Annotated in this window: 425 protein-coding genes, 8 tRNA genes, 5 rRNA genes, 5 pseudogenes and 1 riboswitch (1 of these 444 cut by a window edge); of the genes and pseudogenes, 314 read left to right on the top strand and 129 right to left on the bottom strand. The window is 58.3% G+C overall.

Going from position 1 to position 458,332, the window contains the following annotated elements; translation table 11 throughout:
* Together RHM62_RS07740 and rrf (RHM62_RS07745) are read left to right on the top strand one after the other, a co-directional pair.
* Window positions 1-2,065 (top strand): 23S ribosomal RNA (locus tag RHM62_RS07740); it begins 821 nt to the left of the window's first position.
* A gap of 178 nt (window positions 2,066-2,243) precedes the next feature.
* A 5S ribosomal RNA gene (rrf, locus tag RHM62_RS07745) occupies window positions 2,244-2,356 on the top strand.
* Window positions 2,357-2,480: 124 nt separating this feature from the next.
* Here rrf (RHM62_RS07745) and RHM62_RS07750 read toward each other — a convergent pair.
* From RHM62_RS07750 to RHM62_RS07820, 15 genes and pseudogenes are all read right to left on the bottom strand, one after another.
* Window positions 2,481-3,758 (bottom strand): amidohydrolase family protein, encoded by a 1,278-nt coding sequence (locus tag RHM62_RS07750; RefSeq protein WP_322124937.1) that lies wholly within the window; start codon window positions 3,756-3,758, stop codon window positions 2,481-2,483.
* 123 nt (window positions 3,759-3,881) lie between these two features.
* Window positions 3,882-5,093, bottom strand: a pseudogene (locus tag RHM62_RS07755) (malic enzyme-like NAD(P)-binding protein); the annotation flags it as partial.
* 5 nt (window positions 5,094-5,098) lie between these two features.
* Window positions 5,099-5,548: a type II 3-dehydroquinate dehydratase gene (gene aroQ / locus RHM62_RS07760; protein WP_322124938.1), complete on the bottom strand. Its 450-nt coding sequence runs from the start codon at window positions 5,546-5,548 to the stop codon at window positions 5,099-5,101.
* Between the two features lie 223 nt (window positions 5,549-5,771).
* Entirely contained in the window at window positions 5,772-6,122 is a 351-nt protein-coding gene (gene erpA, locus RHM62_RS07765) for an iron-sulfur cluster insertion protein ErpA (RefSeq protein ID WP_322124939.1), read from the bottom strand.
* A gap of 73 nt (window positions 6,123-6,195) precedes the next feature.
* Window positions 6,196-7,182 (bottom strand): lipoyl synthase, encoded by a 987-nt coding sequence (lipA, locus tag RHM62_RS07770; protein WP_322124940.1) that lies wholly within the window; start codon window positions 7,180-7,182, stop codon window positions 6,196-6,198.
* Between the two features lie 23 nt (window positions 7,183-7,205).
* Window positions 7,206-7,766 (bottom strand): NifU family protein, encoded by a 561-nt coding sequence (locus RHM62_RS07775; RefSeq protein WP_322124941.1) that lies wholly within the window; start codon window positions 7,764-7,766, stop codon window positions 7,206-7,208.
* Between the two features lie 33 nt (window positions 7,767-7,799).
* Window positions 7,800-8,285 carry a Fe-S cluster assembly sulfur transfer protein SufU gene (gene sufU, locus RHM62_RS07780; RefSeq protein ID WP_322124942.1) on the bottom strand — a complete coding sequence of 162 codons (486 nt, stop codon included), beginning with the start codon at window positions 8,283-8,285 and terminating at the stop codon, window positions 7,800-7,802.
* Window positions 8,285-9,541, bottom strand: coding sequence for a cysteine desulfurase (locus RHM62_RS07785; RefSeq protein ID WP_322124943.1), 1,257 nt, complete (start codon window positions 9,539-9,541; stop codon window positions 8,285-8,287). Before RHM62_RS07785 ends, sufU begins: the two co-directional genes overlap by 1 nt.
* A complete protein-coding gene (gene sufD / locus RHM62_RS07790) occupies window positions 9,538-10,860 on the bottom strand; it encodes a Fe-S cluster assembly protein SufD (RefSeq protein WP_322124944.1) in 1,323 nt (440 codons plus the stop codon). The genes RHM62_RS07785 and sufD overlap by 4 nt, the downstream gene beginning before the upstream one ends.
* A complete protein-coding gene (gene sufC / locus RHM62_RS07795) occupies window positions 10,857-11,663 on the bottom strand; it encodes a Fe-S cluster assembly ATPase SufC (protein WP_322124945.1) in 807 nt (268 codons plus the stop codon). The genes sufD and sufC overlap by 4 nt, the downstream gene beginning before the upstream one ends.
* Entirely contained in the window at window positions 11,660-13,096 is a 1,437-nt protein-coding gene (gene sufB, locus RHM62_RS07800) for a Fe-S cluster assembly protein SufB (RefSeq protein ID WP_322124946.1), read from the bottom strand. The genes sufC and sufB overlap by 4 nt, the downstream gene beginning before the upstream one ends.
* A 111-nt stretch (window positions 13,097-13,207) precedes the next feature.
* Window positions 13,208-13,552, bottom strand: a complete 345-nt coding sequence (locus tag RHM62_RS07805) for a HesB/IscA family protein (protein ID WP_322124947.1) — start codon at window positions 13,550-13,552, stop codon at window positions 13,208-13,210.
* Between the two features lie 310 nt (window positions 13,553-13,862).
* On the bottom strand, window positions 13,863-15,185 hold the full coding sequence (locus RHM62_RS07810) for a hypothetical protein (protein ID WP_322124948.1): 1,323 nt from the start codon (window positions 15,183-15,185) through the stop codon (window positions 13,863-13,865).
* Window positions 15,178-15,732, bottom strand: coding sequence for a hypothetical protein (locus tag RHM62_RS07815; RefSeq protein ID WP_322124949.1), 555 nt, complete (start codon window positions 15,730-15,732; stop codon window positions 15,178-15,180). The genes RHM62_RS07810 and RHM62_RS07815 overlap by 8 nt, the downstream gene beginning before the upstream one ends.
* A gap of 13 nt (window positions 15,733-15,745) precedes the next feature.
* Complete coding sequence (locus RHM62_RS07820) at window positions 15,746-15,952, bottom strand: hypothetical protein (RefSeq protein ID WP_322124950.1); 207 nt, start codon at window positions 15,950-15,952, stop codon at window positions 15,746-15,748.
* Between the two features lie 240 nt (window positions 15,953-16,192).
* Here RHM62_RS07820 and RHM62_RS07825 point away from each other — a divergent pair, with 240 nt between their 5' ends.
* The 4 genes from RHM62_RS07825 to RHM62_RS07840 are packed head-to-tail and all read left to right on the top strand — an operon-like array spanning window position 16,193 to window position 25,179.
* On the top strand, window positions 16,193-17,491 hold the full coding sequence (locus RHM62_RS07825; protein WP_322124951.1) for an efflux RND transporter periplasmic adaptor subunit: 1,299 nt from the start codon (window positions 16,193-16,195) through the stop codon (window positions 17,489-17,491).
* Window positions 17,492-17,507: 16 nt separating this feature from the next.
* Window positions 17,508-20,591, top strand: coding sequence for an efflux RND transporter permease subunit (locus RHM62_RS07830; RefSeq protein ID WP_322124952.1), 3,084 nt, complete (start codon window positions 17,508-17,510; stop codon window positions 20,589-20,591).
* Window positions 20,588-23,782 carry an efflux RND transporter permease subunit gene (locus tag RHM62_RS07835; RefSeq protein ID WP_322124953.1) on the top strand — a complete coding sequence of 1,065 codons (3,195 nt, stop codon included), beginning with the start codon at window positions 20,588-20,590 and terminating at the stop codon, window positions 23,780-23,782. The genes RHM62_RS07830 and RHM62_RS07835 overlap by 4 nt, the downstream gene beginning before the upstream one ends.
* A gap of 8 nt (window positions 23,783-23,790) precedes the next feature.
* Complete coding sequence (locus tag RHM62_RS07840; RefSeq protein ID WP_322124954.1) at window positions 23,791-25,179, top strand: efflux transporter outer membrane subunit; 1,389 nt, start codon at window positions 23,791-23,793, stop codon at window positions 25,177-25,179.
* Window positions 25,180-25,196: 17 nt separating this feature from the next.
* On the opposite strand, the gene RHM62_RS07845 is transcribed toward RHM62_RS07840, so the two are convergent.
* Both RHM62_RS07845 and RHM62_RS07850 read right to left on the bottom strand, forming a co-directional pair.
* A complete protein-coding gene (locus RHM62_RS07845) occupies window positions 25,197-27,311 on the bottom strand; it encodes a hypothetical protein (protein WP_322124955.1) in 2,115 nt (704 codons plus the stop codon).
* 9 nt (window positions 27,312-27,320) lie between these two features.
* Window positions 27,321-27,824 (bottom strand): hypothetical protein, encoded by a 504-nt coding sequence (locus RHM62_RS07850; protein WP_322124956.1) that lies wholly within the window; start codon window positions 27,822-27,824, stop codon window positions 27,321-27,323.
* Window positions 27,825-27,893: 69 nt separating this feature from the next.
* Here RHM62_RS07850 and RHM62_RS07855 point away from each other — a divergent pair, with 69 nt between their 5' ends.
* From RHM62_RS07855 to RHM62_RS07900, 10 genes are all read left to right on the top strand, one after another.
* A complete protein-coding gene (locus tag RHM62_RS07855) occupies window positions 27,894-28,442 on the top strand; it encodes a hypothetical protein (protein ID WP_322124957.1) in 549 nt (182 codons plus the stop codon).
* The gene (locus RHM62_RS07860) at window positions 28,418-28,819 is read left to right on the top strand and encodes a hypothetical protein (protein ID WP_322124958.1); all 402 of its coding nucleotides are present in this window, start codon (window positions 28,418-28,420) and stop codon (window positions 28,817-28,819) included. Before RHM62_RS07855 ends, RHM62_RS07860 begins: the two co-directional genes overlap by 25 nt.
* Window positions 28,820-29,037: 218 nt before the next feature.
* Entirely contained in the window at window positions 29,038-30,177 is a 1,140-nt protein-coding gene (gene flhB, locus RHM62_RS07865) for a flagellar biosynthesis protein FlhB (RefSeq protein ID WP_322124959.1), read from the top strand.
* A gap of 304 nt (window positions 30,178-30,481) precedes the next feature.
* Window positions 30,482-32,566 carry a flagellar biosynthesis protein FlhA gene (gene flhA, locus RHM62_RS07870; protein ID WP_322124960.1) on the top strand — a complete coding sequence of 695 codons (2,085 nt, stop codon included), beginning with the start codon at window positions 30,482-30,484 and terminating at the stop codon, window positions 32,564-32,566.
* A complete protein-coding gene (gene flhF / locus RHM62_RS07875; RefSeq protein WP_322124961.1) occupies window positions 32,563-33,894 on the top strand; it encodes a flagellar biosynthesis protein FlhF in 1,332 nt (443 codons plus the stop codon). Before flhA ends, flhF begins: the two co-directional genes overlap by 4 nt.
* Complete coding sequence (locus tag RHM62_RS07880) at window positions 33,887-34,711, top strand: antiactivator of flagellar biosynthesis FleN protein (RefSeq protein WP_322124962.1); 825 nt, start codon at window positions 33,887-33,889, stop codon at window positions 34,709-34,711. Before flhF ends, RHM62_RS07880 begins: the two co-directional genes overlap by 8 nt.
* A gap of 30 nt (window positions 34,712-34,741) precedes the next feature.
* A complete protein-coding gene (locus tag RHM62_RS07885; protein WP_322124963.1) occupies window positions 34,742-35,476 on the top strand; it encodes an RNA polymerase sigma factor FliA in 735 nt (244 codons plus the stop codon).
* Entirely contained in the window at window positions 35,458-36,198 is a 741-nt protein-coding gene (locus RHM62_RS07890) for a flagellar motor protein (protein WP_322124964.1), read from the top strand. Before RHM62_RS07885 ends, RHM62_RS07890 begins: the two co-directional genes overlap by 19 nt.
* A 6-nt stretch (window positions 36,199-36,204) precedes the next feature.
* Window positions 36,205-37,017, top strand: a complete 813-nt coding sequence (gene motD / locus RHM62_RS07895) for a flagellar motor protein MotD (protein ID WP_322125354.1) — start codon at window positions 36,205-36,207, stop codon at window positions 37,015-37,017.
* 138 nt (window positions 37,018-37,155) lie between these two features.
* The gene (locus RHM62_RS07900) at window positions 37,156-37,374 is read left to right on the top strand and encodes a glycine zipper 2TM domain-containing protein (protein WP_322124965.1); all 219 of its coding nucleotides are present in this window, start codon (window positions 37,156-37,158) and stop codon (window positions 37,372-37,374) included.
* A gap of 25 nt (window positions 37,375-37,399) precedes the next feature.
* On the opposite strand, the gene RHM62_RS07905 is transcribed toward RHM62_RS07900, so the two are convergent.
* Window positions 37,400-37,795: a DUF2237 domain-containing protein gene (locus tag RHM62_RS07905; RefSeq protein WP_322124966.1), complete on the bottom strand. Its 396-nt coding sequence runs from the start codon at window positions 37,793-37,795 to the stop codon at window positions 37,400-37,402.
* 152 nt (window positions 37,796-37,947) lie between these two features.
* On the opposite strand from RHM62_RS07905, the gene pepF reads away from it, so the two are divergent.
* The 3 genes from pepF (at window position 37,948) to RHM62_RS07920 (ending at window position 42,062) form a co-directional block, all read left to right on the top strand.
* Window positions 37,948-39,813 carry an oligoendopeptidase F gene (gene pepF / locus RHM62_RS07910; protein WP_322124967.1) on the top strand — a complete coding sequence of 622 codons (1,866 nt, stop codon included), beginning with the start codon at window positions 37,948-37,950 and terminating at the stop codon, window positions 39,811-39,813.
* An 85-nt stretch (window positions 39,814-39,898) separates the two neighbouring features.
* Entirely contained in the window at window positions 39,899-41,140 is a 1,242-nt protein-coding gene (locus RHM62_RS07915; RefSeq protein WP_322124968.1) for a DNA cytosine methyltransferase, read from the top strand.
* Window positions 41,124-42,062: a DUF4928 family protein gene (locus RHM62_RS07920; protein WP_322124969.1), complete on the top strand. Its 939-nt coding sequence runs from the start codon at window positions 41,124-41,126 to the stop codon at window positions 42,060-42,062. The genes RHM62_RS07915 and RHM62_RS07920 overlap by 17 nt, the downstream gene beginning before the upstream one ends.
* Window positions 42,063-42,080: 18 nt before the next feature.
* On the opposite strand, the gene RHM62_RS07925 is transcribed toward RHM62_RS07920, so the two are convergent.
* Window positions 42,081-43,571 (bottom strand): heavy metal sensor histidine kinase, encoded by a 1,491-nt coding sequence (locus tag RHM62_RS07925; RefSeq protein ID WP_322124970.1) that lies wholly within the window; start codon window positions 43,569-43,571, stop codon window positions 42,081-42,083.
* Between the two features lie 10 nt (window positions 43,572-43,581).
* Window positions 43,582-44,253 carry a heavy metal response regulator transcription factor gene (locus tag RHM62_RS07930; RefSeq protein ID WP_322124971.1) on the bottom strand — a complete coding sequence of 224 codons (672 nt, stop codon included), beginning with the start codon at window positions 44,251-44,253 and terminating at the stop codon, window positions 43,582-43,584.
* A gap of 253 nt (window positions 44,254-44,506) precedes the next feature.
* On the opposite strand from RHM62_RS07930, the gene RHM62_RS07935 reads away from it, so the two are divergent.
* The 4 genes from RHM62_RS07935 to RHM62_RS07950 all read left to right on the top strand — a co-directional run bounded on the left by RHM62_RS07935 (window position 44,507) and on the right by RHM62_RS07950 (window position 46,689).
* Entirely contained in the window at window positions 44,507-44,836 is a 330-nt protein-coding gene (locus RHM62_RS07935) for a DUF4148 domain-containing protein (protein ID WP_322124972.1), read from the top strand.
* Between the two features lie 219 nt (window positions 44,837-45,055).
* Window positions 45,056-45,385, top strand: a complete 330-nt coding sequence (locus RHM62_RS07940) for a DUF4148 domain-containing protein (protein ID WP_322124973.1) — start codon at window positions 45,056-45,058, stop codon at window positions 45,383-45,385.
* Between the two features lie 147 nt (window positions 45,386-45,532).
* Entirely contained in the window at window positions 45,533-46,108 is a 576-nt protein-coding gene (locus tag RHM62_RS07945) for a chromate transporter (protein WP_322124974.1), read from the top strand.
* Window positions 46,105-46,689, top strand: coding sequence for a chromate transporter (locus RHM62_RS07950; protein WP_322124975.1), 585 nt, complete (start codon window positions 46,105-46,107; stop codon window positions 46,687-46,689). The genes RHM62_RS07945 and RHM62_RS07950 overlap by 4 nt, the downstream gene beginning before the upstream one ends.
* 17 nt (window positions 46,690-46,706) lie before the next feature.
* Here the strand turns inward: RHM62_RS07950 and RHM62_RS07955 are convergent, their stop codons facing one another.
* A complete protein-coding gene (locus RHM62_RS07955; RefSeq protein WP_322124976.1) occupies window positions 46,707-47,744 on the bottom strand; it encodes a PHB depolymerase family esterase in 1,038 nt (345 codons plus the stop codon).
* 282 nt (window positions 47,745-48,026) lie between these two features.
* Here RHM62_RS07955 and RHM62_RS07960 point away from each other — a divergent pair, with 282 nt between their 5' ends.
* Together RHM62_RS07960 and RHM62_RS07965 are read left to right on the top strand one after the other, a co-directional pair.
* Window positions 48,027-48,740, top strand: a complete 714-nt coding sequence (locus RHM62_RS07960) for a DUF1499 domain-containing protein (RefSeq protein ID WP_322124977.1) — start codon at window positions 48,027-48,029, stop codon at window positions 48,738-48,740.
* Window positions 48,741-48,945: 205 nt separating this feature from the next.
* On the top strand, window positions 48,946-51,429 hold the full coding sequence (locus RHM62_RS07965) for a hypothetical protein (protein ID WP_322124978.1): 2,484 nt from the start codon (window positions 48,946-48,948) through the stop codon (window positions 51,427-51,429).
* A gap of 93 nt (window positions 51,430-51,522) precedes the next feature.
* Here the strand turns inward: RHM62_RS07965 and hemP are convergent, their stop codons facing one another.
* The 4 genes from hemP to RHM62_RS07985 all read right to left on the bottom strand — a co-directional run bounded on the left by hemP (window position 51,523) and on the right by RHM62_RS07985 (window position 55,369).
* Window positions 51,523-51,708: a hemin uptake protein HemP gene (gene hemP / locus RHM62_RS07970; protein WP_322124979.1), complete on the bottom strand. Its 186-nt coding sequence runs from the start codon at window positions 51,706-51,708 to the stop codon at window positions 51,523-51,525.
* A gap of 135 nt (window positions 51,709-51,843) precedes the next feature.
* Window positions 51,844-53,439 (bottom strand): glucan biosynthesis protein D, encoded by a 1,596-nt coding sequence (locus tag RHM62_RS07975; RefSeq protein ID WP_322124980.1) that lies wholly within the window; start codon window positions 53,437-53,439, stop codon window positions 51,844-51,846.
* Between the two features lie 321 nt (window positions 53,440-53,760).
* A complete protein-coding gene (locus RHM62_RS07980; protein WP_322124981.1) occupies window positions 53,761-54,720 on the bottom strand; it encodes a hypothetical protein in 960 nt (319 codons plus the stop codon).
* 73 nt (window positions 54,721-54,793) lie between these two features.
* A complete protein-coding gene (locus RHM62_RS07985; protein ID WP_322124982.1) occupies window positions 54,794-55,369 on the bottom strand; it encodes an XRE family transcriptional regulator in 576 nt (191 codons plus the stop codon).
* Between the two features lie 134 nt (window positions 55,370-55,503).
* Between RHM62_RS07985 and kbl the strand changes: the two genes are divergently transcribed.
* The 7 genes from kbl (at window position 55,504) to clpB (ending at window position 63,964) form a co-directional block, all read left to right on the top strand.
* Entirely contained in the window at window positions 55,504-56,721 is a 1,218-nt protein-coding gene (gene kbl / locus RHM62_RS07990; protein ID WP_322124983.1) for a glycine C-acetyltransferase, read from the top strand.
* Window positions 56,721-57,692, top strand: a complete 972-nt coding sequence (locus RHM62_RS07995; protein WP_322125355.1) for an NAD-dependent epimerase/dehydratase family protein — start codon at window positions 56,721-56,723, stop codon at window positions 57,690-57,692. The genes kbl and RHM62_RS07995 overlap by 1 nt, the downstream gene beginning before the upstream one ends.
* Before the next feature lie 62 nt (window positions 57,693-57,754).
* Window positions 57,755-59,215, top strand: a complete 1,461-nt coding sequence (gene thrC, locus RHM62_RS08000; protein WP_322124984.1) for a threonine synthase — start codon at window positions 57,755-57,757, stop codon at window positions 59,213-59,215.
* A 2-nt stretch (window positions 59,216-59,217) separates the two neighbouring features.
* On the top strand, window positions 59,218-60,447 hold the full coding sequence (gene glp / locus RHM62_RS08005; protein ID WP_322124985.1) for a gephyrin-like molybdotransferase Glp: 1,230 nt from the start codon (window positions 59,218-59,220) through the stop codon (window positions 60,445-60,447).
* Entirely contained in the window at window positions 60,447-60,704 is a 258-nt protein-coding gene (gene moaD / locus RHM62_RS08010) for a molybdopterin converting factor subunit 1 (RefSeq protein WP_322124986.1), read from the top strand. The genes glp (RHM62_RS08005) and moaD overlap by 1 nt, the downstream gene beginning before the upstream one ends.
* A gap of 4 nt (window positions 60,705-60,708) precedes the next feature.
* Window positions 60,709-61,167, top strand: a complete 459-nt coding sequence (moaE, locus tag RHM62_RS08015; RefSeq protein WP_322124987.1) for a molybdopterin synthase catalytic subunit MoaE — start codon at window positions 60,709-60,711, stop codon at window positions 61,165-61,167.
* A gap of 193 nt (window positions 61,168-61,360) precedes the next feature.
* A complete protein-coding gene (gene clpB / locus RHM62_RS08020; protein ID WP_322124988.1) occupies window positions 61,361-63,964 on the top strand; it encodes an ATP-dependent chaperone ClpB in 2,604 nt (867 codons plus the stop codon).
* A gap of 115 nt (window positions 63,965-64,079) precedes the next feature.
* On the opposite strand, the gene leuA is transcribed toward clpB, so the two are convergent.
* Window positions 64,080-65,783 (bottom strand): 2-isopropylmalate synthase, encoded by a 1,704-nt coding sequence (gene leuA, locus RHM62_RS08025; RefSeq protein ID WP_322124989.1) that lies wholly within the window; start codon window positions 65,781-65,783, stop codon window positions 64,080-64,082.
* Between the two features lie 459 nt (window positions 65,784-66,242).
* Between leuA and RHM62_RS08030 the strand changes: the two genes are divergently transcribed.
* Genes RHM62_RS08030 through RHM62_RS08060 form a run of 7 tightly spaced genes read left to right on the top strand, consistent with a single transcriptional unit; the run spans window position 66,243 to window position 74,604 of the window.
* Window positions 66,243-66,767 (top strand): GspH/FimT family pseudopilin, encoded by a 525-nt coding sequence (locus RHM62_RS08030; protein WP_322124990.1) that lies wholly within the window; start codon window positions 66,243-66,245, stop codon window positions 66,765-66,767.
* A gap of 8 nt (window positions 66,768-66,775) precedes the next feature.
* Window positions 66,776-67,312 carry a type IV pilus modification protein PilV gene (gene pilV / locus RHM62_RS08035; protein WP_322124991.1) on the top strand — a complete coding sequence of 179 codons (537 nt, stop codon included), beginning with the start codon at window positions 66,776-66,778 and terminating at the stop codon, window positions 67,310-67,312.
* A complete protein-coding gene (locus tag RHM62_RS08040) occupies window positions 67,309-68,124 on the top strand; it encodes a PilW family protein (RefSeq protein WP_322124992.1) in 816 nt (271 codons plus the stop codon). Before pilV ends, RHM62_RS08040 begins: the two co-directional genes overlap by 4 nt.
* Window positions 68,124-68,711, top strand: a complete 588-nt coding sequence (locus RHM62_RS08045) for a pilus assembly PilX family protein (RefSeq protein ID WP_322124993.1) — start codon at window positions 68,124-68,126, stop codon at window positions 68,709-68,711. Before RHM62_RS08040 ends, RHM62_RS08045 begins: the two co-directional genes overlap by 1 nt.
* Window positions 68,712-68,746: 35 nt before the next feature.
* Window positions 68,747-73,552, top strand: a complete 4,806-nt coding sequence (locus RHM62_RS08050) for a pilus assembly protein (RefSeq protein ID WP_322124994.1) — start codon at window positions 68,747-68,749, stop codon at window positions 73,550-73,552.
* 33 nt (window positions 73,553-73,585) lie between these two features.
* Window positions 73,586-73,960, top strand: coding sequence for a type IV pilin protein (locus tag RHM62_RS08055; RefSeq protein WP_322124995.1), 375 nt, complete (start codon window positions 73,586-73,588; stop codon window positions 73,958-73,960).
* A 38-nt stretch (window positions 73,961-73,998) separates the two neighbouring features.
* Entirely contained in the window at window positions 73,999-74,604 is a 606-nt protein-coding gene (locus RHM62_RS08060) for a TonB family protein (protein ID WP_322124996.1), read from the top strand.
* A 14-nt stretch (window positions 74,605-74,618) separates the two neighbouring features.
* Here the strand turns inward: RHM62_RS08060 and RHM62_RS08065 are convergent, their stop codons facing one another.
* Complete coding sequence (locus RHM62_RS08065) at window positions 74,619-76,400, bottom strand: diguanylate cyclase (protein ID WP_322124997.1); 1,782 nt, start codon at window positions 76,398-76,400, stop codon at window positions 74,619-74,621.
* On the bottom strand, window positions 76,393-76,602 hold the full coding sequence (locus RHM62_RS08070; protein WP_322124998.1) for a hypothetical protein: 210 nt from the start codon (window positions 76,600-76,602) through the stop codon (window positions 76,393-76,395). Before RHM62_RS08070 ends, RHM62_RS08065 begins: the two co-directional genes overlap by 8 nt.
* A gap of 47 nt (window positions 76,603-76,649) precedes the next feature.
* Here RHM62_RS08070 and rraA point away from each other — a divergent pair, with 47 nt between their 5' ends.
* The 18 genes from rraA (at window position 76,650) to RHM62_RS08160 (ending at window position 96,651) form a co-directional block, all read left to right on the top strand.
* Window positions 76,650-77,144, top strand: coding sequence for a ribonuclease E activity regulator RraA (rraA, locus tag RHM62_RS08075; RefSeq protein WP_322125356.1), 495 nt, complete (start codon window positions 76,650-76,652; stop codon window positions 77,142-77,144).
* 88 nt (window positions 77,145-77,232) lie between these two features.
* Complete coding sequence (aroC, locus tag RHM62_RS08080; RefSeq protein ID WP_322124999.1) at window positions 77,233-78,339, top strand: chorismate synthase; 1,107 nt, start codon at window positions 77,233-77,235, stop codon at window positions 78,337-78,339.
* A 132-nt stretch (window positions 78,340-78,471) separates the two neighbouring features.
* Window positions 78,472-79,872: a 3-isopropylmalate dehydratase large subunit gene (gene leuC / locus RHM62_RS08085; protein WP_322125000.1), complete on the top strand. Its 1,401-nt coding sequence runs from the start codon at window positions 78,472-78,474 to the stop codon at window positions 79,870-79,872.
* Window positions 79,873-79,932: 60 nt separating this feature from the next.
* Window positions 79,933-80,037 carry an entericidin A/B family lipoprotein gene (locus RHM62_RS08090; protein WP_322125357.1) on the top strand — a complete coding sequence of 35 codons (105 nt, stop codon included), beginning with the start codon at window positions 79,933-79,935 and terminating at the stop codon, window positions 80,035-80,037.
* A 98-nt stretch (window positions 80,038-80,135) separates the two neighbouring features.
* Complete coding sequence (leuD, locus tag RHM62_RS08095) at window positions 80,136-80,783, top strand: 3-isopropylmalate dehydratase small subunit (RefSeq protein ID WP_322125001.1); 648 nt, start codon at window positions 80,136-80,138, stop codon at window positions 80,781-80,783.
* Window positions 80,784-80,838: 55 nt separating this feature from the next.
* The gene (leuB, locus tag RHM62_RS08100; RefSeq protein WP_322125002.1) at window positions 80,839-81,909 is read left to right on the top strand and encodes a 3-isopropylmalate dehydrogenase; all 1,071 of its coding nucleotides are present in this window, start codon (window positions 80,839-80,841) and stop codon (window positions 81,907-81,909) included.
* Between the two features lie 50 nt (window positions 81,910-81,959).
* Window positions 81,960-83,096, top strand: a complete 1,137-nt coding sequence (gene asd, locus RHM62_RS08105) for an aspartate-semialdehyde dehydrogenase (protein ID WP_322125003.1) — start codon at window positions 81,960-81,962, stop codon at window positions 83,094-83,096.
* Between the two features lie 191 nt (window positions 83,097-83,287).
* Entirely contained in the window at window positions 83,288-86,125 is a 2,838-nt protein-coding gene (locus RHM62_RS08110; RefSeq protein ID WP_322125004.1) for a FimV/HubP family polar landmark protein, read from the top strand.
* A 103-nt stretch (window positions 86,126-86,228) separates the two neighbouring features.
* Window positions 86,229-87,014, top strand: a complete 786-nt coding sequence (truA, locus tag RHM62_RS08115; RefSeq protein WP_322125005.1) for a tRNA pseudouridine(38-40) synthase TruA — start codon at window positions 86,229-86,231, stop codon at window positions 87,012-87,014.
* A gap of 14 nt (window positions 87,015-87,028) precedes the next feature.
* Window positions 87,029-87,769, top strand: a complete 741-nt coding sequence (locus tag RHM62_RS08120; protein ID WP_416172300.1) for a phosphoribosylanthranilate isomerase — start codon at window positions 87,029-87,031, stop codon at window positions 87,767-87,769.
* Window positions 87,770-87,807: 38 nt separating this feature from the next.
* Complete coding sequence (gene trpB, locus RHM62_RS08125) at window positions 87,808-89,127, top strand: tryptophan synthase subunit beta (RefSeq protein WP_322125006.1); 1,320 nt, start codon at window positions 87,808-87,810, stop codon at window positions 89,125-89,127.
* Between the two features lie 68 nt (window positions 89,128-89,195).
* The gene (trpA, locus tag RHM62_RS08130; protein WP_322125007.1) at window positions 89,196-89,999 is read left to right on the top strand and encodes a tryptophan synthase subunit alpha; all 804 of its coding nucleotides are present in this window, start codon (window positions 89,196-89,198) and stop codon (window positions 89,997-89,999) included.
* A 75-nt stretch (window positions 90,000-90,074) separates the two neighbouring features.
* A complete protein-coding gene (gene accD / locus RHM62_RS08135; protein ID WP_040723474.1) occupies window positions 90,075-90,947 on the top strand; it encodes an acetyl-CoA carboxylase, carboxyltransferase subunit beta in 873 nt (290 codons plus the stop codon).
* Between the two features lie 76 nt (window positions 90,948-91,023).
* Complete coding sequence (gene folC / locus RHM62_RS08140; protein ID WP_322125008.1) at window positions 91,024-92,325, top strand: bifunctional tetrahydrofolate synthase/dihydrofolate synthase; 1,302 nt, start codon at window positions 91,024-91,026, stop codon at window positions 92,323-92,325.
* Between the two features lie 31 nt (window positions 92,326-92,356).
* Window positions 92,357-93,262 carry an SPOR domain-containing protein gene (locus RHM62_RS08145; protein ID WP_322125358.1) on the top strand — a complete coding sequence of 302 codons (906 nt, stop codon included), beginning with the start codon at window positions 92,357-92,359 and terminating at the stop codon, window positions 93,260-93,262.
* 14 nt (window positions 93,263-93,276) lie between these two features.
* Complete coding sequence (locus tag RHM62_RS08150; protein ID WP_322125009.1) at window positions 93,277-93,765, top strand: CvpA family protein; 489 nt, start codon at window positions 93,277-93,279, stop codon at window positions 93,763-93,765.
* 23 nt (window positions 93,766-93,788) lie between these two features.
* A complete protein-coding gene (purF, locus tag RHM62_RS08155; RefSeq protein ID WP_322125010.1) occupies window positions 93,789-95,306 on the top strand; it encodes an amidophosphoribosyltransferase in 1,518 nt (505 codons plus the stop codon).
* Between the two features lie 88 nt (window positions 95,307-95,394).
* The gene (locus RHM62_RS08160; RefSeq protein WP_322125011.1) at window positions 95,395-96,651 is read left to right on the top strand and encodes a cystathionine gamma-synthase family protein; all 1,257 of its coding nucleotides are present in this window, start codon (window positions 95,395-95,397) and stop codon (window positions 96,649-96,651) included.
* On the opposite strand, the gene RHM62_RS08165 is transcribed toward RHM62_RS08160, so the two are convergent.
* The 3 genes from RHM62_RS08165 to RHM62_RS08175 form a co-directional block, all read right to left on the bottom strand.
* A complete protein-coding gene (locus tag RHM62_RS08165) occupies window positions 96,648-97,244 on the bottom strand; it encodes a TIGR00730 family Rossman fold protein (protein ID WP_416172320.1) in 597 nt (198 codons plus the stop codon). The two genes, RHM62_RS08160 and RHM62_RS08165, sit on opposite strands and share 4 nt — an antisense overlap.
* A gap of 8 nt (window positions 97,245-97,252) precedes the next feature.
* On the bottom strand, window positions 97,253-97,924 hold the full coding sequence (locus tag RHM62_RS08170; protein WP_322125013.1) for a TetR/AcrR family transcriptional regulator: 672 nt from the start codon (window positions 97,922-97,924) through the stop codon (window positions 97,253-97,255).
* Between the two features lie 86 nt (window positions 97,925-98,010).
* A complete protein-coding gene (locus tag RHM62_RS08175) occupies window positions 98,011-98,478 on the bottom strand; it encodes a fasciclin domain-containing protein (RefSeq protein ID WP_322125014.1) in 468 nt (155 codons plus the stop codon).
* Window positions 98,479-98,618: 140 nt separating this feature from the next.
* On the opposite strand from RHM62_RS08175, the gene RHM62_RS08180 reads away from it, so the two are divergent.
* The gene (locus tag RHM62_RS08180; RefSeq protein ID WP_322125015.1) at window positions 98,619-99,242 is read left to right on the top strand and encodes a TetR/AcrR family transcriptional regulator; all 624 of its coding nucleotides are present in this window, start codon (window positions 98,619-98,621) and stop codon (window positions 99,240-99,242) included.
* Here the strand turns inward: RHM62_RS08180 and RHM62_RS08185 are convergent.
* The 5 genes from RHM62_RS08185 to RHM62_RS08205 all read right to left on the bottom strand — a co-directional run bounded on the left by RHM62_RS08185 (window position 99,190) and on the right by RHM62_RS08205 (window position 102,519).
* Complete coding sequence (locus RHM62_RS08185; RefSeq protein ID WP_322125016.1) at window positions 99,190-100,149, bottom strand: esterase/lipase family protein; 960 nt, start codon at window positions 100,147-100,149, stop codon at window positions 99,190-99,192. The genes RHM62_RS08180 and RHM62_RS08185 overlap by 53 nt on opposite strands.
* Before the next feature lie 198 nt (window positions 100,150-100,347).
* Window positions 100,348-100,860 (bottom strand): RDD family protein, encoded by a 513-nt coding sequence (locus tag RHM62_RS08190; RefSeq protein WP_322125017.1) that lies wholly within the window; start codon window positions 100,858-100,860, stop codon window positions 100,348-100,350.
* A gap of 5 nt (window positions 100,861-100,865) precedes the next feature.
* Complete coding sequence (locus RHM62_RS08195; protein ID WP_322125018.1) at window positions 100,866-101,534, bottom strand: DUF3106 domain-containing protein; 669 nt, start codon at window positions 101,532-101,534, stop codon at window positions 100,866-100,868.
* Between the two features lie 14 nt (window positions 101,535-101,548).
* Window positions 101,549-101,953: a DUF3619 family protein gene (locus RHM62_RS08200; RefSeq protein WP_322125019.1), complete on the bottom strand. Its 405-nt coding sequence runs from the start codon at window positions 101,951-101,953 to the stop codon at window positions 101,549-101,551.
* The gene (locus RHM62_RS08205; protein WP_322125020.1) at window positions 101,950-102,519 is read right to left on the bottom strand and encodes an RNA polymerase sigma factor; all 570 of its coding nucleotides are present in this window, start codon (window positions 102,517-102,519) and stop codon (window positions 101,950-101,952) included. The genes RHM62_RS08200 and RHM62_RS08205 overlap by 4 nt, the downstream gene beginning before the upstream one ends.
* 516 nt (window positions 102,520-103,035) lie before the next feature.
* Between RHM62_RS08205 and RHM62_RS08210 the strand changes: the two genes are divergently transcribed.
* The 30 genes from RHM62_RS08210 (at window position 103,036) to RHM62_RS08355 (ending at window position 132,220) form a co-directional block, all read left to right on the top strand.
* Complete coding sequence (locus RHM62_RS08210; RefSeq protein WP_322125021.1) at window positions 103,036-104,796, top strand: acetolactate synthase 3 catalytic subunit; 1,761 nt, start codon at window positions 103,036-103,038, stop codon at window positions 104,794-104,796.
* Window positions 104,797-104,798: 2 nt separating this feature from the next.
* Window positions 104,799-105,290: an acetolactate synthase small subunit gene (ilvN, locus tag RHM62_RS08215; protein WP_009667596.1), complete on the top strand. Its 492-nt coding sequence runs from the start codon at window positions 104,799-104,801 to the stop codon at window positions 105,288-105,290.
* 51 nt (window positions 105,291-105,341) lie between these two features.
* Window positions 105,342-106,358, top strand: coding sequence for a ketol-acid reductoisomerase (ilvC, locus tag RHM62_RS08220; RefSeq protein WP_009667595.1), 1,017 nt, complete (start codon window positions 105,342-105,344; stop codon window positions 106,356-106,358).
* Between the two features lie 176 nt (window positions 106,359-106,534).
* Complete coding sequence (locus RHM62_RS08225) at window positions 106,535-107,029, top strand: Dps family protein (protein WP_322125022.1); 495 nt, start codon at window positions 106,535-106,537, stop codon at window positions 107,027-107,029.
* Between the two features lie 147 nt (window positions 107,030-107,176).
* Window positions 107,177-107,923, top strand: coding sequence for an SIMPL domain-containing protein (locus tag RHM62_RS08230; protein ID WP_322125023.1), 747 nt, complete (start codon window positions 107,177-107,179; stop codon window positions 107,921-107,923).
* Between the two features lie 102 nt (window positions 107,924-108,025).
* Window positions 108,026-108,898, top strand: a complete 873-nt coding sequence (gene pssA, locus RHM62_RS08235; protein WP_322125024.1) for a CDP-diacylglycerol--serine O-phosphatidyltransferase — start codon at window positions 108,026-108,028, stop codon at window positions 108,896-108,898.
* An 89-nt stretch (window positions 108,899-108,987) separates the two neighbouring features.
* Complete coding sequence (locus RHM62_RS08240) at window positions 108,988-109,467, top strand: LysM peptidoglycan-binding domain-containing protein (RefSeq protein WP_322125025.1); 480 nt, start codon at window positions 108,988-108,990, stop codon at window positions 109,465-109,467.
* Window positions 109,468-109,637: 170 nt separating this feature from the next.
* Window positions 109,638-111,182 carry a 2-isopropylmalate synthase gene (locus RHM62_RS08245; RefSeq protein ID WP_322125026.1) on the top strand — a complete coding sequence of 515 codons (1,545 nt, stop codon included), beginning with the start codon at window positions 109,638-109,640 and terminating at the stop codon, window positions 111,180-111,182.
* A gap of 136 nt (window positions 111,183-111,318) precedes the next feature.
* Window positions 111,319-111,588 carry a 30S ribosomal protein S15 gene (gene rpsO, locus RHM62_RS08250; protein WP_009664417.1) on the top strand — a complete coding sequence of 90 codons (270 nt, stop codon included), beginning with the start codon at window positions 111,319-111,321 and terminating at the stop codon, window positions 111,586-111,588.
* Window positions 111,589-111,768: 180 nt separating this feature from the next.
* The gene (gene pnp, locus RHM62_RS08255; protein ID WP_322125027.1) at window positions 111,769-113,910 is read left to right on the top strand and encodes a polyribonucleotide nucleotidyltransferase; all 2,142 of its coding nucleotides are present in this window, start codon (window positions 111,769-111,771) and stop codon (window positions 113,908-113,910) included.
* A gap of 120 nt (window positions 113,911-114,030) precedes the next feature.
* Entirely contained in the window at window positions 114,031-115,008 is a 978-nt protein-coding gene (locus tag RHM62_RS08260; protein WP_322125028.1) for an NAD(P)H-quinone oxidoreductase, read from the top strand.
* A gap of 54 nt (window positions 115,009-115,062) precedes the next feature.
* Window positions 115,063-115,821, top strand: a complete 759-nt coding sequence (tpiA, locus tag RHM62_RS08265; RefSeq protein WP_322125029.1) for a triose-phosphate isomerase — start codon at window positions 115,063-115,065, stop codon at window positions 115,819-115,821.
* Between the two features lie 88 nt (window positions 115,822-115,909).
* Entirely contained in the window at window positions 115,910-116,287 is a 378-nt protein-coding gene (secG, locus tag RHM62_RS08270; protein ID WP_322125030.1) for a preprotein translocase subunit SecG, read from the top strand.
* Between the two features lie 85 nt (window positions 116,288-116,372).
* A tRNA-Leu gene (locus RHM62_RS08275) sits at window positions 116,373-116,457 on the top strand.
* A 105-nt stretch (window positions 116,458-116,562) separates the two neighbouring features.
* On the top strand, window positions 116,563-116,922 hold the full coding sequence (locus RHM62_RS08280; protein ID WP_009664422.1) for an NADH-quinone oxidoreductase subunit A: 360 nt from the start codon (window positions 116,563-116,565) through the stop codon (window positions 116,920-116,922).
* A gap of 3 nt (window positions 116,923-116,925) precedes the next feature.
* Window positions 116,926-117,402: an NADH-quinone oxidoreductase subunit B family protein gene (locus RHM62_RS08285; RefSeq protein WP_322125031.1), complete on the top strand. Its 477-nt coding sequence runs from the start codon at window positions 116,926-116,928 to the stop codon at window positions 117,400-117,402.
* 4 nt (window positions 117,403-117,406) lie between these two features.
* Complete coding sequence (locus tag RHM62_RS08290; RefSeq protein WP_322125032.1) at window positions 117,407-118,003, top strand: NADH-quinone oxidoreductase subunit C; 597 nt, start codon at window positions 117,407-117,409, stop codon at window positions 118,001-118,003.
* On the top strand, window positions 118,003-119,256 hold the full coding sequence (locus RHM62_RS08295; protein ID WP_009667947.1) for an NADH-quinone oxidoreductase subunit D: 1,254 nt from the start codon (window positions 118,003-118,005) through the stop codon (window positions 119,254-119,256). The genes RHM62_RS08290 and RHM62_RS08295 overlap by 1 nt, the downstream gene beginning before the upstream one ends.
* A gap of 28 nt (window positions 119,257-119,284) precedes the next feature.
* Window positions 119,285-119,764 (top strand): NADH-quinone oxidoreductase subunit NuoE, encoded by a 480-nt coding sequence (gene nuoE, locus RHM62_RS08300; protein WP_322125033.1) that lies wholly within the window; start codon window positions 119,285-119,287, stop codon window positions 119,762-119,764.
* Window positions 119,761-121,056 carry an NADH-quinone oxidoreductase subunit NuoF gene (gene nuoF, locus RHM62_RS08305; RefSeq protein WP_322125034.1) on the top strand — a complete coding sequence of 432 codons (1,296 nt, stop codon included), beginning with the start codon at window positions 119,761-119,763 and terminating at the stop codon, window positions 121,054-121,056. Before nuoE ends, nuoF begins: the two co-directional genes overlap by 4 nt.
* Window positions 121,057-121,142: 86 nt before the next feature.
* Window positions 121,143-123,479, top strand: coding sequence for an NADH-quinone oxidoreductase subunit NuoG (gene nuoG, locus RHM62_RS08310; protein WP_322125035.1), 2,337 nt, complete (start codon window positions 121,143-121,145; stop codon window positions 123,477-123,479).
* Window positions 123,479-124,567 carry an NADH-quinone oxidoreductase subunit NuoH gene (gene nuoH / locus RHM62_RS08315; protein ID WP_322125036.1) on the top strand — a complete coding sequence of 363 codons (1,089 nt, stop codon included), beginning with the start codon at window positions 123,479-123,481 and terminating at the stop codon, window positions 124,565-124,567. The genes nuoG and nuoH overlap by 1 nt, the downstream gene beginning before the upstream one ends.
* A 19-nt stretch (window positions 124,568-124,586) precedes the next feature.
* Window positions 124,587-125,075 carry an NADH-quinone oxidoreductase subunit NuoI gene (gene nuoI / locus RHM62_RS08320; RefSeq protein ID WP_009666932.1) on the top strand — a complete coding sequence of 163 codons (489 nt, stop codon included), beginning with the start codon at window positions 124,587-124,589 and terminating at the stop codon, window positions 125,073-125,075.
* Window positions 125,076-125,135: 60 nt separating this feature from the next.
* Window positions 125,136-125,801, top strand: a complete 666-nt coding sequence (locus RHM62_RS08325) for an NADH-quinone oxidoreductase subunit J (protein ID WP_322125037.1) — start codon at window positions 125,136-125,138, stop codon at window positions 125,799-125,801.
* Between the two features lie 9 nt (window positions 125,802-125,810).
* Window positions 125,811-126,119, top strand: a complete 309-nt coding sequence (gene nuoK, locus RHM62_RS08330) for an NADH-quinone oxidoreductase subunit NuoK (RefSeq protein ID WP_322125038.1) — start codon at window positions 125,811-125,813, stop codon at window positions 126,117-126,119.
* Between the two features lie 70 nt (window positions 126,120-126,189).
* Complete coding sequence (gene nuoL, locus RHM62_RS08335) at window positions 126,190-128,250, top strand: NADH-quinone oxidoreductase subunit L (protein WP_322125039.1); 2,061 nt, start codon at window positions 126,190-126,192, stop codon at window positions 128,248-128,250.
* A 24-nt stretch (window positions 128,251-128,274) separates the two neighbouring features.
* Window positions 128,275-129,777, top strand: a complete 1,503-nt coding sequence (locus RHM62_RS08340; protein ID WP_322125040.1) for an NADH-quinone oxidoreductase subunit M — start codon at window positions 128,275-128,277, stop codon at window positions 129,775-129,777.
* A gap of 49 nt (window positions 129,778-129,826) precedes the next feature.
* Window positions 129,827-131,329 (top strand): NADH-quinone oxidoreductase subunit NuoN, encoded by a 1,503-nt coding sequence (nuoN, locus tag RHM62_RS08345; protein ID WP_322125041.1) that lies wholly within the window; start codon window positions 129,827-129,829, stop codon window positions 131,327-131,329.
* 1 nt (window position 131,330) lies between these two features.
* The gene (locus RHM62_RS08350; RefSeq protein WP_322125042.1) at window positions 131,331-131,654 is read left to right on the top strand and encodes a DUF2818 family protein; all 324 of its coding nucleotides are present in this window, start codon (window positions 131,331-131,333) and stop codon (window positions 131,652-131,654) included.
* Entirely contained in the window at window positions 131,654-132,220 is a 567-nt protein-coding gene (locus RHM62_RS08355) for an NUDIX hydrolase (RefSeq protein WP_322125043.1), read from the top strand. The genes RHM62_RS08350 and RHM62_RS08355 overlap by 1 nt, the downstream gene beginning before the upstream one ends.
* A gap of 87 nt (window positions 132,221-132,307) precedes the next feature.
* Here the strand turns inward: RHM62_RS08355 and RHM62_RS08360 are convergent, their stop codons facing one another.
* Window positions 132,308-133,990, bottom strand: a complete 1,683-nt coding sequence (locus RHM62_RS08360; protein WP_322125044.1) for an electron transfer flavoprotein-ubiquinone oxidoreductase — start codon at window positions 133,988-133,990, stop codon at window positions 132,308-132,310.
* 145 nt (window positions 133,991-134,135) lie between these two features.
* Here RHM62_RS08360 and RHM62_RS08365 point away from each other — a divergent pair, with 145 nt between their 5' ends.
* Window positions 134,136-134,912, top strand: coding sequence for an SDR family oxidoreductase (locus RHM62_RS08365; protein ID WP_322125045.1), 777 nt, complete (start codon window positions 134,136-134,138; stop codon window positions 134,910-134,912).
* A 198-nt stretch (window positions 134,913-135,110) separates the two neighbouring features.
* Here the strand turns inward: RHM62_RS08365 and RHM62_RS08370 are convergent, their stop codons facing one another.
* Both RHM62_RS08370 and RHM62_RS08375 read right to left on the bottom strand, forming a co-directional pair.
* Window positions 135,111-135,386, bottom strand: coding sequence for a DUF3563 family protein (locus RHM62_RS08370; protein WP_322125046.1), 276 nt, complete (start codon window positions 135,384-135,386; stop codon window positions 135,111-135,113).
* A gap of 133 nt (window positions 135,387-135,519) precedes the next feature.
* Window positions 135,520-136,080, bottom strand: a complete 561-nt coding sequence (locus RHM62_RS08375) for a LuxR C-terminal-related transcriptional regulator (RefSeq protein ID WP_322125047.1) — start codon at window positions 136,078-136,080, stop codon at window positions 135,520-135,522.
* Between the two features lie 124 nt (window positions 136,081-136,204).
* Between RHM62_RS08375 and RHM62_RS08380 the strand changes: the two genes are divergently transcribed.
* The 7 genes from RHM62_RS08380 to RHM62_RS08410 all read left to right on the top strand — a co-directional run bounded on the left by RHM62_RS08380 (window position 136,205) and on the right by RHM62_RS08410 (window position 143,494).
* Window positions 136,205-136,903: a CoA transferase subunit A gene (locus RHM62_RS08380; RefSeq protein WP_322125048.1), complete on the top strand. Its 699-nt coding sequence runs from the start codon at window positions 136,205-136,207 to the stop codon at window positions 136,901-136,903.
* Window positions 136,904-136,916: 13 nt separating this feature from the next.
* Window positions 136,917-137,570: a CoA transferase subunit B gene (locus RHM62_RS08385; protein WP_322125049.1), complete on the top strand. Its 654-nt coding sequence runs from the start codon at window positions 136,917-136,919 to the stop codon at window positions 137,568-137,570.
* Window positions 137,571-137,733: 163 nt separating this feature from the next.
* On the top strand, window positions 137,734-138,609 hold the full coding sequence (locus RHM62_RS08390; RefSeq protein WP_322125050.1) for an alpha/beta hydrolase: 876 nt from the start codon (window positions 137,734-137,736) through the stop codon (window positions 138,607-138,609).
* A 36-nt stretch (window positions 138,610-138,645) separates the two neighbouring features.
* Window positions 138,646-138,996, top strand: coding sequence for a RidA family protein (locus RHM62_RS08395; RefSeq protein WP_322125051.1), 351 nt, complete (start codon window positions 138,646-138,648; stop codon window positions 138,994-138,996).
* Between the two features lie 14 nt (window positions 138,997-139,010).
* A complete protein-coding gene (locus RHM62_RS08400) occupies window positions 139,011-141,284 on the top strand; it encodes a bifunctional (p)ppGpp synthetase/guanosine-3',5'-bis(diphosphate) 3'-pyrophosphohydrolase (protein ID WP_322125052.1) in 2,274 nt (757 codons plus the stop codon).
* A 113-nt stretch (window positions 141,285-141,397) separates the two neighbouring features.
* A tRNA-Val gene (locus RHM62_RS08405) sits at window positions 141,398-141,474 on the top strand.
* Between the two features lie 439 nt (window positions 141,475-141,913).
* Window positions 141,914-143,494: an alanine/glycine:cation symporter family protein gene (locus RHM62_RS08410; RefSeq protein ID WP_322125053.1), complete on the top strand. Its 1,581-nt coding sequence runs from the start codon at window positions 141,914-141,916 to the stop codon at window positions 143,492-143,494.
* A 45-nt stretch (window positions 143,495-143,539) separates the two neighbouring features.
* On the opposite strand, the gene RHM62_RS08415 is transcribed toward RHM62_RS08410, so the two are convergent.
* Both RHM62_RS08415 and RHM62_RS08420 read right to left on the bottom strand, forming a co-directional pair.
* Entirely contained in the window at window positions 143,540-143,830 is a 291-nt protein-coding gene (locus RHM62_RS08415; protein WP_322125054.1) for a hypothetical protein, read from the bottom strand.
* A gap of 533 nt (window positions 143,831-144,363) precedes the next feature.
* On the bottom strand, window positions 144,364-144,807 hold the full coding sequence (locus RHM62_RS08420; protein ID WP_322125055.1) for a response regulator: 444 nt from the start codon (window positions 144,805-144,807) through the stop codon (window positions 144,364-144,366).
* Between the two features lie 198 nt (window positions 144,808-145,005).
* Between RHM62_RS08420 and RHM62_RS08425 the strand changes: the two genes are divergently transcribed.
* From RHM62_RS08425 to RHM62_RS08445, 5 genes are all read left to right on the top strand, one after another.
* Window positions 145,006-146,142 (top strand): BMP family ABC transporter substrate-binding protein, encoded by a 1,137-nt coding sequence (locus tag RHM62_RS08425; protein WP_322125056.1) that lies wholly within the window; start codon window positions 145,006-145,008, stop codon window positions 146,140-146,142.
* Between the two features lie 98 nt (window positions 146,143-146,240).
* Window positions 146,241-147,263 (top strand): adenosine deaminase, encoded by a 1,023-nt coding sequence (locus RHM62_RS08430; RefSeq protein ID WP_322125057.1) that lies wholly within the window; start codon window positions 146,241-146,243, stop codon window positions 147,261-147,263.
* A complete protein-coding gene (locus RHM62_RS08435) occupies window positions 147,263-149,773 on the top strand; it encodes an ABC transporter permease (protein ID WP_322125058.1) in 2,511 nt (836 codons plus the stop codon). Before RHM62_RS08430 ends, RHM62_RS08435 begins: the two co-directional genes overlap by 1 nt.
* A gap of 2 nt (window positions 149,774-149,775) precedes the next feature.
* Window positions 149,776-150,168, top strand: a complete 393-nt coding sequence (locus RHM62_RS08440) for a group II truncated hemoglobin (RefSeq protein WP_322125059.1) — start codon at window positions 149,776-149,778, stop codon at window positions 150,166-150,168.
* A 48-nt stretch (window positions 150,169-150,216) separates the two neighbouring features.
* A complete protein-coding gene (locus RHM62_RS08445; protein WP_322125060.1) occupies window positions 150,217-151,533 on the top strand; it encodes a DNA recombination protein RmuC in 1,317 nt (438 codons plus the stop codon).
* A 128-nt stretch (window positions 151,534-151,661) separates the two neighbouring features.
* Here the strand turns inward: RHM62_RS08445 and RHM62_RS08450 are convergent, their stop codons facing one another.
* The 3 genes from RHM62_RS08450 to RHM62_RS08460 form a co-directional block, all read right to left on the bottom strand.
* Complete coding sequence (locus tag RHM62_RS08450) at window positions 151,662-151,856, bottom strand: heavy-metal-associated domain-containing protein (RefSeq protein WP_322125061.1); 195 nt, start codon at window positions 151,854-151,856, stop codon at window positions 151,662-151,664.
* A gap of 62 nt (window positions 151,857-151,918) precedes the next feature.
* Complete coding sequence (gene cueR / locus RHM62_RS08455) at window positions 151,919-152,407, bottom strand: Cu(I)-responsive transcriptional regulator (protein ID WP_322125359.1); 489 nt, start codon at window positions 152,405-152,407, stop codon at window positions 151,919-151,921.
* Between the two features lie 84 nt (window positions 152,408-152,491).
* Window positions 152,492-155,011: a heavy metal translocating P-type ATPase gene (locus tag RHM62_RS08460; RefSeq protein WP_322125062.1), complete on the bottom strand. Its 2,520-nt coding sequence runs from the start codon at window positions 155,009-155,011 to the stop codon at window positions 152,492-152,494.
* Between the two features lie 307 nt (window positions 155,012-155,318).
* On the opposite strand from RHM62_RS08460, the gene sugE reads away from it, so the two are divergent.
* The gene (gene sugE, locus RHM62_RS08465) at window positions 155,319-155,639 is read left to right on the top strand and encodes a quaternary ammonium compound efflux SMR transporter SugE (protein ID WP_322125360.1); all 321 of its coding nucleotides are present in this window, start codon (window positions 155,319-155,321) and stop codon (window positions 155,637-155,639) included.
* Here the strand turns inward: sugE and RHM62_RS08470 are convergent, their stop codons facing one another.
* The 3 genes from RHM62_RS08470 to RHM62_RS08480 are packed head-to-tail and all read right to left on the bottom strand — an operon-like array spanning window position 155,640 to window position 158,592.
* Window positions 155,640-156,545 carry an AEC family transporter gene (locus RHM62_RS08470; protein WP_322125063.1) on the bottom strand — a complete coding sequence of 302 codons (906 nt, stop codon included), beginning with the start codon at window positions 156,543-156,545 and terminating at the stop codon, window positions 155,640-155,642.
* 14 nt (window positions 156,546-156,559) lie between these two features.
* Complete coding sequence (locus RHM62_RS08475; protein WP_322125064.1) at window positions 156,560-157,204, bottom strand: response regulator transcription factor; 645 nt, start codon at window positions 157,202-157,204, stop codon at window positions 156,560-156,562.
* The gene (locus tag RHM62_RS08480; RefSeq protein ID WP_322125065.1) at window positions 157,201-158,592 is read right to left on the bottom strand and encodes a HAMP domain-containing protein; all 1,392 of its coding nucleotides are present in this window, start codon (window positions 158,590-158,592) and stop codon (window positions 157,201-157,203) included. Before RHM62_RS08480 ends, RHM62_RS08475 begins: the two co-directional genes overlap by 4 nt.
* Before the next feature lie 171 nt (window positions 158,593-158,763).
* On the opposite strand from RHM62_RS08480, the gene RHM62_RS08485 reads away from it, so the two are divergent.
* Window positions 158,764-159,846, top strand: a complete 1,083-nt coding sequence (locus tag RHM62_RS08485) for a YeiH family protein (protein ID WP_322125066.1) — start codon at window positions 158,764-158,766, stop codon at window positions 159,844-159,846.
* Window positions 159,847-160,002: 156 nt separating this feature from the next.
* Here the strand turns inward: RHM62_RS08485 and RHM62_RS08490 are convergent, their stop codons facing one another.
* A complete protein-coding gene (locus tag RHM62_RS08490) occupies window positions 160,003-160,893 on the bottom strand; it encodes a LysR family transcriptional regulator (RefSeq protein WP_322125067.1) in 891 nt (296 codons plus the stop codon).
* Window positions 160,894-161,133: 240 nt separating this feature from the next.
* On the opposite strand from RHM62_RS08490, the gene pqqA reads away from it, so the two are divergent.
* The 6 genes from pqqA (at window position 161,134) to RHM62_RS08515 (ending at window position 165,819) form a co-directional block, all read left to right on the top strand.
* Complete coding sequence (gene pqqA / locus RHM62_RS19040) at window positions 161,134-161,208, top strand: pyrroloquinoline quinone precursor peptide PqqA (RefSeq protein ID WP_139079446.1); 75 nt, start codon at window positions 161,134-161,136, stop codon at window positions 161,206-161,208.
* A 63-nt stretch (window positions 161,209-161,271) separates the two neighbouring features.
* Window positions 161,272-162,186 (top strand): pyrroloquinoline quinone biosynthesis protein PqqB, encoded by a 915-nt coding sequence (gene pqqB, locus RHM62_RS08495; RefSeq protein ID WP_322125068.1) that lies wholly within the window; start codon window positions 161,272-161,274, stop codon window positions 162,184-162,186.
* 8 nt (window positions 162,187-162,194) lie between these two features.
* Window positions 162,195-162,926 carry a pyrroloquinoline-quinone synthase PqqC gene (gene pqqC, locus RHM62_RS08500; protein WP_322125069.1) on the top strand — a complete coding sequence of 244 codons (732 nt, stop codon included), beginning with the start codon at window positions 162,195-162,197 and terminating at the stop codon, window positions 162,924-162,926.
* On the top strand, window positions 162,923-163,201 hold the full coding sequence (gene pqqD / locus RHM62_RS08505) for a pyrroloquinoline quinone biosynthesis peptide chaperone PqqD (protein ID WP_322125070.1): 279 nt from the start codon (window positions 162,923-162,925) through the stop codon (window positions 163,199-163,201). Before pqqC ends, pqqD begins: the two co-directional genes overlap by 4 nt.
* Window positions 163,202-163,203: 2 nt before the next feature.
* Entirely contained in the window at window positions 163,204-164,331 is a 1,128-nt protein-coding gene (gene pqqE / locus RHM62_RS08510) for a pyrroloquinoline quinone biosynthesis protein PqqE (RefSeq protein WP_322125071.1), read from the top strand.
* A gap of 18 nt (window positions 164,332-164,349) precedes the next feature.
* Window positions 164,350-165,819 (top strand): MFS transporter, encoded by a 1,470-nt coding sequence (locus tag RHM62_RS08515; RefSeq protein WP_322125072.1) that lies wholly within the window; start codon window positions 164,350-164,352, stop codon window positions 165,817-165,819.
* Here RHM62_RS08515 and RHM62_RS08520 read toward each other — a convergent pair whose 3' ends face one another.
* From RHM62_RS08520 to RHM62_RS08545, 6 genes are all read right to left on the bottom strand, one after another.
* A complete protein-coding gene (locus RHM62_RS08520) occupies window positions 165,820-166,467 on the bottom strand; it encodes a DsbA family oxidoreductase (protein WP_322125073.1) in 648 nt (215 codons plus the stop codon).
* 16 nt (window positions 166,468-166,483) lie between these two features.
* A complete protein-coding gene (gene glp / locus RHM62_RS08525) occupies window positions 166,484-167,773 on the bottom strand; it encodes a gephyrin-like molybdotransferase Glp (RefSeq protein ID WP_322125074.1) in 1,290 nt (429 codons plus the stop codon).
* A 5-nt stretch (window positions 167,774-167,778) separates the two neighbouring features.
* Window positions 167,779-168,363, bottom strand: a complete 585-nt coding sequence (gene mobA, locus RHM62_RS08530) for a molybdenum cofactor guanylyltransferase MobA (RefSeq protein ID WP_322125075.1) — start codon at window positions 168,361-168,363, stop codon at window positions 167,779-167,781.
* 4 nt (window positions 168,364-168,367) lie between these two features.
* Complete coding sequence (moaA, locus tag RHM62_RS08535) at window positions 168,368-169,483, bottom strand: GTP 3',8-cyclase MoaA (protein ID WP_009666382.1); 1,116 nt, start codon at window positions 169,481-169,483, stop codon at window positions 168,368-168,370.
* A gap of 28 nt (window positions 169,484-169,511) precedes the next feature.
* Window positions 169,512-170,861: a chromate efflux transporter gene (gene chrA / locus RHM62_RS08540; protein ID WP_322125076.1), complete on the bottom strand. Its 1,350-nt coding sequence runs from the start codon at window positions 170,859-170,861 to the stop codon at window positions 169,512-169,514.
* Window positions 170,862-170,992: 131 nt separating this feature from the next.
* Window positions 170,993-174,205, bottom strand: a complete 3,213-nt coding sequence (locus RHM62_RS08545) for an Rne/Rng family ribonuclease (protein WP_322125077.1) — start codon at window positions 174,203-174,205, stop codon at window positions 170,993-170,995.
* A gap of 561 nt (window positions 174,206-174,766) precedes the next feature.
* Here RHM62_RS08545 and RHM62_RS08550 point away from each other — a divergent pair.
* The 4 genes from RHM62_RS08550 to RHM62_RS08565 are packed head-to-tail and all read left to right on the top strand — an operon-like array spanning window position 174,767 to window position 177,888.
* Complete coding sequence (locus RHM62_RS08550) at window positions 174,767-175,795, top strand: RluA family pseudouridine synthase (RefSeq protein WP_322125078.1); 1,029 nt, start codon at window positions 174,767-174,769, stop codon at window positions 175,793-175,795.
* A gap of 45 nt (window positions 175,796-175,840) precedes the next feature.
* Window positions 175,841-176,500, top strand: a complete 660-nt coding sequence (locus RHM62_RS08555; protein ID WP_322125079.1) for an HAD-IA family hydrolase — start codon at window positions 175,841-175,843, stop codon at window positions 176,498-176,500.
* Window positions 176,493-176,867, top strand: coding sequence for a Rieske (2Fe-2S) protein (locus RHM62_RS08560; RefSeq protein ID WP_322125080.1), 375 nt, complete (start codon window positions 176,493-176,495; stop codon window positions 176,865-176,867). The genes RHM62_RS08555 and RHM62_RS08560 overlap by 8 nt, the downstream gene beginning before the upstream one ends.
* Before the next feature lie 25 nt (window positions 176,868-176,892).
* Complete coding sequence (locus RHM62_RS08565) at window positions 176,893-177,888, top strand: S49 family peptidase (protein ID WP_322125081.1); 996 nt, start codon at window positions 176,893-176,895, stop codon at window positions 177,886-177,888.
* 82 nt (window positions 177,889-177,970) lie between these two features.
* Here the strand turns inward: RHM62_RS08565 and RHM62_RS08570 are convergent, their stop codons facing one another.
* A complete protein-coding gene (locus RHM62_RS08570) occupies window positions 177,971-178,723 on the bottom strand; it encodes an SAM-dependent methyltransferase (protein ID WP_322125082.1) in 753 nt (250 codons plus the stop codon).
* 13 nt (window positions 178,724-178,736) lie between these two features.
* On the bottom strand, window positions 178,737-179,357 hold the full coding sequence (locus tag RHM62_RS08575; RefSeq protein WP_322125083.1) for a Maf-like protein: 621 nt from the start codon (window positions 179,355-179,357) through the stop codon (window positions 178,737-178,739).
* Between the two features lie 105 nt (window positions 179,358-179,462).
* Between RHM62_RS08575 and RHM62_RS08580 the strand changes: the two genes are divergently transcribed.
* The 29 genes and pseudogenes from RHM62_RS08580 (at window position 179,463) to RHM62_RS08725 (ending at window position 204,113) form a co-directional block, all read left to right on the top strand.
* Entirely contained in the window at window positions 179,463-179,957 is a 495-nt protein-coding gene (locus RHM62_RS08580) for a YceD family protein (RefSeq protein WP_322125084.1), read from the top strand.
* Window positions 179,958-180,079: 122 nt separating this feature from the next.
* Window positions 180,080-180,262, top strand: coding sequence for a 50S ribosomal protein L32 (gene rpmF, locus RHM62_RS08585; RefSeq protein WP_322125085.1), 183 nt, complete (start codon window positions 180,080-180,082; stop codon window positions 180,260-180,262).
* Window positions 180,263-180,411: 149 nt separating this feature from the next.
* A complete protein-coding gene (gene plsX / locus RHM62_RS08590) occupies window positions 180,412-181,503 on the top strand; it encodes a phosphate acyltransferase PlsX (RefSeq protein ID WP_322125086.1) in 1,092 nt (363 codons plus the stop codon).
* Window positions 181,500-182,486: a beta-ketoacyl-ACP synthase III gene (locus tag RHM62_RS08595; protein ID WP_322125087.1), complete on the top strand. Its 987-nt coding sequence runs from the start codon at window positions 181,500-181,502 to the stop codon at window positions 182,484-182,486. The genes plsX and RHM62_RS08595 overlap by 4 nt, the downstream gene beginning before the upstream one ends.
* 28 nt (window positions 182,487-182,514) lie before the next feature.
* On the top strand, window positions 182,515-183,462 hold the full coding sequence (gene fabD, locus RHM62_RS08600) for an ACP S-malonyltransferase (protein WP_322125088.1): 948 nt from the start codon (window positions 182,515-182,517) through the stop codon (window positions 183,460-183,462).
* A complete protein-coding gene (gene fabG / locus RHM62_RS08605; protein WP_322125089.1) occupies window positions 183,459-184,211 on the top strand; it encodes a 3-oxoacyl-ACP reductase FabG in 753 nt (250 codons plus the stop codon). Before fabD ends, fabG begins: the two co-directional genes overlap by 4 nt.
* Before the next feature lie 125 nt (window positions 184,212-184,336).
* Complete coding sequence (gene acpP / locus RHM62_RS08610; RefSeq protein ID WP_009664389.1) at window positions 184,337-184,576, top strand: acyl carrier protein; 240 nt, start codon at window positions 184,337-184,339, stop codon at window positions 184,574-184,576.
* Window positions 184,577-184,600: 24 nt separating this feature from the next.
* Window positions 184,601-185,854, top strand: coding sequence for a beta-ketoacyl-ACP synthase II (gene fabF, locus RHM62_RS08615; protein ID WP_322125090.1), 1,254 nt, complete (start codon window positions 184,601-184,603; stop codon window positions 185,852-185,854).
* A 650-nt stretch (window positions 185,855-186,504) separates the two neighbouring features.
* On the top strand, window positions 186,505-187,107 hold the full coding sequence (rpoE, locus tag RHM62_RS08620; protein ID WP_322125091.1) for an RNA polymerase sigma factor RpoE: 603 nt from the start codon (window positions 186,505-186,507) through the stop codon (window positions 187,105-187,107).
* 52 nt (window positions 187,108-187,159) lie between these two features.
* Complete coding sequence (locus tag RHM62_RS08625) at window positions 187,160-187,804, top strand: sigma-E factor negative regulatory protein (RefSeq protein ID WP_322125092.1); 645 nt, start codon at window positions 187,160-187,162, stop codon at window positions 187,802-187,804.
* Window positions 187,805-187,809: 5 nt separating this feature from the next.
* Window positions 187,810-188,844 carry a MucB/RseB C-terminal domain-containing protein gene (locus tag RHM62_RS08630; protein WP_322125093.1) on the top strand — a complete coding sequence of 345 codons (1,035 nt, stop codon included), beginning with the start codon at window positions 187,810-187,812 and terminating at the stop codon, window positions 188,842-188,844.
* A 7-nt stretch (window positions 188,845-188,851) separates the two neighbouring features.
* Window positions 188,852-190,342 (top strand): DegQ family serine endoprotease, encoded by a 1,491-nt coding sequence (locus RHM62_RS08635; RefSeq protein ID WP_322125094.1) that lies wholly within the window; start codon window positions 188,852-188,854, stop codon window positions 190,340-190,342.
* An 81-nt stretch (window positions 190,343-190,423) separates the two neighbouring features.
* Window positions 190,424-190,666: a glutaredoxin family protein gene (locus RHM62_RS08640; protein WP_322125361.1), complete on the top strand. Its 243-nt coding sequence runs from the start codon at window positions 190,424-190,426 to the stop codon at window positions 190,664-190,666.
* Between the two features lie 199 nt (window positions 190,667-190,865).
* The gene (gene lepA, locus RHM62_RS08645) at window positions 190,866-192,659 is read left to right on the top strand and encodes a translation elongation factor 4 (protein WP_322125095.1); all 1,794 of its coding nucleotides are present in this window, start codon (window positions 190,866-190,868) and stop codon (window positions 192,657-192,659) included.
* Window positions 192,656-193,567: a signal peptidase I gene (gene lepB / locus RHM62_RS08650; protein WP_322125096.1), complete on the top strand. Its 912-nt coding sequence runs from the start codon at window positions 192,656-192,658 to the stop codon at window positions 193,565-193,567. The genes lepA and lepB overlap by 4 nt, the downstream gene beginning before the upstream one ends.
* Window positions 193,568-193,629: 62 nt before the next feature.
* A complete protein-coding gene (locus RHM62_RS08655) occupies window positions 193,630-193,980 on the top strand; it encodes a DUF4845 domain-containing protein (protein ID WP_322125097.1) in 351 nt (116 codons plus the stop codon).
* A 21-nt stretch (window positions 193,981-194,001) separates the two neighbouring features.
* Window positions 194,002-194,937 carry a ribonuclease III gene (gene rnc, locus RHM62_RS08660; protein ID WP_322125362.1) on the top strand — a complete coding sequence of 312 codons (936 nt, stop codon included), beginning with the start codon at window positions 194,002-194,004 and terminating at the stop codon, window positions 194,935-194,937.
* Window positions 194,934-195,836 (top strand): GTPase Era, encoded by a 903-nt coding sequence (gene era / locus RHM62_RS08665; RefSeq protein WP_322125098.1) that lies wholly within the window; start codon window positions 194,934-194,936, stop codon window positions 195,834-195,836. Before rnc ends, era begins: the two co-directional genes overlap by 4 nt.
* A gap of 18 nt (window positions 195,837-195,854) precedes the next feature.
* Window positions 195,855-196,643: a DNA repair protein RecO gene (gene recO, locus RHM62_RS08670; protein ID WP_416172301.1), complete on the top strand. Its 789-nt coding sequence runs from the start codon at window positions 195,855-195,857 to the stop codon at window positions 196,641-196,643.
* 15 nt (window positions 196,644-196,658) lie between these two features.
* Window positions 196,659-197,351, top strand: a complete 693-nt coding sequence (locus tag RHM62_RS08675) for a pyridoxine 5'-phosphate synthase (protein ID WP_322125099.1) — start codon at window positions 196,659-196,661, stop codon at window positions 197,349-197,351.
* The gene (gene acpS, locus RHM62_RS08680; RefSeq protein ID WP_322125100.1) at window positions 197,348-197,740 is read left to right on the top strand and encodes a holo-ACP synthase; all 393 of its coding nucleotides are present in this window, start codon (window positions 197,348-197,350) and stop codon (window positions 197,738-197,740) included. Before RHM62_RS08675 ends, acpS begins: the two co-directional genes overlap by 4 nt.
* A complete protein-coding gene (nagZ, locus tag RHM62_RS08685) occupies window positions 197,737-198,789 on the top strand; it encodes a beta-N-acetylhexosaminidase (RefSeq protein WP_322125101.1) in 1,053 nt (350 codons plus the stop codon). The genes acpS and nagZ overlap by 4 nt, the downstream gene beginning before the upstream one ends.
* 24 nt (window positions 198,790-198,813) lie before the next feature.
* The gene (gene uvrC / locus RHM62_RS08690) at window positions 198,814-200,670 is read left to right on the top strand and encodes an excinuclease ABC subunit UvrC (RefSeq protein WP_322125364.1); all 1,857 of its coding nucleotides are present in this window, start codon (window positions 198,814-198,816) and stop codon (window positions 200,668-200,670) included.
* A gap of 93 nt (window positions 200,671-200,763) precedes the next feature.
* On the top strand, window positions 200,764-201,348 hold the full coding sequence (gene pgsA / locus RHM62_RS08695; protein WP_322125102.1) for a CDP-diacylglycerol--glycerol-3-phosphate 3-phosphatidyltransferase: 585 nt from the start codon (window positions 200,764-200,766) through the stop codon (window positions 201,346-201,348).
* Window positions 201,349-201,421: 73 nt separating this feature from the next.
* Window positions 201,422-201,497, top strand: a tRNA-Gly gene (locus tag RHM62_RS08700).
* A gap of 104 nt (window positions 201,498-201,601) precedes the next feature.
* Window positions 201,602-201,677, top strand: a tRNA-Gly gene (locus RHM62_RS08705).
* 120 nt (window positions 201,678-201,797) lie between these two features.
* A tRNA-Cys gene (locus RHM62_RS08710) sits at window positions 201,798-201,871 on the top strand.
* A 696-nt stretch (window positions 201,872-202,567) separates the two neighbouring features.
* Window positions 202,568-203,818: pseudogene (locus RHM62_RS08720) on the top strand (IS256 family transposase).
* A gap of 4 nt (window positions 203,819-203,822) precedes the next feature.
* Window positions 203,823-204,113, top strand: coding sequence for a DDE-type integrase/transposase/recombinase (locus RHM62_RS08725; protein ID WP_322125365.1), 291 nt, complete (start codon window positions 203,823-203,825; stop codon window positions 204,111-204,113).
* Window positions 204,114-204,215: 102 nt separating this feature from the next.
* On the opposite strand, the gene RHM62_RS08730 is transcribed toward RHM62_RS08725, so the two are convergent.
* The 5 genes from RHM62_RS08730 to RHM62_RS08750 all read right to left on the bottom strand — a co-directional run bounded on the left by RHM62_RS08730 (window position 204,216) and on the right by RHM62_RS08750 (window position 206,131).
* A complete protein-coding gene (locus RHM62_RS08730) occupies window positions 204,216-204,917 on the bottom strand; it encodes a glutathione S-transferase family protein (RefSeq protein ID WP_322125103.1) in 702 nt (233 codons plus the stop codon).
* 66 nt (window positions 204,918-204,983) lie between these two features.
* Window positions 204,984-205,160 carry a hypothetical protein gene (locus tag RHM62_RS08735; RefSeq protein WP_322125104.1) on the bottom strand — a complete coding sequence of 59 codons (177 nt, stop codon included), beginning with the start codon at window positions 205,158-205,160 and terminating at the stop codon, window positions 204,984-204,986.
* Window positions 205,161-205,270: 110 nt separating this feature from the next.
* Window positions 205,271-205,483 carry a GDCCVxC domain-containing (seleno)protein gene (locus tag RHM62_RS08740; protein WP_322125105.1) on the bottom strand — a complete coding sequence of 71 codons (213 nt, stop codon included), beginning with the start codon at window positions 205,481-205,483 and terminating at the stop codon, window positions 205,271-205,273.
* Between the two features lie 7 nt (window positions 205,484-205,490).
* The gene (merP, locus tag RHM62_RS08745) at window positions 205,491-205,766 is read right to left on the bottom strand and encodes a mercury resistance system periplasmic binding protein MerP (RefSeq protein ID WP_322125366.1); all 276 of its coding nucleotides are present in this window, start codon (window positions 205,764-205,766) and stop codon (window positions 205,491-205,493) included.
* An 11-nt stretch (window positions 205,767-205,777) separates the two neighbouring features.
* Window positions 205,778-206,131, bottom strand: a complete 354-nt coding sequence (locus RHM62_RS08750) for a mercuric transporter MerT family protein (protein WP_322125367.1) — start codon at window positions 206,129-206,131, stop codon at window positions 205,778-205,780.
* 70 nt (window positions 206,132-206,201) lie between these two features.
* Between RHM62_RS08750 and merR the strand changes: the two genes are divergently transcribed.
* The 28 genes from merR (at window position 206,202) to RHM62_RS08890 (ending at window position 235,812) form a co-directional block, all read left to right on the top strand.
* Window positions 206,202-206,600 carry an Hg(II)-responsive transcriptional regulator gene (gene merR, locus RHM62_RS08755; protein ID WP_322125106.1) on the top strand — a complete coding sequence of 133 codons (399 nt, stop codon included), beginning with the start codon at window positions 206,202-206,204 and terminating at the stop codon, window positions 206,598-206,600.
* Window positions 206,601-206,828: 228 nt separating this feature from the next.
* Window positions 206,829-207,872, top strand: a complete 1,044-nt coding sequence (gene cobT / locus RHM62_RS08760) for a nicotinate-nucleotide--dimethylbenzimidazole phosphoribosyltransferase (RefSeq protein WP_322125107.1) — start codon at window positions 206,829-206,831, stop codon at window positions 207,870-207,872.
* 33 nt (window positions 207,873-207,905) lie between these two features.
* Window positions 207,906-208,700, top strand: a complete 795-nt coding sequence (gene cobS, locus RHM62_RS08765) for an adenosylcobinamide-GDP ribazoletransferase (RefSeq protein ID WP_322125108.1) — start codon at window positions 207,906-207,908, stop codon at window positions 208,698-208,700.
* An 18-nt stretch (window positions 208,701-208,718) separates the two neighbouring features.
* Entirely contained in the window at window positions 208,719-209,294 is a 576-nt protein-coding gene (locus tag RHM62_RS08770; protein ID WP_322125109.1) for a histidine phosphatase family protein, read from the top strand.
* A 47-nt stretch (window positions 209,295-209,341) separates the two neighbouring features.
* Window positions 209,342-209,575: riboswitch (cobalamin riboswitch) on the top strand.
* A gap of 148 nt (window positions 209,576-209,723) precedes the next feature.
* Complete coding sequence (locus RHM62_RS08775) at window positions 209,724-209,921, top strand: CbtB domain-containing protein (RefSeq protein ID WP_322125110.1); 198 nt, start codon at window positions 209,724-209,726, stop codon at window positions 209,919-209,921.
* Window positions 209,912-210,847 carry a CbtA family protein gene (locus RHM62_RS08780; RefSeq protein WP_322125111.1) on the top strand — a complete coding sequence of 312 codons (936 nt, stop codon included), beginning with the start codon at window positions 209,912-209,914 and terminating at the stop codon, window positions 210,845-210,847. Before RHM62_RS08775 ends, RHM62_RS08780 begins: the two co-directional genes overlap by 10 nt.
* 3 nt (window positions 210,848-210,850) lie before the next feature.
* Window positions 210,851-211,192: a ferredoxin gene (locus RHM62_RS08785; protein ID WP_322125112.1), complete on the top strand. Its 342-nt coding sequence runs from the start codon at window positions 210,851-210,853 to the stop codon at window positions 211,190-211,192.
* A complete protein-coding gene (locus RHM62_RS08790) occupies window positions 211,189-215,280 on the top strand; it encodes a cobaltochelatase subunit CobN (protein WP_322125113.1) in 4,092 nt (1,363 codons plus the stop codon). The genes RHM62_RS08785 and RHM62_RS08790 overlap by 4 nt, the downstream gene beginning before the upstream one ends.
* Before the next feature lies 1 nt (window position 215,281).
* The gene (locus RHM62_RS08795) at window positions 215,282-217,237 is read left to right on the top strand and encodes a putative cobaltochelatase (protein WP_416172321.1); all 1,956 of its coding nucleotides are present in this window, start codon (window positions 215,282-215,284) and stop codon (window positions 217,235-217,237) included.
* 61 nt (window positions 217,238-217,298) lie between these two features.
* A complete protein-coding gene (locus tag RHM62_RS08800) occupies window positions 217,299-218,003 on the top strand; it encodes a cobalt-precorrin-7 (C(5))-methyltransferase (RefSeq protein WP_322125114.1) in 705 nt (234 codons plus the stop codon).
* On the top strand, window positions 218,000-219,598 hold the full coding sequence (locus RHM62_RS08805) for a precorrin-8X methylmutase (RefSeq protein ID WP_322125115.1): 1,599 nt from the start codon (window positions 218,000-218,002) through the stop codon (window positions 219,596-219,598). The genes RHM62_RS08800 and RHM62_RS08805 overlap by 4 nt, the downstream gene beginning before the upstream one ends.
* On the top strand, window positions 219,585-220,730 hold the full coding sequence (gene cbiD / locus RHM62_RS08810; RefSeq protein ID WP_322125116.1) for a cobalt-precorrin-5B (C(1))-methyltransferase CbiD: 1,146 nt from the start codon (window positions 219,585-219,587) through the stop codon (window positions 220,728-220,730). Before RHM62_RS08805 ends, cbiD begins: the two co-directional genes overlap by 14 nt.
* On the top strand, window positions 220,727-221,470 hold the full coding sequence (gene cobI, locus RHM62_RS08815; RefSeq protein ID WP_322125117.1) for a precorrin-2 C(20)-methyltransferase: 744 nt from the start codon (window positions 220,727-220,729) through the stop codon (window positions 221,468-221,470). The genes cbiD and cobI overlap by 4 nt, the downstream gene beginning before the upstream one ends.
* Complete coding sequence (cobM, locus tag RHM62_RS08820; protein WP_322125118.1) at window positions 221,467-222,285, top strand: precorrin-4 C(11)-methyltransferase; 819 nt, start codon at window positions 221,467-221,469, stop codon at window positions 222,283-222,285. Before cobI ends, cobM begins: the two co-directional genes overlap by 4 nt.
* Window positions 222,282-223,061, top strand: a complete 780-nt coding sequence (locus RHM62_RS08825) for a cobalamin biosynthesis protein (RefSeq protein ID WP_322125119.1) — start codon at window positions 222,282-222,284, stop codon at window positions 223,059-223,061. Before cobM ends, RHM62_RS08825 begins: the two co-directional genes overlap by 4 nt.
* The gene (gene cobJ / locus RHM62_RS08830; RefSeq protein ID WP_322125120.1) at window positions 223,058-224,647 is read left to right on the top strand and encodes a precorrin-3B C(17)-methyltransferase; all 1,590 of its coding nucleotides are present in this window, start codon (window positions 223,058-223,060) and stop codon (window positions 224,645-224,647) included. Before RHM62_RS08825 ends, cobJ begins: the two co-directional genes overlap by 4 nt.
* Window positions 224,644-225,759: a GTP-binding protein gene (locus RHM62_RS08835; RefSeq protein ID WP_322125121.1), complete on the top strand. Its 1,116-nt coding sequence runs from the start codon at window positions 224,644-224,646 to the stop codon at window positions 225,757-225,759. Before cobJ ends, RHM62_RS08835 begins: the two co-directional genes overlap by 4 nt.
* Window positions 225,760-225,762: 3 nt before the next feature.
* Entirely contained in the window at window positions 225,763-226,365 is a 603-nt protein-coding gene (gene cobO, locus RHM62_RS08840) for a cob(I)yrinic acid a,c-diamide adenosyltransferase (protein ID WP_322125369.1), read from the top strand.
* Window positions 226,366-227,655 carry a cobyrinate a,c-diamide synthase gene (locus RHM62_RS08845; protein ID WP_322125122.1) on the top strand — a complete coding sequence of 430 codons (1,290 nt, stop codon included), beginning with the start codon at window positions 226,366-226,368 and terminating at the stop codon, window positions 227,653-227,655.
* A complete protein-coding gene (gene bluB / locus RHM62_RS08850; protein WP_322125123.1) occupies window positions 227,652-228,314 on the top strand; it encodes a 5,6-dimethylbenzimidazole synthase in 663 nt (220 codons plus the stop codon). The genes RHM62_RS08845 and bluB overlap by 4 nt, the downstream gene beginning before the upstream one ends.
* 11 nt (window positions 228,315-228,325) lie before the next feature.
* Complete coding sequence (locus RHM62_RS08855) at window positions 228,326-229,357, top strand: iron ABC transporter permease (RefSeq protein ID WP_322125124.1); 1,032 nt, start codon at window positions 228,326-228,328, stop codon at window positions 229,355-229,357.
* A complete protein-coding gene (locus tag RHM62_RS08860; protein WP_322125125.1) occupies window positions 229,354-230,130 on the top strand; it encodes an ABC transporter ATP-binding protein in 777 nt (258 codons plus the stop codon). The genes RHM62_RS08855 and RHM62_RS08860 overlap by 4 nt, the downstream gene beginning before the upstream one ends.
* Window positions 230,131-230,169: 39 nt before the next feature.
* Complete coding sequence (gene cobU, locus RHM62_RS08865) at window positions 230,170-230,727, top strand: bifunctional adenosylcobinamide kinase/adenosylcobinamide-phosphate guanylyltransferase (protein ID WP_322125126.1); 558 nt, start codon at window positions 230,170-230,172, stop codon at window positions 230,725-230,727.
* The gene (gene cbiB, locus RHM62_RS08870; RefSeq protein ID WP_322125127.1) at window positions 230,721-231,671 is read left to right on the top strand and encodes an adenosylcobinamide-phosphate synthase CbiB; all 951 of its coding nucleotides are present in this window, start codon (window positions 230,721-230,723) and stop codon (window positions 231,669-231,671) included. The genes cobU and cbiB overlap by 7 nt, the downstream gene beginning before the upstream one ends.
* A gap of 2 nt (window positions 231,672-231,673) precedes the next feature.
* Window positions 231,674-232,684, top strand: a complete 1,011-nt coding sequence (gene cobD / locus RHM62_RS08875) for a threonine-phosphate decarboxylase CobD (protein WP_322125128.1) — start codon at window positions 231,674-231,676, stop codon at window positions 232,682-232,684.
* Window positions 232,657-233,568: a cobalamin-binding protein gene (locus RHM62_RS08880; protein WP_322125129.1), complete on the top strand. Its 912-nt coding sequence runs from the start codon at window positions 232,657-232,659 to the stop codon at window positions 233,566-233,568. Before cobD ends, RHM62_RS08880 begins: the two co-directional genes overlap by 28 nt.
* Window positions 233,565-235,016, top strand: a complete 1,452-nt coding sequence (locus RHM62_RS08885; protein WP_322125130.1) for a cobyric acid synthase — start codon at window positions 233,565-233,567, stop codon at window positions 235,014-235,016. The genes RHM62_RS08880 and RHM62_RS08885 overlap by 4 nt, the downstream gene beginning before the upstream one ends.
* A 331-nt stretch (window positions 235,017-235,347) precedes the next feature.
* Window positions 235,348-235,812 carry a BLUF domain-containing protein gene (locus RHM62_RS08890; protein WP_322125131.1) on the top strand — a complete coding sequence of 155 codons (465 nt, stop codon included), beginning with the start codon at window positions 235,348-235,350 and terminating at the stop codon, window positions 235,810-235,812.
* A 72-nt stretch (window positions 235,813-235,884) separates the two neighbouring features.
* Here the strand turns inward: RHM62_RS08890 and RHM62_RS08895 are convergent, their stop codons facing one another.
* Both RHM62_RS08895 and RHM62_RS08900 read right to left on the bottom strand, forming a co-directional pair.
* Entirely contained in the window at window positions 235,885-236,118 is a 234-nt protein-coding gene (locus RHM62_RS08895) for a hypothetical protein (RefSeq protein WP_322125132.1), read from the bottom strand.
* A gap of 286 nt (window positions 236,119-236,404) precedes the next feature.
* Window positions 236,405-237,349 (bottom strand): acyltransferase family protein, encoded by a 945-nt coding sequence (locus tag RHM62_RS08900; protein WP_322125133.1) that lies wholly within the window; start codon window positions 237,347-237,349, stop codon window positions 236,405-236,407.
* Between RHM62_RS08900 and RHM62_RS08905 the strand changes: the two genes are divergently transcribed.
* The 4 genes from RHM62_RS08905 to RHM62_RS08920 all read left to right on the top strand — a co-directional run bounded on the left by RHM62_RS08905 (window position 237,344) and on the right by RHM62_RS08920 (window position 240,593).
* Entirely contained in the window at window positions 237,344-237,682 is a 339-nt protein-coding gene (locus RHM62_RS08905) for a hypothetical protein (protein WP_322125134.1), read from the top strand. The genes RHM62_RS08900 and RHM62_RS08905 overlap by 6 nt on opposite strands.
* Before the next feature lie 154 nt (window positions 237,683-237,836).
* Window positions 237,837-238,280 (top strand): hypothetical protein, encoded by a 444-nt coding sequence (locus RHM62_RS08910; protein ID WP_322125135.1) that lies wholly within the window; start codon window positions 237,837-237,839, stop codon window positions 238,278-238,280.
* A gap of 415 nt (window positions 238,281-238,695) precedes the next feature.
* Window positions 238,696-239,664 carry a triphosphoribosyl-dephospho-CoA synthase MdcB gene (gene mdcB / locus RHM62_RS08915; protein ID WP_416172322.1) on the top strand — a complete coding sequence of 323 codons (969 nt, stop codon included), beginning with the start codon at window positions 238,696-238,698 and terminating at the stop codon, window positions 239,662-239,664.
* Window positions 239,661-240,593, top strand: coding sequence for an ACP S-malonyltransferase (locus RHM62_RS08920; RefSeq protein WP_322125137.1), 933 nt, complete (start codon window positions 239,661-239,663; stop codon window positions 240,591-240,593). The genes mdcB and RHM62_RS08920 overlap by 4 nt, the downstream gene beginning before the upstream one ends.
* A gap of 20 nt (window positions 240,594-240,613) precedes the next feature.
* Here the strand turns inward: RHM62_RS08920 and fdhD are convergent, their stop codons facing one another.
* The 11 genes from fdhD to RHM62_RS08975 all read right to left on the bottom strand — a co-directional run bounded on the left by fdhD (window position 240,614) and on the right by RHM62_RS08975 (window position 254,683).
* Window positions 240,614-241,471, bottom strand: coding sequence for a formate dehydrogenase accessory sulfurtransferase FdhD (gene fdhD, locus RHM62_RS08925; RefSeq protein ID WP_416172302.1), 858 nt, complete (start codon window positions 241,469-241,471; stop codon window positions 240,614-240,616).
* A 46-nt stretch (window positions 241,472-241,517) separates the two neighbouring features.
* Window positions 241,518-241,613, bottom strand: a tRNA-Sec gene (locus RHM62_RS08930).
* Window positions 241,614-241,695: 82 nt separating this feature from the next.
* Window positions 241,696-243,654, bottom strand: coding sequence for a selenocysteine-specific translation elongation factor (gene selB, locus RHM62_RS08935; protein ID WP_322125138.1), 1,959 nt, complete (start codon window positions 243,652-243,654; stop codon window positions 241,696-241,698).
* Window positions 243,651-245,117 carry an L-seryl-tRNA(Sec) selenium transferase gene (gene selA / locus RHM62_RS08940; protein ID WP_322125139.1) on the bottom strand — a complete coding sequence of 489 codons (1,467 nt, stop codon included), beginning with the start codon at window positions 245,115-245,117 and terminating at the stop codon, window positions 243,651-243,653. The genes selB and selA overlap by 4 nt, the downstream gene beginning before the upstream one ends.
* 11 nt (window positions 245,118-245,128) lie before the next feature.
* A complete protein-coding gene (fdhE, locus tag RHM62_RS08945; RefSeq protein ID WP_322125140.1) occupies window positions 245,129-246,127 on the bottom strand; it encodes a formate dehydrogenase accessory protein FdhE in 999 nt (332 codons plus the stop codon).
* A gap of 94 nt (window positions 246,128-246,221) precedes the next feature.
* On the bottom strand, window positions 246,222-246,863 hold the full coding sequence (locus RHM62_RS08950; protein ID WP_322125141.1) for a formate dehydrogenase subunit gamma: 642 nt from the start codon (window positions 246,861-246,863) through the stop codon (window positions 246,222-246,224).
* 2 nt (window positions 246,864-246,865) lie between these two features.
* Window positions 246,866-247,738, bottom strand: coding sequence for a formate dehydrogenase subunit beta (fdxH, locus tag RHM62_RS08955; RefSeq protein WP_416172323.1), 873 nt, complete (start codon window positions 247,736-247,738; stop codon window positions 246,866-246,868).
* An 11-nt stretch (window positions 247,739-247,749) separates the two neighbouring features.
* Complete coding sequence (gene fdnG, locus RHM62_RS08960; RefSeq protein ID WP_322125143.1) at window positions 247,750-250,818, bottom strand: formate dehydrogenase-N subunit alpha; 3,069 nt, start codon at window positions 250,816-250,818, stop codon at window positions 247,750-247,752.
* 146 nt (window positions 250,819-250,964) lie between these two features.
* Window positions 250,965-252,041, bottom strand: coding sequence for a substrate-binding domain-containing protein (locus RHM62_RS08965; RefSeq protein WP_322125144.1), 1,077 nt, complete (start codon window positions 252,039-252,041; stop codon window positions 250,965-250,967).
* A gap of 288 nt (window positions 252,042-252,329) precedes the next feature.
* On the bottom strand, window positions 252,330-253,187 hold the full coding sequence (locus RHM62_RS08970) for a universal stress protein (protein WP_322125145.1): 858 nt from the start codon (window positions 253,185-253,187) through the stop codon (window positions 252,330-252,332).
* A gap of 11 nt (window positions 253,188-253,198) precedes the next feature.
* The gene (locus RHM62_RS08975) at window positions 253,199-254,683 is read right to left on the bottom strand and encodes a SulP family inorganic anion transporter (protein WP_322125146.1); all 1,485 of its coding nucleotides are present in this window, start codon (window positions 254,681-254,683) and stop codon (window positions 253,199-253,201) included.
* A 174-nt stretch (window positions 254,684-254,857) separates the two neighbouring features.
* Here RHM62_RS08975 and RHM62_RS08980 point away from each other — a divergent pair, with 174 nt between their 5' ends.
* The 3 genes from RHM62_RS08980 (at window position 254,858) to RHM62_RS08990 (ending at window position 257,098) form a co-directional block, all read left to right on the top strand.
* Window positions 254,858-255,811, top strand: coding sequence for a DMT family transporter (locus RHM62_RS08980; protein ID WP_322125147.1), 954 nt, complete (start codon window positions 254,858-254,860; stop codon window positions 255,809-255,811).
* An 89-nt stretch (window positions 255,812-255,900) separates the two neighbouring features.
* Complete coding sequence (locus RHM62_RS08985; protein WP_322125148.1) at window positions 255,901-256,191, top strand: nucleotidyltransferase; 291 nt, start codon at window positions 255,901-255,903, stop codon at window positions 256,189-256,191.
* 391 nt (window positions 256,192-256,582) lie between these two features.
* Window positions 256,583-257,098 (top strand): redoxin domain-containing protein, encoded by a 516-nt coding sequence (locus RHM62_RS08990; RefSeq protein ID WP_322125149.1) that lies wholly within the window; start codon window positions 256,583-256,585, stop codon window positions 257,096-257,098.
* A gap of 25 nt (window positions 257,099-257,123) precedes the next feature.
* Here RHM62_RS08990 and RHM62_RS08995 read toward each other — a convergent pair whose 3' ends face one another.
* The gene (locus tag RHM62_RS08995) at window positions 257,124-257,684 is read right to left on the bottom strand and encodes a cysteine hydrolase family protein (protein WP_322125150.1); all 561 of its coding nucleotides are present in this window, start codon (window positions 257,682-257,684) and stop codon (window positions 257,124-257,126) included.
* 313 nt (window positions 257,685-257,997) lie between these two features.
* A complete protein-coding gene (locus RHM62_RS09000; RefSeq protein WP_322125151.1) occupies window positions 257,998-258,786 on the bottom strand; it encodes a hypothetical protein in 789 nt (262 codons plus the stop codon).
* A gap of 330 nt (window positions 258,787-259,116) precedes the next feature.
* Here RHM62_RS09000 and RHM62_RS09005 point away from each other — a divergent pair, with 330 nt between their 5' ends.
* Entirely contained in the window at window positions 259,117-259,806 is a 690-nt protein-coding gene (locus RHM62_RS09005; protein ID WP_322125152.1) for a glutathione S-transferase, read from the top strand.
* 112 nt (window positions 259,807-259,918) lie between these two features.
* The gene (locus RHM62_RS09010; RefSeq protein WP_322125153.1) at window positions 259,919-260,692 is read left to right on the top strand and encodes an EAL domain-containing protein; all 774 of its coding nucleotides are present in this window, start codon (window positions 259,919-259,921) and stop codon (window positions 260,690-260,692) included.
* Here RHM62_RS09010 and RHM62_RS09015 read toward each other — a convergent pair.
* Window positions 260,689-261,465 (bottom strand): sulfite exporter TauE/SafE family protein, encoded by a 777-nt coding sequence (locus RHM62_RS09015; protein WP_322125154.1) that lies wholly within the window; start codon window positions 261,463-261,465, stop codon window positions 260,689-260,691. The genes RHM62_RS09010 and RHM62_RS09015 overlap by 4 nt on opposite strands.
* Window positions 261,462-262,175 (bottom strand): GntR family transcriptional regulator, encoded by a 714-nt coding sequence (locus tag RHM62_RS09020; RefSeq protein WP_322125371.1) that lies wholly within the window; start codon window positions 262,173-262,175, stop codon window positions 261,462-261,464. Before RHM62_RS09020 ends, RHM62_RS09015 begins: the two co-directional genes overlap by 4 nt.
* A gap of 149 nt (window positions 262,176-262,324) precedes the next feature.
* Here RHM62_RS09020 and dctP point away from each other — a divergent pair, with 149 nt between their 5' ends.
* The 9 genes from dctP (at window position 262,325) to RHM62_RS09065 (ending at window position 271,505) form a co-directional block, all read left to right on the top strand.
* Complete coding sequence (dctP, locus tag RHM62_RS09025) at window positions 262,325-263,344, top strand: TRAP transporter substrate-binding protein DctP (RefSeq protein WP_322125155.1); 1,020 nt, start codon at window positions 262,325-262,327, stop codon at window positions 263,342-263,344.
* A complete protein-coding gene (locus tag RHM62_RS09030) occupies window positions 263,341-263,904 on the top strand; it encodes a TRAP transporter small permease (RefSeq protein WP_322125156.1) in 564 nt (187 codons plus the stop codon). The genes dctP and RHM62_RS09030 overlap by 4 nt, the downstream gene beginning before the upstream one ends.
* Window positions 263,901-265,250: a TRAP transporter large permease gene (locus tag RHM62_RS09035; RefSeq protein WP_322125157.1), complete on the top strand. Its 1,350-nt coding sequence runs from the start codon at window positions 263,901-263,903 to the stop codon at window positions 265,248-265,250. Before RHM62_RS09030 ends, RHM62_RS09035 begins: the two co-directional genes overlap by 4 nt.
* Window positions 265,251-266,927, top strand: coding sequence for a malonate decarboxylase subunit alpha (mdcA, locus tag RHM62_RS09040; RefSeq protein ID WP_322125158.1), 1,677 nt, complete (start codon window positions 265,251-265,253; stop codon window positions 266,925-266,927). It abuts the gene before it with no gap.
* A gap of 10 nt (window positions 266,928-266,937) precedes the next feature.
* Window positions 266,938-267,252: a malonate decarboxylase acyl carrier protein gene (gene mdcC, locus RHM62_RS09045; protein ID WP_322125159.1), complete on the top strand. Its 315-nt coding sequence runs from the start codon at window positions 266,938-266,940 to the stop codon at window positions 267,250-267,252.
* Window positions 267,249-268,145 carry a biotin-independent malonate decarboxylase subunit beta gene (locus RHM62_RS09050; RefSeq protein ID WP_322125160.1) on the top strand — a complete coding sequence of 299 codons (897 nt, stop codon included), beginning with the start codon at window positions 267,249-267,251 and terminating at the stop codon, window positions 268,143-268,145. Before mdcC ends, RHM62_RS09050 begins: the two co-directional genes overlap by 4 nt.
* Window positions 268,145-268,840 (top strand): biotin-independent malonate decarboxylase subunit gamma, encoded by a 696-nt coding sequence (mdcE, locus tag RHM62_RS09055; RefSeq protein ID WP_322125161.1) that lies wholly within the window; start codon window positions 268,145-268,147, stop codon window positions 268,838-268,840. Before RHM62_RS09050 ends, mdcE begins: the two co-directional genes overlap by 1 nt.
* Window positions 268,824-269,468 (top strand): malonate decarboxylase holo-[acyl-carrier-protein] synthase, encoded by a 645-nt coding sequence (mdcG, locus tag RHM62_RS09060; RefSeq protein WP_322125162.1) that lies wholly within the window; start codon window positions 268,824-268,826, stop codon window positions 269,466-269,468. Before mdcE ends, mdcG begins: the two co-directional genes overlap by 17 nt.
* 156 nt (window positions 269,469-269,624) lie before the next feature.
* The gene (locus RHM62_RS09065) at window positions 269,625-271,505 is read left to right on the top strand and encodes a potassium transporter Kup (protein WP_322125163.1); all 1,881 of its coding nucleotides are present in this window, start codon (window positions 269,625-269,627) and stop codon (window positions 271,503-271,505) included.
* A gap of 72 nt (window positions 271,506-271,577) precedes the next feature.
* Here the strand turns inward: RHM62_RS09065 and RHM62_RS09070 are convergent, their stop codons facing one another.
* On the bottom strand, window positions 271,578-275,210 hold the full coding sequence (locus RHM62_RS09070) for a hydantoinase B/oxoprolinase family protein (protein ID WP_322125164.1): 3,633 nt from the start codon (window positions 275,208-275,210) through the stop codon (window positions 271,578-271,580).
* Window positions 275,211-275,641: 431 nt separating this feature from the next.
* On the opposite strand from RHM62_RS09070, the gene RHM62_RS09075 reads away from it, so the two are divergent.
* From RHM62_RS09075 to RHM62_RS09095, 5 genes are all read left to right on the top strand, one after another.
* A complete protein-coding gene (locus RHM62_RS09075) occupies window positions 275,642-276,910 on the top strand; it encodes an ABC transporter substrate-binding protein (protein WP_322125165.1) in 1,269 nt (422 codons plus the stop codon).
* An 88-nt stretch (window positions 276,911-276,998) separates the two neighbouring features.
* Window positions 276,999-277,862, top strand: a complete 864-nt coding sequence (locus tag RHM62_RS09080; RefSeq protein ID WP_322125166.1) for a branched-chain amino acid ABC transporter permease — start codon at window positions 276,999-277,001, stop codon at window positions 277,860-277,862.
* Between the two features lie 27 nt (window positions 277,863-277,889).
* A complete protein-coding gene (locus tag RHM62_RS09085) occupies window positions 277,890-278,939 on the top strand; it encodes a branched-chain amino acid ABC transporter permease (protein WP_322125167.1) in 1,050 nt (349 codons plus the stop codon).
* Window positions 278,936-279,649, top strand: coding sequence for an ABC transporter ATP-binding protein (locus RHM62_RS09090; protein ID WP_322125168.1), 714 nt, complete (start codon window positions 278,936-278,938; stop codon window positions 279,647-279,649). The genes RHM62_RS09085 and RHM62_RS09090 overlap by 4 nt, the downstream gene beginning before the upstream one ends.
* Window positions 279,649-280,353, top strand: coding sequence for an ABC transporter ATP-binding protein (locus RHM62_RS09095; RefSeq protein ID WP_322125169.1), 705 nt, complete (start codon window positions 279,649-279,651; stop codon window positions 280,351-280,353). Before RHM62_RS09090 ends, RHM62_RS09095 begins: the two co-directional genes overlap by 1 nt.
* 306 nt (window positions 280,354-280,659) lie before the next feature.
* On the opposite strand, the gene dbpA is transcribed toward RHM62_RS09095, so the two are convergent.
* Genes dbpA through RHM62_RS09110 form a run of 3 tightly spaced genes read right to left on the bottom strand, consistent with a single transcriptional unit; the run spans window position 280,660 to window position 284,785 of the window.
* Entirely contained in the window at window positions 280,660-282,045 is a 1,386-nt protein-coding gene (dbpA, locus tag RHM62_RS09100; protein WP_322125170.1) for an ATP-dependent RNA helicase DbpA, read from the bottom strand.
* A complete protein-coding gene (locus RHM62_RS09105; protein WP_322125171.1) occupies window positions 282,045-282,524 on the bottom strand; it encodes a DUF1854 domain-containing protein in 480 nt (159 codons plus the stop codon). Before RHM62_RS09105 ends, dbpA begins: the two co-directional genes overlap by 1 nt.
* Window positions 282,521-284,785, bottom strand: a complete 2,265-nt coding sequence (locus tag RHM62_RS09110; protein WP_322125172.1) for an ABC transporter transmembrane domain-containing protein — start codon at window positions 284,783-284,785, stop codon at window positions 282,521-282,523. Before RHM62_RS09110 ends, RHM62_RS09105 begins: the two co-directional genes overlap by 4 nt.
* Before the next feature lie 377 nt (window positions 284,786-285,162).
* On the opposite strand from RHM62_RS09110, the gene cphA (RHM62_RS09115) reads away from it, so the two are divergent.
* On the top strand, window positions 285,163-287,337 hold the full coding sequence (gene cphA / locus RHM62_RS09115) for a cyanophycin synthetase (RefSeq protein ID WP_322125173.1): 2,175 nt from the start codon (window positions 285,163-285,165) through the stop codon (window positions 287,335-287,337).
* Window positions 287,338-287,385: 48 nt separating this feature from the next.
* Entirely contained in the window at window positions 287,386-289,956 is a 2,571-nt protein-coding gene (gene cphA / locus RHM62_RS09120; protein WP_322125174.1) for a cyanophycin synthetase, read from the top strand.
* 6 nt (window positions 289,957-289,962) lie between these two features.
* Here the strand turns inward: cphA (RHM62_RS09120) and RHM62_RS09125 are convergent, their stop codons facing one another.
* A complete protein-coding gene (locus RHM62_RS09125) occupies window positions 289,963-291,102 on the bottom strand; it encodes a class I SAM-dependent methyltransferase (protein WP_322125372.1) in 1,140 nt (379 codons plus the stop codon).
* 178 nt (window positions 291,103-291,280) lie between these two features.
* On the opposite strand from RHM62_RS09125, the gene RHM62_RS09130 reads away from it, so the two are divergent.
* Entirely contained in the window at window positions 291,281-292,441 is a 1,161-nt protein-coding gene (locus RHM62_RS09130; protein ID WP_322125175.1) for an SLC13 family permease, read from the top strand.
* A gap of 53 nt (window positions 292,442-292,494) precedes the next feature.
* Here the strand turns inward: RHM62_RS09130 and RHM62_RS09135 are convergent, their stop codons facing one another.
* A complete protein-coding gene (locus tag RHM62_RS09135) occupies window positions 292,495-294,483 on the bottom strand; it encodes a TonB-dependent receptor (protein WP_322125176.1) in 1,989 nt (662 codons plus the stop codon).
* Window positions 294,484-294,565: 82 nt separating this feature from the next.
* Window positions 294,566-294,955, bottom strand: coding sequence for a hypothetical protein (locus RHM62_RS09140; RefSeq protein WP_322125177.1), 390 nt, complete (start codon window positions 294,953-294,955; stop codon window positions 294,566-294,568).
* Between the two features lie 588 nt (window positions 294,956-295,543).
* Between RHM62_RS09140 and RHM62_RS09145 the strand changes: the two genes are divergently transcribed.
* The 9 genes from RHM62_RS09145 (at window position 295,544) to RHM62_RS09185 (ending at window position 305,489) form a co-directional block, all read left to right on the top strand.
* A 16S ribosomal RNA gene (locus RHM62_RS09145) occupies window positions 295,544-297,076 on the top strand.
* Window positions 297,077-297,221: 145 nt separating this feature from the next.
* Window positions 297,222-297,298, top strand: a tRNA-Ile gene (locus tag RHM62_RS09150).
* A 53-nt stretch (window positions 297,299-297,351) separates the two neighbouring features.
* Window positions 297,352-297,427: transfer RNA gene (locus tag RHM62_RS09155), tRNA-Ala, on the top strand.
* A 366-nt stretch (window positions 297,428-297,793) separates the two neighbouring features.
* A 23S ribosomal RNA gene (locus tag RHM62_RS09160) occupies window positions 297,794-300,679 on the top strand.
* A gap of 178 nt (window positions 300,680-300,857) precedes the next feature.
* A 5S ribosomal RNA gene (gene rrf, locus RHM62_RS09165) occupies window positions 300,858-300,970 on the top strand.
* Together the 16S, 23S and 5S rRNA genes with 2 tRNA genes alongside form the textbook arrangement of a ribosomal RNA operon.
* A gap of 227 nt (window positions 300,971-301,197) precedes the next feature.
* Window positions 301,198-301,974, top strand: coding sequence for a DUF3348 domain-containing protein (locus tag RHM62_RS09170; RefSeq protein ID WP_322125178.1), 777 nt, complete (start codon window positions 301,198-301,200; stop codon window positions 301,972-301,974).
* A gap of 90 nt (window positions 301,975-302,064) precedes the next feature.
* On the top strand, window positions 302,065-304,152 hold the full coding sequence (locus tag RHM62_RS09175) for a DUF802 domain-containing protein (RefSeq protein ID WP_322125179.1): 2,088 nt from the start codon (window positions 302,065-302,067) through the stop codon (window positions 304,150-304,152).
* Window positions 304,145-304,783 (top strand): OmpA family protein, encoded by a 639-nt coding sequence (locus RHM62_RS09180; RefSeq protein ID WP_322125180.1) that lies wholly within the window; start codon window positions 304,145-304,147, stop codon window positions 304,781-304,783. Before RHM62_RS09175 ends, RHM62_RS09180 begins: the two co-directional genes overlap by 8 nt.
* Window positions 304,776-305,489 (top strand): DUF2894 domain-containing protein, encoded by a 714-nt coding sequence (locus RHM62_RS09185; RefSeq protein ID WP_322125181.1) that lies wholly within the window; start codon window positions 304,776-304,778, stop codon window positions 305,487-305,489. The genes RHM62_RS09180 and RHM62_RS09185 overlap by 8 nt, the downstream gene beginning before the upstream one ends.
* Before the next feature lie 49 nt (window positions 305,490-305,538).
* Here the strand turns inward: RHM62_RS09185 and RHM62_RS09190 are convergent, their stop codons facing one another.
* On the bottom strand, window positions 305,539-305,841 hold the full coding sequence (locus RHM62_RS09190) for an ArsR/SmtB family transcription factor (RefSeq protein WP_322125182.1): 303 nt from the start codon (window positions 305,839-305,841) through the stop codon (window positions 305,539-305,541).
* Window positions 305,842-305,935: 94 nt separating this feature from the next.
* Here RHM62_RS09190 and RHM62_RS09195 point away from each other — a divergent pair, with 94 nt between their 5' ends.
* Window positions 305,936-307,024 (top strand): NADH:flavin oxidoreductase/NADH oxidase, encoded by a 1,089-nt coding sequence (locus tag RHM62_RS09195; protein ID WP_322125183.1) that lies wholly within the window; start codon window positions 305,936-305,938, stop codon window positions 307,022-307,024.
* Between the two features lie 88 nt (window positions 307,025-307,112).
* Here RHM62_RS09195 and yghU read toward each other — a convergent pair whose 3' ends face one another.
* Complete coding sequence (gene yghU / locus RHM62_RS09200) at window positions 307,113-307,988, bottom strand: glutathione-dependent disulfide-bond oxidoreductase (RefSeq protein ID WP_322125184.1); 876 nt, start codon at window positions 307,986-307,988, stop codon at window positions 307,113-307,115.
* Between the two features lie 76 nt (window positions 307,989-308,064).
* Window positions 308,065-308,955 (bottom strand): NAD(P)-dependent oxidoreductase, encoded by an 891-nt coding sequence (locus RHM62_RS09205; RefSeq protein WP_322125185.1) that lies wholly within the window; start codon window positions 308,953-308,955, stop codon window positions 308,065-308,067.
* Between the two features lie 267 nt (window positions 308,956-309,222).
* Here RHM62_RS09205 and RHM62_RS09210 point away from each other — a divergent pair, with 267 nt between their 5' ends.
* Window positions 309,223-310,644: a cytochrome P450 gene (locus RHM62_RS09210; RefSeq protein ID WP_322125186.1), complete on the top strand. Its 1,422-nt coding sequence runs from the start codon at window positions 309,223-309,225 to the stop codon at window positions 310,642-310,644.
* Here RHM62_RS09210 and RHM62_RS09215 read toward each other — a convergent pair.
* The 4 genes from RHM62_RS09215 to map are packed head-to-tail and all read right to left on the bottom strand — an operon-like array spanning window position 310,641 to window position 315,538.
* Window positions 310,641-311,339, bottom strand: coding sequence for an HAD-IA family hydrolase (locus RHM62_RS09215; RefSeq protein WP_322125187.1), 699 nt, complete (start codon window positions 311,337-311,339; stop codon window positions 310,641-310,643). The genes RHM62_RS09210 and RHM62_RS09215 overlap by 4 nt on opposite strands.
* A 39-nt stretch (window positions 311,340-311,378) precedes the next feature.
* On the bottom strand, window positions 311,379-312,125 hold the full coding sequence (locus RHM62_RS09220) for a pseudouridine synthase (RefSeq protein ID WP_322125188.1): 747 nt from the start codon (window positions 312,123-312,125) through the stop codon (window positions 311,379-311,381).
* 27 nt (window positions 312,126-312,152) lie between these two features.
* The gene (locus RHM62_RS09225) at window positions 312,153-314,705 is read right to left on the bottom strand and encodes a [protein-PII] uridylyltransferase (protein WP_322125189.1); all 2,553 of its coding nucleotides are present in this window, start codon (window positions 314,703-314,705) and stop codon (window positions 312,153-312,155) included.
* A 2-nt stretch (window positions 314,706-314,707) separates the two neighbouring features.
* Window positions 314,708-315,538 (bottom strand): type I methionyl aminopeptidase, encoded by an 831-nt coding sequence (gene map, locus RHM62_RS09230; RefSeq protein ID WP_322125190.1) that lies wholly within the window; start codon window positions 315,536-315,538, stop codon window positions 314,708-314,710.
* 300 nt (window positions 315,539-315,838) lie between these two features.
* Here map and rpsB point away from each other — a divergent pair, with 300 nt between their 5' ends.
* The 16 genes from rpsB (at window position 315,839) to RHM62_RS09310 (ending at window position 331,331) form a co-directional block, all read left to right on the top strand.
* Window positions 315,839-316,585, top strand: coding sequence for a 30S ribosomal protein S2 (rpsB, locus tag RHM62_RS09235; RefSeq protein ID WP_322125191.1), 747 nt, complete (start codon window positions 315,839-315,841; stop codon window positions 316,583-316,585).
* Window positions 316,586-316,711: 126 nt separating this feature from the next.
* Window positions 316,712-317,593, top strand: coding sequence for a translation elongation factor Ts (gene tsf, locus RHM62_RS09240; RefSeq protein WP_322125192.1), 882 nt, complete (start codon window positions 316,712-316,714; stop codon window positions 317,591-317,593).
* Between the two features lie 286 nt (window positions 317,594-317,879).
* Complete coding sequence (gene pyrH / locus RHM62_RS09245; protein WP_009667397.1) at window positions 317,880-318,596, top strand: UMP kinase; 717 nt, start codon at window positions 317,880-317,882, stop codon at window positions 318,594-318,596.
* A gap of 45 nt (window positions 318,597-318,641) precedes the next feature.
* Window positions 318,642-319,202 carry a ribosome recycling factor gene (gene frr, locus RHM62_RS09250; RefSeq protein ID WP_322125193.1) on the top strand — a complete coding sequence of 187 codons (561 nt, stop codon included), beginning with the start codon at window positions 318,642-318,644 and terminating at the stop codon, window positions 319,200-319,202.
* Window positions 319,203-319,244: 42 nt separating this feature from the next.
* On the top strand, window positions 319,245-320,006 hold the full coding sequence (gene uppS, locus RHM62_RS09255) for a polyprenyl diphosphate synthase (RefSeq protein ID WP_322125194.1): 762 nt from the start codon (window positions 319,245-319,247) through the stop codon (window positions 320,004-320,006).
* Window positions 320,006-320,824, top strand: a complete 819-nt coding sequence (locus RHM62_RS09260) for a phosphatidate cytidylyltransferase (RefSeq protein ID WP_322125195.1) — start codon at window positions 320,006-320,008, stop codon at window positions 320,822-320,824. The genes uppS and RHM62_RS09260 overlap by 1 nt, the downstream gene beginning before the upstream one ends.
* 38 nt (window positions 320,825-320,862) lie before the next feature.
* Window positions 320,863-322,035, top strand: coding sequence for a 1-deoxy-D-xylulose-5-phosphate reductoisomerase (gene ispC / locus RHM62_RS09265; protein ID WP_322125196.1), 1,173 nt, complete (start codon window positions 320,863-320,865; stop codon window positions 322,033-322,035).
* Window positions 322,032-323,399, top strand: coding sequence for an RIP metalloprotease RseP (rseP, locus tag RHM62_RS09270; RefSeq protein WP_322125197.1), 1,368 nt, complete (start codon window positions 322,032-322,034; stop codon window positions 323,397-323,399). The genes ispC and rseP overlap by 4 nt, the downstream gene beginning before the upstream one ends.
* 90 nt (window positions 323,400-323,489) lie before the next feature.
* Complete coding sequence (gene bamA / locus RHM62_RS09275) at window positions 323,490-325,829, top strand: outer membrane protein assembly factor BamA (RefSeq protein WP_322125198.1); 2,340 nt, start codon at window positions 323,490-323,492, stop codon at window positions 325,827-325,829.
* A gap of 104 nt (window positions 325,830-325,933) precedes the next feature.
* A complete protein-coding gene (locus tag RHM62_RS09280; RefSeq protein ID WP_322125373.1) occupies window positions 325,934-326,386 on the top strand; it encodes an OmpH family outer membrane protein in 453 nt (150 codons plus the stop codon).
* Window positions 326,387-326,438: 52 nt separating this feature from the next.
* A complete protein-coding gene (gene lpxD / locus RHM62_RS09285) occupies window positions 326,439-327,494 on the top strand; it encodes a UDP-3-O-(3-hydroxymyristoyl)glucosamine N-acyltransferase (RefSeq protein ID WP_322125199.1) in 1,056 nt (351 codons plus the stop codon).
* Window positions 327,487-327,957 (top strand): 3-hydroxyacyl-ACP dehydratase FabZ, encoded by a 471-nt coding sequence (gene fabZ, locus RHM62_RS09290; protein WP_322125200.1) that lies wholly within the window; start codon window positions 327,487-327,489, stop codon window positions 327,955-327,957. The genes lpxD and fabZ overlap by 8 nt, the downstream gene beginning before the upstream one ends.
* A 5-nt stretch (window positions 327,958-327,962) precedes the next feature.
* Complete coding sequence (gene lpxA / locus RHM62_RS09295) at window positions 327,963-328,751, top strand: acyl-ACP--UDP-N-acetylglucosamine O-acyltransferase (RefSeq protein ID WP_322125374.1); 789 nt, start codon at window positions 327,963-327,965, stop codon at window positions 328,749-328,751.
* Between the two features lie 22 nt (window positions 328,752-328,773).
* A complete protein-coding gene (gene lpxB / locus RHM62_RS09300) occupies window positions 328,774-329,916 on the top strand; it encodes a lipid-A-disaccharide synthase (RefSeq protein ID WP_322125375.1) in 1,143 nt (380 codons plus the stop codon).
* Between the two features lie 12 nt (window positions 329,917-329,928).
* On the top strand, window positions 329,929-330,546 hold the full coding sequence (rnhB, locus tag RHM62_RS09305; RefSeq protein WP_322125201.1) for a ribonuclease HII: 618 nt from the start codon (window positions 329,929-329,931) through the stop codon (window positions 330,544-330,546).
* The gene (locus RHM62_RS09310) at window positions 330,543-331,331 is read left to right on the top strand and encodes an RNA methyltransferase (RefSeq protein ID WP_322125202.1); all 789 of its coding nucleotides are present in this window, start codon (window positions 330,543-330,545) and stop codon (window positions 331,329-331,331) included. Before rnhB ends, RHM62_RS09310 begins: the two co-directional genes overlap by 4 nt.
* Before the next feature lie 19 nt (window positions 331,332-331,350).
* Here the strand turns inward: RHM62_RS09310 and RHM62_RS09315 are convergent, their stop codons facing one another.
* Window positions 331,351-333,288 carry a helix-turn-helix domain-containing protein gene (locus RHM62_RS09315; protein WP_322125203.1) on the bottom strand — a complete coding sequence of 646 codons (1,938 nt, stop codon included), beginning with the start codon at window positions 333,286-333,288 and terminating at the stop codon, window positions 331,351-331,353.
* A gap of 152 nt (window positions 333,289-333,440) precedes the next feature.
* On the opposite strand from RHM62_RS09315, the gene RHM62_RS09320 reads away from it, so the two are divergent.
* The gene (locus RHM62_RS09320) at window positions 333,441-334,721 is read left to right on the top strand and encodes a hydroxymethylglutaryl-CoA reductase, degradative (RefSeq protein ID WP_322125204.1); all 1,281 of its coding nucleotides are present in this window, start codon (window positions 333,441-333,443) and stop codon (window positions 334,719-334,721) included.
* 74 nt (window positions 334,722-334,795) lie between these two features.
* Window positions 334,796-336,001 carry an ABC transporter substrate-binding protein gene (locus RHM62_RS09325; RefSeq protein ID WP_322125205.1) on the top strand — a complete coding sequence of 402 codons (1,206 nt, stop codon included), beginning with the start codon at window positions 334,796-334,798 and terminating at the stop codon, window positions 335,999-336,001.
* A gap of 269 nt (window positions 336,002-336,270) precedes the next feature.
* Here the strand turns inward: RHM62_RS09325 and RHM62_RS09330 are convergent, their stop codons facing one another.
* From RHM62_RS09330 to RHM62_RS09340, 3 genes are read right to left on the bottom strand one after another with little or no spacing between them, the layout of a single operon-like run.
* A complete protein-coding gene (locus tag RHM62_RS09330; RefSeq protein WP_322125206.1) occupies window positions 336,271-336,426 on the bottom strand; it encodes a hypothetical protein in 156 nt (51 codons plus the stop codon).
* On the bottom strand, window positions 336,419-338,161 hold the full coding sequence (locus RHM62_RS09335) for a zinc ribbon domain-containing protein (RefSeq protein ID WP_322125207.1): 1,743 nt from the start codon (window positions 338,159-338,161) through the stop codon (window positions 336,419-336,421). Before RHM62_RS09335 ends, RHM62_RS09330 begins: the two co-directional genes overlap by 8 nt.
* Before the next feature lie 38 nt (window positions 338,162-338,199).
* On the bottom strand, window positions 338,200-339,054 hold the full coding sequence (locus tag RHM62_RS09340) for a pyruvate, water dikinase regulatory protein (protein WP_322125208.1): 855 nt from the start codon (window positions 339,052-339,054) through the stop codon (window positions 338,200-338,202).
* A gap of 160 nt (window positions 339,055-339,214) precedes the next feature.
* Here RHM62_RS09340 and ppsA point away from each other — a divergent pair, with 160 nt between their 5' ends.
* The 3 genes from ppsA to RHM62_RS09355 all read left to right on the top strand — a co-directional run bounded on the left by ppsA (window position 339,215) and on the right by RHM62_RS09355 (window position 343,170).
* On the top strand, window positions 339,215-341,650 hold the full coding sequence (gene ppsA, locus RHM62_RS09345; RefSeq protein ID WP_322125209.1) for a phosphoenolpyruvate synthase: 2,436 nt from the start codon (window positions 339,215-339,217) through the stop codon (window positions 341,648-341,650).
* A 116-nt stretch (window positions 341,651-341,766) separates the two neighbouring features.
* Window positions 341,767-342,240 carry an NfeD family protein gene (locus tag RHM62_RS09350; RefSeq protein WP_322125210.1) on the top strand — a complete coding sequence of 158 codons (474 nt, stop codon included), beginning with the start codon at window positions 341,767-341,769 and terminating at the stop codon, window positions 342,238-342,240.
* Window positions 342,241-342,243: 3 nt separating this feature from the next.
* Window positions 342,244-343,170 (top strand): stomatin-like protein, encoded by a 927-nt coding sequence (locus RHM62_RS09355; RefSeq protein WP_322125211.1) that lies wholly within the window; start codon window positions 342,244-342,246, stop codon window positions 343,168-343,170.
* A gap of 61 nt (window positions 343,171-343,231) precedes the next feature.
* On the opposite strand, the gene smpB is transcribed toward RHM62_RS09355, so the two are convergent.
* Window positions 343,232-343,681, bottom strand: coding sequence for an SsrA-binding protein SmpB (gene smpB / locus RHM62_RS09360; RefSeq protein ID WP_009666255.1), 450 nt, complete (start codon window positions 343,679-343,681; stop codon window positions 343,232-343,234).
* Window positions 343,682-343,745: 64 nt separating this feature from the next.
* Between smpB and RHM62_RS09365 the strand changes: the two genes are divergently transcribed.
* Both RHM62_RS09365 and RHM62_RS09370 read left to right on the top strand, forming a co-directional pair.
* Window positions 343,746-344,177 (top strand): type II toxin-antitoxin system RatA family toxin, encoded by a 432-nt coding sequence (locus RHM62_RS09365; RefSeq protein WP_009666256.1) that lies wholly within the window; start codon window positions 343,746-343,748, stop codon window positions 344,175-344,177.
* Complete coding sequence (locus tag RHM62_RS09370) at window positions 344,170-344,433, top strand: RnfH family protein (protein WP_322125212.1); 264 nt, start codon at window positions 344,170-344,172, stop codon at window positions 344,431-344,433. Before RHM62_RS09365 ends, RHM62_RS09370 begins: the two co-directional genes overlap by 8 nt.
* 30 nt (window positions 344,434-344,463) lie before the next feature.
* On the opposite strand, the gene RHM62_RS09375 is transcribed toward RHM62_RS09370, so the two are convergent.
* Window positions 344,464-344,946: a DUF4124 domain-containing protein gene (locus RHM62_RS09375; RefSeq protein WP_322125213.1), complete on the bottom strand. Its 483-nt coding sequence runs from the start codon at window positions 344,944-344,946 to the stop codon at window positions 344,464-344,466.
* A gap of 157 nt (window positions 344,947-345,103) precedes the next feature.
* Here RHM62_RS09375 and guaB point away from each other — a divergent pair, with 157 nt between their 5' ends.
* The 3 genes from guaB (at window position 345,104) to RHM62_RS09390 (ending at window position 349,772) form a co-directional block, all read left to right on the top strand.
* The gene (gene guaB / locus RHM62_RS09380; protein WP_322125214.1) at window positions 345,104-346,564 is read left to right on the top strand and encodes an IMP dehydrogenase; all 1,461 of its coding nucleotides are present in this window, start codon (window positions 345,104-345,106) and stop codon (window positions 346,562-346,564) included.
* 89 nt (window positions 346,565-346,653) lie between these two features.
* On the top strand, window positions 346,654-348,258 hold the full coding sequence (gene guaA / locus RHM62_RS09385; RefSeq protein WP_322125215.1) for a glutamine-hydrolyzing GMP synthase: 1,605 nt from the start codon (window positions 346,654-346,656) through the stop codon (window positions 348,256-348,258).
* A 305-nt stretch (window positions 348,259-348,563) separates the two neighbouring features.
* Window positions 348,564-349,772 (top strand): tyrosine-type recombinase/integrase, encoded by a 1,209-nt coding sequence (locus RHM62_RS09390; RefSeq protein ID WP_322125216.1) that lies wholly within the window; start codon window positions 348,564-348,566, stop codon window positions 349,770-349,772.
* Here the strand turns inward: RHM62_RS09390 and RHM62_RS09395 are convergent.
* On the bottom strand, window positions 349,747-349,986 hold the full coding sequence (locus tag RHM62_RS09395; protein WP_416172304.1) for a helix-turn-helix transcriptional regulator: 240 nt from the start codon (window positions 349,984-349,986) through the stop codon (window positions 349,747-349,749). The two genes, RHM62_RS09390 and RHM62_RS09395, sit on opposite strands and share 26 nt — an antisense overlap.
* A 104-nt stretch (window positions 349,987-350,090) precedes the next feature.
* Entirely contained in the window at window positions 350,091-351,230 is a 1,140-nt protein-coding gene (locus RHM62_RS09400) for a transposase (protein ID WP_322125218.1), read from the bottom strand.
* A gap of 90 nt (window positions 351,231-351,320) precedes the next feature.
* On the opposite strand from RHM62_RS09400, the gene RHM62_RS09405 reads away from it, so the two are divergent.
* The 7 genes from RHM62_RS09405 to RHM62_RS09435 all read left to right on the top strand — a co-directional run bounded on the left by RHM62_RS09405 (window position 351,321) and on the right by RHM62_RS09435 (window position 355,207).
* Window positions 351,321-351,554: a DNA-binding protein gene (locus RHM62_RS09405; RefSeq protein WP_322125219.1), complete on the top strand. Its 234-nt coding sequence runs from the start codon at window positions 351,321-351,323 to the stop codon at window positions 351,552-351,554.
* Window positions 351,555-351,557: 3 nt separating this feature from the next.
* A complete protein-coding gene (locus RHM62_RS09410; RefSeq protein WP_322125220.1) occupies window positions 351,558-352,439 on the top strand; it encodes a helicase RepA family protein in 882 nt (293 codons plus the stop codon).
* Window positions 352,420-353,358: a replication protein C, IncQ-type gene (gene repC / locus RHM62_RS09415; RefSeq protein ID WP_322125221.1), complete on the top strand. Its 939-nt coding sequence runs from the start codon at window positions 352,420-352,422 to the stop codon at window positions 353,356-353,358. Before RHM62_RS09410 ends, repC begins: the two co-directional genes overlap by 20 nt.
* 493 nt (window positions 353,359-353,851) lie before the next feature.
* Window positions 353,852-354,376 carry a hypothetical protein gene (locus tag RHM62_RS09420; RefSeq protein WP_322125222.1) on the top strand — a complete coding sequence of 175 codons (525 nt, stop codon included), beginning with the start codon at window positions 353,852-353,854 and terminating at the stop codon, window positions 354,374-354,376.
* 98 nt (window positions 354,377-354,474) lie between these two features.
* The gene (locus RHM62_RS09425) at window positions 354,475-354,696 is read left to right on the top strand and encodes an antitoxin MazE family protein (RefSeq protein ID WP_322125223.1); all 222 of its coding nucleotides are present in this window, start codon (window positions 354,475-354,477) and stop codon (window positions 354,694-354,696) included.
* On the top strand, window positions 354,693-355,016 hold the full coding sequence (locus RHM62_RS09430; RefSeq protein ID WP_322125224.1) for a type II toxin-antitoxin system PemK/MazF family toxin: 324 nt from the start codon (window positions 354,693-354,695) through the stop codon (window positions 355,014-355,016). Before RHM62_RS09425 ends, RHM62_RS09430 begins: the two co-directional genes overlap by 4 nt.
* A complete protein-coding gene (locus tag RHM62_RS09435; protein ID WP_322125225.1) occupies window positions 355,016-355,207 on the top strand; it encodes a hypothetical protein in 192 nt (63 codons plus the stop codon). Before RHM62_RS09430 ends, RHM62_RS09435 begins: the two co-directional genes overlap by 1 nt.
* 787 nt (window positions 355,208-355,994) lie before the next feature.
* Here the strand turns inward: RHM62_RS09435 and RHM62_RS09440 are convergent.
* Entirely contained in the window at window positions 355,995-356,795 is an 801-nt protein-coding gene (locus tag RHM62_RS09440; protein WP_322125226.1) for a hypothetical protein, read from the bottom strand.
* 156 nt (window positions 356,796-356,951) lie between these two features.
* Here RHM62_RS09440 and RHM62_RS09445 point away from each other — a divergent pair, with 156 nt between their 5' ends.
* From RHM62_RS09445 to RHM62_RS09480, 8 genes and pseudogenes are all read left to right on the top strand, one after another.
* Window positions 356,952-357,173: a hypothetical protein gene (locus RHM62_RS09445; protein ID WP_322125227.1), complete on the top strand. Its 222-nt coding sequence runs from the start codon at window positions 356,952-356,954 to the stop codon at window positions 357,171-357,173.
* Window positions 357,174-357,385: 212 nt separating this feature from the next.
* Entirely contained in the window at window positions 357,386-357,643 is a 258-nt protein-coding gene (locus RHM62_RS09450; RefSeq protein WP_322125228.1) for a TraK family protein, read from the top strand.
* Between the two features lie 301 nt (window positions 357,644-357,944).
* On the top strand, window positions 357,945-358,316 hold the full coding sequence (gene traJ, locus RHM62_RS09455) for a conjugal transfer transcriptional regulator TraJ (protein ID WP_322125229.1): 372 nt from the start codon (window positions 357,945-357,947) through the stop codon (window positions 358,314-358,316).
* 36 nt (window positions 358,317-358,352) lie between these two features.
* Complete coding sequence (gene trbJ / locus RHM62_RS09460) at window positions 358,353-359,132, top strand: P-type conjugative transfer protein TrbJ (RefSeq protein WP_322125230.1); 780 nt, start codon at window positions 358,353-358,355, stop codon at window positions 359,130-359,132.
* A gap of 226 nt (window positions 359,133-359,358) precedes the next feature.
* Window positions 359,359-360,921: a P-type conjugative transfer protein TrbL gene (gene trbL, locus RHM62_RS09465; protein ID WP_322125231.1), complete on the top strand. Its 1,563-nt coding sequence runs from the start codon at window positions 359,359-359,361 to the stop codon at window positions 360,919-360,921.
* 17 nt (window positions 360,922-360,938) lie between these two features.
* Window positions 360,939-361,190, top strand: coding sequence for a hypothetical protein (locus RHM62_RS09470; RefSeq protein ID WP_322125232.1), 252 nt, complete (start codon window positions 360,939-360,941; stop codon window positions 361,188-361,190).
* On the top strand, window positions 361,190-361,438 hold the full coding sequence (locus tag RHM62_RS19045; protein WP_416172305.1) for a hypothetical protein: 249 nt from the start codon (window positions 361,190-361,192) through the stop codon (window positions 361,436-361,438). Before RHM62_RS09470 ends, RHM62_RS19045 begins: the two co-directional genes overlap by 1 nt.
* A 200-nt stretch (window positions 361,439-361,638) precedes the next feature.
* Window positions 361,639-362,169 (top strand): annotated as a pseudogene (locus tag RHM62_RS09480) (Tn3 family transposase); the annotation flags it as partial.
* Between the two features lie 188 nt (window positions 362,170-362,357).
* On the opposite strand, the gene RHM62_RS09485 reads toward RHM62_RS09480, so the two are convergent.
* Window positions 362,358-362,525, bottom strand: coding sequence for a hypothetical protein (locus tag RHM62_RS09485; protein ID WP_322125233.1), 168 nt, complete (start codon window positions 362,523-362,525; stop codon window positions 362,358-362,360).
* 18 nt (window positions 362,526-362,543) lie between these two features.
* Between RHM62_RS09485 and RHM62_RS09490 the strand changes: the two genes are divergently transcribed.
* Complete coding sequence (locus tag RHM62_RS09490; protein ID WP_322125234.1) at window positions 362,544-362,807, top strand: hypothetical protein; 264 nt, start codon at window positions 362,544-362,546, stop codon at window positions 362,805-362,807.
* Window positions 362,808-362,921: 114 nt separating this feature from the next.
* On the opposite strand, the gene RHM62_RS09495 is transcribed toward RHM62_RS09490, so the two are convergent.
* Window positions 362,922-363,104 carry a hypothetical protein gene (locus RHM62_RS09495; RefSeq protein ID WP_322125235.1) on the bottom strand — a complete coding sequence of 61 codons (183 nt, stop codon included), beginning with the start codon at window positions 363,102-363,104 and terminating at the stop codon, window positions 362,922-362,924.
* 363 nt (window positions 363,105-363,467) lie between these two features.
* On the opposite strand from RHM62_RS09495, the gene RHM62_RS09500 reads away from it, so the two are divergent.
* The 11 genes from RHM62_RS09500 to RHM62_RS09550 all read left to right on the top strand — a co-directional run bounded on the left by RHM62_RS09500 (window position 363,468) and on the right by RHM62_RS09550 (window position 373,136).
* On the top strand, window positions 363,468-363,842 hold the full coding sequence (locus RHM62_RS09500) for a hypothetical protein (RefSeq protein WP_322125236.1): 375 nt from the start codon (window positions 363,468-363,470) through the stop codon (window positions 363,840-363,842).
* Between the two features lie 187 nt (window positions 363,843-364,029).
* A complete protein-coding gene (locus RHM62_RS09505; RefSeq protein ID WP_322125237.1) occupies window positions 364,030-364,512 on the top strand; it encodes a translesion error-prone DNA polymerase V autoproteolytic subunit in 483 nt (160 codons plus the stop codon).
* A complete protein-coding gene (locus tag RHM62_RS09510; protein ID WP_322125238.1) occupies window positions 364,509-365,822 on the top strand; it encodes a Y-family DNA polymerase in 1,314 nt (437 codons plus the stop codon). The genes RHM62_RS09505 and RHM62_RS09510 overlap by 4 nt, the downstream gene beginning before the upstream one ends.
* Window positions 365,823-366,266: 444 nt before the next feature.
* On the top strand, window positions 366,267-367,226 hold the full coding sequence (locus tag RHM62_RS09515) for a LysR family transcriptional regulator (protein ID WP_322125239.1): 960 nt from the start codon (window positions 366,267-366,269) through the stop codon (window positions 367,224-367,226).
* A 165-nt stretch (window positions 367,227-367,391) separates the two neighbouring features.
* Entirely contained in the window at window positions 367,392-368,102 is a 711-nt protein-coding gene (locus tag RHM62_RS09520) for an SOS response-associated peptidase (RefSeq protein ID WP_322125240.1), read from the top strand.
* Window positions 368,103-368,426: 324 nt separating this feature from the next.
* Entirely contained in the window at window positions 368,427-369,365 is a 939-nt protein-coding gene (locus tag RHM62_RS09525) for a S8 family serine peptidase (RefSeq protein ID WP_322125241.1), read from the top strand.
* Between the two features lie 6 nt (window positions 369,366-369,371).
* Window positions 369,372-370,322: a hypothetical protein gene (locus RHM62_RS09530; protein ID WP_322125242.1), complete on the top strand. Its 951-nt coding sequence runs from the start codon at window positions 369,372-369,374 to the stop codon at window positions 370,320-370,322.
* On the top strand, window positions 370,319-371,245 hold the full coding sequence (locus RHM62_RS09535) for a hypothetical protein (protein WP_322125243.1): 927 nt from the start codon (window positions 370,319-370,321) through the stop codon (window positions 371,243-371,245). The genes RHM62_RS09530 and RHM62_RS09535 overlap by 4 nt, the downstream gene beginning before the upstream one ends.
* A gap of 68 nt (window positions 371,246-371,313) precedes the next feature.
* Complete coding sequence (locus RHM62_RS09540) at window positions 371,314-371,571, top strand: hypothetical protein (RefSeq protein WP_322125244.1); 258 nt, start codon at window positions 371,314-371,316, stop codon at window positions 371,569-371,571.
* 18 nt (window positions 371,572-371,589) lie between these two features.
* On the top strand, window positions 371,590-372,621 hold the full coding sequence (locus RHM62_RS09545; protein ID WP_322125245.1) for a hypothetical protein: 1,032 nt from the start codon (window positions 371,590-371,592) through the stop codon (window positions 372,619-372,621).
* On the top strand, window positions 372,618-373,136 hold the full coding sequence (locus RHM62_RS09550; RefSeq protein ID WP_322125246.1) for a hypothetical protein: 519 nt from the start codon (window positions 372,618-372,620) through the stop codon (window positions 373,134-373,136). The genes RHM62_RS09545 and RHM62_RS09550 overlap by 4 nt, the downstream gene beginning before the upstream one ends.
* Before the next feature lie 441 nt (window positions 373,137-373,577).
* Here the strand turns inward: RHM62_RS09550 and RHM62_RS09555 are convergent, their stop codons facing one another.
* The 4 genes from RHM62_RS09555 to RHM62_RS09570 all read right to left on the bottom strand — a co-directional run bounded on the left by RHM62_RS09555 (window position 373,578) and on the right by RHM62_RS09570 (window position 377,903).
* Entirely contained in the window at window positions 373,578-373,907 is a 330-nt protein-coding gene (locus tag RHM62_RS09555; protein WP_322125247.1) for a type II toxin-antitoxin system YafQ family toxin, read from the bottom strand.
* On the bottom strand, window positions 373,879-374,157 hold the full coding sequence (locus RHM62_RS09560) for a type II toxin-antitoxin system RelB/DinJ family antitoxin (protein ID WP_322125248.1): 279 nt from the start codon (window positions 374,155-374,157) through the stop codon (window positions 373,879-373,881). The genes RHM62_RS09555 and RHM62_RS09560 overlap by 29 nt, the downstream gene beginning before the upstream one ends.
* 126 nt (window positions 374,158-374,283) lie before the next feature.
* A complete protein-coding gene (locus RHM62_RS09565) occupies window positions 374,284-377,313 on the bottom strand; it encodes a Tn3 family transposase (RefSeq protein ID WP_322125249.1) in 3,030 nt (1,009 codons plus the stop codon).
* Complete coding sequence (locus RHM62_RS09570; protein ID WP_322125250.1) at window positions 377,310-377,903, bottom strand: recombinase family protein; 594 nt, start codon at window positions 377,901-377,903, stop codon at window positions 377,310-377,312. The genes RHM62_RS09565 and RHM62_RS09570 overlap by 4 nt, the downstream gene beginning before the upstream one ends.
* Before the next feature lie 232 nt (window positions 377,904-378,135).
* On the opposite strand from RHM62_RS09570, the gene RHM62_RS09575 reads away from it, so the two are divergent.
* From RHM62_RS09575 to RHM62_RS09600, 6 genes are all read left to right on the top strand, one after another.
* A complete protein-coding gene (locus RHM62_RS09575) occupies window positions 378,136-378,888 on the top strand; it encodes a metallophosphoesterase family protein (protein WP_322125251.1) in 753 nt (250 codons plus the stop codon).
* A 261-nt stretch (window positions 378,889-379,149) separates the two neighbouring features.
* On the top strand, window positions 379,150-379,581 hold the full coding sequence (locus RHM62_RS09580; RefSeq protein WP_322125252.1) for a translesion error-prone DNA polymerase V autoproteolytic subunit: 432 nt from the start codon (window positions 379,150-379,152) through the stop codon (window positions 379,579-379,581).
* 2 nt (window positions 379,582-379,583) lie between these two features.
* Entirely contained in the window at window positions 379,584-380,891 is a 1,308-nt protein-coding gene (locus RHM62_RS09585) for a Y-family DNA polymerase (protein WP_322125253.1), read from the top strand.
* Between the two features lie 122 nt (window positions 380,892-381,013).
* The gene (locus RHM62_RS09590) at window positions 381,014-381,724 is read left to right on the top strand and encodes an SOS response-associated peptidase (protein ID WP_322125254.1); all 711 of its coding nucleotides are present in this window, start codon (window positions 381,014-381,016) and stop codon (window positions 381,722-381,724) included.
* 574 nt (window positions 381,725-382,298) lie between these two features.
* Complete coding sequence (locus RHM62_RS09595; RefSeq protein WP_322125255.1) at window positions 382,299-383,594, top strand: NEL-type E3 ubiquitin ligase domain-containing protein; 1,296 nt, start codon at window positions 382,299-382,301, stop codon at window positions 383,592-383,594.
* A 150-nt stretch (window positions 383,595-383,744) separates the two neighbouring features.
* Entirely contained in the window at window positions 383,745-387,014 is a 3,270-nt protein-coding gene (locus tag RHM62_RS09600; RefSeq protein WP_322125256.1) for a hypothetical protein, read from the top strand.
* 164 nt (window positions 387,015-387,178) lie between these two features.
* Here RHM62_RS09600 and RHM62_RS09605 read toward each other — a convergent pair whose 3' ends face one another.
* Window positions 387,179-387,454: a type II toxin-antitoxin system RelE/ParE family toxin gene (locus RHM62_RS09605; protein WP_322125257.1), complete on the bottom strand. Its 276-nt coding sequence runs from the start codon at window positions 387,452-387,454 to the stop codon at window positions 387,179-387,181.
* Window positions 387,454-387,723 carry a ribbon-helix-helix domain-containing protein gene (locus RHM62_RS09610; protein WP_322125258.1) on the bottom strand — a complete coding sequence of 90 codons (270 nt, stop codon included), beginning with the start codon at window positions 387,721-387,723 and terminating at the stop codon, window positions 387,454-387,456. Before RHM62_RS09610 ends, RHM62_RS09605 begins: the two co-directional genes overlap by 1 nt.
* A 620-nt stretch (window positions 387,724-388,343) precedes the next feature.
* On the opposite strand from RHM62_RS09610, the gene RHM62_RS09615 reads away from it, so the two are divergent.
* The 4 genes and pseudogenes from RHM62_RS09615 (at window position 388,344) to RHM62_RS19050 (ending at window position 390,255) form a co-directional block, all read left to right on the top strand.
* Complete coding sequence (locus RHM62_RS09615) at window positions 388,344-389,102, top strand: site-specific integrase (RefSeq protein WP_322125259.1); 759 nt, start codon at window positions 388,344-388,346, stop codon at window positions 389,100-389,102.
* Between the two features lie 235 nt (window positions 389,103-389,337).
* Window positions 389,338-389,634, top strand: coding sequence for a type II toxin-antitoxin system RelE/ParE family toxin (locus RHM62_RS09620; RefSeq protein WP_416172324.1), 297 nt, complete (start codon window positions 389,338-389,340; stop codon window positions 389,632-389,634).
* 3 nt (window positions 389,635-389,637) lie between these two features.
* Window positions 389,638-389,943 carry an addiction module antidote protein gene (locus tag RHM62_RS09625; protein ID WP_322125261.1) on the top strand — a complete coding sequence of 102 codons (306 nt, stop codon included), beginning with the start codon at window positions 389,638-389,640 and terminating at the stop codon, window positions 389,941-389,943.
* Between the two features lie 81 nt (window positions 389,944-390,024).
* Window positions 390,025-390,255: pseudogene (locus RHM62_RS19050) on the top strand (addiction module antidote protein).
* Window positions 390,256-390,280: 25 nt separating this feature from the next.
* On the opposite strand, the gene RHM62_RS09630 reads toward RHM62_RS19050, so the two are convergent.
* The 4 genes from RHM62_RS09630 to tnpA form a co-directional block, all read right to left on the bottom strand.
* Window positions 390,281-391,669: an IS4 family transposase gene (locus RHM62_RS09630; RefSeq protein WP_322125262.1), complete on the bottom strand. Its 1,389-nt coding sequence runs from the start codon at window positions 391,667-391,669 to the stop codon at window positions 390,281-390,283.
* A gap of 200 nt (window positions 391,670-391,869) precedes the next feature.
* Window positions 391,870-393,450 (bottom strand): IS66 family transposase, encoded by a 1,581-nt coding sequence (gene tnpC, locus RHM62_RS09635; RefSeq protein WP_322125263.1) that lies wholly within the window; start codon window positions 393,448-393,450, stop codon window positions 391,870-391,872.
* 29 nt (window positions 393,451-393,479) lie between these two features.
* On the bottom strand, window positions 393,480-393,827 hold the full coding sequence (gene tnpB, locus RHM62_RS09640) for an IS66 family insertion sequence element accessory protein TnpB (protein WP_322125264.1): 348 nt from the start codon (window positions 393,825-393,827) through the stop codon (window positions 393,480-393,482).
* Entirely contained in the window at window positions 393,824-394,249 is a 426-nt protein-coding gene (tnpA, locus tag RHM62_RS09645) for an IS66-like element accessory protein TnpA (RefSeq protein WP_322125265.1), read from the bottom strand. Before tnpA ends, tnpB begins: the two co-directional genes overlap by 4 nt.
* Window positions 394,250-394,413: 164 nt before the next feature.
* Between tnpA and RHM62_RS09650 the strand changes: the two genes are divergently transcribed.
* The gene (locus RHM62_RS09650; protein WP_322125266.1) at window positions 394,414-394,572 is read left to right on the top strand and encodes a hypothetical protein; all 159 of its coding nucleotides are present in this window, start codon (window positions 394,414-394,416) and stop codon (window positions 394,570-394,572) included.
* A 104-nt stretch (window positions 394,573-394,676) separates the two neighbouring features.
* On the opposite strand, the gene RHM62_RS09655 is transcribed toward RHM62_RS09650, so the two are convergent.
* The 3 genes from RHM62_RS09655 to RHM62_RS09665 form a co-directional block, all read right to left on the bottom strand.
* A complete protein-coding gene (locus RHM62_RS09655) occupies window positions 394,677-396,389 on the bottom strand; it encodes an acyl-CoA dehydrogenase family protein (RefSeq protein ID WP_322125267.1) in 1,713 nt (570 codons plus the stop codon).
* 17 nt (window positions 396,390-396,406) lie between these two features.
* A complete protein-coding gene (locus RHM62_RS09660) occupies window positions 396,407-397,057 on the bottom strand; it encodes a TetR/AcrR family transcriptional regulator (RefSeq protein WP_322125268.1) in 651 nt (216 codons plus the stop codon).
* A 208-nt stretch (window positions 397,058-397,265) separates the two neighbouring features.
* On the bottom strand, window positions 397,266-398,075 hold the full coding sequence (locus RHM62_RS09665; protein WP_322125376.1) for an IclR family transcriptional regulator: 810 nt from the start codon (window positions 398,073-398,075) through the stop codon (window positions 397,266-397,268).
* A 261-nt stretch (window positions 398,076-398,336) separates the two neighbouring features.
* Between RHM62_RS09665 and RHM62_RS09670 the strand changes: the two genes are divergently transcribed.
* The 12 genes from RHM62_RS09670 (at window position 398,337) to RHM62_RS09725 (ending at window position 410,349) form a co-directional block, all read left to right on the top strand.
* Window positions 398,337-400,037 carry a choline dehydrogenase gene (locus tag RHM62_RS09670; protein ID WP_322125269.1) on the top strand — a complete coding sequence of 567 codons (1,701 nt, stop codon included), beginning with the start codon at window positions 398,337-398,339 and terminating at the stop codon, window positions 400,035-400,037.
* A 92-nt stretch (window positions 400,038-400,129) separates the two neighbouring features.
* Window positions 400,130-401,503 carry an MFS transporter gene (locus tag RHM62_RS09675; protein WP_322125377.1) on the top strand — a complete coding sequence of 458 codons (1,374 nt, stop codon included), beginning with the start codon at window positions 400,130-400,132 and terminating at the stop codon, window positions 401,501-401,503.
* Window positions 401,504-401,532: 29 nt separating this feature from the next.
* The gene (locus RHM62_RS09680) at window positions 401,533-402,063 is read left to right on the top strand and encodes a thiamine pyrophosphate-binding protein (protein ID WP_322125270.1); all 531 of its coding nucleotides are present in this window, start codon (window positions 401,533-401,535) and stop codon (window positions 402,061-402,063) included.
* Between the two features lie 53 nt (window positions 402,064-402,116).
* Window positions 402,117-402,725, top strand: coding sequence for a thiamine pyrophosphate-dependent enzyme (locus tag RHM62_RS09685; protein WP_322125271.1), 609 nt, complete (start codon window positions 402,117-402,119; stop codon window positions 402,723-402,725).
* 531 nt (window positions 402,726-403,256) lie between these two features.
* Complete coding sequence (locus RHM62_RS09690) at window positions 403,257-404,492, top strand: aconitase X catalytic domain-containing protein (RefSeq protein WP_322125272.1); 1,236 nt, start codon at window positions 403,257-403,259, stop codon at window positions 404,490-404,492.
* Window positions 404,489-404,983 carry an aconitase X swivel domain-containing protein gene (locus RHM62_RS09695; protein ID WP_322125273.1) on the top strand — a complete coding sequence of 165 codons (495 nt, stop codon included), beginning with the start codon at window positions 404,489-404,491 and terminating at the stop codon, window positions 404,981-404,983. Before RHM62_RS09690 ends, RHM62_RS09695 begins: the two co-directional genes overlap by 4 nt.
* A 101-nt stretch (window positions 404,984-405,084) precedes the next feature.
* Window positions 405,085-405,933 (top strand): GntR family transcriptional regulator, encoded by an 849-nt coding sequence (locus tag RHM62_RS09700; protein ID WP_322125274.1) that lies wholly within the window; start codon window positions 405,085-405,087, stop codon window positions 405,931-405,933.
* 40 nt (window positions 405,934-405,973) lie between these two features.
* Window positions 405,974-407,623, top strand: a complete 1,650-nt coding sequence (locus RHM62_RS09705; RefSeq protein WP_322125378.1) for a SulP family inorganic anion transporter — start codon at window positions 405,974-405,976, stop codon at window positions 407,621-407,623.
* Window positions 407,624-408,289: 666 nt separating this feature from the next.
* Window positions 408,290-408,592 (top strand): type II toxin-antitoxin system HigB family toxin, encoded by a 303-nt coding sequence (locus RHM62_RS09710; RefSeq protein WP_322125275.1) that lies wholly within the window; start codon window positions 408,290-408,292, stop codon window positions 408,590-408,592.
* Between the two features lie 3 nt (window positions 408,593-408,595).
* Window positions 408,596-408,970 carry a transcriptional regulator gene (locus RHM62_RS09715; protein WP_322125276.1) on the top strand — a complete coding sequence of 125 codons (375 nt, stop codon included), beginning with the start codon at window positions 408,596-408,598 and terminating at the stop codon, window positions 408,968-408,970.
* Window positions 408,971-409,128: 158 nt separating this feature from the next.
* Window positions 409,129-409,695, top strand: a complete 567-nt coding sequence (locus tag RHM62_RS09720; RefSeq protein ID WP_322125277.1) for a recombinase family protein — start codon at window positions 409,129-409,131, stop codon at window positions 409,693-409,695.
* A gap of 294 nt (window positions 409,696-409,989) precedes the next feature.
* Window positions 409,990-410,349, top strand: a complete 360-nt coding sequence (locus tag RHM62_RS09725) for a hypothetical protein (RefSeq protein ID WP_322125278.1) — start codon at window positions 409,990-409,992, stop codon at window positions 410,347-410,349.
* Here the strand turns inward: RHM62_RS09725 and RHM62_RS09730 are convergent.
* On the bottom strand, window positions 410,346-411,473 hold the full coding sequence (locus RHM62_RS09730) for a hypothetical protein (RefSeq protein WP_322121918.1): 1,128 nt from the start codon (window positions 411,471-411,473) through the stop codon (window positions 410,346-410,348). The two genes, RHM62_RS09725 and RHM62_RS09730, sit on opposite strands and share 4 nt — an antisense overlap.
* A 1-nt stretch (window position 411,474) precedes the next feature.
* Complete coding sequence (locus RHM62_RS09735; protein WP_322121919.1) at window positions 411,475-413,634, bottom strand: N-6 DNA methylase; 2,160 nt, start codon at window positions 413,632-413,634, stop codon at window positions 411,475-411,477.
* Window positions 413,635-414,084: 450 nt separating this feature from the next.
* Here RHM62_RS09735 and RHM62_RS09740 point away from each other — a divergent pair, with 450 nt between their 5' ends.
* Together RHM62_RS09740 and RHM62_RS09745 are read left to right on the top strand one after the other, a co-directional pair.
* A complete protein-coding gene (locus RHM62_RS09740) occupies window positions 414,085-414,675 on the top strand; it encodes a recombinase family protein (RefSeq protein WP_322121920.1) in 591 nt (196 codons plus the stop codon).
* Window positions 414,676-415,227: 552 nt separating this feature from the next.
* Window positions 415,228-416,055 carry an IclR family transcriptional regulator gene (locus RHM62_RS09745; RefSeq protein WP_322121921.1) on the top strand — a complete coding sequence of 276 codons (828 nt, stop codon included), beginning with the start codon at window positions 415,228-415,230 and terminating at the stop codon, window positions 416,053-416,055.
* A gap of 248 nt (window positions 416,056-416,303) precedes the next feature.
* On the opposite strand, the gene RHM62_RS09750 is transcribed toward RHM62_RS09745, so the two are convergent.
* Both RHM62_RS09750 and RHM62_RS09755 read right to left on the bottom strand, forming a co-directional pair.
* Window positions 416,304-417,518, bottom strand: coding sequence for a CoA transferase (locus RHM62_RS09750; RefSeq protein WP_322121922.1), 1,215 nt, complete (start codon window positions 417,516-417,518; stop codon window positions 416,304-416,306).
* Window positions 417,508-418,374, bottom strand: coding sequence for a hypothetical protein (locus RHM62_RS09755; protein ID WP_322121923.1), 867 nt, complete (start codon window positions 418,372-418,374; stop codon window positions 417,508-417,510). The genes RHM62_RS09750 and RHM62_RS09755 overlap by 11 nt, the downstream gene beginning before the upstream one ends.
* Before the next feature lie 236 nt (window positions 418,375-418,610).
* Between RHM62_RS09755 and RHM62_RS09760 the strand changes: the two genes are divergently transcribed.
* The 8 genes from RHM62_RS09760 (at window position 418,611) to pcaF (ending at window position 427,710) form a co-directional block, all read left to right on the top strand.
* Entirely contained in the window at window positions 418,611-419,033 is a 423-nt protein-coding gene (locus RHM62_RS09760) for a VOC family protein (protein WP_322121924.1), read from the top strand.
* A gap of 32 nt (window positions 419,034-419,065) precedes the next feature.
* Window positions 419,066-420,124 carry a TRAP transporter substrate-binding protein gene (locus tag RHM62_RS09765; protein ID WP_322121925.1) on the top strand — a complete coding sequence of 353 codons (1,059 nt, stop codon included), beginning with the start codon at window positions 419,066-419,068 and terminating at the stop codon, window positions 420,122-420,124.
* Between the two features lie 196 nt (window positions 420,125-420,320).
* Window positions 420,321-422,210 (top strand): TRAP transporter large permease subunit, encoded by a 1,890-nt coding sequence (locus RHM62_RS09770; protein WP_322121926.1) that lies wholly within the window; start codon window positions 420,321-420,323, stop codon window positions 422,208-422,210.
* A gap of 45 nt (window positions 422,211-422,255) precedes the next feature.
* Window positions 422,256-423,158, top strand: coding sequence for an NAD-dependent epimerase/dehydratase family protein (locus RHM62_RS09775; protein ID WP_322121927.1), 903 nt, complete (start codon window positions 422,256-422,258; stop codon window positions 423,156-423,158).
* Between the two features lie 34 nt (window positions 423,159-423,192).
* Window positions 423,193-423,963: an SDR family NAD(P)-dependent oxidoreductase gene (locus RHM62_RS09780; protein ID WP_322121928.1), complete on the top strand. Its 771-nt coding sequence runs from the start codon at window positions 423,193-423,195 to the stop codon at window positions 423,961-423,963.
* A gap of 62 nt (window positions 423,964-424,025) precedes the next feature.
* Window positions 424,026-424,316 carry an antibiotic biosynthesis monooxygenase family protein gene (locus tag RHM62_RS09785; protein WP_322121929.1) on the top strand — a complete coding sequence of 97 codons (291 nt, stop codon included), beginning with the start codon at window positions 424,026-424,028 and terminating at the stop codon, window positions 424,314-424,316.
* 7 nt (window positions 424,317-424,323) lie between these two features.
* The gene (locus RHM62_RS09790; RefSeq protein ID WP_322121930.1) at window positions 424,324-426,417 is read left to right on the top strand and encodes a 3-hydroxyacyl-CoA dehydrogenase NAD-binding domain-containing protein; all 2,094 of its coding nucleotides are present in this window, start codon (window positions 424,324-424,326) and stop codon (window positions 426,415-426,417) included.
* Between the two features lie 78 nt (window positions 426,418-426,495).
* Window positions 426,496-427,710, top strand: coding sequence for a 3-oxoadipyl-CoA thiolase (gene pcaF / locus RHM62_RS09795; RefSeq protein ID WP_322121931.1), 1,215 nt, complete (start codon window positions 426,496-426,498; stop codon window positions 427,708-427,710).
* A gap of 98 nt (window positions 427,711-427,808) precedes the next feature.
* On the opposite strand, the gene RHM62_RS09800 is transcribed toward pcaF, so the two are convergent.
* From RHM62_RS09800 to RHM62_RS09815, 4 genes are all read right to left on the bottom strand, one after another.
* Window positions 427,809-428,048, bottom strand: coding sequence for a hypothetical protein (locus RHM62_RS09800; protein WP_322121932.1), 240 nt, complete (start codon window positions 428,046-428,048; stop codon window positions 427,809-427,811).
* A 288-nt stretch (window positions 428,049-428,336) separates the two neighbouring features.
* Window positions 428,337-428,621, bottom strand: coding sequence for a type II toxin-antitoxin system RelE/ParE family toxin (locus RHM62_RS09805; protein ID WP_322121933.1), 285 nt, complete (start codon window positions 428,619-428,621; stop codon window positions 428,337-428,339).
* Complete coding sequence (locus RHM62_RS09810) at window positions 428,621-428,815, bottom strand: stability determinant (RefSeq protein WP_322121934.1); 195 nt, start codon at window positions 428,813-428,815, stop codon at window positions 428,621-428,623. Before RHM62_RS09810 ends, RHM62_RS09805 begins: the two co-directional genes overlap by 1 nt.
* A 224-nt stretch (window positions 428,816-429,039) precedes the next feature.
* A complete protein-coding gene (locus RHM62_RS09815) occupies window positions 429,040-430,002 on the bottom strand; it encodes a tyrosine-type recombinase/integrase (RefSeq protein ID WP_322121935.1) in 963 nt (320 codons plus the stop codon).
* A gap of 376 nt (window positions 430,003-430,378) precedes the next feature.
* Between RHM62_RS09815 and RHM62_RS09820 the strand changes: the two genes are divergently transcribed.
* Together RHM62_RS09820 and RHM62_RS09825 are read left to right on the top strand one after the other, a co-directional pair.
* Window positions 430,379-431,791, top strand: coding sequence for a hypothetical protein (locus tag RHM62_RS09820; protein WP_322121936.1), 1,413 nt, complete (start codon window positions 430,379-430,381; stop codon window positions 431,789-431,791).
* A 1,117-nt stretch (window positions 431,792-432,908) separates the two neighbouring features.
* Complete coding sequence (locus RHM62_RS09825) at window positions 432,909-433,403, top strand: HNH endonuclease (RefSeq protein ID WP_322121937.1); 495 nt, start codon at window positions 432,909-432,911, stop codon at window positions 433,401-433,403.
* 306 nt (window positions 433,404-433,709) lie between these two features.
* Here RHM62_RS09825 and RHM62_RS09830 read toward each other — a convergent pair whose 3' ends face one another.
* Window positions 433,710-434,702 (bottom strand): restriction endonuclease, encoded by a 993-nt coding sequence (locus RHM62_RS09830; RefSeq protein ID WP_322121938.1) that lies wholly within the window; start codon window positions 434,700-434,702, stop codon window positions 433,710-433,712.
* A 909-nt stretch (window positions 434,703-435,611) separates the two neighbouring features.
* Here RHM62_RS09830 and RHM62_RS09835 point away from each other — a divergent pair.
* On the top strand, window positions 435,612-435,842 hold the full coding sequence (locus tag RHM62_RS09835) for a hypothetical protein (RefSeq protein WP_322121939.1): 231 nt from the start codon (window positions 435,612-435,614) through the stop codon (window positions 435,840-435,842).
* A gap of 385 nt (window positions 435,843-436,227) precedes the next feature.
* Here the strand turns inward: RHM62_RS09835 and RHM62_RS09840 are convergent, their stop codons facing one another.
* Together RHM62_RS09840 and RHM62_RS09845 are read right to left on the bottom strand one after the other, a co-directional pair.
* Window positions 436,228-436,458, bottom strand: a complete 231-nt coding sequence (locus RHM62_RS09840; RefSeq protein ID WP_322121940.1) for a hypothetical protein — start codon at window positions 436,456-436,458, stop codon at window positions 436,228-436,230.
* Window positions 436,459-436,681: 223 nt separating this feature from the next.
* A pseudogene (locus tag RHM62_RS09845) lies at window positions 436,682-438,109 on the bottom strand (IS1182 family transposase); the annotation flags it as partial.
* Window positions 438,110-438,738: 629 nt separating this feature from the next.
* Between RHM62_RS09845 and RHM62_RS09850 the strand changes: the two are divergent.
* On the top strand, window positions 438,739-438,981 hold the full coding sequence (locus tag RHM62_RS09850) for a hypothetical protein (protein WP_322121941.1): 243 nt from the start codon (window positions 438,739-438,741) through the stop codon (window positions 438,979-438,981).
* A 419-nt stretch (window positions 438,982-439,400) separates the two neighbouring features.
* Here the strand turns inward: RHM62_RS09850 and RHM62_RS09855 are convergent, their stop codons facing one another.
* Together RHM62_RS09855 and RHM62_RS09860 are read right to left on the bottom strand one after the other, a co-directional pair.
* Complete coding sequence (locus RHM62_RS09855; RefSeq protein ID WP_416172249.1) at window positions 439,401-439,571, bottom strand: BrnA antitoxin family protein; 171 nt, start codon at window positions 439,569-439,571, stop codon at window positions 439,401-439,403.
* A gap of 106 nt (window positions 439,572-439,677) precedes the next feature.
* Entirely contained in the window at window positions 439,678-439,896 is a 219-nt protein-coding gene (locus RHM62_RS09860; protein WP_322121942.1) for a hypothetical protein, read from the bottom strand.
* A 602-nt stretch (window positions 439,897-440,498) separates the two neighbouring features.
* Here RHM62_RS09860 and RHM62_RS09865 point away from each other — a divergent pair.
* The 17 genes from RHM62_RS09865 to RHM62_RS09945 all read left to right on the top strand — a co-directional run bounded on the left by RHM62_RS09865 (window position 440,499) and on the right by RHM62_RS09945 (window position 458,319).
* Window positions 440,499-444,236 carry a PAS domain-containing protein gene (locus tag RHM62_RS09865; protein WP_322121943.1) on the top strand — a complete coding sequence of 1,246 codons (3,738 nt, stop codon included), beginning with the start codon at window positions 440,499-440,501 and terminating at the stop codon, window positions 444,234-444,236.
* Window positions 444,237-444,852: 616 nt separating this feature from the next.
* Window positions 444,853-445,167, top strand: a complete 315-nt coding sequence (locus RHM62_RS09870) for a hypothetical protein (RefSeq protein WP_322121944.1) — start codon at window positions 444,853-444,855, stop codon at window positions 445,165-445,167.
* Window positions 445,168-445,239: 72 nt separating this feature from the next.
* Complete coding sequence (locus tag RHM62_RS09875) at window positions 445,240-445,482, top strand: hypothetical protein (RefSeq protein WP_322121945.1); 243 nt, start codon at window positions 445,240-445,242, stop codon at window positions 445,480-445,482.
* 46 nt (window positions 445,483-445,528) lie between these two features.
* Window positions 445,529-445,849, top strand: a complete 321-nt coding sequence (locus tag RHM62_RS09880) for a hypothetical protein (RefSeq protein ID WP_322121946.1) — start codon at window positions 445,529-445,531, stop codon at window positions 445,847-445,849.
* A 27-nt stretch (window positions 445,850-445,876) separates the two neighbouring features.
* Complete coding sequence (locus RHM62_RS09885) at window positions 445,877-446,125, top strand: hypothetical protein (protein ID WP_322121947.1); 249 nt, start codon at window positions 445,877-445,879, stop codon at window positions 446,123-446,125.
* 58 nt (window positions 446,126-446,183) lie between these two features.
* Window positions 446,184-446,576 (top strand): hypothetical protein, encoded by a 393-nt coding sequence (locus RHM62_RS09890; protein ID WP_322121948.1) that lies wholly within the window; start codon window positions 446,184-446,186, stop codon window positions 446,574-446,576.
* 224 nt (window positions 446,577-446,800) lie between these two features.
* Window positions 446,801-447,925 (top strand): efflux RND transporter periplasmic adaptor subunit, encoded by a 1,125-nt coding sequence (locus RHM62_RS09895; RefSeq protein ID WP_322121949.1) that lies wholly within the window; start codon window positions 446,801-446,803, stop codon window positions 447,923-447,925.
* A complete protein-coding gene (locus RHM62_RS09900) occupies window positions 447,925-451,008 on the top strand; it encodes a CusA/CzcA family heavy metal efflux RND transporter (RefSeq protein WP_322121950.1) in 3,084 nt (1,027 codons plus the stop codon). The genes RHM62_RS09895 and RHM62_RS09900 overlap by 1 nt, the downstream gene beginning before the upstream one ends.
* Window positions 451,001-451,303, top strand: a complete 303-nt coding sequence (locus RHM62_RS09905; RefSeq protein WP_322121951.1) for a DUF3240 family protein — start codon at window positions 451,001-451,003, stop codon at window positions 451,301-451,303. Before RHM62_RS09900 ends, RHM62_RS09905 begins: the two co-directional genes overlap by 8 nt.
* Window positions 451,300-452,577, top strand: coding sequence for a TolC family protein (locus RHM62_RS09910; RefSeq protein ID WP_322121952.1), 1,278 nt, complete (start codon window positions 451,300-451,302; stop codon window positions 452,575-452,577). The genes RHM62_RS09905 and RHM62_RS09910 overlap by 4 nt, the downstream gene beginning before the upstream one ends.
* 89 nt (window positions 452,578-452,666) lie before the next feature.
* Window positions 452,667-453,362: a HupE/UreJ family protein gene (locus RHM62_RS09915; RefSeq protein WP_416172325.1), complete on the top strand. Its 696-nt coding sequence runs from the start codon at window positions 452,667-452,669 to the stop codon at window positions 453,360-453,362.
* A 13-nt stretch (window positions 453,363-453,375) separates the two neighbouring features.
* Window positions 453,376-454,023: a transmembrane anchor protein gene (locus RHM62_RS09920; RefSeq protein ID WP_322121954.1), complete on the top strand. Its 648-nt coding sequence runs from the start codon at window positions 453,376-453,378 to the stop codon at window positions 454,021-454,023.
* A gap of 140 nt (window positions 454,024-454,163) precedes the next feature.
* Window positions 454,164-454,799 carry a 7-carboxy-7-deazaguanine synthase gene (gene queE / locus RHM62_RS09925; RefSeq protein ID WP_322125379.1) on the top strand — a complete coding sequence of 212 codons (636 nt, stop codon included), beginning with the start codon at window positions 454,164-454,166 and terminating at the stop codon, window positions 454,797-454,799.
* Between the two features lie 4 nt (window positions 454,800-454,803).
* Window positions 454,804-455,250 (top strand): 6-carboxytetrahydropterin synthase QueD, encoded by a 447-nt coding sequence (gene queD / locus RHM62_RS09930; RefSeq protein ID WP_009664984.1) that lies wholly within the window; start codon window positions 454,804-454,806, stop codon window positions 455,248-455,250.
* The gene (gene tadA, locus RHM62_RS09935) at window positions 455,243-455,728 is read left to right on the top strand and encodes a tRNA adenosine(34) deaminase TadA (RefSeq protein WP_322121955.1); all 486 of its coding nucleotides are present in this window, start codon (window positions 455,243-455,245) and stop codon (window positions 455,726-455,728) included. The genes queD and tadA overlap by 8 nt, the downstream gene beginning before the upstream one ends.
* A complete protein-coding gene (gene ldcA, locus RHM62_RS09940; RefSeq protein ID WP_322121956.1) occupies window positions 455,721-456,635 on the top strand; it encodes a muramoyltetrapeptide carboxypeptidase in 915 nt (304 codons plus the stop codon). Before tadA ends, ldcA begins: the two co-directional genes overlap by 8 nt.
* An 82-nt stretch (window positions 456,636-456,717) precedes the next feature.
* Complete coding sequence (locus tag RHM62_RS09945) at window positions 456,718-458,319, top strand: ABC-F family ATPase (protein WP_322121957.1); 1,602 nt, start codon at window positions 456,718-456,720, stop codon at window positions 458,317-458,319.
* Window positions 458,320-458,332: the final 13 nt, after the last annotated feature.

Below are 458,332 nucleotides of genomic sequence, written 5' to 3' on the forward strand. Positions count from 1 at the left end.
TTAGGTAGTGCCTCTTGTATCACCATCGGGGGTAGAGCACTGTTATGGCTAGGGGGTCATCGCGACTTACCAACCCATTGCAAACTCCGAATACCGATGAGTGCGAGCAAGGGAGACAGACGTCGGGTGCTAACGTCCGGCGTCAAGAGGGAAACAACCCAGACCGCCAGCTAAGGTCCCAAAGATTGGCTAAGTGGAAAACGAAGTGGGAAGGCTAAAACAGTCAGGATGTTGGCTTAGAAGCAGCCATCATTTAAAGAAAGCGTAATAGCTCACTGATCGAGTCGTCCTGCGCGGAAGATGTAACGGGGCTAAGCCAGTCACCGAAGCTGCGGATATTAACGTCATTTATGACGTCGATATGGTAGGAGAGCGTTCTGTAAGCCTGCGAAGGTGTCTTGTAAAGGATGCTGGAGGTATCAGAAGTGCGAATGCTGACATGAGTAGCGATAATGGGGGTGAAAAGCCTCCACGCCGTAAGCCCAAGGTTTCCTGTTCAACGTTCATCGGAGCAGGGTGAGTCGGCCCCTAAGGCGAGGCAGAGATGCGTAGCTGATGGGAAGCAGGTTAATATTCCTGCACCGTCGTATGATGCGATGGGGGGACGGATCGCGGAAGGTTGTCCGGGTGTTGGAAGTCCCGGTCCTTGACTTGTAGAAGGCATCTAGGTAAATCCGGGTGCGTAATTCAAGGGGTTGAGGCCAGCTTATTTATAAGCGAAGCAATCGGAAGTGGTTCCAAGAAAAGCCTCTAAGCTTCAGTCATACGAGACCGTACCGCAAACCGACACAGGTGGGCGAGATGAGTATTCTAAGGCGCTTGAGAGAACTCGGGAGAAGGAACTCGGCAAATTGGTACCGTAACTTCGGGATAAGGTACGCCCTTGTAGTTTGACCTCCCTGCGGAGGAAGGACGAAAGGGTTGCAATAAACTGGTGGCTGCGACTGTTTAATAAAAACACAGCACTCTGCAAACACGAAAGTGGACGTATAGGGTGTGACGCCTGCCCGGTGCTGGAAGATTAAATGATGGGGTGCAAGCTCTTGATTGAAGTCCCAGTAAACGGCGGCCGTAACTATAACGGTCCTAAGGTAGCGAAATTCCTTGTCGGGTAAGTTCCGACCTGCACGAATGGCGTAACGATGGCCACACTGTCTCCTCCCGAGACTCAGCGAAGTTGAAATGTTTGTGATGATGCAATCTACCCGCGGCTAGACGGAAAGACCCCATGAACCTTTACTGTAGCTTTGCATTGGACTTTGAACCAATCTGTGTAGGATAGGTGGGAGGCTTTGAAGCGGGGACGCTAGTTCTCGTGGAGCCAACCTTGAAATACCACCCTGGTTTGTTTGAGGTTCTAACCTTGGTCCGTTATCCGGATCGGGGACAGTGCATGGTAGGCAGTTTGACTGGGGCGGTCTCCTCCCAAAGTGTAACGGAGGAGTTCGAAGGTACGCTAATTACGGTCGGACATCGTGATGATAGTGCAATGGCATAAGCGTGCTTAACTGCGAGACTGACAAGTCGAGCAGGTACGAAAGTAGGACATAGTGATCCGGTGGTTCTGTATGGAAGGGCCATCGCTCAACGGATAAAAGGTACTCTGGGGATAACAGGCTGATTCCTCCCAAGAGTTCATATCGACGGGGGAGTTTGGCACCTCGATGTCGGCTCATCACATCCTGGGGCTGTAGCCGGTCCCAAGGGTATGGCTGTTCGCCATTTAAAGTGGTACGTGAGCTGGGTTTAAAACGTCGTGAGACAGTTTGGTCCCTATCTGCCGTGGGCGTTGGAAATTTGAAGGGGGCTGCTCCTAGTACGAGAGGACCGGAGTGGACGAACCTCTGGTGTACCGGTTGTCACGCCAGTGGCATTGCCGGGTAGCTAAGTTCGGAAGAGATAACCGCTGAAAGCATCTAAGCGGGAAACTTGCCTTGAGATGAGATTTCCCAGGAACTTGATTCCTTTGAAGGGTCGTTCGAGACCAGGACGTTGATAGGCTGGGTGTGGAAGTGCAGTAATGCATTAAGCTAACCAGTACTAATTGCCCGTAAGGCTTGTCCCTATAACCTTGATGGGTTAGAGACGACGAGTATGGCGTATGCGATTGTTGATGCATCACGCCCGCTAACTGCACACTGAAGATGATTTCAAGGTGTGTGTTGTACTTCTTTACTTCTTCCGAATTGCGTCCCCTGAGGGAGCCAGATCAACGGCCCCCACAGAGGATTCTACAAGTTAAGCCTGATGACCATAGCGCGTCGGTACCACCCCTTCCCATCCCGAACAGGACCGTGAAACGACGTTGCGCCGATGATAGTGCGTCAACACGTGTGAAAGTAGGTCATCGTCAGGCTCAGTTACATGCAGCAAACAAGAAGGCCCTTCGAAAGAAGGGCCTTTTTGCGTTGGCGCGGCAGAAAAAAGCGAAGGGAAGTTGTTGATCTTTCGTTGCATCGGTCGCTATCTGGAATTGCAGTCTATCGACATGCCATCCAATCCACCATCGAAGGCCTGCCTCGCAAATCCAAGGTCGCGGTTGCTGCCGGCGTACGTGAAATCACTTTGCCCGCCTGGATTACCACAAGACGGGTTGCGCGCAAGCGAATCGCTTCCACGCTATCACGCGCTTGCAGCACCACCATGTCGGCCTTGCATCCAACGGCAATGCCGTAGCCTTCCAAACCAAGTATGTGCGCCGGCGCAGTAGTCACTGCCTCGAAGCACGCCCGCATCGCATCTTGCCCGGTCATCTGCGCAACATGCAATCCCATCTGCGCTACCTCCAGCATGTCGGCGCTGCCGAGCGGATACCATGGATCCATCACGCAATCATGACCGAACGCGACAGTGATACCTGCCGCCATCAGCTCCGGAACACGCGTCATGCCACGGCGTTTGGGATAGGTATCGTGACGACCCTGCAGCGTGATGTTGATCAGCGGATTGGCGATCGCGGTGACGCCGGCTTCATGGATCAGCGGAATCAGTTTCGAGACGTAATAATTGTCCATCGAATGCATCGACGTCAGATGCGAGCCGTTCACCCGACCCTGCAAGCCGAGGCGCTGCGTATGAAATGCCAAGGTCTCGATATGCCGTGACATCGGATCGTCCGATTCATCGCAGTGCATGTCGACACGCAGGCCGCGTTCCGCCGCGAGTTCACACAGGATGCGAACGGATTCTGCACCGTCGCTCATCGTGCGTTCGAAATGCGGAATGCCACCCACCACATCGACGCCCATATCGAGTGCTCGGGTCAGCTTGGCCAGCACGCCAGGCGCGCGCAACACACCATCCTGCGGAAACGCGACCAGCTGCAGGTCGAGATAAGGTTTCACTTTTTCGCGAACATGCAGCAGCGCTTCCACCGCTAGCAATCGCGGATCGCATACATCGACATGCGACCGGATTGCCAGTAATCCCTTGGCCACCGCCCAGTCGCAATAAGCAAGCGCACGTTCGACCAGCATCTCCTGTGTCAGCAGCGGCTTAAGTTCTCCCCACAGCGCGATGCCCTCGAGCAGCGTGCCCGACTCGTTCACGCGCGGCAGGCCATACGATAAGGTCGAATCCATATGAAAGTGAGCATCGACAAATGGTGCCGTGACGAGCTGGCCTTCCACGTCGATGAGGCTGTCTGCGGTCGCCGCGAGATGCGGCGTGACAGCAATGATGCGACCGGCTTCGATGCCAACATCGATTCCGGTGCGACCATCGGCCAAGGTACAGTTGCGCAGAATCAGGTCCAGCATCGGAGACCTCCCGGAGAGTCGATAGTGCGACCGATGCTAATCGACGGGAGGCTGAACGGCAAGCCGCCCGTCACGGCAGCACTCCGGGCACTTCTCCTTACATCAAATCAAGGTAAGAGCCAACGCCGTGAGCCGTTCTGCATACGCCGTTTCATCAAGCTGCCGTTTTGCCACGCCGCTATCGAAAGCAGCCGTCGCAATCTTTGGCGTCACACTGGTCAGCAAGCGCGGATCCAGCAGCGTCGGCACGATGTATTCAGTACCGAAGTGGCTGTCGCTTTGCGCCATCCCTGCCAGTGCGACTACGCAGGCGCGTTTCATGTCCTGATTGATGGTGCTCGCACCTGAGTCAAGTGCAGCACGGAACAAGTAGGGAAAGCACAGCGCGTTGTTGATCTGGTTCGGATAATCCGAACGGCCGGTGGCGATGATTGCGTCCGGTGCGACTTCGCGGATCAGTTCCGGCCGCAGTTCCGGTTCCGGATTGGCGAGTGCAAAGATGATCGGCTTGGCGGCCATCGCGCGCACATCCTGTTGCGTGAGCAAACCGGGACCGGACAAACCGAGAAACACGTCTGCACCTTCAATAACCTGCGACAACGTGGTCGCGATCGTGTCCTGCGCCCAAAGCTGTTTTTCGGTAGTCAGCGTGCGGCTGGTCGAGATCACGCCGCGGCTGTCACAGACAATCACGTTTTTGCGCTGCACACCGATATCGACGAGCATATCAAGGCAAGCCATCGCGGCCGCACCTGCACCGGAACAGACAACCTTGACGTCGCTGATCACGCGTCCGGTCAGTGCCAGCGCATTGAGCAAACCAGCGCCGACAACAATGGCGGTGCCATGCTGGTCGTCATGAAAGACCGGGATCGACAGGCGTTCCCGCAACTTGCGCTCGACATAAAAACACTCGGGAGCCTTGATGTCTTCGAGGTTGATGCCGCCGAAGGTCGGGTGCAAGGCAGCAATGATCTCGACCAGTTTTTCGGGATCCGTCTCATCGATTTCAATGTCGAAGGCATCGACGCCGGCGAATTTCTTGAACAGCACGGCTTTGCCTTCCATCACTGGTTTGCTGGCCAGAGCACCGATGTTGCCCAGGCCAAGTACGGCGGTACCGTTGGTGATGACGGCGACCAGGTTGCCCTTGGCGGTGTACTCGTAGGCCTTGGCTGGTTCCTTCTGGATTGCGAGGCAGGGTGCGGCAACGCCAGGAGAATAAGCCAGCGCCAGATCAGCGGAACTGGTAACCGCCTTGGTGACCTGAATGGCAATTTTGCCGGGTTGACCGAGGGCGTGATAAGCGAGGGCTTGGTGTTCGATAGTGGGCATCTGTTTCAGGTTTTCTGTAAGGTTTTTGCTGCCGAGACGGCAGCTCGAAGGGCAAGGAGGTAACTGTCAACGCCAAAGCCGGCAATCTGGCCTTTGACGATATCGGCGAAGACCGAGGTGTGGCGGAATACTTCGCGTGCGTGAATGTTCGACATGTGCACTTCAACAATGGGCACAGTCAGAATGGCGAGGGCATCACGGATGCCGTAGCTGTAATGGGTCCAGGCACCGGCATTGATCAGAACTGCATCGACACCATCGGCATAGCCTTGATGGATACGATCGCACATCGCGCCTTCACAATTGGTCTGGAAGCTGGTCACCGCGACGCCGAGCTCGTGGCCAAGGTCGTGCAGTTGCTGGTCGATGTCGGCCAGTGTGACGGTGCCGTACTGCAGCGGATCACGCTTGCCGAACATGTTGTGGTTGATACCGTGCAGCATCAGGATGTTCATGGTCGCTTTGCCGGAAAAGAGGAATCGGGAACGTGATTTTACCCGCGCCCGGCCCGGCACATGTGGCTAGCAGTGATCCGTGGTGATCAGAGAGCTACTCTGTGGTGTGATACCGCAGAGTAGCCAGCGCCGTCGGCATGCTTCTCGCACAGGTAATGCTGTCACTGACGCGGCCTCATACCGTACCTCGGTGCAGGTTTTCCATTCGCCGAATTACACCGAACTACGCCGAAAACGACGAGCCGCAACCGCAGGTGGATGTGGCCCCCGGATTCTTGATCACGAACTGCGCACCCTCCAGATCATCCTTGTAATCGATTTCAGCACCGACCAGGTACTGATAGCTCATGGAATCGATCAGCAATTGCACGCCATTTTTTTCCATGGTGGTGTCGTCTTCATTGGCGACTTCGTCAAACGTAAAACCGTACTGGAAGCCGGAACAGCCTCCGCCCTGCACGAAGACGCGCAGCTTCAGTTCGGGGTTGCCCTCTTCCTCGATCAACTGGGCGACCTTGGCGGCGGCGTTGTCGGTGAACAGGATGGGGGCGGGCATTTCCGTGGTGGCATTCATGGTGGACTCCAATAAGTATGACGATCAAATAATAGGGTGCTAGGTATTCAGATACGCGACATGCCCGGAAAGATCAGACCAGTCCCGCGCCGGCCGCCTGCAGATCCGCGTGGTAGGAACTGCGCACCATCGGACCGGACGAGACATTGGCAAAGCCCATTTTCTCGGCCTCTTGCTGGTACATCACGAATCTATCCGGATGTACGTAACGCTGCACTGCCAGATGACCGCCGGACGGTTGCAGATACTGGCCGATGGTCAGCATGTCCACGCCATGTGCGCGCAACTCGCGCAAAACCTCCAGGATTTCATCATCGGTCTCGCCCAGCCCGACCATCAGGCCGGACTTGGTCGGAATCGCAGGATGCATTGCCTTGAAATTTTTCAGCAGGTTCAGCGAATTCTGGAAATCGGCACCGGGGCGCGCTTCCTTGTACAGGCGCGGCACGGTCTCGATATTGTGGTTTAACACATCGGGCGGTGCGGCGCCGAGGATGTCCAGTGCCAGTTCAAGCCGGCCACCAAAATCAGGCGTCAGGATTTCGATGCGGGTGGCCGGTGCCGCCGCACGGATCCGGCGAATGCAGTCAACAAAATGGCTGGCCCCGCCGTCCGGCAAATCATCGCGGTCGACCGAAGTGAGCACCACATAGCTGAGCTTCATCAGCGCGATGGTGCGAGCCAGCCGGGCCGGTTCGTCGACATCGAGTGCATCGGGCCGCCCGGTGCTGACATTACAAAAGCGGCAGCGGCGCGTGCACTTGTCGCCCATGATCATGAAGGTGGCCGTGCCTTTGCTCCAGCATTCGCCGATGTTCGGGCAGGACGCTTCTTCGCAGACCGTCACCAGCTGATTCGCATGGACGATGTCCTTGGTCTCGCTGAAACGACCCGATGACGCGACCTTGACCCGGATCCAGTTCGGCTTTGGCAGCCGGTCCGACGGCAGTGTCGCGTCACGCTTGGTTTTGAGTGTGCCGCGTTGCTGATCGGGCCGGTCGCCAGTTGGCACCGGCAGGATAGATACGACATTTCTGAAAGTGATGGTTTCCACGGTCATGGCAAAACTCTCCTGATGAGTGACTAAACAGCCTGCACGGCAATGTCCGGCTCGATCGAGCGCAACAGGTTTTCGATACTCGCGAGCGTGCCGCCGATCGAACTCGGGCAGGTACCGCACGCGCCCTGGTAGTGGATGCTCAGCGTATCGCCCGACAGCCCCAGCACATGCAGGTCACCGCCATCGGCCTGCAGCGCCGGACGGATCTGCAGATCGAGCAAGTCAGTCATCCGCGCAAAGCGGTCCTGCTCGTCTTCGCTCATGTCGTGCACGGCAAGCCGGGCCGCCGAGACCAGCTCCGCCGATTGCGCCGCCGCCGCCGGTGCCGCGCGCAAGGGCACGGCAATCAGGCGCACCAGCGCCGGCCAGTCGGCCTCGCCATCCTGCGTCACGGTCAGCCAGCGATCGGTATAAAACACATTGGTCACGTGATCGAGCGCAAACAGCGCAGTGGCCAGCGGATCATCGGCGGCTTGTGCCGGGTTGTCGTACGCATGCGCGACGCCCCAGCTCAAGGGTTCATGCAGCGTGAACTTCACGGCATTCGGATTCGGGGTGTCATCAATTTCAGCAATTTTTGGCATGTGGACTCCCTGTAAAAAAGAGGATGGATGCCATCACGCGTCACCGATCATGACGTGCATCGGGTCCTGGTCGGCTTCAGTCGACGGACCGTCGATGGCATGGATGGCCGCGTGCAAGGTATGCCACGGCAGGATCGCGCACTTCACGCGGACCGGCAGGTCGGCGATGCCGGCAAAGACTTTCAGCCGGCCCAACTGGTGCTCGCTGTTCATGTCGAGTTTGCCGGTCGTCATCGCGACAAATTCACGGATCAATAGCTCGGCATCGGCCTGGGATTTTCCCTTGACAGCAACCGTCATCATCGACGCCGATGACTTGCAGATCGCGCAGGCTTCGCCTTCAAAGCCAACCTGCTCGATCGTCGTTCCCTGCATCACCAGGCTGACCTCGATATGGTCGCCGCACAGCGGATTGTGGCCGGCCGCGTGATGCGTGGCAGCCGCCAGCGCGCCAAAATTGCGCGGCTTGCGATTGTGTTCAAGGATCATTTCCTGATAGAGCGCTCTCGGATCAGCCATTACAAAAACACTTTCTGCACGGCCCGTATGCCGGCGATCAGGGCATCGACTTCAGCCATGGTGTTATAGAACGCGAACGAAGCGCGTGACGTGGCTGGCAGACCCAGACGTTGCATCACCGGTTGCGCGCAATGGTGGCCAGTGCGCACCGCAATGCCATCCTCGTTGAGCAAGGTGCCGATGTCATGCGGATGCACGCCATCGATAACGAACGACAGCACCGCCGCCTTGTGCGCCGCCGTGCCGACGATGCGTACGCCCGGCAGTTGCTGCATCTGCGCAGTGGCGTAATCCAGCAGCGCCTGTTCCTGCTGGTGGATCGCCGTCATGCCGATGGCTGACAGATAATCAACCGCCGCTGCCATGCCGATCGCCGCCGCAATTGGCGGGGTGCCCGCTTCGAATTTATGTGGGATCGCGTTGTAGGTGGTCTTCTCGAACGTCACCGACAGGATCATGTCGCCACCGCCCTTGAACGGCTGCATGCGTTCCAGCAGTGCTGCTTTGCCATAAAGGATCCCGATGCCGGTCGGGCCGCACAATTTGTGGCCCGAGAATGCATAGAAATCGCAATCGAGGTCCTGTACATCGACGGCCATGTGCGGCGCCGCCTGCGCACCATCGACCAGCACCGGCACGGCATGGGCATGCGCAATCGCGACCATTTCCTTGACCGGATTGACGGTGCCGAGCGCATTCGACACATGCGTGACGGCGACGAACTTGGTACGCGCATTGAACAGGTCCTGATACGCAGCCATCTGCACCTCGCCGGCGTCATTGATCGGCACGATGCGCAGGATCGCGCCTTTTTCTTCGGCCAGCATTTGCCATGGCACGATGTTGGCGTGATGCTCCAGCGTGGTCAGGATGATCTCGTCGCCGGCACTGATGAACTTGCGGCCATAGCCATGCGTGACAAGATTGATCGAGTCGGTGGTACCGCTGGTGAAGATCACTTCACGGTCTTCGCGCGCATGGATAAAGTGCTGCAGCGTGCGCCTCGCTGCTTCGTATTCATTGGTCGCGATCTCGGACAGCGCATGCACCGCACGATTGATATTGGCGTGCTGCGTGGCCTGATACCGTACCAGCCGGTCGATCACCGGCTGCGGCATCTGGCTTGAGGCGGCGTTATCCAGATACACCAGCGGACGCCCGTTGACCTGCAACCCGAGGATAGGGAAATCGGCACGGATGCGCGCGACATCGAGTGCGTCGCCCCGCACTTGGTCATGTCCGTGGTCACGCTTCATGATGCGCCCTTAGTCTGGTCGAGCACCTTCTGCGCCAGCTGCCGCTTCACCGAATCAATAGGGATGCGGTCGATGATTTCAGCGCCGAAGGCATAGGTCAGCAAGTTTCGCGCAGCGACTTCGTCGAGCCCGCGGCTCTGCAGATAGAACACTTCGTCATGATCGAGCTGGCCGACCGTCGCACCGTGCGTGCACTTCACATCGGATGCAAAAATTTCGAGTTGCGGCTTGGTGTCGATATGCGCCTTGCCGGACAACAGCAGGTTGCGGTTGGATTGGCGCGCATCGATTTTTTGCGCATCGGGTCGCACCATCACCTTGCCATTGAATACCGCGTGTGCACTGCCGCCGGCGATGCATTTGTGCAGCTGGCGACTGATACCGTGCGGCTTGGCATGGTCGACAACCGTATGCGTGTCGGCCAGTTGCCGGCCATCGATCATGGCCAGTCCGTCGAGCGTGCACGAAGCCCCTTCGCCGTGATGGACCACCTCGACATTGACGCGCGAAATCCGCGCACCGAACGCGACACTGACTGATGTGTACTGGCTGGCGCGTGCCAGCGACACCGCACACAGTCCGACGTGCAAGGCCCGGTTGCCTTCGCGCTGCAGCCGGATGTGATTGACCCGTGCCGAATCGGCCAGCGCGATTTCAGTCACCGCGTTGGTGAAGTAGGTCGCGAGGTGTGCTTCTTCCTGTCCGCCCGGTGGATTCAGAACGACGTAATCCTCGAGCACCGTCACGCTGCTGCCCGGCTCTGCCACGATCAGCGCGCGCGGAAAACCGAGTACATCTTTTTGCGTACCGATGAACAGCAGATGGACAGGGACATTGATCGCGCTATCGCGAGGGACGATGACGACAGCGGCGTTCTCTATCGATGCCGTATTCTGTGCGGCGAAATAGGCGGTATCGATACCGGCATGACGACCGAGGTGCGTCTCGATGGTGTGTGCTTGGCGCGCTGGTGCAGTCTGCAGGTCAGCCACCACGAGCTGGTCATCATCCTGCCGGATCGACAGCGCCGGCGCATAGATACCATCGACAAAGACCAGCCGGGTTTGTGCTTCGTCGACCGTCAATCCGGCGATGTCATCGAGCGTGAGCGGACTTGTTTTGGAGCCGGGAGCCGGCACAAACACGGTCTGTGCAAACGGCGACAAATCGGTGAAGCGCCATTCTTCGTCACGCGTGGTCGGTCTGGCCAGCAGCGCAAACCGTGCGGCTCCACGCGCGCGCAAGGCTCCGGTCAAGGACGGGATGCTCGCCTGCGCCGTACCGGACAACGCCCGCGTCAGGACTGCATCGGCGTTCATGCCGCCACCTTTTGCGCGGCGGCATACTCATCGCTGACCCACTCGTAGCCACGCTGTTCGAGTTCGAGTGCCAGCGCTTTGTCGCCGGTCTTGATGATGCGACCGGCGTCCATCACATGCACGAAGTCCGGCACGATGTAGTTCAGCAGTCGCTGGTAGTGGGTCACCATGACGATCGCATTGTCGCGCGTCGAGAGCTGGTTAATGCCGTGGGCAACGATGCGCAGTGCGTCGATATCGAGACCGGAATCGGTCTCGTCGAGGATCGCCAGGCGCGGTTCCAGCAACGCCATTTGCAGGATCTCGTTGCGCTTTTTCTCGCCGCCCGAAAAGCCTTCGTTGACACTGCGGTCGAGGAAGTCGGGACTCATGTCGAGCAATTGCATCTTGTCGCGCACGAAGTCGTCGAACTCGAGCGGATCGAGTTCCTCATTGCCGCGTTCTTTCCGGACCGTGTTGTAGGTCAGGCGCAGGAACTGGCTATTGATCACGCCCGGTATCTCGATCGGATACTGGAATGCGAGGAACAAACCGGCCCGTGCCCGCTGTTCGGGGGCGAGCGCAAACAGGTCCTGTCCTTCGAGCAGCACCGAGCCGCCCGTGACTTCATAGGCCGGATGACCGGCCAGCACTTTGGCGAAAGTACTTTTGCCCGAGCCGTTCTGCCCCATGATCGCGTGCACTTCGCCGCTGCGTACCGTGAAATTAAGGTCCTTCAGAATCGGCGTGCCGTTGACGCTGGCGCACAGTCCGCGTACTTCCAGCAGGATCTTGCTGTCGTTGATTTTTGTCTGATGCGTCATCCGATGCTCCCTTCCAGTTTGAAGCTCAGCAGGTTGGTGGCTTCGACCGCGAACTCCAGAGGTAATTGTTGAAATACGTCCTTGCAGAAACCGTTGATGATCATCGAGACCGCTGCTTCTGCATCGATGCCGCGCTGGGCAAAATAGAACAGCTGGTCCTCACCGATCTTCGAGGTCGACGCTTCGTGCTCGACCTGTGCCGAGGGATTGCGCACCTGGATATACGGGAAAGTATTGGCGCTGCATTGCTCGCCGATCAGCATCGAATCGCACTGCGAATAATTGCGCGCACCGGTCGCACCGGGCGCGATCCGGACCAGGCCGCGATAGCTGTTGCTGGATTTGCCGGCCGAGATGCCCTTGCTGACAATCGTGCTGCGGGTGTTCTTGCCGATATGGACCATCTTGGTGCCGGTGTCGGCTTGCTGATAATGATTGGTCACGGCCACCGAATAGAACTCGCCGATGGCGTTATCGCCTTGCAGGATCACCGACGGATATTTCCAGGTAATGGCTGCACCGGTCTCGACCTGGGTCCACGAAATCCGTGAATTGATACCCTTGGCCAAACCGCGTTTGGTAACGAAGTTGTAGATGCCGCCGACACCGTTTTCATCGCCGGCATACCAGTTCTGGACGGTCGAATACTTGATGTCGGCATTGTCTAGCGCCACCAGTTCAACCACCGCGGCATGCAGCTGGTTGCTGCTGAAAGCCGGCGCGGTACAGCCTTCGAGATAGACCACCGACGCACCTTCTTCGGCAACGATCAGCGTGCGTTCGAACTGGCCGGACTCTTCGGTATTGATACGGAAATAGGTCGACAGATCCATCGGGCATTTGACGCCCTTCGGGATGTAGCAGAACGAGCCATCGGTGAACACCGCCGAGTTGAGCGCGGCATAAAAGTTATCGCCGCTCGGCACCACCGAGCCCAGGTATTTTTTGACCAGCTCGGGATGCTCCAGCACCGCTTCCGACATCGAGCAAAAGATCACGCCGGCCTCGGCCAGCTTGGCCTTGTAGGTCGTTGCGACGGACACGCTGTCGAAGATCACATCAACGGCCACACCGGCCAGCGCCATGCGCTCGTGCAGCGGTACGCCCAGTTTTTCGAAGGTGCGTAACAGCTCCGGATCGACTTCGTCCATGCTGTTGAGTTTGGGTTTGGACTTCGGTGCCGAGTAGTAGCTGATGGCCTGGAAATCGATTTTCGGATGGTGGGCGTTCTGCCAGTGCGGCTCGGTCATTGTGAGCCATTTCCGGTACGCCTCCAGCCGGAATGCAAGCAGCCATTCCGGCTCTTTTTTCTTTGCTGAAATTAAACGGATCGTCTCTTCGCTCAGCCCGCGTGGCGCGACGTCCGATTCAATATCGGAAACAAAACCGTGCGGGTAGGGTCGGTTGACCAGTTGTTGAAGTACTGCACTCATGGGTAAAAGCCCTCGCTGTTCTTGCGCCGGAAACGGGACTACGTGTCTTCGGCATGACCCCGTCAGGAAGGAAATTTCCTGCACTGGTCATTACTGCTGTCCGGTGATGCGTCAGGCGATTGGATCCGGTTTCTTCAGATTGAAACTCTCGCCGCAACCGCATTCGCTCTCGGCATTCGGGTTGGTGATTTTTAGTACGTCGTTAAAGCCCTCTTTAACGAAGTCGACATGAGAGCCGTCGAGCATCGGCAGACTGGCGGCATCGACCACGATGTTGACTGTTCCCGAACCGAATAATTTGTCGCCTTCTTTGACGCCATCGACATAGTCAAGGGTGTAGGCGAGGCCGGAGCAACCAACTGTCTTGACCCCGAGTCGCACGCCGAAACCTTTGCCATTTTTTTGAATCTGGGCACGGATTTTTGTCACTGCTGTCGTGGATAGAGAAATAGTCATCGTGAGATTTTCCTTTGGAGTGAGGTGATCTGTGAATACCCGACTAAAACTGTCGGGAATTCACAGTACGATACCCGACTAAATTAGTCAACCATGTTGATGAGGCGGGTATGGGAGGTATTTTGATGGTCGGGGAGGCCGTCCATTGGCTGATTGGCGTTGATATTTCATCCGTTCGGCCTGAGCTTGTCGAAGGCGCACCGTCCTGAGCACCTTCGACAAGCTCAGGCCGAACGGCAAAAGGTTGGTGCGCCTTCGACAAGCTCAGACCGAACGGCAATGAGGTGGGTAGCCACCCCATCTGTGATGACTAATTCACCAGCGCCGCCTTGAACACGCCCGCAGCGTCCTTCGTCACCTTGACCGTGAACAGCGGTGGCAAAGGCGAGTCTCCGGTGACGCCGCCGAGCGTGACCGACTTCGTTCCCAGCACCCCCGCGGCATACGACGCCACTTGCATGGTGGCCGTGCGACCGGTGGCCAGCTTGTAGTTGGCGATGCCGATTTTGTAGGTACCGGTTTGCAGTTTTTGCGCGTCGCAGCTGGCGTAGTAGTGCTCCGGTCCGTCGGCCACCGTGTTGTCGACATCGAGATAGCCAGCCGCGCCTTGCTTGCTGAAATACCAGACATGCGCGCCGCCCGGTTCATCGACATGGGTATCCACATCGCCGCTGCCATTCCAAGTCAGCGTCGCCGAAAAAAAGCCGGTGGCTGCGCGTGCTGCCGGCTTGACCAGCCTGGCAAGCCCGCTCGTGATCAGCGACTTCACGCGCGCGCTTGGCGTGAGTTGCGGGTTCAGATAGATCGCCAGCATGCCGTGGCCGAGCCAGTCCTTTTCATCGTTAAGACCCGCCGGACGATTGGCAAAGAGCGGGATCGCGTCGGTGATGCTGACCACCGACCCGGCCAGCCGCAAGGCATTGATCACCAGGTCGAGATCGGCCAGCACATGCGGTCCGTTCAGTGTCGGCGAGGCCGGTGCGACATGGACCACGCCGACCGCGCTGGCCGGTGATTTCGTGATCGCATAGCGATAGGCCGGATTGGCAAACAGGTTGCCTTGCGAGTGCGCGACGAACAGCATCTTCTTGCCTTCGAGGGCGAAGTTGTCGATGCGCGAACGGTGTTCCTGATAGTTGATCTCGGTCGGCGGACTGGCCAGCTTGGCGGTCAGATTGCGGGTGACGATGGCACGCACGGCATCCTTCAGCGCTTCGAGCGTGTCGGCCGCTGCGGCGACCGACTTGACGATCGTGGTCCACCAGTCACCACCGCCATTCATCGCCTCGAAAAATAACTCGAAGCGGTCCCCGAGCAACGCGTTTTGCTCGCGCATGCGCTGCTCAAATGTCTCAACGAAGTCTTCGAAATCGTTGCTGGTGTTGTACATCACTTCGTAGCGGATGGATTCGTTGTTGGGGAGAGTGGTGCCGTGGATTCGTTCCAGCCGGTTAAGAATACCGTCAGCCTCTTTTCGCGATGTCTTGACGCCATTGAAAAATGCGAAAACCGTTTCAGTCGGGCAGGCATCGTTAACATTCGACCGTGTCGTCTGTGCTTTGGTTGATGTACCGCTCAGCATCAGGCAGATGCTCATTAACGTCACCATGGCATGGCGCAGGAATTTATTCACAGGTGTCCCCGATCGGCAGGCTTCCGACTGAGCCATCCAAGGATTTGTTGTAGGCCAGATAGGCCTTTAAGCGTGATTTTGTATTGGATGTGATGGCTTCAATTTTCCGTGAAACAGATTCAGGGCTGGTCAATCCTGCGCCATCAGGAAAAACAGAAAACAGGCAACTGGTCGAATCCATCAGACGAAGGCTGACGGTCTTCGCTGCGACTTTGTCGGTGGCATCCACGAGCACTGCCTTTTGCATCGCCCGCGCATCCTGCAATACCGCCTTGCGCTGCTTCCCATCCGTAAATTTCCCGTTGATATAAGCATCAATATCATCCCGCACGCCGTTGCCATCCGCATCCGGTCCGGCCAGCGATGCCGAGCGATCAAGCTTCGGAATAGCACCGGAATTTTCGAGTTGTGCAATGGCCGCTTCGGCGGTCGGCGGTGCAGCCTGGCTCTGTGCCGGCGCATCATTGTTGTCGCGACCGCCGCAGGCGGCGAGTGTCACTGCCATCGCTGTACAGCCGAGCAGGCGTATAAATTCAGTCCATCTCATCGTCATTACCCTTTCAATAAAAAGCCTGCCAACCCACTGCATCTAAAAGCAGCATGCGGTCAAAGTGGGCCGGATCATTTTTGTTGGAGATCAAGCCAAAAAATGGCTGGCGTGAACGAGGGTAGCGTTGGAAAAAAGCGATAGCCCATTCAAAAACCCCGCGACGCAAACGGCAGGCACGACTAGAAAGAAATTTTTTCTGGTGAAAGATTGTCTTCACGAACGATTCATGATGGAAATGATCGGCAGACATACTGCCCCAAGCCAGGCATGTATCTCTATTATTGTCGGCCTGTTTCGCTTGCATTCCGGCTGTAAGCAGCCACGCCGTTTGCCGGCTATCGCGCCGACTTCCGGTATTTTGACGGCGACTGAAACAGTAGGCAGCAAGCAAGGTCGGCGCATGCGATCATGCCGCTACAAAAATTCGCCGGCATCATCTGGTCATCAAGGAAAAACAATGGATACACCTGCAACGCTGCCCCCGGCTACCCGCAAAAAACCTGCCCGCCGGACCATACTGATCGGTAGCCTGATCGCGCTATTGGCAGTGGCCGCCGTGGGTGGCGTGGCGTGGTATCTGACGCATCGGGATCCGGCGGCGCAGGGGGCCGGCGGGCGCAGCGGCGGGCGGCCCAGCACGACGGTTGGCGTGGCCACGGCGACAGCGGCCGACATGCCGGTGATACTCGATGCACTCGGCACGGTCATGCCGGCGGCGTCGGTGACGGTGCGCCCGCAAGTCGGCGGCGTGCTGCAGCAAATCCTGTTCCGCGAAGGCGAAACGGTACGCGCCGGCCAGGTGCTGGCGACCATCGATCCGCGCCAGTTCGAGCTGGTGCTGATGCAGGCCTCGGGCCAGCGTCAGCGCGATGAAGCGCAACTCGCCAGCGCCAGGGTCACGCTGGAGCGCTTCAAGACCTTGCTTGCGCAAGATTCAATTGCACGTCAGGAAGTCGATACCCAGCAGGCACTGGTCAAACAGCTCGAGGGCACGGTGCTGTCCGATCGCGCCACCGAAGGCACCGCCAGGCTTAATCTGGGCTATAGCAAAATCACCGCGCCGATTGCCGGACGGGTTGGCTTGCGCGCCGTCGATGCCGGCAATGTCGTCAATCCCGGCGATGCCGCCGGCATCGTCGTGATCACGCAGCTCACGCCCATCGATGTGCAGTTTGCGGTACCGCAGGACCGCGTGACCGACGTGCTCGAGCGTTCAGCCGGGAAGGCCGAACTGGCAGTCACGGTATTCGATCGCACCCGCGTGACCTTGCTGGGGACCGGACGTTTTTCAACGCTGGATAACCTCATTGATGTGCAGACCGGCACCGTCAAGGCCAAGGCGCGTTTTCCGAATGACAAAATGACGCTGTTCCCGAATCAGTTCGTCAATGTGCGCTTGCAGTTGCGCACCATTACCGGCGCGGTAACGATTCCGGTGACGGCGCTGCGGCACGGCAGCAAGGGCGATTTTGTGTATGTCCTCAATAGCGACCGGACTGCCGGCATGCGCCTGGTCACGCGCGGCCAGGCCGATGTCGACAAGGTTGAAATCACGTCCGGCCTGAAGCTGGGCGAGCGCGTTGTCACCGAAGGCGGCGACCGCCTGAGTGATGGTGCCGCGGTCTCGCTCCCGGGTGACAAGCCGGGCGGCAAGGGCAAGCGTAACGGGGCAGCCGGTGCCACGGGAGCGGCCGGTGCCAAGCCGGTGCCGGCCGGCGAGCCGCGCCGGCGTCCGCAGCCAGCCGCCGCACCATGACCGTGAAGGACGCTGCATGAATCCGTCACGTCCCTTCATCGAGCGCCCGGTAGCGACCGCACTGCTGATGGTTGCCATCGTGCTGACCGGCATCGTCGGCTTCCGTTTCCTGCCGCTGTCGGCCTTGCCGCAAGTCGATTTCCCGACCATTCAGGTGCAAACGCTGTATCCGGGCGGCAGTCCCGAAGTGATGGGCCAGACCGTGACCGCGCCGCTGGAGCGCCAGTTCGGCCAGATGTCCGGTCTCGAGCGCATGAGTTCGACCAGCGCCGCTGGCGTCTCGATCATCACCTTGCAATTCGGCCTTGGCCAGACCCTCGATGTGGCCGAGCAGGAAGTGCAGGCCGCCATCAATGCCGGCGGTTCGCTGCTGCCGGCCGACCTGCCGGCACCGCCGGTCTACGCCAAGATCAATCCGGCCGACGCGCCGGTGCTGACGCTGGCAATCACGTCCGATACGCTGCCGCTGACCGAAGTCCAGAATCTGGTCAATACCCGGCTGGCGCTGAAGATCAGTCAGGTCGACGGCGTCGGGCTGGTCTCGCTGGCGGGTGGCCAGCGGCCGGCGGTGCGCATCCAGGCCGACACCGCCGCGCTGGCGTCGTACGGCCTCGGCCTCGACACCTTGCGCACCGCGATTGCCGCGGCCAACGCCAACAGCGCGAAGGGCAGCTTTGACGGACCGTCGCGCTCCTACACGATCAATGCCAATGACCAGTTGCTGGCCGCCGACGATTACCGCAAGCTGATCGTGGCCTACAAGAACGGCGCGCCGGTGCGGCTGACCAATGTCGCGCAGGTCGTCAACAGCGCCGAGAACATCCGGCTCGGTGCCTGGTCCGGTCTGCATCCGGCCATCATCCTCAATGTCCAGCGTCAGCCCGGCGCCAACGTCATCGCCACCGTCGATGCGATCAAGCAGCGTCTGCCCGAATTACAAGCCGGCCTGCCGTCCACCCTGAAAGTGGCCGTGCTGAGCGACCGCACCACCGGCATCCGCTCGTCGGTCGCGCATGTCCAGACCGAACTGCTGCTGGCCGTGCTGCTGGTGGTGCTGGTGATTTTTGCCTTCCTGCGCGACTGGCGCGCGACCATCATTGCCAGCCTGGCCGTGCCGATTTCATTGATCGGCAGTTGTGGCGCGATGTACCTGCTCGGCTATAGCCTGAACAATCTGAGCCTGATGGCGCTGACGATCGCGACCGGCTTCGTGGTCGATGACGCGATCGTGATGATCGAAAATATCGCGCGCTACCTGGAAGAAGGCGAGAGCGCGATGGCGGCCGCACTGAAGGGCGCGGCGCAGATCGGCTTCACGATTATTTCGCTGACGGTGTCGCTCATTGCGGTGCTGATCCCGCTGCTGTTCATGGGCGATGTGGTGGGGCGGCTGTTCCGCGAATTCGCGGTCACGCTGTCGATCACGATCCTGATTTCAGCGGTGGTATCGCTGACATTGGTGCCGATGATGTCGGCGCGCTGGCTCAAACCACAGGTCAAGAGTGACGCGCCAGCGGGCCGCCTGCAGCGGTTTTCCGACGACGTGATGGTGCGCTACGACCGCGGCCTGCGCTGGGTGCTGGTGCACCAGACGCTGACGCTGCTGGTGGCAGCGGCGACGCTGGCGTTGACGGTGGCGCTGTACATGGTGATTCCGAAGGGCCTGTTCCCGACCCAGGATACCGGCCAGCTACAAGCGCGCATCGAAGCGGCGCAAACGGTGTCGTACACGCGCATGGCGCAATTGCAGCAAGAAGCAGCGGCGGCGATCCTCGAAGATCCCGATGTCGCGAGTCTCAGTTCGCTGGTCGGTGTCGATGCCGCGCGCAACACGATGCTGCACACCGGCAGCATGCTGATCAACCTCAAGCGCGATCGCGCCGGTTCGCAGGCCGACACGATGACGCGCCTGCGCGAACGGGTCGGCAAGGTCGCCGGCGTGACGATTTATCTGCAGCCCACCCAGGACCTGACTATCGATGCCGAAACCGGACCGACCCAGTATCGCGTCTCGCTGGAAGCCGCCGATACCGCCAGCGTGATCAAGTGGGCCGACAAGCTGACGCAGCAACTGAAGCGCCAGCCGGAATTGAACAACGTCGTGTCCGACGCCAACGCCACCGGTCTGGCGGTCTTTATCGACATCGATCGCGACAGTGCGGCGCGGCTCTCGATCAGCGCTGCAGCCATCGATGATGCGCTTTACAGCGCCTTCGGCCAGCGCATCGTCTCGACGATTTTTACCGAGACCAACCAGTACCGCGTGATCCTCGAAGCCCGTCCCGATACGCTGACCACGCCGGCCCAGCTGGGCGACCTGCAACTGCGCACAGCCTCCGGCAAATCGACGCCGCTGTCGGCGATTGCCACCATCACCGAGCGACAGTCGCCGCTGCAGATCACGCACGTCGCGCAGTTTCCGGCGACCACGCTGGGTTTCGACACGGCCGCCGGCGTCTCGCTGGGCAAGTCGGTTGACGTGATCCGGCAGGCCGCGCTCGACATCCAATTGCCGGCGTCGGTGACGATGACTTTCCTCGGTGCGGCCGGTGCGTACCAGTCGTCGCTGAGCAGCCAGTTGTGGCTGATCCTGGCGGCGCTGGTGTGCGTCTACATCGTCCTTGGCGTGCTGTACGAAAGTTATATCCATCCGCTGACGATCCTGTCGACGCTGCCGTCGGCCGGTGTCGGTGCGTTGCTGGCGCTGATGATCAGCGGTTCCGGACTGGGCGTGATCGGCATCATCGGCATCATCCTGCTGATCGGTATCGTCAAGAAAAACGCGATCATGATGATCGACTTCGCCATCGAAGCCGAGCGCCAGCAGGGCATGTCGGCGCAACAGGCAATCCATCAGTCGGCGCTGCTGCGCTTCCGTCCCATCCTGATGACCACGCTGGCGGCGCTGTTTGCGGCCGTCCCGCTGATGCTGGGCTGGGGCGACGGTGCCGAGTTGCGCCGCCCGCTCGGCCTGGCGATTTTCGGCGGGCTGATCGTCAGTCAAGTACTGACGCTGTTCACGACGCCGGTGATTTATCTGGCCTTTGACCGGCTGTCGCAACGGCTGTCTGGCCGCCACCGTCAGGCGGAGCCCGCGTGAACCTGTCGGCACCGTTTGTCCGGCGACCGGTCGCCACTGTCCTGCTGACGGTCGGCATCGCGCTGGCCGGAATAGGCGCGTTCTTCGTGCTGCCGGTGGCACCACTGCCGCAGGTTGATTTTCCGAATATTTCGGTGAGTGCTTCGCTGCCCGGTGCCAGTCCCGAAACCATGGCGTCGAGCGTGGCGACGCCGCTCGAGCGCCGCCTCGGCGTCATCGCCGGCGTCAATGAAATGACCTCGCGCAGCAGTACCGGATCGACCCGCATCAATTTGCAGTTCGACCTGAACCGCAAGATCGACGCCGCCGCGCGCGAAGTGCAGGCCGCGATCAGTGCCTCGCGCGTTGACCTGCCGGCGACACTGCGCAGCAACCCGACCTACCGCAAGGCCAATCCGGCCGATGCACCGATCATGATTCTGGCGCTGACCTCGCCGACGCTTTCGCCCGGTCAGATCTATGACGCGGTCTCGAATGTGGTGCAGCAAAAATTGGCGCAAGTGCAGGGTGTGGGCGATGTCGAACTCGGTGGCGGTTCGCTGCCGGCGGTGCGCGTCGAACTGCTGCCGTATGCGCTCAACAAATACGGCGTCAGCATGGAAGACGTGCGCGCCGCAATTCAGGCCAGCACGGCCAACCGGCCGAAAGGAACGATAGAAGGCGACGAGCGGCGCCTGCAGATTTACACGCCGGCTGGCGGTCGCACTGCGGCCGATTACCGCTCGCTGGTGGTGGGCTGGCGCAGCAGCGCGGCGATCCGGCTCGACGATGTCGCCGAGGTGGTCGATGGTGTCGAGAACACCAATACGCTGGGCCTGTTCAATGGCAAGCCGGCCGTGGTGGTGCTGTTGCGCAAGCAGCCCGGTGCCAACGTGATCGAAACCGTCGATGGCATCCGCGATTTGCTGCCGGAATTGCAGGAACAATTACCATCGGGTATCGACATGCAGGTGGCGTCCGACAGCACCAATTCGATACGCGCGTCGCTGCATGAAATTGAAGTCACGCTGCTCATTTCGATCGCGCTGGTGGTGCTGGTGGTCAGCGCGTTCCTGCGCAACGTGCGCGCCACCATCATTCCGGCGGTGGCCACCATCGTGTCCTTGCTGGGCACGTTTGGCGTGATGTATCTGCTCGGCTTTTCATTGAACAACCTGAGCCTGATGGCGCTGACGGTGGCGACCGGTTTCGTCGTCGATGACGCCATCGTCGTGCTCGAAAATACCGCGCGCCATATCGAGGCCGGCATGGGCCGGATGGAAGCGGCACTGCTGGGTGCGCGCGAGGTCGGCTTCACGGTGCTGTCGATTAGCGTGTCATTGGTGGCGGTGTTCATTCCGTTGCTGTTCATGGGTGGGCAGGTCGGCCGCTTGTTCCGTGAATTCGCGGTGACACTGTCGGCTGCCGTGATGATTTCGCTGGTCATTTCGCTGACCACGACGCCGATGATGTGTGCATGGCTGCTGAAGCCGCATGATCCGGCACGCAAGCCGGGGCGTTTGGCACGCGCTTTCGAAAACGGCTTCAACCGCATCCACAAAATGTACGAGCACAGCCTTGACTGGGCCTTGCATGCACCGGCGCTGGTGATGCTGATCCTGGTCGGCGCGATCGGCCTGAACGTGTACCTGTTCATCGTCGCGCCCAAGGGCTTTTTTCCGCAGCAGGATACCGGCCGGCTCAATGGCGGCTTGCGCGCCGACCAGAGCATTTCGCCGACCGCAATCAAAGAAAAGTTACGCGCGCTGGTGGACGTGATTCAGCGTGATCCGGCAGTCGCCACGGTGGTCGGATTTACCGGCGGCAGCCGCGCCGGTGGCGGCTTCCTGTTCGTTAACCTGAAACCGGTCGGCGAACGCAAGGACGGCGGCCAGGCAGTCATTGCGCGGCTGCGGCCGCAGCTGGCGAAGATCACCGGCGTGAGCCTGTACCTCAACCCGGTGCAGGATTTCCGGATGGGCGGCAGGTCGTCGAACTCTACCTACCAGTACACCCTCAAGAGCGACAATCTCGCTGATCTGAAAGTCTGGGCCACCAGGCTGGGCGAGGCAATGAAGCTACAACCGGCCCTGATCGACGTCGATACCGACCAGGAAGAAAACGGCGTCGAGACCTATGTCAAGATCGACCACGACGCCGCCTCCCGGCTCGGCTTGACTTCGCGCGATGTCTCCAACGCGCTGTACAACGGCTTCGGCCAGCGCCAGGTCGCGACCATCTATTCCGAGCTGAACCAGTACAAGGTCGTGATGGAAGTGGCACCGCGTTTTGCACGAAGTCCGCAGGCGCTCAACGACGTGTATGTGCCGGCGCGCGGGCTGGTTTCGACCGGTACTGCCGCGACTGCGGCCGGCAGCACGACCACCTCGGCGCTGGGCAGTAACCCCGGCCTGCGCGACCAGTCCACCGGTTCGGCGCTCAGCGGCACGGCAACGCGCATGGTGCCGCTGGCGGCCATCGCCAGTTTTGCCGAAGGGTCGACACCTACCTCGATCAGCCATCAGGATGCCGAACTCGCGACCACGGTCTCGTTCAATCTGACCGACGGCTTCACGCTGGCCGATGGCCAGGATGCGGTGCGCCAGGCCGAGGCCGATATCGGCATGCCGACCAACGTACGCGGCAGTTTTGAAGGCAGCGCGCGTGCCGCGCAGGAATCGCAGAATGAGCAACCGCTGCTGATCCTCGCCGCGCTGGTGGTGATTTACCTCGTGCTGGGCATGCTGTACGAAAGCCTGATCCATCCGATCACGGTGCTGTCGACGCTGCCATCGGCCGGGGTCGGCGCGATCCTGGCGCTGCTGCTGTTCAACATGGAGTTTTCGCTCATCGCGCTGATCGGCGTGTTCCTGCTGCTCGGCATCGTCAAGAAGAACGCCATCCTGATCATCGACTTTGCACTCGAAGCCCAGCGCAGCCGCAACTTGTCAGCCTTTGATGCGGTGCGCGAAGCCTGCCTGCTGCGCTTCCGGCCTATCCTGATGACGACGCTGGCCGCCGCGCTGGGTGCGCTGCCGCTGGCGATCGGTTTTGGCGAAGGGTCCGAACTGCGCCAGCCGCTCGGCGTCGCCATCATCGGCGGGCTGCTCGCCAGCCAGGTATTGACGCTGCTGACCACGCCGGTGGTCTACGTTCTGCTCGACAAATTACGCCACCGCCGCGCACCAGCGCCGCTGGCCATCCAACCATGAGACTGACCATGCACTTACTCCCTCGATCCCGCCGGCTGGCACTTGCCGTGCTGGTTGCCACTGCCGGCGGTTGCGCTGTCGGCCCGACCTACGAGCAACCGGCGCTGGCGACGCCGGCGGCGTACAAGGAAGTGCCGGGCTGGGTCCGGGCGACGCCGGCGGACGCGCTCGATCGCGGTACCTGGTGGACGCTATTCGAGGACGCCGGACTCAATGCGCTGGCGGGTCGGGTAGAGGTGTCGAACCAGAATATCGCCGCTGCAGCGGCCGCTTACGCGCAGGCACGGGCATTGGTGCGCGAACAGCGTGCCGGTCTGTTCCCCGTCGTCAGCCTGGATGGCAGCGGCCGGCGGGCGGGTGGTGAAGTCACGGGTGCCGGTAGCACCTACCAGGCCAGCGTCGGGACAAGCTGGGAACCCGATGTCTGGGGTCGCCTCGGCCGCACCGTTGATAGCGCCAGCGCCGGTGCCCAAGCCAGCGCGGCCGATCTGGCATCGGCGCTGCTGGCGGCGCAGGGCGAACTGGCCATCAATTATTTTTCATTACGCCAGACCGATGCGCAAAGCGCGCTGTTGCAGTCGACCATCGCGGCGTACCAGCGTTCGCTGGAGATCGCGCAAAACCGCTATCAGGCCGGGGTCGCACCAAAGACCGATTTGCTGCAGGCACAAACCCAGCTGGCCAATGCACAGGCCGAACTGGTCGGACTGGAGCGCCAGCGCACCCAGCTCGAACATGCGATTGCGGTACTGGTCGGACAGGCTCCGGGCAATTTCACGCTGGTGATCGCACCGTGGACGGCGACGCTGCCACAGGTGCCGGTCGGCGTTCCATCGACCTTGCTGCAACGTCGTCCCGACATTGCCGCAGCCGAACGCCGTGTCGCTGCTGCCAACCAACAGATCGGGATTGCGCAATCGGCGCTGTATCCGAACCTGAACCTGAGCGCCAGTTACGGCGTCGGTGCGACCCGCGTGAGCGACCTGTTTTCGGCGTCGACCAGTGTGTGGTCGCTGGGCTTGTCGGCGGCGCAGGTGCTGTTCAATGCCGGCGCCACGCGCGCGCGCATCGATGAAGCACAGGCCGCGCAGCAACAGGCTGCCGCGCGTTACCGGCAAACCGTGCTGGTGGCATTTCAGGGTGTTGAGGATCAGCTGGCGGCGACGCGCGTGCTGATGCAGCAGCAGCCATTACGTGAGCTGGCTTCCCGCGCAGCCGATGAAACCGAAGTGCAGACACTGAACCGTTATCGCGCCGGCCAGATCGCCTACACCGAAGTCGTTACCGCGCAGGCCAGCGCCTTCAGTGCGCGGCGCGCGCTGGTGCAGCTGGCCTCGGACCGGCAGGTCACGGCGGTGGCGCTGATCCAGGCGCTGGGCGGCGGCTGGGGGAATTAACCGGCCGGTTGGCAGAATTACTCCGTGGTAGGTGGCGTCGAAAAGCAGTTCACTTTTTGCAGCATCCTGCGCAAGGCCCGGGGTGTTTGTCGCGGCGGTTCAGGCGGGTCCGGCAACTGCGCTTCTTGCATAGGGCTTGCCAGTGCGGGACTTGCCGCCGGGCTCTGCTCCTCAAGCGCCGGTGGTGACGTGGACTGATCGCTGGTTTGTGTTCCGATTTGTGTCGGATGTGGAAAGTTCGTGGATGTTTTCAGGTCCTCGAACTGTTGTCGCAGCTCGATCAACGGCGCAATCTGCCCCCTGAGTTCTTTGATCTCGGTATTCAAGGCGCGGATGACTACCGCCGCTTCTTTTGTATCGACCGATACCTGCGGGTTGGAATTGCTGCGCCTCATCGAGACGGACGCTTGATTTGATGTCGGCGTACTGTCGACGGCCGAGCCGAATTCGGAGCGTGCCAAGTTCAACTCGGTTTGTATCCTTCTGATTTCAGCACGCAGACCTTTGGCTGTTTCACGGGCTTCTACTGCATTGCTGTAGCCAATGCGATCGCGGATATTCGAGATGGAAACAGCAACGTCTTCGTCGGTGATGGCGCGGTGCCCGCCGGCCTCTTCCAGTACTTTTTCGGAGACGCTGCTGTAGATCCGGTCGCGTAATTCGGTGATCTTTGCAATGTTGAGTCGCAACACATTCGGGTCGGACAGCAAGTGCTGGATCACGGGGAGCACCAGATTTTCGAACTTGCGCATTTCCTTGCGGGCGTCGACGTAAATGCGCTCGTAGGTTTTGTTCAGGATATTGTCCCGCGCTTCAGGTTCGATTGCTGTCAGCAAGGAACGGTAAGCGACCAATGTCTCGGTCCAGTCCTTATTGGTCGCCGGTGCCAGCGCGTCCGATCCGAACATGATGCGTGCCGAATGCTTGTTCAGAAAATCCGTCCATTCGCCGAGGCGTTCAGCTTTTTCCGGTCCCGGTAAGCCCCGGCCAACCAGTTGTCTTGCGACCTTGGACCATGAAATATCGAGCACCAGATTCGGATGCCGCTCAAGTAACTTATCCATTGCTGCAACGTGTCCCCGCGGCTGAACCACGAAGCGTCCCAGCCCGCCCGCATGGGCCCAGACGATGGTCGTATTCTTGACTTTCTCGTCACCGAAAAAGTTACTCATGGCATCCAGATATTTCGGTTTTCCGGGCGTGACTTGCCCGGCATCCCAGGTGTCGACATCGGAATGGATGCAGGCGGGCATGTTGGCGACACCCATGGCGGCCATCAGTTGCTTGGCCGGTTCGATATTGGATCGATAAATCCCTTCGGCGGCCTGGCTTGTGCCCGGCAGTTTTGCCTGTGCCTCTTCGCCCGCGAACAGGTCTTCGACAAGTTCCTTGGTCAGTGTCAGTTCGCCGGCGCCGGTAAAAATGCCGGGCAGGCGCGACAGTTTCTTGTAGAGGGCGATGTCGCAAAAACTGCTACCGAGATGCAGTCCGGTGATCATCGGATCGAGTCGTTCGCGGTGTTCTTTTTTCAGGCTCCGGAATTCATCGGCGGTGGTGTCATCGACTTCACTATCGACATTGAGCGAAATTTGACGGGAGACTTCGGAAACCAGTTTCGGTGTCAGTTCCAGTTCGGGCGAGTTGTAGGCCTTGGGAATGTAGTATTCCTCGCCGCAATGATGCCATTCCGGATCACATATTTCTTTGCAACTTATCTTGACGAGTTTGTCGCCCTGCAGCGAAATGATACTGGTCGGAATCGGCATCACGACCGCGTACTTGCAGCCGATCTGATCCATGCGCAAGACCGTTTCTTCGAGCTGAATACCTTTCTGGACATAGTTCCACGGATGGTAATGGGCGTCGTTATGGGCGGGCACCGTGATCTTTTCGCTCAACATGCTTTCGTTGGCTTTCTCGGCACGCTGGCCCGGCGTGACGCCCATGAAATAGCGCACGTCGTAGTTAGCGTCCGGTGCCGACGGGTACTCGTACTTTTTGTGCAGCGTACCGGGTTGCCCGGCTTGTTGCGGTTTGCGCGGGCCGCATTCGGCGACGATCTGTTGCAATGCGCTGTCCTGTTCGACCAGCGCGATAGCGGCTTTGGCGAAGGTGCTGGAAATTCTTGTCATGATCAGTTTTTAGTAATAAGGAGTGGGAGTAACGGGGTCGTGGGGCGAGCTATTTTTGCGCGGCAGCGGGGCTAAAAATGCCGGACGACGCATCGGACGCGGCGCGATATTGAGCCGGCCGTCGGCGTTGTCCGTGCGCCAGTTGCTGACGACATCGACGAGTTTTTTTACTTTACTGATCAGTACATCGGCATGCAGTTTGTCGATCGCCCACGCACTCGCATAAACCACATTGCCGGTACGTGAAGAGACACAGTAGGTCGCATTTTGGGTGGGGAATTCAAGGTAATTTTCTTGCAGAAGATGGTAGTAGACCGCCGCTTCGTTGCCTTTTGGGACTGGTCCGAAGTCAACGAAGAGGGTCACCAGTTCCGCCGGGTTGTTGATGGTTTTTTCAAATGAAAAAACAATATTGTTGATGCTGATCGCCGCGCCGTCTGCCAGTTTTTCCGGTTCGGGCACGCCAAACGCATCGCCCACGGCACGCATGAGATCAATAAAAGCAGTATTCATTCTGGTGATCCCTGTTTGTGGTGTGACAAGCGGTACGGGAGTAGTGCGGGGAGATGCAGGATCGGCCGATTGCGTTTTGCATCACGGGGGCATTTCCCGGGAGAGGCAACGCTGTTCAGGCCGGTCTTTCATCTCATGTCAGACGGGGCCTGGGCGATGGGCATTGGTGTCGTCGGTGGAGGCGGTACAGGGACTGTCGGGCACATCGCGCGGATGGTTGTTGCTGCCCTGCGTCGGATCAGTGGAAAACTCGGCGCAGCAGGCGACGAGTTGCTGGAGTGCCTTGTCTTTTTGTACAAGAGCCGTGGCGTGCTGGGAATATACAGTCGGCGGTTTCATGGCAAATATTCGGAGTTGAACAAGGAAAAAAAGAAATGCATCGATCAAGGGATGGCGATGTACAGCTGCGGGATCCTGCGCCCAGCGATTGCTCCGGAACGGGCTGGCATTGCACAGGCCATAAGTAACTGCCGGCTTGCATCAGTTCCAAAAAATTTATCCAAAACGGATGGAATTTTTGCAGCGGTCTTTCCACTTAACTGCCAGTCACCGGCGCTCGCCAGTCACGCTTTTTTCGGATGGAAGGCATCGCAATGGCATCTACTTTTGTTGAGTTAATCAACGGATTCTGTCGGCTCAAGCAGCTCGATAACCAGGAAGAACTGGCCGCAGGAACACCGTTCGGCATCAATGGTGTTTGCTGCTCATTGATCTACAACAAAGCATTGGCTGTCGAGGTGGTTTTTTTGTATGTGGAATACGCCTATGCGCCACTAGACCGCCTCGCCACCATTTATAAAAAGCTACTGCAAAGAAATCATCAGGATTTCGACGGCCACGGCCCCGGCTACTGCATCTCCCCGACCACCGGAAAAATCGTCGAACTCACCCGACTAGCCTTGCCCGGGCTGACCCCTGAACTATTAGCAGGGACATTGCTGAAACATGCCGTGCGCCAGCAGCGCTGGTGCGCGCAGACGCTGCCTGGTAACTGACGTTTGTCATTGACCGAGTGCCAAAAAAATTAGGGTCAGAGTCAATTTAATTCCGTTTATTCCCTTGAAAAATTAGGGTCAGAGTCAATTAATTTTTGGGAATTACTGCGTTTTTCCGTTCTTGTTTGCTGGATAGAATTTCTTGATTGGTCTGATAATCTCGAACACGGAAATCCGCGTCATGCCGACGCCGGATTCCGGCCAGCAAAGGAGTTGCGTTGTCCGACGAAAGCGACATGGAGAAAACCGAGCCGGCCTCGCAGCAGCGCATTGACAAGGCGCGCGAGAACGGTGACGTACCACGCTCGCGTGAACTGGCGACGTGTCTGGTGCTGCTGGCCGCGGGGGGCGGACTCTACATCAGCGGTGCCAACATGTTGCGACAGTTGAAGGCAGCGCTGGCATCCGGGCTCACCTTCGATCGTGGCCAGGCGTTTGATTTCAGTTTGCTGCTGACCCGGTTGGGCAGCCATCTGGGTGACTTGCTACTGGCCTTTGCGCCGCTGGCCGGGATCCTGATCCTGGTCGCGCTGGCTTCGCCGTTGCTAATCGGTGGGTGGCTATTTAGTGCCCAGTCGCTGGCACCGAATTTTGGCCGGATGAACCTGTTTTCGGGACTGCTCAAGATCGTCTCGCTCAATGCGCTGGTGGAACTCGGCAAGGCGGTCGCCAAGGCGGTCATCGTCGGATCGATTGCCTATCTCGTGATGCGCAGCGAGATCGATGAAGTGCTCGGATTGATGGTCGAGCCGGCCGAGGCGGGCAGCATGCATATGGCGAAGCTGCTGTTCGTGACCTACATGTTGATCGTCATGGGGCTGGTCCTGATTGCGGCGGTCGACGCGCCGTATCAGATGTGGAGCTACGCCAAGAAGATGATGATGACGCGCCAGGAAGTGCGCCAGGAAGCCAAGGAATCCGAGGGTAATCCCGAAATCAAGGCCAAGATCCGTGCCCAGCAACGCGAAATGGCGCGACGCCGGATGATGTCCGAAGTCCCGACTGCCGACGTCGTCGTGACCAACCCGACGCACTATGCGGTAGCGCTGCGATACACCGACGGCAAGATGGGGGCGCCGCAAGTCGTCGCCAAGGGTGCCGATGCGGTCGCGGCCAGGATTCGCGAACTGGCAGTGGCCAACAACGTGCCGTTGCTCGAAGCGCCGCCACTGGCGCGGGCGCTGTTCAAACATGTCGAACTCGGCGATGCGATCCCCGAGACCTTGTACACGGCGGTGGCCGAAGTGCTGGCTTACGTCTTTCAGTTGAAAGCCTATAAAAATCAGGGCGGCGATCGCCCCGAAAAGCCAAAGGATATCGATGTGCCGGCTGGGCTTGATCCGCTTGAAGGCAGTTGATTGGGGCGATGAATTGACTCTGGAATAATTGACTCTGACCCTATTTGATATTTAATAAATCAACTCTGACCCTAATTTTTTTCTGTTTTTAATTCGACTCTGACCCTATTTGATATTTAATAAATCGACTCTGACCCCAATTCGGTTTCGGTCGTGTTCATTGTGTGCAGATTGCGAATACGCTCTGCTTTCCCCTCTTGTTCGCTGGATGGTGTTTCTTCCCTTGGCGCAATAATCTGTTCCATCTGGGGAGTTGCTTTCATGTCGATGGCAACGCCGATCCAGCTGATACCGGATTCGCACAATGAACAGCTTGAAATTGCCACTCTGGATGAGCGGTCCGAACAGCAAGGCGATTGCCGCACCGATCATCATCATGATGCTGCTGTCGATGATGATCCTGCCGCTGCCGGCGTTCGTGCTGGATATCTTTTTCAGTTTCAATATTGCGCTGTCGATCATCGTGTTGCTGACCGCTTTGTACACGGTGCGGCCGCTTGATTTCATGGCGTTTCCGACTGTGCTGCTGGTCAGTACGATGCTGCGGCTGTCGCTCAATGTGGCGTCGACCCGGGTCGTGCTGACCGAAGGGCATACCGGTCCGGATGCCGCCGGCAAGGTGATCGAGGCGTTTGGTCATTTTCTGATCGGCGGCAATTACACCGTCGGTATCGTGGTCTTCATCATCCTGACCATCATCAATTTCACCGTCGTCACCAAGGGTGCAGGCCGGATCGCTGAAGTCGGCGCGCGCTTTGCACTCGATGCGATGCCCGGTAAGCAGATGGCGATCGACGCTGACCTCAATGCCGGATTGATCGCCGAACCCGAAGCCAAACGGCGCCGCACCGAAGTCGCGCAGGAAGCCGAGTTCTACGGTGCCATGGACGGTGCTTCCAAATACGTGCGCGGCGATGCCGTCGCCGGCATCATCGTGACGGTCATCAACATCGTCGGCGGTTTGCTGGTCGGCCTGCTGCAGCACGACATGGGTTTCGCCGCGGCCCTCAAAAACTACACGTTGCTGGCTATCGGTGACGGCCTGGTCGCGCAGATTCCATCGCTGATCATTTCGACCGCTGCCGGTGTGGTGGTCTCGCGCGTGGCCAGCGATGTCGATATCGGTAGCCAGCTGGTCAACCAGTTGTTCGCCAAACCGCAAGTGCTGTACATCACCGGTGGCATCATTGGCGGCATGGGACTGATACCCGGCATGCCGCACGTGGCGTTCATTTTCTTGGGTGCGTTGCTGGCTGCGGCCGGGCACGCTGCTTCCAAGCGCAATGCTGCCCCGGCCGAAGCCGTCGCCGAACCGGTTGCTGCCGCCGCGCCGGTCGAGAACGAAGAAGCCACCTGGCAAGACATCGTGCCGGTCGACATGCTGGGCCTCGAAGTCGGTTATCGCCTGATCCCGCTGGTCGACAAGACCCAGAGTGGCGACCTGCTCAAGCGCATCAAGGGCATCCGCAAAAAATTCGCGCAGGAGGTCGGTTTTCTGTCGCCGCCCGTCCATATCCGCGACAACCTGGAGCTCAAGCCATCGTCGTACCGGATCACGCTCAAGGGTGTCGAAGTCGGCACCGGCGAAGCCCATACCGGTCAGTTCCTGGCGATCAATCCGGGCATGGTTACCGGCACGCTGGCCGGCGCACCGACCACCGATCCGGCCTTCGGGCTGCCGGCTGTGTGGATCGATGCCGCAATGCGCGAGCAGGCCCAGACCATGGGCTACACCGTGGTTGATGCCGGCACCGTGGTCGCGACGCACCTCAACCATCTGATCACGTCGCATGCGGCCGAGCTGCTCGGTCGCCAGGAAGTCCAGCAATTGCTCGACCACCTCGCCAAGGAAATGCCGAAGCTGGTCGAAGATCTGGTGCCGAAAATGGTGTCGATCTCGACGCTGCAAAAAGTCTTGCAGAATCTGCTCAATGAAGGCGTCCACATCCGCGACATGCGCACCATCATCGAATGCCTGGCCGAGCAGTCATCGCAGGTGCAGGAAGCCAACGAGCTGACCGCGCTGGTACGGATCGCACTGGGCCGGGCCATCGTCCAGGATATTTTCCCCGGGACCAACGAGCTGTCGGTCATGGCGCTGGATAACCGGCTGGAACGCTTGCTGATGCAGGCGCTGCAGGCCAGTGGTCCGGATGGTGCCGGCATCGAGCCTGGCCTGGCCGATACCTTGCAATACCAGACCCAGCAAGCAGCCCAGCATCAGGAGCAGCTCGGTCTGACGCCGGTGCTGCTGGTGCCGGCGCCGTTGCGGGCGCTGCTGTCGCGCTTCCTGCGCCGCGCACTGCCGCAGCTCAAAGTCCTGTCGCACGCCGAATTACCCGATACAAAGACGATTAAAGTCACCAGCCTGGTTGGAGCTCAAGCATGAACGTGAAAAAATTCACCGCAAGCAGTTCGCGCGATGCACTGCGTCAAGTCCGTGAAGCACTTGGTCCGGATGCCGTGATCCTGTCGAACCGCAACATTAATGGCCTCGTCGAAATCCTGGCGCTGGCCAGCGAAGACATGTCGTCGCTGGCCGCGCCGGTGATCGAGAAGGAAACACTGGCCGCGCAAGTCGCCTTGCCGGCGCAGGAGGCGACGATGCTGTCAGCCTTCGCCAAGCGGCGCACCGAATTCAAGGCCGATACCGACCAGGCGTCCGGCCTGGCCGGCGCACTGGAGCAGTCGCAACAGTCGCGCGATGCCCGTGTTCCCGAGCCGGCTGCGCCCATCAGCGTGCTGCGTGAGATGGCAGAAATGATGAACGAGTTGCGCTCGATGCGGACCATGATGGAGTCGCAGTTTTCCGAGTTGTCGTGGTCGTCGCAGCAAAAGCGCGAGCCGGTAAAAGCCGTGATCCTGCGCGAATTGCTGGCCGCCGGATTCAGTGCCAGCCTGTCGCGTTACCTGATCGAAAACCTGCCGGCCGGTGGCACGGCTGCTGCCGGCATGAGCTGGATCAAGACCGTCATGGCGCGCAACATCAATGCGATTGCCGATGAAAGCGCGATGCTCGAGCAGGGCGGTGTGTTTGCCCTGGTCGGCCCGACCGGTGTCGGCAAAACCACCACGACCGCCAAGCTGGCAGCCCGCTGCGTGATGCGTCACGGTCCCGGCAAGCTGGCCCTGATCACCACCGATGGCTATCGTATCGGCGGCTACGAGCAGCTGCGCATCTACGGCAAGATCCTTGGCGTGATGGTGCATTCGGTCAAGGACGAGTCGGACCTGCGCATCGCCCTCGATGAACTCAAAAATAAACATACGGTGCTCATCGATACGGTTGGTGTCAGCCAGCGCGACCACATGGTGACCGAACAGGTCGCGATGCTGCAGGGTGCGGGTTCGCGCGTCAAGCGGCTGCTGTGCCTCAATGCCACCTCGACCGGCGAGACCTTGAATGAAGTCGTGCGTGCCTATCAGGGCAGCGGGCTGGCTGGTTGCGTGATGACCAAGCTCGATGAAGCCGCCACCATCGGCAGCGTGCTTGATGTCGTGATCCGCCAGAAGCTCAACCTGTTTTATGTCGCCAACGGCCAGCGCGTGCCGGAAGATCTGCACGTCGCCAACAAGCAGTATCTGGTCGACCGCGCCTTCAAGCTCAAGCGCGAAAGCAAGCCGTTCCAGTTCACCGATGCCGAATTGCCGCTGGTGATGGGTGGTACCACCCGCGCCTCGAATGACAAGTCTCTGCGCGAGGTGCACCTTGGCTAGTTTTTCCACCGACCAGGCCGAAGGCTTGCGTCGCATGCTGGCAGGGCCGAAGCCACGCGTTGTCAGTTTTGTCTCCGCACTCGGTACCGAAGAAAAATCCGGCACGCTGGTCAACCTGGCTGCCTCGCTCACACGCACGGGCAGCGACGTGCTGCTGCTCGATGCCTGTTCAGCGTCGAACGGACTGGCCAACCGGCTCGGTGCGGCGCGCGCGGCAACGCTGATGCAAGTGGCGCGGCAGGAGCGCGGCCTCAATGAAGTCGTGCAAACACTGGCGCAGGGTTTTGGCGTCGCCACGCTGGCGCGTGAGAATTTGCGCAGCGCGATGCAGGACGTCGACCAGGCCCGGCGTCTGTCAAATGCGTTCGGCGTATTGGCGACCCAGCATGACATCGTGTTAGTCGATGCCGAGCTCGACGGCGATGACAGTTTTGTGTTGCCTGCCATGCGGCGTGGCGAGATTGTCGTGCAGGTGTCAAGCAGCGGTAGCTCGATCACGGCGGCGTATGCGATCATCAAGCGCTTGAGCGCGCAACTGGGTCGCCGGCCGTTCGGTATTCTGGTCACTGGTGCCAGCGAGCGCGAAGCGCAGCAGGTGTTTGCCAACATGGCGCAGGCGGCCAGCCGTTACCTGGCACTGGAACTGACGTCGATCGGATCGGTGCCGGTCGACGCTGACCTCAAGCGCGCCGCGCAACTGGGCCGGTCGGTCATCGATGCGTTCCCGATGGCGCTGGCCTCGGTGGCATTTCGCCGGTTGGCCGGTCAGTTTGCCGGCGGGGAGTCCGGTGGCGCGGGCATGCCCGAATTCGCCTGACCAGCGTCATTACAAGATTCTTGGAGTTTCATGTACACACCTAGCGGAAAATCGGACAAGAACGATCTGCTGGTCCAGCACGCCCCGCTGGTCAAGCGGCTCGCGCATCAGATGAAAGCGAAACTGCCGCCCAGTGTGGAAGTCGACGATCTGATCCAGGCCGGCATGATCGGCCTGTTCGACGCCATCAACCGCTACGAAGACACGCACGGCGCGCAGTTCGAAACCTATGCAGTACAGCGCATTCGCGGTTCGATGCTCGACGAATTGCGCAGCAGCGACTGGCTGCCGCGCAGCATGCGCCAGAACATGCGCAAGATCGAAGTGGCGATGCAGGCCTTGCAGCAAAAGCTGGGTCGTGCACCGCTCGAAGCCGAAGTCGCCAGGCACATGAAGCTGTCGCTGGCCGAGTACCAGAATCTGCTCGGCGAGGGCGGTGGCCATCAGCTGGTGTACTACGAGGATTTCCATGACAGCTCCGAAGGCAACGAGCATTTTCTGGATCGCTATTGCACCGACCTGTCTGACAATCCGCTGCAGGCCCTGCTCAATGCCGGCTTTCGTGATGCCGTCATCCGTGCCATCGAAGCCTTGCCCGAGCGCGAAAAAATCCTGATGGGCCTGTACTACGAACAGGAAATGAACCTCAAGGAAATCGGTGCCGTGCTCGGTGTTACCGAGTCCCGTATCTCGCAACTGCATAGCCAGGCGATCGCCCGGATGCGCGCTTTCCTCAGGGAGAAAACATGGACTGGGGTAGCGTAGCCGGGCTGGTCCTGGCATTGCTCGGCATTCTGGTCGGGCAATTGCTGGAAGGCGGCAGACTGGGTTCGCTGGTGCAGCCGACCGCGTTCGTCATCGTGATGGTCGGCACCTTCGGGGCAGTGCTGCTGCAGAGCGGCTGGCCGACGGTCAAGCGCGGCCTGCGCATGGCTGGTGCCGCCTTCCGCAACCAGCCGGACCTGCATCGCCTGCACGCCGCCGATGTCGCGATGTGGAGCCAGACCGCGCGCCGCGAAGGCTTGCTGAGCCTGGAGCGCTTCATGGATAACAGTGACGATCCCTTCATCACCAAAGGCTTGCGTCTGCTCACCGATGGCATCGATCCGTACAAGCTGCGCGAAATTCTCGGCATCGAGATCAGCAGCTACGAAACACGCGAGCGCAAGGCCGCGCGCATCTGGGATGCGGCCGGCGGCTATGCCCCGACCATCGGCATCCTCGGGGCCGTGCTGGGCCTGATCCACGTGATGGAAAACCTGTCCGATCCGAGCCGGCTCGGTGCCGGTATCGCCGTCGCGTTTGTCGCCACGATCTACGGGGTCGGGCTGGCCAACCTGGTGTTCCTGCCGATAGGCGGCAAGCTCAAGAGCGCCGTCAACGACGAAGTCACGCGCCTGGAAATGCTGGCCGACGCCTTCTGCTGCATCGCCGCCGGTGACAATCCGATCTCGATCGAGGAACGCATGAAAGCCTACGAGCGCTAGCCCGTGATGAACAAATACCGCGAACCGCCCAGCCCGACCGCGCGCAGCCGCAAGCACTTCGACGACGACGCCCCCAGCCATGACCGCTGGCTGATTTCGTATGCCGATTTCATTACGTTGCTGTTTGCGTTCTTTGTCGTGATGTACGCGATTTCATCGGTCAACAATGGCAAGTACCGGGTGCTGTCGAATTCGCTGGGTGCGGCTTTTGGCAGTGCGCCTATCCGCATCGTACCAACGGTGCCGGTCGAGCCGCCGTCGGTGCTGCCGGGCCGTCCGCCAGCGGCCGAGCGGCAGCGCATCGAATTGCTGCGACGTGAAAAAGAAAGCATGACCAGCATCGCGCGCGACATCCTCAATGTGCTGTCGCCGCTGATCAGTTCGGGCAAAGTGCGGGTCACGCAGACCAGTCGTGGCGTGAGCGTCGAGATCAATGCCAGTGTGTTGTTCGCCCCCGGCGAAGCGAGCCTCACGAGCGAATCCGGCGCGGCATTGAGCGCGATCGCGCAAGTGCTCAGCCAGGATACCCACGCGATCCAGATCGAAGGGCATACCGACAATCTGCCGATCGGCAACGCCACGTTTCCATCGAATTGGGAATTGTCGAGCGTGCGTGCCAGCAGCGTGGTGCGCCTGTTCGCCAATAACGGCATTGCCGGCAATCGCCTGACAGCCGTCGGTCACGGATCGAACAAACCTGTCGGCAGCAACGACACACCGGAAGGACGGGTGCGTAATCGCCGCGTCGAGGTGTTGATTCTGGCGACCTTGCCGGAGGTCGTGACGGAAGTGCCGCTGCCGGCCGGGACTGCGCCCTAGCCGGTAGTGCCTATGTTCGGTAGCGAACGGAACTTTTGCTTTCCGGTTGCTAAGATGCGAATAAGCAATGGGCCGGATGAATCTGCATCAGCAGCCGTCACTGTCGGCCCGTTCCTCACCAGACTAGAGGATCACACCATGACAACCATCACAAAAAAATTGATCGCGCTTTCATGCGCTTCGGCCATTCTGATTTCGCTGGGCGGCTGCGCCGGTATGTCCAATCGTGACAAAAACACGGCAGCCGGTGCCGGCATCGGCGGTGTCGCCGGTGCGGTCCTGACCGGCGGCAGCGCCATCGGTACCGTCGGCGGTGCCGCTGTCGGTGGCGTGATTGGTAATCAAGTCGGCAAATAAGCCTTCCGGCAAGGCATCACTTGGCTCACGCCAGGTCGGTGCCGATATGTGCAAAGCGCTCCAGTTCGTCGAAGGTGACGACCTGGAGCGCTTTGCTATGGGTGCTCTCGAGCACGACCAGCGGTGCGGCACCGGCCGCGAACGCTTCTTTCCAGCGCAGCGCGCACAGGCACCACTGGTCGCCCGGTTTCAGTCCGGGAAAGCGCCATTGCGGTTGCGGCGTCGACAGGTCATTGCCGCGCGCCTTGCTGAAGGCGAGAAATTCGGCCGTCATCACCGCGCAGATCACGTGGGTGCCGATATCCTCATCGTTGGTCTTGCAGCAGCCATCCCGAAAATAGCCGGTCAACGGATCGAACGAGCAGGGCACCAGCGGTTCGCCAAGGACGTTGCGGGCGGGTTCTGTGCGGAGTGTGGTCATGTGTGTTTCCTGATCTGGTAAAGGATGCGAGCGCATCAGATTAACAGGTGTAACCCGGGGGCGACGGGTGCCGCGAACTGCTAAGCTACAGCGCGCCTGCGGGCTACTGTCCGCAATTCCCATTTACTGTCATTTTTCCGGAGTCGCCGATCATGTTCAAACGCATCCTGCGCCTGTTGCCTGGCTTGCCTGTCTTGTTACTGGCTGCCAGTTCCGCCAGCGCCGCCACCGACGCGTTCAATCCACGCTGGAACCTCGCCGACCTGTACCCGTCGGCTGCTGCCTGGCAAGCCGATGCCGCCAAGGCCGATACGCAGATCACTACCTTTGCCAATTGCCGCGGTCATCTCGGCGACAATGTGCGGCGCTTTCGCCAGTGCCTGGAATTGCGTGCCGATCTTGACAAGCGCTACGACCGGCTGGCGCTGTATGCCAACGAATTCCATGCCGAAGATACCGGCAACACGGCAGGCCTCGAACTGACCCAGCAAGCCGAGGTACTGGGCTCCCGGCTGGAAGAAAGCGGGTCGTTCTTTCGTCCGGAACTGCTCCAGCTGGGAGCGAAAAAAATCAACGGCTTCCTGCATGCCGACAAGGCGCTGGCGATCTTCCGGCATCCGATCGACAACCTGCTGCGCGCCGTACCGCACACGCTGGACGCCAAAGGCGAAGCGCTGATTGCGACCTACGGGCTGGCTGGCAATAGCGCGCAATCGGTGTATTCGATTTTGACGAATGCCGATATGCCGTGGCCGAAAGTGACGCTGTCCGATGGTCAGGAAGTCACGCTCGACCAGTCCGGCTACACCCGCTATCGCGGCGTCGATAACCGTGCCGACCGCAGCAAAGTGTTCGACGCGTTCTGGGGCAAATGGCATGAATTCGAGCGCACGTTTGGCGTGACTTTCTACGAGAAGCTGAAAAAAGACACGGTCGACGCGAAGGTGCGCAACTATCCCGATTCGATCACCAAGGCGCTCGATGCCAACAAGATTCCGGTCGCGGTCTACGACACGCTGATCGCGCAGACCAATGCCAACCTGCCGACGCTGCATCGCTATTTCCGCTTGCGCGCCAAACTGCTCGGCATCACCGACATGGGGTATCACGACATCTACCCGCCGCTGGTCAAGGGCGACTTCACGTATCCGATCGCGCAAGGCAATGCCCTGATGCTGGCGGCCGTCAAACCGCTTGGTGACGACTACGTCAAGGCCCTCGAAAAAGGCGTGGCGAGCCGCTGGATGGACGTCTATCCGCGTGCCCGCAAATTGTCCGGCGCGCACATGGCGGGCGACGCCTACGATGTCCACCCGTACATCCTGCTGAACTACAACGATGACTATGAATCAGTCTCGACGCTGGCCCACGAGTGGGGCCACGGCATGCATACGGTGCTGGCCAATCAGGCGCAGCCGTATGTGACGGCGAGCTATCCGATCTTCACCGCCGAAATCGCCTCGACCACCAACGAAAGCCTGCTGCTGGCGCACATGCTGGCAGTATCGAAAAGCGATGACGAGCGCTTGCTCTACCTCGGTTCGGCGCTGGAAAGTTTGCGCGGCACCTTCTTCCGGCAGGCGATGTTTGCCGAATTCGAACGGGATGTTCATGCCCGCGTCGACAAGGGCGAATCGCTGACCGGCGCAGGCCTGACCAAAGTCTACGGCGACATCCTGCGCCGCTATCACGGCGACAAGGACGGCATCGTCCACATCGATGACCAGGTCGCCATCGAATGGGCTTACATCCCGCATTTCTACAATTCGTTTTACGTGTTCCAGTACGCGACGTCGATTGCCGCCGGCTCGCTGTTTGCCGATGCGATCCTGAAGGGTGAGCAGGGTGCGCGCGAGCGCTACCTGAACGTCCTCAAGGCCGGCAGCTCGGCGTATCCGTACGAGCTGGTCAAGGCTGCTGGCGTTGACCTCGCGACGCCCGCGCCGTATCAGGCGGTGGTGGCGCGGATGAACCGGATCATGGACGAGATCGAGACGATTGTGGCGCGGCGCAAGTGAGACGGGAGCTGAGCGGGAAGGCGACACTTTACGTCTCTTAACCGTGCTGGCGATACTGACAGAGCGGTATCGCGAAACCTGTGATTTGGCACCCGATACCGACCTTGCCTCCGATGAAAACAGGGGAAAGCCCGCTACAATGTCGGCCATGTCCCTACTCATTCCTTCCCTCGACTACCCGTCCGTCAGCCCTTCAACAGGTAGCGCGCCGGCACCGTCGCACAGCCCGGGTACGCTTAAAAAGCAAGCCCGTCACGCCTATCTCGAGTTCTTCGCCGGTAGCGGATTGGTCGCTCAGGGCTTGAAAACCATGTTCAAGCCCATCTGGGCGAACGACATCGATGCAAAAAAAGCGGCGGTCTACACCGCCAATCACACCGGAGAGCATTTTCACCTCGGGTCCATTGCCGACGTGGCCGGCAAGGATTTGCCGGCGGCGGTACTGGCCTGGGCTTCGTTCCCGTGCCAGGACCTGTCCCTCGCAGGATTGGCCGGAGGTATTCATGGTAAGCGCAGCGGTCTTGTCTGGGAGTGGCTACGGATCATTGACGAGATGCCCGAGGCACCGGCTATCCTGGTTGCCGAAAATGTGCTTGGCCTTGTGTCGGCGTCTGGTGGCAGCCACTACCGCACGCTACACGCGGCGTTGGCGGAGCGTGGCTACAAGGTTGGGGCGATGCTGCTCGATGCTGTTCGCTTCGTGCCGCATTCGCGACCGCGCGTTTTTGTCGTCGCCGTGCGCAACGACGTGCAGGTGCCTGGCGAGCTGACCAGTCCCACACCGACCTGGCTGCATCCGGCAGCGGTACAAAAAGCGGCCAGCGGTCTGGATAGCTGGGTGTGGTGGCACATGCCCGAGCCGCCGGTGCGCTTGTCGGTGCTGGCCGACATCGTTGAGTTTGATGCCGATTATGCGAACACGCTCACGGATGAACGAAACATTGACTTGATCTCGCCCAAGCATGCGGCCTTACTGAACGCATTACCAAAAAAACAGACCTTCGTCGCACCGGGCTACAAACGAACCCGGGCGGGAAAACAGGTGCTGGAACTGCGCTTTGACAATGTTGCCGGGTGTCTGCGGACTCCCGGTGGCGGCAGCAGCCGGCAGCTTCTTGTCATTCGCAACAATGGCCAGCTCAACAGTCGGCTGCTGACGATCAAGGAAACCGCACGTCTGATGGGGGCTCCGGAAAGTTACCAAATTCCGGGTTCCTATAACGACGGCTACAAGGCAATGGGTGATGCAGTAGCTGTCCCTGTTGCCAGCTGGCTCGCCAGAAATTTACTCCTGCCTTTGGCTGACCTGCGTGACCATACCGCTTAGTCTTGAAGTGGCGCTAGCCCGGTTCAAAGTCGATTTTCAGGTCGGTGGTGCCGGTGCACTCGGCACGGTGCTGGTACTCACACGCAAAGCGATGGTCGGCGGCCTGCCGTTCGATCCGGAGAAACTGCTCACGCCAGGCGGCGGCCAGGTCGCGGGTTTGAGCGGTGCCAACATCAACAAAATACTCGCCGGATATGGTGTGACCCAACAGGTCGGGACGGAGTCGGGCCGCACGAGTCGTGGCACGCCGGCGCTGGCAGGGCAGTACGCGGCTTTCCTGCACGCCTTGCCGCGGCTCTCTGCGTCAGACATTGCCGACATCGAGGCGTGGTGGGTGTCGCGCTTTACGGACTATTTCAATAGTGCGCCATTCAAGCTGAACTACGACTCCAGCAAGACGCTGGCATCGGTCATCCGCAATCTGCTGGATCAGGCCCTGGAGCGCCAAAAAAAGTCGCCCGGAAAAACCTATGTGGGCGCGGTTCTCCAGCATCTGGTGGGTGCCAAGCTGGAACTGGCATTGCCCGCATTAAAAATTACCCACAACGGGGCTTCTGTCGCTGATGCGGTGTCAGCGCGGTCGGGAGATTTCGTCATCGACAATGCGATCATTCACTGCACCACAGCACCCTCGGAAGCGCTGATGCGCAAGTGCGAGGCGAACCTCAAGGCAGGGCAGCATCCGATCATCCTGACGATTGCAAAGATGATCGGTGCCGCGGAAGGATTGGCGGAAAACGCCGGTATCGAGGGGCGTGTCGAGGTAATGGATGCGCTTCAATTCCTCGCCGCAAACCTCTACGAGATGAGCCTCTTCAAAGCAGCCGACCGGAAAGTCACCGTCATCCGGCTCATCGAAAAATACAACCAGATCGTGGCAGCGCATGAAGCCGATGCAAGCCTGCGCATCAGCTTCGACTGACCACGTGCCGTCCCCGACTTACTTGTCAGGTACCGAGGCCGGCACTGCACCGCGCTGTTTATTGCGCCTCTGCAGGCGCGTGCGCCGCCGTCGCCGCCGCGTGACGCCCGGGAAGCACAGGTAAAAAACCGTCTTTTCGCCAGCCACGCTGGTGACGCCGGCATCGCCGCCATGCAGACGCATGATGGCGCAGACGATGGCTAGTCCGAGGCCGGCCGAATACATCGATGGTGCCCGTGCGGCGTCGCCCCGATAGAAGCGTTCGAAGATGTGCGGCAGGTGCTCGGCCGGGATGCCGGGGCCGCCGTTTTCGACCGTCACGCGGGTCTTGTTGCCGACGGCGGTGGCGGCGGACAAGTGGATGAATGAGCCGCGGGGCGTGTGGACGATCGCGTTCGAGACCAGGTTGCTGACGGCGCGGCGGAACAGGATGGGATCGGCTTCGATGGTCAGTGCAGCGGCCGCGATGGTGAGCCTGACGCCGGCGTCCTCTGCCAATCCTTCGAAGTAGTCGCGGATACGCTCCAGTTCGACGGCGAGGTCCAGTGTTTCGGACTGCATGGCTAGCTGGGCATTGTCGGCACGCGCCAGGAACAGCGTGTTTTCGATGATGCGGGCCAGCCGCTCGTACTCTTCCAGATTCGATCCCAGCAGGATTTGATATTCCTCGTTGGATCGTTCCTTGGTCAGCGCGACCTGGGTTTCGACCATCAGCGTGTTGACCGGCGTACGCAAGTCATGAGCGATGTCCGAGGCAAACTGGGTCAGGCGTTTGACGCCGTCCTCGAGCCGGTCGAGCATGGCATTGAAGGCTTGACCGAGCTCATGCAGTTCGCGTGGTGTGTTGTCGTTCGAGAGGCGGGTATGCAGGCGCTGGGTACTGATCGCATTGGCTTGCGTGATGATCAGGCGTAGCGGTCGCAAACCCAGTTGCACCACCAGGAATCCCAGTGCGGCGGCCAGTATTGCACCCAGCCAGACCGCGACGGCGAGGGTTTCGCCGTATTTGCGCATCATTGCCGAGCGGTTTGTGCCCTCGCGTGCGAGGACGATGTGTACGGGTTCGAGACTGGTCTTGCCGACCATGCCTGCCGAAGCGATCACACGTCCGGTGCCGACGCCGGACTCCCAGTCGCTGACGTCGTTTTCCAGTGCATGGCGGGTGGCGGGTACCAACGGCAATGAGGGCAGTGCGCGGGATGGAGCACTGCTTTGCATGATGAGTTGGCCATCGGTTTGCAGCAGTTGCAGCCGGATTTCATCGTGGCCGTACATGGCATTGAGGAAGCGATTCGGCTCCTGCCTGATCGCAGCGATCGATTCGCTTTCACGCAGCAGATGGCGGATTTGCCGGCTTTTGCTGACAAGCTCCATATCGTCGCGCTGTTCGAGTTGCATGGCCAGCGCCTGGTACAGGTAGGTGCCGACCAGCGCGAAGGTGACGATGGTGGCGACGGCAAACAGGATGGCCAGCCGTGCAGTGAGTGATAACGCAGCGCGCTGGGTCATGATGGTGTCTTCATGTGCGCTCTTCAAACAGATAGCCCATTCCACGAATGGTGTGGACCAGCTTGTTGGGAAACGGATCATCGACCTTCGCGCGCAGCCGGCGGATCGCGACATCGACGACGTTGGTATCCGAATCGAAGTTCATGTCCCAGACCTGCGAGGCGATCAGCGAGCGCGACAGCACCTCGCCCTGGCGTCGTACGAGCAGGTGCAAGAGGGCAAACTCTTTGGCGGTCAGGTCGATGCGTTGGCCGTCGCGGATCACGCGCCGTTTCAGGACATCGATTTCGAGGTCGGCCACATTCATCGTATCGGCTTCGCGTTGCGGATTGCGACGCAGCACGGTGCGGATACGCGCCAGCAGTTCGACAAACGCAAACGGCTTGACCAGATAATCATCGGCACCGAGTTCGAGTCCCTTGACGCGATCGTTGACGTCATCGCGCGAGGTCAGGAACAGCACGGCAGTCGCTTTTGTTTCGCGCAGTTTTTTAAGCACTTCCCAGCCATCGATGCCGGGCAACATCACATCGAGCACGATCAGGTCATAGTCTTCCTGCACCGCGAGGTGCAGGCCGGTGGTGCCATCGCGGGCAAGGTCGACCACGTAGCCGTTCTCTTGTAATCCCTTACGCAGGTAGTCACCAGTCTTGGGTTCATCTTCCACGATCAATATACGCATGCAGGTTCTTTCGGTTCGGCGCGGCGGCCGCTGATGGGCCAATTGTCCGCCTGTTTGGTGCTGTTGCGGATTACAAAGTTGTAATGCAGACAGGGCACCATTGCTGCCGTTCCAGCTTTCTTTTGCATTACAGGTTTGTAATGTCACTGTCACTTTGGTGTGCGGGAGCAAGGACTAAACTTTGATCCATGGTTAGGCAGACGACGAAGTTTGCCGGACAAGCACCCGTTAATTTACCCTCTGGAGAACATTCATGAATATCAAAAAACTCGCAAGCACAATCGCCCTTGGTACCTTGTTGGCAGCTGGTTCGGCCGGCGCAATGGCCAGCAACATGGCCTTCGACGAAACCGGTTCGCAATGGCTGAAAGAAGTCATGAACACCAAGTCGACCGTGACCCGTGCCGAAGTAAACAACCAGGTCATCATGGCACGTCAGCAAGGCACGCTGGAAATCAGCAACGTGAGCTACCCGGCCACCGCCAAGTCGACCGTCGCCCCACGTAGCCGCGCCGCTGTCCACGCAGAAGCAATCAAGTCGGTACAGAACGGCCCGATCTCGAACTTGTATATCGGCGGCTAATCGTCCCGACGGCGCAAGCCGGTTCGCTAAAAAACACCCTGCCGTCCAGCGACGCTAGGGTGTTTTTTTTAGGTGAGCCGTGTGATCAGCACATTACATTTTTGTAATGCCCTCGTCACTTTGGTGTGCGGGTCGGGGGACTACACTTGTCGTCATGGTGAGGCAGACGAAGAGATTTGCCCCGGCAAGCATGACCCACTAATCTTTTGGAGAACATCTATGAATATCAAAAAACTCACAACCGCAATCGCCCTTGGTACCCTGTTGACCGCCGCTTCGGCTGGCGCAATGGCCGCTAACATGGGCTTCGATCAAACCGGTCTGCAATGGTTGAAAGACGTCGATACGTCGTCGTCGACCGTGACCCGAGCTGATGTGAAAAACGAAGTTGTGATGGCACGCCAGCAAGGCACGCTGGAAATCAGCAACGTCAATTACCCGGTTGCCGCCGAGTCGAATGCCACGCCACGCAGCCGTCTGGCGGTCCGCGCCGAAGCCATCAAGTCGGTACAAAATGGTCCGATCAACGACCTGTATATCGGCGGTTGATGGAGGCTCCGGCACTAGCCGGCAAGTCATAAAACACCCTGACATCGCGTGATGTCAGGGTGTTTTTTTATCCGCCATCGCAGGGTGGGCTCACCCTGCGATACTGGCGGGTACGGGGCTGGCATGGACCTGCCGTTACAATGCGCAATGAATTCATCCCCCGTTCCGGACCATCCGCGTCCCGCGTCACTGACCGATCTGTTTGTTTCATTTACCTTGCTGGCCTTGCAGGGCTTTGGCGGCGTGCTGGCGGTGGTGCAGCGCGAGCTGGTTGAAAAGAAGCGCTGGCTGACGCGCGAGGAATTCATTGAGGAGTGGGCCGTCGCGCAAGTCATGCCCGGTCCCAACGTCGTCAACCTCGCACTGATGATAGGCGGCCGGTATTTCGGTTTGCGCGGCGCACTAGTTGCGCTGGCCGGCATGCTGGCGATGCCGCTGGTAATCGTCCTGTTGCTGGGATTGCTGCACGCGCACTACGCCAGCTATCCCGGCGTGGCAGGTGCCTTGCGCGGAATGGCGGCAGTGTCGGCAGGATTGATCGCTGCGACCGGTCTCAAGCTGGTCGGGACCTTGCAATCCCATCCGCTGAAGTTGCCCTTGAGCCTGTTCTTTTGCGCGCTCGGGTTTCTCCTGATTGCACTACTGCGTGTGCCGCTGCTCATTGTGCTGCTGGGACTGGGCGGCGTTTCCTGCGTACTGACTTACCGCAAGCTGGTGCGGTGAACACGTCCCTGCACCTGGTACTCGACGCCGGCGACTGGCTCAGCCTGTTTGCCCACTACCTGCTGCTGTCGCTGATGTCGATAGGCGGTGCCATTTCGACCACCGCTGAAATGCATCGCTATCTGGTCGAGCAGCACCAGTGGCTCACGCCGGCCCAGTTCAATGCCGCCATTGCCATCGCACAGGCAGCGCCGGGGCCGAATGTGCTGTTCGTGGCCTTGATGGGATGGCAGGTCGGGATCAATGCGGGCAGTACGCTGGCGGCATTCGGCGGTGTCGCGGTGACAATGACCGGCATCATGTTGCCGAGCACGACGATCACTTATCTGGCTGCGCAATGGGGCCATCGCAACCGGCATTTGCTGGGCGTGCGCGCCTTCAAGCAAGGCATGGCACCGATCGTCATCGCGCTGCTGCTGTCGACCGGCTGGATTCTGACCGCCAGCAATGGCGCCAGCATAATCAATTGGCCGCTGTGGCTGCTCAGCGCAGCGAGCGGCATCATCATCTGGCGCACCCGCTTGCATTTGCTGTGGTTGCTTGGGCTGGGCGCGCTGCTGGGCTGGATCGGGTTGGTCTGATGCAGGCTTGAGCGGCCTCAGGGCCTGGCGGTCAGGCGGTCGACCATTGCCTTGATGGCGGCCAGCTGGACACCGGATGTCGTTGCATAGGCCGGGCCGGTGTAGCCGACCCAGTCCCAGCAACCCTTCGGATTGTAGGGTGCCGTCGAGGCATTGACTTGCGGATACAGCACCAGCAAGCGGTTGCTGTCGGCCCAGTTGTTGTAGCCGGTATCGCTGTAAAAATCATTGCCGACCACCGCGACAGATTGCTCGCAGCCGTGCAGCGCGACATGCACCTTGCAGCGGCTGCTGTCTTGCGCACAGGAGCCCGGTACAAACAGATAGCCGTCACCGGCCATGCCGCTGCCGGCATCGACGAATTCACGCTGGTTAAACGCGACGATCTGGCCCGCGGGAGCGGCGACTGGTGCATTAAGCTTGCCGTAGATGTGCCCGAGCAGGTCGCCGGCCTGGTCATAACCGCTGCCCTTGACGGTGCAATGGCTGATGTATGGGGCGGCATTGGCCGCGCAACTATTACCGTATTTCGGGGTGATCAGCGCGTGGCCGGAGGGCACCTTGTTGACGTACTTGATCTGTGATGCCGGTACGCCGGCCAGCTTGAAAAAATCCACCGTCGCATCGACCGCCTGCTGGTAGACCACCGTGTCCTTGGTGCCGCTGAAAACATAGATGCGGTCATTTTGCAGGCCGTCCAGCGGATCGATTTGCCCGCTGGCGGCAAAAGCCTGTGCGGCTTCCAGCATCAGGCTTGGATTGGGTGGCATGAACGGCACCATGCCCATGCAGATCGCGGCGGCCGTGTAGCCCAGCGTGCCGGCACAGTAGTACGGACCACCGGCAACCACCCCGGCTCCTCTGACTGTTTTTGAAAAAGCGACCTGGTATTGCACCGCCATGAACGCGCCGGAGGACAGTCCGGATACCGAGGTTTGCATCGGGTCGGCCTTGAAAACGGGCAGGGCGGCACTGGCTTGTACGCCGCTGCTGCTGGTCACAAGGACTAAGCTGAGGACGGCAAACAGAGGGCGGGGCGGGATGTGGCGCAGCATCGGAAGTCTCTTGTCAGGAGTGGAGGTGCCTGCAGTACACCGTATCCGGAGCGGGCCGTGTTTGACTTTTCTCAAGTCATGTCACGGGATGGAGTCATTTTTCTTTCCATTTTCCCGGTCAGCGCCAGGGAGCTGCGCTAGGTTTTACTGGCCCTGTTCGCGGTGGTCCGGAAGTGAAATGTGCGTGCTGCTGCCGTGCTGTTTTTGCTTAGCGTGCTACCGTGCTCCGACTATTGAACACGGCGTGGCTGTTGACCGCGTCGCTCCACGAGGATACCTGCCATGAAAATTTCCCGAATTCCGTTATTGCTGGCGCTGCTGTCGCTGGTCCTGCTGGGTGCTTCCGGCATTGGCGTCCAGCTTGGCTGGTGGGCTTTTCCGGTTGGATTCCAAATGCTGCGCTGGGTGGTCTATTGCGGTGTTGCAGCGGTCGTCGTGTCACTGATCTGCATGGTGGCACCGGCCTGGCGTCGGGGTAGCTGGACGCTATTGTTGCTGGGCCTGCTGATCGGTGCGGGTAGTGCTTTCGTGCCGTGGCAAATGGCGCAGCAGGCGCAGACACTGCCGCGTATCCATGATATTTCGACCGACCTGATCGATCCGCCGGCTTTTGTTGCGATCCTGCCGTTGCGGGCCGATGCCGTCAATCCTGCCGCTTACGGCGGTCCCGGGATTGCGGCCGAGCAGCGGCGTGGCTATCCCGATATCGTGCCGTTAACGCTGACGGTAATGCCAGCCGACGCCTATGTCCGCGCTCTGGCTGCCGTGAAAAAAATGGGCTGGGAGATCGTCGCCGATGACGCCGCCGGTGGTCGCATCGAGGCAACCGCGACAACCCGCTGGTTTGGCTTCAAGGATGATGTTGTGGTGCGGGTCTTGCCGGCAGTCGGTGGTAGCCGGATTGACGTACGCTCGGTGTCGCGGGTCGGCAAGAGTGATGTCGGCACTAACGCCAGGCGCATACGCCGTTTTATCGCGGCAATCAACATGCCCTGAAACGGGGTTTGCATGCCGGTAAGTGACGGGATTGATCCATGTCGCGGCGCATGAAAACTGAAAATAAATACGCCTGACTGGAGAAGTTCCTTGGAAATCAGGTGGGCGGCATGAGCAAACGCAAATCCGTCCTTGAAGACCCTTCTAAATTAGAGCTGCGGTGACGATCACCGCCTGTCATTTCTAACGATGAGAGGGGAATTCCATGAGTGTTTCATTTACTACCATTTCGTTATCGGCTGCCGGTTCGCCTTGTGGTTCGCGTGGCAGTGCATTGATGCGACGATTACTGGCCTGGCTGGCGGCCTTACTGGTTATCCTGAGAACCAGGTTGGGCTTGCGCTGCCGGCTGCTGCTTGGTTTTGCGACATTGGTCGCCACCGGCATCGTGCCGGGCGTGTTGATCAATGCACAAGCCGTCGTCGGACCGGTGATCACCACCAGCGCAGTATCCCTGACGTCCGGCATACCCAGTCCGGGAACGATCGGCTTGCTGTTACCCGACGGACTGAGTGCAACCGATCCCGGTGTCGGTGCCTGGCTCGATGCCGCGCGCGAAGAAGGTTTGCGCATCGAAACGCTGACAGATTCCCAGTTCCTTGCCCTCGGCACGGGCACGAATGCTTATCGCGGCGTGATCTTTCCGGACAGCCTGCATGTGACCGCGACTGACGCCTTGGTCACGGCCGTTGAGGGTTACGTCAGTCGCGGTGGCCAGGCAATGCTGGTCTACGATTTCGGTGCATTGACCGCCGCAGGCGCCTATGCGGTGCCTAAATCACGCTTCAGTGCGCTGGCCGGCGTTGACTACCTGCTGTACGGCGAATTGCTTGACCGGACGGTTGGTCTTGGTCCGATCACCGGCTACGAGAGCAAGCTGCGGCAGATTCAGGTTCCCCCCGGGAAATCGATTCCATTTACCGTCACTGCCCCGCCGCCACCTCCCATGACAGCGGCCAAATCCACGGCCATGCCGATCAGCGCCATCAGTGGCACGTCCACCAGCGCCACCGACGCGCGTACCGTAGCCACCCAGACAGGCGTCCTGAAAGCAGCCGGTCTGGCGGACAACGAAGCGCTGTACCTGCCCATCGATCCCAAAAATCCGGGCGGTTTGCGTGGTTACGATCATGCGCAGCAATTCAAGGCTGATCCGATCGATAAGCACGTGATTTCTTTCACGGCGACCGGGCCGGTGGCGTCGAAAACGTCGACCTCAACCGCGCTGAGCGCATCACGCCAGGTCGCTTCGGATATCAGCCCGGCCAGTGCACCAGCGGCTCCACCGATTACTTTCGCAACAGCCAGGAAACTGCCTGCTGTTACCGGCACGACGACGCTAACTACCAAGACCGTGCCAGCGATCAGTGCAAAAACGCTCGCGGTTGCGCCGGCCATGACGACTAGCCTTGCAACTACCGACAGCGTGCAAGCTATCAGCGGGTATATCTATGGCGCGCTGACCTATCCGACCTTTGTCACGCGTGGAGTATTTGCGGGAATCCAGTTGGGCAATTCTCCGCAATTCGGGCTGGTGGCGGGGGTCAATCGCGTCGGCAGCGGCAAGGTGCTGTTCATCAATACGCCGCTGACCTACCTCAAAGGCGGTACCGACGGCATGCTGATGCATGGCTTTCTGAATTACTTCAGCAATGACATGCTGAAGTTGCCACGGCTGTCGAGCTTGCCGAACGCCGTTCCCGGCCTCACGCTGAACTGGCATCTGTGCTCCAATTTCGCGGCCGAAATGGCGCAATTGACCAGCCAGGGCGTGTTTAATAAAGGACCGTTCTCGATCCACATTACGGCCGGTCCTGATACGGTCGCATTCGGTGACCGGTTGGGCTGGAATTTGCCGCTCAATACCACCGCGCAACAAATGTTGCGCGACCTTCAGGCGCGCGGACACAGGATCGGCAATCACGGCGGATGGATTCATGATTACTACGGTGACAATGCGTCCGAAAGCAACCAGGCAAGTTTCGAGCAGTATCTGGTGCTCAATAAAAACGCCGTCGATTCGGCCATTGGCCGTCCCACCATCGAGTACGCGGCGCCCCAAGGCAATTCGCCATCGTGGGCAATGAACTGGCTGGAACAAAACGGCATTGTCGGCACGTATTACCTCGGCCATACCGGGATGGGACCGACCCGCAATTACGCGAATGGCGTGTTCAAGAATCCCAATTTGTGGATCAATCCGGTGATGCCGTTTGGCGTGTACGCGACGTTCGAAGAATTCATTGAATTCAATGTGCCAAAACAAAGCGTGATCGACTGGTACAAGCAAATCATCGACTTCAGTATTGCCAACCGTTCTAATCGCCTGATTTACATGCATCCGCAGGGTGCTGCGGTCTGGCCGGATGTGGTCCTTGGCATGCTGTCTTACGCCAATACCCAACAGCAGGCAGGCAAGTTCAAGTGGTACACGATTTCGGCTATCGATAACTTCATGACTGCGCGGAACAAGGTGGTCTGGAACGAGTCGGTCACCAATACCGGGGTGCGTCAATATACGGCGACCCATCCGACCAGCCTGGCCAGAATGAGTTGGTTGTTTCCGAAAACAGCCTACGCCAAGCCGGTGGTTACCAGCGGTACAGCAACGGTGTCGGATGGTGGCGATAACTGGCTGGTCGTTACCGCCAACGGCAAGACACTCCATTTCAGCGCGACGCCAATCTGACTGTCATCGCTGTTTGGAAAACGCGTCATGCCTTGTGCATGGCGCGTTTTTTTGGATGTTTTCAGGGTTGAACGGAGGTCTGAAGACCCGGCGTCACGCGGTCAGGATCAGCTTGTTTAACTGAGTGACCCGCATCCGGTAAATACGTCCCTGATGCTCGATTTCGATTTCGCGGTTGAGGCGGAACAGGTCTTTGCTTTGGTAGCGCTTGGGCGGGCGTTCCTGGTCGGATGAAGACGGCGTGGCGACAGGCGATCCGGCAGTAGGGTGATCGGGCATGGCGGAAATCCTTTCAGATGAGATCAGTTCGCATTTGGAGTATGCGCCCGCCTTGGAAAGGAATGCAAGAATTTTTTCCCGCACAAGCCCGATCAGGGTGCCTCGGTGGTCTATGGTGGTCACCCCTGACAATGCCTAAACGACGCGCTTTGCCATGGCCGGCGGTGTCCACTGATACAGCCACGTTTCGGATAGTGTCTGGCCATTTGCACGCAGGAATACCCGCAGGTCGATTGGCGTGACCGCCGTATCGGACGGCTTCAGATCGAACATCACCCGCAAACCGTGGATGGCATCGAGCGGTCGTACCGAGCTGATCTCGACCGTGCCGCGCGAGGCAGAAATCACTGGTTCCACCTTGATGTCCTTGCCAAGCAACTGAAGATTATCGCCGGCAAAATCAATCACGAAGCGCCAGGAAAAATACGCTCGTTTCTGGCCGACGACGCCGCCCCGACCAGTCCGCGTGGCCACCACCTGAGCTAGCGGCGGCACAAATGGCATCTTGCCACCCCAGTGCAGGCGATAGCCAAACAGATGTTCCTGGCCGGCCTCCGGCTTTTTCTCGGGATTCCAGAAACAGACAATATTGTCGAAGGTTTCGTCGGTGGTCGGGATTTCAACCAGCTGTATCGCGCCCTTGCCCCAGCCCGATGTCGGTTCGACCCAGACGCTCGGACGGCGCTCGTAAAACACGCCGTCGTCCTGATAATGGTCAAAATTGCGATCCCGTTGCAGCAAGCCGAAGCCGCGCGGATTCTCATCCTGATAGGCATTGAAGCGCAGCTGTTCCGGGTTGACCAGCGGCCGCCATAGCCATTCGCCATTGCCGCGATGCAGGGCGAGGCCATCCGAATCATGGATTTCAGGACGCCAGTCATTCGCACCCGGCATGCCGCGATCGTTTTCGGCGTACTGGAACATGCTGGTCAGCGGCGCGACGCCCATTCGCTCGATGGTCGTGCGCGGATAAAGCGCCACATCGACCTGCATGACCATCGTGGCGGCCGGTTCGATCTCGAAGCGATAGGCACCCGAGACACTGGGCGAGTCCAGCAACGCATACACCACCAGCTTGCCGGAATCTGCGGCCGGGCGTTCCAGCCAGAAATGAGTGAAGTTGGGAAACTCTTCGGCACGGGCCATGCCGCAATCGATCGCCAGGCCGCGGGCCGATAAGCCATATTGCCAATCAGAACCGACCGCGCGGAAATAACTCGCCCCCAGAAAGGCAGAGATATCGCGTTCGAGGTCCGTATGAAAGTTGACCTTGAAGCCGGCAAAGCCTAACTCTTTCGGGAGTTTTTCCGGATGCAGGCCGCTTTTTCCATAGTTGAACATCGCCGGGTCGTACGCGAGTTCCTGTGCCTGGCCGTTTTTCAGTTCAAAAATCTGCACCGGTGAGGTGAAGTACAAACCGAGGTGAAAGAACTTTGCCTGGAAGCGCAACTTGTCGCCGGCCCACATCGCATGTTCGGGGCGGTACTGGATCGCCTGGAACTGGTCCCAGTCCATCTTTTTGATCTCGTCCGGAATCGTATTTTTGGCAGGGCGGTAGGGTTTTGTTGCCAGCGTTCTGGCTTGGCCTTTTAGCCAGGCATAGTCAAAAGCTTGCGGTTTGCCCAAAAACTTGAGCGGTTCGCCTGCCGTTGCGGCGGCGAAGAGGGATTGCATCGGGAAGCCGGCGGCGGCGAGGGCGGCCGACGCTCTTAAAAAATCGCGTCGTTGCATGCTGTTCCTTGTTTGAGTGAATCAAATTGACCTTGGTTGGCGCTACGGCGGGCAGGTGAGCATAGCGTGACGGTCTGCTGGATTCTGTGGCGGGATGACCCGGCAGCTTCAATAACATTTTTGTAAAGAAATGCACCGCAGAAATGATCATGCAAAGCATGCGCCAGCTTCAAGGTCGGACAGGGAAGAGCTTACCCCATCTTTTTATGGTGGGTAAAAAAAGTGAATTAAATCAATGGTCTGGATTGTCAAGTCGGGTTGGGAGCAGCGATGCCGGCCGGTCTGATAGGGCCGGAATCGCCTGATGACGAGGCAGGTCGCTCAATGCTGCGGGGAGCCTCCGGGGGAACGGTCAGGAGCAGCATTTTCTGCGACGTCAAAGTTCAATTGCCTCGCCGGTACGCGTCGCCGGACTGGTTCGTCTGGACCCGCGTCAAAATCGATCCTCCTGAAAGCGCGTCGTGGCCGTTCTGCTGCCGGCTCGGGTGCACCGCCAAAGCCGATCCTGCCGACGATCGGGCTACGATCGGGCGGTGCATCGACCCTGTTTGCATCGAGATCGCCGATCGTCCTCGCCAGATACCTTTGCCTGTCTTGTGCTGGCCTGGCCGGACTGGCTATCCGCAGTGCGTCACGTCGGTCAATCAAGGTTCTGATTAACTCGACATGCCGGGCGCTTTGCATCACTTTAGCGGTATCGCCGGTTTCTCCAGCAAAACGGCCGGCTGCCAATTTCGATTTTAGAAGCACGTGCAGCGACATGACTGGCGTGCCGCAGAGGACGTGGACATCGTCCGGCACGATACCGAAGCTTTTTTTTCTGGCGGATGACGCAATCAGGTCTACTGACAACGCTTCCGTAAAATTGAAGCACATGCCGCGTTCTTTCGGTCGTTCGCCCTCGACACCGGTGGGGACCCGCACTCTGCTCAGGACGTCCACCCCGGTTTCGGTCGAGACGACATCGGCATCGTGCGGGACGATTGCCATGGCTTGCGGATGTCCTAGTTCGTGTGCCCACATCAGGAGCGCGGTGCTGCCGGTCAGCGCCCACGCATGGCCGGATGCGTCGAGCATGTCGGCCAGATCGGCCAGATCTTTGTTGCCCAATGTATTTTCTAAAAAATCCCGCCGCAACGGGTTCCTGCGCGGTGGTGTGCTCAAGGCAGCGTGTCCCGACGAACTTGCCGCATCGGGATCGCGAGGCGGGGAAGGCGAGCGATCTGCATTGACATTGCGCTGCAAGGGGCGCGGTCCGGGTGGTTGGATGTTCGGAAACATGAAGGTGACTCTCCGGGCAGGGTTGAAATGAAGTCCAAGCCTGAGTGGCGCTTCCTGCTGACCGGTTCCCTGCCTACCGGTGAATCACCACCAGCAGCGCTTTTGCTTCGGCTTTTCCGGCATTGCGGATTGCATGGGGCTGGTCGGCTTCATAGCGCGCGGTTGCGCCAGTCTTGAGCTTGCGCACGGTGCCGGCGACCTCGATATCGACTGCACCATGCAGCACCGTCAGATGTTCGGTGGTACCGGGATCATGCGGGTTCGAGACCAGCGCACCGCCTGCCGATAGCGTCAGCTCGTACCATTCATGCTTGCCGGCCAGCGCCATCGGACCGAGGATACGCAGCACGTAGCCGGCGTGTTCGCCGGGCAGCGTCGGGGTTTCGTGTGGTTCCATCACGCGGATCGCTTCCAGCGGACGGGCTTCGGTCGATAATAATTCAGCGATGCTGACGCCGAGCGCATTGGCCAGTCGCCACGCAACCGCGATGGTCGGATTGGCTTTTTCGCGTTCGATTTGCGATAGCATCGACTTCGACACGCCGGCCGCGCGCGACAGGTCTTCGAGTGTCAGGTCGCGTTCCAGACGCATGCGTTGCAGTGTGGCGCCGACTTCGGGCGGGGTGGCAGGCAGGACAGGAGTTTTCATGGGCGGGGTTGCAAAGTGGGAAAGTGCTGCTAATATCCACTATATTGAAAATAAGTTCTACATAATGGAATTTAATAAAACCAGCGGATTGATTCAGAGATCACGAATCGATTCTACCAATCGTCGAGGACATCATGAGCACCAAGAACAAGAAAACTTTTTTTGCCGGGCTGGACCAGGAACTGGATCGATTGAAAGAGGCAGGGCTGTACAAAAATGAGCGCGTGTTGGCCTCGCGCCAGGGTGCCGAAGTAACTTGCGACGATGGCCGCTTGCTGATTAACCTGTGCGCCAACAATTACCTCGGTCTGTCCGGCGAAGAATCGACGGTCCGTGCAGCGGTCGCAGCGACCGAGCAATTCGGCTACGGGCTGTCGTCGGTCCGTTTCATTTGCGGCACGCAAACCGTCCACAAGCAACTCGAACAAGCGCTGTCGAATTTCCTCGGCATGGAAGACACCATCCTGTATGCGGCCGCGTTCGATGCCAACGGCGGCCTATTCGAGCCACTATTTACTGAAGAAGACGCGATCATTTCCGATGCGCTCAACCATGCCTCGATCATCGATGGCGTGCGCTTGTGCAAGGCGGCGCGCTATCGCTACCAGCACAACGACATGGCCGACCTCGAAGTGCAATTGCAGGCTGCCGCCGGCAAGCGCCATGTGGTGATCGTTACCGACGGCGTGTTTTCGATGGATGGCACGATCGCGCAACTCGACAGGATTTGTGATCTGGCCGACCAGTACGGCGCGCTGGTCATGATCGACGAATGTCACGCATCCGGTTTCATGGGCGCGACCGGACGCGGTACGCACGAGCATCACCACGTGATGGGGCGCGTCGATATCATCACCGGCACGCTGGGCAAGGCACTCGGCGGCGCGATGGGTGGCTTCACGGCTGCGCGCAAGGAAGTCATCGACACGCTGCGCCAGAAATCCCGTCCCTATCTGTTTTCCAATAGCCTTGCCCCCGCGATTGCCGGTGCCTCGCTGGCGGTGCTGGAACGGCTGGCATCGTCGACCGAACTGCGCGACCGGCTGCATGCCAACACGGCGTATTTTCGTAGCGCGATTGCCGCGCTGGGTTTCACGATCAAGCCGGGCATGCATCCGGTGGTGCCGGTGATGCTGTTCGATGCACCGGTGGCACAGCGGTTTGCTGCGCGCCTGTATGAACTTGGCGTGCTGGTGACCGGCTTTTTTTATCCGGTGGTGCCGATGGGGCAGGCGCGGGTGCGGGTGCAATTGTCGGCTGCGCACACGACGGCGCAGCTCGATGCAGCGCTGGCCGCGTTTGCACAGGCCGGGCGCGAGCTGGGTTTGATTGACCAGACAGGAGCCGCATGATGGAGCGCATTCTTGTTATTGGCGCCAACGGCCAGATCGGCAATGAACTGGTCACCGCACTGGCCTTGCAGCATGGTGCCGACAATGTCATCGCCGCCGACCTCGGCCCGCGCAACCCGTTCGCAGCCGCCCATTACGAGGCCATCGACGTACTTGATCGCCGGCTGGTGGCGCGCATCATCGATACCTATGGCATCACGCAGGTCTATCAACTGGCGGCGCTGTTGTCGGTGACCGGTGAGCAGGCACCGCTGAAAGCCTGGAGCTTGAACATGGATGGCTTGCTCAACATCCTCGAGATCGCCCGCGAACGCAACGCCGCCGGCAAGCCGCTGCGGGTTTTCTGGCCATCGTCGATTGCCGCTTTCGGCCCGGGTACGCCGCAGGACAATACGCCGCAGCAAACCGTGATGGATCCGACCACGATCTACGGCATCAGCAAGCTGGCCGGCGAGCGCCTGTGCCAGTACTACTTCAGCAAATATGACGTCGATGTCCGCAGCATCCGCTATCCCGGCATCATCAGCTACAAGTCGCCACCGGGCGGCGGCACCACCGATTATGCGATTGCGATTTTTCATGCGGCGCTGCGCGGTGAGCCCTACGAGTGCTATCTGTCGGCCGACACCGCGCTGCCGATGATCTACATGCCCGATGCGATCCGCGCCACGATCGCGCTGATGGATGCGTCGGCCGACCGCATCGCGGTGCGTTCGTCCTACAACGTGGCTGGCCTGAGCTTCAATCCGGCGCAACTGGCGGATGCGATCGGGCGGCAACGATCCGGCTTTGCGATTACCTACGCGCCTGATGCGCGTCAGGAGATCGCCGATACCTGGCCGCACAGTCTCGACGATAGCGTCGCCCGCAGCGACTGGAACTGGCAGCCACGCATCGCCCTCGCCGCACTGGTCACCGACATGCTCGCCAACGTCGCCGTGGTGCCGCAGGAAGTCGGGCAGGCGGCCTGACGGCGCAGCCAACGCGGCAGCTATAATGCAGGCACTTCAACGATGCCTGCCACTTCACTTCTATGCGCTATGTCTCGACCCGCGGCCACGCCGCGCAGCCTAACTTTTCCGAAATCCTGCTGGGTGGCCTGGCGCCCGACGGCGGCTTGTATTTGCCGGCGGAGTACCCGCAAGTCTCGGGTGCCGAACTGGATGCCTGGCGCGGCCTGTCGTACGCCGATCTGGCACTGGCCGTCCTCGGTAAGTTCGCCACTGATATCCCGCACGACGATCTGAAGGCACTGACCGACAAGACCTACACTGCTGGCGTCTACCGCAACACACGCGCCGGTGAATCCGCCGAACGCATCACGCCCTTGCACGTGATCGAGCAGGACGGCGACAAGACGCTGCTGCTGCAAGCGCTGTCGAACGGGCCGACGCTGGCCTTCAAGGACATGGCGATGCAATTGCTCGGCAACCTGTTCGAGTACACGCTCGACAAGCAGCAGGCCGAACTCAATATCTTTGGGGCGACCTCCGGCGACACCGGCAGCGCGGCCGAATACGCGATGCGCGGCAAGCACGGTATCCGCGTCTTCATGCTCTCGCCGCACCTGAAAATGAGTTCCTTTCAGACCGCGCAAATGTTCAGCCTGCAGGACGACAACATCTTCAACATCGCCGTCAAGGGTGTTTTCGACGATTGCCAGGACATGGTCAAGGCGGTCTCGAATGATCTCGTCTTCAAGGTGCGCTACAAGATCGGCACCGTCAATTCGATCAACTGGGCGCGCGTGGTGGCGCAGGTCGTCTACTACTTTCGCGGCTATCTGGAAGCGACCACGCGCAATGACCAGGAGGTCTCGTTCACGGTCCCGTCCGGCAATTTCGGCAATATCTGCGCCGGCCACATCGCCCGCATGATGGGCTTGCCCATTGATCAGCTGATCGCCGCGACCAATGAAAACAACGTGCTTGACGAGTTCTTCCGCACCGGTATCTACCGCGTGCGCAAGTCGACCGAAACCTATCACACCACCAGCCCGAGCATGGACATCAGCAAGGCCTCGAACTTCGAGCGCTTTGTGTTCGACTTGCTGGACCGTGATGCGGTGCGCGTCAAGGCGCTGTTCGCCAAGGTCGAAACCACAGGGGGGTTTGACCTGTCCGGTGGACCCGGAAGCGATGGCGACGAGTTCCATAAGATCGCGCAATTCGGTTTTGCGTCGGGCCGATCGTGCCATGCCGACCGGCTCGCGACGATCCGCGACTTGCATGCCCGCTACGGCCTGATGATTGATACGCATACCGCCGACGGCGTCAAGGTCGCGCGCGAACACGTCAAGGCCGGCGTGCCGATGATCGTGCTTGAAACCGCCTTGCCGGCCAAGTTCAATGAAACCATCCGCGAGGCACTCGACACCGATGCCGAACGGCCGCCCGGTTTCGAGAACATCGAATTTTTGCCGCAACGCTTTGAAGTCATGGATGCCGATGTCAAGCAAGTCCAGGCATTCATCGTCGCGCACACGGGACTATGACCATGACCACACCACGCCCGCCTATGCTGCCGGTTGCCGAAGCACTGGCCTTGCTGCTCGCGGCAGCGCGCCCGGTTGCGGGTCACGAAGTTATCGCCACGCTGGAGGCCAACGGTCGCGTGCTGGCGCTGGCGCAATCATCGCAACTTGATGTGCCGCCTATGGACAACACGCAGATGGATGGCTACGCCGTGCGCACCGCCGACTGCACCAGCGGAGCAGCGCGCTTGCGGGTGGCCCAGCGCATCCCGGCCGGCCATGTCGGTCAGCCGCTACTGGCAGGAACCGCCGCACGGATTTTTACCGGTGCGCTGATTCCCGAGGGTGCCGATGCGGTCGTGATGCAAGAGCAATGCACGGCCGATGGCGATGACGTCATCGTCGCGCACACGCCAGCCAGCGGTGAATGGATACGCCGGCGCGGCGAAGACATACGCACCGGTAGCGAAATACTCGCTGCCGGTACGCGCTTGCGCGGCCAGGAACTCGGCCTTGCCGCATCGGTAGGGCTGGCCACCTTACCGGTCGTGCGCAAGCTCAAGGTCGCCGTGTTCTTCACCGGCGACGAACTGGCGATGCCCGGCGAGCTGCTCAAGCCCGGTGCCATCTACAACTCGAACCGCTTTACCTTGCGCGGCTTGCTGGAAAACCTCGGTTGCGACATCACCGACTACGGCATCGTGCCCGACACGCTGGCCGCCACCCGCGATACCTTGCGCCTGGCGGCGCAGGAGCATGACCTGATCATCACCTCGGGCGGCGTGTCGGTCGGCGAAGAAGACCACATCAAGCCGGCGGTCGAAGCCGAAGGTCGCCTGAACATGTGGCAGATCGCGGTCAAGCCGGGCAAGCCGCTGGCGTTCGGCGAAGTCAATCGCAGCGGGCAGGGCACGGCGTTTTTCCTCGGCTTGCCGGGTAATCCGGTCTCGAGCTTCGTGACCTTTTTGCTGTTCGTGCGGCCGTTCATCCTGCGGCTGCAAGGTGTCGACAATGTCGCGCCGCAAGCCTATGCGATGCGGGCGGGTTTCGACTGGCCGAAGGCGGATAGGCGCAATGAATTCCTGCGCGTGCGTGTCGGGCCTGACGGCACGCTGGAGCTGTTTCCGAACCAGGGCTCGGGCGTGCTGACATCAACCGTCTGGGGTGATGGACTGGTCGATAATCCGGCCGGGCAAGTGATCGCTGTCGGCGATTTCGTGCGCTTCATTCCTTTTTCCGGATTGCTCAATTGATGAAGATTACCCTGCGGTTTTTTGCCAGCGTGCGCGAAGTGGTCGGGACCGGTAGCGACGAACTGACGGTGCCGGAGCCGGTGCGTACGGTTGGCGATGTGCGGCAATTTTTGTGCGGGCGCGGCGCCCCCTGGGCGCAGGCGCTGGCCGAAGGACGCGCGCTGCGCATGGCGCTGGATCAGGAAATGGTCACCGCCGACACCCCCATCACGGATGGCTGCGAGCTGGCATTTTTTCCGCCGGTCACGGGTGGGTGACGCGATGACCATCCGCATCCAGCAAGCCGATTTCGATCTGAGTACCGAGCTGGCGAACTTGCGCGCCGGCAGCCCGCAAGTCGGTGCCATCGTCAGCTTCGTCGGCACCGTGCGCGACCTCAACGACGGCGCGACCGTCAGCCGGATGGAACTGGAACACTATCCGGGCATGACCGAAAAATCGATTGCCGTCATCATCGAGCGGGCCCGCGCGCACTGGCCGATTGCCGATGCGCTGGTGATTCACCGGATCGGACCGTTGCTGCCGACCGAGCAGATCGTGCTGGTGGCGGTTGCTGCTGCCCATCGTGGCGAGGCGTTTGCCGCCTGCGAATTCATCATGGATTACCTGAAGACCGAGGCGCCTTTCTGGAAAAAAGAACAGACGCCGGACGGCGCGCGCTGGGTTGATGCGCGTGCGGTGGATGATGCAGCGTTGGCTAAGTGGGCGTTGGTGCCTTGACCGTGTTGGCCGGTGCATTTGGTGCAATGCCCTTCGGTTATTGCACCCTACCTCCGACCCGTAGGGTGCGATAACCGAAGGGCATTGCACCGATTCTGATAGCTGGAATCCTGACGCAAAAATGCAATCCGTCGCTTGAAAAGCCAATACCACACCCCATGTTGTGGTTATTGAATCCATTCCGGAGCCCGCCATGCGTCTAGACAAACTCACCACCAAACTGCAGGAAGCGCTGTCCGATGCGCAAAGCCTGGCCGTTGGTAACGACAATCCGTACATCGAACCGGCGCATCTGCTGGTGGCCCTGCTGAACCAGGACGACGGTAGTGCGCGCTCGCTGTTGCAGCGCGCCGGCGCCAATATCGGTGGTCTGACGTCTGCACTGAAGTCGGCGCTGGAGCGCTTGCCAAAAGTCTCCGGCACCGGTGGCGAAGTACAGGTCGGACGCGAACTCGGTGCACTGCTCAATGTCGCCGACAAGGAAGCACAGAAGCGCGGCGACCAGTTCATCGCCAGCGAAATGGTCCTGCTCGGCCTGACCGACGACAAGTCCGAAGCCGGCAAGGCCGCGCACGAAAATGGCCTGACGCGCAAGGCCCTCGAAGCCGCCATCGAAGCAGTGCGCGGCGGCGCATCGGTCAATTCGGCCGATTCCGAAGGCCAGCGCGAGGCGCTCGCCAAATACACGATCGACCTGACTGAACGGGCCCGCCTCGGCAAGCTTGATCCGGTGATCGGCCGCGATGATGAAATCCGCCGTGCGATTCAGGTTTTGCAACGCCGCACCAAAAATAATCCGGTACTGATCGGCGAGCCGGGCGTCGGCAAGACCGCCATCGTCGAAGGCCTGGCGCAGCGCATTGTCAATGGCGAAGTGCCGGACAGCCTCAAATCCAAACGCGTGCTATCGCTCGACATGGCCGCGCTGGTCGCCGGTGCCAAGTACCGTGGCGAATTCGAAGAGCGCCTGAAAGCCGTGCTCAAAGATCTGGCTAAAGACGAAGGGCAGACCATCGTCTTCATCGATGAATTGCACACGATGGTCGGTGCCGGCAAGGCCGATGGCGCGATGGACGCGGGCAACATGCTGAAACCGGCGCTGGCCCGTGGTGAACTTCATTGCGTCGGCGCGACCACGCTCGACGAGTATCGCAAGTACATCGAAAAAGACGCTGCGCTGGAACGCCGTTTCCAGAAAATTCTGGTCGCCGAGCCGAGCGTCGAAGCCACGATTGCGATTCTGCGCGGCTTGCAGGAACGCTACGAAGTCCATCACGGTGTCGACATTACCGACCCTGCCATCGTCGCTGCAGCCGAGCTGTCGCATCGCTACATTACCGACCGCTTCCTGCCCGATAAGGCCATCGACCTGATCGATGAAGCCGCCGCCAAGGTCAAGATTGAAATCGATTCGCGTCCGGAAGTGATGGATAAGCTCGATCGCCGCACCATCCAGCTGAAGATCGAACGCGAAGCCATCAAGAAGGAAAAAGACGAAGCCTCGCAGCGTCGGCTGGCGCTGATTGAAGAAGAAATCCTGCGCAGCGAGCGCGAATACGCCGACCTCGAAGAAATCTGGCGCGCCGAAAAAGCCGCCGTGCAGGGTAGCCAACACATCAAGGAAGAGATCGAGGAAGTGCGCTTGCAGATGGATGAGGCGACCCGCAAAAGCGACTGGAAAACCGTCTCCGAGCTGCAATACGGCCGCTTGCCTGAACTCGAAAAAGCCCTTGAAGCGCAGTCGCGCCAGGACGAGCAAGCCGACAAGGCCAATACCAAGCCAAGGCTGCTACGCACCCAGGTCGGGGCCGAAGAAATCGCCGAAATCGTCTCGCGCGCGACCGGTATTCCTGTCTCGAAAATGATGCAGGGCGAGCGTGACAAGCTGGTTCACATGGAAGATTTTTTACATCAGCGCGTGATCGGCCAGCATGAAGCGATCGTCGCCGTGTCGGATGCGATCCGCCGGTCCCGCGCCGGTCTGTCGGACCCGAACCGGCCGTATGGCTCGTTCATGTTCCTCGGGCCGACCGGTGTCGGCAAGACCGAATTGTGCAAGGCGCTGGCTGGCTTTCTGTTCGATACCGAAGAATCGATGATCCGCATCGACATGTCCGAGTTCATGGAAAAGCACTCGGTGGCTCGCCTGATCGGTGCGCCGCCGGGCTATGTCGGTTACGACGAAGGCGGCTTCCTCACGGAAGCGGTGCGCCGCCGGCCGTACAGCGTGATCTTGCTCGATGAAGTCGAGAAGGCGCATCAGGATGTCTTCAATGTGCTGTTGCAGGTGCTCGATGACGGACGCATGACCGATGGCCAGGGTCGCACGGTGGACTTCAAGAACACTGTCATCGTGATGACCTCGAACCTCGGTTCGTACAAGATCCAGGCGATGGAGGAGAGTGAACCGGCGGTCGTCAAGATGGCCGTGATGGCCGAAGTGCGGCAGCATTTCCGGCCCGAGTTCATCAACCGGATCGACGAGATCGTCGTGTTCCATGCGCTCGATGAAAAGCATATCGGTGCGATTGCGCGCATCCAGCTGAAGATTCTTGAGCAGCGTCTGGGCAAGATGGAAATGGGGCTCGAGATCACCGACGCCGCGCTACAGAAAATCGCCGAGGCCGGTTTTGATCCGGTGTACGGCGCACGGCCCTTGAAGCGTGCGATCCAGCAGCAGATCGAAAATCCGTTGTCGAAGCAGATTTTGGAAGGCAAGTACGGGCCTAAGGATTTGATTCTGATCGATGTGGTGAATGGGGAGTTGACGTTCGGGAAGGGTGCTGTGGCGGTGTGATTTGGGGGGCGTTTTGGTGGGACCAAGCAGGACGAACGTAGTGGAATGAGTGACGCGCCCCACAGCTTGTAGGGTGCAATAACCGAAGGGCATTGCACCGCTCAAGCTACCCACATTAAACGCTAACCTGCTCCCGCTGCCGGAAAAATCCAACCCGCTCCTGCTCCGGTAATTTTGCATAAATCCGGTTCAACCCGCTGATGACGGCCAGCACCGACGCGGTGACGATGTTGACGTGCATACCCACGCCAAACACAGTGCCCGGTACGCCGTCGGCGACAACTTCGGCAAAGGTCACCGCCGTGGCATCCGCTCCCTGGCCCATCGCCCGTTCCTCGTAACTGTGCAACTTCGCCTGCACGCGCAACGCATGCAACAGCGCATCGATCGGTCCGTTGCCTTCACCGCTGAGCGTGAGTGCTTGTCCGAATAGCGTGACGCTCAGGTGGATGCCCTGCAATTGGCCATGCTCGAACAGCCGGTGGCCGACATACGCGACCGGTTCCCGGACCGCGAAATACTCTTTTGAAAACAGTGTCCAAATATCAGATGCCACCACTTCACCACCGGTCTGCTCGGTCAGCGATTGCACGGCCGTGCTGAACTCGACCTGCAAACGGCGCGGCATCACCATCCCGTATTCGGCTTCAAGCAGGAAGGCAATGCCGCCTTTGCCTGACTGGCTGTTGACGCGAATGATCGAGTCGTAGGTGCGACCGAGGTCAGCCGGATCAAGCGGCAGGTAAGGGACTTCCCAGAGCCCATCAGCCGATTGCACGGCCATGCCTTTTTTGATCGCATCCTGATGCGAACCCGAGAACGCCGTGAAGACCAGATCGCCGACATACGGATGACGCGGATGGATCGGCAACTGCGTGCAGTGCTCAACGATGCGCGCGACTTCATTGATGTTGGAAAAATCCAGGCCCGGATGCACGCCTTGCGAGTACATGTTCAACGCCAGCGTGACGAGGTCGACATTGCCGGTGCGTTCGCCATTGCCGAACAGGCAGCCTTCGACGCGGTCGGCGCCGGCCATCATGCCGAGTTCGGCCGCGGCGACGGCGGTGCCGCGATCATTATGCGGATGCAGGCTGATGATGACAGAGTCACGGCGCGCGAGGTTGCGGCTCATCCATTCGACCTGGTCCGCATAGATGTTCGGTGAAGCCAGTTCGACGGTGGCGGGCAAGTTGATGATGACCTTGCGCTGCGGCGTGGCTTCCCAGATATCGATGACGGCGTCGCAGACTTCCTTGGCAAACGGCAGTTCGGTGCCGGTGAAGGTTTCGGGGCTGTACTGGAATACCCACTCGGTATCGGGTTGGGCAGCGGCGAGGCGCTTGATGGTCTGCGCGCCCTTGATGGCGATGGCCTTGACGCCGGCCTGGTCGAGGCCGAACACGATCTGGCGGAAGTTCGGCGAGGTCGCGTTGTACAGGTGGATGATCGCGCGACGCGCACCACGCAAGGCTTCCATCGAGCGTTCGATGAGTTCGTCGCGGGCCGGCGTGAGGACTTCGATGGTGACGTCATGCGGGATCAGATTCTGTTCGATCAGCGTGCGCACGAAACCGAAATCAGTTTCGGAAGCGGCCGGAAAAGCGACTTCGATTTCCTTGAAGCCGATCTCGACCAAGGTCTGGAACATGCGCAGTTTGCGCTCGACATTCATGGGCTCGAACAAGGCCTGGTTGCCGTCGCGCAGGTCGGTCGACATCCAGATGGGCGGTGTCGTGATGGTTTTTGATGGCCAGGATCGATCGGCGAGAGCGATCGGGGCGAAGGGGCGATAGCGGGTGGCGGGGTTGTTCAACATGGCAAGGTACTCCGGAAAAAGTCGATCAGAAATACCGCCTGGTCAATGCCGGGCGGTGGAAATTACTAACAGGAGGGGGGTATTTTTATGTGCGCTTGACGCGCAGCAGTGCTGGCGACGAGATCGTCAGCAGGAGAAGTTGTAGCGGAAGAAAGAAATAAGGCATAGCGGTGAAAGTAGTTCATTGGCCGGACTTGTGTCAAGGAGAATTCGGCCATGCGGTTCGTTTGATATCGCGGCGGCTTGCCGGCGGCGCGTTGGTTCGCCGTGAAAAGCGCGCTGCATCGTGTATGCCTGATGCTGAAAGCGACCGATGGCGGGAGTGTCAGCAAGGGTATTGCCACATCTTGAATTGTGATCAGTGGTCACTTAAATTTGACTTGCGGTATATACATCAGGGTAAGTCGCGTAATAACCTGCATGTAAGAAATCTTTTCAACGGATTATTTTTTACATGCCATGACTACTGCTCCGTCTCCGGTACCGTCGCCCAGCGCCGCCTTCACCCTGGTGGAATTGCTCGTTGCAATGGCGATTGTCGCCATCTTGCTGGGGCTGGCCGCTCCGTCTTTCCAGTCCTTCGTGCTTGATGCACGCATTACCTCCGAAGCACAAAAAATCCTGCTGGCGCTGCAGACCGCGCGCAGCGAAGCGTCGCGCATCAATGCCAGCGTGCTGCTGTGTACCAGCGCCGGCGACAGCGTCTGCGGTACCGACTGGAAGACCAACAAGTTGGTGTTTGCAGATACCGACAACAACAAGGTCCGCGGCACAGCTGAAACACTGGTGTTTTCCGGGGCACCTGCAGCGGCAACCACCACCATCACCGGTCCTTCATCAGGCTGGATCCAGTTTCACCCGTCGGGCCAGGCCAATGCCGCTGCCACCTTCAAGCTGTGTGACACACGCCCCGGCAACGTCGGCCGCCTGGTGTCGGTCGGGTTGACCGGACGCCCGTCGCTCACTACCACCACTTGTCCCTGAGGCCAGCGATGATGCCGCGCTCCCTGTCCCGATTCCGTTCCCCGTCGTTGCGCTATCGCGGCTTCACGCTGATCGAAGTGATGATCGCGATCGTGGTGCTGGCGTTCGGATTGCTTGCGCTGGCTGGTTTGCAATTGCAGATGCTGCGTTTTTCGCAAAGTGCCAGCTTGCGCACCATTGCGACGGCCGAAGCCGCCTCACTGGCCGACCACGTGTTGTCGAACCGTGCCGGTCTGGACGCCAATTACTACGACCTGTCTGCACCACCGACGACGACGACGGCTGTCGCGGCGTGCATGACGGCGACTGGTTGTAGCGGGCAGGAGATTGCCCGGACGGCGTTAGCCATCTGGAGCCAGAACCTCCTCGACTTGCTGGGCCCGGGTGCCGGGGGCATCATTTGTATTGACTCGACCCCCGCTGATGGCACGTTGGCCGCACCGGCCTGCGACCACTCCGCCAATGCGCCGTATGTGATCAAGATCTGGTGGAAAGACGAGCGCAACGGTAACGTCGGGCAGTTCGTGACGAGCTTTCAGCCATGAGCGCCCGAATGGCGCGTCGCCTTGCTGGCGGTTTCGGCCTGATCGAAGTAATGATCTCGATCGCCATTTCGCTGACCGTTATTTTAGCGGTGACCGGCTTGTATCTCACGCAGAAAGGCGCCTACACCAGCCAGGGAGCACTCTCAAGGGTGCAGGAAAATGCACGCTACCTGATGCGCGTGATGACGCATGATTTGCGCCTATCCGGTTATCGGGACGTCAATGCCAGCTCGACTTTTACGACCAATCCTGCCGGCAGCAAGCTGTTCATTGATGCGCTCAATGGCACCAGTACGAATGCCAGCGATACCTTGACCTTGCGGTTTTACGGCGCTTCAGACACCTCCGGCGTGGCTGATCGCAGCATTCTCGATTGCCTGGGCAATCCCCTCGGTCGCGACATGATGGTCACGCAAATCTACACGGTACAGACCGATCCGGCGTCACTGGAGCCAACGCTGTATTGCACGGTTGGCGCGAATTCGGCACCCCTGGTCACCGGTGTCGATAGCCTGCAATTGCTGTACGTGGTTGATCTTGACGGTGGCGGTACGCGGTTCAGTTATCAGCCTGCCGGTGTGGCCGACATGAGCAAAGTGGTCAGCGTACTGGTCTCGGCAGTCGTGCGTAGCAGTTCGGCCGATAACGTCAAGCCGGCGACAGCGCCGGTCTTCAATCATTTCGGGTTGCAATATGCGCCCGGCAATACCGCACCGGGCAGCGATGCCGGCAGCGTGTTCAGACCGGCCAATGATGGCCGTCTGCGAAAACGCGTGACGTTTTCGGTGGCGTTGCGCAATCGACTGGATTGATGATGACGACTTCTTCAACGACATGGCGGGTCATACCGCGCGAACAGGGATCGACGCTGCTGATCGGCATGCTATTCCTGATCATCCTGGCCTTGCTGGGCCTGAGTGCGGCATTGATCAGCAAGACCGATGAGCGCATGGCGCGCAATAGCCGGGATCGCAATGTCGCGTTCTTTGCTGCCGAATCGGCGCTGCGCGATGCGCGTGCAGATATCCACCTCCCGGCTAGCCGGATCCAGGGCGCGACCGGTGCCGTTGCCGATTGCAGCGGAGTGACCACAAAGGGCTTATGCCTGCCTGCCACGGCTGGCCAGCCGCAGGTGTGGGAAACGTACCTGACCGATCCGGCGCGTTCGGTCGAGTACGGCGAAATGACGTCGCTGACCACCGCGCAGAAATTCAAAGTAGCGCCGGCACCGGGTGGAGTTATCGCCCCGCCACGGTATTTGATCGAAGCACTGCCCGATATCAATGGCGTGAGCCTGAGCGCCAAGGTCCCGCAGAAATGGCTGTATCGCATCACTGCCATCGGTTATGGCGCGAACGCCGGTACCAGCGTCATCGTGCAGGAAACCATTCGTCCCTGAGTTACCCAATCTGACCTTCCGGTCACGGAGATATCATGTCCATCCAAACCCGTCTGATCCGCCGGCCCCTTCCTCTGATGACGTCGGCTTTGGTCGTCGCCCTGCTGCTCCCCGCTTCGACGGACGCCGCGCCGCTGGCGCTGGCGACTGCCCCGCTGTACACCACAAGTGCGGTCAAGCCGCAAGTGATGATCGACATGTCGAAAGACCAGCAGCTGTTTTTCAAGGCCTATAACGATTATTCCGATCTGCTTGGCGACGGGGTGATTCAGACCACCTATACCAATAATGTGGAGTACTACGGCTATTTTGATTCAGCCAAGTGCTATGACTATTCCACCGCACGCGGTCGCTTCGAACCGGCTGCAATGGCAGTGACTCACTATTGCACCGGGAAGTGGAGCGGTAATTTCCTGAACTGGGCGACGATGTCACGCATGGATGCGGTGCGCAAACTGCTCTACGGCGGTATGCGCGCGACCGATGGGGCAGAAACGGTGCTCGAGCGTTCGTTCCAGCCTATGGATGCCCATTCGTGGGCCAAGTATTACAACGGCCCCGACTTGTCGCAGCTGACGCCGTTTTCGGTGGCGCAAGATGTTGGCACGTCGCTGCAAAGTACCTCGTCGCTGGAGATCAGCGCTGGCCTGAAGTCACCGGTGACGACAACAACTTGGGGCGACGTGGCGCTGGGCGACCAGGTGCGACTGACGGCAATAAATCGGGATGGTACCGACGCGGCGGCCGCGGCTTTCATGGTCGGCTGGGTCTCGTCAGTAGGAGATCGCTTGCAGATTAACGTACCGAGCAATGGCATTCCGAGTGGTGGTTCGGGAACCTACTCCCGGTGGACACTGACCAATCTGACGCGAACCGGCGTGACCTTGTGCAATGTGACTCCGAACGATACAACGGCTCCAAACCGGTATTCGCAAAACAATAGTGCCGCGCCGCAAATTCGTGTTGCCAGAGGCAACTACGCATTATGGGCATCGAATGAGCGCTGGCAATGCAACTGGGCCGAAGAGCATGCGAATACGCAGGGCGAGTCCGGTTCGTCCAACGGCAACGTGCCTCTTGTGTCCGGGATGAATTCATCGGCGGATAATCCGAAGCGTGCCAGCCGTGGCCTGAACACGACCGTGGCACCATCGACTACCGGCGAATACATCGCCCGCGTTCAGGTTTGCGTAGCGGGTCTGCGCGAAACCGAAAAATGCAAGCGCTATCCCGACGGTACCTACAAGCCGATCGGGTTGCTTCACACCTATGGCGATAGCGACAGTAATTTGATGCAGTTCGGAATGATGAGTGGCAGCTACCAGAAGAATATTTCGGGGGGCGTACTGCGCCGCAATGTGGTTGATTTTGCCTCGGAGGTCGATGGGGCACTGCCAACTTCCAACGGCAAGTTCAGCAGCGTCAAGGGCATCGTCTACAACATGAATTTGTTGCGCTTGTATGGCTACGATTATGGCGATGGCACGTATATCGCCAATGACGGTTGTACGTTTCAGATGCCCGGCCTGGTACAAAGCGGCGGCGGTACCAACCTGGGAGATTTCGCGAATGAGGGAAATTGCTCGAGCTGGGGCAATCCGATGTCGGAAATTTACCTTGAATCGCTGCGCTATTTTGCAGGAAAATCGCCCACGTCCAGCTATGGCTATCCGGCCGGCAGCAAGGACGACAGGATTGGTCGACAGGGCAACCAGACCTTGGGCTTGACCGTTGAAACCTGGGTCGACCCCTTGACCGTGAACAATTATTGCTCGGCATTGAATACGCTGGTCTTCAATCCCAGCGTGTCGTCGTATGACGGTGATCAGATGGGCGGCATAAACGATCTGGGCAGCACGCTCAGCGCGGCAGACTTGACAACCCAGATCGGTATCACGGAAGGCATCAACGGCAACAAATGGTTTGTCGGTAGTAATGCCGGCAGCGCTAGTAGTGCCGACGGTCTGTGTACGGCGAAGACGGTCAACGGGCTGGGTCTGGTGGCAGGTCTCTGCCCGGAAGGTCCCGGAACCAAGGGGACATTCCAGATTGCCGGTGCCGCCTGGTACGCCCATACCAACCGGATCCGCTCGAGGCCGGATCCCGTCGCCGCGGCCGTGCCGGCTGCCGATACGAAGTCGTTGAAAGTGACCACCTACGGAATCCAGCTGGCCGGCAGTACGCCGAAGATCAACCTTGTTGTCAATGGCAAGCCGGTCGTTCTGCTACCGGCTTACCGGATGAACGCCGGGGGCAGAGGCATCTACAGCTCCGGCACCCTTGTCGATTTCAAGATCATTTCGCAGACCCCGACCAGTGGGTCGTTCTATGTCAACTGGGAAGACTCCAGTCAGGGTGGTGACTTTGACCAGGATGTCTGGGGCATGCTGAACTACGTCATTTCGGGAAATACCCTCAAGATCACCACGGGGATCGTCGGTGCCTCGTCCATCAACGGGCAGGGTTTCGGGTATGTTATTTCAGGTACGGACAAGGATGGTCCGCATTTTCACTCTGGTGTCTACGGCTACTCGTTCACAGATCCGACCAACCTGACGGTGACGCCGGCCGGTAGCTACCTCAACGCTTCCGGTGGCTGCAACGCGTGCGCCGGAAGCCTGAATCCACCCACTACGGCTACTTATCAGGCTTCGGGTGAGGTGTCGTTCCAGTTACAAGATCCCCTGTTCTACGCCGCAAAATGGGGGGGCTTTATCGATGGTAATGGTAATGGCAAGCCCGACAATGTATCCGAATGGGACACCCGTCTGAGCAATGGTCGGCAAGGCTCGGATGGGATTCCCGATAACTATTTCTATGTCACTAATCCGGCTGCACTGGAGGTTTCGCTGCAACGTGCTTTCCAGTCCATTTTGCTCAATGCCTCGTCGGCATCGGTGGCCAGTAGCTCGACATCCCTCAATACCGGTGCGCATATTTATCAGGCACGTTTCAATCCGTCGGACTGGTCCGGGCAATTGCAGGATTTTCCGATCGATCGAAATGGCGTGGTTGCGCCAACCCCGCTCTGGGATGCGGGAGCCGCGTTGAATGGCCGGTCGCCGGCGTCGCGGGTGGTTCTTAGCTATAACGGCTTACCGGACATGCTCGGCGAAGGTGGAATTGCGTTTAATTGGGCAGCTTTGCCGGCACCCTACAAGTCGGCGCTCAATATCAATTCCGGGGCAATTAATGATGGCCGGGGCGAGTTGCGACTGAACTGGATCCGTGGCAACCAGACTCTGGAAGGCACGGCCTTCGACGCGTTTCGCGTGCGTCGGACGTCCGTGCTTGGCGATATCGTTAACTCGAATCCGCAATTCGTCGGCAAGCCTGACGGCGGCTACGCCGATCCGGATTATCCGGGTTTCATTTCGACATGGTCAGCGCGCACACCGATGGTCTATGTCGGCAGCAACGATGGAATGCTCCATGGATTTTCTGCGACGGACGGCACCGAAAAATTGGCATTTGTCCCATCGCGCCTGATGCCGGTGCTGTCGCGATTGCCGGACCAGGGACTAGCCCATTCCTATCTGGTAGACGGCACGCCCATCGTGCGGGATGCCAAGGTCAACGGGGCCTGGAAAACCTTCCTGGTCGGCGGTCTGGCCAGCGGCGGACCCAGCGTGTTTGCGCTGGACGTCACCGATCCCGACAGTTTCAGCGAAGCTGCGACCAAGGCAGCCGCCATCGTCCAGTGGGAATTTACCGACGCCGTCGATGCGGACCTGGGCTTCACGTTCGGCCAGCCATCGATCGTCAAGATGGCAAATGGTCGCTGGGCTGCGGTGTTCGGCAACGGCTACAACAACACCTCGAGCGGCAACGCGTTTTTATACATCGTCTTCCTCGACCGTGCTGCCGGTAAAAAAACCTGGACGGCTGGTGTCGACTACCTGAAGCTGGCGACGGATAGTGCGATCGGTTCGCCGGCCACGCCGAACGGCTTGTCGGAGCCATTGCCGGTCGATGTCGATGGCAATGGCATGGTCGATGCCGTCTATGCCGGCGACCTGCGCGGCAACATGTGGAAGTTTGCGCTCAGCAATGCCAATTCATCGGCCTGGGGAGCCGCTCAGTTGCTCTACACGGCCAAATCGGCCAGCGGCGTCGCGCAGCCAATCACCTCCGCACCTGATGCAATACGCAATCCTGCCGGTGGCTACATGGTCACCTTTGGTACCGGCCGCTATTTGCAGCTCACGGATACCAGTGATTTAACACCACAGACGTTTTACGGTATTTGGGACCCGGACGGCGTCACTGGAGCCACGAGTGCGACGGATCGCTCGGTACTGGTCAGGCAAACCATGCTTGCCGAGGTCACTGCCAGCGCCACTGACTTTACCGCGTATCGTCTGAGCTCCAATAACCTGGTCAATTACCCGGCGCAAAAAGGCTGGTACCTCGATTTGCAGACGCCGTCATCGCCGTTGCCGCAGGGGGAGCGGGTCATTTTCAATCCGGTAATTCGCGGTGGCCGGGTGATCTTCACCACCCTGATTCCGTCGTCGACGGCCTGTGTCTTCGGCGGTGATGGCTGGCTGATGGAGCTCGATGCGGTCAGCGGCAGCCGTCTGGCGGTCACGCCTTTTGATGTCAATAAGGATAACCAGTTTTCTGCCGCCGACTACCTGAAGGCCAGCGCCACAAGTGATGCCATTCCGGTCAGCGGCAGGCGTTCGACGATCGGGATCCCGTCGGCACCGACGATTTTGCGGGCCGAGCCGAAGCGCGAATTCAAGGTCATGTCGGGGTCGAAAGGCACTGTCGAGAGCGTGCTAGAAAACGCTGCCGGTTCCAGTGGCCGCTTGTCGTGGCGCGAAATCATGCGCTAAGCGATGAACCTCGATAACCCGGCAGGAGGCGTGATGACAGAATCAAATCGTAATGGCTTCACACTAATCGAACTGATGATTACCGTGGCGGTGATCGCGATCCTGGCAGCGGTGGCTTATCCGTCTTATGTCGAGCAGGTCAACAAGTCCCGGCGTGCTGAAGGGAAGTCGGCGATCTTGCAGACTGCGTCGCTGCAGGAGCGTTTTTTTACGCTCAACAACACTTACTCGACAACGCTGGTGGCACCGAGCACCCATTACGCGATCACGGTGATCAATCCGGCCACGGACAGCTACTTGATCACGGCAACGCCGAATTTTGCCGACGCGAAGTGCGGTACGCTGACCTATAACCAGCTCGGCACGCAGACCGGGGGCGGTTCTGCGGATGTGGCGTATTGCTGGTGACGTGCAGTGATACCGGCGTTTGTTCGGGGCGGTTTTCAGTGAGTCGTTTTCTGGCAGGGCTGGTGATCATCCTGCTGCACGGCGTCTTCTGGCTATTGCTTGAGACCCGCATGCCGCCGCGTCATCCTGCCTCTGATGCGGTCCTCATGGTGCAGTTGCCGGTAACGCCTCCAGCGCCGCTGTCAGCGTCGCCGGTGGCTGCGCTGGCGCCGCCTGTATCGTCGGCGTCAGCGCCGGCTTCCCCGCTGTCACTGCCAATTGCCCAACCTGTGGTGGATATCCGGGAAGTGTTATCCGACGACTTGCTGCAGTACGATGGTGGCGGTGATGGCTATTCGGGTGCACTGGAAGTCGATCAGCGTGTTCGCGCACTGGCCGACCTGCAGCCCGTTTATCCGCCGTCAGCTTTCAAGCTGCGCGAACACGGCCGGGTGCTGGTAGAAATTCTGATCAGCGAGCAGGGCGGCATCGACGTACTGCGCATCCTGGCGGCAACACCCGGATTTGCGGCCTCGGCCCTGACGGCATTTGACGGCATGCACTTTGATCCGGCCATGCGCGGGGGACGTCCTGTCGCATCACGTCTGCTGGTCGAGCTGGTCTACCGTCTTGACGAACACATCGCCGTCGTGACGGGGCGGTGAGTTCAGGCAGTTCGTCAGTCGCTGATCGCCACCAGCGCGCGGTTGCGGCCGGCTATCTTGGCCGCATACAGGGCCGTGTCGGCGCGCATCAGCAGCTCGTTGCGGGTTATCCCGTGATGCGGATATTCGGCCACGCCGGCTGAAAACGTGCAGCCTGTCAGCGTGTGGGTGCCGTGGCTGATCACTAGACTGCGGTACGCTGCGGCAATTGTCGCGATCTTGTTGAGGGCAGTCTCGCCATCGGCATCGCGCAGCAGTATGCAGAATTCTTCCCCGCCGTAGCGGCACAGCATGTCGCTGCCGCGCAGGTTGGCCTCGACCAGCCGTGCAAAACGGATCAGCACTTCGTCGCCGAACGGATGGCCATACGTATCATTGACGCGCTTGAACAGATCGAGATCGACGATGACGACGGCGATCGGAAAACGACCGCTTGATTCGTGCAGCACGGCATTGAGGCAGGTTTCAAAATGCCGCCGGTTGTACAGGCCCGTCAGATGATCGCGGATCGCCTGTTCCTGCAACGAGCTTTGCAGCGAATTGACGTGGTGGATCTGATGCGTCAGTTCCTTGTTGAGGTCTTCCAGTTTCTGGTTATCAGCTTCGCGCGCCGCCTGTTTGGCCAGCGCGCTGTCGCGCTCTTCCTTGAGGTCTTTCATCTCGGTTTCGAGATGGCGCATCAGCAGGCGCGAGTCGCGCGCGGACTTGCTGCTGGCTTCGGCATGCGACTGATACTGCTCGAGGTAACCATAGGCGTTTTGCCATTTGCCGAGCTTGGCATGGATGCCGGCCAGGCCCTTGTAAATCTGTTGCTGGTAAAACGGGTTGCGCGTCGTATTGAGCAGACTGCGCGCGTTTTCCAGCGCTGCCAGCGCTGCGCGGGTGCGACCTGCCGCCATGTCGAGCATGCCGCGTACCAGCCAGGCATGCATCTGTTCTTCATGATCGTCGTTGATCAGCGCAAATTGCTGGGCCTGGTTCAGCAAGGTCTCGGCGTCATCGAGTTTGAGTAGCAGGATGGAGGCGTGCGCGCCCAGGCTATGGATAAACGCCTTGTCGGCCGGATCAATCTCGGCGATGTCGAAAAATGGCGTGATTTCCTGCAATGCTTCTTGTGCCTTTCCGGTGGCCAGCAAACACATGGCCAGATTGCCCGAGACCAGCGGTTGCTGCGAATACAGTCCTTCGTTGCGGATGATATCTAGCGCTTCGCCCAGCAGCGGAATGGCGTCCTCGTCATTGCTCAGATCATGCTGGCAGGATGCCAGATTCGACAGCATGTTGACCCGGTGCGAGGCGGTGCCGAAGCGTTCGGCAATATCGAGTGCCAGCAAAAAATTGCGTGGACCGGCGCTGATGTCGCCACGACTGAGCGCGTCGATACCGAGCCGGTTGTAGAGCGAGAATTTATTGAGCGAATCGGGAATCTGACTGGCCAGCCTGCGCGCGTTATCCAGATATCTGGCAGAGCGCACGAAGTCGCCGCGCCGCGTCGCGATGGCACCCAGACAGACCGAGGCAGTCATCCCGCCTTCGGCATCATTGAGGCTCTGGAACAGGGCGGGCAGGGGCTTGCACATTGCCTCGGACTGTTCGAATTCGCCGGCATGGAATAACACTGACAGCAAATTCAGTCGGGCATGGGCACTGCCGCGCTGATAGCCAATGCGCTCGGAATGGGCAAGCGATATACCGGCCAGCCGGTTCGTTTCGTTGCGATTCGAGGCCAGGCACGATAAAGCCTGGCGGTTGAGCCGATCAATCTCGGGCTTGTCGAGTTGTTCGTTGTCAGACACCGGCACCACTCCTGATGGCAACTGCACTGTGATCTACCTTTGGACTGACCGTCGTCGCGGTGATGCCCTGGGTCGGGTTGTTCCAGAAAATTGTGCGCTTATAGTAACGAAGATTGATATTGATGCCGAGAAATTTTGGAAATGCTCCAGGTTTGTTCAGCAAAACAATGATTTCGCGGTGTCTCAATAATGCGGTCGGCACGGCGACACGGGTATGCTGGGCGGCATCTTACCCAACGAAAGATGATGATGAAATTTTCCAGTTGCGACCTGTGTGATGCCCATGAAGACTTGCTCCGGCTTGGCACATTGCAAGTGCTGCCTCCCGTCTTTCAACGCTACGGACAGGCACCGGCGTTCAGCGGACCAGCCTTCACATTAAAGGTCTTCGAGGACAATGCCCTGGTGCGTTCCGCGCTCGAGCAGCCCGGCCTGGGCCAGGTTCTGGTCGTCGACGGTGGTGGCAGTCTGCGCTGCGGCATGGTCGGTGGCAAGCTCGCAGCGCTGGCCGATACCAACGGCTGGAACGGCATCATCGTCTTTGGTTGTGTGCGTGACGTTGATGAACTCAATGCCGGTGCGGTCGGTATCCGCGCACTTGGCTTACACCCGCAACGTAGTGCGCGCAAGGGGCTGGGCGACGCCGGCCTGACTGTTGCGATCGCCGGTGTGATGGTGCGGCCCGGCGACTGGATTTATGCCGATGCCGACGGCGTGTTGGTCAGTCAGGAGCCGCTGAGTTGAACATGGTGGCAGCGCGCTGAAAATCCATCCGGGAATCCGGTGACGGACTGCTAAAATTGGGGCTTCCTTTTTTTCTCGCCCACAGACTATGTCCGGCAATACCTTCGGCACTTTATTTACCGTCACTACGTTTGGCGAATCCCACGGTCCGGCCATTGGCTGCGTCATTGATGGCTGTCCTCCCGGCATGTTGTTGTCGGAGGCGGACATCCAGCCCGAACTCGACCGGCGCAAGCCGGGCACCTCGCGGCACGTAACGCAACGGCAGGAGTCCGATACCGTCGAAATCCTGTCGGGTGTTTTCGAAGGCCGTACAACCGGCACCCCGATCGCCTTGTTGATCCGCAACGAAGACCAGCGCAGCAAGGATTACGGCAACATCACCGAGACCTTTCGTCCCGGTCATGCCGACTACGCCTATTTCCAGAAATACGGCATCCGTGACCCGCGGGGTGGTGGCCGCTCGTCGGCACGCCTGACCGCGCCCGTGGTGGGTGCTGCGGCGATCGCCAGAAAATGGCTGTTCGAACAATACGGCACAACGTTTCGCGGTTGCATGAGCCAGTTGGGCGACATCGTGATTCCGTTCGAATCCTGGGAACATGTCGACCGGAACCCGTTTTTTGCTGCGAACACCAGCGTGCTGCCGCAGCTCGAGGCGTATATGGATGCCCTGCGCAAGGATGGCGATTCCTGCGGAGCGCGCATCGATGTCGTTGCAGATAACGTCCCGGTCGGACTGGGCGAACCGATCTACGACAAGCTAGATGCCGAGATTGCGTATGCCTTGATGGGCATCAACGCCGTCAAGGGTGTGGAGATTGGCGCCGGCTTTAAATCGGTCGTCCAGAAAGGCACCGAACATGGCGACGAGCTGACACCACAAGGGTTTCGCAGCAACAATGCGGGTGGCGTGCTGGGCGGGATTTCGACCGGCCAGGCGATCACGGCATCGATCGCGATCAAGCCGACATCGTCTATCCGCAGCCCGCGCGATTCAATCGACAAGAACGGACAGCCGATCAAGGTCGAAACTTTTGGTCGCCATGATCCCTGCGTTGGCATCCGTGCCACGCCGATTGCCGAAGCGATGCTGGCGCTGGTGCTGATGGACCACGCTTTGCGCCATCGTGCCCAGTGTGGCGATGTGCAGGTGACGCTGGCGGCGATTCCGGCATCCGCAGCGCCGGGCTGATACCGGCGCAAAAGGGGCGTAGTAGCCGGCCGGGGGAGGCGGTTTTGCGCGAATTTCGCTACGCAACTATGGCATAATCGGGATCCGATTTTCTTCGCTGAAGCCGCACCCGAAAACGGTGCGTAGCGCGCCATGGCTCAAACACTCTACGACAAACTCTGGGATTCTCATGTGGTCGACACGGCCAGCGACGGTACGACGATCCTTTATATCGACCGCCATCTGGTTCATGAAGTCACCAGTCCGCAAGCCTTCGATGGCCTGAAAATGGCCGGTCGCCAGCCATGGCGACTCTCCGCCAATCTGGCAGTCGCTGACCACAATGTACCGACCACCGACCGTGCCCAGGGTATCGCCGATCCGACCTCGCGCCTGCAAGTCGAGACCCTCGATGCCAATGCCAAGACCTACGGTCTGACCTATTTCAACATGGCCGACAAGCGTCAGGGTATCGTCCACGTGATCGGTCCCGAGCAAGGCGCGACCTTGCCCGGCATGACCGTCGTATGCGGCGATTCGCACACCTCGACCCATGGCGCTTTCGGTTGTCTGGCGCACGGCATCGGCACCTCTGAAGTCGAGCATGTGCTGGCTACCCAGACCCTCCTGACCAAAAAATCGCGCTCGATGCTGGTCCAGATTGATGGCGCGCTGCCACGGGGCGTCACGGCAAAGGACATTGTGCTGGCTGTGATCGGCCAGATCGGCACGGCCGGCGGCAATGGCTACGCGATCGAATTTGCCGGTAGTACGATCCGGTCGCTGTCGATGGAAGGTCGCATGACGGTCTGCAACATGGCCATTGAAGCTGGCGCCCGCGCCGGCATGATCGCCGTCGATGACACCACGATTGACTATGTCAAGGGGCGGCCGTTGTCGCCGGTCGGACCGCACTGGGAGCGCGCCGTCACGTGGTGGCGCACGCTGCACAGCGATGCCGGTTCGCGCTTCGACCTGGTCGTGACGCTTGACGCCAATCAGGTCAAGCCGCAGGTGACCTGGGGCACATCACCGGAAATGGTGGTCGCGATCGATGACCGGGTGCCGGATCCGGACAAAGAAAAAGACCCGACCAAGCGCGACTCGATGGAAAAAGCGCTGGCCTACATGGCTTTGAAACCCAATACCGCAATCGCTGATATCCGCATCGACAAGGTATTCATCGGATCATGTACCAATTCGCGTATCGAAGATTTGCGGGCCGCGGCAGCGGTCGTGCGCGGCAAGTTTCGCGCCTCCAATGTCCGGCTGGCGATGGTGGTGCCGGGCTCCGGTCTGGTCAAGGAGCAAGCCGAGCGCGAAGGTCTCGACAAGATATTCCGCGCTGCCGGTTTCGAATGGCGTGAGCCGGGTTGCTCGATGTGCCTGGCCATGAATGCCGACCGGCTCGAACCTGGCGAGCGCTGTGCATCGACGTCGAATCGTAATTTTGAAGGCCGGCAAGGTGCGGGTGGACGTACCCATCTTGTCAGTCCCGCCATGGCTGCAGCGGCAGGCATTGCAGGACATTTTGTTGACGTTCGCACCTTATAGTTCGCAGTTAAAAAAGACGGGGAGCAGGGAATGCATAAAACGAGCAAAACCATTGCACTGATGCTGGTGCTTGCCAGCTTCATGCTGTCTGGTTGCAATACGATCAACGGGCTGGGCAAGGATGTCGAGCGCGTTGGTGAAAAAGTACAAGGCGCGTCCCGTTAAGACACGCTGTTTCCAGTGGTCGGCATGGTGCCGGATGGTGCCATGCTGATTGCCTCAACCCAGTTGCACGCCTGAACGTCATTGATTGCTGACTTCACATGAATAAATTTAACTTGCATGACGGCCTGGTTGCTCCGCTGGACCGCGCCAATGTCGATACCGACGCCATCATTCCCAAACAATTCCTGAAATCGATCCAGCGCACCGGTTTCGGCCCGAACCTGTTCGATGAGTGGCGTTATCTTGACCACGGTGAGCCAGGTCGCGACAACTCGCGCCGCCCGCTGAATCCGGATTTCGTGCTGAACCAGTCGCGATACGCCGGCGCCTCTATCCTGCTGACCCGCAAGAACTTCGGTTGCGGTTCCTCGCGCGAGCACGCGCCGTGGGCGCTCGACCAGTACGGCTTTCGCGCCATCATTGCGCCAAGTTACGCTGACATCTTCTTCAATAATTGCTTCAAGAACGGCCTGCTGCCGATCGTGCTGACCGAAGCGCAGATCGATCACCTGTTTGACGAAGTGCGTGCTTTTCCGGGCTTTCGTCTTGTTATTGATCTTGAGCTCCAGCTTGTCAGCACCACGAACGGCAGCGAAAGCTTTCCATTCGAGGTCGATACCTTCCGGAAGTATTGCTTGCAAAACGGTCTCGATGACATCGGCCTGACGCTGCAACAAGCCGACAAGATCCGCGCGTTCGAAGAGCGTCATCTGGCTGACAAGCCCTGGCTCACCAACGCGATCTGACGCTTTCTTTTTGCAGCCGGAGGCACTCCGGTTGCCTATTTTTACCAGGCACACTATGAAAATTGCAATCCTGCCGGGCGATGGTATCGGCCCGGAAATCGTCGCAGAAGCCGTGCGCGTCCTCAATGTGCTGGGCGAACAGTTCGAGATGGAAACGGCACCGGTCGGCGGCGCTGGTTATGAAGCGCACGGTCATCCGTTGCCGGATGCAACGTTGCAGCTGGCCAAGGACGCCGATGCGATCCTGTTCGGCGCGGTCGGCGACTGGAAATACGACAAGCTGGAACGCGCACTGCGTCCCGAGCAGGCCATCCTTGGTCTGCGCAAGACCTTGGGCCTGTTCGCCAATTTCCGTCCGGCGATCCTGTATCCGGAACTTGCAGGCGCCTCGACGTTGAAGCCGGAAGTGGTATCCGGGTTGGATATCCTGATCATTCGTGAACTCACCGGTGACATCTATTTCGGCCATCCGCGCGGTGTAAGGACGGCTCCTGACGGCGCATTCAAGGGCGAGCGTGAAGGTTTTGACACGATGCGCTACGCCGAGACCGAGATCCGCCGGATCGCCCACGTGGCGTTCCAGGCTGCACTCAAACGCGACAAGCGCCTGACCAGTGTTGACAAGGCCAACGTGCTCGAAACCGGCCAGTTCTGGCGCGATATCGTCACCGACGTGCATCGTGAATACCCTGCCGTTGCACTCGATCACATGTATGTCGATAACGCAGCGATGCAACTGGTACGTGCCCCGAAAAAATTCGATGTGCTAGTCACCGGCAACATGTTTGGCGACATCCTGTCCGATGCAGCAGCAATGCTGACCGGATCGATCGGCATGCTGCCCTCGGCATCGCTGGATGCGAATAACAAAGGCTTGTACGAGCCATCCCACGGTTCGGCACCGGATATCGCCGGCAAGGGGATCGCCAATCCGCTGGCTACTATCCTGTCGGCGGCAATGATGCTGCGCTTCTCGTTGAATATGCCGGCGCAGGCGGACCGGATCGACGCGGCAGTGAAATCGGTGCTGGCGCAAGGGTTGCGTACTGCCGACATTCACGAGGCAGGCACTACGCTGGTGGGTACACAGGCGATGGGCGATGCAGTGGTCAAAGCACTTAATTGATATCGGTCAAATACGGCGGGCATGTTCCGCCTTACGTTTAGGAAATGACAATGAAACTTGTAGGCTTGGTAGGTTGGCGCGGGATGGTTGGTTCGGTACTTTTGCAACGCATGCAGGAGGAAGACGATTTCGCACATATCGAACCGGTATTTTTTTCGACCTCGAATGCGGGCGGCAAAGCGCCGGCATTGGCACGCAACGAAACAACGCTGAAAGACGCCAGTGACATCGATGCCCTGAAAAAATGCGACATCATCCTGACGTGCCAGGGTGGCGATTACACCAGCGAAATTTTTCCGAAGCTGCGTGCTGCCGGCTGGAACGGGTATTGGATTGATGCGGCTTCGACACTGCGCATGCAAAACGACGCGATCATTGTGCTTGATCCGGTCAACCTCGATGTGATCAAGGCCGGACTGCAGCATGGCATCAAGAATTATGTCGGAGGCAATTGCACGGTGTCCTGCATGTTGATGGGCCTTGGCGGCTTGTTCCGGCATGACCTGATTGACTGGGTGAGTTCGATGACGTATCAGGCAGCATCCGGTGGCGGTGCGCAGCATATGCGTGAGCTGTTGACCCAGTTTGGCGCAATCAATGCCGAAGTCAGGTCATTGCTCGACAATCCGGCAGCGGCGATCCTCGAAATTGATCGTAAGGTACTGGCGAAGCAGCATGCAATGACTGCCGACGAAACAAAGCATTTTGGTGTTCCGCTGGCAGGTAACCTGATTCCCTGGATCGACAAGGATCTTGGTAATGGCGTGTCGAAGGAAGAGTGGAAGTCTGCTGCCGAGACCAACAAGATACTCGGTCGTGGCATTGCGTTCGGTGCTGCTGCGCAACCGGTGATTCCAATGGACGGTTTGTGTGTCCGGGTTGGTGCCATGCGTTGCCATTCACAGGCACTAACGATCAAGCTTAAGAAGAATGTTCCGCTGGATGAGATCAGTGAGCTGATCGCCAGCAATAATCAGTGGGTCAAAGTGGTGCCGAATACGCGCGAAGCATCGATGGCTGATCTGACGCCGGCAGCCGTCACGGGTAGTCTGACGATTCCCGTCGGACGGTTGCGCAAGATGGAGATGGGCCCGGAATACCTATCTGCATTTACGGTCGGAGATCAATTGTTGTGGGGGGCTGCGGAACCATTGCGTCGGATGTTGCGGATTGTTCTGGAGCATTGACCGGGATTTTCCCTGGCTGCGTGTTGTTTGGCTGCCCAAACGTTTTAGGGCGGCGGATGTTTGCTTTTGCAGATGACATGGTTGCGCTTGCGTGACCCTAGTCGTGATGCTATGTTAAAAGTTGCTCAAGAAAAATGATAATGAATGACAGTTGGTGTACAGCATCGACTGCGCCAAGGGAACGCCAACCTATGTTAGCCAAAATGCCTTCACCGCACGCCCGTAACTGCGACACATCCTCGTCCTCCTCTCATCTGGCCACGTATGCCCTCAAGACACTTTGTGCGGCAGTCCTGGCGACAACGCTTTTATCAGGCGCTAATGCGGCCGGGTTGGGGCGTCTGACAGTACTGTCAGCGCTAGGTCAGCCACTGAGTGCTGAGATCGAACTGACCTCGGTCAACAAGGAAGAGGCCGGTACGCTGGTCGCAAAACTGGCAAGCGCCGAGGCATTCCGGCAAGCCGGCATCGAGCTCAATCCTGCTGTTCTGGCGATGCGGTTCGCCGTCGAGCAAAGCGGTGGGCGTCAGTTCATTCGGGTGACGTCGGCGCAGTCGATCAACGAGCCGTACGTGGATCTGCTGCTTGAGCTCGAAGGTGCCAATGGACGTCTGGTGCGCGAGTACACGTTCCTGCTCGATCCGGCCAATCTGCGCAGTGCGCAAGTCAATGCGGCAAGTTCGGTGCAGGGCCGGGTGCCATCCTCCGTGCCAGTGGCACCAACTTCCGCGCCGGCAGCGACAAGCACGGTTGGTGCTGGTGCTGGTGCTGGTGCTGGCGCCTCACCGGCTCCAGGCAGATCCCGGCCTGCGGCCGCTCCGGCAGCACCGAAAACGACTTACCAGATCAAACGCGGCGACTCGCTTACGCAGATTGCCCTCCAGACACGTCCAGCGGGCGTGTCACTCGACCAGATGCTCGTTGCGCTGTATCGCGCTAACCCGGCAGCTTTTGCCGGCGAGAACATGAACCGGATGCGGACAGGCGAGATACTGACCATCCCGACAGCCGATGCCTCGCGCGGGACCGACGTGGAGGACGCGCGGGGTGTCGTGGTTGCGCAAACGCAGGATTTTAATAGTTACCGTAGCAAGCTTGCGGGTCAGGTGGCGACATCGGTACCCCAAAGGGAGTCCGAAGCAAAGCAAAGCGCCGCAGGCAAAATCTCCTCGAAGGTCGAAGAAGCCAACAATGCGGCTGCCGAATCCAGGGACAAGCTGAAATTGTCGAAGGCCGGTGTGGCTGGCGTAGTGTTGCCAAAAAATGCCAGTGTCGGTAACCCTGAAGACAGCATCGCCAAAGACAAAGCGCTGGTCGAAGCGAACAGTCGGGTGCGTGACCTTGAAAAAAATGTCGCGGATCTGCAAAAGCTGCTGGAGTTGAAGAACAAAGATTTGGCCGAGCAGCAAAAAAAGGCGGATCTCGCTGCGAAGCCCGTGCTGCAAACAGTGCCACCAGCGGAGGTCGTGCCTGTGACACCAACAGGCGTCACACCTGTCGCTGTGCCACCACCGACGATCGTGGAAGAGAAGAAAATCGAGTCGCCGATCAGCGTAACGCCGCCTATCGTCGCAGCTCCGGTGGAAGAAGCTGTTGCGAAGCCGGCCACGCCCGTTCCTCCGGTTATCGTTCCTGCCGTTTTGGAGGCCAGTCTGATTGATCGCCTCGTCAGCAATACCTATCTGCTGCCGGGACTGGGCCTGCTGTTGGTCGCGCTGGGGGGATTCGGCATACTCAGCTCGCGTAGAAAGAAAAAGAACCAGCAATTTGAAAACAGCCTGCTGACGGATTCGAACCTGAAAACAAACTCTATGTTCGGCTCGACCGGTGGTGCGAGCGTCGACACGAACAACAGTGTTTTCAATTCGAACTTTGCGCCTACATTCAGCCAACTCGACGCGAACGAGGTAGATCCTGTCGCGGAAGCCGATGTGTATATCGCTTACGGAAGGGATGCGCAGGCGGAAGAAATTCTGAAAGAAGCTTTGCGCAACCAGCCTGAGCGCGATGCGGTACGACTCAAGCTGCTGGAAATTTATTCGAACCGCAAGGACGTTGCCGCTTTCGAGTTGATGGCTACCGAGCTGTTCGGGAGAACCAAGGGGGAAGGTGAGGACTGGGCGCAGGCCGCTTCGCTGGGTATTGCGCTGGATCCGAACAATCCGATGTATGCGGGGGGCAAGGCTCCCGAAGCATCCTCGACATTGCTGGCGGCTGATCTTGGTGCGCCGACGCGGCCTATGGAAGATCTGGACCTCGAGGCCTTGCTGGCAGCAACGCAGACCAACATGACGGATCCGTTCGGTAGTGAGGCACCGGAGCCGGTTGCGGTGCCTGAGGACTCTGTTCCTCCGGCGCGGGCAACCGAGACCCCACCTGTGGTTGATGACGGGCTCGATTTTGACCTCGCTGGTTTCGACCTTTCTCCCCTTGGATCTGAAGGCATGTCTGCTGACTCGTCCAAAGCTGTAATTGACGAGCCCGCCGCCAAAGTGGCGGATAAACAGTCGGACAAGTACGACGAGCTCTCGATGGATTTTGATGTGCCTGAGCTGGCGTCAAACGAGCGCATGTCGATTGATTCGGGGACGACCGATGTGATTGATTTTCCCGATGCAGATGTCGACGTTCCGGGAACGCCCGATCCGGCATTGACCGGAGTGGTATCTCCTGCATCAGAGATGCTTGGCGATGCACCCTTTAAGGAAGACCGTCGGCTGTCAGCGGACGCGCCTGATCCGCTCGATTTCGATTTGTCGGGCATCAGTCTCGATCTTGATCCGGACAAGTCAATGGAGGCTTTAAGCGGATCCGCGGCTCTACCAGGCAATGACGCTTCCGTCTCTGTTGCGGGGTCCGAAGATAACCTGCTGAACGAACCCGAGATGGCAACCAAGCTCGACCTCGCAATTGCCTATGAAGAAATTGGCGACAAGGAAGGTGCCCGCGAGTTGCTGGACGAAGTCATCAGCGGCGGTTCCAACGAGCAGGTCCGCCAGGCGACAGCGATGCGCGCCAAGCTCGGCTGACGCAACGCGCTATGCTGACGGGCGCAACGCATCGCGTTTGCGCCCGTTTGTTTTTTAACTGACAGGTTTTGCCGCCAAGGCGGTGTGCGGGCATGAAGCGGACATGAATTTGAAACGACTGGTTCTCGGGGTACAGTACGACGGCACGCCATGGCATGGCTGGCAAACCCAGTTGAGCGGTAACACCGTGCAAGACCGCCTGCAACAGGCATTGTTCAAGTTCACGCAATCCGATATCACGACGCATTGCGCCGGACGTACTGATACCGGCGTCCATGCGATCGAGCAAGTGGTGCATTTCGATACGCCGCTGGATAGGCCGATATCGTCCTGGGTGCGGGGTCTCAATACCCATTTGCCGCCATCGATTGCGGTGCGTTGGGCCACCGTCGCCAGGCTGGATCCGCAACACGAATTCCATGCCCGCTTCAGTGCACGATCGCGCACCTACCACTACCTGCTGTACAACAACCCGATCCGGTCGCCACTGTGGAACGACAAGGCCGGCTGGGTATTTCGACCACTTGATCTCGACCGGATGCGCGAGGCTGCGCAGTCACTGATCGGGACGCACGACTTTACGGCCTTCCGTTCAGCGGATTGCCAGGCGAAATCACCCGTAAAAATGATGCACGAAGTTGCCCTGACGCGGCGCGACGATCTGATTGTCATCAAGCTGCATGCGAATGCGTTTTTGCATCACATGGTGCGCAATCTGGTGGGTTCTCTGATCTATGTCGGCACGGGACGCCAGCCGGTGGATTGGCTGTCGGAATTGATCCTGCAAAAGGACCGCCATCTTGCGGCACCGACTTTCAGCCCGCATGGCTTGTACCTGGCTAAAATCGATTACGATCCGAAGTGGGAATTGCCACAGACACCCGCTTAGGCATTCGCGCACTATTGACCCGACCGACCCGTCGGTGTTGCGCCGGCTACTCTGCCGCGGGTCATTTTGAAAAGAAACCGCTCTCAATGAATCACCGTACCCGAATCAAAATTTGCGGCTTGACCCGCGACGACGATGTGACTGCCGCGATTGCCGCCGGTGCCGATGCGATTGGCCTCGTGTTCTATCCGCCCAGCCCCCGTCACGTCACTGCAGCGCAGGCCGCGATGCTGTTGCGTCATGTGCCTCCGTTTATTACCACGGTTGGCCTGTTCGTCAATGCGACCGTCGCAGAGGTTCAGCAAGTGCTGCGGGTAACGCCGCTGTCGCTGCTGCAATTTCACGGTGACGAGACCCCCGGGCAGTGCGCCGAGATCGCCGCTGCCGTCAATCGCCCTTACCTCCGGGCACTCCGGGTCGGCGCGCAAACAATTGCCGAAGATTTGCTAGAATGCGAGCAGTCCTATCGAGCCACCGGTGCGCTGTATTCCGGCTTGTTGCTCGATACCCTGGCAGATGCTTATGGTGGTACTGGAAAGGTTTTCGATTGGTCTCTCATCCCAGAAGAGCTCGCACCTCGGGTCGTTTTAAGTGGTGGCTTGAGCGCGCACAACGCCACTGATGCGGTCGTTCGCGTCCGTCCCTTTGCAGTCGATGTCAGCAGTGGCGTCGAAGTCGCCAAGGGCATCAAGGACGCCGCCGCAATCCACCGCTTTATCGCCGCCGTGCGACTCGCCGACACCATGCCGGCCTGAGCACGACGCACCAGACAACGCCTTACCCGGGAATACCCATGACACTCACTACACTTGCCGCACAACAAGCCGCCCATCCGGCCGAAGCCTACAACCTGCCGGATGTCCGGGGCCACTTCGGCCCGTACGGTGGCAGCTTCGTCTCCGAAACACTGACCCATGCACTCGATGAGCTGAAAGCGGCCTATGCGCGCTACAGCAACGATCCTGAATTCCTGGCTGAATTCGAAGACGACCTGAACCATTTTGTCGGGCGTCCAAGCCCGATCTATCACGCCAAGCGCTGGTCCGAAAAAATGGGCGGCGCGCAGATTTATTTCAAGCGCGAAGACCTCAACCATACCGGCGCACACAAGATCAACAACGTGATCGGCCAGGCGCTGCTCGCAAAACGCATGGGCAAGCCGCGCATCATCGCCGAGACCGGTGCCGGTCAGCACGGCGTCGCCACCGCGACGATCTGCGCCCGCTTCGGCCTTGAATGCATCGTCTACATGGGTAGCGAGGACATCAAGCGCCAAGCCCAGAATGTGTACCGGATGAAGTTGCTGGGTGCCACCGTGGTGCCGGTCGAGTCCGGTTCGAAAACCCTGAAAGACGCACTCAACGAAGCGATGCGCGACTGGGTCACCAACATCGAAAACACCTTCTACATCATCGGCACCGTCGCCGGTCCGCATCCGTATCCGATGATGGTGCGTGATTTTCAATCGGTGATCGGTAACGAATGCCTTGAACAGATGCCGGTGATGACCGGTCGCCAACCGGACTACGTGATGGCCTGCGTGGGTGGCGGATCCAACGCGATGGGTATTTTTTATCCATACATCGATCACCACGACGTCCAGTTGATCGGTGTCGAGGCGGCCGGCGAAGGCATGGAGAGCGGCAAGCATTCGGCGTCGCTGCAACTGGGTACGCCGGGTGTCTTGCATGGTAATCGGACGTATTTGCTGCAGGATGAAAACGGCCAGGTCACGGAAACCCATTCGGTCTCGGCCGGTCTCGACTATCCGGGCGTCGGTCCCGAGCACGCGTGGTTGAAAGACATCGGCCGCGCGCAATATGTCGGTATCACCGATGACGAAGCACTGCAGGCATTCCATGACTGCTGCCTGATCGAGGGCATCATTCCGGCACTCGAATCAGCTCATGCGCTGGCGTATGCAGCGAAGCTGGCAGCCACCCTGCCCAAAGACAAGACCATCCTGGTCAACCTGTCCGGGCGTGGCGACAAGGACATGCATACCGTGGCCGAACGCATGGGCATGAACTTCTACTGCCGTGAATCCTGCGCTGTCGGCGCCGCTGCGGTCGAGGCCGCCAACGCGGTCAAAGTCATCACTCTGCATAAGTAAGACGCAGCCGGCATGCGCCTGGCCGTTGGCCGGGCGCAGCCTTCGAATACCATTACTCCGTAAAGACCATGTCCAGAATCCAAGCAACGATGGCAGCGCTTGCCGCCAGCCACAAAACCGGATTGATTCCATTCATTACCGCCGGCGATCCGTCGCCACAACTGACCGTGCCGCTGATGCATGCGATGGTCGCGGGTGGTGCCAATATCCTCGAACTCGGCGTGCCGTTTTCCGATCCGATGGCCGAAGGTCCGGTCATCCAGCGTGCCTGCGAACGGGCGCTCAAGTATGGCGTCGGTCTGCGTGATGTCCTCGAATTCGTTCGCGAGTTCCGCGAAACCGACGCGACGACGCCGGTTGTACTGATGGGCTATGCCAATCCGATTGAGCGCATGGGCCAGCAGGTCTTCATCGCTGCGGCTGCGGCGGCCGGTGTCGATGGCACCATCGTGGTCGACTACCCGCCCGAGGAATGCGAGGAGTTCGCTGCCGGCATGCAGGCGGAAGGCCTTGATTCGATCTTCCTGCTGGCGCCGACCTCGACGGAGGCACGTATCCATCAGGTCGCCGCTGCCGGACGCGGGTTTTGCTATTACGTTTCGCTCAAAGGCGTCACCGGTGCCGGCAACATCGACATTGCCGACGTGTCCGAACGCATTGCCGCGATCCGCCAGCATGTCAAATTGCCGATTGCAGTCGGCTTCGGTATTCGTGACGGCGCGACTGCCCGGGCCATCGCCAGTGTCGCCGATGCGGTCGTAATCGGTAGTCGCATCATTCAGGAGTTAGAGACCACGCCGCACGAAAAGGCCGTCGAGACGGCGCACAACTTTGTTGCCGGTATCCGGGCGGCACTGGATGCACCGGCCTGATCCGGCAGCATCGTTTTGGTTGGCGCGCACGGGCAGAAGGTACAATCGCCCAAGTAAAAAATTAAGAGGAATACCATGAGCTGGCTTGAGAAACTGCTACCCCCGCGCATACAGCGCTCCGAATCAGCCACCCGCAAATCGGTGCCTGAAGGTTTGTGGGTCAAATGTCCCTCCTGCGAAGCGGTGCTGTACCGCACCGATCTCGAGTCGAACATCCGGGTTTGTCCGAAGTGTAATCATCACATGCGCATCCGTGCGCGCGAGCGGCTTGATTCTTTGCTTGACGCCGGTGGCCGCTATGAAATCGGCCAGGAAACCCTGCCGGTCGATACGCTCAAGTTCAAGGACAGCAAAAAATATCCGGATCGCCTGAAAGCCGCGATGGAAGCCACCGGCGAAACCGATGCGCTCATCGTCCTGGGTGGCACCATCATGTCGCTGCCGGTCGTGGTGGCCTGTTTCGAATTCGAATTCATGGGCGGCTCGATGGGCTCGGTGGTTGGCGAGCGCTTTGTACGCGGGGCCCAAAACGCACTCGAGCAAATGGTGCCGTTCATCTGCATCACCGCCACCGGTGGCGCACGGATGCAGGAAGGCTTGCTGTCGCTGATGCAGATGGCCAAGACCACATCGATGCTCACCAAGCTGTCCGAAAAAAAGCTGCCATTCATCTCGGTACTGACCGATCCGACCATGGGCGGTGTCTCGGCCTCGTTCGCGTTCATGGGCGATGTCGTCATTGCCGAACCGAAAGCACTGATCGGATTTGCCGGTCCGCGCGTGATCGAAAACACAGTCCGCGAAAAACTGCCCGAAGGTTTCCAGCGTGCCGAATTCCTGGTCACCAAGGGCGCAGTCGACATGATTGTTGATCGCCGCAAGATGCGTGAAGAAATCGCCCGCTTGCTGGCGCTGTTGCAAAACCAGGCTGCCGACGTCATTGCCTGAGTCCGGCGCGCTACCCGAAAGCCCGTGCGATCCGTTCGGGCTTTTTATTTTTCCGAGCTAACCCATCTTGAGTCTCATGCACACACTTCCCGATACGCTAGCTGGCTGGCTGGCACGCCTTGAATCCCAACATCCGATCACCATCGACATGGGCCTCGATCGCGTGTCGGCGGTCGCCGTACGGATGGGTATCCGTTTCGACTGCCCCGTCATTACGGTCGGCGGCACCAACGGCAAAGGATCGACTTGCGCCATGCTCGAAGCGATCCTGCTGCAAGCCGGTTACCGCGTCGGCCTGTCGACTTCGCCGCATCTGATCGATTTCAATGAGCGGGCGCGCGTAGCCGGCGAATCGGCGTCCGATGCCGAACTGGTGCGCTACTTTGGCGTGGTCGAGCAGGCCCGTGGCACCATTTCGCTGAGCTACTTCGAGTTCACGACGCTGGCGATCCTGCAGTTATTCGTCGATGCCCGCCTCGATGTCGTGATCCTCGAGGTCGGTCTCGGCGGGCGACTCGATGCAATGAACATCATCGATGCCGATGTCGCCATCATCACCAGCGTCGATATCGATCACACCGAATACCTGGGCCATACACGCGAAGCAATCGGTTTTGAAAAGGCCGGCATTTTCCGCGCCGGCAGGGCTGCTATTTGCAGCGATCCGGTGCCACCGCAATCGCTGCTTGATCACGCTGCCGCGGTCGGTGCCGATCTGTGGCTGCTCGGGCGGGACTTCAATTACATGGGCGACCAGTTGCAATGGAATTATGGCGGGCGCGAGCAGCGCCGCAATTCGCTCGGTTATCCGAGCCTGCGCGGTGCGAATCAGTTGCTCAATGCGTCGGCCGCGCTGGCGGCGCTGGAAGTGTTGCGTAACCGGCTGCCCGTCGGCGCGCAGGAAGTTCGGACCGGACTGGTGCTGGTCGATTTGCCGGGACGGTTCCAGGTGCTGCCCGGCCGTCCGACGGTGATCCTCGACGTCGCCCACAATCCGCACGCCGCCGCGACGCTATCGCAAAACTTCGGCAATATGGGTTTTCATCCGTACACGTATGCGGTTTTCGGTGCGATGCACGACAAGGATATCGATGGCGTGATTGCCCAGCTCAAGGGACAAGTGGACCACTGGTGCCTCACTGATTTACCTTTGCCGCGCGGCGCAACGGCCGCGCAGATACGCGAAAAATTGCTCGCCGCTGGCGTCACGCCGACGGACAAGGCCGATGCGGAATGCACGATTCAATGCTTCGCGACACCTGCTGAAGCATTCGCAAATGCAACGGGCAGGGCAGGCGAGAATGATAGAATTGCGGTTTTCGGATCGTTCGTCACCGTCGCCGGTGTCATGGCGTTCCGCGCCGCTGCTAATCACTGAACTATTCACTGAACTACTCACATTCGACCGCATGGGCTTGTCATCGTTTTTCCGCAAGAAACCGCCAGAACCTGACGCTGCCGAAGGGGCGTTTTATTCCCGTTCCGAAGAAGAGTCGGGGGCCGTGCGGGGCCGTGCCAAGGCCAAGCCAGGCAAGACGGCATCCGAACCCGTGGATCCGGTGCTGCCGGAAAAAAAGCGTGCACGCCGCCGGCTGGTGGGTGCCGTCACACTGGTGCTGGCAGCGGTAATAGGTTTGCCAATGGTGCTCGATTCCGAACCCCCGCCGTTGGGCGACGATGTGCTGGTGCAGATGCCTTCCAAGGATTTGCCGGCACGTCCTTCGCAGCCGAAGACTGCCGCGGTAACGCCGCCTGCCGCCATTGCGCAGGAGGCCGCGCTCGACAAATCCGAAGAGGTCGTCGAACCCGCTTCCGTGCCGCAAGCCAGTGCCGGCAAGAGGCCCGCTCCGGTTGATCAAGCCAAGCCAATGGCGAGTGCGGACCTGAGTGCCACGCCCGAATCCAAGTCTCAAGCCAAGCCCGAACCGAAGCCCGAACCGAAGCCGGAAGTGAGGCCCGAGCCTGAACCAAAACCCGAAGCCAAGCCAGAACCGACACCGGCCGAAGAAAAAGCTGCCGACAGTGCGCGTGCAATGGCGATACTAGACGGCAGTGCCGCGCGGGCAAAACCGGCTGACAAGAAATCAGTGCGGCTCGTCGTGCAAGTGGCGGCGCTGGCAACAAAAGAAAAAGTCGATGAGTTACAAGACAAACTGAAGACAGCCGGTATCAACTCATACACACAAACGATCTCGACCGATGCGGGTCAGCGTATTCGTGTCCGGATTGGTCCGTTCTCCAGCCAGGAAGAGGCAGACAAGGTGCGTGCGCGATTGAACAAGATCGGTTTGTCCGGCACCGTGGTGCCATCCTGAGCAGGGACAGGAGCGTGACTGTTTTTGATTATCTGGTGATGTTTGTGCTGATCTGTTCGGTGGTGATCAGCACGCTGCGGGGACTGGTCAAGGAAGTACTGTCGCTGGCCAGCTGGATTGTTGCGCTGATGGTCGCCAATCAATATGGCGACCCACTGGCGCAGTTACTGCCGCAAATGATCCCGGGCAGCACCACGCGGCTGATCGTTGCCTTTGTCGTCCTGTTTATCGGGGTGCGCTTGCTGATGGGTTTGCTGACGATGGCGCTGGAAGGAATTATCAAGGCCAGTGGTTTGACGCTGGTCGATCGGGGCCTTGGCGGTCTGTTCGGCCTGGCGCGGGGTCTGGTCATTGTCCTGGCGGTGGTGCTGGTATGCGGGACCACGGCGATACCGCAGCAGGCATTCTGGACCGGGGCCCTATTGAGTCCGCTGGCGGAAACCGCCGCGCGTACTGCCCAAGCTTTTCTGCCGGGCGATTTCGCGCGGCACGTACATTTTTGAATTGTCTTAGTTAGGAGTCCACCATGTGTGGCATCGTCGGCGTCGTTTCCCAAAGTCCTGTCAATCAACTGATCTACGATGCACTGCTGCTGTTGCAGCATCGCGGTCAGGATGCAGCAGGTATCGCAACCAGTCATGCAAACATGTTCTACATGCACAAGGCCAATGGTCTCGTGCGTGATGTTTTTCGCACGCGCAATATGCGCTCCTTGCAAGGCAATATCGGTATCGGCCAGTGCCGCTATCCGACCGCCGGTTCCGCCAGTGCCGAAGAAGCCCAGCCGTTTTATGTCAATGCGCCGTTCGGCATCACGCTGGCGCATAACGGCAATCTGACCAACTGGGAACAGTTGAAGATCGAGATGTTCAAGAACGATCGCCGTCACATCAATACGTCGTCGGATTCGGAAGTGCTGCTCAATGTGCTGGCACATGAAATCCAGCAAGCCACCAGTGGCTACTCGCTGGACCCGGCCGCCCTGTTCAAGGCGGTCGCGGTGCTGCATCAGCGTGTGCGCGGCTCCTATGCCGTGGTCGCACAAATTTCCGGTTACGGTTTGCTGGCGTTCCGCGATCCGTACGGTATCCGTCCGCTGTGCATCGGTATCAACGAAACGCCAAAGGGCAACGAATACGTTGTTGCCAGCGAATCGGTGGCGCTCGAAGGCCTGGGTTTCCGTTTCCTGCGTGACGTAATGCCGGGCGAAGCGATCTTTATCGACAACGATGGCCAGCTCTACAACCAGCAATGTGCAGAGAATCCGACCCTCAATCCGTGTGCGTTCGAGTTTGTGTATTTTGCCCGTCCGGATTCGGTCATCGATGGTGCTTCGGTCTATGCCGCGCGCCTGAAAATGGGCGAATACCTGGCCGAAAAAATCAAGCGTGAATTTACCGCTGGCGACATCGATGTGGTGATGCCTATCCCGGATTCGTCCCGCCCTGCGGCGATGGAACTTGCAATGAAGCTGAACCTCGATTATCGCGAAGGCTTTATCAAGAATCGCTACATCGGTCGGACTTTCCTGATGCCGGGACAGGCAATTCGCAGCAAGTCGGTACGCCAGAAGCTCAATGCGATCGGTTCCGAATTCAAGGGCAAGAGCGTGCTGCTGGTCGATGATTCGATCGTGCGTGGCACCACCAGCCGCGAGATCGTCCAGATGGCGCGCGACTCCGGTGCCAAACGGGTGATTTTTGCCTCGGCGGCACCACCGGTCAAGTTCCCGAATGTCTACGGTATCGACATGCCGACCCGCAACGAGTTGATTGCCTACGGTCGCAGCAACGATGAAATCTGCCGCGAGATCACCGCTGACGCGCTGGTGTACCAGGATATCGACGCCCTGAAACGCTCGATTACCGATACCAATCCGGCGCTGCGCAATTTCGAGGCGTCCTGTTTTGATGGTGTCTACGTCACCGGCGACATCTCGCGCGATTATCTTGATCGCATCGAATTCGCCCGCAACAATCCCTTGCCCGAGAGCGAGGACGCTGTCCGTTCGCAACTCAACCTCAATCTCGCGCAGGTCGATTAAGGTCCTTGGTATCTGAGCGCTGTTCGGACCCGGTTCGAACAGCGACTTCCGGGTACCCGCTTTTTTAGCAGTCCATTTTTTCCCTATCATGACAGACACCTGCAACTACGGCTTTACCACCACGATCCTGCACAGCGACCGCCAAAAGCCGATCGAGCACGGTGCCCTGCACAAGCCTATCCATACGTCCGTCGCTTTCGGCTACAAGGATGCGCGTGAGCTTGCGGCAGTGTTTCAGGGCAAGCAACCGGGCTACCGCTATGGCCGTCAAGGCAATCCGACGGTCTCGGCACTGGAAGACAAGATCACGTTGATGGAAGATGGCCAGGGCAGCATCTGCTTCGCCACTGGCATGGCGGCCATTGCTGCGATCGTGCAATCCTTGCTGCGCGAAGGCGATCATGTGGTGTCGTCGGCGTTCTTGTTCGGTAACACCAATAGCTTGTGGCAGACCGTGGCAGGGCAGGGTGCCGAGGTCAGTTTTGTTGATGCGACCGATGTCGCGCTGGTCGAGGCGGCGTTGACGCCGGCGACACGTGTGGTCTTCGTGGAAACCATCGCCAATCCACGCACGCAGGTTGCCGACCTCAAGCGCATCGGCGCGTTGTGCGCGGCGCGTGGAATCATTTACGTCGTCGATAACACGATGACGTCGCCCTATCTGTTTCGTCCCAAATCGGTTGGTGCCAGCCTGGTCGTCAATGCACTGACCAAGTCGATTGGCGGTCATGGCAATGCGCTGGGCGGCAGCCTGACCGATACGGGTTTGTTTGACTGGAGCGCCTATCCGAATATCTTCGACAATTACAAGCGTGCTCCGGCACGGCAGTGGGGATTGGCGCAGATCCGGGCCAAGGCCTTGCGTGATTTTGGCGGTTCGCTCGGTCCGGAAGCGGCGCATCACTTGTCGGTCGGGTCCGAAACCATGGCGTTGCGCCTTGACAGGGAGTGTACGAATGCGCTAGCTGTTGCGCAGATGCTGGAAGCCGATCCACGCGTGGCGGCGGTGCACTATCCCGGCTTGCCCTCGCATCCGCAGCATGCGCTGGCCGGTGAATTGTTCCGCGCTTTTGGCAGTCTGTTCAGTTTTGAGTTGCGTGCGGATGTCGATTGCTTCGATTATCTGAATCGTCTTCGTCTGGCCATTCCCGCTAGCAATTTAGGCGATACGCGTACGCTGGTGATCCCTGTGGCGCACACGATCTTTTTCGAAATGGGTGCCGAGCGACGCGCGTCGATGGGGATCGCTGAATCATTGATCAGGGTCTCGGTGGGTATCGAAGATACCGTCGACCTGGTGGAAGATTTCCGGCAGGCGCTCGGACAGGACACGCAGGCGAGCTAGGATACGAGGGTGCGGGCCGCATTGTCATTGAGCAGCTTGGCGATCTGCCCGGGCCGATAGCTGCGCAGCTTGCCGACCAGGCTGGCTGCGACAGTATCCTGCATCAGCAGTTGCCGATGATGCGCTCGCAGAAAGCCTTCGGTCACCATGTGATCGACGAAGCCGATCAGGCCATCATAGAACCCCATCACATTGAGCAAGCCAATCGGTTTGTCATGGAAGCCTAGCTGGGACCAGGTCAGCATTTCAAACAGCTCTTCCATGGTTCCCATGCCGCCAGGCATCGCAATGAAGCCATCGGATAACTCCGCCATCATCGCCTTGCGCTCATGCATGTCCTTGACGACATGGAGTTTGGTCAGGCCGGGGTGGCCGACTTCCTTGCCGAGTAATGCATGCGGGATGACGCCTGTAGCGCTGCCGCCAAGTCGTAATACTTCGTCAGCGATCGCACCCATCAGACCGATCTGTCCACCACCATAGACCAGCGCGATATCGTGCTCGACGAGCGCCTTGCCCATCAAGCGGGCAGCATCAACATAGGGCGCGGAATTGCCGCTGGATGCGCCGCAATAGACGCACAGGGAGTGGATAGCGGAAGTCATGTCAGTTTCTTTCGGTGGTCTTCAGCCAGTTTGTCGAAGCGCACCTGGGTCTCGCCGCGCAGATAGGGCCGGATCAGCGACAGGACCTGGTAGCAGCCACGTACCAGTGCATCCGCGCTGGCCTGCTGTTCGCTGTATTTGCGGGGATTGTTGACGTATTCGTAGGACAGCCAGTAGGTCGCGACGACCACCATGTTGGTGGCCAGTGCATCAATTTCGACGTCGCCGGCTTCCAGCGCCTGGTCGTTGCGCAAGCCGATACACAGGTGGCGCGCGACATGGGTTTTGTGCACCAGGATTTTCTTGAAGTCGACCTCGACTTTGCGATTGCGTGACAGCAGGTCACTCAGGTCGCGATAGAAAAAACGATAGCGCCAGACCAGCTCGAACATCAGGTGCAGGTAATGCCAGACATCCTCGATGGTCGGATGGCGACTTTCCGGCACCGTCAACATATGAGAAATCTCGCCCTCGAACTGGACGAAAATGGAATTGACGATGTCGTCCTTGTTCCGAAAATGGTAATACAGGTTGCCGGGAGAAATTTTCATCTGGTCGGCGATCACCGTGGTTGTGATATTAGGTTCGCCGAATTCGTTGAACAGCAGCAGTGACAGATCGAGGATCCGCTCGCGGGTGCGGCGCGGTGCTTTGAGTTGCGTCGTCATGGAAGTTCGCCGTAAGAATTTGGCGGCAAGCATACCATCGAACATGCCATTTGCCGATGGCTGCTATCGCGGTCATACCGCGGCGATCAGGGCAGGATTACCTTGTCGATGACCTGGATCACGCCGTTGTCGGCCTTCAGGTCACTTTGCGTGACGCGCGCGCCGTCAACGGTAATCATGCCGTTGTCGGAAGTCAGTTTGATCGAGTCGCCCTGAATGGTTTTCACGGGCCCTGGCTTGACCTCGGCGACCAGTAGTTTGCCCGGGACGATATGGCGGGACAGCACCCGGGCCAGCTTGGCTTTGTCTTTCATGAGCGACTCAACTTCACCGTCGGGCAGTTTTGCAAAGGCTTCGTCACTGGGCGCGAACACGGTGAAAGGGCCCTGATGACGTAGCGAATCGGTCATGCCAGCCGCCTTCACCGTCGCCAGGAACATCTTGAATCCGCCGGAGGTGTCGGCCGTGTCGACCAGGTCGCTTGCACTGGCAGTGCCCGCTGACAGGGCCAGCATGGCGGCGAAGAGTAGCGCAGGGTGTGAGCGTGGTTTCATGGGATCCCTTTAAAGTCAAATAATAATTTGCAGAGAATGCACTCTGTCCGGTGCCAGCGGCAATCCGGATTCACACTAGTTGAGGTGTCATATAATCGTGAAAGTTCAATTTACCGCTGTCTTTTTCCGAAAATCTGCCGATGATTCCTGTTCAAAAACTTACCTTCAAGCAGCAGCAACTTCTGGTCAGGGAAGCTGCCATCATCGAAGCCGTTCATGGTTTGCTCGCCCGCAAGGGATACGATTTGATGACGATGGATGAGGTGGCTGCCGAGGTCGGCATCGCGAAGGCCAGTCTGTACAAGCATTTTGCGTCGAAGGAGTCGCTGGCGGCAGCCGCGATGATCAGCCTGATTGAAAATACGCTTGCCCACGTGCGAGCATTGCCGTCCGGTATGTCAGCGATCGACCAGTTGCGCGGCATCTTGCGCTGGGCGCTCGAAGTCCGGCTGGAAGGTGGCTTGCCGATGCTGCCTTCTGACAATAAATTCCTGCGTGAATCGTTGCTCGACAATCCGAAGTACATCAGTCGCGTCATGGATCTCAACGAGTTGCTGGCCGGATTGATCGAGACCGCCCGTGCGGCTGGCGTACTACGTCAGGATTTGCCGGTCGAAGTCATCCTGCTGACGGTTTATGCACGCTCGTGCGATCCAAGTGTTGATTATCTGAAAATGATGGGCGTTCATAGCGACGCACAAATCGTCGATTTCATGCTGACGACCTGTTTTGGCGGACTGGCCGGGATGCCACTACCTGCCTGATCCGGGCGATCACACGCTCCTGTATGCCGCTGTCCATGCCGAGTGCGACGTGACCAATGCCGGCAACGGCGAGGTTGGTCGCACCCTCAAGATGGGCCGAACATTGCGGCGAGACGATATTGTCATGATGCGAATAGATCGTTGTGAAGAGCCCGCGTGTCTGTGTTGTCTCGCTGCCCGCCAGTTGCTGTAGCCATGCGCTGGGCGTGTTGTCGGCACTGCAGCACATCTGCTGCGAGTTGATACCGATACCTCCCCGTGCCAGTGCGGTGCCGTGATGCGGCGTGCCTAAAGTGATGACCGCAGCGAGTCGGTCGCAGCCGTGCTCGCGCAAGTAAGCACGGCTGATCAATCCTCCCATGCTGTGGACGACCAGGATGACCTGGCGGCAGTGGCTGTCGCGGGCCAGCGTGTCGACCGCCCGGGCGATCGCTGGTACGTAGCTGTCGATACCGGCCAGTGGCGGTTCAAGATCGATTCCATGGTGCGTGATGTTGGCAGCGCTAAGCCGCCGGCTCATGGAGCGCCAGTAACCGCTGTTGCAGCCATAACCGTGGATTAGCAATACCGGCAATCCTTCGGGCTGCGCCGCCGGACGTTTGCCTACCCTGAAAAAAGGCATGCTCCAGCTCGCACTGATCATGCTGGCGCTGAACTCGGTGCAAAACAATCGCGCCGCCATGCGCCGGTTAATGCGATACGGCGCGGGTGTTTCGCTGCGATAGCGCCAGGCCAGGTAAAAGCCACTGGCTGTGATGGATAACCTGATGGCGACTACCAATCCGACACCGAGCGCGAGGGCCAGCGCAGGCGACTGCAGGTGTGCCAGTTGCAGCAGTGCCCAGGCAACACCGGCGACGGCCAAACCCTGGAGGGCGAGCAGCCAGCGAGTCAGTCGCCGTATCATCCGGTCCTGCCGTTGCAGCGATGTTGGCCGTCTTCGACACCGGTTGCACATATGAGGCTGCACGTGGCATGAGTCGCCGTGACCGGATAGCTTTCCAAGGGCAAAAAAGACGGCGGGAAGTGGGTCATGGTGTCAGTCCGTTTTGTAGGTATCGGGAGCAATCGCCAGCGGACCTGGGCTCTGATCTGATGACAGCAGCTACTTCTTTTTTAGCTCCGGAACCCCGATCAGCTTGGTGCGCGCCAGACGATCATGGAGAAATCGCCGGGACGGATCGAGCCAGCACAAGCTTGCCAGGATCACCACATTGGCTGCTGGAATCAGGATCAGCATCCAGCCCTGCGCCTGGAAGCGCCAGGCCAGTATTAATCCTGGTACCACCCACAGCCAGCTCAACAGGAAACGCGCCGCAGCCTGCAGTACCGAAACAGCAGAGCCATCGGCGGCGACCAGCCGTACCCGCCAGGTTTTCATGGCCAGCGTCTGGCCACCGTGACTCCAAAACCAGATGAAGTAGGCACCCATCACAAAGAAGAGCCAGTACTGGAGGATGCCGCGCAGGTACAGTGCATGGCGTTGCTGCAGCAATGTGCCGAACAGCCAGCCGGCAATGAATAACACGCCGAACAGCAGCATGCCCTCATAGAGCATGACGGCAAGGCGGCGCAGTACGGACGGAGGTGCTACAGGAACAGGGGAGGTATCCGGCATCGGGCTTATCGGGTTGTTGCGGCGGCGGGCGCGGGAGTCTGGGGAACGGCCAATGGGGCCACTTCGGCGGCAGATGATGGCGTCATGGCAGGTTTGTTAGTAACCGCTTTTTCGTAGCGCTTCGGTGCGGCGGCCGGCGTACTGCCGGGAGCCGATATCGGCAAGTTCGACACGCGTTTTTTTGCGGGGACATCGGCGGCCAGTTTTTTCTTTTGATCTTCGGTCAACTGCTGATATTCCTGCCACTGGGCGGATTTCTGGGTAGCGTCAAGTTTTTTGGTGCGGACATAAATTTCGCGTGCAACCCGGCGTTCGTCCGGTGTCAGCTTGGCCCATTCGCGCATGCGCTCCTGGACACGGCCTTGTTCATCAGGATTCATCCCGTTGAAGCGGTTGCCTATCTCCATCCATTTTTTTTTGCGAAATATTTCGATCTTGTTCCAGTCAGCGGCCAGCGGCGCGAGCGCGTTTTGCTGGGTTGGCGTCAGCTCATTCCATCGGGGACGGGTATCAGGTTCAACGGATTTTGCGGCAGGTGTCGCCGGGCCTGGATTGAGGCTGGTTGCCTCAGGTTGTTTGGCTACCAGCGGGACGGCAACAGCGGCCAATCCTGCCAGCGTAGCGCACGCCAGCAGGCCGGTCACCAGCCAGCGTTTTCCATTGGACATGGTCATGCGGCTGCTCATGATCAGTCTGTCTGCCTTGCCAGATAGGCGCTAAAACCATAATCCAGATATGCCGACAAGGGCAGTTCGTCGGACAAGACTGCCGCATCAATATCGGCCGTATCGCTAATACGCTGCTGTTTTTCAAATTGGTACATGCCCGACAGGCCAGCGACCAATGCCAGCAGCGGGATAATCAGACCGACCCGGTTAAACCAGGATGGTGTCGTACTGAAAAATCCAGCAGCGGGTCCGGCCAGAACGTGTCGAGCGGCGAGTACCTTCAACGGTGAGTCCTGGCGTTTTACGGCAAGCGCTTTCTTGCGCGCGGCGGCAAGCCGGTCTGTGGTTGCCATTGGCAGGTTGTCAAGATTTTCATTCAGGGCGTGCCGAACTTTGTAGGCGAAGTTTAATTCCCGGGTATTCATAACGTAATTCCTTTGGCTTTTAGCGCTTGGGCCAGGGTGTGGGTAGCGCGTGAACAGTGCGTTTTAACGCTCCCTTCGGAACACCCCATGGCAGCAGCCGTTTCGGCTACGTCGAGGTCCTGCCAGTAACGCATCAGAAATGCTTCGCGTTGACGAGCTGGAAGTTTTTGTACCTCGTGATCGATGGCACTGAGCGTCTGTTCCCGCTGCAGCTTGTCGGCACCGGACTCCGACGCCTGCACATTGTCGTCGGCGTTGTAATGGTCGAGCAGTTCAAATTCGTCGCCCGCGTCGCCGTTTCCGGTCATGCTGGAGAACAGCGTGACCCACGTGTTGCGGACTTTTTCACGCCGGAAGTAATCGTGGATTGTATTTTGTAGAATGCGCTGGAACAGCAGCGGTAACTCGGCCGGCGGTTTGTCGCCGTAACTTTGTGACAATTTGATCATCGCATCCTGAACGATGTCGAGCGCCGACTCTTCTTTGCGGACCGCATAGATGGCCTGTTTGAAGGCGCGTCGCTCTACATTTTCAAGAAAGTCGGAAAGTTCTTTGTCAGTTGCCATGCAAGCAGGCGCGCCGTTACCGGCGTCGCCAGAATAGTCAGTGAGTGTGAATGCGTTCGGTAGCCAGTTGCTGGCCTGCCGGAAACTGTGCGCATGCTAGCAAAATTCGCTGACCAGCGCATGGTATTTAGGGGCGGAACCTGAAAACACTGGCTTTGGTGGCGGTTTTAACTTGACCTTCATGGTGCAACGCATTACCTTGTGTCTCCCTCTCGCACCGCAGAGGATTATGGTCTGGTCGCATGCCCTGCAAAACATGGCCCGGCGGCAAGACGCGCTTTACCATTAAGGCTGTTTGCTTTGACCCGTGCCACAAGCGCGAGAGCCCCGTACTGAAGTGATTGACCCTCTGGCCGAACGAGTCGCGCTAACCGTGTTTGAGGCATCTTCCTGGGAAGATGTCGACGACCACGGGACCGCACAATAAAGGAAAGCCCGAGTCCCGCCACCGTCACACCGGGTTCGCCAGGAAAAAGCATCCGATCAATCTCCAATGGACCTTGAAAGGAATGTTGCATGAGTACCAAAATCAATACCGACACATCGAATGACGCCGGCAAGGAAATGACCGGTGCCGAAATCGTCGTGCGCTGTCTTGCTGAAGAAGGTGTCGAACACGTGTTCGGCTATCCGGGCGGCGCAGTGCTGTACATCTACGACGCCATCTACAACCAGGAAAAGTTTCAACACATCCTGGTCCGGCACGAGCAAGCTGCGATCCACGCAGCCGATGCCTATTCCCGCAGTTCCAATAAAGTTGGTGTGGCGCTGGTTACCTCCGGCCCTGGCGTGACCAATGCCGTCACCGGCCTGGCGACCGCCTACATGGATTCGATCCCGATGGTGATCATTTCCGGCCAGGTACCGTCCCACGCAATCGGTCAGGATGCTTTCCAGGAATGCGATACGGTCGGGATCACCCGGCCTTGCGTCAAGCACAACTTCCTGGTCAAGGACGTCAAGGACCTGGCATTGACAATGAAAAAAGCGTTTTTCATTGCCACGACCGGCCGTCCGGGTCCGGTACTGGTCGATATTCCGAAGGACATCAGCATGCACAAGTGCGTGTATGACTATCCGAAGGAAATCGAGATGCGCTCGTACAAGCCGGTCGACAAAGGCCATTCGGGGCAAATCCGCAAGGCAGTCCAGCTGCTGCTCAATGCCGAACGTCCGATGATCTACACCGGCGGTGGCGTTATCCTCGCCAATGCCTCACCCGAATTGAACAAGCTGGTCGACAAGCTCGGCTACCCTTGCACCAATACGTTGATGGGCTTGGGTGCGTACCGCTCGACCAGCGAAAATTTCGTCGGCATGCCTGGCATGCACGGCACGTACGAAGCCAACATGGCCATGCAGCACTGCGATGTGCTCATCGCCATCGGTGCGCGTTTCGATGACCGTGTGATCGGCAATCCAAAACACTTTTCATCGGTGCCACGCAAGATCATTCATATCGACATCGATCCATCGTCGATTTCCAAGCGTGTCAAGGTCGATATTCCTATCGTCGGCAACGTGCGCGAAGTACTCCAGGAAATGCTGGCGCAACTCGATGCCGCCGACGCCGCAGCACAAAAGCCAAGTCAGGTTGCATTGGCCAGCTGGTGGAAACAGATCAATGTATGGCGCGGCAAGGAATGCCTGAAGTTCACTAATTCCGATATCGTCATCAAGCCGCAATCGGTGGTCCAGAAAGTATGGGAGATCACCAAGGGCGATGCGTTCGTCACCTCTGACGTCGGCCAGCATCAGATGTGGGCGGCGCAGTACTACGGTTTCGACAAGCCGCGTCGCTGGATTAACTCCGGCGGTCTCGGCACGATGGGTGTCGGCTTGCCGTATGCGATGGGTGTGCAGATGGCCAATCCGGATGCGACGGTCGCCTGCATCACCGGCGAAGCCTCGATCCAGATGTGTATCCAGGAACTCGCCACCTGCAAGCAATACCACCTGACGCCGAAGATCATCCTGCTTAACAATCGCGTGCTCGGTATGGTGCAGCAGTGGCAGAAGATCGATTACAACGGCCGCTATTCCGAGTCGTACATGGATTCGCTGCCGGACTTCACGATGCTGGCCGAATCGTATGGCCATGTCGGCATGAAGATCGAAGATCCCAAGGATATTGATGGCGCACTCAAAGAGGCGTTTGCGATGAAGGACCGGCTGGTGTTCATGAACTTCATTACGGATCAAACCGAAAATGTCTGGCCGATGGTGAAAGCCGGAAAAGGCCTCACTGAAATGCTGCTCGGATCGGAGGATTTGTAATCATGCGCCACATAGTTTCCGTACTTCTGGAAAATGAAGCCGGTGCACTGTCCCGCGTCGTCGGTCTGTTCTCGGCACGCGGCTACAACATCGAAACGCTGACGGTCGCACCGACCGAAGACGCCACGCTGTCGCGGATGACCATCGTCACCAATGGCTCGGATGACGTGATCGAACAGATCACCAAGCATCTGAACCGCCTGATCGAAGTCGTGAAAGTGGTCGACCTGACCGAAGGCGCGCACATCGAACGCGAACTGATGCTCATCAAGGTCAGGGCAGTGGGCAAGGAGCGCGAAGAAATGAAGCGTACCGCCGATATCTTCCGTGGTCGCATCATTGACGTGACCGAAAAAACCTACACGATCGAGCTGACCGGCAACAAGATCAAGCTCGACGCGTTCATTGAGTCGATCGATCATGCCTCGATACTGGAGACGGTACGCACCGGCGGCTCGGGTATCGGCCGTGGCGAGCGCATCCTCAAAGTGTAAGCAGTCCTGTTCCACACAATTTCAGACCAACAAATAATTCAAGGAAATACCATGAACGTTTTTTACGATAAAGATTGCGATCTGTCCCTGCTCAAAGGCAAAAACGTTGCCATCATCGGCTACGGTTCGCAAGGCCATGCCCATGCACAAAACCTGAACGATTCCGGCATCACCGTGACGGTCGGTCTGCGCAAGGGTGGCGCGTCGTGGGACAAGGTTGTCAACGCCGGCCTGAAGGTTGCTGAAGTCAACGATGCCGTCAAAGCCGCTGACATCATCATGATCCTGCTGCCGGACGAGAACATCGCCCAGGTCTACAACGAAAACGTCGCACCACATGCCAAGCAAGGCGCCGTCCTGGCGTTTGCGCACGGCTTCAATGTGCACTACGGTCAAGTCGTGCCACGCGCCGACCTCGACGTCATCATGATCGCGCCGAAAGCACCAGGCCACACCGTGCGTTCGACCTACGCCCAGGGCGGCGGCGTGCCTCACCTGATCGCTGTCTACCAGGATCAGTCGGGCATCGCCCGTGACATCGCGCTGTCGTATGCGATGGCCAATGGTGGCGGTCGTGCCGGCATCATCGAAACCAACTTCCGCGAAGAGACCGAGACCGACCTGTTCGGCGAGCAAGCCGTCCTGTGCGGTGGTGCAGTCGAGCTGATCAAGGCCGGTTTCGAGACGCTAACCGAAGCGGGTTACGCGCCTGAAATGGCGTATTTCGAATGCCTGCACGAACTGAAACTGATCGTCGATCTGATTTATGAAGGCGGTATCGCCAACATGAATTACTCGATCTCGAACAACGCCGAATACGGTGAATATGTCACGGGTCCGAAGATCGTGACCGAAGACACCAAGAACGCGATGCGTCAGTGTTTGAAGGACATCCAGACCGGCGAATACGCCAAGAGTTTCATCCTTGAAAACAAGGCTGGTGCGCCAACCCTGATCTCGCGTCGTCGCCTGACCTCCGAGCACCAGATCGAAGAAGTCGGTGCCAAGCTGCGCGCAATGATGCCGTGGATTGCCAAGAACAAGCTGGTCGATCAATCGAAGAACTGATCGGCACCTGCTGACCATGAACCGCGCTACGGCGCGGTTTTTTTGTCTGTCCGCTGTGTGAGCCGGCGCGCAGACAGGCTTTGATAGGGCGGGGTACTATCGGGTCAGTTTGGCGTTGTCGTGGCACGCTGCACATCGTCATGAATCCCTCTTTTCCCCATTTCAGGAGTTAATCAATGAGCGCAAAAAAAGTAGCCGTACCCACACTCGACTTCGGTATCAACGATAAGGACCGCGCCAAGATCGTCGATGGCTTGTCCCATCTGCTGGCCGATACCTACACGCTGTATCTGAAGACACATAATTTCCACTGGAACGTCACCGGGCCGATGTTCCAGACCCTGCACCTGATGTTCATGGGCATGTACACCGAACAGTGGGCCGCAGTGGATCTGGTGGCCGAGCGTATCCGTTCGATGGGCGAGCCGGCACCGGGCACCTATGAGCAGTTTGCTGCTCTGACCGTCATCAAGTCGAGCGTCGGTCTGCCAAAGGCGCAAGAGATGATCCGTGAACTGGTCGAAGGCCAGGAAGCCGTGGCACGTACCGCACGCGCCGTCTTCCCGATCGCCGAGAAAGCCAATGACCAGCCAACTTGTGACTTGCTGACCCAGCGCATGCAGATCCACGAAAAAAATGCATGGATGCTGCGCAGCCTGCTGGAAGAGTAATCGCCTGTTAGCGACCAATGGAAACCGTGCCCTGCACGGTTTTTTTTCGTGCTGCGCCGGTTCATTTGTAAGCAGGCGTCCCGCTGCAATGGAGTATCAAATTGCGGGCGTATAGTTTTGTCCTTACCTGATTTCTGGAGAATGACGATGTCGCAGCTGCGTAAAGCAATGTTGGGCCTGGCCCTGTCGGCCATGGCCATGAGCGTGCAGGCCCAGGCCGTCCTGCCCTCGGCAGGCACGCTGGTGCTGCTGCCGGCGCAAGGCGATGTCAAGCGCGCCAACGACCAGGCACTGGCCACGCTAACGATCGAAGAGCAGGACAAGGACAAGACCGTCGCCGCCTCCCGCGTGAACCTCAAAATGACGCAGGGTACCGCGATCGTCAAACGCACCGATCCGCAGGCCGTCCTGACGACACGCGGCTATTACACCTACGCGATCTATGCCGATGAGCCGCAGAAAGCCCCGGCGAAGTCGCGTCAGCCAGTCGGCTGGCGGGTCGGCCAGACCCTTGATGTCCTGACGACCAACCTCGCTGCCTTACCAAAGACCGTCGCGGCCGCGCAAGGCGTGCTGGCGCTTAACGGGCTGGTATTTTCGCTCAGTGACAAGGCGACACGCCAGCTCGATGACGAACGCATCGTCGCAGCAACCCGACACCTCACCGAACGCATCGCTTCAGTGGCGCGGGCAATGGGCCGCAATCCTGCCGATGCGGTCATCGAGAGCATGGATTTCGATGGTGCCGGTGCGATGACGTCAATGGAAAATGCACCGATGGCGATGAAGACGATGCGCGGCATGGCAGCCGACGTGGCAGTTGCCGAGCCAAGTTTCGAGCCGGGCGAAACGACACTGCACATGCAACTGATCGGCAAGATCCGGTTCAAGTAAGGATGCTTCGACTAAAATAGCGGCGCAGCGGCAGGCGCGGTTCCCCAAGAGGAGACGTGCCTGGCCACTCTTTACGCTGCTGTAAATCGAAACGGAATTCGCATGGCATCTTTCAATCGTCGCAAACCCAAGCGGGGTGGCTCATCGCTGGCCAAAATGCTGCGCTTCAAGCGTCCAACGTCCACCCCGCAACAGCAGGTCGATGCGGCCCACGTGCGCCAGTCGCTGCGTCGGCGCGGCGTCTACCTGCTACCTAATGCCTTCACGACCGCTGCGTTGTTCTGCGGCTTCTACGCCATCGTGATGGCGATGAACCAGAACTTCGAGAACGCCGCGATTGCGATCTTCGCCGCGATGATCCTCGACAGCATCGACGGTCGCGTCGCGCGCATGACCAATACCCAGAGCGAATTCGGCGCGCAGTACGACAGCCTTTCCGACATGGTGTCGTTCGGTGCGGCGCCGGCGCTGGTGGTCTACGAATGGTCCTTGCGCGGCATGGGCAAGCTCGGCTGGCTGGCGGCATTCGTCTATTGCGCAGGCGGTGCGTTGCGTCTGGCACGCTTCAATACCAACATTGCGGTAGTCGACAAGCGTTACTTTCAGGGCTTGCCCAGCCCGGCCGCGGCGGCCATGGTGGCCGGTTTTGTCTGGCTCATGGACGACCTCGGTTTCGCTGGCCCCGACCTGTCCTGGTTCGCCTGGGCCATTACTTTGTATGGCGGTTTGACGATGGTCAGCAACGTGCCGTTCTACAGTTTCAAGGACATCCATTTCCGTAAGTCGGTGCCGTTCATCGTCGCGTTCCTGATCATGCTGGGGATGGTCGCGGTGTCGAGTGATCCGCCGAAATGGCTGTTCGGTCTGTTCGTGTCGTACGGCTTGTCGGGGTACGTGGTGTATTTCTGGCGGCTGTTCAAGGGCAAGCCTGTCAGCATTGTCGATACCAGCACCGACCCGCTCGATCGCAAATAAACTTCACCGGTTCTTGTTCGTGATCAGGTTATGCAGGAGCGGGACCGCTAGCCTTTGACGCTGATGAACGCTTCATGACGGAGCCTTCCATGCGCCTGATTTCATTTCGCGGTGACGCCGGCGAGCAGCTGGTGGACCCGGCCAGTGCTGCGGTTGCCATGCAGGATGACTTCCACCGGCTGGAGCGGGAGGTGGAACAGGCGTTGATCGATCTTCTGCAGCGCCGGCAGCTAGCGTCAGCCGGTCTGGTCGTTGCCTTCGACGCGGGAACCGCAACCGTGACCCTGGCAGGTCCGGTTGCCGACCAGATCCTGCGCGAAAAAATAATCCTCAGCTGCGGCAATGTGCAAGGTGTTTGTCAAGTGGTCGACCTGCTCGATGCGCCGCTATCGATGCGCACGCGGCGCTCCCGGCTTTACACGGTCCAGGCCGGCGATACCTTGGCCTCGATTGCGGTCTGCGTGTACGGCGATGCCAGTCAATACCGGCGCATTTTCGAGGCCAACCAGCCGATGCTGTCCGACCCCGCACAGGTCTATCCCGGATTGACGTTGCGCCTGCCGGCCTGATCAAGGCGTTGCGCTTTCATTCGATCCGACTTATAGTTTTTCTCCGGTAAGGGCGGGGTCGATGGCCCTCGCTGCACATCATTGAGCCCATACACAGTCTGCTGCCGTGACAGGCGATAATGCTGGCACGCTAGTTCAGTCAGTCCCATCTACGTTTCAGGGAGTCCCGCATGTCCGCATCAAACAAGCTCATCATTTTCGACACCACGCTGCGCGACGGCGAACAGTCTCCCGGCGCATCGATGACCAAAGATGAAAAAATCCGTATCGCGCGGCAACTCGAACGGCTCAAGGTCGATGTCATCGAAGCCGGTTTTGCGGCCGCCTCCCAGGGCGATTTTGAATCCATCCATGCCATCGCCGGCATCATCAAGGACGCCACCGTCTGTTCGTTGTCGCGTGCCAATGACCGCGATATTTCCCGTGCCGCCGAAGCGCTGGCACCGGCACAGCGCAAGCGCATCCACACCTTCATTGCGACCTCGCCGCTGCACATGGAAAAGAAATTGCGGATGACGCCGGATCAGGTCTTCGAACAGGCCACGCATGCCGTGCGCTTTGCCCGCAACTTTACCGATGACGTTGAATTCAGTCCCGAAGACGGTAGCCGTTCCGATGTCGACTTTCTGTGCCGCGTGATCGAATCGGTCATCAAGGAAGGTGCCACCACGATCAACTTCGCCGACACCGTCGGCTATGGCGTGCCCGAACTGTACGGCCAGATGCTGCGCACCTTGCGCGAACGGATTCCAAACTCGGACAAGGCAGTCTGGTCAGTGCACTGCCACAACGACCTCGGCATGGCAGTAGCCAACTCGCTGGCCGGCGTGATGGTCGGCGGTGCCCGCCAGATCGAATGCACGATCAATGGCCTTGGCGAGCGCGCCGGCAATACGGCGCTCGAAGAAGTCGTGATGGCGCTGCGTACCCGGCATGATCACTTCAAGCTCGACGTCGGTATCGACATCAGCCAGATCGTGGCAACCTCGCGGCTGGTCTCGCAGATCACCGGGTTTGCGGTACAGCCGAACAAATCGGTGGTGGGTGCGAATGCATTCGCACATGCCTCCGGCATTCATCAGGACGGTGTGCTTAAGGCGCGCGATACCTACGAGATCATGCGTGCCGAAGATGTCGGTTGGGCTGCCAATAAGATCGTGCTGGGCAAGCTGTCAGGTCGCAACGCGTTCAAGCAGCGACTCGAAGAGCTCGGTATTGCGCTGGGATCCGAAGGCGAAGTCAACGCCGCCTTCGCCCGCTTCAAGGAACTGGCCGACCGCAAATCCGAGATTTTCGACGAGGACATCATGGCACTGGTGTCGGATGAAGCGCAGTCGCACGAGAACGAGCACTACCAGTTCGTGTCGCTGTCACAGCATTCCGAAACCGGCGAAAAGCCGAGCGCAAAAGTCGTTTTTTCGATCGCCGGCAAGGAAGCCAGTTGCACCGGCGAAGGGAACGGTCCGGTCGATGCCATCGTCAATGCCATTGAATCGAAGACCGCCAGCGGTGCCGAGCTGCTGCTGTTTTCGGTGAATGCGATCACGACCGGTACGCAGTCGCAAGGCGAAGTCACGATGCGCCTGTCGAAGGCGGGTCGCATTGTCAATGGCGTCGGTGCTGATCTCGACATCGTCGTGGCGTCGGCCAAGGCGTATTTGTCAGCGCTTAACAAGCTGCACTCGAAGGTCGAAAAGCTCAACCCGCAGCTGTAAAAAGAGCCATCCAACCTTTGAACTGCCTGCGGCTTTGCTGTACACTGCGACACCGGTCATTTTGGCCGGTTCGTTAATCGTAGTTCACGGTGTCTGGGGTGACAACTCCGCTCACCGCCTGTGAAAGGTAACACTCATGTCGATGGAAAAATCCAGCAAAGCCGCCATCATTGCGGACAATGCGCGCGGTCTGAACGATACCGGCTCCCCGGAAGTGCAAGTTGCACTGCTGACAGCCCGTATCAATGAACTCAATGGTCACTTCAAGGCGCACGCCAAGGATCACCATTCACGCCGTGGTTTGATCATGATGGTCAATCGTCGCAAAAGCCTGCTGTCCTACCTCAAGGGTAAAGACGCGACGCGCTATCGTTCACTGATCGAAAAACTCGGTCTGCGTAAGTAATCAGGGAATTGCATTTCTTCCCCGCTTACTGATCGCTGAAATGCCCGCATCGGCTCTGTCGATGCGGGCATTTTGTTTTTGAAGAATTCAGCAAGTTTGCAATAAGCCAGACGCTCTCTGGTGGTGGTGAGGTGAACGACAGCTCCTGAAAATCTGTCGGCAAAATAGAAAGGAATCACCGTGTTCAATAAAGTAACCAAGACTTTCCAGTATGGCCAGCATCAAGTGACGCTGGAGACCGGCGAGATCGCCCGTCAGGCTTCAGGTGCCGTCCTGGTCTCGATCGAAGATACCGTCGTGCTCGCGACCGTGGTCGCCCGCAAGGATGCGAAGCCAGGTCAGGACTTCTTTCCGCTGACCGTCGACTACGTCGAAAAAACCTATGCTGCCGGTCGTATCCCGGGCGGTTTCTTCAAGCGCGAAGGCCGTCCTTCCGAAAAAGAAACCCTGACATCGCGCCTGATCGACCGTCCGGTCCGTCCGCTGTTCCCTGAAGGCTACATGAATGAAGTACAGATCATCATTCATGTGTTGTCAGTCAATCCTGAAATCGATCCTGACATCGCAGCGATGATCGGTGCATCGGCCGCCTTGTCGGTCTCCGGCGTGCCATTCAGCGGCCCGGTCGGCGCGGCGCGCGTTGGCTACATCAACGGCCAGTACGTGCTCAACCCGACCACGACCCAGCTGAAATCATCGGACCTCGACCTCGTCGTTGCCGGCACCGAAGCGGCCGTCCTGATGGTCGAATCGGAAGCCAAGCAGCTGTCCGAAGAAGTCATGCTCGGCGCCGTCGTGTTCGGTCACGAGCAAATGAAAGCCGTCATCGATGCGATCCATGAACTGGTGCGCGACGGTGGCAAGCCGGAAATCGAATGGGCACCTGCTGCCAAAAATGAAGCGCTGATTTCGCGCGTCGCCCATTTCGGCGAAGCCAAGCTGCGTGATGCCTACCAGACCAAAGACAAGCAAGCCCGTACTGCCAAGCTGAAGACGGCCACATCGGAAGTGATGGACGCGTTGAAGGCAGAAGCCGCCTCGATCGCTGGCGTTGCACCGGACAGCGCCGATGTCAACAACATCCTGTTCGACCTCGAAGCGAAGATCGTCCGTTCGCAGATCCTTGAAGGCGAGCCGCGCATCGACGGTCGCGATACCCGCACCGTGCGTCCGATCTCGATTCGTACCGGCGTGCTGCCACGCACCCACGGTTCGGCCCTGTTCACCCGCGGCGAAACGCAAGCGCTGGTTATCGCCACGCTGGGCACCGCCCGTGACGAACAGAAGATCGATGCGCTGATGGGTGAGTACAGCGATCGCTTCATGCTTCATTACAATATGCCTCCGTTCGCCACCGGCGAAACCGGCCGCGTCGGTACCCCGAAGCGTCGTGAAATCGGTCACGGTCGTCTGGCCAAGCGCGCGTTGCTGGCAGCACTGCCACCGGTCGAAGAATTCAGCTATTCGGTGCGTCTGGTGTCGGAAATCACCGAGTCCAACGGTTCGTCATCGATGGCGTCGGTCTGCGGCGGTTGCCTGGCACTGATGGATGCGGGCGTGCCGATGCAAGCACACGTTGCCGGTATCGCGATGGGCCTGATCAAGGATGGCGGCAAGTTCGCGGTTCTGACCGACATCCTCGGCGACGAAGATCACCTCGGCGACATGGACTTCAAGGTAGCCGGTACCGCCAAGGGTATTACTGCGCTGCAGATGGACATCAAGATCCAGGGCATCACCAAGGAAATCATGCAAGTCGCATTGGCGCAGGCCAAAGAAGGCCGCATGCACATCCTCGACAAGATGCAGGAAGCCGTCCCGATCGGTCATACCGAACTGTCGGATTTCGCACCGCGCCTGATCACGATCAAGATCAACCCGGAAAAAATCCGTGACGTCATCGGCAAGGGCGGCGCAGTCATTCGCGCGCTGACCGAAGAGACCGGCACCCAGATCGACATCAGCGATGAAGGCGTCGTCACGATCGCTTCCGTCGATGCCACCGCCGGCCTCGAAGCCAAGCGCCGCATCGAAGAACTGACCGCGTCGGTCGAAGTTGGCAAGATCTACGAAGGCACGGTCCTGAAACTGCTCGACTTCGGCGCAATCGTCCAGGTCATGCCAGGCAAAGATGGTTTGCTGCACATCAGCCAGATCGCCAACGAGCGCGTCAATGCGGTCGCTGACTACCTGAAAGAAGGCCAGCAAGTGCGCGTCAAGGTTCTCGAAACCGATGACCGCGGCCGTCTTAAACTGTCGATGAAAGCAGCCGCCAGCGAAGAAGGAGCCGCCGCTCCGGTGGCAGCGCCGGCAGCAGAATAAGCCAGTTATTTCCGGCTCTTGAAAACCGTCCGTGGCGCAAGCTGCGGGCGGTTTTTTTTTGTCGATGCCTCTGTAAGACTCGCACCGTACAATGCCATTTTTGTCACGAAAGACGATCCCATGCGCGCAATCGAAATTACCCGGTTCGGTGGACCGGAAGTACTCCAGCTTTGCGAACGGCCGATACCGGTACCGAAGAGTGGCGAAGTGCTGATCCGGGTGCATGCGGCGGGGATCAATCGCCCCGATGTCTTCCAGCGTACCGGCAACTATCCGGTACCGCCGGGGGCATCGGATTTGCCGGGTCTTGAAGTCGCCGGCGAAATTGTTGGCGGTGACCTCACCGGCCAGCCATTCCTGCAGGGTGACCTCGTTTGTGCACTGGTGCAGGGCGGCGGCTATGCCGAGTATTGCGTCGCACCGGTCGGCCAATGCCTGCCGGTGCCACTGGGATTGAGTGCCCTCGAAGCGGCGTCGCTGCCGGAGACTTTTTTTACGGTCTGGAGCAATGTGTTCGATCGGGCGCACTTGTCGGGCAAAGAAACCTTGCTGGTGCAGGGCGGCACATCCGGCATCGGCGTGACCGCCATCCAGATGGCGGTGGCACTGGGTCACCGCGTATTTGCGACCGCCGGCTCGGACGAAAAATGCCGGGCGTGCGAAGCGCTGGGCGCCGAGTTGGGGATTAACTATCGCACACAGGATTTCGCGGCCATCATCAAGGACAAGACCGCCGGCAAAGGCGTCGACGTGATTCTCGACATGGTCGGCGGCGACTACCTGCCGCGCGAAATCAATTGTCTGGCCGATGACGGTCGCATTGCGCTGATCGCCTTGCTCGGCGGCGCCAAGGCTGAAGTCGATCTGGGTCAGGTCCTGCGGCGCCGGCTCACCATTTCCGGCTCGACATTACGCCCGCGCCCGCTGGCATTCAAGGCCGCTGTCGCCCACCATTTGCTCAACACGGTATGGCCGCTGTTTGCGCAAAAAAGAATCAAACCGGTGATCTTCCGCAGCTTCCCGCTGGAGCAGGCCGCAGATGCGCATACGCTGATGGAATCGAGTACGCATATCGGCAAGATCATGCTCCAGGTTTGACCCGTGACAGCTCGTGAGGATAGAATGGCGGGTTATTAAAATCGGGGTTCACTTATGCGTCGCAAGCTCGTTGCCGGCAACTGGAAAATGAATGGCAATCTCGCTGCCAACAGCGCGTTGCTCTATGAGCTGGTCGCTGCTATCGGTCATGCCGCACCCTGCGATATTGCTGTCTGTGTTCCCGCGCCTTACCTTGCTTTGTGCCAGCAGCAACTGACCAACACCGCCATTGCCTGGGGTGGTCAGGACCTGTCGGCGCACGAAGCCGGTGCCTACACCGGCGAAGTATCGGCGACGATGCTGACCGATTTCCGTAGTCATTACGTGGTGGTCGGTCATTCGGAGCGGCGTGCGATGCACGGCGAAAATAATGCACTGGTCGCCCAGAAAACCGTGCGTGCCTTGCGTGCTGGTCTGGTCCCCATCGTCTGTGTCGGCGAAACTCTATCCGAGCGCGAAGCCGGCCGGACCATGCAGGTAGTCGGCGATCAACTCAATGCGGTACTGGCCTTGCTGGAACCGGCCGACCTGACCCGCATCGTCGTGGCTTACGAGCCCGTCTGGGCCATCGGTACCGGCAAGACCGCCACGCCGGACATGGCGCAGGAAGTCCATGCCGGCCTGCGCCAATTGCTCGCCGCGCAGGATGCGCTTGCCGCTGCAGGCATCTGCATTTTGTACGGTGGCAGCATGAAGCCGGACAATGCCCGCGAGCTGATGGCGATGGCCGATATCGATGGTGGTCTCATCGGTGGAGCCGCACTGAAGTCGGCCGATTTCCTGGCCATCATCGCAGCCAGCAGCAACCACTAAAAAATAATCAACAACCCGTTCCGCTGCTTTTGCAGCGCTCATCAACACAGTACGACAACCGCACACCACCTGAATTGGAAACCTAGTAATGAACACAGCTCTCACCATCATCGTCGTCATCCAGGTCGTCACTGCGCTGACCATTATCGGACTTGTGCTGATGCAGCATGGAAAGGGTGCCGACATGGGTGCCGCGTTCGGTTCGGGTGCCTCGGGCAGCCTGTTTGGCGCGACCGGATCCTCGAACTTTCTTTCCAAAATGACCGGTGTTGCTGCTGCCGTATTTTTCGGCTCGACATTGGCGCTGGCGTATTTGGGTACGGGGCGTACCGTCTCGACAGGCAGCGTTACCGATACGATGACGACCGCACCGGCCGCTGCAATACCTGGCACCCCGGCTGCACCGGTTGCACCTGCTCCAGCGCCGGCAACGCCGGCTGGTCAATCAGGACAGATTCCAAAATAAGTTAAAAAAAGTCCGTTTCTCTCTCTGATAGATGCATTTGTGCATTGAACAAAAAGGGTAAATGCAGTTAGAATACGGGCCTCACGCCGACGTGGTGAAATTGGTAGACACGCTATCTTGAGGGGGTAGTGGCGAAAGCTGTGCGAGTTCGAGTCTCGCCGTCGGCACCAAACGAAAAAGAAGCCAGCGAGGTACAATACCGAGCTGGCTTTTTAACGAGGGACGCAACAAATTCCTCGGAATCAGTTTAACTTTTCAACCTGATTGCGCGAATCGTGAACCTCGAAACATACTTCCCTGTACTACTCTTCATCCTGGTCGGCATCGGTGTCGGTGTCGTCCCTCAATTACTTGGTCGCGTGCTCGCACCATTCAAACCTGACTCCCAGAAAAACTCACCTTACGAATGCGGCTTCGAAGCCTTCGAAGATGCGCGAATGAAGTTCGACGTTCGCTATTATCTGGTCGCCATCCTCTTCATTTTGTTCGATCTTGAAACGGCATTTTTCTTCCCGTGGGGCGTTGCCATGCGTGACCTTGGCTGGGCCGGATTCGTCACGATGCTGGTGTTCATCGCCGAGTTCGCAGTCGGGTTCTGGTACATCTGGAAGAAAGGTGCCCTTGACTGGGAATAAATCATGGCAATAGAAGGCGTACTAAACGAAGGTTTTGTCACCACCACGGCTGACAAATTAATCAACTGGACCCGCACCGGATCGATGTGGCCAATGACATTCGGCCTGGCGTGTTGCGCGGTCGAGATGATGCATGCCGGGGCGTCGCGCTACGACATGGACCGCTTCGGTGTCGTATTCCGCCCATCTCCGCGTCAGTCCGACGTGATGATCGTGGCCGGCACACTGTGCAACAAGATGGCGCCGGCATTGCGTAAGGTATACGACCAGATGGCCGAGCCGCGCTGGGTGATTTCGATGGGCTCGTGCGCCAATGGCGGCGGCTACTATCACTACTCGTACTCGGTCGTGCGCGGTTGCGACCGCATCGTCCCGGTCGATATCTACGTGCCGGGTTGCCCGCCGACAGCCGAGGCGCTGTTGTACGGCATCATGCAATTGCAAAACAAAATCAAGCGTACCAATACGATCGCCCGATAAGCCGATGACAACCAAACTCGATAACCTCCAAGCCGCGCTGCACAGTGCGCTGGGCGATCACATCGTCAGTCTGACCAACGCGCTTGGTGAAATAACGCTCGTCATCAAGAGTAGCAACTACCTGTCAGCGATGCGCGTACTGCGGGACCATCCGGATACACGATTCGAGCAATTGCTGGATCTCGCCGGTGTCGACTTTTCGACCTACGGTGACGGTGCCTGGGACGGTCGTCGCTTTGCAGTGGTTTCGCACCTGCTGTCACTGACGCACAACTGGCGTGTCCGCGTACGCGTGTTCGCCAGTGATGACGAAGTGCCGGTGGTGGCGTCGCTCATTGACATCTGGTCGACTGCCAACTGGTACGAGCGCGAAGCGTTCGACTTCTTCGGCATCCTGTTCGAAGGCCATGACGACTTGCGCCGCATCCTCACCGACTATGGCTTCATTGGCCATCCGTTCCGCAAGGATTTCCCGGTCTCCGGCTATGTCGAGATGCGCTACGATCCGGAACAAAAACGGGTGATCTACCAACCGGTCACCATTGAGCCGCGCGAGGTAGTGCCACGCGTGATTCGCGAAGAACAATACGGAATCAAATAATGGCTGAGATTAAAAACTACACGCTCAATTTCGGGCCGCAGCATCCTGCTGCACATGGCGTGTTGCGCCTGGTGCTGGAGCTCGACGGTGAAGTCATCCAGCGCGCCGATCCGCATATCGGTCTGCTGCACCGTGCCACCGAAAAACTCGCGGAACAAAAAACCTACCTGCAATCAGTGCCGTACATGGACAGGCTCGACTACGTGTCGATGATGTGCAACGAGCACGGCTACGTGATGTCCATCGAGAAGTTGCTCGGTCTGGAAGTGCCGCTGCGGGCCCAGTACATCCGCGTGATGTTCGACGAAATCACGCGCCTGCTGAACCATCTGTTGTGGCTGGGTGCGCATGCGCTCGACGTCGGCGCAATGGGCGTGTTCCTGTACGCATTCCGTGAACGCGAAGACCTGATGGACTGCTATGAAGCGGTCTCTGGCGCGCGCTTGCATGCCGCGTATTACCGTCCGGGTGGCGTCTACCGCGATTTGCCGGAAGTGATGCCGAAGTACAGTGCATCGATCCTGCGCAACGCCAAGGCGATCGGCCAGCTCAATGAAAACCGCCAGGGTTCGTTGCTCGACTTCATCGAGGATTTCACGAACCGTTTCCCGCGCTATGTCGACGAGTATGAAACCTTACTGACCGATAACCGGATCTGGAAACAGCGTCTGGTCGGTGTCGGCGTGGTCTCGCCGGAGCGGGCTCTGGCCATGGGCTTTACCGGCCCGATGTTGCGCGGTTCCGGCATCGAATGGGATCTGCGCAAGAAGCAGCCGTACGAAGTCTATGACTTGCTCGACTTCGATATTCCGGTGGGTGTCAACGGTGATTGCTACGATCGTTATCTGGTGCGTGTCGAAGAGATGCGCCAGTCCAACAAGATCATCAAGCAATGCGTCGAATGGCTGCGCAACAATCCGGGTCCGGTGATGACTGACAACCACAAGGTGGCACCGCCATCGCGCGTGAACATGAAGTCGAACATGGAAGAACTGATCCATCACTTCAAGCTGTTCACTGAAGGTTTCCACGTGCCACCGGGCGAAGCCTATGCCGCGGTCGAGCATCCGAAAGGCGAGTTCGGCGTGTATCTGATTTCGGACGGGGCCAACAAGCCATACCGCCTGAAAATCCGCGCACCGGGATTCGCTCATCTGCAAGGTTTGAACGAAATGGCCAAGGGCCACATGATTGCCGATGCTGTCACCATCATCGGTACGCAAGACATTGTCTTTGGTGAAATTGATCGCTGATTCGCGATAGGTTATTGAGGCACATAGCATGCTGTTATCAGAACTAGCGTATAAAAAAATTGATCGTGAAGTAAGTAAATTCCCCGCCGACCAAAAGCAGTCGGCGGTGATGGGCGCACTGGCGATTGCCCAGGATGAAGCCGGCTGGCTCTCGCCGCCGTTGATGCAGGAAATCGCCGACTATCTCGGCATGGCACCTATCGCCGTGCAGGAAGTCGCGGCTTTCTATGAGATGTACAACACCACGCCGACCGGCAAGTTCAAGATCACCGTCTGCACCAACTTGCCTTGCGCTTTGTCGGGCGGCGAAAAAGCGGCCCAGTACCTGAAGCAAAAACTCGGCATCGATTACCGTGAGACCTCGGCCGATGGCCAGTTCACCTTGCGTGAAGGCGAATGCATGGGTGCCTGCGGTGATGCACCGGTCATGCTGGTGAACAACAAGCGTATGTGTAGCTGGATGTCCAACGACAAGATCGATGCCCTGGTAGAGGAGTTGAAGAAATGACGAGCCTGCATACCCGACACATCAAGCCCCTGATCCTCGCCGGTCTGGATGGCAAGAACTGGCATCTTGAAGACTACGTGGCACGCGGCGGTTACGCCCAACTCAAACGCATCCTCAACGACAAGATCACCCCCGAGCAAGTCATCGCCGAACTGAAGGCGTCGTCCTTGCGCGGTCGTGGCGGTGCGGGTTTCCCGACCGGCCTGAAGTGGAGCTTTATGCCGCGCCAGTTCCCGGGCCAGAAATACCTCGTCTGCAATTCAGACGAAGGCGAACCGGGCACCTTCAAGGATCGTGACATCATGCGTTACAACCCGCATGCGCTCATCGAAGGCATGGCCATCGGTGCCTACGCAATGGGTATCACGGTCGGCTACAACTACATCCACGGCGAGATCTGGGCCGATTACGAACGCTTCGAAGAAGCGATCGAAGAAGCCCGCGCCGCCGGCATGCTCGGCGATCGGATTGCCGGCAGCGATTTCACTTTTCAGTTGCATGCATTCCATGGTTATGGTGCCTACATCTGCGGCGAAGAAACCGCCTTGCTCGAATCGATGGAAGGCAAGAAAGGCCAACCGCGCTTCAAGCCGCCTTTCCCTGCCAGTTTTGGTTTGTACGGCAAGCCGACCACGATCAACAACACCGAGACGTTCGCGGCGGTGCCCTTCGTCTTTGCGATGGGCGGCGAAGCGTATGCCGGCCTTGGCAAACCCAACAATGGCGGCACCAAAATTTTCTCCGTGTCAGGCGATGTCGCCAAACCGGGTAATTACGAAGTGCCGCTCGGAACGCCGTTTGCGACCCTGCTTGAACTGGCCGGTGGCATGCGCGATGGCAAGAAGATCAAGGCAGTGATCCCCGGCGGATCGTCGATGCCGGTGCTGACCGGTGACGTCATGATGGCCACCGACATGGACTACGACTCGATCGCCAAAGCCGGCTCGATGCTCGGATCCGGCGCTGTCATCGTGATGGACGAGACCCGCTGCATGGTCAAGTCGCTGCTGCGCCTGTCGTACTTCTATTACGAAGAATCCTGCGGCCAATGCACGCCATGCCGCGAAGGCACGGGCTGGCTGTATCGGATGGTCCACCGGATCGAACACGGCCAGGGCAGGGCGGATGACCTCGACATGCTGAACTCGATTGCCGATAACATCCAGGGCCGCACGATCTGTGCGCTCGGTGATGCGGCAGCGATGCCGGTGCGGGCGATGATCAAGAACTTCCGCGAAGAATTCGAATACCACATCGAGCACAAGCACTGCCTGGTGCCAGCCTACATTTAGGCTGGTCCGGGTCGGTTGACTCGATCAATTTGCACCGTGCGGGCTGCCCAGCGCAGCCGCACTTACTTGGGCAAAAAAAGATGGCCATGGTTGAAATTGAAATAGACGGCAAAAAAGTCGAAGTACCCGCAGGCAGCATGGTGATGGATGCAGCCAACAAGCTTGGCACCTACATTCCGCACTTCTGCTACCACAAGAAATTGACGATCGCGGCGAACTGCCGCATGTGTCTCGTTGAAGTCGAGAAAGCACCAAAGCCCTTGCCGGCCTGCGCGACGCCCGTCTCCGCCGGCATGATCGTGCGCTCGAACAGCGAGAAAGCCGTGCAGGCCCAGAAGGGCGTGATGGAATTCCTGCTGATCAACCATCCGCTGGATTGCCCGATCTGTGATCAGGGCGGTGAATGCCAGTTGCAGGATCTGGCGGTCGGCTACGGTAAATCCTCATCGCGGTACGAAGAAGAAAAACGCATCGTTGTCCAAAAAGATGCCGGTCCGCTGATCTCGATGAAAGAGATGACGCGCTGCATCCATTGCACCCGCTGCGTACGCTTCGGCCAGGAAATCGGCGGCGTGATGGAATTCGGCATGCTCGGTCGCGGCGAACACGCCGAGATCACTTCGTTCGTCGGCAAGACCGTCGACTCCGAATTGTCCGGCAACATGATCGACCTGTGCCCGGTCGGCGCACTGACCTCCAAGCCTTTCCGCTACAGCGCCCGCACCTGGGAATTGTCGCGTCGCAAATCAGTCAGCGCCCATGACGGCCTCGGTACCAACCTCGTCGTGCAAGTCAAGGGTAACCGCGTGATGCGCGTGCTGCCACTCGAAAACGAGGCGATCAACGAATGCTGGCTGTCGGACAAGGACCGCTTTTCTTACGAGGGTCTCAATAGCGACGAACGCCTGAGCGCACCGATGCTCAAGCAGGACGGCAAATGGCAGGAAGTCAGCTGGCAGACTGCGCTCGAATACGTTGCCCATGGTCTGTGCAACATCAAACACGAACACGGTGCCGATGCGATCGCCGCACTCGGCACACCAAGCTCCACACTCGAAGAACTGACGCTACTGCAAAAGGTCGTGCGTGGCATTGGTTCCGAGAATGTTGATTTCCGCCTGCGTCAATCGAACTTCGCGCTCGATGGTGCGGTTACGCCGTGGCTGGGAATGTCGATTACCGACTTCGGTCTGCTTGATCGTGTCTTCGTGATCGGCTCGTTCCTGCGTAAGGATCATCCACTGCTGACAGCGCGTTTGCGCCAGTCGGTCAAGAGCGGCGCGAAGCTCAGCTTGCTGCACGCGACCGACGACGATTTGCTGATGCCGGTGGCTAACAAGATCATCGCGGCACCGTCGGCCTGGTTGAGCGTGCTCGGCGAAGTGATCGTTGCCGTTGCTCAAGCCAAATCCCTGACGGTGCCCGCCGGTTTCGAGGGCGTCATTGCCTCGTCGGCGGCACAGCAAATTGCAGGCAGCTTGATGTCAGCCGAACCGGGTGCCGTCATGCTTGGCAACGCCGCTGCACAGCATCCTCAGGCAGCCCAGTTGCACGCTGCCGCACAATGGATTGCCGAAGCAACGGGCACCCGACTTGGCTTCCTGACCGAAGCCGCGAATTCCGTTGGCGGGTACCTCGCCAACGCCATACCAGGTGCAGGCGCGAACGCAGCAAGTGCCTTTGCCGTGCCGCGCAAAGCCTATCTGCTGTTCAATGCCGAACCCCTGCTCGACAGCGCTAATCCGCAAGTCGCCCGCGCGGCGCTTGATCAGGCCGAGATGGTCGTCGTGCTGTCACCGTTCAAGCACGGCACCGATTACGCCGATGTGTTGTTGCCGATCGCACCGTTCACCGAAACCGCGGGCACTTTCGTCAGTTGCGAAGGCCGCGCGCAAAGCTTCAATGGCACCGTCAAACCACTTGGTGACACGCGTCCGGGCTGGAAAGTCCTGCGTGTACTGGGTAACTTGCTGGGTCTGTCCGGATTTGATTACGACACCTCCGAAGCGATCCGCAACGAAGTGCTGGGGGCGCCGTCGATTGTCGCCCTCGACTTGAGCACACGCCTCAATAACCACACCACGTTCGCGCCGCAAGCGCCGTTCACTGCTGCCAATGGTGGCCTTGAGCGGATCGCCGAAGTGCCGATCTACTGGACCGACGCGATCGTGCGCCGCGCACCGGCTTTGCAGGAAACCAGTGACGCGCGCGCACCGGCGGCACGATTGTCTGCTGCACTGGCGCGCCAACTCGGCGTTGTTGACGGCGCCACCGTCAGGGTCACGCAAGGCAGCGGCAATGCGGTACTCGAGGTAGTCATCGAGGCCGGCTTGCCTGATAATGCGGTGCGCATCGCTGCCGCGCACAAGGCAACGTCAATGCTGGGCGCCATGTTCGGCCCGATCAGTGTGGAGAAAGTCTGATGGATCAGTTGCTTGTGAACATACAGGCCACCGGCAGTAGCTGGTTCGGTTACTTCTGGCCGCTGGTATGGAACCTGGTCAAGATCATTGCGCTGGTGCTGCCGATCATGGCGTGCGTCGCCTACCTCACATTGTGGGAACGCAAGATGATCGGCTGGATGCACGTGCGTATCGGTCCGAACCGGGTAGGCCCTGCCGGTTTGCTGCAACCGATCGCCGACGCACTCAAGCTGCTGCTCAAAGAAATCATCATCCCGGCCAAGTCCAACAAGGCCTTGTTCGTGATCGCACCGATCATGACCATCATGCCGGCACTGGCAGCGTGGGTCGTGATCCCGTTCGGACCCGAAGTCGCGCTGGCCAATCTGAATGCCGGCCTGTTGTTCGCGATGGCGATCATGTCGCTCGAAGTGTATGGCGTGATCATCGCCGGCTGGGCATCCAACTCCAAGTATGCGTTTCTCGGTGCGATGCGCGCTTCGGCGCAAATGATTTCGTATGAAATCTCGATGGGCTTCGTGCTGGTGATCGTACTGATGGTCACGGGCAGCCTGAACTTCACCGACATCGTGCTGGCGCAAACCGAAGGCCGGATGGCCAGCATGGGCTTGAACTTCCTGTCCTGGAACTGGCTGCCGCTGCTGCCGATGTTTGGTGTCTTCATCATTGCCGGCATTGCCGAGACCAGCCGTCATCCGTTCGACGTGGTCGAGGGCGAATCGGAAATTGTCGCCGGTCACATGGTTGAATATTCGGGCATGTCGTTCGCGATGTTCTTCCTGGCCGAATACGCCAACATGATCCTGATCTCGATACTCGCCGCGTTGATGTTCCTGGGCGGCTGGGATTCACCGATAGGTGCACAGGTACCGGTGCTGGGTTTGCTGTCGTATCTGCCTGGCTGGATCTGGCTCGGCATCAAGACCTTCCTGATTGTCTCGATCTTCATCTGGGTGCGGGCTTCGTTTCCGCGCTACCGGTATGACCAGATCATGCGTCTGGGCTGGAAGATTTTCATCCCGCTGACGCTGGGCTATCTGGTCATCGTGGCTGCATGGATGCAGACCTCATGGAATATTTGGAAGTAAAGAAAAGGGCGTACACACGATGGAAGCCATCAAGGATTTTTTCAGCAGTCTGATGCTGCGCGAGCTGTTCAAGGGCATGGCCCTGACCGGCCGCTACATGTTTGCCCGCAAGATCACGGTGCAATTTCCGGAAGAAAAAACGCCGCAGTCGCCACGATTCCGGGGACTGCATGCCTTGCGTCGCTACCCGAATGGCGAAGAACGCTGCATCGCCTGCAAGCTGTGCGAAGCAGTCTGCCCGGCGATGGCGATCACGATCGAATCCGAACAGCGCGATGACGGTTCACGCCGCACCACACGCTATGACATTGACCTGACCAAATGCATTTTCTGCGGCTTCTGCGAAGAATCCTGCCCGGTCGATTCCATCGTCGAAACCAGCATCCTCGAATACCACGGCGAAAAACGCGGCGACCTGTACTACACCAAGGAAATGCTGCTAGCCGTCGGTGACCGCTACGAGAATGACATCGCTGCCGCCCGTGCCGCCGATGCGCCTTATCGCTGATGAACGCTTCAGTGCTCCACACTAACCTGGCTGTCTGCATGCCGACTCTTCTGGTCCATCATGGAATTTAAAACTGCCCTGTTCTACGCGTTCTCGGCCATCCTCGTGATGGCTGCACTTAAAGTCATTACCGACCGCAATCCAGTCCACTCCGCACTGTTCCTGGTGCTGGCCTTCTTCTCTGCAGCGGCGATCTGGCTGCTGCTGCAAGCCGAATTTCTCGCCATCGTTCTGGTACTGGTGTACGTCGGTGCAGTGATGGTGCTGTTCCTGTTCGTCGTGATGATGCTCGATATCAATGTCGACAAAATGCGGGAAGGGTTCTGGGGCTATCTACCCTTTGCGGCATTCATTGGCGTACTGATCGTGCTCGAGATGTCAGCCGTCCTGTTGCAGGCATTCTGGGCCCCTGATGCACAAGTGCCGTCAGCCGCATCCACGATAGGCACCACCAAAGAACTGGGCAAACTGATCTACACCGAATACGTGTACGCATTTGAAATCGCCGCCGCCATCCTGTTGCTGGCCATCGTCTCGGCGGTCGCGCTGACACTGCGGAAGCGCAAGGATAGCAAGTATTTTGATCCGGCAGAAGCCGTCAAGGTCAAGGCCAGCGACCGCGTACGCATCGTCAAAATGAAATCCGAATCGACGCGCATCGTTGCTGATGGCAATGCTGATGCTGCTCCCTCCACACCCGCTGCCCCGGCAGCAGAACAAAAATAAGGGGCGCACGTGACCGTTACTCTCGCTCATTACCTGATCCTTGGCGCGATCCTGTTTTCGATTTCCATCGTCGGCATTTTTCTGAACCGCAAGAACATCATCATTTTGCTGATGGCCATTGAACTGATGCTGCTGGCAGTCAATACCAACTTCATCGCGTTCTCGCATTACCTCGGTGATGCGGCCGGACAGATCTTCGTCTTCTTCATCCTGACCGTGGCCGCTGCAGAAGCCGCGATCGGACTGGCTATCCTCGTGGTGATGTTCCGTAACCTCGACACCATCAATGTCGAAGACCTCGATAGCCTGAAGGGGTAATCATGAAGCGCTTCCTGCACACCACCACCACCACGAACACGCGTACCAAAAACAACGATAAGGTCTAGACATGGCAGGCCAACTGAATTCCACTCTTTTGCTCGCGGTGCCCTTGGCGCCGCTAATCGGCTCAGCCATTGCTGGCCTGTTCGGTACGCGTTTTTTTGGCAATGTGATCGGCCGCAAGGTCTCTCACACGGTGACGATACTGGGCGTGTTTATCGCGCTGCTGATTTCGATACAGACACTGCTGGCAGTGCTCGACGGCGCAAGCTTCAACGAGACGCTCTACACCTGGCTGACTGTCGGCAGCATGAAGATGGAAATTGGTTTCATGATCGACAGCCTGACCGCGATGATGATGTGCGTGGTCACCTTCGTATCGTTGATGGTGCATATTTATTCGGTCGGCTACATGCGCGAAGACGAAGGCTATAACCGCTTCTTCTCGTACATCTCGTTGTTCACGTTCTCGATGTTGATGCTGGTCATGAGCAACAACTTCTTGCAACTGTTCTTTGGTTGGGAAGCGGTCGGCCTGGTGTCGTATCTGCTGATTGGTTTCTACTACACGAAGCCGACCGCGATCGCCGCCAACATGAAGGCCTTCCTGGTCAACCGCGTCGGCGATTTTGGTTTCATTCTCGGCATTGGCTTGCTGATGGCGTATGCCGGTTCGATGAACTACCAGGAAGTCTTTGCACAAAAAGAAGCACTGGCGACATTGACCTTGCCCGGCACCAGCTGGCTGCTGATCACCACTGCCTGCATCTGCCTGTTCATCGGCGCGATGGGCAAGTCGGCGCAGTTCCCGCTGCATGTGTGGCTGCCTGATTCGATGGAAGGCCCGACGCCGATCTCGGCACTGATCCATGCCGCGACGATGGTTACCGCCGGTATTTTCATGGTGGCGCGGATGTCGCCGCTGTTCGAGTTGTCCGATGCGGCGCTGTCATTCATTCTTGTGATCGGTGCGATCACCGCACTGTTCATGGGTTTCCTGGGCATGATCCAGAACGATATCAAGCGGGTAGTCGCCTATTCGACGCTGTCGCAGCTCGGTTACATGACGGTGGCGCTGGGTTGTTCCGCTTACTCGGTTGCCGTGTTCCATTTGATGACGCACGCGTTCTTCAAGGCGCTGCTGTTCCTCGGTGCCGGTTCGGTCATCGTCGGTATGCATCATGACCAGGACATCCGCAACATGGGCGGCTTGCGCAAGTACATGCCGATCACCTGGATCACGTCGCTGGTCGGTTCGCTGGCGCTGATCGGGACACCGCTGTTCTCCGGTTTCTATTCGAAAGACAGCATCATCGAGGCGGTCGCTGCGACCAACCTGACCGGCTCCGGTTTTGCGTATTTTGCGGTACTGGTCAGTGTCTTCGTGACGGCGTTCTATTCGTTCCGGATGTACTTCCTGGTCTTTCATGGCAAGGAACGCTTCGGCAAACCGCAGCATGGGCACGACGATCATCACCATGCCAAGGATGACGCACACGGTCACGACGAACACCACGGTCTTGCGCCCGGCCAGAAGCCGCACGAGTCGCCATGGGTCATCACGCTGCCACTGGTGCTGCTGGCGATTCCTTCGGCGGTCATCGGCTTTATCGCCATCGAGCCGATGCTGTTCGGTGACTTCTTCAAGGGCGTGATCTTCGTCAATGAAGCCCACCATGCGATGGAAGAGCTGCGCGAGGAATTCCACGGTCCGCTGCAAATGGCGATTCACGGCCTGACAGCGGCACCGTTCTGGCTGGCACTGGCCGGCGTGGTGACTGCCTGGTACTTCTACCTCGTCAACGATAAAGTGCCGGCCATGATCAAGCGCAACTTCGGCCCCGTGTATGCACTGCTCGAGAACAAGTACTACCTCGACAAGATCAATCAGGTGGTGTTCGCCGATGGCGCACGGATGATCGGTTCCGGCTTCTCGCGCTTTGGTGACCGTGCGCTGATCGATGGCTTTGCGGTCAATGGCAGCGCAAAGGTGATCGGCTGGTTGTCGACCATCGTGCGCAAGCTGCAGTCCGGCTACATCTATCATTACGCCTTTGTGATGATTCTTGGCGTGCTGGGTTTCATGATGGTGTTCCTGCCATTCCCACGGTTTCCGTTTAACCAATAAGCTGGCCAAGGTCACTCCCTACACATGATTCAGTCCACTTTCTCCGCTTCATTTTCTTTACTTAGTCTGGCTATCTGGTGCCCGATTGCCTTTGGTGTACTGATCCTGGCCTTTGGCCGCGATGATAATCCCGGCCTGGTACGTATTGCCGCACTGATCGGTTCCGTCGTCAGTTTTCTGGTCACGCTGCCGCTGATACAGCGCTTCGACAATGCCGCTCACGGCATGCAGTTCGCCGAAAAAATGCCGTGGATCGAGCGCTTCAATATTCAGTACTTTGTTGGCATCGACGGCATTTCGCTGTGGCTGGTGGTGCTGACTTCGTTCATCACGATCATCGTCGTCGTCTCGGCGTGGGAAGTGATCCAGAAAAAAGTCGCGCAGTACATGGGCGCATTTCTGATCCTGTCGGGCTTGATGGTCGGCGTGTTTTGCGCGCTCGATGGCATGCTGTTCTACGTTTTCTTCGAGGCCACGCTGATTCCGATGTTCATCATCATCGGTGTCTGGGGTGGCGGTAATCGCGTCTATGCCGCGATAAAATTCTTTCTGTATACCTTCTTCGGTTCGCTGCTGATGCTGGTGGCGCTGCTGTATCTGTACTTCGCGTCGGGCGGTTCGTTTGACATTACGTATTGGCATGACTTGCCACTGCCGCTGAATGTGCAGATCCCGTTGTTCCTGGCTTTCCTGATGGCGTTTGCCGTCAAGGTGCCGATGTGGCCGGTGCATACGTGGCTGCCGGATGCCCACGTCGAAGCGCCAACCGGCGGGTCGGTCGTCCTGGCGGCAGTCATGCTTAAGCTGGGTGCCTACGGCTTCCTGCGTTTTTCGCTGCCGATCACGCCGGACGCCAGCCATTACCTGGCACCAATGATGATCACGCTGTCGCTGATTGCCGTCATCTACATCGGCCTGGTCGCATTGGTCCAGACCGATATGAAAAAGCTGGTTGCGTATTCGTCGATCGCACACATGGGCTTCGTCACGCTGGGCTTCTTTGCTTTCAATGACATGGCGGTGCAGGGCGGTATCGTGCAAATGGTGTCGCATGGCTTTGTGTCGGCGGCGATGTTCCTGTGTATCGGCGTGCTGTACGACCGCATGCATACCCGTGCCATCGCCGACTACGGCGGCGTCGTCAACACGATGCCGAAATTTGCGGCGTTCTTCGTACTGTTCTCGCTGGCCAATTGCGGCTTGCCGGCAACCTCCGGTTTCGTTGGTGAATTCATGGTGATCCTTGGCGCGATCAAGTTCAATTTCTGGATTGGTTTGCTGGCAGGAACGGCGCTGATTTTCGGCGCAGCGTATTCGCTGTGGCTGGTCAAGCGCGTCATCTTCGGTGCGGTGGCCAACCCGCAGGTGGCCAAGCTGAAAGACCTGAGCGTGCGCGAGTTCGGCATGCTTGGCGTGCTGGCCATCGCCGTGATCGTCATGGGTGTGTACCCGGCACCAATTACCGATGCGATGCAGACTTCCGTGGCCGACCTGCTGCAACATGTTTCTATTTCCAAAGCCAACTGATGAATCCAACCTCCAACATTTCTAGTGGACAGCCGGTTGCGGCACAAAAATGAACAACATGAATCTGATCCCGCTCCTCCCTGAAGTCATCTTGCTGGTCGCGACATCGCTGATCCTGCTAATCGATATGTTCCTGTCGGACAAACAGCGCAATGTCACGTACGTGTTGTCGCTGATCACGCTCGGCGTCTGCGCCGTGTTCAGTTATGCGTATCTGATGAGCGGTGAAACCATCTACCTGTTCGACAATATGGTGGTCGTCGATCCGATGGCCAACATGATGAAGCTGTTCAGTTACCTGGCAGTCGCGGTGACCCTGGTGTATTCGCGTCATTACGTGGCGTCGCGCGGCATCGTCAATGACCGCCTGGGTGGCGAATTTTATGTGCTGGCGCTGTTCTCGCTGCTTGGACAACTGGTGATGATTTCAGCCAGCAATCTGCTGATCATTTATCTGGGCCTCGAACTGATGTCGCTGTCGCTGTATGCGCTGGTGGCCTTGCGGCGCGATCATTCGCAGTCCACCGAAGCGGCGATGAAGTACTTCATCCTCGGTGCGCTGGCTTCAGGTTTCCTGCTGTACGGCATGTCGATGCTGTACGGCGCGACTGGTTCGCTGGACCTGAGCGACATCGTCAAGGTCAGCATGTCCGGCACGGCCAATCGCACGATTCTGGTTTTCGGTATCGTCTTTCTCGTCGCCGGTCTTGCATTCAAGCTAGGTGTCGTGCCATTCCACATGTGGGTGCCGGACGTTTATCAGGGCGCACCAACCGCCGTGACCTTGTTGCTGGGTGGCGCACCCAAATTGGCGACCTTCGTCATTACGCTGCGCCTGCTGGTTGAAGGCTTGCTACCGCTAGCCTTCGACTGGCAACAGATGTTGCTGGTGCTGGCGGTTGCCTCGCTGGCGATCGGCAACATCACAGCGATCGTCCAGACCAATCTCAAGCGCATGCTGGCGTATTCGACGATTGCCCAAATGGGCTTTGTCTTGCTTGGGCTGGCGTCGGGTGTCACCGATGGCAATGGCTACTCCGCCGTCAATGCGTACAGCTCCGCCATGTTCTACACGATCACTTACGTCATGACTACGCTGGGTACCTTCGGCATCATGTTGCTGCTGTCACGCAAGGGCTTCGAGGCAGAGAACATCGACGACCTGAAAGGCCTCAATCAACGCAGCCCATGGTTCGCGCTGGTGATGCTGTTGTTCATGCTGTCGCTGGCGGGTATTCCGCCGATGATGGGTTTTTACGCCAAGTTGTCGGTACTGCAGGCAGTGCTCGGTACAGGCCATATCTGGTTGGCCGTGCTGGCGGTGTTCTTCTCGCTCATCGGTGCTTACTATTACTTGCGCGTGATCAAGGTCATGTATTTCGACGAGCCGGCCAGTACCGAAAAAATCGTGGCCAGTACGGACATGCGCGTCATCCTCAGTCTCAATGGGATTGCCGTGGTGGCGCTAGGCCTGATGCCGGGTGCGCTGATGACAGCATGCGAAACAGCCATGGGCTTGTCGTTGCGCGCGTTCGTACGGACCTTGTACTGATTTGGATATCTCGCTCGCTAGCTGGTTTGTCGTTATCCTGGCCTTGGCCGCCGCCAATCTACCGTTCCTGACCGACCGCTTATTCGGCATCATCGCGCTGTCGCCGAAGACGGCACCGACCGACAAGTCGATGTGGTGGCGTCTGCTGGAATTGCTGGTGCTGTACTTCGTGGTCGGGTTTGCCGGTCGCCTGGTCGAAGGCCGCACGGGTGACGTGTTCACGCAGACCTGGGAATTTTATGCGATCGCGGCAGTGGCATTCATCGTGTTGGCTTATCCCGGTTTTGCGTATTGCTACCTGCGCAAGCGCAACAGCGGTATCTGATGGACGAGCACCTCAAAGAAAAGCGCATCGATAGCCGGCTGGTCTATGACGGCCATTTCCTGAAGGTCATGAAAGACACCGTCAGTCTGCCGGACGGTAGATTAACCGGACGCGAATACATCCTCCATCCGGGAGCCGTAGTGATCCTGCCTGTGTTTGACGATGGCCGTATCCTGCTCGAACGGCAGTTCCGCTACCCGCTCGATCAGGTGTTCATCGAATATCCCGCCGGAAAAATTGATGCAGGCGAAGACACACTGGCCTGCGCCAAGCGCGAATTGCAGGAAGAAACCGGCTACACCGCCAGCCACTGGCAGCACGTCAGCACCATCCACAATGCAATTGCTTACTCGGACGAACATCTCGAGATCTACCTTGCGCGCGGCCTGACAGCGGGCCCTGATCAGCTCGATGACGGCGAATTCCTCGACACCTTCACGGCGACCTTGCCGGAGTTGCTGGAATGGGTTCGCGAAGGAAAGATTACGGATGTGAAGACAGTGATAGGGACGTTTTGGTTGGAGAAAATACTGTCTGGTAGTTGGTCGTCATCCGCATCCAGGTAGCGTGCGGTAGCTAACATTTCAACGCAGCCCGGGCTCATCCGCCCGACATAAAAAAACCCGCTTTTCAGCGGGTTTTTTTTGGCCGTACTACATGTTCGGATAGCCCGGTCCACCACCACCTTCAGGCGTGACCCACACGATGTTTTGTGTCGGATCCTTGATGTCGCAGGTTTTGCAATGCACGCAGTTTTGCGCGTTGATCTGCAAGCGGTCGGCACCGGCGTCGGTCTTGACGTACTCGTACACACCCGCCGGACAGTAGCGCGCCTCCGGTCCGGCATAGCGCGCCAGATTCACATTGACCGGTACCGCCGCGTCTTTCAGCGTCAGATGAATAGGCTGGTCTTCGGCGTGATTCGTGTTCGAAATGAACACCGACGACAAGCGGTCGAAGGTCAGCTTGCCATCCGGTTTCGGATACACGATAGGCGTGTAATTGGCCGCCGGTTTCAGGCATTCGTGATCGGCATGCTTGTGTCGCAGGGTCCACGGTGCTTTGCCGCGGAAAACGATCTGGTCGATGCCGACCATCAGCGTACCGGTTAGTAAACCCTTGCTCATCCACGGTTTGAAGTTGCGCGCGACGTGCAATTCTTCATGCAGCCAGGATTGCTCGAATGTGGTCGTGTAGCTGGTCAGCTCGTCGAACTGGCGACCCAGGCCCAGTGCTTCGAAAGCAGCATCGGCAGCCAGCATGCCGGTTTTCATGGCGGTGTGGCTGCCTTTGATACGGCTGGTATTGAGGAAGCCGGCATCGCAACCGATCAGCACGCCGCCCGGGAAGGTCAGCTTGGGCAGCGATTGCAGGCCGCCGGCAGTGATTGCGCGGGCGCCGTAGGAAATGCGCTTGGCGCCAACGAAGAATTTGCTGATTTCAGGATGCGTCTTGTAGCGCTGGAATTCTTCATACGGCGACAGGTACGGATTGGCGTAGCCGAGGCCGACCACGTAGCCGACAGCAACCTGATTGTTTTCGAGGTGATACAGGAAGGAGCCGCCGTAGGTGTCGTTGTCCAGCGGCCAGCCGGCGGTGTGCACCACCAGGCCAGGCTGGTGCAGCTTTGGATCGATCTCCCACAATTCCTTGAGGCCCAGGCCGTAGGTTTGCGGATCCTTGCCTTTGTTGAGCTGGTATTTTTCCATCAGCTGTTTGCCGAGATGGCCGCGTGCGCCTTCGGCAAAGAAGGTGTACTTCGCATGCAGCTCCATGCCCAGCTGGAACGACGTGCCGGCCTGACCATGACGGTCGACACCTAGGTTGCCGGTAGCGACACCCTTGACCGAACCATCGTCGTTGTAGAGGATTTCTGCAGCGGGAAAGCCGGGGAATATTTCAACGCCCAGGGCTTCTGCCTGCTGACCCAGCCACCGCACCACATTCGCCAGCGAGATCACGTAGTTGCCGTGATTCTGGAAGCAGCCCGGCAGCATCCAGGTCGGTGTCTTGATGGCCTTGGTTTCGGTCAGGAACAGGAAGCGGTCTTCGGTCACTGGCGTGAGTAGCGGCGCACCCAGTTCCTTCCAGTTCGGCAGCAGTTCGTTCATTGCGATAGGGTCCATCACCGCGCCGGACAGGATGTGGGCACCCAGCTCTGCTCCTTTTTCAAGCACGCACACCGTGACTTCGGTTCCCTTGGCCGCTGCCAGTTGCTTGAGCCGGATCGCGGCCGACAGGCCTGCAGGTCCGCCGCCGATGACGACGACGTCGTACTCCATGGCTTCGCGCGGGCCGTATTGATCGAGCAGAGTCTGGTTCTGGTTGTGCATCATGGAGTCACCGTAAAGTTGTAATCGAACGAACGTGCTTATTGCCCAGCATTTTGCACGGGAATGGCTTCTCGCGCACTCAAATCATGCAGCATTCATGCAATGATAACGGCTCTAATGCAGGAACCTGCTTAACAAGGAGAAATTCGTGGGCATTGAAGTTAATTTTGAAGGCAAGATTGCCCTGGTCACCGGTGCTTCCAGCGGTTTGGGAGCACGTTTTGCCAAGGTCCTCGCACAGGCTGGCGCACAGGTAGTACTGGCATCGCGCCGCATTGATCGCCTCAAAGAATTGCGCGCCGAAATCGAAGCCGACGGCGGTGCCGCCCATGTGGTCGCACTCGACGTCACCGATTACGCCAGCATCAAGTCTGCCATTGCCCATGCCGAAACCGAAGCCGGTCCGATCGATATTCTGGTGAATAATTCAGGCGTCTCGACGACTCAACGGCTCGTTGATGTCACGCCGGAAGACTATGCCTATGTGATGGATACCAACCAGCGCGGCGCTTTTTTTGTGGCGCAGGAAGCGGCCAAGCGGATGATTGCGCGCGCCAAGGGTGATCCCAAATTACAGCACCGGATCATCAACATCGCCTCGGTGGCCGGCTTGCGCGTGCTGCCGCAGATTGGCATCTATTGCATGAGCAAATCGGCAGTCGTGCACATGACCAAGTCAATGGCGGTTGAATGGGGGCGCTACGGCATCAATGTCAACGCGATCTGCCCGGGTTACATCAGCACCGAAATCAATGAAGAACATTTTCGCGGCGAACATGGTCAGCAACTGCTGGCAACGCTGCCGCGCAAGCGCGTTGGCAAACCGCAAGACCTCGATGGCTTGCTGTTGTTGCTGGCTTCGGAGGAGTCGCATTTCATCAATGGCGCGATCATGACTGCCGATGACGGCATGAGTGCGATGTAATACCGGCGTTCGTGCCGGCAGGTCCGGCACGCGTCGTGATGAAGGTGTTTGATGACCGTGTCGGGAGGATCGCACGGCCCGATGCAGGTGAGGTTTTGTTCCTGCGCTATCCCGACTTCATGCCGGATAGCGACTTTTTCTTCATGCTCGGCAAGTCAATTTGCTGCTTCGCAGCACAGGTTGTTCGTGCAATAAAATTCAATGCATTCCAGTCATCATGTTCAGCTTCGGCTGGCCGTCGCGGCGTTCCAGATCATGCATCCGGCGCTCGAGGTCAGCAATCGATGTGGACTGTGCCAGGTAGTCATCCTGTAGTGCGCGCTGGCGTGCGTCGAAGCTCTCGGAGAGGGCGTTGAGGGCAGCCATGGTGCGACTGACGATCGATTCGCCGGCAGCGTGGCCAAGTGCCGAAATGGAATCGATGACGGAGCGGCCGAAGTTGGCGGCGTGAGGGGTATGTTGCAAGGTGGTCATGGAAAGCTCCTTAATATTAAAAGGCGCTGCAATGCTGCAGTGCGACATCACTATAGGAGTTCGATAGACCAATGGCCAATTGTGATTGGTGATAGCTGATATGAGTTCACTGAATGCAGTATCGGAGATCGGTTCAGAACGATGTGCCAAGCAGATGATGTACTAGCTCTCCGGAGGTCGCGGCCGAAAATTTCTTCATCAATTTAGCTCGATGCATTTCGACAGTGCGCGGGCTCATGCCGATCTGGCGGGCAATCAGCTTGCTGGTTTTCCCTTCGACCAGCAATGCCGCGATTTCACGTTCGCGTGGTGTCAGTTTGGCGGTCACCTTGCGTTTTTCGCTGAGATCTTCGAAGGTCCAGATGCCTGCCGCATGTGGATCATCGTCGACCAGGCCGCGCCCACTGACGCGGCACCAGAACAATTCGTCATTGGCGCGTTTCATGATCCGTTCGTCCGAATACGAGCCGCGTTCGCTCATGATCGGCACGATGCGCAGGCCGGTGCGTTCAAATTCATCGGCGCTCGGATACAGAATCTGGAATGACTGCTCGGCCAATTGCTCGGGCAGATAGCCGAACATCGCTGCCAGTGAAGGATTGGCAGTGTGAATGATGCGGCGCTTGGAAACGCACAGGCCTACCGGCGCATGATGAAAGATCAGCGCGTAATCGAGAGCGGGTTGGTCATTCATGGGGTCATCGCATTTTTGAATCGGTAAAGTATTTTTACGGTATTGTGCCCGACAGAGTCGCACAATATGCTGGTCAGCCCGGTAACTTGTGTGCTGGTCCGTATTGTTCATGAAAAGGCGAGTTATGAAAAAAGTTTATCCCGACGCGGCAAGCGCGCTGGCAGGCGTGGTCCAGGATGGCCAGACCATTGCCGTCGGCGGCTTCGGTCTGTGCGGTATCCCCGAGGCCTTGATCGCTGCATTGCGCGATTCCGGCGTCACCAACCTGACCGCAATTTCGAATAATGCCGGTGTCGACGGCTTCGGCCTCGGCCAGTTGCTGGCGACGCGCCAGATCAAAAAAATGATCGCCTCGTACGTTGGCGAGAACAAGGAATTCGAACGTCAATATCTGGCCGGTGAACTCGAACTGGAATTCACGCCGCAAGGCACGCTGGCCGAAAAGCTGCGCGCCGGCGGTGCCGGCATCCCGGCATTTTTTACCAAGACCGGCGTCGGCACCATCGTCGCAGACGGCAAGGATATCTGTGAGTTCGATGGCGAACAATACGTGATGGAACGCTCGCTGGTGGCTGACGTCTCGCTGGTCAAGGCCTGGAAAGCGGATCGCGCCGGCAACCTGGTCTATCGCAAGACTGCCCGCAACTTCAACCCGAACGTCGCGATGGCCGGCAAGATCACCATCGTCGAAGTCGAGGAACTGGTCGAGATCGGCGAGATCGATCCGGACCAGGTGCATACGCCGAGCATCTTCGTGCACCGCATCGTGGTCAATGCCACCCCCGAAAAACGGATCGAACAACGCACGGTACGTGCACAGTAAGCGGAGAACGAACATGGCATGGACTCGTGAACAGATGGCTGCGCGCGCAGCGCAGGAACTGCAGGATGGCTTTTATGTGAACCTTGGAATCGGCTTGCCGACGATGGTCGCCAACTACGTACCGGCAGGTATCGAAGTCGCACTGCAATCCGAAAACGGCTTGCTCGGTATCGGCCCGTTTCCGACCGAAGATCAGGTCGACGCTGACGTCATCAACGCCGGCAAGCAAACAGTGACCTCGTTGCCGGGCTCGTCGTATTTCAGCTCGGCGGACTCGTTTGCGATGATTCGCGGCGGCAAGATCAACCTCGCCATTCTGGGTGCGATGCAGGTGTCCGAAACGGGCGACCTGGCAAACTGGATGATCCCCGGCAAAATGGTCAAGGGCATGGGCGGCGCAATGGATCTGGTGGCCGGTGTCAAGCGCGTGGTACTGCTGATGGAACATGTCGCCAAGGCCAAGGACGGCACGACCTCGCACAAGATTCTGAAAAAGTGCGATTTGCCACTGACCGGTGTCGGCGTGGTCGACCGCATCATTACGGATCTGTGCGTCATCGATGTCACGCCAGACGGCTTGAAGCTCATGGAGCTGGCACCCGATGTGACAGTCGCCGAAGTGGTGGAAAAAACCGGTGCGGCGCTGGATGTCAGTACGGTGTCCTGAATTCAGGCAAATAGCTGTGCAGGCCCGGGCAACCGGGCTTTTTTAATTGTGCGCAAGTTAATTGTGAACGATTGATTTGGGCAAGGTCACTCTTCGGCATCCGCGCGTCCCATATGATCCGCCCGACCGGTAAAATGGAGTGACTGTCATCACAGGAGCTGCCATGCAAGAAGCCAGTATCAAACACGTCCAATGTCTTTCCCCTACCGGGCTGCACCGGATGGCTTACAAGGAATGGGGCGATCCGCTGAACCCTCGCGTGCTGGTGTGCGTGCATGGCGTCACACGCGTATCGGATGACTTCGATGAGCTGGCTGCCGCACTGAGCGACACGTGGCGCGTGGTGTGTCCGGATATCGTTGGCCGGGGCCGCTCCGGTCGTCTGCTCGATGCGCGCAATTATCAGCTGCCGCAATACGTCGCCGATATCGTGACCTTGCTGGCGCGCCTCGATGCCGGCACCGTTGACTGGTTCGGCACGTCGATGGGCGGACTGATCGGCCTCGGGCTGGCGGGACTGCCCGGCAACCCGGTGCATCGCCTGATTCTCAATGACATCGGACCGACGCTCAATCCGGCTGCACTGGCGCGCATCGGTGACTACATCGGCCAGGACATGCGTTTCGCGACCTTCGAGGAAGGGGCCAGCTACATCAAATCTATTTCGCTGTCGTTTGGTCCGCACAGCGACGCGCAATGGCACAAGCTGGCCAGCGACGTACTGCGTCAGAATGCCGATGGCCAGTGGGTGCGGCACTATGATCTGGCGCTGGCAGTCCCGTTCAAAAATGCCACCGCGGAGTCGACCCTGCAAGGCGAGGCGCTGCTGTGGCATGCGTATGATGCGGTGCGCTGCCCGACCTTGCTGGTGCGCGGCGCACAATCGGACTTGCTGACGCCGGCTACGGCCCGGGAAATGACGCAGCGTGGACCGAAGGCACGGCTCGTCGAGTTGGACGGCATTGGCCATGCGCCGACTTTCGTGCAGTCCGATCAGATCGCCCTGGTGCGGGAATTTTTGCTTGGCCAGCCGGCCTGAAGTTACCCGAGGTGAGCACAACAAGGACTCCAGATCATGACCATACAACGCTTGCATGTCGGACCGACGCTGTCCGAAGTCGCAATCCATCGCGGCACCATTTATCTGGCGGGGCAGGTGGCCGATGACACTGCGCTCGACATGGCCGGCCAGACCCGCGAGGTGCTGGCGCACATCGACCGGTTGTTGCAGGAAGCCGGCAGCGACCGCAGTCGCATCCTGATGTGCCAGATATTCCTGCCTGACCTGGCCGACTTTGCCGTGTTGAATACGGTCTGGAATGACTGGGTCACGCCAGGCCAGACACCGCCGCGTGCGACGGTCCAGGCGGCACTAGCTAATCCGGCATGGCGGCTCGAAGTGCTTGTGACGGCAGCACAAAAATAAGGCAGCGCAGTTCGATGGTTTCTTCTCTGGCATTACCCGGCGCGGCGCAGCGTGAACTGGCCTCCGGCCTCAGTGAGGCCGACGCGCAGCGCGTGGTCGATGCGCTCGCATTTGTCGCGCCGGTGTACACCGGCCGCACCGTCGTGACCGGCCAGGATGCGTGCGATTTTTCGCTCGGCGTAGCCACGACGCTGGCAGCGTTGCAGACCGATGCCGACACCCGCATTGCGGCTCTGCTGTTCGAGCTGCCGGTACTCGATCCGCTGCTGGCCGGCCAGATCGAAGCGCGCTTCGGCAAGGAAGTCGCTGTCTTCGTCGAGGATGTGCGGCAGATGATGCGCCTGCATGAACTGACCTTCGGCCAGCAGGAAGTCGGGCGCGGCAAAAACGCCGCTCAGCACGCCGCTGTCCAGCTCGAAACCTTGCGCAAGATGTTGCTGGCGATGGCGTCCGACATGCGTGTCGTGCTCGTGCGACTAGCGTCGCGGACCACCACCTTGCGTTATTTTGCCGAGCGGCGCATCGATACCGAACAGACCTATCGCTATGCCCGCGAAACGCTGGACCTGTATGCGCCGCTGGCGAACCGGCTCGGCGTCTGGCAACTCAAATGGGAAATGGAAGACCTGTCATTCCGATTCCTGGAGCCGGCTGCCTACAAACAGATTGCCCGCATGCTGGAAGAAAAGCGCGTCGGTCGCGAGACCTTTGTCGCGTCGGCCATCCTGCGCCTGCAGTCGGAACTGGCCACTGCCGGGATCGAAGCCGAAGTCTTTGGCCGACCCAAGCATATCTACAGCATCTGGAACAAGATGCGCGGCAAGGCCATCGATTTCTCATCGCTGAATGACGTGCGGGCTTTTCGCGTCATCGTCGATGACGTCAAAACCTGCTACGCGGTGCTCGGCATCGTGCATGACAACTGGGCACCGGTGCCGGAGGAATTCGACGATTACATCGCGCGGCCCAAGCCCAATGGCTACCAGTCGCTGCATACGATCGTGATGGCCGAGGATGGCCGCCCGCTGGAAATCCAGATCCGTACGAAAGAAATGCACTACTTTGCCGAATATGGCGTGGCGGCGCACTGGCGCTACAAGGAAAGTGGTGGTTCGAATTTCGCCGCCCGGAAATACGATGAAAAAATCGCCTGGTTGCGCCAGTTGCTGGCCTGGAAAACAGACGTCGCCGACAGCGTGGTCGGCCACGATGATGCCATGCGGCGTGAATGGGTCGACAAGCTCAAGTCTGCCACGCTGGACGACCGGATCTACGTGCTCACGCCGCAAGCGCGGGTCATCGAATTGCCCAGCGGCGCCACGCCGATCGATTTCGCGTATCACTTGCACAGCGATGTCGGTCACCGCTGTCGTGGTGCGCGCGTCGATGGCGCGATGGTGCCGCTCAATACCGCACTCAAAAATGGCCAGACGGTCGAGATCATCACCGCGCGTGGCGCCAGCGTGGCGCTCGGCGCAGCCGGTCCATCGCGTGACTGGCTCAGTCCGGGCTATGCGGTCAGTGCACGTACCCGCGCCAAGGTGCGGGCCTGGTTCAATGCCATTGCGCAGGAAGAGACCTTGGCGAGCGGCCGCGGCCTGATCGAAAAGACCCTGCAGCGCGAAGGCAAGACGGCGGTCAACCTCGAGGAGCTGTCGCACAAGCTGGGATTTCTGAAGCCTGATGACCTGTATCTGGCCGTTGGCAAGGACCAGTTCAGTCTGCGTCATGTCGAGCAAGTCCTGCATGCCGACGAGGCGGGCAAGAGCGCGCCGAAAAATACCGCGCCTGCCCATGTCGTTGTCCCGAAACGCGATAGCGCTTCCAGTGTCGTCAAGGGTGCCAAGACCGGCGTGCTGGTGGTGGGCACCGATGGTTTGCTGACCCAGCTGGCGAAATGCTGCAAACCGGCACCGCCGGATCCGATCGTCGGTTTTATCACGCGCGGCAAGGGCATTTCCATCCATCGTGCTGACTGCAAGAATTTCGCAGAGATGCAGATCCAGACCCCCGAGCGCGTGATCCAGACCAGTTGGGGAAACTCTGCCGCCGACACGGTGTACCCGGTCGATATTTTTGTGCTGGCGGCTGACCGGCAAGGTTTGCTGCGGGATATTTCCGAAGTCTTTTTGCGCGAGAAAATCAATGTGGTTGGCGTCAGTACCCAAAGTGCGAAAGGGCACGCACGCATGGCCTTCACTGCCGAGATCGGTTCGACCGCGCAGCTGATGAAGGCCCTGGCCGTGATCCGCGAAGTCGATGGCGTAATGGAAGTGCGGCGCGCCTGAGCCAGTTTGCTGCAGACCACCAGCGTGTTCCGCTAGAAAAAGCAGTCGATTCACAGAATCTGGAAAAACAGGCTGGCATATCAGCAGATACTTGGCTATACTTTGGCCTCTTCAGGCGCGTAGCTCAGCTGGTTAGAGCACTACCTTGACATGGTAGGGGTCGTTGGTTCGAGTCCAATCGTGCCTACCAAATTCGCTACTCCCGACTGCTGGTTTTGCCAGCGGTCGATGCAGTCAGACTTATTTGGCATATCTGAAGTTTGTACCAGCTCAATGGAAGCGCAGTCCGGCTTCCATTTTTGCTGTCTGGCGTTCGTGTTTCTCCCTCCCTGTTCGTTCACTTTCTGCACTAACGCCGTGATGTGTGTTCCGGTCCTTCAGTTTCTTATGGGGCGCGCGGGCTGTCGTCCGGCGAAAAACTACCGGTCGCAACCATATGTTGCTAGGAAGTTATTTGCAGCTCCGGTAGCCTCGATCCGCCCATTCTCGACCATCACTCGGAAGCAGCAACATTCCCGGCACGACGCCTTCGGCACCGAAGAGCCTGTCGTGCTCCTTCGATGCTGATAACCCATCATTCAGTACACCATTGAGACCACCGGCGTTATTCGCCACACGGGAGCGTGACCATGCGATACCTGAAATTTATCCCGATCGCATTTGCTTTCGCCCTGCTTTCCGGATCGGCGCTTGCCCAGCAAGTCGTCGGCATCGACGCCCGCATCAACTCGGCTTTTGCGGCCTCGACCGGCTGGTTCGTCAGCCTGATTTTTGCACCCTTGCCCGGCACGGATTTTCCGTGGATCGTGCTCTGGCTTGTGGTTGCCGCGCTGATCTTTACGCTGTACTTCAAGTTCATTCAGGTGCGGGGATTTAGTCACGCGCTTGCGCTGGTCAAGGGCGATTATTCGAGTCCCAAGGACAAGGGCGAAGTCAGTCATTTCCAGGCGCTTGCAACAGCCTTGTCCGGCACCGTCGGTCTGGGCAATATCGCCGGGGTGGCGGTCGCCGTCGGCATCGGTGGACCCGGTGCGACGTTCTGGATGATTCTTGCCGGCTTGCTCGGCATGGCGACCAAGTTCACCGAATGCACGCTGGGTGTGAAGTATCGCAACGAATATCCGGACGGGTCGGTGTCGGGCGGACCGATGTACTACATGTCGAAGGGGTTCCGCGAGCGGGGCTTGCCGGGCGGTCGCTTCATGGCGGTATTGTTCTCGCTTTTCTGTCTCGGCGGCAGTTTTGGTGGCGGCAACATGTTTCAGTCGAACCAGGCGCACGCCCAGCTGGTCAATATCACCGGTGGCGCGAACAGCGTGCTGGCGGGGCATGGCTGGATTACCGGATTGATTCTTGCCGCGATTGTCTTCGCCGTCATCATCGGGGGAATCAAGTCGATTGTTACCGTCACTGAAAAAGTTGTCCCGTTCATGGCTTTGCTGTACGTCGGCGCGGCACTGGTCGTCATCCTTGTCAATTACGACCGGATCGGTTGGGCTTTCGGGCAGATATTCAGCGGTGCTTTCACCGGCCTTGGTGTGGCCGGCGGTTTCGTTGGTGCGCTGATTCAGGGATTTCGCCGCGCCGCATTTTCGAACGAGGCCGGGGTTGGTTCCGCGGCGATTGCGCACTCGGCGGTGCGCACCAACGAGCCGGTTACCGAAGGCCTCGTCTCTTTGCTTGAACCATTCATTGATACAGTCGTGATCTGTACGATGACAGCGCTGGTGATCGTGATTACCGGCGTGCTGATGGTCGATCCTGTCACCGGCATGTACATGATAGCTGACGGAAAAATCGCCACGACAGGCGGGGCTTCGGGGGTAGAGTTGACGTCCATTGCGTTCGCACAGGGAATCAGCTGGTTCCCGTACGTCCTTGCTGCGGCGGTGCTGATGTTCGCGTTGTCGACGATGATTTCGTGGTCTTACTATGGACTCAAGGCCTGGACGTATCTGGTGGGCGAAGGCAAGAAACGCGAGCTCGCCTACAAGCTGGTGTTTTGCACCTTCGTGGTCATCGGCGCCGCCGCGCAGCTTGGCGCGGTCATCGATTTTTCGGATGCGATGATTTTTGCCATGGCAGTCGTCAATATTGCCGCGCTTTATTGCCTGATGCCGGTGGTCAAGCGCGAGGCGGTGTCGTATTTTGCCCGATTGAAATCCGGCGAAATCAAAAAATTCGAACCATCGGCCGGCAAGGCAAAATGATCCCGCCGGAAGGCACCTTTGATGGTGCCTTCCAGGCGCAGCGGTTTATTCTGCTTTGGGCTTGAACTGCTCCGGACTGATCCGGTGTTTCTCACGCCGGTCACCCATCAGATTGCGCAGTTCGCGAATGCTCAGATCGCTGACTTCATGCATGCGGATAAGCATTGAGGCCCCTACCGGCAGGCGGCGATGCCGGATCTTGCTGATGACCGGAGGGGCGACGCCGAGTTCGCGCGACAGGCCGGCATCGTTCTTGGTACGCATTTTTTCGATCAGAAAGTCCAACAGACGATTGGGGTCGTAATCGACGTTGTCCAGCGTGCTGATATCGGTCATTGATTTCTCCTCGAGGCGATCTTTTCGTATCGGAAAAGCGCTTGTGGCAACAGGGTTGAACTGCACCGTACTCTACGTGATTTTTTGTAAATATTGGCGAAATTGCATCTGCTTTACTGTTTGCAAAGAATGCGGCGGTTCGAAGATCAAATTACGGAGATGGATTTTCCTGCCGGGCAGTGCACTCAGGTCTACGTGCGCTGACATCAGGTGGCTTACGGTGAGAGTCGCTATTGCATGCATCGCAGGCCTGCCAGAGAGGTGAAAAAAAGGGCCCGCCGTGAAGCGGGCCCAAACCCATTTGGAGAGGTGTTACAGATGAAGCGAGTTCAATATACCGTTAGTTTGACTGGATTGTAACTAAAAGTTTTTGCAAGACAACTAATGTTCTTTTTTGTCCACGTCATTAACTCACCCGCAAATTCGGCAAGTGGGAGGCGGTCAAAAAAGTGGCGAACGGCAAGCTGAAAAGCGGGTTGTTGTATGACGGCGTGTCCGGTCACATCGACAGGACCGGATTGGCAGCAGGGATATCAGTGCGCGTCGCCGCTTGGTTTTGCGGTGGCTTCAGTGGCTGCGGTGGCTGCCGTGGCGCGGGCTTGCTGCTGACGCGCTATTTTCAGGATGGCGTTGCGGATGATGGTCTGCACGGTTACCGGATTGAACGGTTTGACGATGAAGCCATGGATGCCGCGCTGGGAGGCACCTTGAACGATGGCCGGGTCCAGCTTGCCGGACACCAGGAAGATCAGGGCTTTTGGCAACGATTCACGCAGTAAGTCGAGCATGCCGAAGCCCTGATCCGATCTCTCGCCGACATCGATACAGACGATCTGCGGTTGCAGTTTGATGGCGCGAGCCAGACCGGCATCGCTGGTGTTGGAGTCGCCAATCACGTCATGTCCGCCAGCGACCAGCAGGGTCGACAATAAATTGCGCGTGATTGAATTGCTATCAATGATTACCACTTTCAGCATCGTCGGGTGCCCTTTTTCGCTATGTTCAATGGAGTATTTCGGGGAGGCTGCAGTCTCACATAAACGCCGGAGGCTGGCAATGCTGCCCGGGCACCCGGGCAAGTCCCTGTATGAGGCTTGTTGGGGCAACATGTTGTACTGTTCGTTCACCTATAAATTTCCTGAACGATACTGCATCACTGACAAGGAGCATTACCCATGGCTGTCTTTTTGAACCGACGAATGTCGTTGCGCTTGCTGACCTTAGCCGCAGCCGTGTCATTGCTGGGCTGCAGTCCGAAAAGCGATACCGCCAGCGTAACGTCCCCGGTAGTCGCACCGGCAGCCGGTAGCGGTCCGCTGAAAATCGGCTTCGTGTATGTCGGTCCGGTCGGTGACGCCGGCTGGACGTATGCCCATGACCTCGGCCGCAAAGCGATCGAAGAAAAGTTCGGCGACAAAGTAAAAACCACGTTTGTCGAGAACGTCGCTGAAGGCGCCGATTCGGAGCGCGTGTTTCGTGACCTGGCCGCGCAAGGCAACACCCTGATTTTCGGAACGACCTTCGGCTACATGGAGCCGATGCTGAAAGTCGCCAAGGATTTTCCGGCGGTAAGTTTCCAGCACGCGACCGGCTACAAGACCGCCGGGAACATGGGCGTCTATGACGCGCATACCTATGAAGGAGCGTATCTGGCCGGTGTCGTCGCGGGCAAGATGACGAAGTCCAATAAGCTCGGCGTAGTTGCGTCGATCCCGATCCCGGAAGTTATCCGCAACATCAATGCCTTCACACTAGGCGCGCAGAGCAGTAATCCGGCGGTCACCACGCGCGTGGTATGGATCAACAAATGGTTTGATCCCGGCAAGGAGCGCGAAGGTGCGCTGGCCCTGATCGGCCAAGGCGTCGACGTGCTGATCCAGAATACCGATTCGCCGGCGACACTGCAGGCGGCCGAAGAGAAGGGCGTGTATGCCTTCGGCTGGGATTCGGACATGTCGAAGGTCGGTCCGAAAGCGCACCTTGCTTCGGCCGCAATCGACTGGGCCCCGTACTACACCAAGGTGGTGACCGAGGCGCTGGCCGGTCCGGTCAAGAGTGACAATAGCTGGTGGGGCGTGAAGGAGGGTGCCATCGTGATGGCCAGCATCAATGCGTCGCTGCCGGCCGATGTGCGGACCTTGCTGGACCAGAAAACCGCAGCGATCAAGGATGGCACGCTGACCCCGTTCCAGGGACCGGTGGTCGATCAGGCCGGCAAGGAAATGGTCGCTGCCGGTCAGACCATGGCGATCAAGGACATGAAGGGATTGAACTATTACGTCAAAGGCGTGGACGGATCGATTCCGAAATAAGCCCCGGTAGCGTCAATCAAAAACCGCCGGCCGATCGCGCCGGCGGTTTTTTTTGGACGATTCCTTTATCATGGCCCGTTACTTTCAAGGATATCCGCATGAATGATGCATTGCGCCACACCCTGCAGCAGATGCCAAAAGCAGAGCTGCACATCCACATCGAAGGTTCACTCGAACCGGAACTGATTTTTGCACTGGCCCGACGCAACAACGTGGCATTGGCTTTCGAGTCCGTCGATGCGTTGCGTGCGGCATATGCCTTTACCGATCTGCAGTCTTTTCTCGATATTTACTACGCCGGTGCCAGCGTCCTGCTGACCGAGCAGGATTTTTATGACATGACGCGCGCCTATCTGCTGCGCGCGCAGCAGGACCAGGTCCGGCACACCGAATTATTCTTCGATCCGCAAACCCATACCGCCCGCGGCGTGCCGATGGAATTCGTCATCAATGGGATTTGGCGCGCGTTGCAGGATGCGCAACAGGAATGGGGCATGACCGGCGCGCTGATCCTGTGCTTCCTGCGCCATCTGTCCGAAGACGACGCGTTCGATACGCTTGAACTGGCGCTGCCGCTGCGGGATAAATTCATCGGCGTCGGACTCGATTCATCCGAGCTCGGTCATCCGCCGGAGAAATTTGCCCGCGTATTTGCCAAGTGCCGCCAGCTCGGCCTGCATCTGGTTGCCCATGCCGGCGAAGAAGGCCCGCCGGCCTACATCACCTCGGCTCTCGACGTGCTGAAAGTCGAACGCATCGACCACGGCGTGCGCTGCCTCGAAGACGCCGCGTTGACGGCACGGCTGGCGCATGAACGCATTCCGCTGACGGTGTGTCCGCTGTCGAACCTGAAGCTGCGCGTGGTCGACCAGCTGGCTAATCACAACCTGCTGCAGCTGCTGGATGCCGGCCTGGTGGTCACCGTCAACTCGGATGATCCGGCCTATTTCGGCGGTTACATGAACGACAACTTCATCGCCACCTTCGAGGCGCTGCCACTGACGCGCGAGCACGCCCGCGTGCTGGCGCGCAACAGCTTTGATGCTGCCTTCCTCGATGGTGCGACCCGGCACAAATACCTGGCCGAAGTCGATACCTTTTTTGACGGGCAGCCCGCCTGATGTTACGTACCCTGGTGCAATCGCTGCGCATGACGCTGCGCGACTGGCGTGCCGGCGAACTGCGCTTTCTTCTCGTGGCGCTGGTGGTCGCGGTATCGGCGCTAACCTCGGTGAGCTTTTTTGTCGACCGCATGCGCACCGGCCTGAACCGCGATGCCCACCAATTGCTGGGTGCCGACCTGGTGATCCGTGGTGATGCACCGATTAGCGAACTGTGGCGATCCGAAGCCCGCAAACGCGGGCTGACGCTGGCCGAGACCGTCGTCTTCCCGAGCATGGCGCTGGCCGGCGAAGGCGATGCCATGCAATCGAAACTCGCCTCCGTGAAAGCCGTGAGTACCGGTTATCCGCTGCGCGGCAATCTGAAGGTCGCATCGAACGGTACCGACGATGGCGTGACGACGCGCGACATCCCGGCGGCCGGCACAGTCTGGGTTGATCCGACCCTGCTGCTGGCGCTTGATCTGCAGGTTGGCAGCACCCTGAAACTCGGTGACAGGCAATTCAAGATAGCCCGCGTGATCGCTTCCGAGCCGGATCGCGGTGCCGGCTTCATGAATTTTGCGCCGCGCGTGATGCTGGCGGAGACCGATCTCGCGAGCACCAAACTGATCCAGTACGGCTCGCGGATTACCTATCGTCTGCTGGTGGCCGGTACACCCGAAACTGCCACCGCGTTCCAGCAATGGGTGGAGAGCAGCATCGACAAGAACGCGATCAAGGGTATCCGCCTGGAGTCACTTGACAGCGGCCAGCCGCAGATGCGCGCCACGCTCGAACGCGCCGAACAATTCCTGTCGCTGGTCGGCCTGCTATCGGCGATGCTGGCAGCGGTGGCCATCGCGATGGCCGCACGCCGCTTCATGCTGCGTCATGTCGATTCCTGCGCGATGCTGCGCTGCCTCGGCATGACGCAAAATCAGGTCACGCTGCTGTATCTGGTCGAATTTTTCCTCATTGGTCTGGTGGGCAGTGCGCTCGGTGCGGTGGTCGGATTTGGCGCGCATTTTGTGCTGCTCGAATGGCTGGGCAAGCTGGTCTCCAGCGACTTGCCGGCAGCGAGTTTTCTGCCGGCGTTGCAAGGCATCGCGACCGGCTTGCTGCTGCTGATCGGTTTCGCGTTGCCGCCGGTGCTGCAGCTGCGCAATGTGCCGCACAACCGCGTGATCCGGCGCGAACAGGATGCGCCGCAGCCGGTTGCGCTGGCGACGTATGGTCTTGGTTTGCTGACCTTTGTGGGCTTGCTGCTGTGGCAGGCCGGGAACGTCAAGCTCGGTCTGCTGACGGCCGGTGGATTCCTCGGCGGGCTGGCGCTGTTTGCCGTGCTCGGCTGGCTCAGCCTGAAATCTCTGCGCGCCATGCGCGGCCTCATCAATCATGCCAGCTGGCGCTTCGCCATCACGGCCTTGCAGCGCCGTCCGGGAGCGACGGTGGTGCAAGTGGTGGCCTTGTCGCTCGGCCTGATGGCGCTGCTCTTGCTGACCGTCGTGCGGGGTGATCTGGTCAGTGCGTGGCGCCAAGCCACGCCCGCCGATGCGCCCAACCAGTTCGTCATCAATATTCAACCCGATCAGACTCAGCGCGTGCGCGGCGAACTGACTGCCAACGGCGTCATCGACCCGACCCTGTATCCGATGATTCGCGGCCGCCTGATCGCCGTCAACGGTGCGGCCATCGGTGGCGATGCGTATGTCGACGATCGCGCCAAGCGACTGGTCGAGCGTGAGTTCAATCTGTCGACCATGACTGGCTTGCCGCCGCAAAACCAGGTCATTGCCGGCCGCTGGTTCGACAACAGCAAACCCGAAGCCTCGGTCGAGGAAGGCCTGGCCAGGACGCTCGGCCTGAAGCTCGGTGACACCCTCAAGTTCGACATCGCCGGCCAGCTGGTCGAAGCACCGGTGACCAGTCTGCGCAAGCTCGACTGGGGTTCGATGCAAGTCAATTTCTTTGTGATCCTGAACCCGGCGGTGATGGCCAGCACGCCGCAAACCTGGATCACCGCATTCCATCTGCCGCCGCAAAACGTCGCACTGGTGAACCAGCTCACACGCGACTTTCCGAACCTGACCGTGGTCGATGTCGGCAACGTCATCAAGCAGATCCAGGCGGTGGTCGACCAGGTCGTTACTGCGGTCGAGTTCCTGTTCCTGTTCACGCTGGTGTCGGGCGTGCTGGTGCTGTACGCGGCACTGGCCGGTTCGCATGACGAGCGCACCCGTGAGGCCGGCCTGTTGCGCGCACTGGGCGCAACACGCAAGCAATTGTCGCAAGCGCAGTGGATCGAGTTCGTGCTCGTCGGTGGTTTGTCGGGCTTGCTCGCGGCCTCTGGCGCAGCGGCAGTCGGCTGGTCGCTTGCCACCTTCGTGTTCGATTTCGAGTGGCAATTCAGTCCGGTGGTCTGGCTCGCCGGACTCGTTGTGGGTGCTGCTTGCGCGGTCTTCGGTGGCTGGGCCGGCTTGCGCAATGTGCTCAATCAGCCGCCACTGCAAACCTTGCGCGGAACCTGACGATGACGACTGAATCGACTCTGTTGTACGACCTCATCGGTGGCGATGCGCGGGTGCGCGAACTGGTCGACCGTTTCTATGACCTGATGGATCTGGAGCCGGAATTTGCCGAGCTGCGCGCATTGCATCCCGCCGCACTGGATGGCTCGCGCGACAAGCTGTACTGGTTCCTCAGCGGCTGGAGCGGTGGCCCTGACATGTACATCGAACGCTTTGGCCATCCGCGTTTGCGGGCGCGCCATTTGCCGTATCCGATCGGTGTCAGCGTGCGTGACCAGTGGATGCAATGCATGGCGTTCGCGTTGCAGGATATCGGCGTCGAGGAAGCTTTGCGTGACCGGCTGATTGCGTCGTTTTATCAGACCGCGGATTGGATGCGCAATCGTGAAGGGTGAACCACCAGCATGGGATCGAGCCCGTACAACCCCTATTGAAAAGATCCAATGACGCCTGTCGAACTGACTGTTTTACTTTTGCTGGTCGTCGTGATCGCGCTGCAAATCGTGTTGCTGATGCGCGCGCGCGGCGGCGACTCCGCACCTCAAGCGCTGGCCGCCGAGCGCCTCGAACGCCAGGTGCAAGCCTCGGCGCAAGCCACCCGCGTTGAGCTGGGCAGTAACTTTGCCCACTTCCAGCAAACCCTGTCGGCGCAGCTGACCACGCTCAATACCGCCATTGCCCAGCAGGCGCACAGCGGCCGCGACGAGCAATCGCTGGCACTCAAACGCTTCGGCGACACGCTGCAGCAAACGCTGACCACGCTGACCGAATCGAACGCGCAGCGCCTGCTTGAAGTGCGCGCCACGCTCGAAGAAAAAATCAAGGACCTGCAGACCGACAACGGCGCGCGGCTCGAAGAGATGCGCAAGACCGTTGACGAAAAACTCCACGCTACGCTCGAACAACGCCTCGGCGAATCATTCAAGCTGGTCTCCGACCGGCTCGACAAAGTCCATCAGGGCCTGGGCGAAATGCAGCAATTGGCGATCGGTGTCGGTGACCTCAAGCGTGTGCTGACCAACGTCAAGACGCGCGGCACCTGGGGCGAAGTGCAACTCGAAATGCTGCTCGAACAAGTGCTCACGCCCGAGCAGTATGCGAAGAATGTCGAGACCGTGCCCGGTACCGGCGAGCGCGTCGAGTTCGCCATCAAGTTACCCGGACAGGACCACGGCACCACGCCGGTCTGGATGCCGATCGACGCCAAGTTTCCGAAGGAGCAGTACGAGCGCCTGTCAGATGCGGCCGACCGCGCCGATGCCGACGGTGTCGCCAGCGCCGGGCGCGAGCTCGAACGCGTGATCCGGGGCGAGGCCAAGACCATCGCTGAGAAGTACTTGTCGCCACCATTGACCACCGACTTCGCGATCCTGTTTCTGCCGACCGAAGGCCTGTATGCCGAAGTCATGCGCCGGCCCGGACTGGCCGACGACATGCAGCGCGTGCACCGCGTCAGCATCGCCGGACCATCGACGCTGTCGGCCCTGCTCAACAGCCTGCAGATGGGGTTTCGGACACTGGCGCTGGAGAAGCGCTCGTCCGAAGTCTGGCAGGTGCTGGGCGCGGTCAAGACCGAATTCGGCAAGTTCGGCGACGTGCTGTCGGCCACGCGGGTGGCGCTCGAACGCGCGGCCAAGAATATCGAAAACGCCGAAGTGCGCAGCCGTCAGATGGCCCGCAAGCTCAAGTCGGTAGAAGCGTTGCCGGCGGCCGAGGCGCAGCAATTGCTCGGTGCTGATGCGGGTGAAGACCCCGCCTGACCGGTTGGCGCAGACAATCCGTCGAGGCGTCGTACCGCGTCGTACCGCTTAGTACCGCTTAGTACCTTTCTAACAGGCTGGCTGCGACGTGTGCCCCATCAGCACCTGTCAGATGATCGTCGCCCGGGTCACTGGCTGGCCGGATAGCCGGCCTCGCTCAACACCGCGAGCAATACGCTCCCGTCCAAGGTGCTATCGACCCGGACCTCATGCGCAGGAAGGTCGGTTTCGATGCGGGCTTGCGGGTCGGCGCTCAGCAGCGCCTTGGTGACGGACTTGGCGCAGCCGCCGCAATGCATGTTTGGAATGGTAAAACGAAGCATCTTGATCTCCTGGTTGATAAATAGGCCCGACGCAATCGGGTTTAACGTTGCGCACGATGCAATTACCGTGGCGGCTCGACGGCAGGGCGGCTCGGGCGTATCGACCCCGATCCAAACCGCGGCGTCCGATCTTGAGCTGGTGAATGCTGTTGCGCTGCGGCAGTCGGCTCAGCCAGATCCGCAATGATCGGGCAATCCGGGCGGTCATTGCCGTGGCAATGATCAGCCAGGTGCTCGAGCGTCTGCGCCATCGATTGCAGTTCGACGATCTTCGCCTTCAGACCGGCGACATGCGCCAGCGCCATCGTCTTGACGTCGGCGCTGGCGCGGCCACGGTCGCGCCACAAGGCCAGCAGTTCAGCGATCTGTTCGACAGAAAAACCGAGGTCGCGTGAACGACGGATGAAGCGAAGGCTATGTGCGTCGGCCGGGCTGTATTGTCGATAGCCTGCATCAGAGCGGGTCGCTTGCGGGATCAACCCAAGCTGCTCGTAGTAGCGAATCATCTTCGCCGAGACGCCTGAAAATTTGGCTGCCTGACCGATGTTCATCATTTTCTTCTCCTGAAAGACGCATCCAATATCATCCGAAAGACCGTGGCCTAGTCTACGCGCCGGTGCCTTGACGGGCAGGCATCAGCGTTCGTCGGGCGACGTCGTCCGATTTGCCGCGATAGTGCTACGGGTGTCGACGGTCATCGAGGCCTGGAAGCGCTTGAGCCGGAGCGCGTTGCCAAGCACGAAAACACTGGACAGCGCCATCGCGGCCGCAGCGAAGACCGGCGACAGCAAGCTGCCGTTTACCGGATAGAGCGCGCCCGCCGCGACCGGGATCAGCATGGCGTTGTAGGCGAAGGCCCAGAACAGGTTTTGCCTGATGTTGCGGATCGTCGCCTTGCTGAGCGCGATGGCATTCGGCACGCCACGCAGATCGCCCGACATCAGCACCACGTCGGCGGCCTCGATCGCCACATCGGTGCCCGTACCGATGGCCAGCCCGACGTCGGCTTCGGCGAGCGCCGGCGCGTCGTTGATGCCATCGCCCACGAAGGCGACCCGCGCGCCATTGATCCGCAACTTCTTCAGTGCTGCGACCTTACCGTCGGGCAGAACCTCGGCCACGACTTCATCGATGCCGAGCTGCCTGGCGATCGCTGCGGCCGTAGCCGCATTGTCGCCGGTGATCATCGCGACCTTCAGTCCGAGCGCATGCAGCGCCTTGATCGCTGCGGGCGTCGTCTCCCGGATCGGATCAGCCACCGCGATCACGGCTGCCAGGCGGCCATCAATGGCGGCGTAGAGCGGACTTTTGCCTTGCTCGCCGAGACGCCGGGCGGTCGGCAGGAAGCGCGCCACATCCAGACCGAGCTGCGTCATGAACCGGTCCGCGCCGATGGCGACGGTGCGGCCGGCGACCTTGGCCGACACGCCCAAGCCCGGGCTTGCGTCGAAGCTCTCGACGGCAGCGAGCGTGATGTCCTGCTGCTGTGCGGCGGCGACAATCGCTGCGGCGATCGGATGCTCGGAGCGGGCCTCGACCGCCGCCACGAGCGCCAGAACATCGTTGTAATCGAAGCCGTCGGCAGGGACGAGGTCGGTCAGCTCGGGGCGTCCTTTGGTCAGGGTGCCGGTCTTGTCGAGCGCGATGACGCTGACATCGCGCAGCGCCTGCAAGGCTTCACCCTTGCGGAAAAGAATGCCGAGCTCGGCCGCGCGGCCGGTACCGACCATGATCGAGGTCGGCGTGGCCAGTCCCATGGCGCACGGGCAGGCGATGATCAACACCGCGACCGCATTGACCAGCGCGAAGCTCAGCGCCGGAGCCGGACCAAAGATCATCCAGACCACGAAGGTCAGCGCGGCTGCGGCCATCACCGCCGGAACGAACCACATGGTCACCTTGTCGACCAGCGCCTGGATCGGCAGCTTGGAACCCTGCGCTTGTTCGACCAGGCGGATGATCTGCGCGAGCACCGTGTTCGCGCCGACCTTGGTGACGCGGAAACTGAAAGCGCCGGTTTTGTTGATGGTGCCGCCGATGACTTCGGCACCCGCTCCCTTCGCCACCGGCACCGGCTCACCGCTGATCATGCTCTCGTCCACATAAGAACTGCCTTCGACCACCTCGCCGTCGACCGGCACCTTCTCGCCCGGACGCACGAGCACGACATCACCGGTGCTCACCTGATCAAGCGCCAGTTCGAGCGTCACGCCGTTGCGCTGGACGCGGGCGGTCCTGGCCTGCAGTCCGACGAGCCGCTTGATCGCCTGCGAGGTGCGTCCCTTGGCGCGCGCCTCCAGCGTGCGTCCGAGCAGGATCAGGGTAACGATGACCACGGCGGCTTCGAAATAGACGTTGGCGGTGCCCTGCGGTAGCACGTCGGGAACGAAGGTCGCGACCACCGAGTAACCGTACGCTGCCGTCGTGCCGAGCGAGACCAGCGAATTCATGTCGGGAGCACCACGCAGCAACGCCGGTACGCCCTTGCGAAAAAAGCGCAGGCCCGGACCGAACAGCACCAGGGTCGCGAGTGCGAACTGGATCCTCCAGCTTGTCTGCTCGCCCAGCACCCCCATCACCCAATGGTGCATGGCGGGAATGAGGTGCGAGCCCATCTCGAGGATGAACACCGGCAGGGTGAAGATCGAGGCGATCAGCAAAGCGCGCCGCAGCGACCGTGCCTCGCTGTCACGACGCTTGTCGTCCTGATCGCCCGCAGTCGCCGTGTCGGCGGACAAGCGGCGCGACGTGTAACCCGCCTGTTCGACCGCCGCTTCAAGGTCGGCCATCGCGACGGCCCCAGCAAGGTGGCGCACCTGTGCGCGCCCGGTCGCCAGATTGACGGTGACATCGAGCACGCCCGGGATGGTTGCGAGCGCCTTCTCCACCCGGCCCACACACGACGCACAGGTCATGTCGTCGATCGCCAGCACGGTGGTCTCTTCGGGAACGGCGTAGCCGGCGCGCTTGATGGCGTGGACAGCCGCCTGCGGATCTGCCAGGCCAGTGAAGGTGATGTCGGCGCGCCCGGTGGCGAGATTGACCGCCGCAGTGCGGACACCGGCGACCTCTTTGAGCGCGCGCTCGACACGCCCCACACAGGATGCACACGTCATGTCTTCAACCGGCAAGCTCAGACGATGGACTGAAGACATGGATGGATGGGTGCCTTGTTGCGCAGTGGAAGACATTGAGTTACCCCTTGAATGATTCTGTTGACGATCAGTTTCAGGCTTCCCACCGTGGGAAGGTCAAGGCTTGCGGGTGATTTATTTCACGACGCCCGGGTTCGCCATGCCGGGACAGTAGTCCCGCAGGATCGCCCACGTTATCTGTTACAGTCCGCCCGGTGCCAGGAAGGCCCGCCGCCAGGCTGGTCGCCATCACCTGCACGGGAAGCGGGGACGACCCCGCTGCTCGATGTCGATCCGGGGACGTCCTCTTGTTCTTGCGAGGTTGATGATGAATTGGATGCTTTTACTACTGGCCGGACTGCTCGAAATCTGCTGGGCTGTCGGCCTGAAACATACCGAAGGATTTACGCGCTTGTGGCCCTCGGTGCTGACCGTGCTGGCCATGGCCGCCAGTTTGGGTTTGCTGGGGATCGCGATGAAGACGCTGCCGGTCGATACCGCCTATGCGGTCTGGGTGGGCGTTGGTATCGTGGGCACGGCCTTGATCGGCATGTTTTTTCTGGGTGAGCCGGCCAGTACCGGCCGCCTGGTCAGTTTGGGATTGATCATCGCCGGCGTGGTCGGCCTCAAGCTGTCGTCGGTGGCCTGATCAGCGCAGGCCCAGCCACAATCCCAGTGGCACAAACAGCAGCGCCGCCAGGTTGCCGATCATGACGATGGACGCGACCTTGTCCGGTTCCTGCTGATAGCGCTCCGCCACCATGAAGCAGAACACGGCCGGCGGCAGCGACGCGAACAGGAACAGCTGTCCGCGCTGCGCGGCGTTGAGGACTAGCACGTGATCGAGTCCGAGTGCCACCAGCAAACCCGCCACCGGACAGACGATGGCACCGGTCACGCCGATTTTCCAGCTATCGAAACGGATGTCGAGCATCCGTACGCCGAGCGCGAACAGCATGATCGGAATGCTGGCATCACCCAGCAGCTTCATGGCCTGGAAAAGCGGTGCCGGAATCGGAATGCGCAGCAGCGCGAAGAACAGCCCGGCAAACATCGCCAGCATCATCGGATTTTTCAGGAAGGCCCAGGGCGAAACATGCTGCTTGCCGCCGGATTCGATGATCTTGATACCCAGCGTGAAGTACACGACATTGCAGGCCATGAACATCGCCACCGCCGCCGACAAGCCGCCCGGTCCGAACGCCAGCACCGCCAGCGGCAAGCCCATGTTGCCGCAATTGTTGTACATCATGGGCGGCAAAAAAGTACGCATGTCATAGCCGAGCAGGCGCGCCACCGGCCAGGCCAGCAAGCCCGATCCGAGCGCCACCAGCGCGCCGCCGGCGATCAGGCTGGCGTTGGCCGCGAGGTTGAAATCCCGTGCCGCCAGCGCCGTAAAAACCAGCAGCGGACAGAGTGCATCCATGCTCACCGTATTGACCGCAATCATATCGGCCTTGACGGCCGCACCGCGCACGCGGCCGTAGCCGTAGCCGATCGCGATGATGAAAAACACCGGCAGGATGATGCCGAGAATACGGTCGAAAATTTCCATGTGGTCCGGCCGGATCAGACTTCGATCAAGCCGTGTCGCACCGCGATCAGCGCCAGCTCGGCCTGATTGCCGGCGCCCAGCTTTTGCTTGACGTGATACAGATGCGTGCCGGCCGTGCGCGGCGAGATGTTCAGATCGATAGCGATCTGGTTGACCGACAAGCCTTTGGCCAGCTGGATGAAGACCCCGAACTCGCGCTCGGACAGGATCTCCAGCGGGTTTTTGGCCCCATCGAATTCCTGCAGTGCCAGCCGCTGCGAGACATGCGCATCGAGGTACATGCGACCGCTGGCGACCTGCCGGATCGCATGGATCAGCTCGTCCGGCGCGCTGCGCTTGGACAGATATCCCAGCGCGCCGGCCTTGAGCATGAAGCGCACGTAACTCGGGTTTTCGTGTGACGACAGGCCGAGCACCTTCAGATGCTTGTCGCGGGCCAGCAAACGGCGCGTGGCATCGACGCCGGTGCTGCCCTCGCCAAATGAAATATCCATCACCACCACATCCGGCTGGCAGGACTGCAATTGCAGATAGGCGGCATCGGCCGAATCGGCTTCGGCGATGACGCGGATATCCGGCGTCGCATCGAGCAGCATGCGAAAACCGAAACGCACCACCATGTGGTCATCGACCAGCATGACTGTCACGGGTTTGTTCATGCGTGATTGCCTTTCATCGGGATAGTCACGTCGACCACCAGGCCGCCGTGCGCACCGGGCTGGAAGCGCAGCGTGCCGCCCAGCGATTCGGTGCGCTCCTGCATGCCGCGCAGGCCGTAATGGCCGGCGCGGATCAGCGTCCTGGTCGCACCTTTGCCATCATCGGCAATCGATAGGCACAGGTCGGGGCCTTGCTGGCGCAACCAGACCGTCGCATGGCTGGCACCGGCATGGCGGATCACGTTGGTCAGTGCTTCCTGGGCGATGCGATACAGCGTGATGTCGGTCGCGTCGGACAGTGCCGGCAAGTCGTCGTCGGCGCGGAAGGCGAGATTGAGGGCTGGATGACTCAGCTGCAGTTCGGTGATCAGGTCACGCAAGGCATCGGCCACGCCCATGCCGTCGAGCTGAATAGGCCGCAGCCGCGGAATCATCCGGTGCAGCGCATCGGCGGTCGAGCCGGCCGTATCGAACAGTATTTGCACGCTGCGCTGACAGCTGCCGTCGCGCAGCGCCGGTTGCTGCATCAGCGACTTGGCGATGCTGCGCATCGCGGTCAGCGACTGGCCCAGTTCGTCGTGCAGTTCGCGCGCCAGCGCGGTGCGTTCTTCCTCGATGCGCTGATGCAGCAGTGTCGTGAATTCACGCTGTGCGGCTAGCCTGGCCTGAGCATCGGCGCTGGCCTGGCGGACCTGAAAATTTTCTTCGACCGCCTGCGCCATCCGGTTGAAGGTACGGCCCAGTTCGCCCGCTTCGCGTCCGCCCAGTGGCGGCAGGCGCACGGCATGGTCGCCGCGTTCGATGGCACGCAAGCCATTCTGGATGCGGTCCAGCGGTGCCAGCCAGCGCCCGAGGATGATGAATACCAGCAGGTCGGCCACCAGCAGCAGCAAGGCTTCGACCAGCACGATGCGCTTGAGGTCATCCCAGGCATCGAGCACGGAGCGGGTCGGGTTGGGCGTGACGGTCAGCTTGCCGCCGGCCAGCACGATGGTGGTGGCCGGCAGATGCGGCGTGACCAGTGTTTCGTACCAGTCCGGCGCATCGCGGCCCGCCTTGTAGGTCGAGGGCGGCGAGGCGTAGATCAACCGGCCGGACTGGTCCTGCAGCCGGATTTCATTGGCGCGGACGCGGCCGGTTTCCTGCAAAAATCCGCCGAGCTGTTCCAGTCCGCCCATCGCCGACAACCAGGTGATGCGGCTCAGCAGTTGCGCCGCGATGCGGTTCGAGGCTTCGATTTCCTCGCGCACGCTGTTGCGTGCCGACTGGATTTGTACCGTCACCAGCAAGCCCAGCACGAGCACGCTGATCAGCCCGAAGATCAGGTTGATTTTGTGGCGCAGGCTGAGCGCAGCGGGTGGATGCGAAGGAGGGGGGTGATCGGTCATGCCGCATTCTACCGGCCGCGACGGTGTCGCCCGCTGATGATTTTTGCGCTGCGGATTGCGCTACCCGTTTTACAGGTAGCGATCAGTCAGAGGATGCGTTTTCTTTTGGTCGGGCGGGTCGCTACAGTCGATCACATCGGGGCCGCTACGGTCCCGCGCACGGAGACGCTGATGACCACCACCGGACTACTGATCCCACCCTCGAGCATCGATCGCGGTATGGCACTGTTGCCGGGTTTGTTGTTGAGCGCGGCGATCGCGCTTGTGGCGATGGTGCTGGGCAAGCTGCCGGTGTTTGCGGCCAATGGCATGAGTGCGCTGACACTGGCCATCCTGCTGGGCATTGTGCTCGGCAACAGCGTCTACCCGCGCGTGGCGCTGACCAGCGCAGCCGGCGTGCAATGTGCGAAGCAGAACCTGCTGCGCATCGGCATCATCCTGTACGGCTTGCGCCTGACGATGCAGCAGATCGGCGAAGTCGGCGTGGCCGGCATCGTCATCGATGCGCTGATGCTGTGTTCGACCTTCGGGATGGCGCTGTTCCTGGGCGTGAAGGTGTTCCGGCTCGAACGTGATACCGCAATCCTGATCGGTGCCGGTAGCGCGATCTGCGGCGCGGCGGCGGTGCTGGCGACCGAGCCGGTCTTGCGGGCGCGTAGCGAACAGGTCACGGTGGCGATCTCGACGGTGGTGGTGTTCGGTACGCTATCGATCTTCTTGTACCCGCTGCTGTACCGGCTCAACCTGTACTGGCAGGTGCTCGATATTGCGCCGGCAACCTTTGGCATCTACATCGGGTCGACGGTCCATGAAGTCGCGCAAGTCGTCGCTGCGGCGCGCTCCATCGGTGATGAAGCGGCCAACACGGCGGTGATCGCCAAGATGGTCCGCGTGATGATGCTCGCGCCATTTCTGATTGCGTTGTCGGCCTATGTGTCGCGCTCGACCCGGCCGCGCGCGAACTGCGCGGCCGGGTCGAGCGCGCCGGGCCGTCTCGCCGTGCCGTGGTTTGCGTTCATCTTCGTCGCCGTGGTGGGCTTCAATTCGCTGGCATTGCTGCCCGCCGGTCTGGTCGCCGTACTGATCGACATCGACACCTTCCTGCTGGCGATGGCGATGGCCGCGCTGGGACTGGGTACCCGCTTGTCGGCGATCCGCCAGGCGGGTGTGCGGCCTTTACTGCTGGCGGCGATGCTGTTTGTGTGGCTGGTGGCTGGCGGGGCGCTGGTCAATCGGGTCGTGATGCAGTTTTAGGCAAGGCGGGTAGCGGGCGTTGGCGAGCCTGGGCGGTGCATTTGGTGCAATGCCCTTCGGTTATTGCACCCTACGATCGCCACCGCAAGCCGCCAACATGCAGGGTGCAATAACCGCAGGGCATTGCACCGATGCGTACCACATGCCCATCGCCCCTCACCGCGTCCAGTGCTGGCACAATCCCAGAAAATGCCGCAAACGCGGTGATAGATTCTTGTGCTTGCTGTGGGCCAGATAAAACTGCCGGTGCAAGGTCGGCAGTGCGGTCTTCAGCTCGATCAATCTTCCCAGTCCGATCAGATCACTGACCACGCAGCGCGACAGACAGGCCAGCCCGAGTCCGGCCGCGGCAGCATGCTTGATGGCTTCCGAATTACCGAATTCGCCGACGCTGCGCAAGCCGGGCAAGTGGACACGCAAGGCCTGATCAACCGTTTCGCGCGTACCGGAACCTGGTTCGCGCAACAGCCAGCCGGCGCACTCAAGCAGCGCCAGCGACACCGGGCCATCCGGCCAGATCGCATAATCCGGTGCTGCCACGACGATCAGCTCATCGTCGATCCACGGCAGCATGATCAGGTCGGGATCGGTACTCGGACCTTCCAGCAAACCCACATCGACCTCGAAGTTGACGATGGCCGCGACGATCTGCGCGGTGTTGGCAATCGTCACACGCGGATAGCCGGCGGCGGCGCGCCCGAAGGCCTGGGCAAACAGCGTCGGCAGCAGATAACTGCCGATCGTGGTGCTGGCACCGATGCGCAATCCGGTCGCCGAGAGCGGATCCGCAATCTGGAACAGCTGTTCGATATTGGTCGCCGCATCGAGCAGCTGGTGCGCCTGCGGCAGCAGCACGCGACCGCTGTCGTTGAGCACCAGTTTGTTGCCGATGCGATCGAACAGCTTGATCGCCAGCTGATGCTCGAGCTCATTGAGCGCCGCGCTGGTGGCTGATTGCGACAGCGCGACCGCACCCGCTGCGGCAGTGGTGCTGCCGGTGCGGGCGACGGCGAGGAAGATCTGGAGTTGGCGCAGGGTCAGGTGCATGAGGTATTGTCCATTTGTGCCACAGGCTGTGGCACTTTTGCCGTGCGGAGGAGTCCGCCGCAGATCGCGGCGATATGCATCAGGGTAACCGCTCCCGGCGAGTCTTTCATGAAAATCATGAGCCCTCCCGCGTCAATCTGCGCATGCCGATCCGCGCCGGCCGGTGCATGATCCATCCACCCGAGCAGCACCTTGACCGGGTATCCACAATTCCATCAACGAGACAACAAGGAGCATCACATGACCTGGACCACACCAACCGCCATCGACTTCCGTTTTGGTTTTGAAATCACGTTGTACATCGCCAACCGCTGATTGATTAACACTAGCCGGGATCGAGGTCGACCACGACATCGCCCCCGGCTATCCGGAGCTACCTTGAAAATACGCATACTGGGTTCAGCCGCCGGTGGTGGTTTCCCGCAATGGAATTGCAACTGCTTTAACTGCAGCGGCGTGCGCGATGGCAGCATCCGTGCAACCGCCCGCACTCAGTCGTCGATCGCGGTCAGCGAGAACGGCACCGACTGGGTCCTGATCAATGCTTCTCCCGATATCCTGCGCCAGTTGTCCCTCGCGCCTGCGCTGCAGCCCGCCCGCGCCATCCGCGACAGCGGCATTTGCGCGGTGCTGCTGATGGATGCGCAGATCGACCACGTGACCGGCTTGCTGATGCTGCGCGAGCGCTCGTCGCCGTTGCCGCTGTATGCGACCGGACAGGTCTTTGATGACATCTCGACCGGCTTGCCGATTGCTTCTGTACTGGGGCACTACTGCGGTGTCGAACGCCATACGATCACCCCTGACGGCCAGCCCTTCGTGATCGATCCGCTTGTGCAGATCCACTTCACGCCGCTGGCGCTGTCGAGCAAGGCACCACCGTATTCACCGCATCGCAACGACCCGCATCCGGGCGATAACATCGGCCTGATGATCACCAGCCAGTCCAGCGGCAAGCGCGTGTTTTATGCACCGGGACTCGGTGAAATGACTCCCGCAATCACCAGTGCGATGGCCAGCGCCGATGTCTTGCTGGTCGATGGCACGTTCTGGACCGAAGACGAAATGATCACGCTCGGCCTGTCCAAAAAACCGGCCTCGGCGATGGGCCATCTGCCGCAGAGCGGTCCCGGCGGCATGATCGCCATCCTCGACACCATGCCGGCCAGCCGCAAGATCCTCATCCACATCAACAACAGTAACCCGATCCTGCGCGAAGATTCGGCCGAGCGGGCCGTGCTGACGCAGCATGGTATCGAGGTCGCCATCGACGGCATGGAGATTCAATTGTGAGCAACTCAATGGCAAGCAACCCAATTGCACCCGATTTGATTGCACGACCCTGGAGCCGCGAAGAATTCGAACAGCAGCTGCGCGCCAAGGGCAAGAGTTACCACATCCATCATCCGTTCAATGTGCGGCTCAATAGCGGGCAATGCACGCCGGCGCAGATTCGCGGCTGGATCATCAATCGCTTTTACTACCAGTCCATCATCCCGAAAAAGGATGCCGCGATCCTGTCCAATTGCAATGACCGAGAGACCCGCCGCAAGTGGATTTCGCGCATCCTCGACCATGATGGCTACGACGATTACAGCGGCCACGCCGCCGGTGGTATGGAAGCCTGGACCCAGCTCGGGGCGGCCGCCGGTATCGAGCGCGAGGCACTCTGGTCGCTGAAACACGTCGAGCCCAGCGTGCGTTTTGCCTGCGATGCCTATGTCGAATTCGCGCGCCGCCAGCCATGGCAGGAAGCGGTCTGCTCGTCGCTCACCGAGATGTTCGCGCCGCAAATCCACAAGGACCGGCTGGCCGGCTGGCCCGATCACTACCCGTGGATACAGGCATCGGGACTGGCGTATTTCAGGAGCCGGATTCCGCTGGCGCAGCGCGATGTCGATCACGGCATGGCGGTGACGCTGGCGCATTTCACGACGCGCGCGCAGCAGGAGCGGGCGCTCGACATCCTGCAGTTCAAGCTCGACATCCTGTGGGCGATGCTTGACGCGATCGAGAAGGCGTATCCCGCATGACGACCACCAACGAACAAATCACGCCGGCTGCACCCAAACTGAATCGCCACTTCCGCCTGCAGTGGGAAGAAGCCCAGCACTGCCACGTGCTGCTGTATCCCGAAGGCATGGTGCGCCTCAATGCCAGCGCCGGAGAAATCCTGCAGCTGTGCGATGGCGTCACCACCGTCGAGCACATCGTCGCAACGCTGGAGCAGAAATTTAATACCACCGGCTTGCGCGCTGATGTCGATGGCTTGCTGGCCCACGCGTTCGCGCAGAACTGGATCGTCTGATCATGAAGCCCATTCCGTCTCCGCCTTACTGGCTGCTGGCCGAGCTGACCTATCGCTGCCCGCTGCATTGCGCGTTCTGCTACAACCCGGTCAACTACGCATCGGTGCGCAATGAACTCACGACGGCCGAATGGTTCAAGGTGATGCAGGAAGCGCGTGCGCTCGGTGCGGTGCAGTTGGGGTTTTCGGGTGGCGAACCGCTGCTGCGCGACGACCTCGAAGAACTGGTCACCGAGGCACACCGGCTTGGCTTTTATACCAACCTGATCACCTCCGGCGTCGGCCTGACCGAGGCGCGTTTGTCGGCATTGAAGCAGGCCGGCCTCGATCATATCCAGCTGTCGTTTCAGGATTCGACCAAGGAACTCAATGACTTCCTGAGCAGCACCAAGACCTTCGACCTGAAGAAAAAAGTCGCGGCGTTGATCAAGCAGTTCGACTATCCGATGGTGCTCAATTGCGTGCTGCACCGGCACAACCTGCCGCACGTCGACAAGATCATCGAGATGGCGCTGGCGCTCGATGCCGAATATCTGGAGCTGGCCAATACCCAGTATTACGGTTGGGCGATGAAGAACCGCGACCAGCTGATGCCAACCCGCGAGCAGCTGCGCGACGCCGAAGACGTCGTCGCCACCTACCGCGAAAAAATCGGCAAGCGCTGCAAGATCCTGTTCGTGATTCCCGACTACTTCGAAGATCGGCCGAAGGCTTGCATGAATGGCTGGGGTTCGGTGTTTCTCGGTGTGGCACCCGACGGCGTCGCGCTGCCGTGCCACAACGCGCGTGACTTGCCGGGACTGGACTTGCCGAACGTGCGCGACATGGCGATGCGCGAGATCTGGTACGACAGCAGCGCCTTCAACACATACCGCGGCGACGACTGGATGCAGGAGCCGTGCCGCAGTTGTCCGGAGAAGGCGAAGGACTTCGGCGGTTGTCGCTGTCAGGCCCTGATGCTGGCCGGTGACGCGGCGGCGACCGACCCGGTGTGCGCCAAGTCGCCGCTGCGCGAACGGGTCGACAAGATCATTTTTCAGGCGGCTAATCGCGGGGTGGTGACGACGCCGGTCATCGTCGAGCAGCCGATTATTTTCCGCACGGACCACAACTCACGCACATTGGCTTGATCGGGTATAAGTACCGGCATGCAAAATCCTGCCGACCAACCCCTCAATATCCGCCTGATCATCAGCGGCCTCGTGCTTGTCATTCTGCTTGGAGCAATCGAACAAACCGTGGTGGCCGTGGCGCTGCCGGTCATCGCCGGCCAGCTCAATGGTTTCGCGCAGATGGCCTGGGTGATTTCCGCCTATCTGGTGGCCTGCACGGTGGCCACGCCGATCTGGGGCAAGCTCAGCGATATCCACGGCCGCAGTGCCAGCCTGAGTGCCGCCATCATCATCTTCACGCTGGGTTCGCTCGGTTGCGCGCTGGCGATGTCGATGCCGCAGCTGATAGCCTTCCGGGTCTTGCAGGGACTGGGCGGCGGCGGACTGATCTCGGTCGCCCAAGCCACCATCGCCAACGTCGTGCCGCTGCGCGAGCGCGGCCGCTATCAGGGTTACATCAGCGGCGTGTACGCCTCGGCCAGCCTGGCCGGCCCCATTCTTGGCGGCTATCTGACGCACTACCTGTCATGGCGCTACATCTTCTGGATCAATTTGCCGCTGGGCTTGCTGGCGCTGTGGCTGGTGCGCCGGTCATTGCGCAGCCTGCCGGTCACGCATGCGCAGCACAGTGTCGATTACGTCGGTGCGGTGCTGTTCGCTACCGGCCTGACATCGGTGCTCATTGCGATGACGCGCCTGGGGCAGGGCGTGGCGCTGGTCGAACCGTTCAATCTGCTGCTGGCCATCGGCGGTATCACGATGCTGCTGCTGTTCGGCTGGCATTCGAGTCGCAGTAGCGCGCCGCTGATTCCGCTCTCGCTGTTTCGCAACAAGACTGTGACGATCTGCTGTGCGGTCCTGTTCCTCGCCTTTTTCCAGTTCATTTCGATGTCGGTGCTGTTGCCGTTGCGCTTGCAACTGGCCGGTGGCATGGAGGCAGATTCATCGGCCTTGCGATTGCTGCCGCTGACGCTGGCGATTCCGCTCGGGGCGTTTCTGGCGGGGCGGCTGATGAGTGCGACCGGGCATTACAAGATGCTGCAGCTAGGCGGAGCGATTGCGGCCACCGTCGGCGGCATCGCGATGGCGCTGTGTCCGCTGGATCAGCCGGGCTTGATGGTGGTCGCGTTGGTGGTGCTGGGAGTCGGGCTGGGGTTTCAGTTTCCGACCTCGATGGTGGCAACGCAAAATGCGGTATCAGTCGGGCATATTGGCGTGGCAACGGCCTTGACGTCACTGTCACGTTTGCTCGGTGGGGCGGTGGGCGTGGCCTTGCTGTCATCGCTACTGACGACCTTGTTGCGACATGCGTTGCCGGATGCCCCGGCTGATCTGTTTGGTTCGCTGATGAGCGATGCGTCCGGACGGGTTGCTGCGGATGGCGCGTTCCGTCAGTTGTTCCTGATCAGTGCTGCCTGTTCGGCGCTGGCGCCGCTGATGATCCTGCAATTGTCGGAGAAAGAATTGCGCGGCAAGACGGTGTCTGCCGCGCCTGTCAAGACCTGATCAGTCCTCGGCAATAATCTGGCGCAGCGCCTGTTCGAACACATCGACAGGCTGGCCGCCGGCAATCAGGTGGCGCTCGTTGATGATCACGGCCGGTACCGAGTTGATGCCCTGGCGGACGAAGAATTTTTCACGCGCGCGCACTTCGTCGGCGAACTCGCTGGTGGCGAGGATCTTGGCGGCGCGGTCGCCGTCGAGGCCGGCCTTGATGGCGACGTCGACCAGCACTTCATGCGAACTCGGATCACGGCCATCGGTGAAATACGCGGCGAACAAGGCGTGCTTGAGCGCGACCTGACGGCCTTCTTCTTCGGACCAGTGCAACAGGCGATGCGCATCGAAGGTGTTGTAGATGCGGCTGTGCGGCTTCATGCCGAAGGTGAAGCCGAGTTCTTCGCCGCGGGCGCGAATCGACTCGCGGTTGGCAGCGCTTTGGGCGGGCGTCGAGCCGTATTTCTGGGTGATGTGCTCGGTGATGTCCTGGCCGCCGCGTGGCATGTCCGGGTTCAGTTCGAAGGGTTGGAATTGCATCGTTACTTCGACCTCATCACCGACACGGGCGATTGCCTGTTCGAGCGCCAACAGGCCGATGATGCACCAGGGGCACGATACGTCGGAGACAAAATCAATTTGCAAATGCTTGGCCATGGAGTTTCCTTGTCGCTTAAGTGAGTCCGTCAAACAGCATCACGTCGACCAGATCGCCGGCGGCGACCGATCCTTGCGCGTCATGCAGCACTACCATGCAGTTGGCTTCGACCATCGAGCGCAGGATGCCGGAGCCCTGTGCGCCGGTGATGCGGACTTGCTGGCAGCCGTCGCTGTCTGTGGAGAGAATGCCGCGCTGATATTCAGTGCGGCCGGGTTTCTTGCGGATCGCCGCGGTCGAGCGCGCCCGCATCAAGGGCGGCGCACTCGCGTCGGCACCCATCATGTGCAGCAGCGCCTGGCGGGCGAAAAAGTAAAAAGTCACCATCACCGCGACCGGATTGCCGGGCAGGCCGAACAGGAAGGCACTCTGTCCGTTCGAACTGATCTGTCCGAAGGCCATCGGCCGGCCCGGGCGCATGCCGATTTTCCAGAACGAGACATCGCCGAGCCGGGCCATGATGTCGCGCGTGTAATCGGCTGCGCCGACCGAGACCCCGCCCGAGGTGATGATGGCATCGGCGTTTTCACAGGCGTGGCGCAGGGCAGCTTCGAGCGAGTCGGGATCATCCTTGACCACGCCCATGTCGATCAGATCGCAGCCAAGCCGTGTCAGCATGCCATGCAAGGTGTAGCGGTTGCTGTCGTAGACGCAGCCTTCATCGAGCGGCTGGCCGATCGAGCGTAATTCGTCGCCGGTCGAGAAAAACGCCACGCGCAGGCGGCGCTGCACCGGCACTTCGGCGATGCCCAGCGAGGCCAGCAAACCAAGGTCGGCCGGACGCAGGATGCGGCCCTTGCACAGAGCGGCCTGGCCTATCCGCAGGTCTTCGCCACGGAAGCGCCGGTTGTCACCGCTGCGCACAGCACCTGCCGGCACGGTGATGTGCAATTGAGTTGCGTGCAAGGTAAATTCCTGCGGGATCACGGTATCGCATTCGGGCGGCATGACCGCACCGGTCATGATGCGCACACACTGGCCGGGAGCGACGCTGCCGGCGTGGGCACGGCCAGCGTAGGCGGTACCGGCAACGGCCAGCGTGACAGCGGCATCGCCGAGGTCAGCACTGCGCAGCGCATAGCCATCCATCGCCGAATTGTCATGCGATGGCACGTCGATCGGCGAGATGATGTCGCGCGCCAGCACGCGACCTAGCGCACTGCGCAAGGCCAGTTGCTCGATGCAGTCGATCGGCGTGATGAAGTCGGCGATGATGCGCTGGGCATCCGCTACCGGAACGGCATCGGGGTCATAGCCGGACAGGCAGCTGACGACTTCGGCGAGGGAACGGACAGATGGATTCATCAGTATCAGGTGGTTTCGAATTTACGCAGGTCGTCCAGCGTGTTGATATTTCGGAAGGCGGCTTCATCGTCGAAGTGGACTTCTGTCACCGGCAGCGAGGCATACCAGGCATCGACCTTGCGGCCACCCTGTTGCAGGAACAGCGTCAGGTGCGGCAGCAGCGCGGTTTTCATCAGGCAGAACACCGGATGCGTCTGGCGCTCTCCGGCGCTGCCGGTGACGGCCACAGCGAGGTCGGCATTGTTCTCGATCAGGGCCGTTTTCAGGCGCTCGACGAGGTCGGCCGGCAGGAACGGCGAGTCGCACGGCGCGGTGACCAGGTAGGTCGTATCGCAATGCATCAGGCCGGTCTGGATGCCGGCCAGCGGTCCGGCGAAGCCCTGCATGTCGTCCGGCCAGACGGCGGTGCAGATCGCTTCATAGGCGGCCAGGTTCTGGTTCGCGTTGATCATGATGTCGTCGACCTGCGGGGCCAGGCGCATCAGCGCGTGCATCGCCATCGGCGCGCCGCGAAAATTTTGCAGGCCCTTGTCGACGGTGCCCATGCGGGTGCCGCGTCCGCCTGCGAGGATCAATCCGGTAGTGGTCATGGGTTCAGCCTCCGATGTAGGACATTTCAACTTTGTTGGCGCTGCGTGGCAGGCCGACGGTGTCGGCGCTGCGCAGTTCGGAATAGCGGTCAGTGCGTTTGTGCCAGACCTGACCGATAGCGGCGGAGATTTCGGCATCGCTGTGACCGGCGCGCATCAGTGCGCGCAGGTCGTGCCCGGCGGTGGCGAACAGGCAAGTGTAGAGCTTGCCTTCGGTCGACAGGCGGGCGCGGCTGCAATCCTGGCAGAACGCCTGCGTGACGCTGGAGATGACGCCGATTTCGCCGCTGCCGTCGGCATAGCGCCAGCGACCGGCGGTCTCGCCGACGTAATTCGGATCGATCTGCTGCAATGGAAATTCGCTGCCGATGCGCGCGATGATTTCGGAGGACGGCATGACTTCATCCATTTTCCAGCCGTTCGAGGCACCGACATCCATGTATTCAATGAAGCGCAGAATCGCCGGCGAATCCTTGAACTGGCGCGCCATCGGCAGGATTTCCTGATCATTCATGCCGCGCTTGACGACCATGTTGACCTTGATAGCACCGAGCCCGACCGCGTGCGCGACATCGATGCCGTGCAGCACGTCGGCCACTGGAAAGTCGACATCGTTCATCATCCGGAAGGTGGCTTCATCGATCGCATCGAGCGAGACGGTGACACGCTTGAGACCTGCATCTTTCAGCGATTGGGCTTTTTTGGCGAGTAGCGAGCCATTGGTGGTGAGCGTGATGTCGAGGTCGCGGCCGCTGTGTGTTTTCAGGCGGCTGAGCATTTCGATGAGTTTTTCGAGGTGCTTGCGCAGCAGCGGTTCGCCACCGGTCAGGCGGATTTTTTCGATACCGTGGTCGATGAAAATGCGCGCCATGCGGGTGATTTCTTCGAACGACAGCAGCGCCGTTTGCGGCAGGAATTGATAGTCCTTGTCGAACAGCTCTTTCGGCATGCAGTAGACGCAGCGGAAATTGCAGCGGTCGGTGACCGAGATGCGCAGGTCGTGCAAGGGGCGCATCAGGCGATCGGTCAGCAGGCCGGTGGGGGCGAGCAAGGTGGCGGGGATGGGCGGCGTGCGGTTTTGCTGGCGCAGGTCGGTGATCGGAATGACTCTGTCTGTCATGGGATTGGGTTTTCTCGGTGCATTTTTATCAGGCGTAGAACGATACCATGAGGCCCGCAACTGCACAGGCAACGATCAGCTTGATCGGGCCGGTTTTATAGCGCAGTAACGCGACGCAGGCACTCAACGTGATGGCCATCGCGATCCAGTCCCACCGTGCCACACCCTCCTGCAAGCGGAACACGTGGTCGGCAAAAAAGACGGCGAGGCTGATGATGACCCCGACCACGGCCGCTGAAATTGCCGTCAGTGGCGCGGTCAGCCGGATGTTGTCGCGGGTTGATTCGACCAGTGGTCCGCCGGCGAGAATGAAGATGAACGACGGCAGGAAGGTGAACCAGGTCGCGACAAAAGCACCAATGACACCGGCGGCCAGCAGATGCTGCGCGCCGAAGATTTCTTTGGTCCAGCCGCCGACAAAGCCAACGAAGGCGACGATCATGATCAACGGGCCTGGTGTGGTTTCGCCAAGCGCCAGGCCATCGATCATCTGGATTCCTGTCAGCCACTGGTAGTGTTCGACGGCACCCTGGTACACGTACGGCAACACCGCATACGCGCCGCCAAATGTCAGCATGGCCGCTTTCGTAAAAAACCAGCCGAGTTGTGCCAGTGTGCTGTCGATACCGGCCAGTAGCGCGATGGCTGCCCAGGTGATTACGGCCAATCCAATGCCGATGCCGCCGGTCAGTGCCAGTCGCGCCGGTGAAAAGTGCGCATGCGCCGGCGTGGGTGTGGAGTCATCGATCAGGGCCGGTCCGTAGGTCGCTGTCGCGGCGGTATGGCTGCCGCCGGGGCGAAACAGCTCAGGTCGAACGCGTCCGCCTATCCAGCCGGTCAATCCGGCAACAAGCACGATCAACGGAAAGGGCAGATGCAACAGCGCGATCGCCGCGAAGGCCAGGACGGCGATGCCGCGCAACCAGTTATTTTTTAACGTGCGCGAGCCGATCCGGTAGGCTGCAGCGAGGACGATCGCGACGACGGCAGGCTTGATTCCATAGAGGATGCCGGCGACCACCGGTTGGTTGCCGAACATCAAGTAGATCCAGCTCAGCGCAATCAAAATGAAGAGTGACGGCAATACGAACAGCGCGCCGGCGATGATGCCGCCGCGGGTCCGGTGCATCAGCCAGCCGATGTAGACGGCGAGCTGGGTGGCTTCCGGTCCGGGCAGCAGCATGCAAAAATTGAGCGCATGCAGAAATCGCCGCTCGGAAATCCAGCGCCGCTTTTCGACCAGGTCGGCATGCATCAATGCAATTTGTCCGGCCGGTCCGCCGAAGCTGATAAAGCCGAGCTTGAACCAGTACCAGAAGGCTTCGCGCAGCGGGACGTCGGCTGGCACAGCGGTGTCGATCGGGGTAGATGTGGACATCAGGTATTCCCATCAAAAAACCGGGGTGGCGGACGGCATCGGCGTCCTGATAAAAAAAGGGAGCGTGAGCTCCCTTTCGATGGTTGGCTAGCGCGCGTCATGCATCAGTCGATGCATGATGCGCGCGGCACTTAGCGTTGCGTTTCGATTTGTACCAGCGGCTCTTCAGCCTGCACTGGCACTACCTTGCGCTCACGGCGTACCCGTGGTGCCTCGGCCGTATTGGCCGCTGCGGCCTGTGCAGCTTGCAGCTTGACCGGATCGGTCGCTGCCAGCACCAGGCCGGCTGACTTCAGCACGTCGGCGAGGTCGTCGGTCTTAGTAATGGCGGCGACTGGCTCGGCTACCACTGCGACGACTGGCTCAACGACCACGGGCGCTGTTTCGACCGCTGCGGCAACCGGCTCGACAACTACCGGTGCTGTTTCGACCACTGCGACAACTGGTTCGATGACGACTGGTGCTGTCTCGACCACTGCGGCGACTGGCTCGACAACGACTGGCGCTATCTCGACCACTGCGGCAACTGGCTCGACAACGACTGGCGCTATCTCGACCACTGCGGCAACTGGCTCGACAACGACTGGCGCTATCTCGACCACTGCAGCAACCGGCTCGACGACGACTGGCGCTATCTCGATTACTGCAGCAACCGGCTCGACGACGACTGGCGCTGTTTCGACCACTGCGGCAACTGGCTCGACAACGACTGGCGCTGTTTCGACTGCTGCGGCAACTGGCTCAACAACTGCAGCGACCGGCTCAATAACCATGACCGGTGCAGGCATCGTCACGGCGACTGCAGCGACGCGGTCTTCGGTACGGATGACTTCCTGCGGAACCAGAGGTGCCGGCATCGCGGCGCTCAATGCCGATGCCGGATAAGTGACATCGTTATCGGATGCCAGCAGGTCAGCACGGGCACTTGCGGCATCTGCGGCAGCAGCAGCGATTGCGTTCGAGGCCACCGGTACAAAGACTTGCTCGGCATTGTCGCTGGCAGACGATGCGGCTTCTTCGCCATCTTCGCCTTCATTACTGCCTTCGACAGCTTCGCCACCTTCACGATCGCGACGGTTGCGGTTGCGACCACCACGACGCCGGCGCCGGCGCTTCTCTTCCAGTTGCTCGCCTGTCTCACCATCGACCGCAGCGACGCCGGAGGTTTCGTCGTCATCCTGAGCGGTGGTAGTGCCGAGTACCTGGACGGCAGCAGCCGACACAGCGGCAGCGATGCCGGTACCAACGGCGACTGGCACGAGCAGCTCGTCGCTACGGGTTTCAGTAGCGACTTCCTTGCGCTCGTCGCGTGGTGGCCGTGGCGTGCGTTCGCGACGCGGTTCAGCGCTGTCGCGCGGCTCGCGGACTTCGCGCGGTTCACGCACTTCACGCGGCTCGCGTGGCTCACGCGGTGGGCGTGGTGTGCGGGCTACCGGTGCGGCGACCTCGGCGACCGGTGCGGTCTTGGTGCCTTCCTCGCGACCCGATTCATCCCGGTCGCGACCACCGCGACCACCACGACTGCGACCACGTGCATTGCGGGCGTTTTTGTCATTGCGGTCGGTCTTTTCTTCCTGCTTGGCGACTACGACTGGTGCGACAACCGCAGGAGCTTCCGGTTTCCTGAAGAAGAATCCGATCAGCTTGGCCAAGAAGCCTTCTTCGGCTGCTGGTGCGGGCGGTGTTGCGACAGCCGGTTTGGCTGCTTCGACGACTTTGCGTTCGACGATCGGTGCTGGCTGGTCCGGCGTGATGCTCTTGACGACGGCTTCCTGGCGCGGCTTGGCTTCTTCTTTCTGGCGCTTGCCGTAGCTGATGTCGGTCTCGGCTTCCTCGACCATCGCATAGCTGGCCTGGATTTCTTCGAGGCGGGCATCGTCGTGCTTGATGCGCTCAAGCTTGTAGTGCGGGGTTTCGAGGTGCTTGTTCGGGATCATGATGATCGAGACCCGATGGCGGGTTTCAATTTTCAGGATCTCGCCGCGCTTTTCATTGAGCAGGAAAGCGGCGACATCGACCGGCGTCTGGATGTGGATCGCGGCCGAATTTTCCTTCATTGCTTCTTCCTGGATGATGCGCAGGACTTGCAAGGCGGACGATTCAGTATCGCGGATGTGGCCGGTGCCGTTGCAACGCGGGCAAGTGACGTGACTGCCTTCGGACAGCGATGGACGCAGGCGCTGGCGCGACAGTTCCATCAGGCCAAAACGTGAGATTTTGCCCATCTGGACGCGGGCACGGTCAAAGTGCAGGGCGTCTTTGAGACGGGTTTCGACTTCGCGCTGATTCTTGGCGTTTTCCATGTCGATGAAGTCGATGACGATCAGGCCACCGAGGTCGCGCAAGCGCAACTGGCGGGCGACTTCTTCGGCGGCTTCGCAATTGGTATTAAAGGCGGTGGTTTCGATGTCGCTGCCGCGGGTGGCGCGGGCCGAGTTGACGTCGACCGAGACCAGGGCTTCGGTGTGATCGATGACGATCGCGCCGCCGGATGGCAGAGGCACCGTGCGCGAGTACGCGGTTTCAATCTGGTGTTCGATCTGGAAGCGCGAGAACAGCGGCACGTCGTCGCGGTAGCGCTTGACCCGGTGAACCATGTCCGGCATCACGTGGCTCATGAACTGCTGGGCTTGTTCGTAGATGTCGTCGGTATCGATCAGGATTTCGCCGATGTCGGGCTGGAAGTAATCGCGGATAGCGCGGATGACGAGTGAGGATTCCTGATAAATCAGGAAGGCGCCGGTGGATGACTGGCCGGCGCCTTCGATGGCACGCCAGAGTTGCATCAGGTAATTCAAGTCCCACTGCAATTCATCGACATTGCGGCCGATGCCTGCAGTGCGGGCAATCACTGACATGCCGGCGGGCAGGTCGAGCTTGTCCATGGTTTCGCGCAGTTCCTGGCGATCTTCGCCTTCGACCCGGCGCGAGACACCGCCGCCACGCGGATTGTTCGGCATCAGGACCAGGTAACGTCCAGCCAGCGACACGAACGAGGTCAGGGCGGCGCCCTTGTTGCCGCGTTCTTCTTTTTCGACCTGGACCATGATTTCCTGGCCTTCGCGCAGCGCTTCCTTGATCGAGGTGGCGCGGACATCAACGCCTTCCTTGAAGTAGGTGCGGGCGACTTCCTTGAATGGCAGGAATCCGTGGCGCTCTTCGCCGTAGCTGACGAAACAGGCTTCGAGCGAGGGTTCGATGCGGGTTATAACGCCCTTGTAGATATTGGATTTGCGCTGTTCGCGGCCAGTGGTTTCGATATCGATGTCGATCAGTTTCTGACCATCAACGATGGCGACGCGCAGTTCTTCTTGCTGCGTCGCATTGAATAACATGCGTTTCATTTTATTTTGCTCCGTGACGACTCAGTGGTCGTCTTCAGTGCCGCCTTGTTTTTAGTATGGCGGCAAAAGTACAGGGATGTACGCGAGACCGGAGAATGCGGGAGGGAAGTGCCTTGGCGTGCATCAAACCGGCAGGCCGGTTATGTTGCAGCGGAGCGCAGATGTCATTGTTGTGATTACCGGCAACATGTCGCCGGACGTCGCGCGCTTCGGATATCGAGCGCAGCATCGGCGGCAGGGCGAACTGGATAAGCTAAACACACTTCCGGGTTCAGCAGAATCGGCAAACAGGGAACAACTACATCAATCCGCAAGCTTGCCTTTGAGCTGGCGAGCTAGCGGAATTTATCCGTACATTCCGACTTCTCTAGTCAATATTCTTGCGCGCTGTCCGATGACATCAACGGTGCGACCTTGACTCGCGCAGAAATGCTGCATACACATCTTTTCCATCGTATTTGCAAATTGGCGAGGCCGATGGAGACGCCCCTGTGTAGAATGATCTTCTTTCTCACACCAGCAGCTGTTTTGTAACTACTGCGAAACAAGTATATATTCAAAATGAAGGACTTAGAGAGATTTTCTGGGAAAGAAGCTGAAACGCTCTCACCCCCCCGGTCGTCGCAAGTTTCTCCCCAAGTTCAGCTCATCACGATTTCCGATGAAGAGTCGGGCCAGCGGATAGATAATTTTCTTTTACGCATCTGTAAAGGCGTACCCAAAAGTCATATCTATCGGGTGCTGCGTTCCGGAGAAGTGCGTGTCAACAAGGGCCGCATTGACCAGACCTACCGGTTGACCGAAGGCGATGTGGTCCGCGTACCGCCTGTGCGGGTTGCTGAAAAAAAAGAATCCACAGCGCCAGGTACCGAGTTCGTTACCCTTTTCGAAGACAGTCATCTCCTGATCATCAACAAGCCTGCCGGTGTTGCTGTACATGGTGGATCGGGCGTCAGTTACGGGGTGATTGAGCAATTGCGTGCTGCGAGGCCGGATGCCAAATTTCTGGAGCTGGTGCACCGGCTGGACCGCGATACCTCTGGCATATTGATGCTGGCAAAAAAACGCTCAGCGTTGACCAACCTCCACGAGCAAATCCGTGATGGCGAAATCGATAAGCGCTATCTGCTACTTGTGCAGGGCGATTGGCAAAATGCCCGCCAGCACATCAAACTGCCGCTGCATAAATTTAATGCCCCGGACGGCGAACGGCGGGTGCGGGTACAAGCCGATGGCCTGGCATCGCACACGGTGTTCACATTGCTGCGAAAATACGAAAACTTTGCTTTTCTGGAAGCGGAGTTAAAGACTGGCCGAACGCACCAAATCCGGGTTCATGCCGCTTCAAGCGGATTTCCCATTGCCGGTGACGACAAATACGGCGATTTTGCGTTGAACAGGGCCTTGCAAAAGGCGGATGGCAAACGAGTGGCGCTCAAGCGGATGTTTTTGCATGCGCACCAGATAACGTTCGTGCATCCGGAGTCCGGCAAGCCCGTGACGCTCAATGCGTCGTTGACGCCGGATTGCCTGCGGTTCCTGGCCAGCCTGACAGAAGCACCGACTGCCGGTACACCTGTCGTAAAGTAACCATCCCAACTTGAAGGAGCCGGTGGCAGCGCCATCGGGCATGACATGGCGCGAAAACAATTTGATCTGATCGTGTTCGATTGGGACGGTACCTTGATGGACAGCACTGCCACCATCGTCAAGTGCATACAGGATTCTGCCCGGGACCTGGGCTTGCCCATTCCGGACAAGCGCGCGGCATCCTACGTGATTGGCTTGGGCTTGCAGGATGCGATGGAGGCGGCTTTGCCGGATCTTGATCCCAAGTATTACCCGAAAATGGTGGAGCGCTACCGCCATCACTATCTGGCGACGGGCAATGATCTGACCTTGTTTGATGGCGTTCGCGAAATGCTGTCCGACTTGTCGCAAGCAGGATATTTTCTGGCTGTGGCGACCGGGAAAAGTCGGGTGGGGCTGAACCGGGCGCTCAATGCCGCCAAGTTATTGTCACTGTTCGATGCGACGCGCTGCGCAGATGAAACCTTTTCGAAGCCAAATCCGGCGATGTTGCAGGAGCTGACCCGTGAGCTGGGCCAGGACATGAAGCGCACCTTGATGATCGGCGATACGACGCACGATTTGCAGATGGCATTGAATGCAGGCGCTGGCGGCGTCGCGGTCCATTACGGGGCACACTCTGCCCAGGAGCTTGCGGTCTTGAAGCCTATGTTTGCGGCCAACTCCGTTCCTGAGTTGCATGCCTGGCTGACTGACAATGCCTGATTTTTCCGCAATTGCAGTGTGCGAATCGGCTGCTGTCATTGAAGGTGGCAGAGGTGTCCGTTTTGCGGTGACGGCAGCAGGTGCCGATGCGACCGGCTTCGTCATACGTTTTGGTGGTGTCGTGTATGGTTACCTCAACCGATGCGCCCATGTGCCGATCGAACTTGATTGGGCCGAAGGTGAGTTTTTCGAGTCCAGCGGCCTGTATCTGATGTGCGCAACGCATGGTGCAATCTATGCGCCGGAGAGCGGACGCTGTGAGGGAGGGCCATGTCGCGGTGGCAAACTTCGCGCGATTGCCGTCACTGAAACCAACGGCCAAATCGCCTGGTGTCCTGACACTTACGTAACAGCAGCCAAAGCCTGAGTTTTCGACCGATAGGAAAATAAGTATGAGCAATGATGATTTCAATTCAGCCCAGCCGGCCGCATCAGGTAGCAAGCCCATGAAAGACGGATGGGAGCGTGACGTCATCGAAAAGTTGGCCTATGAAGCGTTGCGCGAGCAGCGTGCCCGCCGGCGTTGGGGCATCTTTTTCAGGCTGGCGACGTTGGCCGCCGTAGTGTTCGGCATCTGGGCGTTCGTCAGTTTCGGGAAAACAGATACAGAAGTGCTGACCACGCATACCGCACTCATCGACATTGATGGCACGATCGAGGCCGGTGGCGGTAGCGGATCTGCAGAATCGGTGATTCCTGCCTTGAATAAGGCCTATGCCGACACCGCTGCTGTGGGCATCATACTTCGCATCAATAGTCCGGGCGGTAGTCCGGTTCAGGCGGGCATGATCAACGATGAAATTGGTCGTTTGCACAAGCTTTATCCAAAAAAGCCGCTGTATGTCGTAGTTGACGAAATGTGCGCTTCCGGCGGTTATTACATCGCGGTTGCTGCGGACAAGATATTTGTCAACAAGGCCAGTATTGTCGGCTCCATCGGTGTGTTGATGGACAGTTTTGGCTTTACCGGCTTGATGGATAAGGTCGGCGTTGAGCGTCGATTGCAAACGGCGGGCGTCAACAAGGGATTCATGGATCCGTTCAGCCCGCAAAGTGAAAAGCAAAAAGCCTATGCGCAAGCGATGCTTGACGAAATTCATCAGCAATTCATCGAAGTGGTTCGCAAGGGACGTGGCAAACGGCTCAAGGAGACTCCGGAGACGTTTTCAGGCTTGTTCTGGACTGGTACAAAAGCCGTCGAGATGGGTCTGGCCGACGGTTTTGGCACGATCGATAGCGTTGCCCGTGATGAGTTCAAGGCAGAAGACGTGGTTGATTACACGCAGCATGAAGGTTTGCCTGAGCGCGTTTTGAAGAAATTTGGTGCCGCGATGGGCGCAGGGGCGATGAAGGCGATTGTGTCCGGCACTGTCCTGCAATTGCACTGACCTGAAACGACAGCGATCACGCGAACTTTTCTCTGAGCAATAAAAAACGGCGACCAGGTCGCCGTTTTTTATTTTACGAAGCTCATTCGGCAAGTAGCAGGAATACCGTCGGTTTCTTGTGGAAATCAGGCGATTTGCCAACGGCCAGTTCGCGTTTCCACTGTGCGGCCGTTTGCGTACGTATCGACTCTTCTTCCGTAGTCAGGTCAGTAGCGATGCAAACCAGCGTGCCCGGGGAGCAAGTGGAAGTGAGTGCTTCCAGCAATCCAAGGTTGCGGTAGGGCGTTTCGATGAATAGCTGAGTTTGTTTTTCCTGGCGTGAGCGGTCTTCCAATGTTTTGATCCGTTTCAAGCGCTGGCCACCGTCTATCGGCAAGTAGCCGTTGAAGGCGAAGCTCTGCCCGTTCAGTCCGCTCGCCATTACCGCGAGCAATAGCGACGACGGACCCACCAGCGGCTTCACCCGGATGCCATGTTGATGCGCCAGTCTGACCAGGTTTGCACCTGGATCCGCGACGGCGGGGACTCCCGCTTCTGAAATCAGTCCTGCATCGCGCCCGGCAAGCACTGGCGCGAGCAGTGCGGGTAGCGCTGCTGCATCCGTATTGATATTTAACTCATCAATACGAATCTCTTGTAGCGCGATAGCAAGCGGATGATTACGTGACACAAGTTTTAAATGGGCTCTGGCTGTTTTTGCATTTTCAGCAATGAAATAGTCGAGTCGTGCGGTGATTTTCTGGACTTCATCCGGAATAATTGATGCAAGCAGATCGTCGGCAGCACTCAGTGCAGCGCTGAGCGTATTGGGAATGAGATAAAGAATGCCGGCCATGATGTTTGCTTTACTAAAATGAGTTGCCAAAAAAAGAAACGCCGGCCTGAAGGAGCATGCTGGTAAGGGCAATTAGCGGCAGGCCGGTGAGGGCGGTTGGATCGTTGCTATTGATCGATTCAATCAAGACAATCCCAAGTCCTTCGTTCTTGGCGCTCCCGGCGCAATCGTACGGCTGTTCGATGCGCAAATAGGCGTCCAGCTGGCTGGCGGGAAGATTGCGAAAAGTGACTTGTGTTTCAATGTTGCGCAATTGAATTGCGCGTGATTTAACTAATTGTGTGGCATCGAGCACGCACAGGGCAGTGTGGAAGATGACGCTGCGTCCCTGCATCGCAAGTAGTTGGGCGAGTGCGTTTTCGTGCGTGCCAGGTTTGCTGATTTGTTGACCGTCAAGTAGGGCGACTTGATCCGATCCGATCACAATTGCCCCGGGGTGCTGCCCGGCGATGGTTTCGGCTTTCGCTTGTGCGAGTCGCAACGCAGTTTCTTGCGGTAGTTCGTCAGGCAGCGGTGTTTCATTGATGTCAGGTGAAATCACAATGAAAGGTAATCGCAAGCGACTTAGTAATTCCTTTCGGTAGGTCGACGCTGATGCGAGTATCAGTTGCGCTTGTTTAGTTTGGTTAAACATGATTTGAATTTGATTTGGTCGTCATTGCATAAAGGTGTTGTAAGACTTTGACTAATAACGAAAAAGCCTGCTATTATCGCAGGTTTTCCGGGTTCCAATTAGTCTATGAATGATTTGGTAATCGACGTCTTTGAGTTTTGTCGCTTGAAGGATCGCCGGGAAGGCAAAACAGAAGTCACTGATTTGACGCGACTTGCCGGAGAGGTTATCGGCGATTCGGGAGTGGTCAGTTGGGTATTGCAAGGCGGTAGCGATAGTGCCGGGCATCCGAGATTGGTGTTGGACATTTCAGGAATCGTCAAACTGTCCTGTCAGCGTTGCCTTGGTTCACTTGATTTTGTAATTACTTCCAGTGCAAAACTGGTGATTGCAAAAGACGAAGAAGAGGCTGACCGTATTGATGAGGTACTTGCCGATGACGATGTCGATGTCATTGTAGGCACCAAGACTTTGCTCATTACTGATCTTATTGAGGATGAAGCATTGCTGTCGATTCCTCTGTCCGTCAAGCATGACGTTTGTCCGAAGTCAGGAATTGCTGCGCTGGATGCTGCCAAAAAACCGTCAGCATTTGCGGCATTGAAAGACTTGAAGCGATAAAGATTTCCAGTAGTAAGCCGAACACTGTTCACGGCCGTCATGTACAGGGTGTTGCTCGGTTTTGTCGTAGTTGGACAGGCCGACTATGTTAAAATTTGAGATCTTAGGGTTTAGGAGTAATCATGGCTGTTCAGCAAAACAAAAAGTCCCCGTCAAAGCGTGGCATGCATCGTTCACACGACTTCCTCGTTGCACCGCAACTGGCAGTCGAAGCAACAACTGGCGAGATTCACATGCGCCATCACATCAGTCCTACCGGCTACTATCGTGGCCGCAAAGTCCTGAAAACGAAAAACGACGAATAATATCCGTTGGTATTAAATTATAAAAAGCGGCTCAGCGTATTTCTTGTCTGGTGCCGCTTTTTTACGTGTTGACACAACCCGTTGCGTCAGTTTGAATCACACCGAATCTCGGCTGTAAAACGGTTGGAGCAGGGTATTGAATCAAATCAATGACAATTAAAATTTCAATCGATTGCATGGGCGGCGATCATGGGCCCTCGGTCACTGTTCATGCTGCACTTTCTTTCGTCGATCACGAGCCAGACGCAGAACTCATCCTTGTCGGCAGGGAAGAAGCCATTCACGCCGAGCTGAAAAAGCTCAAGCGCGTTGGTCATCCGCGCATTTCCGTTATTCACGCTTCCGAAGTCGTTGCTATGGATGACTCCATTGAGGTGGCATTACGCCGTAAAAAAGACTCTTCGATGCGTCTAGCCATCAACCTCGTTAAGCTAGGAGCGGCACACGCCTGTGTGTCGGCAGGCAATACGGGCGCCCTGATGGCGGTGTCACGTTACGTGCTGAAGACGATTCCGGGTATCCATAGACCGGCGATTTGCGGCATCATTCCCAATCAAAAAAATGCCCCCACCTACATGCTCGACCTCGGCGCGAATGTGGATTGTGAGCCCCAGCACCTGTATCAGTTTGCTTTGATGGGTTCTGTGCTGGTCGCTGCGATGGAAGGTATTGCGCGTCCAACGATCGGCTTGCTCAACGTTGGTGAAGAAGACATCAAGGGTAATGACCTCGTCAAGCGAACTGCCGCCTTGCTGCGTGCAGATCATGACCGGGGAGCAATCAATTTTTATGGCAATGTCGAAGGCAACGATATCTTTCAAGGAACAACGGATATCGTCGTTTGTGATGGCTTTGTCGGAAACGTCACTTTGAAAGCCTCTGAAGGCTTAGGTCGCTTCGTTAAAAATGTACTTGCGGCCGAGTTGCGGAGTTCGCCATTAAATATGCTTGGTGCGCTGCTCGCGCGGGGGGCATTGAAGGCCATTTCCCGCCGCATCAACCCTTCCCGTTATAACGGGGCGAGCCTTTTGGGTCTGCGTGGACTGGTTTTCAAAAGCCATGGCAGTGCAGATAAATATGGTTATGAGTGGGCTATCAAGCGCGCCTACGACGCGGCAAAGAATGACGTACTGTCGCGCATCTCGCTGACCATAGCATCAATGATGCCTCAGACAGACATTCTTCCTTTGGTCGGCGATACGGTCCTTGTAATCGATTTGATTGAGCAGAAAAGCGCATGACAACCTATAGCAAAATTATTGGAACAGGTAGCTACCTGCCGCCCGAACGGGTTACCAACGAGGAACTAGTAGCGCGACTCGCTCTGAAAGGTGTAGAGACATCCGACGAATGGATTTTTTCGCGTAGCGGAATTTCGGCGCGTCATTATGCTGATCCGGCGGTATGCTCCAGCGACCTCGCGGTACAGGCGGCACAAAATGCGCTCGAAATGGCTGGTCTGACGGGCAATGACATCGATTTGATTATTGTCGCGACGTCGACGCCGGACCATTTCGGCGGATTTCCGAGCACTGCATGCGTCGTTCAGCGCAAGCTCGGCATCACCAACGGATGCGCCGCAGTGGATGTCCAGGCAGTCTGTAGCGGGTTCATTTATGCCGTGTCGGTTGCGGACAGTTTCATCCGTTCAGGCGCGCACAAAAAAGCGTTGGTGATCGGTGCCGAAGTGTTTTCCCGGATTCTTGATTTCAAGGACCGTGGCACCTGTGTATTGTTTGGAGACGGTGCCGGGGCGATCATTCTTTCTGCCTCTGCCGAACCTGGTATTTTGGCTACCAAGCTGCATGCCGACGGTCGCTACGGCGATATTTTGTGTGTCGAGGGTGGTATGAGTGGCGGGATACTCGCCGGCAGTGGTTTCCTGACGATGGATGGCCCAGCGGTATTCAAGCTCGCGGTGTCATTACTTGAAAAAGTTGCCGTCGAAGCGCTCGAAAGTGCTGGAATGACGTCGAGTGATCTGGATTGGTTAATCCCGCACCAGGCCAATATCCGAATCATGCAAAGCACGGCCAAGAAATTACAGATGCCGGCGGAAAAAATGGTGGTCACCGTTGATCAGCACGGCAATACATCTGCAGCCTCCATTCCACTTGCGCTGGACACTGCAGTGCGCGATGGCCGGGTCAAGCCGAACCAGCATATCCTGATGGAAGGCGTTGGCGGTGGTTTTACGTGGGGTGCAGTAGTTGCACGAATGTAGACTCAATCTAATTTATTAAAGCGATCGCATGACAAATTTTGCTTTTGTTTTTCCGGGCCAAGGCTCCCAGGCCATCGGCATGCTGAACGCTTTCAGCGACAATTCGGCTGTCATAGAAACCGTTGCCGAAGCATCCGAGGTGCTGAAGATTGACCTGGCCGGACTAATTGCGTCCGGACCGAAAGAGCTTCTCGACCTGACAACCAATACCCAGCCGGTCATGCTGACTGCCGCCGTGGCGATATATCGTGCGTGGATTGCTGACGGCGGTCCAGTTCCCGCCATGTTTGCAGGTCACAGCCTTGGAGAATATTCGGCGCTGGTGGCATCGGGGGTGTTGTCATTCAGGGATGCGGTTCCGTTGGTACGTTTTCGTGCCGAAGCAATGCAGCAGGCCGTTCCTGTCGGGCAAGGCGGGATGGCTGCCATCCTCGGCATGGCTGATGCGGACGTCATCGCCTTATGTGCCGAATCTGCGCAGGGCGACGTGGTGGAGGCCGTCAATTTTAATGCCCCTGCTCAAGTGGTTATCGCAGGCACCAAGGCTGCGGTCGATCGCGCTTGCGAGATGGCAAAAGCGAGAGGCGCCAAGCGGGCATTGATCCTCCCTGTTTCTGCACCATTCCATTCGTCGCTGCTCAAGCCTGCATCGGATCGTTTGCGTGTCTATCTTGATTCATTACACTTCGCCACGGGACTTATGCCTGTTATCAACAACGTGGATGTAACAATCGTGAGCGATCCTGCTGCCTTGAAAGATGCTCTGGTGCGGCAGGCGGCTAGCCCGGTCCGCTGGGTTGAGACCATCGAAAAAATGGCGGCATTAGGTATCACCCATGTCATCGAATGTGGCCCGGGAAAAGTACTTTCAGGGCTGACCAAGCGTATCGATGGCACCTTGATTTCAGATGCCATTACCGATCCTGTCTCGCTTGCGCGCGTCCGCGGTTTATTGAATGGAGTGTCAGCAACATGAGCCAGAATCTGCAAAATCAAATTGCCCTGGTGACTGGCGCGTCGCGCGGCATCGGAAGGGCTATTGCTATCGAGTTGGTCAATCAGGGCGCTACCGTTGTGGGTACGGCGACCACAGAAGCGGGTGCGGCAGCCATTTCTACTTATCTGGACGCGCAGCGCGTTGGGTCTGGCAGAGGAGCAGTACTCGACGTCACGAATGCCGCGGCCTGCATGGAGCTGGTCGAGCGCATTCAAAAAGAATTTGGCGGGCTTTCCATCCTTGTTAATAATGCCGGCATTACCGCCGACCAGCTTGCGCTGCGCATGAAGGATGATGAATGGGATTCTGTGATTGCAACTAACCTGACGGCGGTTGGGCGACTGTCCAGAGCCGTGTTGCGGGGAATGATGAAGAATAAGGCGGGACGAATTATCAACATCACTTCGGTCGTTGGTTCAGCGGGTAACGCTGGTCAGATGAACTACGCCGCCGCGAAGGCCGGGGTAGCCGGGATGAGTCGTGCACTTGCCCGCGAAATCGGTAGCCGCAACATTACCGTGAACTGCATCGCGCCGGGGTTTATTGATACCGATATGACCAAGGCACTAGCAGAGTCGCAGATTGCCCAGTTGACGCAGCAAATTCCTCTAGGACGGCTTGGCCAACCTGAAGACATCGCCGCTGCAGTCGCGTTTTTAGCGTCGCCACAAGCGAGCTACATCACCGGTACCACCCTCCATGTCAACGGTGGCATGTACATGAGCTGATTAAAATTTATTACTCGTGGCAAGGTTTTGATCATTCTTCATAATCAAAGCCAAAAGTAAATTCTCAATGCGCAAACCTGATAAAATGCGCGCACTTTCTGTAACCCAATTAATGGAGTATCACTATGTCCGATATCGAACAACGCGTTAAGAAAATCGTCGCCGAGCAACTGGGCGTCGCAGAAGCAGACATCAAGATTGAGTCATCGTTCGTTGATGATCTTGGTGCAGACTCCCTCGATACCGTTGAGTTGGTCATGGCGCTTGAAGACGAGTTCGAAATGGAAATTCCGGACGAGCAAGCAGAAAAAATCACCACCGTTCAACAAGCAATTGACTACGCCAAGGCACACGTCAAAGCCTGAGTTGATAGCGTCTAGGAGAAACTATTGAGCCGCAAAAATCAACGTCCACGTCGCGTCGTTATTACCGGGCTCGGCTGCGTTTCACCAGTTGGAAATACTGTTTCCGATGCCTGGAATGCTGTTCTTGAAGGCAAGTCAGGCATCGCAACTATTACCAAGTTCGATGCAACAGCCTTCAGTACCCGGTTTGCCGGCGAAGTGAAAAACTTCAATGTCGAAGAATACATGCTGGCAAAAGAAGCACGCCACATGGATGCATTCATCCACTACGGCATGGCCGCAGGGATACAGGCGATGCAGGATTCCGGCTTGGTTGTTACCGAAGAAAATGCGGATCGCATCGGCGTGATCGTCGGTTCCGGAATAGGTGGCTTGCCACTGATCGAGGAAACGCATGCCGAGTTGACCGCGCGCGGACCACGTCGTATCAGTCCTTTCTTCGTTCCCGCTTCGATCATCAATATGATTTCGGGCCATCTGTCGATCAAGTATGGATTGCGCGGACCGAACCTGGCTATCGTCACAGCTTGTTCAACCGGGCTGCATTGCATCGGTTCAGCGGGTCGCATGATTGAATATGGTGATGCTGACGTGATGATCGCCGGGGGCTCCGAGTCGACGATATCGCCACTTGGACTGGGCGGGTTCGCCTCGGCAAGGGCGCTGTCGTCACGCAATGACGACCCTACAGCGGCGTCTCGGCCATGGGATCGCGACCGTGATGGTTTTGTACTGGGAGAGGGCGCTGGAGTGATGGTGCTGGAAGAGTACGAACATGCGAAGGCACGTGGCGCGAAAATTTATGCCGAATTACTAGGCTTCGGTATGAGCGCAGATGCACATCACATGACCGCTCCTCTCGAGAATGGTGAGGGTGCACGACGGTGCATGATTTCGGCGTTGGCTAATTCCGGCGTTAATAGCTCCGAGGTCGATTATGTGAATGCTCACGGAACGTCAACACCACTTGGTGATGTTGCCGAGACAGTGGCCATCAAACGCACTCTGGGCGACCATGCCAAAAACATCGTAGTCAATTCGACGAAGTCGATGACGGGTCATCTGCTTGGCGGGGCCGGCGGGCTGGAGTCAGTTTTCACCGTGCTTGCAGTGCATAACCAAAAATCGCCACCGACGATCAATATCGAGAACCAGGATCCGAATTGTGATCTTGATTACTGTGCAAACGTCGCTCGCGACATGGTGATCGATATTGCAGTCAAAAACTCGTTTGGTTTTGGCGGCACTAACGGCACATTGGTGTTCGGCAAGATCTGATGGTGCTGCCTCCTCTTCGGGTTCGCCCGTTAGAGGGCGGCGATTTATCGTGCGATGGTTCCTCTATCGCCATTTCCGCAGTAGTGATCCCCTCTCGTATCGTTAAATTATTATGTCTAGCCTTGTCAGTAATGCTATTCATCACAGCATTCGCTTTGCTGTACTTGTCTTCTCCAGACATCTCTTTACTCGTTCGTTCCTGCTTATCCGTTAGTGCTGCAGTTTCCGCAGTTGTAGTTCTTCTGCATGCAGCAGCGTTGGGAGTTCCGGTGTCTCTTGATATCTCAGGGCTAGGGCAAATCAGACGTTCCTCTTTGTCTGTCATGCCAGCTGTCCGGGATACTGCGACAGTCGCGGATATCGATTGCCTGGTGCAGTTGCAACCGGGTACGTTGATATTGTCTTCCTTGTTATTACTCCGGCTGAAAGATAGTGCTGGAGTCATTAGCGCATTGCTGATTTTTCCGGACTCTGTTTCAAGGTCAGCCTTTCGGCGCTTGTCGGTTGCATGCCGGTGGATAGCCGCGCAAAATTATCGGGTGGCCGAGACAATTCATGAGTAAGCAAGATCCAGATAGTGAACTTTGTTCATTTCAACTAGTCAACAGTTCGGGCTGCGTGCGTGTTGCAAAAATGTAAGGGAATGGGGATTGACGACAGAACGCGATATTGATCAACTACTTGTCGAGCGTGTTCAGCGTGGCGACAAGAAAGCGTTCGAGCTGTTAGTGATCAAGTACCAACGGAAGTTGATGCGATTAGTGTCGCGGCTTGTGCGCGACCACGCTGAGGCCGAGGATGTTGTTCAGGAAGCTTTCATCAAGGCTTACCGGGCACTTCCTCAGTTTCGCGGTGATTCTGCTTTTTATACGTGGCTTTATCGGATCGGTATCAATACGGCGAAAAATTTTTTGGTAACGCAAGGCCGCCGTGCACCGACCTCAACAGATGCGGATGCACAGGAAGCAGAAACTTTTGAGGACGCAGACCACCTAAGAGATATCAATACGCCGGAGTCTATGCTGGCGACAAAGCAGATCGCTGAAACGGTAAATGTTGCGATGGATGCATTACCTGAAGAACTACGTACAGCCATTACCTTGCGCGAAATTGAGGGATTAAGTTATGACGAAATCGCCGATGCAATGAGCTGCCCGATAGGTACTGTTAGAAGCCGGATTTTTCGGGCGCGCGAAGCGATCGCCGAAAAATTACGCCCACTACTCGGGACGGCGATCGATAAGCGTTGGTGAATGAGTTGTGATGACAGATAGGGGCTGGTGTGCTTGATTTAGCGAGGTGGGTATGAAAGCGAATGACATGATGCGTGAGGAAATTTCTGCGTTTGCAGATGGTGAATTGGCAAAGCACCGCTGGGACGATGTTGCAAAAAAATTGCGGCAGCCAGCGGAGCAGGATTGCTGGGCGCTCTATCATCAGATAGGGGATGTGTTGCGCTCGGACGATATGGCGACGATGCTCAGTGCAGATTTTTCTGCGCGATTGGCTGCTCGACTCGACCTTGAGCCGGCGATCATTGCGCGGCCTCCTGATGCGACCACCTCAATTTCTCAAGTCATGGTGTCGCCCACCGGTAAGCCTGCGTTAAAGGCGAAGGCCGGTCGCTGGATGGGAGGGCGGAAATTTATCGTCCCGGGGTTGGCCGCTGCGGCGGCAGTGGCATATATGGGTTTGCCCCAATTGATGATGTTCGATAGTGGACTTTCGGTAGAGCGCGCGTTGCAAGCGGCTCAGGGTGATAGGGCGCAAAAGCTTACCGGCCTGATGGTTGCCCAGAATAGAGGAGCAGTGCCACCAGAGCGGGTCGAAGTATTGCGGGATTCACGTATGGACGAATACCTGCTGGCACACCAGCAATTTTCACCATCGTTGTACAGCAGTGCGCAATTCGCACGTTCTGCCACTTTTGCAACCAACACGGGTAAATAATATTCATGCGGCAAACACTAGTTTTATTCAAGTTTGTCGTCCTCCTGTCGAGTCTGATTGCTTGTTCTTCCTATGCTGTTGGCGCCAACGCGCCCGACGAAAATCGGGAAGCACAAAATTGGTTATTGCGTATTCAGGTTGCGGCAAAAAAAGTCAATTATTCCGGTACCTTTGTCTATCAGCAGGGTAGCCAGGTGCGCACGTCTCGGATCACGCATATTCTCGATGGTAAAAATGAAATAGAAAAACTCGAAATTCTGGATGGTAAGCCACGAGAATATATTCGCAATAATGATGAAATTGTTTGTTATGTTCCCGAATCTAAGACGCTGCTCGTGGAGATTAAAGGCGCTCAGGATGTCTTTCCTGCGATATTGGCGTCGAATGGCACGGATGTCACAGTTTATTATGATGTGCGTCGTGGGGAATCAGTGCGCGTCGCGGGCTTTGATTCTTTTGCATTAATATTAGAGCCGAAAGATAATCTGCGGTATGGCTATAGACTATGGGCAGAAAAGTCGACAGGCTTGTTGTTGCGTGCGCAGACAATGAATGAAAATAATGTCGTTGTCGAACAAATAGCATTTACTCAACTTGAGATTGGAAATATTAATCGGAATCGGGTAAAACCGAGCTTCTCCAATACGAACGGTTGGCATGTGGAGCACAGCGTGATGATGCCAATCGCCACGCCCGGTTGGTCGGTTAAAAATGTGCCACCCGGGTTCAAGCTTGTGCGTGAACTGAAGCGTGTGGTCTCGGATGTTTCTGCTCAGGATATTCCCGCCAATACCAATACCAGTACAAGCGCATCCGTTTCACAGCGCGAATTAACGCAATTAGTATTTACAGATGGATTGGCCGCGATCTCGGTTTTTATCGAGCCTGGTTCTCGTAGTAAAACAGAAGGGTCAATGCAGCAAGGTGCGATGAATATCACTGGTAAGCGACAAGGTGATTTTTGGCTTACTATTGTTGGAGAAGTACCTGCAACGGCGATCAAACAAGTTGCCAACTCCATTGAATTCAAAACCAGATAACGAGTCCATGAAATCACCTATTTTTAATGCGCGCAAAATGCAGGCACTGGTTTTCGCTGCAGCACTGGTATTTGTTGCTCAGGCAGCTACGATCCTCCCGGCAACTGCTGCAACTTCGGTAGCGGGGCTGCCGGATTTTACCGATATGGTGGACAAAGTCGGACCTGCGGTTGTGAATATCCGCACCACAGAAAAGGTGAAGTCAAATGCGGGTGGTCCCGGCGCGGGTGTCGATGACGAAGAGATGCAGGAATTCTTCAAACGTTTTTTCGGTGTGCCAGTGCCCCCACGTCAGCAGCAACCGGATCGGCCTTCCCGACCAAAGCGTCCTGGTGTTCCGCAGCCGGATGAGGAGGTGTCCCGAGGGGTCGGTTCAGGTTTTATTATCTCTGCTGACGGTTACGTAATGACCAATGCCCATGTCGTTGACGGTGCGGACGAGGTGTATGTGACCTTGACGGACAAACGTGAATTCAAGGCTAAGATTATTGGTGCAGACAAGCGAACCGACGTGGCGTTGGTGAAGATCGAAGGCGCCAATCTTCCGCGTTTGGCGATGGGTGATTCGAACAAGGTCAGGGTCGGAGAATGGGTGATTGCAATCGGATCGCCGTTTGGCCTCGATAACACCGTGACAGCCGGTATCGTTTCTGCAAAAGCGCGCGACACAGGTGATTACTTGCCCCTGATTCAGACAGATGTGGCTGTTAATCCGGGCAACTCCGGCGGACCGCTGATTAACATGCGCGGAGAAGTTATCGGGATTAACTCGCAGATATATAGCCGTTCGGGTGGGTACATGGGCATTTCATTTGCTGTCCCGATCGACGAGGCAATGCGTGTCTCTGATCAGCTCAAGCAATTCGGGAAAGTTACCCGCGGACGCATTGGTGTTCAAATCGGGGAGCTGACCAAAGAGGTTGCTGAGTCACTTGGATTAACCAAGGCACAAGGCGCGCTGGTACAAAGAGTCGAAGCCGGAGGACCTGCCGAGAAAGCGGGTGTGGAAGCCGGCGATATCATTCTCAAGTTTAACGGTACGAATATCGAACGTTCCAGTGATCTGCCGCGACTGGTTGGTAATACAAAGCCCGGTAGTAACTCTGTGCTAACAGTTTGGCGGAAGGGTGCCAGTCGTGACCTGAAGGTAGTGATTGCCGAAATGGAGGCCGAGAAAGTAGTTAAGCGGGAAGAGAAGAAACCTAAAGCTGAGCAAGCGGCCAATGCGTTGGGCCTTGTCGTGAGTGAACTCTCTGATGCCCAAAAGAAAGAATTGAAAGTGGATGGCGGTGTCGTTATCGATGGCGCTGAAGGCGCTGCTGCACGTGCCGGTTTGCGTGCGGGTGATGTAGTGCTCCGTCTGAACAATACCGACGTCAAGGATGCCAAGCAGTTTGCCGTGCTTGTTGCCAAACTTGATTCGAAGAAATTGGCTGTGATCCTCGTTCGTCGCGGCGATGCGTCCCAGTTCGTCCCCATCCGCCCGGGCGCACAGTAACGGCGAGATGTTTGAGCAGGCGCTTCCTTGTAGGAGCTACTTTGTTTCTTTGTTGACAAGGACCAATTGATTCACTTTACTTTGTATTCGCGCAGTTACTGCCACCTGTGTGATGACATGCTCACTGCTTTGCGCACCGAACTCGGTGCGCTAGCGGCTGATATTTCAGTCCTTGACGTTGATGAAGACCCGCTCCTGCTGGAAAAATATGACGAACTGGTGCCGGTGCTGACAGGCCGTCATGACCTCGGGCCTGTCAGAGAACTTGGCCACTACTTCCTCGATGTCGACAGATTGTCTCAATTCATTGGAGCGCAGCCCTAGTCATCCAGGTGGTGAAGTTACTGCTCCATCGTTCTCTACTCCTATCCTAAGATCGCAGATTCTTATCAGTGGGGATTTCGCGGGCGTTCCCCTCTGGAATCCGGTAAGATGCGGGGCTGTTTAACCTCCTGAAACAAGGCGCTCGCCTGAGGAACACATCCTCGTCCGGAGCGCCTTTTTTGTAATCGCGCTTTCGTCCATGAACAACATTCGCAATTTCTCTATCATCGCCCATATCGACCACGGCAAGTCCACGCTTGCCGACCGCATTATTCAATTGTGTGGTGGCTTGTCTGACCGTGAAATGGAAGCACAAGTGCTCGATTCCATGGATATCGAGCGCGAGCGCGGCATTACCATCAAAGCGCAAACTGCGGCGCTATCGTACAAGGCGCGTGATGGCCAGGTGTATAACCTGAACCTGATTGATACGCCGGGTCACGTCGATTTCAGCTACGAAGTTAGCCGTTCCTTGTCAGCGTGCGAGGGTGCTTTGCTTGTAGTTGATGCGTCGCAAGGCGTTGAGGCACAGACCGTTGCCAACTGCTATACCGCGCTTGACCTTGGTGTTGAAGTCGTTCCAGTGCTCAACAAGATCGATTTGCCGTCAGCCGATCCTGAAAACGCCATTGCAGAGATCGAGGAAGTCATCGGAATTGATGCCTCGGAAGCCGTGCATTGCTCGGCTAAAAGTGGTCTTGGAGTCCAGGATGTGCTGGAGTCCTTGATCGTCAAGGTGCCGCCGCCGAAGGGGGATCCTGAAGCACCGTTGCAGGCCTTGCTGGTCGATTCATGGTTCGACAATTATGTTGGTGTCGTGATGCTGGTGCGGGTGTTCAATGGCACCTTGCGCGCAAAAGATAAGATTTTGCTGATGGCGAACGGGTCGGTACATCTGACGGAAAGCGTTGGCGTGTTCACGCCAAAGTCGGTGACGCGGGAAACCATCTCCGCGGGGCAGGTGGGTTTCATCATTGCGGGAATTAAGGAACTCAAAGCTGCGAAAGTCGGTGACACCATCACGCTGGCCGGTCGACCAGCTGCCGAACCGCTGCCTGGCTTCAAGGAAGTGCAGCCGCAGGTCTTTGCCGGTTTGTTTCCGGTGGAGGCAAATCAGTATGATGCGCTGCGCGATTCGCTAGAGAAATTGAAGTTGAATGATGCCGCGCTCCAGTACGAGCCGGAAGTCTCGCAAGCGCTTGGCTTCGGTTTTCGCTGCGGCTTTCTCGGCTTGCTACACATGGAAATTGTCCAGGAGCGGCTTGAGCGCGAGTTTGACATGGACCTGATCACCACCGCGCCGACCGTGATCTATGAAGTGGTGCTGCGCGACGGCACCCTGCTGATGGTCGACAACCCGTCAAAAATGCCGGATCCGTCACGTATCGAAGAAGTGCGCGAGCCCATCGTGACAGTCAACCTGTACATGCCACAAGAGTACGTCGGCGCGGTGATCACGCTGTGTACCGGCAAGCGCGGCATGCAGATCGATATGAATTACCATGGCAAACAAGTCAAGCTGACCTATGAAATGCCGATGGCCGAGATCGTGCTCGACTTTTTCGACAAGCTCAAGTCAACATCGCGCGGTTACGCGTCGATGGATTACGAGTTCAAGGAGTACCGGTCCGCCGATGTGGTCAAGGTTGACATGCTCATCAATAGCGAGAAAGTTGATGCGCTGGCAATCATTGTCCACCGCAGCAACAGCAATTACCGCGGCCGTGCGGTAGCCGCAAAAATGCGTGAACTGATTCCACGTCAGATGTTTGATGTCGCGATCCAGGCAGCGATCGGTGCAAATATTATTTCGCGTGAGAACGTGAAAGCATTGCGGAAAAATGTGCTCGCCAAGTGCTACGGCGGCGATATTAGCCGCAAACGCAAACTGCTTGAAAAGCAAAAGGCCGGTAAGAAACGCATGAAGCAGGTCGGCTCGGTTGAGATACCGCAAGAGGCATTTCTGGCAATTCTACAAGTGGACGACAAATGAATCTCCAGGTGATCTTTGGTAATTTCGCATTAATACTTTTTATTCTCACCGTGATTTCCGGTGTGGTCTGGTTTCTGGATGTGTTCTATCTGGCCAGGCAGCGCCGCGTCAAGGCCGATGCGGCATTGCGCGAGTTTGATGCTCGTAACTCAAAGCTGCAAGCAGAGGGTATCAAGCTCGAAACATCAGGCCGCCGTGCGCTCGAAGCCGGTCTACTGCGACAGCCGATGTGGGTGGAGTATTCGGGAAGCTTTTTCCCTGTCATTGCACTGGTTTTCGTTTTACGGTCTTTTTTGTACGAACCGTTCAAGATACCGTCGCCGTCGATGGTGCCGACGCTGCTGGTGGGTGATCTGATTCTGGTAAATAAATTCGCGTATGGCATCCGGTTGCCTCTCATCAACAAGAAAATCATCGAGATCAACGATCCGCAACGTGGTGATGTCATGGTCTTCAAGTACCCGAAAGACATGTCCCTTGACTACATCAAGCGGGTCGTCGGCACGCCCGGTGACCGTGTCGTCTACAAGAACAAGCAATTGATGATTAACGGCACGCCGGTTACTTATGAACCACTGCCGGATTATCTAGATGAAGAACGCCTGACGTATTCAAAACAATATGTCGAAAAGTTCGGTATAGGTGACCACAAAATATTGAACAACCCGCAAGCGCCCAATGAGCTAAGCAATATCGATAACTACCCGATGCGCGAGGCGTGCACTTATAACTCCGAAGGGTTTGCATGCACCGTGCCGTCTGGACATTACTTCATGATGGGTGATAATCGCGACAACAGCGCTGACAGCCGTTATTGGGGATTTGTGCCGGATAAGAACATCGTCGGAAAAGCATTCTACGTCTGGATGAATTTTGGTAACCTGAAGCGCATCGGTAGCATCCATTAGCCGATCCCCACAGACGACAGGAGCAGAGCATGCAGAGAAAGTCATCAAGTCCGCAGCAAGGCATGACGCTGGTTGGGTTGATTGTGATCCTCGCACTGGCTGGCGTCGTGGGCGTATTGGGATTGAAAGTAGTGCCGACAGTCGTCGAGTTCATGTCGATCAAAAAAGCAATTGTTGCTGCCAAGGCCGGCGGGTCAAGTCCAATTGAAATTCGTGCCTCGTTTGACCGCCAGGCGAGCGCCGGCTATATCGATTCGATTTCTGGCAAGGATCTCGATGTCGTCAAAGATGGTGATCAACTCGACGTCAATGTCGCCTACCAAAAAAAGATCCCGCTGATCGGGCCGACCTGGCTGTTAATTGATTATTCGGCGACGACTGCGAAAGACGTCGCAAAGAAACCGGCCGCATAAACCGGTGTGGTACGCACTGAAATGGATTGTATGCTTCTGGAAGATCGACTCGCTTACTGGTTTAAAGATGCTGCCTTGTTGCAGCAGGCGCTCACGCATCGCAGTCACAGCATTGCCCACAATGAACGCCTGGAATTTTTGGGTGACTCGATACTGAACTGTGTCATCGCGTCGCTGCTGTACGAACGTTACAGCAAGGTCGACGAGGGCGATCTTTCCCGATTGCGTGCCAATCTGGTCAAGCAACAAGCGTTGTATGAAATAGCGCAGCGGCTGGAGATTTCTCAGTTTTTGCATCTCGGCGAAGGCGAACTGAAGTCAGGCGGGTTCCGGCGGCCGTCCATCCTGGCCGATACGCTCGAGGCGCTGTTCGGTGCCATTTTTCTCGATGCCGGGTTCAATGCAGCGCGTGATGTGATTCGTGCGCTCTACATTCCGATTCTCGACACGGTCGACCCAAAGACATTGGGTAAAGATGCCAAAACTTTGTTGCAGGAATATTTGCAGGGTAAAAAGATCGCACTGCCGCAGTACAACGTAGTCGCCACCCATGGTGCCGCGCACAACCAGGAATTCGAAATAGAGTGTCTCGTACCCAAGCTCGATATTCAGGTCTTCGGTACGGGAGGCAGTCGCCGGGCGGGCGAGCAAGCTGCCGCGCAATGTGCACTTGATGCCTTGCAGTCAACCTTGTCTAAAGGGACGGCAAGTGTTCGCAAGAGCAAGCCACGAGCGTCGCAATTGAAGTTGACCGGCATCGCAACCATCCAGGGCGATCATGCAGCGGAATCGGTGATGCCGGATCCTGCGTTGTCGGCTAGTCAAGCCGAAACAAAAAAAATGACGAGCAAGGTGGTCAAGCCTGCCTTGCCTGCGTCGACCGTTGTTGTGCAGGAGTCGATAACGACTTCTGAAACAACCACCTCCATCTCTGTTACGAAATCGAAAATCGCATGACTGAATCCGTATTAAATCCGAATTTCCGCTGTGGCTACATCGCCATCGTCGGCCGTCCCAACGTCGGCAAGTCGACGTTGATGAATGCCTTGATCGGCGCCAAAGTGAGCATCACATCGCGCAAGGCGCAAACCACGCGGCATCGTATTACCGGCATTCAGACTGTGGAAGACACGCAGTTCATTTATGTCGATACGCCCGGCTTCCAGACCAAGCATGCCAATGCGCTCAATAAGACCTTGAACAAGACAGTCGCTAACACGCTCACCTCTGCTGACGTGATCTTGTTCCTGATCGAAGCCGGGACGTTCGGGCCGGCTGATCAACAAGTACTTGATCTGATCCCTGACACGGTCCCATGCATCCTGGTAATCAACAAGTCGGATCGGGTCAAAGACAAGGCAGTGCTGTTGCCGTTCGCGCAGCAAATCGCCGCCAAGCACGACTTTGCAGCTGTGGTGCCGGTGTCGGCCACACTGGGCTTTCAGCTCGATGGCCTGCAAAAAGAAACACGACGTTTCCTGCCCGAAAATCCGCCGGAGTTCGGTCCCGACGACATCACCGATCGCAGCGAGAAATTTCTCGCCGCAGAGATCATCCGTGAAAAAGTATTTCGTTTCGTCGGTGATGAATTGCCGTACACCAGCACTGTCCTGATCGAAAAATTCGAGCAGGAAGGCGATTTGCGGCGGGTCTTTGCGGCGATCCTGGTTGAGCGCTCCACGCACAAATCGATGCTGATCGGTCAAAAAGGTGCGCGCCTGAAAGAGATCTCGACCCAGTCGCGGCTGGACATGGCGCGACTGTTTGGTGGCCCGGTTTATCTCGAAATCTGGGTCAAGGTCAAGTCGGGTTGGGCGGACAACGAAGCCGGTCTGCGCGCTTACGGTTACGAGTAAGCCGGCCCCGTGAGTCGCGTGGCCGATCAAGCTGTCGCGCCGCTAGCGCTGCCCAAGCCGCCAGTGCGGCCGCGCAGAGCCGCCTCGCTGGAAAAGCCCGTACGCATCGCTGGCCAGCCCGGCTTCGTGCTGCATAGTTACCCGCACAAGGAAACCAGTCTGATCATTGATGTGTTCACCCGTGAGCACGGCCGTATCGCACTGGTGGCGAAGGGGGCCAAGCGACCCCACTCGGCGCTGCGGGGCGTGTTGCAAACTTTTCAGCCGCTCTCGTTGAGCTGGATCGGCAAGTCCGAGATCCGCACGCTGACTGCAGCGGAGTGGGTAGGCGGTCTGCTTCCACTTGAAAAATCCGCTCTGCTATGCGGCTTCTACCTCAACGAATTATTGGTCAAATTGATTGCACGCGATGACCCGCATCCGGGTTTGTTCGATCACTACGTATCTGCGTTGAATCAACTGGCGCACGGCGAAGCAGCTCCGATCGTCTTGCGTAAATTCGAACTTAGCCTGATGAAGCAAATCGGTGTTGCAGCCGACCTGAGCCTGTGTTCGGGTACGCGCGAGCCCGTGGTCCCGACCAGCAGTTATGTGGTGGACCCGGAGCGAGGAGTCCGTCTTGCCCGACCGTCGGATGTCTGGCCGCGCGTTTCCGGCCAGACCCTGCTGGATATGGAGCGCGAAGATTATGCCGGCAACACAACCCAAAGCCAGAGCAAATTCCTGATGCGCTTCCTGCTGGCACACCAGCTCGGAGGCGTCCCCCTCAACACACGGCAGATCCTGATCGATCTGACCCAGCTTTAGGATTGCCCGCTACCGATGAGCTATCTCAATCCCCATTCCACCGGTTCTGAGTTTTGCGTTGATCTGATGCCTCTGGTGCGATTTCGCACGGATCGACCCGGGCCCGATCTGGTCCAGGCAGCCACCGCCGCGCAATCCGCTGGCGCCGACGCGATCAGCCTGGTGGCAGGCGAGATTGCACCGGGCCTGCTCACCGCGATTGCATCGGCGCTAATGATCCGGCTGCATCTTCATCTCCCTGCTGGCGGTGCATCGCTCGCAGAGGCAATCAGTGTGCGACCGCATCGTATTTGCTTGGCGATCGTTGACGTTAGCGCAGCCATTGCGCAGCAATTACAGGCGCACGGGATCGAGCTGGCGTTGGCAATCGACAGCAGTATTGAACAGGTGCAGGCGGCCCATGCGGCAGGCGCATGCGCGATAGAATTGGACGCAAGTAAATTGGGTACAGCAGAAATTGCCAACGTCGACGGCGAGTTCGCGCGACTAGTGGCATGCGCTGCAGTGGCAACCCGCCTCGGCATGCAGGTACAGATTGCGCACGGTATCGATCTGACCAATGCCGGCCGGCTCGCTGTGCTCGGGGACGTCGTCCAGATTCAGGTTGGCCAGGCTTTGCTGGTCAGGGCGATCGTGGTCGGATGGCAATTAGCAGTCGGTGAAATGAAGGCTGTACTCACGCAAGCTGGCAGGCAAGCACAACCATGATCTATGGCATCGGTACCGACATCATCCGCATAGACCGCATTGCCGCAGCGCTCAAGCGCAGCGGTCCGCGCTTTGCCGGGAAAATTCTGGGCATCGAAGAGCTGGCAAAATACCACCAGCGCGCTGCCAGATCCGAACTGCGTGGCCTGAGTTTTCTGGCGACACGTTTTGCAGCGAAGGAGGCTTTTTCCAAAGCCCTTGGCCTGGGGATGCGGATGCCAATGACCTGGCGGGCGATGCAGACCTTGAACGACGGCAGCGGCAAACCCGTTGTCGTGACCAGCGGCCCATTGGCCCTTTTTATGGAGCAGCACGAATTGACCGCTCAGGTATCGATTACCGACGAAACCGATTACGCGGTCGCCTTCGTCATTGTGGAGAAAAAATGAATCACCCAGTCAGCAACAATAATCAAGCCGCCGGCCCTGTCATGCTCGACGTGGCGGGCACGGTGCTGGATGCCGATGACATCGCCCGTATCCGCCACGCTTTGACCGGAGGCGTCATCCTGTTTGCGCGCAATTGGCAAGACCGTGCGCAGCTGGTTGCGCTCACTACTGCGATCCACGCCGCTAAGCCGGGCGTGCTGATTGCGGTCGACCACGAAGGCGGGCGGGTCCAGCGCTTCCGCACGGACGGCTTTACGGCACTCCCTGCGATGCGGCGTCTCGGCCAACTGTGGGACCTCGATGCACAAGCGGCTTGCCGCGCGGCCACCGATGTCGGCTTCGTACTGGCCGCCGAGTTGCGTGCCTGCGGCGTCGACCTGTCGTTCACGCCAGTGCTCGATCTTGATCATGGCGAATCGGGCGTCATCGGGGACCGGGCGTTCCATCGTGATCCGGCAGTCGTCACGCAACTGGCAAAAAGCCTGAACCATGGCTTGCTGCTGGCAGGCATGGCCAATTGCGGCAAACATTTTCCCGGTCACGGGTTCGTCAAGGCCGATTCGCATGTCGCCATTCCGGTCGACGAGCGTGCCGTCGACGCTGTCGTCACAGACGATGCGATGCCATACCGCTGGCTTGGACTGAGCTTGTCGGGTGTGATGCCGGCACATGTCATCTATCCGCAATTCGATGCTGCACCGGCAGGTTTTTCAAAAAAATGGCTGTCGTTGCTGCGTGACGAGATGGGATTCGAAGGTGTTATTTTTAGCGATGACCTCAGCATGGAAGGGGCCAGCATTGCCGGTGACGTGGTCGCCGGGGCGACGGCTGCGCTGCAGGCCGGTTGCGATATGGTCCTTATTTGCAATCGGCCCGACATGGCCGACCAGCTACTCGGCGGGCTTGATCCTGCCTTGATGTCGCTGGCCAGCGCTGCGCGCGTTGCGGCTCTGCTACCGGCGGGGGCAGCGATATCGTGGCAGGCACTGCAAACCGACCCACGTTATCGATCGGCCTTGCATACGATTGCCCGCTTGATGCCTGTCTGATGCATGTCTGAGAAACCATCCCCGATGACCGCTGTCACGCCAACAGATCCGCGCGCTATCGTGCTCGACACGGTGGCCAAGTTGCCGCATCTGCCCGGTGTGTATCGCTATTTCGATGCTGACAATAACGTGCTGTATGTCGGCAAGGCACGAGACCTCAAAAAACGCGTCTCCAGTTATTTCCAGAAAACCCTCAGCAGTTCGCGTATTGCGATGATGGTCGAGCGTATCGCCCGGCTTGAGACCACCGTGACCCGCAGCGAAGCCGAAGCATTGATCCTGGAAAATAACCTGATCAAGGCATTGCAGCCGCGTTTCAATATTCTGTTTCGCGACGACAAGTCCTACCCGTATCTGAAAATTACGGGCCAGGCGTTTCCGCGTATGGCGTATTACCGCGGCTCGGTCGACAAGCGTAGCCAGTTCTTCGGACCGTTTCCGAGCGCATGGGCGGTCAAGGAATCGATGCAGATCCTGCAAAAAGTATTCCTGCTCCGGACTTGCGAAGACAGTGTGTACGCCAACCGCACGCGGCCCTGCCTGCTGCATCAGATCCACCGCTGCAGTGCGCCGTGTGTTGCCGAAATCCGCCAGGAAGATTACAACCTCGATGTCGAGAACGCCGCGAAATTCTTGCGCGGGCGGCAAAGCGAAGTAATGCAAACGCTGGAAGGGAAAATGCATGCGTATGCCGGCGAGCTGAAGTTCGAACAAGCGGCGGGCGTTCGCAATCAGATCAGCGCATTGTCGCGCGTACTGCACCAGCAAACCATGGAAACGGGCAGCGACGCCGACATCGACATCATCGCCGTCATCGTACAGGGCGGTCGTGCCTGCGTGAACCTGGCGATGGTGCGTGGTGGCCGTCATCTCGGCGATCGCGCTTATTTTCCGACCCACGTCGATAATGCCCTGGCCACGGCCGAGGATGCTATCGATGTCGAAGTACTGAAGGCTTTTCTGGCACAGCATTATCTGGAAAAATTCATCCCGTCGACACTGATCCTGAATTTGGAATTTGATCAGCCGGAATTGATGCTGGCGCTGATGGAGCAGTGCGGACACCGGATCAACTTGCTGTTCCAGCCGCAAGCGCAGCGGCGGCAATGGCTGGAAATGGCTTGCAAGGGCGCCGAGATTTCGCTCGCGCGCTTGCTCTCGGAGCAAGGCTCGCAACAGTCGCGCACCCGCGCGCTGGTCGAAGTGCTGGCGCTCGATAGTGCTGATATCGAAACCTTGCGCGTCGAGTGTTTCGACATCAGTCACACGCAAGGTGAAGCGACCCAGGCGTCGTGTGTGGTGTTTCATCACCATGCGATGCAGAACGGTGAATACCGGCGCTACAACATCAACGACATCACGCCGGGCGATGACTACGCCGCGATGCGTCAGGTGCTGACACGTCGCTATGAGAAAGTCGCCAACGGCGATGGCGTGATGCCGGACATCGTCTTGATTGACGGCGGCAAAGGGCAAGTGGAAGTCGCGCGCCAGGTGTTTGCCGAACTCGGGCTGGACATCAGCCTTATTGTTGGCGTCGCCAAGGGAGAAGGGCGCCGCGTGGGACTGGAAACGCTGGTGTTCGTCGATGGTCGCGAGGCCAGGGAATTGGGCAAAGAATCAGCCGCGCTGATGCTGATCGCCCAGATTCGTGATGAGGCGCATCGCTTTGCGATCACCGGCATGCGGGCGCGACGCGCCAAGACACGGCAGGCGTCGCGCCTCGAAGAGATAGAAGGTATTGGTGCCAAGCGACGACAAAAACTGCTGGCGCGCTTTGGTAGCTTACGTGAAGTGACCAATGCCAGCGTGGAAGAGCTGACATCGGTCGAGGGGATTTCCCGCCAATTGGCGGAAGACATTTACCGGCAATTGCATTAGATTACGGGCACGTTGCGTTACGTGGACTTCCCGATACCGGGCACCTGGCGCAACGTCTTATCAAACACAGCCTGACTTTCAAGAATTCGACCCATGCCACTGAACTTTCCTATCCTGCTCACGTGGTTGCGTGTTGCCCTCATTCCCTTGATGGTCGGGGTGTTCTATTTGCCTGGATCCTGGATATCGTCGTTTGACAAAGGCCTGGCATCGACTTGCATTTTTGTGGTCGCTGCGCTCACCGACTGGCTGGATGGTTTTCTCGCGCGTCGCTGGAATCAGACCTCCGCTTTTGGCGCGTTCCTTGACCCGGTGGCCGACAAGTTGATGGTTGCAGGTGCACTGCTGATCCTCGTGCAATTGGATCGCGTCAATGCGGTGGTGGCTTTCATCATCATTGGTCGCGAGATAACGATTTCAGCCTTGCGAGAATGGATGGCCCAACTCGGTGCCTCCAAATCCGTAGCGGTCAGTTCGATCGGAAAAATCAAGACCACGGCGCAGATGGTGGCGATTCCAATGCTGCTGTATTACGACACCTTGCTCGGGTTCATCGACACCCGCATCTGGGGCCAATGGTTGCTCGGCGTCGCGGCGATCCTGACCGTGTGGTCGATGTTTTATTACCTGAAAAAAGCATGGCCGCTGATGAAAGAGAATTCGGGACCGATGGCTTGATTTTTTGCTCCGCCACGCCGCTGCTGGCTTGACAAAAAAAAGCGGGCCTCTATAATACGCCTCTGTTGTGAACGCGGGAGTAGCTCAGTTGGTAGAGCGCAACCTTGCCAAGGTTGAGGTCGAGAGTTCGAGCCTCTTCTCCCGCTCCAGATTAAAAATGGAAGCTGTAACAAGCTTCCATTTTATTTAAAGACGAATCCGGTTAGATGCAAAGCAGGGGCATGCATCAGCCGGAATCAGCAACAAGTTTCATGCGGGAGTAGCTCAGTTGGTAGAGCGCAACCTTGCCAAGGTTGAGGTCGAGAGTTCGAGCCTCTTCTCCCGCTCCAGATTAAAAGGGAAGCTGTTTCAGCTTCCTTTTTTTTATCAGAGGATCGGTTTATACGATTTTCTGAAAAGCCGATTCGATAGATGCATGCAGTCGATTAGGCAGTTACAATGTCCACCGCGGCGGGGTAGCAAAGTGGTTATGCAGCGGCCTGCAAAGCCGTTTACGCCGGTTCGAACCCGACCCCCGCCTCCAGTTTTCCTGCAATAAATCAATCTCTTTGTATTCTCTTGAGTCGAGTTCAACATGGCTCGAATCTCACTGGATACGTTCATTTTTCGTTGATACCTAGTCTCCTCCTGCCGACCTCGGCACTACGGTGACGATCAAAAACACCCATTTCTGCACATTCCAGCGAAGCGTAAAGAACAAACTATTGCCTAAAATACTGTGGGTAATGTTTTGGTTCTTACAGGCTAGTGCTCGCCCAAGGCATCATTCCGGGTCTGTCTCATTAATTTTGGACGAGGACATTCTTTGTCCAATCTATTGGTGAACAAATAGTCGCGCGGTGTGCAATGCTCGATTTCGAATGGGTGAGGTTTCCGAAAGAATTGATCTTGATGTGTATCCGGTAACACGCGGCGTATTCGCTGAGTTGCCGACACAGAGAGGAAATGATGGAAGAGCGTGGCGTCTTTGTCGACTACGCCACAATCAACCGGTAGGCGATCAAGTTTCGGTCCTTGCTGGAAAAGGTTTTTCGACAAGGCGATGCGGGAGAACGGCGATCCTGAAAAAGTTACGGTGGACAAAAGCGGTTCCAACAAGCCTGTGATTGAAGAGATTTATGTCGGACGGGGTATTCAGGTCATCGTTCGTCAGCTCGAGGGTGTCTTAAGTTTTGTGTAAACGGTCATTTGGCAGGACACTGCCACCAAAGAGGAAAAAATGACCTACGTAAAACGCACCGAGCGGGCCAAGCCCGATCCCGAACTGGTCAAGCTGGCGGACAGCCTGCTTGCGAACTACAAGAAACCTGAAGATCTGATTGGCGAAAATGGCTTGCTCAAGCAGCTCACCAAGATGCTGGTCGAGCGTGCCCTGTAAGTCGAGATGACCGAGCACCCGGGCCACGGCAAGAGCGGTGACGTCACCAACGACACGGCTAACACCCGCAACGGCCGCAGCGCCAAGAGGCTAAAAGGCGACTTCGGTGCCCTGCCGCTGGACATTCCCCGTGACCGTCAAAGGGCATTCGAGCCGCAAATCGTCGGCAAGCATCAGACCCGCTGGACCGGCTTCGACGACAAGATCATCTCGCTGTATGCCCGTGGCTTGACGGTCAGGGAGATCCAGAGTCACCTGGAGGAGATCTATGGTGCCGAGGTATCGCCGAGCCTGATTTCGAGCGTCACCGACGCGGTGAGCGAGGATGTGAAGCTCTGGCAGGCCCGACCGCTCGACGCGCTCTATCCGATCCTGTATCTCGACTGCATCCACGTCAAAGTACGCGACAGCGGCGCCGTACGTAACAAGGCCGTCTTCCTGGCCATCGGCGTGAACATGGAAGGCCACAAGGAGGTGTTGGGCTTGTGGATCGCCCAGACCGAGGGGGCGAAGTTCTGGCTGCAAGTCGTCACGGAGCTGAAAAATCGTGGCGTGCAGGATATCTTTATCGCCTGCGTGGACGGGCTGAAAGGCTTTCCCGATCCGATCGAGGCGGTCTTTCCCAAGGCGGCTGTCCAGCTATGCATCGTCCACATGGTGCGCAACAGCCTGAACTTCGTGACATGGAAAGTGCAGCGGGAAGTGGCCGCCGATCTGAAGTGCATCTACAGTGCGGCGACGGTCGACGAAGCCGAACTCATGCTCACACAATTCGAGGTCAAATGGGACAAGGATTATCCGTCGATCGGGCTGTCCTGGCGGCGCAATTGGGCACGCGTCACGCCGTTCTTCGACTACCCAACTGAAATCAGAAAAGTCATTTACACCACCAACGCCATCGAATCCATTAACATGAGCCTGCGCAAGGTTACCAAGACCCGCAGTTCGTTTCCAACCGATGAGGCCGTCAGCAAGCTGTTTTACCTGGCGCTCAACAACATCAGCAAGAAATGGACAATGCCGCTGAGGGACTGGAAAGGAGCACTCAACCGCTTCACTATCCAGTTTGAAGAACGGATTTCACTGACTTAAACGAATCCCGCTTACACAAAATCCCGCACACCCTCGCCAACTCAAGAATTTCAACAATATCGTGGAGCAGGATCGTCGCGTCACCATGCGCGTGACTAAACCCATGCGCAACGTCAAATCCGTCCGGTCCTCCCAAAATACACTGGCCGGGATCGAACTGATGCACATGATCCGTAAAGGTCAAATGATCCTCGCTCACCGTATTCAGATGACTTTTGCGAAACAGTTTTACGTCTCGGTAAGTCCGCCCAGTTGGAAAGTGCTGTCTCCACTTACCAATATTCCGAATTTTTAAAGTTAACACGACAGAATCATGCCATCTGGTCAGACATCGTCAAACGTGCGTGACCGTCAGCTACTGCAACACTAATGATCCCGCAGTTGCTCAGTGAAACGCTTACTTCTTCAAGTAGTCCAATTCCGCCAGACCACTGCCACCATCTGCATACGCGGCCTTGAAACTTGCCCTGGTCTGCCAGCGACGCCATAGCTTATCCAGATATTCGAATCGTTCATCGAGCGGTGTTGCATTGGCCGGGAACTTTGAAAACGCAATTGCGGTGCATAACGTGATATCGGCAAAGGTCGGGGCTGCGCCACCAAGCATCCATTCGCGGCCATCCGATAAATGGCGGTCGACCAACGCGGCATGCGATAGCGCTTCCTTGCGACAATGTTCGCCCCATTGCGGGTTGCTGGTTAATTCAATTTTCGGTCCGAGCCCCTGATGCATCACATGGAACATCGTCACGATGCGATACAGAATGTGCGTCCAGATGCGGTTTTCCCACATCGTGTCCTGGCCCTGCTCCAGAGCAGACTCACCCATGATCTTGCGACCTGGATACTGCTGATCGAGGTAGCGAACCACACCTGCCGTCTCTGACAAATACGCGCCGTCGGCCAATACCAAGGTCGGTGTTTCGCCCCATGGATTCATCTTCAGATGCGGCCACTTGCGTTGCTCGCCGCCGGGTGCCATGTCATAAATGATTTCGTTAAACTGGTCGGCGATTCCTTTTTCATGGATGAATAAACGCAGTCGCTGGGGATTGGGAAACGCGGAAGGCGATGTGTACAGTTGCAATTTTTCGGTCATGGATTACTTTCATTCGTGAACTCGCAGAGGTGCAGACAGTAGCGCGAATTAAAAAATCTAGTGCGATCATTTCAATAGCATCACGATGCCCACCATCGATTGCTCCTCTTCCTGATAACTCGTTTCGATTTGCCGGCGCCAGCTGCAATAGGCCACGCTATCGGCCGCACGTAACACGATGTCTTCCATCGCTAGCCAGCGTAATCCGTGGAAGAGGTCCGCCCTTTGTTCTGCGCGTGCCATGCCTGTGCCGAGGCGTGAAAGAGCCATTCGCGTGATTGCGCGACCGCACTTTTACTGATCAATGCCGTTTTGGGCCCAACTGAATGGCATTGCTGCCAACGGCCGATTTACTATCCGCAGCACCCGCGCTGCTGTTGGATCGGCGGACACGGCACCGAGCCGAACGAGCAGAACACGCAGCAGTCACCGGGCTTCGGGCGCAGCATTGTCTTGCAACGCGAACACTCGTAGTAGAACTGGCAGGCGTCCGTGGGCATAGTCTCTTGCTCGACAAAATTACAGTGCGGGCAAGTCAACACGGATTCAAGAATGCCGGCGCTCAATGCGGCCTCATTTCTGCACGACGGACGGATAGCCCGCGTTCCTTGTGGCATTGGTCAGTGCCTCCGGCTGGGACTTATCGGAGTCATAGATGACAGTGGCCGTTTTTTTGTCAAAATCGACCCTGGCGGCGCTCACTCCGGACACCTTTTCCAGTGATTTTATTACCGTGATCGGGCACAGCCCGCAGGTCATATTTTGTACCGCCAGCGTGACCGTTTTCGGAGTGGCGGCCAGCGTTGCCAGAGGCAAGGCGGCGAGGGCTGCAACTAGTAACTTTCGCATGTCATTTCCTTTCAATAAAACAGCGGGGCTAGCCACGGCACGGCCAGCAGACCGAGCAGCAGCACAGTGCTAATCCAGAACATGAGTCGTTGCCGCTGGATCGTGCGCGGATCGGCGCAGGGTGTGCCAATGGTGCAGACCTGTGGCATTAAGTAGAGTCTACGGAAGGCCAGGCCGAGAAACAGCAGCGCCAGGCCGATGAAGATGGGCCGGTACGGCTCCATTGCCGTCAAGCTGCCGACCCATGCGCCGCCAATCCCAAGGGTGAACAGGACGAGCGGCCCAACACAGCACATCGATGCGCCAACAGCGGCCAGACCGCCAGCAATCAGCGAGTCTTTTTCAGTGAGTTGTCTCATGCCTATTTCCCTTAAATTTGTTTGCCCAGCTTTTAGTCTATATTCCGTACTTAAGTACGGAGTAAAGGAAAATCTCATGATGGCTGAACTCACTATCGGCAAGCTGGCGGAGGCCGCGAAGGTGCACATCGAGACAATCCGCTATTACCAGCGGCGCGGCCTGCTGGATGAACCAGCCAAACCACCGGGCGGCCATCGGCGATACTCAGCGGAGCAGGCCAAGCGCGTGCGCTTCATCAAACGCGCGCAAGCACTGGGTTTTACATTGGCCGAAGTCGGCACTCTGCTGACATTGGACGAGGTGTGCGCTTGTACGGAGACACGAGCGTTGGCCGCTCACAAGCTGGAATTGATAGACCAGAAGATGGCTGAGCTTGTCGCCATGCGACAGGTTTTGGGCGGATTAGTGCAGCAATGCGATGCGGGCGACAGTGGAGCCGATTGCCCGATTATTGACGTGCTGGTCGGGGCGTGATTTTTACGCAGAGTCGCGCAGGCTCGCGCAATGTCTAGCTGGCGTCTTATCAGGCGCATTCATTTCTGGTTCGCGTCGGGTGATGGCCGCAGTGAATTCTGGTCGAAAAATTTGCTGAGTGCGGGCCGGAGCGTTATTCAATGCAGGTCGCAATATCTAGCGGTAGAATAAAATCCCGTTTCATGTGCTTCTCGCACGCAGTTAAATTCATTCACATTAGCCAATTACATGTCAGTCAAATCTATCGAAGCAACCACCGACAAAGTCATAGAATTTTCTCTTAATGAAGCAATTTCCCATAAAACTAAACCGCTTGGCAGTTTAGGTCTGCTTGAGACGATCGCGAAACAGATCGGTTTGGTACAGCAAACAATTTATCCAAAAATTATCAGTCCGGCTATTCTCATTTTCGCAGCTGACCATGGCATCGTGGCTGAAAATATCTCGGCTTACCCGCAAAGCGTTACTTGGCAGATGGTGAATAATTTTCTGGCAGGTGGTGCGGCAATTAATGTCTTCGCGCGCCAGCATCAGTGCGACTTGCAAATTATTGATGCAGGTATCAATCATGTGTTTGCCGATGGGTCCGGCTTGCTTGACCGGAAAATCGGCTTTGCAACGCGCAACTTTGCGCGCATGCCAGCCATGGATGACAAGGAATGCGCAGCGGCGATGCAGGCGGGAGCGGCACTGGTAGACGGGCTGACAGGCAATGTGGTCGGCTTCGGTGAGATGGGCATTGGCAATACCACCTCGGCGGCAGCGATCATGCATAAGATGACCGGAGTTCCGGTGGCCGATTGCGTGGGGGCGGGTACAGGGCTGTCCGCAGAGGGTGTACGCCACAAGCAGGAAGTCATCGAGCGTGCCGTCGCATTGCACAAAAACACGGCCTCTCCCGTTGATGTTTTGGCGACATTTGGTGGCTTCGAAATCGCGATGATGGTCGGTGCGATGCGGCGTGCGGCCGAACTGCGCATGGTCTTGCTGATCGATGGCTTTATCGTCACGAGTGCCTTGCTGGTGGCCTCGCGCCTTGAGCCGGCAATTTTGGATTACTGTATTTTTTCTCATTGCTCCGATGAGAACGGCCATGCGCGAATGCTGGCTTTTCTGGACGCCAAGCCACTGTTGCACCTTGGCCTGCGCCTCGGCGAGGGCAGCGGTTGCGCGCTCGTCCTGCCGTTGTTGCATAGCGCCGTGAATTTTTTGTGCGACATGGCCAGCTTCGACAGCGCCGCCGTTAGTCAGCGTAGCGATGCCTCCGCATAACCGCACAAACGCGTCGCTGCCTGGCGCTGGCGCATGACACGACCACGGACGTATCGGCTGATGATGCTTCAGCTGCGTATTTTTTTCACTGCAGTGCAATTTTTTACGCGACTGCCGATTCCGAAGTGGGTGGGTTACGAGCCGGATTGGGTGCGTGCGTCGGCCCGCTATTTCCCGTTGATCGGCATCATCGTCGGTGGTGTAACTGCTGCCGTATTGTTGTTGACCGCACGTGTCCTGCCACTGCCGCTGGCGGTTTTGCTGTCGACGAGTGCGGGCATCTGGCTGACGGGCGCGTTGCACGAAGACGGCTTCGCCGATGTGTGCGACGGGTTTGGCGGCGGTCACACGCCGGTAAAAATCATTGAGATTATGCGCGATCCGCGCATTGGCGCGTTTGGGGCGATCGGTATCGGTTTGCTACTGGCCGTCAAGATCGTCGCACTGGCCAGCCTGCCTGCGCCGATGGCCGTTTTGGCACTATTGCTGGCCCATCCGCTATCGCGCCTGGCAGCAACCATCCTGATCTGGCGGATGAACTATGCCGCGCCGGAAGGCAAGGCAAGTCTGGCTGCGCAACCGATGTCGCTAGCCAGTTTTGTTGTTGCCAGCGCGCCGGTTTTACTGTTGCTGATTCTGGTTTTTATCTGCGACGCAATGACGGTACAGACCGCAGTGATCGCCATGATTGCCATGCTGATCAGCATAGCGTGGCTGGCGCGAAAGTTTCAAAAGCATCTAGGCGGCTATACCGGCGATTGCCTCGGCGCAGTACAACAGGTCAGTGAAACGGTTTTTTATCTGGCGCTGCTGGCGCTGTCGCGCTGACACGCTGACACGCTCTCCATGCGAATTTATTTGATCCGGCATCCCCAACCAGATATCGCCTCAGGCTTGTGCTACGGCGCGACCGATCTGAGCGTTGCGGCTGACGAGGTCAACCGTATCCTTGCCAGCGTTTATGCGCTGGTGCCACCGTGCGTGCCGATTTTCAGCAGTGTTTTGCAGCGTTGCTCGTTGCTGGCCGAGCCGCTCGCGCAACTGTGCGGCAGTGATGCCGTCCATCTGGACGCCCGTCTTGTCGAAATGCATTTCGGGCGATGGGAGATGCAGCGTTGGGATGACATACCACGCGCAGAGATTGATGCTTGGGCAGACAATCTGGTCGATTATCGGCCCGGAGACGGAGAGAGCGTTTTTCAGGTCGCGCAGCGTGTCACCGGATTTTTGCATGACTTGCTGCAGCGCGGTGACGACGAAGCGATCATCGTTTGCCATGCAGGCACGATCCGGTTGCTGCTCGCATGGTCGCCGGCATTATCGCTGCACGACATTGCGCGCAAAGCTGCCGCGACGCCGCATCAAATTGCCTTTGGCAGGGTAGTGATTTTGGAGTGCAGCAGTGATTTGCAAGCGGGCTGAGGCGGCGTGCGGCTCGGTTGCAATAAGGGACATTGGCACCTATACTCCCACTCTGCAGTATTTCAGGTTTCTCACAAATTGTCGTTTTGTGGAATTAAATGGGAAGTCGGTGCGCATTCTGAACAGAGAAGCCATGCCGACGCTGCCCCCGCAACGGTAATCACGTACCACTATCTGCTCGATGCCACTGTGCTTAGCATGGGAAGGCGCAGGGAGTGCGACAGGTCCTCGGACCTGTCAACGTGTCAGCCCGGAAACCAGCCTGAAATGTAAGTGAAGTTTGTATCGCGGAGGGCGATTCAGATGGATGTACCTGCTGCGTACTAGTCATCTCTCTCCAGGTTATTCGTCGATTGTCCACGCTGTCATTGCGTCGTTTGCTGCTTGTTGCGGCCAGCGATAACCTGTCGCGTTTTTTTGGAGAATGTCATGACCAGTATTGTCGATGTACACGTCCCAGCCGGTACTCAATCCCGCCCAGCCAGCCTGATCAGCAAAGCGATTCCTGTTGTCGTTGCCGCCGGGCTAGGACTGGTGCTGTTGTACGGTGCTGCTTTTGCAGAAACGCCAGCCTTGCACAACGCCGCACATGACGGCCGCCATTCCGCCGGTTTCCCGTGTCATTGAAATCTGCCGGGCCAGCGGGTAACTGGCACGCGATCAAACAGATTATTTCGGCAGCGGCACTGGCTGGCTTGACTGCGGGCGTATGCCTGACCGCGGTGCAGCAGTGGCAGGTTGTCCCGTTGATTCATCAGGCGGAAGTGCTGGAGCAGGCAGCCAGCCAGGCGCATACCCATACCCAGACTCAGCTTCACACCCATACGCAAGCTGACGGGCACACCTTCACCCACAGCCACTCGCAGGCTGACGCGCTCGCCCAACCCCATGCACACTCAACAATTGTCGATTCCACACTGATCACCGCCGAACACAGCCATGGTCATCAGCACGAGGCCGCTGCCAATGACGGCAACGCTGAAACGCATGCAGAAAGCACCCAATGGCAGCCTGCCGATGGCTTCGAGCGCCTGTTTTACACCACGCTGGCCAACGTCAGTCTGGCCGTAGGTTTTGCGCTGTTGCTCGGTTCGGTTTTGTATCTGCGCGGTAGCAAGACCAATTGGCGAGCCGGACTCGCCTGGGGCTTGGCGGGTTATGTGGTGTTCTATGTTGCGCCGTCGATCGGCTTGCCACCGGAGCTGCCCGGAGCCGACGCCGCACCACTCGCTGCACGACAATTCTGGTGGGTCTTGACCGTCGCATCGGTTGCCGCCGGCCTGGCATTGCTGCGGTTCGGGCCGCTGCCGTTGAAGCTGGCCGGAGCACTCTTCCTGGTCCTACCTTATCTGGTTGGCGCGCCCCACCTGTCGACCACCACAGGCGATGTGCTGTCGCACCTGACGCAGCCATTTGTGCTCGCCACAGCGCTGGCCAATGGCGTTTTCTGGTTGATGCTCGGTGCATTGACCGCCGCGTTTTACAAAAAAAAGTATGTGGATGATGTTGCCTTCGCGTCGCCACGCAATGATCACTTCCGGAAGTCAGCGTAATCCATGAGAGCTCACCACCGGCATGTTCTGATGTGCGTCGGCCCGCGCTGCACTGAAGGTGGCGCCGTAGCGCAATCGATGTTCGAACAACTTGGCGAAAAAATCGATGCCTTGCCAGAGTTGCGCGTCAAGCGCACGCGCACCCACTGCATGGTGGCGTGCCGCAATCAGGGGCCGTTGATGGTGGTCTACCCGGAAGGCGTCTGGTACCGCTGTGTCGATACCGAGTCGCTCGACCGGATCGTGACCGAGCATCTGGTCGGCGGCAACGAAGTGCATGACTTGATTTTTCATCGCTTGGTCGAGGGCGATACGGAACTGGCGACCAGGGAAGTGTCGCCATGACGTCAAAGGCAGTGACGATTGCGCTGTTGACCCACGCCTCCGGCGACCTGACCGTACTGGCCGCGGCGCGTGCGCAATTGCCCGACGGTTTCGCCGCGGTGCAGGCGGTGGATTTGCAGCAGTGTGCGACCTCTGCGCAAATGATGTCATTGCTGGAGCACGATCTGGCCGGATGCCGTCTGATACTGGTGCGTGTTCTCGGCCGGCTGGGCAGCGTGCCCGGATTGACCGAACTGGTCAACGAAGTACGACGGCAGGGACGCCATCTGATTGCCATCAGCGGTGCCGGCGAACCCGACCCTGAACTGGCCGCCATTTCAACGGTGTCAGCGGAGGTGTTGCACCAGACGATGGCGTATTTGCAGGCCGGTGGCAGCATCAATCTGGCGCAATTGCTGCGCTATCTGTCGGATCATTTATTGTTGACCGGCTTTGACTACGACGCGCCAACGGCACTGCCCGATCATGGAATTTATCATCCCGATCTGCCGCAACAGGCGACGATAGCCGACTGGATCGCCCATCGCCAGAGCGATAGACCTAGCATCGGCCTGGTGTTTTATCGAGCCCACTGGATGAGCGGCAATACCCGCTTCATCGACGCGCTGGTGGATGCACTGGACCGTCACGGCATGAATGCGCTGCCAATTTTTACCGCGTCGCTGCGCACCGGTGCGGACGCGCTGCAACTCCCGTTCGCGCTGCGCTATTTTTGTGATGGCGACAGTGCCACTCCGTTGATTGATGTCCTCATCAACACCACCGCGTTTGCGATGGGCGAAATCACGGCGGGTGGTCCGACTCCGGCAGGCTGGTCGGTCGGTGTCCTGGAACGGCTCAATGTGCCGGTGTTACAAGCGATCACCAGTGGCATGGCAGAACAGCAGTGGCAGCAATCGGCGCGTGGCATGAACCCGCTCGATGCGGCAATGAATGTGGTGCTGCCTGAATTTGATGGTCGCATTATCACCGTACCAATTTCATTCAAGGCGCAGTCAGGTCAGGGGCCCGCTGCCTCGGCGGACTATGTGCCGGTGGCTGATCGCCTCGAGCGCGTCGCCGGCCTGGCGGCGCGCTTTGCGCGTCTCAAGCGCACCGGCAACGCCGACAAGCGCATCGCTTTTATTTTTACCAATTCAAACAGCAAGGCATCGCAGATAGGCAACGCCGTCGGGCTGGATGCCCCGGCCTCATTACTGCACATGCTGCAGGCAATGCACGAGGCCGGCTATCAGGTTGGCACGCTTCCCGACAGTGGGACTGCGCTGGTCCACGACCTGATTGATCGCTGCGCGTACGACACGACTTTTTTGACGACAGCCCAGTTGCAGCATGCCGTCGGACGCGTACCGGCGGCGCAATATGCCAACTGGTTCGCCGAACTGCCGACCGAGATGCAAGACAAGATGACCCACCAATGGGGGCCGCCACCGGGTGAGGCCTATGTACATGACGGGCATCTGGCGCTGGCCGGTATTGAACTGGGCAATACGTTTGTCGCGTTGCAGCCGCCGCGCGGGTACGGCATGGATCCGGACGCCATCTACCATCAACCCGATTTGCCACCGACGCATCACTACCTCGCGCTGTACCGCTGGCTGCGCGACACCTGGCGCGCTGATGCAATTGTCCACGTGGGCAAGCACGGCACGCTGGAATGGTTGCCGGGCAAAGGGGTAGGTCTGTCGCAGCAATGTTTTCCGGATGCGTTGCTGGCGGATCTGCCGCTGTTTTACCCATTCATCATCAACGATCCCGGCGAAGGCGCACAAGCCAAACGGCGTGCGCACGCAGTCGTGGTCGACCACCTGACACCACCGATGACCACCGCCGATACCTACGGTGCGCTGGCGTCGTTGACGCAACTGGTCGATGAATACTATCAAGTCGAAGTGCTGGACCCTGCCAAGCTGCCACTGCTGCAGCAGCAAATCTGGGCGTTGGTGAAACAGACCAATCTGGACACGGATTTGCAGGCACGTTTGCTGCACCATGATCATGATCATGAGCATGGCCACGATCACGATCACGACCACGACCACAAACACGACCACGATCACGCCGAGCATGGGCACGACCACCCGCACAATGACGCACTTCCGGCTGCGCTATCGGACATGGGCGGTGCCGATGTTGCGCATCTGATCGAAGATCTGGATGGCTATCTGTGCGAACTGGGCGCAGCGCAGATTCGCGATGGCCTGCATATCCTCGGCCAGTCACCGACCGGCGCGCCGCTGGTCGACATGCTGGTCTCGCTGACCCGTCTGCCAAATCAGGTAGTGCCAGGACTACAGGAAGAAGTAGCACGCCTGTTCGGCTTGTCGCTGACCATGCTGCTGGAAAATAAAGGCCGTCGCCTCAATGTGGTGGCAGCGCTGGGCAAACTCACCGAGCGCGCCATCGTCACGCGCGCCGATGCGCTCGACGCCATCGATCAACTGTGTCGTACCTTGTACGTGGAACTGCAATCTCACGCTTATCAGCCAAGCGCCATCGACGCAGTGTTGCACAGTGTTTTTGCGTCGATCGATCAGCATGATGACCATACGGCACGCGCGCTGCTGCAACCGGCGCAGCCAAAGCGCGCCAGTGTTATTGCACAACTCGGCAAGCCGCGTGGTGTCAGCGTTGCAGTCAAACCACCAGCCAAGCCAGCCGTCGCGATGCTGGCGCGGCCATCCGAAAAACGCTTCGAGGCACTGCACCAGGTGCTCAGCTTCGCCTGTCGCGAACTGGTACCGAATCTGGCACGCGCTTCGGATGAAATCGACAATCTGCTGCACGGCCTGTCGGGTGGTTACGTACCCGCAGGCCCGAGCGGATCACCAACCCGCGGCATGGCGCATATCCTGCCGACCGGGCGTAATTTTTACTCGGTTGATCCGCGCAGCGTGCCGTCGCAATCGGCATGGCGGGTCGGCTCGCAACTGGCGCACGAAGTGCTGACTCGCCATTTTCGCGAGACCGGCAGCTATCCGGAAAGCGTGGCCATCAGCGTGTGGGGAACCAGCGCGATGCGCACCCATGGTGACGATGTTGCACAAATTCTGGCGCTGCTGGGCGTGCGTCCGGTATGGCGCTCCGAAAATCGTCAGGTCATTGGCGTGGAAGTCATACCGCTGGCTGAACTGAAGCGGCCGCGCATTGATGTGACGACCCGCATCAGCGGATTTTTTCGCGATGCCTTTCCGCAGCTCATCGAGCTGATCGACGATGCAGTACAAGCGGTAATTCAGTGTGACGAACCGTTGTCGGACAATTTTGTGCGCAAACATTATCTGGCCGAACTGGGCGACTGGATCGGCAAAGGATTGTCCGATGCCGACGCTGCCACGCGCGCCGGCTACCGGATTTTTGGTGCAAAACCGGGCAGTTATGGCGCGGGAATTTTGCCGCTGATTCAGGAAAAAAACTGGCAAAACGATGCCGACTTCGCCGAAGCCTACGTCAACTGGGGCGGCTATGCGTATGCCCGCACCACGCAGGGACTGGATCAGCGCGACGCGTTCCGGGTACGCCTGTCCGGCGTGCAGATCGCGCTGCACAACCAGGATAATCGCGAACACGACATTTTCGACAGCGACGATTATCTGCAATTTCATGGCGGGATGATTGCCACGATCCGGGCGCTGAGCGGCCAGCAGCCACGCCATTATTTTGGTGACAGTCATGATCCCGATCGCGCCAAAGTACGCGATCTGAAAGAAGAAACCTTGCGGGTATTTCGCTCGCGGGTCGTCAATCCCAAGTGGCTCGCCAGCATTCAGCGGCATGGCTACAAGGGCGGGCTTGAGCTGACCGCCACGGTCGATTATTTGTTTGGCTACGACGCCACCGCACAGGTGATGGAGGACTGGATGTATGAGGACGTTGCCGCGGCCTATGCCTTCGATCCGGTCATGCAGCAGTTTTTGCAGGACGCCAATCCATGGGCACAAAACGCGATTGCCGAACGCTTGCTTGAAGCGGCACATCGCGGCATGTGGGCCGCACCCGATCCGCACACGCTCGAGCGTCTGCGCGCGCTGTATCTCGATAGCGAAACCTTGCTGGAGGCGCGTGGCGAAACCCCGCGCAATGCATGACATGCACGTAACGCATTTTCCTTTCAGCGCCATCGTCGGGCAGCCGCAGTTGAAGACCGCACTGTTGTTGTGTGCGGTCGATCCCAGCCTCGGCGGAGTATTGATTCGCGGCGACAAAGGCACCGCAAAAAGTACCGCAGGTCGCGCTCTGGCCGATGTCTTGCCGCACATTGATCGTGTTCCCGGCTGCGCCTTCAATTGCGCGCCGGGGATGGCATCGGCGCACTGTGAAGTGTGTTGCGGTGCGACGGCTTCTGCATCGGTCGCGGTGGCGTCGGCGGTTCCTTTCATCACGCTGCCGCTGGGGGCCACCGAAGACCGCGTGCTCGGCACGCTCGATCTGGCGCGCGCGCTCAAAGGTGCCGAGCGGGCGTTTCAGCCCGGCCTGCTGGCCGCCGCGCATCGCGGCATCTTGTATATCGATGAAGTCAATTTGCTGGCAGATCATCTGGTCGATGTGCTGCTCGACGTGGCAGCGATGGGGGTCAACTCGGTGCAGCGTGAAGGGTTGTCGGTCACGCATCCGGCGCGGTTTACGTTGATCGGCACGATGAATCTCGAAGAGGGTGACCTGCGTCCGCAACTGCTGGACCGCTTCGGTCTGATGGTGGAAGTCACCGCGCCGCGCGATAAAACACAGCGGGCCGAAGTCGTGCGACGACGCATCGCTTTTGAAGCCAATCCTGTCGCGTATGCCGCCACCTGGGTAGGGCAGCAAGACGCGCTACATCAACAAATCCTGACCGCCCAGGAACGCATTGCCGAGGTGGTGTTAAGCGATGCATTGCTCGATTTGATCAGTCACCTGTGCTGCGAATTTGACGTGGCCAGCCTGCGTGCCGATATCGTGATGCACAAGGCGGCGCGCGCACTGGCCGCGCTCGATGGCCGGTATGCGGTGACCCCGGCCGACGTGCGGCAAGCGGCGGAACTGGTGCTGCCGCATCGGCGGCGGCGCAAGCCGTTCGAGCAACCGGGGCTGGATCCGCAACGGCTCGACGAGCTGATGGACGAAGCGCAGCAAGCTGCCGAGCCAAATGAATCATCTGAATCATCTGAATCACAGCAGTCCGACAGCGATGCCGTGCAGCCCGACACCGATCCCTCGCCGGATGCACCAGAGCGACAGGACGCACCGGCGCAGCAACAGGTGTTTGCTGCGGCGCCGATGACGTCGATGCGGCCGGTACGTGTCGAGGCTGTAACTGCGACCGCGCGCGTGGTCGCAGGTCGCCGCAGCGAAGCAGACAATGCGCCGCGCGGCAGGGTCGTGCGTGCGGTGCCGCATCGGCAACCGGACAGCCTCGCGGTTGGCGCGACATTGCGCAGTGCGGCCCTGCGCGACCCGCTGGATTTTGCAGTGACCCGCGACGATCTGCATCAGCAGGTTCGCGTCGGCAAAACCGCCAACCTGATTGTGCTGGTAGTCGATGCCTCGGGTTCGATGGCGGCGCAGCAGCGGATGGAAGCGGTCAAGGGCACGGTCGTGTCCTTGCTGACCGATGCCTATCAGCGGCGCGACGAAGTGGCGGTCATCAGTTTTCGTGGCGATGCGGCCAACATGCTGCTGGCACCGACGCGCAGTATCGATCTGGCCGAACAGAGCCTGCGTGACCTGCCCACTGGCGGTCGCACGCCATTGCCGCATGCGCTGCAACTGGTGCTCCAGACCCTCGCTCACTATCACGGGGACGCCGCACCGCTGCTGGTGCTACTGACCGACGGCAAAGCCAATGTCGGGCTCGATGCGGGCGATCCGTGGCAAGCATCGCTCGGCATGGCCGGCCTGCTCGCTGCACGGGGCGTTTCCGCACTGGTGGTCGATACCGAATCCGGCTATCTGCGACTCGGTCGCGCGGCCCTGCTGGCGGAGGCACTGGGCGCAGAGTGCCTGACGCTGGAGCAATTGTCGGCCGAGCAGTTGACGCTGACGATACGCAGTCGATTGCACCCATGAACACCAGGCAAAGAGCTCACCCGCCGCTGCGTTCGCGCGCATTCAATTTAAAGGAATTCCCATGATTATCTGCATCGGTGCCGGCCCCGGCGATATCGGTTACCTGACCCAGCGTGGAGCTGCATTGATCCGCGACGCCGACGTCGTCGCCGGGTTCGACGCGGTGATTCGCGTTGTACAGAGCATCATTCCCGCCAGCGCTGAAGTCATCAAAATGAATTACCGCGATCAGGTCGCGCAGCTTGAGTTGGTGGCAGCGGCACACCATGCCGGCAAGCGCTGCGTGGCGGTCTTCATGGGCGATATTCACTTCAGTGGTTTTCAGTATCTAGAGCGCGTCGAGCGCGCCTGCGGCCATCCGGTCGATACCTTGCCGGGGATATCGTCTGCGCAAATACTGGCGTCACGCACCAAGGTCTGCTTCGATGAAACAACCTTCATCACCTTTCATCGACGCGGCGATCTAGCCCCGTTTAAACGGCATCTGGTGCATGTGCTGGAAGACTTGCGCAATGCGATCGTGATTCCATGTCCGTGGGATGCCGCGCGGTCTTTCATGCCGCGCGACATCGCGGCCTATTTGCTGGCACAAGGCATCCCGGGCGAGCACCCGACCGAAGTCTGGGAAAACCTGACCGGCAACGAAGCCGAATGGCGTGGCTCGCTGGCAGAATGTGTCGACCGTGAATTTACCGACATGAGCATCATGCTGATCCGTACCCGTACGCCGATGGCCAGCCAGATCGAAGCGGCGGGGGCAGCATGACGCCGCCTGTGGTGCCCGCCGAATTTGGCATCGTCATTGCCGGTCACGGTAGCCGCGACCCCGATGCGGTGCGTGAATTTGAAGACCTGATTGGCATCGTCCGGCAGAGCGCGCCGCAGCATGCGGTCAGCCACGGCTATCTGGAATTTTCCAGTCCGACCATCGCCGAAGCTGTCAACACGGTGCTGGCCACTGGTGTGCGTACCGTGGCGGTGGTGCCGGGCATCCTGCTGGCGGCCGGTCATGCCAAGAACGACATGCCAAGCGAATTGCTGGCGCTGGCACGCGAACATCCGACGGTTGATTTTCACTTCGGCGGGACGCTGAACTTGCATCCGCGCCTGCTGCAACTGGCGCAAGAACGCATCATCGCGGCCGAAGCCACATCGCCACACACGGTGCGTCGCGACGACACCTGTCTGGTACTGGTCGGTCGTGGCACCAGCGACCCCGACGCCAATGGCGAAGTCGCCAAACTGGCGCGCATGCTGGAAGAAGGCATGGGATTTGGCGGCGTCTATCTGTGCTATTCCGGCACGGCCAAACCGCTGGTGGCCGATGGTTTGCGCGCCGCCGCACGGATGGGATTTTCCCGTCTGGTGGTACTGCCTTTTTTCCTGTTCGACGGTGTTCTGGTCAAACGGATTTATGCCGCTGCAACGGCATTGCAGGAACGCGAGCCGACGCTGGAAGTGCTGCAGGCCGGCTATCTCGGCGCGCACGAGCATGTGGCCGCAGTGCTGGTCGAGCGCGCCCGCGAGGCAATTGCCGGTCGCGCCCAAATGAATTGTTCGCTATGCAAATACCGGGTACAGATTGTCGGCTTTGAAGAGCAGGTCGGCACACCGCAGCGGGCCCATCATTTGCAGGTGCGCGACTTGCTGAAAATCGAGGAGGCGCGCGCCGCCTTGCCCGCTGAGCTGCAGGTCGATGCACCGCCGGCCATGGCGCCGTATGTGCCGCATCCGATCGAAGCCGAAAGTTTCGAGATCATCGCTGCGGGTCGCGACTGGACAATTTTTCCGGCCGCCCATCTGACGGTACTGCAGCGTCTGGTGCATACCAGTGGCGACTTTGCGGCGGTGGATGATCTGTATTTTTCTGCCGGCGCGGTGGAAACCGGTATCCGCGCGCTGCTGCGCTGCAAGCGCATCGTCACCGACGTGACGATGGTGCAAACCGGATTGAAGCGTGCCTTGCTCGAGCAGCTGGGCATCGACACCTGGTGTGGGGTGCATGACCGCGAAACGCATTTGCTGGCGGCCAGTGAAAACATTACGCGCTCGGCGGCCGGTATCCGCCGCGCCTGGCAAAAATTCGGCAACGATATCGTGCTCGCGATTGGCGATGCACCGACTGCGATTGCCGAGACGACCCGTCTGATCCGCGACCATGGCTGGCGGCCGCAATTGGTGATCGGCCTGCCGGTGGGTTTTGTCGGCACGCGGGAAAGCAAGGACGCATTGCGTCGCTGCCTGCAAGTGCCACGCATCACCAATACCGGTACCCGAGGTGGTTCGCCCTGGGCGGCGAGTGTGGTCAATGCGCTGATGATTGACGGGCTCAATCAGCTTGCCGGGTATGCACGAACTTGAACGCGCCGAATTTGATCTGCAAGTGCTGGCCCTCAATGGCTTGCGGCGTGGTCGCACGACCGGCAGTTGCGCTACCGCTGCAGTCAAGGCGGCACTGACATGGATGCTGTGCAGTGGTCGGGAACAGCAGGTGGACGTGACGCTGCCGGACGGACGCCACTATCTGCGCGTGCCGATTGCCGGTTTGAGCGATCTGGATGCGGCCACCGTGCGCGCCGAGGTACTGAAAGACGGTGGCGACGATCCCGACAACACGCACGGCGCGACGATTTTTGCTGAAGTGCGGCGCAATGCGTTAGGCACGATCCGTTTTTTCGCAGGGCCGGGAGTCGGTACCGCCACGTTGCCGGGACTGCGGGTAGCCGTCGGTGAGCCGGCCATCAATCCGGTGCCACGCAAGATGATGCAGCAAGCCGTCGCTGAGGTATTGCAGGACGCCGGATTGCCGGCCGGGACAGGATTCGATCTGACGATAGGCTGCGAAAACGGCGAGCAGATCGCCCGTAAAACATTCAACCCGCGGCTGGGTATTCTTGGCGGGATTTCGATACTCGGGACCTCGGGCATTGTCGAGCCGATGTCGATGGCTTCATGGGTGGCTTCGATCGAAGTGTATGTGCGCGTGGCACTGGCGGGGGATGTGCCGAGCGTGGCGTATTTGCCCGGAAAGATAGGGCGCGATTTTGCCCGGCAGGTGCTGGAGCTGCCCGACAAACGGATGGTACAGATCGCGAATTTTTTAGGCGATGCGCTGGACTTCACGCAGGTCGCGCTGGAAGAACAGCAGCGCCAGCTCGACACGCTGTGGCTGGCCGGCCATCCAGGAAAACTGGCCAAGGTGCTCGACGGCGTATGGGATACGCATTCGAGCAAAAGCAATATGGCAATGGGTTCGGTGGCGCGTGTCGCCGCAGAGCGCGGCTTGTCAGCACAACTTGTCAAAGAAATGGAACAGGCAAATACAGTGGAAGCAGTCATTGAACAAATGCGACATCAGCACGGCGCGCAAGCGTTCTGGATGGATATCGAAGCGCGCATCGGCGCCCAAGTACACGCACGCGTGCCAGCGGTGAAGAAAGTCGAAATCCGGTTATTCGATTTGGCTGGCACCGCACTGGGAGCCGCAGCATGAGCGCGATCGCACTCGGACATTTCTGGGGCATCGGGGTCGGCCCCGGTCCTGCCGGTTATCTGCCGCTGGCAGCCTTGTCGGCACTGCAGCAGGCCGACCTGATTTTTGCGCCGCGAGCGCGCAGTGCGGATGCCTCGGTGGCATTGCAATGCCTGCACGGGATCGACATTGATGCATCGCGCTTGCGCGAAATCGAATTCAATATGGATCCGGATCGCTCGGTATTACAGTCGCATTACGCGACGCTGGCCGAGACGATTGCCGGCGAATTGCGGGCCGGTCGCAGTGTCGCCTACCTGACGATCGGCGACAGTCTGACCTATTCGACCTACGGCTACATTCTGGCGGCACTGTGCGAGCTGCTGCCGACGCTGCCGCACCGGACCTTTCCAGGCATTACCAGTTACGCGGCGGCCGCCGCCGCACTCGGCTGGCCATTGGGAGAGGGCAAGGAGCGCACGCTGATTTTGCCCTGCCCGGAATCGCCGGCCGAATTGCAGCAGGAAATTGCCACCCACGACATCGTCGTGCTGATGAAAATCGGTCATCGCCTGCCGTGGGTGTTGCAACTGTTGCGCGAGCTCGATATCGCTGACTACTGCGGCTTTGCACGCCGCATCGGCTTGCCCGGCGAATTGCTCAGTACCGATGTGGGTGCGCTATCGGCCGATGCATCGATCGGGTACTTGGCGACGATGCTGATTCGAAAAACCCCCAGAGAAAGACGACATATCCCATGAAAGTGTATTTCATCGGCGCCGGCCCCGGCGCACCCGACCTGATCACGCTGCGCGGTGCCACCATCCTCGGACGGGTTTCCACGGTTCTGTACGCCGGCTCGCTGGTACCCACCGCGATACTGGTGCACTGCAAGCCGGGAGCTGATCTGATCGATACCGCCAGCCTCGATCTCGAACAGCAGGAAGCCTGCTACCGCGCCGCCCAAGCGGGGGATTACGACGTCGCCCGACTGCACTCGGGCGACCCGGCCATTTATGGCGCAACGGCAGAACAGATGCGCCGCCTTGATACCTTGGGCATCGACTACGAAGTCGTACCGGGCGTGTCGTCATTCACTGCGGCAGCGGCTGTCGTGAAGTCGGAACTGACCAAGCCGGAAGTCTCGCAAACCATTATTTTGACCCGCGTGTCGGGCCGGGCGTCGGCCGTGCCGGCACTCGAAGCGATCGATAAACTGGCCGAACATCAGGCCACGATGTGTATTTTTTTGTCGGGTCCACATTTGAAAAAAATCGTCACCGATTTGCGTCTGCATTATCCGGACGACACGCCGGTGACGCTGGTCTATCGCGCCACCTGGCCGGAAGAAAAAACCTATCAGGGCACGCTCGCCACGATTCTGAAAGACACCAAACGCGGTGAGTGGAATCTGACGACGATGATGCTGGTCGGCGAGGCGACCGGTCACGGCGCGCAAGTGGAGTCGCGCCTGTATTCGAAAGATTACAAGCATCTGTTCCGTGCCAAAAAAACGGCGCGGGCAAAAGCGGTAAAAGCCGCCCCGGAAGTGAAAAAAGAACAGGTCGACGCGTGACGGTTGGTACTGAATCTGGCACCGGCACTGGCACCGGCATCTGGCTGGTCAGAGCGCAAGCCGAGCTACTGGGCGCGGCACTGCAAACGCCGCTGGATGCGGTCATCTATCGCCCGTGGCAGGACGCGGTGCAATCGCAGCAACGTCAATTTGCCGACGCCTATCGCCGGCATGCACAGTGGATCATCGTTGGTGCGACCGGGATTGCGGTGCGCTTTCTGGATGGCCTGATCGCCGACAAGCACAGTGATCCGGCGGTGGTAGTACTGGACGAGGCAGGGCGTTTTGCGATCTCGCTGTTGGCGGGGCATGAGGGGGGTGCCAATACGTTGGCCTATCGGGTCGCCGCGCTGATCGGTGCGGTGCCGGTCATCACGACGGCCACCGAAACAGTCAAGCCGCTGGTCATTGGCATCGGCTGCCGCAAGGACGTCGCCCATGCGCGCATCAGCGCTGCCGTGATGCAGGCGCTGGGGTCGCGCTCGCTCGACTTGGTGCGCGAAATCGCGACCATCGATCTGAAGCAACATGAGCCGGGTCTGCTGGCATTTTGTGCCGCCCATGATTTGCCGCTGCGCGTGATTGCCCGCGAAACGGTAGCGGCACGCGGCTGGGTCACCGTGCCGTCGGCCTGGGTCAGTCAGCAAATTGGGGTGGATGGCGTATGTGAACCGTGTGCGCTGATTGCCAGCCCGCGCGGAAAATTAATTGTGCCGAAAACCACCCGCGATGGGGTGGCGGTGGCCATCGTTGAAGATAGCTGGAGTGCAGTATGAGTGGTGTATTGAATCTGGTATCGGTCGGGCCGGGCTTTGCCGACCTGATTGTCCCGCGTGCGGAAGCAGCGCTACGCGACAGCGATGTGATCGTCGCGTACGAATTGTATTTACGCTGGATCATGCCGTGGATCGAAGGCAAGGAGATCCACATCCCGCCGCTGACGCAAGAGCGCGAACGCGCCTTGCTGGCCATCGACAAGGCCCGTAGCGGCGCCAAGGTTGCGCTGGTGTCGAGCGGTGATATCGGCATCTATGCGATGGCCGCGCTGGCCTACGAAGAAATGCGCGAGGACGATACCTATACCGTCAATCTGGTTCCCGGCATCACCTCGGCCAATGCCTGCGCCTCACTGCTGGGCTCGCCGTTGTCGCATGATTTTGCGACGCTGAGCTTGTCCGATTTGCTGTGTCCGTGGGAGTGGATCGAACACCGCGCCCGGCATATTGCCGAGGCTGATCTGGCTTGTGTGCTGTACAACGTGCAAAGTGCCGGCCGGCAGGAAGGCGTCTACCGGATTTTGTCGCGCATGCTGGAATTCAAGGCGCCGGGCACGCTGTGCGGCATCGTCAAAAATGCCTACCGGCCGGGACAGGAAGTGTCGATACATCGGCTCGATGAATTGCCCGCGTTGAAGTTCGACATGCTGACCACAGTCGTTATCGGCAACCGCTTCACCCGTCGCAAGCGCGGGCAGATATTTACGCCACGCGGCTACAACGACTGGAGCGCGCCGCAGGAGGCAGACGTACCGGTTGCACTGGTTGCCACCACTGAAACGTCGTCCGCTGCGGAAACGGTATTGCCCGCCAATGCACTCTGGGTTTTCGCTGGTACCAGCGACGGCAATGCGCTGGCGCGCGAGCTGGCGGCGCGCCAGAGTCGCCCTGTGGTGGTGTCGACCGCGACTGAATTCGGCGGTCAGATCGCGATGCAGGATTGCCCCGGCGTGACGGTCTGGGCAGGCCGGCAGGGTGTCGAAGCGCGCCGTCAGGCATTGGTGACGCATCAGGCCGCAGCACTGATTGACGCAACCCATCCGTATGCGACGCTGATGTCGCAGCAATTGATCGGTCTGTCCGAGGAATTGGCGTTACCGTATTTGCGGTATGAACGTGCCAGCGCACTGGGTGACGAACCGCATCAGTTGTACGCGACGGTGGAAGAGGCCGCCGCCTCGGCGATTGCACAAGGCAAACGGATTTTTCTGGCAACCGGCTCGAAAGACCTGGCGACATTTTTGCAGGCCCCCGGCGCGCAGCACTGCACGTGGTTTGTGCGGGTCACTGCCGATCCAGATTTCATGCAGCGCGTGCTTGAACTCGGTATTCCACGCAGTCAGGTATGCGCGATGCAGGGACCGTTTTCGCAAGCGTTCAATACCGCGCTGTGGCAAGACTGGCAAATCGATTGCGTCGTTACCAAAGACTCCGGTGAAGCCGGCGGCTATCTGGCCAAGGCCGCTGCGGCCGCTGCGCTCGATATCCCGCTGCTGGTCGTTGCGCGGCCGCAGATCGATTATCCGGTGCTGGTCGGTGGTGTCGATGACATCGTCCGTCAGCTTGAAGAACGGCATCACGCATGAGCGCGCCCATTCCGGTCACCATCGTCACCGGCTTTCTCGGTTCGGGCAAAACCACCTTGTTGCGCAGCCTGATCGCGCGCCGGCAAACCCGCCGTCTGGCTTTGCTGATCAATGAATTCGGCGAAATCTCGATCGATGGGGCGCTGATCCGCGACGCCGCGGGCGGCAACGCACACATCCAGCTCCATGATTTTCCGTATGGCTTGATTGCGTATGGCGACGACGCGCATTTTGTACCGACCATGCAGGCGATTGCCGCGCGTCGGGCCAATGTCGACCATGTATTGATCGAAACCTCCGGCCTTGCGTTACCCACTGCCGTGATGGAAATTTTGCAGGGTGCCGAACTCGCGGCCGATTTTATTCTCGATGCAACACTCACGGTAGTTGATACACCGCTGATGCTGGCGCGGCATTTTGATGATAGCGCACCGGCGACGTTAGCCGATGCGGCTACTGCTACGCTGTTTTCGCAGCAGCTTGAATTCGCCGATGTGGTGGTGCTGAACAAGATCGATCAGCTCGATGAAGAACAGTTGCTGCAAGCGGAAGAGCAGGTTCGTCGCCGCGCACCGAATGTGCGTTTTCTGGAGCTGGCCCATGGTGCGCAACTCGACATGCGCGTGGCACTCGGCTTGCGTTTGCATCAGCCAACACTGACCACGCACGATCACCGCTACACGCCGCTGCCGACGATGCCCGGCCCGAGCAGTGCGGTATTAATCAATCAGGACAGGTTGAACGGTCATGCCCATTCCGGCATGGCAGCGCACAGCCATGGACTGGCGACTCACAAGCATTTTCATGAACAGGATCCGGGCTGGTTGTCGTTTGTACTGCGCAGTACTGTGCCCCAATCCGGCACGACGCTGCACGATGCACTGGTCACTATTGCGAGCGCCGAGCCGGTATTGCGTAGTAAAGGTTTTGTGCAACTTGATTCTGATGAGGCGCCGCAACTGGTGCAGGGCGTGCGTACCCGCGTGTCCATTACCCCCGAGCCAGCGCGCAAGGCGTCCGACAAGTCCGAACTGGTGTTTATTGGTTTTCACTTGAGCCGCATCCGCGTGGCCGAACAACTGTCGGCATTGACCGGCACCTCCTGGAGATAAATGATGAAAACAGATCCCGTATCGCACAAGCGCATGTCGCAACGGCACAAAGAAGGCTTTGAAAAAAAGCTGGCCGCAGCGCAAAAAGAAAAAGGATTGCTGATGGTCTACACCGGTACCGGCAAAGGCAAATCGACCGCCGCTTTCGGCATGGGTATGCGCATCCTCGGGCACGAGATGAAACTCGGTGTGGTGCAATTCATCAAGGGGGCGCTGCACAGTGCCGAGCGCCAGATCCTGGGTGTGCATCCGCTGTGTGATTTCCATGTGGTCGGTGCCGGCTATACCTGGGACACGCAGGACCGTGCAGCCGACATGGCCACCTCGGCCAAGGGCTGGGCCGAAGCGGTGCGGATGATCAACGACCCGAGCTATGACATGGTGATTCTGGATGAGCTCAATATCGTTCTCAAATATCAGTATCTGGATCTGGACGAGGTGCTGGACGTGTTCGCCAAGCGCCGCGACATGCTGCACATCGTCGTCACCGGTCGCCACGCACCGGAGGCACTGGTCGCGCTAGCGGATCTGGTCAGTGACATTCGCCCGGTCAAGCATCCGTATCAGGAGCAGGGTATCAAGGCGCAAAAAGGCGTGGAGTTCTGAATGGTGCGACATTGTCCTGCGCTGTTCATCAGCGCACCCGCTTCCAACCACGGCAAGACCACGGTCACTGCCGCACTGGCGCGTCATCATCGCAATTTGGGTCGCAAGGTCGTGGTGTTCAAGACCGGGCCGGACTTTCTGGATCCGATGATTTTGCAGCGGGCCAGTGGCGGTGTGGTGCATCAGCTCGATTTGTGGCTGGCCGGTGAAGCGGCGTGTCGTCAACTGCTGTACGCCGCCGCAGGCGAGGCAGACCTGATATTGATCGAAGGCGTGATGGGGTTATTTGACGGCGCGCCGTGCAGCGCTGATGTCGCAGAGCGATTCGGTGTTCCTGTGCTGGCGGTGATCGACGCGACCGGGCTGGCGCAAACCATCGGTGCGATTGCGGCCGGTCTGGCTGGCTATCGTCCGACCGTGACACTGGCGGGTGTGCTCGCCAATGCGGTTGCCAGCGACCGCCATGAAGAAATGCTGATGCAAGGTATGCCGGCTGCTATCCGATATTTGGGCGGTGTCCGTCGCAATGCACTTTTTGCGTTGCCCCGTCAGCATCTGGGCTTGTTGCCTGCCGATGCAGTGAGCGATCTCGATGCACGGCTGGATGCGCTGGCTGCCTGTATTGCGCCGCTTGCGGTTGCTGCACTGCCTGCCAAGGTCGCATTCACCCGTGCCGATTGCGCGCTGCCAGCGTCTCTATTGCAAGGCGTGCGTATCGGTGTCGCACGTGATGCGGCGTTCTCTTTTTTGTATCCGGCTAATCTGGCGTTGCTGGAAGCGATGGGTGCGACGCTGCATTTTTTCTCGCCGCTGGCCGATGCGACTTTGCCGGAGGTCGACAGTATGTATTTGCCCGGTGGATTTCCGGAGCTGCATCTGGCTGCGCTGCAAAATAATCAGGCGATGCATGCCGCATTGCGTGCCCATGTCGCTGCCGACAAACCGCTCTTTGCCGAGTGTGGCGGCTTGCTGTATCTGCTGGAATCACTGACCGACAAAGCCGGTCAGCCGGGTGCGATGACTGCACTGTTGCCGGGGTCGGCGCAGATGCAAAGCAAGCTGCAGGGCCTTGGCTATCAAAGCGCAGCTATGCCCGGTGGTGTGTTGCGCGCGCATACTTTTCACTACTCGCACATCAGCATGCGGCTCACGCCGGCAGCGTCGGGCGAACGGCTTTTCAATACCTCGGCAGGCGAGGCAATCTATCAAGTAGGACGATTGACGGCGACGTATCTGCACTGCTATTTCCCGTCCAATCCGGTTGCCGCAGCCCGGCTTTTTTTATCATGAACCGCTTTTCCAACGATGACATCGCCGCCGTCTATCGGGTGATTGCCGAGCGGCGCGACGTGCGACATTTTTTGTCGGACCCGATTGATCCGGACTTGATGGTGCGGGTACTGCAGGCAGCGCATCTGGCGCCTAGTGTCGGCTTCATGCAGCCGTGGCGGTTCATCCGGATTGTTGATCCGGCGCGACGGCAAGCGGTGTACGAGCTGGTTGAACAGGAACGCATCGCCACCGCGCACGCACTTGCGCAGCGCGAAGATGAATTCATGCGCCTGAAAGTGGAAGGCATTCGCGAATGCGGCGAAGTGCTGGTGGTGGCCTTGATGGATAGGTGCGAAGAGCATGTCTTTGGTCGCCGTACGCTACCCGAAATGGATCTGGCATCGGTGTCCTGCGCGATTCAAAATATGTGGCTGGCGGCGCGGGCAGAAGGCATCGGCATGGGCTGGGTGTCGATGTTCGAGCCGGAACAATTAAAGCAGTTGTTGCAGATGCCGGCCGGTGCCAAGCCGATTGCGATTCTCTGCCTCGGCCACGTCGCTGCTTTTTATGCCAAGCCGATGCTGGAACAGCAGGGTTGGGCAGCGCGGCAGTCCTTGTCGGACCTGCTGTTTGTTGATCGCTGGGGTGCGATCGAATCTCCTGCGGTGCCGGAATGACGGTTGTTGCCATGGGTACCAGCGCAGGTTTGTCGGCACGCAAACGATCACTCGTTGTGGTCGGCTTGCTTGTCATCGCAGCTCTGGTTGCGCTGCTGGTAGCGGGGATGACCGGGTCGGTATCGTTATCCTTGCCGGAGATTCAGACAGCCGCCAGCACCCTGCTCGCCGGTGGCGATGCGTCACTGGCGTCGACCGTACTCGGCTTGCGCCTCGCGCGCGCCGCATCGGCCTTCGTCACTGGCGCAATGCTCGCGCTGGCCGGGGTGATGATGCAGGCATTGCTGCGCAATCCACTGGCTGATCCATATGTGCTGGGCGTGTCGGGCGGTGCGGCGGTCGGGGCGCTGGCGGCCATGCTTTTTTTCAGCGCGGCATGGATGATTGATGCCGCCGCGTTTGCCGGTGCGCTGATGGTGGCGTTGTTGCTGTTTGTGCTGGTACACCGCGATCTGCGTGGCGGTTCGGGCCGGGGCGATCGTTCGCTGTTGCTGCTTAGCGGCGTGGTGGTGGCGTCGGGCTGCGGCGCACTGGTCACCTTGATGCTGTCGATTGCACCCGATAGCCGCTTGCGCGGCATGGTGTTCTGGCTCATCGGCGACGTGTCGGGATCGACCTTGCGCGGTTTGCCGTGGCTGATACTCGCCGGTGCCTTGCTGTTATCGCTGCGCTTTGCGCGGGCCATCAACATCATGGCATTGCATGCCGATGCGGCGCTGACATTGGGTGTGCCGGTCGCGCGCTTGCGTCGCGGATTGTTTTTTTGTGCGGCGTTGCTGACCGCTGCTGCGGTCAGCAACGCGGGCAGTATCGGGTTTGTCGGCCTGATCGTGCCGCATGCCTGTCGCTTTGCGCTCGGTCCCGATCACCGGTTGTTACTGCCCGCGTCGGTACTGGTCGGCGGGACATTTTTGCTGCTGGCCGATACGCTCGCGCGCACCGTGGTCGCACCGCAGCAACTGCCGGTGGGCGTGATCACTGCGTTGATTGGCGTGCCGCTCTTTTTGCTGCAACTGCACCATCTGCGGAGAAGCACCGGATGATGCAGACGAGGGACCTTAGCCTGCAGGTGGCAGGTCGCGTGCTGATCGACGCGCTGGACTGGCAGATCACAGCAGGGCAATGCTGGTGCGTCGTCGGTCGTAACGGCGCGGGCAAGAGCACGCTGCTCACGGCGCTGGCGGGCTTGCGGCCACCAGATCGCGGCGTGGTGCAAGTGGCAGGGCGCGCGCTGGCCGACTGGCCGTTACAGGCGCTGGCACGCGAGCGTGCTTATCTGCCGCAGGGTCACAATGATGCGTTCAGTTATTCGGTGATCGACACCGTGCTGTCGGCCCGGCATCCGCACCATGGCGCTCGCTACTGGGAGTCCGACGATGATCATCAGATGGCACAGGCGGCCTTGTCGACCATGGATGTGGCCGACCTGGCACAACGCGATGTGCGTTCGCTGTCGGGTGGCGAGCGGCAGCGGGTAGCGATTGCTGCGGTGCTGGCGCAAGGCACACCGCTGCTGTTGCTCGATGAACCGGCCAATGCGCTCGATCTGGCGCATCAGGTCAGCGTCATGCAGTTGTTGACATCGCTGCGCCGGGATGCGGGCAAGGCGATCGTGATGGTCAGCCATGATCTCAATCAGGTGCAGTCGGTCGCAAGTCACGTGCTGCTACTGATGGGAAATGGCCAGTGGCAGGCCGGTACGGTGGCGCAGATGATGACCAGCACACTGCTCGGCCAATGCCTCGGTCACCCGATCGATATCGTGCGTTACGGCACCCGACTTCTTTTTCTTCCGGCAGAACTTGGCAATGAATAATCAACTCTCAGGGCGCTGGACCGTCTCGCGGGCAACCTCATGACTCGCACGCTAATTCTGGGCGGCGCACGCTCCGGCAAAAGCGCGCATGCCGAAAGGCTGGCCGGCACCAGCGGCAAAGCAGTTATTTACATCGCCACGGCGCAAGCCCGCGACGACGAGATGGCAGCACGCATCGAGGTGCATCGCCAGCAGCGTCCGGCCGGCTGGACCACGATCGAAGAACCGCTGGCACTTGGCGCAGCGATGCGCGCGCACAGCAGGCCCGATAACGTGTTGCTGATCGATTGCCTGTCCGTCTGGCTGTCGAATCTGCTGTTTGCCGACGGGCTGGATTTTCCCGAGGTCGGCCGGATCACTGCACCGCCGACCTTCGTGGCGCAGCGCACTTTGTTTTTGCAGGCGCTGGAACAGGCCCCGGGCGACATCGTGCTGGTATCAAATGAAGTCGGCATGGGCATCATCCCGCAGGGTGCGATCACACGCTGGTATGTCGATGAAGCAGGGCGCTTGAATCAAGCCGTCGCCGTAGTGTGCGAGCGGGCGGTGTGGGTCGCGGCGGGCTTGCCGTTGATGTTGAAGGGCGCTCCATGTTGATGGCGTTGGGCATGCCGGTGGTCGCACTGCTGGTTGTTGCGGGTGTGCTGCTCGATCTGGTATTGGGCGAAGCACGACGCTGGCATCCGCTGGTGGGTTTCGGCAATCTGGCAAACGCACTGGAGCGTCGGCTCAACAAGCCCGACCGGTCCATCCTGTGCGGCGCACTGGCCTGGCTGCTCGCGGTTCTGCCACCGGTGATTGCTGCCATCTGGCTGATACGCATCGCCGCGTCATACAGCTTCTGGATGGTCGCCTTGCTGCATGTGTTGCTGCTGTATTTCAGCATCGGACTACGCAGTTTGCGCGACCACTTGCTGCCGATTGCAACCGCGTTGGCGGCACAGGATTTGCCGCTGGCGCGCGCGCTGACGGCGCGTATTGTCAGCCGTGATACGGCCGATGCGAGTGCCGCCGATCTGGCCAAGGCCGGTGTCGAATCGCTGCTCGAAAACGGTAATGATGCGGTCTTCGGTACCTTGTTCTGGTTTGTCATCGCCGGTGGTCCGGGCGCCTTGCTGTTTCGTCTTGCGAACACACTCGATGCAATGTGGGGCTATCGGACGCCGCGCTATCTGCGCTTTGGTCGGGTGGCCGCGCGCATCGATGATGGTTTGAACTGGTTACCGGCGCGCTTGACGGCGCTGTCGTATGCGCTGCTCGGCAACACCGCCAACGCGCTGTGGTGCTGGCGCACGCAGGCACCCGCGTGGTCGAGTCCGAATGCCGGACCGGTGATGTCTGCCGGCGCCGGTGCGCTTGGTCTGGCGCTCGGCGGTGCGGCGCGTTATGACGGTGAGATCGAATCCCGGCCTGCACTGGGCCGGGGAGAACCCGCTGCCGGGCGCGACATCGCCCGTGCCTGGCATCTGGTGCTCGGTACCTGCGCGCTGTGGACTGGTGTGATCGGGCTTATAGGGTTCTTACTTTGGTTGAAGGGATAAGCATGCTTGAACATGGAGGCAACCTGCGGGCAGCGATGGCGCAATTTGCGCGTCCGCCGTCGGAATGGATAGACCTGTCGACCGGAATTAACCCGCTGATGTATCCGGCGCCTGCCGTGCATGTCGATGCCTGGCAGCGCTTGCCGGAACCCTCTCCAGCGTTGATCGCTGCAGCGTGCAGCTACTACGGTGCGCCGGCATTGTTGCCGGTGGCCGGCACGCAAGCAGCGATTCAGGCGTTGCCGCAATTGCGCGCGCACTCGCGCGTGGCGGTGGTCTCACCCACCTACGCCGAGCATGCGCATCAATGGCGACGTGCGTTGCACGACGTGCGTGAAGTCAGCCATGCCGAGCTCGATGTCGACGTTGATGCCGTGATTGATGCCTGCGACGTGCTGGTGCTGTGTAATCCGAACAATCCGACCGGCGCACGCATTGCGCCCGAATGCTTGCTCGACTGGGCCGAGCGGCTTGCTGCGCGCGGTGGCTGGCTGGTCGTGGACGAAGCTTTTGGCGATATGGAGCCCGCATTGAGCGTGGCGCAATGTAGCGATCGCGCCGGGTTGATCGTCTTGCGCTCGGTAGGAAAATTTTTCGGTCTGGCCGGGTTACGACTGGGTTTCGTCGCCGCAGAGCGCAGTATTTTGAAGGCACTTGAAGACGAAATCGGCCCGTGGTCAGTCAGCGGCCCGGCGCAGCAGATTGGCTGCGCAGCGCTGGCCGATATCGGCTGGCAAACAGCGATGCGCGCACAACTAACCGATGCCGGTCTGCGCTTGCAGCAACTGCTTGCCAGGCACGCCATCGCATCCCGCGGTACGGCGTTATTTCAATGGTGGCCTGAACCCGACGCAGTGGCCTTTCGCCAGCACTTTGCCGAAGCAGGTATCTGGGTTCGTCTATTTACTGCCGGTGCCGGTGGAATACGACTCGGCTTGCCGCCCGATGAGGCCGCATGGCAGCGTCTGAGTGACGGATTGGCAGGATGGATTTCACGACAGGGCAAGCAATGAAAATCGGATGGATATTAATGGGCTGGTTGGTCATGCAGACAGCCGCCGCAGCAGCAGTAACGGCACGCGATGACGCCGGACATGTCATCACCCTGGCGCAACCAGCGCAGCGCGTCGTGTCGCTGGCACCGCACGCGACCGAATTATTGTTTGCCGCCGGTGCTGCAGAGCGGGTGGTTGGCGTGCTGTCGCACAGTGATTTTCCGGCAGAGGCCAAGCGCCTTCCCGTAGTCGGCGATAGCCGTCAGATCGACATCGAACGGCTGCTGGCCTTGAAGCCGGATTTGCTGGTGGTGTGGTTGCATGGCAGTTCGGCGCGTCAGCTGGAGCAGTTGCAGCAGCTCGGCATTCCGCTGTTTTACAGCGAGCCGCACAAGCTTGACGAGATTCCCGATGCCGTCGTGCGTCTTGGACAATTGCTCGGTACCGACGCGGTGGCGGCAAAGCGCGCGGCGCAATTGCGGCAGACGCTGTCGACATTGACGGCACGCTACGCGGGTCGTCCGACCGTGCGCGTGTTTTATCAGGTCTGGAGCAAACCGCTCTACACGTTAAATGGCCGGCATATTGTCAGCGATGCGATTCGGGTGTGCGGCGGCGAAAATATTTTTGATCGCCTCGCCACGACGGCCCCGATCGTCAATATCGAAGCCGTGCTGCAAGCAAACCCCGAAGCCATCGTCACCGGATCGAATCTGCAGAAGACCGAGACCGGACTCGCGCTATGGCAAGACTACCCGGCACTGCTGGCCGTCAAAAACAACAACCTGTTTGCCATCGACGCCGACTTGCTCAACCGTGCCGGCCCGCGCCTGATCGACGGCACCGCCGCCTTGTGCGAAAAACTCGACAGCGCGCGCAATCACCGGAGCACCACTCCATGAAGTTTCCATTTCAAACACTGATGGTACAAGGCACGACATCGGATGCCGGCAAGACCACCGTGGTCGCTGCGCTCTGCCGCCTGCTGGCGCGCGAGGGCATCAAGGTCGTGCCCTTCAAGCCGCAGAATATGGCGCTCAACAGTGCGGTCACCGCCGATGGCGGCGAGATCGGACGTGCCCAGGCGTTGCAGGCGCAAGCCGCCGGACTGGTACCGCATACCGACATGAACCCGGTATTGCTGAAGCCGTCGAGCGATACCGGTGCGCAGGTCATCATTCACGGCAAGGTGCGCGCCGACATGCATGCGCGCGATTATCACGTCTATAAAACCGTGGCGATGCAAGCGGTGCTGGAATCGTACCGGCGACTCTGCGATCAGTACGAGGTCGTCATCGTCGAGGGTGCCGGCAGTCCGGCCGAGGTGAATTTGCGTGAGCGCGATATTGCCAACATGGGCTTTGCGGAAGCCGTCGATTGCCCGGTGATTCTGGTGGCAGACATTGATCGCGGCGGCGTCTTTGCGCATCTGATCGGCACACTGGCGTGCTTGTCGGAGAGCGAGCGTAACCGCATAGTCGGCTTCGTGATTAACCGTTTCCGCGGTGATGTCGGCCTGCTTGAGCCTGGTCTGGACTGGCTGGAAAAACAGACTGGCAAGCCCGTGCTGGCAGTGCTGCCGTATCTGCAGGGGTTGTTTCTGGATGCCGAAGACGGCATTCAGTCTACGCAGGTCGAAGCGGGACAATTTCGCGTACTGGTGCCGGTATTGCCGCGCATTAGCAACCATACTGACTTTGATGCACTGCGCGCTCATCCCGACGTCGATCTGCAGTTCATACGGGCCGGGCAGACGATTCCACCAGCGGATCTGATCATCTTGCCCGGGAGTAAAAACACCCGTTCTGATCTGGCGTGGCTCAAGGCGCAAGGTTGGCCCGCTGCGCTAGCGCGTCATTTGCGCTACGGCGGCAAAGTAATGGGTATTTGCGGTGGCTTCCAGATGCTGGGCAAGACAATCGCCGATCCCCTCGGGGTGGAAGGAAAGCCCGGATCGGATGACGGCCTGGACCTGCTCGATCTTGATACCGAGCTGCGCAAGGACAAGCGCGTTGAAACTGTTACGGGTAGATGCCAGTTTGCGGATGCGTCTGTGAGCGGTTATGAAATCCATATGGGTGTATCAACCGGCAGCGCCTTAGCCAATCCGGCGTTCGAAATTGAAGGTCATGCAGAAGGTGCCATATCGGCCGACGATCATATTTTGGGAACCTATCTGCATGGCTTCATGGATACTCCTGCAGCATGCCATGCGATATTGGCATGGGCGGGATTGCAGAGCGAAAAGCTGATCAATCTCTGCCAGATAAGAGAAAACAGCCTCGACCGCGTCGCCGATATGGCGTTACCGCTGAAACAAAAAATCGAGCTACTCACTTCTACTTTTTAAGGCTGAATTTGGGGTGTGGGGCACCCGGTAGCTGTCAAGTCATCTGCAAGCGTCCGCGAATCCTTTCAATTACCCCTATCTTTCTGAGGCAGGATTAAAACCGATTTGCATATCTGCCAGCCGACGCATGTCTCGCCACATAACAATGTTCCCTGGCGGTGAATCATTAGCCCTTGCGAGATAAAGGAATGACGGGTTACGCGGGTCCGGAATTCCCATTGCGACGCACCTTATTCAGTTTGTAAATGCAGTAGAACCGACAGACCGGCTACCAACCAGGACGTCTTGTGTCCTGTCCCGATCCGGCTTAGGATTCCTCACGGAGGACAAAATGCAAAATACCATTCGCAGTCTCGTGTACGTCAGCCGTTCAATGCAGCGTATGTCGCTCAACGAACTGAGTAAGTTGTTAATACAAGCGCGCGCATCCAATCAAGCGAACGGGATTTCGGGTGTGCTGCTTCATCACGATGGCTTGTTCTTGCAACTGATGGAAGGTGATCCGGAGGCGATAGATGCGCTGTTTAAAAAAATCATGGTGGATCGTCGCCACGAGGGCGTGTTAATTCTTGTCGATTCGCTGCGGGATCGGCCGCGCATGTTCCCTGACTGGAAAATGGGTTTTTATCATTTCTCATCGATTGAGCGCGTGGTGGGCCCCGGCCTTATGGAAAATGCGACGCATGATATGGACAAAGCGATCCTGTTAATCGATCCAGAGGATCCTGTAACCACCCTTATGGCAACTGTTTGGAACGCTAACCGTCAATATTTCGAACGGTCTCCATCGGCCTGAGATGGCAGACCCTGTTCATCATTCCGGTTTGACATCGCTTGCCCTTGTCGAACAAGGAGTTTTTGTAACGCGTCATGGGGAGGTCAAGTCCAAACCGAGCAGACCGGCAAGGACAAAGGTGACCAGCGTCAATACCAGGAGCAATAGCACGAAGATGGCGGCAACCTTCGCTCCCGCGCGCAGCAGCGCGCGCTTATCCATCTCCTTCTTTCCTTGATCGTAATGCCACTGGATGGCGAAAAACATCCCCGTGCCGAGCACGAGAACTTTGAACGTCACTAAGACTATCGGGATCCATTCCATCATTTTGAGTAGGCCGGGTTATGAATTGACGCTATCTATCGTAAAGAGCATGACCTTAAAATCTTGCTGCAGTTGTTTCATTTTTTGTCCAAGCCATCCGATCAGACACCACTGTGCAGAGGTCAAGTCAGTCCGGATACAGCCAGAGGTTTTTTCTGCCGTGTGCGGCTCGAGCGCGCAGCGTGACGCCTTGCCCGGTGCGAAATGTCGTCTGGCTAATTTGTAAAAGCTGACAATGTAGTCGATGGCGTCATTTTTTGCTCCCTGCCGGTTGATATAAGTGCGTTGCTCAACAGTACCGGAACGGAATTTTTCGCCCTATCAACCAGCGTCTGGCCGGTTGCTCGACCGTCAGGTGCAGGATCGCAGCACCGATCCCGATTGACCGCAGATACAGCGCGAACCCGCTGCCATCAAACTGCATTCGATGCTCCTGCATCAGACGCAGCACGAGCTGATGCAACAGGTACAAGGCAAACGAGATTTCACCGCCGAATACCAGGTAGCGATTGCTTAAACCCGCGGTGATCCAACCGCGCTGGCGCGAAAAAACGACGATCAATCCAGCCGCAAAGGGGGCCAGGCAAACATGGTCGGCCCACTCGCGGGTGATCAGTCCAGCCAGCGGGCTGATTGCGCCGAGCGTGGTCGCTTCCTGAACCGGCGCGACCAGCGGCAAGTTCGTGAAGTGAAGCGCCAGCATCGCCCGGTGCAAGCACGGAGCCAGCCCGAAGCGACAGGCTGCGAACGCCAGTGCCAGCGCGACCAGCGCGGCGCACTCGTAGAGTGTCCATCGCAGGCTTGGTACGGCCGGTCGTGTCGCCTGTTCTCTTGCCCGAAAATCCAAGCCGCAAACCACACCGAGGACGAACTCGCTCATTCGCGCCAACGGAAATCCATATAGCAAACCGGTGCTCGAGAGTTGCTGCCCGCTTGGCGCCCAGCTTGGCAGATCGGTCACCGAAGAGACCTCGACCAGGAGCGCCACCAGCAGGATAGACAGCAGCAGGATGAACAGGACAGCACGCTTTCCTGTCGCCATCAGCAAAGGGAAAATGGCATAAAAAAACAGCTCCGTCGAAATGCTCCACGACGCGTAGTCATAAGAAAAAAAATAGTGGTCCCAGGGAATCCAGGCTTGCAGCAGCGCGGCATTGGCGATCAATACCGGCCAAGAAAATGGTGTAGGCAAGGGCAGCAACAGCAGGCACAGGCACAAACACGCCAGATGCAATGGCCAGATACGGGCCAGGCGCGCGCGGTTCGACGATTTTGTGCTTCACCATGCGAGCAAAGACTGGCCGTCCTGACGGCGCAGCAAACCGTGCTGCAGGGAGGGGATGACTGGCTGGATTTGCATCGGGAGCTGGCGGCCATGTCCGCGTCCGGCAGGCAGCACACCATCGCCAATGCCGGGCACTATATTCAACTCGACCGGCCCGATGTGGTCATCGATGCCATCGCTGAGGTGATGCGTGCGGCGCGCGCGCCACCATCGCGCCCGGCCGGCCGCCACACCAAGTCTGGCGGTGCTGCCAGGATAGAACGACCGGTGAGCGTCCAATAGCCGATCGGGTCACTTTTTTATAACGCCGCACTGTATGGCGAGGATGTTCCGGTCACCCTGTTCCCTTGTCCGTAACTGACATCCATCCTGACGCCACCCTCCGTGCAACCGCGCCACCGGCATTACGGGCTTTTTTGAGATCGGGACATCCTTCATGAAGTCCGCTGAATCTTTTTTGCACCACACCAAACAGTGGGAGAAATCCGGTGAAATCATGTGGATCTGTTCCTGTTCGTCCGATGGCGACTTCATTCCCGATGAATTCAACCTTGCCGAAAAAGCGCTATGGGGTGACACCATTTTTGTCGGGATGTCTTTGAAGGCCATCTTTGGCCGGAGTGTCGACAAAGAGAAGGCGGGTTACCGCCAATGTCTGCAAACGGGCAGGGCCGAGCAGTTCCGCCAGTCGGCGCTCATCAACGGTGTCGAACGGCACTTCAATTTATATCTGACACCCGTCGAGTCGATACCCGCCGGTGCGATGCCCCGCACCTGGGGAAATGCACGCGAGATCACCGGCCTCGTCGAGGCCCGCGCCCGGGTGGCGCTGGTCAATCAGCCCCTGACGGCAGTGCGACTACGTGCCGGTTTGGCGTAGCACAGGCGGCAACTCCGCTATCTGCAGGAGGATCGCCAGGCCATCGTGGCCGACAACGCGCAGCGTGCGGGTAGCCGCAGCGACCCGTTCTAATCCTGGCCGATTCGCAGGGTCGACGGCTGCGGTATCGCAATGAAATGCCGGGCATTCACAACCACTGGCGTACCCCGGAAAATGCATCGGGCCGGCGCGTTACCGTGGCCACAAGGTGATCGCACTGGTTTATGATCAGGCGCTGTCCGGCGGGTTCATCACCAGCACGATGATGGCCGATGCCTGCTGTGCGTTGCCGGCATCGACGATCCGCGCGACGTACGTGCGTGCCCTGGCACCCGGCCTGGCCCGGCAGCACATAATTTTTGCGGTGACGGCGCTGCCGCCATCGTTTTCAGAATCACAGGATGGAGCACAGTACATGCATGAATCGGGACCTGTCGCCGCGCCGGACATCGCCGGCCAGCCTTACCGCGTAGAAGCGCAAAGTATTACCCGGCAGCAGTTTTGCGCGCAGATCGGCCGTCATGCGGTGCGCAGTCTGCACGCCGAGCTGGCCCTGTATCCGAAGCCGGGTCTGGTCTCGCTGGTCGACAATGGCAGCCATGACGACATGACAGCGGCGACCTTCGTGCGCAGCCTGTTCGCGCTGCGCCACTACTTCATCCGCATCACCGAAGCCGGTATGGCCGGTGCGCCATTTGGCACCCTGGAGCGGCTCGGTGTGGCGGCCGAAGCGCGCATGCTCAAGGCCACCGGCGGCATCAATACGCATCGTGGCGCGATCTTTTGTGTCGGCATGCTGTGCGCCGCGATTGGTGCATGCCGATCGCAGCGCATAGCGCTGTCGGCCGACGCGATCCGCGCCACCTTGCTGCGGCAGTGGGGCGCGGCGCTGACCGCACGGACAACGGCGGCTGTCACTCAAACGGACAGCCTGCCATCACACGGCATGCAAGCCGCCGCGCGGCATGCCGCCAGCGGTGCACGGGAAGAAGCTGCACTCGGTTTGCCTTCGGTATTCGAGCTCGCCTTGCCGGCGCTGCAGCGCACGCTCGATGCCGGACGCAGCCTGCATTGTGCGCAGGTCGATGCCTTTTTTTCGCTGATGGCGCACATCAGCGACACCAACGTCTATCACCGCGGCGGGGCTGCCGGTGCCGCAACGGTCAGGCAACTGGCGCAGGATTTTCTGGCGCGTGGCGGCAGCGCCGATCCGCACTGGATCAGTCATGCCATCGCCTGTCACGAGGTATTCGTCCGGCAACGCCTGTCGCCCGGCGGAGCGGCCGATCTGCTGGCCGCCAGTGTTCTGGTACATGTGGTCGTTAGCGATGGCATGCTGCCTTCAGTGGCCTGCGCTCACCGCCTGATGAAGCTCCAGCAATGAGGCAACGTCTGGCCATCCTGTGTCCCGGGCAGGGCGCACAACACCCGCAACTATTCGACTTGGCCGGCACCGATCCGCACGCCGCCAGCCTGCTGGCGCAATGGCCTGTGGCAGCGGCCTGCGGCGTGCCGCTGCCGGTCGCGCTGGCCGATCCGGCGCTGCTGTTTGCGAACCGGATCGCGCAGCCGCTGATCGTGGCGGCGGCACTGGCGATGTGGGAAGCGCTCAAGTCCAGCGTACCGGCACCGGCACTGGTGGCCGGCTACAGCATCGGTGAGCTCAGCGCCTACGGCATCGCAGGTGCCTTGCCGGCCGACGTGCTGATCGGTTTGGCAGCGATCCGCGCGCAGTGCATGGATGCGTGTACTACGCCATCGGCCCGCCAATCGCTGCTGGCTGTCTCCGGCCTGACGGTCGCTGCGCTGCAGCCGGTATTGGCACGTCATCAGTTGGCGGTGGCGATCCAGAATGGCGGGGACAGCCTGATCGTCGGCGGCTTCAGCGCCGACCTGCAGGCGGCCGAAGCCAGCCTGCAGCAACTGGGCGCGCAACTGACGCCTATTCAGGTCGAAGTCGCTTCGCACACGACCCTGATGCAGGACGCGGTCGCGCCGTTTCGCGCGGCACTCGAACAGAGTCCGTTCGCCAGCTTCAAGGCGCCGGTATTGGGCGGGGTCTCGGGTGCGCGGGTGTCGGGCAAAGAGGCAGCCATCACGGTGCTGTCGCGCCAGCTCGCCGAAAAAATCCAGTGGGATCAGTGCATGGATGCCTGCGCCGAAGCCGGCATCACGGTCGCGCTGGAACTCGGTCCCGGCAGCGCGCTGTCGCGCATGCTGCGGGCAAGGCATCCGGCAATTGAATGCCGTTCGGTCGCCGACTTCCGCACGCTGGCAGGTGTTGCCCGATGGCTGGAACGGCAGGGCTCCTGAGGGATTAACGTGCCGGCGACCTAGGCTGATTTCAGCAAGGGCAGGTCGTGGCAAAGACGTTCCGGATGGGTGTAGACGACATGGCCTTTTCCGCGCACGAAGCCGACTAATGTGAGCCCGACCTCGTCGGCCAGCCGCATCGCCAGCGCGGTCGGTGCCGACACGGCAGCGAGCAATCCGATACCGGCCATCGCGGCCTTCTGCACCATTTCATAGCTGGCGCGGCTGGTGATCAGCGCTGCACCGCTGGAAAAGTCGGTGCCGCGCGAGGTCAGCGCACCGACGAGCTTGTCGAGTGCATTGTGGCGTCCGACATCTTCGCGCACGACCGGTACTTGGCCATCGGCAGCCAGCCAGCCGGCGGCATGCGTCGATCCGCACGCCTGTTGCAGCACTTGCTGCTGCTCCATCGCGCTGAAGGCTTGATACAGTCGCGTGGCATCGATGCGCACAGCGCTGCCGACGCGCGGCGGCGTGCGCAGCACTTGCGCCAGCGTCTCGGCACCACACAAGCCGCAACCGGTGCGCCCGCTCATGTTGCGCCGGTGGTCTTTCATCGCGGCGAAGCATTCGCCTGAAATCCGCATCGCAATGCGGATGCCGCCGGCCTGCGCCAGCACTTCGCATTCGTACAGGTCGGATGGATGCCGGATCAAGCCTTCGCTGAGGCTGAAGCCCAGCGCGAAATCGTCGAGGTCGGTCGGTGACGCCAGCATCACCGCATGGGAGATACCGTTGTACTCGAGCGCGACCGGGACTTCTTCGGCCAGCATATCGAGGGCGCGCACTTCGCTGTTGCCGCGCCATGTCGAAACCATCGCCGGACTGAGCGGCGGATGGTGTGGTTCGTCAACAAGATGGAGGTCGGCATCACTCATGACACGGCCTGCCGTGATGGCAGCGCCATGTTGAGTGACAGGAAGGTGGCGGGAGAGCGTGGGAGTCGAACCCACCTGGGATTGCTGGCAACCCCACCCGGATTTGAAGTCCGGTCGTTCCACCAGGAAGCGCAGCTCTCCCAGTAATGATGTCCTGCAGGATGGCCAGACTGTTGCTCATCCACGGAGGTAGTACTTAACGTCGGAGACATTATACGGAGCTTTCATTGTTGCCACATGGCGTGCTGGCGGATCAGATGCCGGTCATGAATACGGCGCGTATAACCGACCCGATTGAAGAATTCGAGGATCTCGACGGCCAGCTTGCGGCCGGTGCCGATGCGGTCCCGGAACAACGCCACCGAGGCGTCGCCGTCGGTCTCGGCCAGCGTCTGCACATGCGCGGCAAGGCGGCGCACGGCGCCGTCGAGAAAGTAATGATCATGCGCGACTCGGTAGGTGAAGCCGAGCCGCGCGGCCTTGCCGAGCAAGCGGCGCAGTAGCTCTTCATCCTTGCCCAGCGCTACCGCGAGCGGTCGCACCCGCGGTGGCTGGAAAGCCGGTTCGGCCAGCAGCGGAACAACCTTCAGCCAGAGCGCTTGCTCGTCATCGGAAAACGCCACCGTGTGCGATGGCAGCGCAATAAACACATGGCTGATCGCGACGATGTGTTGGTCCTGCAGCAGTGCACGCAGCAGTTCGCGAAACACCGCCGGCGGCAAAGTGGGCAGTGCGATCCGGCGCAAGCGTTCGCGCTCGACGCCGACATAATCGGGTTCGCGCGCATGCAGCGTCGCCAGCGTTGTCAGTACCGCTTGCTGCAATTGCTGCCAGCGATCAGCGGCAAACGCATGGTGTCCGGTGTCGGTGCTGACAGCCACCGCACCGAGCTGCGTCAGCAGCGACTGCACGAACGGTACGGACAGGTTGCGATTGGCGGCAAATATATCGACATCGAGTCCGCTTGCATCCAGCACCAGCGTGCGTCGCAAGGCATCGATGGCCAGCGGTTCGCGTTGCGCTGCCAGCAACGCCAGTCGGGTTGCGGAGCGCTTGCCGCGCACCGGCACGCAAGCATCCAGCACCATACCGCCACCGATGGTTTGCTGAGCGCTGGCGTCGCGCAATACGATGCGGTCGCCATGGCAGATATGCAGCGGCACATCGAGCGCGAGTTCGGCCAGCATGCCCGACGCGGGCAAGAGCACATCGCCTTGCAGCAGCGCGATGCGCGCCGTCGTGTGGGCCGCGCCGACATGCACATGGACTGCGCTCCAGTGCCGCAGCGGCTTGCTGTCGGCCAGCAGCGCCAGATCGACGACCAGGCGTTCGCTCAGGTGCGTGATGGTGTCGGCCACGATCCAGTCGCCGCGATGCAGCGCACTACGTTCCAGCCCGACCAGGTTCAGCGACACACGCTGACCGGCGCCGCACTGTTCGACTGTCCGGTTCATCGCATGCATGCCGCGCACCCGTGCCGACAGCATCGGTCGATCACATTGGGAAGGCAGCACGTTGACGGTATCGCCGACCCGCAGCGAGCCGGCGTAGACGGTGCCGGTGACGATGGTGCCGCGACCATCGAGCGAAAAACAGCGATCCAGCGCCAGCCGGAATTGCCCGCCCTGTACTTCGGCGCTGACGTCCGCTGGGGGATGATCGTCATGCCAGCGACGCGCGACATCAGCCAGACATTGCTGCAGCGCCGGCACGCCGTCACCGCTGAGCGTGCTGACCGGGAACACCGGCGCATCGTTCAAAAAAGTACTGGCGAGCAGATGCTGCAACTCGCCGGTCACTTGCGCGACCCGTGCCTGCGGCACCAGATCAGTCTTGGTCAGCACCACCGCGCCGTGCTGCATCCCGAGCAATTGCAGGATGTGCAGATGCTCGCGGGTTTGCGGCATCACGCCGTCATCGGCGGCGATCACCAGCAGCGCGTAGCTGATGCCGGTAGCACCGGCCAGCATCGTGTGAATGAAGCGTTCATGACCGGGCATGTCAACAAATCCCAGCCGCGCACCGGCCGGATCAGCCGCATCGACCGGCTGATACGCATAGCCGAGTTCGATCGTGATACCGCGACTTTTTTCTTCGGCCAGACGGTCGGTGTCGACCCCCGTCAGTGCCCGCACCAGCGAGGTCTTGCCATGGTCGATGTGACCTGCGGTGCCAATAATCATGCGGCTGTCGTCAGCTGCGTGAGCACGCCCAACTGGGCCAGAAAGCCGCTTTCGTTTTCGAGCGTGCGCAAGTCCAGCCAGATCGCGCCATCCTTGATGCGACCGATGACCGGTGTCGGCAATTGCCGCAAGACTTCTTCGAGCGCCTGCACGGTGCGCCCGCTGCGCTTGCCCAGCGGCGCGATGACCAGCGCCCAGCTGTCGAGCCGTTCGACCGGCAACGAGCCGCTGCCGATCTGGCTTTGCGCCGGATGCAGCGTGACGTCGGCCACTGCACGCAGCGCCGTTTGCACCGACGCCAGCACGCGTTCGCCGACCTGGCGGATGTCGGCTTGCGGCCGGCTCAGCAAGCGCAGTACCGGCAAGTGCCGGGCCAGTTCCTGCGGATCGTCGAGGTGGTCGCGATAAGTGCGCAGTACGCCTTCGAGTGCGCCCAGGATCAGCTTGTCGCAGCGCAGCGCGCGCTTGAGCGGATGGCGCCGGATCTTCGCGATCAAGTCCTTGTTGCCGGTGATGATGCCGCTTTGCGGACCGCCCAGCAGCTTGTCACCGGAGAAGGTGACGACATCGGCACCGGCCTTCATCGCTTCCTGTGGCAGCGGTTCATGCGGCAGGCCGTAGCGTTCGAACGGCACTAGCGCACCACTACCCAGATCGACCATCAGCGGGATGCCGTGGGCACGCGCGAGCGTGGCCAGATCGGCTTCGGACGGGCTGGCGGTAAAGCCGACGACTTCAAAATTGGATGTATGGATACGCGCAATCAAGCCGGTCTGGTCCGACAGCGCGTTCTCGTAATCGTGCAGATGCGTGCGGTTGGTGGTGCCGACCTCGACCAGCTTGCAACCGGCTGCCTGCATGATGTCGGGGATGCGGAACGAGCCGCCGATCTCGACCAGTTCGCCGCGCGACACCGGCACTTCCTTGCCCTTGGCCAGCGCGCCCAGCACCAGCAGCACGGCGGCGGCGTTGTTGTTGACGATGGTGGCCGCTTCGGCACCGGTCAGTTCGCACAGCAAGCCTTCGGTGATGTCATCACGATCGCCGCGACCGCCTTTGGCGAGATCGTATTCGATCGTCACCGCTGAGCGCGCCGCCAGCACCATCGCCGTGATGGCTGCTTCCGGCAACTGGCTGCGACCGAGATTGGTGTGGATCACGGTGCCGGTCAGGTTGAAGACCGTACGCAGGTTGGAGCGCAGGTCGGTGGCCAGTTTGTGCGCGATTGCGCGGTGCAGCTGGTCGAGCGTGAACAGCTCGCCGGGAGACGCGACCAGCCGCTGGCGCGTGGTCGTCAGCGCCGACTGGATCGCCCGCTTGACCAGCGTGCGGCCGTGCTGTTGCGCGGCTTGTTGGGCCGACGCGCTGCCCATCAGGCGGTCGACCGACGGCAAGGTTTTCAGCGTCAGGGCGGCTTCGGGTAAGGAGTCACCCGCAGCGGGCGAAACCGAATGCTCATTCATGGCGTGCCTTGTCAGTGATCGGTAGCGTTCGCGAGCAGGGCGGTGTCGTCCTGTTCGTCCGGTGCCACGCCCGGAGAAAACAGCAGGTTTGGACCGCTGCGCAAATAGCCGGCTTCGTCGACCAGCATATCCAGCGCCAGCGTCGCGAGGTCGTCGGCGGTGGCTTCCATCATCGGCACTTTTTCACGGCTGAAAATCTTCAGATAGCTGTGGCAGGTGTCGCAGGCTTCGGCCCGCGCGAAGGCGATCTTGCGCGACGGCGCGGCATTGTCTTCGGCACCGGTCAGGCTGTAATAGGCAATGCCCTTGGTCGATTCGCACGACGAGCAGGTCACGCGCACCATGTGCCACTGGGTACTGCACAGCGAGCAATGCAGGTAGCGCAGATTCGATTGCGCCGCGCCGATTTCGACCACGCTGGCAACCGGTCGCGCCGCGCAGACCGGGCACACCGAGGAGCTGCCGACATGACCCAGTTCGTCTTCGGTCAGCGTTGCGGCCTGACGCATCCACCACACTTGCAAGGCCGCGCCTATCAGCGGTGCGAGCAGCGCGTGACGCACCGGATCATCACCGGCAATACCGCCATCGAGGACGGCATCGGCCAGCGCTTCGCGGCTATCGCTGTCCATCGCGGTCAGTGTCGCGGCGGCGTCGGCGAAGCCGGTGACGTCATGGCTGATCAGGTGGCTGATGATGGCGTCGAGGTCTTTCTGCCATTCGTGGTTGCGGGCAACGGACTGCCACGACAGCGGCGGCATGCCGTGCAGGCGCGATTGCGCCAGCGCGGCTGCATCGACCGGCGTCGCGCTTTGCAGCGGCAAGGCGGCGTGCTGCGCTTGTGCCAGTTGTCCCATCACGGCGAGGAACGGGCCCATCGCGTGGTTCTGGGCGAGCTGATGAAAGCGGCGCGCGCGCGCATCGAACAACGACGCATCGACCGGCAGCGCCACTTGGGGAAACGGATCTACCTGGCCGATTTCGCCAGGTCCGAGAATTTTGGTAGCCATAGGTACTTCAGTATTTAGGGACAACGGTTGGACTGCGGAACAGCATTGAAAAAAGCCCGGCGCGTCAGCTTCGACACGCCGGGGTAAAACTGTTTTAGTGCGGTGCTTCGGCGACTTTTTCCTGCGTCATTTCGCGATACCACTCCGGGTGATGGTGCTTGGCCCAGGCGGCATCGACATTACCCCGGGTCATCGCACGCAAGGTGCCCTTGACCCAGATGGCGGCGTACACATGGACGATCAGCGAGACGATGCCAATGAATGCCGCCAGCATGTGGATGACAGCGCCCCAGCGCACGACACCGATCGGAAAGTAGCCGGCAAACCAGGCGCGCCAGATCACGATGCCGGAGACCAGCAGGAAGCCGACGCTCCACACCATGCTCCAGAACATCAGCTTCTGACCGGCGTTGTACTTGCCGATCGGGAGCTTGTCCGGACCGTCACCGTTGTTGATGACTTCGTCGATGCGCTTGAGCCATTCGATATCGACTGCCTTGAACCGGTTGTCTTTCCAGACCCGTAACGACAGGCCGACAAAGGTCAGGGACAGCACGATGCCGATAAACGGATGCAGGATGCGGGCCCAGACCGGGCCGCCCAGGACACTCGACAGGAAGAAGTACGACGGATGAAAAAACGCCAGTCCCGACAGCGACAGCACGATGAAACACATCGCGACGATCCAGTGATTGACCCGGTCCGACGTGGCATAGCGGTGGATGTACTTGACCATGATTAGCGCTCTTCCTTTTCCTCGGCCGGTTCCGCATGCACTTCTTTCGGACCGCGACTGATGTAATGGAAGAAGCCACCAAGGATGGCCAGGCCAATTCCCAGCGACATGAACGGCTTGGTCACACCCTTCCACACCGACACCAGCGGACTGATGGTCGGATTGGTTGGCAGGTTGTGATATAGCCCTGGCTTGTCGGCGTGATGCAGCACATACATCACGTGCGTGCCACCGACACCGGCCGGGTTGTACAGGCCGGCGTTGTCATAGCCACGCTCTTTCAGGTCGACGACACGCTCTTCGGCTTGCGTGATCATCGCTTCCTTGGTGCCGAACATGATCGAGCCGGTCGGGCAGGCTTTGACGCAGGCCGGTTCCTGGCCGACGGCCACGCGATCCGAGCACAACGAACACTTGTAAGCCTTGTCGTCGATCTTGGAAATACGGGGCACGTCGAACGGGCAACCGGCGATGCAGTAACCACAGCCGATGCACAGGTCTTGATTGAAGTCGACGATACCGTTGGCGTACTGCACGATGGCGCCGGGTGCCGGGCAGGCTTTCAGGCAGCCCGGATCTTCGCAATGCATGCAGCCATCCTTGCGGATGAGCCACTCGAGCTTGCCGGCTTCCTCGACTTCCGAGAACCGCATGACGGTCCACGAACTGCCGGTCAGGTCGCGCGGATTGTCGTAGACGCCGGAGTTGTCACCGACCTCGTCACGCAGGTCGTTCCATTCCATGCACGCCGATTGGCAGGCCTTGCAGCCGATGCACTTGGAGACGTCGATCAGCTTGGCCAGCGGCACCGTCGCCGAGCGGGTGGATGCCGGCGTCGTCGTGGTGGCCGATTTTCTTACTATGTCTGAAGTCATCATGGGAGCTCCTAAGCTTTCTCGACGTCGACCAGGAACGCCTTGAATTCCGGCGTCTGGGTATTGGCATCACCGACACTCGGCGTGAGCACGTTCATGATGTAACCGTTCTTGGTCTGTCCCTTGAAACCCCAGTGGTTCGGAATCCCGACCGTGTGGGTTTCTTTGCCGTCGATCATCAGGGCGCGCAGACGCTTGGTCACGACGGCCTTCGCAATGAGTTCACCACGTTTGGAACGGACCTTGATACGGTCACCGTTGACGATGCCCTTGAGCGCCGCGAGCTTGTCGCCAATCTCGACGAACTGTTCCGGCTGCAGCACGGCATTGATGCGCTGATGCTTGGTCCAGGTCGCGAAGTGCTCGGTGAGGCGATAGGTCGTCGCCACATACGGAAACTCCTTGTTGCTGCCGAGCTGTTCACGATCGCCCTTGAACACCCGTGCTGCCGGGTTGTTCAGTGCGACCGGATTGTTCGGCCAGAACAGGTTTTTATCCATCGGTGACTCGAACGGCTCGTAGTGCTCCGGGAACGGACCTTCGGCCATCTTGTCGATCGCAAAGAAGCGCGCCACGCCTTCGGAGTTCATGATGAACGGACCGACGTGTTCTTCTGGCGCTGCATCGGCACGCATGTCGGGTACATCGACACCGGTCCACTTGCTGCCTTTCCACTCGACCAGCTTGCGCTTGCTATCCCAGGCCTTGCCTTCGGGATTCGCTGACGCCCGGTTGTACAGAATCCGGCGATTGGCCGGCCAGGCCCAGGCCCAGTTCGGCGTATTGCCCATACCCGTGTCGGTATTGTCGCGACGCGCCATCTGATTGCCTGCCTGCGTCCAGCAGCCGGAAAAAATCCAGGTGCCGCACGCCGTCGTGCCATCGTCACGCAATTGCGCAAACCCGGCCAGCTGCTCGCCGGCTTTGGCGATGACCTTGGTCGGGTCTTTCGGATCGAACACATCCGCCAAGGCTCGGCCGTTGAATTCCTTGGCCATCTCTTCGGACGTTGGCACCATCGGATCACGATGATTCCAGGTCAGATCACGGATGGCATCCGGGAAGGCGCCGCCATCCTTCTGGTACAGCGCGCGAATTTTCTGGAACAGCGTGGCGATGATTTCGAGATCGCCCATCGCTTCGCCCGGTGACTCCGAACCTTTCCAGTGCCATTGCAAGACCCGGCTGGAACTGACCAGCGAACCATCTTCTTCGGCAAACAAGCTGCACGGCAGCCGGTACACGGCGGTCTGGATGGCGGCGGAATCGACCGGATTGAATTCGCCGTAGTTCTTCCAGAATTCCGAGGTTTCGGTTGCCAGCGGATCGATCACCACCATGAACTTCAGCTTCGACAGTGCGGTATTGATCTTGGCCTTGTTCGGGAACGAAGCCAGCGGGTTAAAGCCCTGAACAATGTAGCCGTTCATCTTGCCCTGGAACATGTTGTCGAACACCCGCATGATGTCGTGGTCCATGTCGACCTTGGGCAGGTAATCGAAGGCCCAGTTGTTTTTCTTGGTCGCGGCATTGCCGTACCAGGCTTTCATCAGGCTGACGTGGAATTTCTCGTAGTTCTGCCAGTAGCTCATCTGACCCGGACGCAGCGGCTTCACCGCCCGCTTGTCGATGTAGGCGCGGTAGTCGGTTTCCTTGTCGCCGGGCAGACTCATGTAGCCCGGCAGCAGTGTCGACAGCAAGCCCAGATCCGTTAGGCCCTGGATGTTCGAGTGACCACGCAGCGCATTCATGCCACCGCCCGCCAGGCCGATATTGCCCAGCAACAGCTGCACCATCGCACCGGCCCGGATCATCTGCGCACCCTGGCTGTGATGGGTCCAGCCGAGCGCGTACAGAATCGTCATCACGCGACTGGTGGTCGAGGTGGTGGCGATCTGCTCGCAGACATTGAGGAACGCGTCTTTCGGCGTACCGCAAATCCGCTCGACCAGCTCCGGCGTGTAGCGGCTGTAATGGACCTTCATCAAATTGAAGACACAGCGCGGATCTTGCAGCGTCGGATCGGTCTTGACGAAACCGTCTTCGCCTTTTTCGTAGCCCCAGCTGGTTTTGTCGTACTTGCGCTTGTCCAGGTCATAGCCGGTGAACAAGCCATCCTTGAGGCCAAAGCTCGCATTGACGATGAAGCTCGCGTCGGTGTAATTCCTGACGTATTCGGCCTGGTATTTTTTATTTGTGATCAGGTAGTTCATCAGACCACCGAGGAACGCAATATCGGTTCCTGCGCGCAACGGCGCATACGTGTCGGCGACGGCGGCCGAACGCGTAAAGCGCGGATCGACCACGATCAGCTTTGCCTTGTTGTGGGCCTTGGCTTCGATCACCCATTTGAAACCGCATGGATGGGCTTCAGCTGGGTTGCCACCCATGACCAGTACCATGTCTGCATTCTTGATATCGACCCAATGATTTGTCATCGCGCCACGTCCAAACGTCGGGGCAAGACCTGCCACCGTCGGTGCGTGTCAAACGCGGGCCTGATTATCAATGGCGATGATGCCCAGCGAACGGACGAATTTCTGCGTCAGGTAGCCGGTTTCATTGGATGCTGCCGAGGCGGCCAGCATGCCGGTCGACAACCAGCGATTGACGGTCGCGCCATCCGCATTCCTGGCAATGAAATTGGCATCGCGGTCGTCCTTCATCAGCTTGGCGACTTCGTCGAATGCCTGGTCCCAGCCTATCGGTTCCCATTTGTCGGAACCCGGGCGACGTACTTCCGGATGCTTCAGACGGGTCGGGCTGTGGATCATGTCCAGCAGCGCCGCACCCTTCGGGCACAACGTACCGCGATTGACCGGATGGTCCGAGTCACCCTCGATGTGGAACACTTCCGACTTGACGTTCTTGGACTTGTCGCCGGTGCTGTACATCAGGATGCCGCATCCGACCGAACAGTAGGCGCAGGTATTGCGGGTTTCGGTGGCGCGGTCGAGCTTGTAAATACGCATTTCGGCGTGAGCGATGGAAGGCATCACACCTAATGCAGCGAGCGTCGAGGTGCCAACCCCGGCTGCGCAAATTCTAAAAAATTGCCGTCGATTCACTGGCTTGTTCATCACCATTCCTTTTTTCTTGTCAGTCAACATACTTCATTCGATTATGGCAAAACTTGCTATTGGAAAACTTTTGAAATGGTACAGTACTTGGTAGGAAACTTTTTTTGACCGAAAGGTACGAATTCATTCCCTTGTTCATGATGGGGTCATGGCGCACTGATGACGGCGAAGGCTTCGTCGACGCTCAGGATGGTCCCCGTATCGCTGACGTCATAGCCGGGCAAGTCGTTGACGGTGGCGCGCAATTCGTTGGAGTTGAGTACCCCCATGACCGCCATGAAGCGGATGTCGGCCAGCAGGGTCTGATCGCACACCAGGAAATACCGCTCGGTAAGCAGGGGCACGAAGTCGAGGTCGAACTGGCGTGCCGCGGTTTCGACGCCGATACCGGCATCAGCTTTGCCGCACAGGATGTAGGCCGCGACCGCTGCGTGGGTCAGTTCGGTGTTTTCGTAACCGTTGACGTCGGTGCCGCTCTTCCCTTCCTGCGCCAGCAGCAGATCGACAATGAGCCGCGTGCCCGAGCCAAGCTGACGATTGACGAACAATACTTCCGGGCGCAGCAGGTCGGCAATGTGCCAAATTTGTTTGGGATTGCCTTTGGCGACCATGATGCCCTGGCGTCGGTTGGCCAGCTTGATCAGACGGTGGCCCGGCTTGAGCAGCGGTGCGAAGTGTCTGAAAATCGCTGTCTCGCAGGAGCCGACCGGCACATGAAATCCGGCGACATCGCAATTGCCGCGGCTCAGGGCGCTGACGGCTTCGAGGCTGCCGCGATAACTCAGGTCCAGCGGCACCTGCTCTTTTTGCAGGCGGCGGTTCAGCGCCTCGATCGCAAAGCCGTGGCTGGCGTAGATTTTCAGGACATCGCGCAACTCGGAAATCGCACTCTGGATGTCGGCGTCGATTTCGTTTGCCATGCTCGCGAGCAGCGGGTCCATGCGCGCATGAATGAGCCGGTCGGCGGCGATCAAGCGCTGGCCCAGCGGCGTCAGCACCGAGCCGCGACCGCGCGACATGCTCACCACCGGCGCACCGATCGCGGTTTCCATATCGGCCAGCGCATCCCAGGCGTGCCGGTAGGACATCGCCAGTGCTTTGCTGGCCGCCTGCAAATTGCCTGCTTTGTCGATGGCGACCAGCAATGCCAGTCCCTTGACCAGCGAAAAGGGCTTGTCATCGCCATTAAGCAAGAAGGAAACAGGGCGGATTTCGATTTTCATATATGCGGTTTATTGCTTATTAAAGTGACTTGCAGCAGCCGGTGTCCGGCTAGCTAATTGCGCTATGAAGATTGAGCTGCAGGTCGCCATACTAACAAAAAAAAATAAATTCAGAATATATAAAATAATGCCTATTTGGAGGCGTAGGAGAGAGAGATCTCCGGTCGCACTGAGTCGACGATAAATTGCTTGGGGGTATTTTAGGGGGGGTGAGAATTGGGAATGCTCGGGACGCGGGAGCACAGCGTGCGTCTGGCGCACGCTCCCTGCGGGCCGTGGCGTTGATGCCTAGCGCAGCAGCAGAATAGGAATCCGTGTGGTCCGCAGCAACGTGGTGGTGGTGCTGCCGAGGATCAGTTGCCGTAGGCGCGAATGGCCGTAGGCACCCATGACCATGAGATCGATTGCCTGCGTCCTGGCGTAATCGGCGAGGACGTGATCGGCGTCGCCCGGCAGCAGATCCGCCGTGACAGTCAGGCCATTGCCGGCCAGTTGCCGGCGGGCCTGTTCCAGCGCAATCCGATGGCTGTCGGTTTCTGCGCCCACCATCACCACAGCGCAGGACAAGCCACGAAACAGCGGGCTGGTGGCGAGCAGGGCGATGCCCTTGTCCGCGGTGGCGCTGGCATCGAAGGCGATCATGATCTTGTGCACTGGCACAAAGGTGGCGGGCACGACCAGGATGGGGCGGTGCAGCGCACGCACCACGCGTTCCAGATTGCCACCGAGGTGACGCGCGGCCTGGTCTGCCGCATCGCCGCGCTGGCCCACCACGAACAGCCGGACATCGTGTTCGAGCTCGAGCAGCGTATCGACCAGTTCGCCGTGCCATTGATGGCCTTGCGGTGCGGCGATGCCGGCGTCATGTGCGCGCGCCCTGGCGCTATCGAGCAGCAGCCGGCCGCCTTCCTGCGCGATGCGGTTGCGCTGTTCATCCAGCGCGGCGAGCTGGTCGAGCAAGTCTTCGCGCGATCCCAGTCCGATATTGCCGCTCAGGTCGCTGTGGCTGGCTGGCTGCGCGACGCGGTCCAGCACATGGGCAAATTGTAGCGGCGCCTCCAGTCGCTGTGCCGCCCAGACCGCGTAATCGCAGACGGTGGTGCTGTAGCCGGATTGATCGATGCACGCGATGATCTGCTGGTTCATGCGGTGGCTCCTTAGTGTTTGAGGGATGGGTCGAGAGCGTCCGGTTTGTCATGGATGCCGAACTGATCGACGATGGTGGCGCTGGCTGCGTTCATGCCGATGATCTCGACCACGGTGCCTTGCCGGCGGAACTTGATGACGACCTTGTCGAGCGCGCCGACGGCGGTGATATCCCAGAAATGCGCGTTGCTGACATCAATGCGCACGCGTTCGATGGCTTCCCGGAAATCAAACGCGGCATTGAAGGTAGCCGACGAGGCGAAGAACACCTGGCCGGTGACGGTGTAGTCGCGCACATCGCCGTCGCCGGAAGTCACCGAGCTGATACGCAGCAAGCGGCCGACCTTGGCGGCAAAGAACAGCGCGCTCAGCAGCACGCCGACAAAGACACCTTTGGCCAGATCATGCGTGGCAACGACGACGACCACGGTGGCGACCATGACGATGCTGGAGCTGAGCGGATTTTTCGGCAGGTTGCGCAGCGAGTCCCAGCTGAACGTCCCGATCGACACCATGACCATCACCGCCACCAGCGCCGCCATCGGAATCATTCCGACCCACGGTCCCATGAAGACCACCATGATCAGCAGGACTACGCCAGCCGTGAGTGTCGACAAGCGTCCTCGTCCGCCGGATTTGATGTTGATGACCGACTGCCCGATCATCGCGCAACCGGCCATGCCGCCGAGCAGGCCGGAGGCAATATTGGCCACGCCCTGGCCGGCGCATTCGCGGCTCTTGTTGCTCGGCGTATCGGTCAGGTCATCGATGATGGTGGCGGTCATCATCGATTCGAGCAGGCCGACGATGGCCAGTGTCAGTGCATACGGAAAGATGATCTGCAGTGTCGCCAGGGTCAGCGGTACATCGGGGAACAGGAAGAGCGGCAGGCTGTCGGGAAGCTGCCCCATGTCCTTGACGGTCCGGATATCGAGCCCCAGCCAGAGCGACAGTGCGGTCAGCACGACGATGCAGACCAGCGGCGACGGCACCGCGCGGGTGAGGTAGGGGAACAGATAAATGATGGCCAGTCCGCCGGCGACCATCGCGTAGACCACCCAGGTGACGTTGATCAGTTCCGGCAATTGCGCCATGAAAATCAGGATCGCCAGCGCATTCACAAATCCGGTCACGACCGAGCGCGATACGAATCGCATCAGCGTGCCCAGGCGCAGCGCGCCGGCAATGATCTGGAACACGCCGGTCAGCAAGGTCGCCGCCAGCAGATATTGCAAGCCGTGATCCTTGACCAGCGTCACCATCACCAGCGCCATCGCGCCGGTAGCCGCCGAGATCATGCCTGGCCGGCCGCCGACAAAGGCGATCACCACGGCAATGCAGAAGGACGCGTACAGACCCACTTTCGGATCGACGCCGGCGATGATGGAAAAGGCAATCGCCTCCGGAATAAGCGCCAGCGCGACGACCACGCCGGCAAGCACATCGCCGCGCATGTTCGATAGCCAGTCTAGCCGCAGTTGTTTTTGGAGTGACATGGGATTCCGTTTCAAATGAATGGGGCAACGCGTTCCGGCGGGCGAGCTACCCGGTGGTACTGTTTGATCTTTCGCAGTATTTTACAGGCATGTTTCCGGGGCGCAGGATGCAAGGCCGCTGCGGCCGGCATGGCATGTGCGACACTGCGCCCCCCGTCGAATTGGAAATTAACCATGCGCAATGGCGTGTTGTGCGGTCTGCTGGCCGGAGCGTTGTGGGGCATGGTGTTCATCGTGCCGGAAATCCTGTCGGCATTTTCGCCGCTGGAACTGGCGGTCGGCCGCTACATCGCCTATGGCGTCATCGCCGTTACACTGATGTTGCCGCGTCTGCGCGGTCTGCTGCTGCGCCTTGAACGCGACGACGTTGCCGCGCTGCTGCGTCAGGCACTGACCGGCAATCTCCTTTATTACATGCTGCTGGCACTGGGCGTGAAGCTGGCCGGCGTGGCCCCGACGTCGCTGATCATCGGCTTGCTGCCGATCTCGGTCACGCTGATCGGTCACAAGGATCACGGCGCGGTCCCGTTGCGCCGGCTCATTTTGCCATTGCTGGTGGTGGCCGCCGGCATCGTCTGCATCAACATCGACCTGTTCAGCCACGCCAGCGCCTCCGGCATCGACGTCGCGCGCACCATGCTCGGGGTGCTGTCGGCCACCGGCGCACTGCTGTGCTGGACCTGGTACGCCATCGACAATGCGCGCTATCTGCGGGGCAATCCGCATTTCAGTAGCACCGAATGGTCGGCCCTGTACGGCATGTCGAGCGGGTTGATCGCGCTACTGATCGGCGTTGCGGCGTTTGCGATTTGGCATGAGCAGGTGACCGGTGTTGCCGCTGTGGCCAGCGGGCGTGACTGGACGCTGTTCTGGATCGCCAACAGCCTGCTGGCGCTGGGCGCGTCCGTGATCGGCAACCAGTTATGGAACATCGCCAGCCGCAGCGTGCCGATGACGCTGACCGGGCAGCTGATCCTGTTCGAGACGTTATTCGCCTTGCTGTACGGCTTCATTTACCAGCAGCGATTGCCACGTACGCTGGAGATTGCCGCGATGGTGCTGCTGATTGCCGGGGTGCTGTGGTCGGTGCGGGTTCACGCGCTGCAAAAGCGCGCTGTGCCGGCTTGACCGGAGGGCACGTCGAACGCCGGTTCCGATTCAATGGAATAATCCGGGCCTCTGTTCACGCTCCTCTTAAAGGTTGACCCCAATTGGCAATGCGACCATCCACCGTCCTAGAAATGAACCGGCCATTCATCCGCGCCACCGCAACCCGCTTCCGGGCGGCTAATCCACGCATATTCTGGGCGACGCAGGACGGCTCGACGCTCAATGGTGCCGGACTCGATCTTGTGGTCGATGCGCTAGCCGGTGCCACCGCCGTCGATCTGGGCGGACTGCAGGAAGAACTGGAAGCGCGGTTGCGTGTTCCGGTCACGGTGTGGACGCCGGCTGACTTGCCGGGCGGACTTCGGGATGAGTTGCTGGCTGACGCCCGCCCGGTTTAGGTCGTAAGGTGCAATAACCGCAGGGCATTGCACCGAATGCTTCTCTTGCGGTTGATGAAACGATGTTTGCCCGGTCGTGGCGGAGCAAACACAGGTTTAGTTACCGCAGTCAGTCCACTCGGTGCAATGCCCTTCGGTTATTGCACCCTACGATATTGCGAGCGCAAACCTCCGTTGGTAGTCGTACGATGGGCACAACCATCCGTGCCCACGCGCGCGCACCAGAAATCGTTGCCAGTTCCGGTCGTTTGCAGGACGCCCGGGTAGGCACGTTGGCGCTGACACCCCAGCGTTCGCCTGCGCACAGACAGCGCGTTTTCATCGGCCCATCCTGATGCTTCATTCCCGGACTGCGCATGCCATGCGCCAGCCCATTTTCAGAGGTGAATCGATGAGCAATACAAAGATGAACGCAGGTGCCGCATTTCCTGACATGGCATGGGACGCGGTAGGTGGCGGGCGCATCGCCCCGAAGACGGATTCCGGCTGGCGCATGCTGGTGGTCTATCGCGGCAAGCACTGCCCGCTCTGTAAAAAATACCTCGACCAGCTTGAGCAATTGCAGGGCGCATTCAAGGCCGCCAACATACAGATCGCGGCGGTGTCCGCCGATCCGCAGGCAAAAGCCGAGGCAGAGGCGGCTGAATGCAAGTGGACTTTTCCGCTGGGCTACGGCCTGTCGATTCCGCAAATGCGCGAACTCGGGCTGTACATCTCGGACCCGCGTTCGCCGGAAGAAACCGACAGGCCATTTTCCGAACCCGCGATTTTCGTGATTAACCCGGAAGGCCATGTCCAGATCGTCGATATCTCCAATGCGCCGTTTGCCCGGCCGGATCTTGCGTCAATGCTGCAGGGCCTGAAGTTCATTCTCGACAAAGGCTATCCGATTCGCGGGCAAGCCTGATCGTCGGGGGCGATTCGCCTGAGTGTTAGCGACCTTTCGGCAAGGCAGCCAGGACCTGCGCAGCCGACACGACTTTACCGAAAGCCCCATCAAGCGCAGCCATGAATGCCGTCTGCACGGCAGCAGCCGGTACGGTCATACCGCCCGAAGCGAGATCCCGGGTCGCGCAGGCATCCTGCACCACCTGGCAATCAAAGCCCAGATCAGTCGCTGCCCGCACGGTCGAGTCTATGCACATGTGCGTCATCATGCCGACCACCACAAGACGGGTGATGCTGGCAGCGCGCAGCGTCTCGGGCAGGGCGGTCTCGCGGAACGCGTTCGGGTAATGCTTGGTAATGACGGTTTCATCGGTCAGCGGCAGCATGCTGGAATGGATTTGTGCGCCGGTGGTATCCGGCCGGAAGAAGGTCGCTTCCGGTTGGGGCGCAATGTGCTGGACGTGAATGACCGGTATGCCTTTGATGCGGCAGGCTGCAAGCAACAGGGCAGCCTGGCGGGCGGCGGCGTCGGCGCCGACCAGCTCCATGGTGCCGCCGGGGAAGTAGTCGTTCTGGATGTCGATGATGAGCAAGGCTGTTTGCATTTTTTCCTCGATGTGATTGAGATTGTCAGCAGGGCGCGGCTTGCTGCACGCTACGGGTGAGTAAGTTTTTTTATACTACAGGCTTTTAGCTATCCCGATTTAAGGGGCTGGCGGTCCTGTCCTGGCTCCGGCCCACGATCGGATCCCTGCCTATGTTCAACTGCTTCGAGGGGATTTTTCCTTGAGCGCAAACGTTCTTCGTTAGCTGGATTTGTCTAAGCATTGCCATGACCAAGCCGGGGTGAGGCGCAGCGGTGGACGCGCCTTCGACAAGCTCAAGGCGAACGTTTGATGCTTATGTCAAAACTCTCGATCAAGCCGCGTGCCGCGCAGTCTCCAGCGCCGCAGTGAGCACCACAACCCGCTCGATCAGCGCAGCGTTTTGCACAGTCAATTCAAGCACTCTGGCCTGCAGCGCATCCGTGTCGACAGGCGGTACCGCATCGACTTCCGGCACGGGCGTACGCGCCGGTCGGGTGCCGGCTTTCATCTCCCGCACTTGCTTCGCTGCTTGTTGCAACTCCTTCTTTCCACCAGCGACTGCCGCGACCTGATCAGCCGCCGGCAGCGTCGATACTTCTGCCGCCGCATTGATCGAAATCGTCCCGGCCCGCACTGCCTCGACCAGCTCCGGCGTGGCTCCCTTTTGGATTTTTTCGATGCGGGTAATCGTATTGCTGCTGATGCCGGCCAGACGGGCGACGTCGTCACGCGTGGTAATCGGCGCGCCCACAATGGCGGGCGTGCCGACGGGCGCGTCCTGCATGTGCACCCGATGACGGGCGGTGACAATGTCCTTCTTGCGCAAGGCCAGCACGCCACGCTGAAAATCCGACACGCTGCGGCGCGCCAGATGGTTATCGATCATCCACAGCATCACGTCAGCTATCGTGCCGAAACTGGTGTTCTGCACCGTATTGAAGGCGATCCCGTGTTGCTGGCAGATCGCATACCGGTTATGACCGTCGATGAGGATATCGCCCCACAGGACCAGCGCATCGCGGCAGCCTTCGGCGAGCAGGCTGCGCTCGAGTGCCGTGTACTCGTTGGTGGTGAGCGGATCGATGGTGCCGCGGAGTTCGTCGTTGACGGTGATGTGCATGGATGACCTTGAAAAGTGGTGATATCGGGTCGCGGTGAGACCCGCCGCGACGCCGGGAGCGACATGGTAAAGCAGTTGTCGCCGGCGAACCCGGCCTCGCGCACTCGTCAATCCCTGAATCGCCCGTCGTCGTGCGCTGCTTAAAAAAGCAGCAGTGCCGCCAAGCTGCATGGCCAGTGGCTTGCGAGCGCTTCGCACAGGGTTATGCACAAAGTTGTTCACACTTTGCGGGCATAAGTTTTTCAGGGCGCGCCGTCGAGGACGAACCGGCGTGCCGTATATACTCAAGCCCCGCTCTGCCAACCCCGTTCGCTCCCCGACAGGAACCCCATGATCACCGTCCATCATCTCGACACCTCCCGCTCGCAGCGCATCCTGTGGCTGCTCGAAGAACTCGGTCTTCCCTACGAGATCAAGCGCTATCAGCGCAACAGGCAGACCCGCCTCGCGCCACCCGAACTGAAGGCCATCCATCCGATGGGCAAGTCGCCGGTCATCACTGATGGCGGCGTTACGGTGGCCGAATCCGGTGCCATCGTCGAATACCTCGTCGAGACCTATGGCGACAAGGGCACCGGTGACTGCGCCGCGCTGCAACCGCGGCAGGGCACGCCCGAGTATCGCGAGTGCCGTTTCTGGATGCATTTTGCCGAGGGCTCGCTGATGAACTGGCTGGTCATGAAGCTGGTGTTCACCAGCATCCCGACGCAGCCGATGCCATTTTTTGTGCGCCCGATCGCGCGTAAATTATGCGAGCAGGTACAACTGAAACTGATCGATCCCAACCTCGCCACGGCGATGGCTTACATGGAGCAGCATCTGGCCACGCATGCCTGGTTTTCCGGCGAACAGATGACGATGGCCGACTTCCAGATGAGCTTTGCCGTCGAGGCAGCGCTGTCGCGCGCGGCGAATGCGGGCCGGTATCCGGCACTCATGGCCTACAAGAAAAAAATGAATGCGCGGCCGGCCTATCAGCGGGCAATCGGGAAGGGCGGTCCGGTGATGATGTCGGCTTGATGCGCTTGCCGGCGATCTGATGACGATGGAATCTGAAGGAGGAAAGGTACGTCAGGTTGACCATGGCGGTGCTACCATCCGTGCATTAAAAAAAAATACCACAGGGAATATCGTGCCCAATAAAATCATCCGGGTCTTGCCGATCGAGATACCTGACCCCGGTTGCGCAGTCTGCAAGGATCAGCTGGATTTTGATTTTACGTTCGCCTTCCAGCCTATCGTCGATGTCGAACAGCGCACGGTCTACGCCTACGAGGCGCTGGTGCGCGGCACCGACGGCGAAGGCGCAGCCGAGATCCTCGGCAAGGTCAACGACGACAATCGCTACCGCTTCGACCAGGGCTGCCGGATCCGCAGTATTTTTCTGGCCCAGCAGCTGGGCATGACCTGCCGGATCTCGATCAACTTCCTGCCCAACGCGATTTATCAGCCCGAACTGTGCATCCGCACCACCATCCTGGCCGCCGAAGCGGCCGGTTTTCCGCTGGACCGGATCATTTTTGAAGTCACCGAATCCGAACAGATCCTCGAGCCGGAAAAACTGCTGTCGATTTTCCGCTACTACCGTGATCGCGGTTTCGCCACGGCCATCGACGACTTCGGTGCCGGTTACGCAGGTCTCGGCCTGCTGACCGATTTCCAGCCAACGCTGATCAAGATCGACATCAAGCTGGTGCGCGATATCGATACCAATCCGGTCAAGCAAGCGGTAGTCAAGGGCATCCTGCTGACCACCGGTTTGCTGGGCGTCGAAGTCATCGCCGAAGGAGTCGAGACCGCCGCCGAAGCACGTTGGTTCAAGGCCAACGGCATCCGCCTGATGCAGGGATATTATTTTGCGCGGCCGGGTTTCGAGTCGCTGCCGACCGTCGAGAACTGGGTCTAAGCCAGGCTTGCCTGGAAATAGGTTTTCCAGAAAAAGTAAGCCGTCATCCCGACCGCCACCACGATCACGATAGACCGGATCACCCGTGGTGACGCCTTGCGTGCCAGCCGCGCACCGATGTAGCCGCCGATGATTGCCCCGCCGCACATCACCAGCGCCCAGTGCCAGACGATGGCACCGGCAATCGCAAACGGAATCACCGCAATGCCGTTCATGCACGAGGTCAGCAAGGTCTTCAGCCCGTTCATCTGATGGATGCGGGTAAAGCCGATTTGCCCGAGCAGGGCCAGCGTCGCAATGCCGACCCCGGCACCAAAATACCCGCCGTAAATCCCCAGAAAAAATTGTGCCGGCATGGCCCAGCGCGGCAGGATCATTACGTCCGGTTGCGCACCGTGCCGGCGTGACAGCAGCGGCCCGAGAATGAACAGCAAGGTCGCCGCCAGCAGCAGGAACGGCACGGCCTTGTTGAAGGCGACTTCCGGCGTCCACAGTACCAGCAGCGCACCGATGATGCTGCCCAGCCCGCTCGAGAGCACCAGGCGCAGGTTGACGGCGCTGGTCTGGCGCAATTCTTCGCGATAGCCGTGTGCGCTGGCCGCGGTGCCCAGCCACATCGCCGTGTTGTTGGTGGCATTGGCCGCGATGCCTGGCATGCCGGTCAGCAGCAAGGCGGGGAAGGTCAGGAACGAACCGCCGCCGGCGACTGCGTTGATACCGCCGGCCAGCATTGCCACGCCGAACAAGGTCAATCCTGTCGTTAGCACCGTCATTGCGGCGAGGTCGCCGGCAGGCTGGCCAGCGCGGTCATCGTCGTTAGCTGCGGCAGGGACGCGATCAGATCGGCGAAGCGCTGGCCCTGGATCATGATGTGATTGCGCAGCAGCGTGGCGGTCAGCTCGCCATCGCCGGCGATGATCGCATTGACGACTGCCTCGTGTTCATTGAACGAATTCGCGATGCGATTGCGGACCCGCAATTGCAGGCGGCGATACGGTCGCAAGCGCCGGTGCAGCGCCAGCGCCTGTTCAGTCAGGAAGGTGTTGTGACTGCCGCTGTAGAGCGCCGCGTGGAAGGCTTCGTTCTTGTAGAAGTAGCCATCCGGGTCTTGCGCGTCGCGCGCCTGTTCGCAAGCGTGGTGCACGATCAGCAGTTGCTGATGTTCGTCCGGCGTCATGCGCCGCGCTGCCAGCCGGCCGCACATGGCTTCGAATTCCGACATCACCTCGAACATCTCGACGAGCTGCTGCGGACTGACTTCGGCGACCACTGCACCGCGGCGCGGCCGGATCACGATCAATCCCATCGAGGCGAGCTGGATCAGGGCTTCGCGGATCGGCGTGCGCGAGACGTCAAATTTTTCCGCAAGCACGGTCTCGTCGAGATGGGCACCAGGCGCGAGTTCGCCGACGGCGATCATCTCTTCGATGGCCTCGCGCAGGGATGATGAGCGGTTCTTGATTGGGCTGGTCGGGGTATCGATCACGGTCACCATGGTGATAATTAACTTGAGTCGAGTATAGGGTGTATTTAAACCTTGACAATGCATGCAGTAAATATATTCTTGTATACACAAAAAAGCAGTGCCCCTTGCCGGCATCGGCAAAAAAACCATCCCATCGAGGAGACACCATGTTTTCAACTACCCGCAGAACCCTGCTGGGCGCCATCGCGGCCAGCCCTTTGTTTTCCATTCCTGCTGCCTGGGCCCAGACCACGGCGCTGAAGATCTCGCACCAGTTCCCGGGCGGCACCGCCACCGAAGGCGATTTCCGCGACCGCCTGTGCCGCCAGTTCGCCACCGAAGTCGAAAAGCGCAGCAAAGGCAGCCTGAAGTTCGAGGTCTATCCGGGCTCGTCGCTGATGAAAACCAATGCGCAGTTCTCGTCGATGCGCAAGGGTGCGCTTGACATGTCGCTGGTACCGCTGTCGTATGCCGGCGGTGAAATGCCGGAAGTCAACATCGGCCTGATGCCTGGCCTGGTCACCTCCTACGAACAAGGCTATGGCTGGAAAAACGCCGAGGTCGGTCGTGAACTCAATCGCCTGCTGCTCGAAAAAGGCATCGTCGTCGTCAGCTGGATCTGGCAGGCCGGTGGTGTTGCCTCCCGCACGATTCCTATCGTCGAACCGGAAGATGCGAAGGGCCTGAAGATACGCGGCGGCTCGCGCGAGATGGACCTGATCCTGAAAGCTGCCGGCGCTGCCGTGGTATCGCTGCCATCGAACGAGATTTATGCGGCCATGCAGACCGGCGCGATGGATGCGGCGCTGACCTCATCGACCTCGCTGATTTCATTCCGTCTCGAAGAAGTCTCGAAGAGCCTGACCACCGGTCGCGGCAAGGCTTACTGGTTCATGTTCGAACCGCTGATGATGTCGAAAGCGATCTTCGACAAACTCAGCAAGGACCAGCAGGCCATCATCATGGCCGTCGGTGGCGAGCTCGAAACGATGGCGCGTAAGTCGGCCCAAACCGACGATTCGCTGGTCGCTGCCGTGTACCAGAAAGCCGGCGCAAAAGTGGTTGACCTGAGCGATGCCACCGTCAAGAAATGGCAAACCATCGCCCGCGCCACGGCCTGGAAAGACTACGCCGAACGCAATGCCAATTGCGCCAATTTGCTCAAGCTGGCTGAGAAAACACTATGAGTCATGGTTTTGAACTCGAGCCGGTGAAAGGACCGGCAGAGCCGGATCATCCGCTGGTCGCGAAGCTGTCGAGGGCGCTCGACGCCTTCAATCGCGGCTTGCTGATGTTGTCGATGGGCGCCTTGATCCTCACTGCGCTTGTGCTGACGTATTCGGTGGTGTCGCGCTATTTTTTCAAGCTGCCGACCGACTGGCAGGACGAAGCCTCGGTCTTCATGCTGGTCGGCGTGACCTTCTTTTGTTGCGCCTACGTGCAAGCGCTGCGCGGTCACATCGGCATCGAAGCGCTGGCGTCCATCCTGTCGCCGCGCGTCAATGCGGCGCGAATGATGTTCGTCGACGTGATGTCGCTGCTGTTCTGCCTGTTCTTTTCATGGAAATCGTGGGCCTTGTTCCATGAAGCCTATGTCGAAGGCTTCACCACCAGTTCGACCTTCGCGCCGCCGCTGTGGATTCCGTACGGGATGATGGCGTTTGGCATGAGCTTGCTGGCACTACAGATTGCGATGCAGATACTGGTTCGCGCAACGAATAAAACAAATGAGCGGAGCGCGCCATGAGCGAACTGACCCTGGGCTTGATGTATGGCGTGGCCACGCTGGTAGTGATGTTTTCCGGGATGCCGATTGCGTTCGCGCTGGGCGTGGTTGCCGTCAGCTTCATGTACTTTTTCATGCCGGCCTCGTCACTCGATACGGTCACCCAAAACGTCTATGAAGAGATGGCGTCGATCACCTTGCTGTCGATTCCGCTGTTCATTTTGAAGGGTGCGGCCATCGGCAAATCACCGGCCGGAAAAGACCTGTACTCGGCCATCCACACCTGGTTGCACAAGGTGCCGGGCGGACTCGGGATTGCCAACGTGTTTGCCTGCGCTCTGTTTGCGGCGATGGCAGGCTCATCGCCGGCAACCTGTTCGGCGATCGGCTCGGCCGGTATTCCGGAAATGCGCCGGCGCGGGTATTCGCCCGGCTTCGCGGCCGGCATCATCGCCGCCGGTGGCACGCTGGGCATCCTGCTGCCGCCATCGATCACGATGATCCTGTACGCAGTCGCTGCCGAGCAATCGCTGGGTCGCTTGTTCCTCGCCGGGATCGGACCGGGCATGTTGCTGGTCGGGCTGTTCTCGGGTTACGCGGTGTATCGGGCACGCAAGGAATACCGGCTTGCGCATGCAGCTTTTCTAAACAATGGCACGGCCTCGGCCTACCTCGAAGTCGAACACTTCACGCTGGCCCAGAAAGTCGAAATGCTGCCGCGCGTGTTGCCGTTCATCGTGCTGCTGCTGGGCGTGATGGTGGCGCTGTACGGCGGATATGCCACGCCGTCCGAGACCGCCGGCCTCGGCGCGATGCTGGCACTGGTGCTGATCGCCATCGTCTACGGCATCTGGAAGCCACGCGACCTCGCACCTATCCTCAGTTCGACCATCAAGGAATCGTCGATGCTGTTGCTGATCATCGGGATGTCGCTGCTGTATTCGTACGTGATGAGCTACCTGCACATCAGCCAGTCGGCCGCGCAGTGGGTGGTGGCGATGGAATTGTCGAAGTGGGTCTTGCTGACGGTGATCCTGCTGATGGTGGTGGTGTTCGGCTTTTTCCTGCCGCCGGTATCGATCATCCTGATGACCGCGCCTATCATTTTGCCGCCACTGAAAGCTGCCGGTTTCGACCTGATCTGGTTCGGCGTGGTGATGACTATCGTGATGGAAATGGGCTTGATTCATCCGCCGGTCGGGCTGAATATTTTCGTCATCAAGAACATCGCACCGGACATTCCGCTGAAAGATGTGATCGTCGGCGTGATGCCCTTCGTGGGCCTGATGTTTGTCGCCGTGATCCTGCTGTGCGTGTTCCCGGAGATCGCCACCGGACTGCCAGCGATGCTGATGGGGGCGAAGTAAATGAACGCAGCTGCGGTACCAACGCGCATCTGGAATCACCAGCAGCGTAACCGCGATGCCCGCCTTGCGCGGGTGCGCGAACAGCTCGGCAGCGACCTGGCCGGCAAGCTGGTGCCGGACGGTCGCACCACCGACCTGTTGCATGCGGTGCTCGAATGCGGCGACCGCGTCTGCCTCGAAGGGAATAACCAGAAGCAGGCGGATTTTCTGGGCAAGGCACTGGCCGCACTCGATCCATTGCGCATCAATCACTTGCACATGCTGCAATCGGTGCTGGCCCTGCCCGAGCATCTGGACGTGTTCGACAACGGCATCGCGTCCAAGCTCGACTTTTCGTTTTCCGGTCCGCAGGCAGCGCGGCTGGCGCGGCTGGTCAGCACTGGCAAGCTTGATATCGGCGCGATCCATACTTACCTCGAACTGTTCGGCCGCTATTTTGTCGACCTGACGCCGCGGGTTTCGCTGATCGCCGCCGAAGCCGCCGACCGCTACGGCAATCTGTACACCGGCCCGAACACCGAAGACACGCCGGCCATCGTCGAGGCGACGGCCTTCAAGAGCGGCATCGTCATCGTGCAGGTCAATCGCATCATGGACGTGCTGCCGCGCGTCGATATTCCGGCCGACTGGGTCGATTACGTGATCGAATCGCCGACGCCGTATTACATCGAACCGCTGTTCACGCGTGATCCGGCACAGATCTCTGAAATCCAGGTCTTGATGGCGATGATGGCCATCAAGGGCATCTACGCCGAGTACGGCGTGCAGCGCCTGAACCACGGCATCGGCTTCGACACCGCTGCGATCGAATTGCTGTTGCCGACCTATGCCGAATCGCTCGGCCTGCGCGGCAAGATCGCCAGTCACTGGGCGCTCAATCCGCATCCGGCACTGATCCCGGCGATCGAGGCAGGCTTCGTCGAATCGGTCCATTCGTTCGGCTCCGAGCTCGGCATGGAAGCCTACATCAGCGCGCGGCCCGACGTGTTTTTCACCGGCCCGGATGGCTCGATGCGCAGCAACCGCGCGTTGTGCCAGGCCGCTGGTCATTACGCATGCGACATGTTCATCGGGTCGACCTTGCAGATCGATTTGCAGGGCAATTCATCGACTGCCACGCAGGGCCGCATCGCCGGTTTTGGCGGTGCTCCCAATATGGGTGCTGATGCCCGAGGCCGTCGCCATGCCAGTCCGGCCTGGCTGAAAGCCGGCCAGCAAGCCGGTGCCGGCCGCAACCGCATGCCGCGCGGTCAGAAACTGGTGGTGCAAATTGTCGAGACCTTTCGCGAACACATGCAGCCGGCCTTCGTCGACAAACTCGATGCGTGGGACTTGGCCGAACAGGCCGGCATGGCGCTGCCGCCGGTGATGATTTACGGCGACGACGTGACCCATATCCTGACCGAAGAAGGCATCGCCAATCTGCTGTTATGCCGCAGCGATGCCGAGCGCGAACAGGCGATCCGTGGCGTGGCCGGCTACACGCCGGTCGGCCTCGCGCGTGACAAGCGCATGGTCGAGAACCTGCGCGATCGCGGCATCATCGTGCGTCCGGAAGACATCGGTATCGACAAGCGACTGGCCACGCGCGATTTGCTGGCAGCAAAAAACATGAAAGACCTGGTGCGGGCGTCGGGCGGGCTGTACCAGCCGCCGGAACGTTTCCGTAACTGGTAAATGAGAGCTTATGGAAACCTTGAACTATCGATTCGATGGCGGCCAGCGACGTGGCCAGCAGCAGGCGCTACTGGTCGGCGTGGTCAGCTCCGGCAATCTGGAAGTGCTGGTCGAACCGGCCGACTTGCAGGGCGGTTGCGAGATTGAAGTGCAGACTGCCGCACGCGGTTTCGGCACGATCTGGCAAGCAGTGATGAGTGATTTTCACGCGCGCTGGCAACTGGCCGACGTGCGGATTTCGATCAATGACATGGGCGCGACGCCGGCCGTGGTCAGCCTGCGACTCGATCAGGCCGTCGAGTCCCTGCTGGGAGCACACGCATGAACAGCTATCTGGAATCGACTGCGCGTGAACGCCTTGCGCTGCTGTTCGGTCCTGACAATTTTGCAGAGTGGTTGCCGCCGGCAGCACGCTTCGTCAGTCCGCATCTGGCCCAGCTCGATGCGCCCACTGCGTTCGATGATGGCGTCGTGATTGGTCGTGGCGTGTTGGACGAAAAACAGTTTTTCGCTGCCGCACAAGAGGGCGGTTTCATGGGCGGCGCGGTCGGCGAAGTGCATGGCGCGAAGCTGGTCGGCCTGTTGCGACGCGCGCTTGTCGAACGGCCCCATGCAGTGTTGCTGCTGCTCGAAACCGGTGGTGTGCGTTTGCATGAAGCCAATGCCGGACTGATTGCGGTCTCGGAAGTGATGCGCGCCTTGCTCGATGTGCGTGCCGCCGGCATTGCGGTGGTGGTGCTGGTCGGCGGCTCGAACGGCTGCTTCGGCGGCATGGGCATCGTGGCCCGTTGCGCGAATGCGATCGTGATGTCCGAGCAAGGCCGGCTGGCGATGTCGGGTCCGGAAGTCATCGAGACAGCCAGCGGCGTCGAGGAATTCGATTCACGCGATCGCGGGCTGGTCTGGCGCACCACCGGTGGCAAGCATCGTTACCTGCTCGGTGATTGCGACCGGCTGGTCGATGACAGCATCGATGCATTCAGATCGGCGGCGCTGGAACTGGTCGCTGCCGCTTACGACAAAACTATCCCGTTGACACTGGCGGCACTCGAAGCCGAGCAACACATGCTGCAAGACCGGATCGACCGCTTCGGCATGCAGACCGAGCCGATGGCCATCTGGCGTCAGCTCGGTATCGCAGATCCGCAAGCCATCGCGATGCTGGAAGCCGATGACTTCATGGCGCTGGTATCGACTTCCACAGCAAGGAGCCACTGATGGATTGGCAAACACTGGCGACACAGCTTTTTCCGCAAGGCCATCAGATCACTGCATCGGACTCATTTCTGTCCGGCACCGCGATGGTCGGCGACACCACGGTTGCGGTCATCGGCACCACCGACCACACGCCGATAGGCGTTGAGATCGCGCTGGCGCAAGCCCGCGCGGTGCTGGCGACGGTGCGCGATTTTCCGCAGCGGCCGATTCTGATTCTGGTCGATACCCAAGGCCAGCGCCTGCGCCACCGCGATGAAATGTTGGGCATCAATAGCTATATGGCGCACCTCGGCAAGTGCATTGCACTGGCACGCCAAAGCGGGCATCGCGTCATCGGTCTGGTGTATGACCAGGCGCTGTCGGGCGGATTCATTACCAGCGGCTTGATGGCTGACGATTGCTACGCGCTGCCGGGCACGACGATTCGCGTGATGGGTTTGCCGGCAATGGCGCGCATCACCAAAGTGCCGGAAGAGCGCTTGATCGAACTGGCCAAGGACAATCCGGTCTTCGCGCCCGGTCCGGAAAACTACGTGCGCATGGGTGGCTTGCAGGCGATCTGGCAGGGTGACCTGTCGCTGCGCTTGGTCGAGGCACTGGCCGCGGCGGATCCGCTCGACCGGCGCAGCACGCTCGGACTGGAACGCGGTGGTCGCAAGATGGCGCGACCGGTGTCGGATGCTGTCGCGTCATAGCCTGTTGACTTTGTCGGCAGCGGGTTGGGCCTCGGCCCGCGCGCAGGTCGAGGCGAGGCATCACGCGGCAGTCGAGCGCTGGTGTGCGGCCGACTGGCCGGTGATTGTGCGGCGTCATGAAGTCGATTGTCCGACCGGTCAAGTCTGCGTCGGGCTGGCTTTGCCACCGGAACCGGAGTCGGGCATCAAGTACCGGCTGCCATTGCGGATCGCGATCAACGAAGTCACGCGCTCGCGCCCGCCGCTGACGCTGGCCGAAGTGCGCTTCGTGTTACCACCGGCATGGCAAGCGGCGTTGCCGGCAGCGGCGATGCCGCTTGCGGTATTCGGTTCGGCGGCGCTGCAGGCGATCACCGGTTTGCCGTATCTGCGCGAGAGTTCCGACCTTGACATCCTGTTGCAGCCGACCACGCCAGCGGCGCTGGCTGATGGGCTGGCCTTGCTCACGCAGGTCGGGACGCTGCTGCCTTTGGATGGCGAAATTGTCTTTCCGTCCGGCGCGGCAGTGGCCTGGAAAGAATGGCGCGCGGCCAGCGGACAGGGCGCGGCGATGCGGGTGCTGGCCAAGCATAATGAGGGCGTAGTGCTGGTACGGGTCGATGCCTTGCTGGCGAATTTGACGGCATGATGCGCGACGCGTAGTGCGGTTGTTGAGTTGGTTTTTAGCAAAAATTGTTTGGCTGTTGCAAGCTGTGCGCTTGTCAGCGAAATGCGGCCCGAACAATGCTACGATTCGGTCCCTGACCAGATCCACGACCTCCCCGAATAACGTTCCCGACCTCCCATGACGACCTCGACCTCTTCCAAAAATATCGCTGGCCTGACCCTCGGTGCCATCGGCGTCGTCTACGGCGACATCGGTACCAGCCCTCTGTATGCACTCAAAGAAGTGTTCTCCGGCAGCCATGGCGTACCGCTCAACCATGCCAACCTGTTCGGCATCGTGTCGCTGATTGTCTGGGGCCTGACGATTATCGTGTCGCTCAAATACGTGACGCTGATCCTGCGTGCCGATAACCGCGGCGAAGGCGGCATCATGGCGCTGATGGCGCTGGCGCTGTCCTCAGTGACCCAGAAATCAGCCTGGTACCGGCCACTGACCATCGTCGGTTTGCTGGGCGCGGCCTTGTTTTATGGCGATAGCGTGATTACCCCGGCGATCTCGGTGCTGTCGGCCTTTGAGGGCCTGGAACTGGCGACGCCGGCATTCAAGGCCTATGTGGTACCGCTCACCGTGGTGGTGCTGGTGGCCTTGTATCTGGTCCAGTACAAAGGCTCGGCCGGTATCGGCAAATGGTTCGGCTTTGTGATGCTGGTCTGGTTTGCAACACTGGCGACTATGGGTGCCATCAATATTGCCCGCATGCCGCAAATCATCGGCGCGCTTAATCCGCTGTACGCGTTGACCTTCCTGGCCAGTAATCCATGGATGGCATTCATCGCACTGGGCGCCATCGTGCTGGCGTTCACCGGTGCCGAAGCGCTGTATGCCGACATGGGGCACTTCGGCCGCCGGCCGATCCGGCTGGCCTGGTCGCTGATCGTGTTTCCGGCGCTGGCGCTGAACTATCTCGGGCAGGGCGGCTTGCTGCTGGCAGACCCGAGCGCGATTGCCAATCCGTTCTATAACCAGCTCGGTGCCTGGAGCATTTATCCGCTGGTGATTCTGTCGACAATGGCCACTGTGATTGCGTCGCAGGCGACCATTTCAGGGACGTTCTCGATGACCCAGCAAGCGATCTCGCTGGGATTTTTGCCGCGTATGCGGGTTGACCATACCTCCGAGCGCGAGATCGGCCAGATCTACATACCGACCGCCAACTGGATCCAGCTGGTGGTGGTGATCCTGGCCGTGGTCGGCTTCGGCTCATCGACCAACCTCGCGGCCGCCTACGGCATCGCGGTGACGGCGACGATGACGACGACGACCATCCTGACCTTCTTCGTGGTGCGCTATGCGTGGCGCTATAACTTCTGGATCTGCATTCTGGCGACCGGCTTTTTCTTTATCATCGACAGCGCGTTTTTCTCGGCCAACCTGCTCAAGATTGCCCATGGTGGCTGGTTCCCGCTGGTGCTGGGCGCGGTCATGTTCATGATCATGATGACCTGGAAGCGCGGCCGCCAGATGGTGTTCGACAACCTGCAAAAGCATGCGATTCCGCTCGAACAATTCCTCACCTCGCTGTTCATGAGTCCGCCGACACGGGTGCCGGGTACCGCGATTTTCCTGCGCGGCGAGGGTGACGGCGTGCCGCATGCGATGTTGCACAATCTCGCCCACAACAAGGTGCTGCATGAACAGGTGCTGTTCCTGACGATACGTAATCGCGACATCCCGCGTGTACCGGAATCGGAACGCGTGACGGTGCAGCCGTTGGGGCATGACTGTTACCAGATCAATGTCGATTACGGCTTCAAGGACGATCGCGATATTCCGGCGGCGTTGCGGGTTTGCCAGAATGTCGGTGTCGAGCTCGAGATGATGGAGACCTCGTTCTTCATTTCGCGTCAGACCGTGATCCCGACGGTCGGCAACGCCGGCATGGCGCTATGGCGCGAACGCTTGTTCGCCACGATGTCGCGCAATGCGCGCGATGCGGCGGACTACTACCGGATTCCGAGTAACCGGGTGATTGAACTGGGAACGCAGGTCGAGATTTAACGATAGTCACAATACGAAAAAAAGCCGCTCGTCCTTGCCAGGGACGAGCGGCTTTTTTATCGATGGTGCCGGTCAGCTGGCCTTGCCAAAGCCGCCGCCACCCGGGGTTTCGATGACGAACACGTCACCGGCTTCCATCTCGGTGCTGGCCACAAAGCCAAGCTCCTCGATGCGGCCATCGTGGCGGATGACGTAGTTTTTGCCGCACTCGCCATCGTCGCCACCGGCTGCGCCGAATGGGGCGACGACGCGATTGTTGGACAGGATGGACGCACTCATCTTTTCCAGAAAACGGATCTTACGCGTACCGCCATTACCGCCATGCCATTTGCCGCTGCCACCCGAATGCGGGCGGATGTCATAGCTGTCGAGTCGCACCGGATAGCGCCATTCGAGGATCTCCGGATCAGTCAGGCGCGAATTGGTCATGTGGGTCTGGACCACGTCGGTGCCATCGAAACCATTGCCGGCACCCGAGCCGCCGGCGATGGTTTCGTAGTACTGGTGCTCGTCATTGCCGAAGGTGAAGTTGTTCATCGTTCCCGGTGACGAGGCCAGCACGCCGAGCGCGCCATACAGCGCATTGGTGATGCAGCTGGAGGTTTCGACATTGCCCGACACGACCGCTGCCGGGTAATGCGGGTTGAGCATTGAGCCGGGTGGAATGATGACGTTGAGCGGTTTCAGGCAACCGGCATTGAGCGGGATTTCATCGTCGGTTAGCGTGCGGAACACGTATAGCACGGCCGCCATGCAGATCGCACTCGGGGCGTTGAAGTTGTTGTCGAGCTGCGGCGAGGTACCCGTGAAATCGATGTCGGCGCTGCGCGTGGCCTGGTTGACGCGGATCGCGACCTTGATCAGTGCGCCGTTGTCGAGCCGGTATTCATAGCTCGAATCCTTGAGCGATGTGATGACGCGCCGCACCGCTTCCTCGGCATTGTCCTGCACATGCTGCATGTAGGCTTGCACCACGCCGAGTCCAAAGTGCTCGACCATCTTCAGCAACTCGTCGACGCCTTTCTGGTTGGCGGCGATCTGGGCTTGCAGGTCGGCGATGTTCTGCGGGATATTGCGTGCAGGATAGCGGCCAGAGCCGAGCAGGGCGGCGGTCTCGGCGTCGAGAAAGCGGCCGTCGCGCACCAGCTGGAAATTGTTGATCAGCACGCCTTCTTCTTCGACCACCTTGCTGTCGGCCGGCATCGATCCCGGCGTGATACCGCCGATATCGGCATGGTGGCCGCGCGAGCCGACATAAAACAGGATGCGCTCGCCGCGCGCATCGAAGGCCGGCGTGATGACTGTGATGTCGGGCAAATGCGTGCCGCCGTGGTACGGATCGTTGAGCATGAAGACATCGCCCTGGCGCATCTTGCCGGCGTTCTCCTGCATGATGGTCTTGATGCTTTCGCCCATCGAGCCGAGGTGGACCGGGATGTGCGGTGCGTTCGCGATCAGGTTGCCATCGGCATCGAACAGCGCACACGAAAAGTCCAGCCGCTCCTTGATGTTGACCGAGAACGCGGTGTTCTGAAGGCGCAAGCCCATCTGTTCGGCAATGCTCATGAACAGGTTGTTGAATACCTCGAGCATGACCGGATCGGCACTGGTGCCAATGGCCTTGCGCTGGACGCGCGCTTGTACGCGATTCATGACCAGATGATTGAGGGCCGTGACTTCGGCGACCCAGCCGGGCTCGACGATGTTGGTGGCATTTTTTTCAGCGATGATGGCCGGCCCCGGGATCAGGTCGCCGGGACGCATGTCTTCGCGCAGGTACAAGCCGGTTTCATGCCATTGCCCTCCCGAGAAGACCCGCACTGTTTCGCGCGCCTGCAACTTGCCGGCGCGCGCCGGCAATTGCTCGATCAGTTCGACGCTGTCCTGTGATTTGCCGATGGCCTCGACGGAAATCGCTTCGATGACCAGTTGCTTGTCGGGCATCAGGAACGAGTAGCGCTTTTTATAGGCGGCTTCGAATTGCGCCACCATCTGCGCGACCCCGGCATACGGCACGACGATGACCGAATCGGTACCGTCATAGCGCAAGTGCACCCGCTCGACGACCTGAATGCGTTCCGGTGCGACCCCTTGTGCCAGCAAGTCGTCCCGGCCCGATTGCGCCAGCAGGTGCAGTTTTGCTTCGACGGTATCGACGATGGAGGCCGACAGCGCCAGTTCCATCGCCTGTTCACGCATCGCAGTCTGGTCAGCCAGTCCCATGCCATAGGCCGACAGCACGCCGGCAAACGGATGGGCAAAGACGCGTGTCATGCCGAGCGCATCGGCCACCAGACAAGCGTGCTGGCCACCGGCACCACCGAAGGTGCTTAAAGTGTATTCGGTGACGTCGTGGCCGCGCTGGACCGAAATAAATTTGATCGCATTAGCCATGTTGCCGACGGCGATGTCGATGAAACCTTCGGCGACTTCCTCGGCGGTGCGACGATTGCCGGTCTGGCTTGAAATGCGCTCGGCCATTTCAGTGAATTTCCGGACTACGGCGGCATGGTCGAGCGAGGCATCGGCTTGCGGGCCGAACACCGCCGGAAAATAATCCGGCTGGATCTTGCCGATCATCACATTGCAGTCGGTGACGGCCAGCGGACCGCCACGCCGGTAACTGGCCGGTCCCGGATTGGCGCCCGCGCTGTCGGGGCCGACCCGATAGCGTGATCCATCGAAATGCAGGATGGAGCCGCCGCCTGCAGCGACCGTATGGATGCTCATCATCGGCGCCCGCATGCGTACGCCAGCCACCTGGGTTTCGAATTCGCGTTCGAATTCGCCGGCGTAGTGCGAGACATCGGTCGAGGTACCGCCCATGTCGAAGCCGATGATCTTGTCGAATCCGGCTGTTTTTGCGGTGCCGGCCATGCCGACGATGCCGCCTGCCGGACCGGACAGGATGGAGTCCTTGCCCTGGAAGCGGTGGGCATCGGTGAGTCCGCCATTACTTTGCATGAATAGCAGTCGCACGCCATTCATCTGGCCGGCGACCTGGTCGACATAGCGCCGCAGGATGGGCGACAGATAGGCATCGACGACGGTGGTGTCGCCGCGCGAGATCAGTTTCATTAGCGGACTGACCTGATGCGATACCGAGATTTGCGTGAAGCCGGCCGCTGCGGCAAGCGTCGCCAGTGTGGCTTCATGTTGCGTGTAGCGATAACCATGCATCAGCACGATGGCAACCGAGCGGATGCCGCTGGCAAATAATTGCTGCAGATCGCGTTGCGCGCGCACCGTATCGAGCGGGGTGATCACGTCGCCATGCGCGCTGATGCGTTCGTCGATTTCAATGACCTGCTGATAGAGCAGTTCGGGCAGCACGATATGCCGGTCGAACAGGCGGGGACGGTTCTGGTAGGCAATGCGCAGCGCATCCCGAAAGCCGCGTGTGATCAGCAGTGCGGTGGGATCGCCCTTGCGCTCGAGCAGGGCGTTGGTCGCGACGGTAGTCCCCATTTTTACTGCGTCAACGACTTGTGGCGAAATTACAGCATCCGCTGGAATTCCCAATAGCAGCTTGATGCCGGCGACGGCCGCATCCGGATATTGCTCCGGATTTTCGGATAAAAGTTTGTGGGTAAGCAGCTTGCCATCGGGCTGTCTGGCGACGATGTCGGTAAAGGTACCGCCGCGGTCTATCCAGAATTGCCATCGTTGGTCTTGGGTGTCAGCTGTACTTTCGGTGTTATTCATCACGTATTTTCCTTCCTGAAAAGTGAAGATATTGTCGCAGTTTTACTTTTGAATATTTTGTAATATTTTAGTTGTGTTGTCATTGAATGGTAATATAATTTATCGACAATTCATCAGTAAAACATTTCCCAAATAAAAATAGCGGTATCGGCTCCATTTTTTGCGCTGGTGTCATCTGCAGGTAGTCGCCGCAGACGGCGGATAACCAGTCGCAAGTTGTGCTGCCGGGATGGATGAAATTGACGGGCCACCTTCGCCAAAAGCGTTCGTCCCGGTTTTTTCACAAAAAGAGGCCGCGCGCATCGTTCACACAAACGGTACGTCGATGGCCTTCTCCGACCTGGCTGGTTTGCTGTTGCATCGAATCCATCCTGCTCATGTTCATGACGGGACTATCTAGTTAGCAGTACTACAAATAGGAGCATCTCACCATGTCTGTCAAAACCATGTGCATTCGCCTTGTGCAGGCGGGAGCGGCGATGGCGATCAGCGTATCGGCCTACGCCCAGCAGGAAATCAGGATCGGTGTCCTCTATCCGCTCACGGGAGCAGCAGCCTCCTCCGGTGCCGAAATGAAAAGCGCGCTGGAACTGGCCGTCGACATCATCAACAACGGTGCCAAGTCGGTTCCCGGACTGCCGTTTTCGGCTGGTGGCGGGTTGCCCAACCTCAAGGGGGCAAAGATCAAGCTGGTGTTCGCCGACCATCAGGGTAATCCACAGGTTGGCGCGACCGAGGCTGAACGCTTGATCACGCAGGAAAAAGTCGTGGCCCTTGTCGGCTCGTATTCGAGCAACGTCACCGTGACATCGAGCCAGGTCGCGGAGCGCTACAAAATCCCTTTCGTGAATCCCGAATCCTCATCGGCATCACTGACACAGCGCAACTTTAAGTGGTTCTTCAGGACCACCGCGCACGATGATCTGTTCGTACAGAATTTTTTTGAATTCTTCAAGGAGCTCGAAGCCAGGAAAGGTGTCAAGGTCAAGAAGCTCGCCGCATTCAATGAAAACACCTTGTGGGGCAATGAAACCACCAAGCTCGAAGTGAAGCTGGCCGCTGAAAAAGGCTATGACCTCGCCAAGACAATTTCCTATCCGGCAAAAGGCACGCAACTGACATCGGAAGTGCAATTGCTCAAGGCCGCGGCGCCGCAGGTGGTGATGCAATCCTCGTATCTCGGGGACGCCATCATGGCGATGAAGACCTACAAGGAACTGGGATTTTCACCGGACATGATCCTCGCAAACAATGCCGGTTTCACTGATACCGAGTTCATCCGCACATTGGGCAAGGACGCGGATTACGTGATTACACGCGATGTCTGGGCGCTCGATCTGGCCAAGAACAATCCGTTGATCAAGCAAGTCAACGATCTATTTTTCGAACGTAACAAAATCAACTTCACTGGTAATTCCTCACGCACCTTCACCGGTCTGATGACACTGGCCGATGCCATTAACCGCGCCGGTTCGACCGAGCCGGAAGCCATTCGCAAGGCTCTGACCGAAACCGATATCCCCGGCAACAAAATCATCATGCCGTGGAAAGGCATCAAGTTCGATGACAAGGGCCAGAACATGTACGGCTCCGGCATTCTGGTCCAGATCATCGACGGCAAGTACCACACGGTCTGGCCGTTCGAACTGGCCACACGGGAAGTTGTCTGGCCCATGCCGAAGTGGGACCAGCGCAAATAATGGGATGAGCGATCCCGTCCGCCTTCTGGTCGACGGGATCTTTTTTTGACTGCAATGTTTTTTAACTCGCAGCATCGAAGGGGAAGGTATGTCTGAAATACTTGTACAGACGCTGGTGTCGGGCCTGCTCATCGGCCTGATCTATGCGCTGGTGGCAATTGGCCTGACCATGATTTTCGGGGTGATGGACATCATCAACTTTTCGCACGGAGAATTCCTGATGTTCGGCATGTATTCGAGCTTCTGGATGTTCTCGCTCTACGCACTCGATCCGATGTTCACGTTGCCATTGACGGCACTGTTCCTGTTTGGTCTCGGCGTCGTGGTCTACAAACTCGTGATCAGCAAGATCACGAACGCACCGATGGTCTCGCAAATATTCACGACCTTCGGCTTGATGCTGCTGTTTCGCGGAATCGCTCAGTTCCTTTGGAAACCGGATTTCCGCACCATCGAAAAATCGATGGTCAGCGGACACTTTTCGCTAGCCGGGATTCAGGTCGGCACGCCACAACTGACCGCCGGCGTGGGTGCGATTCTGGTCACGGTGGGCGTGTACCTGTTCATCACCAAAACCCGGCTGGGTGCCGCTCTGGAAGCGACTGCTGCCGACAAAGAGGCGGCCCGGCTGATGGGTATCGATTCCCAAAAAATGTTTGCGCTGGCCTGGGGAATCGGTGCGGCCTGCGCGGGCGTGGCGGGTGGCTTGCTGTCGACGTTTTTTCCGATTTTTCCGGACGTCGGCGCGAACTTCATTCTTATCGCTTTCGTGGTGGTCAATCTGGGCGGTTTCGGCAGCATCGTCGGTGCGCTGGTGGCCGGCATTCTGGTGGGCGTGATCGAAGTGATGGGCGGCTTCTTGCTCGGACCGCAATACAAACTGGCTATCGTCCTGGTGCTCTTCCTGGCCGTCCTGATGTTTCGCCCGCAAGGCCTGATGGGCAAAGCGTGATTTTTTATCGTCTTCGAGAGGACTGTCATGAGTAATAACGCTGTCGTTTCCCAACCGGCGGAGCCGCCGCAATCGCTACCCCGCAAGACTGCCGGCACCGGCTATGCGCTGATGCTGGCACTACTGGTCATCGCTGTGTTCGTGCCGCAGTTTGTTGACAGCCCGTCACACCAGAACATCGCGATCCTGATCCTGATGGCGGCGCAGATGGGCGTGGCCTGGAATATCGTCGGCGGGTATGCCGGGCAGGTGTCGCTTGGCCAGGCGGCGTTTTATGGCATCGGCGCTTATACGTCGACCTTGCTGTTCGCCCAGTTCGGGCTCAATCCGTGGCTGGCGATGATTGCCGGCGGGGGCGTCGCGGCACTCATCAGCATCGTCATCGGCTGGTCGTGTTTCCGCCTCAAAGGCCACTACTTTGCGATGGCTACCATCGCCGTGGCCGAGATCATACAGATCGTATTTACAAACTGGGAATTTGCCGGCGGTGCTGTCGGTCTGACCATCCCGATGGACCAGCAAGGCTGGGACGTGTTCGTGTTCGCCTCGAAGGTGCCGTATTACTACATCGCACTGGGCTTGCTGGTGCTGACCTTGCTGGCGAACCTGATGATAGAACGCAGTTATTTTGGCTACTACTTCCGCGCCATCAAGGATGAACCGGATGCCGCCCGCAGCCTCGGCGTCAACTTGCGCAAATACAAGCTCATTGCCTTCGCGGTCAGCAGTTTTTTTACTGCGCTCGGCGGCAGCTTCTATGCACAGAAAGAGCTGTATATCGATCCAGCGTCGGTACTGGGTACCGGTCTGTCGATCAAGATGGCGCTGGTGTCCATCCTCGGCGGGATCGGCACGCTGTCCGGTCCTGTACTCGGTGCCGGCATCCTGACCTTGATCGATGAAGGCACGCGCGCGCTGTTTGGTGGTACCGGGCGCGGTACCGATCTGATTATTTATGCCGCGCTGATTATCGTGGTGGCGGTCTACTATCCGAACGGCGTGATCGGCTGGTTCAAGAGCTGGATGGCACGACGCCAGGCAGTGCAATCACAGGTAGCACGGGGAGAACATCAATGAGCTTGCTCAGCGTCAGAAATGTGACCAAAAAATTCGGTGGTATCACCGCCAATCAGGATGTGTCGTTCTCGCTCGGGGCCGGCGAAATCGTCGGCCTGATCGGTCCGAATGGTGCGGGCAAGACCACGATGTTCAATTGCATCGCCGGTTACTTTCCACCGACCTCGGGAGAGATTTATCTGAATGAAGAAAAGATATCCGGCCTGTCGCCGGAGCAATGCGCACTGGCCGGGATTGCCCGCACTTTTCAGGTCGCGCGCACCTTCACCAGCATGAGCGCCCAAGAAAACGTGATGGTCGGTGCCTTTCTGAAAAACAAGCATGTCGGTGCCGCGCGGCAGGTGGCAAATAACTTGCTGGAGTTCGTCAACCTGGGCAAGTTCAAGGATAAGCCGGCCGGCAGCATGACGATCAGCGAACAGCGCCGCCTGGCGGTGGCGCGCGCGCTGGCGGTCGGGCCCAAGTTACTGCTGATGGATGAAGTCATGGCCGGCTTGAATCCGACCGAGGTCAAGGAAACCGTCGAGGTGGTACTCAAGATCCGCCAGCGCGGCATTTCGTGCCTGATCGTCGAGCACGTACTCGAAGGCATCATGCCGATTGCCAATGCCATCGTGGTGCTCGACTACGGAAAAAAAATCGCCGATGGTACGCCGCAACAGATATCGAATAACCCGCAAGTCATTGCTGCCTACCTGGGAGAAGAATAATGCTGCAAGTCCGAAATCTGCGGGTCAGCTACGACAAGGTGCTGGCGATTTCCAAAGTCGATATTGATGTTGGTCACGGCAAACTGGTGGCCCTGGTCGGCGGCAACGGTAACGGTAAATCGACGACCTTGCGCGCGATCGCCGGATTGAATCTGGTGGACGAAGGCACGATCAAGTTTAATGACGAAGAAGTCCAGAATACGCCAGCACATTTGCGGGTACCGATGGGTATGTCGCTCATACCTGAGGGGCGGCGCATTTTTGCCAGGCTGACGGTACAGCGTAATCTGGAGTTGGGAGCCTACACGCGTCAGGACGCGCATGAAGTACGGGAATCGCTGGATACCATGTACACGCTGTTTCCCATCCTGAAAGATCGCCGTAGCCAGTTGGCCGGCACGATGAGCGGCGGCGAGCAGCAAATGCTGGCCATCGGGCGCGGCTTGATGGCCAAGCCGAAATTGCTGCTGCTAGACGAACCCTCCTGGGGCATCGCACCGAAGTTCGTGACCAAGGTGCTCGACACCATACAGATGGTCAATTCGCAAGGCGTGTCGGTGTTGCTGGTCGAGCAAAGTCTGCACAAGGCGCTGGCGATTGCCGACTACGGCTACGTGATCCAGACCGGTCGCATCGTCATGCAGGGGACCGGCAAGGATTTGCTCAATAACGACGAGATCAAGAAGGCTTACCTTGGATTGTGAAACAAGAAACGGGTGGTGCAGAGTGCTGCCGACGGTAGGATGGGCACCGCATCACATGCCGATGCGCGCGCACCAAAGACTCCGGCTAATGCCGATCGTTTTGCTGTGCACGCGCATGGGCACGATAGTGCTGTGCCCACCTTACACACTGACGCCGATCACCAGCAGAAGATAGGGCGCAATGACCAGCAGAAAGTTGGGGGCAATAACCGAAGGGCATTGCACCATGGCGTGCGCGAGAGCGCTTACTCAGGCTGCGACTGATGCGAGCGCACAAGGCCCGTCAACCATATCGTCCTGATCCGCTCAAATAAATCGCATCTTGAAGTTACGCCCCTTGATATTGCCACCCTCAAGTTTGGCAAACGCCTTCTTCGCGATGCGCCGGTCCAGTGCCACATAGGTCATGAATTCGAACACGTTGATCTTGCCGACCTGTTCCTTGGTGAGGCCCGCGTCGCCGGTCAGGGCGCCGAGCAGATCGCCTGGACGCAGTTTGTCTTTTTTGCCGCCCATGATCAGCAGCGTCACCATCGGTGCTTCCAGCGCCGGGCCGGGGGCGACTTCGAGGTCGGCCAGATCGAACCAGCTGACGGGTCCGTGCTGGTAGTCCTCGATCAGCTTGACCCATTTTTTTTCATTCGGGGCGCACAGGCTCAAGGCCAGTCCGCGTGCCGCGCCGCGACCGGTACGACCAACCCGGTGAATATGGACTTCGGTATCTTTCGAGACATCGACATTGATCACCATCTCAAGGCTCTGGATATCGAGTCCGCGCGCGGCTACGTCGGTGGCGACCAGTACCGAACAGCTGCCGTTGGCAAACAGCACCAGGATTTCATCGCGCTCGCGCTGTTCGAGTTCGCCATACAAGGCCATGGCACTAAAACCTTGCGCCCGCAATTCATCGGCCAGTTCACGGCAATGGATCTTGGTATTGCAGAAGGCTAGCGCCGATGCCGGTTTGAAATTGTTGAGCAGGCGGCCGACAGCATCATTGCGGTCGTCATAGCCGACTTCATAGAAACGCTGTTCGATGCGGTTGTCGTCGTGCTGTGCTTCGACCGTGATTTCGGTCGGGTCGCGCAGGAAGGGCGCACTCGACTTGCGGATGTCATCCGGGTAGGTCGCGGAAAACAGCAGCGTCTGGCGACGCGTCGGGCAGGCCGAGACGATGCCGGAGATCTCCTCGTAAAAGCCCATGTCGACCATGCGGTCGGCTTCATCGAGCACCAGCGTCTGGACCGTCGACAGGTCGATGCTGCCGCGCCCGATATGATCGCGCAGACGGCCCGGCGTGCCGACGATGATGTGCGCGCCATGTTCGAGCGAGGCGATTTGCGGGCGCATGGGCGCGCCGCCGCACAGGGTCAGGATCTTGGTGTTGTCGGCAAACCGTGCCAGCCGGCGCAGCTCGTTCGAGACCTGGTCGGCCAGTTCGCGGGTCGGACAAATGACCAGCGCCTGGATCGCAAACCAGGTCGGATTGAGGCGTTGCAGGATGCCGATGCCAAACGCAGCGGTCTTGCCGCTACCGGTCTTGGCTTGCGCAATCAGGTCGCGCCGGTCGAGAATCACCGGCAGGCTTTTAGCCTGGATGGGCGTCATCTCGTGATAACCCAGCGAGTCGAGATTGGCCAGCATCGATGGCGAGAGCGCCAGCGTGGAAAAGGAGTTGGGAGTAGCAGTCATTACAGGAACCGATCAAGAATTTTGCGCGACAGCTTGTCCATCGTGTGCATGTCGCGGATAAGGAAATGGATGCCGTGGCTGTCGGAGATCAGCAGTGATGCGGCGTCGACGCGGCGGATGTCTTCTTCGCCGCGCAGTACGAAACGGGTCGCGCCGCGATCGGTCTCGACCGACCAGGTGCACGGCGTGGCGTAGCTGGTCACGTCGAGGATGGCGCTTATCTCCGGCATGAATTCGCGCCCGCTCAGTTCGTCTTCGACCAGGGTGCGGATGGCCACTGGCAGCGCATCGAGCCGGTCGATCCAGCCGACTTCGCGCCCGTCGGTGCTGACCAGTGCAATGCCATCATCGGGGGCCTGGATCGGAAATGCCCGCACGGGGGCGACGCCTTCGTGGGTCTGGCCGGCGGCGTCCACGAGGACCAGCTTGCCGAACGCATTGCGAGTCAGACTGAAGGTAGTTGGTAGCGGTTCGTTCATGCGAGGTCTCCCATCGTATTGGCGGCATTGCGCGCTTGTGCTTCATAGAGCCGGAAATATGCGCCCTGGCGCGCCATCAAGTCATCGTGACTGCCGATCTCGACGACTTCGCCGCGATCGAGCACCACCAGCCGGTCGGCCTTGTGCAGCGTTGACAGGCGGTGTGCAATCGCGATCGTGGTGCGGCCGTGGACCAGATTGTCGAGGGCTTTCTGGATCTCTTTTTCGGTTTCGGAATCGACTGATGAAGTTGCTTCATCCAGGATAAGGATGCGCGGATTGATCAGCAGCGCACGCGCAATCGAGATGCGCTGGCGCTCGCCGCCGGACAAGCCCTGGCCGCGTTCGCCGACCATTGAATCGTAGCCTTGCGGCAGTCGCAGAATGAACTCGTGGGCATGCGCAGCGCGCGCGGCGGCGATGATGTCGGCACGGCTGGCGTCCGGTTTGCCGTAGGCGATGTTGTCGCTGATAGTACCGAAGAACAGGAAAGGCTCTTGCAGAACCAGGCCGATATTGCGTCTGAAATCAGCGATCGCATACGAGCGGATATCGATGCCATCGACCAGAATGGCGCCTTCGGTGACATCGTAAAAACGGCAGATCAGATTGACCAGCGTGCTCTTGCCGGAGCCGCTGTGGCCGACCAGTCCGATCATTTCGCCCGGCTTGATACTCAGGTTGATGTTGCGGTTGACCGAGCGGTTGCCGTAGCGGAAACCGACATCGCGCAATTCGATGCTGCCGTCGACGCGACCGACCTTGACCGGATTGGCCGGCTCCGGAACGCTCGATACATGGTCGAGGATATCGAAGATGCGCTTGGCAGCCGAGGCGGATTTTTGCGTGACCGAGACGATGCGGCTCATCGAATCGAGCCGGCCATAAAAGCGGCTGATGTAGGCGATGAACGCAGTCAGCACACCGACGGTGATTTCGCCGCGCGAGACTTGCCAGATGCCGAAGCCCCACACCACCAGCAAACCCATCTCGGTCAGCAGCGACACCGTCGGCGAGAACAACGACCAGATTTTATTCAGGCGATCGTTGACGGCGAGGTTGTGCTTGTTGGCCTCCTTGAAGCGGTTCGCTTCGCGCTGTTCCTGCGCAAACGCCTTGACCACGCGGATGCCGGGAATCGTATCGGCCAGCACGTTGGTCACTTCGGACCAGACCCGGTCAATTTTTTCAAAGCCGGTGCGCAGGCGGTCGCGCACGACATGGATCATCCACGCAATGAACGGCAGCGGTAGCAGCGTCACCAGCGCCAGCCACGGATTGATCGAAAACAGGATCGCGGCCGTCATGATGATCATCAGCACATCGGTGGCGAAGTCGAGCAGATGCAGCGACAGGAACACGCAGATGCGATCGCTTTCGCTGCCGATGCGCGACATCAGGTCGCCGGTGCGCTTGCCGCCAAAATATTCCAGCGACAGGCGCAGCAGATGGTCATAGGTCGAGGTGCGCAGGTCGGCACCGATGCGCTCCGACACGAGCGCTAGCACATAGGTTTTGGCCCAGCTCAGCGCCCACGCGACGAGGGCCGAACCGAACAATCCGAGGAGGTAGACGGTGACCAGTTGCTGGTCGATTTGCTGACCGTTCTGGTAGGGGATCAGCACGTTGTCCATCAACGGAATAGTCAGGTACGGCGGGATCATGTGTGCCGCAGTGCCCAGTAGTGTCAGGATGAAACCGAGCAGCAGCTGGCCGCGGTACGGTTTGGCAAAGCGCCACAACCGGAACAGTGTCCAGGTGGATGGCGGCGTGTGGATGACTTTGGTGCAGATCGGGCAGACATCCTGGTCCGGTTCCAGTGGTGCCTTGCAGCTCGGGCACAGCGTCAGGTCATCGGCATCGACGGCGACACCGCTGACATGGCTGTCGCGCTGTGCCGCGAACTGATCGATCAGCCGCATCGCCAGCAAATTCTGGCCCAGCGTAAAACGCCAGCTGGCCAGCCGGCCGGTGTCGTCGGCGATGTCGAGATGACCGACGCCGGCATGGTCGTGATGAATCAGGTGCAGGCCGGCATGGAATTGCCAGTTGCGCCAGGCTGTTTCGCCGGGCGCGCGGGCCAGAATGCGCTGGTCGGTCACGACCACCAGTCCCTTGGCAAAACGCAGGCGCGCATCGAGATCGACTTCGACCGCCGCCACCAGCGCTTCGCCCGGCAGCAGCTGGGCCAGCGTCTCCGCGCGCCATGCGGCCGGAATATCCTGGTGGGAGGAATCGATCAGGGAAGCAGCTGTGTTCATCGTGCGAAAACTCCGGGCCGGAAAGGCAGCGCGTCGACGCCGGACTTCCCGAAAAAAGGATGGAATGGTCAGGCAAAAGCCGACCGAAATTGTTCTTTGTAGCAATAAAGTGCCCGCTTTCCGGTTAGTTACGGGTTACGACGCCACTTATTTGCGGTATTCTGTCGCGGGCGATAATCTGATGGAAACTTGACCAACCAGAGGGACGGCAGAGCGGCAGGCAGTATACCGCAATGAATTCCTGATTTCCCATGCCGGAAGCAGCATTTGGCTGCGCCGTCTAACCAAGCGAAAAATATGCGTGAATGGGCGTGACCCCCGGCGCATCCGGTGTGATTTTCGCTGAGAGCAGCGCACTGGCAACCTGACCAAGACAGATGACCCAAAAGAAAGATATTGAAGTGCTTCGCGTGACCCATTTGCGCGGACCTAGCATTTGGACTTACCGACCCTGCATCGAAGTCTGGGTTGACATTGGCGCGCTGGAAGATTTCCCTTCCAACCTGATTCCCGGATTATACGAACGGCTCAGCACCTTGCTGCCGGGCCTGATCGAACATCGTTGCGGTGTTGGCGTGCGCGGCGGTTTTCTGCAGCGCCTGCGTGACGGGACTTACGTGGCCCACATTCTTGAGCACGTGGTGCTCGAACTGCAAAACCTGGCAGGCATGCAAACCGGGTTCGGCAAGGCGCGCGAGACCTCGCAGCGCGGTATCTACAAGGTCGCTTTCCGGACCCGCGAAGAACAGGTCGGGCGCACCGCGCTGACCGCCGGTCGCGAACTGCTGATGGCCCTGATCGAAGACCGTCCGTATGACTTGCCGGCCACGCTGGCCATCCTGCGCGAGATGGTTGACACGCGCTGCCTCGGACCGAGTACCGCACACATCGTCGATGCCGCGACCACACGCCGGATTCCATCGATGCGCATGACCGACGGCAATCTGGTCCAGCTTGGCTACGGTATTCACCAGCGCCGCATCTGGACTGCCGAGACCGACCAGACCAGCGCCGTCGCCGAAAGCATTTCACGCGACAAGGACCTCACCAAGGTGTTGCTCAGTGCTTGTGGCGTGCCGGTGCCGGAAGGCCGCATGGTCAACAGCGCCGCGGAAGCCTGGGACGCCGCCGAAGAGATCGGCTTGCCGGTCGCTGTCAAACCCTACGACGGCAACCACGGACGTGGCGTATCGCTTGACCTCGATAGCCGCGCCGTGGTCGAGGCAGCCTATCACCTTGCGTACCAAGCCAACGGCGGTACCGTCATCGTCGAACAATTCATTCCCGGAAACGAGCATCGCTTGCTGGTGGTCGGTGACAAGGTGGTTGCGGCGGCCGCCGGCGAAGCCGCCTGGGTCACCGGCGATGGCAGCGCCACCGTCATCGCACTGGTTGATCAGCAGATCAATGCGGACCCCCGTCGTGGTGAATCCGAAGAATTTCCCCTCAATACCGTCAAGCCCGCTACCAGCGCAGAGATTCTGCTTGAACTGGAACGCCAGGGATTAACACCGTCGGACATTCCGCCTGCAGGACAGCGCGTACTGATTCAGCGTAACGGCAATGTGGCGTTTGACGTGACCGACAAGGTGCATCCGGAAGTGGCCGAGATGGCCGTGCTGGCCGCGCGTATCGTCGGACTGGATGTTGCCGGTATCGACCTGGTGGCGCAGGATATTTCACGACCCCTGTCGCGCCAGCGCGGCGCCATCATCGAAGTCAATGCCGGACCGGGCCTGCTGTCGCATTTGAAACCGGCCAGTGGCACGCCGCGCGACGTCGGTGCAGCCATCGTCACGCATCTGTTCGGACCGCATGACAGCGGGCGCATTCCGATTGTGGGTATCGCCGGTACCCGTGGTACGGCACTCATTGCGCGCCTCGTCGCCTGGATCATCCAGATCAGTGGCAAGAATGTCGGGCTGGCGTGTGCCGATGGCCTATATCTGGACAGCAGGCAAATCGTCAAGGCCGGCAGTGTCGACTGGGATGCCGGGCAGCGCCTGTTGATCAACCGCTCGGTGGAAGCGGCTGTCTTCGAGAATTCAGCCCGGGCCATCTTGTCCGAAGGATTGGCTTACGACCGTTGCGCAGTCGGTGTTGTTACGGATCTGGATGGTCACGCGGAACTCGGCGAGTTTTACATCACCGAACCGGATCAGATGTCTGCGATATTGCGCACCCAGATCGATGTGATTCTGCCGAGCGGCGCCGCGGTGTTGAATGCCGCCGATCCGCGTATTGTCGCCATGGCCCCGCTATGTGATGGCGAAGTGGTGTTCTACGGAATCGACTCGGAATTGCCTGAAATTATTTCTCGCAGGAAATCTGGAGAGCGCGTCATCTTTTTGCGTGATGGAAACGTTGTACTCTCCGTTGCTTCCGAAGAAATGACTTTGTTGTCACTGTCCTCACTCAAGGCGCGCAAAGCGGCGCAACCCGAAGCGATCCTCGCGGCAGTTGCTGCGACATGGGCGCTGGGCATCACCCCTGAACTGATCGGTGGCGGCTTGAGGACCTTCGAATCGAATCCACACAAGACCAACTATTGAGATTGGCGCACTGACGCCGGCTCTACTCTAGGACAGGAAATCTGCTTTATGGAAGTTTCAAGAATCCGGGCTTTACGTGGCCCGAATCTCTGGAGTCAGCACACCGCAATCCAGGCGATCGTTGTGTGTACCGGGCAGGAATGCGCGATCAATGCCTTGCCTGATTTTGAAGTGCGCCTGCGCGCGCTGTTTCCTGCGATGGATCAATTGCAGCCCAGCGGCCATCAGGACGAAGTCGTGCTGGCTCGCGTGCTTGAACTGGCAGCGCTGGGCTTGCAGGCGCAGGCCGGTTGCCCTGTCACATTTAGCCGCACCACGCAGACGCTCGAGGCTGGCACCTATCAAGTCGTGGTCGAATACAGCGAAGAAGCGGTCGGCCGGCTGGCCATGAAGCTGGCCCAGTCGCTGTGCGAAGCGGCGCTCAATGACACCGACTTTGATCTTGCCGACGCCTTGCACCAGTTGCGTGAACTCGATGAAGACGTCCGGCTCGGTCCGAGTACCGGTGCGATTGTCGAAGCCGCCGTGGCACGCAATATCCCTTTTCGCCGCCTGACCGATGGCAGCCTGGTGTTATTTGGCTGGGGTAGCCGTCAGCGTCGTATTCAGGCTGCCGAGATGGACAGCACCAGCGCGATTGCCGAAGCGATCGCCCAGGATAAGGATCTGACCAAAAAACTCTTGAGTGCCGCCGGCGTGCCGGTGCCAAACGGACGCGCGGTTCGCGATGTCGATGATGCCTGGGAAGCCGCGCTTGAAATCGGTTTGCCGGTGGTCGTCAAGCCGCTCGATGGCAATCAGGGCAAGGGCGTTACGGTCAATGTGACGAGCCGTGAACAACTGGCTGCGGCCTACACCACGGCGTCCGAATTCCGGGATGCGATTCTGGTCGAGCGCTATTTGCCCGGCAATGATTTCCGCTTGCTGGTAGTTGGTGACAAGCTCGTTGCCGCTGCCCGCAGAGACCCTCCGCAAGTCGTCGGCGACGGGGTGCTGTCGGTGCGCCAACTGGTCGATCAGGTCAATCTGGATCCGCGCCGCGGGTCCGGTCATGCGACTTCACTGACCAAAATCCGCTTCGATGACATTGCACTGGCCAGCCTGGCGATTCAAGGTTATGACGCCGATACGGTCCCGCCAAAAGGCCGGCGCGTGGTCTTGCGCAATAATGCCAACTTGTCGACTGGCGGCTCCGCCACCGATGTCACCGATGATGTCCACCCCGAATTCGCGGCGCGCGCCATTGCTGCTGCACGCATGGTCGGGCTCGATATTTGCGGCGTCGACATCGTTTGCGACAACGTACTCAAATCGATGGAGGAACAGGGCGGTGGCGTGGTGGAAGTCAATGCTGCGCCGGGCTTGCGGATGCATTTGTCACCATCGTTCGGCAAAGGCCGTCCGGTCGGTGATGCCATCATCGCCGAGATGTTCAAGCGCGGCGACGATGGCCGTATCCCGGTCGTCGCGGTGACCGGCACCAACGGCAAGACCACGACCGTGCGCCTTATTGCGCATCTGATGACGCAGACCGGTTTGCGCGTCGGCATGACCAATACCGATGGCGTCTATATCCGCGGTCGGCGTATTGACAGCGGCGACTGCAGCGGTCCGCGCAGCGCCCGCAACGTGCTGCTGCATCCGGATGTCGATGCTGCCGTGTTCGAAACGGCGCGCGGAGGTGTGTTGCGCGAAGGGCTGGCGTTCGATCGCTGCCAGGTCGCCGTGGTGACCAACATCGGTACCGGCGATCATCTTGGGTTGAACTACATTACGACTGTCGAAGACCTCGCCGTGCTCAAGCGGGTGATCGTCCAGAACGTGTCCGATACCGGTGTTGCGGTGCTCAATGCGACGGATCCCATCGTCGCGCGAATGGCCGGTAATTGCTCGGGATCGGTGACCTTTTTTGGCAGCGATCGCCGTCATCCGGTGATGGCGACGCACCGTGCCCAGGGACGCCGCGTCGTGTTCATCGACGATGACATGTTAGTGGCAGCCGAGGGCACGATCGAACACAGGATCGCGTTGTCAGAGATCCCGATCACGCGCGGTGGCGCGATCGGGTTTCAGGTTGAAAACGTGATGGCATCCGTTGCTGCAGGTTGGGCCGTCGGCCTGGACTGGGACGTGATGCGTTCCGGCCTGAAATCGTTTGCCAACGATAGCGACAATGCGCCGGGGCGTTTCAATGTCTTTGATTACCGTGGTGCGACGCTGATTGCCGACTATGGCCACAATCCGGATGCCATTCTGGCGCTGGTGCAGGCGGTCGAGTGCCTGCCGGCAAAACGCCGTTCGGTGGTCATCAGCGGTGCCGGCGACCGTCGTGACGAAGATATCCGTCAGCAGACCGAAATCCTGGGGGCGGCATTCGACGATGTCTTGCTGTATCAGGACCAGTGCCAGCGCGGTCGTGCCGATGGTGAAGTCGTGGCCTTGCTGCGGGCTGGCCTGGCCGATGCATCACGCACTACCGTGATCGATGAGATTCGTGGCGAGTTCCTGGCCATTGATACGGCGCTCGAACGACTGTCGCCAGGGGATCTGTGCCTGATTCTGGTGGATCAGGTCGAGGAATCACTGGCGCATATCGCGGGACTGATCGCCCGCGGTTGATAGGGATTACGCGGTGCCGGCCTGTCCGGTACCGAGTCGCCATAGCGATGTCAGCTCGGCACTACGCGCTGCATGCAGCGGGTCGGCGGCGTCGCTGGCACGCGGATGGACAGGCCGTACATCCTTGCGTCCGAGTACCGTCAGGCCCGCCGCACTAATCCATTCCAATAACTCGGCACGTGTGCGCAAGCCCAGGTGCTCGGCCAGGTCCGACAGGATCAGCCAACCTTCTCCTGCTTTTTCAAGATGTCCCGCCAATCCGTCGAGGAAGCCGCGCAGCATGCGGCTGTCCGGGTCATACATCGCGTATTCGATGGGTGAACTGGGCCGTGCCGGCAGCCAGGGCGGATTGCAGACAATCAGCCCGGCCCGACCCGGCGGGAACAGGTCGGCGCAGAGCAGTTCTATCGTCGCGTCCATGCCGAGGCGGGTGATGTTTTCTTGCGCACACGCGAGGGCGCGCGGATCCTGGTCGGTAGCGACCACGCGCTGCACGCCGCGCTGTGCCAGTACCGCTGCCAGCACGCCGGTTCCGGTGCCGATGTCGAATGCCAGGGTGGTCGAGGGCAAGGGCATTTCTGCCACCAGCCCGACATATTCGCCGCGCACCGGAGCGAACACGCCATAGTGCGGATGAATCCGGTTGTCCAGCGCGGCAATGTCGACGCCGGCCTTGCGCCATTCGTGCGCGCCTATCAGTCCCAGCAGTTCACGCAGTGAAGCCACATACGGTGCATCGGCGCTGCCATAGGCCTCGAGGCACGCGGCCGCGACATCCGGCGCGCGGCGCAGAGGCAGCGTGTGATTGCTATCGAATGGCATGAGCAGCATCGCCAGGGTGCGAGCGCGCTGGGACTGCGCCTGACGATGAAAATTGAATGCTTCGAGCGGGCTGCCGGCGGCCTTGTGGACCTTGCGGTCGCAGCGGCGCGCCATGGCTTGCAGGAGTTGGCGCGCATTCTGGAAGTCGCCGCGCCACAACATCGCGGTGCCTTCGCACGCCAGCCGGTACGCCGCGTCGGCGGTGGTGCGGTCATCGGCGATGACGACGCGCTTCGGACTGGGCATGCCGCTTTCGGAGCGCCAGCGCGCTGAGCAGGACAAGTCGTTTTCGATCCAGTGGATAAGCACAGGTGCGGGCACCATCGGCGTGGCGGGGAGGGACGTTGGCATTGCGGGTCACGATCAGAAAAAGGAGAGCTGGTAACAGCAAGCCGGTATTTTATGTCAGCCGATTACTGTGCGGTAAAGCCAGCGTGCTTGCCGGCGCAGAAAGCGCTTCAGGTATGCTTCGGCAAAATCCAATAGCACGGCAAGGATAGGCATGAGCAGCCCGCAACAATCGATGGATGACACAGTGCGACAAAGCCGTTTCGGCTTGTTTGGAACATGGGTGCGGCAGTTGGCTAACGATGTTTTTTTTCTGTTGCTTCTGGCAGTACTGGTCGTACTTAGTGTGTTTTCACCAGACCGGATTGCGGCTTATCCGGCGCTGGTTGACTGGCCTACGATCGCGGCACTGACCGGCTTGCTCGCCTTGACTAAGGGTCTGGAGTTGAGCGGCGCACTCGATCATGCCGGTCACTGGCTGACGGCGCGCATGCGCAGCGAACGCGCCGTCGCCGTCTGTCTGGTGCTGACCGCTGCGTTGCTGTCGATGGTGCTGACCAATGATGTCGCACTGTTCGTGGTTGTGCCGCTGACGCTAGGTATCTGCCGGTTGACTGGCTTGCCGCGGTCCCGGCTGGTGATCCTGGAAGCGCTGGCGGTCAACGCCGGCTCGATGCTGACGCCCATCGGCAATCCGCAAAATCTCTTTTTGTGGCAGCTCTCCGGCGTGTCCTTCGTAGAGTTCGTCGCGCATATGCTGCCACTGGCACTGATGCTGATGGCGTTGCTGCTGGCGCTGACCTGTGTCCTGTTCGGACGTCGTTCCATCAGAGCGGAGACCGCCACTCCCCCTGGCCGGCTCGATCGCAGCCTGTTTTGGTGGTCACTGGCGTTATACGTGCCGTTTCTGCTGGCGACCGATTTGCGTCATGTCGAACTGGCGGCGCTGACGGTACTGGCGGTGTTTCTGCTGCTGCGTCGCGCGGTGCTGGCGCGCATGGATTGGGGTTTGCTGCTGGTGTTCGTACTGATGTTTATCGACCTGCGTTTGCTGGCCGGCCTGACCATTGTTCGTGATGCGATGCAGGTGCTGGGGCTGGCGCAAGCGCGCCATTTGTATCTGGCGGCAATCGCCGGGTCGCAACTGGTCAGCAATGTGCCGGCCGCGATTGCACTGGTCGAGTACTCGCGCGACTGGCGCGTGATTGCCTATGGTGTCAATGTGGGCGGGTTTGGTTTGCTGGTCGGCTCGATGGCCAACCTGATTGCCTTGCGCCTGTGTGGCGAGCGCAAGGCCTGGCTGGAATTTCATTGGTACGCGATGCCGTTCCTGGGGATTGGCATGGTGCTGGGTTATGCGTTGCTGTTCGGGTGATTCAGCATTGGCGGGAAGCTGGTCGATCAGCTTTCCGCCATGTGTTGCTCGACTTAGAACCGGGTCCGCAAGCCTACGATCAGGTTGCGGCCCGGCAGCGGTGCGACATCTTTCAGGATCGATGTCGACAGCCGGATATCCTGGTTCAGTAGGTTTTTGACATTGGCGAACCAGGTGACATCGTTGTTGCCGACCTTCCAGGTGTAAGACAGGTTCGCATCCAGCAGCGTGTAGGCAGGTGTATTGCTGGTCTCAAAGGAGGCTAACCGGTCTTGCGTCCGGGCATGGATCAGCGATGCTCCGCTGCGCCAGGCACCGGTTTTGTAGCCGATGTCACCACCGAACCGTGATGCTGGTTGCAGCGGCAGGCTGCCAGCACCATCGAGCGAGCCGCGCGACGTGTCGGCAAAGGCGCGCAATGACACGCCGTTGCCATGGGCGTTATAGGTAATTTCTGCTTCTGCCCCGCGGATTGTGGCGTCCGCCTGGTTAAAGATACGTTCCTTTAATGTGCCGCCTGGATTGCCTTCCTCGTCGACGAAATTACCGGCGATCTGGCCGTAGACAAAATTCTTTGCCTTGGTCTGGAACACATTCGTCTTCCAGCGGATCAGGCCGGTATTTTTTTGCAGCGTCAACTCGACGTTACGTGAAGTTTCTTTGGCAAAGTTTGGATTGCCGATATCGAAGGTCGCAGTGGAATCATGCGGTCCGCCGGAATACAGCTCGTCGGCGGTCGGTGCGCGCTGGGCGATGGACACCGTTGCGCCAGCGCCATACCCGGGCATAAATGTCCACAAACCACCGATGGCATACGAGGCCAGGTCAAAGCTGCGGTCAATATTGCTGACTGGCGCGCGTTTTACCGACTCAAGACGCAAGCCGGCATTCATGCGAACCTGACCGAATTCTTTTTCTTCGACCAGGAAGGCCGCGCTTGATGTCGAGCGCGTGACAGGCACCGTGTTCGGGCCGCCATCGGTTGCATTTAATGCCGAAAAATTGGTGTTGTCGGTCTGAATACCGAACGTTCCACGGAATCCGGCAATTGGTTTATGCGTCAATTCGGCGCGGGTTTCGAGTGATCGATTGGCGAAGTTGGTTTGGGGGACATTGTCGAGATTTAGCTCGCTGTGTTTGTAATCGGTGTACCCGAGCTTGAACTTGAAGGTTTCAAATCCGGCAAACGGCGCATTGACCAATGCATCGATATCGTAACGACGTTGCTTTTGATCGATTTGCGCTCCTTCGAGAGCGGGTATGCCGTAGAGATTGCTGACCTCTGCTGCGGAGATCCCGACATGTCCCCAGTCCTGAATATAGGAGGCGCCGACGCCGATAGTGTTTTGCCGGGCGAATGACAGGGGCAGGGTGCCGCTGGCGCTGGTCGAATCGCCCTGGATACGGTTGCCGGGGATCTTGTAATCGCTGGCATTGCGCACGCTGGAGTCGACATGTAGCCCGATCGGGCCCGCTGCGGTGTCAGCCGATAGCGACAGATTTTTTGCCTGATCGACGGTGCCGTAACGCACTTCGGCTTCTCCTGTTGGGATGGTGGCCAATGTGGTCGGGATCCTGTCATTGACGACATTGACCAGTCCGCCAATTGCACCCGAGCCGTACATTAGTGCCGCTGGCCCACGTAGGATTTCAATCTGTTTTGCTGTAGGGCCATCGGTGGCTACCGCATGGTCATTCGATAATCCGGAGACGTCCGAGACCGCCATGCCGTTTTGCAGGATTTTGACGCGCGAGCCATCGAGGCCACGGATGATCGGACGCGAAGCGCCTGCGCCGAATGCCGATGTTGATACCCCGAGCTCGCCGGAGAGCGTGTCACCTAAGGATCCACCTAATTTGTTGCGCAGTTCATCGCCCGAGAGGACTTTGGCAGGAGTCAATATCTGGTCGCCGTCATTGGAGGAAAAGGGACTTGCCGTGACGACGATCGACTGAATTTTTGGTTCGGTGATTTGGGCGAATGCGATTGTGGAGAGCGCGGACAGAACGGCGCCTGCCAATAAAGTACGTTGAGCGTGCATGTTGATTCCTGAATAGATAGCAAAGACTTGTGCGCCCGCGGGAGAAGCCGCGTGGTACACAAAATTTAATCAGTAAAACGAATCAGACAGCGGGTGGTGCACGGGAAAGAAAATGGGCAGTGAAGGGGGGAAGTCTTGACGCGAAAGCAATCCACAGTGCCAGAGCGTGCAAGTTAGGTAAGACTGGAATCGCTATTGCCGCGGTACAGATCCCGGCAGACAGGGTTGCGGCATCAAATGCAGCACAAGAATGGCTGGAATCGCCCAGATGCGCGACCAGCTGAAAAACAGAAGAGGTACCCGACGCGACTTCGGGGGATATTTTGGCGCTGGCTGTCGCCGATCCGTCATGAGCGACCCGATGCATTTGTCCCAGCCATTGCGCAAATAGCAGTGCCATCACCAATACGGTGATAGTTTTGACGTTGGCCGTACGGGCCATCCATGGGCGAAGCGATATCGACGAAAACATGATCTTATGCGGCGGGTAATGAATTTTATGGAGCGAGGGTAGCATAGGAGCGGCTGTCTGATTTGCTCAAGGTCATTGGTGCGTTGCTGCGTCAACGGATTTGAAATACGGGAAACCTCATACAAATTCACAAGGAGGATGCCCGTAGTGGTATCCGCAGTAACGGTAAATACGGCGTCATCTGGAGAAACACGTCTTCGTATCGTGAAGGCTAATGAATCATCTAAATTATTTACCCGTATAACTTGCACGCCGAGGGCGGATTGGCTATAGTTCGCCTCCTGCTTCAGCGACATCGAAGCGCAGACAAACAAAACGCTTTGTCAGCAGCATCAAAGACGGCACGGTCGGTGAGGGTAATCGAAATGTTGTGGATGGTGCGGTAAGTTCTTTAACAATTAACAGTTGATAAGTGTGGGCACTTGGTGGAAGTGCACTGTGGTGACTTAGGTTGCTACGGAGTCTTTACATATAAGCAAGTGCTCACGAAGAAATATAGGAAAGATTGAAAGATTGATCCTGTCAGTATTTTGAGTGAGCGACCGGTCAGCGATGACCATGTCCGAGAGGACATAAAACACAGAGATTAAACTGAAGAGTTTGATCCTGGCTCAGATTGAACGCTGGCGGCATGCCTTACACATGCAAGTCGAACGGCAGCACGGGGGCAACCCTGGTGGCGAGTGGCGAACGGGTGAGTAATATATCGGAACGTGCCCTGGAGTGGGGGATAACGCAGCGAAAGTTGCGCTAATACCGCATACGATCTACGGATGAAAGTGGGGGATCCGCAAGGACCTCATGCTCGTGGAGCGGCCGATATCTGATTAGCTAGTTGGTAGGGTAAAAGCCTACCAAGGCGACGATCAGTAGCTGGTCTGAGAGGACGACCAGCCACACTGGAACTGAGACACGGTCCAGACTCCTACGGGAGGCAGCAGTGGGGAATTTTGGACAATGGGGGCAACCCTGATCCAGCAATGCCGCGTGAGTGAAGAAGGCCTTCGGGTTGTAAAGCTCTTTTGTCGGGGAAGAAACGGTTCATCTTAATACGGTGGGCTAATGACGGTACCCGAAGAATAAGCACCGGCTAACTACGTGCCAGCAGCCGCGGTAATACGTAGGGTGCAAGCGTTAATCGGAATTACTGGGCGTAAAGCGTGCGCAGGCGGTTATGTAAGACAGATGTGAAATGCCCGGGCTCAACCTGGGAACTGCATTTGTGACTGCATGGCTAGAGTGTGTCAGAGGGGGGTAGAATTCCACGTGTAGCAGTGAAATGCGTAGAGATGTGGAGGAATACCGATGGCGAAGGCAGCCCCCTGGGATAACACTGACGCTCATGCACGAAAGCGTGGGGAGCAAACAGGATTAGATACCCTGGTAGTCCACGCCCTAAACGATGTCTACTAGTTGTCGGGTCTTAATTGACTTGGTAACGCAGCTAACGCGTGAAGTAGACCGCCTGGGGAGTACGGTCGCAAGATTAAAACTCAAAGGAATTGACGGGGACCCGCACAAGCGGTGGATGATGTGGATTAATTCGATGCAACGCGAAAAACCTTACCTACCCTTGACATGGCTGGAAGCTTTGAGAGATCAGAGTGTGCTCGCAAGAGAACCAGTACACAGGTGCTGCATGGCTGTCGTCAGCTCGTGTCGTGAGATGTTGGGTTAAGTCCCGCAACGAGCGCAACCCTTGTCATTAGTTGCTACGAAAGGGCACTCTAATGAGACTGCCGGTGACAAACCGGAGGAAGGTGGGGATGACGTCAAGTCCTCATGGCCCTTATGGGTAGGGCTTCACACGTCATACAATGGTACATACAGAGGGCCGCCAACCCGCGAGGGGGAGCTAATCCCAGAAAGTGTATCGTAGTCCGGATTGTAGTCTGCAACTCGACTGCATGAAGTTGGAATCGCTAGTAATCGCGGATCAGCATGTCGCGGTGAATACGTTCCCGGGTCTTGTACACACCGCCCGTCACACCATGGGAGCGGGTTTCACCAGAAGTAGGTAGCTTAACCGCAAGGAGGGCGCTTACCACGGTGGGATTCGTGACTGGGGTGAAGTCGTAACAAGGTAGCCGTATCGGAAGGTGCGGCTGGATCACCTCCTTTCTAGAGCATGCGCGGAAGCCCTGTGTCCACACTTATCAGCTGTTAGTCGAGAGAAGAACAGCAAGCAGTAAAAACAAGCAAGCGATGACAAGGAAGTGCACGAGAGTGTGGTGATATGTCGTGGTGAAGTGGCGCGGGTTCAAGCGGGTCTGTAGCTCAGTTGGTTAGAGCACCGTGTTGATAACGCGGGGGTCGTTGGTTCGAGCCCAACCAGACCCACCAAGACAGAGTAGGGTGGTAAGCAGCAAGTAGTTAAGCAGTCAGTGAAACACCTGGGGGGTTTAGCTCAGCTGGGAGAGCACCTGCTTTGCAAGCAGGGGGTCGTCGGTTCGATCCCGTCAACCTCCACCAGAGAACGATGAATAAATGCAGTGAAGTAAAAATGCAAACCTAAGCAGCGTCATTCGCGAAGCGAATGACAAGGTATTAGGTTTGGTTTTTTATAACAAGAAACCATGAGCTGTTCGCTCTTTAACAATTTGGAAGAAGTAAAGATTTATCAGTGTCGATGAGACTCGTGAAAGCGAGAATTAAAGGCGCTGGTGGGTAGTGATTGTAATCAACAAACATGGATTCAACATGCTTGCATCTAGCTGGGCTACGCAAGTAGCTACAAAGGTGCAAGTGCATACGTAGTACTCAGTTGTTCTAACCGTCTTTGTGTCACCGGTGCATTTCGAAAGAAAGACGCTGGTGGTACAGAGGTCAACGTTATAGGGACAAGTGACTAAGTGCACATGGTGGATGCCTAGGCGATATCAGGCGATGAAGGACGTAGTAGCTTGCGATAAGCTGCGGGGAGCGAGCAAACACGCTGTGATCCGCAGATTTCCGAATGGGGTAACCCGGCCTTAATGGTCATTGCAACCTGAATACATAGGGTTGCAAAGCGAACGCGGCGAACTGAAACATCTAAGTAGCTGCAGGAAAAGAAATCAACCGAGATTCCCAAAGTAGCGGCGAGCGAAATGGGAAGAGCCTGCAAGATCTAGCATGAGACATAGTGGAAGCCACTGGAAATTGGCGCCATAGTGGGTGATAGCCCCGTACACGAAATGTCTGGTGTGGAACTAAGCTTGCGACAAGTAGGGCGGGACACGCGAAATCCTGTCTGAAGATGGGGGGACCATCCTCCAAGGCTAAATACTCGATATCGACCGATAGTGAACCAGTACCGTGAGGGAAAGGCGAAAAGAACCCCGGAAGGGGAGTGAAATAGATCCTGAAACCGTGTGCATACAAACAGTAGGAGCGGACTTGATCCGTGACTGCGTACCTTTTGTATAATGGGTCAGCGACTTACATTCAGTGGCAAGGTTAACCGTATAGGGTAGCCGTAGAGAAATCGAGTCCGAATAGGGCGTTCAGTCGCTGGGTGTAGACCCGAAACCAAGTGATCTACTCATGGCCAGGATGAAGGTGCGGTAACACGCACTGGAGGTCCGAACCCACTAATGTTGAAAAATTAGGGGATGAGCTGTGGGTAGGGGTGAAAGGCTAAACAAACTTGGAGATAGCTGGTTCTCTCCGAAAACTATTTAGGTAGTGCCTCTTGTATCACCATCGGGGGTAGAGCACTGTTATGGCTAGGGGGTCATCGCGACTTACCAACCCATTGCAAACTCCGAATACCGATGAGTGCGAGCAAGGGAGACAGACGTCGGGTGCTAACGTCCGGCGTCAAGAGGGAAACAACCCAGACCGCCAGCTAAGGTCCCAAAGATTGGCTAAGTGGAAAACGAAGTGGGAAGGCTAAAACAGTCAGGATGTTGGCTTAGAAGCAGCCATCATTTAAAGAAAGCGTAATAGCTCACTGATCGAGTCGTCCTGCGCGGAAGATGTAACGGGGCTAAGCCAGTCACCGAAGCTGCGGATATTAACGTCATTTATGACGTCGATATGGTAGGAGAGCGTTCTGTAAGCCTGCGAAGGTGTCTTGTAAAGGATGCTGGAGGTATCAGAAGTGCGAATGCTGACATGAGTAGCGATAATGGGGGTGAAAAGCCTCCACGCCGTAAGCCCAAGGTTTCCTGTTCAACGTTCATCGGAGCAGGGTGAGTCGGCCCCTAAGGCGAGGCAGAGATGCGTAGCTGATGGGAAGCAGGTTAATATTCCTGCACCGTCGTATGATGCGATGGGGGGACGGATCGCGGAAGGTTGTCCGGGTGTTGGAAGTCCCGGTCCTTGACTTGTAGAAGGCATCTAGGTAAATCCGGGTGCGTAATTCAAGGGGTTGAGGCCAGCTTATTTATAAGCGAAGCAATCGGAAGTGGTTCCAAGAAAAGCCTCTAAGCTTCAGTCATACGAGACCGTACCGCAAACCGACACAGGTGGGCGAGATGAGTATTCTAAGGCGCTTGAGAGAACTCGGGAGAAGGAACTCGGCAAATTGGTACCGTAACTTCGGGATAAGGTACGCCCTTGTAGTTTGACCTCCCTGCGGAGGAAGGACGAAAGGGTTGCAATAAACTGGTGGCTGCGACTGTTTAATAAAAACACAGCACTCTGCAAACACGAAAGTGGACGTATAGGGTGTGACGCCTGCCCGGTGCTGGAAGATTAAATGATGGGGTGCAAGCTCTTGATTGAAGTCCCAGTAAACGGCGGCCGTAACTATAACGGTCCTAAGGTAGCGAAATTCCTTGTCGGGTAAGTTCCGACCTGCACGAATGGCGTAACGATGGCCACACTGTCTCCTCCCGAGACTCAGCGAAGTTGAAATGTTTGTGATGATGCAATCTACCCGCGGCTAGACGGAAAGACCCCATGAACCTTTACTGTAGCTTTGCATTGGACTTTGAACCAATCTGTGTAGGATAGGTGGGAGGCTTTGAAGCGGGGACGCTAGTTCTCGTGGAGCCAACCTTGAAATACCACCCTGGTTTGTTTGAGGTTCTAACCTTGGTCCGTTATCCGGATCGGGGACAGTGCATGGTAGGCAGTTTGACTGGGGCGGTCTCCTCCCAAAGTGTAACGGAGGAGTTCGAAGGTACGCTAATTACGGTCGGACATCGTGATGATAGTGCAATGGCATAAGCGTGCTTAACTGCGAGACTGACAAGTCGAGCAGGTACGAAAGTAGGACATAGTGATCCGGTGGTTCTGTATGGAAGGGCCATCGCTCAACGGATAAAAGGTACTCTGGGGATAACAGGCTGATTCCTCCCAAGAGTTCATATCGACGGGGGAGTTTGGCACCTCGATGTCGGCTCATCACATCCTGGGGCTGTAGCCGGTCCCAAGGGTATGGCTGTTCGCCATTTAAAGTGGTACGTGAGCTGGGTTTAAAACGTCGTGAGACAGTTTGGTCCCTATCTGCCGTGGGCGTTGGAAATTTGAAGGGGGCTGCTCCTAGTACGAGAGGACCGGAGTGGACGAACCTCTGGTGTACCGGTTGTCACGCCAGTGGCATTGCCGGGTAGCTAAGTTCGGAAGAGATAACCGCTGAAAGCATCTAAGCGGGAAACTTGCCTTGAGATGAGATTTCCCAGGAACTTGATTCCTTTGAAGGGTCGTTCGAGACCAGGACGTTGATAGGCTGGGTGTGGAAGTGCAGTAATGCATTAAGCTAACCAGTACTAATTGCCCGTAAGGCTTGTCCCTATAACCTTGATGGGTTAGAGACGACGAGTATGGCGTATGCGATTGTTGATGCATCACGCCCGCTAACTGCACACTGAAGATGATTTCAAGGTGTGTGTTGTACTTCTTTACTTCTTCCGAATTGCGTCCCCTGAAGGAGCCAGATCAACGGCCCCCACAGAGGATTCTACAAGTTAAGCCTGATGACCATAGCGCGTCGGTACCACCCCTTCCCATCCCGAACAGGACCGTGAAACGACGTTGCGCCGATGATAGTGCGTCAACACGTGTGAAAGTAGGTCATCGTCAGGCTCAGTTACATGCAGCAAACAAGAAGGCTCTTCGAAAGAAGGGCCTTTTTGCGTTGGCGCGGAGGGTTTGGTTTTGCGTCCCTCGCGGGCTATAATCACGAGCGAAAACACGGCAAGCGTCCCTAAAACGGCTTGAGGCGCGGGCGTCTTGTTCTCAATAATGTGTATCCAGATTGCGGCGTGAACCATCAGTCGTGTTGATTTCGTTGAATTTGATTGCCTGTCCTTATGACGCGAGCGCTACCGCGTACAAACTTCCACAGCTCCACACTCATTCGCTGTCTTGCCCGTCTCGAGATGGTGGGAACGCTCGAGCAAGAGAACGCGTTTGCAGAAAAGCTAGGCCTTTGGATTCACTTTGCCGATGCCATCACACTGTCGGCCGTGCATAGCGACATCACGGCTCCGATGCCGATGCCTTTCATGCCTGCAGCCGCGCAAATCAATCTGAGCACTGCCATTGCCGTCGAATTCGACCGGACTCAAACCGGCTTGATCAATTCAATCATCGCGAACTGCTCGCCAAAATCAGGAAAATCCCTGATCAAGTTACCGATCCCCTTACTCGAGTTACCGATAGATATTGCCGCGGCCTACGCGCCATATCGCTGGTTTTACGACGCCCACCAGCGCGACATGGAAATGCGTGTCCAGCCACTGCGAACCAAGATCCGGAATGCCCTGGCGAACGTGTCGCCAAGACTAAAAAAACTCGCCGACCTGGATGCGGCACTCGAGGCAATTCTGCGCGAGCGCGAGGGAAAATTGCTCTCGAAAATACCGGTACTTTTAAAAATACGCTTTGAGCAATTGTTCAAAGTTCATCAGCAGAGGCTTGTTGAGTCCCGCGAGGCAGACAACCCCGCTGCGTGGATACACCCGACCGGCTGGCTGACACAATTTTGCAATGACATGCAAATGTTGTTGCTGTTCGAACTGGAGTTGCGATTGCAACCGACCGTGGGACTCATCGAAGCATTCGACACTAAGACAAACAATGAATAGACAGTTATTTGCAGTCGCATTTTTTTGGGAGCACTCGGCATTGTCTGGGTAGGTGCCGGATTCATTCGTGACAATTTACTCGCGCTCACGATGACGATACTCATCGGTATCGTCTACGTGTATGGTGCTCTCGAACTCCGCCAGTTTCGGCAGGCAACGACGACACTGACTGCGGCTCTCGCGGCCATTCCCGAGGCGTTACCTGACCTCGGTGACTGGCTAGCTCATGTCCATGGCTCGTTGCAAAACGCGGTGCGATTACGTATCGAAGGCGAGCGCGTCGGTCTGCCTGGGCCTGCGCTCACGCCGTATCTGGTTGGTTTGCTCGTGATGTTGGGGATGTTGGGTACCTTCATGGGGATGGTCGTGACACTCAACGGTGCCGTTTTTGCACTCGAAAAAACGACTGATCTTCAGGCGATGCGTTCGGCGCTTTCGATGCCGGTCAGAGGATTGGGATTGGCATTCGGAACGTCGGTCGCCGGTGTTGCCGCTTCCGCGATGCTGGGATTGATGTCGGCATTGTGCCGCCGTGATCGCGTGCTGGCTGCGCAGCTTCTCGACACCAGGATTGCGACCACGCTGCGCCGGTTTTCAGTCGCCCATCAGCGCGAAGAAACGCTCAAGGCATTGCAAGTGCAGTCGCAGATATTGCCTGCCGTCGTTGACCAGCTGCAGGCAATGATGAGCAGGATCGAAGCGACGAACCAGCAGCTGGGCCAGCAATTAAGCCAGCATTTGCTCGCCAGTCAGGAAGGCTTTCATGGCGACATCAAGGGTGTCTACACCGACCTGGCTCAATCCGTCGATAAATCGCTGCGCGAGAGCCTGAGCCTGAGCGCGCAGATAGCCGGCGACAGTATCAAGCCGGTGGTCGACGCAGCGATGGGTGCAATCGCTCAGGAATCAATAGTGATGTACGAGCGCATGGCAGGCACCGTACAACGTCAACTTGACGGCGTGTCTGTCCGGTTCGATACCGCTGTCACGACGGTAGCCGATACCTGGACAACGGCACTCGCCAGCCACGAACAGGCCAGCGGCCGTGTCGTTGCCGGAGTCCAGCATTCGTTGCAGGCATTCAACGCCACATTCGAGCAACGTTCCGTCGATCTCGTCACCGCCGTGGGCGATACGTTTGCCCGCTCGCAAGCCGCACAGGCGATCAGTGATGACGAGCTGCGACAGGCATGGACGCAATCACTGCAAGCGATCGCAGCGACTCTCACCAGCGAGTGGCAGCACACCGGTGCGCAGACACTGACGCAGCACCGCCAGCTCTGTGACACCCTCACGCGGACCGTGCAAGAGATCACCGGGCAGGCGCAGGTCAGCGCCAGCAAGTCTCTTGCGCAAACAACACAGCTCATTAGCGGCGCCGAGGAGCTGATGCGCTCCCGTATCACGGCGGAAGCGCAGTGGATCGAACAGCAGCGTGTCGCCATGGATCAGCTGAGCAGTGCGCTGCGCTTGGAACTGGGAGCACTGCGGGACGATGAAGCATTGCGTGCCGACGCTGCCGTCGCGCGACTGGCCGGTTTGGAGCTCGCCCTGACCCGCCATTTGACGACACTTGGTACGGCACTTGAAGAACCGATCACGCGCCTGATTCACACCGCCTCTGAAGCGCCACGCGCTGCGGCTGAAGTAATCGGCCAGTTGCGCAAGGAAATCTCCAGCAGCGTGGCGCGCGATAACGAGCTGCTTGAAGAACGCAGCCGCATCATGGAAACGCTCAACGCATTGCTAGGGGCAATCAATCACGCGTCTGTCGAACAGCGCGCCGTAATCGATACGCTGGTGGTGTCTTCAGCCACGGCGCTGGAGGCTGCCGGCAACACGTTTTCAGAAAACGTGACAGTAGAAACAACCAAGCTCGCCGACATCACGGCCCACTTGGTCAGCAGCGCCGTCGATGTGTCCAGCCTGGGCGAAGCGTTCGGCTTCGCGGTGCAATCGTTCAACGAAGGCAATGAAAAACTGATCGCTAACCTCCAGCGCATCGAAGGCGCGATGGACAAATCCATGCTGCGCAGTGACGAGCAGCTTGCTTACTACGTCGCCCAGGCGCGCGAAATCATCGACCTGAGCATGACCTCACAAAAAGAAATGGTGGAGCAATTGCGCCAGCTGCCAGGCCGGCAATCGATGGCTGCCGGGGAGGCGGGTAATGGATGACAGTGACGGCGGCATTGAGCATACCGCGCCGGTCTGGGCGGTATTTGGCGATTTGATGTCGGGATTGCTGGGCGCGTTCGTGCTGATACTGGTGGGCGTGATTGGCGTGCAAATGGAATTGTCGTCGAGTTTGCAGGACGAGATTGCCAAGCGCCAGGTCGAAGAGCAGCGTCGCATGACGCTCGAAAAAGCGCTGGCAATTCCGCTGGCTACCGGCCGCATCACCCTCAGCAACGGACGTATCGGCATCAGCGGCCAGGTCTTGTTCGGTCTCAATTCGGATCAGTTGCAGCCCGAGGGCCGGCAACTCCTGACCAGTCTGGTCAAGCCGCTGCAGGCTTACCTGACGACGCGCGACGAACTGTTGATGGTGAGCGGATTTACCGACGACATCTCGATTCGCGGCGGTCGCTTTGCGGACAACTGGGAGCTGTCGGCCCAGCGTGCGTTGACCGTGACCCGCGCGCTCATCGATGAAGGCATGCCATCGGCGATGGTCTTCGCTGCTGCCTTTGGTGCCGAGCAGCCCGTCAGCCCCAATACCGACGACGCCGCGCGTGCGCAAAACCGGCGGGTAGAAATGGCACCCGTACCAAAAACTCCCGCTATCAGTAAGTCGCCTGATGGATGAGGCCGGCCACGGCGCGGCAACGGATCCATCTGCTGGCATCGACACGCGCATCGCCGCATTGCGTGCTGCCGGTGCCGCACGGTTCGATGCTGTCGGTCAGCACTATCTCGAGGCACTGGCAAAGCGGTCGAAGACGCATGACGGATACATCCGGCACCTGCTTGTCGATAAGCTGTCGCAGGCCCTGGCGATATTTGCCGTACGGTTTGAACAGGCGCGATCTAACGCTGCGGGCTTCATGGCCGAGGCCGTATCCGCCCACCCGCAGCAGGCCGATGCGTTGCAGCGTCTTTTCGACGAACACGATTTCAAGGGATTGATGCGCTACCGGCAGCAGCTGAAATCCGGCGACCAGCCCGGTCTGCTGTCTGGGCTGGTGTCCGAGCTCGAACAGTACGGATCGGAAACCGCCGGGACGGGCGGTCGCACCGAACTCAAAATTCTGCGCAGCGCGAGAAATACCTGGTCATCACTGAGCGCCGGCCGGCAAGTGGCGCGGGCGCTCGAACAAGGTCCGAAGAACGCCGGGCCGATCAATTCGCACATGCTGGTGCTGCGCTCGCTGGCACTGATGCGCGACGTCTCGCCGGATTATCTCAATCGCTTCATGATTTATGCAGAGACCTTGCTGGCTCTCGATCACCTCAAGAAAGAAAAGCCGGCCACAGTGCGGAAATCATCTTCGGTAAGGAACGCGAAAATATAACTCGCGGATTACGCTGTTAGCGTGTGACCGCTGGTCAAGGCGGCTTAAGTCAGGCGTCCTGTTTCAGGATCGCCGCCAGCAAGCCGGGAAACCGGCTTTCGATGTCGGCGCGGCGCAAGCGGTTCATGTGGTTGGTGCCATTGTTTTCGGTGACGACCAGACCGGCTTCGCGCAAGACCTTGAAGTGATGCGAGACGGTCGATTTCGGCCGTCCGCCATCAAGTTCGCCGCAGGTGGCAACCTCGACCCGCGCCAGGTGCCGGACGATGTCCAGACGGATCGAATCGCTCAACGCATAGAGCACCCGTTCGAGGGCAAGGTCGGTGGCAGAGGGGTGTTTAAGTGGGCGCATAGGCAAGAGGATACACCGTGCTGTACACTCCTTCTATTGTTCGACTATTTACGAACTACCGAACTTCTGCTTATTCACTTAACCAAAGGAACCCATGTCCGCTTTATTCCAACCGTTCAAGCTTAAAAATGCGTCACTGCGCAACCGTATCGCTGTACCACCAATGTGCCAGTACATGGCTGTCGACGGTCTCGTCAATGATTGGCATCTGGCGCACTACACCAGCATGGCGCGTGGCGGTGCCGCCCTCGTGATCGTCGAGGCGACCGGTGTCGCTCCCGAAGGACGCATCACGCCAGGCTGCACCGGCATCTGGAACGATGACCTGGCACAGGCCTTCGTGCCCATCGTGCAGGCAATCAAATCGGCCGGTGCGGTGCCGGGCATCCAGATCGGCCATGCAGGTCGTAAGGCTAGTTCGAACCGGCCGTGGGAAGGCGACGACCACATTGCCGAAGACGATGCGCGCAGCTGGCAAACCATCGCACCGTCGGCGATTGCCTTCGGTGCGAACCTGCCGCGCCAGCCGCGCGAGATGACGCTGGACGACATCGCGCGCGTGCGTCAGGAGTTTGTCGACGCTGCCGTGCGTGCCCGCGAGGTCGGCTTCGAATGGCTGGAGCTGCATTTTGCGCACGGCTATCTGGCGCAAAGTTTTTTCTCGGCGCACTCGAACCAGCGCACCGACATCTACGGCGGCAGCGTCGAGAACCGCAGCCGCTTCCTTCTCGAGACCTTGAAAGCCGTACGTGAAGTGTGGCCGGAAGACCTGCCGTTGACGGTGCGCTTCGGCGTGATCGAATACGACGGCCGCGACGAGCAAACCCTGCTTGAATCGATAGCTCTGGTCGGCCAGTTCAAGGCCGCCGGCATGGACATGATCAGCGTCAGTATTGGCTTCTCGACGCCCACTGCATCGATCCCATGGGGACCGGCTTTCATGGGTCCTGTCAGCGAACGCGTGCGTCGCGAAGCCGGCGTGCCGGTCTCGTCAGCCTGGGGCTTTGGTGTGCCGGCGCTTGCCGAGCAAGCAGTCAAGTCAGAACAGCTAGATCTGGTCATGGTGGGCAAGGCCCATCTGGCCAATCCACACTGGGCGTATTTCGCCGCCAAGGAATTGGGCGTTGCGCGTGCGTCATGGACCTTGCCGGCACCGTACGCACACTGGCTTGAGCGCTACTGACACAATAACGCCGGTAACGGCCAAGCAATCGGTAAGGTGAACACGGCATTATCGTGTCCACGCACAACGGTGACACGATCCTGTTTGGTCAGGTCGATGTCGCCAGCTTGTCCTGCGTCTTTGTCGCAAAGTCACCGGCGTCATGACGCTCGTGCAACTGGCTGGATGGCTCGCCCATGGTGCGGTTGACCATGCGTCCGCGCCTGACCGCCGGGCGTTCGGCGAGCTGATTAGTCCAGCGCTGCACGTTCTTGTACTCCTGTACCTGCAGGAATTCGCCGGCGTCATACAACAGCCCTTTTGCCAGACTGCCGTACCACGGCCAGATCGCCATGTCGGCAATCGTGTACTCATCGCCGGCAATGTATTCGTTGTCGGCAAGGCGTTTGTCCAGCACATCCATCTGACGCTTGACCTCCATTGCATAGCGGTCGATCGCGTATTCGACTTTTAATGGTGCATACGCATAGAAGTGACCGAAGCCACCACCCAGAAATGGTCCGCTACCCATTTGCCAGAACAGCCATGACAGGCATTCGGCGCGCCTGGCGCTGTCGGTGGGCAGGAAGGCACCGAATTTTTCGGCCAAATAGACCAGGATGGCACCCGACTCGAAGATCCGGATCGGCGCTGCGCCGCTATGGTCCACCAGCGCTGGAATCTTGGAGTTCGGATTGATCTCCACAAAACCGCTGCCGAACTGATCGCCTTCATGAATCCGGATCAGCCAGGCATCGTATTCCGCGCCTGTGTGTCCGGCGGCCAGCAGCTCTTCGAGCATCACGGTGACCTTGACGCCATTGGGCGTGCCCATCGAATACAGCTGCAGCGGATGTACGCCGCGTTGCAGTTCTTTGTCGCGGGTAGGGCCGGATACCGGACGGTTGATATTGGCGAAAAGGCCGCCGCTTTCCTTGTCGGCAGTCCAAATTTTAGGCGGGGTGTAGGTCGATGCATCAGTCATGGGTAACTCCTTTGAAATGGTGAAAAACGCCGGGCTGATGTACAGGCCTGGCCGGTCGTGCATGTCGTGCTGAGGATTAACGCAGTGCGGCGTCTTCGGCTGTGACCAGCTCGATACCGGTCCAGTCAAGTTTGCCGCGCTGCTTGGCAAGGCTGGTCAGCAGCCGGTCATGGAGCAAGTCGGCCAGTGGCATCGGTACCATCGCCGCTTCGGCAACGTCGCGCACCAGACGCACATCCTTCATACCGAGTTCGAGCTTGAAGCCGGCCGGCTCGAAAGCGCGTTCGGCGATGGTGCGGCCGTAGTTCTGGTAAATCGGGCAGGCGAAGATGGTCTGGCCAAAAAAGCTCGCCAGCGCAGCGCGGTCGATGCCATTTTTTTCGGCCAGGGCCTGTGCTTCAGCCATGGTTTCGATGGCGGCCAGGATCATGAAATTGCCGGACAGTTTGACGACGTTCGCCGCCGCCGGATCGTCGCCAAAGTCATGGATGCCCTGTCCGAGAATAGTGAGGATGGCCTTGGCACGTTGCTTGGCATCGCCGCTGCCGGACTGGACAATCCAGAGCTTGCTGGCGGCAGCCGCTTCGGGCCGGCCGAATACCGGCGCACTCAAAAACAGGCTGCCGTTCGCGGCATGTAGCGCAGCCAGTTTTTTCGAGGTCTCAGGTGACACGGTACTCATCGAGATATGTAAGCCGCCTTTACCGAGCTTGTGAAGCAGACCGTCCTGGCCCAGCGTGACCGCTTCGAGCGCGGCATCATTGGACAGCATCGTGATGGCGATACCGCCTTCGACGACGGCGCCGGCGGCGGTGTCGGCGATGCTGGCACCGTCGGCAGCGAAGGCTTCTGCAACGGCGCGGGTGCGGTTATACACGGTGACGGCAAGACCGCTCTTGAGCAGGTTGCGCGCCATCGGCGCACCCATGCTGCCTAGTCCGAGAAAGCCGATATGTGGTGTGGTCATGGAGTTCTCCGTAGTCTGGTGCAGTTGATAGTGCGGCGGTGTCCGGACCGGCTGCGATAGGAGTTCGCGGCCGGCGCAGGGAGTCGTTGCTTGATCCGGCATCGGTGCCCATGATAGTTGAGATAGTTGGACTCCCGCTCAAGCGTACCAAGTCATCCGCTATAAGGTGCCGCAAGGCGTTGATGTCCCTCATGGTCACAGTCCCGGAAATGGCCGCTACTCGCCACTTTCAGTGTACCTTGAGGGATACCATTTTTCGGAGTCGCCATGCCAGACGCAAGAATGCCGCTTCGCCAGTTACGCGATTTGCCCGGTCCGCCAACGCTCCCGATAATCGGCAATATCCACCAGATCACACCCGATCGCGTGCACCGGATCGTCGAGCAGTGGTGCGGGCAATACGGTGATTTTTTCCGCATGTCGCTGGGGCACGCTACCTTGCTGGTGGTCGCAGACCACGTGACGATAGGCGCGATCCTGCGCGACCGGCCGGCCGGCTTCCGGCGTCCGGCCGTCACTGAAAAAGTCTCGCACGAGATGGGCGGTATTCCGGGCCTGTTCCTGGCCGAGGGCGATGATTGGCGCAACCAGCGAAGAATGGTCATGACGGCGCTGTCGCCGACGGCAATCAAGGCGTATTTTCCAGCACTGATCAAAGTGGCCTTGCGCTTGCAGCAGCGCTGGAATACGGCGGCTGCAAACGAAACACCCATCGACCTGTCGGACGACCTGAAGCGCTATACCGTCGACATCATCGCCGGCCTGGCATTCGGCACCGACGTCAACACGATTGCCTCCGGCGAAGACCGGATCCAGCAACATCTGGACGTGATCCTGCCGATGGTGGCACGACGCAGCCTGGCACTGTTTCCTTACTGGCGTTACGTGCGGCTGCCTTCCGACCGGCGACTGGACCGCAGCGTCGTCGCGCTCAAGAGCGCCATCAGCGAACTGATCGCCGGTGCGCACGACCGTCTCGCTGCCGAACCGGCCCGCCGTGACAATCCGCGCAATCTGCTCGAAGCGATGCTGGTGGCCGCCGCCGAACCCGATAGCGGCGTGACCGACCGGACCGTCTCCGGCAATGTCACGACGATGCTGCTGGCTGGCGAAGACACCACCGCCAACACGATCGCCTGGATGCTGTATCTGCTGCAGGCGCATCCGGCAGCGCTGCAGCAGGCCAGTGACGAAGTGCGCCGGGTCGCGCCCGATCCGGCTGGCTATACGATCGAACAGATGGATGCGCTGGACTATGTCGATGCCTGCGCGCTGGAGGCGATGCGGCTCAAGCCGGTCGCGCCGTATATTCCGGTCCAGGCGTTGCACGATACGGTGATCGGGGATATTGCGATACCGGCGGGTACGCCGATATGGTGTGTGCTGCGCCGGCACAGCGTCGATGAACAGTTCTTCACTGCAGCCGGCAGCTTCAACCCGCAACGCTGGCGCGATGCAGGCGACGAAGGCGGTGCCGACAAACGCATTGCGATGCCGTTCGGTGCCGGTGCGCGCACGTGTCCGGGGCGTTATCTGGCCTTGCTCGAAATAAAAATGGCAATCGCCCTGGTACTCGGGCAATTTGATCTGGTGTCGGTGCAGACCGACGACGGTCAGGAACCGCGCGAGTTGATGGCGTTCGTGATGTCGCCGGTCGGTCTGAAGATGACCTTGCGGCGTCGCTCCTAGCGGCGCAGGATCAGCGCGTTGACCAGTTCCGGCAAGGCGCTCATTGTGTCGAAGGTGGCATGAACCCCGAGCGCCTGCATGCGCAATGCCTGTCCGGCCGGAACATGTCCGCCGCCGATATATCCCAGCACCACCATCCCAGCGGCGACCGCAGCGGTCGCGCCGGTGATGCTGTCTTCAACCGCAATGCAGTGACCCGGTGCGACGCCGAGGCCGGCTGCTGCTGCCAGATAGACCGCCGGATCAGGCTTGGGCAAACCGCTGTTGTCAGGCGTGTGGATGTGGGTGCCGAACAGCGGCGCCAGGCCGGTACGGGCCAGCGCTGCGCGCACGCGGTCGCTGTGGCTGTTGCTGGCGACGGCTTTCGGTAGCGCGATCGCGGCCAGCGCGTCGGCCACGCCGGGCACCAGCGACAGCCGGCGATCGCATTCGTGTTCGATGTATTCGCCAATGGCTATCAGTTCGCCATGGGCGGGCGTCGCCTCCAGAATGACAAACAATTGCGCCAGTACTTCGACCAGCGGCAAGCCAAGGCGCGGACGGATCAGTGCGGCGAGTTGTTCGCGGTCGGCCATGCGCGACTGCAAGGACGTCAGCATCGCATCGAGCGCGACGGCCTCGCTGTCGATTAGCACACCATCGCAATCGCTGACCAGATGCGTTAAAGGGGGAACAGGGTAAGCGTGGTCAAGCAAAAGGAATCCTCATGGCATATTGTCGATGGGCGGACGGCATCAGAAGCCTTCGTCAGCAGTCAGGTAGCGCCATTCACCGACCGGTAAATCACCCAGCTTGATGTTGCCGATGCGCACGCGCTTCAAGCCCAGCACCTTCAGGCCGACCATGTCGCACATGCGCCGGATCTGGCGCTTCTTGCCTTCGCGCAGAATGAAGCTGAGCTGGTCCTCGTTCTGCCAGCGCACTTTGGCCGGCAGCAGTTCCTTGCCATCCATCGTCAGGCCGTGCTGCAGTTTCAGCAACTGGTTTTCCGGCAGCCGGCCGGGGCGATCGTACTGGACCCGTACCAGATATTCCTTTTCGACCTCGGTGGTTTCGCCGATCAACTGCTTGGCAACGCGGCCATCCTGCGTCAGCACCAGCAAGCCAATCGAGTCGATGTCGAGTCGTCCGGCCGGCACCAGGCTACGTAATTGGGTCGGGTGGAATTGCGTTGTGGCATGGTCTTCGGCCCAGCGGTTTTCCGGCTTGATCAGCGTCACGGCGGGCTGGTAGCCATCTTCGGCCTGGCCGCTCACGTAGCCCATCGGCTTGTTGATCAGGATGGTCACCAGCTTCGACTGCTCGGCGGCAGCTTGCCGCTCAATGGTCACGTGCTGGCTTGGCAAGACCTTGCTGCCGAGTTCGGAGACGACCTTGCCGTCGACCCGGACCCAGCCTTTTTCAATCCAGACATCGGCTTCGCGGCGGGAGCACAGGCCCAGTTCGGACATGCGTTTGGAGAGGCGGAGTGGTTCGGTCATGGTGTTCGTCAATCAAAGAAGTGGAGCTTAGACGCGCAAGGCGTCAAGCAAATCGGTTTCGAGCTGGATCTGGCTGCGCGCATTATTGAGCGTCGGCCCGTCGACCAGGAAGACGTCTTCGACCCGCTCGCCCAGCGTCATGATCTTGGCGGTATGCAGCGAAATCCGGTAGGTGGCGAGCACGCTGGCAATCGCGTACAGCAAGCCGTTGCGGTCGTTGGCGGAGACGCTCAGCAGATAGTACTGGCCGCGGTCGTCCGGGCGCAGGTCGACCGTCGGCGTGATCGGGAAGGTGCGCGACAGGCGCGACAAGCGGCCACGCTTGGGTTCCGGCAAGGGCTCGGCACTGCTCAGCAAATGCGTCAGTTCATGCTCGATCAGGCTGATGATGTCGCGGTAGTTATTGGCAAAATTCGGCTCGGTCACAAGGAAGGTATCGAGCGCGTAACCGTGCCGCGTGGTGTGGATCTTCGCATCGAGGATGCTGAAATTTTTCTGGTCGAAATAGCTGCAGATGCGGGCGAACAGGTCGGGCTGGTCTTTCAGGTAGACGGTCACCTGCAAGCCTTCGCCGATGGTGGCCAGGCGGCATTTGACGACCGGCGTCGGGCTGTCAAAACGGCCGTACAGTGCGCGCGTCTGCCAGGCGATATCGGATGCGTCATGGCGCAAAAAATACGCGACATCGAGCTGCTTCCAGAGGACTTCGTGCGCATCGGCCGGCAGGCCGTACAGGCGCAAGGTGGCCAATGCCGCTTGTTGGCGGTTGATCAGTTCGCGGTCGGCCGATGGCGCTTCGCCACCAAGCACACGCAGCGTGATCCGGTACAGGTCTTCGAGCAATTTGCCCTTCCACGCATTCCAGACTTTCGGGCTGGTGCCACGGATGTCCGACACCGTCAGCAAGTACAGTGCCGTCAGATGGCGCTCATCGCGCACCAGTGCAGCAAAGGCCTGGATCACGTCGGGATCGGACAAGTCCTGCTTCTGCGCGGTCTGCGACATCGTCAGGTGATGCTCGACCAGGAACACGATCAGCTCGGTATCTTCCTTCGACAAGCCGTGCTCGCGACTGAATTTTTCGGCGTCGGCCATGCCTAGTTTGGAATGGTCCCCGCCGCGACCCTTGGCGATATCGTGGAATAGCGCCGCCACATACAGCAGCCATGCGCGCGGAAAATTGGCGATCAGCTGGCTGCAAAACGGATACTCGTGCGAGTGTTCCGGCATCGTAAAACGCCGCACGTTGCGCACCACCATCAGGATGTGCTGGTCGACCGTGTAGACATGGAACAGGTCATGCTGCATTTGTCCGACGATGCGACGGAAATTCGGCAGGTAGCGGCCCAGGATGCTGGTCTGGTTCATGTTGCGCAGCGCATGCGTGATGCCTTGCGGCGAACGCAGAATATCGAGGAATAGTTCGCGATTGACCGGATCACGCCGGAACGCGGCATCGATCTTCAGCCGCGCATGCCACAGCGCCCGCATCGTGCGCGCGGTCATGCCGGTCAGCGCGGTATCGCGCGCCAGCAGCAGGAAGACTTCCAGCATCGCCGATGGCGTGGTGACGAAGGTGTCTTCATCGGCGATCTCGATGAGGCCGTTGATGTCATTGAAGCGCGGATTGATCGGCACCGTCACGGTGGGCATCGGGAACAATTGCGCGCCGATGTTCTGCAGCAAAATCACATTGAGCTGGGTGACTGCCTTGGCCGCCCAGTAATAACGCTGCATCAGGTACTCGCTGGCGCGCCGCGTCTCGGAGGTCTTGAAACCGAAGGTCTCGGCAATCGCGGTCTGGACATCGAATACCAGCCGGTCTTCGCGTCGACGCGTCAGTATGTGCAGGCGGATACGGATGTCCTTGAAGGCCCGTTCCTTTTGCACCAGCTGGCGCGCTTCGGTGCTGGTGATCAGTCCGCGTTGCGCCAGCTTGCGCCACGAGTCGCCAAGGCCGGCGGCTTTAGCTACCCACAGGATGACTTGCAAATCGCGCAGACCGCCGGGACTTTCCTTGCAATTGGGTTCCAGACTGTAGGGTGTGTCTTCGTATTTGGCATGGCGCTGATGCAGCTCCAGCGTCTTGGCTTCAAAAAAAGCCTGCGGGTCCATCGCCGCCGAGCAGCGCTCCTGCAAGAAGCGGAACAGCTTACGGTTGCCGGTCACCAGGCGCGCTTCCAGCAGACTGGTTTGTACGGTGATATCGGCAGCCGATTCAATGAGGCATTCGGGGATGGTGCGGATACTGTGGCCGATTTCGAGACCGATGTCCCATAAAGTCTGAACCAGGGCTTCGAGCTTTTCCTGCAGGGCAGGGCCGGCAGCCGCTTCCAGCAGGATTAGTACGTCAACATCGGAGTGTGGAAATAGCTCACCGCGGCCGTAACCGCCGACGGCGACCAGCGCGGCGCTGGCCGGCAGGTCACACGCCAGCCAGGCTTCGGTCAGCGCGGCATCGACATTCTTGCGCAGGCCGGCAAGCAGATTGTCGGGCTTGCCGTCGTCCTGAAAGCGGGCAATGACATCAAGCTGTTCTGCCTTGAGTTTTTCTTTCAGCGCCAGCGCAAGAGAGACCATTGTCAGGCAGCGACGATCGGGACGACCGGTGCGGTGATGAACGCCGGCGGTGGCGGCATGCCAGGCGAGACAGTCAGGATTTCATAACCGGTTTCGGTTACCAGCACCGTGTGTTCCCATTGCGCCGACAGGCTGCGATCTTTGGTCTTGATGGTCCAGCCATCACCCATTTCGCGGATTTCGCGGCGGCCGGCATTGATCATCGGCTCGACGGTGAAGATCATGCCGGCTTTCATTTCTTCGAGTGTGCCCGGGCGACCGTAATGCAAAATCTGCGGCTCTTCATGGAACACGGTACCGATGCCATGACCGCAGAATTCGCGGACCACGCTGTAACCGGCTTTTTCAGCATGCTGCTGAATCACGTGACCGATGTCGCCGAGATGGGCACCCGGTTTGATCTTCGCTATGCCGAGCCACATGCATTCGTAGGTGATCAGGCCAAGGCGCTTTGCCATGATCGATGGCTCGCCGGCATAAAACATGCGGCTGGTGTCGCCGTGGTAACCATCCTTGATGACGGTGATATCGAGATTGACCACGTCGCCATTCTTGAGCACCTTGTCGCCCGGAATGCCGTGGCAGATGACGTCGTTGACGGAGGTGCAAATGGCTTTCGGGTAGGGCGTGTAGCCCGGGGGGCAGTAGTTCAGCGGCGCCGGAATGGTGCCCTGAACGTTGGTCATATATTCATGACAGAGCCGGTCGATTTCACCGGTCGTAACGCCGACTTTAACAAAGGGCGCGATGTAGTCGAGTACTTCTGCGGCCAGGCGGCCGGCAATGCGCATGCCCTTGATGTCTGCTTCGGTCTTGATGGAAATGGAACTCATAATTGAACGTTGCCTTTCGCGAGCAAACCTGATGGTGAGCGAGATTATAGTCGACGCGCACCGGCCTCGTCATTGCAGGGGCTGGGAATAGTTGTCGGTCGCTTGAAACTGCAGCATGTTTTCGAGTACACTCTCGGACTATCTTGCGGCACGTGCCTCGGGATAGCAGTGAAGAAGTAAAAAGTGCAGTAAAAATCGCGAATCCGTTCCACAAGGGTGTTCAGGTTGCCAGCTCGATACCGGGCCGGCAGCACACTGAATCACTGAGCGGATTCCAGACCCAACCCTGGAGAAAACACCATGTCAGTAACAATGCGCGAAATGCTGGAAGCCGGCGTCCACTTTGGTCACCAAACCCGTTTCTGGAATCCTAAGATGGCACCGTACATCTTTGGCCATCGCAACAAGATCCACATCGTCAACCTCGAAAAAACCCTGGCCATGTACCAGGACGCCATGAAGTACATCCAGCAATTGTCATCGAACCGCGGCACCATCCTGATGGTAGGCACCAAGCGCCAGGCACGCGAGATCGTCGCCGCCGAAGCAGCCCGCGCCGGTATGCCTTTCGTTGATCAGCGCTGGCTCGGCGGTATGCTGACCAACTTCAAGACCATCAAGACCTCGATCAAGCGCCTGAAAGAAATGGAAGCATCGATCGCTGACGGTTCAGTTGAAAAGCTGAGCAAGAAGGAAGGCCTGATGTTCGAACGCGAAATGATCAAGCTGCAAAAATCCATCGGCGGCATCAAGGACATGGGCGGCATTCCTGACGCCATTTTCGTCGTCGACGTCGGCTACCACAAAGGCGCGATCACCGAAGCCGCCAAACTGGGCATCCCGGTTATCGGCGTGGTCGATACCAACCACTCCCCGGAAGGCGTTACCTACATCATTCCAGGTAACGATGACTCGTCGAAGGCCATCATGCTGTACGCCCGTGGCGTGGCAGATGCCATCCTCGAAGGTCGCGCCAGTTCGTTGAACGACGTTGTCGAAGCCGTCAAGTCCGGTGACGATTTCGTGGAAGTCAGCGAGCAAGCCTGAGCAGTTGTTTGACTAGTTGAGCTTCATGAAAAGGGGCAAAGCAATTTGCTCCTTTTTTTCGAGTAAATTTAAGCACCATTCAATTGTGGACGCCCGATGGGGTGTCCCTCATGTAAGGAGATAGTGATGACGGTAATTACAGCAGCGATGGTCGGTGAATTGCGCGCGAAGACCGATGCGCCAATGATGGAATGCAAGAAAGCGCTGACCGAAGCCGGTGGCGATGCAGTCAAGGCAGAAGAACTTCTGCGCGTCAAACTCGGTGGCAAAGCCTCGAAAGCCGCCTCGCGCGTGACCGCCGAAGGCGTGGTCACCGCCTATATCGACGGACAAATCGGTGCGATGGTCGAAGTCAATTGCGAAACTGATTTCGTCACCAAGAACGATGAGTTCATTGCCCTGGCTAACGCCTGCGCAAAACTGGTCGCGTTGCACAACCCTGCCGACGTGGCAGCATTGCTGGCCTTGCCGCTCGATGGCAAGACAGTCGACGAACAGCGCGCTGCGCTGATCGGCCGTATCGGCGAAAACATGTCGGTGCGCCGTTTCGAGCGTTTCGATACCAGCGTCAAGCTGGCTTCCTATTTGCACGGCACACGGATCGGCGTCACCGTCGAATTCGATGCGGCTGATGACCAGGTCGGTAAAGATGTCGCGATGCACGTTGCCGCGATGAAGCCGGTGTCGTTGTCGTCGGACGAAGTGCCTGCCGACCTGATCGAAAAAGAGCGCTCGGTAGCGGCACTCAAAGCGGCCGAATCCGGCAAGCCGGCTGACATCGTCACCAAGATGGTTGAAGGCTCGATCCAGAAATTCCTGAAGGAAGTCTCGTTGCTCAACCAGACCTTCGTCAAGAACGACAAGCAGACCATCGAGCAAATGCTTAAGGCCAACAGTGCCTCGATCAAATCGTTCAAGATGTTTGTGGTCGGTGAAGGCATTGAAAAGAAACAAGACGATTTCGCTGCCGAAGTTGCGGCGCAAGTCGCTGCTGCAAAGCAGGCGTAACGCAGCAAAACGCAGTAAAACGGGCTGCGAGGCCCGTTTTTAATTCCTGTCACAGGCCGTGTGCCTGCGGCAGGGAACGCCTGACAAAGCATGCTCAACACCGGATACGGTCAGCTTGTTTTGTCAGGCGCTCCGGGAGTCGATTGATGACTCCACAGAGGCCGGATTTGAGCGCGACTGGCACACGACTGGATTTTCCCTTCGTTTGGCCTGAAAATGGCGCGTACCAAAATCCGTTTATCCATCCAGTGACATCGCTTGCGAGAGCACAACAGGAGTTTTGTTCATGACCCAACCAGCCTACAAGCGCGTGTTGTTGAAATTGTCGGGCGAAGCCCTGATGGGTGATGATGCTTACGGCATCAACCGCGCTACCATCGAACGCATGGTCGCCGATGTCGCCGAAGTCGCGGCGCTCGGTGTCGAGCTTGCCATCGTCATTGGCGGCGGCAATATTTTCCGCGGTGTCGCCCCCGGTGCCCAGGGCATGGACCGCGCCACGGCAGATTACATGGGCATGTTGGCTACCGTCATGAATTCGCTGGCCTTGGCCGATGCGATGCGTCAAGCCGGCATTACCGCCCGCGTGATGTCGGCCATCAGTATCGAGCAGGTCGTCGAACCGTACGTCCGTCCGAAGGCGCTGCAGTATCTCGAAGAAGGCAAGATCGTCGTCTTTGCTGCCGGTACCGGCAACCCGTTCTTCACGACCGACACGGCAGCTGCGCTGCGCGGCTCCGAAATCGGCGCCCAGATCGTGCTGAAAGCCACCAAGGTCGATGGCGTCTATAGTGCCGATCCGAAGAAAGATCCGACAGCAACGCGCTATACAACGATCACATTCGACGAAGCCATTTCCAAACATTTGCAAGTGATGGACGCGACCGCCTTTGCACTGTGCCGCGACCAGAAATTGCCGATCAAGGTGTTTTCGATTACCAAGCCGGGCGCGCTCAAGCGCGTCATCATGGGCGAGGACGAAGGCACGCTGGTCCATATCTGATTTACCGAATCCATTGAATCCCCGCAGCTCGCACAGGAGAAACCCATGACCATTGTCGACGTCAAGAAAAACACCGATGTACGCATGCACAAGTCGATCGACACCCTGAAAACGGATCTTGCCAAGGTCCGTACCGGTCGTGCCCACGTCGGCATGCTGGATCACATCATGGTTGACTACTACGGCAATCCGACACAATTGACCCAGGTGGCCAATGTCACGCTGGTCGATGCCCGCACCCTCGGCGTCCAGCCGTGGGAAAAGAAAATGGTCTCGGTCGTCGAGAAAGCCATCCGTGACGCCGACCTCGGCCTGAACCCGTCAACCCAGGGCGACCTGATCCGCGTACCGACACCGGCCCTGACCGAAGAGCGCCGCAAGGAAATGGTCAAGCTGGTCAAGAGCGAAGCCGAAGACGCCAAGATTGCGATCCGCAACATCCGCCGCGATGCTAACGAAGGCCTCAAAAAATTGATCAAGGATAAGGAATGCTCGGAAGATGACGAGCGTCGTGCCCAGGATGAAATCCAGAAAATGACCGACAAGTTCGTTGCCGAAATCGACAAGCTGGTGGTCGACAAGGAAAAGGAAGTGCTGACGGTATAGCCGCCAGCCCGTGCTTATTCACTTTTTACTTCCAAGCGAGCCATGACGACGCATCTCAGTTCCACTGCAGCGGTTCCCCCTGTATCCGCGGTGCCGCGTCACATTGCCATCATCATGGATGGCAATGGACGCTGGGCCACCAAGCGCTTTCTGCCGCGCGTGGCCGGCCACGTCAAGGGCGTTGAAGCAGTGCGTCGCGCTGTCGAGGCCTGCGCACGTAGCGGTGTCGAGTACCTGACGTTGTTCGCTTTCAGCTCGGAAAACTGGCGACGTCCGGCCGATGAAGTGTCGCTGCTGATGCGGCTGTTCGTCACTGCGCTCGACCGCGAAGTCGCCAAGATGCATGCTAACGGCATTCGCCTGAAAGTCGTCGGCGAACTCAGCCGCTTCGACGACAAGCTACGCGGCATGATCAGCAATGCGGAACGTCGTACGGCCGGCAACACCGGCCTCACCGTAACCATTTGCGCCAATTACGGCGGTCGCTGGGACATCATGCAAGCGATGAATCAGTTGGTCGCGCAGCAGCCTGGTCGCCTCGATTTCACCGAAGACGATCTTGCCCCTTTCCTGTCGATGGCCTACGCACCGGAGCCGGACTTGTTTATCCGCACCGGTGGCGAAGAGCGGGTCTCGAACTTCCTGTTATGGCAGCTCGCCTACGCCGAAATGTTTTTCACTGAGACCTATTGGCCGGATTTCGATGCCGTGCAATTGCAACTGGCGGTCACCTCCTACCAGCAGCGCGAACGACGTTTCGGGCGTACCAGCGAACAGCTGGTGGATCACAAAAAGGCGTCCTGATGCTCAAGACCCGAATCATCACTGCCGTCGTTTTGCTGGCGTTATTACTCCTCGTCGTGTTGTCCAAGTCTGCCGAGTTATTCCTGGTAACGACGACGGTATTTTTTGCCGCAGCGAGCTGGGAGATGATGCGATTGTTTGCCGGCAAGCGTCCGCTGGGCGGTGCTGCCTTGTGGACGGCCTTGTTCCTGTTTCTGATGCTCAATGCCCGCTTCGTGAACCAGAAAGTGTTTTTCGGCATTTGCGTGGCATTGTGGGTGATCCGCTTCGCACCCTCTCTGAAGCTGGGTTTGCCGGCACTCGACGGATTCGCCAATCGCCTGCTCAGTCTGGTCTACGGGATCGGCGTACTCGGTTGTTTTCTGGCGATCGCGGTGTTGTATAGCTGGTCACCGCTGTACCTGGTCTCGGTCATGGCGCTGGTCTGGATTGCGGATATCGGTGCCTATTTTGTCGGCAAGGCGTTCGGCAAGCACAAGCTGGCGCCGACCATTTCTCCCGGCAAGACCTGGGAAGGCGCGGCCGGTGGATTTCTTGCGGTCGTCGTGCTGGCCAGCGGATCGGTGTTTATCCCGGCGTTGGCAGACACGTTTGCCGTGCATGTTCAGGCCAGTTGGGGTTGGGCCGGCCTGGTGGGCGTGATGGTCGTGTTCGTCGGGGCCAGCATCGTCGGTGACCTGTTCGAATCCCAGCTCAAGCGCCGGGTTGACATGAAAGACAGCAGCAAACTGTTGCCCGGCCATGGCGGGGTGCTTGACCGCATCGATGCGCTGCTGCCGACCCTGCCACTTGCCGTGCTGATCGGTTACTGGCTCTGAAGCGCTCTCCCGATCTGAACGACTCACTGAAAGCACGGATGCAAAACATAACGATACTTGGCGCCACCGGCTCGATCGGGATGTCTACCCTCGACGTCGTCGCGCGCCATCCGGATCGCTATCGTATTCACGCGTTGACCGCCCACACCAAAGTCGTCGAACTGGCCGCCTTGTGCGCGCGTTTCCGGCCGGATGTTGCCGTGGTTGGCACTGCCGCTGCCGCGCAGGAACTGACGGCGCTGCTTCACGCCGATGGCATTGCCACCGAGGTCAGCTACGGCGAAGCCGCGCTATGCAGCGTTGCCAGCGGCAGCGCTTGCGATACCGTGATGGCAGCCATCGTCGGCGCTGCGGGGCTCGCCCCTACGCTGGCAGCGGCCCGTGCCGGCAAGAAAATCCTGCTGGCCAACAAGGAGGCGCTGGTGATGTCCGGCCAGCTGTTCATGGATGCGATTGCCGCCAGTGGCGCGACACTGCTGCCAATCGATAGCGAACACAACGCGATTTTCCAGTGCCTGCCGCAACCCTACCAGCGCAATCTTGATCACCATGGCATCGCCCGGATTTTATTGACAGCGTCGGGCGGTCCGTTTCTCGAGCGTGCCGTCGAGACACTCGATCTGGTCACGCCGGATGAAGCGGTCGCGCATCCGAACTGGGTCATGGGCCGCAAGATTTCGGTCGACTCGGCAACGATGATGAACAAGGGGCTGGAAGTCATCGAGGCACACTGGTTGTTCGGTGCCGCGCATGAGCGCATCGAAGTCGTGATCCATCCGCAAAGCGTGATCCATTCGATGGTGTCCTACGTCGACGGCACGGTGCTGGCGCAGCTCGGCAATCCCGACATGCGCACGCCGATCGCCCATGCACTGGCATATCCGGAACGCATCGTCTCGGGCGTCGCACCGCTGGATCTGACCCGGCTGGCCAAGCTGGAATTCCGCCAGCCCGACCTGTTGCGCTTTCCGTGCCTGAAGCTGGCGTATGATGCTTTGTCCACGGGGGGCAGCGCGCCGGCGGTGCTCAATGCCGCCAACGAGGTAGCCGTCGAAGCTTTTCTTGACGGACGCATCGGCTTCCGCCAGATCGATCAGCTGATCGCCCGGGTCATGCATGCCGCTTCTTTCGAGGCGGTTCCGGATATCGCCGGTCTGCTCGAACAGGACCGGCATGCCCGCCAACTGGCTAACGCATTCCTGACAACATGAACCTGCTACAAACTCTTCTGGCCTTCATGGTCGCACTCGGTTCCCTCGTGATCATCCATGAGCTGGGACACTATTCCATCGCGCGTTTGTGCGGCGTCAAGGTTTTGCGCTTTTCCGTCGGCATGGGAAAAGTCATTTATTCGCGCAAGTTTGGTCCGGACCAGACCGAATGGGCCATCTCGATTTTGCCGCTCGGCGGCTACGTCAAGATGCTCGACAAGCGCGAGCAACCCGACCTGCAACTCAGTGACGCCGACCTCAAGCGCGAATTCACCAATCAATCGGTATGGCGTCGCATCGCCATCGTGGCAGCCGGTCCGGCGGCCAACTTTCTGCTGGCGATACTGATTTTTTCCGGATTGTATTGGTACGGTGTACCGGAACCGGCAGCGCGCCTGCGCGCACCGGCCGAACAGACCGTCGCTTTCCAGGCCGGCGTGCGTGGTGGCGAACTGGTCACCGCGATCAATGGCAAGGCCGTGCAAGGCTGGTCAGATTTGCGCTGGCAATTGGTCCAGTTGTCGGTCGAGAAGACCACCGCAAAAATCGACCTCGAACGCGCCAATGACGGTCCTGCCGGTGGCAACCGGATGTCTACCATCACGATTCCATCGACTGCACTCGGTACCGATGACCTCGAGGGGGACTTCCTCGGCAAGCTGGGTCTCGGACTGGCGCGCTCGAAAACCACGCTAGGCCGGGTCGAAGCCGGTGGTGCCGGCCAGCAGGCCGGCCTGCAATCGGGCGACCGTATTCTCACGGTCAATGGCAATGTCGTGGCCGATGGCGATGCTTTCGTCAACCTGGTCCGTGCGTCGCCAGCGACTGCATTGAACCTGACACTATTGCGCGCCGGCCAGGAAGTGGCCGCGATCGTGACGCCGGCAAGCATCGTGCGTGAAGGCAAAAGCATCGGGCAGATCAAGGTTGAGATCGCCAGCGGCGTCGAGATGGTGACGCTGCGCGCCGCGCCGGTACAAGCGGTGTCGCAAGCGGTCGTGCGGACCTGGGACAGCAGCATCCTGCAACTGAAGATGCTGGGCAAGGTCATCACCGGCGAAGCCTCGATCAAGAATATCTCCGGACCGATCACGATCGCCGATTACGCCGGCCAGACCGCACGGATAGGACTGGTCACTTATCTCGGGTTCATTGCCGCCATCAGCATCGGCCTCGGGGTCATGAATCTGCTGCCGATCCCGGTTTTGGACGGGGGTCTTTTGATGTATTATTCGCTGGAAGTTTTGACCGGACGGCCTGTTTCCGAGCGGGTCGGACAACTCGGCCAGCGCCTTGGAATAGGGTTGTTGATGACCTTAATGATGGTAGCTGTCTTCAATGACATCGTCCGCCTGGTTACCTGATCAGACACTGCCGCCAAGCGACTCGATCTCTGAATTGCACTCTGAATTGCACACTGAATTGCACACTGAATTGCACACAACTTATAGCCAATGAAATTACAATCCGCGCTCTACGCCCCTTCAGTTACTCCTCGCCGACTCATTGCCCTTGCTGCCTTTGCCCTGTGTTCCGGCCAGGCTCTGGCAGTAGCGCCATTTACCGTCAAGGATATCCGTGTCGAAGGTATTCAGCGTACCGAAGCCGGTACGGTCTTCAGCTATCTCCCGGTGCGTGTGGGCGAAACCTTCACCGATGAAAAAGGCTCGGCGGCCATCAAGGCGCTGTACGCCACGGGCTTTTTCAAGGACGTTCGCATCGAAGCCGATGGTGACGTGCTGGTGGTGCTGGTCGAGGAACGACCTGCCATCGCTGCCGTCGATTTCACCGGCATCAAGGAGTTCGACAAGGACCAGCTGAACAAGGCGCTCAAGGACATCGGTCTGGGCGAATCGCGTACCTACGACAAGGCACTGGTTGACCGTGCCGAGCAGGAACTCAAGCGCCAATACCTCGGCCGTGGCTTGTACGGCGTGATCGTCACGACCACCGTGACACCGGTTGAGCGCAATCGCGTCAACATCACGTTTGCCGTCGATGAAGGCGAAACCGCCCGCATCCGCCAGATCAACGTAGTCGGCAACAAGGCTTTCGGCGACAGCGAAATTCGCAGCAGGATTGCACTGAGCACGCCGGGCTGGTTCACCTGGTACACCAAGTCCGACCAGTATTCGAAGCAAAAGCTGACCGGTGATATCGAGGCATTGAAGTCGTTCTACCTCAATCGCGGCTACCTCGAGTTCCAGGTCGAATCGACGCAGGTCTCGATCACGCCGGACAAAAAAGACATCTACATCACGATCAACATCAGCGAAGGCGAGAAGTACACCGTCTCGTCGGTCAAGATCGAGGGGGAGACCTTTGGTCGCGAAGAAGAATTGCGCGCACTGATGACCCTGAAAGCCGGCGAGCTGTATGCCGGCGACAAGCTCACCGCCAGCGTCAAGAAGATTTCCGAACGCATGGGTAACTTCGGCTACGCCTTCGCCAACGTCAATGCCAATCCGCAGATCGATCGTGCCAAAAAAGAAGTCGCGTTCACGATCCTGATCGACCCGGGCAAGCGCGTCTACGTGCGCCGGATCAATGTGGCTGGCAATACCAAGACCCGCGACGAAGTCGTCCGGCGCGAATTCCGCCAGTTTGAAAATTCATGGTACGACGGTGAAAAAATCCGCCTGTCGCGCGACCGTGTCGACCGTCTCGGCTATTTCAAGGAAGTCACGATCGATACGCCGGAAGTGTCGGGCACGACGGACCAGGTCGATATCAATATGGCGGTCACCGAAAAGCCGACCGGCAACATCCTGATCGGTGCCGGTTTTTCGAGTAGCGAAAAGCTGACGCTGACCGGGTCGATCCAGCAGGCCAACGCGTTCGGCAGCGGCACCACGATCGGTCTCGATGTCAACACCAGCAAGCGCAATCGCACCATCGCGCTGTCGCAATCGAATCCGTATTTCACCGATGACGGTGTCAGCCGCAGCTACGAAACCTTCCTGCGTACGACCCGTCCGCCGGACATCAACACTGGCGATTACCGGGTTCAGCAGCTCGGTGCCAACATGAAATTCGGCGTGCCGTTTTCTGAGCTTGATACGGTGTTTTTCGGTGCCGGCGTCGAGCGCACCCGGGTTGAAACCTTTACCGGCAATCCGTTGCACAACGACAGTCCGGAACTGTACAAGACCTACGTGCGCAACTTTGGCGATGGCACGAACGCCACCACCAACAGTTTCCCGCTGACCATCGCGTGGCAGCGTGACAGCCGCGATAGCGCCTTGTCACCATCGGCCGGTCGCTATCAGCGCGCCAACCTTGAAGTGGCACCGCTGGGCGACCTGAAATACTACCGGGCGATTTATCAGCACCAGTATTTCCTGCCGCTGTTTCGCACCATCACGCTGGCGACCAATGCCGAGCTCGACTACGGTCGCGGTTTTGGCGGCAAGGCTTACCCGATCTTCAAGAACTTCTACGCCGGTGGTATCGGTTCGGTACGCGGTTTTGACAGTTCGTCGCTGGGGCCAAAAGCACTGAACGGCGATCCGCTCGGTGGTTCGTCGCGCGTGATCATGAATGCCGAATTACAGTTCCCGTTCCCGGGTTCGGGGGCCGATCGCAGCTTGCGCTGGTACACCTTCGTCGATGGCGGTAATGTGTTTGCCGATCGCCAGAAAATCCAGTTTTCGGAAATGCGTTACTCGGCCGGTATCGGTATCAGCTGGGTCTCGCCGGTCGGTCCGTTACGCCTGAGCTATGGTAAGCCGCTCAATGCCAAACCGGATGATCGCCAGCAAAGCTTCCAGTTCCAGCTCGGCCAGGGTTTCTGACCGGCCACTGGCATAATCACGTTTTTGCATTGCGGAGAATCGCCTTGAAGTTACCGTCACCCACTCTCACTGCCATCCGGCTTGTCGCCGTCGCGACGCTGTGCATGGCATCGCAGGCGCACGCACAGGAAAGCCGGATTGGCTTCGTCAACACCGAGCGCATCTTCCGGGAAGCCACGCCAGCCAAGACGGCACAGGTCAAGATTGACCAGGAGTTTTCCAAGCGCGAAAAAGAACTGCAGGAAGTCGCCGCGCGCCTGAAGGCCATGTCCGAAAAGCTCGACAAGGATGTCGCGGTGATTACCGAGTCCGATCGTTCCCGCCGGCAGCGCGAGCTGACTGATCTGGACAAGGATTTTCAGCGCAAGCAGCGTGAATTCCGTGAAGACCTGAACCAGCGCAAGAACGAAGAGCTGGCCTCGGTACTCGAACGGACAACACGGGTCATCAAGCAAATCGCCGAAGCCGAGAAGTACGACATCGTGTTCCAGGACGCGGTTTATGCCAGTCCGCGTATCGACATCACCGACAAGGTACTGAAGGCCCTGAACAAGTAAGCGGCCATCGGGAACGACACTTCCGACACAGCATTTTCGACGAAAGGCCACCATGCCCATGCTACTGGCTGATCTGGTTGCCCGGCTGGGCGGCCAGCTGATCGGCGAGGCCGGATTGCGCATCAGCGGCATTGCGCCGCTCGACCACGCCGGCCAGGATCACATTACCTTTCTGACCAACCCCAAGCTGCGCGCCAGCGCGGCCACGACGCAAGCAGCAGCAATCATCCTGTCGCCTGCGGACCATGCATTGCTGGGCACCGAATTCGCCGGCAGCCGCATCGTCACCGACAATCCGTACGCCTATTTCGCCCGTGTCGCGCAAGTATTTGCCGCCGGCGCGGCATTGCCGTATCCGGCCGGCATTCATCCGGCTGCCTGTGTCGATCCGTCGGCAAGCATTGCCCCCAGCGCCCATGTCGGACCGCACGTCGTCATCGAAGCCGACGTCGCGATCGGTGACGACGTGGTTCTCGAAGCCGGTTGCTTTATCGGTCATGGCGCACGGATCGGTGCCGGCACGCGCTTTCATGCGCGGGTAACGTTCCAGTCGCGTTGCGAGATCGGCGCGCGCGGGATCATTCATTCGGGTGCGGTGATCGGCGCGGACGGCTTCGGGTTTGCCAACGAACGCGGTGCCTGGATCAAGATTCCGCAGACCGGCCGCGTGATGATTGCCGACGATGTCGAGATCGGAGCCAACACCTGCATCGACCGTGGCGCGCTGGCCGACACCATCATCGACGAGGGCGTCAAGCTCGATAACCAGATCCAGATCGGTCACAACTGTCATATCGGCGCACATACGGCGATGGCCGGTTGTGTCGGCGTCGCCGGCAGCGCGGTCATCGGCAAATACTGCACGTTTGGCGGTGCGGCCATGGTGCTCGGACACCTGACGATCGCCGATAAGGTTCATATTTCATCCGGTAGCATGGTCACGCGTTCGATCCATGAAGCCGGCCAGTACACCGGTTTCTATCCGCTGGCCAAAAACGCCGACTGGGAAAAAACTGCCGTCGTCGTGCGTAATTTGGGCACGATGCGTGAGAAAATCCGCACGCTGGAAAAAACCGTCAAATCGCTCACAGAAAAGAAGAATGAATAGCCTAGACATCAATCAGATCAAACTCTATTTGCCGCATCGCTATCCGATGTTACTGGTCGACCGGGTACTCACCTGGGAATCCGGCAAGACGATTACCGCGATCAAGAACGTCACTGCCAACGAAGAATTTTTCAATGGGCACTTTCCGCACAAGCCGGTGATGCCGGGCGTGCTGATGATCGAGGCGCTGGCGCAGACTGCCGCGCTGCTGTCATTCCTGTCGCTGGGTCAGAAGCCCGACGAAAACAGCATCGTGTATTTCCTTGGTATCGACGGCGCGCGCTTCAAGCGTCCGGTCATTCCGGGCGATCAGATCCGCATGGATGTCGAGATCGTGCGCCACACCCGTGGCATCTGGAAATACAAGGCCCGCGCCACCGTCGATGGCCAGTTGGCCGTCGAAGCCGAGCTGATGTGCACGATGCGCAGTGCAACCGACGCGACCCAGCCGGTGGTTGGCTAATGACGATGCGGATACATCCGACTGCGCTGATCGACCCGAAGGCCGTGCTGGATAGTACGGTCGAAGTGGGGGCCTACTCGATCATCGGTCCCGACGTCGAGATCGGTGCCGGCACCAAGATTGGTCCGCATGTCGTCATCGACGGCCATACCCGCATCGGTGCCGGCAATACGTTTTTTCAGTTCTCGTCGATTGGTGCCGCGCCGCAGGACAAGAAATACGCGGGCGAACCGACCCGGCTCGAGATCGGTGACCGCAACGTCATCCGCGAATTCTGTACCTTCAACATCGGCACCGCGCAGGATGTCGGCGTCACTCGCCTGGGCAACGATAACTGGATGATGGCGTATGTCCATCTGGCGCATGACTGCCAGGTCGGCAACCACACGATCTTTGCCAACAATGCCCAACTGGCAGGGCATGTGCAGGTCGGCGACTGGGCCATCATGGGCGGCTTTTCGAATGTGCATCAGTTCTGCAAGATCGGTGCCCATGCGATGGTCGGCATGAGCACCAGCCTGACGCAGGACGTGCCGCCGTTCGTGATGTTGTCCGGCAATCCGGCAGCGGCCCACGGCATCAATGTCGAAGGCCTCAAGCGACGCGGCTACAGCCGCGAGCAGATCACGGCCATCCGTCATGCGTACAAGCTGATCTACAAATCCGGTCTGACCATGGAGCAAGCCAAGGCGGCGCTGCAAGCCGAAGAGGCCAGCGTTGCGGCCGGCTGCGTGCCGGCACTGGTACTGATGCGTGAATTTCTGGAGAACACCAGCCGTGGCATTGTCCGCTGATCCGGCCGGCACCGTCATTGCGATGGTGGCCGGGGAAAGTTCCGGCGACTTGCTGGCCAGCCGCTTGCTGGCCGGCTTGCGGCCGCAACTGCCGCAGGCGCGCATGCACGGTATCGGCGGTCCGCACATGGCCGAATACGGTTTCACCAGCGACTGGCCGATGGAAAAACTGTCAGTGCGCGGCCTGTTCGAAGTGCTGGCCCATTACCGCGAAATCACCAATATCCGTAACTCGCTGCGTGCCGGCCTGATGGCCGAACGGCCGTCGGTGTTCATCGGTGTCGATGCGCCGGACTTCAACCTCGGTCTCGAAACCGACCTGAAAAAAGCCGGTATCCCGACCATGCATTTCATTAGCCCGTCGATCTGGGCCTGGCGCGGTGGCCGCATCAAGAAAATCGAGCGTGCGGTCTCGCACATGCTGGTGGTGTTTCCGTTCGAAGAGGCGATCTATCGCAATGCCGGTATCGCCGCGACCTATGTCGGCCATCCGCTGGCCGAGATCATCCCGATGACGCCCGATGTGGCAGCAGCCCGTATCGCACTGAAGTTGCCGCCACGCGCCACCGTCGTGGCGATTATGCCGGGCAGCCGGATGTCGGAACTCAAATACAATGCCGCCGCTTTCGTGGCGGCAGCCAGCCTGCTGCAGGAGCGCGATCCGATGATCCGTTTCATCGCACCGATGGCGGGGTTGGAGCAGGGGCGTTACTTTACCGAACTGGTCGATGCGGCCGGCTTGTCCGAGGTGCCCGTTCAGTTGCTGTATGACCAGTCGCATCTTGCGATGGCGGCGGCCGATATCGTGCTGGTAGCGTCGGGTACCGCGTCGCTGGAAGTGGCGCTGTTCAAGAAGCCGATGGTGATTGCGTACAAGATGTTGCGGGCGTCATGGGAAATCATGCGTCACATGGGCTACCAGCCATGGGTCGGTTTGCCCAACATCCTGGCGCAGGAATTCATCGTGCCGGAATTGCTGCAACAGGCTGCCACACCGCAGGCGATGGCCGATGCCTTGTGGCAGCAACTCAATGACGTGAACGGCCGGGCGACGCTGGTCGAACGCTTCACGCACATGCACCATGCGCTGCTGCGCGACACGGCCCGTGAAAGTGCCAATGCGGTGCTGGCGCTGATCGATCAATCGCGTCCGGCAACTTCATAAACGATGGCGACCTTGACTAAGCTGACTGCTTCTCTCCCCCTGTATGACTACCCCGGTGAACTGGTGTGCGGCGTCGATGAAGCCGGCCGCGGCCCGCTCGCCGGCCCGGTGTTTGCCGCTGCTGTGATCCTCGATCCGGCTCATCCGATTGCCGGTTTGCGCGATTCCAAGAAGCTCACCGAAGCGCGCCGCGACGCGCTGGCCATCGAGATCAAGGCGCATGCGCTGGCCTGGTCGATTGCCGAATGCTCGCACCACGAAATCGACGCGATCAATATTTTGCAGGCATCGCTGCTGGCCATGAAGCGGGCGGTCGATACCTTGCCGACAATGCCGACGCTGGCGCTGATCGATGGTAATCGCTGCCCGGTCATGACGGTCCGGTCGATTGCGATCGTCGGTGGCGATGACAAAGTCGATGCGATTTCTGCTGCGTCCATCCTCGCCAAGACTGCGCGTGATGCGGCGCTGGTAGTGTTGCATGCCGACTATCCCGACTATGCATTCGATCGCCACAAGGGCTATCCGACGGCGCTGCATCTGGAGCGTTTGCGCTTGCACGGCGTGTCGCCGGTGCATCGCCGTTCGTACGCGCCGGTGCGGCGCCTGCTGCAGGAGGGCGACGCATGAAGCCGATCAGCTCGCGCGACAATCCGCTTTACAAGGAACTCAAGCAACTGGCCACCAGTTCGCAGGCGCGCCGCAAGGCCGGTCGCACGCTGCTCGATGGCGTGCATCTGTGCGAGGCGTATTTGCAGCATCTGGGCATGCCGGCACTGTGCGTCGTCAGCCAGAGCGCCACCATCAATCAGGAAGTCGTGCCGCTGCTGATGCAATGCGAAGCCGGGCGGGTGCAATGCATTGTCCTGCCGGACGCGCTGTATCAGGCCATCAGCCAGGTCGAGCATGGCGTCGGCCTGATGTTTGTCGTCGAGACCCCGCAGCTGGTGATGCCTGTCGCGCTGGCCGGTTCCGCCGTGCTGCTCGATAACCTGCAGGATCCCGGCAACATGGGATCGATCCTGCGCAGCGCAGCCGCCGCCGGCATCGAGTACGTGTTCTGCAGTCCCGGTACTGCCTTCGCGTGGTCGCCGAAAGTGCTGCGTGCCGGCATGGGCGCGCACTTCCTGCTGAAGATCTTCGAGAACGTCGACCTCGCCGAGGTCGTGCGCAACGCCAGCGTTCCGGTGCTGGCGACCAGTTCGCATGTTGCGCAGCGGGTCTATGACATCGACCTGACGCAACCGGTGGCCTGGCTATTCGGCCATGAAGGGCAGGGCGTCGAGGAACAATTGCTGGCACTGGCCACGCATCAGGTCGCCATCCCGCACATCGGGGCGATGGAGTCGCTGAACGTGGCGGCCTGTGCAGCGGTGTGTTTTTTCGAGCAAGTCAGGCAACGCAGCGCCGGCTAGTTGCTTCATGCCAGTCGCTTCACGCCAGTCGCAAATGCCACACCCGCAGTGCCATGTGGATATCCAGTTGGCGGGCCGGATCGGACCAGTCTGCGGCCAGCGTGCTGATGGCTTCGAGGCGCTGGCGCAGCGTATTGATGTGGATGCCGAGGGCGCTTGCCGTTGCGCGTGCGTGCCGGCCATGATCGAGGTAGCTCAGCAGCGAGGCGGCCAGTTCTGCCTTGCGGGTGTCATCGCCAGGCGCGAGCTTGCCGAGCGTAGCGTTAAGAAACACATCGATCTCCCCGCTCGATTTTCCGGCAAACAGCAGCGCATACAAGGCCAGTTCGGATTCATGAAACAGCGCGCCCGAGCGGCCCAGCGCCGGCAGGATGGCCAGGCAGCGCGTCAGCTTGTCATACGCGGCCGGTAAAGCCGAACCGTCTGCCAGCGGCAGCGATACGACGCCGGTCGAGGCTTTGCCCGGCTGGTCGCCGATCGCCGCAGCGACGGTATCGCGCAGGTCGGCCGTCCCATGGCAGGCGCTGACAAAGACCAGCACCTCATCCATTTCATCGAACAGCATGCCGGCCAGTTCCGGCCGCCGGCGCAAGCGGTTGAGCAGGTAGCCGGTATCGCCATGCGCGACTTTCACGAGCAGCAGTTGCAGCGGTCGCGACAAATCCAGTCCGTGCCGTGCCGCGCGCTGCAGGTTGCGGGCCTTGTCTTGGCGCGCATGGCTGACCAGATTGCGCAGCAGTTGCGGCACATCCTTGCGCGCGGCGGCGTCGGTGTTTTCTTCGGATAGCAGCACCACGCCCGCCACCACCGAGCTGCGTTCGAAGATGCGCACCGCGACATCATTGAGTTCGGCGGCGGTGTGGATGATCAGCCCGCCGAGCAGGCCGTGGCCGCCAACGACTGCCGACACGCGCCACACCGATCCGGCATGGCCGGCCACGCTGACCGAGCGACCCAGTACCCGGCTTTCGCCGAGCGCCAGATGGAGCGGGTGATCGAACTGGTGACGGTCGCTGGCCAGTGTGTCGGCCACGCCGGCGCGACAGATTTCCTGTTCGCCCGCATCGATGACGAGAACGTCACCGTCCAGCATCGCCGCGACCATGTCGCAGATAGCGCGCAGGCCACCGCCTTTGGCCACCAGCGAGGTCAGGCGCTCGTGGGCGTCAGCCGCATTCTGGGTGTCGGCGCGCTGCTTTTCGAGATTCGCGTTGGCCTCGCTGGCCAGTCGCAACGCTTGCCGGGCTTGCTCGAACAGGCGGGCATTTTCGATCGCGACGCTGGCATGGGCGGCGAGGGTGGACAGGATGGACATTTCCCAGGCGTTGTACGAACGTACGTAGCGGTCGCCGACAAACAGCACGCCGATGACCGTGTCGCCCGACAGCAGCGGCACGCCGAGAATCGAGCGGATGTCTTCTCCGGTGACCGCCGCGTCGATGAATTTGTTGTGGGCGAAGCGGCCATCAGACTCGTAATCGGACGAGCAGTACGGCGCGCGGTTGCGCGCCACGAAGCCGCAGATGCCGACTTCGCGGCTGACCCGCACGCGCTTGAATTTTTCCGAGAAGGCGCCGTCGGTGGCGCGCACATAAAAATCGTCGTGCTCGTGATCGACGATCGACAGGTAGCCGACATCGCAACCGATCAGTTTGCGTGCGCGCTGCACGATGGCCTGCAGGACGGCGTCGATATCGCGCAGCGCGGTCAGGTCCTGGGCCGTTTCGATCAGTGCCATCAGGCCGCGCTCACGGGTCTGGTGATGGTCGAGTCGATCACGTACCTCCATGCCTTTTTGCGCGCTATCGAGCAGCAGATCCTTGTCGCGTCCGTCCGGTAACGCATGCACCCGTGCCAACAGGCGGGCGAAGTCATCCTTCACGCCATCGGTATGCAACAGCATCACGATGTCGCACTGCAGCGCAGATAACTGGTCGATGGCAGGGGACGGGTGCATGGCAGAATTCCGCGAAGGTGAAGGCAAGCGACACCATACAGCACACATAAAATAATTTGATTTATGGCAGTTAGCTCCATAGGAATTGCGGCCAGCGATTTCTAGAATAGGTCACCGCAACGGCGCGTCCGACCGTTCACGAAGGAGACTGCATGACCATCGATTCCCGCCTGCCGAATTTTCGCGCACTCGACCCCGCCGCCCGGCTTGACCACATCGTCGCCGTCGCCGGCCTGACACCCGAAGAGCGTGCGCTCATCGCCGAACCGGGCGGCCTGCCGCTGGAGGTCGCCAACGGCATGGTCGAAAACGTCATCGGCAAATTCGAACTGCCGTATTCGGTGGCCGGCTACTTCCAGATCAATGGCCGCGACGTGCTGGTGCCGATGGTGGTCGAAGAGCCATCGGTGGTCGCCGCGGCATCGTTCATGGCCAAGATCATCCGCGAGTCGGGTGGCTTCCAGACCTCGAGCACCGGCCCGCTGATGCGCGCGCAAGTGCAGGTCATGGAGCTGGCCGATCCGTTCGGTGCGCGCCATGCGGTACTGAGCCACAAGCAGGAACTGATCACGCTGGCCAACAGCCGCGACAAGGTGCTGATCGGCCTGGGCGGCGGCTGCAAGGATATCGAAGTCCACGTGTTTGCCGATACCGCGCGCGGCCCGATGGTGATCGTTCACCTGATCGTCGACGTGCGCGATGCGATGGGTGCGAACACCGTCAACACGATGGCCGAAGCCGTGGCGGGTCGGATCGAAGCGATCACCGGCGGCAAGGTGCGCCTGCGCATCCTGTCGAACCTGGCCGACCTGCGGCTGGCCCGGGCACGCGTGCAGATCCGCCCCGAATTGCTCAAGAGCGCCGATTACACGGCCGACGAAGTCATCAATGGCATCATCGATGCGTACACATTCGCGGCCATCGACCCGTACCGGGCGGCGACCCACAACAAAGGCATCATGAACGGCATCGATCCTGTCATCGTCGCAACCGGCAATGACTGGCGCGCGGTCGAAGCCGGCGCCCATGCGTACGCCTGCCGCGACGGGCGCTATACCTCGCTGACGACGTGGGAAGTGTCGGCTGCCGGTGACCTGGTCGGTACCATCGAAATGCCGATGCCGGTCGGACTGGTCGGCGGCGCCACCAAGACCCATCCGATGGCGCGCCTGTCGCTGAAGATCATGCAGGTGCGCTCGGCGCAGGAGCTGGCCGAGATTGCGGTCGCGGTCGGGCTGGCACAGAACCTGGGCGCGTTGCGGGCCTTGTCGACTGAAGGCATACAGCGCGGTCACATGGCGCTGCATGCGCGCAATATCGCCATCGTCGCCGGTGCCACCGGTGCCGATGTCGACCGGATTGCACGCGCGATGGTCGCAGCCGGCGATGTGCGGGCCGACTTCGCTGCCGAATTATTGGGCAAGCCGGCGTAGCGTCGTCGTAGTCACTGTCACAGAACCACTTATAAAACGGCGGGCAATGACCCGCCACACAAGGAGACCGCACCATGAACCACCGCACCCTCATCGCCGCTGCCATCACGCTACTATTTGCAACCGGTACGCACGCTCAGGCTCAGTCTGCCAGTGAGCCGATCCGGATCGGCTTCATCACCGACATGTCGGGTCCGTACGCCGACACCGACGGTGCCGGCGGCCTCGAAGCGATCCGCATGGCCGTCGAGGATGCCGGTGGCAAGGTGCTCGGCAAGAAGATCGAAATCCTGTCGGCCGACCATCAGAACAAGGCAGACACCGCTGCCGTGACGGCGCGCGAATGGGTTGACCGGCGCAACCTCAAATTGCTGATCGGTGGCGTCAATTCCGGTGCCGGCCTGGCCATGAACAACGTCATGGCCGAGAAGAAGCAGGTCTACATCAACATCGGTGCCGCCACCGCCAAGCTCACCAACGAAGAATGCACGCCGTACACCGTCCACTACGAATACGACACCGTTGCGCTGGCCAAGGGCACCGGTTCGGCCGTCGTCGCTGCGGGCGGCAAATCCTGGTTCTTCCTGATCGCCGATTACGCGTTCGGCCATTCGCTGTTTGCCGATACCTCCGAAGTCATCAAGGCCAGCGGCGGCACCGTGGTCGGTTCGGCCAAACATCCGCCGACGGCCAACGACATGTCGTCATTCATCCTGCAGGCACAGGCTTCGAAAGCGCAGGTGCTGGGTCTGGCCAATGCCGGTTCGGACACCATCAACTCGATCAAAAGCGCGCGCGATTTCGGTCTGACCAGGGACATGAAGATCGCCGGCTTGCTGATGGTTATCAACGATATCCACGGCTTGGGCCTGCCGGTCGCGCAAGGCTTGCTGATGACGGATAGCTGGTACTGGGACAAGGACGAGGCGTCGCGCAAGTTCGCCAATCGCTTCTTCCTGAAGATGAAGAAGATGCCGAGCACGCATCAGGCGGCGGCCTATTCGGCAACGATGACGTATCTGCGGGCGGTGACTCAGGCAAAGACTGATGACGCCGACGCGGTCATGGCCGAACTGAAGAAAATGAAACTCGACGATTTTTACAGCAAGGGTTACATCCGCCAGGATGGTCGCTACATTCACGACATGTATCTGATGCAGGTGAAGACCCCGGCCGAGTCGAAGAAGCCATGGGATTATCTGAAGATGGTTGCGACGATACCGGGCGAGGAAGCGTTCACCAAGGTGGCGGATTCGAAGTGTTATTTGCTGAAGAAATAAGCGGGAGGACTTTCTTCTTTTATCGCGGGCGCCCGTTTTTCAATACCGCTTCATAGTTCTGCCGCGCCGCCCACGTCATCGTAGGGTGGGCACGATACTTCTTGTGTCCACCCTACGCACGACCGATGGCAGGCTCATTCAAGGTAGGGTGCAATAACCAACGGGCATTGCACCGTTTGTCGTGCACCGTGCGCTGATGTCGCTGCACGGTGCAATGCCCTTCGGTTATTGCACCCTACGCACTGGCGTGAAAACGACAACACGGACCATCAACGTTCGGCGTTGGCTTTTTTTAATTCTGCAGCCAGGCTTGTGCGGACCTCGACAATCGTGATGCCACGTGTCGGATCTGCCTTGATGGCGTCGTAGGCCGGGCCGGCTTCATTCTCCAGCCACAGATCGATCTCGCTATTTTCGTCAGGCAAACTTCCCTCCGCATCCCGAACAGAAGCGCGCCTCGGATAACCGCGCCGCACCGCATTCCCCGCAAAAATTTTCTGCCGACGCCACCGCCACCGGTGGCACCAGGTCCTGCAAGACCTGCGCGACCGTGGCCTGCGCTGCTTGTCCGCTCTGCGTCGCAGCGATCTTGCCGAGGTCGTCGGCGTTGGTTGGGGCGACAAACATCGAGCGGGCGCGAGCGAATTCCGACAGGTGTGCGGCAAGGCCGCTGGTGATGTCGCTCTGGCCGTTCATGGCCGTGATCCAGCGTTTCTGGTCCTTGCCGAAGACCACTGATTCGATCCGCGCCGTCCAGACCCGCATCGTCATCGCGTCGACATGGATGCCGTTGCTCTCGGTACGCACTGTGCTTGAAAAATCATTGCCGAGCCGGTTGCGTGCCGTCGTGTACTGGCCGGCCAGTTCAAGCCAGATGACTTCCGACACGAAGTCGAAGCGGCCCCAGAGTTTTTCGGATGAGCGAAAACAAAAGCGGCCTACCGAAAACGCGACGAAGGCAAAGGTCAGGTAAGCGACTATCGATAGTTCGAACGTGCCGGCTTCGAAGCGCATCACGAATAGCAGCAGCGCGACCGCGCCGGCGCACAGCATCGCCAAGCCATACAGGTTCAGGATCACCAGCCAGCGGCTGCGCGCGCCGGCAAGGGCGGCGGGGAGCGACAGCGCAGAAAGTACTTCGGCTGGCACCGGCTGGGTTTCCTCGACGATTTCGCCGCTGAAGCTGCCGGTGGCAGTCGACGAATCGACTACCGGATCGATGCGGGCGTAGCGCCGGTTAGGGATTTTTTCGACCCATTTCTGCTGCATCACCCGATCGAATTCGTTGATGATCTGGCCCGGATGGGTGTTGATGTTCAGACTCAGGACTTCGCAGCTCATGTTGGTGGCAGGCGGCGCGGACAATTGGCGGATCAGTGCAACGAAGAACAGTGCCACCGAACCCAGCGCGGCCAGCAGCAGGAACAAGGCCTGCCAGTGCAGCGTCAGCCAGTGCAGTTCAGGCAGGGAGCGGGCAAAGAGCGCGATGATCACAGGTCCGATGACGGCGGCGACGACCAGCGCGATGATGCCGGTTTCATTGACGCTGGCTTGCTGCTCGACGGTCATCGGTCGCAGCACGAGCCAGGCCGCAAACGTAAAGTAAAAGAGGCCGACCCACTGCGCCGTTTGCGGCTGCGAAAAACCCATCCACGCGACCAGCAGCGACACCAGCGTCAGTGCGATGACGAGGCCATTCCTGAATTGCGACTGTGCTAGTTGCTGCACCGGCAGCGGCGCCAGGATCAGCCGTGGGAAGCGGTCGTAGAGCAAGCCATTGAGCGCGCCGGCAGGCTCCGGAAAACTGAGGGCGCCGCGGCGCAAGTCATCCTGGACGGCATCAATGTGCTGTGATTTTCCGGTCATGCCGTGTTGCAGTTCCGGTGCCAGGCCCACCGGCAGCGCGCGGCCGAAGAAAAACCGCAGCCGCGTCATGCCGGTCGCGCCGCAGCGGATGCCGTAAGCGATGAGCAGGATGCCGGCGATCACCGGCACGGCGAATTTGATGTTGAGACCGGTCAGATTGCTGCGTGCAGCCAATAGGGACAACAGGCCGCAGATCAGATAGAACGCGCTGACCGCGAACTGGAACAGGTTTTCTATCCGGTACGGATTGGGCAATTCGAGGCGCTGGCTCTCGGAACTGTAGTCATAGGCCATCGTCGCTTCCCCGAAAATTGATCATTACAAATAGTAGATCAGTAGGCGCGCTTGTCCGATTTGATTTCTTGCAAGATCATCGTCGCGATTTCTTCGATCGACTTGGCGGTCGACGACATCCAGCGTATGCCCTCGCGCCGCATCATCGCCTCGGCTTCGTTGATCTCGTAGCGGCAGTTCTCGATCGCGGCATATTTGCTGCCGGGACGGCGTTCATTGCGCACTTCCGACAGGCGATCCGGTGCGATCGACAGGCCGAAAATCTTTGCCTTGTAGGGCAGCAAGCCGCTAGGCAATTTGCCGCGCTCGAAGTCTTCGGGGATCAGCGGATAGTTGGCGGCCTTGATGCCGTATTGCATGGCCAGATACAGCGTCGTCGGCGTCTTGCCGGATCGCGAGACACCGACCAGGATCACGTCGGCCATCGCCAGGTTTTTGTGCGACTGGCCATCGTCATGCGCCAGTGAAAAATTGATTGCCTCGATACGGTTCTTGTAATCGTCAGAGTCGGCGATGTTATGGCTGCGACCGACCGTGTGGGTCGATTTTGCACCGAGCTCGAGTTCGAGCGGCTTGACGAAGGTCTGGATCAGGTCCATCACCATGCCGTTGGATTGACCGATGATTTTTGATAGCTCGGATTGGATCAAGGTCGAAAAAATAATCGGTCGCTTGCCCTCGGCCTTGAACGCTTCGTTGATCCGTTGTGCCGCATCGTGCGCCTTGTCGACGGTATCGATGAAAGGCATCCGTATCTGGCGAAAGCGCAAGTCGAACTGGGTCAGTACCGCATGGCCAAAAGTCTCTGCCGTGATGCCGGTGCCATCGGAGACAAAAAAAACAGTGCGGTCAATGGCGCTAAGCTGATGCGGGGTAAGTTCGGGTGAATTCATGGTCCATAGAGAGCGAGAAAAACAGGTTGCTGACGTCAAATCCGATGGCAGCGGTTAAAATGGCCGCCAAACTTGTCACCGGTTGGCCGGACGAAAAAAACAAAGTGTAAAGGCCAACGTGACGCACGTGCAGATTTCTTATCATCAAGCAGAGGTACTCATGACTAACGCAGCACAAACAGGAGCATCCGCAGACGCCAGCTATGTCATTGCTTTCGAAAATTTGCGAATGACGGATGTGGATTCCGTCGGCGGCAAGAATTCGTCGCTCGGCGAAATGATCAGCCAGCTGGCCGGCGCCGGCGTCCGTGTTCCGGGCGGCTTTGCCACCACGGCGCAGGCCTTCCGCGATTTCCTGTCCTTCAGCGATAACGGCGGTGCACCATTGGCCCAGCGTATTGCTGACCGCCTGGTCGATCTCGATATCGACGATGTCCGCGCCCTGGCGCAAGCCGGTAACCAGATCCGCGAATGGATCGTCGAGACGCCATTCCAGCCGCGTCTGCAAGCCGAAATCGAAACTTTCTACAACCAGCTCGTCGCCGATTCCACCAGCGAAATGTCGTTCGCCGTGCGCTCGTCAGCCACCGCCGAAGACTTGCCGGATGCGTCGTTTGCCGGCCAGCAGGAAACCTTCCTCAATGTCGTCGGCATCGACAACGTGCTCGAAGCAATGAAGCACGTATTCGCTTCGCTGTACAACGACCGCGCGATTTCGTATCGCGTTCACAAGGGTTTCACCCACGCCGAAGTCGCCTTGTCGGCTGGCGTGCAGCGCATGGTGCGCTCTGACCTGGGTGCTGCCGGCGTGATGTTTACGCTCGATACCGAATCCGGTTTCCGCGATGTGGTGTTCATCACTTCAAGCTACGGCCTCGGTGAAACCGTGGTGCAGGGCGCGGTCAATCCGGACGAGTTCTATGTCCACAAACCAATGCTGGAACTGGGCAAATTGCCTATCATCCGCCGCAATATCGGCTCGAAACTGATCAAGATGGAATTCACCGGCGAGGCAAAAGCCGGCCGTTCGGTCAAGACCGTCGATGTCCCGATCGAAATGCGCAACCGCTATTCGCTCAACGACAACGAGATCGTCGAACTGTCGAAGTACGCCGTCATCATCGAAAAACATTATGGCCGCCCGATGGATATCGAGTGGGGCAAGGACGGTCGCGACGGCAAGCTGTACATCCTGCAGGCACGTCCCGAGACCGTCAAATCGCAACAGAAAGCGACCGACGCGCAACAGCGCTTCAAGCTCAAGGGCAGCAGCACCGTGCTGGTCCATGGTCGTGCAATCGGCCAGAAAATCGGCGCCGGTCCGGTTCGCGTGATCCACGATGCCGCCGACATGGAACGCGTCCAGCCGGGCGACGTGCTGGTCGCCGACATGACCGACCCGAACTGGGAACCGGTCATGAAGCGCGCTGCCGCCATCGTCACCAATCGCGGTGGCCGTACCTGTCACGCCGCGATCATCGCGCGTGAACTGGGCGTGCCTGCCGTGGTCGGTTGCGGCGATGCGACCGAGATCCTGAAAGACGGTACGTTTGTCACCGTGTCTTGCGCCGAAGGCGACGAGGGCAAGATCTATGACGGCCTGCTTGAAACCGAAATCACCGAAGTGCTGCGCGGCGAACTGCCGAAGTTGCCACTGAAAATCATGATGAACGTCGGCAATCCGCAGCTGGCCTTTGACTTCCAGTCGATCCCGAACAACGGTGTCGGGCTGGCGCGTCTTGAGTTCATCATCAACAACAACATCGGCGTGCATCCGAAAGCCATTCTCGAGTATCCGAACATCGATGCCGATCTGAAAAAAGCGGTCGAGTCGGTCGCGCGCGGCCATGCTTCGCCGAAGGCGTTCTATGTCGATAAGCTGGCCGAAGGCATGGCAACCATCGCTGCCGCTTTCTGGCCTAAGCCAGTCATCGTGCGCCTGTCCGACTTCAAGTCGAACGAGTACAAGAAACTGATCGGCGGATCGCGCTACGAGCCGGACGAAGAAAACCCGATGCTGGGTTTCCGTGGCGCGGCGCGTTATTTGTCGGCCGACTTTGCCGAGTCGTTCGAGATGGAATGTCTGGCCATGAAGCGCGTGCGCAATGACATGGGCCTGACCAACGTCGAGATCATGGTGCCGTTCGTGCGGACCCTCGGACAAGCCGAAAAAGTCGTCAACCTGCTCGGCAAGAACGGCCTCAAGCGCGGTGAGAACGGCTTGCGTCTGATCATGATGTGCGAAGTGCCATCGAACGCAATCCTGGCCGAACAGTTCCTCGAATTTTTCGACGGCTTCTCGATCGGCTCGAACGACCTGACCCAGCTGACGCTGGGCCTGGACCGCGACTCCGGCATGGAATTGCTGGCCGCCGATTTTGACGAACGTGACCCTGCAGTGCGGGCCTTGCTGTCGAAAGCGATTGCCGCCTGCCGCGCAGCGGGCAAGTACATCGGCATCTGCGGCCAGGGTCCATCGGACCATCCTGACTTCGCCGAATGGCTGATGCTCGAAGGGATCGAATCGATTTCTCTTAACCCGGATTCGGTCATCGATACCTGGCAAAAACTGGCGGCGCTGAACAAGCCAGCCTGAAAGCGGAAGTCATCGTCAAATTAAAGCATCTACCGGAACCGGAAAATGCCTCAATATGATCTGCAACCCCGGAGCTCTCGCGGCTACCGGGGTTTTTTTATGGGGAAGGAATAATCATGGCGCAATGGATGATGTGGATGACGGTGGTTGGCGTGCTGGTCACGCTGGAAATATTCTCCGGTACGTTCTATCTGCTGATGATCGCTACCGGTGCGGGTGCCGGCGCAATCGCGGCCTATGCCGGCTTGGATACGCCGCTGCAACTGCTGGTGGCTGGCGTGGTCGGAGTCGGCGCGACGATTGCGCTTAATCGCAGCAAGCTGGGCAAGGGCAGTCGCCTGGTCGCGGCGCGCGATCCCAACATCAATCTCGACGTCGGACAAATGATCACGGTCGACGAGTGGAAGCATCCGGTCGGCGGCCGCTCGAGTGCGCGGGCGCGCTATCGCGGCGCACTGTGGGACGTCGAACACATCGGTACCGGCCTGCCTTCGGCGGGCGTGCACGAGATCAAGGAAATCCGCGGTAGTTGCCTGCTCGTGGCAGCGCCGTCTGCAACCCCCCATCCACAACCACAAGCAAAGAGGTAATCCATGGACTTCAGTTTTGGTAGCGTCTCGCTGATCCTTTTCATTCTGGCCGTGGTCTTCGTGATGAAGACCATCAATATCGTTCCGCAGCAGACTGCACTGGTCGTGGAGCGCCTCGGCAAGTACCACACGACGCTGGCACCGGGCTTGCACATCGTGATCCCGTTCATCGACCGGGTCGCCTACAAGCACATCCTGAAAGAGATTCCGCTGGATGTGCCGCCGCAAGTCTGTATCACCAAGGACAACACGCAGCTGCAGGTCGACGGTGTGCTGTATTTCCAGGTAACCGATCCGAAGCTGGCCTCGTACGGTTCCTCGAATTACCTCCTTGCGATTACCCAGTTGGCGCAAACTACGCTGCGTTCGGTGATTGGCAAGATGGAACTCGACAAGACTTTCGAAGAGCGCGAACAGATCAATATCGCCATCGTCAATGCGATCGATGAATCGGCTGCGAACTGGGGCGTGAAAGTGATGCGCTACGAGATCAAGGATCTGACACCACCGAAAGAAATCCTGCTCGCGATGCAGGCGCAAATTACGGCCGAGCGCGAAAAGCGTGCCTTGATCGCCGCCTCGGAAGGTCGTCGGCAAGAGCAGATCAATATTGCCAATGGCGAACGCGAAGCGCAAATTGCCAGGTCGGAAGGTGACCAGCAGGCCTCGATCAACCGCGCCCAGGGGCAGGCTGCTGCGATCGTGGCGTTGGCTGAAGCCAATGCCGATGCGTTACGCAAAACCTCATCGGCGATTCTGGAGCCGGGTGGTTCGGACGCGGTTAACCTGAAGGTGGCAGAGCAGTATGTCGCCGCGTTCTCGCAACTGGCCAAGACGAACAATTCGATCATCGTGCCGGCCAATCTCAGCGACATCAGCGGCCTGATTGCAGGTGCGATGCAGGTGGTGAAGTCGCAGCAGAAGGGGTGATGTAGTCCGCTCGCGTGCACGAAAAAACCGTGCCCGCACGAAGACACCTCGCAGCAGCAGACTAGCGGCGATGCGTCTTCATCGCCTGCGCGACCTCGCGCTGACCGTCACGGTCGCGCTCGGTGGCGCGTTTGTCGTGCTGCTTCTTACCTTTGGCCAGGCCGACTTCGAGTTTGATGCGACCACCGACGTAATGCAGGTTGATCGGCACCAGCGTGTAGCCGGAGCGCTCGACCTTGATGATCATCTTCTTGATTTCGGCTGCGTGCAGCAGCAACTTGCGGGTGCGCGTGGCTTCAGGGTGGACGTGGGTCGAGGTCGACGTCAGGGCGCTGATGTGTGCGCCGAACAGGAACACCTCGTTGTTGCGCACGATCACGTACGCTTCCTTGAGCTGGACGCGGCCGGCACGGATCGATTTGGCTTCCCAGCCTTGCAGCGAAAGGCCGGCTTCGAAGCGCTCTTCGACAAAGTAATCGTGGAATGCTTTTCTGTTATCAACTATGGTCATGAGGTAAAGATCGATGCGGTCGGTTAGAATTTCGGACTTCTGAGTTGATCAAGCGGTTCAAACAATGGCAGTCGTTCACAAATCCGTTCTTCTGGGCTACAGCGCAGAGCAAATGTTCGCACTGGTAGACAAGGTCGAAGACTATCCCATATTTCTGCCATGGTGTGGCGGCGTCGAAGTGCGCTCGCGCGAAGACAACAAGCTGACCGCGACATTGAGCATCAATTATCACGGCATCCGGCAAACCTTCACCACCGAAAATACCAATCAGCCGCCAAGGCTGATGACGATGCGGCTGGTCGACGGACCATTCAAATTGCTCAACGGTGCCTGGAATTTCAAGCCGTTGCGCAGCGATGCCTGCAAGATCGACTTCGAGCTGCACTATGAATTTTCGAACCGCCTGATCGAAGGTGTCATCGGCCCGGTCTTCCATATCATCGCCAACAGTTTTGTGGACTCGTTCTGCAAGCGAGCCGAGGTGGTCTATGGATGAGGCGCTGATGCCGGTGCAGGTGTGCTACGCGACACCCGCGGAACAGCGGTTGGTATCCCTGGCGCTGCCGGTCGGCAGCACTATCGCCGATGCGGTACGCCTGGCGATGCCTGACATGGATGTCGACCAGCACCGGCTTGGCATCTTCAGCAAGCTGAAAACGCCGGAGACCGTGTTGCGCGCGCAGGATCGTGTCGAAATCTACCGGCCGCTGCAGGCCGATCCCAAAGACGCACGGCGCAAACGCGCCAAGTAAAGCTGAGCGCCGTCGATATCGCGGTTTGCGTCAGCGGCAATCGTTGACTACTTTTCGGGTGTTGCGGATTTCGACGTCGCGCTGGTTGTCATTCAACGTATATCGCTCGCCATTCTTGTCGGTACTGGCGATCCGCATTCCCTCTTCGAGGCTGCGCTGATACGCCCGGGCGCGCGCGCAATTGGCCGTCTTGTCGGCAGCGACGGCCTTTTCATCAGCGGCCTTCTTGTCCTTGTCGGCCTGTTCCATCCGGCGCTGCCGGAAGTCGGCATTGCGCTCGGCAGTGCTCAAGGGTGCGGTGGCAGTGGTCGCTGCGGGCGCACTTTCGGTATCGGCTCGCGGTTCGGATGACGGCTCTTTCAGGATATCTCTGCGTGGTATCGATGCCGGCGGCGGCTGGTCGGAAAACTGCTTTCCGCCTTTGGCATCGCGCCACACATATTGTGCTGATGCGGCACCCGAGAACAGCAGGGCGGCAATCACGGAAGCGAATTTCAGCGAGATCAGGTTCATGGTTTCCTTGTTGATCTGGATTAACTGATGGTCACGATTTCGCCATGCTTTGGCAAGCCTGTCAATGCGCGGGCCTTGCTAGTTGATGAAGGGCACTGAAACTCCGATGGCGGAGGGCTTTTCTGTATAATTCGATTTTGCGCCAATAGGAAATACTATGCGTCTTCTTCAAAAGGCACTCACATTCGATGATGTGCTGCTCGTCCCGGCTTATTCGAACATCCTCCCCAAAGACACCATTTTGCAAACGCGCTTGTCACGCAACATCACGCTCAATATTCCATTGCTCTCCGCAGCGATGGATACGGTAACCGAATCCCGCCTGGCGATTGCAATGGCGCAAGAAGGCGGTATCGGCATCATCCACAAGAACCTGACCCCCCGCGAGCAAGCCCGTGAAGTATCCCGGGTCAAGCGTTTTGAATCCGGCGTCGTGCGTGACCCGATCACGATCCCGCCGAACATGAAGATCCGTGATGTCATTTCACTGTCGGCCCAGCACGGCATCAGCGGCTTTCCTGTTGTCGAAGGCAAGATGGTCATCGGCATCATCACCAACCGCGACCTGCGCTTCGAAGAAGAACTCGACGCCGAAGTCCGCGCCAAAATGACCGTGCGCGAAAAGCTGGTCTTCGTCAAGGACGGTGCTGAATTGTCCGAAGCAAAACGCCTGATGAACAAGCACCGTCTTGAGCGCGTACTGGTGGTCAACGATGACTTCGAATTGCGCGGCCTGATCACTGTCAAGGACATCCAGAAATCCACCGAACACCCGTTCGCCTGCAAGGACGAGCACGGCAAGTTGCGCGTTGGTGCGGCCGTTGGCGTCGGTGCCGACAATGACGAGCGCATCGAATTGCTGGCTGCGGCCGGCGTCGATGTGGTCGTCGTCGATACCGCCCACGGTCACTCACAAGGTGTGCTGGACCGCGTCAAATGGGTCAAGACCAACTTCCCGCATATCGATGTCATTGGCGGAAATATCGCCACGGCAGCGGCGGCAAAAGCGCTTGCCGACTACGGTGCTGATGGCGTCAAGGTCGGTATCGGCCCGGGCTCGATCTGCACCACCCGCATCGTCGCCGGTGTTGGCGTACCGCAGATTTCAGCGATCTCGAATGTTGCGCAAGCGCTCAAGGGCACCGGTATTCCGTGCATCGCCGATGGCGGTATCCGCTTCTCGGGCGATATCTCGAAGGCATTGGCGGCAGGCGCGTCCAGCGTGATGATGGGCAGCATGTTCGCCGGTACCGAAGAAGCACCGGGCGAAGTGATTCTGTTCCAGGGCCGCAGCTACAAGTCCTATCGCGGCATGGGCAGCATGGCCGCGATGGCCGATGGGTCGGCAGACCGGTATTTCCAGGACGCCGGTAGCGGCAACGACAAGTTCGTGCCCGAAGGTATCGAAGGCCGTGTCGCCTACAAGGGCAGCGTGCTGGCCATCCTGTACCAGCTGGTTGGCGGCGTGCGTTCATCAATGGGTTATTGCGGTTGCGCAACCATCGAAGAGCTGCGCGAAAAAGCCGAGTTCGTCGAGATCACTTCAGCCGGCATGCGTGAATCGCACGTCCACGATGTGCAGATCACCAAGGAAGCCCCGAACTATCGGGCCGAGTAATTGCTCCTTGTTGTTGTCCGGTAGGGCTGGCGGATTTCCGCGCAGCCCTACTGACGTTTTATTGACCCGTATTTTTTGCCGAGCTAGCCATGCATTCCAAAATTCTGATCCTCGATTTCGGTTCCCAGGTAACCCAGCTGATTGCGCGCCGCGTGCGCGACGCGGGCGTGTTTTCTGAAGTCTTTCCGTACGATGTCAGCGACGAGTTCGTGCGTAACTACGGCGCTGCCGGCGTGATCCTGTCGGGCGGCCCGAACTCGGTTATCGACGGCGATACGCCACGCGTGCCGCAAGCCGTGTTCGAACTAGGCGTGCCGGTGTTCGGTATCTGCTACGGCATGCAGGCAATGGCCGAGCAACTCGGCGGCAAGGTCGAGAATGGCACCGTGCGCGAGTTCGGTTACGCCGAAGTGCGGGCGCGCGGCCATACCGGACTGCTTGATGGCATCAGCGACTTCACCACGGACGAAGGCCACGGCATGCTCAAGGTCTGGATGAGCCATGGCGACAAGGTCACCGAACTGCCGGCCGGCTTCAAGCTGATGGCCTCGAACGAGAGCTGCCCGATCGCTGCCATCGCCGATGAAACACGGCATTTTTACGCAGTGCAATTCCATCCCGAAGTCACCCACACGATTCAGGGCAAGGCCATCATCGGCCGCTTCGTGCATGAAATCTGCGGCTGCAAATCGGACTGGAACATGCCCGATTACATCGCCGAAGCGGTCGCATCGATCCGCCAGCAAGTCGGCAGCGACGAAGTCATTCTGGGCTTGTCCGGCGGTGTCGACAGCAGTGTGGCAGCGGCGCTGATCCATCGCGCCATCGGTGACCAGCTGACCTGCGTGTTCGTCGACCACGGCCTGCTGCGCTTGAACGAAGGCGACATGGTCATGGACATGTTCGCCAACAACCTCGGTGTCAAGGTCATCCGTGTCGATGCCACCGACCAGTTCATGGGACACCTCGCCGGCGTCACCGATCCCGAAGCCAAGCGCAAGATCATCGGCCGCGAATTCGTCGAAGTGTTCCAGGTCGAATCGGCCAAGCTGAAAAATGCCAAGTGGCTGGCGCAGGGCACGATTTACCCGGACGTGATTGAAAGCGCCGGCAAGGGCAAGAAGGGCCACACGATCAAGAGCCACCACAACGTCGGCGGCCTGCCTGAAACCCTGAACCTGAAACTGCTCGAGCCATTGCGCGAACTGTTCAAGGACGAAGTGCGCGCCCTCGGCGTCGCGCTCGGATTGCCGCCAACGATGGTGTACCGCCATCCGTTTCCGGGCCCGGGCCTGGGCGTGCGGATCCTCGGCGAAGTCAAGAAGGAATACGCTGACCTGCTGCGCCGCGCCGACGCGATCTTCATCGACGAGCTGCGCAATTGCACGCTCGACCTGCCGACCGGCATCGACCAGCAAGGCATCGTCAAGAACTGGTACGAAGGCACCAGCCAGGCGTTTGCGGTGTTCCTGCCGGTGAAGTCGGTCGGCGTGATGGGCGATGGCCGCACCTATGAATACGTGGTGGCGCTGCGCGCCGTGCAGACGCAGGATTTCATGACGGCGCACTGGGCGCATCTGCCGCACGAACTATTGGGTCGCGTGTCGAACCGGATCATTAACGAAGTGCGCGGCATCAACCGCGTGGTCTACGATATTTCGGGCAAGCCGCCGGCGACGATTGAGTGGGAATGATCCTGCGTCTGGCATCAGTTGGCAGCTGATGGCACCAAAACACCCGTAAGCCCGCGTAAATGCGGGTTTTTTGCTTTTTGGTCCTGCATTGGCTGGCACCTGTAAGCACCGGCAAGCACACTTTTCTTATGGTATGACGGATGGTACTATCTCGTTTGATATCACAATGACATCTAATACCATGCCACGAACTTCATGCAGCGCATGGCATTAAAAATTCATAACATCATGATTTTTAAATAGAAAAAGGCGATTTTCTAGCCAATTCTGATCATGGTATTTTGAACCTTGATAGGACGAATGCCATGCTGACCGATACCAAGCTGCGCAACATCAAGCCGCAGGACAAGCTCTACAAAGTCAACGACCGCGATGGCCTCTATGTGGCCGTCACACCGGCCGGAGCGATCTCGTTCCGCTACAACTACTCGATCAACGGCAGGCAGGAAACCATCACCTTCGGACGTTATGGCACTGGAGGCATCACCCTGTCGGAAGCTCGCGAGCAGTTGGGCGAGGCCAAGAAGATGATCTCTAACGGGAAGTCACCGGCCAGAGAGAAGGCGCGAGACAAAGCCCGCATAAAAGATGCTGAGACATTCGGTGCTTGGGCGGAAAAGTGGTTGCGCGGCTACCAGATGGCCGACTCGACCCGCGACATGCGTCGCGCGGTCTATGAACGAGAGTTGAAGCCCAAGTTCGGCAACCAGAAGCTGGTCGAGATCACGCACGAGGACTTGCGCACCCTGACCGATACCATCGTGGAACGCGGCGCACCGGCCACAGCAGTGCACGTGCGTGAGGTCGTGATGCAGGTGTTCCGGTGGGCGATTGAACGTGGCCAGAAAGTTGAAAATCCGGCGGATATGGTCAGGCCGACCACCATTGCCAAGTTTGAACCCCGCGACCGGGCGCTGACACCCGACGAGATCGGAGTGATGTACCAATACATGGAGCGTATTGGCACCACGCCTTCCATTCGAGCTGCTGCCAAGCTGCTACTGCTGACGATGGTGCGCAAGAGCGAGCTGACGAACGCGACATGGAGCGAGGTCAATTTTAGCGAGGCGCTTTGGACTGTTCCCAAGGAGCGGATGAAGCGGCGCAACCCGCATCACGTTTATCTATCTCGGCAGGCGTTGGACATATTCATTGCGCTCAAGACGTTCGCAGGTGGTTCCGAATACGTGCTGCCCTCGCGTTATGACTCGGACTTGCCAATGAGCAGTGCCACCCTTAACCAGGTGCTGACGCTGACCTACAGATTGGCACAGAAGGAGGGCAAGATGCTGGCGAAGTTCGGACCGCATGACCTTCGCCGAACGGCAAGCACGTTGCTGCATGAAGCTGGATACAACACCGACTGGATTGAAAAGTGTCTCGCCCACGAGCAGAAAGGCGTGAGGGCGGTGTACAACAAAGCCGAGTATCGAGAGCAACGCACGGCGATGCTGCGAGACTGGGCTGACATGATTGATGAGTGGACGGTCAAGCTACCGCGATCGACGGAGTGAATCCGGGTCGGGTGGCCTGGTTGCCCGATGACTTCCTCGCCTCGATCCATTCCTCAACCTCGGTCAAGTCCCAGGCCACGTTGCGGCTGGTGAGCGCGATGCGGCGCGGGAATTCTCCCCGTTGCTCCATGTTGAAGATCGTGCGCTCAGACAATGGAATCATCGCCAGTAGTTTCTTTCGGTTGATGAGCGTCTTGTTTGTCATTACGTGCATGCCTTGTCCTCTTTCAGTCACTTGCGAACATGTGCCTGATGGTGCCTGGCAATGCAGATTATGTCGGCCTAGTTGTTGGTCAATTTGGTTGACGCCACGTGATGTCAGCGAACGGGGCGTTTCTTTTGCTTCAGGTGAAACATTGCGGGTATCGATGCGAGTGCCTTAGATACTGCTTGACGCGTCAATGTCCGATTGTCTTTACCAAGAAGATGCTCCGCAATCTCCGGCTGATTGAACCCAGAGTACCGGAGTATCAATATTTTCTTCTTGGTGTCCGATAGCTTTGAGTCCACTATCAACCGCGCTAAATTGCGCAAGTCTGCTTTGTCGGCTGGTTGCAATGTTTGGCCTGAGAAATAGTGGAAAAAGTAGCTATCAACCAGCGAGTCCTCCGACGTCGTTGCATTTGGGCTAGACCGCTTGGCGCACTGTCGATTTATCCTGCCCAGTTCAAGATAGAATTGCTCTATTGATCGCTTCGCCTGCCTGTATGCGGGGTTCCATTCGCCATTTGTTAGCTTTGGCCGATGCCCAGTGCAATACTGGTGGCTGAGTTCGAGCTTTTTTTGATCTTGAAGTTCTGTATCGTTGACCTGCTGCTCTGCAACCTTCGCCATGAAGGCTGAGAGTTCTGTCAGATTTCCGCAGAGATCGCAAAAGCCGTGTTTCCGTTGTGTATTCAGGCTGACTCCCTTTGCGGGAACGGAAGTTTTTGGGCGCTTGCAAGAGCAGGCCAATACCAATTCGATCAATGATTCGAGTGTGGCAACAAAGCGCTTATCTCTTGCAGTCTGTTTGTCCTCTGTAAGGATAAACGCCCGCAGCAACTGACGCTGCAGCCGAACCATTGCATCAAGTCCCACCAAGCGAACAATTCCGCTGACGGCCACCCCTGTCCCAGCTCCCGGAAGATGGGCTAGGTAGCGAGGTGGCAGTTTAGCCGTGTACGCGGACACGGCGGGATCGATCAGCTCCTGTATCAATTTTCCGATAGGGTAACGGCGCGAGGATGCGGAATACGGCCGCCAGCGATCCTGAAAGCGTCCGATGGCCTCCGAGACGATGGAATCGCAACCGTCCCAGATGGCAATTGGTAGTTCTTTTTTGCCGGCACGTACCCAGCTAAAGAGGGTGCTTTTCGGTATCGCGAGCTGCTTCGCCACGCGATCCACAGACATACCTTCATCATTGACTAGGCTGACTGCTTCGGCTCGAAACGTTGGTGAGTACGATTTTTCCATGTCAACCATTATGTACAATTAATGGGTTGTAGTAAATCCCAATGATACCTAACCTCCGTAGTCATTCGGTTGATTACGGAGTTTTACGCAATGACGATAGAAGACACTTTGCTGCAACGGTTCGGCCCGCTGATGAGCATCGCGCAGTTGGCGGCAGTCCTTGACCGCTCACCCGACGGGTTACGAATCAGCCTGCGCACAACGAACGAGTGGACGCAACGGATAAACAAGACCCGCTTGAAGATTGGGCAGCGGGTTTACTTTCGTACCTCGCAGATCGTCGAACTATTCAGTGACGAGTCCCTGAACGACACGGGGACTTGAGCCGTGGCGATTGATGTACTGGAAGCATTCGAACACGAGCCGCCTACGCTAGATTTCATATGGCCAGGTTTTCTCGCGGGTACTGTCGGCGCACTCGTCGCCCCGGGGGCTACAGGCAAGAGCTTCTGGGCGCTGGAAGCGGCGATGAGCATCGCATGCAGCGTTGCTGGTGGTGACCTTGTGGGCCTTGCTCCCGCACACACCGGGCGCGTGGCCTATCTGGCCGGGGAAGACCCGCCGTCTGCGCTTGTGCGCCGCATTCACGCCATTGGCCAGCACCTCGGGTACGCAGCCCGCCAAGTTATCGCGGAGAACCTCGCGCTAGAGCCGATCATGGGTAAGCGTCTGAACATCATGGATGATGCTCACTTGCGCCGTGTCATCGAGTACGGCGCCGGGGCGCGGCTGATCGTGCTGGATACCCTGAGCCGCATTCACGCCCTTGATGAGAACAGCAATGGCAACATGGCCCATCTCGTGGCCGTGCTTGAGCACGTTGCTGCTACTACGGGCGCATCCGTGCTCTATCTGCACCATGTCAGCAAGGGAAGCGTCCGAGAAGGGCAGTCCGACCAGCAGCAGGCCGCACGTGGCGCGTCCGCCCTGATCGACAATGCCAGGTGGTGCGGTTACGTCGCCCGCATGACCGAGGACGAAGCAAAACGCCTCAGCGACCGTACCCACGACCGGCAGCCCATCGGCAATGAGCGCCGCAGCTACTTCATGCGTTTCGGCGTCAGCAAGCAGAACTACGACGATACGCCGCTTGATCGCTGGTATATGCGGCATGTCGGCGGCGTGCTGGTGCCGGTGGAATTGGTGGAGACGAGGCAAGAAAACAGGAAGGGTGGTAAAGGCCGAGGCTATGACGCAGCAACGTATTAAGCCGGCCTACGCCCGGATTGACCCTGCCCACGTGTTCGACGGACTTTTCGTGCCGACCAACGGCAAGAAGCGTGGGCGGTTGCTCGTGGAGCCACGCCGGTTCGGCAAGTTGGAGATCGGCTTTCAGGGGTTCGAGCAGCTTGGAGTCGATGACCAGTCAATACTGCTGGCCCTAACCGCTCAGCTCGGCATTGACCAGCTTGTGATCGACGCTACACCAGCCGGGCCAATCAGCAAGCAGCTACGCCCTGCGCTGGACTTCAGCGAGGACGACGGCGCACCGCTGGCGACCAAGCGCACCAGCTTGCGAAGCTTGCTGATCGATTCTGGGCACAATCCCAACACCAGTACTAACAAGGCCAAGGCGAGCCTAAATCGGTTGCGCGCCACACAGATTCGGGAGATCGACCGTGAAACTGGCTGGGACAGAGTGTGCAACCTGATTTCCATCAGCTTCAACCACAAGACCGAGGAAATCCACGTCGCGGCTAATCCCCGTCTGACTGGCGCGGTGTTCCGGGGGCAGCATGTCAAAGTCTCGCTATTCGAGCGCAACGAGCTGGAAAGTGAAGCGGCCAAGCTGCTGCACTGCTGGCTTTGCTCGAACATTCGGCTGGGCCAATCGCTGGGCAATGGGAATGGGGCGCGCCTAGATACTCTCGCGCCTCATGTATGGGGTCGGACGGCATGGGAAGGCTTTGCAGCATCCGACCGCAGCAAGAAGCGCAACCAGTTGCGGGCGGCGCTGGACGAGATAGTAGACCGCACCCGCGGGCTACAGGGCGGCATTGGCTGGGCCATCGATCAGACCAGCAGCGGGCTTGTGCTGGTGAGCCGTCCCAAGGCGCTCCCATTCCTTGAAGGCCAGAATCAGATGACCCCGGCAGGACTAGATGAACTCATGAGCCGTGAGCCATGAGCCCGAGCAAGAGCTATTCGATTTGTCAGGCTGGACGCCGAACTGAACTGGCACCCTTGCCCCCAGGGCTGTTCACTTCCTCCTGAAGCACTGCTGAGGCATGCCCAAGCAGCCTGGGCATCCCAGCCGAATTTTTGTCTGACGACGTGAATGTGATGGCGGCCGGTACGACGCATGACATTTGACGTCCAATTCCGCAGGCGGACGAAGATACCAGGCTTGTCGCGGACACGGGACGCATCTTCGGCGAAGGTCACATCACGCACGTAGTGCAATGAATTTTCGATGGCCCAGTGGCTGCGCATCAGCGCATTGGTTTGCTCCGCCGTAAGTTCGCGCGTGCAGAGGTGCTAGGCGGTCTCCTGGCAGAGGCGCCTATTTTTTCGCCCTTGTGAAACAGATCGGTCTGGCGCTCGATGCGTACCAGGCACGCCAGACCGGGCCAATCAGGCAACTGCGCCCTCACGCTCTGCGGAAGCGGCCAGACGTAAGCGTGGCGGAATTCGATTCTGTTTCGACGACCAATGTCTGTCGTAATGTGCGCCTGCGCCGGCGGTGTCAACACGCCCTCAGCGATGAGAGTATCGAACAACGTCGGCTGATTGCGTTTAATTTGAATGAGTGTATCGATGCCGGTTTGCGCGATGACGCTCAGTGTTTTGTTTGGTGGTGCAACGCATCGAACGTGAATAATTTACCGGTTGATCCCAATGATCCAATGAGTTCCTGTGCTGCTGCGATTTCGCCGCCCTCCCTGACGTCCCAGGACGACGAGGGGATCGACACGCACTGCGACAATTTCAGGCTAGTCGTCCGTCATGTTCTGAAAGGGGTGCCCGCAGAATTCGAAACGCACGCAGAGAAGAACGGGCACTTCATCAACCTGCCGCAACTGAGGCTTCACCCCTCGTTCAAACGGCCCGCCCACGGCAGGCCGCTTTGGGTCGACAGCGGGCTTTTGCTTGGGGGGCGTCGTCGGGTAACCGCGTTTGGCTACCCGACTAAATGTTGGTATTGATCAGAACTTCCCTGCACGACGCTACGCAACGGTTTGAATTGAATTATGGTTGCATGGACCGTAACATGTAACTGTGTATGCAACCAATGGAGGGCACCATGCCATCAATCCATGAATCAACCGGCAAGGTAGCACGTCACCGCGAGCGTTTGCGTGCTGCGGGGCTGCGGCCTGGGCAGTTTTGGGTGCCGGACACCCGCTCGCCTGAGTTCGCGGCGCAGGTGCGCCAGCAGTGCCGGAAGCTAAATAGCGACCCGGCAGAAGCAGAAATTTTGCGCTTCACCGAAGATGTGGCATCCCACGTTGAGGGTTGGGAATGACGCAACGAGGCGACTTAGTGACGGTTTCTCTGCAAGGCGACTATGACAAACCGCGACCAGCCTTAGTCATTCAATCAGACCTTTTGACGGATTTGGAAAGCGTTGTGCTGTGCCCGGTGACCAGCGATCTGCGCAATGCCGCATTTCGCGTGATTGTGGAGTCGAACCCCGCCAATGGATTGCACACGCTTTCGCAAGTCATGGTGGACAAACTCTCGACGCTGCCGCGTACCAAAATCAGCGAACCGTTTGGCCGTTTCGATGAAGAAAAGTTGAAGATGGTAGATCGGGCATTGCTACTGGTCGTTGGTGTGATTTGATGCTGACAACAATCGAGGTTCACGGAGTGGACGATTTGCACAAACTTGCAAACCTCACAAAGCGACTTCTTAAGCGGGAGACGACGCTGGAGCAGGAATTCCCCGGATATATCTATTCTCAGAAGGATTGGATTGCAGAGTTTCAAGATTCTGACGTGATCGGCGTTTTGTCGCATGCAGTGAATGTGTAAGGATGCGGGACGATCTCCGACCTCTCCGACCAGCCCCCGTGCCGGACTGCACGGGTCGCGCTCTGTGCATCAGTATGTAGCCAGGGCTGCTCACTTCCCCCTCTAGCACTGCTAAGGCACGCCCAAGCAACGGGCTTTCCTGGAAAGTAGTTTGGCCTCAGTCGAGGCAAACTCAGTACCAGGTTAGCAATCTACGTACAGGAAATTACGCTATTGGAAGTGACCGGCCCTGCCATAGCCCCAGGTGGCAACAGCTATAGCCCCAGGTGGCAACTACCTTAGCCCTGGGTGGCAACCGGCCAGACCCCGAAAACAGGCCTAAGCCCGCACTCTGTCTAGCTTTTTGCTTCTCCCCTGATTTCTGGTCTAGAAAGTTCTAAGGAACTTCTACCATGTAGCTTCACAGCCCGCACCTTGATGGCTCGTTCGGGCCTTGCGGGACGTGATCGGCCTTCGGCTTCAAGGTTGTACGCCAGAAGGCAAGAGCCGTGTAGGGCACTTTTTAGCTGCTAAAAAAACGTGTGCCCCCAAGTGTCAATGAAGTTGCATATGAAATGCGAACCCGGACTTTTTCTTCTCTCTCTGGCGTCAAAACGGTCTTGGTTGGAGGGGGGCGATCATTCTTGTGGCTTCGACAGCATTTTTTGATCGCATGATGTTGACACTTGAGGGGCAGCACCGGTAAGAACAATAATACTATTCTTACTATTCTTATCGAGAACTGCACGTTCATTATTCAAATTTTTAGCCGCTAAAATTTTCACGCGAGCTTCAAGCCCGGCTGCTTTCAGCTTGCCCAGTCGAAGTTCAAGCTTTCCCAACGGGAATCATCAGTGACGAACGCACGTGGATTACCGACGTAGTCGGCCAAATCGTCAGCCGCAATGATCATGCGGCGTGACTTATCTCTGCGTAATCGCCAAAATTCCATATCCTCTAACTCACTGGCCACATCGTCATAGATGCCAAGCAAGGTCAACTTGTAAAATACACCGATGTCGTCCAGGCACATGCGCACGCATCGATATAAGCCAACACCGTCCACTTCGGACGGAGCGAGGCTATTTATGTGCTGATGCAAGCGGTAGAAGGCGATGGCTTCTGTTAAGTGCCGAAGAGTGAGCGGTTCTCGGTAGGCATCGGCGAGCAGCAATTCACCCTCGAATTCGCGTAGCGCAGAACCAAAGGGCTTTTCGTTAACAAACTCACCCTCAACTGCTGACCAAATGTGGTCATTGAGCATCGGCCCGTCATTGGTGAAGCGACTACGACAAAGCGGCCATAGCTCACATACAGCACCCCACAGTGCACGCCATAATTCGGCCGGCCCATTCTTGTGCAGACGCGCCACGTCGCCATCACGGCGCGACAGTAATTGAAGCTGTTGAGGCGAAAGCGGCTGTTTGCCGCTGAAATTCAGACGCCACTTCCCTGACATCTGCGTATTCATACCACTTTGCTCATCAAACCATTTGGCGAACTGATGTGGATTCTCTGCCCCAACTCGCCGAGCCAACTCGCTCAGGAGCGCCACCGCGCGCATTTTGCCGCGCACTTGTTCAGTAGTGGTGCGTGCCGGTCGGGCCATGGCTCAATTGGTTCCAGTAAGAAAACTCAACGTTTTTCACACCCCAATTTTATCCCTATTAGGCCAAGAATGCGTGCATGAACATCAGTCAAACAGCATTAGGCCAAGCGTGTGAATTCGACATTCGAGATTCTGAAAGAGCAGTACGGAGTGGTCATGACGCTCGAACAAGTCGCGGCGATTTTGAGCCGGAAACCAGAGGGCTTGCGAATGGCATTGCTCAAGCCAAAAGAATTGTGGGCGCGCGAAATGAATCATCGCAAGGTCTATATCGGGCGGCGGATGTATTTCCAAACCAAGGATGTTGCCTTGCTATTGGACGGCGACCTCAGCATTGGAGAAAAACACAATGAAGAGAATCGTCATTCAAATGAGTGAAGAGACGGCTACGAATCTTCGTGCTTTGGCCGCACGCTGCGCCGATGAGCACGGACGCCAGGAGGGTTTCACGAGCCACGGGGTTCTGACTGTATCAACGCTGCTTGCCATGCTGGCTGCGGACGCTGCAATGGTGATAAGTCGGCCAGGAAGCTGGGAAGTTTCGAATATGGCGCAAGTACTCCAGTCACATGGCTTCGAGGTTTGATCCAATGAAAAGCCTGTCAGAGCGGATCGCCGATAGCGCGCTGAAAAATAGCTATGGTCGAAACGATAGGAATCGCGCGGCATTCATATTGGTTCGCGGCGATGTTTCAAAAGCTGTCGATGATGGATATTCGCTGCTGTCCATTTGGGAAACGCTTTGTGAAGAAGGGCGTATTCCATACACGTATCAGACGTTTCGCCGATATGCACGCGTCTTACTACCACCACGACCAGGCTGGTTAGAAAGGTGGACAAGCAAATGATGCTGCTTTGTTCAGTAGTGCGCCAACGATTGAATAAAACCGCGTGCAGATTTGTCCTGAAGCGTGCTTTTTCGTTTTGCTTTCGTTCAATCGAAAAAAGAATGTTGCAACAACGCTGGTTGTTCGATTTGAGGCTGTAGGCCCATTTACAAACAACGGTGATGTACAGGCAGGATATGTGAAGTAGGCCCACCCGCAAGCGGGTCGTCCTTCTTCACTGGCCCTTATTCGCACTTCGTGCTCAACGGGCATCCTGCTCTGCGAGGCAGACGGCTGCCGCCGTCACAAACAAGGTGGAACGATGGAAAAAGAAAACAAAGCGACACGAAAATGCAGCCCTCCCATCAAGGTGTATTGCCTTCCGGAAGAACGAAATCAGATCGAGACGAATGCCAAGGGCACCGGCTTGAGTCTGTCTACTTACCTATTGAATGTAGGAATGGGCTACCGGGTGTGCGGAATCCTGGACCACAAACGCGTGGAGGAATTGGCACGTATCAATGGCGATCTTGGCCGCCTTGGTGGCCTGCTGAAGTTCTGGCTGACTGACGACCCGCGAACCGCACGATTCGGCGAATCCACCATTCGCGCTCTGCTTTCCAAGATAGAGGGCACGCAGGACGAGATGCACGAGGCCATGCGCGCGGTGGTGATGCCAAAGACTGACCTATGAAAATTTTAGCCGCTAAAAAACCAAAGGAGTTTTGATATGAGAAAGACAAAAGTAGTCTCAACTCTTGCGCTGGTATTCGCCATCGCCGGTGGCGTATCGATTTCGGCGCATGCTGGAATCCCAGTCATCGACGGTGGGAATTTGACTCAAAATATTATGTCGGCGCAAGAATCCGTTGCGCAGACGCTCAAGCAGATTCTTCAATATGAAACCCAATTGCAGCAGTATCAAAATATGCTGCAAAACACGACCGCGCCTGCGTCCTACGTTTGGGATCAGGCGCAGGCGACCATCAATGAGTTGCTGAGCGCCACCAATACGCTGAAATACTACGAAAACCAACTCGGTAGCCTGGATGCTTACATCGGCAAGTTCCAGGACGTGAACTATTACCAGGCATCGCCGTGCTTCACGGGACAAAGCTGTAGTGCCGCCGACATGGCCGCGCTGGCAAACAATCAGCAACTTGCATCGCAGTCGCAAAAGAAGGCAAATGACGCCATCTTTCATGGGCTGAAGTTGCAGCAAACGAACCTGAAAAACGATGCCGCCATTCTGTCGAATTTGCAATCGTCAGCCCAAGGGGCCAGCGGTCAACTGCAAGCCATTGGATATGCCAATCAGCTTGCCAGCCAACAAGCGAACCAACTGCTTCAAATCCGCAGCCTGTTGGTAGCTCAACAGAATGCCGTGGCAACCAAGATGCAGGCCGACGCCGACAAGGATGCCCATCAGACCGCCGCGCACACCACATCCAGCCAGGATCGTATCGGCAAGACCGGCAACGCCACAAACTGGCTCAACTTGACCCGCTAACCCGGAGGTTCGCTTATGCACGTTAAGAAACTCACGCCTGTGGCAGCGTCCGTTATTGCGGCGCTTCTTGCTTCCGGGTGCGGTCAGCGTGAGCTTGACTGCAAGGCCCCGTTCAGCCAAGACGAGCGGCAGCAGTGCGCGCACAAGGCGTCTACGGAAGATCGGATCGCGCCGACCGAGAAGCCAAAGAACTGGCTTGACCTGACCAATCCGAGGAGGTGACAACATGCAAAGAAGCAAAATAATAATCCTTGTTGGCGGGGCCCTGGTGCTTTACTCAACCGGTGCGGCGGCCCAACTCACGAACCAGGGGATGCTTGACCAGGTGGTGAACCAGTTCGCCACGAAAGCCGCAGGCTGGCAGATCGTGGTGATGACTGCGGCCACCTGGCTGTTCTGGACGCTGGGTACGATTTCCCTGGTATGGACAGGCGGCATGCTGGCCCTACGCAAGGCCGACATTGGCGAGTTTTTCGCCGAGTTCGTGCGGTTCATCTTGTTTTTTGGGTTCTTTCTTTGGCTGCTACGAAACGGGCCTACGTTTGCATCATCGATTATTCAGTCCTTACAGCAGCTCAGCGAGCATGCCTCCGGCACTTCTTCGGTTACGCCGTCTAGCATCGTGGATATCGGCTTCATGATCTGGAAACAGGCCATCATGAACCTGTCTATCTGGAGTCCCGTCGATAGCTTCGTCGGCACGCTCATGAGTGCCGCCATCATGCTGTTGCTCGCAGCCATCGCCGTGAACATGCTGCTGATTTTGGTGTCGGCCTGGATACTAATGTACGCGGGGATTTTTTTCCTCGGCTTCGGCGGCTCGCGTTGGACCTCCGACATGGCGATCAATTACTACAAGACCGTCTTGGGCGTGGCCGTGCAGCTCTTTGCAATGGTGCTGCTGGTGGGTATCGGGAACGACCTGTTGACAGGCTTCTACGCTCAGATGAACACCGGGACGCTCAACTTTCAGGAGCTGGGCGTGATGCTGGTTTTCTGCTTTGCCTTACTGATGCTGGTCAACAAGGTTCCTGGCCTGCTGTCTGGGGTCATCACTGGCGCAAGTGTTGGGCATGCGGGCATCGGTGACTTCGGAGCAGGAGCAATTGCCGGCGCAGCGATGGGAGCGACTGGCATGGCGACCGGTGCCGCAAGTATGGCCGGTGCCGCCATGATGGGCGGAGTGCAGAGTATTGCAGGTGGTGCACAGGCGATCATGGCGGCCTTCTCCAAGGCAAGCGCGTCGGAGAGCGGAAGTGGTAGCAGCCTCGGCATGGGCGATCTGATGAGCGCGGCTGGTGGTGCTGGCGGTGGTTCTGGTGGCGACCGCGGGGGCGGTAGCGCCCTAGCTTCGGCGATGGGCGATTCTGGCGGCGGCTCGGCTCCATCAATGGGCGGTAGTTCGTCAGACGGCGCACCCGATGAAGTCAAATCAGGCGGTTCTTACGCGGCGGGAGTAGCGGCTAAGGCTGGCAGGGTGGCGGCAGGAACGGCCGGGAACCTAGCGCAAGGATCGTGGGATGTTGCTAAGGCTAAAGTTAGCTCGATGAAGGGTACCGCGATGGATCGCATCAGCGAAACCACTGGCGGTAAGATCGCGACGGCGATAAAGGCCAGAGACAACCAGGAGCCGGCATTTGAGGGCGATAGCCTAAGTAGCGCAAGCGATGAGGTATCGACCTCCGTCAACAAGGCAGCGGTCGGCACCGAAGAGCGTGAACACAGTGCGAGCATATCGCCCAGCGCCGGCAGCAACAGTGATTTAAACCCTAAGTCTGTTTTCGATTGACGCCAGGAGAAATAGCCATGAATACCGTTATCACGAGTGAACGAGTCAAACAGTACGCCGAGGTCTTGCATGACATGCTGGCGGTGGCCGAGGCGCAGACTCAAGGCAAGGTGCGCCGTCCTCGCCGTGAAGTCGTGGATCTTATTCAAGCGATGACTAACGCCTGCGTTATGTTGAATTGTCAGGTGACAGGCGGGCCGCAGCCCAAGCAACACGATATCGCCTCGATCAAGCAGCAAGCCGCTCGACTGATTTCAGAGGTGGGGTAATGAGCAACAGAGACAACCAGATCGATGACCAGGCACCGGAAGAGCCAGCATTCCTGGACGATGATGGCGCGAGTGTAGAAATTCCCCACTTCATCATCACGACCAACGCCCGCGAGCTGTACGGCCTGCGCGAAGGTGAAACCGTGGTTGAGGCGATTGCGAGAAGCCATGACGCAATGCAATCTGACCCATCCCACGCCGTCACCGTTGACCGGGTGCGCGAACGCGGTCATCTTCTCGTCACTTAGGGCTGCGGATGATAGAGGTTACAGCGCAATGGGTGATCGAATGATTGAACTGGCTGCCCAGCAGCCGGGCTATCTTGGAGTTGAAAGCACACTCGACAGTTCGGGATTTGGCATAACGGTCTCGTACTGGCAGTCCCTCGAATCAATCTCGGCGTGGAGGTCGCACGTGGAACACAAGATCGCACAAGGGACAGGCAAACGCGACTCTGCGCCTGGGAACCGTCGAGCCGGAAGCGATCCTGCGCCGCTTTACCCGCGCCAATACGATACACCCGACTTATCAGGCACTGGCCGAACTGGGCAAAGCGATCAAGACGATTTTTCTGTGCCGTAATTTGCACGAAGAATCGCTGCGGTGGGAAATCCATGAGGGCTTGAACGTAGTGGAAAACTGGAATAGCGCCAACAATTTCATTTTCTACGGCGAGCGCGGCGAGTTCGCCACCAACCGCGTAGAAGATCAAGAACTGGCCGTCTTGTCGCTTCATTTGTTGCAAGTCAGTCTTGTGTATGTCAATACTCTGTTCATCCAGTAAGTGCTGGCGGAACCTGCGTGGCGCGATCGGATGACGGTGGATGATTGGCGTGGCCTCACGCCGCTAATCTACCACCACGTTAATCCGTATGGTCGAATCGAGTTGGACATGGCACGCCGCCTGACATATCTTATCGGTCAAAGATCATTTGATGGACAAAGTCATCGACGGCTCTACGGTGTTTCGCGTAGGTGACTACTGTCTCGCCAAGATATTCGGCGCTCTATGCGGCTTTGAAGGTGACTCAAAGTGTCTAAAAATGATGCCGGAACACCGTTCAGCCGATCTATATGTCGTTAAAGTGTAGCTTCGCTCCCAACGGGCCTTTTTGATGAGAATCTGCTAAATTGCGCAACCTACGCAATATATTTCAAGCATGTACGCTAACTTTTTACGTCGTGTGGGTTGAATATTGTTTTGATTGCGTAGTTATACGAAATAAATTTCGGCATCTGCGCAAGTTCAGGGGTGTGCATTTTCGCAGCGGCATAGACCTGTTCACGCTGCGTCAGGATGGCCATTGCCTGGCGCGACAAGATGCTGCTTCTCATGAATGAAAAAGCGCTCCGGTGCGTGCTTTCCACAAGCAGCAATCGTGCATCATTGCCAGTATTTGTCTGACCCCGGGCAAGAATGGCAAGAGGGCGACGCAACCCCGTTGTAAGCTGTTTTCTTTAAACAAGTACACCGAAGCGGATGCCTTGTTGATGGCTATTGCCTGGCGCGAAGAACTGGTCGCGAAATTGACCTGGCCGAATGAAGGTCTTGTCGAGAATGAGAAACAGCAAGCTAAACGACGATATTGTCTGGTGCCCTCATCGGAAGATCGATAATGAGTCATGGCGGTCGTTGCTGTCAGCGCTCTTCCAGTACAGTCTCTACGTCGTCAAATGGCCGCGCCATCAATACGACGGGCCTATTGATCCGTTATGGTATAAGCGTGACAATCACGTAAATCCCCGCAGTTTTCCCAATCGCTGCCAGGCGGCCTTGTCCATCGCCCCCCCGCGCCAGCGCAAGCCATTGAGGATGGACAGGCAATGCGCCTCGGTCCACGCGTCGGTGTCCATCGTCGCAACCACTTCCGCCTGCCGGATCCGCCGCCATTGCTGTCGTTCAGCGGATGTCATCGCCTTTCTCCCGGCAGGGGGTCGGCCGCGCCGCCTGGCCGGTACGGCCGGCAGGTCCTGTTCATCGTCTTGGGCTGACATCAGTTTGCCTTTCCAAAAAAGTGCATCAGCGTTTATTTTACGTGACAATCACGGATATCGAGCCTGCCTTTGCATGTGATGCGGACAATTGTGTTCTGCACCAGGGAGTCTGCGGCCCCGTCTCGGTAGGCGCAGCTCGCGTTGTTGCCTGAAAGCCAGCATTGCTGGTTAATGACCAGCACAAGTGCGCTGCCGCAGACACGCGCGGGACAGTGGTAACCGACAAGCACACACTGTCGGTGACACATTCTTTCTTTTTCTCCGACATCCCGCTACCCGATCATGGTTCAACAACCCTTGCGTACCGCTACCGTTCATGCCAGATCTTACGATCCGGCAAACCTGCTCAACTTCCTGCAATTCCTGCAATTCCTGCTAGGCGCTGCATCCGACGCGGCTCTGGCGCAACGGCTGGAAGTCACGGCGGCCGATATCTCGATGCTGCGTCGCCGACGCATTCCGCTGACGGCCGGGATGCTGATCAGAATGAGCGACTTTTGCGAGATGTCGATCGAGGACTTGCTGACCATTCTCGGTGACCGGCGCAGCCAGATACGCTTGCCGCAGCGCCGCCGGCGGAATACCGCTGAACAGGTAGGACGGGATGGGCGCAGGCAGGTGTTGGCGCTCCGTGACGAGGCCGATCCTGGCAGCTGATCTCTTGTGGTCCGGTAGCCCCGACGGGCAGCGCGTCGCACTCTGGTGGCCCGCCGTACTCTTGCGGGGAACAGGAGGGGTCGATCGCGGCCTTTCCGGTAAAGAACAGGTGCCCCATAAAACACCCCATCATCCTTGCCGCTCGCATATACTGTACATAAACACAGTATATGAACGGAAATATGCGATGTCCTTTCTTCCTCTCCTTCCTCTGCCGGATGCCGCACACGCCACGGCGGTGCCCGCGTGTCTGGTGCCGGCCAGTGCCCTGACGCCGGTATGCCCGCGCCCCCTCTACGGACAACGCATCTCAGCCGGATTTCCGTCGCCGGCCGAGGAGTACCTGGAAAAAGGCCTCGACCTGAATCAGTACTTGGTGCGCAACAAGACGGCGACGTTCTATTTTCGGGTGCAGGGCGACAGCATGGTCGGGGCGCGTATTTTTGATGGCGATATGGTCGTGGTCGACCGCTCCCTAACGTCGAAGCATCGCAGCATCGTGCTAGCCGTCGTCAATGCCGATTACACGATCAAGCGCTTGCACAAGCGCGCCGGTGTCATTGAACTGCGCGCCGAGAATCCCCGGTATGCACCGATTCAGTTCGGGGACGGCGAAACGCTGGAAATCTGGGGTGTCGTCGTCGGTGTGGTGTGCCGGTTCGACGCATGACCGTGGATCCCGTGTCGGTAACGAAGACGGTCTTTGCACTGGTCGACGTCAACAACTGTTACGTTAGCTGCGAGCGGGTATTCAACCCGTCGCTGGAGGGCAAGCCGGTCGTCATTCTTTCCAATAATGATGGTTGCGTGGTGGCAAGATCGGCGGAGTCAAAGGCCTTGAAGGTCGCCATGGGAGAGCCCTGGTTCAAGCTCAAGGACCTGGCGAAGCAGCACGGGATCATTGCCCTGAGTAGCAATTACACCCTGTACGGCGACATGAGCCAGCGGATCATGACGGTCCTGCGCGATTACAGTCCCGATGTGGAGGTGTACAGCATCGACGAATCCTTCCTCGGGCTCAACGGCCTTGAAGGTGTCTGGGGGACGCCGACGGCCATGGGCCAGTCCATCCGCCAGCGGGTCAAGCAGTGGGTCGGGGTGCCGGTGTGCGTGGGTATCGGCCACAGCAAGACGTTGGCGAAACTGGCCAACCACATCGCCAAGAAACGGCCGGCCTTCGACAGCGTCTGCGATCTGACCGCGCTGTCGCCGCACGAGCAAGACGGCATTTTTTCAACCATCGAAGCAGGGGAGGTGTGGGGTATCGGCAGGCGGTTGTCAGCACAATTGCAGGCCGCCGGCATCGAGACGGTGGCCCAGCTGCGCGACGCCTCGCCGGCGTGGATCCGCTCGCGCTTCGGGGTAGTGGTCGAGCGTACCGTCAACGAGCTCAACGGCCTGTCCTGCCTGGCGCTCGAAGACGTCGCGCCCACGAAAAAGCAGATTATCGCCTCGCGCTCGTTTGGCCAGCCGGTGCTCACCATCGACGAACTCGGAGAGTCGGTCGCCAGCTACATGACCCGCGCCGCCGAAAAATTACGCCTGCAGGGTTCGGTGTGCGAAGCGATCCAGGTCTTCGTCCAGACCAATTCGTTCAAGGCATCGGACCGGCAATACAGCAACGCGGTCGTGGTGCCGCTGCCGAATGCGTCTTGCGACACCCGCTTGCTGATCCGTGCGGCACTGTTTGGTCTGGAGCAGATCTACCGGCCAGGCTACTACTACAAAAAAGCGGGCGTGATCCTGCAGGGTATTTCCAGCGCGTCCGTGCAGCAGCAATCGCTGTTTTCCACCTTCGGTGATGGCGATAAATCGGAAGCGATGATGCGCACGCTGGACGGCTTGAACCAGCGCTTCGGCAAGGGTGCGGTGAGCGTGGCCGCCGCCGGCATCCTCAACGACTGGGCCATGAAGCGCGAGCGGAAGACGCCGAATTATACGACGAGCTGGAGCGAGATTCCGGTGGTCAGGGCGAATTGACCGTCCGGACGGGATGCCGGCATTGCCCGGGAGCCAGATCTTGCCAAAATCTGCTGTCAGCAGTACAGGAAACCTGACACTCAGCGGATCAACTTCAAGCGGTTCCTAGCAGTCGATGTATGCAGGGAGAACCTGCTTCCTAAAAGTCGCCTTTTTTAAACCGGACTTTCACAGCAAGGAATCGAGCTGCAGCCTTGGCGCAAGACGTCGCCGTCCGATTGCAGGCCGCACATTCATGCGGTTTTTTAGGCCACAACCAACCGTAACACTTTCGGTAAAAAGTGTCTCTGTTGCGGCTTGGTGCCTGGTAGGCAGATGCTTACTGGCGGGTAGCTGGCAAGTGCTCGTCAGCAGAGTTGGTAGTGCTATTAGAGCTGTTCAGCAAATATCTGTCTAATATGATTTCGGTATTCATGGATCTTGATTCCAGATAGAACAGATAAAATGGCTGTTTCTCAATGGTGCGCACTGATGGAACTTCGACAACTTAAATACTTCGTTGCAATTGCTGACTGCCGCTCTTTTTCAAAGGCAGCAGAAAAGGTGTTTGTGGCCCAGTCGGCGTTGAGTCACCAAATCGCACAACTCGAGGCTGAACTCGGTATAGGCCTGTTTCATCGGTCGCGCAGAGGGGTAGAGCTTACCGATGCCGGTGCGCGATTTTTTCCGTATGCCGTATCGATATTGCGTCAGACCGAGGAGGCCATCGCCAGTGCCCGCAGCGGGGGAGATGAGCCTTCGGGCAAAGTGGTGTTCGGGCTCCCACACAGCGTGTCCAATGCGCTGGCTTTGCCGCTGCTGCGAGAGGTTCACCGGCAGTTTCCAAAAATTCAGCTCGAGCTGACGGAAGAACTGACCGGCAATCTGATCAAGCAGTTGCGCACCGGGCAAATCCACCTGTCGGTACTGTTTGACGATGGGCAGTTGTCGGAATTTACTTCCGTGCCTTTTATGCGTGAGCAGATGTATTTGATTGAACCTTCTCAAGAAGTCCGAAAAGCCAGGTCCAGCATCACGCTCAAGCAGGCGCTGGCCATGCCGTTGATCCTTCCGGCGCATCCACATGGTTTGCGTCCCCTGATTGAAGGCGCCGCCATGAAGGCGGGATTGGCCTCCCCGCCAGTCTTCGCTGACATCAGTTCCATCAGTATTTTGCGTACCACCTTGCTCGCTGGCCTTGGGCGAACTCTTTTGCCGCTGATGCCCTTCAAACAAGAAATTGATGCGGGGCTACTAGTGGCAACCCTGATAAGTAGCCCGACATTGGAGCGCACACTCGCACTGTGCGGATCGGGTCTCATCCCGGCTTCATCAGCGTCACAGGCTGTCGGTCGTCTGACCCTGGATCTGGTACGCACGCTGTGTACGTCGGAAAGCTGGCCGGGAGCCCAACTCATTGAATAAAAGGCACCGCTGGAGCGAGATACAGGTGGGCAGGGCGAATTAGCGGGACAGACCGGATTCCGGCGTCTTTCCCGGCAAGCAGCATGCCGCTGAGCAGGCAGCGCGGATCGTAGCCGCTGTCACGGGTGGCGGCAACGCCCTCCGAAAACAGGTACGCTTCCGTCCATGTGCGCCAACTACCAGCCCCCCACCCGTGCCGACCTCGAGGATTATTTCGGCGTCACGCTGCCTCTCAGCACCGACCCGGCAGAAGCCTATCCGGGGTCGCTGGCTCCGATCATCCGGCGAGACGGTGACGCCACGGACATAGCCGCCCGCCGGCGCACAGCGGACCTGGCACTGTTCGGTCTGGTACCGCACTGGGCTGACAGCACGCTGGCACGCCGGACCTACAATGCACGCAGCGAGACGGTGGCCAGCAAACCGAGTTTCCGGGATGCCTACCGGCACGGCCGGTTCTGTGTCATTCCGGCGCAGATGATTTACGAACCGAACTACGAGAGCGGCAATGCCGTGCGGTTCGCTATAGCGCATGCAGAGGGATCGCCGCTGGGAATTGCGGGCATCTGGGAGCACCGGCCCGGGCCGGACGGGGAGACGTTGCTGTCGTTTTCGATGCTGACCATCAATGCCGACGAGCATCCGCTGATACGACGTTTTCACAAGCCGGGGGACGAAAAACGGATGGTGGTGTTGCTGCCGCCGGACCGGATCGATGCCTGGCTCGACAGCGGCTGTCAGGACGCACCGGCGTTCCTCGTGCCGTATCCGGCGGAGGCACTCACGGCGCAGCCGGCACCGAAGCCAGTCCGCCAGGGCGGCAAGGTACCGGCCGACAACCATGTGGCCGCGCAGCAAGGTTTTCCAGGGATGTGAGTGTAGTGATCAACCTGCAGCTGGGTGGCGTAGGGTGCTTGCCTGGACAGCAAGATGGCCCGAGGACAAATTAGGGTTCTGAGGCGCAGTGGAATGGCTATGCAAAGCTTCCTTAAGCGTTCCACTGCACCTCAGACCTCATATTTTGAAAATAAGAATAGCAGACAAAAAATCAGTCGGCGGAACTGGAAGCGACGCCCATCAGCTGAACCGCGGTTAGCTTGAGCTAAGACAAAATGTGTTGGCAATAACGGCATATGGTTGAGTAAATTTTCCGGCTGCGCAACAAGGCAGGGCAGGGCAGATCTTCCAAGGAGTCCGGCTATGCGTGACACGGCATTGCAAATACGACGTGAGCTGATCGACCGCAATCTTGGTTTTGCCGCATTGCGACAGCACGTTGGTTTGTTTCGCCCGACCACGATTGCGCTGCTCGATACCGCCGTCGATACCAGCCACCCATTCTTGAGGCGAATTGCGATCACGGCGCACGGTGAACATCCCGATAGCGGTGTTTCGGCTCATGCAACCGCAATGGCTTCGCTTATTGCTGGTACTGACGCCACCGCTTGTACGAACGATGATCGCGCTGCCGAGGCCGCAGCACTGCGTCTGCACACCTGGAACACCCGGATGGAACCAGCAACGCCACACGCAGCGCAAGCTGCGCGGATTCATGCTGACATAATCGATGCTTGCAGCCAACGTGCCGACGCCATCGTGGTCGGCTTTGAATTCATCAGCGACAACGCGGCCTTTGTCCGGACGGTGGCCAGCGCACTCGCGCATGCCAGCGCAGCTGGTGTTCCTGTTTTTGTTCCCGCCGGCAATCATGGTCGAATCGCGACACACCCGCTGCTGGCGCATCCGGGTGTGGTGCCGGTGTGCATGAGCAATCGTGGTGGAACGCTCCATCACCACAGTGCCTGGGGACCGCTGACCGTGCTGCGCGGCGTGCGCGCCGTGGGTGAAGACTTGCCCGTAGCACTGCCGCACAATAAGGAAGGCGAGGCCACCGGCACCAGTTTTTCCGCGGCGCTCGCCGCACGCGCATTTGCCGCATTGCGCAGTCGCTGGCAAGCCATCGGCGACGCACACGGCACTGCATGCCCGCTCCGTGACACTGCTGCAACTGCCATTACTGCCGCGCTGCGTGCCGCTTCCTGTCATGGCGGGGCGGCGCCGCAGCGGTGCGCCACCCTGACAATTCCCGGCGACCTGCATGTTTGGGCCGCTTACCAACTGCTGTCATCAAGGAGTTGACTTCTCATGATCCCTCCCGCATCCGACTATCCTGCCGATACTGCCATGCCTGCCGACGCGATGACGGACGGCACGCCATCTGAACACGCAAGCTGTCCGACTTGCGCCGGGCGCCATCACGCGCCAACCGGGCAATTTGTGTATGCCCTTGGCCGGATAGAAGCGCGCTTTCCTGGCCTCGGTCTGGAGCGGGAATTTCAGCAGCGTGAGCGAGCAATGGGCCATGCTGGTGGCGCACACCGGCATGAGCGCATGAGCGCGGTACTGGAACAAAATCCGCATATCGCAGCGCAGCTCTGCTATGTACTCACCATCGGTGGCAGCCCAGCCTATATCGTCGCACCAGCCGGCCAATATCTGCGCAAAAGCCTGTTCGAGGCATTGGCGCTGGGCGATTCGACGGACGCGTGCGTGGTGGTGGTCGGCCGCATCGGGCCGATGGCGCCGGCCAGCGTATGTGGCGGTATTCTGGCACCGGTGGTGATGTGCGACCAGATGTACACCTTCCGTCGTGGTGACTGGCTGGCGTCGCTCATCACATCGATCGAGAAAGCACTGGCCGAGCGTCAGATCGAGCATGCGCACTTCGGCGAAGTCGCCAGTGCGCTTTTTACGCGACTGACCCAGTCGACAGAAAACGTTGGTGCGTCGGACGTCCATCGGGCATTGAATTACCTGATCATGCAGCATCCCGGGATTTTTCTGAGCGCCGCCGAGCGCCATGAACGCCACCTGCTCGACCGCATCGATACCCGCGTGATCCAGGCGCCGGGAGCACGCAAGCAGGTCGCTGTCATTTTAAGCTTCATCGAAACTTCCACCGGTCTGACTGAGCGCTTGTTTACCCGCGTTGACGTGACCGACGAGTGGCCGTTTGTCGCCGATGCCGACGGCGGACGCGGCGCTCTGGGCCTGATGCCGTATCTGGAAAGCGCGCTGCTTGGCATGCCGTTATGAGCATCCCCGCCAGTCTCGCCACACCACTAAAGGATCAATTGACTGCACGTTTCGGGGTGGCGGCGGGCACCAATGTCGAATACAGCATCGACCAGCGCCCGGACGTGCATAGCGTCACCCTGCCGCTGGGTGGCTATCCGCGATACCAGATCGCCGACGCCGGTGCCGCGATGTCTCTCGGTGGCAGCTGGTCGATGGCGGTGGCGCGACTGATCGACGCCATTCTGCCGCCGACGATGTTGCTGCGCATCGATTCGGATCGCAATGGGTTGTTCGCCCTGACGTCCTATCTGCGCTTTCAGCAAGAGCCCGGCATAGAAAGGTTCTGCCAACTAATTGAGCGCATCTGCCATCTGCCGACAAATCCGGCACAACTGACGGCGGTGACGACAGCACTGGGATGCACCGGCCCGCGCGGAATCGGACTGCGGGGCAGCACCGACGGCAGCATCAGGCTGGCGGTGTACTTTAAGGTCGAACGAGACCTCAGCAGTTTTTCTGCGGATACAGTCGGTACATTACTGACCGGGTGTGGCTGGGACTGCGCTGGCGCTCCCGCCATCCAGGCCGATTTGCGTGCGGTGCACGTTGGCGGCAGTGTCGGCGTAATCGGGGTTGACCTCGACGCCTCTGGTGCGATTGCAGCGCTCAAATGTGATCCGACGAATGTGCCGTTGCATCGGGTCAGTACTTTTTTGCAGCAGAAGCGCGCGGCGGCGGAGCGCCTTGATGTATTTGGCAGGATGAGCCGGGCGCTGCGGGCGCGTTCGCTCAGTTATCTCGGCATCAAATACACCCCGCAGGGATTTGCCGGCTGGCGACTGTATTTTTCTTTGCGCCCGGACGGCCATGCGCGGCTGGCCCAACCGGCGCTGTTCATCGACAGCCCTGGCGCAGCCACACTACGCATGCCGCACTACTAATGCGCACTACGAATATTGACGTACGACTTGACCGCTGCACAACTGCACGACTTCACCAGGAGGACATCATGGTTCCCGGATTTACAGGACTCGACACCACCGCAACAAAGCCCGAGCGGGCTGCAATCCAGGCAGCCGGCGTGTGGGATACGCCGTCCGGCGAGCGCTGCCAGTTTGCCCGCACCGACACATTCTGTACCTTGCTAGTGATGTGGTGCAAAGAGGTTTTTGTGTGCAACAACAACACGGTGCACGGCTATGAAAAAACCAAAACACCTTACCCGTGCGGGGTCTGTATCGGCGTATCGAATCCCTCTGATTGGTAGACGGCACGGGTTGACCTGATGCACGCAGCATTGATCAGCGAGGTAGCCGAACTTGAAAGCGTGGTAGCGCATTGGCTGGTCACGCGTCTCGAGCCGGATGGATTATGGCGCGACTTCACGCTGCCGCCTGGTCGCTCTGACTTCTGGAGCAGCGCCTGGATTGGCTGGGGGCTGGCGCACGTACAAAGCCATCCTCAAGTGATCTGGGCACTCCAGACGGTTGTACGGGCGCTCGCTTCCGGCGCGCGTCCTGACGGTTGGGGCTACAACCAGCGCACCGGCTGCGACGCCGACACTACCGCTTGGGTGGTGCGATTGCTGGCTGTGATCAGTCCGGCAGCAGCACAGCGCGCGTTGCCGGCATTGCTACGCTATGTCGATCCGTTCGGCGAAGCCCATACGTTTTTGAACCCCGCGTATGGCCGCTGGAGCGACACGCATCCAGACGTGACTGCGATGGTCGGTCTGGCTGCGCTGGATGGCGGCGCCACACCACAAGTACTGCAGCGCATCCGCCGCGCCGTCATCGCGCGCTCTGCCCGTTTCGACCAACCCGATGGCACTCACGGACAGGCCAACGGCTCACCGCTAGCGAGCTTCTGGTGGTCCAGTCCGGCCTACCGGCTGGGTTGGACCCTTTGCCTGCTGGCGCGTTGCGGCGGGATCCCCTCCGAGCTGCGTACTCACAGCACGCGGTGGATTGACTCTCAGGCCGGCACCGATTTGCCGGCGTTCGAACACGCGCTACAGTTGCTCGCCCTGCTCGCGTTGGGCCGCGTCGCAGACGATGTGGTCAGCTGGCACGTCTGCAAATTACTCGCCAGTTGTCGTCGCGACCATTGGCACGGCTCGGCCGCGCTGCTGGTGCCACCCCAGCGCCTGCCGGATACCGGAGGGCTACCGCTGGGGCCACATACCGACAGCGGACCGATGACTACCAGCCTTGCACTTGCGGCGCTTGCGCGTTGGCGCCGCGCCACCGGCGCAGTACGTGTCGCCGGCGCGCAATTTTCACCATTCCTTTCTCACCGCCAAGGAGCATCCTCATGACACGCCTGTTTTACAATGGCATCGTCGTCGCTAGCGTACTTTTGTTTGCAGCTTGCACCGTTCCAGCGGGCGGATTCAAATTCGCGCAAATCCACTACAGCCAGTTGGGTGCCTGCAAGCACGTGCAATTTCCAGACGGCAGCACTGTAGATGCACCTGCCTCCCGAGCGATCGTGTTGTTTCGCATCAATACTGTCGATAACACGGCACCGCCTGTCAGCTGGAATTTTGATCCGCGCCTGCTACAGGTCAATTCGCAGTCCGACCCGCAATCGAATCTAGGCGGCGACAGCCCGCCAGTCCCGATTCCCGCCAATACTAATGTGTCGATCAATCGCCCGGTCGGTATCATGGTCGACACTGCACGTCCCGACGGGACCGACGCGGCCACCTACAAATACACGCTGCTTTACCCCAACGTCCCACCCGCACCGGGCACGCTGGGAGTCAATGATACGCTGGCAAGTCCGGGATTTCCGTTCAATCCCAACTGCACCAGTCTGCTCGGTGGCTAATCGTTCGTTGCGGTTGTAAATTTACAATGTTGTGTGAGCTTGGATGGCAGCAAGGATTGCTACGTAAATTGGCAATAAGCGTTTTTGTATATATGGCAACCAGTGGTGAGCGACAATCATCTTGGCCGGTAGCGAGACAGCGGCGGCGTAGCCGAAGCTGCTGTCTCGCTACCGGTGATGCCGGGTTGGTAGGGTGTTGGTGCCGACGAGTTTTTGATCTAGGGTGCCGACACCGACTGACCCACCCCGGCCTTTAGCAAGCCTTGCTGCATCTACCTTTGCACCACTTAGGGTGGGTCAATGAAAATCGGTAGGGTGGTTCTAAAACTCGTCGGCGCCAACACTGGTCGTTGCCAAGCGCTGGACGCAGCTAATTCGTGTCGAAAAAACCGCTGATTGCAGGTCTGTGGGCTTTTGAATGCAGGTCCTTACAATTATCCGTTACTCGAACAGATCGGCATGCGTTCCAGAGCGCACAAACACAATCAAGCCATGCTTTGCGTTGTCATCAAGCCTGTAGACCAGCAAAAAATCGCCTCCGATATGGCACTCCCGATGCCCCTCCCATTCGCCGCCCAACGGGTGATCAAGCCACTCGGCCCCAAGCGGGGCATCGTTGGCAATCAACAAGAGCATGGCTTCCCTGATTCGGTTCATGTCATACCGGCCAGCCCGCGACAACCGCTCCCAATCCTTCAGGAAGGACTTGGCATAGTCCGCCGCCCGCGGCAGCAGGGCGCGCTTACTTGCCGCTGTTCTTTTCGAGGTCATCGAACAGTTCAGTAGCCGTATCAAAGCGAGCACGATGCGTGCGCACAATCTCGTCGGCTTCAGCCATCGCGGCGCGCGTTTCGGCGTTCGGCACCTTGAGCGCGAACGGCATTTGCTTGTCGGCGACGACGCGCATCAAAAACACGCGCACGGCGTCAGAAACGGACAGCCCCATCGCTGCTAGCGTTTCGGTGGCTTGCGCTTTAATTTTTTCGTCCACGCGGACGTGAACCATTGTGGTGGTAGCCATAGCGGCCTCCTTTTATCGTTGAGTTACATTGTATCTCAATTGTTCGCGGTAAGAAGGGTGTGTCATTTTCAGAAGACGACTGCACCATTTTGCTGGGGGTCTAAGCCGGAACCCCCGAAATTTTTGTCATCCCAGTTCCAGCCCCGCCAAGAGCGCATCCAGGTCAATCATCTTGCCGCTGCTCTGGAAGGTGTAGTGCCCGTTTAACAGGATGTGCCGCCAGGCCGCCGGCGACATTCGGGTAATCAGCGCTGCGGCCTTGTCGCTGCCGCTGGCCTCGCACTTTGTCAGCAGGTGCGACAGAATGGCCGAGTTGTAGTAGATGATCACGTTGGCGATCAGCCGCGCGCACTGGTTGCTGATCTCGATCTCGATGTCGGTGCGCCCGGTTAGCTCTTTTTTGCCACCGACCTGGGCGATAGCCGAGCGTAACTGGTGGTATGACTCGATCCGGTTCTGCGAACGATGAACATTACGTTCCAGTTGGGGATCGCGCAGGTAACGTAACGTGTAGATGCTGCGCACAATCTTGTCGAGCTCAAAGATCGCGCGCCGCGTCGGGTTCGTTGCGGTATAGGTGCACAGCTTGCGGATCAGCGTGCCTTGGGTCATCTCCTTTAAACCAAGCGTGGCTACGATTTGATCCATGTTGGGCTTTTCGTCAATGATCAACGACAGATCAACCTGGCCGACCGGGCCGATCAGGTATTTCTCGTACAGCGCCAGGTCGTCGGTGCAATACAGTTGCTTCAACTGGTCATTGAGGTTGGTGAAGCGTGGTTCGAAGCGCGGGCCGAAGCAGTACAGGATGACGAAGTTAGCCTTGTTGACGCTATGCATGTCACCAGTGATGACCGTCGGCACGATGTCCGACGTGTTTCGATACCAGATGTCAAACACATGATGCGCCTCGTATTCATGTGCACCGATCAGATAGCCATTGAGCGGTATGTGGTTGCACAGCATGGTGTAGGCAACCACGCCTTTGCCGCGTGCAAAGTATTTGCGCGACGAACGCGCCTTCACGGTGGGCCGCTCGACACCGAGTTTTTGACCATCGACAGCGCCATACAGCGCGTCGAGATCGAACGAGTAATGCGGAAAGACCGGCAGCGCGGCGATGGCATTGCTGATGCAGTCGTTGGCGGCCCGAAGCGAGGCTTGGCGCAGGTACTGCTGGTAGGTGGTTTCCAGCACGTGATACGGGATATCGCTGGTGCGAGCCATGACCTGATTGCCGTGATTCATCGCCTGCGCGATGATGACCGCCATCAGACTGTCGGCGTCGGCCACCTTCTTCGCATAGCGCGGCTGCAACGGTGTCAGCGCCGACAGAAACTGGCATTGGCCGTTGACGAAGCGGAATACGTCAGCGATATCGCGGTGCGGTAGTTGCTCGTAAAACGCCTGTTCGCCAGCCTTCTGCTGATCGCCTTTGGACTTGCGCAAGGAGAGTTTTTTCGTGTCCTTGTCGTAGTCCAGGTGCGCCAGCTTGCCCTGTTTCAGTTCGTTGTTGAATGACCGCCATTGTGCGCGCAGCTCGGCTGTCAGTACGTCAAGCTGTGCTTGAATGGGCTGGCGCAGGAACGGGATATCCATTTGCGCCAGCGCATCGGCTTTCTCGTCCATCGAGACCAACTCGTCGGAGAAGTGGCGGTGCTGCAGGCTGTCGTCGAGATGGATTTCGCCTGACTGGCAGCGCTTCCTGATCTGCCGATAGAGCCAGAATTCGTAACGGTCTGCGTGCAGTCCGGTCGGCTTGCCGTCGGCATCGAAGGTCAACAGATACGAGCGCAATCGTTTCGGCAACGTGGCCACCGGACATTCGGCCAGCGGTCGTTGCGACAAGCGCTGCTGCTTGGCAAACACACTTTTTGCCCACGCCAGCGCGGCCAGCCACGGGCTGTCGGGCACGGTACTGGCAAAGTCGAGCGCGACATACAAAGGTCGCAGATTGAGGCGGATGCGATTGGCCATACTGTCCACGGCCTGCCAGTGCAGGGCCAGCTTGCTGACCGGCTTTACACTCAAGCGCTGGCCGGTCATTTGCAAGGTGTCCTTCGGCATGATCTTGTAGGCGCGCTGGCGCACGTTACCAAACGGCGTGGCATCGTCCACCGTGTCATCGACGTAAATCAGCAGCAGGCGTCCGACCTGTGTCGTGCCCTGCTGGCGACGCACCTGTTCGGCCAGAAAGGCCTTCTGCGCGAGTGCACTGCTCTCGTCTTCCGACCGCTTCATGTGGAAGGCCATCGCATCCACCAGATTGTCGGAGAGCATCCGGTAGCGTTGCCAGGCGTAGCACAGCAGATAAAGGTGCGTCTGGTCTGGCTTGAGGTGGCGCAGGTCATGGACGGTGTAGAAGTTCGCCAGACTCGCGTAGTACAACAGGTTCTGCTGCGACACGCCCAGCTTGGGCAGCAGCGTCTTGGCGATGGCGTGCAGCGGTGCCAGCAAGGCTCGCTTCTCACGTTCGCGGCGCATTTGACGCCAACCGAAATTCTTCGCATCCTGCTTGAGTACCGCCAGCTGAGACAGGGTGTCATCACGCACCAGAAGCTGGGCCAAGGCGGCTTTGGCAGTGTCGTCGAGAACTTCTGCCAACAGGCCGCCCAAGCGTCGACGTTCTGCCGACAGTGTTTCGCTGATCAGCTCTTGAAGGGTAGTGTAGCCGGGCCGTATGATCTTGTGCTTGTTGAGCCAGACGATCAATTCTGCGGCGACAAAGCCCGGCGTTACGTCGCGCCGCACGGTCTGCGCGGCCTGTTTGGAAAGCTCCGGCAAAAATTCGCCAGACCATTGTCGGTAGCCAAATAGATCGGCAATGAACTTGCACTGGGTGTAGTGCTCATGGTCGGTGATCGACTTGCGCTCTAAGGTCTCGTCTTGGCAGTATCGGCTCAAGACAAAAGCAACATCCTCTTCGACGTCAGTCCAGTCAAAACGGAAGAACGCCTGCTTGGCCTTGAAGTAGCCGATTTGCAAGATACAGCAAACCTGTGCCGGGATGCCTGGCCGACTGGTGGCAAGCGCCAGCTCTGCTTCCGACAACGACAGGAAGTCTAACTGTTGGCCGTCGTCAAAATCGGGTAAACCATATAGCGCTTCGTGTTCGGCTTCGGAGAGGACGCTCAGCCGTTTGCCCTTGGCGATCATTCTTGCTCGTCCTTCTTGGCTGCAGACCAGCCAATCCTGGACAACGTCTCGATCAACGTAGTGCGCTTGACCTCGAAGTTGCGGCATATCGCCGCCTTCGACATGCCGCCGTTCAGTGCGCCAAGAATGACGTCCAGCTTTTCACCTGTGATTGCCAGCGGGCGTCCACCGCGACGACCGCGACGCCTGGCGGCGGCGAGCCCGGCTATTACACGCTCGCGCGTCAGCGCGCGCTCGTACTGCGCGAGTGCGCCGAACACCTGAAACAGAAATTCGCCCGACGGCGTCGTGGTGTCCATGTTTTCTGTTAACGACCGAAATCCCACGCCCTTTTCCTTGAGCGCATTCACGATATCTAGCAGCTGCGGCAACGAGCGACCAAGCCGGTCGAGTTTCCACACCACCAGCACGTCGCCGGACTGAAGATGCTCGAGCGCTTTCGTCATGCCCGATCGGTCATCTTTGGCACCGGAGGCATGATCCTGGAATAGGTGGCGCGCGTCGATACCGACCGCCAGCAGCGCGTCGCGCTGAAGGTCGGTGGACTGACGGTCATTGTCGGTAGATACGCGCATGTAGCCGACAAGCATGTGCGGAAAACCCGTAGATTGAGGTTTACGGATGGTATACCATTGCGACACCATTTTCCGCACAAAATGTCAGGGGGGCGAGGAGCGTCGAAACTGTTTCGTCCGGTCTGTCGCCAAACAACTGTTTTCCGACAGGCTGCTTTACGGCCAGAAGCGGACGGTCACAGACTCATGTTCAAGATTTTACGGGTGAGCTGACATTATTGAATGGCGATCAACAGGACTTCGATTTATGAAAATTGCGGTAATCTCAGATATACATGGCAATCTCGCCGCACTTGAAGCCGTGCTAGCGGACATTGATACGCGTGGTGTCGATCTCATTGTGAACCTTGGCGATATTTTGTCGGGTGCACTCCAGCCTTGCGAAACAGCTGACCGCTTAATGTCACTCAACTTGCCTACTATCAAGGGAAATCACGAGAGGCAATTCCTTTCGGGACAGGTCCAAACGATGGGACCATCGGATCGGCGAGCTCACGAAACGATTCATCCAGCCCAGAGGCGTTGGCTTGAATCACTACCTGCATCGCTCGAACTAGACGACGTACTTTTAGTTCATGGCACCCCTGCGAGTGATCTGGAGTATTTTTTGGAGACCGTTACGAAGGAAGGATGCAGGGCCGCGACCATGTCGGAGATTGTCTCCCGGGCTGGATCGACCACCGCGTCTCTCATCGTATGCGGACATACCCATTTACCAAGAACCATCCGCCTTGATGATGGTCGGCTTATCGTCAACCCAGGAAGTGTCGGACTTCAAGCATATTACGATGACCGACCATTTTTCCATGTGATGGCGACTGGTACACCCCACGCAAAATACGCGATCACTACGAAAGAAAATGGACATTGGATGTCTGAACATATTTCAGTCAAGTATGAATGGGACATCGCTGCCGCGATGGCCGAAGCAAACGGCCGTCCGGATTGGGTCTTGCCGCTGAAGACCGGGCGGTGTGAGCCTGTTATTGCTACTCCTTAGATGCCGTGCGGCGAATTTCAAGTGTCAGTACTCAACCTGGCTGGCCGTTTCGTGTGAACGCCTAGGCCATGGCGCTTATCACTCGCATGTCGTCAGCGGTGTGACGGCACATCCTGCTGAATGGCCACAACACATTCCAAAGCGGCGGCAAGATGAACACGCTCTCGGCTAAGCTGAATTTTAGGAGACAAAATTTTCGGGGGTTCCGGCGTAGACCCCCCTCCTCTTCTTTCCCTGCCGGATGCCGCACATGCCACGGCGGTGCCCGCGTGCCTGGTGCCGGCCAGTGTCCTGACGCCGGTATGCCTGCGCCCCCTGTACGGACAACGCATCTCTGCCGGATTTCCGTCGCCGGCCGAGGAGTATCTGGAAAAAAGCCTCGACCTCAACCAGTACCTAGTGCGCAACAAGACGGCTACGTTCTATTTTCGGGTGCAGGGCGACAGCATGGTCGGTGCGCGCATCTTTGATGGCGACATGGTCGTCGTCGATCGATCGATTACGCCAAAGCATCGCAGCATCGTGCTGGCCGTCGTCAATGCCGACTACACGATCAAGCGCCTGCACAAGCGCGCAGGCGTCATCGAACTGCGCGCCGAAAATCCGCGGTATGCGCCGATCCAGTTCGGGGACGGCGAGACGCTGGAGATCTGGGGTGTCGTCGTCGGCGTGGTGTGCCGGTTCGACACCTGACCATGGATTCCGTGTCGGCAACGAAGTCGGTCTTTGCGCTGGTCGACGTCAACAACTGCTACGTCAGCTGTGAGCGGGTGTTCAACCCGTCGCTGGAGGGCAAGCCGGTCGTCATTCTTTCCAATAATGATGGTTGTGTGGTGGCACGGTCTGCGGAGTCGAAGGCCTTGAAGGTCGCCATGGGCGAGCCGTGGTTCAAGCTCAAGGATCTGGCGAAGCAGCACGGGATCATTGCCCTGAGCAGCAATTACACCCTCTACGGAGACATGAGCCAGCGGATCATGACGGTCCTGCGCGATTACAGTCCCGACGTGGAGGTGTACAGCATCGACGAATCCTTCCTCGGGCTGAACGGCCTCGAAGGCGTCTGGGGCACGCCGACGGCGATGGGCCAGTCCATCCGCCAGCGGGTTAAACAATGGGTCGGCGTGCCGGTGTGCGTGGGCATCGGCCACAGCAAGACGCTGGCAAAACTGGCGAACCACATTGCCAAGAAACGACCGGCCTTCGACAGCGTCTGCGACCTGACCGCGCTGTCGCCACACGAGCGCGATGGCATTTTCACGACCATCGAAGCAGCGGAGGTGTGGGGCATCGGCAGGCGGTTGTCGGCGCAATTGCAGGCCGCCGGTATCGAGACGGTGGCCCAGCTGCGCGACGCCTCGCCAGCGTGGATCCGCTCGCGCTTCGGGGTGGTGGTCGAGCGCACCGTCAACGAACTCAACGGTATTTCCTGCCTGGCGCTCGAGGACGTCGCGCCCGCGAAAAAACAGATTATTGCCTCGCGCTCGTTTGGCCAGCCGGTGCTGAGCATCGACGAACTCGGTGAGTCGGTTGCCAGCTACATGACGCGTGCCGCTGAAAAATTACGTCTCCAGGAGTCCGTGTGCGAAGCGATCCAGGTCTTCGTGCAGACCAATCCGTTCAAGGCCTCGGATCCGCAATACAGCAACGGCATCGTGGTGCCGCTGCCGAATGCGTCGGGCGATACCCGCTTGCTGATCCGCGCCGCGCTGTTCGGCCTGGCACAGATCTACCGGCCTGGCTATTACTACAAGAAAGCGGGCGTGATCCTGCAGGGTATTTCCCCTGCGTCCGTAAAGCAGCAATCGCTGTTTTTCACGTTCGGCGATGGCGATAAATCGGAAGCGATGATGCGCACGCTGGACGGCTTGAACCAGCGCTTCGGCAAGGGTGCGGTGAGCGTGGCGGCAGCGGGAATACGGAACGACTGGGCCATGAAGCGCGAGCGGAAGACGCCGAACTATACGACGTGCTGGAGCGAGATTCCGGTGGCCAGGGCGAATTAGCGGTACGGACCGGATCCCGGCGTCTTTCCCGGCAAGCAGGATGCCGCTGAGCGGGTAGCGCGGGGAGTGACAGCTGTCACGGGTGTCGCCAACGCCCCCCGAAAACAGGTACGCTTCCTTCCATGTGCGCCAACTACCAGCCCCCCACCCGTGCCGACCTCGAGGATTATTTCGGTGCCACGCTGCCCGCAGGCGTCGATCTGCCTGAGGCCTATCCGGGCTCGCGCGCACCGATCATCCGGCGCGCCGGTGACGCAACGGACACATCCGCCCGCCGGCGCACGGCGGATCTGGCACTGTTCGGTCTGGTACCGCACTGGGCCGACAGCGCACTGGCGCGGCGTACCTACAATGCGCGCAGCGAGACGGTGGCCAGCAAACCGAGCTTCCGGGATGCCTACCGGCATGGCCGATTTTGCGTCATTCCGGCGCAGGTGATTTACGAACCGAACTACGAGAGCGGCAATGCAGTGCGGTTCGCCATTGCGCAGGCCGATAGATCACCGATGGGGATTGCCGGCATCTGGGAGCACCGGTCCGGGACGGACGGGGAGTCGTTGCTGTCGTTTTCGATGCTGACGATTAATGCCGACGAACATCCGCTGATGCGACGTTTTCATAAGCCGGGGGACGAAAAGCGCATGGTGGTAATGCTGCCGCCCGATCGCATTGATGCCTGGCTCGATAGCGGGTGTCAGGACGCGCCGGCGTTCTTCTTGCCGTATCCGGCCGAGGCACTCACGGCGCAGGCGGCGCCGAAGGCGGACCGTCTGGGTGGCAAGGCGCCGGCCAAGACGCGTGAGGCCGCGCAGCAAGGTTTTCCAGGGATGTGAGTGCGGCGATCAACCTGCCGCCGGAACACCGATTCACTCGCGTTCCGGCACCGGCACGTTGAAGGCGTTGAGCGCCGTCGAAACCATCGCATACATGTAGCGACCTGCATTCAATCGCAGCCAACCAGAATCAACTGCAACTAAAAATTAGTTCAAAAAGTCGTCAATACCACCGGTTTCTGGACAAAGATTCTGGAGCCGAGTTTGTGGAAGTGATGCGCGGGACGGCGGCTTCATAGCGCAGGGACCTCAGACCCCAATATCTAGTTGCGGCAGTGATTTTAAAATTTCATCTGCTAGACACTAAAGTTAGCATCTTCAAGCGAGGCCGTCGTTTGCCTGCGCAGCAACAACTCTCTCTCGCATCCGATCGCAACGTAGATCTTGTTCGCGTTGAGGTCTCAGCACCAACTCCTCAAATTTTAATTTTGGAACTGATAGACATCATCAGCCACATATGGCTGCATTGTCATGTTCCGGTTCCATAGGAAAATTCCAATCCAGGATAAATCAGACATGCATCCCCCAATTGTGAATGCAATTTGGCTTTTTACTTTAACCATTCGACCACGTCATGATGAAACGAATCTCAAATTTACTACGCCGGAAGTCACCCCGACACGTTGATGCCGAACCTGTTGTCGCTGCAGCGGATGCTGCCCCAGTCAATGCGATGAATGCCGCACGCCCTCGCGAGCGCAATAGAAACGCGGCGCTAATCGCCTTTGCGGCAGAACAGGGGCACCCACTTGCCGAAGCGCGCCAGCGTGCGGCGCATAACCCGGCACCAGTCCCGGCTGCGGTCGTAGCCCCAGAGCCTGAGGTGCAACCGCCGGAGCCATTCGATTTGAAGCTACAAGATTTGCGCCTGCATCGCCATGAGACGGATCAGAATCTGGTTTTTGCGTACCCGGTTCCTGAAGGCGTGTTTGAACCTGTCGCGCTGGCGGTTGATCCGGCTAGCGCAGGAATCGAAGGTCGCGCATATTTACAGTTTTTACTGACAGATCCACGGACAGAAGGAGAAATGATCGGCTTGATCGAAGAAAAATATCTGCCCCCAGACCACGAATTATCGGAAGAGCGCCTCAACGATATCGCGACCCGTTTGCGGGCAGTAATGGCAGAAAGCTATTTAAGCGATGATTTGATGGGCGAAATCAACGTCCTTGCAGTGGAAGGTTTAGCACATTGCAAGGATCGAGCCGATGTTGCATTAGGTCAGATGGAAGATGCCGCTTTGCATGCACGGCTGATACGCGGTGGGGTCACGGACGAAACCACGTTATATAACTACGGTGTTTCATTTTATATGTCGAATGCGGTAACTGAGGAAACGCGGCGGCTGTTGGCAGAAAGACATGCTGTTGGCGAAATTCCACGTCAGGAAGTGCACGATATTCAAAATGCGCATTTCCATTTGCAGGAAACGTTACACCTCCCACATCGGTTGCAAGAACCTATTGTTCCCTACGCCAGAGGCGGAATTGTCACCCAGCGATTAGCCGAGGACATCATTCTGCCGCGCGTTACTGCGCGTGCGCTAGAACACAATGGACAAAACGTCATGCAGTTCATCAGTAACTGGGCCCCATGGCGCAAGCACCTGAATGAGAACTGGCCCCCGATGCAAAAAATGACAGCTAGCTTCCATAGAAGGTCGGAAAAAGCCATGGAGGACCGCGACGTGCCCGGCCACCGCATCAACCGCATGAATGAAGTTGAATATGAGGCACTTAGTAAACAAGTTCAGACCGATCGACTCCGAGTAGAAACCGAACTGGCCGATCAACTTGCGCTCGAATTGCTCTTCAACCGACGGGGCGAATATCTGGTTGAACATAACGGGTTATCAAGTTACTTCGGATAACGCCAATTAAAAAGTTCAGCATTTTCTTTCACTTGACACGTGACGCCTCCTGCTGGTCCTCTGGTTGAATACCTGGCTGCATACATCAAGACGAGCTACCGAGTACATCTCATAGTTCGCTTTAAGTAATTAATTGAAATGAGATAACCCATGCCGCGCGCTGACAGGAAACGAGTTTACCCCTTCATCAAAAACGCTATGTCAGTAATGCCGCAACGTGTAGTGCATCACTGTGCAGCACTCTGGCGGAGATTACCTCGGGGCAACGGCGCACCCCATCAGGAAGTGGTGCGATCAAGTGAGCTAGGCGGAAATGTCTACGGGATTGAATGTCCGAAGCACACCGCCGTCAGCGTGATGATCGGCAGTCCGACAGAAAAGAAAGTGTCGCCAATTCATGCGAACGTTATTACTTTTGAGCATGGTGCACAAGCCGTTGCGGGGCAGTCGCCGCAAACGTTTACCTTCACCGAAAGATTTTTGATTCAGGGACTGGACTCCGGGAAGGGACTTTTCCAGTTCGTCGGTCCACGCACCCATCGGCTGACAAATCCTCCTTCGGAAAAAACCATTCTTGGTCAACTTCTCAATCGCTGGAACAACCCGGCCCGGACGAGCCACCCGCTGGTATTGGCTGGGCGGTATGAAGTGACAGACCTGACACCTGTGAAGTCCGATGAGATGCACGCCTGTTATTTACTAACAGCGAAGGATCGGCACGATAACAACCGACTGGTGACGGTACCTCTGACCCAAGCTGCCATGCCATTCGACGGCAACCTGTTGCGGACCCAGCAGATCGAAGATGCTAATCGGCTCCTGGAAGATCACCTAAGGTGTCATCCCTCAACAACTGAATCCACAAGGCCGCGCATCCGCAACGATCCGATGATTCTCAGCAAGGCTGGCATTGGTCGTAATGCCGCCTTGATTACCTATCGCGCGGTGTTATCGCAAATCGACAGCGAGAATCATTCGGTCAGTTTGCTCGATGCACTGGAAACCGTTGTTACCCAAGAGCGCCTTGACCGTGGCAAGCAATTTCTTCATTCGGAGGCACAACTGGAAGAGGTACATGATGCGCTTTCTAAATATTTCCTGGAACATCCCCGGGGGAATTCTGCGAGGGTCACTCCACCGACCCTGTACCGGCACCCGTTATCCCACTGTTTAACGGAGGAAGTAACGGCAAGAACTGCTTATCCGATACGCCGTCTTAATGAGGCTATCGTGCCCCAAGCCCCCATCAGTCCCGTCATCGATCATCGCATCCACATTTTGTCGCTGCTGCAAAAGCACGGCAATGCTAATCCGTTGGAGCTGTTCGATGCACTGGCCGACGAACATCCCGAAGTGGCAGCATTCTGTTCGGTACAAGCCAGACGGGCATTGACTGCCATCGCGGGGACCGTTTCCGGAGGATACGATTCATTATCGATGCATGCCGGCGTTGGTATCGAGATCATCGATTCAGATCAGGCAGGAGTCTTTGAGGAACCCTGCATTTTTCCTAAGGGAACCAATGACGACGGGGAACCGACGAGCACCCTGAAGATACAACGCCTGCTCGCTGGCGATGTGGAAGCCGCGATGGCGTTGCCGGGCACTGATAACGGCAATAACCGGGTAGCGTCAACAGGAATATTCCCCCAAGGTCTTGCCGTTGCGTTGCGCACAGGAAAGCGGGATGCCCCCACGAGCGTTACGCCATCAATCGGTCTTCCTTCAGCAGAAAAGATTTCCTCTTTTTTTACGGAGAACGCAGACATGTCCACTTTGGAGCTAGTCGAAACGCTAGCCGAGAACAATCCGTCCATGGCGGCACTGGTTCATTTCATCGATCACGGACTGCTATTGCGTGACAGCGCTAAGCGCACGCAATGCGAGCGCTATGATTATGTCGTCGGTCCTGCCGCCGAAGATCCATTTTTCGAGAAGAACACTGGGAAGAATCGACAGACTCACTTTCCGACTTTCCTGCCTGGTGTCAGGCGAGCACTGTCGTCAAGAAACGTGAAGTGGGAAATTTTCGTCAATGAACAATGGCAGCCAACAAATCGCATTTCGGATGTCTGTCGGCATGTCGTCACGCAAGCCGTCAAGGACTTGCAGACTACTTCTGCCCAAGCCAATGCCTCGGACTTGTACCCGATACCCATCTATAAATTACTCGCCAAAGCAATCGGCATTGGGCCGGTACCGGCCTATCTCCACCAGCGAGAAGCGGAGATCATGAATGCGGTTCAAAAAAACAAGCAACAAGGTGAACTCGCCGCCACACAAGCCAAACAAGTCCGCCTGGCAGGGGACGCAAAGAGAGAAGAAGATAAGCGGATTGCCGCTGCAGCAGCCGCGAAACGCTATGCCGATTTAGGCGTCGATAATGACCAGCAAGAATATCTTCTGATGGACTCTGATCCTGCCGACGATGTCGTTAGCCGATCGAGCGAGACCATTCTGCCATTGCCCAGCCCATCCCGTTACCCGGAACTGCTGATAGGATTTCGCGATAATCTGGTGCAGTCACATGATCATCAGGCTGTGAGCTCACATTCTCTCGGTGACGCGAGGAACGCTGACCACCGTTCCTGGTTACGCAGCTCCTGGCTGTCGCTGTTCGATACCTTGACGCCAAAACAGTTAGCCGATCGTCTGCGTGCGTTGGTGAAAGACCCCCGTCTTATTGAAAATGATGCGCGACTTTTGCAGGCCATCGCTGAAATTTACCATCAACATCCAACGGCTTTCCTGCAAGGAAAATTAATTGGTGTGACACACGACGCAACCGACGTTGTTTCACCTCAAGAAAGCTTAACGCACGGTGCGGTGCTCGGTTCGCATTTGCCGCTCAACCAGGTGCTGTCGAATCATCCTTCAGCAACGGATTTGCGCTTCCCAAGTGAAACTATCGAATCGTTTTTAAAGAATTTGCAATTAAGAGTCGGAATGATGTACCGCACCCAATATCCTCCGCTGAAGCGCGAGCTTGGTAATTTCGTGCATCAAGAAGGACGCGCGAGCAGCACGTTGCCAATTACGCTGCATCGCGCTTTTAGTGTGCCGTTGCTGGTGGTGGAGGCTAAAGCAGAGTCTGAGGTAATTTTCGGTGCCAGTGCTCAACCCGAGGACACAAACCGGCTGCGTATGACGGTCCCTTCGCAATCTCCATTAGGTGCAGGACTTGATGGCTTGATCGCCAATGATCATGTTGATGAAAATGTGATGGATTCACTGGCGATCGAATTCGCGCAGACGCCTGTGATTTGGTGCGACGATAACCGTTACTCAGTTTATTTACCCAAAAAAAATAAACTGAGTGAGGCAAGCCTGGCAGAAACGACAAGCGACTTGGTCTTGCCCGTAAAAACATCTGGTGCCTCCTCCTCAGACCGGGGGCGGTCATGGTTTTGGGGACGCTGATGGCAATCGCGTTGCGACTGATCAGTCGGTCCTCGCGCGTAGGGGGCGGTGGCGCAGCGATGCGCTGCTGCTACCCACCCAGTTAGCCCTCGTCGTGATACAGAGAGCCATCGTCAAGGGCGAAAGTACCTTCAATGCGCGATTCACCAACGTACAGGCGTGTTTTACCGATCTTCGCGGGTATGCCACAGACGTAGCATATAGATGGTGGAATCCTGAACCTCATAACGTATCTCATAGTGCCCAACGAGGATTCGGCGTACCTCGCGCGGCGCGAATTCGTCGAGACATTCCCCGATGCGCGGGTTCACTAGCAAATTTGATGGCGCTGCGGCCAACGATTGGACGGTACGCGCTGCTGCTGTCTTGTTAACCGGTGCCAGGAACTCATAAAGTCGCGCCAGATCGGACAGCGCCTTGCTGGTCCACTTCAGCTCCATCAGCGCGGTACCTGCAACGGCTTGTCGGTGCCAAGACTATCAGCCCATGCCTGCACGGACTGGTGATCAATCACTTGGCCAGCATCCACCTCGGCCAGAGCTTCGCGCGTCAAGCGACTGCGTTCCTCTTCCTGCCCAATCCAGGCTGACAGGGCCTGTTTCATGATCCAGCCACGCGACCGTTCAAGACGGGCTGCCAACTGATCGACTTTCTCGGCCAGTGGCAGCGGTACGTGTGCAGTAAATACTTTAGTCTCAAGCTGTGCCATCGCTGTTTCCTAGGTAGTGAGATCCATTTTCAACAATATCGCTTGTTCGCCGCCCGATGTGGGGGCATACACTGTTTGATTTTTAATTAATCATAGTGATTCACTCTGATTATGTCAACGGTGTGCCAATTTGAGCTATACCCTAACCTGGGGTTGTGCGCCCAACCCCGCGGAATCTTTGATTTGTTCTTCCTGGCCTCAAAAACGATCTTTTATGACCATTGAAGCTGAGATTTTATGCGGCACCATCGGCAACATGGGTATGCAAAGTTCTCAAAAATCATTCTTGAAACGTCTCGCTGGCGTCTCTGACTTTTGAGAATGTTCTGGGACAGTGGCAGAAAAATTTCGCGGGGTTGGGGCTACACGCCGGAACCCTCGATTTTTTGTGGGGTGCGCAAAGCCCGCACTGATGGGAATAAGCGCCAAACGCCAAACGTTTGTTTTCCTGCACAGACGGTTAGTCACCGGAGATCATGACCTAAGCCGGTCACAAAACTGAACGGGAAACAGTGTTGGTTTGAACGAGGCAGCTGAAACCGGGTCTGCCGAGTCCTACGACAAAATTTTCGAGGGTTCCGGCGTGGAGCCCCTACCTGATCGGCAATCCGTGGAACGGCGTGATCATCCCGACGCCCACGCGGGTGGGCGTCAATCGCGGCCGCAGTTTCAGTCAAGCGCAGTGGCAATTCATCGAGGAGCAGGCCGGACAATTGGGCGAGAGCTCGGTCGACCAGCGCCTGCGTTTCGTGCTGGCGTTCTACTATGCCACCGGGGTGCGGCTGGTCGAGGGCGTACAAGCCCGGGTGGACGACTTGCAGTGGGTGTCGTATCCGTCGCCGGGCGGCGGGGAGGCCGTCGAAGGGTGGGAATTGACCGTGCTTGGCAAGGGCAATAAAGAACGGATCGTCAACGTACCCATCGAGGTCATCGGAACGCTGTCGCACTACCTGGCCTCACGCGCACTGGACCGGGACCCGCTGCACGAGCGCAATCGCGGCGCGTACCTGATCGGCCAGGCCACCGATGTGGCGGCACAGGCGCCGTGGTCGAGCCGGGCAGGGCGCATCGTGGACAACAAGGAGGGGGTCAGCAGTGGCACCGTCTACGGCCAGCTGAAAACATTTTTTGCAGAGTGCGCGGCCGTGATGATGGCCACTGACACGAGAGACGCGATGCGGTTCGCTCAGGCCAGTACCCACTGGCTGCGTCACACGCACGGCACGCATGCCGTTGCAGCGGGCATGCCATTAGATATCGTGCAGCAGAATTTGGGACATGCGTCACTGGATACGACGACTGGCTACACTACCAGTGAGGAACGCCGGCGCATGCTGGCGTCGCAACGGTTTTGGGAGGGGAAGCGCACGGAGGGGTAGTAATTTTAGTAGTGAATGTTGGCGCCGACGAGTTTTTGACCTTTGGCGCCGACATCGACTGACCCACCTGAACCTTTGGCAAGCCGTGCTGCGTCTACCTCTGCGCCAGTTCGGGTGGGTCAGTGAAAATTGGTCAGGTGGCCAAAAATGCGTCGGTGCCAACACATTTCCACATCATCCTCAAATTACATTTATTCTTGACTCAGTGTAATCGTTCGATTACATTCTAGACATGATCTACACGGTAAAACGGCTAGAAGAGTTCTCTGACTGGCTCAAGTGCCTCAAAGATGGACTGACCCGACAACGGCTTATCAAGCGCTTGCGCAAGGTTCAGCTTGGCAACTTGGGCGACATACAGTCCGTAGGTGAAGGAGTGTATGAAATGCGCGAACACTTCGGACCCGGCTGGCGCATGTACTACGTCCAGAGTGGTGACACTATCATTGTGATGCTCGGCGGTGGCAACAAGTCAACGCAACAAGCCGACATTAATAGGGCTCTTGATTTGGCAAAATCTTTGGAGGATTGAATTATGACCAAGAAAATTAAGGTTTCCGAACTCCCTGAGTTCGATGCAGCCGAGTACCTAAACAGCGAAGACGATGTCGCAGCGTATCTCACCACCGTTCTTGAAGAAAACGATCCGGCGCTACTGGCCACCGCACTCGGCGATATTGCCCGTTCACGGGGTATGACACAGGTTGCGAAGGATTCGGGCATTACACGCGAAGCGCTGTACAAAGCACTTCGGCCGGGAAGTGAACCACGTTTCGATACCGTCAGCCGTGTCTGTGCTGCGCTCGGTGTGCGTTTAGTGGCACAAGCAATCCATGGCTGACGAAAAACAACGGAAGTGTAATAACCTAAGTAAGTTATTGCTAAAGTAGCACTGAGAACGGATTTGGCTTCTTACGAAGCAATGGCAACCTTCGTAGCTGAAGCATTCGAAACGAACGAAGCCGGTTACATCGCACATTCACTTGGCGTTGTCGTTCGTACAAAGGGTATGGCGCAAATTGCCGGGTAATCCGGCCTTTCCCGCGAACAGCTTTACCGTTCCTTCAGTGAGAACGGCAACCCAACCCTGAAAACCATCCTCGCAGTAATGAAGGCACTTGGCCTCGATTTGACCGCCAAGATTCACGCTTGACGTAAGCGCCTCACGAGCCTTTCAATTACCCATATCTTTCTGAGGCAAGATTAAAACCGAATTGCATATCTGCCAGCCGACGCATGCCTCGCCACATAACAATATTCCCTGGCGGTGAATCATTGGCCCTTGCGAGATAACCGCCCAGTTGGGCAATTTTTTCAAGATAGCGCGACAGTGGTGGCAGCTTACGGGCCCGCTTACTGTCTTTTACCAAACAGTTGAGCAGTTCAATTTCGACATTGGTCAGTGCTACTGTTGGCTTGGCATCGGGGCATGTCCGGTTAATCATGGTGAGCCAGAACAGTCGCCAACTAATGATGCAAAAAACGGAGATCAGGTTGGCGAGTCGATCCGCTGTGCGTAATCGGGACTCTTCGGCTCGGCATCCGGACTTCAGAATTTTATGAAACGTCTCGATTTTCCAGCGCAGGGCGTACCAGTCGAGTTTTTCAATCGCCTCGCGTCGGGAAGTGACTGACAAATCGGTGATGAGCTTCCACTCGATAGGCTTCCGATTGGCTGGCGCACCGCGTTCACGCGCGTGGATGACCGTCAAAGAAAGAGCGGGATACCGGCTCTGCTTGCCAATGGGGGGCCGGACTTTGACACGGCGATAGCGAATCTCCAGAACGACATCGACGACGTTTCCTTTTTGATCTGAAGTCTGAACACGGTGCAGTCCTTTCAACCGTACCTCCTCCATCTCGTCGGCGACCGTGTGAGCGCCATCGCCGGCCAAACGATCGACGCATGTGCGGACAAGGAAATGCGTACCGACATCTTGTGCAGTACAGAACAGTTCATAGATGTCGCTCTCACGGTCACCGATGTGAACGCAACGCTGCGGATCACCGAAAAGTGCTGTCGATTGCTTCAAGTTTTCTAGCCAGCGATAGCTTTCCTTCTCCTCTATCGGTACCCGCGTCGGATTGATTTTTTTCTTGAGTGCGTTACAGCCTTTGAATTTTCTGCGGGTCCAGAACTTGATCGCTGCAAGGCCAAGAGGCACGCCCTCCGTAGTGATGGCCAGGCTCGAATGCATGAGAATGCCGCATTGAGTCAACGGCCTGTTGCGCCCATCGACTTTGCGAGTACCACTTTTTCCAGTAAATCCGATGCGTTCCGGGTGCTCCCGCTGATAGGAAAACGTCGTTGTGTCTTGAAGGATCAGTATTGGCCCGTCTGAATCGGCGAAGCGTTCACCCGTCGCCTGAAAATGCCCACCCAAAATGTCTTGTTCGCTGACCTTATCGTTGGCAAAAAATCGGTAGGCTGCTTTCGTATTTGCCCAATCCTGACAGGCAAACGGAATGGTCTGCCCGATGTTTGTCCAGAACTGCTCAAGCAATAGCCGAAAACGCTTCTTGAGGCGCTCGTCCCGGAAATTACAGGCGGCATTTTCTTTGTCCATCCATGTCTGGTCCTGCTCATGGGACACCAGGCGACGAGACCCGGAAGCGCTTGGCATCTCCCTCGTCGTCATCTGATTGCGATCGAATTCCTCATGAAAAAAAGTTAACAGAACTGCTGAGGGTTTACAAGTAATTTGTGGGTAATTGAAAGCTCACGAGCAACGTCTTGACCAATTTCGGTTCGTAGCAAATACGGGATTTAGCGCGAAGCGGTGCCGAGTTGTTCGGTCACATTCCAGGGCAGGAAATCATTGATTTGATTGATGGGATAGTCGGCAATGTGCGTGAGTACATGGCGCAGGTAGGCTTCTGGATCGATGCCGTTCAGTTTGGCGGTGCCGATCAGCGCGTACATGGCGGCAGCGCGCTCGCCGCCGCTGTCGGCACCTACGAACAAGAAATTTTTTCGTCCCAGAGCGACGCCGCGCAGAGCACGTTCAGCCGCATTGTTATCGATCTCGGCAATGCCGTGGTCGCAGTACAGCAGCAATGCCTGCCACTGGTTGAGTGCGTAATTGATGGCTTTGGTCGTGTCAGACTTGGCCGACAGGGTCGGCAAGCGCGCACGTAGCCACGCTTCGAAGTCCACTAGCAAGGGCAGCGTCTGGGCTTGCCGGACTTGCCGGTGCACATCCGGCGGCTTGCCGCGCAGCGGCTCCTCAATTTTGTATAGCTCACCGATCCGGCGCAGCACCTCGGTTGTAAACGTCGTTGGATGAACGACATGGAGATCATGGAATTTACGCCGGGTGTGCGCCCAGCAAGCGGCTTCCTGCACTCGTCCGGTATCGTAAATGGCATCGAACCCTGCGTAGGCATCGGCTTGAAGGATGCCGTGAAATCCGGCGAGATGGGTTTGCGGGTGGATGCCCTTGCGGTCCGGTGTGTAGGCAAACCAGACCGCCGGCGCAACAGTTGAGGCCGCGCTGCGATCATCGCGCACATAGGTCCAGAGCCGGCCAGTCTTGGTTTGGCCGTGACCCGCTGCGAGTACCGGCACCGTCGTGTCATCAGCGTGCAGTTTGGTACCGGCCATCACATGGTTGCGCAGTGCGTCTACCAGAGGAGCCATCAATGCGCTGCAAGCGCCAACCCAGCGGCCCATGCTGGAACGGTCGATCTCGACACCCTGGCGGGCATAGATCACCGACTGCCGATACAACGGTTGATGATCGGCGAATTTCGCTACCAGGATATGCGCCAGCAAACCGGGACCGGCTACACCGCGCAGAATCGGCCGGCTCGCTGCCGGTACTTGCACGATGCGGTCACAGCAGGCGCAGGCTTTCTTGCGCCGGATATGGCGGATCACTTTGAAGGCTGTATTAAGGATTTCCAGCTGCTCGGAGACATCCTCGCCAAGTGGCTTGAGATGACCGCCGCAATCCGGACAGGCGGTCTCGGCCGGCTCCAGAATGCGCTCCTCGCGGGGTAGTTCCGGTGGCAAGGCATGTCGCACCGGACCCTTGGGCTCGGTAGCTGGGCCGGTTGCCGGCGTCACGACAGGTGGAAGTGGCAGTGAATCGACGACGCCTTCTTCGGCTAGCAAGTCCTCCAGCCGGCACTCCAGTTTCGCGATCTGGCGATCGATCTTCTCGGACTTGCGGCCAAATTGCATGCGCTGTAATTTGGCAATGAGTAGTTTGAGCTGCTCGACTTCAACGGCGTGTGACGCCATGACCAGCGCCATTTGATCCATCGCTGCCTGCTGCGCACGCACCATCGCCTTGAGGGCGTCGATGTCGTCGGGCAGGGGCTTGGGAATAGGCAGGTTCGGCATGCGCGGAGTTTACGCAGGTCCGTTGATGTTTACAACACCGATCTGGGTTGCCAAGTGCGTTGCGGCTGTCGCCAGTCGATACCTTCCAGCAGCATCGATAGCTGCGCCGGCGTCAGGCATACCGATCCACTGGTGGCTTGCGGCCATACAAACCGACCCTGTTCGAGCCGCTTAGCCAGCAGGCACAGACCATCCTCAGTGGCCCACAATACTTTGATCGTATCGCCACGGCGGCCACGAAACACGAAGACATGGCCATTGAATGGATCGGCTGCCAATGCAGTTTCTACCTTGGCAGCCAATCCCTGGAAGCCACAGCGCATGTCCGTGATACCGGCGGCGATCCAGATCCGCGTGCTGACAGGCAGGCCGATCATGGGTGGAAGTGACGTAATACCTGCGCCAGGATGGCCGCATCGACCGTCCCTTCCAGGCGCAAGGTGGTGGTCGCCAGTCTGATTTCGATGACGCCAGACTGGATGGTTTGTCGGTGCCCCCGTATCGCCTTCGGCGCGATGGTATTAACTGGTACCGGTACCGCAACAGGTGCCACATCATTGGTGGCAGGCGTGACGTGGACTTCCATGAATGTTGACGGCGCAGTTTCTCGTGTGCCGACTTCGCCGGCGAGATACTCACGCCGCCATTTGTGCAGCATATTGGCGTTGATCTCATTGTCCAAGGCTAGACGAGCCACAGACACGCCGGGCGCGCAAGCGGCTATCGCCAGCTGCTTCTTGAAATCAATCGGGTAATTACGACGGCCTTTGCGGCTGCCGGATTGGATGGTTGTGTTCAAAGTGGTCCCCACTACTATTTGGTGGACACCACTTTGGCGGGTCACTGGTCTGCTGTACAGACGTCCCTGATGAGGCGCTTACCGCTTGACCCTGCTCATGCCGTGATGACCATCGTTCCGGTCCGGCGACACATCACCTGTCACTCATTTACGCAGGAATCCTTATGGTTCCCCACGACGGCGCGCGCGAATTCAAGGCGCTGTGTCCGCATAGCGAATTCGTCAACGTCAGCGCGGCAGGGCATATGGTCGCGGGTGACCGTAACGACGTGTTCGGTCAGGTGATGCTGGACTTTTTGCGGCGCACGGTACCGGTCACCTGAGTGCTGGCGGGGTCTTCTGGTCGCTGCAGTTTTGCATCAAGCCGCGCCGACACTCACACTAACTAAGCACTTGTCGGAAAATCGGCGGCTCTCGCTTAGAGCCCCTATTTGGCAACCATGGCCCGCCGCACGACCTTCTGCGCAGCGGCCTGGGTGACAGAGCCAGCCAGAGTTCCATAGTGTGACCCCCAGGCACCGGAAGCGCTTGGGCTGCGCGTGTTCAGGAATACGTCCACTACTTCCTGGGTGCTGTGACGCAGCAGTTCGGCGCCCTGCAGGACTCGCGCCACCGCCTCCGTCATTGGACGAGCGAAGAACTCATCGCCCACTGCCTCACGCACTAGGCGCTTGGTATGCTGGATCAAGGCATCGAAGCGGGCGTCCTGACCAGCGAGTGCCTTGACTTCGTCGAACAGGGCGTCGATCGTGCGGGAATCCTTGATCATGGCGCGGCGAACGTCCATACACATCATGTTGGCCGTACCCTCCCACACGCTGTTGAGCGGCGATTCGCGGTATAAGCGCGCCATCGGGTTTTCTTCGATGAAACCATTGCCGCCTTGACACTGCAATGCCTCGTAGGCAATGGACGGGGCACGCGAGCAGTTAAAGAATTTTGCCGTCGGTGTGGCCACACGGGCTAGCAACTTTTCGTGCTCGCTAGTCACCATCAGATCGGTAGCCTTGGCCACACGCAGGGCCATGAGCGTGGCCGCTTCGACTTCTACGGCCATGTCCGCCAGCACGTTTATCATCATCGGACGGTCCGCAATTGTCGTACCAAAGGCGTTACGGGTCGTAGTGTGCTGCATTGCCAACGTCAATGACTGGCGCATCAGACCGGCAGAGCCGATCGCAAAATCCAGTCGCGTCAGGTGTGCGTGGGACAGGATTTCGCGGATGCCGCGGCCCTCTTCGCCGACGCGGATAGCCAATGTACCGGCGTACTCCACTTCGCTGGAGGCATTAGACTTGTTTCCAGCCTTATCCTTGAGTCGTTGCACGAAAAAACGGTTGTAGCTGCCATCGGGCAGCGTTCGTGGGAGAAAAAAGCAGGTCACTTCACCAGCGACCTTGGCGAGCGTAAAGAAACCATCGGACTGCGGCACGGAGCAGAACCACTTGTGACCGGTCAACTCGTACCAGTGCGCCCTTGCACCGTGATAGTCCCCTGAATGGGCGTAGTGTGCAATCGTCTGTGTCTCGCGCAAGTCAGAGCCCCCTTGCTTCTCGGTCATTGCGTACCCGATCACCACTGACGGTTTGTCACTCACTTCACGGCGGCTGAATTCGTATGTTGTACCTTTCGACTTTTCCGCCCAAATAGCAAGTGCTGGCTCGGCTTCAAAGCCAGCATAAGACGCGTAGGCCATACCTGTTGGACATGCAGTCCCTTGCTCGACCTGGTTCCAGAGATACGACAGCACTGCGCGTGCGAAGTGACCGTTTTTCTCCGTAGTACGCCAAGCAAGGTTGGGAACTTCATGCTTCCACGCCAGCGTCATCAGCTCGTGCCAACTTGGATGGAAATCGACCCAGTCAATGCGATTGCCAAAACGGTCATGCGTCTTGAGTTCAGGCGTGTGACGGTTGGCCAGGCGCGCCAGTTCCTGCACATTCTCGTCTCCAACGAGTGCGCCAAGAGCTTTACAGCGGTCTGCTGCCCATGTGGCTTCGCGATCGATGGCCGCGCGGATCACCGCGTCTCCCGTGAACGCATTGAAACCGCTGGCGGGCAGCGCTTGATTAACGACCTTGTGCGTGGTGTAGAGATCGGGGGAGGCTGTGAGGATGTCGGGCGAAATAGATGTGTTCATGAATGTCTCCAAGTAAACTATCGCGTTGGGCCTGAGGAAACAGCGACGCTGGCGCAGGCTAACAGGGCGATCTGATCGGCCAGGATGGCCACTTCATGCCGGTAAATATCCGTCGCATTGTTTTGCTGGCGACTCAGCGGCGATAGCGGGCCAATCAGCCCCTCCATGAACCCGCCCACAATGACCGACGCGGCGATGTCGGACTGGACGTCAGATCGCATTTCGTCTGCCAACTGCCCAGAGGTGATGATGGAACGCACCACCTCGCTGATGGCGGCGCGGTATGTCATGCGGGCCTCGTCGATCTCTCTGTCGCACGGCTCGGCAATCAGCGCATAGGCCAGGCGCGGGTTGCGCATGGCTCGCCGCACGAATGTCCCCACCGCAGCATGCAGCCGAACAATGGCCGTACCATCCGACTTCGCTATCTCGGTCAGCACATCGACTTCGCGCTGGGACACCGCCGACAATACCTCGGCGAAAAGTTCTGCCTTGGACGGGAAGTATCGGTATACCGTACCTGTGGCTATACCAGCAGCAGCAGCGACACTCGCAACCTGCGCCTCCCTCCAGCCGCCTTCACTCACAAGAGTACGGGCTGAATCCAAGATGCGACTGCGATTGTCCTGCAGGCGCGCTTCAACTGCGGGTGTTTGACGATAGGCCATAGAAGAAATGAATTCATATTCAACAATAGAATGAATATTAGTTCATTCTTTTTTCTTGTGCAAGCGCATTCAAACCACTGATAATTGGGCTTGCGCCCCCTGTAAGTGACTGCTTTTAAACCGGTCTCCTTGTGACAACGTCCATATCGTCAAACTGTATTCACTTTTATTTTTTAACAAAGATTTACTTTGATTGACGACAACGTCATTAGCTTGTCTCGGGCATTTTGGCCCCAAAAAGCGTACCGAGCTTTTCGGCCGCTAGTGCCATTTCCGGCTTGTAAAGTATCAAATCGGTTAGGCACGCCCTTGCGGTTGCCGAATGGCACACCAGTGCGGCCACCATTTTTCCACTGTCGACACAGACTGGGACAGCAATGCCAACCATGCCGCGCACAAACTCCTCGTCATCAAGACCAATCCCGAGCGCGCCCAGGCGGTCAAGCTCCAGACTTAATAGGCGCTGGTCGGTCAATGTACGCGGTGTCATTTGAGTCAGACGTAGTCGGCCAAGCGCGTCGAGGCGGTCCAGTTGGCTCAGGCTGGCGAGAAAGAGTTTGCCGCCGGCAGTGCAATGAAGCGGTAATCGGGTTCCCGGTTCGATGTGCATCCGCAGTGGTTCGGCAGTTTCGATACGCTCGATGTACATCACGTGATCACCGTCGAGCACGGTCAGGTTGCACGTCTCGCCCAACACCTGCACCAGTGTGCCTAGGATCGCCCGACAACTGCGCCTGAAAGTGCTATTGCCGAGAGTCTTGGTTGCTAGCTGGGTTGCTCGAGGTCCTGGAATATAGCCACGCACGCCGGGAATTTCACTGAGATAGTCATTTGCCACGAGCACATCCAGCAGTCGAGCCAGGGTCGCTTTTGGAATCGCCACGCGGAGTGCCAGCTGGGACATTGACACTGGCTGGTTCGCTGCCGCCACCCGTTCAAGTACCGTCAGCACTCTAAGCGCCCGTAAGTCCAGTAACGCTGATTTATCGCCGTCCATTTTCTTCTTCTCATTTTTCATAATCAACCCCGAATGCTTATGTTTAATTGTGGCTCTGGCACCAGCATTCGCGCTTAATTAGTCTTTGAATCCTTCTGGAGAAATTTGACTATTTGAGGCAAAAACCTTCAATTTTGAACCAATTATCTGTCTTTCATAAAAATCTACTTGTTCATTAAAGGGGGAGCTTGTATCCATAGATATCTTAATACAAGTGACCACGATGCGGCTGCCTGAAGTGGGAGGTGTAGCACAGCGCTGGGACTACGGGAGACACGCAATATGCCTAACTTTGACTTTGTGATTGTCGGCGCAGGTTCGGCCGGCTGTGTGCTGGCAAACCGCCTCAGCGAAAGCGGAAAATATTCGGTCTGCTTGCTTGAAGCAGGTCCCTCCGACCGTTACGGCTGGATTCATCTTCCGATTGGCTATGCCAAGACGATGTTCCACAAAACCTATAACTGGGGCTTTTATACCGAGCCCGAGCCGAATCTGGACAACCGTAAAATCTACTGGCCGCGCGGACGCACTCTCGGCGGCTCGAGTTCGATCAACGGCCTAGTTTATATTCGCGGTCAACAGCGTGACTATGACGAATGGGCGGCCCTGGGAAATCCCGGGTGGGGCTGGAATGACTGCCTGCCGTATTTCAAGCGACTCGAACACAATGACCTTGGCGCATCGGCCACCACTGGTGTGGACGGGCCGCTTTGGGCCACCACTATTCCAGGCAAGAATAAGCTCGTCGATGCCTTCATCGGCGCGTCCCAAAAAAATGGGGTGCCGCTGGTCTCGGATTTCAATAGCGGCCCGCAGGAGGGCGTCGGCTACTACCAGCTGACGACCCGCAGGGGCCTGCGCTGCTCGACTGCGGTGGCTTATCTGAATCCGGCGCGCAAACACCCGAGCCTTCACATTGAAACCGACGCGCAGGCGACCCGCATTCTGTTCGAGGGTAGCCTCGCGGTCGGTGTCGCCTACCGGCAGGGCGGTACCTTGCACGAAGTGCGAGCCACCCGTGAAGTGCTGCTGTGTGCCGGGGCACTACAGTCGCCCCAGTTGCTGCAACTGTCCGGTATCGGGCCGACGGCCCTGTTACAGAAATTCGGTATTCCAGTTTTGCGCGACGTGCCGGGTGTGGGCGCAAATCTACAAGACCATCTGCAGGTTCGTCTGATGTATGAAGTGAGCGAAAAAATCACCATCAACGATGAGCTCAACTCTCTTTGGGGCAAGGCAAAGATGGGACTGCAGTGGGCCGCCACCCGCAGCGGACCACTGGCAATTGGCATCAATCTGGCAGGCATGTTTTGTCGCGCGCTGCCGGAAGAAAATGCCACGCCTGATACACAATTTCATTTTGCGACGGTATCAGCCGAACAGGCAGCCGGAAAAGTACATTCTTTTTCGGGTTGTACCTATTCGGTCTGTCAGTTGCGTCCGGACGCCAGGGGACATGTGACGATTCGCTCCAACGATCCGTTTGAGGCACCAGCAATCCAGCCAAATTATCTGTCCACCGAGCGCGACTGCCGCACGACGGTCGCTGGTGTCCGTTTTGCGCAGCGGGTGGCCGCAACGGCTCCCATGAAACAGTACATGAAACGACCCTACCGGCCGCAGTCTGACGTGCAATCGGATGACGAGATACTTGCCTTCTGTCGACAGTACGGGACGACGATCTTTCACCCGTCCGGCACCGCTCGCATGGGCCCGGCGTCGGATCCGACTGCGGTCGTCGATGCTCGGTTACGGGTTCATGGCATCGCCGGGTTGCGGGTGGTCGATTGTTCGATCATGCCAACCCTAGTGTCAGGTAATACCAATGTTCCGACGGTCATGATCGCTGAAAAAGCCGCTGACATGATCCTCGAAGATGCGCGCAGTTCAGGTGCTGGACGCATCGTTGTCGATAGCCGCGTAGGGCAGCCTGCAAGCAATGCCGTCGCGACCGAAGGAGCATTGGCATTGAGAAAAATTTAAGCGTACTTGCAACATCCGGAGCGACCGGGAAAAGCGCAACCGGCGGAAGATACCGTCGGCATTCATAAGAAATCAAAGCATCGGAGACAGTCATTATGACAACTGATAAAAAAACCCTGCGCCGGGTGGCAATGGCGAGCATCATCGGAGCCACCATCGAGTGGTACGACTTTTTCCTGTACGGCGTGGTCGCGGGGATCGTTCTCAACAAACTTTATTTCCCGACAGGTGACCCGGCCACTTCCATCATGCTCGCCTATGCGACTTTTGCGGTTGGCTTCATGGCACGGCCACTTGGGGGCATCATCTTTGGTCATTTCGGCGACCGAGTAGGACGCAAAAGCGTACTGGTCATTACCCTGATGATCATGGGGGTGTCGACGGTGGCGATCGGCTTGATACCGACATTCGACCAAATTGGGTATTGGGCGCCTGCCTTGCTGCTACTGTTTCGGATTATCCAGGGCATTGGCCTAGGTGGTGAATGGGGTGGTGCGGTACTGCTGGCCTACGAGTACGCACCGGCGAACCAACGCGGTTTTTACACAAGCCTGCCACAGATTGGTCTGTCGCTCGGAGTTCTGCTTTCAGCTGGCTTCGTCGCGGGCATGTCGTCGATACTGACGGACGCGCAGTTCATGGCGTGGGGCTGGCGTGTGGGCTTTATCCTGTCGTTCGTGCTGGTGCTCTTCGGCCTATGGATTCGCCTTGCAGTCATGGAAACTCCTGAGTTTGCAAAACTGAAGAAAACTCACGGTCAAGCCAAGCTGCCGCTGGCCGATATGTTCAAACGCTTTCCGGGCAATATTATGCTTGGCCTCGGCGCACGTCATATCGATGGGGTGTTTTTCAACATCTTCAGCGTATTTTCTATTAGCTATCTCACCACGACGATCGGCATGACCCGCACCGATGCACTAGTAGGCGTGATGGTGGGCGCGGTGGTATTGACGGTCTTTATCCCGATTTTTGGCCGTCTCTCTGACAAACTGGGGCGGCCACTTCTTTACACTTGGGCAGCGGTTCTGACCGGGTTGAGCTGCTTTCCTGCATTTTGGTTCATGTCCCATGCCGACGGTAATAATGTCCTGATCTGGGCCGCGATTGCGATCCCGTTCGGCATTATTTATGCAGCGGTTTACGGGACTGTTGGCGTCTTTCTATGCGAGCTGTTCGATGCCCCTGTGCGTTATACCGGCATCTCGTTTGTCTACCAGGTTTCCAGCGTGACAGCCGGTGGACTCACCCCGATCATTGCCACCATCCTGCTGACTTACAACAACGGCCAACCCTGGCTGATCTGTACCTACGTACTTGCCTCGAGCATCCTGTCCTCGCTGTGTGCATACGCCATCCTGCGGCGTGCCAATGCCGCTGCAGCTGCCGGAGTTGAACATTTTGGTGATATCGGCGCTGCCCCCTTGCCGACTGATACAAGTCGAGTACGCCATGCGGTGCGCGCTTGACAAGCTGGTTAATTTTGAAAGGAAAATAAATGATAGAGCATGCAAAACACTCAGTTCCGGCCTCGGTCTTCGTGAGCGCATTCAAGCGTTGCGGCATTGACTTCATTACTACAGTGCCGGACATGCTGCAGATCGCTCTGCATCAGGCTCTGGAAGATCCGGTACATGGAATCCGCACAATCAATTGCACTACTGAAGATCAGGCCATTGAAACCGCAGCAGGTCTTTATGCCGGCGGGCGCAACGCTGCCGTGCTGGTACAGAATCAGGGCTTCTATGCGGGCATCAACAGCGTGCGGGCACTGGGTCTGGACTCTGGCGTGCCGCTGTTTTTCATCATTGGACAATTCGGTCGCGAATTCGCCAATCTCGGTGCCGATCCATTGCAATCAAAACGACGCATGGTCCGCATGCTTGAACCCTTGCTCGATACCTTGGAAATACCTTATTGGCGCCTGGAAGGGCCAGCCGATAGTGCCAACATTGAACGGGCATGGCACGCGTCGCGCGAGCGCAAGGGACCAGCGGCGCTACTGGTCGGTCACTTTATTGGATTTTAAATGACCGCTAAAAGCGTATCCAACACGACGATTAACGACATAAAGGATTAACAATGATGATGACACTGGATGTCTGCAAGGTGCTTGCAGACGTACGCGAGGACGCGGTCGTGGTGTGCACGATGGGAGCAATGAATGCCTTCGACAAACTGCCGGCAAATCCACTGACGGTGGCTTGCGTTCCCCTGATGGGTGGTGCTGCTTCGATCGGGTTGGGACTGGCGCTGGCCCGAACCGAACGGAAAGTGTTCGTGGTCGATGGCGACGCGAGTCTGCTCATGGAGTTGGGTGGCCTGGTTGCCGTAGCGCAGGCAGCACCTGCAAACTTCTTTCATTTTCTGGTCAATAACGGGATTCAGTTTGCGGGCCTGGGCAACCTCGCCACGCCTGGTCACGCAAACGTGGACTTCCCGGCACTCGCTCGAGCTGCTGGCTATCGTGCCTGCTACCAGTTCAAGACGATTGAAGAATTTCAGGCTGCTATCGCGACGATTCTGGCGGGTGCAGCACCCGCGTTCATTGAACTGGTGGTGGGCTACGATCAGCCAGCACTTGGCGTCGCCAATCCCGCCGTAGAAATGACCGATGCTCGCTTTACCCGCATGGGCGACGAAATCCGAGAGATCCGAGCCCAGCTCGGTGTGGTTGAAGTCTTTCCGTAAAAGCTATGTAGGGTTGGATGGCTTTCACCTTTGTTGCAGGCGTCGCGATTTCTGACCCGTCTGCCGTGAGTACCCGTATCGGTGGCTGCATGGCAGCCTTCTTTTTTAACTTTGTTGACAAGCGTTTAGCGCATTGCTAATCTCGCCTGTCTCTACTTGTATTAAGTCGTATTAATACCGATTAAGAATATCTTTTGATGGGCCAATAAATTTACATTGAGCTGCATGCCGCTGATATGAACAAAAGAACCTCACTTTGGATCGTAGGGGTCTGAGCCCAACGCCGCGAGATCTTTCTGCCACCGATCGATTTCATTTTCGGAACTCAACAAAGCCCGCAGGACGTTTCAAGAGTGGTTTTTGAGCGCGTTGCACATCGTTTCACCCCCTGGTGCCGCATAGATGCTCAACTTTAATAGTCACAAAGGATCCTTTTTTGAGCCTTGAAAGTATAAATCAAAGATTCCGCGGGGTTGGGCGCAGAACCCCGGCCACTGTCAGTGGCGTTAAAAATATTGCAAAGGATTAAATATGCATCTCAATGAAGAAGAGCAAGCCATGCTTGCCGGCGAGGCAGGGGAGGTCGTACGGATCGCCATGCAACACCAGATTATGGTCGGGGATTTTTTCGGCGCACGCGACTTTGTGGCCGTCACACAAGCGCATGTCATGGCCGACACCGAGAGTTTGGGGCAGGCCGGTGTCATGTGGCTCGAGCGCTTATGCGATGTAAGGGATGAGCTACACCGCGTGCGAATACCGACCATCACTGATCCGCGTGGGACGGATTTCACCAGGGCTGACGATCTGGGCCAACAGTCGTGGATGCTGGAACTGGAACGGCGCGCGATCGACGCGCTGGTTAAGCTTGGCGTAAGCATGACGGATACCTGTATCAATTACCAAACGGTGCTTGCTGCAACGCGTGGGGAACATGTCGCCTTTGGCGATACCGGCGTTGTGATTTACTCCAACTCCATCAACGGTGCGCGTTCGAATTTTGAGGGAGGACCTTCGGCTTTGTCTGCTGGGTTGACCGGACGCACGCCGCGTTATGGCTTTCACCTTGATGCGCAGCGCCAGGCGAGTCTGCGTATTCATGTCGACCTCGTGCCTAAGACTCTCAACGAATGGGGGGCGCTCGGGGGTGTTATTGGCCGCCTTGCGGGTAATTACTGGGAAGTACCAGTTATCGAGGGCCTCGACATTGCACCGACGTCGGACGAGCTCAAGCACTTTGGCGCAGCGATGGCGAGTTTCGGATCGGTCGCGCTGTTTCACATCGTGGGTATCACGCCGGAGGCATCGCGGCTCGAGGACGTCGGCGGACACAAGCTGGCCGTACGCCATCGCATTAGTCGTAGCGACATCGATGCGCTGACTAAAAGCTATGCACTAGAGAAGACCGTGGACGTTGTCGTATTTTCCGCGCCGCAACTCAGCATGTATGAGCTGCGTTCATTGGCTGAGCTATGCGATGGACGTCATTTTAAGATCCCGCTGCTGGCCATCACCAGTCCGCAGGTCAAACCGGATGCCGATCGCTTTTGCTTTACCGAACGTATCGAAGCCGCGGGCGGCACTGTTATGTCGGGCATGTGCTTTTACCAGTCGTATGCGCGTGAAATCTCAGAGGCGAAGGGTTGGAAGCGGCTCGCCACCAACAGTGCCAAGCTTGTCAATATACTCGGCGGCTATGGTTATGTGCCGATGCTCACGTCGATGGAAGAATGTGTCAATGCGGCGGTAACGGGAGAATTGAAATGAGTGAACTGGTCCTGACTGCGCGCTATGCGATGGGTAGCAAAGTGTGCTCCGAAGCCCTTGTGGCGAAGGATGGATTTTCGGCACGCTACGATCTTAATCGTCTGCGTGGCGTATTTTCTCGTCCGGCCCACAAATTGGTCGGTCAATCCTATGTCGGTAAGATCCTGATTCTCGATACTGCCAAGGGCGGTGTGGCGAGTGCGTGGATGCTCAATGAAATGCAGTCGCGTGACATGGCGCCGCTGGCTATTGTGTTCAACAGCGTCAACCCGATCCTAGTGCAGGGTGCCGCATTGGGTGGGATCACGATGATGGCCGGATTCGATGCGGACGTGACATCGTTGATTGCCCATGGTGCGCTGGTCGAGATTGATCCGGCAGCCAGGACCTTGCGCGTATTGAGCGGCTCAGACAAGACCGTTGACGGTGACACAGACCGCTTGATAACGGCTGGTGCGTCACAGAAGGTGCGCTTCGTCGCACGGAAATAATTACACCGAGCTGACCCGCGAAGGAATAGCGCTTTGCTTAATTTGGAGGTGGCGTTGGAGTAATATAAGTTAACATAACTTTAATCGCAGGACAGATATTTATGCAGAGCGACTCTCTCCCCATTCGCAGGCAATCGCCGGTGCCGATTTATCTGCAGATTGCCAATCTACTGTTGGAGAAAATCAATGCCGGCCTGTTGCAGCCGGATGACAAGCTTCCATCCGAGATCGAATTGATCAGCCAATATCGGGCCAGTCGGATCACGATCCGCCTGGCGATCAAGCATCTGGTGACACAGGGCGTAGTCGCTTCGCGGCAGGGTAAGGGAACGTATGTACTCGCTCCGACAATCAAGCTCGAACTCGGACAATTCAAGGGATTTTACGAACAAATTAAAATGCAGGGCATCAATCCGGAAACCGAGCTGATAAAGTTCATCATCAATCCGTCCAAGCTGCCGGCGGCAGCGCTTGAACTAGCAGGCACTGGCAAGCACATAGTCGAGTTCGTGAGGTTATACCGAACAGACACCCAAGCATTCGCCGAAGTACACGGCTGGTATGCGACCAACGTGACTCCGGAGCGCGCGATGCTTGAGCGTTATCCAGTATTGGGCGTCATCATCCGCGAATTTGGTAGTGCGATTGCTTCAGCCGAGCTGGGCATCCGGGCAGTCAAGGCGACGGCGAAGCTGGCCCGCAGCCTCGACATCGGTCGCAGCGATCCGGTTCTCCTGTTGCGTCGGGCGTCTTTTTTAAGTAACAAGAAAATGTGTGAGTACGCGGAAATCCACATCCGTGCCGAGCGCTACGAGTTTCGTCTCCATACAGAAGGTCCTCTTTCGGTAACGTCTGCGATCCACCCGCTGGACCGGTCGGTGAGAAAACGTGCAGAAGAATCATCGGGGTCGTCTGGCAGCAAGCGCAAGTCCTCGCAGTCCACCCCTTAGCAAGGTCACCACTATCGATATCCGACAATTTTTTCCGTTCCTGAATTGGCCAAGGCCAACCGCATCTTCCCTGCGACAGGACGCGTGGGCGGGGATCACGGTTGGACTGGTACTTGTGCCACAGGCGGTCGCCTATGCCACCCTGGCTGGCATGCCGCCGCAAACCGGCCTGTACGCAGCTCTTCTGCCGAGCATCATCGGGGCCTTGTGGGGTTCGTCGGCGCTGCTGGCCGTCGGGCCGGTGGCTCTCACGAGCCTGTTGACCTTCGGCTCACTGGCTCCGATGGCGATACCCGGCAGTGCACATTGGGTGACGCTGGCGATCTGGCTGGCGCTATATTCCGGCTGTTTTCAGTTCCTGCTCGGGGCCTTCCGCTTCGGGCGCATTGCCGATATCGTGTCGCAGCCGGTGATCATTGGCTTCATCAATGCGGCGTCACTCATCATCATCACCTCGCAACTGCCGGCCCTGCTAGGGGTTACATTTTCACTTGAGAATTTCATTCACCCGGGTGCCATTTTTGCCGGGGAAGGCATGCTGCTCACGGCAGCATTTGGCCTGACGTCACTGGTTCTGCTTGGCCTGTTCAAACGTTTCATGCCGCGATTCCCCGCCATGCTCGCGGTCACCCTTGTAGGCATTCAGGCGAGTTGGGCAATCGATTATGCGGCGCGCGGCGGCAACATCGTCGGCACCATCACGGCTGGAATGCCGCTGCTGGTTTTGCCTTCGGATATCCCGTTTTCCAGTCACCAGGAATTGTGGCCGGCCGCGCTGATCATTGCCCTCATCAGTTTTACGGAAGCCATGTCGAGTTGCCGCGTGCTGGCGCGCAAGCGCAAGGAGGCATGGCACGAAGACCAGGAATTGATCGGACAGGGGCTGGCGAAAATTGTCAGCGGCCTGTGTGGGGCGTTTCCGGTCAGTGGTTCATTTTCCCGTTCCGCTCTGAATCTTTATGCTGGTGCCACCAGCGCCTGGTCAACGTTGTTTTCTGCAGGATGCGTGGTGGTGTGCCTCCTGTTTTTCGTTGACTTGCTTTATTTTTTGCCGCGCTCAGTGCTGGCGGCCATGATTATCGTGCCGGTGATTGGTTTGCTGGATTGGCGGGCATTTCGTCGCTTGTTGCGCGTCTCTCGTGGTGAAGGATTGATTGCGCTGGCCACTTTTGCCGTGACGCTGTTGTCGACGCCGCGCTTGCACTGGGGCGTGTTTGTTGGTGTCGGCCTGACGATGCTGTCGTTCTTGTACCGACGTGCCCATCCACGACTGATCGAGGTCGGAGAGCATCCCGATGGTACGCTTCGCGACCGGCGGCGGTTTGACATACCGCGGCTGGCACCGGATGTGCTAGCAGTCCGGCTAGACTCGGCGCTCAATTTTCTAACTGCTGCGATGCTCGAGCGTTTCGTCAATGAGCAGATTCGCGAGGATCCGCAGATTGTCCGTGTTCTCGTCTGCGCCGGGTCAATCAACGATATCGATGTCAGCGGGATCGACATCCTGGAAGCAATATCGCGCGGCCTGCATGCAGATGGCAGAACCTTGTATGTGTCTGCCATGAAGAAGCAGGTGTGGGATGTGCTGGGCCGGGCCGGCGTGATTGCGGACATCGGTAGTGAGCATATTTTTTCGACCGACGCTGATGCTATTCGGGCGATGAACTTGACTCCCCATCAATCGAAGTAATTGTGCACGCGCGCCGCCCTCGGCGAGTCATTGTTTTTCTTGTATCTGCGCTTCAGGGGTATGCACTTTTACTTCGCATGCGAGCGAAGTAATGTTGCGAGATTTTTAAAATGGGAAGTAAAAGTAATAAGTTGTCTAAAAATCGACGGAGACCTTCATGGCTTCAAGCCATTCTCAAACCTACTTTACGAATCAGACGGCCATTGAGCGCCCGAAGGGCGCGCAACTCTTTGAGTTGTAGACACCCAAACTAAAGCTGCAGACGAGGCTCTTCGGTCCACTCCAAGTTTGGTTTTGTTACATCCTGTCGAAACTCGACTAATCGGCTAATTTGCGTGAGTATTCTTCAGTACATGGTGGTGCGACCGCAGATTTTTATGCTTTTCACGCAACACAATCTAGATTTTCTGCGTTGCAACATGTGCGTTTTTTAATGTTGTCGCGTTCCAGCCAACATGATTTGATGTAATCAATCGGTTAGCTCATGGTGCGTTGAGCCAGTAGAAACGGAAGGGTGTAGAGATGGGCTAAGCGTGAGGCCCTAATGGGCGGGGATCGCCACCGCGTTCATGCCGATGAAAACACAACGTCCTCGCTGCGGATGTGATGTGTTGTTAACGATTCGTGGTACTTGCATTGGTCCCAATTGGGGACTAGACTACAGACATGCGCATCATATCGAAAAAGCACTTGGTCGCCTATTGGACACGGCATCCCGGCACCGAGCAGCCACTGAAAGCCTGGCACGAGGAAGCGAGCGCGGCGTGCTGGCAAACGCCGCAGGACATCAAGAATCAGTACCGTAATGCCAGTGTGGTCGGGCAGAACCGGGTGGTGTTCAACATTAAGGGCAATGACCACCGCCTGATTGTGGCTATTGCTTACCAGTTTGGCGCAATTTACATCAAATTCATTGGCACGCACGCCGAATACGACAGGATTGACGCGGCCACGATCAACATGGAGTAAGAGATGGAACTCAAACCAATCCGTACTGAAGAACAGTATCAGCAGTCGCTGGTGGCAGCCTCCTGGTACGTTGATCACGAACCCGTTCCTGGTTCGCTGGAGGGCGACCGCTTCGAGGTTTTGCTGATGCTCATTGAGGCTTACGAAAGCACGGTCTACCCGGTTACTGCTCCCGATCCGGTCGCGGCCATCAAGTTTCGAATGGAACAGGCCGGTCTCGCCGCAAAAGATCTGGTGCCGATGATCGGTAAGCTCAATCGCGTCTATGAAATTCTCAATTACAAGCGGCCACTGACGCTCGCCATGATCCGGCGACTGCATGCCGGATTGCATATTTCTGCGGAAAGCCTGATCAGCGGTTCGGCATCGCCGGCCTGATCGGCTTCGAATCAGCAGTCAGGTTGGGCTATACCCTAACCTGATGTCAGGAGGCCTCAACATAAGCCGTCAGAATAGGGTTGGTATCGTAATGTCTTGACAGGTTTCTTCAGCGGTCATTGAGTCTATCCTGACATATCTTATTAAAGTGGCACGCTTTGCGAGGTCAACGCATCGGTTATGTCCGGGTTAGCAGTTTTGACCAGAATCCAGAACGTCAGCATGATCAGGTCCAGGTGGGAAAACTGTTCACCGACAAGGCCTCGGGCAAAGACATACAGCGGCTACAGCTCGACGCCTTGCTGTCGTTCGCCCGTGAAAGTGACACGGTAGTCGTGCACAGCACGGACCGTCTGGCGCGCAACCTAGACGACCTGCGTCGCCTGGTGCTGCAACTCACCAAGCGCGGTATCCGCATCGAGTTCGTCAAGGAATGCCTGAGCTTCACCGGCGAAGACTCGCCGATGGCCAACCTGCTGCTGTCAGTCATGGGGGCGTTCGCGGAGTTTGAGCGGTCCTTGATCGGCGAGCGGCAGCGCGAAGGAATCGCATTGGCCAAGCAGCGCGGCGCCTACCGAGGTCGCAAGAAAGCGCTGGTGGATAATCAGGTTGTCGAGCTGCGCCGCCGTGCTGGTGCCGGCGAGCAGAAATCAACCCTTGCGCGTAAGTTCGGCATCAGTCGGGAGACCGTGTATCAATACTTGAAGATGGTGCCAACTCCTTAACTTGGTTTTCCGACTCACTGCAACTCAAACCCATATATTTGCGAGGCGGCGCAGCAAGGTTTTACGGGGATGTGAGTCCGGCGATTAACCTGACGCCGGATCGCCGTTTTACTCGCGCTCGGGCACCAGCGTTAAAGTGGACCCATTGAGTGTTGTTGAGACTATTGCGTACATTCCCAGATAAGGTGCGCTGAGGGTAGCGGGCTAAAGCAAAAAACTTTTTTGAGAGATATGTTGCTGGACATAAACAGAATGTTTCTGTAGCTTATGATGATTAGATCATAAGCTAATTTCATGCCAAAATATTTTGATGGTGAAGTGTCACTACCGTTTGAAATCGTTCGTTTAACGTCTACAGAAATTACTCCTGCTGCACTTGACGCCGTCTTTTCCACCAGGGACGGTGCGACAATTTCTGTCGTATTTACGGGGTTCGAGGCTGGATGCCTCGGATATATTATCAATGTACGGAAACAATCGGTGGCATTCCAGATCGTCAACATCGCAGGAGAAACAGAACTTGTCGTGACAAGCACCGAGCGCCTAGTTGATTTAATCGAACATATTTCAGGTATTCGATACGTTGAGGAGGTTCAAAATGTCTTCTACGGTTCTAGAAATAATATCGGCTCATCAATGACATATTCTTATTAAGTCTCTGCGACCTCTTCAAGCCAATGCGCTGCTCTGAGGTTAGCTTGAATTCGATCATATTCAGAATCAGGCTTCTTCCCTTGGTCCATTATTGTCCAGTAACCTCCACGTATAGCAAAAAGCTTCCAATCCAGCTTTACACCAAGCCACAATAGCGCCGTCTTGGAAGGTGACGACCTCACGCCAATCGTTCGTAACCATTGGTCTGGCCGGGGACCCGCAAGCAACTGGAAATTAACACCGCTTGGCAATTCGACATTTCCTAAAATTTTGCACTCCTGCGGATACTCTGTTCCCACCTCAGCGTCTGCCTGAATACAGCCTTCAAGGAGACAAATATCCAAAAATGTCTCTCTCAACCCTAGCGCAAGTACCTGCTGCTTGAACTTTGTATATAGATCATCCTCTTCTCTCATTTCCAAATAGTGTGGCACAGACTGCGGCATTTCTTGTGGAAGTTGAATTCTCATAAGTTTCCCCATGTTGCCTTCCTCCGCCTTATAAGTCGCTTCTGCACCATTGATAATTGGAGTCGCAACGTCAATACCCTTAACACGCCCGCCCTGATTTAGAAGCCAACCATAGTCTCGTATTTTGGCAAGTAGCCAAGCATCAAATACACCAACGAGGTGAATGTGTGGGTACGTAATACTTGTGCCCTCATGAACGCCAACTTGCCATCCCCAATTAATTATTACAATAAAATCTTTACGATATCTAATCAGTTGCAGCGGGGTTGCCAAGTTCGCAGATTTCTCCTCAGCTGCAGTATGCAAGGCTTTGACTTCAAGTCCAATCTCGTTGTCCCGTTGACGGTTCCGAATTATCAAATCCGGAAATACATTCCACAATACGGCGGCCACAGAAAGACCACTATTATCTTGGTGAAGAATATTATTCATTTCATAAGCCACTGAATATTCCAGTAACGTCGAAACACGCGTTCGTGTGTCTGTTAAATGGCGTGGATCTCGAGGCGGTCGCTCACTTGTTTTTCTTGCTGTTAATGTTTTTGAAACACCAGCATTGACGCGTTTGATTGCGATTTCAAGCAATTTTAGAACGAATTGCCTTGAGGTTAAATCATTCGATTCCTGCAAAGAATATTGTATAGTACTTGACATTTTAACCCTTCGTAACAAATGCATTCGCGACATTATTGATGGCTTGGAGCTCAAGATGAGTGGCAGTTGCTTCCAATTGTCGAGCTTCATTGCGAGTTCGCTCGTAGAGGCCTTTCGCAGCGGAAAATGCATTGAGAATTTCTACTTGCCGATTATTTGGTGGAACAGGAACCTTTACACGCAAAAGATCCTTAAGTGTGATTCGAGGGCGGCCGATTCCAGCGATAAGGTGGATAATCTGACCGAAAACAAAATCAGAGCGCAATAATATTGATAATAACAAGGGATCAATAACTGCTACATGGTTCTTCTCACGAACAGTTAATACAATGCATTCGGCGGACGTATATCCTGGAGTGAGCCAATCAGCGTATGCAACCTTACGAAGTCCAGGGCGCATTTTTGCAAATAAAATATCTCCTCGACAATATCTCTTTACAGCACTCGACAGTGAATTAGCAGGAGTTCTAACCTGATTCGCTAAACCAACATAAGATTCCATGTGCGCAAGCCCTGTATAGGGGATAATCTGGTCGGTAAGGTCGATTGAGGGGACGCAGCTTTCATTGCGAACCCCGCAAAGGTCGCCTAACTGTACCAAAGGAAACTCGCATCTAGCCACTGCGGCTTCAGCTGCCACACGAGCAGGATGGTGGAAACGAAAATCTAATCGATTTTCAGCTCGGTCCAACGACAGATTGTTACCAGATGTCTTGCCTACAAATAAATTCACTGTCTGACGTTCGAGAACTCCTGTTCGTTCGAATTGTCGCCAAACCGCCAGAATGCTCGGGAGATCGTTGTTCAGAGAAGGCAGACCTGTTTCGTCGTATGTTAGGTCTGGGTCGCCATTTGCTTTACGTCCAACATTTTCTGCCCTAGCATAAAAAGTTAAGTAGTTTGTGCTTGGAACGGTTCGCTTTCGTAAAAGAAGTATCGACGTATTTACGTTTGCATATGGCATAAATGCGGCTTCTGGTAAGCTTATCACGGCGCAGAGCTCCGCTTGTCCCAGAATAACGTCGCGAACATCAGCCGCTGATGGCAAGGACAAAACTCCTTCATCAATAACCACGACGAGCCAACCGCCCTCCCTTAACAGGGCAAGGCTACGTTCAAGGAACAAAATTCCCCTGCGTCGACTCACCTTTCCTCGCCCGAGAATATAGGTATCTAGTTCATCTCTTTCAGTGAAATCACTACCAAATGGCGGATTTGTCAAAATAACGTCAAATTTTTCAGAGAACTGTCGTCCGGCCGCACCAAGTGTTCCTCCATTCCCCAAGCACATAGTTTGAAATTTTGGTGTGTTGTGAACATAAAGATTTATTCCAGAAACCCAAGCGAGGCGTTCGTCAATCTCTAATCCAATTAAATTAACGTTTTCTATTTTTCGCTTCGCGACCTCTACAAGAAAACCACCTGTACCGCACGCAGGGTCAGCAATAACACCTGAAAGATTTTCCTCTACCAATCCCACCATAAACTCCACAATACTTTGCGGTGTAAAAAATTGCTGATGATCGCCTTTATCAAAGGTATTTCGTATCATTTCCTCATATGCATAACCTTTAACATCGCGGGCACCCGTAGCTAGCGATATCTCATTAAGAGCGGAACCAAGCGAATCTAACGCAGCATCACTCAATCGAAGTTCACGAAATTTCATAGGGAAAAGTGTGCCGTTTAGGTCCGTCGATGAACGAAAAGCTAAACGAATTTTCTCTGCATAATCATTTTTTTGCTCGTTTGATTTACGATCAAACAGCGTCGAGTCATAGCGAGATCGATCGACGAGGAGTTTAAGAAATAATAATTTTGTTACTTCATCGAAACGCTCAATAATGCTACTGTTTGCATCGGTGTCACGTAAAATTCTGTGCAATTTAACCAAGAGTCTTCGGATCCTCTTTTCCGTTTCATCCGTTGAAATCACCTCTCCAGTAAAACCGTGATCTTCCGAAATGGCACTTTCAAACATTGTTTGCTGCTCAAGAACCATTGGATTCAAACCTTGAACGTCTTTTAATAAATACATCCGATAGTTATTTGTGGAGTTCCGTACGGGCTTAAGTTTTCCCGACTTATCCCAATTTCTCAGTGTCTCTTTTGTAACACCAAGGAGGCTTGCTGCTTCCGCGAGAGAAATGTACGATGTCATAATTTCATAATAGCCAATGTTTTGTAATGTTCAAAGGTTACAAGAAATATGCATTTTGTGCAAGCTTCGCAAGATATTTTGTAATCACCCGGCAAACGTGTTGTTGTACTTTAAATCCAAGAAGTGGTTCCACGTCTGACCTCCAGAAAATTCCGTCACCCAAGCTCAAGCCCTGCAACGAGCGCATCTAGGGCTTTTAAGCGCGAACCGCCTATTTCTTCGGACTGTGCTCAAAACAAGCACCGGTGGGGATTGACGCCAAACTGATGCTTTCCGTCAGTGACGCCATTTGGCCTGATATGACGCAATCGCCTTTTTGAAAACGACCTGTCCGAAACCGATCGGTTTAGGACGCCACCCGCGCGATATGTACTTAAGTAGGCCTTTGCTTATTTCGGACAGGCTTTATAATAAGTACCTCCATTTCGTACACTTTGGCGGCCTCGAACCATGTCTCGCACATTTATTTATGCTCGCGTCAGCACCATCGACCAGAACACCGACAATCAGATCCTTGAAATTGAAGCTGCTGGCTTCTCCGTCAACCAACGACGTATTGTTGCCGAAAGTATTAGCGGCAGCGTAGCGGCGAGTGAACGTCCGGAGTTCTCTAAATTGCTTGACCGACTGGAGCCTGGTGATGTGCTCATCGTGACAAAACTCGATAGGCTAGGGCGCAATGCGATGGATGTACGCTCAACTGTCGAGCGACTCGCCGCCGATGGGGTTCGTGTTCATTGCCTTGCACTTGGCGGCGTTGATCTCACAAGCGCGGGCGGAAAAATGACCATGGCCGTGTTGACGGCAGTGGCGGAGTTCGAACGCGATTTGCTGATTGAGCGAACGCATGCGGGAATTGCGCGCGCACGCGCCGAAGGTAAGGTGATGGGGCGGCCGTCAGCATTGACCAAGGTGCAACAGACGGAGGCTATTCGTCGCCTTGCGGAAGGTGTGTCGGTCTCGCAATTGGCGCGGGACTACAACACGACTCGCCAGTCCATTATGCGAGTTCGAGATAAGGCTCTGCAAAATCACGGATGATGAGAGGCCATGTCGGAACGCATGTTCTGGGGCTGGGGAGACGGAATTTTCTGGGGTTCCGGCTTAGATCCCCAAGTCAGGTTTTCACGCCCAACCGGCAGTACAAATTTAATACCCGAACTATTGCCCTGCATGTTGTTGGCGCCGACGAATTTTTGAACACCCCGACCGATTTTCACTGACCCACCTTAACTGGCGTAAAGGTAAACGCAGCATGGCGTACCAAAGGCCCGGGTGGGTCAGTCGATGTCGGCGCCCTGGGTCAAAAACTCATCGGCGCCAACAGACGGTGATCTCACGCCAACTGGCATCGATTATTTTGTAGCATCTTTCATTGTTGCGGTTCACTGATCCGTTATGAAGGTGCATTTTTTCAGTGGTTGGGAGGTACAGGTGCAAGAGAATTACTGGTGAGTTTTGCTATAGTTGTACCTTGCACGTTTGCCGAAACCTTGAAGCACGTGTGATTTTCAGATATTCGCGAGCTTTTATGGTTCAAGCGGAAATATTGCAGCAATTCGATGGTAAAAAATTCATACCCAAGGAGGTTTGGTGAAGGACGATGCAAACGAGACGGGTCAAGTAACGGAAACCGAGCGGCGTAACTACGCCGCCCCTGCTCTTGAAAAGGGGCTCGATATACTTGAAATCATGAGCAAAAGCGAGAAGCCGCTCTCGCAAAAAGAAATTGCTCAAAGTCTTGGGCGTAGCGTGGGTGAAATCTATCGCATGCTGAACTGCCTCGTGGACCGGAACTACATTTTTCAGGTGGATGACAGCTCGTACTCGATCACGACCAAACTTTTCGAACTGGCGCACACCAATCCCCAAACCCATAGGTTGCTGTTCGAGGCATTGCCCGTAATGCAACGTCTCGCCAAGGATCTCGAGCAGTCGTGCCACCTCACCGTGTATTCGCAAGGCAAGCAAGTCGTGCTGGCAAAGGTCGATACGCCCACTGGCATGGGCTTTAGTGTGCGTACGGGATCGGAACTTGATGTATTGATTTCAGCATCTGGCCGTATTCTCCTGGCCTTTCAAGACGACGAAACGCGCCGGATGCGCATTGAAGAGTCGATGCAACGCCGTCCCGACCAATCTGATCCTCAAATTGGCGCCATCCTCGACACGATCCGTAACACCGGTTACGAGTCGATTGCCAGCAGGCAGGTTCGAGGGCTCTATGTAATCAGCTTTCCGATTCTTGACAGGCAAAATCGTGCACTCGCGGCGATGACGGTCCCTTTTGCGGAACGTATCGATCAGGACCGGCGAAAGTCGGTCCCAGAAGTGACGGAGGCACTTGCTGCGGCGGCGAGTATTTTGTCCCAAAGAGTGGGTGGCGCTGGAGGAAGCGCTGCAGGGAACGCTACTCCCTAATAAATGCTCCGCGCAACCTGATGCAAGTGTGCTCCAGCCAGGTTTGGATGATGCGGCCGGAAGCTGGTGACGGCTGTTGCCACCGGTTGGCCTTCTTCCCGGTGGCTTGAAGGTGCGACGGTCCGGCGTCCGGCACGCTCGACGCCGGTATCGGGACCGGTGATGCGACGACTTTGGCCATGCAAGTTTGACGATGCGCTGCCGGCCATGATAGCCGTGAGTTCATGGACCGTTCACTTACTGAGTTGTCAGGTCGCAGGCGTCGAAGTTACAAATGCCGCGCCATCGCTGAGCATCTGCGCAATTTCGGCCTCATCGTAGCCAGCCTCCCGCAGTACCGCTTGCGTTTCCCATCCACGCGGCTGCGAGGGGCTGCGTGTTGAGGGATAGGATTCATCAAATCGGACGGTCGACCGGATGGCATAGACCTTCCCTTCCGTCGGGTGCAGTTCGGATTGAATGAGGCCCACCGCTTGCAGATGTTTGTCGTCGGGAAGTGTCTCAAGGGTATTGCAAGGTTGCACAGCGATGTCAGCGGAACGTAGCAATTCGAGCAATTCCTGCGTTGTCTTGTGCGTGAGCGGCGCCCCACGCAATTCAAACCATTCCACGACATTCTTCGCTCTTGCTGCAACTGAATTGAAGCGCGGGTCATCCAGCAAGTCCGATCTGCCGATGACTGTCAGGAAGGCACGTACTTGCGAATTGGTATTGATCGTGAAAGCAATCCAGCCGTCAGCAGTTTTGACGGGACGATTGTGCGGATTCAGCAATCGAAGATCGCCGGGTGGCCCGACAGGAGGATCGAAGCTTTGCTGCGCCAGGTGCTCCTGGAGCACAAATGCCGCCATCGTTTCGAACATCGGCACTTCGATGCTGCACCCCGTGCCACGCGTTTTACTTTCCACGATAGCCGCGAGGATAGACCCGGCGGCAACTTCCCCGGCCACATGGTCGCAGATGAGCATCGGAACGTAGTTGGGCACGCCGTCGCGACGTAACGACAGTCCTGCCATGCCAGTGGCACCCTGGACGACGCTGTCGTAGGTCGGCTGGCCGGCATAGGGACCATCCGTGCCATATCCGGTGATCAGGCAATAAATTTTTTCCGGATACTTATCGCGGATGGTGTTGGCATCCAGGCCCAGCCGTTCCAGTGCCTGGGGACGCATGTTGGCGACGATCACATCGGCGGATGCAATCAATCGCTCCATCACGTTGCGGGCACCCGGTTTCTTGAAGTCCAGGCAAATGTTCCGCTTGCCTCTGTTGAGGTGAAGATAGGTGCCCGAATGTTGGCCGGTCGGCGAGGGGCCGCCGAGTCCGCGCATCAAATCGCCCTCTGGGCTCTCGACCTTGATAATCTCTGCGCCATATTGTCCCAGCCGCCAGGTGCAAACCGGTCCGACCACAACGCTCGTCAGGTCGAGAATACGGATTCCCTTCAATGGTTCAAAGCTCATGTAAATCTACCTCCATGTCGACGGCAAGAGTGGATCGATGGTCATAGGCCTGCAACCGGAAATTGGCGTCACTCTGCCTGGCCATCATCGTGATGGGCCTTCCACAAAAAAGCGGTACCAGGTGCCGGACCTTGATGGCGGACGGAACGACGCCGATCTCGCGACGCAGATACTCCGTCATGAGAAGGGTGACGAGTCCGCCATTGACAACCAGGTCCGGAAATCCTTCGACGTTGCGGGCGTGGGACCGGTCAAGGTGGATTTTGTGCGAGTTGAACCCCAGTGCAGAGTACTGGAAGAGCAAGGTCTCATCCGGGATCATGGTCGCCGTGCGATGGCCGGACAGGTCCGTCACCGAAGCGGAGGCCTCGTCGGTCGAACTGCCTTTGCGGGCGGGCAGCAGCAGATAGGTTTGTGTCTCCGTCAACGCTGGTGACGCATCACCGCCAAGCCAGAGTTCGTGTCGGATCGTTGCCACTGCCATGGGGCCACTTGCCGAGGTCTTCCGGTCCAGGCTTTGCATGGCACTCTTGCGGTGTACCAGCGCACCGATCGGTATGTCCTTCTCGAAGGACACGGATCGCCCCCCTAGCAGTAGCCGGGGCAGGCCAATGTCCGGCATGGGGACGCCGAGTCCCGGAAATCCATCGGCTCTCAATAGCGAACGCCTTGTTTCTGCCGCCATCAGGATGAACTGCCAGCCTCTCGGTAGCGCCGCGCCGTCGAGCACGTCATCCGGGTTCAGGTCGAGCATCGCGGCGACCCTGCGCGCGCTTGAGATGTTGCACACCTCGGCACGTGCGATCGACAATTCGGCGAACGCCCCTTTTTCTTTAAAATCTGTGTTTGTATTCATATGTGAATTATATAGTTCATATACGATTTTAAAAGCCTATTTAAATAGTCTAAAAAGCAATTTATCGTCATTTATCTCCAATTTAAATTTTGTATATGCATTGTTGACTTTACTAATAAATTCTCATATCGTTCGGCTTGCGCTGGGCAGACGTGCGTTTGTTCAGTCACCTGCGGCAAGATTTGCCGGCTTGATACCTATAACGACATGCAAAAAAGCAAGAAAGTGAGAATGAAATGAATTTCAAGTTTCACCACATGAACCTCTGCACGGACAATCTGCCGAGACTGACTAATTTCTACAAAACATTATTTGAGCTGGGAACCATCAAGGACGAGAGCCATACCGTGATCAGCCGTGACCGCGACGATCGCGCCTATACCGGCAAGGTCGACTTCCTCACCGATGGCGATATTGAGTTTCACTGGGCCGAGCGGGATCTGGAGACTGGCTTCAAGATGAAGCAATTCGTCAATCCGATGGGGCATGGACACTTCTGTTTCCGGACGGACGACATCAAGGGTTTCATGCGCAAGTGTGACCAGCTTGGGCTTCGCTATTCAGACTACGGTTGCTGGGCAATTCCGGGTTGGCATCAAGTTTTTCTGCAAGACCCTGATGGCCACGTTATCGAAGTGCACCAGCCGAACGTGTTCTGATTTTTTTCACAAGCAAGAGGGGGAGACAAGCCATGCCATTCCGTACAAAAGAAGATCGAAGCGCACAAAGCGCCAGTCAACATAGCCGTCGTGATGCACTGAAGCTCATTGCGGGAGTAACAGCCGCAACGCTGATTCCAAGCGCTGCGCTGGCCCAGGGAGCCGGCAAGTTCAATCTGAAAATTGCCATCACCTTGCCCGAGAGTCATCCGACGTCCGCCGCCCTGAAGGCGGCGTGTGTAGAAATTACGAAAGAATCCAATGGTCGCCTGATCATGGAGGTGTATCCGAATGGCCAGTTAGGCAGTGATACGGATACGTTATCCCAAGTGAGATCCGGAGCAATTGACTTCATTTGTACCGCCGGGTCGATTTATGGCAACTTGGCGCAAGCCGCGTCCATCAATTCGATTGCGTTTGCATTTCCTGACTATCCTTCCGTGTGGAAAGCGATGGAAGGCGATCTGGGTGCCCACATCCGCACCGCGCTCGACAAGGTCAATCTCACGCAGGTAGGGAAATTCTTTGACCACGGCTTCCGTCAGATCACCCACTCATCAAAGCCGATCGTTACCCCGCGCGATCTGGCAGACATGAAGATACGCGTGCCGGCGACCCCGTTATGGACGTCCATGTTCAAGGCCTTGAATGCCTCGCCGACATCGGTGCCCATCGGTGAGCTTTACACGGCGCTCCAGACAAAGGTCGTCGATGGTCAGGAAAACGCATTGCCGACTATCGACGCAGCCAAGCTCTATGAAGTCCAGAAGTACTGCTCGAACACGTCACATCTGTGGGAGTACTTTGCACTCGTCGGTAACAAGCGCATCTGGAACGCCTTGCCCGAGGACCTCCGTGCACTGGTGACGAAAGTCTTTGATGCCAATGCCATAAAGCAACGTGCTGCACACGAGTCACTGAATGTCTCGCTGGAAGCCAAGCTCAAGGGATTGGGCATGCAGTTCAACCGGGTGGATACGAAGCCATTCCGTGAGGTGCTGCTGAAGGCGGGTTACTACGAGCAGTGGCAGAAGAAATTCGGGCCAGAGACGTGGGCGCAGCTCGAAAAGTACACGGGCAAACTGGGCTGAACGCCAGGCTGGTACATCGGCAGCGAACAAACCGCTGACGTAGAGGCCAGCAAGAATCGACGCGGTGCGTCGTGCAAGCGCCCTGGCTGATGTGAGACGTGACTTTTCGCATCGGCGTGCACCACCACCGTGCCGCCAGATTCAAAAAGCATCAGACACACAATAAATTAAAAAATTTTGGAGACGCACTTTGGACATGCCAACGCATCCTGATGACTCGCGCGCAAGCGAAACGAGCGTGCAAAAGAATAACGCCTGGCTGCGCGCAGTCGGAAAGGCCGATCGACTACTCGCCATCGTCACCGAGGTACCTGCCGCGCTGCTGGTGCTCGCCGAAATCCTCGTGCTGCTCGGTGGCGTCGTGAGTCGGTACGTATTGCACCATCCGTTGACATGGTCGGATGAACTCGCCTCGATGCTCTTCCTGTGGCTTGCGATGCTCGGCTCCGTGATCGCGTTGCGCCGATCGTCCCACATGCGCATGACGGCGCTCGTCGACATGACCTCCCCGGACACGCGCGCTTTCCTCGACCTGCTGGCATTGGTTGCCGCCGTCGCGTTTCTTGCGTTTATCGGCCATCCGGCCTATGAATTTGCTGCCGAAGAGGCTGCCGTGACCTCGCCGTCGCTCGAAATTTCCAATGCATGGCGTGCTTCTGCGCTCCCAGTCGGAATTGCCTTGATGTGTTTTTCTGCCGTTCTCAAGCTTGCCGAGGTGACGGACTGGCGCCGTCTTTTGGCCGGACTGGCCCTGGCTACAGCGGTCGTGGGTGGCCTTTACATGCTGAGTCCGCTGTTCCAGGACCTCGGTAATTTCAATCTTCTGATTTTCTTCGTCGGTATCGTCGCACTTCTGGTGTTGTCCGGCGTGCCGATTGCGTTTGCATTCGGCCTGGCAACACTCGGCTACATTGCGCTGACCACCTCCAAGCCAACGACCGTCATTATTGGCCGGATGGACGAGGGGATGTCGCACATCGTGCTTCTCTCGGTTCCGCTCTTTGTGTTCCTCGGAATCGTTCTGGAACTGACCGGCATGGCCAAAGCCATGGTGAAATTTCTGGCGTCGCTCCTTGGTCACGTCCGTGGCGGCATGTCGTTCGTCCTGGTCGGCGGCATGTATCTCGTTTCCGGCATTTCGGGTTCGAAGGCCGCCGACATGGCCGCGATTGCGCCGGTGCTCTTTCCCGAAATGCGCAAGCGTGGCGTCAAGGACGGCGAGATGGTGGCGTTGCTGGCCGCCACCGGCGCGCAGACGGAAACCATACCGCCAAGTATCGTGCTCATCACCATCGGCTCGGTCACCGGCATTTCAATTTCCGCGTTGTTCGCCGGTGGCCTCGTGCCGGCACTGGTGTTGGCGATCATGCTGTGCGCCGTCATCTGGTGGCGCCATCGCAAGGACAACCTCGCCGGCATCGAACGGGCCAGTTGGCCGGCAATCCGGCGTACGCTGCTCATTGCCAGTCCGGCACTGGCACTGCCATTCATCATCCGCGCTACCGTTGTGGAGGGCGTTGCGACGGCAACCGAGGTTTCGACGATCGGTATCGCCTATGCACTCATCGCCGGCGCAGTGATCTACCGGCAGCTGGACTACCGCAAGCTATGGCCGGCACTGGTCGACACCGCCGCGCTGTCCGGCGCCATTCTGCTGATCATCGGTACCGCAACCGGCATGGCCTGGGCACTGACGCAATCCGGCTTCTCCCGCCAGTTAGCCGAGGCGATGTCGCAACTGCCCGGCGGGGCCACCGGCTTCCTCGCGGTCTCCATTCTTGCATTCATCATCCTTGGCAGCGTCCTCGAAGGCATTCCCGCCATCGTTGTGTTCGGTCCGTTACTGTTTCCTATCGCTAAGCAATTCGGCATCAACGACGTGCACTACTCGATGGTCGTGGTGCTTTCGATGGGCATCGGCCTCTTCGCGCCACCCTTTGGCGTGGGTTACTACGCTGCCTGTGCCATTAGCCGCGTCAGTCCCAGTGCCGGCATGAGACCGATCGTCGGGTACATCATCGCGCTGATTATCGGAACGATTCTGGTGGCCGCCGTACCGGAGCTGTCCACGGGATTCTTTAAATAGCGTGATCGCGCCTGCCGAACCACAACACGAATAACGGGATACATCATGTCTACTTATTTCCTGACGGGCGCGACGGGGTACATCGGCGGATCCATTGCCGATGGACTGGTCAGGCGCGGACACACGGTAAGAGGACTGGTTCGCAGTCAGGGCAAGGCGGCCCGGTTACTGGATCGCGGTATCACGCCCGTCGTGGGTGACCTCGATGCGCTGGCACTGTTGACCCACGAAGCGCGCAACGCCGACGGTGTCATCAACACCGCAAGTGCGGACAACTTCCCGGCAGTCACTGCCTTGATCGCCGGGCTGGCCGGCTCGGGAAAACCGTTCATTCATACTAGTGGCTCGAGCGTCATTGGCGACGATGCACGTGGCGCCTACTGCTCGAGTGCGATCTTCGACGAAAACACGGCGTTGATTGTCAACCCGTTGAAGCAACCGCGACGCGACATCGATTTGATGGTGCTTGATGCTGCTCGGCGGGCTGTCCGATCTGTCGTGATTTGTCCAAGCAACATCTATGGGCAGGGACGCGGCCTGAACCAGCACAGCGTGCAGATTCCATTTCTGGTCGACAACGCGCGCAAGAATGGCGTCGTGCAGATAGTCGGGGCGGGCCTCAATACCTGGTCGAACGTCCATATTGATGATCTGGTCGACCTGTATCTGCGCGCGCTGGCCGATGCACCCGCGGGCGCGTTCTACTTCGCCGAAAACGGTGAAGCATCGTTTCGCCATATTGGCGAAGCATTAGCCACGCGGCTCGGACTTCCCGAGGTCGAGGCGCTCGATCCTGCACTTGCCGCCGAACAATGGGGCGCACCGAAGGCCTATTTCACGTTTGGCAGCAACAGTCGCATCAGGGCGCTCCGGGCCCGCCAGGAGCTAGGCTGGACACCCCGCCACGGCTCGGTCACCGACTGGATTTTGAACGAATTGCCGATTTGAATTTCCGTGTTATCCGTTTTTGAAAGAGTAAAAAATGCTACTGAAAAATAAGGTTTGCGTGATTGCTGGCGCGGCGTCGCTTCGCAGCATCGGCTACGCCACGGCCGAACTGTTTGCCGAGCACGGCGCCAGGGTCGTGGTCGTCGACCTGCTGATGGACGATCAGACACTCGCCAGCATCAAGTCGACGATCGAGGCGAATACGCAGACGCCAGTCTCCGTGCACGGATTTCGATGCGACATCAGCAAAGCCGAAGATTGCGAGCAACTGATGAAGAACGTGATGGACTTGCATGGCACGATCGATTGCCTGGTGAATTCCGCCGGCATTGTGCGAACGCAGTCCATGCTCGACATGACCGGAAAGGATATTGACGTCATGATCGACGTCAACCTCAAGGGTGCGTTCCATCTTTGTCAAAGTGCCTTGCGGGTCTTTGTCGCCCAGCGGTCCGGGACGATCGTCAACGTTTCGTCGGCCGCGGCGCAACGTGGCGGTGGCCTGGTTGGTGGCGCGCATTACGCCGCTTCCAAGGGCGGGGTCCTGAGTCTGACCAAGAGCATTGCACGGGAGTTCGGGCATATGGGAATCAGGGCCAACGCCATTTGCCCCGCCATGATCGAAACGGCCATGCTCGACGGATTACCGGCAGAGCGACTGGGCAGCATCATTGACGCCATTCCGTTGAAGCGTACCGGCACAACCAGGGAAGCGGCCGGAGTCTGCCTTTTTCTGGCCTCAGATCTATCCGGTTTCGTGACTGGCGCCACCATCGACGTCAACGGCGGCAGTCATATTCATTGAATGACTGTGCGTGTTTGCGTGCGTATTCCGTATTCCGTTACCTGCGTTAGAAAGAAAATTCCATGATTCTTGAAGTCGCCGACATCACCATACAAGAAGACCGGAAAGCCCAGTTCGAAGACGCCGTTGCGCATGCACTGGCAACCGTATTTCCGAGGGCAACGGGCTTTCGCGGTCACACATTTCACCGTTGTATCGAAAGTCCCCGACGTTATGTCTTGCAGCTGACCTGGGACACGCTCGAAGACCACACCCTGGGCTTTCGTGGATCCCCGCTGTACGACGAATGGCGTTCGCTGGTGGGCGATTGTTTTGCACAGCCACCGCACGTCGAGCACTTCGAACTGATCTGAATTGACCATGCATAGCCCAAATAACGAAGATGCCTTCAAAAGTGGTGTTGTCTCTGACATCGCCATTATTGTGCTCGACGACGTGTCGGAGACAGGTCCGTGTCTGGATTTGTTTAACACCCTTGTTTCGGAAATCGACGCGGCGCAGGCAAATCCTGCTGTTCGCGGGATGGTGTTGGCCTGCAACGTCATGACATGGTCCGTCGAGGCGACCGCAACCGATTTCGTCTCCTCCAGTCAGCGGTTGTCGCAAGCACTGCAATCGGTCGTGTCCCGACTGGAGCAGTCTGCGAAGCCGGTGGTGGCGGCCATCGGGCAGGCAGCGCTCGGTCGTGGTGTCGAATTGGCACTTGCCTGTCATGCACGCGTCGCGCTTGCGTCGGCCCGATTCGGCTTTCCGGAAAGTCACCTGGGCTTGATTCCCGGTGCGGGAGCAACCCAGCGCCTGACACGACTGACAACGCCAGATATCGCCCTTGGCCTGATCCGGGATGGCGTCCCGCGGGTGGCAACGGACCTGGCGACATCGGGGCTGCTGGATCGTGTCGTGACCGCCGACGTTGTGGGCGCTGCATCCCGGTTGGCCGAACAACTTGCCTCAAAGTTTCCGCATGGTGAGGTCCTGCCGCGCGCACGGGACAGGGCGGTAGACGCCACCTCGATGCAGCAGTTCATCGCGCGAGAGCGGGAGCGCCTGACCGGCAAGCAAAAACTGCAGCCGGTCCATATCGCCACGCTGGAGGCATTGCACGCCTCCGCGTTGCCCTTTGACGAAGGTATGCAGCGGGAGCAGGGGCTCCTTCTGACACTATTGACGGGGCCCGTCTCCAAGGCGCTGAGGTATCAACTCAGGGCGGAGCGCGACGCCTCCACGCTCTCCGAACATCTGAAAGCAGATCCCCGCGAATTTCGTTCGGTGGCGGTTATTGGTGCCGGCACCATGGGGGCCGGCATTGCGATTTGCGCACTCGATGCGGGACTTCAGGTTCTGCTGGTGGAACAGGACGACGTTGCGTTGCAGCGGGGGCATCAGCGCATCACCGATCATTACCGTGGCCGTGTCGACGCAGGGAAGTTGTCGGCTGATGATGCAGTCGCGCTGTCGTCAAGTTTGACGCTGACGATTGACTGGGCGAATTTGGAGCGCGCCGATGTCGTGATTGAAGCCGTATTCGAAGAGTTGTCCGTCAAACAGGACGTATTCAGGAAGATCGATCACCATGCGCGTCCCGGTGCGGTGCTGGCGACCAATACGTCTTACCTCGACATCGATGCCATCGCCGGCGTGACATCAAGGCCATCCGACGTCCTTGGCCTGCATTTTTTCAGTCCGGCAAATGTGATGAAGCTGCTGGAGGTAGTGCGAAACAAGGATGTCACAGCGGATGTTCTGGCCACGGGAATGGCGCTGGGAAGAAAGCTCAGGAAGCTGCCCGTATTAACAGGTAACTCCTTTGGCTTCATCGGCAATCGCATCTATAACGCCTATCGGACACAATGCGAATTCATGCTGGAAGACGGCGCCTGGCCGGAAGAGGTGGACAATGCCCTGACAGCAATGGGTTTTGCGATGGGGCCGTTTGCCGTCGCCGACCTGTCCGGACTGGATATCGCGTGGCGCATGCGCAAGGCGCAAGCGTCGATCCGTGACCCGCGTGTACGGTATGTTTCCATCCTGGACCAGCTTTGCGAACTCGGCCGTTTGGGGCGCAAGAGCGATGCGGGCTACTACGCCTATACCGAAAAAAAGCAAGCGCGCCACACCGATGAAGTCGTTCGCCGGATCATCGAACGTGCCAGCAGCCAGCGAGGAATCACCCGGCAGTTCTTGTTTGCACTGACCATTCAGCGCCGCGCATTGCTCGCCATGGTCAACGAAGCCGCGCTGCTGTTGGCCGAAGGAGTTGCCGCGCGTGCCAGTGATATCGACGTGGTCATGATCCAGGGCTACGGCTTTCCGCGCTGGGAAGGCGGTCCGGTCTTCTGGGCAAGCCATCAGGATCGCGACCAACTCGACAACGATCTCGATCAGTTGATTGCCAATAATGGCCATGGTGCCGTGCGTGCTACTCGGGACATGCTCGACCGCCTGTTGGCTTGAGCGGAACAGTAAATAGTGACTTATCCGTTCGGCGCCATCGACCTCGGCGCTGTCCAATCACCTAATTGACGTGATCACATGAACAACAAAGACAAACAAGCGTTTATATGCGATGCCATCCGTACGCCTTTCGGTCGTTACGGAGGAGCATTGAGCAGCCTTCGCGCCGACGACCTGGGCGCTATTCCCCTCATGGCCCTCATGGCACGTAATCCCCATGTTGACTGGTCGGCGCTGACCGACGTCCTGTATGGTTGTGCTAATCAAGCTGGCGAAGACAACAGGAACGTCGCGCGCATGTCGAGCTTGCTTGCTGGTTTGCCTGTTGAAGTCCCGGGCGCAACGATCAACCGCCTATGTGGTTCCGGCCTCGATGCGGTCGGGACGGCCGCAAGAGCCATCAAATCCGGCGAAGCAACGATGATGATTGCCGGTGGGGTGGAGAGCATGAGTCGTGCACCATTCGTCATGCCCAAGGCGGAAAGTGCGTTCAGTCGCAGCACGTCCATTCAGGACACCACGATCGGCTGGCGCTTCGTGAACAAACTGATGAAAGAGCAATACGGCGTGGACTCCATGCCAGAAACGGCTGAAAACGTTGCGATGGAGTTCAAGATCGACCGGGCGGATCAAGACTTGATGGCCTTGTCCAGCCAGCGCAAGGCAGTCGCCGCCCAGCAGGCCGGCCACCTTGCCCGCGAAATATGCGCCGTCGCAATACCGCAAAAGAAGGGGGAGGCGATTGTCGTTTCCACAGACGAGCATCCTCGCGCAACAAACATGGAAGCCCTGGCAAAACTCCGTGGGGTCGTCAGGCCGGAGGGCAGCGTCACTGCCGGAAATTCCTCCGGAATTAACGATGGTGCTTGCGCTCTTCTTCTGGCCGACGAGGTGACGGCGGGAAGGAACGGACTCGTTCCAAAGGCCAGGATCGTCGCTATGGCGACGGCCGGCGTGCCGCCGCGCATCATGGGCATCGGGCCTGCCCCGGCTACGCAAAAGGTGTTGGCCCTGGCGGGGCTGCGCCTTGATCAGCTCGATGTCATCGAACTCAACGAGGCCTTTGCGGCACAAGGACTGGCCGTACTCAGGATGCTGGGAATCAATGACCAGGACGAACGCGTGAATGCCTGGGGCGGAGCGATTGCCTTGGGACATCCGTTAGGTGCAAGTGGTGCGCGTCTGGTCACGACCGCGGTCAATCGCTTGCACGTAACCGGCGGACGCTATGCGTTGTGCACGATGTGCATCGGCGTCGGACAAGGCATTGCGCTGATCCTTGAGCGCGTGTGACGCCTGTCGATGGCGCGAACTTGTGACGATCATGGCTGTTGCGCCGATCCCCTGCGCAACGATAGAAACCCCTATGGAGAACAGCGGTCCAGCCGGAATCAGGATTTTCGATTGCCAAACGTAATCGGTACGTCCGATGAGGCGATCAGCTCCAGCACAATATTGCGCGTCCGTTCTTCAGCATAGTCGTTGCGCAGGACCGCCGCCTCGATGGCCGCTTCGAGTGTGCCGCTGATGATGGCATTGAGCTGGTTAATGTGTTGGCGCCGACGAATTTTTGAACACCCCGACCGATTTTCACTGACCCACCTTAACTGGCGTAAAGGTAGACGCAGCATGGCTTACCAAAGGCCCGGGTGGGTCAGTCGATGTCGGCGCCCTGGGTCAAAAACTCATCGGCGCCAACATCCCATAGAGGCGACAATGAAGTCGTCGTACTCAGTAGCATTTATTGAACAAGCTTTAGTGAAGTTGTATTTGGTCGAGTAGCCTAAAGGTGAGTTTTCTTTGGGCTACTCGGCCACCTAGGTTGGGAATGACGCAAAAAGGTAACGGTTTCAATACAAGGTGACTATGGCGAATCGCGACCAGCTCTTGGTAAGAGCAAGGCTTTTGCCTAAACCACTTCACTGATGCGGTGGATATTCTTGTCGGGCGTGCAATATGCTCACGACTTCGATACGTTCAGCGGTCACTTGGTAGACCACGATGTAGTTCGGATGGGCGATGATTTCGCGTGTGCCAGGAACTCGGCCAGAGCGGTACAAGTACGGATGCTCAGCTGCTGGCAGCACGGATGTCTCGATCAGTCCACGCATGCGGCGGGCCGCTGGCGGACTATCGTTGGCGATGAAGCGGATGATAGAGGCAAGATTTGCGCGTGCTGATGCACGCCAGAAAACCGGTAGCATTACGCCTGTCGGCTGCTGCGCTTTTCAGCTTCCGCAATGATCGCGTCCATTTCCGCCATGACTTGGTCATGCGGAATGCTGGGGCGCGGATCATCGAGCGAGGCTTGCACCTGAGCGCGAAACCAGAGGTCATAGCTGGTTGCTTGTGCTTCTGTTTCGAATTCCGAAACGATGGGAGAAAGGACAATATTCATGCAAATAAGGTTACACCAGTTTCGACCGCCGCAGAAGCCGCTGAAACACCCTCGTCACGCTATCTGCAAATAAGCTCGCAATCGACGGTGCTAGCGCGCATTCCATTTTCGCTCGCTCACGCTAGCGGCAAATCTGCGACACGATGTCGCTTACAAAAGTTGTCCCACATACTCTGGATTCTGCGTTCTCTTCCAGTGGCTCAACTTTAGGACGGAGCCAACAATCAATAGCTGACCTTGAACGTCGGACTGTCTTCCGGCCGTGTCGTGCGGCGATCATAAATCCGGGTCGTCGCGATATTGGCGTGCCCCAGCCATTCCTGGACCTTGGCAATGTCCGCCCCGTGGTCCAGGGCATTGGTGGCAGCCGTCGCCCGCAACGCATGCGGCCCAAAACCTGCAATCTCAAATTTCAGTTCACCGGCATACCCCATCAGCATTTTATATACCCCATCCGGCGTGACCGAGGCGCGGGTATTGCCGTTCACGTTGTTTTTGATCGGGCGAAACAGCGCACCAGCTTTGTCGGTTTCGTTGCCAGCGGCCAGCAGATAAAGCTCGATTTGTTCGGCGGTACCGGGATGCAGCGGAACGTACCGGATTTTTGATCCCTTGCCATGAACCTGAAGGTGCATCACACCTCGTCGCTGCTGCAGGTCGCCGGTCGTTAATCGGCACAGTTCAGCCCGGCGCAAGCCGTGATAAAGCAGGGTGGACAGAATGGCGCGGTCGCGCAGCCCGCGCAGGGTCGTACTGTCCGGGATAGCCAGCAGGGCCCGCGCCTGGTGATCACCGATGGCCGGTGTTTTGCCTTCGGTGCTGTCGACCTTCGGTCGCTTGACCCCCTTCACCGGATTGCTCTCGACTGCATTGGTTTCGCACAGATATTCGAACAGGGAGGAGAGGGCGGCGAGCTTGCGACGAATCGTCGCACTGCTCAATGCCCGATGTTCCAGATCTTTGCGCCAGGCCAGCAAGTGCCCACGCCGGACGCTGCGGAACTGATCGGGATCGGTGATCCCGGTAAAGGTCATGAACTCGGTCAAATCGCCTTGGTACGCACGCCGGGTCTGCGGATTGGCGATATTGGCAAACCAGGTCGCGGCGGCGGGCACATCATCAAGTTCCTGGAACCGGGCTTCGGCCAAGCGCGGGGAGGAGGCCGTATCGATCAGGTTGTCAGACATATATCGCCTTCCATTGTTAAAAAGAAATAATGCGCCGCCCGACTAAAAAAATGTCTTCCAGCACCTTCCCATCTTATTTTCCGGTATTAACTTGCCGAGAACACTTTTTATCCGTTGGCTGTGATTCCTCGCCATTTTGGTGCAATCCATAGGCAGAGCGACAACATGGTGCCCCTCTAGCATTTTAATATCGATAACCTGTTTTATCAATACTAAAAATATTACGTAGCTTTTCGAAAAGTAAAAGGCGCCTAAACATGAAATATCTAATGATGAAATGACGCACAAACACATTGCAAACAAATTCACCGCGCGTTATAGTTCTTGCTAGTGATGATGTGAGTCATAAAAACATATAACATTTCAAGGAATTCAAATGGTAAAAAACTCAACACCGGCACCCCGTAAAACGAACCTAAAGGAATCTGTTCCTGAGCAACCAACTTTGGAAGATATCCAATACGAACTGGCCATGAAATTTGGCAGTATCGGTGTTCTTTTATCGGAGATGTTTCGTCCCGGTGCAGGAACGCAGTTGTTTGGTTTGTCACCCAACGCGTCCCTGTCCGGTATCGCTGACAGTATTGATGTCACTACGACGACCATTGGTCGTCAGCTCTCAATTTTTTACGACTATGCGTATAACGGCCGGTTGCTAAAGGGGCATGAAAAAATCGTCGACCCGTTCGATAGCAATGCCGCTGAACTACTGCGTGACTTTGTGGAAATCTTTGGCGACACAACGGGCTATACCGAGTTATCTGAGATGGTTGCCACGGAGGGTTGTAACGATTTTCGAAGTGGTGGACTGAGCGATCTAGTGGAACGAATGATCGCTCGTAATTACCTCGACAAAGAATATTCACTATCTTTGGCACAGCTAGCTTTATTGACGGGCATGAATGAACGCAGTGTCAGGAATGCCGCGTCTGCGGGAAAAAACCAGCTCACGCTGAATTCATCTGGTGAGGTGGACTTCCATATCGCCATACAGTGGTTGACCGAGCGATCCGGGCGCGGGTTCACACCTACTTTAAAAGTGGGATTCCCGGAGGAGGGAAAAGAAAGCGATACGGAATTGGACGCCATCGGCATTCCGGCTTTTATCAGACACCGGTTGCTATTACGGTTTGGGAAAAAATCTCACGACGAGCATGAAATCTACACTGTCATCGCACCTGAGTTCGCAATCTACGCTGCAGGCATACCTGAAATTATCGACGAGGCTGCGAGCACAGCGAAACTGAGTGCGAATGAGGTAATTGCTTCCATGCAATATCCTCTGGCTATTCCACCCCACCACTGCGCCGGGTTGGCGAAAATGATCGGGGTCGACCCTGCATGGTTCACGCTTCAAGTTATGCGGGCGCTTTATCCTGATGAAATGGATATGGTGCTCAATCCAGTCCATTACCAACATCCGGTATTTTCTCCAAGCATCGATTCGGGGCCGCTAGCCGCCATTGAAATCGTACTCACCACATCCATGATTCGTCATGGCTATCTAGACATGCCGGCAATTGCCAAAGCCATGTTCCCGGAAGACTGTTTCACTGTGCATTCCGGTGATGAACGAGGTGCCACGGTGATGATTCGATACAGCGCAGATCAACTCACGGAAACCGATATTCGGGTTAAAAGTGAAAAAACGATTAGCCCCCGCAAACGCTTCACTGCCTGGCTGCAGACAGAACTGAGTGCTCAGCCCGGTGACAGGGTACGCATAGAGCGCAAGGCAGCAAGGGAATATACGCTGAGTTTTCAGCCGGCTTACCCATCTCGTAAATAATGATCTGCCTTGTGGGACATTGTGTCTCAAACAAAAATATTTCACCAATATATCTGCTTCATAGATGACGAGTTCGATACGAACCACCAGTAATTATTGTCAGCATCTTCATGCCTAAATGGGAAAGCAAGTGAGTCACAAAATATTGCGAGCATACAAATGCAGGAAAACGGGCGTATCAATCAAGCTAATGTCAGGCTCTGAGTCAGATTTGAGCGCCATTACCTATTACGCCGTCACTCATTTGACCAAAACTACATTTGAAAAGGATGTTGTCGGAAGACTGGAGACAGCAATGTTTATGCCTACCGATTGCGAAAAGGCACTTCTAAAGTTTAACAAATTTGTATTAGAAAATCTTCATTCTAATTAATACATTACTCAATAATAAAGAAAATTCATGACCAAACTGCCCGCCGCACAAGCTCTTCAATATATAAGAAAAACTTTGTGTAAAGAACTATCCTTTGGTCCTCTTGATGTGATCAGTCGAACTTATGGACCACTTTTTTTCACTTAATGATAAGGACGGGAAGCAATTTGCAATTATTTTGGGTAACCTGAATCCATCCACTAGAACACATAAGGCATTGGCAACGATTATCGTTCTGGAGAGCTGTACACCACCGTCATTTAAAGGAATTCATCCTACAAACAAACCACATAAATCATCAGCTCTTCACGGGGGGAAATCAAAGTTAAAAATTCCAAATCAGTCCGTGTTCGAAGTGGTGGATGAAGTAGTGTTAAAAATGCTTCTGGATTGGTACAGTAAGTCTTAGTTGAAGTTACTTGCAATCAAAAACGCTCCGGCTTACATCGTGCACTTTTTACCAAAATTGATTGTTTCTAGCGGCCGCCTAAAACCAGAGATAACTGCAAATGAACATTACCAAGTGTTTGAAAGGTTAGTATGCCATCCATGATTTGCACAAAGTGTGCTGGAACTCGATTTAATAGCTGTAATCGCTGCATGGACTGCCGCAATCAGCGCGCAAAAGTTCGCATTGAGAGAATCAAAAATAACGGGGGTTCTCACACGAGCGCAGAGTGGAAGTTACTCCTCGCGAAAAGCCCAACCTGCGCAGTGTGTCGTAGGTCATGGGCAGAGGTACCCTTGCGGCCCGATCCACGTTACAAGAACACTTGGACCAAGGGACACAAGTTACCGATATATCATGGTGGTTCGGATGGGCTTTCGAATATTCAGGCCGAATGCTATGAGTGCAACTTTCAAAAAAATGCTGGAGCCCTTGGCGGCAGGCCGATAGAAACGTGTGATCCAGTTCTGAAACTCAATGGAGCAATAAGTGTAGCAATTTCACAAGAGAGAATATCCAGAAAATTTTGTTTCGTTCTCAACAATGAAACAAAAATTTTTCCCGTTCAAATAAAAAATCGTGACACCGGAGTTATTGCATTCAGGATTTCTCTTGGGGGATCAGGCGGCAATACTCGTGCGGCTAGCGAAGAAGTGGACGAGAGCACCATGACCAGAAAGGTTCTCGAAAAAGGCTATGCGGTTCGCTGTAAGTCTTTAGACGGAAAAACTAACGGGTTGTATAAAAAAGGCCACAGGTCAGTTCGAGAAGTTCGCCTAAATATAATCTAAGTGTAGCGACTCGCATTTGATATCATTTGCAGGTAATTCAAATTTTAATCGCAGTCGATTGCGTATTTACTAGATTCGAAACACAAACTTCTATATGTTCTGGTAGCAGCAGCGCATTGCTGCGCTACCCAACCAGTTACTCATTTAAGAAGGAATCCTTACGGTATCCCTGGCTTGAAATTACCGCTAGACGCAGATAATTCTGATCTAAAAAGACGTTAAATGCAGGTCGATGTGTCTTGAAACGCAGGCCATAACAAGTAAAGGATTAGCGTGGTATAGGCGGATTATCTACAAGGTTTCAACTCAATTACCAAATGTTGGAAGATCATTGAAATGCAATAGATGAACTCCAAGTGCATTCGCAAGTTGTTTGGCCGAGGATGTGTAGGTGTTATTTGAGATTACAGCCGCTTTGTCAGCCTGTTCAAAAATTTTACCTGCAATAATTTCTTGAACGGCAGAATTACCAACCGGTTGACTATATTTTTTACATTGAAAAACTGCTTTAATGTCTCCTTTTAATCCGATTAAGTCAATCCCTTGATCGCCAGAAGATTTTGTTACTTGCATTTTCCATCCCGCAACCCTTAGAATTTCAGCACAAAAATGCTCAAATTGAATTGGATCAAGGTCCTCTACTTTTATACTTCTAAAATCTTTCTCATTGTGAACTGACAAACTATAACATTTAATAAAATTATCAATATTTTTGTACAGATCAACTTCAACCTTTTTTTTGTATGATGCTATTTCATTTTTAGTTTTAGCTCTGATGACATTATCTTGCTGATCTTCAGAATATTTCAAAAATTCAATTACTAATATATTTTCACATAAAACAGAACGAATGAAAGTATTGATCTCTTTTATCCATTTAGTATTATCTTCAGTGCCATAACAATTTGTATATACAGTCTGTGATCGTCTCAGTGCTAGCGTTGCTAAATAAGGATTTATAATGTTGTGTAACGAAATATAAAATTCTTTCTTATAATTTTCGTATAAGCTAAATTTTATTTCATTATCATTTTTTATTTCCTCTATTTTATTATTAATAAATAAACTTTTCTCAGAATCAAAATCTGCTTTTAGTTCCTCCCAACGTTGTTTACCATAAAACGCACACCTTTCACGCTCGATTCGTCTTTCTTCATCAGTGTGCATTTCATTTGATTTCAAAGGAATAAATTCTTTATATGCATTTTTAGTTTTAATTATTCGTTCTTTATTTTTTTCAGGACATGCCACGAATAACTTGCTAGCAAATAGTTCTATTTCTTTTTCAGTATTATCCATTTTTTCTCAACTAGAGTGTTTTAGTTATTAACTAAACATTTTTAAAAACAATAGAATATTTGGATTAATAGTGAACAACGGAAGTACTGATTTAATCGACTTTTTAACATCAAGTGCAAGGTAATGCATTGATTTCTATGCCACACAAATTCAGGAAAATATTAAATCAGCGGCTCCCAAGACAATTGTCATTTTCAGAAGACGACTGCACGTAACGTCAGGAGCCGGATGCACTCGTTGCTCACAGGGCGACGTATATAGCGGCCTTGCCGATGAGGATCCGTGCAGCGGCCTCGCGAACGTTCAGACGCCTGGCAGATCGCATTATGGCAACTTGCCGGTTTATTGCCAGAATTTTCGGAGGTTCCTGCTTTATTCGCCGCGCCGTGTGTGTGACTTCTGAGTACTTTCAGCCTCTCGCGGCATTTTGTGCATAGGACTTCTGACACGTCATATTCAGGAGGCGGAAGCATTCATGGTGGCCAGCTCAATGATCTGGTGCAGTCGTCTTCTGAAAATGACATGTTCAGATAGATTATTTTTAGTAGTTTAATGTACGTAGAATTTTATATCAGTTGATGAACATTTTTAAGGTGTCTATTGCTTGTTTTTAAAGCCTGTTTTGGAATGTTCAACAAACACTCGTTTGATGAACGTTGTTCATGGTGAATTACATACAGGTTTTTATTTGCGTGATTGTCACGGTGACGGAATTTTCGGCGGTTCCGGCGTCGACTCCTAATTTAGCAAGCTAATTGGTAGATGAATTCTAGTTACCAGAATGCATCTTGCCGCGGTAATATTGTGCTTTGTTTGGATTGCCACATTAACCAACCCGCGTGTAGTATGATCAGAAATTAGGTTGATATTGTTATTAATCACTTCTCGCAAAGTTGTGCACGCATTGTCATGAAACGAAATTCCCCGACCGATATTGGAAGTCTTGACGATTTGAGTCGACTTGGTGAGGTCATTGTTGACAAGCGGCTCGGCAAGCGCGCGATAGCGAAAAAAAGCCGCCGAAATCGCCATTATGAAAATCAGTTCATACGCAATGCGTTGACACGATTTCCTGACGCAATACATTCGACAGAAGATGAGGCAACGTTGTCTGCCGAAGACTTGATGCATTCACCTTGAATACAGCGGGATGGCGTATCGACAGCCCACCCCATCGTTAGCAACAGTCGCAATACAAGTCGCGCTCGGCATAACGACCATAATTTATGTATTCACAAAGCCCGATTTCGTCTGAAAATTGCATATCGCCCCCTACATGCAGCGGCTCGCGTTTCAAATCGACCGTGCTCGCACTCGATGCCGATTTCGGCTCGAATTAACTGCAAATGAAAATCCGGCCGTGCTCACATTACTTGCAATTGAGCTTGCATTTATCCGTGTTGGTTCGCATTCCATTTTCGCGTGATCGCGCTAACTGCAAATGAAATGTTGGCATCAAGTTATTTAAAATAAAACCGAAACTTTGAAGTTCGCGGTCGGCTTTCTATTCAATCCGGACATTCGTCTAGATATTTGTTCTGTAAGGATCAACCCCAGCGGCTTGCAAGCGCCTTTGTAAAGAAAAAAGAACCCGTTCTGCGGCGATAGGCCCGGTCATCGCTAAATCAGCTTCTTTTTGAGAGATTTCGTCCAATCGAGGCATCACCATGTGAGCGCCAACATCGTAACGCACAAAGAACCGGGACTCTTCCTCGAAGATTTCAATGCCGTGTTGGTCGTAAATCTTTGTGAGCATTGCTTCGAGCCGATGAGTTGATTAAGGGCGATCCCATGACTGCTTCTGGCCCAGGCTGTGTAAAAACGCAATCCTGTTTCCACAATGGCGGATTCGGGCCGCCAAGCTACGTTTGAAGGGCTAAAACGCGTTTTACTGCGCCATATCGGTTGATTGGACTTTTCCTTCGAAATGCCACAGTAATCGGCAAAAGCGCCACTTTTAAGCCTCGTAAATGGATTAAAGCCTTGATGGCCTTTATCATATCCGCGATGCCGAGGATAGCGATCAGTCGCTTGAGGTTATAGGCGAGGATATGAAGGCTCATCTCGGTCTTTACGCGCTCCAAACCCTTGCACAGGAAATGTGTCGCCCCCATGCAGGCTTTGATGGTGCCGTAGGGATGCTCAACCGTACAACGTCGAATACGCATAGCCTCCGGCATTTGCTCAAGACGTGCTTGCATGTTCTCAAGCTCGTCCTGACGCTCCCATCGGGTCACGCGCCGCTGCGGACTCGGCGTGTACTTTTCTTTCAGCGGGCACGCCTTGCAATTCGAGCTCCAATATCGATGATTAGTCATCCCTTTTTCGACGGTCACAAAGCGCCAAATGAGGGATTGGCCTGCTGGGCACCGATATTCATTCTTCTGCGGATCGTAGACAAAGTCGGCCTTGTCGAATCGCCCGTCAGCTTTGGCGTTTGAGGTTTTCGTCGGAGGCACCAAGGTGGAGATGCCGGCATCATGGCACGCTAATATTTCCTTGCCGTTGAAGTAGCCTCGGTCGGCAAGCACCGTCAGATCTGTGGTGCCAACTGCGATGCGTGCTTTCTTGGCCATTGCGGATAATTGATCACGGTCGCTGCCGCTGTTGGTCACCTCGTGCTCGACGATGAAATGATGCTTTGCATCGACGGCGGTTTGCACGTTGTAGCCGACGATGCCGCTGCCGCGTGTCATCATGGATCGGGCATCGAGATCTGTCAGCGAAATCTGTGTTTCGCCAGTTTCTACAAGCTTCGCTTCAATTTCCTTGAGCGAGGCCAACTGCAATTTCAATGCCGCTATTTTCTCTTCCAGCCCCACGCGTTTCGGTTTTGCGGTGCCGGGCTCCTGTCTGTCGGCGCTGTCGAGCTCGGCCAGGTAACGACCGATGCTCGCTTCGATCTCTTCCATCCGTCGCTTGAGTTTCGCGTCGGTGAAATTGCGATCGCTGCTGTTCACCGCTTTGAATTTGCTGCCGTCGATAGCGACGACTGCATCCGAAAATAGGTCGAGCTGCTGGCACAAAACTACGAACTGACGGCATACATTGCGGATCGATTTACCGTTGTCTTTTCGGAAGGTTGCGATCGTCTTGAAGTCCGGTTTTAGGCGCCCCGTCAACCACATCAATTCGACGTTCCGCTGAGCTTCGCGCTCCAGGCGCCGGCTCGACTGAATTCGATTGAGGTAGCCATAAATGTACAGCTTGAGAAGTACACTTGGATAATAAGCGGGCCGGCCCGTTGCCGCCGGCTGCACGCGCTCGAATCCAAGGCTGGCAAGGTCAAGCTGATCAACAAATACATCGACCACCCGGACTTGGTTGTCTTCGTCGACATAGTCGTCCAGTAGCTCTGGGAGCATAGTGGACTGGCCGCGGTCTGCACCTTCGATAAAGCGCTTCATTTCGCACACCAAGTGTTGAGATGCTGGCTTAACGTTTTCCGGTCAGGTTTCGTTTTCATCGGCTTACGTTTTTACACAGCCTGAACCGAAACCGGCCACTAAGAAACTAAGGTTCTCACAGCCCCGCGAATTTATGGTTGCTAGGTTAGTCGCAACTATTCCTGGTTCGCTGCGATTGAATGCAGGTTCATTCGCAGTTATCTCTTGTTTGAGGGGGCCGTCAGTCGCAGTTAATTCTGGTCGAAAAAACCGCTGAATGCAGGTCCGAGCGTTATTCAATGCAGGTCGCAATAGCTAAGGCACGCCTCTCATCTCAAATATTAAGCGTCCACTTTTGACGAATTTGACAGGCTGGTTTTCGCCGATAGCTGACCGCCAACTTCAAAGTTTCGATTCCATTTTAAATGGCTCGATGCCAACATTTCGTTTGCAGTGAGCGTGAGCACACGAAAATGGAATGCCAGCCGACACGGATAAATGCAAGCCCAATTGCAGATAATGTGAGCACGGTCGGATTCAGATTTGCAGTTAATTTGAGCCGAAAAACGCTTCGAATGCGAGCACGGTCGACTTGAAACGCGAGTCGCTACATCTATTGGACTACACTTGATAGTTGAAGGGATACCATCATGAAACTCAAAATCCGCAGCAGCTCGCACAGGTTCAGTTCCCCGACCGTGTTGAGGGGCGACGCGCCGTTTCTCGGCGCCACCGTTCAGGAATGGGACAAGGCGATCACCGGCAATATGGACAAGACCCTTGCCCAGGTCAAGCAGCGCGCAATGGGCAACGGACCCAAGCGCGATGTTTCCAAGGCCACTACGTTCGACTTGGCGAGCTTCGCCGGCAAGCGCATGGCCAACGCCAAATAATTTTCCTTCTCCTTACTTGAAAACGCGGCACCGACCTCGTTTTTTCATATGTCCGATGGGAAAAAAGACAACGCGCTCGATCTGCATGTAGTGGTGTTCGCTGGCCCGAAGGGGTCCGGGAAGACCTCGCTAATCGACAATATCAAACAGACAGACCTGGCGACCGTCCAGAGAGGCTAGCCTCTTCCGGCCTACTTCATTAACCCCGACCAGGTGGCAAAGGATGTGCAGGGCGACTTTCCCGACCAGTACGCCAAGGATGGGGCCGCGCAGAGCGCCGCCATGCACATCCGGGCCGGCCTGCATTCAATCGTCGCGAACCGACAATAAGAGCAACTGAAATATATTAAAAACCCATTGAAAGCCACCGTTCCTGGAATAAGTTTGTTGGGTGATGAAAAAATATTGCACCGAGCTTCTTATGTCTTAGACTGCGAGCCAAGCCACTCGCGCATTGCCTCATTTACACGAGTCTGCCATCCGTGCCCGCTAGCCTTCAACGCCGCTAGCACGTCCTGGTCAAACCGGATCGTTGTCGGCACCTTGGGCGCAACCTTCAAACTACCGACTGGACGACCACGCCGCCGCACCTCGATTTATTCCGGCGTTGTTTTTTGCCCCTCGCCTCGTAGTCCTTCATCAATGCCACGCAGCAAAGCCGCCTCGAATTCGACCATTTCCTGGTCGATCGCCACTTTATTTTGTTTCGTCATTAAATTTCTCCTTCACCTTCAGTAAAAACTCTGGCTGCAGATTGTCGAATGGCACCTTTGCGGATACCAGCAATAATACGATCCCACCGCTCAAGAGTTGCGTGAAGTAAATCAGCCTGATCCCGCCGCGCTTGCCCATTCCCTGACGGGACCAGCGCACCTTGCGAAGAGTGTCAATTCCGGGGATGACATCACCAGCCAACGGATTCGCTGCGATCTAGAGAATAAACGCGATGCGCTCGGCATCGTCCCAAAACTTGGAGGCCCACTCGATAAAATCAGATATTTCGATGTCCGTGATTGAGCTAGGTGAACGAGTACTGAAGATCTAGAGGTTGACCGCATTCGGTGCGGCCGAATGTTGAGTGCGTCTTACAAATTAACGAACACGGTATTTTTCATGGCATCATGTCGTAGATCCTTCTACAAGGGCATGATTTAATTGGAGTATTCCGTCTTGTTAACATCTGAGTGGGAGTAAGCACTCTGCAGGGAGTTCTTTTGTCCACTCCCTGCCAGATCCTCTTGACCCCTGATTCGCGGTAGTTTTTTTGCCAGGAAGCCACCCGGTAAGCCAAGCTCGCGCAGTATGTCGTCGAGTTGTGGCATTGCCGGTCGCACCTTTTCAGACCTGCATACGTGCATTGATCAGAATCCCGACTATCCAGCGGGCCGGTGCCAGTCACGCCAAAACGTGCTCAAGAGACGAATCACCAACATGGGACTAAATTCCAGCCCGCTTCGCGCTCTCCACGACATGTTGCTGTGAGACACTCGGTCCATTCCATTGAACGAGGCCGCCTTATGTTGACCGCACCGATGCCATTAAACGAACTTGAGCGCTTGCGGGCGCTAGAGCGGCTCGACGTTCTCGACTCCGCGCCCGAGCGCGAGTTCGACGCCCTGGTGGCAGCCGCTGCCTTGGTGTGTGGCGTCCCGATCTCGCTGGTCAGCCTGATCGACCACGACCGGCAATGGTTTAAGGCCAATGTGGGCCTGCCCGATGTGACCGAGACGCCACGAGACGTGGCGTTCTGTGCCCACGCGATCCTAGATGATGGCATCTTCGAAGTACCCGATACCTTGGCCGACCCGCGCTTTGCCGACAACCCGCTGGTGGCCACGGCACCCGACATCCGTTTCTACGCCGGCGCCACGCTGCGCTTGAGCGACGGTGCTCACGTCGGCACACTGTGCGTGATCGACCGTGTGCCCCGCCAGCTCAGCGAGCAACAGCGCGAGGCGCTACGCCTGCTGTCGATTGCTGCTGTCCAGGCGCTGGAATCACGTCGCATGGCACGGGCTTTCGCGGCCAGTGAAACTCGTTTTCGCACACTCAGCGAGTCATCGCCGTTAGGCGTGTTCGCCACCGACGCGGCCGGTGCCTGCACCTACACTAACGCGCGCTGGCAAGCCATTTACGGTCTGAGCGAGGCCGAGGCCCTGGGCGACGGCTGGAGCCACTCGCTGCATCCCGACGACAAGACCGCTGTCTTCGCCCACTGGCAGCACTCAGCAGAGCTTAAGCAAGAATTCGACATGGAGTTCCGGATCTGCCGCCACGATGGCACGGTTCGTCATGTGCGCTCTGTTGCGCGTGCCTTGCTGGATGGCGATGACGGGGTCACCGGCTACGTGGGTTCGGTGGAGGACACCACCGAGCGCTTGCAGTCGCGCCGGGCACTCGACGAAGAACGCGAGCGCCAGGCAGCGATCATTCAGGGCACCGGCGCCGGCACCTGGGAATGGAACGTTCAGACCGGCGAGACGCGCTTCAATGACCGCTGGGCCGAGATTGTCGGGGCTACCCTGGATGAGCTCTCTCCCACCACGGTCCAGACTTGGGCCGATCTGGCCCACCCGGATGACATGGAGCGATCCAATGCGCTGCTTCAGGCTCACTTTACGGGCCAGACGCCGTACTACGAATGCGAAGCGCGCATGCGCCACCGCGGCGGCCACTGGGTCTGGGTGCTCGCCCGCGGCAAGGTGCTGACTCGCAACGCCGAGGGCCAGCCCGAGTGGATGTTCGGCACCCACCTGGACATTACCGTGCGCAAGGTTCAGGAAGACCGGTTGCGCAAGAGCGAGGAATTGCTCAACCGCACCGGCGCTCTGGCCCAGGTCGGGGGGTGGGAGGTGGACATTGCCAGTGGCAGCATCCATTGGTCCGAGCAGACCTGTCGCATCCACTGTGTGGAGCCGGGCTACCAGCCCCGGCTGGCCGAGGCAATCAACTTCTATGCGCCGGAGGCGCGCCCTATCATCGAGGCGGCCGTAGCGCAGGCCATGGCCGACGGCACGGACTGGGACCTGGAACTACCGTTGATCCAGAAAGGCGATTGCAGGATCTGGGTGCGTTCGGTCGGCCATGCGGAGTTCGAGGACGAAAAGCCTGTAAGGCTGTTCGGCGCATTCCAAAACATCACCCAGCGCGTCCACGATCGCCTGGCTCTAGAGGCCGCTCAACAGCGCGTCACGCTGGCGACTGAAGCCGGTGGCATCGGGGTGTGGGAGCTGAACGTACAAACCGGCGTCCTCACCTGCGATGCACTGATGTACTCGCTATACGGTCTGTCTGAGGGATTGGGGACGGACGTCTACGAGCTCTGGGCCCGCCACCTTCACCCCGCCGATCGAAGCCGGGCCGAGCTGGAGTTCAAGTCTTCCTTGAAAAGCGGCGCCGACTTTCGCTCCGAGTTTCGTGTGATCTGGAGCGACGGCTCCGTGCACTTTCTCTGTTCCGCCGGCAGTTTGATGCGTGACGCCGCGGGCCAGGCGCTGCGCATGGTGGGCGTGAATTGGGATGTGACGCCACTGCGCGAGCTCGCCAACCAGCTAGTCGAACAACACGAGCTCCTGCGCGTGACTCTGCAGTCGATCGGCGACGCGGTGATCACCACCGACGCGCACAGCCAGGTGACCTGGTTGAACCCGGTGGCCGAGCACATGACCGGCTGGCTGTCCAGAGAAGCGCTCGGGCGGCCACTGACCCAGGTCTTCCATATCGTCAACGAAGAAACCCGCCTGCCCACTCAGAACCCTGTCGCCACCTGCCTGGCACAGGGCAAGATCGTGGGCCTGGCCAACCACACGGTGCTTATTTCGCGGAATGGTGACGAGTTCGGCATCGAGGATTCTGCCGCGCCGATCCGCAACCCTAGTGGCGACGTGCTCGGCGTCGTGCTGGTCTTTCACGACGTAACCGAACAGCGACGCCTGTCCGGCGAGATGAGCTACCGCGCCACGCACGACGCTCTCACGGGACTGGTCAACCGGGCCGAGTTCGAGACCCGGTTGCGCCGCACGCTGGACAAGGCTCACGAGGAAAGCAGCGAGCATGCCCTGCTGTACATCGACCTCGACCAGTTCAAGCTCATTAACGACGCCTGCGGACATTCGGTCGGCGACCAGCTTCTACAGCAAGTGGCCAAGCTGCTGCGCGAAGCCGTGCGTGCGCGCGACACGCTGGCCCGCCTTGGCGGCGACGAATTTGCGGTCATCCTGGAACACTGCCCGTCCGACCAGGCCCAGCGCGTGGCACAGCAAATTTGTGACCGCATGGAAGAGTTCAGGTTCGTCCACGACGAGCGCCGTTTCCGGATCGGCACCAGCATCGGCCTGGTGCCGGTGGACAGTCGTTGGGCCAACACGGCCGCCGCCATGCAAGCGGCAGACATCTCGTGCTACGCCGCCAAGGAGGCCGGCCGCAACCGTGTGCATGCCTGGTTCGACACCGACCAGGCCATGCGTGCACGCCATGGCGAAATGCAGTGGGCCACACGGTTGGAGCAGGCGCTGGATGAAGACCGGTTCGTGCTCTATGGGCAGCGCATTGAAGCGCTTGGCGAGGGCTTCACGGGGCTGCACGCGGAAGTGCTGATTCGCTTGCTGGACAGCGATGGGAGCCTGATTCCGCCAGGAGCTTTCCTGCCTGCTGCTGAGCGCTTCCACATGGCTACGCGCATCGACCGCTGGGTACTCAAACGCGCGGTGCAGCAGATTCAGGCCATGCCGGATGTGAGTACGCTCGACACGCTGTGCATCAACCTGTCAGGGCAGTCGGTGGGCGACCGGGCGTTTCACCGGCATGCCATCGATGCGTTGACCGAAGCTGGCAACACGGTCTGCCGGCGTATCTGCCTGGAGATCACGGAGACCGCCGCCGTCACCAACATGGCCGATGCCGCGATCTTTATCGAACAGGTTCGCGCTCTCGGGGTCAGAGTGGCGCTCGACGACTTCGGGGCCGGGGCTTCGTCGTTCGGCTACCTGAAGACCCTCAAGGTCGATTTACTGAAGATCGATGGCAGCTTCATCCGCGATGTCATCGACGACCCGCTGGACGCCGCCGCGGTGCGCTGTTTTGTTGACGTGGCCCGGGTGGTGGGGGTCAGGACGGTAGCCGAGTTCGTGGACCGGCCGGAAGTGTTGGCGCGCGTGCGTGAGATCGGCATCGACTACGCGCAAGGGTTCCTGCTGCACAGACCCGAGCCGATCGAAAACCTGTTCGGCGCTGCCGCGCAACTCGCGCGGGTCTGAATCAACGTCGCAGCTCATCGCCACGGGATGGCATCACGCCCGCATGCGTGCATTCGCGACGCTACCAGTCGACAGCGGGCGACGCCTGTTCGATTCAAGCCACTGCCGGTACCAGTGTTACCTCAGGCTTGCCACGCAATGCCGTGAAGCTGCCGGGTATCACCGGCTGCTGGCAGACGATCGAAGAACACCGGATTGCCCCTTTGCGTCATCCGCCCTCGCTGACGTGTCAGGTTTGCTCGTACCCTAAGCTGATGTCAGACGGCCTCAACGCAATCCGTCGGAATAGAGCGGGTACCATGGCGTCACGTTGTAGATTTTTCTATAAAGCCCTAATTTCATTGGGGTATTCCGTCTTGTTAACATCAAAGTGGAAATGATTTGATGCCTTGCAACAGGGGATATTGAGAAGCACAAAGGATAGGCAAGCCCGCATTACTGCGGGCTTTTTCGTTTCCTTGTCTGTCATCGCTTTACTTTTGATTTTCTGCCGCCGGTAAAAAAACGCAGGATCGCGCGCGACCGTTATTTTCTGTTGTGTAATCCGCTGACTGCCGATCGGCAACATCGAGATGATGGGTTGCAGTAGCATTTCGACGGCCTCAGGATGGCGGCCATGGAGCGCAAGTCTGTCGTCCTTGCTCAGCTCGCAGACCGTCGTACCGGTGCCGAAAATCGGACTGAGGGGGCGCTAAAACGACGCAAGGCCGCAGAATTATCGTGGTCAAAGATAGGCAAGGTGTTCCAAGGCTGGCAAGTCGCCTTGAACGGTGGTGTTGACGGGATGCTCGATGTGTCTCTCGACAGTCTCAATGATCAACTCGATATTGCGTTGCGCGCACCAATTTTTGGTATCACCGACCGGTATTGGTCGGGCAGATGGTTGCTGGAGATGAAGGACCGGTTAAAAACAGGCGAAGCGGACTCGTAAGGACGTCTCAGGCGGGAAGCTAAATACCGTAGATTCGCAAAGTTCTCCCCTTGTCTTGTGTCGAACTTTCATATGGCACCTGCATTCTTTATTGCCTGGCAGGGCGAGGACATTTCGTTGTGGAACACAACTGACGTGCTAATCGTCGACGAAGCCGGGCAGGTGTCGCCGGACGTCGGCGCGGCGTTGTTCGCCCTCGCTCAACGCGCGCTCGTCGTCGGGGACATTTATCAGATCGAGCCCGTCTGGAATAACGGTGAGGGAACCGACCGGGCCAACGCCGTAAAATTTGGTTTGATACCAAGCCCTCGTTAAAAAGGTGGGTGGAAGTCGGCAGAACTACGACGAGGCCAAGGCTATCGTGGAATGGTTGAAGGCTAACGGAGCACAAATCGAAAGGCACTACGCCGATGGATCCGGCGCTGATGTCGCGCTTTGGAAACTGGTTGGCATCCTCATGGAGGAAGGCTCCGGGATTCCGCCACGATCAGGCCGCAGCGGCTTCGCACATCCCGACCCGCCGCCCGCCGCTCGCCGCTCGCCGCTCGCCGTTCGCCGGTTCATATCCGTTGTCGGGCAATGTCAGGCGCATTTTTTAGCAAGGAAAGGGCAAGCCATGATGGTCACATTGACACCAGTCACAGACCCGCAACTGCAAATACTGCTGATCGATCGTTGCTAATTGACTCGACATCCGCGTCAGTAAGTATTGCGCGCAGTCGATACGATCCAGGTCCGTACTTGCCCGCAGATGGGGTGGCACATTGTCGCATTCGAGCAAGGCGGCCTGGAGCGTGCAGCTTACGGACAGCGTTTGTTGCAAGGCAACGAACAAGTATTTGTCAGCAAATACAAGCTGGTGCTACCGGTCGAAGAAGAGCTGCGCGCCGCGCTGGACCGCGAGCGCAGCGTGATCGATGACGGGTGCGCAAGTTGCTATTTGCTGCGACGTAAATAAAGCGATTGCAGCATTCGTATTCCGACGCGACACGCACGTTACGTGATAAGGTCCGGCGATGCGCACATCCTCCCTGAAACACATCGCAGTCCTCCTGTTCGTCATCGTCATGACGAACATGTGCGTCTGGAGTTTCAGTGCCGACAGGCTCGCCCACGCACTTGAACACGTCAGCATTGCGCAGGTCGCTGACGCGCACGGGTACACGATTACTGCGGACAGCGATGGCCTTGCTGACATCGACAACGATGGCGATGAGCGCGCAGCGGGTCTGGTGGCGCATCAGGTTCTGCATGCGATCGATCATCTCCAATTCTTTCCTGACACCACGCCAGGTCGACGCTTTCTCTCTGCCGGGACCAACATCGCGTCCCTGCATTTCACCGAGCATGTGCTTCCGCTGCCTGCCCGCGATCCGCTCTTCCGTCCGCCCCGTCGCCTTTCAGCCTGACGCCGTCCGTTCTTAGCCGCAGAGGCTGACTCTGCCGGCTGCTGGTCAGGCGCGTCGGGCGCACCGCATTTTTTAGCGGTGCCAGCAAGCGCCTTTCAGTCCGTCATGTTCATTACCGCCGCCTTCCGGTTGCGCTCGCATATTGCGTAGCGCGATAGCAAACGCGTGCGCTTGTCATGGATCTCCTTCACCGCCTCACCCCTTTGACTCCTCCGGGAACAATCATGAAAAAAAGAATTCTTCTCCCGCCTCTGTGCGTCAGCCTGTCCTTCGTATTAACGCTGGCGTGCAGCACTCGCTCGGTGGCAGCCGATCGCCCGGCGATTTTTGCGGTCACGCAGCAGCAGATGCAGTCGCTGGCTATCCGGACCCAGCCCCTGCAGCGCGATGCCGCGCCGGTCGTACTGAGCTTGCCCGCGCAGGTGACAGTACCGGCAAATCGCCAGCAAATGATCAGCGCGCCGCTGGCCGGTCTGGCGGTACAGCTGTTCGTGCAACCGAATCAGGCCGTGAAACAGGGCGCACCACTGCTGCGCATCGTCAGCCAGGAGCTCGGCCCGTTACAACTACAACTGATGCAAGCCGATAGCAGAACCAAGCTGTCGCGTCTCGCCGCGCAGCGCGAACGTGCGTTGTTCGACGAGGGCATCATTGCCCGTCGCCGGGTACAGGAAGCCGAAGCAGCGCTTACTGAGAATGAAGCCGTTCTGCGCCAGGCCAGAGCGGCACTGGGTCTGGCCGGCATGTCGGCGGCATCGATTTCGCGCGTACTCGCCTCCGGCAAACTCGACGATGGCGTCACATTGCATGCAGCGCAGGCGGGTGTCGTCACCAGCATCAATGTCAAACCAGGGCAGCGCGTCGATCCCGCGATGGCGCTGTTAGAACTGGCGCAAATTGATCGCCTGATACTCGAGATCCAGGCCCCGGCCGCCGAGGCGGCCAATTGGCGTGTCGGCAGCAAGCTGACCTTGCTGGGGCGAACTGGCACTGCCAGCATCGTCAGCATCAGTCCAGTCGTCACACCCGACAGTCAGACCGTCGCGATCCGGGCGGAGCTTGGTGCCGGCAGCGACCTGCGACCCGGCGAATTCATCACCGCACAATTGCCTTTGACCAGCGACAACACCAGTTGGGATGTGCCCCTGGCGGCACTGGCCCACGATGGCGCTGCTGTCTACGTCTTTGTGCGTGGTGCCGATAGTTTCGAGGCGCGCAAGGTCAGGCAGATCAGCGCCGCCGGCCAGCGCGTGCGTATTGCCGGCTCACTCAAGGCCGGCGAGCTGATCGCGGTTGCGGGTGTGGTCGCGCTCAAAGGCTCCTGGCTGGGTGAAAAGGGAGGCGACTGATGCTGCCCCGCTTGATCCAGTTTTGTTTATCCCAGCGCCTGTTCGTACTGCTGGCCACGCTGCTGGTAGCTGGTGCCGGCTGGTTCGCCTTCTTGCAATTGCCGATCGACGCCTTTCCGGATGTCTCGAGCACGCAGGTCAAGATCATCATGAAGGCGCCCGGCATGACGCCGGAAGAAGTCGAAAGCCGCATTGCGGTGCCGATCGAAGTCGAAATGCTCGGCATACCGAAGACGAGGATTCTACGGTCGGTCACCAAGTACGGGATGGCCGATGTCACCATCGATTTTCAGGATGGCACCGATATTTTCTGGGCGCGCCAGCAAGTCAGCGAACGCCTGGGCGGCATCAGCGATAGCCTGCCCGGCGGTATCAGCGGCGGCATGGCGCCGATCACCACGCCGCTGGGCGAGATGTTCATGTTCACTGTCGATAGCGATCGCTTGTCGCTGGCAGAACGGCGCAGCTTGCTGGACTGGGTGATCCGTCCGGCGCTGCGCACCGTTCCCGGCGTGGCCGATGTCAATGCGCTGGGTGGCATGGTGCGGTCCTTTGAGGTCGTGCCCAATCCGCTGGCGATGGCAGCCAGTGGCGTCACGATGGCGCAGTTGCAGGAGGCGATACGCGCCAATAATCGCAATGACGGTGCCGGCCGTCTCGGCGAAGGCGACGAAGTTTTGCTGGTGCGTAGCGAAGGCAGCATCACCAGCCTCGAGGAGTTGCGCGCCGTCGTGGTCAAGGTTAATGGTGGCGTCCCGGTACGCGTCGGTGCGCTGGCTGAAGTGCGTATCGGCGCACTGACGCGCTATGGCGTCGTCACGCAAAACGGCAAGGGCGAAGCCGTACAGGGCCTGGTGCTGGGACTGGCCGGCGCGAATGCGCAGCAAGTCGTCGAAGGAGTACGCAAAAAACTCGCTGACTTGAAGCCGACCTTGCCGGAGGGCGTCACGCTGAACGTGTTTTACGACCGTGCCGATCTGGTCTCGAAGGCGGTCGGTGCGGTGTCGAACGCGCTGATGGAAGCGACCGTGATCGTCATCGTCCTGCTCGGTCTGTTCCTCGGTAATGTGCGCGCCGCCCTGACCGTGGCGCTGGTATTGCCGCTGGCGGCGCTGATCACTTTTATCCTGATGCGCGGTTTTGGCATGTCGGCCAACCTGATGAGTCTGGGCGGGTTGGCGATTGCGATCGGCATGCTGGTCGATGCGTCTATCGTTGTCGTCGAAAACATCGTGCAGCGACTGGCGCAGGATCCGAGTGCCGGCAAACTTCCGCGTCTGCATCTGATTTACCGGGCCGTGCGCGAAGTCGCCGCGCCGGTGGCCTCCGGCATCCTGATCATTATCACGGTGTTCCTGCCGCTGCTGACGCTGCAGGATCTCGAAGGAAAATTCTTTGCGCCGGTGGCCTTGACGATAGTCTTTGCACTGGCCGGATCGCTGCTGCTGTCGCTGACCGCAATTCCGGTCTTCGCGTCCTACTTGCTGCGTGACGTCAAACACCAGGAGCCATGGCTGCCGCGCAAACTGCTGGCGCTGTATGCGCCGGTGCTGGCATGGGTGTTACGCAGCCAGCGCACGGTCGTCATCGGTGCCGTCGTCATGCTGATGGGGGCCGGTGCGGTCTACACCCAGGTCGGCAAGACTTTCATGCCGACGATGGATGAGGGCGACCTGATTGTCGGCATCGAAAAGCTGCCGACGGTCAGCCTGGAGCAAAGCGCCGCGCTCGATCTGAAGATCCACCAGGCCTTGATGAAGGCGTTGCCCGAAGTCACAGGCGTAGTGGCACGCGCCGGTGCCGACGAGATGGGGCTCGATCCGATGGGCTTGAACCAGACCGACACCTATTTGCTGATGACGCCACGCAGTCAATGGCGCATGAAAAACAAGGAAGCGATGATCGACGAAATCCGCAAGGTGCTCGATACGCTGCCCGGCATCAAGTACAGCTTCACGCAACCGATCGAAATGCGGGTCAGTGAAATGATCATCGGCGTGCGCGGCGATATCGCCGTCAAGGTCTTCGGTCCTGACCTCGGTCAGTTGAACAAGTACGCGGCCGAAGTCGAAGCGGTACTCAAGACCATCCCCGGCAACCAGGATGTCTACACGGTCCAGAACGATGGCGTGCAATACCTGCGCGTGGTGGTTGATCGCTTGCAGGCTGGCCGACTGGGCCTGACCATCGAGGAAATCCAGGATGCGCTGCGGGTGCAGATCGAAGGGCTGCAGGCCGGCAGCGCCATCGAAGGCAATCGCCGTACGCCCATCGTGCTGCGCGCCACCGAATCGGTACGGCTGTCACCGACCGAATTTGCCGCCACCCGCATCACTGCCAGCGATGGCACCAGCGTGCCACTGACCGGCGTAGCGCGGCTGGAACGCACTGCCGGACCGGTCAAGATCGACCGCGAAATGGGCAGTCGCTACAGCGTCGTCATTGCTAATGTCAGCGGGCGCGATCTGGTCGGCTTCGTTCAGGAAGCTCAGGCCAGCGTGGCCAGCAAGCTCGCCTTGCCGACCGGTTATCGTATCAGCTGGGGCGGGCAATTCGAGAATCAGCAGCGTGCGGCCAAGCGCCTGAGCATCGTGGTGCCGGTGGCGCTCGGGCTGATTTTTATTGTGCTGTTTTCTACCTTCCGTTCGGTGCGCCAGTCGTTGCTGATCCTCGCGATCATTCCGTTTGCGCTGGTCGGCGGCATCGTCGCGCTGTGGCTAACCGGCGAGTATCTGTCGGTACCGGCCTCGGTTGGCTTCATCGCCTTGCTCGGGATTACGGTGCTCAATGGTGTCGTGCTGGTCAGTTACTTCAACCAGTTGCGCGAGGAAGGAATGGCACTGCTCGACGTCGTCACGCAGGGCGCGCGCCGGCGCTTGCGTCCCGTGCTGATGACGGCGTCGATTACCGCCTTCGGCCTGATCCCGCTGCTGTTCGCCACCGGCCCGGGCTCCGAAATCCAGCGACCGCTGGCCATCGTCGTCATCGGTGGCCTGGTCACTGCCACCGCCCTGACGTTGATGCTGTTACCCATCCTTTATTTGCGCTTCGCGTTTGCGAAGCAGGAGACTTCCGATGTCTGACCTTTGCCTGACCTTGCTGTGCCCGCCCGCCTTGGAAGAACGCGTACTCGATACGCTGCTGATGATCCCTGAAATCGTGCTCTTTACCAGCAGCCGGGCCGCCGTCCATGGCGTGCATCCCGAGCGGCTCAGTGCCAGTGAACAGGTGCTGGGCCTGGCCGTCATTACCCGGATCGAGGCGCTGCTGTACGAAGCCGACCGCTCGCGCTTGCTGGCGCGTATGAAAGACAGTTTTGCCGGCACCGGCTTGCGCTACTGGCTGACGCCGGTGACTGAAACCGGAGAATTCGCATGAAGCAAATACGATGGAAGGCGCTGGTCGCCGGTGCGGCGTTGTCGGCCGGTAGCGTGCTGGCTGCCGAACTCATCGGTGTGGCGGCGCTACCGCAGAGTGCAGTTAACTATCCGCTGTTGCTGCCGACGGCCGTGGTGCGTCCGTTGATCGACCAGACCCCGGGCGTCGCGGCGGCGCGTGCCGGACTGGAAGCAGCGCGTCAGGATGCCGGCTTGCTGACCGACTCGCCGTACGAATGGACCGCCAGAGTCACGACGCAGCGGCGTACCGTCGACACCGGTGAGCGCTACGGCGAATGGAACGCCGGCATCGAGCGCACCTTGCGCTTGCCGGACAAAGCGCGTGCCGATGGCAGTCTGGCGCAAGCAACGCTGGACGAAGCCGAAGCGCGCCATGGCGAAGTGCTGCATGAAATGACCCGCGACTTGCTTGGTTTGTGGTTGGACTGGGCCCATGCCGAACAGGGCCAAGCGCTCTCACTGATGCACTTGCAGGCCGCGCAAGAGAATGTGCGCATCGTCGAAAAACGCGTCAAGGCGGGCGATGCCGCCAGGCTTGATGCCAGCGTGGCACGCGCCGAACTGGCCGAGCAACAACGTGCCGGTATCGAGATCAAGACGGCTGCTGCCGTTGCCTGGGCGCGCTTGCAGGCGCGCTTTCCGGGCTTTGGCCGTGACCTGTCGGCGTTCCCCGCTGCGCACCCGCTGGTGGGGGATGGATCGCTCTGGCGTGCGCGCATTCTGGACCAAAGCGACGAACTGAAAATTGCGGAAGCGCAATTGCAGAAGATGCAGGCGCGCGGCGCAAGGGCGCAAGCCGAGAAGATGCCTGATCCGACCGTGGGCCTGTTCACTGCGTCGGAAGTCGGCGGTCGCGAGCGCCTGACCGGCGTCATGCTCAGCATCCCGATTCCCGGTTCGCAGCGCAATCGCCACGCCCAAAGGGCGGTGCATGCCGATGAGATGTCGCGTCAGGAAGTCGCTTCTAAAAAACGTCAGCTTGATGCGGTAATCGGTGCGGCGTTTGCCGCTACGCAGGGTACGTTCGAAGGCTGGCAAATCGCTGAAGCGGGGGCTGCCGAGATGCAGGATAACGCCCGCCTGATGGCGCGTGCCTATGCGTTAGGCGAGGCCGATCTGCAGGCGCTGCTGAGCGCACGGCGGCAAGCCACGACGGCGGCACAAAATGCGCTGGGAGCGAAAGTGGCCGCCAGTCGCAGTTATTACGGGCTGCTGGTGGATGCCCATCTGGTCTGGGACATGGCGCACGAATGAGCGATTTTTTACGGACGAATTTTTCACACTGACCCGGAGTATTCATGTTTGCAAGATTGTTTTCAGGGAGCGGACCCGCGCAGGCCCGTATGACGCGAGAGCGGATTGTCTGGTCCATCCTCGTTGGACTGACGCTGTATTTTTTACTGGTCACCATCAGCCATGCGCACGGCATTGCCGAAGGCGACAAAGGCTATATCCAGGAGATCTCGGGCGTCCATTTTCTGGCCTTCGTCTATCTCGGTGCCAAGCACATGTTCACCGGATACGATCACATCCTGTTTTTGTTCGGGGTGATTTTTTTTCTCTACAGGCTCAAGGATATTGGCTTGTATGTCAGCCTCTTTGCGATCGGCCATTCGACCACGATGCTGCTGGGCGTTTATCTCGGCACCAGCATCAATGGCTATCTGATCGACGCCATCATCGGCCTGTCGATCGTCTACAAGGCACTCGATAACGTCGGCGCATTTCAGCGTTGGTTCGGCGTGCAGCCCAACACCAGGGTGGCAACGCTGATCTTCGGCCTGTTTCACGGCCTGGGTTTGGCGACCAAGGTGCAGGAATACGAGATCTCGCGCGACGGCCTGCTGACGAACCTGATTGCTTTCAATATCGGCGTGGAGGTCGGCCAGTTGCTGGCACTCGCCGCCATCTTGATCGTGATGGGATTCTGGCGTCGCACCGGAAGTTTTTTACGCCATGCCTATACAGCCAACGTCGCCATGATGGCGGCAGGATTCCTGCTCGTCGGCTATCAGCTGACCGGCTATTTCACACTCTGACTGGAGTTACCTGATGTACAACACTGAGTTGCCTTTGCGCGCCGAACTACCGAGTAGTAAAAAATTATTACGATCAACCGGGATTGCCCTCGTTACCGCTGCAGTTTTGCTGGTGACTGTCGTGCTACCGGCCGAATACGGTATCGATCCAACCGGCATCGGACGCACTTTGGGTCTGACCGCGATGGGCCAGATCAAGGTCTCGCTTGCTGCCGAAGCCAGTGCCGAAGCACCGGTCACGGCCACCCTGCCTGCAGCGCCGCCTGTCGCTGTCGTTGCCGGGCTTGTCCCGCCGGTGGCGACGCAGCCGACGCCTGTCCCCGTGGCCGCCACGGTGGTCACATCAAGGACCGATGAAACCAGCGTAACCCTCAAGCCCGGCGCGGCAATCGAAGTCAAACTGGCGATGGAAAAAGGAGCCAAGGTCAGCTATTCCTGGAAGACCAACGGTAGCCCCGTCAATTTTGATACCCACGGTGATCCATCGGCCGGCCCCAAGGATGCGTATCACGGCTACAGCAAGGGGCTGCAAGTCGTCAGCGATGCGGGTGAATTTACCGCTGCCTTCGATGGCAACCATGGCTGGTTCTGGCGTAATCGCGCCAATAAGGACGTCACGATTACCCTTGAAACTGTCGGTGACTACAAAAGCGTGAATTGAAAGGTCCGGAAAAGTCGAGTATATAGCCACGGCTGCGCGCGGCGGTGTCCTTGTCCGCAGCAAACCAATTGCGGGCGCTCGGTTATACTTGCGCGCCCGGGAATGCCCGTGGTGACCTGATCCAAAGCGAGGCAAGTGCAGTGACGTACAGCGTGAAAGAAATTTTCTATACCTTGCAAGGCGAGGGCACCCATGCCGGTCGTCCGGCGGTGTTTTGCCGTTTTGCCGGGTGCAACCTCTGGAGCGGCCGCGAGAGCGATCGCGCCACGGCGGTCTGCCAGTTTTGCGATACCGATTTTGTCGGCACCGATGGCGTCATGGGGGGCAAGTTCGCCGATGCCGCCTCATTGGCCGCTACCGTCAACAGTTTGTGGCCGGCCGGTTATCCGGCCAGCAAATTCATCGTCATCACCGGTGGCGAGCCGATGCTGCAGCTCGATCTTGCACTGATTGACGCGCTTCACGCGCAAGGTTTCATGATTGCTCTCGAGACCAACGGCACCTTGCCGGTGCCGCCTGAAGTCGACTGGATTTGCGTCAGCCCGAAGATGGGCAGCAAGCTGGTCCAGCGCAGCGGCAACGAATTGAAAGTGGTCATTCCGCAGCTCGGACAAGACTTGCTGATGTATGAATCGCTGGACTTCGAGCACTTCTATTTGCAGCCGATGGATAGTCCCACTGCTGCCCGCAATACCGAACGTGCCATTGAGCATTGCAAGCGCCACCCGAAGTGGAAGCTGAGCGTGCAAACCCATAAAATCTTACAGATACCGTAACGCCATGCTGACCATTACCCGCAAATTAGAATTCGACGCCGGCCACCGGATCCCCGACCACAAAAGCCAGTGCCGCAACCTGCACGGCCATCGCTACACGCTCGAAATCACGCTCACCGGCGGCGTCGTAGCGGCCGACGGCGCGTCCGACAACGGCATGATCATGGATTTTTCCGACGTCAAGACGCTGGCCAAGCAAGCGCTGGTCGATGTCTGGGACCACGCCTTCCTGGTCTATGAAAAAGACGAGGCCGTGCGCGCTTTCCTCGACAGCCTGCCGGATCACAAGACCGTCGTGCTGCCGCTGGTGCCGACCGTCGAGAACCTGGCGCGGATTGCCTTCGATATCCTGAAGGCGACCTACACCGACAACTTCGGCACCGGCCTGACGCTGCACAAGATCAAGCTCTACGAAACACCGAACTGCTGGGCCGAAGTCGTCCATGGATGACAGCGTCTTCATGCGCCTTGCGATGGACCAGGCGCACAATGCCTGGGCTCTGGGCGAGGTGCCGGTCGGCGCAGTGCTGGTCAAAGACGGGCAGGTCGTCGCCACCGGTTTTAACCAGTCGATCGGCACGCACGATCCGACCGCGCATGCCGAAATCATGGCCTTGCGCGCCGGTGCTTCGCTGCTGGGCAATTACCGGCTGCCGGGATGCGAACTGTATGTCACGCTGGAACCCTGCGCGATGTGCGCCGGTGCAATGATGCATGCGCGACTGGCGCGGGTGATCTACGGCGCCAGCGACCCGAAAACCGGTTGCTGCGGTTCAGTGCTTGACCTGTTCGGACAAGCACAGTTGAATCATCACACCGGCCTGGTCGGTGGTGTGCTGGCCGACGACTGCAGCGCGCTGCTGAAGGATTTTTTTGCCGAACGGCGGCTGGCGCAAAAGCCGCCTTCTACGGGAGTTGCCAGTGAGTGAATCGATCGGCATTGCGCTAGTCGCACCAAGCGGCTATGCGACCGATATCGGAGCCGTCGAGCGCGCAATCGCGCGCTTGCAAGCCGCCGGTTATCGCGTCAATCGCCACTTTGCGGCGGAAGAAAAACACGAGCGCTTCGGTGCCAGCGATGCACTGCGGGTGGCGCATCTGCATGCAGCGGCAAGCGATCCTGATGCCGATATCGTGCTGGCCTTGCGCGGCGGTTACGGCCTCTCGCGCATCCTGCCGCAACTCGACTGGCCGCTGCTGGCGGCCAGCGGCAAGCTCTTCCTCGGTCACAGCGATTTCACCGCATTCCACTTGGGGTTGCTGGCGCAGACCGGCGCGGTCAGTTTTGCCGGACCGATGCTGTGCGATGACTTCACACGCGCACCGGCCAGCGACTTCACGCATGCGCACTGCTGGCAATGCCTGACCAGCGAGCGCACCGTGGTCCGGGTCGAGCAGCCCGACAGTCCGCCGGTCGATGCCGGCGGCATCCTGTGGGGCGGCAATCTGGCGATGGTCGCGCATCTGGTCGGCTCGCCGTATCTGCCGCACATCACTGGCGGCATCCTGTTCCTGGAAGACATCAACGAGCATCCGTTCCGGGTCGAGCGGATGCTGCTGCAACTGCTGCATGCGGGTGTTCTGGCGCAGCAAAGCGCGATCGTGCTGGGGGACTTTTCCGGCTACAAGTTGAGCGAGATCGACAATGGCTTTTGTTTCGAGTCGATGCTGGCCCGGCTGCGCGCTACGTTGCCGGTGCCGGTGCTGACCGGCCTGCCGTTCGGGCACATCGTCGACAAGGTCACCTTGCCAGTGGGTGCGCCGGCTACGCTGACCGGCGATGCCCACGGCTGGACCCTGACCGTCTCCGGCTACCCGCATTTGCTGGCGCGATAACGCAAATTCGCTCGCCGCGCGATGGTAAAATGCGGCTTAAATTTAAAGTACGATTTCAAATACGTTCGTAAGGATTTCTTCAGTGCTCTCTACCGCTAACATCACGATGCAGTTCGGCGCCAAGCCGCTTTTTGAAAACATTTCCGTCAAGTTCGGCGATGGCAACCGTTACGGCCTGATCGGCGCGAACGGCTGCGGCAAATCCACCTTCATGAAAATCCTCGGCGGCGACCTCGATTCATCGGCCGGCAACGTCATGCTCGACACCAACGAACGCCTCGGCAAATTGCGCCAGGACCAGTTCGCGTTCGAAGAAATGCGTGTGCTCGATGTCGTGATGATGGGCCACACCGAGATGTGGGCAGCGATGGCCGAGCGTGACGCGATCTACGCGAACCCGGACGCCACCGACGACGATTACATGAAAGCCGCCGATCTCGAAGCGCGCTTTGCCGAATACGACGGCTACACCGCCGAAGCCCGTGCCGGCGAATTGCTGCTCGGCGTGGGCGTGTCGATCGACCAGCACCAGGGTCCGATGAGTAATGTCGCACCAGGCTGGAAACTGCGCGTGCTGCTGGCCCAGGCGCTGTTCTCGAATCCGGACATCCTGCTGCTCGACGAACCGACCAACAACCTCGACATCAACACCATCCGCTGGCTCGAAGATGTGCTCAACGAGCGCAACTCGACGATGATCATCATTTCGCATGATCGCCACTTCCTGAACCAGGTCTGCACTCACGTTGCCGACATGGACTACGGCACGCTGAAGGTCTATCCGGGCAATTACGACGACTACATGTTCGCGTCGTCGCAAGCGCGCGCGCAGCAGCTGTCGGTCAATGCGAAAGCCAAGGACAAGGTCGCCGAACTGCAGGAGTTCGTGCGCCGCTTCTCGGCCAACAAATCCAAAGCCCGCCAGGCCACTTCGCGCGCCAAGATGATCGACAAGATCAAGGTCGAAGACCTGAAGCCATCGAGCCGGGCCAACCCGTTCGTGCGTTTTGACGGCGAAAAGAAACTGCATCGCCAGGCCGTCGAGATTGCCGGCCTGACCAAAACCTACGACCGCACGCTGTTCAAGAATTTCGACATCATGGTCGAAGCCGGCGAACGCATCGCCATCATCGGTGCCAACGGCGCCGGCAAGACCACGCTGCTGCGCTGCATGGGCGGCGTCGAACTGTCCGGACTCGCAGGGGACACCGGCAAGGTCAAATGGGCCGAGCATGCCAACGTCGGCTACATGCCGCAGGATCCGACCGAAGATTTTTCGACCGACAAGACCCTGACCGAGTGGATCGATCAGTGGACCAAGGAAGGCGATGACGACCAGGCCGTGCGCTCGATTCTCGGACGCCTGCTGTTCGGCGGCGACGACGTCAAGAAGCCGGTGAAGGTGCTGTCCGGCGGCGAAAAAGGTCGCATGATGTACGGCAAGCTGATGCTGGGCCGGCACAACGTGCTGCTGATGGATGAGCCGACCAACCACATGGACATGGAGTCGATCGAATCGCTCAACGTCGCGCTCGAAAAATACGCCGGCACGTTGATCTTCGTGTCGCATGACCGCGAGTTCGTGCAGTCGCTGGCGACCCGCATCCTTGAAGTCAAGGAAAACGAAATCATCGACTATCAAGGTTCGTACGAGAATTATCTGGCCAGCCAGGGCATCGACTAAGCTGCCTGCAGGA

The sequence above is a fragment of the Actimicrobium sp. CCC2.4 genome (assembly GCF_034347385.1).
Classification (GTDB): Bacteria; Pseudomonadota; Gammaproteobacteria; order Burkholderiales; family Burkholderiaceae_D; genus Actimicrobium.

Excerpts from the sequence above, each read along its gene's own strand:
- RHM62_RS07750 (WP_322124937.1), bottom strand. The coding sequence starts at position 3,758 with ATGCTGGACCTGATTCTGCGCAACTGTACCTTGGCCGATGGTCGCACC.
- aroQ (WP_322124938.1), bottom strand. The coding sequence starts at position 5,548 with ATGAACATCCTGATGCTGCACGGTATCAACCACAACATGTTCGGCAAG.
- erpA (WP_322124939.1), bottom strand. The coding sequence starts at position 6,122 with ATGAATGCCACCACGGAAATGCCCGCCCCCATCCTGTTCACCGACAAC.
- lipA (WP_322124940.1), bottom strand. The coding sequence starts at position 7,182 with ATGACCGTGGAAACCATCACTTTCAGAAATGTCGTATCTATCCTGCCG.
- RHM62_RS07775 (WP_322124941.1), bottom strand. The coding sequence starts at position 7,766 with ATGCCAAAAATTGCTGAAATTGATGACACCCCGAATCCGAATGCCGTG.
- sufU (WP_322124942.1), bottom strand. The coding sequence starts at position 8,285 with ATGGCTGATCCGAGAGCGCTCTATCAGGAAATGATCCTTGAACACAAT.
- RHM62_RS07785 (WP_322124943.1), bottom strand. The coding sequence starts at position 9,541 with ATGAAGCGTGACCACGGACATGACCAAGTGCGGGGCGACGCACTCGAT.
- sufD (WP_322124944.1), bottom strand. The coding sequence starts at position 10,860 with ATGAACGCCGATGCAGTCCTGACGCGGGCGTTGTCCGGTACGGCGCAG.
- sufC (WP_322124945.1), bottom strand. The coding sequence starts at position 11,663 with ATGACGCATCAGACAAAAATCAACGACAGCAAGATCCTGCTGGAAGTA.
- sufB (WP_322124946.1), bottom strand. The coding sequence starts at position 13,096 with ATGAGTGCAGTACTTCAACAACTGGTCAACCGACCCTACCCGCACGGT.
- RHM62_RS07805 (WP_322124947.1), bottom strand. The coding sequence starts at position 13,552 with ATGACTATTTCTCTATCCACGACAGCAGTGACAAAAATCCGTGCCCAG.
- RHM62_RS07815 (WP_322124949.1), bottom strand. The coding sequence starts at position 15,732 with ATGAGATGGACTGAATTTATACGCCTGCTCGGCTGTACAGCGATGGCA.
- RHM62_RS07825 (WP_322124951.1), top strand. The coding sequence starts at position 16,193 with ATGGATACACCTGCAACGCTGCCCCCGGCTACCCGCAAAAAACCTGCC.
- RHM62_RS07830 (WP_322124952.1), top strand. The coding sequence starts at position 17,508 with ATGAATCCGTCACGTCCCTTCATCGAGCGCCCGGTAGCGACCGCACTG.
- RHM62_RS07840 (WP_322124954.1), top strand. The coding sequence starts at position 23,791 with ATGCACTTACTCCCTCGATCCCGCCGGCTGGCACTTGCCGTGCTGGTT.
- RHM62_RS07845 (WP_322124955.1), bottom strand. The coding sequence starts at position 27,311 with ATGACAAGAATTTCCAGCACCTTCGCCAAAGCCGCTATCGCGCTGGTC.
- RHM62_RS07850 (WP_322124956.1), bottom strand. The coding sequence starts at position 27,824 with ATGAATACTGCTTTTATTGATCTCATGCGTGCCGTGGGCGATGCGTTT.
- RHM62_RS07860 (WP_322124958.1), top strand. The coding sequence starts at position 28,418 with ATGGCATCTACTTTTGTTGAGTTAATCAACGGATTCTGTCGGCTCAAG.
- flhA (WP_322124960.1), top strand. The coding sequence starts at position 30,482 with ATGAACAGCTTGAAATTGCCACTCTGGATGAGCGGTCCGAACAGCAAG.
- flhF (WP_322124961.1), top strand. The coding sequence starts at position 32,563 with ATGAACGTGAAAAAATTCACCGCAAGCAGTTCGCGCGATGCACTGCGT.
- RHM62_RS07885 (WP_322124963.1), top strand. The coding sequence starts at position 34,742 with ATGTACACACCTAGCGGAAAATCGGACAAGAACGATCTGCTGGTCCAG.
- RHM62_RS07890 (WP_322124964.1), top strand. The coding sequence starts at position 35,458 with ATGGACTGGGGTAGCGTAGCCGGGCTGGTCCTGGCATTGCTCGGCATT.
- motD (WP_322125354.1), top strand. The coding sequence starts at position 36,205 with ATGAACAAATACCGCGAACCGCCCAGCCCGACCGCGCGCAGCCGCAAG.
- RHM62_RS07900 (WP_322124965.1), top strand. The coding sequence starts at position 37,156 with ATGACAACCATCACAAAAAAATTGATCGCGCTTTCATGCGCTTCGGCC.
- RHM62_RS07905 (WP_322124966.1), bottom strand. The coding sequence starts at position 37,795 with ATGACCACACTCCGCACAGAACCCGCCCGCAACGTCCTTGGCGAACCG.
- pepF (WP_322124967.1), top strand. The coding sequence starts at position 37,948 with ATGTTCAAACGCATCCTGCGCCTGTTGCCTGGCTTGCCTGTCTTGTTA.
- RHM62_RS07925 (WP_322124970.1), bottom strand. The coding sequence starts at position 43,571 with ATGACCCAGCGCGCTGCGTTATCACTCACTGCACGGCTGGCCATCCTG.
- RHM62_RS07930 (WP_322124971.1), bottom strand. The coding sequence starts at position 44,253 with ATGCGTATATTGATCGTGGAAGATGAACCCAAGACTGGTGACTACCTG.
- RHM62_RS07935 (WP_322124972.1), top strand. The coding sequence starts at position 44,507 with ATGAATATCAAAAAACTCGCAAGCACAATCGCCCTTGGTACCTTGTTG.
- RHM62_RS07940 (WP_322124973.1), top strand. The coding sequence starts at position 45,056 with ATGAATATCAAAAAACTCACAACCGCAATCGCCCTTGGTACCCTGTTG.
- RHM62_RS07945 (WP_322124974.1), top strand. The coding sequence starts at position 45,533 with ATGAATTCATCCCCCGTTCCGGACCATCCGCGTCCCGCGTCACTGACC.
- RHM62_RS07955 (WP_322124976.1), bottom strand. The coding sequence starts at position 47,744 with ATGCTGCGCCACATCCCGCCCCGCCCTCTGTTTGCCGTCCTCAGCTTA.
- RHM62_RS07960 (WP_322124977.1), top strand. The coding sequence starts at position 48,027 with ATGAAAATTTCCCGAATTCCGTTATTGCTGGCGCTGCTGTCGCTGGTC.
- RHM62_RS07965 (WP_322124978.1), top strand. The coding sequence starts at position 48,946 with ATGAGTGTTTCATTTACTACCATTTCGTTATCGGCTGCCGGTTCGCCT.
- hemP (WP_322124979.1), bottom strand. The coding sequence starts at position 51,708 with ATGCCCGATCACCCTACTGCCGGATCGCCTGTCGCCACGCCGTCTTCA.
- RHM62_RS07975 (WP_322124980.1), bottom strand. The coding sequence starts at position 53,439 with ATGCAACGACGCGATTTTTTAAGAGCGTCGGCCGCCCTCGCCGCCGCC.
- RHM62_RS07980 (WP_322124981.1), bottom strand. The coding sequence starts at position 54,720 with ATGTTTCCGAACATCCAACCACCCGGACCGCGCCCCTTGCAGCGCAAT.
- RHM62_RS07985 (WP_322124982.1), bottom strand. The coding sequence starts at position 55,369 with ATGAAAACTCCTGTCCTGCCTGCCACCCCGCCCGAAGTCGGCGCCACA.
- kbl (WP_322124983.1), top strand. The coding sequence starts at position 55,504 with ATGAGCACCAAGAACAAGAAAACTTTTTTTGCCGGGCTGGACCAGGAA.
- RHM62_RS07995 (WP_322125355.1), top strand. The coding sequence starts at position 56,721 with ATGGAGCGCATTCTTGTTATTGGCGCCAACGGCCAGATCGGCAATGAA.
- thrC (WP_322124984.1), top strand. The coding sequence starts at position 57,755 with ATGCGCTATGTCTCGACCCGCGGCCACGCCGCGCAGCCTAACTTTTCC.
- glp (WP_322124985.1), top strand. The coding sequence starts at position 59,218 with ATGACCACACCACGCCCGCCTATGCTGCCGGTTGCCGAAGCACTGGCC.
- moaD (WP_322124986.1), top strand. The coding sequence starts at position 60,447 with ATGAAGATTACCCTGCGGTTTTTTGCCAGCGTGCGCGAAGTGGTCGGG.
- moaE (WP_322124987.1), top strand. The coding sequence starts at position 60,709 with ATGACCATCCGCATCCAGCAAGCCGATTTCGATCTGAGTACCGAGCTG.
- clpB (WP_322124988.1), top strand. The coding sequence starts at position 61,361 with ATGCGTCTAGACAAACTCACCACCAAACTGCAGGAAGCGCTGTCCGAT.
- leuA (WP_322124989.1), bottom strand. The coding sequence starts at position 65,783 with ATGTTGAACAACCCCGCCACCCGCTATCGCCCCTTCGCCCCGATCGCT.
- RHM62_RS08030 (WP_322124990.1), top strand. The coding sequence starts at position 66,243 with ATGACTACTGCTCCGTCTCCGGTACCGTCGCCCAGCGCCGCCTTCACC.
- pilV (WP_322124991.1), top strand. The coding sequence starts at position 66,776 with ATGATGCCGCGCTCCCTGTCCCGATTCCGTTCCCCGTCGTTGCGCTAT.
- RHM62_RS08040 (WP_322124992.1), top strand. The coding sequence starts at position 67,309 with ATGAGCGCCCGAATGGCGCGTCGCCTTGCTGGCGGTTTCGGCCTGATC.
- RHM62_RS08045 (WP_322124993.1), top strand. The coding sequence starts at position 68,124 with ATGATGACGACTTCTTCAACGACATGGCGGGTCATACCGCGCGAACAG.
- RHM62_RS08050 (WP_322124994.1), top strand. The coding sequence starts at position 68,747 with ATGTCCATCCAAACCCGTCTGATCCGCCGGCCCCTTCCTCTGATGACG.
- RHM62_RS08055 (WP_322124995.1), top strand. The coding sequence starts at position 73,586 with ATGACAGAATCAAATCGTAATGGCTTCACACTAATCGAACTGATGATT.
- rraA (WP_322125356.1), top strand. The coding sequence starts at position 76,650 with ATGAAATTTTCCAGTTGCGACCTGTGTGATGCCCATGAAGACTTGCTC.
- aroC (WP_322124999.1), top strand. The coding sequence starts at position 77,233 with ATGTCCGGCAATACCTTCGGCACTTTATTTACCGTCACTACGTTTGGC.
- leuC (WP_322125000.1), top strand. The coding sequence starts at position 78,472 with ATGGCTCAAACACTCTACGACAAACTCTGGGATTCTCATGTGGTCGAC.
- RHM62_RS08090 (WP_322125357.1), top strand. The coding sequence starts at position 79,933 with ATGCTGGTGCTTGCCAGCTTCATGCTGTCTGGTTGCAATACGATCAAC.
- leuD (WP_322125001.1), top strand. The coding sequence starts at position 80,136 with ATGAATAAATTTAACTTGCATGACGGCCTGGTTGCTCCGCTGGACCGC.
- leuB (WP_322125002.1), top strand. The coding sequence starts at position 80,839 with ATGAAAATTGCAATCCTGCCGGGCGATGGTATCGGCCCGGAAATCGTC.
- asd (WP_322125003.1), top strand. The coding sequence starts at position 81,960 with ATGAAACTTGTAGGCTTGGTAGGTTGGCGCGGGATGGTTGGTTCGGTA.
- RHM62_RS08110 (WP_322125004.1), top strand. The coding sequence starts at position 83,288 with ATGTTAGCCAAAATGCCTTCACCGCACGCCCGTAACTGCGACACATCC.
- truA (WP_322125005.1), top strand. The coding sequence starts at position 86,229 with ATGAATTTGAAACGACTGGTTCTCGGGGTACAGTACGACGGCACGCCA.
- trpB (WP_322125006.1), top strand. The coding sequence starts at position 87,808 with ATGACACTCACTACACTTGCCGCACAACAAGCCGCCCATCCGGCCGAA.
- trpA (WP_322125007.1), top strand. The coding sequence starts at position 89,196 with ATGTCCAGAATCCAAGCAACGATGGCAGCGCTTGCCGCCAGCCACAAA.
- accD (WP_040723474.1), top strand. The coding sequence starts at position 90,075 with ATGAGCTGGCTTGAGAAACTGCTACCCCCGCGCATACAGCGCTCCGAA.
- folC (WP_322125008.1), top strand. The coding sequence starts at position 91,024 with ATGCACACACTTCCCGATACGCTAGCTGGCTGGCTGGCACGCCTTGAA.
- RHM62_RS08145 (WP_322125358.1), top strand. The coding sequence starts at position 92,357 with ATGGGCTTGTCATCGTTTTTCCGCAAGAAACCGCCAGAACCTGACGCT.
- purF (WP_322125010.1), top strand. The coding sequence starts at position 93,789 with ATGTGTGGCATCGTCGGCGTCGTTTCCCAAAGTCCTGTCAATCAACTG.
- RHM62_RS08160 (WP_322125011.1), top strand. The coding sequence starts at position 95,395 with ATGACAGACACCTGCAACTACGGCTTTACCACCACGATCCTGCACAGC.
- RHM62_RS08170 (WP_322125013.1), bottom strand. The coding sequence starts at position 97,924 with ATGACGACGCAACTCAAAGCACCGCGCCGCACCCGCGAGCGGATCCTC.
- RHM62_RS08175 (WP_322125014.1), bottom strand. The coding sequence starts at position 98,478 with ATGAAACCACGCTCACACCCTGCGCTACTCTTCGCCGCCATGCTGGCC.
- RHM62_RS08180 (WP_322125015.1), top strand. The coding sequence starts at position 98,619 with ATGATTCCTGTTCAAAAACTTACCTTCAAGCAGCAGCAACTTCTGGTC.
- RHM62_RS08185 (WP_322125016.1), bottom strand. The coding sequence starts at position 100,149 with ATGATACGGCGACTGACTCGCTGGCTGCTCGCCCTCCAGGGTTTGGCC.
- RHM62_RS08190 (WP_322125017.1), bottom strand. The coding sequence starts at position 100,860 with ATGCCGGATACCTCCCCTGTTCCTGTAGCACCTCCGTCCGTACTGCGC.
- RHM62_RS08195 (WP_322125018.1), bottom strand. The coding sequence starts at position 101,534 with ATGACCATGTCCAATGGAAAACGCTGGCTGGTGACCGGCCTGCTGGCG.
- RHM62_RS08200 (WP_322125019.1), bottom strand. The coding sequence starts at position 101,953 with ATGAATACCCGGGAATTAAACTTCGCCTACAAAGTTCGGCACGCCCTG.
- RHM62_RS08205 (WP_322125020.1), bottom strand. The coding sequence starts at position 102,519 with ATGGCAACTGACAAAGAACTTTCCGACTTTCTTGAAAATGTAGAGCGA.
- RHM62_RS08210 (WP_322125021.1), top strand. The coding sequence starts at position 103,036 with ATGAGTACCAAAATCAATACCGACACATCGAATGACGCCGGCAAGGAA.
- ilvN (WP_009667596.1), top strand. The coding sequence starts at position 104,799 with ATGCGCCACATAGTTTCCGTACTTCTGGAAAATGAAGCCGGTGCACTG.
- ilvC (WP_009667595.1), top strand. The coding sequence starts at position 105,342 with ATGAACGTTTTTTACGATAAAGATTGCGATCTGTCCCTGCTCAAAGGC.
- RHM62_RS08225 (WP_322125022.1), top strand. The coding sequence starts at position 106,535 with ATGAGCGCAAAAAAAGTAGCCGTACCCACACTCGACTTCGGTATCAAC.
- RHM62_RS08230 (WP_322125023.1), top strand. The coding sequence starts at position 107,177 with ATGTCGCAGCTGCGTAAAGCAATGTTGGGCCTGGCCCTGTCGGCCATG.
- pssA (WP_322125024.1), top strand. The coding sequence starts at position 108,026 with ATGGCATCTTTCAATCGTCGCAAACCCAAGCGGGGTGGCTCATCGCTG.
- RHM62_RS08240 (WP_322125025.1), top strand. The coding sequence starts at position 108,988 with ATGCGCCTGATTTCATTTCGCGGTGACGCCGGCGAGCAGCTGGTGGAC.
- RHM62_RS08245 (WP_322125026.1), top strand. The coding sequence starts at position 109,638 with ATGTCCGCATCAAACAAGCTCATCATTTTCGACACCACGCTGCGCGAC.
- rpsO (WP_009664417.1), top strand. The coding sequence starts at position 111,319 with ATGTCGATGGAAAAATCCAGCAAAGCCGCCATCATTGCGGACAATGCG.
- RHM62_RS08260 (WP_322125028.1), top strand. The coding sequence starts at position 114,031 with ATGCGCGCAATCGAAATTACCCGGTTCGGTGGACCGGAAGTACTCCAG.
- tpiA (WP_322125029.1), top strand. The coding sequence starts at position 115,063 with ATGCGTCGCAAGCTCGTTGCCGGCAACTGGAAAATGAATGGCAATCTC.
- secG (WP_322125030.1), top strand. The coding sequence starts at position 115,910 with ATGAACACAGCTCTCACCATCATCGTCGTCATCCAGGTCGTCACTGCG.
- RHM62_RS08285 (WP_322125031.1), top strand. The coding sequence starts at position 116,926 with ATGGCAATAGAAGGCGTACTAAACGAAGGTTTTGTCACCACCACGGCT.
- RHM62_RS08290 (WP_322125032.1), top strand. The coding sequence starts at position 117,407 with ATGACAACCAAACTCGATAACCTCCAAGCCGCGCTGCACAGTGCGCTG.
- RHM62_RS08295 (WP_009667947.1), top strand. The coding sequence starts at position 118,003 with ATGGCTGAGATTAAAAACTACACGCTCAATTTCGGGCCGCAGCATCCT.
- nuoE (WP_322125033.1), top strand. The coding sequence starts at position 119,285 with ATGCTGTTATCAGAACTAGCGTATAAAAAAATTGATCGTGAAGTAAGT.
- nuoF (WP_322125034.1), top strand. The coding sequence starts at position 119,761 with ATGACGAGCCTGCATACCCGACACATCAAGCCCCTGATCCTCGCCGGT.
- nuoG (WP_322125035.1), top strand. The coding sequence starts at position 121,143 with ATGGTTGAAATTGAAATAGACGGCAAAAAAGTCGAAGTACCCGCAGGC.
- nuoH (WP_322125036.1), top strand. The coding sequence starts at position 123,479 with ATGGATCAGTTGCTTGTGAACATACAGGCCACCGGCAGTAGCTGGTTC.
- nuoI (WP_009666932.1), top strand. The coding sequence starts at position 124,587 with ATGGAAGCCATCAAGGATTTTTTCAGCAGTCTGATGCTGCGCGAGCTG.
- RHM62_RS08325 (WP_322125037.1), top strand. The coding sequence starts at position 125,136 with ATGGAATTTAAAACTGCCCTGTTCTACGCGTTCTCGGCCATCCTCGTG.
- nuoL (WP_322125039.1), top strand. The coding sequence starts at position 126,190 with ATGGCAGGCCAACTGAATTCCACTCTTTTGCTCGCGGTGCCCTTGGCG.
- RHM62_RS08340 (WP_322125040.1), top strand. The coding sequence starts at position 128,275 with ATGATTCAGTCCACTTTCTCCGCTTCATTTTCTTTACTTAGTCTGGCT.
- nuoN (WP_322125041.1), top strand. The coding sequence starts at position 129,827 with ATGAACAACATGAATCTGATCCCGCTCCTCCCTGAAGTCATCTTGCTG.
- RHM62_RS08355 (WP_322125043.1), top strand. The coding sequence starts at position 131,654 with ATGGACGAGCACCTCAAAGAAAAGCGCATCGATAGCCGGCTGGTCTAT.
- RHM62_RS08360 (WP_322125044.1), bottom strand. The coding sequence starts at position 133,990 with ATGATGCACAACCAGAACCAGACTCTGCTCGATCAATACGGCCCGCGC.
- RHM62_RS08370 (WP_322125046.1), bottom strand. The coding sequence starts at position 135,386 with ATGACCACCTTGCAACATACCCCTCACGCCGCCAACTTCGGCCGCTCC.
- RHM62_RS08375 (WP_322125047.1), bottom strand. The coding sequence starts at position 136,080 with ATGAATGACCAACCCGCTCTCGATTACGCGCTGATCTTTCATCATGCG.
- RHM62_RS08380 (WP_322125048.1), top strand. The coding sequence starts at position 136,205 with ATGAAAAAAGTTTATCCCGACGCGGCAAGCGCGCTGGCAGGCGTGGTC.
- RHM62_RS08385 (WP_322125049.1), top strand. The coding sequence starts at position 136,917 with ATGGCATGGACTCGTGAACAGATGGCTGCGCGCGCAGCGCAGGAACTG.
- RHM62_RS08390 (WP_322125050.1), top strand. The coding sequence starts at position 137,734 with ATGCAAGAAGCCAGTATCAAACACGTCCAATGTCTTTCCCCTACCGGG.
- RHM62_RS08395 (WP_322125051.1), top strand. The coding sequence starts at position 138,646 with ATGACCATACAACGCTTGCATGTCGGACCGACGCTGTCCGAAGTCGCA.
- RHM62_RS08400 (WP_322125052.1), top strand. The coding sequence starts at position 139,011 with ATGGTTTCTTCTCTGGCATTACCCGGCGCGGCGCAGCGTGAACTGGCC.
- RHM62_RS08410 (WP_322125053.1), top strand. The coding sequence starts at position 141,914 with ATGCGATACCTGAAATTTATCCCGATCGCATTTGCTTTCGCCCTGCTT.
- RHM62_RS08415 (WP_322125054.1), bottom strand. The coding sequence starts at position 143,830 with ATGACCGATATCAGCACGCTGGACAACGTCGATTACGACCCCAATCGT.
- RHM62_RS08420 (WP_322125055.1), bottom strand. The coding sequence starts at position 144,807 with ATGCTGAAAGTGGTAATCATTGATAGCAATTCAATCACGCGCAATTTA.
- RHM62_RS08425 (WP_322125056.1), top strand. The coding sequence starts at position 145,006 with ATGGCTGTCTTTTTGAACCGACGAATGTCGTTGCGCTTGCTGACCTTA.
- RHM62_RS08430 (WP_322125057.1), top strand. The coding sequence starts at position 146,241 with ATGAATGATGCATTGCGCCACACCCTGCAGCAGATGCCAAAAGCAGAG.
- RHM62_RS08435 (WP_322125058.1), top strand. The coding sequence starts at position 147,263 with ATGTTACGTACCCTGGTGCAATCGCTGCGCATGACGCTGCGCGACTGG.
- RHM62_RS08440 (WP_322125059.1), top strand. The coding sequence starts at position 149,776 with ATGACGACTGAATCGACTCTGTTGTACGACCTCATCGGTGGCGATGCG.
- RHM62_RS08445 (WP_322125060.1), top strand. The coding sequence starts at position 150,217 with ATGACGCCTGTCGAACTGACTGTTTTACTTTTGCTGGTCGTCGTGATC.
- RHM62_RS08450 (WP_322125061.1), bottom strand. The coding sequence starts at position 151,856 with ATGCTTCGTTTTACCATTCCAAACATGCATTGCGGCGGCTGCGCCAAG.
- cueR (WP_322125359.1), bottom strand. The coding sequence starts at position 152,407 with ATGAACATCGGTCAGGCAGCCAAATTTTCAGGCGTCTCGGCGAAGATG.
- RHM62_RS08460 (WP_322125062.1), bottom strand. The coding sequence starts at position 155,011 with ATGTCTTCAGTCCATCGTCTGAGCTTGCCGGTTGAAGACATGACGTGT.
- sugE (WP_322125360.1), top strand. The coding sequence starts at position 155,319 with ATGAATTGGATGCTTTTACTACTGGCCGGACTGCTCGAAATCTGCTGG.
- RHM62_RS08470 (WP_322125063.1), bottom strand. The coding sequence starts at position 156,545 with ATGGAAATTTTCGACCGTATTCTCGGCATCATCCTGCCGGTGTTTTTC.
- RHM62_RS08475 (WP_322125064.1), bottom strand. The coding sequence starts at position 157,204 with ATGAACAAACCCGTGACAGTCATGCTGGTCGATGACCACATGGTGGTG.
- RHM62_RS08480 (WP_322125065.1), bottom strand. The coding sequence starts at position 158,592 with ATGACCGATCACCCCCCTCCTTCGCATCCACCCGCTGCGCTCAGCCTG.
- RHM62_RS08485 (WP_322125066.1), top strand. The coding sequence starts at position 158,764 with ATGACCACCACCGGACTACTGATCCCACCCTCGAGCATCGATCGCGGT.
- RHM62_RS08490 (WP_322125067.1), bottom strand. The coding sequence starts at position 160,893 with ATGCACCTGACCCTGCGCCAACTCCAGATCTTCCTCGCCGTCGCCCGC.
- pqqC (WP_322125069.1), top strand. The coding sequence starts at position 162,195 with ATGGCAAGCAACCCAATTGCACCCGATTTGATTGCACGACCCTGGAGC.
- pqqD (WP_322125070.1), top strand. The coding sequence starts at position 162,923 with ATGACGACCACCAACGAACAAATCACGCCGGCTGCACCCAAACTGAAT.
- pqqE (WP_322125071.1), top strand. The coding sequence starts at position 163,204 with ATGAAGCCCATTCCGTCTCCGCCTTACTGGCTGCTGGCCGAGCTGACC.
- RHM62_RS08515 (WP_322125072.1), top strand. The coding sequence starts at position 164,350 with ATGCAAAATCCTGCCGACCAACCCCTCAATATCCGCCTGATCATCAGC.
- RHM62_RS08520 (WP_322125073.1), bottom strand. The coding sequence starts at position 166,467 with ATGGCCAAGCATTTGCAAATTGATTTTGTCTCCGACGTATCGTGCCCC.
- glp (WP_322125074.1), bottom strand. The coding sequence starts at position 167,773 with ATGAATCCATCTGTCCGTTCCCTCGCCGAAGTCGTCAGCTGCCTGTCC.
- mobA (WP_322125075.1), bottom strand. The coding sequence starts at position 168,363 with ATGACCACTACCGGATTGATCCTCGCAGGCGGACGCGGCACCCGCATG.
- moaA (WP_009666382.1), bottom strand. The coding sequence starts at position 169,483 with ATGACAGACAGAGTCATTCCGATCACCGACCTGCGCCAGCAAAACCGC.
- chrA (WP_322125076.1), bottom strand. The coding sequence starts at position 170,861 with ATGTCCACATCTACCCCGATCGACACCGCTGTGCCAGCCGACGTCCCG.
- RHM62_RS08545 (WP_322125077.1), bottom strand. The coding sequence starts at position 174,205 with ATGAAACGCATGTTATTCAATGCGACGCAGCAAGAAGAACTGCGCGTC.
- RHM62_RS08550 (WP_322125078.1), top strand. The coding sequence starts at position 174,767 with ATGAAGGACTTAGAGAGATTTTCTGGGAAAGAAGCTGAAACGCTCTCA.
- RHM62_RS08555 (WP_322125079.1), top strand. The coding sequence starts at position 175,841 with ATGGCGCGAAAACAATTTGATCTGATCGTGTTCGATTGGGACGGTACC.
- RHM62_RS08560 (WP_322125080.1), top strand. The coding sequence starts at position 176,493 with ATGCCTGATTTTTCCGCAATTGCAGTGTGCGAATCGGCTGCTGTCATT.
- RHM62_RS08565 (WP_322125081.1), top strand. The coding sequence starts at position 176,893 with ATGAGCAATGATGATTTCAATTCAGCCCAGCCGGCCGCATCAGGTAGC.
- RHM62_RS08570 (WP_322125082.1), bottom strand. The coding sequence starts at position 178,723 with ATGGCCGGCATTCTTTATCTCATTCCCAATACGCTCAGCGCTGCACTG.
- RHM62_RS08575 (WP_322125083.1), bottom strand. The coding sequence starts at position 179,357 with ATGTTTAACCAAACTAAACAAGCGCAACTGATACTCGCATCAGCGTCG.
- RHM62_RS08580 (WP_322125084.1), top strand. The coding sequence starts at position 179,463 with ATGAATGATTTGGTAATCGACGTCTTTGAGTTTTGTCGCTTGAAGGAT.
- rpmF (WP_322125085.1), top strand. The coding sequence starts at position 180,080 with ATGGCTGTTCAGCAAAACAAAAAGTCCCCGTCAAAGCGTGGCATGCAT.
- plsX (WP_322125086.1), top strand. The coding sequence starts at position 180,412 with ATGACAATTAAAATTTCAATCGATTGCATGGGCGGCGATCATGGGCCC.
- RHM62_RS08595 (WP_322125087.1), top strand. The coding sequence starts at position 181,500 with ATGACAACCTATAGCAAAATTATTGGAACAGGTAGCTACCTGCCGCCC.
- fabD (WP_322125088.1), top strand. The coding sequence starts at position 182,515 with ATGACAAATTTTGCTTTTGTTTTTCCGGGCCAAGGCTCCCAGGCCATC.
- fabG (WP_322125089.1), top strand. The coding sequence starts at position 183,459 with ATGAGCCAGAATCTGCAAAATCAAATTGCCCTGGTGACTGGCGCGTCG.
- acpP (WP_009664389.1), top strand. The coding sequence starts at position 184,337 with ATGTCCGATATCGAACAACGCGTTAAGAAAATCGTCGCCGAGCAACTG.
- RHM62_RS08625 (WP_322125092.1), top strand. The coding sequence starts at position 187,160 with ATGAAAGCGAATGACATGATGCGTGAGGAAATTTCTGCGTTTGCAGAT.
- RHM62_RS08630 (WP_322125093.1), top strand. The coding sequence starts at position 187,810 with ATGCGGCAAACACTAGTTTTATTCAAGTTTGTCGTCCTCCTGTCGAGT.
- RHM62_RS08635 (WP_322125094.1), top strand. The coding sequence starts at position 188,852 with ATGAAATCACCTATTTTTAATGCGCGCAAAATGCAGGCACTGGTTTTC.
- lepA (WP_322125095.1), top strand. The coding sequence starts at position 190,866 with ATGAACAACATTCGCAATTTCTCTATCATCGCCCATATCGACCACGGC.
- lepB (WP_322125096.1), top strand. The coding sequence starts at position 192,656 with ATGAATCTCCAGGTGATCTTTGGTAATTTCGCATTAATACTTTTTATT.
- RHM62_RS08655 (WP_322125097.1), top strand. The coding sequence starts at position 193,630 with ATGACGCTGGTTGGGTTGATTGTGATCCTCGCACTGGCTGGCGTCGTG.
- rnc (WP_322125362.1), top strand. The coding sequence starts at position 194,002 with ATGGATTGTATGCTTCTGGAAGATCGACTCGCTTACTGGTTTAAAGAT.
- era (WP_322125098.1), top strand. The coding sequence starts at position 194,934 with ATGACTGAATCCGTATTAAATCCGAATTTCCGCTGTGGCTACATCGCC.
- RHM62_RS08675 (WP_322125099.1), top strand. The coding sequence starts at position 196,659 with ATGAGCTATCTCAATCCCCATTCCACCGGTTCTGAGTTTTGCGTTGAT.
- acpS (WP_322125100.1), top strand. The coding sequence starts at position 197,348 with ATGATCTATGGCATCGGTACCGACATCATCCGCATAGACCGCATTGCC.
- nagZ (WP_322125101.1), top strand. The coding sequence starts at position 197,737 with ATGAATCACCCAGTCAGCAACAATAATCAAGCCGCCGGCCCTGTCATG.
- uvrC (WP_322125364.1), top strand. The coding sequence starts at position 198,814 with ATGACCGCTGTCACGCCAACAGATCCGCGCGCTATCGTGCTCGACACG.
- pgsA (WP_322125102.1), top strand. The coding sequence starts at position 200,764 with ATGCCACTGAACTTTCCTATCCTGCTCACGTGGTTGCGTGTTGCCCTC.
- RHM62_RS08730 (WP_322125103.1), bottom strand. The coding sequence starts at position 204,917 with ATGACCGAAAAATTGCAACTGTACACATCGCCTTCCGCGTTTCCCAAT.
- RHM62_RS08735 (WP_322125104.1), bottom strand. The coding sequence starts at position 205,160 with ATGGCACGCGCAGAACAAAGGGCGGACCTCTTCCACGGATTACGCTGG.
- merP (WP_322125366.1), bottom strand. The coding sequence starts at position 205,766 with ATGCGAAAGTTACTAGTTGCAGCCCTCGCCGCCTTGCCTCTGGCAACG.
- merR (WP_322125106.1), top strand. The coding sequence starts at position 206,202 with ATGATGGCTGAACTCACTATCGGCAAGCTGGCGGAGGCCGCGAAGGTG.
- cobT (WP_322125107.1), top strand. The coding sequence starts at position 206,829 with ATGTCAGTCAAATCTATCGAAGCAACCACCGACAAAGTCATAGAATTT.
- cobS (WP_322125108.1), top strand. The coding sequence starts at position 207,906 with ATGACACGACCACGGACGTATCGGCTGATGATGCTTCAGCTGCGTATT.
- RHM62_RS08770 (WP_322125109.1), top strand. The coding sequence starts at position 208,719 with ATGCGAATTTATTTGATCCGGCATCCCCAACCAGATATCGCCTCAGGC.
- RHM62_RS08775 (WP_322125110.1), top strand. The coding sequence starts at position 209,724 with ATGACCAGTATTGTCGATGTACACGTCCCAGCCGGTACTCAATCCCGC.
- RHM62_RS08785 (WP_322125112.1), top strand. The coding sequence starts at position 210,851 with ATGAGAGCTCACCACCGGCATGTTCTGATGTGCGTCGGCCCGCGCTGC.
- RHM62_RS08790 (WP_322125113.1), top strand. The coding sequence starts at position 211,189 with ATGACGTCAAAGGCAGTGACGATTGCGCTGTTGACCCACGCCTCCGGC.
- RHM62_RS08795 (WP_416172321.1), top strand. The coding sequence starts at position 215,282 with ATGCACGTAACGCATTTTCCTTTCAGCGCCATCGTCGGGCAGCCGCAG.
- RHM62_RS08800 (WP_322125114.1), top strand. The coding sequence starts at position 217,299 with ATGATTATCTGCATCGGTGCCGGCCCCGGCGATATCGGTTACCTGACC.
- RHM62_RS08805 (WP_322125115.1), top strand. The coding sequence starts at position 218,000 with ATGACGCCGCCTGTGGTGCCCGCCGAATTTGGCATCGTCATTGCCGGT.
- cbiD (WP_322125116.1), top strand. The coding sequence starts at position 219,585 with ATGCACGAACTTGAACGCGCCGAATTTGATCTGCAAGTGCTGGCCCTC.
- cobI (WP_322125117.1), top strand. The coding sequence starts at position 220,727 with ATGAGCGCGATCGCACTCGGACATTTCTGGGGCATCGGGGTCGGCCCC.
- cobM (WP_322125118.1), top strand. The coding sequence starts at position 221,467 with ATGAAAGTGTATTTCATCGGCGCCGGCCCCGGCGCACCCGACCTGATC.
- cobJ (WP_322125120.1), top strand. The coding sequence starts at position 223,058 with ATGAGTGGTGTATTGAATCTGGTATCGGTCGGGCCGGGCTTTGCCGAC.
- RHM62_RS08835 (WP_322125121.1), top strand. The coding sequence starts at position 224,644 with ATGAGCGCGCCCATTCCGGTCACCATCGTCACCGGCTTTCTCGGTTCG.
- cobO (WP_322125369.1), top strand. The coding sequence starts at position 225,763 with ATGAAAACAGATCCCGTATCGCACAAGCGCATGTCGCAACGGCACAAA.
- RHM62_RS08845 (WP_322125122.1), top strand. The coding sequence starts at position 226,366 with ATGGTGCGACATTGTCCTGCGCTGTTCATCAGCGCACCCGCTTCCAAC.
- bluB (WP_322125123.1), top strand. The coding sequence starts at position 227,652 with ATGAACCGCTTTTCCAACGATGACATCGCCGCCGTCTATCGGGTGATT.
- RHM62_RS08855 (WP_322125124.1), top strand. The coding sequence starts at position 228,326 with ATGGGTACCAGCGCAGGTTTGTCGGCACGCAAACGATCACTCGTTGTG.
- RHM62_RS08860 (WP_322125125.1), top strand. The coding sequence starts at position 229,354 with ATGATGCAGACGAGGGACCTTAGCCTGCAGGTGGCAGGTCGCGTGCTG.
- cobU (WP_322125126.1), top strand. The coding sequence starts at position 230,170 with ATGACTCGCACGCTAATTCTGGGCGGCGCACGCTCCGGCAAAAGCGCG.
- cbiB (WP_322125127.1), top strand. The coding sequence starts at position 230,721 with ATGTTGATGGCGTTGGGCATGCCGGTGGTCGCACTGCTGGTTGTTGCG.
- cobD (WP_322125128.1), top strand. The coding sequence starts at position 231,674 with ATGCTTGAACATGGAGGCAACCTGCGGGCAGCGATGGCGCAATTTGCG.
- RHM62_RS08880 (WP_322125129.1), top strand. The coding sequence starts at position 232,657 with ATGGATTTCACGACAGGGCAAGCAATGAAAATCGGATGGATATTAATG.
- RHM62_RS08885 (WP_322125130.1), top strand. The coding sequence starts at position 233,565 with ATGAAGTTTCCATTTCAAACACTGATGGTACAAGGCACGACATCGGAT.
- RHM62_RS08890 (WP_322125131.1), top strand. The coding sequence starts at position 235,348 with ATGCAAAATACCATTCGCAGTCTCGTGTACGTCAGCCGTTCAATGCAG.
- RHM62_RS08895 (WP_322125132.1), bottom strand. The coding sequence starts at position 236,118 with ATGATGGAATGGATCCCGATAGTCTTAGTGACGTTCAAAGTTCTCGTG.
- RHM62_RS08905 (WP_322125134.1), top strand. The coding sequence starts at position 237,344 with ATGCAATGGCCAGATACGGGCCAGGCGCGCGCGGTTCGACGATTTTGT.
- RHM62_RS08910 (WP_322125135.1), top strand. The coding sequence starts at position 237,837 with ATGAAGTCCGCTGAATCTTTTTTGCACCACACCAAACAGTGGGAGAAA.
- mdcB (WP_416172322.1), top strand. The coding sequence starts at position 238,696 with ATGCATGAATCGGGACCTGTCGCCGCGCCGGACATCGCCGGCCAGCCT.
- RHM62_RS08920 (WP_322125137.1), top strand. The coding sequence starts at position 239,661 with ATGAGGCAACGTCTGGCCATCCTGTGTCCCGGGCAGGGCGCACAACAC.
- fdhD (WP_416172302.1), bottom strand. The coding sequence starts at position 241,471 with ATGAGTGATGCCGACCTCCATCTTGTTGACGAACCACACCATCCGCCG.
- selB (WP_322125138.1), bottom strand. The coding sequence starts at position 243,654 with ATGATTATTGGCACCGCAGGTCACATCGACCATGGCAAGACCTCGCTG.
- selA (WP_322125139.1), bottom strand. The coding sequence starts at position 245,117 with ATGAATGAGCATTCGGTTTCGCCCGCTGCGGGTGACTCCTTACCCGAA.
- fdhE (WP_322125140.1), bottom strand. The coding sequence starts at position 246,127 with ATGGCTACCAAAATTCTCGGACCTGGCGAAATCGGCCAGGTAGATCCG.
- RHM62_RS08950 (WP_322125141.1), bottom strand. The coding sequence starts at position 246,863 with ATGGTCAAGTACATCCACCGCTATGCCACGTCGGACCGGGTCAATCAC.
- fdxH (WP_416172323.1), bottom strand. The coding sequence starts at position 247,738 with ATGACTTCAGACATAGTAAGAAAATCGGCCACCACGACGACGCCGGCA.
- RHM62_RS08965 (WP_322125144.1), bottom strand. The coding sequence starts at position 252,041 with ATGAAAATCGAAATCCGCCCTGTTTCCTTCTTGCTTAATGGCGATGAC.
- RHM62_RS08970 (WP_322125145.1), bottom strand. The coding sequence starts at position 253,187 with ATGAACCAGCAGATCATCGCGTGCATCGATCAATCCGGCTACAGCACC.
- RHM62_RS08975 (WP_322125146.1), bottom strand. The coding sequence starts at position 254,683 with ATGTCACTCCAAAAACAACTGCGGCTAGACTGGCTATCGAACATGCGC.
- RHM62_RS08980 (WP_322125147.1), top strand. The coding sequence starts at position 254,858 with ATGCGCAATGGCGTGTTGTGCGGTCTGCTGGCCGGAGCGTTGTGGGGC.
- RHM62_RS08985 (WP_322125148.1), top strand. The coding sequence starts at position 255,901 with ATGCGACCATCCACCGTCCTAGAAATGAACCGGCCATTCATCCGCGCC.
- RHM62_RS08990 (WP_322125149.1), top strand. The coding sequence starts at position 256,583 with ATGAGCAATACAAAGATGAACGCAGGTGCCGCATTTCCTGACATGGCA.
- RHM62_RS08995 (WP_322125150.1), bottom strand. The coding sequence starts at position 257,684 with ATGCAAACAGCCTTGCTCATCATCGACATCCAGAACGACTACTTCCCC.
- RHM62_RS09000 (WP_322125151.1), bottom strand. The coding sequence starts at position 258,786 with ATGCACATCACCGTCAACGACGAACTCCGCGGCACCATCGATCCGCTC.
- RHM62_RS09005 (WP_322125152.1), top strand. The coding sequence starts at position 259,117 with ATGATCACCGTCCATCATCTCGACACCTCCCGCTCGCAGCGCATCCTG.
- RHM62_RS09015 (WP_322125154.1), bottom strand. The coding sequence starts at position 261,465 with ATGACGGTGCTAACGACAGGATTGACCTTGTTCGGCGTGGCAATGCTG.
- dctP (WP_322125155.1), top strand. The coding sequence starts at position 262,325 with ATGTTTTCAACTACCCGCAGAACCCTGCTGGGCGCCATCGCGGCCAGC.
- RHM62_RS09030 (WP_322125156.1), top strand. The coding sequence starts at position 263,341 with ATGAGTCATGGTTTTGAACTCGAGCCGGTGAAAGGACCGGCAGAGCCG.
- RHM62_RS09035 (WP_322125157.1), top strand. The coding sequence starts at position 263,901 with ATGAGCGAACTGACCCTGGGCTTGATGTATGGCGTGGCCACGCTGGTA.
- mdcA (WP_322125158.1), top strand. The coding sequence starts at position 265,251 with ATGAACGCAGCTGCGGTACCAACGCGCATCTGGAATCACCAGCAGCGT.
- mdcC (WP_322125159.1), top strand. The coding sequence starts at position 266,938 with ATGGAAACCTTGAACTATCGATTCGATGGCGGCCAGCGACGTGGCCAG.
- RHM62_RS09050 (WP_322125160.1), top strand. The coding sequence starts at position 267,249 with ATGAACAGCTATCTGGAATCGACTGCGCGTGAACGCCTTGCGCTGCTG.
- mdcE (WP_322125161.1), top strand. The coding sequence starts at position 268,145 with ATGGATTGGCAAACACTGGCGACACAGCTTTTTCCGCAAGGCCATCAG.
- mdcG (WP_322125162.1), top strand. The coding sequence starts at position 268,824 with ATGCTGTCGCGTCATAGCCTGTTGACTTTGTCGGCAGCGGGTTGGGCC.
- RHM62_RS09065 (WP_322125163.1), top strand. The coding sequence starts at position 269,625 with ATGACGACCTCGACCTCTTCCAAAAATATCGCTGGCCTGACCCTCGGT.
- RHM62_RS09070 (WP_322125164.1), bottom strand. The coding sequence starts at position 275,210 with ATGAATAACACCGAAAGTACAGCTGACACCCAAGACCAACGATGGCAA.
- RHM62_RS09075 (WP_322125165.1), top strand. The coding sequence starts at position 275,642 with ATGTCTGTCAAAACCATGTGCATTCGCCTTGTGCAGGCGGGAGCGGCG.
- RHM62_RS09080 (WP_322125166.1), top strand. The coding sequence starts at position 276,999 with ATGTCTGAAATACTTGTACAGACGCTGGTGTCGGGCCTGCTCATCGGC.
- RHM62_RS09085 (WP_322125167.1), top strand. The coding sequence starts at position 277,890 with ATGAGTAATAACGCTGTCGTTTCCCAACCGGCGGAGCCGCCGCAATCG.
- RHM62_RS09090 (WP_322125168.1), top strand. The coding sequence starts at position 278,936 with ATGAGCTTGCTCAGCGTCAGAAATGTGACCAAAAAATTCGGTGGTATC.
- RHM62_RS09095 (WP_322125169.1), top strand. The coding sequence starts at position 279,649 with ATGCTGCAAGTCCGAAATCTGCGGGTCAGCTACGACAAGGTGCTGGCG.
- dbpA (WP_322125170.1), bottom strand. The coding sequence starts at position 282,045 with ATGACTGCTACTCCCAACTCCTTTTCCACGCTGGCGCTCTCGCCATCG.
- RHM62_RS09105 (WP_322125171.1), bottom strand. The coding sequence starts at position 282,524 with ATGAACGAACCGCTACCAACTACCTTCAGTCTGACTCGCAATGCGTTC.
- RHM62_RS09110 (WP_322125172.1), bottom strand. The coding sequence starts at position 284,785 with ATGAACACAGCTGCTTCCCTGATCGATTCCTCCCACCAGGATATTCCG.
- cphA (WP_322125173.1), top strand. The coding sequence starts at position 285,163 with ATGACCCAAAAGAAAGATATTGAAGTGCTTCGCGTGACCCATTTGCGC.
- cphA (WP_322125174.1), top strand. The coding sequence starts at position 287,386 with ATGGAAGTTTCAAGAATCCGGGCTTTACGTGGCCCGAATCTCTGGAGT.
- RHM62_RS09125 (WP_322125372.1), bottom strand. The coding sequence starts at position 291,102 with ATGGTGCCCGCACCTGTGCTTATCCACTGGATCGAAAACGACTTGTCC.
- RHM62_RS09130 (WP_322125175.1), top strand. The coding sequence starts at position 291,281 with ATGAGCAGCCCGCAACAATCGATGGATGACACAGTGCGACAAAGCCGT.
- RHM62_RS09135 (WP_322125176.1), bottom strand. The coding sequence starts at position 294,483 with ATGCACGCTCAACGTACTTTATTGGCAGGCGCCGTTCTGTCCGCGCTC.
- RHM62_RS09140 (WP_322125177.1), bottom strand. The coding sequence starts at position 294,955 with ATGTTTTCGTCGATATCGCTTCGCCCATGGATGGCCCGTACGGCCAAC.
- RHM62_RS09170 (WP_322125178.1), top strand. The coding sequence starts at position 301,198 with ATGACGCGAGCGCTACCGCGTACAAACTTCCACAGCTCCACACTCATT.
- RHM62_RS09175 (WP_322125179.1), top strand. The coding sequence starts at position 302,065 with ATGACGATACTCATCGGTATCGTCTACGTGTATGGTGCTCTCGAACTC.
- RHM62_RS09180 (WP_322125180.1), top strand. The coding sequence starts at position 304,145 with ATGGATGACAGTGACGGCGGCATTGAGCATACCGCGCCGGTCTGGGCG.
- RHM62_RS09185 (WP_322125181.1), top strand. The coding sequence starts at position 304,776 with ATGGATGAGGCCGGCCACGGCGCGGCAACGGATCCATCTGCTGGCATC.
- RHM62_RS09190 (WP_322125182.1), bottom strand. The coding sequence starts at position 305,841 with ATGCGCCCACTTAAACACCCCTCTGCCACCGACCTTGCCCTCGAACGG.
- RHM62_RS09195 (WP_322125183.1), top strand. The coding sequence starts at position 305,936 with ATGTCCGCTTTATTCCAACCGTTCAAGCTTAAAAATGCGTCACTGCGC.
- yghU (WP_322125184.1), bottom strand. The coding sequence starts at position 307,988 with ATGACTGATGCATCGACCTACACCCCGCCTAAAATTTGGACTGCCGAC.
- RHM62_RS09205 (WP_322125185.1), bottom strand. The coding sequence starts at position 308,955 with ATGACCACACCACATATCGGCTTTCTCGGACTAGGCAGCATGGGTGCG.
- RHM62_RS09210 (WP_322125186.1), top strand. The coding sequence starts at position 309,223 with ATGCCAGACGCAAGAATGCCGCTTCGCCAGTTACGCGATTTGCCCGGT.
- RHM62_RS09220 (WP_322125188.1), bottom strand. The coding sequence starts at position 312,125 with ATGACCGAACCACTCCGCCTCTCCAAACGCATGTCCGAACTGGGCCTG.
- RHM62_RS09225 (WP_322125189.1), bottom strand. The coding sequence starts at position 314,705 with ATGGTCTCTCTTGCGCTGGCGCTGAAAGAAAAACTCAAGGCAGAACAG.
- map (WP_322125190.1), bottom strand. The coding sequence starts at position 315,538 with ATGAGTTCCATTTCCATCAAGACCGAAGCAGACATCAAGGGCATGCGC.
- rpsB (WP_322125191.1), top strand. The coding sequence starts at position 315,839 with ATGTCAGTAACAATGCGCGAAATGCTGGAAGCCGGCGTCCACTTTGGT.
- tsf (WP_322125192.1), top strand. The coding sequence starts at position 316,712 with ATGACGGTAATTACAGCAGCGATGGTCGGTGAATTGCGCGCGAAGACC.
- pyrH (WP_009667397.1), top strand. The coding sequence starts at position 317,880 with ATGACCCAACCAGCCTACAAGCGCGTGTTGTTGAAATTGTCGGGCGAA.
- frr (WP_322125193.1), top strand. The coding sequence starts at position 318,642 with ATGACCATTGTCGACGTCAAGAAAAACACCGATGTACGCATGCACAAG.
- uppS (WP_322125194.1), top strand. The coding sequence starts at position 319,245 with ATGACGACGCATCTCAGTTCCACTGCAGCGGTTCCCCCTGTATCCGCG.
- RHM62_RS09260 (WP_322125195.1), top strand. The coding sequence starts at position 320,006 with ATGCTCAAGACCCGAATCATCACTGCCGTCGTTTTGCTGGCGTTATTA.
- ispC (WP_322125196.1), top strand. The coding sequence starts at position 320,863 with ATGCAAAACATAACGATACTTGGCGCCACCGGCTCGATCGGGATGTCT.
- rseP (WP_322125197.1), top strand. The coding sequence starts at position 322,032 with ATGAACCTGCTACAAACTCTTCTGGCCTTCATGGTCGCACTCGGTTCC.
- bamA (WP_322125198.1), top strand. The coding sequence starts at position 323,490 with ATGAAATTACAATCCGCGCTCTACGCCCCTTCAGTTACTCCTCGCCGA.
- RHM62_RS09280 (WP_322125373.1), top strand. The coding sequence starts at position 325,934 with ATGGCATCGCAGGCGCACGCACAGGAAAGCCGGATTGGCTTCGTCAAC.
- lpxD (WP_322125199.1), top strand. The coding sequence starts at position 326,439 with ATGCCCATGCTACTGGCTGATCTGGTTGCCCGGCTGGGCGGCCAGCTG.
- fabZ (WP_322125200.1), top strand. The coding sequence starts at position 327,487 with ATGAATAGCCTAGACATCAATCAGATCAAACTCTATTTGCCGCATCGC.
- lpxA (WP_322125374.1), top strand. The coding sequence starts at position 327,963 with ATGCGGATACATCCGACTGCGCTGATCGACCCGAAGGCCGTGCTGGAT.
- lpxB (WP_322125375.1), top strand. The coding sequence starts at position 328,774 with ATGGTGGCCGGGGAAAGTTCCGGCGACTTGCTGGCCAGCCGCTTGCTG.
- RHM62_RS09310 (WP_322125202.1), top strand. The coding sequence starts at position 330,543 with ATGAAGCCGATCAGCTCGCGCGACAATCCGCTTTACAAGGAACTCAAG.
- RHM62_RS09315 (WP_322125203.1), bottom strand. The coding sequence starts at position 333,288 with ATGCACCCGTCCCCTGCCATCGACCAGTTATCTGCGCTGCAGTGCGAC.
- RHM62_RS09320 (WP_322125204.1), top strand. The coding sequence starts at position 333,441 with ATGACCATCGATTCCCGCCTGCCGAATTTTCGCGCACTCGACCCCGCC.
- RHM62_RS09325 (WP_322125205.1), top strand. The coding sequence starts at position 334,796 with ATGAACCACCGCACCCTCATCGCCGCTGCCATCACGCTACTATTTGCA.
- RHM62_RS09335 (WP_322125207.1), bottom strand. The coding sequence starts at position 338,161 with ATGGCCTATGACTACAGTTCCGAGAGCCAGCGCCTCGAATTGCCCAAT.
- RHM62_RS09340 (WP_322125208.1), bottom strand. The coding sequence starts at position 339,054 with ATGAATTCACCCGAACTTACCCCGCATCAGCTTAGCGCCATTGACCGC.
- ppsA (WP_322125209.1), top strand. The coding sequence starts at position 339,215 with ATGACTAACGCAGCACAAACAGGAGCATCCGCAGACGCCAGCTATGTC.
- RHM62_RS09350 (WP_322125210.1), top strand. The coding sequence starts at position 341,767 with ATGGCGCAATGGATGATGTGGATGACGGTGGTTGGCGTGCTGGTCACG.
- RHM62_RS09355 (WP_322125211.1), top strand. The coding sequence starts at position 342,244 with ATGGACTTCAGTTTTGGTAGCGTCTCGCTGATCCTTTTCATTCTGGCC.
- smpB (WP_009666255.1), bottom strand. The coding sequence starts at position 343,681 with ATGACCATAGTTGATAACAGAAAAGCATTCCACGATTACTTTGTCGAA.
- RHM62_RS09365 (WP_009666256.1), top strand. The coding sequence starts at position 343,746 with ATGGCAGTCGTTCACAAATCCGTTCTTCTGGGCTACAGCGCAGAGCAA.
- RHM62_RS09370 (WP_322125212.1), top strand. The coding sequence starts at position 344,170 with ATGGATGAGGCGCTGATGCCGGTGCAGGTGTGCTACGCGACACCCGCG.
- RHM62_RS09375 (WP_322125213.1), bottom strand. The coding sequence starts at position 344,946 with ATGAACCTGATCTCGCTGAAATTCGCTTCCGTGATTGCCGCCCTGCTG.
- guaB (WP_322125214.1), top strand. The coding sequence starts at position 345,104 with ATGCGTCTTCTTCAAAAGGCACTCACATTCGATGATGTGCTGCTCGTC.
- guaA (WP_322125215.1), top strand. The coding sequence starts at position 346,654 with ATGCATTCCAAAATTCTGATCCTCGATTTCGGTTCCCAGGTAACCCAG.
- RHM62_RS09390 (WP_322125216.1), top strand. The coding sequence starts at position 348,564 with ATGCTGACCGATACCAAGCTGCGCAACATCAAGCCGCAGGACAAGCTC.
- RHM62_RS09395 (WP_416172304.1), bottom strand. The coding sequence starts at position 349,986 with ATGCACGTAATGACAAACAAGACGCTCATCAACCGAAAGAAACTACTG.
- RHM62_RS09400 (WP_322125218.1), bottom strand. The coding sequence starts at position 351,230 with ATGGAAAAATCGTACTCACCAACGTTTCGAGCCGAAGCAGTCAGCCTA.
- RHM62_RS09405 (WP_322125219.1), top strand. The coding sequence starts at position 351,321 with ATGACGATAGAAGACACTTTGCTGCAACGGTTCGGCCCGCTGATGAGC.
- repC (WP_322125221.1), top strand. The coding sequence starts at position 352,420 with ATGACGCAGCAACGTATTAAGCCGGCCTACGCCCGGATTGACCCTGCC.
- RHM62_RS09425 (WP_322125223.1), top strand. The coding sequence starts at position 354,475 with ATGCCATCAATCCATGAATCAACCGGCAAGGTAGCACGTCACCGCGAG.
- RHM62_RS09430 (WP_322125224.1), top strand. The coding sequence starts at position 354,693 with ATGACGCAACGAGGCGACTTAGTGACGGTTTCTCTGCAAGGCGACTAT.
- RHM62_RS09435 (WP_322125225.1), top strand. The coding sequence starts at position 355,016 with ATGCTGACAACAATCGAGGTTCACGGAGTGGACGATTTGCACAAACTT.
- RHM62_RS09440 (WP_322125226.1), bottom strand. The coding sequence starts at position 356,795 with ATGGCCCGACCGGCACGCACCACTACTGAACAAGTGCGCGGCAAAATG.
- RHM62_RS09445 (WP_322125227.1), top strand. The coding sequence starts at position 356,952 with ATGACGCTCGAACAAGTCGCGGCGATTTTGAGCCGGAAACCAGAGGGC.
- RHM62_RS09450 (WP_322125228.1), top strand. The coding sequence starts at position 357,386 with ATGAAAAGCCTGTCAGAGCGGATCGCCGATAGCGCGCTGAAAAATAGC.
- traJ (WP_322125229.1), top strand. The coding sequence starts at position 357,945 with ATGGAAAAAGAAAACAAAGCGACACGAAAATGCAGCCCTCCCATCAAG.
- trbJ (WP_322125230.1), top strand. The coding sequence starts at position 358,353 with ATGAGAAAGACAAAAGTAGTCTCAACTCTTGCGCTGGTATTCGCCATC.
- trbL (WP_322125231.1), top strand. The coding sequence starts at position 359,359 with ATGCAAAGAAGCAAAATAATAATCCTTGTTGGCGGGGCCCTGGTGCTT.
- RHM62_RS09470 (WP_322125232.1), top strand. The coding sequence starts at position 360,939 with ATGAATACCGTTATCACGAGTGAACGAGTCAAACAGTACGCCGAGGTC.
- RHM62_RS19045 (WP_416172305.1), top strand. The coding sequence starts at position 361,190 with ATGAGCAACAGAGACAACCAGATCGATGACCAGGCACCGGAAGAGCCA.
- RHM62_RS09485 (WP_322125233.1), bottom strand. The coding sequence starts at position 362,525 with ATGAGAAGCAGCATCTTGTCGCGCCAGGCAATGGCCATCCTGACGCAG.
- RHM62_RS09495 (WP_322125235.1), bottom strand. The coding sequence starts at position 363,104 with ATGACATCCGCTGAACGACAGCAATGGCGGCGGATCCGGCAGGCGGAA.
- RHM62_RS09500 (WP_322125236.1), top strand. The coding sequence starts at position 363,468 with ATGGTTCAACAACCCTTGCGTACCGCTACCGTTCATGCCAGATCTTAC.
- RHM62_RS09505 (WP_322125237.1), top strand. The coding sequence starts at position 364,030 with ATGTCCTTTCTTCCTCTCCTTCCTCTGCCGGATGCCGCACACGCCACG.
- RHM62_RS09510 (WP_322125238.1), top strand. The coding sequence starts at position 364,509 with ATGACCGTGGATCCCGTGTCGGTAACGAAGACGGTCTTTGCACTGGTC.
- RHM62_RS09515 (WP_322125239.1), top strand. The coding sequence starts at position 366,267 with ATGGCTGTTTCTCAATGGTGCGCACTGATGGAACTTCGACAACTTAAA.
- RHM62_RS09520 (WP_322125240.1), top strand. The coding sequence starts at position 367,392 with ATGTGCGCCAACTACCAGCCCCCCACCCGTGCCGACCTCGAGGATTAT.
- RHM62_RS09525 (WP_322125241.1), top strand. The coding sequence starts at position 368,427 with ATGCGTGACACGGCATTGCAAATACGACGTGAGCTGATCGACCGCAAT.
- RHM62_RS09530 (WP_322125242.1), top strand. The coding sequence starts at position 369,372 with ATGATCCCTCCCGCATCCGACTATCCTGCCGATACTGCCATGCCTGCC.
- RHM62_RS09535 (WP_322125243.1), top strand. The coding sequence starts at position 370,319 with ATGAGCATCCCCGCCAGTCTCGCCACACCACTAAAGGATCAATTGACT.
- RHM62_RS09540 (WP_322125244.1), top strand. The coding sequence starts at position 371,314 with ATGGTTCCCGGATTTACAGGACTCGACACCACCGCAACAAAGCCCGAG.
- RHM62_RS09545 (WP_322125245.1), top strand. The coding sequence starts at position 371,590 with ATGCACGCAGCATTGATCAGCGAGGTAGCCGAACTTGAAAGCGTGGTA.
- RHM62_RS09550 (WP_322125246.1), top strand. The coding sequence starts at position 372,618 with ATGACACGCCTGTTTTACAATGGCATCGTCGTCGCTAGCGTACTTTTG.
- RHM62_RS09555 (WP_322125247.1), bottom strand. The coding sequence starts at position 373,907 with ATGACCTCGAAAAGAACAGCGGCAAGTAAGCGCGCCCTGCTGCCGCGG.
- RHM62_RS09560 (WP_322125248.1), bottom strand. The coding sequence starts at position 374,157 with ATGGCTACCACCACAATGGTTCACGTCCGCGTGGACGAAAAAATTAAA.
- RHM62_RS09565 (WP_322125249.1), bottom strand. The coding sequence starts at position 377,313 with ATGATCGCCAAGGGCAAACGGCTGAGCGTCCTCTCCGAAGCCGAACAC.
- RHM62_RS09570 (WP_322125250.1), bottom strand. The coding sequence starts at position 377,903 with ATGCTTGTCGGCTACATGCGCGTATCTACCGACAATGACCGTCAGTCC.
- RHM62_RS09575 (WP_322125251.1), top strand. The coding sequence starts at position 378,136 with ATGAAAATTGCGGTAATCTCAGATATACATGGCAATCTCGCCGCACTT.
- RHM62_RS09585 (WP_322125253.1), top strand. The coding sequence starts at position 379,584 with ATGGATTCCGTGTCGGCAACGAAGTCGGTCTTTGCGCTGGTCGACGTC.
- RHM62_RS09590 (WP_322125254.1), top strand. The coding sequence starts at position 381,014 with ATGTGCGCCAACTACCAGCCCCCCACCCGTGCCGACCTCGAGGATTAT.
- RHM62_RS09595 (WP_322125255.1), top strand. The coding sequence starts at position 382,299 with ATGATGAAACGAATCTCAAATTTACTACGCCGGAAGTCACCCCGACAC.
- RHM62_RS09600 (WP_322125256.1), top strand. The coding sequence starts at position 383,745 with ATGCCGCGCGCTGACAGGAAACGAGTTTACCCCTTCATCAAAAACGCT.
- RHM62_RS09605 (WP_322125257.1), bottom strand. The coding sequence starts at position 387,454 with ATGGAGCTGAAGTGGACCAGCAAGGCGCTGTCCGATCTGGCGCGACTT.
- RHM62_RS09610 (WP_322125258.1), bottom strand. The coding sequence starts at position 387,723 with ATGGCACAGCTTGAGACTAAAGTATTTACTGCACACGTACCGCTGCCA.
- RHM62_RS09625 (WP_322125261.1), top strand. The coding sequence starts at position 389,638 with ATGACCAAGAAAATTAAGGTTTCCGAACTCCCTGAGTTCGATGCAGCC.
- RHM62_RS09630 (WP_322125262.1), bottom strand. The coding sequence starts at position 391,669 with ATGGACAAAGAAAATGCCGCCTGTAATTTCCGGGACGAGCGCCTCAAG.
- tnpC (WP_322125263.1), bottom strand. The coding sequence starts at position 393,450 with ATGCCGAACCTGCCTATTCCCAAGCCCCTGCCCGACGACATCGACGCC.
- tnpB (WP_322125264.1), bottom strand. The coding sequence starts at position 393,827 with ATGATCGGCCTGCCTGTCAGCACGCGGATCTGGATCGCCGCCGGTATC.
- RHM62_RS09650 (WP_322125266.1), top strand. The coding sequence starts at position 394,414 with ATGGTTCCCCACGACGGCGCGCGCGAATTCAAGGCGCTGTGTCCGCAT.
- RHM62_RS09655 (WP_322125267.1), bottom strand. The coding sequence starts at position 396,389 with ATGAACACATCTATTTCGCCCGACATCCTCACAGCCTCCCCCGATCTC.
- RHM62_RS09660 (WP_322125268.1), bottom strand. The coding sequence starts at position 397,057 with ATGGCCTATCGTCAAACACCCGCAGTTGAAGCGCGCCTGCAGGACAAT.
- RHM62_RS09665 (WP_322125376.1), bottom strand. The coding sequence starts at position 398,075 with ATGAAAAATGAGAAGAAGAAAATGGACGGCGATAAATCAGCGTTACTG.
- RHM62_RS09670 (WP_322125269.1), top strand. The coding sequence starts at position 398,337 with ATGCCTAACTTTGACTTTGTGATTGTCGGCGCAGGTTCGGCCGGCTGT.
- RHM62_RS09680 (WP_322125270.1), top strand. The coding sequence starts at position 401,533 with ATGATAGAGCATGCAAAACACTCAGTTCCGGCCTCGGTCTTCGTGAGC.
- RHM62_RS09685 (WP_322125271.1), top strand. The coding sequence starts at position 402,117 with ATGATGATGACACTGGATGTCTGCAAGGTGCTTGCAGACGTACGCGAG.
- RHM62_RS09690 (WP_322125272.1), top strand. The coding sequence starts at position 403,257 with ATGCATCTCAATGAAGAAGAGCAAGCCATGCTTGCCGGCGAGGCAGGG.
- RHM62_RS09695 (WP_322125273.1), top strand. The coding sequence starts at position 404,489 with ATGAGTGAACTGGTCCTGACTGCGCGCTATGCGATGGGTAGCAAAGTG.
- RHM62_RS09700 (WP_322125274.1), top strand. The coding sequence starts at position 405,085 with ATGCAGAGCGACTCTCTCCCCATTCGCAGGCAATCGCCGGTGCCGATT.
- RHM62_RS09710 (WP_322125275.1), top strand. The coding sequence starts at position 408,290 with ATGCGCATCATATCGAAAAAGCACTTGGTCGCCTATTGGACACGGCAT.
- RHM62_RS09715 (WP_322125276.1), top strand. The coding sequence starts at position 408,596 with ATGGAACTCAAACCAATCCGTACTGAAGAACAGTATCAGCAGTCGCTG.
- RHM62_RS09725 (WP_322125278.1), top strand. The coding sequence starts at position 409,990 with ATGCCAAAATATTTTGATGGTGAAGTGTCACTACCGTTTGAAATCGTT.
- RHM62_RS09730 (WP_322121918.1), bottom strand. The coding sequence starts at position 411,473 with ATGTCAAGTACTATACAATATTCTTTGCAGGAATCGAATGATTTAACC.
- RHM62_RS09735 (WP_322121919.1), bottom strand. The coding sequence starts at position 413,634 with ATGACATCGTACATTTCTCTCGCGGAAGCAGCAAGCCTCCTTGGTGTT.
- RHM62_RS09740 (WP_322121920.1), top strand. The coding sequence starts at position 414,085 with ATGTCTCGCACATTTATTTATGCTCGCGTCAGCACCATCGACCAGAAC.
- RHM62_RS09750 (WP_322121922.1), bottom strand. The coding sequence starts at position 417,518 with ATGAGCTTTGAACCATTGAAGGGAATCCGTATTCTCGACCTGACGAGC.
- RHM62_RS09755 (WP_322121923.1), bottom strand. The coding sequence starts at position 418,374 with ATGAATACAAACACAGATTTTAAAGAAAAAGGGGCGTTCGCCGAATTG.
- RHM62_RS09760 (WP_322121924.1), top strand. The coding sequence starts at position 418,611 with ATGAATTTCAAGTTTCACCACATGAACCTCTGCACGGACAATCTGCCG.
- RHM62_RS09765 (WP_322121925.1), top strand. The coding sequence starts at position 419,066 with ATGCCATTCCGTACAAAAGAAGATCGAAGCGCACAAAGCGCCAGTCAA.
- RHM62_RS09770 (WP_322121926.1), top strand. The coding sequence starts at position 420,321 with ATGCCAACGCATCCTGATGACTCGCGCGCAAGCGAAACGAGCGTGCAA.
- RHM62_RS09775 (WP_322121927.1), top strand. The coding sequence starts at position 422,256 with ATGTCTACTTATTTCCTGACGGGCGCGACGGGGTACATCGGCGGATCC.
- RHM62_RS09780 (WP_322121928.1), top strand. The coding sequence starts at position 423,193 with ATGCTACTGAAAAATAAGGTTTGCGTGATTGCTGGCGCGGCGTCGCTT.
- RHM62_RS09785 (WP_322121929.1), top strand. The coding sequence starts at position 424,026 with ATGATTCTTGAAGTCGCCGACATCACCATACAAGAAGACCGGAAAGCC.
- RHM62_RS09790 (WP_322121930.1), top strand. The coding sequence starts at position 424,324 with ATGCATAGCCCAAATAACGAAGATGCCTTCAAAAGTGGTGTTGTCTCT.
- pcaF (WP_322121931.1), top strand. The coding sequence starts at position 426,496 with ATGAACAACAAAGACAAACAAGCGTTTATATGCGATGCCATCCGTACG.
- RHM62_RS09800 (WP_322121932.1), bottom strand. The coding sequence starts at position 428,048 with ATGCTGCGTCTACCTTTACGCCAGTTAAGGTGGGTCAGTGAAAATCGG.
- RHM62_RS09805 (WP_322121933.1), bottom strand. The coding sequence starts at position 428,621 with ATGCTACCGGTTTTCTGGCGTGCATCAGCACGCGCAAATCTTGCCTCT.
- RHM62_RS09810 (WP_322121934.1), bottom strand. The coding sequence starts at position 428,815 with ATGAATATTGTCCTTTCTCCCATCGTTTCGGAATTCGAAACAGAAGCA.
- RHM62_RS09815 (WP_322121935.1), bottom strand. The coding sequence starts at position 430,002 with ATGTCTGACAACCTGATCGATACGGCCTCCTCCCCGCGCTTGGCCGAA.
- RHM62_RS09820 (WP_322121936.1), top strand. The coding sequence starts at position 430,379 with ATGGTAAAAAACTCAACACCGGCACCCCGTAAAACGAACCTAAAGGAA.
- RHM62_RS09830 (WP_322121938.1), bottom strand. The coding sequence starts at position 434,702 with ATGGATAATACTGAAAAAGAAATAGAACTATTTGCTAGCAAGTTATTC.
- RHM62_RS09835 (WP_322121939.1), top strand. The coding sequence starts at position 435,612 with ATGAAACGAAATTCCCCGACCGATATTGGAAGTCTTGACGATTTGAGT.
- RHM62_RS09840 (WP_322121940.1), bottom strand. The coding sequence starts at position 436,458 with ATGCTCACAAAGATTTACGACCAACACGGCATTGAAATCTTCGAGGAA.
- RHM62_RS09850 (WP_322121941.1), top strand. The coding sequence starts at position 438,739 with ATGAAACTCAAAATCCGCAGCAGCTCGCACAGGTTCAGTTCCCCGACC.
- RHM62_RS09865 (WP_322121943.1), top strand. The coding sequence starts at position 440,499 with ATGTTGACCGCACCGATGCCATTAAACGAACTTGAGCGCTTGCGGGCG.
- RHM62_RS09870 (WP_322121944.1), top strand. The coding sequence starts at position 444,853 with ATGGAGCGCAAGTCTGTCGTCCTTGCTCAGCTCGCAGACCGTCGTACC.
- RHM62_RS09875 (WP_322121945.1), top strand. The coding sequence starts at position 445,240 with ATGGCACCTGCATTCTTTATTGCCTGGCAGGGCGAGGACATTTCGTTG.
- RHM62_RS09890 (WP_322121948.1), top strand. The coding sequence starts at position 446,184 with ATGCGCACATCCTCCCTGAAACACATCGCAGTCCTCCTGTTCGTCATC.
- RHM62_RS09895 (WP_322121949.1), top strand. The coding sequence starts at position 446,801 with ATGAAAAAAAGAATTCTTCTCCCGCCTCTGTGCGTCAGCCTGTCCTTC.
- RHM62_RS09900 (WP_322121950.1), top strand. The coding sequence starts at position 447,925 with ATGCTGCCCCGCTTGATCCAGTTTTGTTTATCCCAGCGCCTGTTCGTA.
- RHM62_RS09905 (WP_322121951.1), top strand. The coding sequence starts at position 451,001 with ATGTCTGACCTTTGCCTGACCTTGCTGTGCCCGCCCGCCTTGGAAGAA.
- RHM62_RS09910 (WP_322121952.1), top strand. The coding sequence starts at position 451,300 with ATGAAGCAAATACGATGGAAGGCGCTGGTCGCCGGTGCGGCGTTGTCG.
- RHM62_RS09915 (WP_416172325.1), top strand. The coding sequence starts at position 452,667 with ATGACGCGAGAGCGGATTGTCTGGTCCATCCTCGTTGGACTGACGCTG.
- RHM62_RS09920 (WP_322121954.1), top strand. The coding sequence starts at position 453,376 with ATGTACAACACTGAGTTGCCTTTGCGCGCCGAACTACCGAGTAGTAAA.
- queD (WP_009664984.1), top strand. The coding sequence starts at position 454,804 with ATGCTGACCATTACCCGCAAATTAGAATTCGACGCCGGCCACCGGATC.
- tadA (WP_322121955.1), top strand. The coding sequence starts at position 455,243 with ATGGATGACAGCGTCTTCATGCGCCTTGCGATGGACCAGGCGCACAAT.